Genomic DNA, 447,261 nt, shown 5'->3' with positions numbered 1-447,261 from the left:
CCGACCATGTCCGGCTTCGAGCTGGCGCAGCTGGTCAAGGAGCGCCGCAAGACCGCGCGCGTCCCGATCATCTTCCTGACCGCCTACTACAACGAGGATGAGCACATCCTCGAGGGGTACGGCAGCGGTGCGGTCGACTACCTGCGCAAGCCGGTCAACCCCGCGGTGCTGCGCTCCAAGGTCTCCATGTTCGCGGAACTGCACAGGCAGGGCCGCGCCCTCGAGCAGGCCAACCGGCTGCTGCTCGGCGAGGTCGCCGAGCGCCGCAACGCCGAGGCCCGGCTGAGCGAGCTGAACGCGACGCTCGATCGGCGCGTGCGGGACCGCACGATGGAACTGCAGGCCAGCGAGCAGCAGCTGATGGAGGCGGCGCGGCGCAAGGACGAGTTCATGGCGACGCTGGCGCACGAGCTGCGCAACCCGCTGGCACCGGTGCGCAACGCGGTCGAGGTGCTCAAGCGCGGGCCGCTCGAGCCGGAGAAGCTCGAGTGGGCGACGCGCATCATCGACCGGCAGGTGGGGTCGCTGTCGCACCTGATCGACGACCTGATGGACCTGAGCCGCATCAACACGGGCCGCATCGAACTCAAGCGCACCACCGTGACGCTGGGCGACGTGCTGGCCGAGGCGATCGAGACCGTGCGTCCGCACGTCGACGCGGCCGGGCACGACATGGCGGTGCTGCTGCCCGACGTCAAGCTCGCGGTGGACGGCGACCCGACGCGGCTGGTGCAGGCCTTCGTGAACCTGCTGCACAACGCGGTCAAGTACACGGACCCCGGCGGCCGCATCGAGGTGGGCGTCGTGGTGGAGAAAGGGGCCGCGACCATCACCATCCGCGACACGGGCATCGGGATTCCGCCCGACCAGCTGGAGGCGGTGTTCGAGATGTTCACGCAGGTGGAACAGGCGCAGTCGCGCTCGCGCGGCGGTCTCGGCATCGGTCTCGCCCTCACGCAACGGCTGATCGCGCTGCACGACGGCCACATCAAGGCCTACAGCGAAGGCCTGGGCCGGGGCAGCCGCTTCCTTGTGACGCTGCCACTGGTGCAGCAGGTCGATCACGCGCCCCAGGCCGCGGACGCTGCCGCTCCCGCCGCCGACGGGCCGCAGCCGGGCCTCGACATCGTCGTCGCCGACGACAACGCCGATGCGGCCGAGACGCTGGCGCAGCTGCTGGAAGCGATGGGGCATCGCGTGCGCACGGCGGCCGACGGTGCTGCCGCCGTCCGGCTGGTGCTGCAGCGTCGGCCGCAATTGGCGATCCTCGACATCGGCATGCCCGAGATGGACGGGCTGGAAGCGTGCAAGCAGATCGTGGCCGCCGCAGGTGCGGCGCGCCCGATGCTGGTCGCGCTGACGGGCTGGGGCCAGTCGCAGGACATCGCGCGGTCCGGAAAGGCCGGGTTCGACCGGCACCTGGTCAAGCCGGTCGATGCACAACAGCTCGAGCAATTGCTGGCCGATTGCGCCGAGCGCGTGCCTGGGCCGTCCGCGAACGGCGCGAGATCGCAGGGCTGACCGTGGACGGGCCGCATTAGGGCGGCCCGCCTAATCCTTGCCGTCCGGCGGGGTCTCGTCGAATGGCCGCCCGACTTCCTGCAAAATAGAACGACCGTTCGTTTTGCTGGGAACGCCCATGGCCGTCACCGACTTCCCCCTGAAGACCGCCCGCGCCGCGCGCGAGGGCCGCGCCATGCAGAAGGGCCAGCAGACCAAGGCCGCGATCGTCGACGCGGCGCTCGGCCTCGCGACGCAGATCGGCCTGGAGGGCCTGTCGATCGGCGCGCTCGCCGAAGTCACGCAAATGAGCAAGTCGGGCGTCTTCGCGCACTTCGGCTCGCGCGAGGAACTGCAGATTTCCGTGGTGCGCGAGTACCACACGCGCTTCGAGGACGAGGTGTTCTACCCCGCGATGAAGCAGGCCCGCGGCCTGCCGCGGCTGCGCGCGCTGTTCGCCAACTGGATGAAGCGTACCTCGGTCGAACTGGACTCGGGCTGCCTCTACATCAGCGGCGCCGTGGAATTCGACGACCGCCCGGGCCCCGTGCGCGACGCGCTGGCCAGCTCGGTGCAGACCTGGCACGCGGCGATGAAGCGCGCCATCCGCGCCTCGATCGACGAAGGCCACTTCGCCTCCAACACCGACGAGGAGCAGATGCTGTTCGAGGTGCACGGCCTGATCCTGGCCCTGCACTACGAGGCCCGCTTCCTCAAGAGCCCCGGCGCGATCGCGCGCGCGAACGCCGGTTTCGAGAACATCCTGCGCCGCTACGGCGCCAACGAGTCCCCGGCCGCGAAACCCGCGCGGCCGGCCAAGAGCAAAGCCTGAGAAGGAACCACCGATGCCCAGCTACACCCCGCCCCTGCGCGACATGCAGTTCGTCATGCACGAAGTGCTGAAGGTCGCCGACGAGTACAAGGCCATGCCGCGGCACGCCGAGACCGACCTGGACACGATCAACGCGGTCCTGGAGGAGGGCGGCAAGTTCGCGAGCGAGGTGACCTTCCCGCTGAACATCGTCGGCGACACCGAAGGCTGCACGCTCGACAAGGCGACGCACGAAGTGAAGACGCCCACCGGCTTCAAGGAGGCGTACGCCAAGTACGTCGAAGGCGGCTGGCCGGCGCTGTCGTGCGACCCCGAGTACGGCGGCCAGGGCCTGCCGATCGTGGTGAACCAGGCGTTCTACGAGATGCTGAACTCGGCCAACCAGGCGTGGACCATGTATCCCGGCCTGTCGCATGGCGCCTATGAAGCGCTGCACGCGCACGGCACCGACGAGCAGAAGAAGACCTACCTGCCCAAGCTGGTGACCGGCGAGTGGACCGGCACCATGTGCCTGACCGAGCCGCACTGCGGCACCGACCTGGGCCTGCTGCGCACCAAGGCCGAACCGCAAGCCGACGGCACCTATCGCATCACCGGCAACAAGATCTTCATCTCGGCCGGCGAGCACGACATGGCGCCGAACATCATCCACCTGGTGCTGGCGCGCCTGCCGGACGCGCCCAGGGGCAGCAAGGGCATCAGCCTGTTCGTCGTGCCCAAGTACAACGTGAACGCCGACGGCTCGCTGGGCGATCGCAACGGCATCTACTGCGGCGGCCTGGAGCACAAGATGGGCATCCACGGCAACGCCACCGCGCAGCTGGTGCTGGAGAACGCGGTCGGCACGCTGGTGGGCGAGCCGAACAAGGGCCTGCAGGCCATGTTCGTGATGATGAACGCCGCCCGCATCGGCGTCGGCATGCAGTCGCTGGGCCTCACCGAGGTCGCGTACCAGAACGCGCTGGCCTATGCGAAGGACCGCCTGCAGATGCGCAGCCTGTCCGGCGTGAAGGCCAAGGACAAGCCGGCCGACCCGATCATCGTGCACCCCGACGTGCGCAAGATGCTGCTGACCGCCAAGGCCTATGCCGAGGGCGGCCGCGCGCTGACCATGTACTGCTCGCTGCTGATCGACCGCGAGCTGCACCACCCCGATGCCAAGGTGCGCAAGGAGGCCGAGGAACTGGTCGCCCTGCTGACGCCGATCGTCAAGGCCTTCCTCACCGACAACGGCCACATCGCCACCAACGCCTGCCTGCAGGTGTTCGGCGGCCACGGCTACATCAAGGAATGGGGGATGGAGCAGTTCGCGCGCGACAACCGGATCAACATGATCTACGAGGGCACGAACACCGTGCAGTCGCTGGACCTGCTGGGCCGCAAGGTGCTGGGCAACCAGGGCGCGACGCTGAAGAAGTTCGGCAAGCTGGTCGCGCAGCTGGTGGAAGAAGAGGGCGTGAACGAGAAGATGGCCGAGTTCATCAACCCGGTGGCGATGCTGGGCGACCAGATGACGAAGTTCACGACCGAGCTCGGCTTCAAGGCGTTCCAGAACCCGGACGAAGTCGGCGCCGCCGCGGTGGATTACCTGCGCGTGCTGGGCCACCTGGTGTTCGGCTACCTCTGGGCGCGCATGGCGCAGGTCGCGCTGCGCGAGATCGAGGCCGGCAATACGGACCCGTTCTACCTGGCCAAGCTGCAGACGGCGCGCTTCTACTTCGCCAAGCTGTTCCCCGAGACCTTCACGCTGATGCGCACGGCGCGCGCCGGCGCCAAGGTGCTGCTGGACACCAACGAGGCGCTGGCGTGAGGGCGGCCGCCTTCATCGCCGGCGTGCTGCTGTCCGGCAGCGCGCTGGCGCAGGTGTCGCCCGTGGGCCTGTGGCGCAGCGTCGACGACAAGAGCGGCGAGGCCACGGCCGAGATCCGCATCGTCGACACCGGCGGCGTGCTGAACGGACGGATCGAGAAGCGTCTCGGCAAGGATGCCAAGCCCGACGACAAGTGCGACGAGTGCAGCGACGACCGCAAGGACAAGCCGATCCTGGGCCTGGAGATCATCCGCGGCGCGCGCAAGTCGCCGGACGGCAACGTCTGGGAGGGCGGCCGGATCCTCGATCCCGGGAACGGACGGGACTACAAGCTGCGCCTGACGCCGGTCGACGGCGGCAAGCGGCTCGACGTGCGCGGCTCGTTCGGCCCGTTCGGGCGGACCCAGACCTGGGTGCGGGTGCAGTGAGCGGAAGACAGGAAGCCATGAACAACGACCAGAACGAACGCGCCGCCCTCGCGGCGGGCCAGCAAGGAGGACGCATGTCCCGCTTCCAGGTGAAGAAAGTCGCCGTGCTCGGCGCCGGCGTGATGGGCGCGCAGATCGCCGCGCATCTCGTGAACGTCAAGGTGCCGGTGGTGCTGTTCGACCTTCCCGCGAAGGAAGGCCCGAAGAACGGCGTGGTCACCAAGGCCGTCGAGGGGCTGAAGAAGCTCAAGCCCTCGCCGCTGGGCGTGGCGGACGACGCTGCGCTGGTCCAGCAGGCCAACTACGAGGAGCACATGGAGCTCCTGCGCGAGTGCGACCTGGTGATCGAGGCGATCGCCGAGCGCATGGACTGGAAGCTGGATCTCTACAAGAAGATCGCTCCCTTCGTCGCGCCGCACGCGATCGTCGCGTCCAACACCTCGGGCCTGTCGATCACGAAGCTGTCCGACGCGCTGCCCGAAGCGATCAAGCCGCGCTTCTGCGGCATCCACTTCTTCAACCCGCCGCGGTACATGTACCTGGTGGAGCTGATCGCCACGCCGGCGACGCAGCCGAAGATCCTCGACGACCTCGAGACCTTCGTCACCAGCGTGCTGGGCAAGGGTGTCGTGCGCGCCAAGGACACGCCCAACTTCATCGCCAACCGCGTCGGCATCGCCGGCATGCTGGCGACGATGCGCGAGGTCGAGAAGTTCGGCCTGACCTACGACGTGGTCGACGACCTGACCGGCAAGAAGCTGGGCCGCGCGTCCAGCGGCACGTTCCGCACCGCGGACGTGGTCGGCCTGGACACGATGGCGCACGTCATCAAGACACTGCAGGACACGCTCAGCGCGGAGACGGACCCGTTCTACGGGAGCTTCGCCACGCCCGAGGTGCTGAAGAAGCTGCTCGAGCTCGGCAATCTCGGCCAGAAGACGAAAGCCGGCTTCTACAAGAAGGCCGGCCGCGACATCCTGCGCTTCGAGCTGGACAGCGAGACCTACGTGCCCGCCGGCGAGAAGGCCGACGAGGTGTACGGCCGCATGCTGAAGAAGCCGGCCGCCGAGCGCCTCAAGCTCCTGCGCAACAGCACCGGCCCGCAGGGCCAGTTCCTGTGGTCCATCCTGCGCAACAGCTTCCACTACGCCGCGGTGCACCTGGCGACGATCGCCGAGACGGCGCGCGACGTCGACTTCGCGATGCGCTGGGGCTTCGGCATGAAGCAGGGCCCGTTCGAGCTCTGGCAGGAAGCGGGCTGGTTGCAGGTCGCACAGTGGATCCAGGAAGACATCGACGCCGGCAAGGCGCTGTCGAAGGCGCCGCTGCCCAAGTGGGTGTTCGAAGGCCCGGTCGCGAAGGCCGGTGGCGTGCACACGCCCGAGGGTTCGTTCAATCCCACCAGCGGCCAGTTCGAGCCGCGCCGCGTGCTGACCGTGCATGCGCGCCAACTGTTCCCGGAAGCCGTGCTCGGCAGCGATGCGCCGAAGTGGCAAACCGCCGGCCGCACCGTGCACGAGGACGACACGGTGCGCCTGTGGACGCTGGACCACGACGTGCTCATCGCCAGCATCAAGACCAAGATGCACGCGATCAGCCCCGAGCTGTGCGAAGGCCTGCAACTGGCGGTCGACACCGCGGAGAAGGACTTCGCGGGCCTGGTGATCTGGTCGGGCGACGAGATGTTCTCGGTCGGGGCGGACCTGCAGGTGATGCTGCCGGCGTTCATGGCCGTGGGCGTCAGCGCCATCGAGGACGCCGAAGGCTTCATGCAGCAGACCATGCTGAAGCTGCGCTACGCCGGCGTGCCGGTCGTGTCCGCGATCCGCGGCATGGCGCTGGGCGGCGGCTGCGAACTGGCCGTGTACTCGCACAAGCGCGTCGCGGCGATGGAAAGCTACATCGGCCTGGTGGAAGTCGGCGTCGGCCTGGTGCCTGGCGCGGGTGGCCTGACGTACATCGCGCGCCGCGCCGCCGAGATGCAGGCGCAGAGCACGCACAAGGACCTGCTGCCGTTCCTGACCGAAGGCTTCACCGCCGCCGCGATGGCCAAGGTGGGCACCAGCGCGCTCGAGTCGCGCAAGCTGGGCTACCTGCTGGACAGCGACGTCATCGTGCCGAACAAGGACGAGCTGCTGTATGTCGCCATCGCGGAAACAAGGGCGATGGCCACCACGGGCTGGCGCGCGCCGCTCAAGCGCCTGTTCCCCGTCGCCGGCCGCAGCGGCAAGGCGACGATCCAGGGCCAGCTGGTGAACATGCGCGACGGCGGCTTCATCAGCCAGCACGACTTCCGCATCGCATCGCTGATCGCGAACGTCGTGACCGGCGGCGACGTCGACACGGGCACGCTGGTGAGCGAGGAGTACCTCATGACGCTGGAACGCCAGGCCTTCTGCGAACTCGTGCAGCACCCCAAGACGCAGGAGCGGATTTTGGGGATGCTGTCCACCGGGAAGCCGGTGAGGAATTAAGCATGTGGAAAGCTGGAAGTTCCGCAGACAGCATCCCATCGGGCCGTTTTTCGCCGACTTTGCCTGCGTCGAACCGGGGCTGGGGATCGAGCTGGATGGTGGGCAGCACGCGGAAGCCGAAGCACAGGACGCCAGGCGACAGCGGTTCATGCAGGAAGAAGGGTTCCGGACGCTGCGGTTCTGGACCACGACGTGCTGAATGAGACGGATGCGGTGATGGAAGCGATTCGCCAGGTGGCGGAGTCCCTCACCCCCACCCTCTCCCGCAAGCGGGAGAGGGAGCAAGACAACGGAACGCTCCCCCGAGTGAGGGAGAGAGCCAGACAGGACAGGAGCCAGTCATGAAACAAGTCCAGGACGCCTACATCGTCGCCGCCACCCGCACGCCCATCGGGCGGTCGCACCGCGGCTTTTTCCGCAACATGCGGCCGGACGACCTGCTGGCGACGGCGCTGCGCTCGGCGTTGGCGCAGGTGCCCAACCTCGACCCGAAGTCCATCGAGGACATCGTGTGCGGCTGCGCGATCCCCGAGGCACAGCAAGGCCTGAACGTCGCGCGCATCGGCGCGGTGCTCGCCGGGCTGCCCAAGAGCGTCGGCGGCATCACGGTCAACCGCTTCTGCGCGTCCGGCCTGTCGGCGGTGCAGATGGCGGCCGACCGCATCCGCGTGGGCGAAGCCGACGTGATGATCGCCGCCGGCACCGAGAGCATGAGCATGGTGCCGATGATGGGCAACTCGCCGTCGCTGTCGCCCACCATCTTCTCCAACCCCGACGACATCGAGAGCTACGGCATCGCCTACGGCATGGGCCTGACGGCCGAGAAGGTGGCGCAGCAGTGGAAGGTGGGGCGTGACGCGCAGGACGAGTTCGCGTACGCCTCGCACATGAAGGCGATCGCGGCGATGAAGGCCGGCGAGTTCGCTGACGAGATCACGCCGGTGGAAGTCGCCGAGCGCTCGGTCGACCTGGACAGCGCCGAGGTCGCGGTGAAGACCGGCACGGTGGACCTGGACGAAGGTGCGCGCCCCGACACCACCGTCGAAGGCCTGGCCAAGCTGAGGACGGTGTTCGCCGCCCGCGGCAGCGTCACGGCGGGCAACAGCTCGCAGACGTCCGACGGTGCCGGCGCGCTCATCCTCGTCAGCGAGGCGGCGCTCAAGCGCTACAACCTCGCGCCGCTGGCGCGCTTCGTCAGCTACGCCAGCCGCGGCGTGCCGCCGCACATCATGGGCATCGGCCCGGTCGAGGCGATCCCGGCCGCGCTGAAGGCCGCGGGCCTGAAGCAGGACGCCATCGACTGGATCGAGCTCAACGAAGCGTTCGCCGCGCAATCGCTGGCCGTGATCAACACGCTGGGCCTGGACGCCTCCAAGGTCAACCCGATGGGCGGCGCGATCGCGCTGGGCCATCCCTTGGGGGCGACGGGGGCTATCCGGTCCGCGACAGTGGTGCACGCGCTGCGCCGCAAGAATCTGAAGTACGGCATGGTGACCATGTGCGTCGGCATGGGCCAGGGGGCCGCCGGCATCTTCGAGCGCGTCTGACGCGCCGCACGCAAGGCCACCGCCCGGTGGCCTTTTTTCTTGCCCGTGGAGGAACGCTCGGGATGAAGCAGGAGCAGTTGCGCACGCCGGACGGCGCGCAGATCACGGTCCGCAGCTGGGACCCGGCCGGGCAGCCCCACGGCAGCGTGGTCATCGGCGGCGCCATGGGCGTGCGCCAGGACTACTACGCGCCGTTCGCCGGCTGGCTGGCGGCGCAGGGCTGGCGCGTCACCACCTTCGACTACCGCGGCCATGGCCTGTCGCTGCCCGAGGGCCAGGCGATGCGCGACGTCGACGCCGACCTGTTCGACTGGGCGCGCGACTACGAAGCCGTCATCGACCACGCGCACGCCGCGCTGCCGCAAGCGCCTCTGCATCTCATCGGCCACAGCCTCGGCGCGCAGCTGCCCGGGCTGCTTCGCAACCAGCACAAGGTGGCGGGCCTGCTCAGCGTCGCCGCGGGCAGCGGTTACTGGCGCGAGAACGCGCCGCGGCTGAAGCGGACGATCTGGTACTTCTGGTGGGTGCTGGTGCCGCTGGCGACGCGCCTGTGCGGCTACTTCCCCGGCAAGCGCCTGAAGAAGGTCGGCGACCTGCCCAAGGGCGTGATCCTGCAGTGGCGCCGCTGGTGCCTGGACCCGCGCTACAGCGTCGGCGCCGAAGGCGAGCAGGTGCGCCGGCAGTACGCCAGCGCGCGCTTCCCGCTGCTGGCGCTGTCGATCACCGACGACGAGCTGATGACGCTGCGCGGCACGCATAGCCTGGTCGGCCTGTACGAGAACGCGCAGCACGAGGTCGTGCGCCTGGCGCCTGCCGACGTGCAACAGCGCCGCCTCGGCCACTTCGGTGCCTTCCGCGCCTCGCAGCAGGCGGCGCTCTGGCCGCGCATGCTGCAGTGGCTGCACACCCTGTCGCCGGCCACCGCATGACATCGCATCCCTTCGACGCCGCGATCGCGCTCACGCCGTCCGGCGACCACGCCTGGACCGGCCACACCAGTGCCGCCTACGGCAACATGGTGGGGCCCTTTGGCGGCGTGATGGCCGCACAGGCGCTCGGCGGCGTGCTGAAGCATCCGCAACTGCTCGGCGAGCCGGTCGCGCTGACGATCAACTTCGCGGCGGCGATGGCCGACGGCCCGTTCGAGGTCCATGCGCGTCCCGCGCGCACCAACCGGTCCACCCAGCACTGGACGCTCGAGGTGCGCCAGCAGGGCGAGGTGGTCCTCACCGGCACCACGTTCACCGCGCTGCGCCGCGACACCTGGGGTGCGGTCGAACATGCGATGCCGCGCGTTCCACGCCCGCAGGACGTGCCGATCGCGCAAGGCCCGAAGCGCGTCGAGTGGGTCAACCGCTACGAGATGCGTTTCATCGAAGGCGGCCTGCCCGCCGCCTGGGACGGCCGCGACCTGGGCGAAAGCCGCACGCGCCTGTGGCTGCGCGACGCGCCGGCGCGGCCGCTCGACTTCGCATCGCTCACGGCACTGGCCGACGTGTTCTTCCCGCGCATCTGGCGTCGCCGCTCGGTGCTGGTGCCGATCGGCACGGTGACGATGACCGTCTACTTCCATGCGGGCGCGCAGCAGCTGCGCGACGCGGGCGAGGGCTACCTGCTCGGCCAGGCGCAGGCGCAGGCCTTCCGCGGCGGCTATTTCGACCAGTCCGCGCAGTTGTGGACCGAGGCGGGTGACTTGCTGGCCACCTCGCACCAGGTCGTCTACTACAAGGAGTGACCATGGCCCAGGACAAGGCCTGCCTCGTGGTCGGCGCCGGCGACGCCACCGGCGGCGCCATCGCGCGCCGCTTCGCACGCGAAGGCTATGTGGCGTGCGTCACGCGCCGCAACGCCGACAAGCTGCAGCCGCTGGTCGATGCCATCGTGGCCGACGGCGGCCGCGCGCACGGCTTCGCCAGCGACGCGCGCAAGGAACATGAAGTCGTCGAGCTCGTCGAGAAGATCGAGTCGACCGTCGGCCCGATCGAGGTGCTGGTGTTCAACATCGGCGCCAACGTGCGCACGCCGGTGGTGGACGAGACGGCGCAGCGCTACTTCAAGATCTGGGAAATGGCCTGCTTCGGCGGGTTCCTCAACGGCCGTGAAGTGGCCAAGCGCATGGTCACCCGCGGCCGCGGCACCATCCTGTTCACCGGCGCGACCGCGTCGCTGCGCGGGGGCAAGGGCTTCGCGGCGTTCGCGGGCGCCAAGGCCGCGCTGCGCGCGCTGGCGCAGAGCATGGCGCGCGAGCTCGGCCCGCAGGGCATCCACGTCGCGCACGTCGTGATCGACGGCGCCATCGACACCGCGTTCATCCGCGACAATTTCCCCGAGCGGTACGCGCTCAAGGCGCAGGACGGCATCCTGCAGCCGGACCACATCGCCGGCCAGTACTGGATGCTGCACCAGCAGCCGCGCGACGCCTGGACCCACGAGCTGGACCTGCGCCCCTGGATGGAGGCTTTCTGAACGACATGGCCAAGGAATTCGACTTCTACTTCGACGTCGGCAGCCCCGCCGCCTACCTGGCGTGGACGCAGGTGCCGAAGCTCGCGCGCGAGACGGGCGCGACGGTGCACTACATGCCGTTCCTGCTGGGCGGCGTGTTCCAGGCCACCGGCAATCGCTCGCCGATGGAAGTGCCGGCCAAGAGCGCGTGGATGAACGAAGACCTCGCGCGGTTCGCGCAGCGCTACGGCGTGCCGTTCCGCCACAATCCGCACTTCCCGATCAATACGCTGATGCTGATGCGCGGCGCGCTGGGCCTGCAGATGCGCGACCCCGAGCGCCTGCTGCCGTACGGCGACGCGGTGTTCCGCGCGATCTGGGTCGACGGGCGCGACATGAACGATCCGGCCACCGTCGCGGGCGTGCTGCAGGAGGCGGGGTTCGACCCGCAGCAACTGTTCGCGCTGACGCAGGACCCGCTGGTCAAGGACCACCTGAAGACGGTGACGCAGGACGCGGTGGCGCGCGGCGTGTTCGGCGCGCCGACCTTCTTCGTCGGCGACCGGATGTTCTGGGGCCAGGACCGGATGGAATTCGTGCGCGAGGCGCTGGCCTGACGCACGCAGACAAGGAGACAGACGAATGACGCAGGACATCCTCACCCACGCCGAAGCCGGCGTGATGACCATCACCCTCAACCGGATCGAGCGCAAGAACTCGATCACGGTGGCGATGTACGCCGCGCTCGCCGATGCGGTCGCCCGCGCGCGCGACGATGCGTCGGTCCGGGTCGTGGTGCTCCAGGGCCACGAGACGGTCTTCAGCGCCGGCAACGACATCGGCGACTTCCTCAACCAGCCGCCATCGTCGGGCGAGGAGGCTCCGGTGTTCCGCTTCCTCAAGGGCATCGCCGAATTCCCGAAGCCGCTGCTGGCCGCCGTGTGCGGACCGGCTGTGGGCATCGGCACGACCATGCTGCTGCACTGCGACCTGGTCTACGCGGGCGACAACGCGGCGTTCTCGCTGCCGTTCGCCAGCCTGGGCCTGGTGCCGGAGGCGTCGTCCAGCCTGCTGGTGCCGCAGATGTTCGGCTACCACCGTGCCGCCGAAGCGCTGTTGCTGGGCGAGCCCTTCATGGCCGAAGCGGCGCTCGAAGTCGGCCTGGTCAACCGCGTGCTGCCGCCGACCGAAGCGAATTCGTATGCGCAATCCGTGGCGCGCAAGCTGGTTGCCAAGCCGAGCACTTCGCTGGTCGAGACCAAGCGCCTGATGAAGAAGGGCCAGCAACAGGCGGTGCTGCAGCACATGCAGGAGGAGGGCGCGGTGTTCGCCCGCATGCTGCGCGAACCCGCGGCGCGCGAAGCCTTCACCGCCTTCATGGAAAAGCGCAAGCCCGACCTGTCGAAGTTCTGAGCCATGGCCGCGAACGAGTACGTCCTCTACGGGGCCAAGGGCTCCGGGTCCGCCTCCGTCGAGGCGGCATTGCACCTCGCGGGCCTGCCGCACCGCATCGTCGAGGCCGCGCAGTGGCTGCCGGAGTCGGCGTACGGCGAACTGCTGAAGGTCAACCCGCTCGGGCAGGTCCCCACGCTCGTGTTGCCCGACGGGCAGGTGCTCACGGAGAGCGCGGCCATCCTCATCCACCTGGGCACGGCGATCGCGGCGCCGGGCGTGCTGATGCCGGCCGACGCCGCGCAGCGCGCGCGCATCCTGCGCGGGCTGGTGTTCATCCCGGCCAACTGCTACAGCGCGATCACCATCCTCGACTATCCCGAGCGCTTCCTCGAGCCCGCCGACGACGCGATGAAGGAAGCGCTGCGCACCGGCACGCGCAAGCGCCTGCACCTGCATTGGGAGATGTTCGCCGACCAGTTCGGCGGCGGCACGTTCCTGCACGGCGACGCGCCCGGCGCGTTGGACCTGTTCGCCGCCGTTGCGTCGCGCTGGTCCGGCACGCGCAAGCACCTCGAAGAGCGCCACCCCGCCTTCCACGCGCTGGTCCAGCGCATCGACGCCCATCCGCAACTGGCGCCCGTGTTCAAGCGTCATTGGGACAACTGACCGACGCCTGACCGCGTGTCGGCGGCGGCCTTGCGGCCAGGTCAGCCATTGCCCACACCGCGCCTGATCGCGCCCCGGAGTGGGGTGCTCCTGGCTAGACTCATTTGCACAAACACATCGCACGGCGGACCACCGCCGGCGTGAGGCGCACGCGCGCCGGGGATGAGGGGCACGAGGAGATCGGATGAGGTGTCTCGTGCTTGCGCTGGCCGGCCTGCTCGCCGGCACCGCGGCGTTGGCGCAGCCCCAGGCGGACGGCCAGTGGACGATGGCGGCACGCGACCACGCGAGCACGCGGTTCTCGCCGCTGGCCGAGGTCACGCCGGCCAATGCGGCGCAACTGCAGCTGGCCTTCAGCTTTCCCACCGGCCTGTCGCGCGGGCACGAAGCCGCGCCGATCGTGGCCGAGGACACGATGTTCATCGTGGGCCCGTACCCGAACCCGCTGTTCGCGCTGGACCTCACCAAGCCCGGCGCGCCGTTGAAGTGGCGCTTCGACCCCAAGCCGCACCCGAGTTCGCAGGGCGTCGCGTGCTGCGACACGGTGAACCGGGGCGCGGCCTACGACAAGGGCCGGCTGTTCTTCAACACGCTCGACAACCAGACGATCGCCGTCGACGCGAAGACCGGCAAGGAGCTGTGGCGCACCCAGCTGGGCGACATCAAGAAGGGCGAGAGCATGACCATGGCGCCACTGGTCGTGAAGGACAAGGTGCTGGTGGGCAACGCGGGCGGCGAGTTCGGCGTGCGCGGCTGGCTCACGGCGCTCGACGCGGCGACGGGGACGATCGCCTGGCGCGCGTACAGCACCGGGCCCGACAAGGACGTGCTCATCGGGCCGGACTTCAAGCCCTTCTACAAGAGCGACCAGGGCAAGGACCTGGGCGTGACGACCTGGCCGTCGGGGATGTGGAAGATCGGCGGCGGTACCGTGTGGGGCTGGGTGTCGTACGACGCCGAGCTCGACCTCGTCTACTACGGCACCGGCAACCCGGGCCCCTGGAACCCGGAGCAGCGCCCGGGCGACAACAAGTGGACGTCGGGCGTGTTCGCGCGCAAGCCCGACACCGGCGAGGCCGTCTGGTACTACCAGCTCAGCCCGCACGACCTGCACGACTACGACGCCGTCAACGAGAGCATCCTCGTCGACCTCGACCTGCAGGGCAGCAAGCGCAAGGTGCTGCTGCGTCCCGAGCGCAACGGCTACGTGTACGTGATGGACCGCACCACGGGACAGGTGCTGTCGGCGACGCCGTTCGTGCACGTCACCAGCAGCCTGGGCGTGGACCTGCAGACCGGCGCGCTCAAGTACAACCCGGCGAAGGACGCGCGCATGGGCGAGACCGTGCGCAGCATCTGTCCTGCTTCACCCGGTGCCAAGGACTGGCAGCCGGCGGCCTGGTCGCCGCGCACGCGCATCCTCTACATCCCGCACCAGAACCTCTGCCAGGACGCCTCCGTCTACGAAGCGAGCTACATCGCCGGCACGCCCTTCGTCGGCGCCGACGTGAAGATGTACGCCGGCCCCGGCGGCCACCGCGGCGTGTTCACGGCGTGGGATCCCGTCGCGGCGCGCAAGGTGTGGGAAGTCAAGGAAGACTTCCCCGTGTGGAGCGGCGCGCTCGTCACCGCCGGCGACGTCGTCTTCTACGGGACCATGGACGGCTGGTTCAAGGCGCTGGATGCGAAGAGCGGCAAGGAACTGTGGAAGTTCAAGACCGACTCCGGGATCATCGGCCAGCCGGTCACCTATCGCGGCCCGGACGGCAAGCAGTACGTCGCCGTGCTCGCCGGCGTCGGCGGCTGGGCCGGGGCCATCGTGTCGGGCCGGCTCGACCCGCGGGACGGCGGCGCGGCGGCCGGCTTCGTGAACGCGATGCGCGACCTGCCCGAGCGCACCAAGGCGGGCGGCAAGCTCTACGTGTTCGCGCTTCCGGGGAGTGGCAAGTGATGCGCCTTCTCGCCTTGCTGGCTGCCGTCGTCGTGGCTCCGGCGTTCGCGCAGCCGATCGAAGCCTTGCGCACGCCGCCGGTGAAAGTGCATGCGCCCAGCGACGTCCTGCGCGTGTGCGCCGATCCGGACAACCTGCCGTATTCGCGCGCCGACGGCAGCGGCTTCGAGAATCGCATCGCGCGCCTGCTGGCGATGGACCTCGGCGTCGACCTGCAGTTCGCGTGGCTGCCGGACCGGCGCGGCTTCGTGCGCAAGACGCTCGGCGCGGGCGACTGCGACGTGCTCATCGGCGTGCCGGCGGGCTTCGAGCGCGTCGCGCCGACCCGGCCGTACTACCGCTCCAGCTACGCGTGGGTGCAGCGCGAAGGCGCGGGCGAGCCGCCGTCCAGCTTCGACGACCCGCAGCTCGCGGGCCGCCGCATCGGCATCCAGCTGATCGGCGACGACCAGGCGACGTCGCCACCCGGCTTCGCGCTCGCGCGGCATGCGGCGGGAGCGCATGTGGTCGGCTTCCCGATTCCCGGCGACAAGCCGGCGGCGCAGCGCATCGTCGAGGCCATCGCCGCCGGGGAACTCGACGCGGGCATCGTGTGGGGGCCGCAGGCCGGCTACTTCGCCAAGCGTGCGTCGGTGCCGATGCGCGTCGCGCCGATGGCCGCGCCGCCGGACCTGGCGCGCGTGCAACCGTTCGCCTTCGAGATCGCCGTCGGCGTGCGCCGCGGCGAGGACGCACTGCGTCAACGCGTCGACGAAGCGCTGGTGCGGCATCGGGCCGAGATCGACACCATCCTCGCGGAGTACGGCGTGCCGCGGGTGGAGGGGACGCCATGAGCCGCCTGTCGTCATTCCCGCGAAGGCGGGAATCCACCGCTCCCGCCTGGCACGAGCATGCGAACGGAACCGGTGGGTCCCCGCCTCCGCGGGGACGACGGGTCGGTGCGTTGCTGATCCTTTCGCTCGTCGTCGCCCTCGCCGCCTGCGAGCGCGAGGAGCGCACCTTCCGCACGCCGCTTCCGAACGCAACGCCGCAGCAGGCCGGGGAGCGGCAGTCCGCCAACCAGCCCGCGCAGCCGCGCACGGACCTGGTCCGCAACGCCGCAAGCCCGCGCAGTCCGTACGAAGGCAATGCCTACGGCGTGGCGCAGGGCAAGCGCCTGTACCGTTGGTACAACTGCGGTGGCTGCCACGCCAACGGCGGGGGCGGCATGGGACCGGCGCTGATGGACGAGCACTGGCGCTATGGCGGCGAGCCGGCCCAGATCTTCCAGAGCATCGTGCAGGGCCGGCCGAACGGCATGCCCTCGTTCGGCGGCCACATCCCCGAGGACCAGGTCTGGCAGATCGTGGCCTACGTGCGCTCGATGGGCGGGCAGCTGCGCAAGGACGTCGCGCCCTCGCGGTCCGACACGATGTATCCCGGCGAGGCGGAGAACGCGCGGCCGAAGATGCCGATCAAGCCCGAGATCCTGCCGCCCGAGCAGCCCACCGGAGGGCCGCAGCAATGAAGCGCCTCGCCGTTGTGCTCGCGTTGTCGGCGCTGGCTGCCGCCGTGCTCGCCGCCACGCCGACGCCCGATGCCGCGCACCAGGTGTTCGAGCCGATGGGCCCGCAGGCCGGCCACATCGGGCAGCTGTGGAACCTGTTCGTCGCGATCTGCGCCGTCGTGTTCGGCGTCGTGCTCGCGGTGCTGCTGGTGGCGCTGTGGCGCGCGCCGCGGGCGCCGCACACCGCGCCCGGTGACGTGTCGCCGCTGGCGGACCCCGAGCGTCGCGCGACGCGCCGCGTCGGGCTGGGCGTCGGCGCGATCACCGTGCTGCTGCTGGTGCTGGTGGTCGCCAGCGTGTTCACCGACCGCGCGATCGCGCGCCTGTCGCTCAAGGATGCCGTGTCGCTGGAGGTCACCGCGCACCAGTGGTGGTGGACGGTGAAGTACCTCGATGGCGAGCACGTGTCCGACCGCGTCGAGACCGCCAACGAGATCCACGTGCCCGTCGGCCGCCCGGTGATCGTGCAGCTGCGCTCCGACGACGTGATCCACAGCCTGTGGCTGCCGAACCTCGCAGGCAAGCGCGACCTGATCCCGGGCCGCACTGCGATGGTCACCTTCCGCGCCGACCAGCCCGGCGTGTACCGCGGCCAGTGCGCCGAGTTCTGCGGTTACCAGCACGCGCTGATGGGGCTGCTGGTGGTGGCCGAGACGCCCGAGCGCTACCAGGCCTGGCTGCAGGCGCAGCGCCAGCCGGCGCAGCCACCGACGGACGCGCAGGCCGTGCGCGGTCGAACGGTGTTCGAATCGACGGCCTGCGCGATGTGCCACACCGTGAACGGCACGCAGGCGCAGGGCAAGAAGGCGCCCGACCTCACGCACGTCGCGTCGCGCTCGACGCTGGCGGCCGGCACGCTGCCGAACACGCGCGAGGCGCTGGCGGACTGGATCCGGGATCCGCAGAAGCACAAGCCCGGCACCAACATGCCCGCGGTGCCGCTGTCGCGCGAAGACCTGGACGCCGTCGTGACTTACCTGGGGAGCCTGCGATGAGGGGACCGCTGGGCGAGCAGCCCGACGAGAGCGGCGCGCACCTGAAAGATGGCGCACCGGCCGGCAGTGCCGCGGCGCTGGCGCTGGACCGCACCTGGTCCGACCCACCCGGCCTGCTGGGCTGGTTCTGCGCCATCAACCACAAGACGATCGCCACGCGCTTCCTCGTCACCACGCTCGCGTTCTTCGCGCTCGGCGGGTTGCTCGCGGCGGCGATGCGATTGCAGCTGTCGCGGCCGGAGAACGGCCTCATGGGACCGGATCTCTACAACCAGGTCTTCACCATGCACGGCTCGACCATGATGTTCCTGTTCGCCGTGCCGGTGATGCAGGCCATGGCGACCTACTTCGTGCCGCTGATGATCGGCGCGCGCAGCGTGGCGTTCCCGCGCATGAACGCCTACGCGTACTACGTCTTCCTGGCAGGCGGGACGATGCTGTGGATCGCGTTCGCCTTCAACAGCGCGGGCGACGCCGGCTGGTTCGCGTACCCGCCGCTGTCCGGCCCGGACTACTCGCCGGGCAAGCGCATCGACTTCTGGGCGCAGATGATCACGTACACCGAGCTCGCGGCGCTGCTGGAGGCGGTGGTGGTCATCACGACGGTGTTCAAGCTGCGCGCGCCGGGCATGACGCTGGGCCGCATGCCGTTGTTCGTGTGGGCGATGCTGGTCACCGCGTTCGCCGTGCTGTTCGCGATGCCGGCGGTGATGCTTTCCAGCACCGCGCTGCTGCTGGACCGGCTGGTCGGTACGCACTTCTACAACCCGGCCGAGGGCGGCGACGCCATCCTGTGGCAGCACCTGTTCTGGTTCTTCGGCCACCCCGAGGTCTACCTGATCTTCATGCCCGGCCTCGGGTTCATGTCCGCGATCATCTCCACCTTCACCAAACGTCCGGTCTTCGGCTACACGGCGATGGTGCTGTCGCTGATCGCCACCGCGTTCCTGTCGTTCGGCCTGTGGGTGCACCACATGTTCGCGACCAACCTGCCGGACCTGGGCAAGACCTTCTTCACCGCGGCCAGCATGCTGATCGCGATCCCCAGTGCGACGCAGATCTTCTGCTGGCTGGCGACGATCGGCGGTGGCCGCCTGGTGCTGCGCACGCCGATGCTGTACGCGCTGTCGTTCTTCTTCATCCTCGTGATCGGCGGCATGACCGGCCTGATGCTCGCATCGGTGTCGCTGGACACGCAGGTGCACGACACCTACTTCGTCGTCGCGCACCTGCATTACGTGCTGATCGGCGGCGCGGTGTTCCCGTTGTTCGGCGCGCTCTACTACTGGTATCCCAAGTTCACCGGCCGCGTGATGTCGGAGAAGCTGGGCAAGGCGTCGTTCTGGACCATGTTCGTCGCCTTCAACGTCGCCTTCTTCCCGATGCACGTGCTCGGCCTGCAAGGGATGCCGCGGCGCATCTACACCTACCAGTCCGGCATGGGCTGGGACGGGCTGAACCTGCTGTCGTCGATCGGCTCGTACGCGTTCGCGTTCGGCATCTTCCTGACCCTGGCCAATGCGATCCGGAGCCGGCGCGCCGGTGAGGTCGCGGGACCGGATCCATGGGGTGCGGGCACGCTGGAGTGGGCGACGGACTCGCCGCCCGCGCCGCCGAACTTCCACCGCATTCCCGTGGTGCATGGTCCGTATCCGCTGTGGGAAGTGCCGCCGGCCGGCGCGCCGACCCACGTCGCGGGGCTCTCCGCCGGCATTCGAGAGCACCTGATCACGACCGTGATCGACGCGAAGCCCGACCACCGCACCACCTTCCCCGCGCCGACGCCCTGGCCCTTCGTCGCGGCCATCTGCACGACGATCCTGTTCACCGGCCTCGTGTTCACGCCCTGGGCGGTCGTGTGGGGGACGATCCCGGTCGCGATCGCGCTGACGATCTGGTTCTGGCCCAAGCGCGCCGAAGTGCGCCGGGCGCTGGCAGTGGAGAAGGCGTCATGAGCGAAGTGGCGCGCGACGGCACGGCGCTGGACGTCTCCGCGCTGCCGACCGTGGTGTTCTCCCACCGCACCATGATGTGGTGGGGCACGCTGGGCCTGATGGCCGTCGAGGGCACGGTGTTCGCGCTCGCGGTCATGACCTACTTCTACCTGCGCAGCCACGCGGACAACTGGCCGCTGGGCGTGAAAGCTCCCGACCTGCTGTGGGGCACGGTGAACACCGTGATCATGCTGGTGAGCCTGGTGCCGAACCACTTCACCAAGAAGGCCGCCGAACGCTACGACCTGGCCGGCGTGCGGCTGTGGCTCTGGGTGTCGATCGCCGTCGGCGTGGCGTTCCTCGGGGTGCGGGTGCTGGAGTTCGCGTCGCTCAACGTCCGCTGGGACACCAACGCCTACGGCTCCATCGTCTGGATGCTCCTGGGCCTGCACACCACCCACCTCGTGACCGACGTCTTCGATTCGATCGTGCTGGGCGTGCTGTTCTTCACCGGCCCGCTGGAAGGCAAGCGTTACACCGACGTCAGCGAGAACGCGTTCTACTGGTACTTCGTGGTGTTCTCGTGGCTGCCGATCTACCTCGTCCTGTACTGGGGCGCCCGCGCCACCTAGGGGAGCCACCGCATGCCCACGTTCCTCGGACTCCTCATCGCGCCTTCCATCGCGCTGGGCGCGCAAAGCCTGATGTTGTCGCTGGTGACGCCGCAATGCTCGACGCAGACGCGCGTTGCGCTGCACGCGGTCGCGGTCCTGGCGTTCCTGCTCACCGCCGCCTGCGCGCTGCTCTCGCGCCGCGACTGGCGCCTGCATGCGATGCCGTCGGATTCGGCGACGCAGGGGCCGGACGAGACGCGGCGCTTCCTGGCCGCATCGGCGACGGCCGTCGCAGCGCTGTCCGCCTTGCTGGTCCTCGTGATGTGGTTCGCCGCATGGGTCCTCTCGCCCTGCTTGCCCTGACGCTGCTGCCGGCAGCAGCGCTCGCGCACGTGCCGGAAGCGGCGCCTGCGGCCGTCTCGCCGTGGCAGTGGAATTTCGCGCCCTGGCTGGTCGGGTCGCTCGTGTTCGCGCTCGGCCTGTACCTGCATGGCGTGCGGCGCCTGTGGGCACGGGCAGGGCAGGGGCGTGGCATCCACGGCAGCACCGTGGCCGCCTTCGTCGCCGGCTGGCTGACGCTGGTGCTCGCGCTCGTGTCGCCGCTGGACACGCTGGGCGGGCAGCTGTTTTCCGCGCACATGGTGCAGCACGAACTGCTGATGGTCATCGCCGCGCCGCTGGTGGTGATCGGCCGCCCGCTCGCCGCCTGGACCTGGGCCTTCGAGCCGGGCGTGCGGCAGGCCCTGGGCCGGTTCACGCAGAGCGGCCCCGTCGGGGCGGTGTGGTCCACGCTCACCGATCCCGTCGTCGCCTGGGGGCTGCATGCGCTCGCGCTGTGGCTGTGGCACGTTCCGTCGTTCTTCAGCGCCGCGTTGACGCACGAGGGCCTGCATGTGCTGCAGCACGCGAGCTTCCTCGGCACCGCGTTGTTCTTCTGGTGGGCCGCGCTCGGCCACGACGCCCGCCAGTCCATCGGCACCGGCCAGGCCGTCGGCCTGCTGTTCACCACCATGCTGCACACCGCCGCCTTGGGCGCGCTCCTGAGCCTCGCCCCGACGGCCTGGTACGAGCCCTACATCGCGACGTCCAACGCACTCGGCATCGACCCGGTCGAGGACCAGCAGCTCGGCGGCCTCGTGATGTGGGTACCGGCGGGACTGGCGTACGTCGTGTCGGCGCTGGTGCTGCTGGGACGGCTGCTGGTGCGGCAGGGGGCGGCGAAGGCTTGAATCCGCTCTCATTCCGCACGTCTGTCATTCCGGCGAAAGCCGGAATGACAAAGATGGAAGCGATGCGTCCCCGCCTCCGCGGGGATGACGACGAGGCTGGGCGGACGGCCCCGGATTTCCGCCTTCGCGGGAACGACAAGGTCGCGCAGAATGCCGGCATGGCTGCCTACATGCTCCTCATTGTCGAAGACCCGGCCCAGCGGGCCACGCGCACGGAAGCGCAGGGCAAGCAAGTGTTCGACCGCATGCTCCAGTTCGCCGACGAGCTGAAGCGGCGCGGCAAGCTCAAGGCGGTGGAGTCGCTCAGCTCGCCGGACGCGAACGCGGCGCGCGTGCAGGTGCGCAACGGCGCGGCGCGGCTCGTCGATGGCCCGTTCGCGGAAGCCAAGGAGATGGTCGGCGGGTTCTTCCTCGTGGAAGCGGCGGATCGCGACGAGGCGATCGCGATCGCGCGCGAGTGCCCGGCGGCACAGTGGGCCACCGTCGAGGTGCGCGCCACCGGGCCCTGCTACACCTGAGGCAGCGCGTCTAGGGTTTTACCTAGGCGCCGGCGTTGTCGATTTCCGGTCCGCTCGCACGTCGTGCAAGTGAGGGGCGCCCCGCGCTCCCGATGACACCGGAAAGGACACCGCATGGATCCCGTCGTGCACTTCGAATTGCCTTGCAACGACCGCGAGCGCATCGCCCGCTTCTTCGAACAGGCCTTCGGCTGGGAGGTCCAAATGCTCGGCCCCGAGATGGGCAACTACGTGGTCGTGACAACCGCCGAGCCGTCCGCGCCGCCACCCGCGCCGCCCCACGCCGTGCCCGGCTGCATCAACGGTGGCTTCTTCACCAAGACGCCGGACATGCCGGCGCAGTTTCCCGGCATCGTGATCGCGGTGCAGGACATCCGCGCGTCGATGAAGAAGGTCACGGCCGCGGGCGGGCAGGTGCTCGGCGAGCCGATGATGATCCCGACCGTCGGCGACTACGTCGCGTTCCTCGACACCGAGGGCAACCGCTCCAGCATGCTGCAGCCGCTGATGCCGCAGCAATGAAGGAGCAAGCCATGCGCTACATGATCCTCGTGAAAGCCACGCCGATGACCGAGCGCGGCGAGTTTCCGCCCGAAGCGAGGGCGATGATGGCGGAGATGGGCGCGTACAACGACGAGCTCGCGCGCGCCGGGGCGCTGCTCGACGCCGCGGGCCTGAAACCCTCGCGCGACGCCTGGCGCGTGCGCTGGGACGCGAACGGCCAGCGCGTCGTCGACGGCCCTTTCACCGAAAGCAAGGAAGTGGTCTGCGGCTACACGCTGATCCAGGTGCGCAGCCGCGAGGAGGCGCTGGAGTGGACGCGCCGCTTCCCGAACCCGATGGGCCACGGGCAGGCGGCCGAGATCGAAGTGCGCCCGCTCTACGAACATGAAGATCTCGACCGGCTGGGGCTGCTGTGAACGCGCGCAAGATCTTCGTCAACCTGCCGATCCGCGACATGCAGCGCAGCCGCGGGTTCTTCGAGTCGCTCGGCTTCACGTTCAACCCGCAGTTCAGCAACGAGCAGGGCGCCTGCATGGTGATCTCCGACGACGGCTTCGTGATGCTGCTGGTCGAGCCCTTCTTCCAGACGTTCACGACCAAGAAGATCGCCGACACGCGCGAGCACGTCGAGGTGCTCACCTGCCTGTCGTGCGACAGCCGCGCGGACGTCGATGACCTGGTGCGCAAGGCCGTGGCGGGCGGCGGCCGCGTCACGCGCCCGCCGCAGGACCTGGGCTTCATGTACAGCCAGGCGTTCGAGGACCTGGACGGCCACGTCTGGGAGCTGGTGTGGATGGACATGGCGGCCGCGCCGCCGGCGCCCTGACGCGCGGATGCATCCGGCCACGCACGACACCATCGCGGCCATCTGGCGGCTCGACGCCGCCAAGGTGGTGGCAGTCGTCGCGCGGATGGTGCGCGACGTCGCCGTGGCCGAGGACCTCGCGCAGGAAGCGCTGCTCGAGGCGCTGGACCACTGGCCGCGCGAAGGCCTGCCCGACAAGCCGGGGGCGTGGCTGATGGCGACCGCCAAGCGCAAGGGCCTGGACTGGCTGCGGCAGCAGGCGCTGCACGCCGGCAAGCACGACGAGATCGCCGCCGACCTCGAGGCGCAGCAGGCGCACGTCGTGCCCGACTTCACCGACGCGCTCGACGCGGCGCGGCAGGACGAGATCGGCGACGACCTGTTGCGGCTGGTCTTCACTGCCTGCCATCCCGTGCTGCCGATGGATGCGCGCGTCGCGCTCACGCTGCGGCTGCTGGGCGGCCTGACGACACACGAGATCGCGCGCGCCTACCTCGTGCCCGAGCCCACCATCGCCCAGCGGCTGGTGCGCGCCAAGCAGAAACTGCGCGACGCGAAGGTCGCGTTCGAGTCACCGCGCGGCGAGCAGTTGCACGCCCGGCTCGCGTCGGTGCACGAGGTGATCTACCTCGTGTTCAACGAGGGCTACACGGCGACGGCCGGCGGCGACTGGATGCGGCCCGCGCTGGCGCAGGAGGCGCTGCGGCTCGCACGCATGGTCGCGGAGCTCGCACCCGAGGATGCGGAGTCGCAAGGGCTGGCCGCGCTGCTGGAATTGCAGTCGTCGCGGACCGCCGCGCGCACCGATGCGCAAGGCCGGCCGATCCTTCTAGCCGACCAGGACCGCGGCCGCTGGGACCGCCTGCTGATCCGCCGCGGCCTCGTCGCGCTCGAACGCGCCGAGCGCCTCTCCACCGCACGCGGCCCGTACACCTTGCAGGCCGCGATCGCCGCCTGCCATGCGCAAGCTGCACAGGCGGCCGAGACCGACTGGGACCGCATCGCCACGCTGTACGCGGAGCTCGCGATCGTCCAGCCGTCGCCGGTGGTGGAGCTCAATCGCGCCGTCGCCGTCGGCATGGCCGATGGGCCGGCCGCGGGCCTGGAGATCGTCGACGGCTTGCTGGGCGACAAGCTGCTGCAGCGCTACCAGTGGCTGCACGCGGTGCGCGGCGACTTGCTCGCCAGGCTCGGCCGCAACGGGGAAGCGCGCGATGCGTTCCTCGCGGCCGCGGAGCTCGCCGGCAACGAGCGCGAGCAGGCGTTGCTGCGGGAAAGAGCCGCCGCCCTCAGCGCTTGACCGGCCCGGCCAGCGGCCGCTCGGTGTAGCGCGACTTGCGCTTCTTCTTCTTGGCCGGCGCGGGCGGTGGCGGCGTGGGCGACGCGACCGTCTTCTCCGCGCGCTTGCGGAAGCCCAGGTCTTCCTCGGTCAACCCGTAGAAGGCGATCGCCGCCCTGATGCGGCGGATGACGTCGTCGATCTCGCGCTTGCGCATCTCCTCCGCCTGGCGCTGCAGCAGCTCGATCTCCTCGAGCATCTGGCTGTACGTCTTGGTCGACGCGCGGCGCGGGCGGACGGTGGGAGCTTTGGAGGCCATGGCGGCAAGTATCTCGCAGCGGTGGCTCATCGGGGCGCGAAGACAGAACTCCCAAACGCAGAGGACGCAGAAGAAGCGCAGAGATCGCAGAAGAATCCATCAAGGATGTCCGTTCTGCGACTTCCGCGCTTCTTCTGCGACTTCTGCGTTTGGGAGTTTTCCTCTCCCGGCACAATGCACCCCATGAGCAAGAACCCGCCCGCCGGCGCGACCGAGTTCGAGCCGGAGTTCATCTCCGGGCTGAAGGCGATCTTCGAGGAGCGGATCGTCTTCAACCAGCTGCTGGGCCTGAAGATCGAGACCCTGCGCGCGGACCGGGTCGTCGGGCGCCTCGCGATGAAGCACGAGCTGGTGGGCCACTTCGCCTACAACCGGCTCCATGGCGGCGTGATCTCCGCTGGGCTGGACGCGATGGGCGGGCTGGCGTGCATGGCGGCGATCGGCGCGCGCCACCTGGACGAGCCGCCGCAGGCGCGGCTGCACCGTTTCGGCAAGCTGGGCACCATCGACCTGCGCGTCGACTACCTGCGGCCGGCCATCGGCGAATCGTTCGAGTTGCGTGCCGAGGTGCTGCGGCTGGGCTCGCGCGTCGCGTCGACCCGGATGGAATTCCTCGGCCACGATGGCAAGCTGCTGTCGACCGCCGCCGCGGCCTACATCGTCTCCTGAGCATGCGACCGATCACCGTCCGTGGAACGCCGCTCGCGGGCGGCACGCTGCCCGCCGTCTGCGTGCCGCTGGTGGGCCGCACGCGCGACGCCCTGCTGCGCGAGGCCACCGATGCGGCCTCGCTCGGGCCGGACCTGCTGGAGTGGCGCGTCGACCACTTCACCGCCATCGTGGACATCGATGCCGTCGTCGCCACCGCACGCGACATCAAGGCCGCGGCGCCCGGGTTGCCGCTGCTGTACACGCGGCGCGCGCAACACGAGGGCGGGCAAGCCACGGCACTGCACGACGACCAATTGGTGCCGCTGTACGCCGCCGTTTGCGAGAGGGGTGGCGTGGACCTGGTCGACACCGAAGCCAGCGGCGATCCCGCCCAGGTGGCGGCCATCTGCGAGGCCGCGCATGCCGCGGGCTGCACGCTGGTGCTGTCCTTCCACGACTTCCAGCGCACGCCGGCCCTGGGCGAATTGCTCGAGCGCTATCGGGACTCGTACCGGCTCGGCGCCGACGTCGCCAAGGTCGCCGTGATGCCGCAAGGCACTGGCGACGTGCTCACGCTGCTGCAGGCGACGTGGATGGCGAGCGAGGAACTGCCGATCCCGGTGGCCGGGATGGCGATGGGCGCGCTGGGCGCGGTGTCGCGCGTGTGCGGCGGCGAGTTCGGCTCAGCGCTCACCTTCGCCGCGGGGCGGGCGGCGTCGGCGCCGGGGCAGTTGCCCCTCGGGCCGCTGCGCGCCGCCCTGGCCGTCCTGCACGGGTCGGTCCTCCGCCGCTGACCCCGGCGTGTGCCGGCGCACGTCGGTCAGCAGGTTCCACGCGACGATGAACATCGACGCGATCACCGGCCCGATGACGAAGCCGTTGAGCCCGAACAGGCCGATGCCGCCGACGGTGGCGACCAGCACCACGTAGTCGGGCAGCTTGGTGTCGCGCCCGACGAGGATCGGCCGCAGCACGTTGTCCACCAGGCCGATCACGAGCACGCCCCACACCGTGAGCCCGATGGCGCCGGCCACCTCGCCGGTGAACAGCTTGTAGATCGCGACCGGCCCCCACACCATCGCCGCGCCGACCGCGGGCAGCAGCGACAGCAGCGCCATGAAGGCGCCCCACAGCGTGGCGCCGGGCACGTCGAGCCACCAGAACGCCAGCCCGCCGAGCGCGCCCTGCACCAGCGCGACGACGACGTTGCCCTTGACCGTCGCGCGTACCACGGCGACGAACTGCCGCAGCAGCCGGCGCGTCTGCTCCAGGCGCAGCGGCACGGCTCGCTCGACCTGCGCCGCCAGCTCGCGGCCGTCGCGCAGGAAGAAATACAGCACGTACAGCATGATGAAGAACGCGACCACGAAGTTGAGCGTGTTCTGCCCGATGCCCAGCAGCGTGGTACTGATGAACTGGCTGCTGCCCGACAGCACGGCGCCGACGCGCTGCGCCAGCGCCGGCACGTCGAAGACGCCGAAGCGCGCCATCACCGCCTGCGCCCACGGCGGCAGCGCGTCGAAGATGCGCTGGAGCCACTCGCCGGGCCTGATCTCGCCGGAGCGCAGGCTCTGGTACAGCACCGACGCTTCCTGCACGACCGACGCGCTGACCATCGCCAGCGGCACGATCACGATGACGACGATCGTCAGCAGCGTGAGCAGGGCGGCCAGCCAGGGCTTGCGCACCAGGCGCAGGCAGCGCTGGTGCATCGGCCAGAACACGATGGCCAGGAACACCGCCCACAGCAGCGCGCCGGCCAGCGGCCACAGCACGAACGCAAACGCGACCGTGAACACGACCACCAGCCAGAGCAGCGTGCGGTGCTCCAGCGCTGGCGAGCGCAACGGGTCGGGGGTATTCATGTGCTGGAGCCTAGCATCGGCTGTGCGTGCGGTGGGACAGCGCGCGTCCGACGCCGCTGTCAGCCGTGCTGCTCGATCGGCCGCGGCTTGCCCTGGTCGTCGATCGCCACGTAGGTGACGGTGGCCTCGGTGACCTTGACGAACTGCCCCTGCGCCCCGAAGCGTTCGGCGTAGACCTCGACCTGCACGGTGATCGAGGTGCGGCCGATGCGGGTGACCGCCGCATAGAACGACAGGATGTCGCCCACGCGCACCGGCTGCTTGAACACGAACTCGTTGACCGCCACCGTGGCCATGCGGCCGTTGACGTGGCGCGCCGGGATGACCGAGCCGGCCAGGTCGACCTGCGCCATCACCCAGCCGCCGAAGATATCGCCGTTGCCATTGGTGTCCGCAGGCATCGGGATCACCTTGAGCACCAGCTCCTTGTCGCTGGGCGGCAAGGCCGGGGGGATGCGTTGCAGGCTTGAAGTCGTCGACATGGGCACAATCTCCGTCGCAAACCCCTGGATTGTCCCCGATGCGCCGTTCCGGCGAAGCCGCGCCGGCTTCCCTCGCTCCCCACGCCTCCACGACTGCCGCCGCCCCCAGTGGCGCGGACTGGTCCACGCTGAAGCGCCTGCTGCCCTACCTGTGGCAGTACAAGGGCCGTGTCGTCATCGCGCTCGGCTTCATGATCGCGGCCAAGCTGGCCAACGTCGGCGTGCCGCTGCTGCTGAAGAACCTGGTCGACGCGATGAGCCTGAAGGCGGGCGACCCCGCCGCGGTGCTGGTGGTGCCCGTCGGCCTGCTGGTCGCGTACGGGCTGCTGCGGTTGTCGACGACGCTGTTCACCGAACTTCGCGAGCTGGTGTTCGCCAAGGCCACGCAGGGGGCGGCGCGCAGCATCGCGCGGGAGACCTTCGAGCACCTGCACGCGCTGTCGCTGCGCTTCCACCTGGAACGCCAGACCGGTGGCATGACGCGCGACATCGAGCGGGGCGTGCGCGGCATCGAGTCGCTGATCTCGTACTCGCTCTACAGCATCGTGCCGACGCTGGTGGAAGTGGCGCTGGTGCTCACGATCCTTGCGGTGCGGTTCGACGCGTGGTTCGCCTGGATCACGCTCATCGCGCTGGCGCTGTACATCACCTTCACGGTCTCGATCACCGAGTGGCGCACCAAGTTCCGGCGCCAGGCCAACGAGTTCGATTCCGCCGCGCACACGCGCGCCATCGATTCGCTGCTGAACTACGAGACGGTCAAGTACTTCAACAACGAAGGCTTCGAGGCGCGGCGCTACGACGAGAGCCTGGAGAAACTGCGGCGCGCGCGCCTGAAGGCGCAGACCACGCTGTCGATGCTCAACACGGGCCAGCAGCTGATCATCGCGATCGGCCTGGTCGCCATGCTGTGGCGCGCGACGCTGGGCGTGGTCGACGGCCGCATGACGCTGGGCGACCTGGTGATGATCAACGCCTTCATGATCCAGCTGTACATCCCGCTCAACTTCCTGGGCGTCCTGTACCGCGAGATCAAGCAGAGCCTGACCGACCTGGACCGCATGTTCGCGCTGATGGACCGCGAGCGCGAAGTGGCGGATCGACCGAATGCGCCGGCTCTCTTTCTCCCTCTCCCTCCGGGAGAGGGCCAGGGTGAGGGCGCTCCGGCCTCCAACGTCCTCCCGGTTTCCGACTGGACCGTCCGCTTCGAGCACGTCACCTTCGCGTACGACCCGGCGCGCGTGATCCTGCACGACGTCAGCTTCGAGATCCCCGCCGGCAAGACGGTGGCGGTGGTCGGTCCTTCCGGCTCGGGCAAGTCCACGCTGGCTCGCCTGCTGTACCGCTTCTACGACGTGCAGCAGGGCCGCATCACCATCGGCGGCCATGACGTCCGCGACGTGCAGCAGGCCAGCGTGCGGCGGGCCATCGGCATCGTGCCGCAGGACACCGTGCTGTTCAACGACACGGTCGAATACAACATCGCGTACGGCCGCCCGGGCGCCAGCCGCACGGAAGTCGAGGAGGCGGCGCGCGCCGCCCGCATCCACGACTTCATCACCTCGACCCCCGGCGGCTACCAGACCATGGTGGGCGAGCGCGGCCTGAAGCTGTCGGGCGGCGAGAAGCAGCGCGTGGCCATCGCACGCACGCTGCTGAAGAACCCGCCGATCCTGATCTTCGACGAGGCGACCTCGGCCCTCGACTCCGCCAACGAGCGCGCCATCCAGGCCGAGCTGCGCACGGCGGCGCGCAACAAGACCACGCTGCTGATCGCGCACCGGCTGTCGACGGTGGTCGACGCGCACGAGATCCTTGTGATGGAGGCCGGTCACGTCGTCGAGCGCGGCACGCACGAGGCGCTGCTGGCGCGCGGCGGGCGCTATGCGCGCATGTGGCAGTTGCAGCAGCGGCACGGCGGCGACGCCGTGCCCGCGGCCTGAACGCTCAGCGGCGTTCGCGGACCGCCACGGCGAGGTCGTCGACCTTCGCCAGGATCTCGCGCAGCACCTGCACCACTTCGTCCTGCGACCCCTCGGTACGTTGCTGCGCCTGGGGAGCATGGGCGTCGCGCAGCTGCTGGCGGCGCCGCAGGATCTCGGCGCGGAACTCGTGCGCGTCGCGGATGCCGACCAGTTGCATGTCGCTGGCCTGGCCGGCGCTGTGGCCCGCGGTTTCGAACTTCAGGATCGCGAGGTGGAATCGGCGCAGCACCGGCCCCTCGATGAAGGTGACGTCCTGGATGTTCTCCAGCGGGATCGTCTTCTCGACCTGGAACAGGATGCCCTTGCGAAAGCGCAGCGCGGTGGGGCCCAGCTCGCATTCGAGCTTGTCGAACCAGTGCCGCGCCCACCAGGACCCGACGCCGAGGAACCAGACGATGGCCAGCGGGATACCCACGATGGTGAGCACGAGCGCGAGGCCCACCTGCAACACGAGGTAGGGGCGGATCAGCGGGTTGAAGGCGGCGCGCAGCGGCGCCGCAGGTGCGACAGGCGAGATCAAGGGGGAGTCCTCCGGCGGCGCGAGTCTAGCCGCCGCGCCGGGAGGTCAGCGCCGCCGCGGCGGGCCGCCGCCCGGCACCGGGAAGCCGGCGCCGACGAAGAGGGCGGTGATGCGCTGCATGGCCGCCGTGGCCATCTCCTCGCCGAGCGCGCCCTGCAGCACGCTGTTCAATTGCGGCCGCAGGTACCACATGTCCTCGAGGTCGGTGCAGTGGCGCACGCGCATGCGGATGTCCGCCGCGAAGGGGCCGCAGGCATCGAGGGCGCGCAGCACTTCCTCGCGCACGGCTTCGAGCTTCTTCTCGTCGGAGTTCCCGGCCTTGCTCAGCACGCTGAGCACGCTCTGCAGCACCGTGCGGCGCACGCCGCGCAGCTGGCCGGCGAGGCCGGTCGGCGTGTTCAGGGGAACGGGCTGGCTCGGGGTGGGCATGGCGGGCTGGCGGCCCGAGTATCCCGTCCCGCGCTGGAGCCCGCGCGGGCCAGCCGACGCGCGGTATAAAGCGGCGACCGCGGCGTTGCCGAGAGCCGACGGTCGCACCAGGCCCACCATGACTGCCACCGACCCCTCCCAGCTCGAAGGCGGCTGCGACTGCGGCCAGGTGCGCTTCCGGCTCGCGTCGCGGCCGCTGTTCGTGCACTGCTGCCATTGCCGCTGGTGCCAGCGCGAGAGCGGCGCCTCGTTCGCGCTCAACGCGATGATCGAAGCCGATCGCGTCGTGCACCTGGGCATCGAACCGGAGCTGGTCGACACGCCCTCGGCCAGCGGCGCCGGGCAGGTGATCGCGCGCTGCCCGCGCTGCCGCATCGCGGTGTGGAGCAACTACGCCGGTGCCGGCCCGCTGCTGCGCTTCGTGCGCGTGGGCACGCTGGACCAGCCCGACGCGCTGCCGCCCGACATCCACATCTTCACCGCGTCGAAACAGCCCTGGGTCGTGCTGCCGCCCGGCACGCCCGCGGTGGAGGAGTACTACGACCGCGAGCAACTCTGGCCGGCCGACAGCCTGCAGCGCCGCCTGGCGCTGCTGCCAGCGATCGAGGCCTGGAAGGCGAGCCGCCGCCGGCCCGATCCATCCTGAGGACCCCCATGCCCGATCTCCAGCAGCTGCAAGCCATCCTCGAACCGCTCTTCCCGGGCCTGCTCGGTGTCCGCCTGCGCGAGGCCAGCGCCGATCGCGTCGTGGCCGAGATGGCGGTCCGCGCGGAGCTGTGCACCACCGGACAGATCCTGCACGGCGGCGCGCAGATGGCGTTCGCCGACACGCTGGGCGCCGTCGGTTCGTTCCTCACGCTGCCCGAGGGCGCGCGCACGACGACGGTGGAATCGTCCACCAAGTTCATCCGCGGCGTGCCGCTGGGCACCACCATCGTGGGCACCTGCACGCCGGTGCATCGCGGGCGCACGACGCAGGTGTGGCAGACGGAGCTCGCGACCGCCGATGGCAAGCTGTGCGCGCTCGTCACGCAGACGCAGCTGACGGTGCCGGCGGCGAAGTGACGGTGCCGGTGCAGCGAGCCACGAGCGTGCGGCTCGAGCAGCCCGACCAGCCGGAGGTCGTCGCCCTCGTCGAGGCGCTCGACGCGTACCAGAAGCCGCTGTACCCGGCGGAGAGCTTCCACGGCATCGACCTGCAGGCGCTGCTGCGACCCGACGTGCTGTTCGCCGTCGCGCGGGACGAGGCGGGCATCGCGGTGGGCTGCGGCGCGATCGTGCTGCAGGACGGCGTCGGCGAGGTCAAGCGCATGTACGTGGCGCCGGCGTGCCGCGGGCGCGGCGCGGGTCGTGCGCTGCTGGACTTCCTGGAGGTGCAGGCGCGGTCGCTGGGCTGCCGCGAGTTCGTGCTGGAAACCGGCTACCTGCAAACCGAGGCGATCGGGCTGTACGAGCGCGCCGGCTACGAGCGCTGCGGGCCGTTCGGCGATTACACCGACGACCCGAACAGCGTGTTCCTGCGCAAGGCGGCCTGAGCCGCAAGGAGCCCCCGATGCAAGACACCCGCTTCGTCGTCCTCCACCGTCCCGGCCCGCGCTGGGACGCGGCCAAGTCCATGTTCGAGCAGGACGGCGTCCGCGAGCACGTCGCCCACTGGCGGCAGTGGCTGGACCGGGGCAAGCTGCTCGCCGGCGGGCCGTTCCTCGACGGTTTCGCGGCCGGGATGATGGTGCCGCAACCCGGCGTGGACGAAGCGTCCCTGCGCGCGCATGCCGAGTCTGACCCGGCGGTGCGCAGCGGGCTGCTCTCGGTGGAGCTGCACCGCTGGATGGTCGGCATGAAGGCCTGAGGCTGCATCCTGCGCCTGGAATGCGCCGTCGTCTCGCGCGCCCCATACGGGCGCGCCGCCTCAAGGCATGCGCTTGTAGATGTGCGTGTCCCGGATGTAGCCGAAGTCGACGACGATCTTGATTTCGGCGGTGGGCCCGCAACGGTCCGGGGCGTCGCAGCTCGAGCTGTAGTCAACGACCTTGCCGTTCTGTGATTTCCACATCTCCTCGGCGGCGGCCCTGGTGCCGACCTTCTTGGCGATCACGTCGCCGGGGATGTTGGTGTCGTGGTCGGGGTACGACTTGGTGACGCCGGTGGCGACCACCATGTTGGTGTAGTCGTCCTTCCAGCGCTGCTTGCCCAGGTCTGAGCCATCGCTCTTCGGCGCGGGCTTGGCGCCCGCCTTCAGCTGCCTCTCGACCGCCGCCGGGTCCGGGTTCTTCGGGTCGATCGGCTTTCGGGTCTGGGCGAATGCGCTGGCGCCGGCCAGGACGATGGCCAGCGTGATGAGGGCGGTCTTGCGCAAGGCGGTGCTCCTGAGGTTGGTGGCGCGGCGCAGTCTATCGGCCGGGTCGCGCCTTGACCCTCCCTCGTTCAGGCGATGCCGGCGCGGGCCGGCGTGGTGTCAGGGCTTGTGCGTCCTGCGTGCCGTCGGCAGTTCGCCAGCAGCGACCCACGGCTGCTCCGCTTCCAGTTGCTTCACCAGCCGCTTGGGAGCCTGCGCCCGGTAGCTTTCCATCATCCAGCGCTTGGCCGTGTCGACCGGCACGGCGGCGGCATCCTCGTACGCAAGGCTCACCCAACCGCTCTTGCCGAGGCCGTACCCGGTGGGCTTCGCGTTCGCCAGCTTCAGGACGTCCTTGCCCGTCACCGGGAGCTTCACGCTTAGTTGCAGGCCCTGGCCATGCACGCTCAGGTAGGCGAAGGTCTTGTCGTTCACCGCGACGTCGTCGTGGCCCGGCCAGGGCGCCTTCGGCGTGGTGCCGGGCAGCGAGAGGCCGAACGTCTTGAGTTGCTTGAGGACGCTGGCGGCGGACATGACCGTCGCGGGACTAGCGGTCGCCCGGCACCAGGATCGTCGGCTTCGGGTTCGCCTGCTGCTGCGGGTAGTCGCGGCTGAAATGCAGGCCGCGGCTCTCGTGGCGGGCCTGCGCGGACCGCACGATCAGGTCGGCGACGGTGACGAGGTTGCGCAACTCCAGAAGGTCGCGGCTCACGTGGAAGTTCGCGTAGAACTCGTGGATCTCTTCCTGCAGCAGCCGGATGCGGTGCGCGGCGCGCTCCAGGCGCTTGTTGGTGCGCACGATGCCCACGTAGTCCCACATGAAGCGGCGCAGCTCGTCCCAGTTGTGCGAGATCACGACCGATTCGTCGGGGTCGGTGACCTGGCTCGCGTCCCACGCGGGCAGGGCGGGCACGGCGGGCTGCGGCGTCGCGCGGATGTCCTGCGCCGCCGAACGCGCGAACACCATGCATTCGACCAGCGAATTGCTCGCCAGCCGGTTGGCGCCGTGCAGCCCGGTGTACGCCGTCTCGCCGATGGCATGCAGGCCGGGCAGGTCGGTGCGGCCGGACAGGTCGGTGTGGATGCCGCCGCAGGTGTAGTGCGCGGCGGGCACGACCGGGATCGGCTCGCGCGTCATGTCGATGCCCAGCTCGAGGCAGCGCGCGTGGATGGTCGGGAAGTGCTCGCGGACGAACGCGGCCGGCTGGTGCGAGATGTCCAGGTACACGCAGTCCAGGCCGTGCTTCTTCATCTCGTAGTCGATGGCGCGGGCGACGATGTCGCGCGGTGCCAGTTCGGCGCGCGGATCGTGGCCCGGCATGAAGCGCGTGCCGTCGGGCAGCAGCAGCCGGCCGCCTTCGCCGCGGACCGCTTCGGAGATCAGGAAGCTCTTGACGTGCGGGTGGTACAGGCAGGTCGGGTGGAACTGGATGAACTCCATATTCGTCACCCGGCAGCCCGCGCGCCAGGCCGCCGCGATGCCGTCGCCCGTCGCCGTGTCGGGATTGGTCGTGTACAGGTACACCTTGCCCGCGCCACCGGTCGCCAGGATGGTCTGCGGCGCGCGGAACGTCAGGACCTCGTCGGTCTCCTCGTCCAGCGCGTACAGGCCCAGGCAGCGCTGCGGTTGCTGGCCGACGCGCCGGCTGGTGACCAGGTCGACCAGCGTGTGCTGCTCGAACAGGTGGATGTTGGGCGTGCGCCGCACGTGCCCGATCAGCGTCTGCTGCACGGCCGCGCCGGTGGCGTCGGTGACGTGCACGATGCGCCGCGCGCTGTGGCCGCCTTCGCGGGTCAGGTGCAGGTGGCCGTCCTCCAGCGAGAACGGCACCCCCAGTTGCTGCAGCCACGCGACGCTCTCGGGCGCGTGTTCCACCACGAAGCGCGTGGCGGCCGGATCCGACAGGCCCGCGCCCGCGACCAGCGTGTCGTCGACGTGCGAAGCGAAGCTGTCGCTGCGATCCATCACCGCCGCGATGCCGCCCTGCGCCCACCCGCTGGAGCCGTCGGACAGTGCGCGTTTGGTGATCACGGCGACCCGGTGCGTCGGCGCGAGATGCAGCGCCGCGGACAGGCCCGCGAGGCCGGAGCCGACGATGAGGACGTCGAAATCGAGGGAAGAGCTGCTCATTTTTTCGCAGCAATCTCAACGCAGAGACCGCAGAAATCAGACAGAAGACGCAGAAGAAGGCGAGGACGTTGGAGACTCATGGTGTGTTCTGCGGCTCCTGGCTTCCTTCTGTCTTCCTTCTGGGTTGGGAAGATCAGGCTGGCTGGTAAGCCAGCCGCACGTAGATGGGCGCGTAAGCCTCCGCCTGGGTCACCTCGATGAGGGTTTCCTTGGCGAGTTCCAGCATCGCGATGAAGGTGACGATCAGTACCGGCACGCCGCGCGACGTATCGAACAGGTCCTCGAACTCGATGAACTTGCGCCCCTGCAGCTTGCGCAGGACGATGCTCATGTGCTCGCGCACGGACAATTCCTCGCGCGAGATCTTGTGATGCTGCACCAGGCGCGCGCGCTTGAGGATGTCGCGCCACGCCTCCTGCAGGTCCAGCACGTGCACGTCGGGGAAGCGCGGCTGCAGCGACTGCTCGATGTAGACCTGGGACCGCAGCACGTCGCGGCCCAGGTGCGGCAGTTCGTTCACGCGCTGCGCGGCCATCTTCATCTGCTCGTATTCGAGCAGGCGGCGCACGAGCTCGGCGCGCGGGTCTTCCGCTTCCTCGCCTTCCGCCGTCTTCTTGGGCGGCAGCAGCATGCGCGACTTGATCTCGATGAGCATCGCCGCCATCAGCAGGTATTCGGCGGCCAGCTCGAGGTTGCGGCTGCGGATCTCGTCGACGTACGTCAGGTACTGGCGGGTGACCGCCGCCATCGGGATGTCGAGGATGTTGAAGTTCTGCTTGCGGATCAGGTACAGCAGCAGGTCCAGCGGGCCCTCGAAGGCCTCGAGGAAGATCTCGAGCGCGTCCGGCGGGATGTACAGGTCCTGCGGCAGCGCGAACAGCGGCTCGCCGTACAGGCGCGCGAGCGCCACCTGGTCGACCACCTCGGGCAGGCCCGGCACCTCGGCCGCCGGGTCCGGCAGCGTGGTGGGGTCGGTCGAATCGCTCACGTCAGGGCTGGTCGTCGCCGTTGCCGGAGCCGTACACGTATGGCTTCTGCGGCACGCGGGCCTGCTTGTACTCGGACAGGGCCTCCCGATCGAGGTGCTTGTCCCACAGCAGGGCGCGGCCGACCCGTTGCTGGGCCTCGATGTCCGGGCGCTGCTGCTTGAGCTGCTCGATGAACTGCGTGACGTCCGACTTGTAGTCGGGACGGCGGAAGATGCGGAGCAGGAACGACATGGGGCAGGCTGGCGGTGTGAAGGATCGATTTTACCCGGGGTGGTCCATGCGACTGTGCGGTTGGCTGCTGGCGCTCGGCGCGGCCCTCGGCGTGGCCGGTTGCGACCGGCAGCGCCTCGAGAAGCTGCAGGAAGGCGTCTCCACGGAGGCCGACGTCCGCGCCCAGCTGGGCCAGCCGGAGAACATCTGGGACGGACCGGGCGGCGCCCGCATCCTCGAATACAACCGCAACCCGGCCGGCCATGAGAACTACATGGTGACCATCGCCCCGGACGGGAAGATGACCGCGCTGCGGCAGGTGCTCACGCCGCAGACCTTCGCGCGCATCCAGCCCGGCATGCCGATGGAGCAGGTGCGCCGGATGCTGGGCAAGCCGGCGAAGAAGACGCCATTCGCGCTGAAGGGCGAAGAGGCCTGGGACTGGCGCTACATGGAGCCGCCGAACCAGTCCAAGTACTTCACGGTGTGGTTCGACCGCGACCTGCACGTGGTGCGCACGCAGTCGGGCCCGGACACGGACTCGGCGGAGATGCGGGGCGGGCCCAGCTAGCGCGCCGGGGGCGCCAGTCCGGCCAGGAAGCCGGCCCGCTGCATCACGGCGCGCGGCTGCTCCTGCAGCGACACGATGCGCAAACTGCCGCCCTTCGAGAGGGCCGCCTGCTGCACCTGCCGCAGCGCGTCCAGGCCCGAGGTGTCCAGGTGCACCAGGTGCAGCGCGTCCAGCACCACGTCCGGCGCCTCCGGCCCCGTTTCCAGCGTGCCGACGATCTCGTCGACCTTCGCCACGGCGCCGAAGAACAGCGAGCCGTACAGGCGCCACTGCAACCCCGGCCCGTCGACCCGCTCGACGCTGAACAGCGAGCTCATCTGGTGGATGAAGAACGCACAGGCGGCCACCAGCCCCACCTGCACCGCCACGGTGAGGTCGAACACCACCGTGAGGAAGAACGTGCCGAGCATCAGCACGCGGTAGTACGTCTTGTAGTGGCGCAATTTCGCGAACTCGTGCCACTCGCCCATGTTCCACGCGGTGAACAGCAGGATGCCGGCCAGCACCGACAGCGGCACGTGCAGCGCGAGCGGCGCGGCCGCCAGCACCACGATCGCCAGCGTGATGGCGTGCACCACGCCCGCGACGGGCGTCGTCGCGCCGGCCCGCACGTTGGTCACGGTCCGCGCGATGGTCCCGGTGGCGGGCATGCCGCCGAAGAACGGCACCACGAAGTTCGCCACGCCCTGTGCCATCAGCTCCTGGTTCGGGTCGTGCCGCCGGAGGCCGCTCACCTGGTCGGCCACCCGCGCGCACAGCAGCGACTCGATGGCGCCGAGCACGGCGATGGTCAGCGTGGGCGACACGAGCTGCTTGACGGTGTCCCACGAGGCGGCCGGCAGCACGAACGAGGGCAGCCCCTGCGGGATGCCGCCGAAGCGCGTGCCCAGCGTCTCCACGGGCAGCCGCAGCCAGAGCGACACCGCCGTGAGGGAGACGAGCGCCACCACCGGCCCCGGGATGCGCGCGCCCACGATGGCGGCGCTGCGCATGCCGGGCAGGTCCTCCAGCGCGCGCTGCACCGGCGAGCGGGCGTGCCACAAGCGCGGCCAGGCGACCAGCCCGGCGACGCAAGCGGCGCCGAGCGCGAACGCCGCCGGATTGAAGGTGTCGATCGCGCCGGCGAGCACGCGCAGCTGGGCGAAGAAGTCGGCCGGCATGTGGTCGACCCGCAGCCCCAGCCAGTCCCGCAGCTGCGACGCGGCGATCAGCACGGCGATGCCGTTGGTGAAGCCCACCACGATGCTGACCGGCACGTAGCGCACCAGCGTGCCCAGGCGCAGCAGGCCCAGCAGGAACAGCAGCACGCCGGCCCCCGCGGTGGCGATCAGCAGGTTGGCGACGCCGTGCCGCTCGATGATCCCGTAGACGATGACGATGAAGGCGCCGGCGGGGCCGCCGATCTGCACGTTGCTGCCGCCCAGCAGCGCGATGACGGCGCCGGCGATGATGGCCGTCCACAGGCCCGCCTCGGGCTTGAGCCCCGAGGCGATCGCGAACGCCATCGCCAGCGGCAGGGCGACGATGCCGACGGTGAGGCCGGCGCCGAGGTCATGCAGGAACAGGTCGCGGCCGTAGCCGCGAAGGGCGTCCACGAGCCGTGGACGGAAGACGAAGGGAATGCGCACGCGGATCTCCGGAGGTGGGACCTGGGATCCGGATCCGCACGCCCGCGCGGACCCGGCTCAGCGCGTGCGCGGTGGGCCGCAGTGGTGCAGGCGGGTGATGAACCGGCGCCGCCGCGACAGGGGCAGCGTGACGGCGGGTGCAGCCTGGAGGGCCATCGGGGCAGTCTACGCCTGCGTGCCCACCACCGCCGGGCTACTCGTCGCCGGGGATGGCGGCATCGGCCGCCGCACCGACCGCCCGGCCCGCGAGGCGGGCGGTGCCGATGGCGGCGTCCGCCGCGAGGCCGACGCCCGAGACGGCGACGCTGGCGGCGGTGTCGATGACGGTCACCGCGGCGCAGCCGCCCAGCTGGACCAGGAGGAGGAGGGCGGCGGCGTGGCGCAGGGACGGCATGGACAGTCGCGGGTGGATGGGCCGGCCCATTCTATGGACGAGCCATGCGCCGGCCGCGACGACGCGGTAAGCAGTTGTTGAAGCTGCCGCACCGCCGGGCCGTCAGCGCACGCGCATGCCCGGCTGCGCACCCGGGAAGGGCTCGAGCACGTAGATGCCCTTGTCCGCCTCGTCGTCCGCGTGGCTGGCGGCCAGCACCATGCCTTCGCTGACGCCGAACTTCATCTTGCGCGGCGCGAGGTTGGCGACCAGCACCGTGAGCTTGCCCACCAGCTGCTCGGGCTTGTACGCCGACGCGATGCCGGAGAACACGTTGCGATGCCGGCCTTCGCCCACGTCGAGCGTGAGCCGCAGCAGCTTGGTCGAGCCTTCGACCGCTTCGCAATTCACGATCTTCGCGATGCGCAGGTCGACCTTCACGAAGTCGTCGATCGTGATTTCGGCGGCGAGAGGCTCGCCGCCCGGTTCACTCCCTCCCGGGCCTGCGTCGTTGCTCCCTCCGCCTCCGGGGGAGGGCTGGGGAGGGGGCGTCTCCGCCGCCGCCACCTCGAACAACGCATCCAGCTGCTTCGCCTCCACGCGCTGCATCAAATGCTTGTATTCGCCGATCACGTGGCCCGACCCCAGCGGCCTGGCCGCATTCGCCCAATCGAGCGACCCGCTGCGCAGGAACTGCTCGGCGGCTTCGGCGAGCGTCGGCAGGATCGGCTTCAGGCAGGCGGTCATGACCTTGAAGGCTTCGATGCAGTCGGAGCAGACCAGCGCCGCGGCGTCGCCCTTGCCTTCCTTCACCAGCTTCCAGGGCGCGGCGCCGTCGAAGCGGGTGTTGACCTCGTCGGCGTAGGCCATGATCTCGCGCACCGCCTTGCCGTACTCGCGGCCTTCCAGCAGGTTGCGCACTTCGTCGACCAGGCGCTCGGCGCGCGCGGTGTCGAACTCGCCCACCAGCTTGCCGCCCGGCAGGAACTTCACGGCGCGGCTGGCGATGTTGACGTACTTGCCGACCAGGTCGCTGTTGACGCGGGCCATGAAGTCGTCGGGATTGAAGTCGATGTCCTCGTTGCGCCCGCTCAGTTTCGCCGCCAGGTAATAGCGCAGCCACTCGGAGTTCATGCCGAGCGACAGGTACTTGAGCGGGTCCAGGCCGGTGCCGCGGCTCTTGCTCATCTTCTCGCCGTTGTTGACGGTGAGGAAGCCATGCACGAACACGTTGCTGGGCACCTTGCGGCCGCTGAAGTGCAGCATCGCCGGCCAGAACAAGGTGTGGAAGGTGATGATGTCCTTGCCGATGAAGTGCACCTGCTCCACCGCCGGGTCGGCGATGTAGTCGGCGTACGACCGCGGCTCGCCGGCGGCGCGGGCGCCGCCCTTGTCGAACCAGTTCTTCAGCGACGCGAGGTAACCCACCGGCGCGTCGAGCCAGACGTAGAAGTACTTGCCCGGCGCGTCCGGGATCGGGATGCCGAAGTAAGGCTCGTCGCGGCTGATGTCCCAGTCGCCCAGCGCCGTCTTCCCGCTTTCATCGGGCTGCAGCCACTCCTTGATCTTGTTCAGCACCTCCGGCTGCACGGCGCCGCTGGTGGTCCACCGCGTGAGGAACTGCAGGCAGCGCGGGTCCGACAGCTGGAAGAAGAAGTGCTCCGACGTGCGCAGCACCGGCTTGGCGCCCGACAGGGTGGAGTACGGCTCGATCAGGTCGGTGGGGCTGTAGACCTTGCTGCACACCTCGCAGTTGTCGCCGTACTGGTCCTTCGCGTGGCAGTTCGGGCACTCGCCCTTGATGAAGCGGTCGGGCAGGAACATGTTCTTCTCGGGATCGAAGAACTGCTCGATGGTCCTGCTGGCGATCAGCCCGTTGGCCTTCAGGTCGCGGTAGATCGCCTGCGCCAGCTCCGTGTTCTCGGTGCTGTCGGTGGAATGCCAGTTGTCGAAGCGGATGTGGAAGCCGTCCAGGTACTCCTTGCGGCCGGCGGCGATCTGCGCGACGAACTGCTGCGGCGTGACGCCGGCCTTCTCGGCGGCGATCATGATCGGCGCGCCGTGCGCGTCGTCGGCGCCCACGAACTGCACCCTGTGCCCGCCCATGCGCTGGTGGCGCACCCAGATGTCGGCCTGGATGTATTCCATGATGTGGCCGATGTGGAACTTGCCGTTGGCGTACGGCAGGGCGGTGGTGACGAAGAGATTGCGCTGGGGCATGGGGCTCATTTCCGCAGGGGAACCCACGATTTTACGGGCCGGTACACTGACCGGCTCGCATCGGAAGAAGTAGCAGCATGGCCTCCCCCGACCAGATCCTCGCCGCGCTCGCGGCCGTGAAGGACCCGAACACCGGGGCCGACTTCGTCTCGGCCAAGGCCGTCAAGAACCTGCAGGTGAACGGCGCCGACGTCGCATTCGACGTCGAGCTGGGTTATCCCGCCAAGTCGCAGCTGCCTGCCCTGCGCCAGGCGCTGGTGGCGGCGGCTCGCGGCGTCGCCGGCGTGAGCAACGTGTCCGTGAACATCACGACCAGGGTCACGGCCCACGCCGTGCAGCGCGGCGTGCAGCTGATGCCCAACGTGAAGAACATCATCGCGGTGGCGTCCGGCAAGGGCGGCGTGGGCAAGAGCACCACCGCCGTCAACCTGGCTCTCGCGCTGGCCGCCGAAGGCGCGTCCGTCGGCATCCTCGACGCCGACATCTATGGTCCCAGCCAGCCGATGATGATGGGCATCCAGGGCCGTCCCGAGAGCGAGGACGGCAAGACCATGGAGCCGCTGGAGAACTACGGCGTGCAGGTCATGTCGATCGGGTTCCTGGTCGACCAGGACGAAGCGATGATCTGGCGCGGCCCGATGGCCACCCAGGCGCTCGAGCAGCTGCTGCGCCAGACGAACTGGCGCGAGCTGGACTACCTCGTCGTCGACATGCCGCCGGGGACCGGCGACATCCAGCTGACGCTGTCGCAGCGGGTGCCGATGACGGGCGCGGTGATCGTCACCACGCCGCAGGACATCGCGCTGCTGGACGCGCGCAAGGCCGTCACCATGTTCGAGAAGGTCGGCGTGCCGGTGCTGGGCCTGGTGGAGAACATGGCCGTGCACGTGTGCAGCAACTGCGGCCACGTCGAGCACATCTTCGGCGAGGGCGGCGGCAAGCGCTACGCGGCCGAGCGCAACCTGCCGTACCTGGGCGCGCTGCCGCTGGACATGGGCATCCGCCAGCAGGCCGACAGCGGCAAGCCGACGGTGATGGCGGACCCCGACGGCAAGGTCTCCACCATCTACAAGGACGTCGCGCGGCAGGTGGCCGTGCGCGTGGCCGGCAAGGCCAAGGACTTCACGTCGAAGTTCCCGACCATCACGGTTTCGAAGGACACCTGAGATGGCCACCGAGCGGCCCAGCCTCGAGGTCGCCGTCGTCATGCGGCGCGAGCGCCTCGACAACCGGTGGCAGCCGTGGCGCTGGACGCTGCACGAGGTGATCCCGCAGCTGCCCACCTTCGGCACCGAGGTGCGCCGCATCCATGCCGACGAGCGCGAGGAACACTGGCTGCACCCCGGCTTCACGGTCGAATTGTTCCGCGACGACGGCGAGGGCTACTACCTCAATGCCACGACGCCCCACCCGGGCTGGTTCGTGATGTGGCGCATGGAACAGGTCGAGGGGGCGGGCGACGAGCCGATTGCCCGGCCGCTGATCGTCACCCTGAGCTACCACGACGCTGGCCGCTGGCTCGACGCGCAGGAGACGGTGGAGCAGGTGCCCGCGCCGCCCGAGGTGGTGGAGTGGCTGCAGGCCTTCGTCGACGCGCATTACGTGCCCGAGCCGAAGAAGCGCAAGCGGCCCGAAAGCTTCCGGCCGCTGCAGGACCGCTTCGGCAACCCGGCCAAGGTGAGCACCGGCAAGACGTATGGCGGTGGAGGCGGCAAGGGTGGCTGAAGGATTCCTGGGCCGCTGGTCGCGGCGCAAGCTGGACGTGAAGGAGGGGAAGGCGGTCGAGGCCGAGCCCGTCGTCGGCCCTGAGCCCTCACCCCAACCCTCTCCCGCAAGCGGGAGAGGCAGCCTCGACACTCCGGATCCCTCTCCCCCGGCCACTCCCGCCCCCACCGAGCCACCCCCCACCCTCGAAGACGTCCAGGCCCTCACCCCCGCCTCCGACTTCAAGCGGTTCGTCGCCCCCGACGTCGCGCCCGAGGTGAAGAACGCGGCGCTGAAGAAGCTGTTCACCGACCCGCACTACAACGTCATGGACGGGCTGGACACCTACATCGACGACTACAGCAAGCCCGACCCGATGCCCGAGTCCATGCTGCGCAACCTGGCCAGCGCCAAGTTCCTCGGCCTCTTCCGTGAAGAAGAGCCGGAAGCCGGGCAGGCGGCGGAAGCAGGGGCTTCCACGGAAGGGTTGCCGCCCGAAACCGTGGCACAGTCGGACGCTTCCCCCCTTGAACCGGCACCCCCAGAAGTCCCCCATGCCGACCCTGATCTGCGACTGCAACAAGACGATGCCGCTGAAGGCGGCGAGCCTGGGCACGGCGCTGGGTGAGACGCTCACGCAGCACTCGGTGCTGTGCCGCCGCGAGGCGGGTGCGTTCCAGCAGGCGGTGAAGGGCAATGAGCCCGTCGTCGTCGCCTGCACCCAGGAAAAGCGCCTCTTCGCCGAGGTCGCGGAGAACACCGAAGGCGCGGTCGCCCCCGTGCGTTTCGTCAACATCCGCGAAACCGGCGGCTGGAGCCGCGACGCCGCCAAGGCGATGCCCAAGATGGCGGCGCTGCTCGCCGCCGCGAAGCTGCCCGATCCGGAGCCGGTGCCCACCGTCACGTACCGCAGCGGCGGCCGCGTGCTGGTCGTCGGGCCGCTCGATGCGGCCGAGCGCGCCGGCGCGATGCTGCAGGACACGCTGGACGTCACGCTGTTCGCGCAAGGCGGCACGGGCGCGCAGGAGCGCCGATTCCCGGTGCTGGCCGGCCGCATCGACTCGCTCACCGGCTGGCTCGGTGCTTTCCAGCTCGCCTGGTCCGCCACCAACCCGATCGACCTGGACCTGTGCACGCGCTGCAATGCGTGCGTGGCCGCCTGCCCCGAGCAGGCGATCGGCCTCGACTACCAGGTCGACCTGTCCCGCTGCAAGGACCACCGCGCTTGCGTCAAGGCCTGCGAGGTCGCCGGGGCCATCGACTTCACGCGCTCGCCCGTCGCCGAGACGGAGACTTTCGACCTGGTGCTCGACCTGCGCGCGGAGCCGGCGTTCGTGCAGCACGCCAAGCCGCAAGGCTATTTCCACGTGCCCGCGTTCGAAGGCGCCGCCGCGCTGGACGTGGTGCTGCGCCTGCGCGACCTGGTCGGCGAGTTCGACAAGCCCAAGTTCTTCACCTACAAGCAGAAGCTGTGCGCGCACAGCCGCAACGAGCAGGTCGGCTGCAACGCGTGCATCGAGATCTGCTCGGCGCAGGCGATCCGCAGCGACAAGGACCGCCAGCAGGTCGTCGTCAACCCGAACCTGTGCGTCGGCTGCGGCGCCTGCACGACGGTCTGCCCCACCGGCGCCATCGCGTACGCCTACCCGAGCGCGAAGGAGCAGGGCACCAAGCTGCGCACGCTGCTGGCCGCCTACACGCAGGCCGGCGGCCGCGACGCGACGCTGCTGCTGCACTCGCAGGAACGCGGCACGGCGCTCGTCGAATCGCTCGGCCGCGACGCACGCCTGGGCCGCGCGCACGGCGTGCCGGCCAACGTCATTCCCGTCGCCCTGTGGCACACCGCCAGCACCGGCCTGGACCTGTGGCTGTCGGCCATCGCGTTCGGCGCGCGCCAGGTCGCCGTGCTCGTCACCGACGAAGAGGCGCCGCAGTACCTCGCCGGCCTGAAGGCGCAGATGGCGCAGGCGCAGGCGGTCGTGCGCGGGCTGGGTTACACCGGCACGCACTTCGAACTGCTGCAGGCGGGCACCGCCACGGCGCTCGACGCGGGCCTGCGCTCGCTGGGCACCACGCGGCAGGAAGGTCCCGAGCAGCCGGCGCGCTTCGCCGTCGCCGTGGAGAAGCGCGCGACGCTGGACCTGGCGCTCGACCACCTGGTGGCCTTCGCGCCGCTGAAGCCCGAGGTGATCGACCTGCCGCCGGCCGGCGCGCCGTTCGGCACGATCGGGGTGAACAAGGACCGCTGCACGCTGTGCATGAGCTGCGTGGGCGCGTGCCCGTCCAGCGCGCTGCAGGACAACCCGAATGCGCCGCAGCTGCGGTTCATCGAGAAGAACTGCGTGCAGTGCGGCCTGTGCGCGACCACCTGCCCCGAGGACGCCATCACGCTGCAGCCGCGCCTGCTGCTCACGCCGGAACGCGCCCAGCCGCGCGTGCTGAACGAAACCCAGCCCTTCGCCTGCGTGCGCTGCGGCAAGCCGTTCGGAACGCTGAAGGCCATCGAGGCGATGCTGGGCAGGCTGGGCGCGCACCCGATGTTCCAGGGCGCGGCCGCCGAGCGCCTGAAGATGTGCGGCGACTGCCGCGTGATCGACCTCTACTCCTCGAAGGACGAAATGAGGATCCAGGATGTCTGACCGGCCCCCGGTGTCTTCCGCGCTGGACGAGGAAACGGCGCGCGCCGAGGTCTACGGCCTGCTCGCGCAACTCTGGTACGCGCCGCCGACGGCAGACATGCTGCAGGCGATCCGGCTCGCGCCGACGGAGGCGCCGGCCGCCGGTGCCTTCCTCGAGGAGCCCTGGCGCGCGCTGGTGGGTTCGGCGCGGGAACTGGACCAGGCCGCGCTTCGCGCGGAACACGACGCGCTGTTCGGCGGCGTCGGCAAGCCGGACGTGTCGCTGTTCGGGTCGCAGTACCTCACCGGCTTCCTGAACGAACGGCCGGTCGCGCAGCTGCGCGACGACCTGCGCTCGTTCGGCCTCACGCGCGACGACGCGATGCCGGAGACCGAGGACCACATTGCCTTCGTGTGCGAGGTCATGCGCTACCTGATCGCGGGCGAGGACGTCGAGGTGGCCAACCTCACGCGCCAGCGCGAGTTCTTCACCCGCCACCTCCAGCCCTGGGCCACCCAGATGTGCGAAGCCGTGGAGGCCCACCCCCGCGCGAAGTTCTACGCCGGCCTGGCGAGCTTCACCCGCGCGTTCCTGCAGGTGGAGCAGCAGGGGTTCGACCTGCTGGACTGAGCTTCTTCTGCCTGGCGCTCGCAGGGTTCTCGGCAGGGAAGGCAGGCAGGAAGAAGACCGAAGACGCAGAAGAAGCGAGGACCTCGGGGACCTTCCTGTGGCTTCTGCGCTTCTGTCTTCCTTCTGCGTTGGAGACCTGCTGCGCCAGCAGCAGTCCGGATGAACGTCCGGGCAGCGGGCTGTATTCCATTTGTTCGCATGCATCGGGCCGACCCGACAGTTCGCTGACACTTCTCTTACACCGACCACCGTGCTCGGGTACGTGTTTCCCCCCGCGCTTCTTTGGTGCGTGCGGGTCTATGCTCGCCTCTGCATAGGCCCCCGTCCGGCCAGATAGGAGACAACCGTGCCGCAATCCCCCAGCAAGCTGTCGCGCCGCACCTTGTTCGCCGGTGCGGGTACCGCCGGCGCCCTCGCCACCGCCGCGGCCCTGCTGCCCGGCGCGCGCGAAGCCGCCACGGACCTCGTGAAAGCGCCGAAGGAGCCGCCCGCGCGAGGCGGCGGGTACGAGCTCTCCGAGCACGTCCAGCGCTACTACCGCACCACCCGCGTCTAACCCTCCGCCTTCCCCGGAGACCACCATGCTGCTCACCAAGAAACCGCACGCCGGCACGCCGGCACGTGCCGAGGGCGCGCGTTCGCCCTTCGTCCACAGCCTGCAGCGCGGCCTGTCGCACGCGCTCCCGACGCTCGATCGCCGCAGCTTCCTGCGCCGCTCGGGCCTGGGCGTCGGCGTCGGCCTCGCCGCCTCCAGCCTGACCCTGGTCAAGAAGGCCAAGGCCGCCGAAGGCCGCGAAACCGCGGTCGGCCAGGGCAAGGTCGAAATCAAGCGCACCGTCTGCTCGCACTGCTCCGTCGGCTGCGCGGTCGACGCGGTGGTCGAGAACGGCGTGTGGGTGCGCCAGGAACCGGTGTTCGATTCGCCGATCAACCTGGGCGCGCACTGCGCCAAGGGCGCGGCGCTGCGCGAGCACGGCCACGGCGAGTACCGCCTGCGCTACCCGATGAAGCTGGTGAACGGCAAGTACGAGCGCATCAGCTGGGACCAGGCCTACAACGAGATCGCCGCGAAGATGCAGGAGCTGCGCAAGGCGAGCGGCCCCGACTCGATCTTCTGGATCGGCTCCTCGAAGCACAACAACGAGCAGTCGTACCTGATGCGCAAGTTCGTCAGCCTGTGGGGCAGCAACAACTGCGACCACCAGGCGCGCATCTGCCACTCCACCACCGTCGCCGGCGTCGCCAACACGTGGGGCTACGGCGCGATGACGAACTCGTACAACGACATGCAGAACAGCAAGGCTGCTCTGTACATCGGGTCGAACGCCGCCGAAGCGCACCCCGTCTCCATGCTGCACATGCTGCACGCCAAGGAGAACGGCACCAAGATGATCGTGTGCGACCCGCGCTTCACGCGCACGGCCGCCAAGGCGGACCAGTACATCCGCTTCCGCTCGGGCAGCGACATCCCGCTGCTGTTCGGCATCCTGTACCACGTCTTCAAGAACGGCTGGGAAGACAAGAAGTACATCAACGACCGCGTCTACGGCATGGACAAGGTCCGCGAGGAAGTGCTCGCCAAGTGGACGCCCGACAAGGTGTTCGAGGCCAGCGGCGTGCCCGAGGACCAGGTGTTCAAGGCCGCCGAGACGCTGGCGATGAACCGCCCGTCCACCATCGTGTGGTGCATGGGCCAGACGCAGCACTCCATCGGCAACGCGATGGTGCGCGCCACCTGCATCCTGCAGCTCGCGCTGGGCAACATCGGCGTGTCCGGCGGCGGCGCGAACATCTTCCGCGGCCACGACAACGTGCAGGGCGCCACCGACATCGGGCCCAACCCCGACTCGCTGCCCGGCTACTACGGCCTGGCCGAAGGCTCCTGGCGCCACTTCGCCAAGGGCTGGGGCGTCGACTACGACTGGATCAAGGCCCGCTACGCCAGCCCGACGATGATGACCAAGCCGGGCATGACCGTCTCGCGCTGGATCGACGGCGTGCTGGAGAAGAACGAGCTGATCGACCAGGACTCCAACCTGCGCGGCGTCGTCTACTGGGGCCACGCGCCCAACTCGCAGTCGCGCGGCTACGAGATGAAGAAGGCGATGGACAAGCTGGACCTGCTCGTCGTCATCGACCCGTACCCGTCGGCCACCGCGGCCATGGCCGCCATGCCGGGCAAGGAGGGCGACCTCAACCCGAACCGCGCGGTGTACCTGCTGCCGGCCGCGACGCAGTTCGAGACCAGCGGCTCGGTGACGGCGTCCAACCGCTCGCTGCAGTGGCGCGAGAAGGTGATCGATCCGCTGTGGGAGAGCCGCAGCGACCACATGATCATGTACCAGCTGGCCGAGAAGCTCGGCTTCGGCAAGGAACTGGTCAAGAACTTCAAGATGCAGAAGGTCAAGGGACTGGACGAACCGGTGCCCGAGGACATCCTGCGCGAGATCAACAAGACCAACTGGACCATCGGCTACACGGGCCAGAGCCCCGAGCGGCTGAAGGCGCACATGCGCGGCATGCACATGTTCGACGTCAAGTCGCTGCGCGCCAAGGGCAGCTGGGTCGACAAGGAAACCGGCTACGACATCGCCGGCGACTACTTCGGCCTGCCCTGGCCCTGCTACGGCACGCCGGAGCTCAAGCACCCCGGCACGCACGTCCTGTACAACACCAACCAGCACGTCATGGACGGCGGCGGCAACTTCCGCGCCAACTTCGGTGTCGAGAAGGACGGCGTCAACCTGCTGGCCGAGGACGGCTCCGCGTCCAAGGGCGCGGACATCCAGACCGGCTACCCCGAGTTCGACCACGTCCTGCTCAAGAAGCTGGGCTGGTGGGACGAACTGACCGATGCCGAGAAGGCGCTGGCCGAGGGCAAGAACTGGAAGACCGACATGTCCGGCGGCATCATCCGCGTGGCCATGAAGAACCACGGCTGCCACTGCTTCGGCAACGCCAAGGCGCGCGCGATCGTCTGGAACTTCCCGGACGGCATCCCGCAGCACCGCGAGCCGATCTACAGCACGCGGCCGGACCTCGTCGCCAAGTACCCGACGCACGACGACAAGAAGGCGTTCTGGCGCCTGCCCACGCTGTACAAGACGCTGCAGCAGAAGAACCTGGCCGACAACGTCGCGCAGAAGTTCCCGCTGATCCTCAGCTCGGGCCGCCTGGTCGAGTACGAAGGCGGCGGCGAAGAGACGCGGTCCAACCCGTGGCTGGCCGAGCTGCAGCAGGAAGCCTTCGTGGAGATCAACCCGAAGGCGGCCGCCGACCGCGGCATCCGCAACGGCGAATTCGTCTGGCTGCACAGCCCGACTGGCGCCAAGCTGAAGGTGCAGGCGCTGGTCACCGAGCGCGTCGGCCCCGATACCGTGTGGATGCCGTTCCACTTCTCCGGCCGCTGGCAGGGCGTCGACATGCTGCCGTACTACCCGGCGGGTGCCCACCCGGTGGTGCGCGGCGAGGCGGTCAACACCGCGACGACTTACGGCTACGACTCCGTCACGATGATGCAGGAGACGAAGACCACGATCTGCAACATCGAGCGGTTCACCGCCTGATCGAGGGAGACGACCATGGCCCGAATGAAATTCATCTGCGACGCGGAACGCTGCATCGAATGCAACGGCTGCGTCACCGCGTGCAAGAACGAGCACGAGATCCCCTGGGGCGTGAACCGCCGCCGAGTCGTCACGCTCAATGACGGCGTGCCCGGCGAGAAGTCGATCTCGGTCGCCTGCATGCACTGCTCGGACGCGCCCTGCATGGCGGTGTGCCCGGTCAACTGCTTCTACCGCACCGAGGAAGGCGTCGTGCTGCACGACAAGGACGTGTGCATCGGTTGCGGCTACTGCAGCTACGCCTGCCCGTTCGGCGCGCCACAGTTCCCGGCGTCGGGCACGTTCGGCGTGCGCGGCAAGATGGACAAGTGCACGTTCTGCGCCGGCGGCCCCGAGGCCAACGGCTCGGAGGCCGAGTTCGACAAGTACGGCCGCAACCGCCTGGCCGAAGGCAAGCTGCCCGCCTGCGCCGAGATGTGCTCCACCAAGGCGCTGCTCGCCGGCGACGGCGACGTGGTCGCCGACATCTTCCGCAACCGGGTCGTCAAGCGCGGCAAGGGCGCTGAAGTCTGGGGCTGGGGCACCGCCTACGGCACCCAGCAGCAGGCGGCCGCACCCACGGGGACCAAGTCATGAAGCACGCGATCCTCCTGGCGGCCTGCGCGTTCGCGCTGGCCGCGTGCGGCGACAAGCCGCAGACGCTGCGCAGCGGCAACCGTCCCGACACGTCGCCCTCGCAAGGCACCGGCGTGGCCGCTTTCCAGGCCGGCACCTGGAAGGCCGGCGACAAGGCCGCCTGGGAGCAGCAGATGAAGGTCCGCGCCGCGGGGCAGAACGACTATGTCAAGGTCAACTGAACTCGCACGCTGGATCGCAGGCGCCGCACTGGCGCTCGTGATGGGCGGTGCGTTCGCGCAGGCCAACCAGCCGGCGGACAGCACGACGGCCGGCGCCAGGCCGGCGGCACCTGCGGCGGCGGCCGCGTCGGCCCCCGCGGCCGGCGGGCTCGGCGGCATCCAGGGCCAGAACATCTTCACGATCAAGGACGCGAGCAACGAGCCGGACTACGCCAAGCAGACCAATGGCGAGCGCGCCAAGGTCCAGCCGGGCAACAACGCGCCGATGTGGCGCGCGGTCGGCGCCGGCGCGCAGGGCTACACGTCGCTGCCGAAGTCCGAAGCGCCGGAGGCCGGCGTGCTGGTGCAGCCGTTCGTGACCTACCCGGGTTCGCGCCACACCACCGCCGGCGAAGCGTGGCGGCAGGTGCGCAACAACTGGCTCATCCCCTACGGCGGCTCCCTGGTGCTGATCGTGCTGGGCGCGCTGGCGATCTTCTATTTCGCCCGCGGGCCGCTGGGCCACAGCGACGCGCTCGACGGCGGCGCCCGCATCGAGCGCTTCACGCCGTTCGAGCGCGCCGCGCACTGGGCGAACGCCATCGCGTTCAGCATCCTGGCGATCTCCGGCCTGGTGATGGCGTTCGGCAAGTTCTTCCTGTTGCCGCTGATCGGCGGCCAGCTGTTCGGCTGGCTCACGTACGCGCTGAAGAACCTGCACAACTTCGTCGGCCCGCTGTTCGTCGTGTCCCTCATCATCATCTTCGTCACCTTCCTGCGCGACAACTTCCCGCGCAAGGGCGACATGCGCTGGGCGCTGCGCCTGGGCGGCATGCTGTCCAGGGACCCGAACGGCGAGCTGCCGTCGCACCGCTTCAACGCGGGCGAGAAGCTGGTGTTCTGGGGCGGCGTGCTGCTGCTCGGCTTCTTCGTCACCACCTCCGGCCTGGTGCTCGACAAGCTGTGGCCCGCCATCACGTACGACCGCCAGGCGATGCAGTACGCGCACATGGTCCACGCCGTCTCGACGATGCTGATGATCGTGGTGTTCCTGGGCCACATCTACATCGGCACCATCGGCATGCGCGGCGCGTACACCGCCATGCGCCGCGGCTGGGTGGGCGAGGCCTGGGCGAAAGAGCACCACGCCTACTGGTACGACGACATCCGGGCGGGCAAGATCCCCGCCGAACGCAGCACGCAGCCGGCGGTCCCCGCCGAACCTGCCCGAGCCGCCTGACCGCGAGACACGACCATGATCCAGCGCCTCCTTCCCGCCCTGCTGCTGGCCGCCCTCGGCGGCGTCGCTTCCGCCAAGATCCCGGCCCCGCCGCAGGACGAGGCGGCCAAGTCCAAGGCCGCCGAAGCCGCTGCCAAGACCGCGTGGCAGACCAAGGTCGACTCGTACAAGCTGTGCAAGTCGCAGGACGTGATCGCCGCCAAGTACGGCAACAAGTCCGCCGCCAAGGCGTCCGCTGCCGCGGCGTCCAAGCCCGCGGGCGCCGCCTCCGGGCCGACGTCGACGCCGGTCGCAGCGTCCGTCCCGCCGCCGTGCACCGACCCCGGCCCGTTCGCGTCCAACGCGCCGAAGGAGACGCCGCTGGAAACCTCCGGCGCGCACTCGCCCGCCGGCACCGCGACCAAGCCGCCCAGCGTCAACGCGACGTCGGGCCAGATGCAGCCGGCCAAGAAGTCGGCCAACTAGGCCCCGTGCCGCGCCGGCCTCCGGGCCGGTGCGACACTCGCGCGATGCTGCCTCGCCTGACCCAGGCCACCGCGCCCCTCACCCGCACCATCGAAGCCGTCGACGAGACCGGCCAGGCGCAGCACGTCGCCATCCCGGCCGAGCGCGACCTCACCGTCTATGTCGACAAGCGCGAACTCGTCACGCTGATGACGCTGGGCGCGCATCCCGAGTGGCTGGTGCTCGGCTACCTGCGCAACCAGCGGCTCGTGCGGTCGCTCGACGAGGTCGAGTCGGTCACCGTCGACTGGGAAGTCGGCAGCGCCGCGGTGAAGACCCGCAGCGGCATCGAACGCATCGAGGAACGCACCAGCAAGCGCGTGGTGACCACCGGCTGCGGCCAGGGCAGCGTGTTCGGCGCGCTGATGGACGAGGTGGAATCGCTGCGCTTGCCCGACGCCACGCTCACGCAGGCCACGCTCTACGCCATCGTCGACGCGATCCGGCTGCAGGAGAGCACGTACAAGTCCGCCGGCTCGGTGCACGGCTGCGCGCTGTTCCGCGGCAGCGAGCTGCTGCTGTTCGTCGAGGACGTCGGCCGCCACAACGCCATCGACACCATCGCGGGCTGGATGTGGATGCGGCCCGAACCCGTCGACCGCGGGGCGGAGCCGCTGGTGTTCTACACGACGGGGCGGCTGACGAGCGAGATGGTGATCAAGTCCGCCCAGATGGGCGTGGCGATCGTCGTGTCCCGCAGTGGCATGACCGAAATGGGCTGGTCCATCGCCGACCGCCTGGGCCTGTGCACCATCGGCCGCGCGCTGAACAGGCGGTTCCTCTGCTACACGGGCAAGGAGCGGCTGCTTATCGCAGCCTGATCTCAACGCAGAGGACGCAGAACAGGGACAGAAGGCGCAGAAAAAAGAGGGAGCGAACCTCTTTGCACTCTATCTGCTTCCTTCTGTCTTCCTTCTGCGCTTCTGCCTGCCCTCTGCGTTGAGAAATCAACAGGCCGCCGGCAAGGCGGCCGCACCACGGCGGCGGGAACGCCACTCCAGCCAGGGCGTGGCGACGTGCAGCACGGTCCGCGCGATCGGGTCGTCGAGTTCCACGGACACGCGCGGCAACCGGAACATGTCATCGCCCTCCTGCGTGCGCGCGCTGACGATCGTGGTGGCGCTGGTGTAGCCGGCTTCGCGGACCATCTCGGCGTGCTCGGCGCGGTGGCCGCCGTAGGGGTAGCAGAAGCTGCGCACCGGGACGCCCAGCACGTCCTCGAGGTCGAGCCGCGAACCGGTGATCTCCTCGCGCGCGGTCGTGTCGTCGCACTGCGCGAGGTTCACGTGGTTGCGCGTGTGCGAGCCCACCTCCATGCCGGCGTCGATCCATTCGCGCAGTTCCGCCGCGGTCATCAGCGGTGATGGCGGCACGCCCAGCGCGTGGTCCCACGCGTTCGTGCCGCCGAGCTGGCCGCTGACCATGAACACCGTCGCGCTGAAGCCCAGCCGTTGCAGCACCGGCAGCGCGTGCCGCAGGTTGTTGCGGTAACCATCGTCGAAAGTGATCCCGACGACCTTGCCGTGGCGCTCGCCGCGCAGGTACGGTTGCAGCTCGCGCATCGACAGGCCCTGCCAGCCGAGGGCGCGCAACGCCTGCAGCTGCGCTGCAAGCCGCCATGGCGGCAACACGAGCGACCGCACCGGCGTGCCACGCGGCGGCGGCCGGTCGACCTGGTGGTACGACAGGATGGGAATCGCCGCGCGACTCATCCGTGGGGCGCCGCGGTCCGGTGGCTCGGCCTTCGACATGCGCACGAGTTTGCTCGACGCAACGCACGCGCGCGGGAGCCGTAGTCCGTCCGGGCCACTGAAGCGCACAAGGGCTTGCCTGACCGGCACCATCGCCGCGTCAGGAAATGCAACCAGGGAGTCCGATGCAGGTTGGGGCGATCGAGGTGTGGACGGCACGGCCGGACGGCGTCGGCGCCTCCGCGTGCGAGACCCTGCGCGCGCTGCTGGATGCCGGCGAGCGTGAACGCGCCGATGCGTTCCGCTTCGACGTCGACCGCAACGCCTTCATCCTCGCTCACGCCCTGCGCCGCATGGCGCTCGGCACCGCGCTCGGCGCGGACCCGAGCGAGTTGCGTTTCGGCACCGCCGCCCACGGCCGCCCCGTGCTGCTCGATGCGCCAGAGGCGCCCGCCTTCAGCCTCACGCGCAGCCGCGGCCTCGTCGCTTGCGCGGTGGGCCGCGTCACGCGCCTGGGTGTGGACGTGGAAACCGTGAATGCGTCGGTGCAGGCCTCGGTGCTCGACCCCTTCGTGGTCGCGCTGCCCGACGCCGAACCGGTGGACCTGTTCCTGCAATGGACCGCGCTGGAGGCGTACTGGAAGGCGCAGGGCACCGGCCTGTCGGCGTCGAACCCGCGCATCGGGCTGCGGCCGTTCGCGGGCGACGACTGCTTCGAGGTCATCGACGGCAACACGCTGCTGCCCGTCGGCACCGTCGTGTTGCGCCTGCCCGCGCCCGAAGGCCATGCGCTGGCGCTCGCGAGCGACGAACTCGGCGACGTGCGCCTGGTCCAGCTCGACGGGCTGGCCACGCGCCGCTTCGCGGAAGAGCACCGAGGAATTGCAATTTGTAAACAACGTCACTGCGCGGAAGCCCAGGCTTCTAGCATCGTTGATCCGTAACCCGCTGTACCTGAGAACGAAATGACGACGACAACGGCTGTGTTCGTGGGGGATGGGAGCCTGCTGGTGCAATGCGCCGAAGCGTGGCGCCGTGCCGGCCACTCGGTGGCCGCCGTGGTGTCGGGCAGCAGCGCGAATCTCGACTGGGCGCGCGCGCAGGACGTGCGCGCGATCGCGATGGAAGGCGAGTGGGGTGCCCAGCTCGATGGCCTCCGCTTCGACTACCTGTTCAGCGTCGCCAACCTGCGCATGCTGCCGCAGGCGGTGCTGGAGCGCGCGGGCCAGCTCGCGATCAACTTCCACGATGCGCTGCTGCCTCGCTACGCGGGCCTCAACGCCACCTGCTGGGCGCTGATGGCCGGCGAGGGCGTGCACGGCGTCACGTGGCACGAGATGACCGCGCGTGCCGATGCCGGCCGCATCGTGCGGCAGGGTTCGTTCGAGGTGTCGCCCGCCGAAACGGCGCTGAGCCTGAACGCCAAGTGCTACGAAGCCGGCCTCGCGGCCTTCACGCAGATCGCCGACGACATCGCGCATGACCGCCTCGCGCTGGCGGCGCAAAGCGGCGAGCGCACCTACTTCGGCCGCCACAAGCGCCCCGCGCTGCTGGCGACACTGGACTTCACGCGGCCCGCCCAGGAACTCGCCGCGCTCGTGCGCGCGCTCGACTTCGGCCAGTACGCCAACCCGCTCGGCCGCGCCAAGGTGCTGGCGGGCGACGAGCTCGTGCTCGTGCGCAGCGCCGAAGTGCGCGACGGCTTGGCCAGCGCCGCGCCCGGCACGGTGCTCGGCGTGCAGGGCGACACCCTTCGCGTCGCCGCGCTGGGCGGCGAGCTGGTGCTCGGCGGCTGCACGACCCTGGAGGGTGGCGCACCGCGCGTGCAGCCAGGCGCCGTGCTCGGCGTTCCGGAGGCTGCACGCAGCCGCCTGCAGGATCGCCTCGACTCCATCGCCAAGGGCGAGTCGCACTGGACCGACGTGCTGCATGCGCTGGCGCCGGTCGAACTGCCGTACCCGCGCCGCAACGAAGCGGGCGTTGCCGGCGTGCAGAAGCACCACCTCGGCGTGGCACCGCCGGCACCGGTGGTGCTGGCCGCTTTCCATGCGTGGCTCTCGATGCTCACGGGCCAGGAGCGCACCAGCGTTCTCTACACCGACGCGTCGCTGCAGGAGCAGGCCCATGGCCTCGAGCCCTGGCTGGACGCCTGGGTGCCGATGACGGCCAGCGTGCCACCGACGCTGGCGACGCTGCAATTCACTGGCGTCCTGGAGCGCACGCTGTCGCACGCGCGCAGCGCCGGCCCGCTGACGCGCGACCTGCCGTCGCGCCTGGGCGAGCGCTCCGTGCCGCTGGCGGCGCTGCGCAAGGTCGCGCTGGCGCTGGCGCCGCAATCGCTGCCGGCGGGCTGCGAGGCGCTGCTCACCGTCGATGCACGCGGCGACCTGGAACTGCTGCTCGACGACGCCGTGTTCGCGCCCGACGCAGGCGTCGCGATGGCCGCCCAGCTGCAAGCCTGGCTGCACGCGTTCGCGCAAGGGCAGGGGCCCATCGGCGAGCTGCCGCTGCTGCCGTCTGCCGAGCAGGACAGCGTGGCGCGCCTGTCGCGGGCCGCGTCGGCGTTCGACAAGCAAGCCTGCGTGCACACGCTGATCGCGGCGCAGGCCGCGCGCACGCCCGAGCAGGTCGCGGTCACCACCGGTCCCGAATCGCTCACCTACGCCCAGCTGGAGGAGCAATCCACGGCGCTCGCAAACCGCCTGGTCGCCCGCGGCGTGCGCGCTGGCGACATCGTCGGCCTGTGCCTGCCGCGCACTCCGGCGCTGCTGGTCGCCGTGCTGGCGACGATGAAGGCCGGCGCCGCCTACCTGCCGCTCGACCCCGAGTACCCGAAGGACCGGCTGCAGTTCATGGTCGAAGACGCCAATGCGCCCGTGGTGCTGGTCAGCGCCCCGTCCGCCACCGCGATCGACGTCGACGCCGGCCGCATGCTGCGCATCGACCAGCCTGAGGCCGTCGCGCCGCAAGCGCTGCCCGAAGCCGATGCGCGCCGTCCGGCCTACGTGATCTACACCTCGGGCTCCACCGGCAAGCCCAAGGGCGTCGTGGTCACGCAGCGCAACGTGATGAACTTCTTCGCGGGCATGGACGAACGCGTCCCGCGCGAAGAAGGCTCCAAGTGGTTGGCCGTCACCAGCCTGTCGTTCGACATCTCGGTGCTGGAGCTGTACTGGACGCTCGCGCGTGGCGTGACGGTGGTGCTGCACTCCGACACCGCCGCGGCGCCGGTGAAGGCCCCCGAGTTCAGCCTGTTCTACTTCGCCAGCGACGAGTCGAGCGACACGCGCGACAGCTACCGGCTGCTGCTGGAAGGCGCGAAGTTCGCCGACCGCGAAGGCTTCTCGGCCGTGTGGACGCCCGAGCGCCACTTCCACGCCTTCGGCGGGCTGTATCCCAACCCCGTCGTCACCGCCGCCGCGCTGGCGACGATGACGACGCGCGTGCAGATCCGCGCGGGCAGCTGCGTGATCCCGCTGCACCACCCGGTGCGCGTGGCCGAGGACTGGGCGTTCGTCGACAACCTGTCCAATGGCCGCGTCGGCATCTCCTTCGCGTCCGGCTGGCAGCCGAACGACTTCGTGCTCGCGCCGCAGAACTTCGCCAACCGCCAGCAGGTGATGGTCGAGCACATCGACACCGTGCGGCGCCTGTGGAAGGGCGAGGCGGTGCCGTTCCCCGGCCCCAAAGGCGACCAGGTGCCCACGCGCACGCTGCCGCGGCCGGTGCAGCAGGACATCCCGGTGTGGATCACCGCGGCGGGCAACCCGAAGACCTTCGAGCAGGCCGGCACCATGGGCTGCCGCTTGCTGACGCACCTGCTGGGCCAGACGGTGGACGACGTCGCCGAGAAGCTGCGCCTGTACCGCGCGGCGTGGAAGGCAGCCGGCCACCCCGGCGAGGGCCACGTCACGCTGATGCTGCACACCTACGTCGACGACGACGAGGACCGGGCGCGCGAGACGGCGCGCCAGCCGATGAAGAACTACCTTCGCGGCGCGATGGACCTGGTGCGCAAGGCCGCCTGGACCTTCCCGACCTTCGTGCAACGCGCGGCCGCCGACGGCCGCACGCCGCAGGAGATCATGGACGCCGCGCCGCTGTCGCCCGCGGAAACCGACGCGCTGCTGGACCACGCGTTCCAGCGCTACTACGGCAGCAGCGCGCTGATCGGCACGCCGCAGCGCTGCCTGGACATGGTGCGCAAGGTGCAAGACGCCGGCGTCGACGAGATCGCCTGCCTGGTCGACTTCGGCATCGCGCCCGACACCGTGCTGGCCAGCCTGCCGCAACTGAAGGCTTTGATGGAAGCCAGCCGCGCGCCCGCCGCCAGCACCCGCCGCGTGTCCGTCGCGGAGAACGCGCTGCAGCACGGCGTGACGCACCTGCAGTGCACGCCCTCGATGGCGGCGATGCTGCTGGCCGACGCGCCGGGCCGCGCCGCGCTGTCCAGGCTGCGCGCGATGATGGTCGGTGGCGAGGCGTTGCCGCTGGAGATGGCAACGCAGTTGCGCTCGCTGGTGCCCGGTGCGCTGCTGAACATGTACGGCCCGACCGAGACCACGGTGTGGTCGACGACGGCCAATCTCGAGAAGCTCGACGGCCGCGTGCCGCTGGGCGAACCGATCGCCAACACGCAACTGTCGATCCGTACCCCCTGGGGCGCCGAATGCCCCGCGCTCGTGCCGGGCGAGCTGTTCATCGGCGGCGACGGCGTGACCGACGGCTACCTGCACCGGCCCGAGCTGAACGCCGAGCGCTTCGTGCAAGACGCGAACGGCGCGCGCTGGTACCGCACCGGCGACCTGGTGCGCCGCCTGCCCGACGGCTCGATCGACTTCCTGGGCCGCATCGACCACCAGGTCAAGCTGCGCGGCCATCGCATCGAACTGGGCGAGATCGAGAGCGTGCTGCTGCGCCAGGACGGCGTGAAGCAGGCGGTGGTGGTGGCGCGTGACGACGCCAGCGGCCAGAAATTCCTGGCCGGCTACGTGACCGGCAAGCCGGGCACGCACGTGCAAGGCACGGCGCTGCGCGAAGCGGTGGCGCGGGCGCTGCCCGAGATCATGGTGCCGGCGGTGGTGATGGTGCTGCCCGCACTGCCGATGACGCCCAACGGCAAGGTCGACCGCAAGCAGCTGCCCGACCCGCGCGTCGCCGCCGCGCCGCGCAGCGCAATAGCGCCGGAGAACGCGATGGAGACCACCATCGCGGGCATCTGGCAGGACGTGCTGGGCCTGGAAGCGGTCGGCACGACCGAGAACTTCTTCGACCTCGGCGGCCACTCGCTGCTCGTGGTGCAGGTGCAGCGTCGCCTGCGCGAGGCCACGGGGCAGGAAGTGCCCATCACCGACATGTTCCGCCTGCCGACGATCCGCGCGCTCGCCGCGCACCTGTCCGGCGGCGCCCAATCGACCGCCGTCTCGCAAGGCCAGAGCCGCGCCCAGGCGCGCCGCATGCTGCGCAACCGCCACCTGGCCACCCCGACGGCCTGATGCATCACCCATGAACGATCCCATCCTCGACACCCTCGAGCCCGGCTGCATCGCCGTCGTCGGGCTGGCGGGCCGCTTTCCCGCCGCCCGCACGCCGGGCGAGCTGTGGAAGCTGCTCGCCGCGGGCCGCGAGGCGACGCAATGGCTCTCCGACGAGGAACTGCGCGCCGCCGGCGTCAGCGAGGAGGAGCTCGCCGACCCCAACTACGTGCGCGCCAGCCTCGTGCTGCCCGACATGGAGATGTTCGACGCCGAGTTCTTCGGCTTCTCCAAGCGCGACGCCGCCATCCTGGACCCGCAGCACCGCCACTTCCTGGAAGCGTGCTGGGAAGCGCTGGAGGACGCGGGCCATCCGCCCGAGAAGTTCGAAGGCGCGATCGGCGTGTTCGGCGGCTGCGGCATGCAGGCCTACCTGCCGTACAACCTGCTGTCGAATCCGGAGCTGAAGAAGTCGGTCGGCCTGTTCCTGCTGCGGCACACCGGCAACGACAAGGATTTCCTCACCACCCGCGTGTCGTACCTGCTGGACCTCAAGGGCCCCAGCGTCGGCGTCCAGACCGCCTGCTCCACCTCGCTCGTCGCGGTGCACGTCGCGGCGCAGAGCCTGCTGGCCGGCGAGTGCGACATGGCGCTGGCCGGCGCGGCCAGCATCGAGCTGCCGCACCGCCACGGCTACCGCTTCGCCGAAGGCGAGATCCTGGCGCCCGACGGCCATTGCCGCGCGTTCGACGAGAGCGCCAGCGGCACGCTGTTCGGCAGCGGCACCGGCGTCGTCGTGCTGCGCCGCCTCGAGGACGCGGTGCGCGACCGCGACAACATCTACGCCGTGATCCGCGGCTCGGCCGTCAACAACGACGGCTCGCAGAAGGCGGGCTACCTGGCGCCCAGCGTGGACGGCCAGGCGCGTGCCGCGGTCGAGGCGCTGGCGGTCGCCAACGTCGACCCGTCGACCATCAACTACGTCGAGGCGCACGGCACCGGGACGGCGGTCGGCGACCCCATCGAAGTGGCTGCGCTGACGCAGGCCTACGGCGAAGGCGGGCGCGGCTTTGCCGGCATCGGTTCGCTGAAGACCAACATCGGCCACCTGGACACGGCTGCCGGCGTCGCGTCGCTGATCAAGGTGTCGCTCGCGATGCGGCATGGCCTGATCCCGGCCACGCTGAACTTCACCCGTCCCAACAGCCGCTTCGACATCGACAAGACGCCGTTCCGCGTCGTCAACGAAGCGCGTGAATGGAAGCGCAATGGCACGCCGCGCCGTGCGGCCGTCAACTCGCTGGGGGTGGGCGGCACCAATGCGCACGTCATCGTCGAGGAGCCGCCCACGCTGGCGTCACAGGCGCCCGCCCAACCCTGGCAGGTGCTCACGCTGTCGGCGCGCACGCCGACCTCGCTGGAGCGGCTGAAGGCCAAGTGGAGCGACTTCCTCGCGCAGGCGCCGGCGGACTTCTCGCTGGCCGATGCGGCATTCACCACGCAGGTCGGCCGCCGCGGCTTCGCGCACCGCTGCGCGATCGTCGCGCGCGACGTGCAGGGCCTGGCTGCCGCGCTCGAGACGCGCCAGTCGCCGCGTGTCGCCACCGGCAAGGCCGGCAGCGCCGCGCCGCAGGTCGTGATGATGTTCCCCGGCGGCGGCGCCAGCTACCCGGGCGCCGGCAAGGAGCTGCTCTCGCAGCCGGCGTTCAGGCAGGCCGTCGACGAGTGCTTCGCGCAGATGCCGCTGGAAGCACCGGGCGACCTGCGCAGCGTCATGTTCGACCGCGAGCCGGGCGACGCCACCGCCGCGCGCGCGCTCGAGCAGCCGCGCTACAACATCCCCGCGCTGTTCGTGCTCGAGTACGCCATCGCGCGCCTGTGGCAAAGCTGGGGCGTCCAGCCCGCCGCCGTCATCGGCCACAGCGCGGGCGAATACGCCGCCGCGACCATCGCGGGCGTCATGTCGCTCGCCGACGCGCTGCGCATCGTCGTGCTGCGCGGGCAACTGTTCGAAGCCGTGCCGGCGGGCAGCATGCTCGCGGTCGACATGAACGAGCCGGAACTCCAGGCCGCGATGCAAGGCCTGGAGCTCGACATCGCCGTGATCAACGCGCCCGACCTCTGCATCGCATCGGGCGCCACCGCCTCGATCGAGGAACTGGGCAAGCGCCTGGCCGCGCAAGGGCGCGAAGGCCGCCGGCTGCACATCAACGTCGCGGCGCACTCGCGCCTGCTCGACGGCATCCTGGACCGCTTCCGCCAGGGCATCTCGCGCGTGCGGCTGTCGCCGCCGCAGGTCCCGTTCATCTCCAACCTCACCGGCGACTGGGCCGACGCCACGCTGCTGGCCGACCCCGAGTACTGGGTGCGCCACCTGCGCCAGCCCGTCCGCTATGCCGATGGCGTGGCCAAGCTGCTCGCGATGGGCGACGCGGTGCTGCTCGAGGTGGGGCCTGGCCAAGGCATGTCCGCGCTGGCGCGCCAGAACCTGCAAGGCCAGCAACGCACCATCCTGCCGTCGACCTGCAAGCCGCAGGAAGCGACGGGCGACCTGCCGCTGATGCTCACGTCGGTCGGCACGCTGTGGGCACGCGGCGTGACCCCCGACTGGGACGTGGTGCGTGGCGGCGGCCAGCCGCGGCGCATCTCGCTGCCGACCTACGCGTTCGATCACCAGCGCTACTGGATCGAGCCCGGCAAGGGCGTCGTGGAGGCCGAGGCGAAGCAGCAGGGTCCGCGCATCGCCCGCCTGCCGCAGCAGGACGACTGGTTCGGCACGCCGCAATGGAGTCCGGCACCGTTGCCGCACGCGACCGCGCAATCGGGCGCGCAGTGGCTGGTGTTCGGCAGCGACTCGCCCTTGTCCGCCGGCGTCCTGCGCCGCATCGCGGAAGAAGGCGGCAAGGCGACGCTGGTGCGCGCCGGCACTTCGTTCGCCTCGGCCGCGGACGGCAGCTTCACGATCGATCCCGCCGACGGCGCCGACGCCGAGCGCCTGTTCTCCGCGCTGGAGCAGGCCGGCCGCCTGCCGGACCACGTCGTGCACCTGTGGGCGCTCGACGCCGCGCAGCACGCCGGCCTGGGTGGCCAGGCGCTGGCCTTCGACAGCCTGCTGCATCTCGCGCGCACGCTGCAGGTGATGGACGTACGGCAATCGATCCGCCTGGCCGTCGTCACCGCCGGTGCGCAGGCGGTCGACGGCCGCCGCGTCACGCAGCCCGTCGGCGCGCTCGCGATCGGTCCGTGCCGCGTCATCCCGCGTGAAGTGCCCAGCGTGTCGGCGGTGCTCGTCGATCTCGATCCGGCCGACATCGCCTCCACGGCCGTGGCCCGTGCCATCGTCAGCGAGTGCGTCGCGGCTCCGGGCGTCGACCTGGTCGGCTGGCAGGCGGGCTCGCGCTTCGTCGCCCGCCTCGCGAAGACGCCCGCCCCGGTCGAAGGGGCGCGCGCGAGCGTGCGTGACGAGGGTGTGTACCTGGTCACGGGCGGCCTGGGCGACATCGCCCTCGAATTCGCCGACTGGCTGGCACGCAAGCACCGCGCGCGGCTGGCGCTGGTGAGCCGCCGTGCGCTGCCGGCCCGCGCGCAGTGGGCTGCGGCCGGCCAGGGCACCGACGAAACCGCGCGCCTGGTGCGCCGCCTCGTCGCGCTCGAAGCCAGCGGCGCGCAGGTGGCGACCTACAGCGCCGACGTGGCGGACCGGGATGCGATGGCCAGGGTCGTGGCCGACGTGCGTTCGCGCTGGGGCGCGATCCAAGGCGTGTTCCATGCCGCGGGCACGCTGCACGATGCGCCGATCGCCGCCAAGACGTCGGAGGGCGTGCGCCAGGTGCTGGCGCCCAAGGCCGCCGGCGCGCAGGTGCTGCACGAGCTGCTGCCGCCTGGCGAGCTCGACGTGTTCGCCGTGTTCTCGTCGACCAGCGTCTATCTCGGTCCGCCCGGCCAGGTCGACTACGTGGCGGCCAACGCCTACCTCGATGCGCTCGCCGCGGCGCGTCCCGACGGCCTCGCGATCCACTGGGGCATCTGGGGCGACCAGGGCATGGCCGCGCGCGCGTATGGCAAGGCGCCGCTCGCCCCGGTCGCGTCCGGCCTGCATCCGCTGCTGGGCGCTCGCGCCGACGGCGAGGGCGGTCCCGCATTCGAAGCCGTGTACGACCCGCAGGACCTGTGGGTGCTGCGCGAGCACATGGTGGGCGGCCGCGCCGTGCTGCCCGGCACCGCGTACATCGAGATCGCGCGCGCCGCGATGGCGCAGCTGCATCCCGGCAGCGGGGTCGAGATCCGCTCGCTGTCGTTCGAGGAAGCAATGGTGTTCGAGGGTCCCGCGCGCCGCCAGGTGCGCGTGGACCTGCGCCGCGCGGGCGAGCACTACGAGTTCTCCGTGCGCAGCCGCGTCGACGGAACCGAGCCCTGGCTGCAACACGCGCGCGCCACCGTGGCCCGCTACAAGGGCACGCTGGCGCCCAATCCGCACCGTCCGGCGACCGGCTGGGTGCCCGGCCAGCTGCCGCAGGGCGGCGTCGACTTCGGGCCGCGCTGGCAGAACATCGCGCGCATGCACCTGGACGGCAAGCGCGGCATCGCCGAGATGGCGCTTCCCGAGCGCTTCGCCGCCGACCTGCAGCCGTACGCGCTGCATCCCGCGCTGACCGACATCGCCGCCACCTTCGGGCTGCAGCTGCTCGACGCCTCGGAGCGCAAGGACGCGCTGTTCGTGCCGCTGTCGGTCGACCGCATCCGCATCGTCGCGCCGCTGCCGCTGCGCAGCATCAGCCGCGTCGAACTCAAGGGCTTGCCTGCGGGGCGCAGCCCGGGCCAGGGCCAGTCGCGCTTCGCCTCGTTCGACGTGACGCTGCACACGCCGGAAGGCGCGCCCGTCGCGACGTTCGACGGCTTCAGCCTGCGCGGGGTCGACCCGCAAGCCATGGCTCGCCATGCAGCGGCGCATGCACGGCGCGAGCCCAGCCTCACCGAGGCGATGCTCGCCGCCGGCTTGCGCACCGAGGATGCGCCGGCGCTGTTCGAGCGCGTGCTCACCGAAGGCGTGCGCGACGTGGTGGTGTCGTCGATCTCGCTGTCGGCGATCCGCCGCGCGATGGCAGACGCGGCCCCGAAGCCGCTGCCGCCGGTCGCGTCCAGCCGCGCCCCCGCGCCGTCCGCGGTGCAGCTCAACCCGGTCGAAGCCGGCATCGCCGAGATCTGGCGCGAGCTGCTGGGCATCGACGAGGTCGGTCGCGACGACGACTTCTTCGTCCTCGGCGGCCACTCGCTCGCGGCCGTGCGCCTGTTCGCGCGCATCCGCAAGCAGTGGAACGTCGACCTGCCGCTGGCCACGCTGTTCCAGGCCGCGACGCTGTCGGGCCTGGCCGCGCTCGTCGCGCAGGCCGGCAACCTCGACACCGCGATGCCCGGTGCGCCCGCACAGCCGGCGCCGGCATCGGCCTCGAACGTCATCCAGCTGCCGCGCTCTTGGTCGCCGCTGGTGCCGATCTGCCGCGGCTCGGCCGATCGCCGCCCGCTGTTCTGCGTGCACGGGGCCGGCGGCAACGTGCTGAACTTCAAGGTGATCTCCGACCGGCTCGGCACTGACCAGCCCTTCTACGGCCTGCAGGCGCAGGGCGTGGACGGCCGGCTCGCGCCGCTGCAGTCGATCGAGGCGATGGCGGCGCAGTACATCGAGGCGATCCGCAGCGTCGACCCGACGGGCCCTTACCGGCTCGCGGGCTACTCCGGCGGCGGCGTGATCGCCTACGAGATGGCGCAGCAGCTGCGGCGCGACGGTGCGCAGGTGGAGACGATCATCATGATCGACACCCTGTCGCCCATCGCCGCCGGCCGCCGCGTGCCGCTGTGGCAGAAGTTCTGGCTCAAGCGGCACTGGACGCTGGCGTTCGCGCTCGACACGCCGAAGCGTCGGCGGCGCGGCCGCGAGATGGTGCGCGAATCCGAAGCCGCCCTGGCGAAGATCGCGCGCGGCGAGACGCTGACGCCCGAACTGGTCGAGCATCACCTGTTCCGCACCTTCACCGAGGCGCAGGCGCGCTACCAGCCCCAGCCGTATGAAGGCGACGTGGTCCTGATGCGCGCGGCGCTCGCCGAAACCGTGTACCTGTACGCCGGCCCGAAGCTCGGCTGGGACGACCACGTGCAGGGCCAGGTGCGCGTCACCGTCGTGCATGGCTCGCACTTCACGATGATGGCCGAGCCGGGCGTGTCCGAGGTCATCGAAGGGTTCCGGCGCGAACTGGCGCGGCTCGACGCGGGCCTGCCGCACGCAGCGGACTCTTCGGAGGCAAACGCGACCCTGCGGCCGAGCGCGCCGCGCGGACTGTCGCCCGTGTCCTGACGCGGCTCCTGGCCTCATCCTGAACACTGGGATTCAGGTGAGGGTGCGCGCACACACATGCGCGCGCGGCGTGCGTCTAGAGTGCCCGGCAACCCCGGGACACGCATGCACGCCTACATCACGCTCCTGAGCACGCCCGGCTACCTGCCGGGCGTCGCCTGCCTGGCGGCCAGCCTTCGGCGCACGGGGACCACGGTCCCGTTCGTGGTCGCGCTGTCCGCCGACCTGCCGGAAGCGACCGGCGTGGCAGCGGCCGCGTGCGAGGGCGTCAGCCGCGTGCTGCCCTTGCCCGCGGATGCATTGCTGCCACAGGGATGGACGCAGCGATCGCAGCGCCACCAGCACTGGAACCACACGTTCGACAAGCTGCGGCTGTTCGGCCTTGCCGGCTTCGACAAGCTCGTCTACCTCGACAGCGACATGCTCGTGCTCGACGACGTCGACGACCTGTTCGATGCGCCGCACATGGCGGCGGTGCCGGCGGGGCAGCGCCTGCATCCCGACTGGAACCGGCTCAACTCCGGGCTGATGGTGATCGAGCCCGACGCGACGCTGCCGGCGCGAATGGCCGCGATGCTCGAATGTGCGACGGACGAGATGAAAGCGGTCGGACGCGCAGCGCTGGGCGACCAGGACCTCGTCAACGCCTTCTACGCCGACTGGCCGCGCACGGGTCCGCACCTGGACGAGGGGGACAACCTGTTCTTCGAGCACGTCGACACTTACGTGGACAGCGGCGCCTATCGCCTGCCCCATGCAGCGGGCGAGGGGCGGCCGGTGCGCATCGTGCACTTCACCGGACGCGACAAGCCGTGGATGCCGCGCGGGCGCTTGCGACTGGCGTGGGCGGCATGGCGTCACCGGCTGGGTCCGGCGCAGCGCGAGGTGCTGCGGACCTATCTCAAGCTGCTGCGTGAAGTGCGGCGCCGGCCACGTGGCATGGCCTTCGTGCGCGGCCCGGTGCGCGCGGGCTGAGCCTCAGCCGCGCGTCAGCACGCATCGGCCAGGGGAGCGTCCGCACGTCGTTGGACCTCAGGGCTCGGCGGGATGCGTGGGCTGGAACGCGGTGCGCCGGCCCAGGCGGGCCTCCGCGGCGAGGAACACGCCTTCGTGCGAGTCCTTCGCGTTGCCGCGCGGGCCGAGGGCGATCTTGAACAACACGTCGCGCGCCTCCCAGTACGACCGCGGTTCGGCCCACGTGACCTTGGCATAGGAGAAGAAGCCGCGCGCCGTGAACACCGTGTAGGCCGCGATGAACAGGCCCAGGATCGGCCCGCGCACTTCCTCGGCCACCAGGTGGACGTCGATGCCGTCGGGAGCCTGCGAGCTCGCGGGCAGGGACGGGGCGTGGTCCGGTGGCGGCGGGACGCGGTCCCTGGGAGCGGTCATCGCGCGATTCTCCTGTCGGGCCGCGCCAACCCGACAGGAGCAAACCCTGATGGGACTCTGCAAACGCATGCCGGAAGGGGCGGTGCTAAGGTCGGCGCATGCAAGACACCCCCTGGCGGCTCGGGCTGCGGACCCTGTGGCGCGACCTGCGCGCCGGCGAACTGCGCCTGCTGCTGGTGGCCGTCACGCTGGCGGTCGCGGCGCTGACCGCCGTCGGCTTCTTCGCCGATCGCCTCAAGGGCGGCCTGGCCCGCGATGCGCGCCAGCTGCTCGGCGGCGACGCCGTGCTCGTGAGCGACAACCCGACGCCGCCGGCCTTCGTGCAGCGCGCGCGCGAGCTGGGCCTGCAGGCAGCCACCAACATCGTGTTCCCCACGATGGCCCGCGCGACCGATGCGCAGGGTGGCGGCAGCCGGCTGGTCGCGCTGAAGGCCGTCGAACCGGGCTACCCGCTGCGTGGCAGCCTCACCGTCGCGACGGTCCCGGGCGCGGCCGGCGCCACGACACGCGCCATCCCCGCTGCGGGCGAAGCCTGGGTCGACCGCTCGCTGCTCGAAGCGCTGGGCATCGGCATCGGTGATGCCCTGCTGCTCGGGGATGCGCAACTGCGCGTGACGCGCGTGGTGCTGCTCGAACCGGATCGCGGCACCGGCTTCGCGGCGTTCTCGCCGCGCGTGCTGGTCGCCGCCAGCGACCTGCCGCGCACCCGCCTGGTGCAACCGGCGAGCCGGCTGACGTACCGCTTCGCCGTCGCCGGATCCGACGCCCGCGTGCGCGACTTCACGCGCTGGTCCGCGGCGCAGCTCGGGCGCGGCGACGTGCGCGGCGTGCGGCTCGAAACGCTGGAAGGCGGGCGGCCGGAGATGCGGCAAACGCTGGACCGGGCCGAGAAGTTCCTCAACCTCGTGGCCTTGCTCTCGGCGTTGCTCAGTGCGGTCGCGGTCGCCCTGGCCGCGCGCGGCTTCGCGGCCGCGCACCTGGACGACTGCGCGATGCTGCGCGTGCTGGGCCTGCCGCAGCGCACGATCGCGTGGGCGTACACGGTGGAATTCGGCGCCGTCGGCGCGGCAGCGAGCGTGCTCGGGCTGGTGGCCGGGTACGCGGTGCACTTCGTGTTCGTGCTGCTGCTGTCGGGGCTGGTCGAGACCTCGTTGCCGCCGCCGGGGCCGTGGCCGGTGGCGCTGGGTGTCGGCATGGGCTTCACGCTGCTGTTCGCCTTCGGCCTGCCGCCGGTGCTGCAGCTGGCGCAGGTGCCGCCGCTGCGCGTGATCCGCCGCGACGTCGGCAACCTCAAGCCCGCGTCGGCGCTGGTGCTGGTCGTCGGCGTGGCGGGTTTCGCCGCACTCTTGCTGGCTGCGAGCAGCGACCTGAAGCTGGGCGGCATCGCCGTGGGCGGCTTCGCGGGCGCGGTGCTGGTCTTCGCGGCGTTGAGCTGGGCGGCGGTGAAGCTGCTGCGCGCGGTCGTCAACGAGGCCACCGCGCCGCGCTGGCTCGTGCTGGCGACGCGGCAGGTGTCCGCGCGGCCGGTGTACACGGTGGTGCAGGCGAGTTCGCTGGCGGTCGGCCTGCTCGCGCTGGCGCTGCTGGTGTTGCTGCGTACGGACCTCGTGGACAGCTGGCGGCGCGCGACGCCGCCCGATGCGCCCAACCGCTTCGTGATCAACGTGATGCCCGAGCAGGCGCAGGAATTCCAGGACGCCTTGCGCGCCGGCGGCGTCAAGCGCTACGACTGGTTCCCGATGATTCGCGGGCGGCTGGTCGCCGTGAACGGCAAGGCGATCGGTCCCGACGATTTCACCGAGGATCGCGCCAAGCGGCTGGTGGACCGCGAGTTCAACCTGTCGCATGCGGCAGCGCAGCCGACGCACAACCAGGTCGTCGCGGGCCAGTGGGTGCCCGAGGAGAAGGGCGCCGTGAGCGTGGAGGAAGGCATCGCCGCCACGCTGGGCCTGAAGCTCGGCGACCAGCTGCAGTTCGACATCGGCGGCCTGCCGCTGCAGGGGCGCATCACGTCGCTGCGCAAGGTGGACTGGGGCTCGATGCGGGCGAACTTCTTCGTCATGTTCCCGGTCAGCGAGCTGCCCGACGTGCCGTCCACGTACATGACCGCGTTCCGCGCGCCGCAGCGGCCCGGCTTCGACAACCAGCTGGTGCGGCGCTTCCCGAACGTGACCAACGTCGACATGACCAGCACGCTGGACCAGGTGCAGTCGGTGCTGGACAAGGTGGTGCGGGCGGTGGAGTTCCTGTTCGGCTTCACGCTCGCAGCGGGCGTCGTCGTGCTGTTCGCCGCCGTCACCGCGACTCGCGAGGAGCGCGCGCGCGAGTTCGCGATCATGCGTGCCGTCGGCGCGCGCGCGTCGCTGCTGCGGCAGGTGCAGCGCGCCGAACTCGCCGGCGTCGGCCTGCTCGCCGGCTTCCTCGCCAGCAGCGTCGCCTCGCTGGTCGGGTGGGGGCTCGCCCGCTACGTGTTCGAGTTCCAGTGGACCGCATCCCCGTTCGTGCCGATCGTCGGCGCCCTCTGCGGCGCCGCGCTCGCGCTGGCGGCCGGCTGGTGGGGCTTGCGCGAGGTGCTGCAGCGGCCGGTGGTGGAGACTTTGCGGCGCGCTGCCGAATGAGCGACTGAGAAAAAGCTTTCAACGCAGAGGTCGCAGAGAACGCAGAGGAAAGACCCTTTTCAAGTTCTCTCTGCGACCTCTGCGCTTGCTCTGCGTCCTCTGCGCTCGAAGCTGGCCAGGCGCGCCAGCGCCGCATGGCTTTCGGCTGCGACAATGAGTGCATGCAGGACCCGCAGGACAAGCCGCCGTTCGCCACCCCCTTCGAGTGGATCGGCGGCGAGGGGAAGGTGAAGGACCTGGTCGAGCGTTTCTACGACCTCATGGACCTGGAGCCGAAGTACGCCGCGCTGCGCGCCGCGCACGGCACCACGCTGGAAAGCGCGCGCGAGAAGCTGTTCTGGTTCCTGTGCGGCTGGCTCGGCGGGCCGGCGCACTACACGGACCGGTTCGGCCACCCGCGCCTGCGCATGCGGCACATGCCGTTCTCGATCGGCGTGCTGGAGCGCGACCAGTGGCTCGCGTGCATGGACGAAGCGATGGGCGACGTCGGCATCGACGCCGACCTGCGCCGCCGCCTCAACGACTCGTTCTTCCAGACCGCCGACTGGATGCGCAACCGGGCCGGGGCTTAGGACGGGCGCAGAAGCACGACGAGCGCGCCGGCCCCGCCTTCGTCGCCGCGCGCCTGCACGAAGGCCAGCACTTCCTTCTTCTGCACCAGCCAGCCGTGCACCTTGCCCTTGAGGACGGGCGTCTTGCCGGGCGAGCCGAGGCCCTTGCCATGCACCACGCGCACGCAGCGCACGCCGGCCTTGTGCGCTTCGCGCATGAAGTCGGCCAGCGCCTCGCGGGCGTCCTCCACGCGCAGGCCGTGCAGGTCGATCTCGCGCTGGATGCTCCAGTGCCCCTTGCGCAGCTTGCGCGTGACGTCCAGGCCGACGCCGGGGCGGCGGAAGCTGAGCGCGTCGTCGACGTCCAGCAGCGTGCTGGCGTCGAACTCGTCGCTGAGCGACTCGTGCAGCACGCGCTGCTCGTCCAGCTGCTGCTGCACCGGGATGGGCAGCGGCAGGTCGCCGGCGAGCGGCACCCGCGGGCCATGGCGCAAGGGCTCGACGGCGCCGACGCTGCGCTGGAACAGCGTGCGCTCGGCTTCGCGCCGGCGCTCCTCGGCTTCGCGCGCCGCCTTCTCGCGGGCTTCCCGTTCCTGCCGTTCCACCAGCTGGCGGCGGATCTGCTGCAGGTCCTGCAGCGACTTGGACTTCACAGGGCGCAGCGCTCCACCACGTAGCGGCCCATCGCGCTGGCCAGTTCGCGCTCGGCCAGGAAGACGCGGCCGGAGAGTTCCTGCTCGAGGCGGCGCGCCTCGTCGGCGTTGTCGCCGCGCACGATGATCTCGATGGATGGATTGAGCACGCGGGCGGTGGTCGCCATGCGGCGCACGCCCAGCGTGTCGTCGGTGGCGATCACCAGCATGCGGGCGCGCGCGATGTGCGACTGCACCAGCACCTCGGGCTCGGCGGCATCGCCGGCGACGGCGGGGATTCCTTCGGCACGCAGCCGTTCGACGATTTCGCGGTTCTGCTCCGCCACCACGTAGGGCAGGCCGGCGGCGCGCAGGGCGGCGGCGATCTCGCTGCCGACGCGGCCGTGGCCCACCAGGACGACCTGCTTGGCGAGGTAGCGCTCGTGGGTCGCCATGGGAAGTTCCGCCAGCGGGTCGGCACGCGACTGCAGCTGCCGCGCGAGGGCGGAGCGCGCGAGCAGGAAGCGCTGCAGCGGCGCCACGGCCTTGAAGACGATCGGGTTCAGCGCGATGGACACGATGGCGCCGGCGACGATCAGGCTCTGGCCTTCGCCCGGCAGCACGCCCAGGGAGACGCCGACGCCGGCCAGGATGAAGGAGAACTCGCCGATCTGGGCCAGGCTGGCCGAGATCGACAGCGCGGTGTGCAGCGGGTAGCGCAGCGCGAGCACCACGACCGCCGCGGCGATCGACTTGCCCAGCACGATGACGGCGACGACGGCCAGCGCCTGCAGCGGCTGGCGCAGCAGCACGCTGGGGTCGAACAGCATGCCCACCGAGACGAAGAACAGCACCGCGAACGCATCGCGCAGCGGCAGCGACTCCTCGGCCGCACGGTGGCTGAACTCGGATTCGCGCAGCACCATGCCGGCGAAGAAGGCGCCGAGCGCGAACGACACGCCGAACAGCTTGGTCGCGCCCCAGGCCATGCTGATCGCCGCGGCCACGACGCACAGCGTGAACAGCTCGCGCGAGCCGACCCGCTGCACCTGCCACAGCAGCCAGGGGAACACGCGGCGGCCGACCACCAGCATCAGGACGACGAACAGGCTGACCTCCGCCACCGTGACGCCCACCGTGCGCCAGATCGACGCGTCGACGACGGTGCCTGCCTGCGGCGCGATGATGCCGGCCAGCGGCGGCAACAGCACCAGCACCAGCACCATCGCGAGGTCCTCGACGACCAGCCAGCCGACGGCGGCGCGGCCGTTGAAGCTGTCCAGCGTGCCCTGGCTTTCCAGGGCCCGCAGCAGGACCACCGTGCTGGCCACCGACAGCGCGACGCCGAACACCAGTGCGCCCGCCAGCGACCAGCCCCACCACAGGGCCAGACCGCCGCCGAGGACAGTCGCCGCCACCATCTGCACCACCGCCCCCGGCACCGCCAGCTTGCGCACGGCCAGCAGGTCGCCGAGCGAGAAGTGCAGGCCGACGCCGAACATCAGGAGCATCACGCCGATCTCGGCCAGTTGCGCCGCGATGGCGGCATCGCCGACGAAGCCCGGCGTGTACGGACCGATCACGACGCCCGCCAGCAGGTAGCCGACCAGCGCCGGCAGCTTCACGCGCGCGGCCAGGAAGCCGAGCAGCAGGGCCAGACCCAGGCCGGCGGCGATGGTCGCAATCAGCGGTACGTGGTGGTCCATGCACCCATTTTCACCGGGCGCCGGAAGGCCCCGTGCGTCGCTAGAGCAGTCCGAGCTCGGCCATGGACGCCGCGCCGCCCGGCGCCACCACGATGTGGTCCAGCACCCGGACGTCGACCAGCGCGAGCGCCGCCTTCACGGTGTGCGTCAGCGCTTCGTCGGCGCGCGACGGCTGCAGCGTGCCGCTGGGATGGTTGTGGGCCAGGACCACGGACGCCGCTTCGTGGTGCAGGGCGCGCACGACGATCTCGCGCGGGTAGACCGACGTCTGCGTCAAGGTGCCGCGGAACAGCACCTCGAGGTCCAGCAGCCGGTTCTGCGAGTCGAGGAACATGACGGCGAAGACTTCGTGCGGCTGGCGCCCCAGGTGCAACTGGAGGTAGTGCTTGACGGTGTCGGGCGACGTGAACACCTCGCGGGCGCGCAACTGCTGGGCCAGCGCACGGCGGGCCAGTTCCAGCACCGCGGCCAGTTCGGCCCGCTTGGCGGTGCCGCCCAGCCCCTTGACCACGCGCAGGTCCTGCGGCCCGGTGCCCAGGAGGCCGGCGAGGCCGCCGAAGCGCCCGAGCAGGTCGTCGGCGAGCGCGAACACGCCGCGGCCGGCGGTGCCGGTGCGCAGCAGGATGGCGAGCAGCTCGGTGTCGGACAGGGCCGCCGGGCCGCGCGCCAGCAGCTTCTCGCGCGGGCGGGCGTCGACGGGCAGGTCGAGGAGGGCCATCGGGGCGTCGGGGCTTGTGCTGCGCTGGCGGGGCGGGGACGGGGCGCCGCCTACAATGACGGGTTGTTCGAGACTGCCATGGGTTCCTCCCCCGCGCCACGGGTCCAACCGGGCTCCTTCCTCACCTTGCACTACCGGCTCGCCGGGCCGCAGGGCGACATCATCAACACCTTCGCCGACAAGCCCGCGACGCTGACGCTGGGCAGCGGCGAGCTGTCGCCGGCCGTCGAACAGCGCCTGCTGGGCCTGGAAGAGGGCGCCCGCGCGACGTTCGAGATCCCGGCGGGCGAAGCCTTCGGGCCGCGCAACCCCGAGATGCTCCAGTGGGTGTCGCGCCAGCTGCTGCGCGAGATGGGCGACCCCGACGAGCAGTACCAGGCCGGCGACGTCGTGCAGTTCCCCACGCCCGACGGGCTGGGCAGCTACGCGGGCGCCGTGCAGCAGGTCGGCCGCGAAGGCGCGCCGGACGCCGTGCTGTTCGACTTCAACCATCCGCTCGCGGGCCAGCCGGTCACGTTCGAGGTGCAACTCGTGGGGGTGCTCTGATGGACCTGGCCAAGGAAGTCATCCTGGCCGAGCCGCGCGGCTTCTGCGCCGGCGTCGACCGCGCCATCGAGATCGTCGAGCGCGCGCTGGCCAAGTTCGGTGCCCCGATCTACGTGCGGCACGAGATCGTGCACAACACCTACGTCGTCAACGACCTGAAGGCCAAGGGCGCGATCTTCATCGAGGACCTGGCGGAAGTGCCGCCGGGCTCGACGCTCGTCTTCTCGGCGCACGGCGTCAGCAAGGCGGTGCAGGACGAGGCCCAGCGCCGCGGCTTCAGCATCTTCGACGCCACCTGCCCGCTGGTGACCAAGGTCCACGTCGAGGTCGCCAAGCTCGCGCGCGAAGGCTACGAATTCATCATGATCGGCCACAAGGGCCACCCCGAGGTCGAGGGCACGATGGGCCAGCTCGAGTCGGGCATCCACCTGGTCGAGGACGTCGGCGACGTCGCCCACGTGCAGCCGGCGCAGGTGGAGAAGCTCGCCGTCGTCACGCAGACCACGCTGTCGGTGGACGACGCGGCGGAAATCACCGCCGCGGTGCGCAAGCGCTTCCCCGCGATCCGCGAGCCCAAGCAGCAGGACATCTGCTACGCGACGCAGAACCGCCAGGATGCGGTCAAGCTGCTGTCGCGCGAGGTCGACGTCGTCATCGTCGTCGGCAGCCCCACCAGCAGCAACAGCAACCGCCTCGCGGAGCTGGCGCGCAAGCTGGGCGTGGAAAGCCACATGGTCGACAGCGCCGACGAGTTGCGGGCCGAGTGGATCGAGGGCCGGCAACGCGTGGGCCTGACCGCGGGGGCGTCTGCCCCGGAAGTCCTGGTGACCCGCGTCATCGACCGCATCCGCGAGCTCGGTGGCGTGACGGTGCGCCGCATGGACGGCGTGGTCGAGACGATGAAGTTCCCGCTGCCCAAGGGCCTGAAGGCGCCGTGAGCCGGGCAGCGCCTGGCGCGGAGGTTGTATCTTGACGCCGTCGGACATCGAGCAGGCGGCACGCCGCTTCGCGACGTTCCCCGATTTCCTGCGCCGCACGCCCTTGTGGGTGCTGCCCGGGTCCGCGTTCGGCGTGCGCTGCGCCGAGGTCTGGCTCAAGCTGGAACACCAGCAGGTCGCCGGCAGCTTCAAGGCGCGCGGCATGTTCCACCGGCTGCTGGCCAACCCGATTCCTGCCGCCGGCGTGATCGTCGCGTCGGGCGGCAATGCGGGCATCGCCACCGCCGCGGCCGCGCGTGCGCTCGGCGTGCGCTGCGAAGTCTTCGTGCCGACCGTCTCCAGCCCCGCCAAGCAGGCGCGGCTGCGCGAGCTCGGCGCCGACGTCGTCGTCACCGGTGACGTGTATGCCGAAGCGTTGGAAGCCTGCCTCGCGCGCCAGCAGCAGACCGGGGCGCTGCTCACGCATGCCTACGACCAGCCCGAGGTGGTGGCCGGCGCCGGCACGCTCGCGATGGAGATCGAGGACGACGAAGGCGTGCCGGACAGCGTGCTGGTGAGCGTCGGTGGTGGCGGCTTGATCGCCGGCATCGCGGCGTGGTTCGAGGACCGCGCGCGCGTCGTCGCGCTGGAGCCCGAACTCGCGCCGACCTTGTTCCGCGCCCGCGAAGCCGGCCAGCCGGTGGACGTCGCCGTCAGCGGCATCGCCGCCGATTCGCTGGGCGCCAAGCGCATCGGTGGCATCGCGTGGGACGTGACGCGGAAGTGGGTGAAGGACGCGCTGCTGCTGCCCGACGCGGCCATCCGCGATGCGCAGCGCTGGCTGTGGCGCGAGATGCACATCCCCGTCGAACCAGCCGCGGCGCTGGGGCTGGCGGCGCTGCAAACCGGCGCCTATGTGCCCAAGCCCGACGAGATCGTGTGCCTGGTGATCTGCGGCGCGAACGTGGATCCTGCGTCGCTCTGACCGTCATCCCCGCGGAGGCGGGGAACTATCGCTTCCCTTCCACTGAGACGGAAGCGGTGGGGTCCCGCCTTCGCGGGAACGACGAGGTTACTGCTCCTGTTCCAGGAACCGCTGCGCATCGAGCGCCGCCATGCAGCCGGTGCCGGCGCTGGTGATGGCCTGGCGGTAGACGTGGTCCTGGACGTCGCCGGCGGCGAAGACGCCGGGGATGCTGGTCATCGTCGCGAAGCCGTTCAGGCCGGACTTGGTCAGGATGTAGCCGTCCTTCATCTCCAGCTGGCCCTGGAAGATGTCGGTGTTGGGGTGGTGGCCGATGGCGACGAAGAAGCCCTGCGTCTTCAGGTCCTCGGTTTCGCCGGTGCGGGTGTCCTTCAGGCGCACGCCGGTCACGCCGGTGTCGTCGCCCAGCACCTCGTCGACGGTCTTGAACAGCTTCAGCTCGATCTTGCCGCTGGCGACCTTGTCCATCACCTTGTCCACCAGGATCGGCTCGGCGCGGAACTTGTCGCGGCGGTGGATCAGGTAGACCTTGCTGGCGATATTGGACAGGTACAGCGCCTCCTCCACGGCGGTGTTGCCGCCGCCGATGACGCAGGTGACCTGCTCGCGGTAGAAGAAGCCGTCGCAGGTGGCGCAGGCGCTCACGCCCTTGCCCATGAAGTGCTGCTCGGACGGGATGCCCAGGTACTTGGCCGACGCGCCGGTGGCGATGATCAGCGCGTCGCAGGTGTACGTGCCGCTGTCGCCGGTGAGCGTGAACGGGCGCTTGCTGAAGTCGACCTTGTTGATGTGGTCGAACACGATCTCGGTCTTGAAGCGTTCCGCGTGTTCCAGGAAGCGCTGCATCAGGTCCGGCCCCTGCACGCCGTGCACGTCGGCGGGCCAGTTGTCCACCTCCGTGGTCGTCATCAACTGGCCGCCCTGGGCGATGCCGGTGATCAGGAGGGGCTTGAGGTTGGCGCGGGCGGCGTAGACGGCGGCGGTGTAGCCGGCGGGGCCGGAACCGAGGATCAGGACTTGGGCGTGGCGGGGGCTGGTCATAGTGGCGAATCCTGTGTCATGCACACCACAGGTCGGGTACAGTTCGGGGCGGCAGGGCAAGTATCAAGCGAGACGAGCGCTTCGATGACTTGGCTTTCTCAATGCCGCTGATTGTAGGTACCCATCGGTGGGCACCACGTTGGAGGGGACTCGATGTCGATGCTGTCGAACCTGGAGCTGATCCGGCGCGTGCCGCTGTTCGCGCTGCTCACAGCCAACCAGGCCGAAGCCGTGGCCGATGCGGTGGCGAAGCGCCGCTTCAAGCGGGGCGAGACGGTGGTGGAACAGGGCGAGAAGTCCAACACGCTCTTCATCATCCTCACGGGCCGCGTGCGGGTCGTCACCTCCGACAAGCGCGGCCGCGAGGTCATCCTGGCGACGCTCAATCCCGGCGACTACATCGGCGAGATGAGCCTCATCGACAACGAGCCGCATTCGGCGACGGTGCGCGCCGAAGTGCAGACCGACATGCTGGCCCTGGGCCGCGCGGAGTTCGCGCGCTGCCTGCCGGAGAACAGCTCGATGGCCTACGCCATCATGAAGGGGCTGGTGCAGCGCCTGCGCAATGCCGACCGCAAGATCGAGTCGCTGGCGCTCATGGACGTGTACGGCCGCGTCGCGCGTGCGCTGCTCGAATTCGCGCAACCCGACCGCGAAGGCAACACGATCATCCGCGAGCGCATTTCCCGCCAGGACATCGCCAAGATGGTCGGCGCGTCGCGCGAGATGGTCAGCCGCGTGATGAAGGACCTGGAAGACCGCGGCTTCATCGAGACCCGCGAGGACGGCTCGATGGTGGTCAAGGACCGTCTGTCCACGCTCGGCTGAGTGTGCGCGGCGCTCGCGCGCCGCTTCGTGAACTCCCAAACGCAGAAGTCGCAGAAGACGCGCAGAGATCGCAGAAGAAGAAATCATCTTTTGCTCCTTCTGCGACTTCTGCGCTACTTCTGCGTCCTCTGCGTTGAGCCGCGCGCAGCGCTCCCCACGCCCGTGAGCGCACCTTCGCCCGCGTAGCGCGTCGCTTTACCAACACCGCGCCGTGACACCGTGGTCCACCGCTGGGGCGGCGGGTATCCTTGGCAGCGGATGACCTATTCGCTGAACACCCTCACGCACGGGGCGCCGGGGTCGGCGTCCACGCCGCGGCCCGCGGCACTGCGCTTCGCGCAGGAAATCGCCCTCATCGCCGGCGCCGCGGCGCTCCTGTTCTGGCTGCTCGCGATCGCGTCGTACTCGGCGCAGGACGCCGCGTTCTCCACCTCCGGCAGCGGCCTGCCGCCGCGCAACTGGGGCGGCCGCCTGGGCGCCTGGCTCGCGGACGGCAGCTACTTCCTGCTCGGGTTCTCGGCCTGGTGGTGCTTCGCCGCCGGCGTGCGCGCCTGGCTGACGGCGCTGGCACGCTGGATGCGGGGTGCGGACCCGGCCGCCCGCGGCTGGACGCGCAGCCGCGTCGCCTTCTGGGTCGCGCTGGCCGCGCTGCTGTGCGCGAGCACGGCGCTGGAGTGGTCGCGCCTGTACCGCTTCGAGTCGCGGCTGCCCGATCACGCGGGGGGCGCGCTGGGGTTCATCACGGGCCCGGCGGCCGTGAAGTGGCTCGGGTTCACGGGCTCGGGCCTGGTGGCCGTCGCGCTCGTGGTCGCCAGCATGGCCATCGTGTTCCGCTTCTCCTGGGGCCACGCGGCCGAACGCATCGGCGCCGCGCTGGAAGACCTGGTGCGCCGCCGGCGCGAGAAGCGCGAGATCGCGCAGGACGTCGCGCTGGGGCAGCAGGCGGCGCGCGAGCGCGAGGAGACGGTGGAGGTCGAACGCGTCGAGATCGAGGAACACCACCCGACCCCGGTGCTCATCGAGCCGACCATCATCGACGTGCCCAAGAGCGAGCGGGTCGTGAAGGAGCGCCAGAAGCCGCTGTTCACCGAACTGCCGGACAGCAAGCTGCCGCAGGTCGACCTGCTCGATGGCGCGCAGCAGCGGCAGGAGACGGTCAGCCCCGAGACGCTGGAGATGACGTCGCGGCTGATCGAGAAGAAGCTGAAGGACTTCGGCGTCGAGGTGCGGGTGGTGCTCGCGCAGCCCGGCCCGGTGATCACGCGCTACGAGATCGAGCCGGCCACGGGCGTGAAGGGCTCGCAGATCGTCAACCTGGCCAAGGACCTGGCGCGCTCGCTGTCGCTGGTGTCCATCCGCGTGATCGAGACGATCCCGGGCAAGAACTACATGGCGCTGGAACTGCCCAACGCCAAGCGGCAGTCGATCCGGCTGTCCGAGATCCTCGGCTCGCAGGTCTACAACGAAGCCAAGTCGATGCTCACGCTGGGCCTGGGCAAGGACATCGTCGGCAACCCGGTCGTGGCCGACCTCGCCAAGATGCCGCACGTGCTGGTCGCCGGCACCACCGGTTCGGGCAAGTCGGTGGGCATCAACGCGATGATCCTGTCGCTGCTCTACAAGTCCGAGGCGCGCGACGTGCGCCTGCTGATGATCGACCCCAAGATGCTGGAGATGTCGGTCTACGAGGGCATCCCGCACCTGCTGGCGCCGGTGGTCACCGACATGAGGCAGGCCGCGCACGGCCTGAACTGGTGCGTCGGCGAGATGGAACGCCGCTACAAGCTGATGAGCAAGCTGGGTGTGCGCAACCTGGCCGGCTACAACGCCAAGATCGACGACGCCAAGGCCAAGGGCGAGTTCCTCTACAACCCCTTCAGCCTGACGCCGGAGGAGCCCGAGCCGCTCGACCGCCTGCCGTACATCGTGGTCGTCATCGACGAGCTGGCCGACCTGATGATGGTGGTGGGCAAGAAGATCGAGGAGCTGATCGCGCGCCTGGCGCAGAAGGCGCGCGCGGCCGGCATCCACCTGATCCTCGCGACGCAACGGCCTTCGGTCGACGTGATCACGGGCCTGATCAAGGCCAATATCCCGACCCGCATCGCATTCCAGGTCTCCAGCAAGATCGACAGCCGCACCATCCTCGACCAGATGGGCGCGGAAGCGCTGCTCGGGATGGGCGACCAGCTGTACATGGCCAGCGGCACCGGCCTGCCGATCCGCGTGCACGGCGCCTTCGTCAGCGACGAGGAAGTGCACCGCGTGGTCGCGTACCTGAAGGAGCAGGGCGGCGAACCCAACTACATCGAGGGCGTGCTCGAAGGCGGCGTGGTCGATGACGACGGCGCCGGCGGCGACCTGCTGGGCGACGCGGGCGGCGAGAAGGACCCGATGTACGACCAGGCCGTGGAGGTGGTGCTGAAGAACCGCAAGGCGAGCATTTCGCTGGTCCAGCGGCACCTGAAGATCGGGTACAACCGGGCGGCGCGCCTCGTGGAGGACATGGAGAAGGCCGGCTTGGTCAGCGCCATGAACGGCCAGGGGCAGCGCGAGATCCTGGTCCCCACCCGCGCCGAGTAACGCGCGGTTGCGAACTTCGCCGGCGCCGCCGGACCCAACAGCCATGAAGCAGCTCATCGCCTTCGCTGCGGTCGCGTTCGCGTCCGCCGCCGCCCAGGCCGCCGGCCTCGACGCCCTGGAGCATTTCGTCAAGACGGCCAAGTCCGGGCGCGCCGACTTCACCCAGGTCGTCACCGCCCCCGCGCGCGAGGGCCAGGCCGCGCGCACGCGCACGTCCAGCGGCACCTTCGAGTTCTCGCGGCCGAACCGCTTCCGCTTCGAGTACCGCAAGCCGTTCGCGCAGACGCTGGTCGCCGATGGCCAGACGCTGTGGATGCACGACATCGACCTCAACCAGGTCACCGCGCGCAAGCAGGCGCAGGTGCTCGGCTCCACGCCCGCCGCCATCATCGCGGCCGCGCCCGACCTGGCCAGCCTGCGCAAGGACTTCAACCTGGAGAACGCCCCCGACCGCGACGGCCTGCAGTGGGTGGTCGCGACGCCGAAGAACAAGGAAGGCCAGTTGAACAACGTCAAGGTCGGCTTCAAGGGCAACGACCTGTCGACGCTGGAGATCCTGGACGGCTTCGGCCAGCTGTCGGTGCTGAAGTTCGACAAGCTGCAGCTGAACGTGCCGGTGCCCGCAGGCACCTTCGACTTCAAGGCGCCCCAGGGGGCGGACGTCGTTCGGCAGTAGTGGTCGCGGCGCCTCCGCGCCGCTGGCGTTCTCAACGCAGAGGACACAGAGGAGAGAGAGGTCGCGGAGGAATCCAGAACACTTGCCTTGTGTCTTCTCTGCGTTCTCTCTCTCTGCACTCTGCGACCTCTGCGTTGAGGTTCCAGCGGCGCGCCAGCGCCGCACCGTAGACTCGGCGCGTGCCCCGCAAGCCTGCCACCCCGCCCCATGCCCCGCTCGCCGAACGGCTGCGCCCGCAGTCGCTGGGGGAAGTCGTCGGGCAGCAGCAATTGCTGGGGGAGGGCATGCCGCTGCGGATCGCGTTCGAGTCGGGGCAGCCGCACAGCTGCATCCTCTGGGGACCGCCGGGCACGGGCAAGACCACCATCGCGCGGCTGATGGCCGACGCGTTCGACGCGCAGTTCATCACCATCAGCGCAGTGCTCGGGGGCGTGAAGGACATCCGCGAGGCCGTCGACCTGGCGGAGAAGGCGCGCGACGGCCTCGAGCAGCGCCGCACCATCGTCTTCGTCGACGAAGTCCACCGCTTCAACAAGAGCCAGCAGGACGCGTTCCTGCCGCACGTGGAATCGGGGCTGTTCACGTTCATCGGCGCGACCACCGAGAACCCCTCGTTCGAAGTCAATTCCGCGCTGCTGTCGCGCGCCGCGGTGTACGTGTTGCAGCCGCTGTCGGAACAGGACCTGGCCACCATCATCGGCAAGGCGCAGGCGATCGGCGCCGTGCCGCCGCTGGAAGACGCGGCGCGCGATCGCCTCGTCGCGTACGCGGACGGGGATGCGCGCCGGTTGCTGAACACGCTGGAGACGCTCGCCGTCGCGGCGGCGAGCGAGCAGCTCGGCGAAGTCACCGACGCCTGGCTGCTGAAGGTGCTGGGCGAGCGCATGCGCCGCTACGACAAGGGCGGCGAGCAGTTCTACGACACGATCAGCGCGCTGCACAAGTCGGTGCGCGGCTCCGACCCGGATGCGGCGCTGTACTGGCTCGTGCGCATGCTCGACGGCGGTGCCGACCCGCGCTACATGGCGCGCCGCATGATCCGCATGGCGGCCGAGGACATCGGGCTGGCGGACCCGCGTGCGCTGCGGCTGGCCCTCGACGCGGCCGAGGTGTACGAGCGCCTCGGGACGCCCGAGGGCGAACTCGCGCTGGCCGAGTGCATCGTGTACCTCGCGATCGCGCCCAAGTCGAACGCGGTCTACAAGGCCTACAACGCGGCCCGCGCGTTCGTGAAGCAGGACGGCACGCGCCCCGTGCCCATGCACCTGCGCAACGCGCCCACGAAGCTGATGAAGGACCTCGACTACGGCAAGGGCTACCGCTACGCGCACGACGAGGAGGGCGGCTTCGCGGCGGGCGAGACCTACCTGCCCGACGGCATGGCGCCGCCCGGCTTCTACCAGCCCGTCGAGCGCGGCCTGGAACTGCGCATCGCCGACAAGCTGCGCGAGCTGCGCCAGCGCAATACGCAGGCCGGCGGCACGGAGGAGTGAGGCCCGCCTCCTATTCGTGTTTCCACGGGGGACGGCTGCGGCGCGCGGCGGGGAGACTGCCTGCACCCATCGCTACAATTTGAACGGCTGAGAAACCCGTCCTGCGTGCATGGCGGGTTTTTTGCTAATGGGCCCCCGGGCCACCACACGACATCGAACATGGACGTCCTGCTGCAGCAGATCATCAACGGGCTGGTCCTGGGCAGCATGTATGCGCTCGTGGCCCTCGGCTACACGATGGTGTACGGCATCATCAACCTGATCAACTTCGCGCACGGCGAGGTGCTGATGGTGGGCGCGCTCGTGAGCTGGGCCCTCATCGGCTGGATGCAGGAGCACGCGCCGGGCCTGCCTGGGTGGGTGCTTTTGCTGTTCGTGACGCTGGTGGCCTGCGTGGTGACGTCGGCGCTCAACTACACGATCGAGAAGCTCGCCTACCGGCCGCTGCGCAACAGCCCCAAGCTCGCGCCGCTGATCACCGCCATCGGCGTCTCGCTGCTGCTGCAGACGCTGGCGATGATCGTCTTCAAGCCCAACTACAAGCCGTACCCGGCGCTGCTGCCCACCGACGCCATCGCCATCGGTGAATCGGCGGTGATCACGCCGACGCAGATCATGGTGCTGGTGGTCACCGCGGTGTCGCTGGTGTCGCTGATGTACCTGGTCAACTACACGCGGCTGGGCCGGGCGATGCGCGCCACCGCCGAAAGCCCGCGCGTCGCGGCGCTGATGGGCGTGCGGCCCGACACGGTCATCAGCGCCACGTTCGTCATCGGCGCCATCCTCGCGACCATCGCCGGCGTGATGTACGCGTCCAACTACGGCAGCGCGCACCACACCATGGGGGTGCTGCCCGGGCTGAAGGCCTTCACCGCCGCGGTGTTCGGCGGCATCGGCAACCTGGCCGGCGCCGTCGTCGGCGGCATCCTGCTGGGGCTGATCGAGGCGATCGGCTCCGGCTACATCGGCGACCTCACCGGCGGCGTGCTGGGCAGCAACTACGCCGACATCTTCGCCTTCGTCGTGCTGATCGTGATGCTGACGCTGCGGCCCTCGGGCCTGCTGGGCGAGCGCGTCGCCGACCGGGCCTGAGGACAGGAGCGCGCCATGGCTTCCACCGACGCCTCCCGCCGCGACCGCTTCCTGGTCATCGCCTTCAGCACCTTCGGGCTCCTGATCCTGCCGCTGGTGCTGCAGTCCGCCGGCAACTTCTGGGTGCGCATCGCGGACACCGCGCTGCTGTACGTGCTGCTCGCGCTGGGCCTGAACATCGTGGTCGGCTACGCGGGGCTGCTGGACCTGGGCTACGTCGCGTTCTTCGCCATCGGTGCCTACATGTACGGGCTGATGGCGTCGCCGCACCTGTCGGAGCACTTCCCCTGGTTCGCGGCGCTGTTCCCGCACGGCCTGCACACGTCCGTCTGGCTGGTGATCCCGCTCGGGGCCGCGGTCGCGGGCATCTTCGGCGTGCTGCTCGGCGCGCCGACGCTCAAGCTGCGCGGCGACTACCTGGCCATCGTCACGCTGGGCTTCGGCGAAATCATCCGGGTGTTCATGAACAACCTGGAAGCGCCGATCAACATCACCAACGGCCCGCGCGGCCTCGACCAGATCGAGCCGGTGACGCTGTTCCGCTTCGACTGGTTCGGCATCCCCGGCATCAACCTGGGCAAGCGGCTCGAGATCGGCGGCTACACGCTGTCGTCGGTGACGCTGTACTACTACCTGTTCCTGGCGCTGGTCGTCCTCAGCGTGATCATCTGCCACCGTCTCGAGCTGTCGCGCATCGGCCGCGCCTGGATGGCGATCCGCGAGGACGAGATCGCGGCCAAGGCGATGGGCATCAACACGCGCAACATGAAGCTGCTGGCGTTCGGCATGGGGGCCACTTTCGGCGGCGTGTCGGGCGTCATGTTCGCGGCGTTCCAGACCTTCGTCTCGCCGGAATCCTTCAGCCTGATGGAGTCCGTGATGATCGTCGCGATGGTGGTGCTCGGCGGCCTGGGCCACCTGCCGGGCGTGATCCTGGGCGCGGTGCTGCTGGCGGCGATGCCCGAGGTGCTGCGCTGGGTGGCCGGGGTGTGGGACCTGCAGCGCCTCACCGACGGGCGCCTGGACGCGTCGATCCTGCGCCAGCTGCTGATCGCGCTGGCGATGATCATCATCATGCTGCTGCGGCCGCGCGGCCTGTGGCCCACCCCCGAGCACGGCAAGTCGCTGCCGTCCGGCGCCAAGTGAGGGACGCTGCGATGGGTGACGTGGTCCTGCAGGTGGCGGGCATCTCCAAGCGCTTCGGCGGGCTGCAGGCGCTGTCGGACGTCGGTGTGACGATCCACCGCGGCCAGGTCTACGGCCTGATCGGCCCCAACGGCGCGGGCAAGACGACGTTCTTCAACGTGATCACGGGCCTGTACGCGCCCGACAGCGGCAGCTTCGAGCTGGCCGGCAAGCCGTACAAGCCGTCGGCGGTGCACGAGGTGGCCAGGGCCGGCATCGCGCGCACGTTCCAGAACATCCGGCTGTTCCCCGACATGACCGCGCTGGAGAACGTCATGGTCGGGCGCCACATCCGCACCAGCTCGGGCCTGTTCGGCGCCATGTTCCGCACTCGCCATTTCCGCGACGAGGAAGCCGCGATCGCCAGGCGCGCGCAGGAACTGCTCGAGTACGTCGGCATCGGCCGCTATGCCGACTACCGCGCGCGCACGCTGTCGTACGGCGACCAGCGCCGGCTGGAGATCGCACGTGCGATGGCCACCGACCCGCAGCTGATCGCGCTGGACGAACCGGCGGCCGGCATGAACGCGACGGAGAAGACGCAGTTGCGCGAGCTGATCGACCGCATCCGCAACGACGACCGCACCATCCTGCTGATCGAGCACGACGTGAAGCTCGTGATGGGCCTGTGCGACCGCGTGACGGTGCTGGACTACGGCAAGCAGATCGCCGAGGGCACGCCGGCGGAAGTGCAGAAAAACGAGAAGGTCATCGAGGCCTACCTCGGCACGGGAGCGCACTGAGATGGCCGACACGCTGCTCCAGGTGAAGGGCCTGCAGGTCGCCTACGGCGGCATCCAGGCCGTCAAGGGCGTGGACTTCGAGGTGCGCGAGGGCGAGCTGGTGTCGCTCATCGGCTCCAACGGCGCCGGCAAGACCACCACGATGAAGGCCATCACCGGCCTGCTGCCGCTGCGCGACGGCGACATCACGTTCCGGGGCCGCAGCATCCGCGGCCGCGGCGCGTGGGACCTGGTGAAGGACGGCCTGGCGATGGTGCCCGAAGGCCGTGGCGTGTTCACGCGCATGACCATCACCGAGAACCTGCAGATGGGCGCGCACATCCGCAGGGACACGGCCGACATCGCGGCGGACCTGGACAAGGTCTTCACGATCTTCCCGCGGCTGAAGGAACGCCGGAACCAGCTCGCCGGCACCATGTCCGGCGGCGAGCAGCAGATGCTGGCGATCGGGCGCGCGCTCATGAGCCGGCCGCGGCTGCTGCTGCTGGACGAACCGTCGATGGGCCTGTCGCCGATCATGGTCGACAAGGTGTTCGAGGTCGTGCGCGACGTGCACGGGCAGGGCGTCACCGTGCTGCTGGTGGAGCAGAACGCCAGCCGCGCGCTGCAGATCGCCGACCGCGCCTACGTGATGGAGTCCGGCGTCGTCACCATGCAAGGCCAGGCGCAGCAGATGCTGCAGGACCCCAAGGTGCGCGCGGCCTACCTGGGCGAATAGCTTTGTGCGCGGGGCTGTCGCGCCGCTGGAACTTCCAACCGCAGCGCGCCCGGGCTCAGTAGCGGTACTGCAGCCCGAGGCTGGTCGCACGCACCGGGTCGCGCGGGCCGCCGCCCAGGCGCAGTTCGTGGCTGTCGACGCCGAACGAAGCGGACAGGCGCGGCGTGAAGGCCATGCTCACGCCGGCGCCGAACGACAGCCCATGGCCACCGTCCGTGCCCGCAAGCGGCGTGGCCGCGAGCGACGGGTCGGTGAGGCCGTAGGTGGTGCCCAGCTTCCCGTACAGCGAGAAGCGGGTGCCGAACAACGACAGCGGCTGGCGCCCCACCAGGCTCACGTTCAGGCCCTGGCGGCCGGGCGACAGCGCCATGCCGGTGGAGCCCAGGTTCAGCACGCCGACCTCCATGGTCCAGCGCAGCTGGTCCTGCAGGGTGGTGGCTTGCGCGGCCTCGAAGCTGTTGCGGCAAGGCAGGAGGGAGGAGCCGCAGCCGATGGCGATTTCGGCGCGGGCGGGACTCAGCCCGAGGCTGGAGGTTTGCGGGCGCCAGTCGAACCCCTGCGAAGGGGCGCCGAGCGCCTGAGCGCCGGCTGCCGTCGCCCACACGCAGGCCGCGACGGCCAGGCCTGCCCGGATTGCTGCCACACCACCAGCTGCGCCCATGGTGACTCTCCTCGTGTTCCCGTCGAGCCACTGTAGGCCGGGAATGGTTGAGCCACTGTCGGAAAAACCGCACAGCGGAAGTAGGACGCCTGGAGAACCCCCTGCCGCTCGTCGCCGGCGCCGAGCCGGCGGTCGTCAGTCGACCTTGGCGCCCGAGGCCTTGACGACCTTCTCGTACTTGGCGAGTTCGGCCCGCATGAACGCGCCGAACTCATCCGGCGACGTGGCCACGGGCTCGGCCAGCAGGTTGGCGAAGCGCGTCCTCGCTTCCGGCGAGTTCAGGGCGGCGACGAAGGCTGCATTGAGCTTCTGGATGGTCTCGCGCGGCGTGCCGGCGGGCGCGACCAGGCCCCACCAGGTGTCGATCGCGAATCCCTTGAGGGTCTCGGCGACCGGCGGCACGTCGGCCAGCATGGGCGAGCGTTGCAAGGTCGTCACGGCCAGCGCCTTCAGCTTGCCGGAGCGGATGTTCGGGGCGGCTGTCGCGAGGTTGTCGAAGTTGAAGTCGACCTGCCCGGAGAGCAGCGCCAGCTGCGCCGGGTTGCCGCCGTTGTACGGGATGTGGACGGCGAAGATGCCGGCGTCGCGCTTGAACATCTCGCCGGCAAGGTGGCCGGCGCTGCCGTTGCCGCCGCTGCCGTAGTTCAGGCGGGCCGGATTGGCCTTCGCGTAGCGAATGAGGTCGGCCAGCGTGTTGATCTTCAGCCGCGCCGCGGTCTCGGCGTTCATCACCAGCACGTTGGGCACACGGACCATCTGCGTGATCGGCGCGAAGTCCTTGGCCGCGTCGAACGGCATCTTCGTGAACAGCCAGGGGTTGATCGCGTGGGTCGCGACCGCCGCGATGCCGATGGTCAGGCCATCGGGTGCCGCCTTCGCGACCGCGTCCACGCCGATGTTGCCGCCCGCGCCCGGCCGGTTGTCGATGATCACCGGCCCCAGGCTGTCCTTCACCCGCTCGGCCAGCACCCGCGCCGTGGCGTCGATGGGACCGCCGGCGGCATACGGGACGATCAGGCGGATCGGGCGGGCTTGCGCGAAGGCGGGAAGGGCGGCCGTCGAAGCGGCGGCAAGGAGCAGGTGGCGGCGTTGCATGCCGCGATTGTGCGACAGCCGGAAATCAGAACTCCCAAACGCAGAGCACGCGGAAGAAGCGAAGAAGTCGTAGAAAGAGTTCCTTAGAGGCTTCCGTGACTTCTGCGCTTGTTCCGTGACTTCTGCGTTTGGGAGTCCGGCTTTCCTCAGCCCAGTCGCGCCAGCTGCTCTTTGACGCGAGCCAGCGTCGCGCTGAAGTCGGCGATGCGCTTCTTCTCCTGGTCGATCACGGCGGCCGGGGCCTTGGCGACGAAAGCCTGGTTGGACAGCTTGCCGTTGGCCTTGGCGATCTCGCCTTCCAGGCGCGCGGCTTCCTTGCCCAGGCGCTCCTTCTCGGCGGCGACGTCGATCTCCATGAACAGGCACAGGCGCGCGTCGCCCACGACCGCCACCGGCGCCGTCTGCGCGGCGGCGGCCCACGCCGACTCGTCGTCGAACACCTTCACTTCGGACAGGCGCGCGAGTGCCTGCAGCACCGGCGCCGCCTCGCGCAGGAACGCGGCGTCGCCGACGGCGTACAGCGGCAGGCGCGTGGCGGGCGAGACGTTCATCTCGCCACGCAGGTTGCGGCACGCGTCCACCACGGCCTTCAGGTGCGTGACGTGCGCTTCGGCCGCTTCGTCGATGTTGGCGGCCTGGCTCGCCGGATACGGCGCGACGCTGATCGACTCGCCGCTCTTGCCCGCGACCGGCGCGACCTTCTGCCACAGCTCCTCGGTGATGAAGGGGATGACCGGGTGCGCCAGGCGCAGGATCGCTTCCAGCACGCGGATCAGCGTGCGACGCGTGCCGCGCTGCTGCGCCTCGTCGCCGGCCTGGATCTGCACCTTCGCGATCTCGAGGTACCAGTCGCAGAACTCGTCCCACACGAACTGGTAGATCGCGTTGGCGACGTTGTCCAGGCGGTACTCGGCGAAGCCCTTCACCACTTCGGCTTCCACGCGCTGCAGGCGCGAGACGATCCACCGGTCGGCCTGCGTGCGCGTTGCGCCGTCCTCGGCGAGATCGCGGCCTTCGCAGTGCATCAGCACGAAGCGCGTCGCGTTCCAGAGCTTGTTGCAGAAGTTGCGGTAGCCCTCGCAGCGCTTGGAATCGAAGTTGATGCTGCGGCCCAGCGACGCGAGCGACGCGAAGGTGAAACGCAGGGCGTCGGCGCCGTACGCGGGGATGCCGTCCGGGAATTCCTTCTCCGTGGCCTTGCGCACCTGCGGCGCCGTCTCGGGCTTGCGCAGGCCGGTGGTGCGCTTGTCCAGCAGCGGCGGGAGCGAGATGCCGTCGATGAGGTCCACCGGGTCGAGCACGTTGCCCTCGGACTTGCTCATCTTCTTGCCGTGCGAATCGCGCACCAGGCCGTGGATGTAGACGTCGCGGAACGGCACCTGGCCGGTGAAGTGCGTCGTCATCATGATCATCCGGGCGACCCAGAAGAAGATGATGTCGTAGCCGGTCACCAGCACCGTCGAGGGCAGGTACAGCTCCAGGTCCTTGGTCTTGGCCGGCCAGCCGAGCGTGGAGAACGGCACCAGCGCCGACGAGTACCAGGTGTCCAGCACGTCCTCGTCGCGGCGCAGCTGCTTGCCGGGGGCCTGCGCCAGCGCATCGGCCTCGGTGCGCGCGACGTACACCTCGCCCTGTTCGTCGTACCAGGCCGGGATCTGGTGGCCCCACCAGAGCTGGCGCGAGATGCACCAGTCCTGGATGTTGTCCATCCACTGGTTGTACGTGTTGACCCAGTTCTCCGGCACGAAGCGCACCTGGCCGGTGGCCACGGCGTCGATCGCCTTCTGCGCGATCGACTTGCCCGTGGGGTCCTTGTCGCTGACCTTGGTCATCGCGACATACCACTGGTCCGTCAGCATCGGCTCGACCACCTGGCCGGTGCGGGCGCAGCGCGGGACCATCAGCTTGTGCTTCTTCGTCTCCTCCAGCAGGCCGAGCGCCTCCAGGTCGGCGACCACCTGCTTGCGCGCCGCGAAGCGGTCCATGCCGCGGTAGGCGGGGGGCGCGTTGTCATTGATCTTCGCATCGAGCGTGAGCACGCCGATGATGGGCAACTGGTGGCGCTGGCCCACCGCGTAGTCGTTGGCGTCGTGGGCCGGCGTGACCTTGACCACGCCCGTGCCGAAGGCGCGGTCGACGTACTCGTCGGCGATGACCGGGATCTCCCGGTCGCACAGTGGCAGGCGAACGGTCTTGCCGACCAGGCGCTGGTAGCGCTCGTCTTCGGGATGCACCATCACCGCCACGTCGCCCAGCATCGTCTCGGGGCGCGTGGTGGCCACGGTCAGGTGGCCCGAACCGTCCGACAGCTCGTAGCGGATGTGCCAGAGGAAGCCGTCCTCCTCCTCACTCTCCACCTCGAGGTCGCTCACGGCGGTCTTGAGCTCGGGGTCCCAGTTGACCAGCCGCTTGCCGCGGTAGATCAGCCCCTGCTCGTACAGCCGCACGAAGGTGTCGGTGACGATGGTCGAGAGGTTCTCGTCCATCGTGAAGTACTCGTGCGTCCAGTCCACGCTGTCGCCCATGCGGCGCATCTGCGTGGTGATGGTGTTGCCGGACTTCTCCTTCCACTCCCACACGCGGGCGACGAAATTCTTGCGGCCCAGGTCGTGGCGCGACTGGCCCTGGTCCTGCAGCTGGCGCTCCACGACGATCTGCGTGGCGATGCCCGCATGGTCGGTGCCGGGCACCCACAGCGTGTTGAAGCCGCGCATCCGGTGGTAGCGCGTCAGGCTGTCCATGATCGTCTGGTTGAACGCGTGCCCCATGTGCAGCGTGCCCGTGACGTTGGGCGGCGGCAGCTGGATCGAGAAGGCCGGCTCGCCGTCCTTGGGGGCGCCGGTGCCGCGGTGGCCCGCGCGCCCGTAGCCGCGCTCCTCCCAGACTCGCGTCCACTGTTGCTCGATGGAGGCGGGTTCGAAGGACTTGGACAGGCTGTCCAGGCCGGGTTGGGAAGGCGTGTCGCTCATGGCGGGCTTGGAAACGAAAGCGGCACCCGAGGGTGCCGCGGGACTGGGGGATGCCTGATTCTATGCAGCCGACCCGCCCGCCGAGGCGGGCGGGACCTGCGCGGCGGCGCGGACGCACTCGGCGAGGACCTTGGCGTCGCCGACCTGGTTGGCCAGCAGCAGGATGAGGCGGGCGTTCAGCAGCTCGCTCTGCTCGCGGCTGAGGCCCTCGTGCGCGTCCAGCAACTGCTCGTAGAAGCCGTCGGCGTCCTGGAGGTTGAGGGTGGTCTTCATGCGTCGGCTCCGTGGGTGCCCAGGGCGCGGGAGATCGCGTCGATGACGCCGGCGTCGATGGCTTCGCCGGTGGCGGCCACGTAGGCATCGGGCCGCAGCAGCGCCCAGGCATGGCCGAACACGTGGCAGGCGCCCTGCACGTGGCCTTGCGGGTCCCGCACGTGCTCGACGGCGGCGGCGGCCTGCCCCGGCGCCACCACCTGCACGACCCGCAGCGGCGCTTCGGCCGCCAGCGCGCGCAGGCGGGCGATGCCGGTGGGTCCCGGATCGCCGAACACCAGCAGCAGCAGGTCGCCACCGGCCCACGCCAGCAGGTCGTTCACCGTGCCCGCGCTGCCGTCGGGCCACTGCAGCCGCACGTTCTGCACCGAGGTGCCGCCGGTGCCGCCGCAGACGCTGGACGCGGTGTACGTGTTGGCCACGGCCATGCGGCCGGTGTTCACCAGCTGGCGCGCGAACGGGAACTGGCGCGCCAAGGTCAGCGCCGCCGTGCGGAACACGCGCTCGGCGCCATCGGCCGGGCGCAGGAAGCGCGCGGTGCGGTTGGTGACCAGCACGTTCTGCCGCGCGGCCTCGTGGCGTTCCTCGTGGTAGCTGTCCAGCAGGCACGCGGGCGCGCGCCCTTGCAGCACCGCGGCCAGCTTCCAGGCCAGGTTGTCCGCATCGGCGACGCCCGTGTTGCCGCCGCGCGCGCCGAAGGGGCAGACCACCTTGGCCGAGTCGCCCATGAAGAAGAGGCGGCCATGGCGCATCGCATCCACGCATTCGCTGCGGTACGCGTACGGGCCGACCCAGACGATCTCGAGCTCGCAGTCGGCGCCGAACTGGCGCGTCAGCCGCTCGCGCACGACGTCCTCGCGGCTGACCACTTCCGGGTCGGAATGCGGCGCCATCTGGTAGTCGATGCGCCAGACGTTGTCGCCCATCAGGTGCTGCCACACCGCGCGGTTCTCGTTGAACGGCGCTTCGATCCAGGTGTGGCGCTCCACCGGCGGCTGCTTGCCGAAGCGCACGTCGGCGATGCACCAGCGGTCGTCGCCCTTCTTCGCCGTCACGCTGGCGCCCACCCATTCGCGGAACGGCGAGCGCGCGCCGCTGGCATCGATCACGTGGTCGGCGGTCAGCCGGTAGTCGCCGGCGGGCGTCTCGATGGTGAGCGTCGCGCGTTCGCCGTCCTGGGTGAAGGACTGCACGCGGTTCTTCCAGCGCAGCTCGACACCGCCGAGTTCCTGGATGCGCTCGACCAGGAAGCCCTCGATGTAGAACTGCTGGATGTTGATGAAGGGCGGCTGCGAGGACAGGTCGAAGCCCGGCTGCTGCCGCAGGTCGAAGGAATAGACCTCGTCGTGCCCGGCGAACGTGCGGCCGACGTGCCACTGGATGCCCTTCGCCGCGATGCGGTCGTAGACCCCCAGCCGGTGGAAGATCTCCAGCGACTTCTGCGTGTAGCAGATGCCGCGCGACGACGCGCCCTTGACGCCGACCGTGTCGTCCTCGTCGACCACCACGGCGGGCACGTGCAGGCGGGCGAGGGCGCATGCAAGCGTCAGGCCGGCGAGGCCGGCCCCGACGATGACCACCGGATGGTGGCCCGTGCGGCCTTCGGCGCGCAGCTCCGGCGGCTCGACGAAGGGATAGGTGGGCAGCCGGTAGCCCGAGCCCTGGGTGAACTCGTAGCCGTTGGTGAACGCGGTCTCGGCGTAGCCAGTCACCGCTTCACCAGTTCCGGCCGGTCGTTCTGCTGCGGCTTGAGCGGCTGGCTGGCCTTGCCGGCCGCCCGGTCCTTGCGCCACTGTTCCTTGCGGGCGGTCCACTCGTCGAGCCGCTGGTGGCAGGTCTTGCTCTCCTGCAGCATCTGGAACTCGTCCGCCAGCTGGGCCGAGAGCTCGAGTCGGATGCCGTTGGGATCGAAGAAGTAGATGCTGTGGAAGATGTGGTGGTCGGTGACGCCCAGCACCTCGACACCGTTGGCTTCCAGCCGCTGCTTCATCGCGCGCAGCTCGTCAACGGTGTTGACGCGGAACGCGATGTGGTTGACCCACTGCGGCGTGTTCGGCGACGGCTCGGCCGCGACGTCGTCGCCGAGGTCGAAGAAGGCGATGAACGAGCCGTCCTGCAGCCGAAAGAAGAAGTGCGTGTACGGACAGTACTCGCCGGTGCTCGGGACGATGTCGCTCTGGATGATGTGGTACAGCGGCAGGCCGAGGATGTCCTCGTAGAAATGCCGCGTTTCCTCGGCATCCTTCGCGCGGTACGCGTAGTGGTGCAGTTGCTGGATCGGCGGCGGCGCGGGGATCGCCGCTGCGGCGGTGGAAGGGGCGCTCAGGACGGCGGCCATGGACAACTCCGATTCAACGATGCGTAACGAATTTACTATACCGTAATGACACGGCTGGGCCTCCGGCACGGTGCGAACCCGGTTGCGCCGGGCGCGCGTGAGCCGCTACAGTGATCCGATCCACCCCAGACCACAAGGAGGTCCGCATGGCTACGTTGAAGGGTTCGAAGACCGAGGAAAACCTCAAGGCCGCGTTCGCCGGCGAGTCGCAGGCCAACCGCCGCTACCTCTACTTCGCAAGCAAGGCGGACGTCGAGGGCTACAACGACGTCGCCGCGCTGTTCCGCTCCACCGCGGAAGGGGAGACCGGCCACGCGCACGGGCACCTGGAGTGGCTGGAGCAGTGCGGCGATCCCGCCACCGGCCTGCCCATCGGCGCCACGCGCGACAACCTCAAGGCCGCCGTCGCCGGCGAGACGCACGAGTACACCGACATGTACCCGGGCATGGCCAAGACCGCGCGCGACGAAGGCTTCGACGAAGTCGCCGACTGGTTCGAGACGCTGGCCAAGGCCGAGCGCTCGCACGCCAATCGCTACCAGAAGGCGCTGAACGAACTGGTCGACTGATTGGTGATGCGCCCGGCACTTCGGCCGGGCTGCAGGACTCCCGAACGCAGAGGACGCAGAAGAAGCGCAGAGGACGCAGAAGAAAACCATCCAAAAGGTTCCTTCTGTGACCTCTGCGCTTCATCCGTGACTTCTGCGTTTGGGAGTTCGGTTCTTTCTTCATTGAGCGGCAGGTCCCCCATGCGCGAAGGCAGCCTCGAAGCCCCCACCCGCCACCCGATCGACTGGAAATCGCCGGACTTCCATGACGAGACGAAGGCGCTCGCCGAGCTGGAGCGCATCTTCGACATCTGCCACGGCTGCCGTCGCTGCGTGAGCCTGTGCGGCGCGTTCCCGACGCTGTTCGACCTGGTCGACGAAGGCAAGACGGGCGAGATCGACGGGGTCAACAAGCGCGACTTCTGGAAGGTGGTCGACCAGTGCTACCTGTGCGACCTCTGCTACATGACCAAGTGCCCCTACGTGCCGCCGCACGAGTGGAACCTGGACTTCCCGCACACCATGCTGCGCGCCAAGGCGATCAAGTTCCGCAAGGGCGAGGTCGGTGCCAGCGAACGCTTCCTGGCCTCCACCGACACGCACGGCAGCTTCGCCGGCATACCCATCGTCGTGCAGGCCGCCAATGCGCTGAACCACACCCAGGCGGCGCGCGCCGTGATGGAGAAGGTGCTGCACGTGGACCGCACGGCCTGGCTACCGGACCTGGCGACGCGCAAGTTCCGCAGCGCCGCGCCGAAGTCGGCGCAACACGAGGTGCGCGACGGCCAGCGCACGCCGGGCAAGGTCGCGATCTACGCGACCTGCTACGTCAATTACAACGAACCGGGCATTGGCCAGGACCTGCTGAAGATCCTCGACCACAACGCGATTCCGTACGTGCTGGTCGCGAAGGAGAAATGCTGCGGCATGCCCAAGCTGGAGCTCGGTGACCTCGACGGCGTCGATGCGCTCAAGCGGGTGAACATCCCGGTGCTCGCGAAGTACGCGCGTGAGGGCTACGCCATCCTGTCGGCGGTGCCCAGCTGCACGCTGATGTACAAGCAGGAACTGCCGCTGATGTACCCCGGGGAAGCCGATGTGCACGCGGTGCGCGATGCGATGTGGGACCCGTTCGAATACCTCAGCGACCGCCGCCGCGACGGCCTGCTGAAGACCGAGTTCAAGCAGCCCGCCGGCAAGGTGAGCTACCACACGCCCTGCCACGGCCGCGTGCAGAACATCGGCAAGCGCACGGAGGAGATCCTCAAGCTCGTGCCGGGCAACCACGTGGCGACGCACGAGCGCTGCTCGGGCCACGCGGGCACGTATGGCGTGAAGACCTCGGGCCACGCGATGGCGATGAAGATCGGCAAGCCGCTCTTCAAGCGGATGGCCGAGCACCCGCAAGGCGGCGGACCGGATGTCATCAGCTCCGACTGCCCGCTGGGCGGCCACCACATCGCGCAGGGCTTCCGCGAGAACGGCCTGGGCGAACCGCGGCTGGCGCATCCGCTGACGCTGGTGCGCGAGGCCTACGGGCTGTGACCATGCAGCTCACCGGCCGCATCACCGCCGACAGCCTGATGACGCTGGAGGCGTACGCCAGGTGGCGCAAGCAGCACCAGGCCGAAGTCATCGCGCACCGCCGCCTGCGCACCGTGCACCTGGGCGACCACCTCACCGTGCAGTTCGAGAGCGAGCTGACGCTGCGCTACCAGGTGCAGGAGATGCTGCGCATCGAGAAGATCTTCGAGGAAGAAGGCATCGAGCAGGAGGTCGAGGCGTACGCGCCCCTGGTGCCGGACGGCAGCAACTGGAAGGCCACGATGCTGCTCGAGTACCCCGACATCAACGAGCGCAAGCGCGAACTTGCACGCCTGATCGGCGTCGAGGACCGCATGTTCGTCGAGGTCGAAGGCCACCAGCGCGTGTACGCGATCGCGGACGAGGACCTCGATCGCGAGAACGACGAGAAGACGTCGGCCGTGCACTTCCTGCGCTTCGAGTTCGCGCCGTCGGCCGTGCAGGCGATCAAGGCGGGCGCTGGCGTGAAGCTCGGTTGCGACCACCGCAACTACCCGGCCCACGTGGCCGTGCCCGCCGAGACGCTGGCGTCGCTGGCGGGCGACCTGCGCTAGGCGACCAGCGCGAGCACCTGTGCGTGCGCCACCCGCACGGCCGATGCCCATCGCGGATCCGTTGACGCGTCGCCCCAGAGGCTGCCGACGCGCGCGAGTGCGCCCGCCGCATCCGGGTGCCGGCAGATGCCGCGGGCCAGCGCAGGATCCATCGCGGCGTCCTCGTGCTCGTAGGGCAGCTGTCCGGCGTCCCAGCGCTGCAGGAAGGCCAGGAACAGCGCGGCGAGCATCGCGACCGGCGCGAGTGCCCGGCCGCGTGCCAGTGACTCGTTCACGGTGGGGGCGATGAAGGCCGGGACCTTGGCGAAGCTGCCCGAGGCCACGCGCTGGTTCGTGTCGCGGATCGCAGCATTGCCGAAGCGTTCGAGCACGGAATCGCGATAGGCGGCCAGGTCCAGCGGGCTGGGCGTGAGAAGCGGGATCACCGCATTCGTGCAGGCACGTGCCAGCCCTTCCACGGCTGCATCGCGCACGCCTTCATGGATGAACGCATGGCCGCGCAGCGTGCCGGCCCACGCCACCACGCTGTGCGTCGCATTGAGCAGCCGGATCTTGGCTTCCTCGTAGGGCGCGACGTCGTCCGTCATCTGCACCCCGGCTCGCTCCAGCGCGGGCCGGCCCGCGGCGAAGCGGTCCTCGATCACCCATTGCAGGTAGCTCTCGGCCATCACGGCGCAGGGGTCGTCGATGCCGGTCGCCGCGCGGACGCGCTGCACCACCTCGGCGGTGAGCCGGGGGGTGATGCGATCGACCATGCAGTTCGGGCTGGTGGTGTTCGCCTCCACCCACGCGCGCAGCGGCGCATCGCCCAGGCCATCGAGGAACTGCAGCAGCGCTTGCCGGCTGCGGTCGCCGTTGTGGCGCAGGTTGTCGCAGGACAGCAGCGTGACCGGGCCGGCGTTGCGCCGCAAGCGTTCGCCAAGCAACGTGCCGAGTGCAGCGTGCCACGTGCCGGCGGCCTCGCCCTGCGGCAACGCATAGCCGCCTTCCGTCACGGTGAAGGAGATGATCGTCGTTTGCGGATCGGCGGCAAGTTCGATGAGCCGCCGGAGGTTCTCGTCCCACGGGACCACTTCCTGCAGCGCGTCGATGCGCTCGTAGCGGTGCTCGCCTTGCGGGGAGATGGTTTCCAGCGTGTAGGCGCCGACTTGGGCTCGCAACCGGGCAACGGATGTCTCGGCGTCACCCCGCACGTTGCCCGCGGCGAGCGTCCAGCTGCGGTCGCCCGCATCGCGCAAGCGCTGCAGCACCGCCGCCTGGTGCGCGCGGTGGAAAGCCCCGAGCCCCAGGTGCAGCCAGCGCGGCATGGTCAGGCCGGCGGGAACAGGTCGACGCGGTCGGTGATGATGCCGTCGGTGCCCAGCTGCAGCAGGCGCTGCGCGGACCACTCGTCGTTCACCGTGTAGCTCAGGCAGCGCATGCCGGCGTCGTGCACCTGCTTCACGCTCGCGGCGTCCCACAGGTTCTGGTTGGCCACCACCGCCACGCATTGCAGCTTGCGTGCGTAGTCGAACCAGCCGTCCCAGAAGGTGTCCACCAGCAGCCCGCGGGGCAGGTGCGGCGCCGTCGTCATCGCGCCGAGCAGCGCTTCGGGGCGGAACGACGTCAGCAGCGGGGGCACGTGGCCGGCCCACCATTCGGCCGCGCGGCGCGCGACTTCCTCGCCGGTGCGCTGCTCGGTGCCGGGCGTCGGCTTGATCTCGATGTTGAAGAAATGGCCGTTGGCGATGCACCAGCGCGCGAGCGCCTGCAGCGTGGGCAGCGGCTCGCCCGCATAGCGGCGCGAATGCCAGCCGCCGGCATCCAGCTGCGCGAGGGCGCTCCACGGCTGGTCGCCGCCGACGCCGGTGCCATTGGTGGTGCGATCGAGCGTCGCGTCGTGCATCAGGAACACCACGCCGTCGGCCGACAGCTTGGCGTCGCACTCGAACATGCGGTAGCCGTGCTCCGCGCCGAGGCGGAAGGCCGCCAGGGTGTTCTCGGGAGCGAGCTTGCCGGCGCCGCGATGGGCGATCCAGCGCGGATAAACCCAGTCGGCCATCAGAGCCGCTTGCCGGACTGCAGGTCGAACCAGTGCAGGCGGTCCTCGCGCGGACGCACCTGGATCACCTGCTCTGGGTTGGGAGAGGGCTGGCCTTCCTCGATACGGACGATCAGCTGTTCGTCGCCGAGGCGGCCGTAGACCAGGCGCTCGGCGCCCAGCAGTTCCACCGTTTCGACCTTCACCGGCCAGCCGCCGTCGGCGACCACGTCCAGGTGCTCCGGCCGGATGCCGGTGATGGCGTTGGCGCGGCCGCCGGGCGCGTTCTTCAGCAGGTTCATCGGCGGCGAGCCGATGAAGCTGGCCACGAAGGTCGACGCCGGGCGGTGGTAGACCTCCTCGGGCGTGCCGAACTGTTCCATGTTGCCGGCGTTCATCACGAGCATGCGCTGCGCCAGCGTCATCGCCTCGACCTGGTCGTGCGTGACGAACAGCGAGGTGATGCCCAGTTCGCGATGCAGCTTCTGGATCTCGAGGCGCGTCTGCGCGCGCAACTTGGCGTCCAGGTTGGACAGCGGCTCGTCGAACAGGAACACCTTGGGCTGGCGCACGATGGCGCGGCCCATGGCGACGCGCTGGCGCTGGCCGCCCGACAGCTGGCGCGGCTTGCGCTCCAGCAGGTGGCCCAGCTCGAGGATCTTGGCGGCCTTGTCGACGCGCATGCGGATCTCGTCGACCGGCATCTTGCGGATCTTCAAGCCGTACGCCATGTTGTCGTAGACGGACATGTGCGGGTACAGCGCGTAGTTCTGGAACACCATGGCGATGTCCCGCTCGGCCGGCTCGAGGTCGTTCACCACGCGGTCGCCGATGGCGATCTCGCCACCGGAGATTTCCTCCAGGCCGGCGACCATGCGCAGCAGCGTGGACTTGCCGCAGCCCGACGGGCCGACGATCACCACGAACTCGCCGTGGCCGATCTCGGCGTTGACGCCGTGGATGACCTGCAGTTCCTGCTTGCCCTTGCCGTAGCGCTTGATGACGTTGCGCAGCGCGATGCCAGACATCAGACCGTTCCTCTCACTTTTCCGTATCCACCAGGCCCTTGACGAACCACTTCTGCATCAGCGTCACCACCAGCGCCGGCGGCAGCATCGCCAGGATCGCGGTGGCCATCACCACGTTCCATTCGATCTGCGCGTCGCCGCCGGTGGGCATCATGGCCTTGATGCCCAGCACCACCGGGTACATGCTCTCGTTGGTCGTGACCAGCAACGGCCACAGATACTGGTTCCAGCCGTAGATGAACTGGATGACGAACAGCGCCGCCGTGCTGGTGGCCGACAGCGGCATCAGCACGTCCTTGAAGAAGCGCATCGGGCCGGCGCCGTCCATGCGGGCCGCTTCGGCCAGCTCGTCGGGCACGGTCAGGAAGAACTGCCGGTACAGGAAGGTGGCGGTGGCCGACGCGATCAGCGGCACCGTCAGGCCCGCGTACGAGTTGAGCAGCCCGAGGTCCGACACGACCTGGTAGGTGGGCAGGATGCGCACCTCCACCGGCAGCATCAGCGTGATGAAGATGGCCCAGAAGAACGCCATCCGGAACGGGAACCGGAAGTACACGATGGCGAACGCGGACAGCAGCGAGATGGCGATCTTGCCGATCGCGATGGACAGGGCCATCACCAGGCTGACGGTCATCATCCGCGCCACCGGCGCGTGCGAACCGCCGCCGCTGCGCTCGCCCAGCAGCGCCGCACGGTAGTTGTCCATGAAGCTGTCGCCGGGCGTCAGCGACATCGGCACCTGCAGGATGTCCTGCGTGGTGTGCGTCGACGCGACGAAGGTGAGGTAGACCGGGAACGCGACGACCATGATCCCGAGGATCAGGATCACGTGCGTCAGCACGGACAGGAATCGGTTGCGCTCGACCATCAGTAATTGACCTTCTTCTCGACGAAGCGGAACTGGATGACCGTCAGCACGATGACGATGGCCATCAGCACGGCCGACTGCGCCGCCGAGCCGCCCAGGTCCAGGGCCTTGAAGCCGTCGAAGTAGACCTTGTAGACCAGGATCGCGGTGTCCTTGCCCGGGCCGCCGTGCGTGGCGGCGTCGATGATGCCGAAGGTGTCGAAGAAGGCGTAGACGACGTTGATCACCAGCAGGAAGAACGTCGTGGGCGACAGCAGGGGGAACTGGATGGTCCAGAACCGCCGCCAGGCACCCGCGCCGTCGATGGCCGCGGCCTCGATCAGGGACTTGGGCACGCTTTGCAGGCCGGCGACGAAGAACAGGAAGTTGTACGACAGCTGCTTCCACACGGCGGCCATGATCACCAGCGCCATCGCGTGGTCGCCATTGAGCAGCGGGTCCCAGGGGAAGCCGATGCTGTGCAGCCAGTAGGCGATCACGCCGATGCTGCCGGAGAACATGAACAGCCACACGACGCCCGCGACGGCCGGGGCGACCGCGTACGGCCAGATCAGCAGCGTGCGGTAGGCGAGGGCGCTGCGCACGGTGCGGTCGGCGAAGTACGCCAGGACCAGCGACGTGACGATGCCCACCGCCGCGACCATCAGCGAGAAGAAGGCCGTGGTCTTGAAGGATTCCAGGTAGCTGTCGTCGTCGAACAGGTTGCGGAAGTTCTCGAACCCGACCCATTCGACCGAGGTGCCGAAGGCGTCCTGCTGCTGGAACGACTGCACCAGGGCCTGGCCGGCGGGCCAGAAGAAGAACACGGCGATGATCGCGACCTGGGGTGCCAACAGCACCCAGGGCAACCATGCCGACTTGAACGTGACCCGCTTCTCCATGGGCCGCTATTGTCCATGAAGCTCGGCGGTGGCCTGCCAAAAAAAAGCCCCGCGGCTGCGGGGCTCGTGCGAATGTCCCGCCGGTGGCGGGGCCGCGCGACGTTCAGGACTTGCCCTTGTTCGCCTTCTCGAAGCGTTCCAGCTGCTCGTTGCCACGCTGGACGATCGAGTCGAGTGCTTCCTTCGCGGTCTTCTTGCCGGCCCACACCTGCTCGAGTTCCTCGTCCTCGATGGCACGGATCTGCACGTAGTTGCCCAGGCGGATGCCGCGCGACTTGTCGGTGACCTTGCGGATCATCTGGTTGACGGCGGTGTCCGTGCCCGGCTTCTCCTTGTAGAAGCCCGATTGCTCGGTCAGCTTGAACGAGGCCATCGTGATGGGCAGGTAGCCCGTGCGCTTGTGGCTGGCCGACTGCACCTCGGGGTTCGACAGGTAGTCGAAGAAGGCGGCGACGCCCTTGTACTCCTCGGCCTTCTTGCCGGACATGACCCACAGGCTGGCGCCACCGATGACGGTGTTCTGCGGCGCGCCGGCGACGTCGGGGTAGTAGGGCAGCGTGGCGACGGCGTACTTGAACTTGGCGTTCTTGGACACGTTGCCGTAGAAGCCCGACGACGTCGTGATCATCGCGCACTCACCCGAGACGAACGAGCCCTCGGCGGTGTTGTTGCGGCCCTTGTAGACGAACAGGCCCTGCTTGGCCATGTTGCCCAGGTTCTCGATGTGGCGCACGTGCAGCGGCGAGTTGGCCACCAGGCGCGCGTCCATGCCCTTCAGGCCGTTGTCCTTGGTCGCCAGCAGCGTGTTGTGCCAGGTGGAGAAGCTCTCCAGCTGCGTCCAGCCCTGCCAGCCGATGGTCAGCGGGCACTTGTGGCCGCTGGCCTTGAGCTTGGCGGCGGCCAGCGTCACTTCCGGCCAGGTCGCCGGCGGCTTGCTGGCGTCGAGGCCGGCCTTCTCAAACGCGTCCTTGTTGATGTAGAAGACCGTGGTCGAGCTGTTGAACGGGAAGCTCATCATCTGGCCGTTGGGCGCGGTGTAGTAGCCCGCGACGGCAGGGATGTAGGCCTTCGGATCGAACTTCTTGCCGGCGTCGTTCATGACCTTGGTGACCGGCACGATGGCGCCCTTGCTGGCCATCATGGTGGCGGTACCCACCTCGAACACCTGCAGGATGTGCGGTGCATTGCCGGCCCGGAAGGCGGCGATGGCGGCCGTCATCGACTCGTCGTAGCTGCCCTTGTAGACGGGAACGACCTTGTAGTCCTTCTGCTTGGCGTTGAAATCCTTGGCGAGGTCGTTGACCCACTCGTTGTTGACGGCGGTCATCGAATGCCACCACTGGATCTCGGTCTGGGCCTGGGCGCCCACGCACGCCGAGGCGGCGAGCACGAGGGCGGAGAGCTTCAGTTTCATGGGAACTCCTGAAATGGATTGGTCACGCGGGTCGTGACTCTACGGTCGGTTTGTGACAGCGCATTAGAAGGTCGGCGGCCTTGCGGCGCCTACGGGGCTTCCCCTGACGCTGGAACGCGGTCCCCGCCGCGCGACGCGCATTGTTGCACTGCGGTAACATCCCCTGTCAGCCACCCCCCGTGCGGCTGACGCTGTGCCCGAAGCAGGCACGACCAGCACATGAACGCACCCACAACGCTCGACCAGCTCCTGGCCGCGGCTTCGGACGGCTCGCCGCGGCTGCGCGAAATTCCGTACAACTACACCTCGTTCTCCGACCGCGAGATCGTCATCCGCCTGCTCGGGCCGCGCGCCTGGGACCTGCTCGCGCAGCTACGCGACGAGCGGCACACCGGCCGCTCCGCCCGCATGCTGTACGAGGTGCTGGGCGACATCTGGGTCGTGCAGCGCAACCCGTACCTGCAGGACGACCTGCTGGACAACCCCAAGCGCCGCCGGCTGCTGGTCGAGGCGCTGGAGCACCGCCTGGCCGAGATCGGCAAGCGCCGCACGCCCGGCAACGACGGCGCCCGCGATGCGCTGGTCGGCGAGCTGATGGACGCCGCCCAGGCGGCGGTCCGCGCCTTCGACCAGTCGTTCCGCGAAACCGCCGAGCTGCGCGCGCGTGCCCAGAAGGTCCTGCGCCGGCGCACGGCGAAGGACAACATCAAGTTCGACGGCCTGTCACGTGTCTCGCACGTGACCGATGCGACCGACTGGCGCGTCGAGTACCCCTTCGTCGTCCTCACGCCCGACACCGAGGCCGAGATGGCGGGCCTGGTGGCCGCCTGCATCGAGCTGGGCCTGACCATCATCCCGCGCGGCGGCGGCACCGGCTACACCGGCGGCGCGATCCCGCTGACGTGGAAGAGCGCGGTGATCAACACCGAGAAGCTCGAGGCGATGACGGAGGTGGAACTGGTCTCCATCGCCGGCCACGACCAGCCCGTGCCCACGGTGTGGACCGAAGCCGGCGTGGTGACGCAGCGGGTGTCCGACGCCGCCGAGCGCGCGGGCTTCGTGTTCGCGGTCGACCCGACGTCGGCCGAGGCGTCGTGCATCGGCGGCAACATCGCGATGAACGCCGGCGGCAAGAAGGCCGTGCTGTGGGGCACCGCGCTGGACAACCTGGTGTCCTGGCGGATGGTGACGCCGCAGGCCGAGTGGCTCCAGGTCACGCGCCTGGACCACAACCTGGGCAAGATCCACGACGTCGAGGTCGCGACCTTCGACCTGCAGTACTTCGCCGCCGACGGCAAGACCGAACTGCGCCGCGAGACGCTGTCGATCCCGGGGCCTGCGTTCCGCAAGGAAGGCCTGGGCAAGGACGTCACGGACAAGTTCCTGTCGGGCCTGCCGGGGATCCAGAAGGAAGGCACCGACGGCCTGGTGACCAGCGCGCGCTGGGTGGTGCACCGCATGCCGGCGCACACGCGCACCGTGTGCCTGGAATTCTTCGGCCACGCCCGCAACGCGGTGCCCAGCATCGTGGAGATCCGCGACTTCATGTTCGCGGAGAAAGACCGCAGCGGCGTGCTGCTCGCCGGCCTGGAGCACCTGGACGACCGCTACCTGAAGGCGGTGGGGTACTCCACCAAGAGCAAGCGCGGCGGCCTGCCCAAGATGGTGCTGGTGGGCGACATCGTGGGGGACGACGCCGACGCGGTCGCGCGCGCCACCTCGGAGGTCGTGCGCATCGCCAATTCGCGCAGCGGTGAAGGCTTCGTCGCCGTCAGCCCCGAGGCGCGCAAGAAGTTCTGGCTCGATCGCAAGCGCACGGCCGCGATCAGCAAGCACACCAACGCGTTCAAGATCAACGAGGACGTGGTGATCCCGCTGCCACGGATGGCGGAGTACACCGACGGCATCGAGCGCATCAACATCGAGCTGTCGCTGCAGAACAAGCTGCGCCTGGTGGACGAACTGGAGGCGTTCTTCCGCCGTGGCCAGCTGCCGCTGGGCAAGCTGGACGACGCCAACGAGATTCCCTCGGCGGAACTGCTGGAGGACCGCGTGGCGCAGGCGCTCGCCGTGCTCGGCGAGGTGCGCACGCAGTGGCAGGATTGGCTGGTCAACGTCGACGCGCTGTTCCCCCAGCTGCAGTCGCACACGCTGCGTGCCAGCTGGAAGACGCAGGTCCGCGCGCCGCTGCAGGACATCTTCTCCGGCGCCGAATTCCGCCCGCTCCTGGACGAGGTGGTCGCCATCCACAAGCGCGTGCTCAAGGGCCGCGTGTGGGTCGCGCTGCACATGCACGCCGGCGACGGCAACGTGCACACCAACATCCCGGTCAATAGCGACGACTACGAGATGCTGCAGGCCGCGCACGCGGCGGTGAAGCGCATCATGGCGCTGGCCCGTTCGCTGGGCGGCGTGATCTCCGGCGAGCACGGCATCGGCATCACCAAGCTGGAATTCCTCTCGGACGAGGAGCTCGGGCCGTTCGCCGACTACAAGGCCAGGGTGGACCCGCAAGGCCACTTCAACCAGGGCAAGCTGCTGCGGCCGTCGACGATGCGGCACATGCCGATGTCGGTCTATGCGGACCTGACCAACGCCTACACGCCCAGCTTCGGCCTGATGGGGCACGAGTCGCTGATCATGCAGCAGTCGGACATCGGCGCGATCGCCGATTCGGTCAAGGACTGCCTGCGCTGCGGCAAGTGCAAGCCGGTGTGCGCCACGCACGTGCCGCGCGCGAACCTGCTGTACAGCCCGCGCAACAAGATCCTGGCAACGTCGCTGCTGGTCGAGGCCTTCCTGTACGAGGAGCAGACGCGCCGCGGCGTGTCGATCAAGCACTGGGAGGAGTTCGAGGACGTCTCGGACCACTGCACGGTGTGCCACAAGTGCGCCAACCCGTGCCCGGTCAACATCGACTTCGGCGACGTGTCGATGAACATGCGCAACCTGCTGCGCAAGATGGGCAAGAAGAGCTTCCGCCCGGCGCAGGCCGCGGCGATGTTCATGCTCAACGCCACCAACCCGGAGACGATCAAGCTGGTGCGCGCCGGGATGATCGGGGTCGGCTTCAAGGCGCAGCGCCTGGGCAACACGCTGCTGCGCGGCTTCGCGCACCTGCAGGTCACGCGCCCGCCGTCGACGCACGACCGCGCGCCGGTGAAGGAGCAGGTGATCCACTTCATCAACAAGAAGCTGCCCGGCGGGCTGCCGAAGAAGACGGCGCGCGCGTTGCTGGACATCGAGGACCGCAACTACGTCCCGATCATCCGCAACCCGAAGTCGACGACCAGCGAGACGGAGGCGGTCTTCTACTTCCCGGGCTGCGGCTCCGAGCGCCTGTTCTCGCAGGTGGGCCTGGCGACGCAGGCGATGCTGTGGCACGCGGGCGTGCAGACGGTGCTGCCACCGGGCTACCTGTGCTGCGGCTACCCGCAGCGCGGCGCCGGCCAGTACGACAAGGCGGAGAAGATCATCACGGACAACCGGGTGCTGTTCCACCGCGTGGCCAACACGCTGAACTACCTGGACATCCGCACGGTCGTCGTGAGTTGCGGTACTTGCTACGACCAGCTGCAGGGCTACGAGTTCGAGAAGATCTTCCCCGGCTGCCGCATCGTCGACATCCACGAATACCTGCTGGAAAAGGGCATCAAGCTGGAAGGGACGGGCGCGTACCTGTACCACGACCCCTGCCACACGCCGATGAAGCAGCAGGAGCCGATGAAGACGGTCAAGGCGCTGCTGGGCCCCAACGTGCGCAAGTCCGAACGCTGCTGCGGCGAGTCGGGCACGTTCGGCATCTCGCGCCCCGACATCGCGACCCAGGTGCGCTTCCGCAAGGAGGAGCAGCTGCGCATGGACGAGGCGGCGCTGCGCGCGGCCGGTGCCGTCGGCGAGAAGGACAACGTGAAGATCCTCACCAGCTGCCCCAGCTGCCTGCAGGGCCTGACGCGCTACGGCCATGACCTGCAGAACGGCCTGCTGGAGGCCGACTACATCGTCATCGAGATGGCCAACAAGATCCTCGGCCCCGACTGGATGCCGCAGTACGTGCACGCCGCCAACGAGGGCGGGATCGAGCGGGTGCTGGTCTGATGGCCCGCGTGGCCGGCTGCGTGCTCTGCGAGACCGACGGCGGCGCCGTCGTCGCCAGCACGCCGTCGCTGCGCGTGATCCGTTCAGAGGAGGATCCCCGCTATCCGGCCTTCTACCGCGTGGTCTGGACCGACCACGCGCCCGAATTCACCGACCTGTCCGTCGCGCAGCGCGCACACTGCCTGGAAGTGGTCGCGCTGGTCGAGGAGGCGCTGCGCCGCCACCTGCGCCCGCACAAGGTGAACCTGGCCAGCCTGGGCAACGCGGTGCCGCACCTGCATTGGCACGTCATCGCCCGGTGGCCCTGGGACGCGCATTTCCCGGGCCCGGTCTGGGCCGTGGAGCAGCGGCAGGCGCCCGTCGACCGGTTGGCCGAAGTGACTGCTGCCCTCCAGGCGGTGGAAGCGGACATCGCTGCCGCAATGCCCCGCCTGGCTGCCCACCATCGAAGCGCGTGAAATTCGCACGCTGGCCGCCGCTGCGGATGAGGCGGGCAGCTCGACAGCGTGTATAAACCCCCGGAAACATTCCGACACAGGGGAACCTCGGTTTCCGGAGGGGCTTCATGCACGGCACCAAGGCCAACACATTCGCCGCGATCGCGGTCGGCGCGCTGCTCGCGCTGGCCAGCCACGCCGCGTCCGCGCAAGTCGCGGGCGAGGTCGAGTTCTCCCGTGGCGTCGGCTTCGCGCAGACGCCCGGCCAGACCCCGCGCACGCTGGGCAAGGGCCTGGAACTGAAGGAGGGCGACCGCCTGACGACGTCCGACGGCGCATCCGCGATCGTGAAGCTGCAGGACGGCACCCGCATGACCGTGCGCCCGAACTCGGAACTGGTGCTGCAGCAGTACCACTTCAAGGAAAACGCGCCCGACAACAGCATGCTGATGCAGCTGGTGCGCGGCGGCTTCCGCGCCGTCACCGGCCTGATCTCGAAGGCGTCGCCCAACGCCGCCAAGGTGCAGACCAGCACGGCCACCATCGGCATCCGTGGCACCGACTTCGACGCGCGCCTTTGCACGCGCGACTGCGGGCAGGAATCGTCACGTGTCTCCGAATCCGCGCGCCCCAACGCGGTGCTTGCCAGCGCCAAGGTGGTCGGTTCGCAGGGCGACGTCCACGCGGTCGACAGCAACGGCCACCGCCGCCGCCTGGTCGATGGCGGCAGCGTCTACCCGGGGGACGCCGTCGAGACCGGCGCCGGTGCGCGCGGCGTGCTCGTCTTCCGTGACGACAGCAAGGTGTCGCTCAGCTCGAACACGCGCTTCCGCATCGACAACTTCGTGTTCGACGAGGCCAACGCCACCGAAGGCCGCTTCCTCACTTCGCTGCTGCGCGGCACCTTCCGCGCCGTCACCGGCCTGATCGGCAAGGCCAACAACCGCAACGTGGGCTTCTCGACCGCCACGGCCACCATCGGCATCCGCGGCACCGACATCGGCGCCACCTGCCAGGGAGACAGCTGCGAAGGCGGCGTGAACGTCTTCGTGTTCGAAGGCGCCGGCACCGTCACGCCCCTCAGCCAGGTCAACCAGCAGGTGCTGCAGATCCTGGCGGCCGGCCAGGGCGTGTTCCTGCCGTTGAATGGCGCGCCGGTGCCCATCGTGAACGCCCCCGCGCCGATGGTGAACGACCTGGCCCCCCCGGCCACGGTCACGCCGCCGGCCAAGCTGTTCACCAAGGAGGAAGTGTCCGACGCCCGCGAAGGCCTGTTCGTCTTCGTGCGCGATGGCCACATCGAAGTGGCGACCGCCAGCGACGTGCTGCACCTGGGCAAGGGCGAGGCCGGCTTCGCCGGCCAGAACGGCGAGACCGCGCGTCCGCTCTCGATCCCGAAGTTCATCGACTTCGACAAGCTGCCCCTGCCGACGGCGAAGAACCCGCTGCTGTCCACGGTGCTGGCGGACAACAACATCAAGCCGGCCGCCGTCTGCAAGTGAGTCCCGCGCGGGTGACAACCGCGCGGCGCCGATGAGACAATTTGCCCGACCGAGGGCGAGAAGAAGAGGGGCATCGACATGAGCAAGGGGCAACGCGCGCCTGCGCGATCGCGCAGGCTGGCCGCGCCGGCCTGCATCGCGCTGGCACTGGCTGCCGCGGGGGCGCAGGCGCAGACCACGGCGCCGGCCGCACCGCCGGCAGTGCCCGCCCCGGCGGCGCCCGCCGTCTTCGCCATCCAGGGCTTCAAGGTCACCGGCGAGAACCCGCTCGGCGACGGCGAGACCGCCCGCGTGCTGGCGCCGTTCGTGCGCCCCGACGCCACCATCGAGACCCTCCAGCAGGCCACCCAGGCGCTCGAGACCGCGCTGCGCACCAAGGGCTACGGGCTGCATCGCGTGGCGCTGCCGCCGCAGGAAGTCGGGTCCACCGTGCGGCTGGAGATCGTCACCTTCAGCGTCAGCAAGGTCGCCATCGACGGCCGCAGCCTCTACGACGAAGGCAACGTGCGCCGCGCCCTGCCGGAGCTGCAGGAAGGCCGCACGCCCAACTTCAAGACGCTCGCGGTGCAGACCGCGATCGCCAACGAGAACCCGAACAAGCAGGTGCAGGTCGGCATCCGCGAGGGCGACGAGCCGGACAAGATCGACGCGACGATCACGGTCAAGGAGCAACGCCCCTGGACCTTCTCCGTCAGCGCCAACAACTCGGGCACCGAGTCCACCGGGCGCGACCGGCTGTCCATCACCGGCGGCCACACCAACTTGTTCAACCTCGACCACCAGTTCACCGGCGCCTACACGACGTCGCTGGAGCGCTCGAGCGACGTCAAGCAGCTGGGCCTGGCGTACAAGATCCCGCTGTATGCGCTGGGCGGCGTCATCGGCGCCAGCTACACACGCTCGGACGTGGTCGGCAACTTCGGCGCGTTCTCCAGCACCGGCGCCGGCCGCACCGCGGGCATCAGCTACACGTGGTACCTGCCGCCGGACGGTGGCCGCCGCAGCTACGTCGCGCTGTCCCTGGACGACAAGCTGTTCAAGGCCACCCGCATCAACGACCAGCTGGTGCCCGGCGCGCTGGACCGCCGCAGCCGCCCGCTCACGCTGGGCTACAACACGCGGATCGACGGCGACAACTCGATCGTGGCGTTCAACGTCGACCTGGCGGTGAACCTGCCGTCCGGCGCAGCCAACGAGCTGGCCAACTACCAGAGCGAGGACCCGCGGATCGAGACGACCAGGTGGAAGGCGCTGCGCGGCACTGCCAGCTACCTGGCCCCCTTCGGGAAAGGCTGGCTGCTGAACCTGCGTGGTGCGTTCCAGGCCAGTTCCGACGTGCTGATCTCCGGCGAGCAGTTCGGCCTCGGCGGCCTCGGCTCCGTGCGCGGCACGTCGATCGAGCGGCCGATCTCGGGCGACTACGGCCTCAGCGGCACCGCCGAGGTGAGCACGCCGGAACTCGCGCCCGGCCTGCGCCTGTCCGCGTTCACCGACGCCGGCGTGCTGGGCAACAACCGCGCCAACGGCACCACCCGGCCCGGAACCGACCAGCTGGCCAGCGTCGGCGTCGGCCTGCGCTGGTTCAGCGGCCCGTACTCGGTTACGGGCGACTACGGCCGCCTCGTGCGCGGCAGCAAAGTGCCGCTCGCGTTCAACTCGGCCTCGCCGCAACGTGGCGACGACCGCTTCTACCTCAGCCTCGGCCTGCGGTTCTAGACTCGGGCGATGGCAGGCCTCCAACGCGGCGCGGCGACGCCGCAATCCATCACCGTCCACGCGAAGTCGCGCGTGCTCGAAGTCGGCTTCAGCGACGGCGCCACCTTCCGCATCCCGTTCGAGCTGATGCGCGTGTATTCGCCGTCGGCCGAGGTGCAGGGCCACGGCCCGGGGCAGGAAGTGCTGCAGACCGGCAAGCGAGACGTTGAACTGCTGGGGCTCGACCCCGTCGGCAACTACGCCGTGCAGCCGCGCTTTTCCGACGGCCACGACAGCGGCATCTTCACCTGGGACTACCTGTACTTCCTCGGGTCCAAGCAGGACGAGTTGTGGGGTGACTACGAACGGCGCCTGCGCGAAGCCGGCGTCGACCGCGACGCGCCCATGCAGGCCGGCGGCGGGCACGCCTGCGGCCACCACTGAACCCCTGAAGACCCCCCGCGAATGCCGGGGGGCGCGGTCCGCGCCCGCGTTTGCGCCGTACCATGCGGCGTATGAGCAGCACGCATTTCGGCTTCCAGACCGTCGACGAGCGCGACAAGGCGCAACGCGTGCGCGGCGTGTTCGACTCCGTCGCGCCGCGCTACGACCTGATGAACGACCTCATGTCGATGGGGCTGCACCGGGCGTGGAAGGCCTACACGGTGCTGGTCGCCAACGTGCAGCCCGGCTGGCAGGTGCTGGACATCGCCGGCGGCACCGGCGACCTCGCGCTGGCGTTCGCGGGCAAGGTCGGGCCGCAGGGCCGCGTGGTCCACACCGACATCAACGAGACGATGCTGCGCACCGGCCGCGACCGGCTGCTCGACGCCGGCATCGCGCTGCCCACGCTGGTGTGCGACGCCGAGAAGCTGCCGTTCCCCGATGGCCACTTCGACCTGGTCTCCGTGGCCTTCGGCCTGCGCAACATGACGCACAAGGACGTCGCGCTGGCCGAGATGCAGCGGGTGCTCAAGCCGGGCGGCAAGCTGCTGGTGCTGGAGTTCTCCAAGGTGGCGGCGCCGCTCACGAAGGCCTACGACTGGTACTCGTTCCAGGTGCTGCCGCGCCTCGGGCAGGCGATCGCGCGCGACGCCGACAGCTACCGCTACCTGGCCGAATCGATCCGCATGCACCCCGGCCAGGACGAGCTCAAGGCCCTGATGCACAAGGCCGGTTTCGGGCATGTGGACTACCACAACATGGCGGCGGGCGTCGTCGCGCTGCATGTCGGGATCAAGTGCTGACGTGGAAGGACAAAGCATGAAGCTGTTCGTTGCCGCCCTGGCGGCCTTCTTGTCCCTCGGTGCGATGGACGCCGAGGCCGCGCGCCGGCTCGGCGGCGGCCGGTCCATCGGCAAGCAGTCGCCCAACGTGACGCAGCGCGAAGCCGCGCGTCCGGCACCCACCACGCCGGCGCAGCAGCAACAGGCTGCGCAACCCGCGCCGGGCAACCAGGCAGCGCCCGGCAACCAGGCGGCGCCCGCCCAGGCCGCACGGCCCACGCAGGCCGCACCGGCCCCGGCGCCGCGCCGCCCGTGGGGCGCCATGCTGGGCGGCCTCGCCGCCGGCCTGGGGCTCGCATGGCTCGCCAACACGCTGGGTTTCGGTCCCGCCATGGCCAACATGCTGCTGGTGCTGTTGCTGGCCGTCGCCGCCTTCGCCGTCATCCGCATGCTGATGCGCGGCCGACGCAGCCCCGCGATGGCCGGGGCGGGTGCGCCTTTCCCCACCGACGTGGCGCGCGAGCCGCCGCAATACAACCCGGCGAAGGTCGGCAACGATGCATCCGCGCGTCCCTGGGAGCGCGGCAGCATGGCGTTCGACGGCAGCAAGGCGGAGGGCACCGGGCTGCAGATCGGCTCGGCGCTGCCCGGGCAATCGTGGGCGGTGCCGGGCGGGTTCGACGCCGCGGGCTTCGTCGACACTGCCAAGCGCAACTTCATGACGCTGCAGGAAGCCTGGGACCGCGCCGACATCGCGACGCTCCGTTCGATGATGACCGACGGCATGCTGCGCGAGATCCGCTCGCAGCTGGCCGAGCGCGAGAAGCACCTGGGCGGCGAGCGCAACCAGACCGACGTCGTGATGCTCGACGCGCAATTGCTCGGCATCGAGGACCTGGGCAACGACTACATGGCCAGCGTGGAGTTCTCCGGGATGATCCGCGAGCAGCCCTCGGCCGGCCCGAGCCCCTTCCGCGAGGTCTGGAACATGACCAAGCCGAAGGACGGCGCCACCGGCTGGCTGGTCGCCGGGGTGCAGGCGCTCGCCTGAGCGGGGCGGCCGCGCCCGCCACGCGCCGCCATAATGGCGGCCCATGCCGACGACCCCGCCGCTCTCGTTCCTCGAAGGCCTGTTCGACGCGGTCGACAAGCACCTCGCCCCGCCCGCATGGGCCGTTCACGAGGCCCAGCACCGGCTGGTGCTGCTCCTCAACCACGTGCTGATGCAGGAGCCGCAGGCGATGGACCGGCTGCGCCGCCAGCAGGGCCGCATCGTCGAGGCGCGCTGGCGCCAGTTCCACATCCGCTTGCTCGCCACGCCGGCGGGCCTGCTGGACCTGGCCAGCCCCGCGGCCGCGCCGGACCTTACCCTCACCGTCACCGAGGCGTCGCCCTTCGCCCTGGCCCAGGCCGCGCTGCGCGGCGAGAAGCCGCCGGTGCAGATCGCCGGTGACGTGCAGTTCGCCGCCGAGGTGAACTGGCTGGTCGACCACGTGCGCTGGGACCTCGAGGAAGACCTCGCCCGCATGGTCGGCGACGCGCCGGCCCATGCCGCCGCGCAGGCCGCGCGCGGCATGGCCAATGCGCTGCGCCGCTTCGTGCCTGGCGCGCCCCCTCCCGGCGCCACCGCGGCGCCGCCCGCCGGCGCGGGACCGGCATGACGCGGATCCTGCGCAGCGCGTTCATCCTCTGGATCGTCCTGCGCTTCGGGCTCGACGAGCTCGTCCTCAACAGCTTCCAGCGGCCCTGGGTCTCGCGCATCGCGCGGGTGCTCGCGTTCGGCCGCGACCTGCGCGCGCCACGCGGCCAGCGACTGCGCGAGGCGCTGGAACTGCTCGGCCCCATCTTCGTCAAGTTCGGCCAGGTGCTCTCGACGCGGCGCGACCTGCTGCCGGCGGACATCGCCGACGAACTCGCCCGGCTGCAGGACCGGGTGCCGCCGTTCGACCCGGCCATCGCCATCGAGACCATCGAGCGCGCGTTCCGCCGCCCGGTCGACACGATCTTCGCCAGCTTCGAGCGCGAGCCGGTCGCCAGCGCGTCGATCGCGCAGGTGCACTTCGCGACGCTGAAGGACCGCCAGGGCCACACCCGCGAGGTCGCGGTGAAGGTGCTGCGGCCCGGCATGCTGCCGGTCATCGAGAAGGACCTGGCGCTGATGCGCATGATGGCCGGCTGGATGGAGTCGCTGTCCGCCGACGCCAAGCGCCTGAAGCCGCGCGAGGTGGTCGCCGAGTTCGACAAGTACCTGCACGACGAGCTGGACCTGCAGCGCGAAGCCGCCAACGCCGCGCAGCTGCGCCGGAACATGGCGGGGCTGGACCTGGTGCTGATCCCCGAGATGTTCTGGGACTGGTGCCATCCCGAGGTGATCGTGATGGAGCGCATGCACGGCGTGCCCATCAGCCAGCTCGAACGCCTGCGCGAAGCGGGCGTCGACCTGCCGCAGCTCGCGCGCGACGGCGTCACGATCTTCTTCACCCAGGTGTTCCGCGACGGCTTCTTCCACGCCGACATGCACCCGGGCAACATCCAGGTCAGCGTCGACCCGGGCACCTTCGGCCGCTACATCTCGCTGGACTTCGGGATCATCGGAACGCTGACGGAGTTCGACAAGGACTACCTGGCGCAGAACTTCACCGCGTTCTTCCGCCGCGACTACAAGCGCGTCGCCGAGCTGCACATCGAGTCGGGCTGGGTGCCGCCCGGCACGCGGGTCGACGAACTGGAATCCGCGGTCCGCGCCGTCTGCGAGCCGTACTTCGACCGGCCGCTGCGGGAGATCTCGCTGGGCATGGTGCTGATGCGCCTGTTCCAGACCTCGCGCCGCTTCCAGGTCGAGATCCAGCCGCAGCTGGTGCTGCTGCAGAAGACGCTGCTGAACATCGAGGGCCTGGGCCGCGAGCTCGACCCGGAGCTAGACCTGTGGGCCACGGCCAAGCCCTTCCTGGAACGCTGGATGCTGGAACAGGTCGGACCGCAGCGGCTCCTGGACGAACTGCGCGACCAGGCGCCACGCTACGCCAAGCTGCTGCCCGACCTGCCGCGGCTGGTGCACGACTACCTGCGGCGCGACCGGCGGGACGGCCGCGAGGACCTGCTGCTGATGCTGGCCGAGCAGCGTCGCACCAACCGGCTGTTGCGCACCATCCTCGTCCTGGGGACCGGTTTTGCGCTGGGCCTCGCCGCGGCGCACGTCGCGCACTGGTGGCAGTGGACCTGAGGCGGGCGCCGGTATCATCGCGCAGCCCATCCATGGTGCCCCGGTGAACACGATCCTCATCACCTTCGTCGTCCTCTATCTCGTCGGCACGCTCGCCATCGGCGCGTGGGCCGGCACGCGCATCAAGAACACGTCCGACTTCGCGGTCGCCGGCCGCAGCCTGCCGCTGGCGATGGTGATCACCACGACCTTCGCGACCTGGTTCGGCGCCGAGACGGTGATGGGCATCCCGGCCAAGTTCGTGCAGGGCGGCCTGAACGCCATCGTGGAGGACCCGTTCGGCGCGGGCACCTGCCTGATCCTGGTCGGCGCGTTCTTCGCCACCAAGCTGTACCGGCAGAACCTGCTGACGATCGGCGACTTCTACCGCGCGCGCTACGGCCGCGGCATCGAGGTCTTCTGCTCGGTCGCCATCATCCTCAGCTACCTGGGCTGGGTGGCGGCGCAGATCACGGCGCTCGGGCTGGTGTTCTCGGTCCTCACCAACGGGGCGATGTCCGAGACGACCGGCATGATCGTCGGCACGCTGGCGGTGCTGGTCTACGTGGTGATCGGCGGCTTCCTGGCCATCGCCTGGACCGACTTCATCCAGATGATCGTGCTGGTGGTGGGCCTGTCCATCATCGCGTTCTTCGCCAGCGACCTGGCCGGCGGGGCGGACGTCGTGATGTCGATGGCGAAGTCCAGGGAGCTCTTCACGTTCCTGCCGCCGCCGACGTTCACCGACATCGCGATGTTCATCGGCGCCGGCCTGACCATGATGCTGGGCAGCATCCCGCAGCAGGACGTGTTCCAGCGCGTGATGTCCGCGCGGGACGAACGCACGGCGCGCAACGGCGCCATGATCGGCGGCTTCAGCTACATCCTGTTCGCCTTCGTCCCGATGTTCGTCGTCGCCAGCGCCGTGGTCGTGATGGGCGACCAGGCGATGGAGCTGGCCAAGAACGACTACCAGCGCCTGCTGCCCACCTTCGTGCTGACCAAGATGCCGCTGGTGATGCAGATCCTGTTCTTCGGCGCGCTGCTGTCGGCCATCAAGAGCACGTCGTCCGCGACGCTGCTCGCGCCCTCGACCAGCTTCGTCGAGAACATCCTGAAGAACCTGCGGCCGCACATGTCGGACCGCCAGCAGCTGCTGGCCATGCGCGTGACCATCGTCGCCTTCACCGCCATCGTGCTGGCCTACGCCATCGCGATGAAGGGCACGCCGATCTACGACCTGGTCTCGGCCGCCTACCAGGTGACCCTCGTCGGCGCGTTCGTGCCGCTCGTCTTCGGCCTCTACTGGAGCCGCTCCAGCACCCAGGGCGCGGTCACGTCGATCGTGCTGGGCGTGGGCACCTGGGTGCTGTTCTTCCCGCAGATCAACGAGCCCCTCAGCCAGCTGTTCCCGGGGCAGCTCGCCGGGCTGCTGGCGGCCATCGTGGGCATGGTGGCAGGCTCGCTGGCACCGCAGCGGCTGCGCAACCGCAAGGAGCCGCGGGCGCACAGCATGGTGGCCTGAGCCGGCCCAGCCCGGGTCGCCGGGGTTGGAGTGGGGCGCGCCGCCTATAATTGAAGGCTTTGCATCCCATCCTTTTCCAGTCCTCGCCATGCCCATTTACGCCTACAAATGCGGCTCCTGCGGCCATGCCAAGGATGTCCTGCAGAAGATCTCGGACGCGCCCCTGACCACCTGCCCCGCGTGCGGGGCGGAATCGTTCGGCAAGCAACTCACGGCCCCCGGCTTCCAGCTCAAGGGCTCCGGCTGGTACGTCACCGACTTCCGCAACAACGCGTCGTCGACGTCGTCCACCAAGGCGGACGCCAAGTCGGACAGCAAGCCCGCCGAATCCACCTCCGGCGATTCCAAGCCGGCCGAGGGCGGCGCCAGCACGTCCAAGTCGGACACGCCGTCGGCATCGGCCGGCGGTTGCGGCGGCGCCTGCGCCTGCCACTGACCGGAAGCGACGACACCGCATGGCCGCACTCCGCCGTTGGCTGTTTGCCGGCCTGCTCGTCATCGCACCGCTGGCGATCACGCTGTGGGTGCTGCAGTGGATCGTCGGCACCCTCGACCAGACGCTGCTGATCCTGCCGGGGTCCTGGCAGCCCGAGCACCTGCTCGGGTTCCGCATCCCCGGCCTGGGCGTGCTGCTGGCGCTGGCCATCCTGCTGCTGGTCGGCGCCGTCACCAGCAACTTCATCGGCCGCAAGGTGGTGGAGTGGGGCGACGCCGTCCTGCACCGCATCCCGGTGGTGCGCTCCATCTACTCCAGCGTCAAGCAGGTCTCGGACACGCTGTTCTCGCCGGGCGGCAATGCGTTCCGCACCGCCGTGCTCGTGCAGTGGCCGCGCCCCGGCGTCTGGACCATCGCGTTCGTCACCGGCTCGCCCGGTGGTGACGTGGCCAGCCACCTGGGCGCCGGTGACTTCGTCAGCGTCTACGTGCCGACCACGCCCAACCCCACCGGCGGCTACTTCGTCATGCTGCGTCGCGACGACTGCGTCGAGCTGAAGATGAGCGTCGACGAGGCGCTGCGCTACGTCATCTCCATGGGCGTCGTGGTGCCGAACGCACCCGCCCTGGCCGCCAACCCCAATCGCTGAGCGCGCCGCTTCCCGCGGCGCGCCGTTTTCCCCCCGAGGTCCTCCCATGTCTTCCCAACTCATGCGCACCACCTACTGCGGTCTCGTCGACGAGTCGCTGCTGGGCCAGACCGTCACGCTCTGCGGCTGGGTGAACCGCCGGCGCGACCACGGCGGCGTGATCTTCGTGGACCTGCGCGACCGCGAGGGGTACGTCCAGGTCGTGTGCGACCCCGACCGGCCGGAGATGTTCAAGGCCGCCGAAGGCCTGCGCAACGAGTTCTGCGTCCAGGTCAAGGGCCTGGTGCGCGCACGCCCGGCAGGCACCACCAACGACAGCCTGCGCAGCGGCAAGATCGAGGTGCTGTGCCACGAGCTGGTGGTGCTGAACCCGTCGGTGACGCCGCCGTTCCAGCTGGACGACGAGAACCTGTCGGAGACGACGCGCCTGATGCACCGCGTGCTGGACCTGCGCCGGCCGTACATGCAGAAGAACCTGATGCTGCGCTACAAGGTGACGATGGAGGTGCGCAAGTTCCTCGACGCCAACGGCTTCATCGACATCGAGACGCCGATGCTGACCAAGTCGACCCCGGAAGGCGCGCGCGACTACCTGGTGCCCAGCCGCGTGCACGACGGCATGTTCTTCGCGCTGCCGCAGTCGCCGCAGCTGTTCAAGCAGCTGCTGATGGTGGCCGGCTACGACCGCTACTACCAGATCACCAAGTGCTTCCGCGACGAGGACCTGCGCGCCGACCGCCAGCCCGAGTTCACCCAGATCGACGTCGAGACCTCCTTCATGAAGGAGGAGGAGATCCGCACGATGTTCGAGGGGATGATCCGCAGCACGTTCCAGAACGTGCTGGGCATCGACATCGGCGCGTTCCCGGTCATGCAGCACGCCGACGCGATGCGCCTGTACGGCTCGGACAAGCCCGACCTGCGCGTGAAGCTGGAGTTCACGGAGCTGACCGACGTCATGAAGGACGTCGACTTCAAGGTGTTCTCCGGTCCCGCGAACGCGGAGGATGGCCGCGTGGTGGGCCTGCGCGTGCCGAAGGGCGGCGAGATGAGCCGTGGCGAGATCGACGGCTACACCGAGTTCGTGAAGATCTACGGCGCCAAGGGCCTGGCCTGGGTCAAGGTCAACGAAGTGGCCAAGGGGCGCGACGGCCTGCAGTCGCCGATCGTGAAGAACCTGCACGACCGCGCCATCGCCGAGATCCTGCAGCGCACCGGCGCCCAGGACGGGGATCTGGTCTTCTTCGGCGCCGACAAGGCCAAGGTGGTCAACGACGCCATCGGCGCGCTGCGCGTGAAGGTCGGCCACAGCGACTTCGGCAGGACGCACGGCCTCATCGAAGGCGAATGGCGGCCGCTGTGGGTGGTCGACTTCCCGATGTTCGAGTTCGACGACGACGCCCAGCGCTGGAACGCGGTCCACCACCCGTTCACCAGCCCGAAGGACGGCCACGAGGACTGGCTCGAGACCGACCCCGGCCGCTGCCTGGCCAAGGCCTACGACGCGGTGCTCAACGGCATCGAGCTCGGTGGCGGGTCGGTGCGTATCCACCGCGAGGACGTGCAGAGCAAGGTGTTCCGCGCGCTGAAGATCGGCGCCGAGGAAGCCCAGGCCAAGTTCGGCTTCCTGCTGGACGCGCTGCAGTACGGCGCGCCCCCGCACGGCGGCATCGCGATCGGCCTGGACCGCTTCGTGATGCTGATGACGGGCGCCGAAAGCCTGCGCGACGTCATCGCCTTCCCCAAGACCCAGCGCGCGCAGGACCTGCTCACGCAAGCGCCCGGCCCGGTCGACGAAAAGCAGCTGCGCGAACTGCACATCCGCCTGCGCAATCCCACGCCGGCTCAATAAGGCCAACACCAACCTCCAGACGCAGAAGTCGCAGAAGAAGCACGGAAGTCACGGAAAAGTCCTTTGAAGGATTTTTCTGCGTCTTCTGCGCGCCTTTTGCGACTTCTGCGTTGCGGAGTCCGGCCAGCCGCGCAGCGGCGCATCGGGGTACGCTCCCCTCGTGCAGCCCTTCAAGATCCCCGAGTCCGTCCTGGTCGTGATCCACACGCCTGCGCTCGAGGTCCTGCTCATCAATCGCACGGATGCACCCGGCTACTGGCAATCGGTCACGGGCGCCAAGGACAGCGCGGATGAGCCATTGGAAGCCACCGCGGTCCGCGAAGTGCGCGAGGAGACGGGGATCGACTGCCGTCCCGGCACGCCGTTGCACGCGGGACTCGCCGACTGGACCATCGAGAACGTCTACGACATCTACCCGCGCTGGCTGCACCGCTACGCGCCGGGCGTGACGCGCAACACCGAGCACGTGTTCGGCCTGTGCGTGCCTGCGGGCACCGAAGTGACGCTCGATCCACGCGAGCACACGGCGTTCCGGTGGCTGCCCTGGCGCGAGGCGGCGGACGCGTGCTTCTCGCCGAGCAACGCCGAAGCGATCCTGCTTTTGCCACAATTCGCGCGATGACCGTGCTGCGTGTCGCCACGTACAACATCCACAAGGGCGTGCAGGGGATCGGGCCGGCGCGGCGGCTGGAGATCCACAACATCGGGCACGCCGTCGAGCAGCTCGATGCCGACGTCGTGCTGCTGCAGGAAGTGCGCAAGCTGCACCGCCGCGAGGAACGCTACTTCACCCGCTGGCCCGAGCTGCCGCAGGCCGAATTCCTCTGCCCCGAGGGCTACTTCGCCGTGTACCAGACCAACGCGACCACGCGGCACGGCGAGCACGGCAACGCGCTGCTGTCGCGCTGGCCCGTGGTGTCGCAGGGCCACGAGGACATGTCCGACCACCGCTTCGAACAGCGCGGCCTGTTGCACGTGCAGGTGCGCGTCGGCCGGCGCGACGTGCACGTGATCGTGCTCCACCTGGGCCTCATCGCCGCCAGCCGCGTGCGGCAGGTGGAACAGCTGGGCCGCTACATCGAGCGCGAGGTGCCGCGCACGGCGCCGGTGCTGATCGGCGGCGACCTGAACGACTGGGGCGCGAAGCTGCGTCCCCAATTGAAGGCGCTCGGCTTCCTGGACCATGTGCAGCCGAAGGCCGCGACCTATCCCTCGCGCCTGCCGCTCGCGCAGCTGGACTTCGTCTATGCCCGCGGGCTCAAGCCGCTGGGCATCGAGATCCCGCGCGGTCGCGTGTGGGGCCAGATGTCCGACCACCTGCCCCTGGTGGCCTCGTTCCGGCTGTAGCCGATGGCGAACCCGATCCCTCCGCTGCGAACCGGGCACGGCCTTGCGCTGCTGGAGGGCAGCGGCGAGTACTTCCCGGCGCTGGTGGCGGCGATCGACGCCGCCCGGCGCGAGGCCTGGCTCGAAACCTACATCTTCGACTTCACCGGCAGCAGCGCGCAGGTCGCCGAGGCCCTCGAGCGCGCGGCGCGCCGCGGCCTCGACGTGCGTGTCGTGGTCGACGGCTTCGGCAGCGACCCGGTGCCGGACGACTGGCGCGATCGGCTGGTTGCCGCCGGCGTGCAGTGGCGCGTGTTCGCGCCGCCCGGCCGCTTCGGCCTGCTGCGCCTGCGTGGCTGGCGCCGCCTGCACCGCAAGCTGGTGCAGATCGACGGCGAGGTCGCGTTCTGCGGCGGCATCAACGTGCTGGACGACCTGCACGATCCCAACCACGGCGCGCTCGAGGCGCCGCGGCTCGATTTCGCGGTGCGCGTCACCGGCCCACTGGTGGCGGACGCGCGGCTCGCCATGCAGCAGCTGTGGTCCCGCATGCGCGCGTTCCAGGACTTGCGCCGCGGCGGCCTCCGCGACGCGATCACCGCCTTGCGCGAGCAGGTCGCGCGGCCGGGACGCCGTCGCACCGCGCGCGTCGGCCCGCCCGACATCACCAAGCGCGCCCGCGCGGCGCTCGCGCTGCGCGACAACCTGCGCCACCGAGCGAGCATCGAGCGCGCCTACCTGCGCGCGATCGGCCGCGCGCGCGAAGAGGTCGTCATCGCGAACGCGTACTTCGCGCCGGGCCACCGCATGCGGCGAGCCCTGGTCGAGGCGGCGAGCCGGGGCGTGCGCGTCGTGCTGCTGCTGCAGGGCCGCTACGAATACTTCCTGCAGTACTACGCGGCACGCCCGGTGTACGGCGCACTGCTGCGCGCCGGCGTCGCCATCCACGAGTACTCGCCCAGCTTCCTGCACGCGAAGGTCGCCGTGGTCGACGGGCGCTGGGCCACGGTCGGATCGTCGAACATCGACCCGCTGAGCCTGCTTCTGGCGCGCGAGGCCAACGTCGTCATCGAGGACGAGGACTTCGCCCAGCGCCTGCGCGAGCGCCTGCTGCTCGCCGTGGCGCAGGAGGGCGGCGCCATGGACGCGGCGCTGTATGCGCAGCGGCCCTGGCACGAGCGCCTGCGAGAAGGCGTCGCGCTGGCGCTCATGCGGCTGGCGCTCGTCGTGCACGGCAAGAGGACCTACTGGTGAGCGCGCCGGACGACCTCGTCGTGCAGCGGCCCGAGGGCCTGTACTGCCCGCCGGGCGACTTCTACATCGATCCCTGGCGGCCCGTGCCGCGCGCCGTCATCACGCACGCGCACGCCGACCACGCGCGCTACGGCCACGGCCACTACCTCGCCGCCGCGCCGGCCGAAGGCGTGCTGCGTTCGCGGCTCGGCGAGATCACGCTGCAGACGCTGCCCTACGGCGAGGCGCTGGAGCACCACGGCGTGCGCGTGTCGCTGCATCCCGCCGGCCACGTGCTCGGGTCGGCGCAGGTGCGCCTCGAACACCGCGGCCGCGTGTGGGTGGCCAGCGGCGACTACAAGGTGGCGCCCGACCCGACGTGCGACCCGTTCGAGCCGGTGCGCTGCGACGTGTTCATCACCGAATCCACGTTCGGGCTGCCGATCTACCGCTGGCGGCCCGATGCCGACCTGTTCGCGGAGATCAATGCCTGGTGGGCGCGCAACGTGGAGGCGGGCCGCGCCAGCGTGATCGGCTGCTACAGCTTCGGCAAGGCGCAACGCGTTCTCGCCGGTGTCGACCCGACCATCGGGCCGATCGTCGTGCACGGCGCGGTGCGGCCGCTCAACGAGGCGTATCGCGCGGCCGGCGTCGCGTTGCCCGAAACCCGCATGGTCACCGAGGTGCCCGATCGCGCCGACCTGCGGCGCGCGCTGGTGGTGTGCCCGCCCAGCGCCGTGGCGAGCACCTGGTTGCGCCGCTTCGGCGACTCGAGCACCGCTTTCGCGAGCGGCTGGATGCAGTTGCGCGGCGCGCGACGCCGCGGCGGCTACGACCGCGGCTTCGTCGTGAGCGACCACGCCGACTGGCCCGGGCTGCTGTCCGCGATCGGTGCCACCGGCGCGCAGCGCGTGATCGTCACGCACGGCAGCATCCCGGTGATGGTGCGCTACCTGCAGGAGCAAGGCCTGGAAGCCGAGGGCTTCGACACGGAGTACGGCGACGACGTCGTGGAAGCCGACGCCGCCCCCGAGCCCGCGGCATGAAGCAGTTCTCGCAACTCTTCACCGAGCTGGACGCGACGACTTCGACCAATGCGAAGGTGGATGCGCTGCAGCGATACTTCGCCGCCGCCAGTCCCGCGGATGCGGCCTGGGCCGTCTATTTCCTCGCCGGCGGCAAGCCGCGGCAGGTGATGAACATGGGCATCCTCGCGCAGCTCGCCTGCGAGGAGGCCGGCATCGAGCCCTGGCTGTTCGACGAGTGCTACCAGGCCGTGGGCGACCTTGCCGAGACCATCGCGCACGTGCTGCCGCGCGCTTCGGAGACCAGCAACGTGGGGCTTGCGAGCTGGGTCGAAGACCGCCTGCTGCCGCTGCGCGGCCTGCCGCCCGAGGAGATCGCGGAGCGCGTGCGCGCCTGGTGGCGCGAGCTCGACGACCAGGGCCGCTTCCTGCTGACGAAGCTGGTGGGCGGCGGCTTCCGCGTCGGCGTGAGCAAGCTGCTGGTGCAGCGCGCGCTGGCGGCGCACACCGGCATCGACGCCAAGCGCATCGCGCAGCGGATGATGGGCTACACCGACGGCAAGGTGATGCCGTCGGCGGAGCGCTATGCGGCGCTGGTGGTGCAGGTGGAGGAGGGCGCGGAGGCGGAGCGCGTCGACGAGGGCCAGCCCTATCCATTCTTCCTCGCGCACCAACTGGATGGCACGGCGGAAGCCTTCGCGCCGCGGCTCGGCCCGATCGCGGACTGGCAGGTCGAGTGGAAGTTCGACGGCATCCGCGGCCAGGTCGTCAAGCGCGGCGGCCGCGTGTGGGTGTGGTCGCGCGGCGAGGAACTGGTGACCGAGCGCTTCCCCGAGATCGTGGCGCTCGCGCAGCCGCTACCGGACGGCACCGTGCTGGACGGCGAGATCCTCGTCTGGTGCGAGCCCGGGGAGGGCGAGGAGACGCACCCTTTGCATCCCGCGCTGCGCGGCCGTCCGGCCCCGTTCGCGCTGCTGCAGCAGCGCATCGGGCGCAAGACGCTGGGCAGGAAGATCCTCGCCGACGCGCCCGTCACCTTCCTCGCCTACGACCTGCTGGAGCTGGAAGGCCGCGACCTGCGGGCGGTCACGCAGCGCGAACGCCGCGAGCGGCTGGAAGCGCTGCTCGCGGAGTCACGCATCCAGCTGTCGCCGGTCGAGACGGCGAGCTCCTGGCTGGACCTCGCCAGGCGCCGCGAGCGATCGCGCGAGCTCGGGGTCGAAGGCTTCATGCTCAAGCGGCTCGATGCGGCGTATGGCACCGGCCGCACCAAGGCCGACGGCCTGTGGTGGAAGTGGAAGATCGACCCGATGTCGGTCGACTGCGTGTTGATCTATGCGCAAGCCGGCCACGGGCGTCGCGCGTCGGTCTACACGGACTACACGTTCGCGGTGTGGAACCGGCGCCCCGGGAGCAAGGCCGAGGCCGACGCGGTGCTCGAAGCGATCGCCGGCAAGGAGCCGCCCGTGCCCGGGGCGCTGCAGCTGGTGCCGTTCGCCAAGGCGTACTCGGGCCTGACCGACGAGGAATTCCGGCAGGTCGATGCCTTGATCCGGCGGACGACGATCGAGAAGTTCGGGCCCGTGCGCAGCGTCAGGCCCTCGCTGGTGTTCGAGCTCGGGTTCGAGGGCATCAACCGCAGTTCGCGCCACCGCAGCGGCATTGCCGTGCGGTTCCCACGCATGCTGCGCATCCGGCACGACAAGCCGCTGCACGAGGCGGACACGCTGGCGGAGCTGGAACAGCTGCTGGGCGAGCGCTAGCTTCCCGTCCACCGTCGGGAACGCGGGCCATTCCCGCGGCGTCCATCCCGGTTCCACCCCCATTTGCTACGATCTCCCATGCTCATGAAAGCCGACCCGACCCCGCTGGCGCCCGCGGCCGATGAAGGCACGCCCGTGTCGGTCAAGATCCGCGAGCGGCTGCTGGCCGCCCGCCAGCGCTTCCACGCCAACGACAACATCGCCGACTACATCGAGCCGGGCGAGATGGAGGCCTTGCTGGACGAGGTCGAGCAGAAGATGCAGGGCGTGCTCGACAGCATGGTGATCGACACGGCCAGCGACCACAACACGGCCAACACCGCGCGCCGCGTCGCGAAGATGTACGTCAACGAGGTGTTCAAGGGCCGCTATTCGCGTGGTCCCAGCATCACAGAGTTCCCCAACGCCGAGCACCTGAACGAGCTGATGATCGTCGGCCCGATCACGGTGCGGTCGGCGTGCAGCCACCATTTCTGCCCCGTCATCGGCAAGCTGTGGATCGGCGTCATGCCCAACGAGCACACCAACGTGATCGGCCTGTCCAAGTACGCGCGGCTGGCCGACTGGGTGATGGGCCGCCCGCAGATCCAGGAAGAGGCCGTGGTGCAGCTGGCCGACCTCATCATGGAAAAGACGCAGCCCGATGGCCTGGCGCTCGTGATGGAAGCGAGCCACTATTGCATGGCCTGGCGCGGTGTGAAGGACATGGACAGCAAGATGATCAACTCGGTCATGCGCGGCGTGTTCCTGAAGGACCCCGCGCTGCGCCGCGAATTCCTCGCGCTGATCCCGAAGAGGAACGGATACTGACCATGCTGGTGCGCCTCCTCTACTGCAGCCGCGCCGTCGACAGCAGCCCCGCCGCCGTCGAGTCGATCCTGTCGCAGTCGCGGCAGCACAACCCGGCGACCGGCATCACGGGGATCCTCTGCTACGGCGGCGGCGTGTTCCTGCAGGCCATCGAGGGCGGGCGCATGCAGGTGTCGGACCTGTTCGGCCACATCCAGAAGGATGCGCGGCACAAGGACGTCGCGCTGCTGCACTACGAGGAGATCTTCGAGCGCCGCTTCGGCGGCTGGTCGATGGGGCAGGTGAACCTGGGCAAGGTCAACCACTCGATCCTGCTGAAGTACTCCGAGAAGGCCGAACTCGACCCGTACGCCGTCTCCGGCAAGGTGTCGCTCGCGCTGCTGGAGGACCTGATGGCCTCCGCGTCGATCTGCGGCCGGGCCTGAGCCCGCACGCTTCCGCCATGGCGACCACGGGCCGCTTGCACCGCACGCTGGCATGGGGTGACTGCGACCCCGCCGGCATCATCTACTACCCCACGTATTACCGCTGGATGGATGCGGCCACCTGGGCGCTCGTCGCGCAGGCCGGCTTTCCGGCGGCGCGCATGCGGGCCGAGCAATTCACGCTGCCGCTGGTCGACTCGCAATGCGAGTTCCTCAGCTCGCCCACCTTCGGCGACGAATGCGAGGTGCGCTCGCACGTCTCGCGCTGGGGCCGCAGCTCGTTCACCGTGAGCCACGAAGTGGTGCTGCCCGGCGAGGAGCGCCTGCTCGCGCGCGGCAGCGAGTCGCGCGTGTGGTGCCAGTACGAGTCCGGCCCGGGCAGCGCATTGCGCGGCGTGCGCATCCCCGACGAGGTGCGCACGGCGCTCGGCGCCCCGGCCCCGTGAGCGGGGACACGGCGCTCGTCGGCTGCGACTTCTCGAGCGCCCCTTCGAAGCGCAAGTCGATCGTGCTGGCCTTCGGCCGGCTGGTGCAGGACCGTGTCGTGCTCGATCGCCTCGAGCGGCTGCCGACGCTGCAGCAGTTCGGTGACTGGCTCGCTGCGCCCGGCCCGTGGATCGGTGGCTTCGACTTCCCGTTCGGCCTGCCGCGCGAGCTGGTCGAGGAGCTCGGCTGGCCCACCGACTGGCTGGCCTGCATCCGCCACTACTGCGCGATGCCGCGCGACGAGATCCGTGCGCGCTTCGCCGCGTTCTGCGACGCGCGACCGGCGGGGCAGAAGTTCGCACACCGCGCGTTCGACCGGCTGGCCGGCTCCAGCCCATCGATGAAGTGGGTCAACCCGCCGGTGGCGTGGATGCTGCACGCCGCATTGCCGCTGGTGCTGGAGGCAGGCGTCGACATTCCGGGCCTGCATGCAGGGGATCCCTCACGCGTGGCGCTCGAGGCGTACCCGGGCCTGCTCGCCCGCGAGCTCATCGGCCGTCGCAGCTACAAGAACGACGACCGCGCCAAGCACACGCCCGAGCGGCTGATCGCGCGCAAGGACATCGTCACGGCGCTCGAGGCCGGCACGTCCCGGCTGGGCCTGCGCCTCAAGCTCAGCCATGCGCAGCGCGACGCGCTGGCCGAGGACGCGAGCGGCGACGCGCTCGACGCGGTGCTGTGCCTGGTGCAGGCCGGCTGGGCTGCGCGCGAAGGCCCCCCGCGCTGGGGCCTGCCTGAAGCGCTGGACCCGCTCGAAGGCTGGATCGTCAGCGCCTGACCTAGGAGCCTGCGCGGCAGAGAGACGGGCTCGCGTTGGGCCGAGAAGGGGCCAGAGGCTAGGCGCGGGCGCGGGTCCAGCCTGGGTGGCTGGACCCGTGGCTGCAACGACGCATATGGCCCCTTATCGGCCCAACCCTTCGGGCCGTGACCAGAAACGCGCCATGCGTCGTTACGGACCTCCTTCTGTACGTCGAGTACAGCGCGTCGGCCGCGCCTAGCCTGACGCGTTTCTGGTCGCGGCGCGGGCCCGTCTCTCTGCCGCGCAGGCTCCCAGCACCAGCGGGCCATGGCTCCAAGGAGCCACCAGTCTCCTGCCCGACCGCACGCGCTCCTAGCATCTTCTGCATGCGCCGTTCGAGTCCCACGCCGGGGCCCATGCGCGAGGAGCAAGCCATGACCAACGAGCTGGATCACGTCGACATCGCGGTCCTGATCCCCTGCTACAACGAGGAAGTCGCCATCGGGCAGGTGGTGCGCGACTTTCGCCGGGCGCTGCCCGGTGCCCGCGTCTACGTCTACGACAACGCGTCGACCGACCGCACCGCCGAAGTGGCGGCCGCGGCCGGCGCGATCGTCGGCCAGGAGCCGTTCCCCGGCAAGGGGAACGTGATGCGGCGCATGTTCAGCGACGTCGAGGCCGACGTCTACGTGCTGGTCGACGGCGACGACACGTACGACGCGTCGGCCGCGCCCGCGCTGGTGCGCACGCTGCTCGATGGCCAGCTGGACATGGTCAACGGCGCGCGCGTCACGCAGATCAAGGAGGCGTACCGCTTCGGCCATCGCTTCGGCAACCGCCTGCTCACGGGCATCGTGCAGCAGATCTTCGGCAAGCAGTTCGGCGACATGCTGTCGGGCTACCGCGTGTTCTCGCGGCGCTTCGTCAAGTCGTTCCCCGCCACGTCGTCGGGCTTCGAGATCGAGACCGAGCTCACGGTGCATGCGCTGGAACTGCGCATGAAGACCGCCGAAGTGCCCACGCGCTACAAGGACCGTCCCGAGGGCTCCACGTCGAAGCTCAACACCATCCGGGACGGCCTGCGCATCCTGCGCATGATCGCGCTGCTGGTGAAGGAAGAGCGCCCGCTGGCGTTCTTCAGCTGCACCTTCCTCGCGCTGTCGCTGCTGTCGGTGGGGCTCGCCGCGCCCATCGTGCTGGAGTTCATGCGCACGGGCCTCGTGCCGCGGCTGCCGACCGCCGTGCTGTCGGTGGGCATCATGCTGGTGGCGTTCCTGTCGATGATGTGCGGCCTGATCCTGGACACCGTCACGCATTCGCGCCGCGAACTCAAGCGGCTCGCGTACCTCGACATCCCCGCGCCGGCCTGGCCCGAGAACGTCGGCCGCCGTGCCGGCACCCGCCTGCGCGTCGTCTCCGCGCCCGCGCAGATGGACATGGACCCGGACCGCACGCTGCCCGGGTTGCCGATCGCGATGTCCGAGGCGGGCTGACGCATGCAGCCGAAGTCCGGCGTCCTGTTCGACTGGTCCTTCCCGCGCATCGCGGCGCCGAGGCTGTCCGCGGTGGCCGGCCTGTGGATTCCCACGCTCGCCTTCGCGCTGTTCATGGCGAACCTGGCGCTGCACTACCCGGGCGTGATGAACAACGACTCGGTGCTGCAGCTGCGCCAGGCGACGACCGGCCAGTACGGCGACTGGCACCCGCCGATCATGGCGTGGCTGTGGTCCTGGCTGCTGCCCTTCGGTGAAGGTCCGGCGCCGCTGCTGCTGCTGCACCTGGCGCTGTACTGGGCCGGCTTCGGCCTGCTGGCCGAATCGCTGCGCCGCGCTGATCACCCGGTGCTCGCGGTCGCGATGGTGCTGGCCGGCGCCTTTCCGCCCTTTCTCTACGTCAATGCGCAGGTGGTCAAGGACGTCGGCATGGCCGTGGCCTGGCTGGCTGCGACCGGAGCCCTGTTCTTCTACCGCAGCCAGGCGCGCCCGGTGCCCTGGCCCGCGCGCATCGCCATCACGCTGCTGCTGTTCTACGGCACGATGGTCCGCACCAACGCGATCTTCGGCTTGGGCCCGCTGCTGCTGCTGGCGTTCGCACCCGCTTCGTGGATGCGCAGCGGCCGCCTCATGGTCTCCGCCGTGGTGGTCGCGGTGCTCGCGCTTCCCGCGAGCATGGTGCTGAACAAGGTGCTGTTCCACCCGACGCCGCAGCATGCGACGCAATCGCTGTTCCTCTACGACCTGATGGGGATCGCCGTCCACACGAACGACCCGTCGGTGCTGGAGCCGCGGGCGACCATCGCCGCGGCCGACCTGCGGTCCTGCTACAGCCCGTACTGGTGGGACAGCCTGAGCAGCTGGGGACGCTGCGCGGACCGCGTGCATCGCCCGAACCCCGACATGCAGACGCTGCCCGAAGGCCTCGAGGCGCAATGGGCGAAGACGATCGCCGCGCACCCGATCGCGTATGCCGAACACCGCCTGAAGCACTTCAACTCCGCGCTGCTGTTCGCGGTGCCGCTCAAGCACATCCGGCTGACGCCCGAGTACCGCACCGGCGATCCCGCGCATCCGCCGCTGGAAGTGGTGAGCGAGCGCGACGTGCACATGGACCTGCTGCGCAAGAACCCGTTCGTGTGGCCCGTCACCTGGCTCACCTGGTCCGCCTGCCTGCTGGTGCTGCTGCGGCGTGAACAGGCCGTGCCTTCCGTGCAACTCGCGCGCGTGCTGGCGGTGTCGGCCCTGGGCTACTCGGGGGCGTACCTGCTGATCGGCGTGGCCACCGACATGCGCTACCACTACTGGTCGCTGCTGGCCGCGCTCGTGGCCACCATCGTCGCCTTCCCGCACCTCGCGGCGATGCGCTCGCGTCCCCGGGGCCTCGTGACCAGCGCTGCGATCGTGGCGGGCGTCGTGGCCATCGGCATCGCGGCTCGCCTGCTCGACTGGCGGGTGTTCGTGTGATGACGCCGCTGCTGCGATTCGCGCTCGTGGGCACCGTCGGCTTCGCCGTCGACGGCGGCCTGCTGCAGGCGCTGGTGTGGGCCGGGTGGGGTCCGATCGCGGCCCGCCTCGTGTCGTTCCCCGCGGCGGTGGTCGCCACGTGGTGGCTCAATCGCCGCTTCACCTTCGCCGGCCGCGACGAGGGATCGGCGCTCGCGAGCCTGGTGCGCTACGTCGCCGTGAGCCTGGTGGGCACGAGCGTCAACTTCGGCATCTACACCGCCATGGTGCTCGGGTCCGTGGCGATGGCCGCGCGGCCCATCGTGCCGTTCGCGATCGCTTCGGTCGCCGCCCTGGTGTTCAACTACCTGGGCAGCAAGCACTTCGCCTTCAGGCCGGCTCGTCCGCGCGCATGAAGCGCCCGAAGGCGAGCAGCGCCTCGGCGTCGGTGCGATAGAGCCGCAGCAGCGGCCCTTCCTGCAGTTCGCCAGCGCGTTCCAGCACGCGCTCGACGGGCAACTTGACGCCGATCAGGTGCAGCATGACGCCGCGCGACTCCAGCAGCTTGCGCAGCGCGCGGAACACCTCGACGCCCGTCGCATCGACGCGGTTGATCGGCTGCGCGAAGAGGCACACGTGCTTCGTGTCCGGCTGGGCGGCCAGGTGTTCGACGACCGCCGTCTCCAGCGCGCTGGCCGAAGCGAAATCGAGTTCGGCGTCCATGCGCAGCGCGTAGGTCTGCGGCGCGATCGGCGCCAGCTTCCACAGGTGCCGGTCGCGCAGGCTGCCGTCGGGATGCAGGCCCACTTCGACGATGCGAGGATGCAGGCGCAGGTACAGGAAGTGCGCCAGCCCGAGCAGCACGCCCGCAAGCACGCCCCAGTAGATGCGCGGCGCGGACAGGATAGTGACGACGGCGGTAATGGCCGCCGTGACCGCCTCCACGCGGTCGACGCCCCACAGCACCTTGAACACGCGCGGCTTGAGCAGCCCCATGACCGCCGACACCACCACCGCGGACAGCGCGGCGCTCGGCACGTGGTACAGCGCCGGCGTCAGCGCCACCAGCACCAGCAGCACGATCAGGCTCGCGGCGACCGTCGCCCAGCCCGTCTTGGCGCCCGAGTACAGGGTGATGGCGGAACGCGAGAACGAGGTGCTGGTGGGGAAGCTGCCGGAGAAGGCGGACACCACCTTGCCCACGCCCTGGCCGACGAGGTCCTGGTTGGCGTCCCAGCGCTTGCCGTCGTGCTGGCTTTCGATCTTGGCGCTCGCGGCCATCTCCATCGAGCTCACCAGCGCGATCACGAGGGCCGGCGGCACCAGCGTGCGCAGCTGGTCCCAGTCCGGCAGTGCGGGCCAGTAGAACGAGGGCAGGCCGGCCGGCAGCGCGCCGACGACGCTGCCGCGGCTCGCGTAGCCGGTGAGGAAGGAGATCACCGCCGTCGCTGCGAGCACGATCAGCACCGTCGGGCCGCGCGGCCAGAACCGCTTGCCCAGGTCGAACAGCACCACGCACGCGACACCGTACGCCAGCCCTTCCATCTCGAAGCGGGGCTGGTGCAGCAGGCTGGACAAGGGTCCTTGCAACCCGAGCAGGTGCGGCAATTGCGACGCGATGATCAGCACCGCCGCCGCCTGGCTGAAGCCCGCCAGCACCGGCGAGCTCACGAGGTTCAGCGTCCAGGCAGAGCGGGTGAGGCCGACCGCCAGTTGCGCGGCGCCGGCCAGCAGCGCCAACCAGACCGCCAGCGCGATCCACTGCGCGCTGCCCGGCTCGGCCATGCCGATCATCGACGCGCCGACCAGCACGCTCGACAGCGCGGAGGGGCCGACGGACAACCGGGTCGAAGCCGAGAACAGCACCGCGGCCAGCATCGGCAGGAAGGTGGCGTACAGGCCGGTGACGAGGGGCATGCCGGCCAGCTGCGCGTACGCGACCGACTGCGGGATCATGACGACGGCGACGGTCATCGCCGCAATGACTTCGCCGCGGAGCAGGGCGGCATCGGGACGGGGCCAGCGCAGGAACGGCAGCCAGCGCGAAAGTGAAACCATGGGCGCCGAGCTTACGCGACGCTAGGAGCCTGCGCGGCAGAAAGACGGGCCCGCGCCGCGACCAGAAACGCGTCAGGCTAGGCGCGGTCCGACGCGCTGTACTCGATGTACAGAAGGAGGCTGTAACGACGCATGACGCGTTTCTGGTCACGGCCCGAAGGGTTGGGCCGATAAGGGGCCAGATGCGTCGTTGCGGCCACGGGTCCAGCCGGCCAGGCTGGACCCGCGCCCGCGCCTAGCCTCTGGCCCCTTCTCGGCCCAACGCGGACCCGTCTTTCTGCCGCGCAGGCTCCCAGCCCGGCGGCGACAATGCCGGCCGGCATGGACCGCACCGAGCCCTCGCAGGAAACCGCCGCGCGCTGGATGGCCGGGCGGGGCTGGGCGCCGTTCCAGTTCCAGCAGGAAGTCTGGGCCGCGATCGCCGGCGGCCGCAGTGGCCTGCTGCACGCGACCACCGGCTCGGGCAAGACCTACGCGGTCTGGCTCGGCTTGCTGCAGCGCCTGCTCGCGCAGCGACAGCCGGGCCGCGGCGCCGAGCCGCTGCGGCTTCTGTGGCTGACGCCGATGCGCGCGCTGGCCGCCGACACGACGCGCGCGTTGCGTGAGCCCCTGGCGGACCTCGCGCCGACCTGGACGATCGGCCAGCGCACCGGCGACACCGACAGCGCCGAGCGTGCACGGCAAGACCGTCGCCTGCCCACCGTGCTGGTCACGACCCCCGAGTCGCTCAGCCTCATGCTCACGCGCGAGTCCGCGGTGGAGCAACTGGCCGGCGTCGACGGCGTGGTGGTCGACGAATGGCACGAACTGCTGGGGAGCAAGCGCGGCGTGCAGGTGCAGCTGGCGCTGGCGCGGATGCGGCGCCTGAACCCGGCGCTGGTCTCCTGGGGACTGAGTGCGACCTTGGGCAACCTCGAGGAAGCGATGGCGGTCCTGTGTGGCGTGGATGCGCAGCCCGCGCCGGCGCTGGTGCGCGGCCGCATCGACAAGCAGTTGCTGATCGACACGCTGATCCCGCCCGATCCCGGCAAGTACACCTGGGCCGGCCACCTGGGCAAGGGCATGCAGGTGCCGGTGGTGGAGGAGATCGAGAAGGCCTCGACGACGCTGGTGTTCACCAACGTGCGCTCGCAGGCGGAGATCTGGTACCAGCTGCTGCTGGAGGCGCGGCCCGAGTGGGCAGGGCAGATCGCGCTGCACCACGGATCGCTGGACCGCGGCACGCGCGAGTGGGTCGAGCTCGGCTTGAAGGAGGGCACGCTGAAGGCGGTGGTCGCGACGTCGTCGCTGGATCTCGGTGTCGACTTCCTGCCGGTGGAGCGCGTGCTGCAGATTGGGTCCGCCAAGGGCGTCGCCCGCATCCTGCAACGCGCCGGGCGCAGCGGCCACGCGCCGGGGCGGGCCAGCCGGCTCACGCTGGTCCCCACCAACACGCTGGAGATCGTCGAGGCAGCCGCAGCACGTGTCGCAGCGCTGGAAGGCCGCGTCGAACGGCGGGAAGCGCCAGCGAAGCCGCTCGACGTGCTGGTGCAGCACCTGGTGACGATCGCACTGGGGGGCGGTTTCGACGCCGGCGAGCTGTACGAGGAGGTGCGCAGCGCCTGGTCGTACCGCGCGCTCACGCGGGCCGAATTCGACTGGGCGCTGGTGTTCTGCGAACGTGGCGGCGAGAGCCTGTCGGCCTACCCGGAATACCACCGCATCGCGCAGGACGAGCACGGCCGCTGGCACGTGCCGGACCGCGGCATCGCGCGCCGCCATCGCCTGTCCGTCGGCACGATCGTCAGCGACGCCTCGATGCAGGTGAAGTGGTTGAGCGGCGGCTCGCTGGGCACGATCGAGGAGGGCTTCATCGCGCGGCTGCGCAAGGGCGACCACTTCTACTTCGCGGGCCGGCTGCTGGAATTCGTCCGCGTGCAGGAGATGGCGGCGTACGTGCGCAAGGCAACCGGCAAGAAGGGCACGGTGCCGACCTGGCAGGGCAGCAAGATGGCGCTCACGACCGAGCTGGGCGATGCGGTGCTGGAGATGATGCTGACGGCATCGCGCGGCGAGTACCCGCATCCCGAACTGCGCGCCGCGCGGCCGATGCTGGAGACGCAGGCGCGGCTGTCGCGCATCCCGACACCCGGCATGGTGCTGCTGGAAACCTACCGCTCGCGCGAGGGGCAGCACCTGTACGTTCACCCGTTCGCGGGCCGCCACGTGCACCTGGGCCTGGCGAGCCTGCTCGCGTGGCGCCTGGCGCGCGAACGGCCGAACACCTTCAGCCTGTCCGTCAACGACTACGGCTTCGAACTGGTGAGCGCGGAGCCGTTCGACCTCGGCCCGGTGCTCGACCGCAGCGTGTTCGCGGTCGGGGACCTGCTGCACGACGTGCTCGCGTCGCTCAACTCGACCGAACTCGCGCAGCGCCGCTTCCGCGAGATCGCGCGCGTCGCCGGCCTCGTGTTCAGCGGCTATCCCGGCCAGCCCAAGAGCCTGCGCCAGTTGCAGGCGTCCAGCGGGCTGTTCTACGAGGTCTTTCGCAAGTACGACAGCGGCAACCTGCTGCTGTCGCAGGCCGAGCAGGAAGTGCTCAGCCAGGAACTGGAACTGTCGCGCCTGCGCGCGACGCTCGAGCGCATCGGCGCGCGCGAGCTGGTGCTGGCCGAGTTGCGGCATCCCAGCCCCATGAGCCTGCCGCTGATGGTCGAGCGCTTCCGCGAGCAGCTGACCACCGAGCAACTGTCGACGCGGCTCGACCGCATCCTGCGCGACATGGAGCGCGATGCCCCGCGGCAGGGCTAGGCGAGCGTTCCTACACCCGCTTGCGGCCCTCGCCGCGGGCGGCTGCCGGCCGCGCTGCCTAGAGTGGTTCCATGCGGGCGTGCGCGCCCGCGCGAGCTGAAAGGAATCCCATGAAGAGCACCCTCGTCCTCGCCGTCGCGACGGCGGCGCTGCTGGCCGCCTGCGGCCAGCGCAGCGAACAGACCGCCGATGCGCGCAATGCCGGCGCCTCCACGCGCGCCGTGCCGGCGGACAAGGCCGCGTCCGCGTCCACCGCACCGGCGGACGACCGTGTGATGGGCGCGCCCGCCGCGCCGAAGCCGGCCCTCGGCGACAAGACCGACGACGGCAAGATCACCAGCCTGGTGATGGCAGGGTTGAAGGCGGACAGGGAACTCAACCCGCTGCGCATCGACGTCGACACGCAGGGCGGCGTGGTGACGCTCAGCGGCGCGGTGCCGACCGCCGCCGCCAAGGCGCGCGCGTCCGAGATCGCGCACAACGTCAAGGACGTGAAGTCGGTGAACAACCAGCTGACGCTGGCAAGCAGCTAGGGGCCCGCCCAGGCTCCTGGCGTCAGGTCGACGGCGCGACGGCGGGCTCGCGGTCCTGCATCGCCTGGCCGTCGTCGTCGGCCTTTGGCGCCCGCCCGCGCGGTGCGTGGATCACGTCGTGCACGAAGCGCAGCTTCTCCAGCGCCGGCACCGACAGCGCGAACGGGTACGCATCGCCCTGGCCGAGACTGCGGTTCAGGCTGTTGACCAGCAGCGTGACCGGGACCCAGTGCTCGACCAGCTTGTCGAAGTCGGGCTCGGGCGTCTCGAACGGGTCGTCGACCTCGTCGCTGCCCGCACCGGGCACCTCGACGCGCGTGTTGTACGAAGCGGCCGTCTCCAGCAGGTCCACCATGTGCAGGTAGTGGGCCCAGGTCTCGGCCCAGTCCTCCCACGGGTGCGAGGTCGCGTACGCGCTGACGAAACGGTCCTGCCAGCCCGCCGGCTGGCCGCCGGACGCGTAGTGGTTCTGCAGCGCCTGGCCGTAGTCGATCGATTCGTCGCCGAAGATGCGGCGGAACTCGTCGACGCGGCCTTCCTCGTCGATCAGGCGGTCCCAGTAGAAGTGGCCGGACTCGTGGCGCAGGTGGCCGATCAGCGTGCGATAGGGTTCGTGCAGTTCGACGCGGCGCTTCACGCGCTCGGCGTCGTCGGCCTCGATGACGTTCAGCGTGATCACGCCATGGGCGTGGCCGGTCATCACCGGGTTGCCCGGCGTGTCGGCGAGGAATTCGAATACCGGCCCGTCGCTCTGGCCGTTGGGCGGCGTTCGTTCGACCAGGCCCAGCCGGGCGAGCGTGTACCAGAGGCGGCGCTTGGCCATCTCGATCTGGAACCAGCGATCCACGTTCCCTGCCACCGACAGGTCCGGCAGGACCCGGGTCTCGCGGCACGAGGCGCAGTAGCCGTTCGGGTCGTCCGCCATGACGGCGAAGTTGCAGGCCTGGTGCTCGACGTTGTTGCGGCAGAGGCGGTAGCGCGGCGCGTCGCCCTGGCGGCCACGCGCGGTGCGGCGCTGCCAGCTGCCGTCCTGGCCGGCGGGCTCGATCGCGCACAGCGCGAGGCGGTCGGGCAGGAACGCGAGGTCGCTGCCGCATTGCAGGCATCGCACGTTCTCGAAGAAGAGCGGATGGCCGCAGTGGTCGCAGCGGAAGGTTTTCATCGGGGAAGTGGGCCGCGCCCGGCGGCGCTGCCGCCGGGCGAGGGAAGGGGGCCGGTGGGACTCAGGGGCGGACGGCGATGTCGTTCTTGACCGAACGCACGCCCTTGGTGTTGCGGGCCAGGTACTCGGCCTGCGCCTTCTCGGCATTCGACTTGGCGAAGCCCGAGAGCTGCACGGTGCCCTTGAGCGTCTCGACCTTGATCGCCGCGGCGTCGACGGTCTTGTCCTCCACGAACTTGGCCTTGACGGCAGTCGTGATGGAGGTGTCGTCGACGTAGGCGCCGGCGGTTTCCTGGCCGCGCACCACCGCGCAACCGGTGCCGGCCAGCGTGGCGCCGGCGAGGGCCGCGATGGCCAGGGCGCGAGCGTACTTGTTCATCATCTTCTCCTTGCGATCCATGTGACAGAAGTGCGGATTCCCTTGAAGCCCACGCCCGGCCGCACCAACCGCCCGGGGCTCTCCCTCATTCGCTCACGGGCGGATCGTCGGCCGGGTTCTGCGACGACGACATCGCCGACATGACCAGCCCCGCCACCTGCGGCGATTTCACCAGGGCGACCAGCACGCCGGTCACCGAGATGAGCTTCCAGGGGCGCAGCATGAACAGGCCTGCACCCGCCAACGCCGACAGCCCGAGGTACTGCAACGGCTTGCGGCGCGCGTACGACGCGAGCGCCGGCCGCGCGATGTCCAATGCGACGTGCGCCGGGTGGTAGCGCCACCAGGCCTCGACGACGTCGCGCCCCTTGTCCAACCAGCCGGCCTGGTGGCGCCCACCGCTCTCGCGGGCGCGCGGACCCTCGCCGGCCTTGGCCGCCTCGACCTGCTGCTCCTGGACTTCGCGCCGCCGTTCCTTGCGGTGCATGTGCTCCAGGATGGCCAGGCGGGAACGGTCCAGGCGATCGCTCCCCTCGCTCACGGGCGGCCTCCCAGCGTGCGCAGGGCCTGCGCGTCCGCTTCGAGCTGCGCCCGCAGTTCCGCGAAGGCCTGCCCGGGCGTGCGCTTGCGCGCCATCGCGAAGGCGATGCCCGCCCCCACCAGCGGCACCAGCGGCACGACGACCAGGGTCCAGTGGAATCCCGCGACCGCCCCCAGCATCACGGCGATGCCGGTGAACAGCAGGAACACGAGCGCGCACATCGCGCAGGCGGCCCACGCCGCCGCGCGCCGCGTCACGTCCGCCCCGGCCGTGGTGGCTTCCTCCTTCACGAGGGCGGCGTAGCCGGCCACATGCTCCATGACCAGATCGGGCTTGCTGACAAGCACCGAAAAGATCGGGTGGACGATGCTCATGGGACGATCCCTCGCGATCAGTAGTAGTAGCGGTCGCGGCGGCTGCGCATGAGGAGCACGGCCGCTGCGACGACGGCGCCGACCGCGGCAGCGATCAGTGCGGCCTTGATCGGCTCCTCCGAGACGTAGCGCGTGGTCGCGCCGGCATAGCGCCCCAGGCGCTGCTGGGCGGCACCGGCGGTGTCGCCCATGACGTCCATGCTGCGGCTGGCGATGTCCTGCATGCTGCTGCGCACGTCGCGCATCTTGTCGAGCGCGCTGTCGGTGATGGAGCTCGCCGAATCCTGCGCGCGGGTCCTGCTGATGATGGCCATGGTCTGTGATCCTTCCTCGGGTTGCGTGCGTGGCCGGCGCCGCGGCCGCAGCGTCACTTGCCTTGCACGGACTCGAGGAGTGTGCGGGGCCGCCGCTGGGCTGGCTGATCAGCCCCGGGCGTGACCGGCTGTCGGTGCGGGAGGCGGGGCGGCGTAGGAGTGCGCCGACAGCCCGGCGGGCGTCACGCCTGCGCGGCGCGCAGGGGCAGCGACGCGGTCACGCGCGTGCCGCGGCCCGGGGCCGAGTCGATCGCGAACCGGCCGCCGGCGGCCTCGATACGGTGCCGGATCGCGGCCAATCCGTGTCCCGCGGTCGTGCCGCCAATGGAATCGAACCCCGCGCCGTCGTCCTGCACCGTGGCCTGCGCCGCGCCGTCTTGCGGCACGAGCGCGATCTGCACATGTTGCGCCTGCGCATGCCGGGCCACGTTGGCGAGCGATTCCTGCATGACGCGGTAGATCGTCAGCTGGTGCGCTTCGTCCACGTCCACCGGTTCGAATCGCGTCGTGACCTCCACGCCCGAGCGCTCCGCGAATTCGCGCGCGAGGATCTCCAGCGAGGGTGTGAGGCCCAGGTTCGAGAGCGAGGAGGGCCGCAGGTCCTCGATGATGCGGCGCTTCAGCGCGATGCCGCTGTTCAGGGTGTCGGCCAGATGCTGCAGGCGTTGCGCGATCTCGGGCGCTTCGTTCCCGAGCCTGGACTTCATGCGTGCCACATCGAGCTTGGCCGCCGTGAGCAGCGCGCCGAGTTCGTCGTGCAGTTCGCGCGCCAGGTGCGCGCGCTCGGCCTCGCGTTCCTGCTGCAGGTGCGTCGCGAGGTCCGCCAGGCTCGCGTTGCGATCGCGGGCCTCCGGGCCGACGGGCTCACTCGCGCCACGCGCATCCGGGGAATGGCGCGAGGCTGCCCGGCGCAGCGACCACCACGCCGCGAGCAGCAGCAGCGCCGCCACCACCATGCCGATTCGCGACAGCCGCATCGCATCGCGCACCCGCGCCTGGCTCGCGTCGATGCGGGCAGCGGTCGCCGCATCCAGCTTCGACACCTGCGCCCGGATGGCGTCCGTGGTGTCCTGCCCGAGATCGGTGAGCACGACCGACTGGGCCGCGTCCTCGCCGGCCTGGCGGCGCATGCGCACGGTGCGGTCCATGTCCACGAGCTGGCGCTGGACGTCGCGCGCGAGCGCATCCACGCCAAGCTCATCCGTGCGGGCCAGGGCGCGCCGAAGTTCCGCGAGGACATGGCCCACCTGGGCTACCGCGGCGTCGTACGGTTGCAGGTAGCGAGGGTCGCCGGTCAGGAGAAATGCGCGCTGCGCGGACTGCGCGTCGAGCACCTGCTGCTGCAGCTGCTGCAAGGACGACCGTGCCTCGGACTGCCGCGCCATCTCGCGCAATGCAGCGGACGAGCTAGCGTGCCCGGCCTCGTTGGCGCCCACCAGGACGCAGGCCGCCAGCAGCGCCAGCAACAGGCCGGCGATGGACTGGCGCGATGAGCCCGGCAGTTGGAATCTCACCCGCAACGCCCCCCAATGGCCCCGAAAAGCTGAATAATCATGGCTGAAGGGTAGGCCATTTGCTTCGCGTCTTGGGCCACAATGGGCCGAGCGCGGGGCGCTGGAAAGAGTACAGACATGATCAAAGTCGGCATTGTGGATGACCATGCCATCGTGCGTTCGGGGTTGAAGCAGTTCTTCTCCGAACAGGTCGACCTGCGCGTCGTCGGGGAGGCAGCCAGTGGCCGCGAGGCCATCGACCTGGTGCGCACCACCGAGCTCGACGTGCTGGTGATGGACCTGTCGATGCCGGGGCAGAGCGGTATCGATGCGCTGGGCATGATCCGGGCCAAGGCGCCGGACGTCGGCATCCTGATCCTCTCGGGCTACCCGGAGGAGCACTACGCGATGAACCTGATCCGCCAGGGCGCGAGCGGCTACCTCAACAAGGAATGCGAGCCGATGGAGATCGTCAACGCGATCCGCACCATCGCGCTGGGCCGCCGCACCATCGCGCTGGGCCGCCGCTACATCTCGCCCGCGGTCGCCGAACTGCTCGCGTCGCAGCTCAATCGCAAGGAAGGCGGCGCGCCGCACGAGCAGCTGTCCGAACGCGAGTTCCAGGTGTTCCTCAAGCTCGCGAAGGGCGAGACGGCCGGCGACATCGCCAAGGCCCTGTCGCTGTCGGTGAAGACGGTGAGCACGTACCGCACGCGGCTGATGGAGAAGATGAACCTCGCCTCCAACAGCGACCTCACCTACTACGCGCTGAAGAACAAGTTGATCGACTGATCGCACGCGATCCAGGCCACGGGCCCCCGCCAGCGATGCTGCCGGGGGCTCTTGCGTTGTAGGAGCCCGGACGACAGTGGCTCACGGGGGGCACTGACCGGCCGAGCCTCGCGCGGCGCCCAGACTGGGCCAGCAGTTCCGGTCGGCCACCATTTCGGCCCGAGGCGCGGCCGGCGCACCCAGACAGGCCACCATGCAGACGCACGTCCTTGCCCGGGGCCGCCACTCCCCGTGGTGGGCCAAGGTGCTCCTCGCCATCGCAGTGATCGCACTGCTGCTCGTGGTGCTCATCGCGTTCTTCCCGTGGGACACGCTGCGCGGCCCGATCAACCGCTACGTCACGAAGAAGACGGGCCGCGAGTTCGCGATCACGCGCCACCTGGACGTGAAGGTCGGCCGCACCACGCGCGTGCTGATGGACGGCGTGCAGTTCGCCAATCCCGACTGGGCGCAGGACCGGTACCTGGTGCGCGCGGACGCCGCGGAAGTGGAGATCCGCCTGTTGCCGCTGCTGCTGCAACGGCGCATCGAGATGCCGATGATCCGCCTGACCAAGCCGCAGCTGGGATTGCAGGTGGAGCCCGATGGCCGCAAGACCTGGGCGCTCGGCGAGGACACGAAGGACGAGAAGAACGTCCCCGACATCGGGGCGTTCGTCGTCGACCAGGGCGAGGCGCATTACGTCGCCAAGCACCAGGGCGCCGACGTGCGCGCGCAGTTCGGCTTGCAGCACGGCGCCAAGGATGCGGCCGACCTGCCGTTGCACTTCAAGGCGGGAGGCACGTGGCGCGAGCAGCAGTTCACCGCGGAAGGCCGCACGGGCGACGTCCTGTACCTGAGCCAGCCGCTCCAGAAGCCGTTTCCCGCCGAAGTGCAATTGCGCGCCGGCGCGACCACGCTGCAGGCTCACGGGTCGGTGGCCAGCGTGGCCACCCTCGACGGCGCGAACGCGGAATTCCGCCTGCAGGGCGACAACCTCGCGCAGCTGTACAAGCTGGTGGGCGTGGTGCTGCCCGACACGCCGCGTTATTCCGTCGCGGGCCGCCTGCAGCGGCGCGGCGAGACTTGGCAGGCCACCGGCATCGAGGGCAAGCTGGGGCGCTCCGACATCGCGGGCGACCTCACCTTCGCGATGAACGACAGCAAGCCCGTGCTCAAGGGGCTGCTGCGCTCGAAGTTCCTGGACTTCGTGGACCTCGCCGCCGTGATCGGCATGGACGAGGACCCGAAGAAGGCGGCGACGAAGCAGGTGGCCGCCGCGCAGCCGGCCGGCAAGGGCAGGAAGGGCAAGCCGAAGGAGCCGCGCGATCCCAATCGCAAGGTGCTCCCCGATGCGCCGCTGGACGTCAGCCGGCTCAAGAGCATGGACGCCGACGTCGAGGTCGATGCGGCGCGCATCGTGAACGCGAAGGGCCTGCCGCTCGACCGGATGGCGACGCACGTGCGCCTGCGCAACGGCGTTCTGCTGCTGGACCCGCTGAACATGGGCGTCGCCGGTGGCGAGGTCGAAGGTACCGTGCGCATCGACGCCAACGCGAAGCCGGTGCAGGCGAAAGCGCGCCTCGACGGCCGCGCCCTGGAGCTTTCGAAGCTGGTCCCGATGTCGGAGTCGATGCGCAACAGCATCGGCAAGCTGCAGGCGCAGGTCGACCTCGCTGCACGGGGCGCCTCGGTGCACGAGATGCTGTCGACGTCCAACGGCCGGCTCGCCTTGCTCATGGGCAAGGGCGAGATCAGCAACCTGGCGCTGGAGATCGCCGGCCTGGACGGCGGCGAGATCATCAAGTTCTTCACCGAGGGCGACCGGCGCGTCGGCGTGCGCTGCGCGGTCGCGGCGTTCGACGTCGACGACGGCGTGCTGACGTCGCGTGCCCTGCTGTTCGACACCAACGACACGGTGTTCAACGGCGCCGCGAAGGTGAACCTGGGCACCGAGCAGATGGACATCTACATCAAGCCGCAGCCCAAGGACAAGAGCTTCCTCAGCCTGCGCTCGCCACTCAAGGTGGCGGGCACGTTCGGCCACCCGGAGGTGGGACTGGACAAGGTGGCGGTCGCGAAGCGCGCGCTGGCGGCGGTCGGCCTGGGAGCGGTCAATCCGCTGATGGCGCTGTTCGCAACGATCGAGACGGGCCCCGGCCAGGACGCCGATTGCGTCGCGACCCTGAAGCATGCGCAAGCCGGGAGGGCGGAAGCGCGCGTCGAGAAGACCGCGCCGCCCGTGGCCGGCGCCGGCGGCAAGACGGTGGACGACGGCAAGCGCATGGGGGCGGGGCGCCCGGCGTCCGCGCCGAAGCGCTAGACAGCAAGTCCCGGGGTCAGGCCAGCGGCCGCGTGCCGCAGACGGGGCAGGTGGCTCGCCGCGGCGTGCGCAGGCGCGTCCACTCCATCGTGCGCGCGTCCAGCATCAGCAACTGGCCCACCAGTGGCTCGCCGGCACCCGAGGCGATCTTGAGCGCCTCGGCGGCCTGCATCGAGCCGACGATGCCCACCAGCGGCGCGAACACGCCCATCGTGGCGCACCGCGTTTCCTCCGGCACTGCATCCGCTGGGAACACGCAGGCGTAGCAAGGGGAGTGCGGGTCGCGCGTGTCGAACACGGCCAGTTGCCCGTCGAAGCGGATGGCCGCGCCGGACACCAGCGGCCGCGCGTGCCGCACGCAGGCCGCGTTGACCGCCTGCCGCGTCGCGAAGTTGTCGCAGCAGTCGACCACGATGTCGGCGTTGGCGACCAGGCGATCGAGCGAGTCCGCGTCCGCGCGGGCGACGACGGCTTCCACCTGCACGTGCGGGTTCAAGGCGGCGATGGCGGTGCGGGCCGACAGCGCCTTGGGCTGGCCGAGGCGGTCCATCGCATGCGCCAGCTGGCGCTGCAGGTTGGTGAGGTCGACCTCGTCGGCGTCGACCAGCGTGATGCGGCCGATGCCCGCCGTGCCGAGGTACAGCGCCACCGGCGAGCCGAGGCCGCCGGCGCCGATGACGAGCACGTGCGAGCGCGCCAGCCGTTCCTGGCCCTCGACGCCGATCTCTTCCAGCAGGATGTGGCGCGAGTAGCGCAGCAGCTCGTCGTCGGTCATCCGCGGGATTGTGCGCGACAACGAAAAAGGCCGGCTTGCGCCGGCCTTGGTCTTGGATCGCCCCGCGTGTCCCGCGAGATCCCGGCCTTCGCCGGGATGACCTGCTTCGGAGCCTGCGGCTCCGTGCAGGTCAGTTCTCCTTCTTCTCGAGCTTGCTCTCGATCACCTGCGTCTTGCTCACGAGCACCGGACGGCCCTTGAGCTGGTTGAGCGCCTGCACGAGCTGGAAGTCCTTCTCGGTGCCGAACTCGGGGAACTTGCGCTCGGCCACCGGCTTGCGCGCTTCCTCCTCGGCCTTCTTGCGGGCTTCCTCGCGGAGCTTCTCGCGCGCGGCGTCCTTCACCTCGGGGCCCTGGCCGCTATTGAGGTGCTTCTCGAGATCGGCCTCGCGGGTGCGCAGCAGCGAGAAGATGTTGCCTTCCTCGGTCTCGTCGACCAGCACGTCGGGGACGATGCCCTTGGCCTGGATCGACTTGCCGCTGGGCGTGTAGTAGCGGGCCGTCGTGAGCTTCAGGCCGGTGTCGGGGCCGAGCGGACGCACGGTCTGCACCGAGCCCTTGCCGAAGGTCTGGCTGCCCAGCACCATCGCGCGCTTGTGGTCCTGCAGCGCGCCGGCGACGATCTCGCTGGCGGACGCGGAACCTTCGTTGACCAGCACCACCAGCGGCACGTTCTTCAGGCCGGCGGGCAGGCGGCGCAGCGGGTCGGACCCGGCGCGGCGCTGGTAGAACTCCGGCGCGGCCTTGTAGACGAACTTGCTCTCGGGCAGCTGGCCGTTGGTGGACACCACGCTCACGTTCTCGGGCAGGAAGGCCGCGGAGATGGCCACGGCCGCATCGAGCAGGCCACCCGGGTCGTTGCGCAGGTCCAGCACCATGCCCTTGAGATTGGGCTCCTGCTTGTAGATCTCGTCGACCTTGCGCACGAAGTCGTCGACCGTGCGCTCCTGGAACTGCGACAGTCGGATCCACGCGTAGCCGGGCTCCATCACCTTGCCCTTGACGGACTGGGTGCGGATTTCCTCGCGCGTGATGGTCACCGGGAAGGAGCGGTTCTCGTCCTTGCGGAAGATGGTGAGCGTGACCTTGGTGTTCGGCTCGCCGCGCATCTTCTTGACGGCTTCGGACAGCGTCAGGCCCTTGACGACGGTGTCGTCGATCTTGGTGATCAGGTCGTTGGGCTTGAGGCCGGCGCGGTAGGCGGGCGAGCCCTCGATCGGGGACACGACCTTGACCAGGCCTTCTTCCTGCGAGATCTCGATGCCGACGCCGACGAAGCGGCCGGACGTGCCTTCGCGGAATTCCTTGTACGACTTCTTGTCGAAGTACTGCGAGTGCGGGTCGAGGCTGGCGACCATGCCGGCGATGGCATCGCTGATCAGCTTGTGCTCGTCGACCGGCTCGACGTAGTCGGTCTTGATCATCCCGAACACGGCGGCCATTTGCTGGAGTTCTTCCAGAGGCAGGGGGGCCAGCGCCGAGCTTCGGGCCACGGTCTGCAGCGACACCGTGGTCAGCGCGCCGGCCAGCGCGCCCACCGAAATCCAGCCGGCAATCTTGAGTTTCTGGCTCATGGGAAGGGAAACATCCTCTCGCGAAGGCTCTTTATACACCTGAGAACAGGCTCAGACCGTCGCGGCGGCCGCTGGTTCCGGAAGAGCGGGCGCCCACGTGCAAAAAACCCGGAGCGCCCGGATGGGCCTCAGCCCTTGCCTTGCGCGGCCACCGCGGCGGCGGCCTTCGCGGCCGCTTCGGCATCGCCGAGGTAGTAGTGCCGGATCGGCTTCAGGTCCGCGTCCAGTTCGTAGACCAGCGGGATGCCGTTGGGGATGTTGAGGCCGACGATGTCGGCATCCGAGATGCCGTCCAGGTACTTCACCAGGGCCCGGATCGAATTGCCGTGCGCCGACACCAGCAGCCGCTTGCCGGCCTTGATGGCCGGTGCCATCGACTCGTTCCAGTAGGGCAGCACGCGGGCCACCGTGTCCTTGAGGCACTCGGTCAACGGTACCTCGCCCGGTTGCAACCGCGCGTAACGCGGATCGGCCCCTTCGGCGCGCGGATCGCCGGCTTCCAGCGGCGGCGGCGGCACGTCGTAGCTGCGGCGCCAGACCAGCACCTGGTCGTCGCCGTACTTCTTCGCGGTCTCGGCCTTGTTCAGGCCCTGCAGGCCGCCGTAGTGCCGCTCGTTGAGGCGCCACGACTTCACCGTGGGCAGCCAGGCGCGGTCCATCTCGTCGAGGCAGTGCCACAGCGTGTGGATGGCGCGCTTGAGGACGCTGGTGTGGCAGACGTCGAATTCATAGCCCTCGGCCTTGAGCAGGCGGCCGGCCGTCTTGGCCTGCTCGATGCCGGTGGGCGTCAGGTCGACGTCGGTCCAGCCGGTGAAGCGGTTCTCGAGGTTCCAGGTCGATTCGCCGTGGCGAACCAGCACGAGCTTGTACATGGGTGTTGTGGGGCGGGCAAAGGACAAATTCTAGAATCGCGGGTTTGGCGCCGTGGTGCGCTTTGGGACAGCAATGGATTTCGTCATCAAGAACTGGGTGCTGATCGCGGTCGCGCTGACCTCCGGCGGCATGCTGCTGTGGCCCGTCCTGCGGGGCGGCATGGGCGGCGGGCTCGGCGCCGCGGGTGCGGTGCACCTGATCAACCGCGAGAAGGCGATCGTCGTCGACGTGAGCGAGCCCGACGAGTACGCGGCCGGCCACGTGGGCGGCGCGCGCAGCGTGCCCTTCGGCCAGCTCGAGCAGCGCCTGCCCGAGGTCGTGAAGAACAAGGGGCTGCCGCTCATCCTGGTGTGCGCCACCGGCGCGCGCGCGACCCGCGCGGTCGCCGTCGCCAAGAAACTGGGTTACGACAAGGCCCAAGCCCTGGACGGCGGCCTGCGCGCGTGGAAAGACGCTAACCTGCCGGTCGAGAAGGCTTGAAAGCAGGACCGCCACGCATGCAACCCGTCACGATGTACACCACCGCCGTCTGCCCGTACTGCATCCGGGCCAAGCAGATCCTGAAGGCCAAGGGCGTGGACCACATCAACGAAATCCGTGTCGACGCCCAGCCGCAGGAACGCATGAAGATGATGGAAATCACGGGGCGCCGCACCGTGCCGCAGATCTTCATCGGCGACACCCACGTCGGCGGCTGCGACGACCTGGTGGACCTCGACCAGCGCGGCGGCCTCGTGCCGCTGCTGCAAGGCAGCTGAGCCGTGGCCGGGTGCCGCCGCCCGGCCTGAGATAATCCGATCCTGGACCCCGGCCCGCGGGCAAGACCCGGCGGGCCGCTTCTTTTCCTCACCGAGCACATTCATGGCCGACCAGCAACAGCAGGACCCCGTCTTCCAGATCCAGCGCGTCTACCTCAAGGAAGCGTCGCTGGAGCAGCCCAATTCGCCGCAGATCCTGCTGGAGCAGGAGCAGCCCACCGTCGACATCCAGCTCGGCGTCGAAGCCGCGCCGGTCGTCGAGGGCATCTTCGAGGTCGCCATCACCGCGACCGTGACCACGAAGATCAAGGACAAGACGGTGTTCCTGGTGGAGGCCAAGCAGGCCGGCATCTTCGAGATCCGCAACCTGCCCGACGACCAGCTGAGCCCGATCCTGGGCATCGCCTGCCCGCAGATCGTGTACCCGTACCTGCGTTCCAACGTCGCGGACATCGTCACGCGCGCCGGCTTCCCGACCGTGCACCTGGCCGAGATCAACTTCCAGAGCATGTACGAGCAGCAGCAGGCGCAGCTCGCGCAGCAGCAGGGCCAGCAGCCCTCCATCATCACGACGGCCTGAGGCCGTCCCGCTCGCCATGAGGCTGCTCGTGCTCGGGGCCGGCGCCTGGGGCACGGCCCTTGCCGCGAGCGCGGCCGGGCGCCACGCGGTCACCCTGTGGGCGCGTGACGCCGCCCAAGCCGGGGCCATCGGCGCCGCGCGCGAAAACCGGCGCTATCTGCCCGGCATCGCGCTTCCTCCCTCCCTGCACGTCGAAGGCGCCACGGATCCCGCGGCGCTCGCGATGGAGCACGACCTGGTGCTGGTCGCCACGCCGATGGCGGGGCTGCGCGGGATGCTCACGCAGCTGGCGTCGACGCGTGTGCCCGTCGCGTGGTTGTGCAAGGGGTTCGAACCGGCCGAAGGCCGCCCGTACGGCTTGCTGGGCCACGAGGTCCAGGCCGAAGTCGCGCCGGCATTGAAAGCCGGCGTGCTCACCGGCCCGAGCTTCGCGCAGGAGGTTGCCCGCTCACAGCCGACGGCACTCGTCGCGGCCAGCGCCCACGCCGAAGTGCGCGATGCGCTCGTGGCAGCGTTCCACGGCCCCGCGCTGCGCGTGTACGCGAACGACGATCTCGCCGGCGCCGAAGTGGGTGGCGCGGTGAAGAACGTGCTGGCCATCGCCTGCGGGCTGTGCGACGGCCTCTCGCTGGGCCTGAACGCACGCGCCGCGCTCGTCACGCGCGGGCTCGCCGAGATGACGCGCCTGGGCATCGCGCTCGGGGGCCGCGCCGACACCTTCATGGGCCTGTCCGGCCTCGGCGACCTGGTGCTCACGGCCACCGGCGACCTCAGTCGCAACCGCCAGGTCGGCCTGCTGCTCGCGCAGGGCCGCAGCCTGCAGGATGCCGTCGCGTCGCTCGGGCACGTGGCGGAAGGTGTGCCGACGGCACGCACCGTCGTCGATCGCGCCGCGCGCCTGGGAGTCGACATGCCCGTGGCCGCCGCCGTCGTGGAGTTGCTCGATGGGCGAGTGCGGCCCATTGAAGCGGTCGCCGCGCTGATGGGTCGCGACCCCGCCGCGGAATACGCCGCGAGCCCTCCGCGTTGATCCGGATGCCGTCCCATGGCGGCGTGGCCAGACTGGCCATTCAACAACCGGAGAACGCCCCATGCACCGTTCCGCTCGCCTCCTCCTCATCGCCGGCGCGATCGCAGCCCTCGCGTCGTGCGCCACCAAGCCGAAGTCGCCGATGGGCTTCTTCATCACCAGCGCCAATCCCGGGAAGGGCGCGGATTTCGGTGGCCTGGCCGGCGCCGACCAGCACTGCCAGGCGCTGGCCACCGCCGTGGGCGGCGGCGACCACACCTGGCGCGCGTACCTGAGCACGACGGGCGCCGGCGGCACGAACGCGCGCGACCGCATCGGCAAGGGTCCGTGGAAGAACGCGAAGGGCGTGGTGGTCGCCACCAGCGTGGACGACCTGCACAGCGCGAACAACAAGCTCGGGAAGGACACGTCGCTCACCGAGAAGGGTGCCGTCGTCAACGGCAGCGGCGACACGCCAAACATGCATGACATCCTGACCGGCTCGATGCCGGATGGCCGCGCGTCCACCGCCGCCAACGACACGACGTGCCGCAACTACACCAGCAGCGACGAGGGCTCTGTGCTCATGGGGCACCACGACCGCAAGGGAACCAACCCCGACCCGGTCGCCAACGTATCCTGGAATTCGTCCCACGGCTCGCGCGGCTGCAGCACCAGCGGGCTGGCGTCAACCGGCAGCGCCGGCCTGCTGTACTGCTTCGCGACCGACTGAGCGGGGCGGCGGGCGCTCACGCGTCGATGCGTGCCAGCGCCTGCTCGATCTCCGCTGCGTCCTGCGGGCGCACGAGGCGCTCGACTTCCTGGCCATCGCGCAGGAAGACGAGGGTGGGCCACAGCTTGACGCGGTAGGAGCGGCCGAGCGGGCGGCCGCTGCCGTCCTCGACCTTCACGTGCTGCACGCCCGGGTGCGTCCCGAGCGCCTGCGCGATCTTCGGCTGCGCGCCGCGGCACCAGCCGCACCACGGGGTGCCGAATTCGAGCAGGACCGCGCCCGCCATGCCGTCCATCTCGGCACGGCTGGGTTCCTGGGAGAGATAGGCCGTTTCCATGGCGTCGATTGTGGGCCGCCGCGCACGACAGGGGGGCGACCTTGCCGCACATGGTGCCAACGCGGTGCCGCTATGCTCGCCCGATGCCCCCAGTTTTCGATTTCAGTCCGGCCGCCATCGCCGAGCTGGCGCGCGCCGACGCGGCCCGCGCCCTGCAGGAAGACGTCGGCGGCGGTGACCTCACCGCCGGCCTGGTCGACCCCGCTCGACGTGCCCGTGCGTTGGTCATCGCGCGCGAGGAAGCCGTCGTCTGCGGCGGCCCGTGGTTCGTCGCCACCGTCCACCAGCTCGACCCGCAGGCCACCATCACGTGGGCGGTGCCGGAAGGCCGCCGCACGCGCATCGGCCAGCCCGTCGTGGAAATCCGCGGCCAGGCGCGCGCGCTGCTCACCGCCGAACGCACCGCCCTGAACTTCCTGCAATTGCTCAGCGGCGTGGCCACCAAGACGGCAACGTACGTCGAAGCCGTCCGCGGCACGAAGGCGCACATCGTCGACACGCGCAAGACGCTGCCGGGGCTGCGCCTCGCGCAGAAGTACGCGGTGCGCACGGGTGGCGGCACCAACCACCGCATCGGCCTGTACGACGCGGTGCTGGTCAAGGAGAACCACATCGCCGCGGCAGGCGGCATCTCCGCGGTGTTGAAGGCGGCGCAGGACGCGGCCGCGAATGCCGCCTTCATCGAAGTGGAAGTCGAGACGCTGGTGCAGCTCGAAGAGGCCCTGCGCGCCGGCGCGCGCATGGTCCTGCTGGACAACATGGACCTCCCCACGCTGCGCGAAGCCGTGCGCATCAACGCGGGCCGCGCGATCCTCGAGATCTCCGGCGGCGTCACGCTGGACGGCCTGCGGGCCCTTGCGGAAACCGGCGTCGACCGCATCTCGATCGGGACCCTCACGAAAGACGTGAAGGCGACGGACTACTCCATGCGCTTCCAGGACCTGTGACGATGAGTGCGGTCATCCCCATCAAGGACGTCGAGTACGAGCAGCCCGAAGGCAGCGTGTGCGAAACGAAGCACGCGTGGGCACGCGTGCCGGTCGAGCCCTCGCCGGCCGAGCGCACCGAGCTGAAGGCGCGCATCAAGCGCCTGCTCAAGGAGCAGGACGCGGTGCTGGTGTCGCACTACTACGTGCACCCGGACCTGCAGGACCTGGCCGAGGAGACCGGCGGCATCGTCAGCGACTCGCTCGAGATGGCGCGGTTCGGTCGTGACCATCCGGCCAAGACGCTGGTGGTGTCCGGCGTGCGCTTCATGGGCGAGACGGCCAAGATCCTGTCGCCGGACAAGCGCGTGCTGATGCCCGACCTGGACGCCACCTGCTCGCTGGACCTGGGCTGCCCGATCGCGGAGTTCTCCGCGTTCTGCGACCAGCATCCGGACCGCACGGTGGTCGTTTACGCGAACACCAGCGCCGCCGTGAAGGCACGCTCCGACTGGCTCGTGACGTCCAGCTGCGCGCTGGACATCGTGCGCGCGCTCAAGGACAAGGGCCACAAGATCCTGTGGGCGCCGGACCGGCACCTGGGCGGCTACATCCAGCGCGAGACCGGCGCCGACATGGTGTTCTGGAACGGCTCGTGCATCGTGCACGACGAGTTCAAGGGGTTCGAGCTGGAAGCCCTGAAGAAGGAGCATCCGCACGCCAAGGTGCTGGTGCACCCCGAGTCGCCGGCCGACGTGGTGGCGCTCGCCGACGCGGTCGGCTCGACATCCGCCATCCTGAAGGCGGCGCGCGAGATGGACGCGCGCGAGTTCATCGTCGCCACCGACAACGGGATGATGCACAAGCTGCGCACGCTGAACCCGGGCAAGGTGTTCTACGAGGCGCCGACCGCTGGCAACAGCGCCACGTGCAAGAGCTGCGCGCATTGCCCCTGGATGGCGATGAATGGACTGGCGGGATTGGCGCACGTGCTCGGGACCGGCGCAAACGAGATCCACGTCGACCCCGCTGTCGGCGAGCGCGCACGGTTGCCGATCGATCGCATGCTGGCCTTCACCGCGGCGCTGAAGAACGGCCAGCCGGCCGGCGCGCTGGTGCCGAACATCGGCGCCGCCTGAGTCCGTGCGCATCGGGCTCGTTTCCGACACGCACGACCTCCTGCGGCCCGCGGTCCTCGAGTACCTGCGCGGCAGCGACCACATCGTGCATGCCGGCGACATCTGCAGCCCGCAGGTGCTCGACGCCTTGCGCGCCCTCGCGCCGCTGACGGTGGTCCGCGGCAACAACGACCGCGGCGCCTGGGCCACCCAGTTGCGCGAGGTGGAAACGCCCACGCTCGGCGGCGTGAACCTGCTGGTGATCCACGACCTGAAGGACCTGCGCGACCGGGCCGAGCGCAGCGGCGCCCGCGTGGTCGTCTCGGGTCACTCGCACAAGCCGCTGGCGCGCGAGGAGGGCGGGGTGTTGTACGTGAACCCCGGCAGCGCGGGGCCGCGACGCTTCAAGCTGCCGATCTCGGCCGGTGAGTTGCTCGTCGACGGCGGCCGCGTGCAGGCGCGCCTGGAAACGTTCGCGGCCTGACCACGGCCGGGCTAGACTGCCGCCCTCCGCCGCAGGAGAGCGCATGCCGCAGTTCCTCTACCGCATCCAGCCCGCCCGTTCCGCCATGCTCACCGAGGGCCCGACGCCCGAGGAGGCGCGGCTCGTCGGCGAGCACTTCGCCTACCTGCAGGGCCTCGCGGCGCGCGGCACCCTGCTGCTGGCCGGCCGCACGACAGACAGCGGCGCCGCGACGTTCGGCATCGCCATCTACGAAGCGGCCGACGAGCGCGAGGCGCGCGCGATCATGCAGGACGACCCGGCGATCCATGAGGGCGTCTTCCGCGCCGAGCTGTTCCCGTATTCCGTCGCGGTGTGGTCCCCGCGCGGTCCGCTCGACTCCGTCAGCGAGACCACCGTTGGCGGCTTGCGCGTCACCACCGACCCTCGCGCGATCGACGTCGACCTGGTGCACCGCTTCCTCAGCGAGCAGTCCGCCTGGGCCAAGGGGATCCCGCTGGAGACGGTACGCAAGGCGCTGGCGCATTCGCTGTGCTTCCCGGGCTTCGTCGCGAACGAGCAGGTCGCCTTCGCGCGCGTGATCACGGACCGCGCGACGTTCGCGAACCTGGTCGATGTGTTCGTGCTGCCTTCGCATCGCGGCCGCGGCTACGCCAAGGCGCTGGTGCAAGCGGTACTCGCCCACCCGGACCTGCAAGGGCTGCGGCGGTTCACCTTGCACACGGCCGACGCGCATGGGCTGTACGCGCAGTTCGGCTTCACCGCGCCCGTGAATCCCGCCACGGCGATGGAGCGGTTCCGGCCCGGGATGGACGGAGGGCAGGGTGGCGATGCCTGACCGCGTCGTGCTGCGGTCGCCCACCAGGCGCGACGCGAACGAGTTTCTCGCCGCCGTCCGCGCCAGCCGGGCGCTGCATCGCGGCTGGGTGCACCCGCCCGCCACCCGCGAGGCGTACATCACCTTCCTCGAACGCATGCTGGAGCCCGGCCAGAAGCCGTTCCTCGTGTGCCGCCGCGACGACGGCGCGTTCGTCGGCGTGGTGAACCTCACCAATGTCGTGCTCGGCAACTTCCGCAGCGGCTACCTCGGGTACTACGCCTTCGCCGGCCAGGAAGGCAAGGGGCTGATGCGCGAGGGGCTGTCGGCGGTGGTGCGGCACGCGTTCCGCACGATGAACCTGCATCGGCTGGAGGCCAACATCCAGCCCGCCAACGAACGATCGATCGCGCTGGTGCGCGCCTGCGGCTTCCGCAAGGAAGGCTTCTCCCCGCGCTACCTGAAGATCGGCGGCCGCTGGCGGGACCACGAACGCTGGGCGATCGTGGCCGACTGATCCGTGGGTGAATAATCGCGGCCATGGAGACGAAATGGCTCGAGGACTTCGTGAGCCTCGCCGAGACCCGCAGCTTCAGCCGCTCGGCGCAGCTGCGGCACGTCACCCAGCCCGCGTTCTCGCGCCGCATCCAGGCGCTGGAAGCGTGGGCCGGCACCGACCTGGTCGATCGCAGCTCCTATCCCACCCGCCTGACGCCCGCCGGCGAGACGCTGTACGCGCAATCGCTGGAACTGCTGCAGGCGCTGCAAAGCACGCGCGCCATGCTGCGCGGGCATGCCACCGCGGCCCAGGACGTGATCGAGTTCGCCGTCCCGCACACGCTGGCCTTCACATTCTTCCCCGCGTGGGTCTCCAGCCTGCGTGACAAGTTCGGGCCGATCAAGAGCCGGCTGATCGCGCTGAACGTGCACGACGCCGTGATGCGCCTGGTCGAAGGCGGCTGCGACGTGCTGATCGCGTACCACCATTCCTCCCAGCCCTTGCAGCTGGACCCGGACCGCTACGAGATGGTCACGCTGGGCCTGGAAACGCTCGCGCCGTACTGCAAGCCCGATGCCGGGGGCGAGCCGATGTTCCGGCTGCCGGGCCGCGCCTCGCACCCGCTGCCCTACCTGGGCTACGCGCCGGGCGCCTACCTGGGGCGGGTGACGGACCTCATCCTCAAGCAGTCCGGCACGGCCATCCACCTCGATCGCGTGTACGAGACCGACATGGCCGAAGGCCTGAAGGTGATGGCGCTCGAAGGCCACGGCATCGCGTTCCTGCCGCACAGCGCGGTGAAGAAGGAATTGCGCGCGCGCAAGCTCGTGCCGGCGGCGCCCGCGGGGCTGCCGCTGGAACTGGCGATGGACGTGCGCGCGTACCGCGAGAAGCCGTCCGGACGCGAAGCGCCCAAGGGCACCGCACAAGCCCTTTGGAGCTACCTGGCGGACGCCGCCAGGGCTTGAAGTTGGGCTGGTAGGCCGCGCCAGGCCTGCATCATGCAAGTCGTGCATACGGCTTGGCGCATACGGCATTGGCTGGCGCGACGGCGGCTGTCTACAGTTCGCGCGTCCCAAAAACGGCCCGCCTTTCATGCCCAATTCGCACCGCGTCGAGCACGATTTCCTCGGCGACAAGCAGATTCCCTTGCACGCCTACTGGGGCGTCCACACCGCCCGCGCGGTGGAGAACTTCCCGATCTCCGGCACCCCCGTCTCCGCCATGCCGGAACTGGTCAAGGCCTTCGGCTACGTCAAGAAGGCCACCGCCCGCGCCAACCTGCAGCTGGGCGTGCTCGATGAGAGCCGTGCCTACGCGATCATGTCCGCGTGCGAGAAGCTGATCGCGGGCGAGCACCACGACCAGTTCGTCGTCGACGTCATCCAGGGCGGCGCCGGCACGTCGACCAACATGAACGCCAACGAGGTGATCGCCAACCTCGCGCTCGAGCGCCTCGGCTTCGAGAAGGGCCGCTACGACGTGCTGCACCCCAACGACCACGTCAACGCCTCGCAGAGCACCAACGACGTGTACCCGACCGCCGTGCGCCTGGCGCTGTGGTTCGGCATCGACACACTGCTCGGGTCGATGGCCTTCCTGCGCGCCGGCTTCGAGGCCAAGGCGGAGGAGTTCAAGAACGTGTTGAAGATCGGCCGCACGCAGCTGCAGGACGCCGTGCCGATGACGCTGGGGCAGGAGTTCTCGACCTACGCGGTGATGATGGAAGAGGACGAGCAGCGCCTGCGCGAGGCGCGTGCGCTGATCCAGGAAGTGAACCTCGGCGCCACCGCCATCGGCACCGGCATCAACGCGCCGCACGGCTATGCCGAACTGGCCTGCCAGCTGCTGGCCGAAACCAGCGGCGTGCCCGTCGTGAAGGCCAAGAACCTGGTGGAAGCGACCCAGGACACCGGCGCGTTCGTGCAGCTGTCGGGCGTGCTCAAGCGGGTGGCGTGCAAGCTGTCAAAGACCTGCAACGACCTGCGCCTGCTGTCCAGCGGCCCGCAGGCGGGCTTCGGTGACATCAAGCTGCCGGCACGCCAGGCCGGCTCGTCGATCATGCCGGGCAAGGTCAACCCGGTGATCCCGGAAGTGATGAACCAGGTGGCGTTCGAGGTGATCGGCAACGACATGACCGTCACGATGGCGTCCGAAGCCGGCCAGCTGCAGCTCAACGCCTTCGAACCGATCATGGGCTGGAGCCTGTTCAAGAGCATCCAGCACCTGTCCAACGCCTGCCTCACGTTGCAGGCCAACTGCGTGGCCGGCATCGAGGCCAACCTGCCGGTGCTGGAGAAGCGGGTGCGCGAGTCGGTGACGCTGGTGACCGCGCTCAACCCCGTGATCGGCTACGAGAAGGCCGCGCTGATGGCCAAGACCGCCATCGCGACGGGCGCGCCGCTGGACGCGGTGGCCGAGTCGCTGGGCATCATGACCCGCGAGGAGATCGACGCGTTGCTGGTGCCCGAGAAACTCACGCAGCCGATGCGCCTGGTGGCCAATGGCAAGGCGACGCTGAAAGCCTGAGCTTGGGTCCCGGCAGGGACTCCGCGGCGTCAGGCTTCAGGGTATTCCCGCAAGCTCGTCCGCCTAGAATTTCGTTCTCAAAAGCTCACCCCTCACAGGAGCCCCCATGAAGAAAGTCTTGCTCGCCGCCGCCATTGCCGCCATCGCCGGTGGTGCGTTCGCCCAGGCCAACGACACCATCGCCAAGGTGAAGAACTCCGGCACCATCACGATGGGCGTCCGCGATTCGTCCGGCGCGCTGGCGTACACCCTCGGGGACGGCAAGTACGTGGGCTACCACGTGGAGCTGTGCCAGCGCATCATCGCCAACCTCGAGAAGCAGGTCGGCAAGAAGGTCGACGTCAAGTACCAGCTGGTGACCTCGCAGAACCGCATCAGCCTGGTGTCCAACGGCACCGTCGACATCGAGTGCGGCTCCACCACCAACAACACGGCCCGCCAGAAGGACGTCGCGTTCGCCGTGACCACCTACGTCGAGGAAGTGCGCACCGCCGTTCGCGCCAACTCCGGCATCAACTCGCTGGCCCAGCTGGGCGGCAAGACGGTCGCCACCACCACCGGCACCACGTCCGTGCAGCTGCTGCGCAAGCACGAGCGCGCGCAGAACGTGAACTTCAACGAGGTGTACGGCAAGGACCACGCCGAGAGCTTCCTGCTGCTGGAGTCCGGCCGTGCCGACGCTTTCGTGATGGACGCGCAGATCCTGGCCGGCAACATCGCCAACAGCAAGGCGCCCGCCGACTTCAAGATCGTGGGCGAGCCGATCAGCGTCGAGCCGATCGCCATCATGCTGCGCAAGGACGATGCCGCGTTCAAGAAGCTGGCCGACGACACGCTGAAGGACCTGATGAAGTCCGGCGAGATCGCCAAGATCTACGACAAGTGGTTCGTGCAGCCGATTCCCCCGAAGAACGCGAAGCTGAACCTGCCGGCGAGCGAGACCACCAAGGCGGCCTGGGCGACCCCCAACGACAAGCCGGCCGAGGACTACGCCAAGAAGTAATCCGGCTGCCGCGCCGGAACAACAGACCCCGCCCGGCGCTTGCCGCTGGCGGGGTTTGTGCTTAAGGTCAACCGTCCGCGCGCCAGCGCGCGCGGCCACGAGATCAACTCACGAGGGCCCCGGCGACGGGGAGGGGAACGATGTCCTGGGACTGGCAGGTTTTCTGCAAGAACACGCTCGAAGGAACGGTCGAGGCAACGTGCTGGGCCAAGGGCGGCGACCAGACCTACCTGGAATGGATGCTGCAGGCCTGGGGGTGGACCTTGTCCGTCGCCGCCTGCGCCTGGGTGGTCGCCATCGTCGTCGGCGGCCTGGTCGGCACCATGCGCACCTTGCCCAACAGCCCGATCGCGGTGCGCATCGGCAATGCGTGGGTCGAGCTGTTCCGCAACATCCCGATCCTCGTGCAGCTGTTCATCTGGTACTTCGTGGTGCCCAAGCTGTTCCCGTCGATGCGCCAGGTGCCCGGCTTCCTGCTGGTGGTCTTCGCGCTCGGCTTCTTCACGTCCGCCCGCATCGCGGAGCAGGTGCGCGCCGGCGTGCAGGCGCTGCCCCGTGGCCAGCGCTACGCGGGCATGGCGATGGGATTCACCACCGCGCAGACTTACCGCTACGTCATCCTTCCGATGGCCGTGCGCATCATCCTGCCGCCGCTCACCAGCGAGTCGATGAACCTGCTGAAGAACAGCTCGGTGGCCTTCGCCGTGTCGATCGCGGAACTGACGATGTTCGCGATGCAGGCGCAGGAGGAGACCGCGCGCGGCATCGAGATCTACATGGCCGTCACGGCGCTGTACGCGCTGTCGGCGTTCGCGGTGAACCGCGTGTTCGCCTTCATCGAGCGCAAGGTGCAGATCCCCGGCTTCATCGTGGCCGGCGGCACGGGTGGGGGCCACTGACATGGACCTGTCCTTCTTCAGCTGGGACCTGATCAGCAAGTACGTCGTCGCCGGCTTCTGGTTCAGCATCCAGCTCACCGTCGTTTCGACCCTGGGCGGCATCCTGTTCGGCACGGTGCTCGCGCTGATGCGGCTGTCCGGCAAGCCGTTGCTGGCCTGGCCGGCCACGATCTACGTCAACGGCATGCGCTCCATCCCGCTGGTGATGGTGATCCTGTGGTTCTTCCTGCTGGTGCCCATCATCATCGGCCGCCCCGTGGGCGCCGAGTACTCGGCCAACATCACGTTCATCGCGTTCGAGGCCGCGTACTTCAGCGAGATCATGCGGGCCGGCATCCAGTCGATCCCGCGCGGCCAGGTGTTCGCCGGCCAGGCGCTGGGCATGTCGTATGCGCAGAACATGCGCCTGGTGGTGTTGCCGCAGGCCTTCCGCAACATGCTGCCCGTGCTGCTGACGCAGACCATCATCCTGTTCCAGGACACGTCGCTGGTCTACGCCATCGGCGCCTACGACCTGCTCAAGGGCTTCGTCACCGCGGGCAAGATCTACGGCCGCCCCGAGGAGGCCTACCTGCTCGCCGCCGTCGTCTACTTCATCCTGTGCGTCAGCCTGTCCTTCCTGGTGAAGAAGCTGCAGGCGCGCATCGCCATCATCCGTTGAACGCCTCCCGGAGACCGCCATGTCCGACTCCATGATCCAGATCCAGAACGTCTCCAAGTGGTACGGCCCGGTGCAGGTGCTGACCGACTGCTCCGTCACCGTGAACAAGGGCGACGTGGTCGTCGTCTGCGGCCCCTCGGGCTCGGGCAAGTCGACGCTGATCAAGACCGTCAACGGGCTGGAGCCGATCCAGAAGGGCACCATCACCGTCAACGGCATCTCCGTGAACGACCCGAAGACCGACCTGCCCAGGCTGCGCAGCAAGGTCGGCATGGTGTTCCAGCACTTCGAGCTGTTCCCGCACCTGTCGGTGACCGAGAACCTCACCATCGCGCAGATGAAGGTGCTCGGCCGCAGCGCCGACGAGGCCAGGACGCGTGGCCTGAAGATGCTGGACCGCGTGGGCCTGATGGCGCACAAGGACAAGTTCCCCGGCCAGCTGTCGGGTGGCCAGCAGCAGCGCGTGGCGATCGCGCGCGCGCTGTCGATGGACCCGATCGTGATGCTGTTCGACGAACCGACGTCCGCGCTCGACCCCGAGATGGTGGGCGAGGTGCTGGACGTGATGGTCAAGCTGGCCAGCGAAGGCATGACCATGATGGTGGTCACGCACGAGATGGGCTTCGCGCGCAAGGTCGCCAACCGCGTCATCTTCATCGACGTCGGCGGGCGCATCCTGGAGGACTGCTCGAAGGAGGATTTCTTCGGCAACCCCGACGCCCGCCAGGCGCGGACCAAGGACTTCCTGGGGAAGATCCTGGGGCACTGAGCTGCTCCGCTAGCGCTCGCAGGAACTCCCTAACGCAGAGGTCGCAGAGCAAGCGCAGAGGTCGCAGGGAAATCTTCTGATTGGTTTCTTCTGCGCTCTCCGCGCTTGCTCTGCGCTCTCTGCGTTCGGGAGTTTTCAGGTCTGGGACAATTGGTCCCATGACCACCGAACTGACGATCACCCGCCCTGACGACTGGCACCTGCACGTGCGCGATGGCGCGGCGATGCGGGACGTGGTGCCGCATTCGGCGGCGCAGTTCGGGCGCGCGATCATCATGCCCAACCTCAAGCCGCCGGTGACCACCGCGGCGATGGCGGCGGCGTACCGGCAACGCATCCTCGCAGCCGTGCCCAAGGGGCTGGACTTCCAGCCGCTCATGACGCTGTACCTCACGGACAACCTGCCGCCCGACGAGATCCGCCGGGCGAAGGAAGCCGGCGTCGTCGCCCTCAAGCTGTACCCCGCGGGCGCGACCACCAACAGCGATGCAGGCGTCACCGACATCCGCAAGACCTACGCGACGCTGGAAACGATGCAGCGCGAAGGGCTCGTGCTGCTGGTGCACGGCGAAGTCACCGACCCCGAGGTGGACCTGTTCGACCGCGAGGCCGTGTTCATCGAGCAGAAGCTCATCCCGCTGCGCAAGGACTTCCCCGGCTTGAAGATCGTGATGGAGCACATCACGACGCGCGAGGCGGCGCACTACGTCCGCGACGCGGACGCCAACACCGCGGCCACGATCACCGCGCACCACCTGCTCTACAACCGCAACGCCATCTTCCAGGGTGGCATCCGCCCGCACTACTACTGCCTGCCGGTCCTCAAGCGCGAGACGCACCGCCAGGCGCTGGTGGAAGCGGCGGCTTCGGGCAGCCGCAAGTTCTTCCTCGGCACCGACAGCGCGCCGCATCCGGCGCTGCTGAAGGAGCACGCGCTGGGTTGCGCCGGCTGCTACACCGCGCTGACGGCGATGGAGCTGTACGCGCTCGCGTTCGACCGCGCCGGGGCGCTCGACAAGCTCGAGGGCTTCGCCAGCTTCTGGGGCGCCGACTTCTACGGCCTGCCGCGCAACCGCGGCATGCTGAAGCTGCGGCGCGAGCCGTGGACCGTGCCCGAGACCGTTCCGTTCGGCGAAGCGCAGCTCAAGCCGCTGGGCGGGGGCGAGGCGCTGGCGTGGAAGGTCGCGTCGTGACCGGCAAGCCGCGCGTCGCACTGCTGATCGATGCGGACAACTCGCCCGCGTCGAAGATCGGCCTGATCCTCAACGAGCTGTCGACCCAGGGCGAGACCAACATCCGGCGCGCCTACGGCAACTGGAAGAAAAACGAGCTCAAGGGCTGGGAAGAGCTGTTGCATGAGCATGCCATCCGTCCCATGCAGCAGTTCGATTACACGAAGGGCAAGAACGCCAGCGACATGGCGATGGTGATCGACGCGCTCGACCTGCTGTACACCGACCGGCCCGACGCTTTCGGCATCGTGTCGTCCGACGCGGACTTCACGCCGCTCGTCATGCACCTGCGGGCCAAGGGCGCCGCGGTGTACGGCTTCGGTGCGCGCAAGACGCCGGAACCGTTCGTCAATGCCTGCTCCCGTTTCCTGTTCCTGGACGACCTGCGCCAGGACGACGCGGACGCGCCCGACACCGAGCGCAGCCAGCGCCTGCGCATGGCGCCCGCCGAACTGCGGGCGGACCGCAAGCTCGTCGGCCTGCTGCGCAATGCGGTGCGCTCGGCGGCGGACGACGACGGCTGGTCGTCGGTGAACGACGTGCGCCAGCAGATCGGCAACCAGGCATCGTTCGACCAGCGCAACTACGGCTACGCCACGCTCACCAAGCTGCTGGCCGCGACCGACCTCTTCGAATTCGCGGACGAGGGCACGTCGCGCGTGGCCGTGCGCGAGAAGCAGCCGGCCAGCCGCCGCAAGTGACCGCGCCTCTGGACTGGGCGCAACCCTGGTACCAGCCGTGGGCAGGGCTGGGCGAAGCTGCGCACCACCGCTGGGCTGGCGGCGCACGGGTGGCCGATGCGCTGAATGCCAGCGGCTCCGCGCCGGTGCAGTTCGTATCGCAGTCCGCGATGCCCGAAGGCGCCGCCTACGAGCGCTTCATCTTCGAGCAGCGCGCCTGCCCGACGCGCGACAACCTGCACGACTTCTTCAACGGCCTGGCGTGGCTGCACCTGCCGCGCACCAAGCAGCGGCTGAACGCGCTGCAGGCGGCCGAGATCGGGCAGAACGGCATCGGCGCGCGCCGCGGCCCGGTGCGCGACGCGATCACCGTGTTCGACGAGAACGGCCTGCTCCTGCGCGCGCCCGAGCCGCTCTGGGCCGCCTTGCGCGAACGCGCGTGGCGGCGGCTGTTCGTGGACCTGCGGCCGCTGTGGGCGGAAGCCCACGTGCTCATCGTGGGCCATGCCTTGCTGGAGAAGCTGGCCGCGCCGCGCAAGGACATGACGGCGCACGTGTGGGACGCCGATGCACCGTTGCCGGGCGTGGCCGCCGCCGACGCGTGGCTGGCGGCACAATGCGAGCCCGGCCGCCTGGCGGCCAAGCCCTTCGTCCCGCTGCCGGTGCTCGGCATCCCGGGCTGGTGGGCGGAGAACGAGAACTTTTCTTTCTACGACGACTCCGAGGTGTTCAGGCCCCGCCGGCCGGCCCGCGGGGGCGGGCGGGACCTGGACCCCTGCGCTTGAGTTCCGCGGCGAAGGCCGCATCTGCAGCGCGTGCAAGCACATACAACGGAGCCACTCCACCGATGAAACGCATCTTCCTGTTCCTGGCCACCAACCTGGCGGTGGTCGTGGTCCTGGGTGTCGTCGCCAGCCTGCTGGGCGTCAACCGCTACCTGACGGCCAATGGCCTCAACCTGGGCATGCTGCTCGGGTTCGCCTTCGTCATCGGCTTCGGCGGCGCGATCATCTCGCTGCTGCTGTCCAAGCCGCTGGCCAAGTGGACCTCGGGCGTGCAGGTGATCACCGGCGACGAGGGACCCGACCAGCGCTGGATCGTCGAGACCGTGCGCCGCTTCGCCGACAAGGCCGGCATCGGCATGCCGGAGGTCGGCGTGTTCCAGGGCGAGCCCAACGCGTTCGCCACCGGCGCGTTCAAAAACAGCGCGCTGGTCGCGGTGTCCACCGGCCTGCTGCAAGGCATGACGCGCGAGGAAGTCGAAGCCGTCATCGGCCACGAGGTCGCGCACATCGCCAACGGCGACATGGTCACGATGACGCTGATCCAGGGCGTGATGAACACCTTCGTCGTGTTCGCCTCGCGCGTGATCGGCTACGTGGTCGACGGCTGGCTCAGCCGCGGCGAGCAGCGCAACGGCCCCGGCATCGGCTACTTCATCACGACCATCGTGCTGGACATCGTGTTCGGCTTCCTGGCCGCGATCATCGTGGCCTGGTTCTCGCGCCAGCGCGAGTTCCGCGCCGACCGCGGCTCGGCCCAGCTGATGGGCAACCGCCAGCCGATGATCCACGCGCTGGCCCGCCTGGGCGGCATGGTGCCCGGCGAGTTGCCGCGCGGCCTGCAGTCGATGGGCATCACCTCGGGCGTCGGCAAGCTGTTCTCGACCCACCCGCCGATCGAAGAGCGCATCGCGGCCCTGCAGAACGCCGGCTGAGCTGTCGCCGCGAACGAAGAAAGCCGCCTCCGGGCGGCTTTCTTCTTGCACCAGCGGCTCAATCCTCGTCGATGGAAGTGACCGGCAGCGCCTTGGACCTCGGATTGATCATGACAAGGATGGCATGGCCGGCCTTGTGGAAACGGCCGGTGCAGACGGCGTCGCGACCGTGGCCGCACAACACCTCGGGATACCGCGGATACGTCCGTCGGCCGCCGACGCCGGCTTCGCCCCAGGTCCGGTCGGCCTTCCACCCCGTGCGAAGCAGTTGGGCCCTGGCGGTCGCGTAGCCGGAGTCGATGGCCACCCCCACCGCGCTGGCAAGCGCGGGCGGAACTGCTGGCGCCGGCACGGCCCATCCGGGCGCAGCAACGGCGGAGGCAGCGGCGAACCATGTAAGCCGGCGCATGACCAGGAGAAAAGGCATGCAACCAGCTCAGGCCAGCGTCGCGACTTCCGCCGGCGACAGGCCGTACATCTCGGCGAATTCCTCGCGGCTCTTGCCGCTGGCCTGGAAGGCACGCGACAGTGCTTCGTGCCGCGCCGCCTTGTGCGCGAGGAACGAGAGCGCCTCGTCCACCAGCGCCTGGCTCGCAGGGTGCTGGCCGAAGCGCTCGCGGTAGCCGTCGCGTCCCAGGCCCGATCGTTCGATGTTTTCCACCAGCTGCTTGAGGGCGCGTTCGCGCGCCTGCGGCGAGCCGCCCTTGCGACGGTGCAGCTCCAGGATCGCGTGGTGCACGTGCTCCGGCGCCACCGGTTCCACCGGCTGGCCGTCCAGGCCGTGGCGCGGCAGCCCGGACGCGACCGCTTCCAGGTAGCGCGTCGACCGCGTGTGGTCGCCCAGCGCGGCCTTCAGCGTCTCCGCCGGCAGCTGCTCCGGATGCGCCGCGCGCAGCTCGTCGAAGATGCCGACCTTCAGCGGCACCGCCCGCGGGCCGAACACGCCCGGATGCAGCTCGTGCAGTGTCAGCAGCAGCGGATGCGGCGCGCGCGGCGCGGGACGGCCGTTGTTGCGGCGGGACTTGCGCGGACCGGCCGCGGGAGGAGTGGGTGCGTTCATGTCAGTGGGTGGCGGCGACCTGCCGTGCGACGGCTTCGCCCACGCGGATGCCGTCGACGCCGGCCGAGAGGATGCCGCCCGCGTAGCCGGCGCCTTCCCCGGCCGGGTAGAGGCCGCGCACGTTGAGGCTCTGAAAGTCCTCGCCGCGCGTGATGCGCACGGGCGACGAGGTGCGTGTCTCGACGCCGGTCATCACCGCGTCGGGCCGGTCGAAGCGGGCGATCTTGCGCCCGAAGGCGGGCAGGGCTTCGCGGATGGCGTCGACCGCGTACGCGGGCAGCGCCTCGCGCAGGTCGGTGAGCGCGACGCCCGGCTTGTACGAAGGCTGCACGTCGCCGAACCGGGTCGACGCACGGCCGGCGAGCAGGTCACCCACCAGCTGGCCCGGCGCGTCGTAGGTGCGGCCGCCCGCGGCGAAGGCGCGCGATTCCAGCTCGCGCTGGAAGTCCACGCCCGCGAGCGGGCCGCCCGGGTAGTCGCGCGGGTCGATCGACACCACGATGCCCGAGTTGGCGTTGCGCTCGTTGCGCGAGTACTGGCTCATGCCGTTGGTGACGACCCGACCTTCTTCCGAAGTGGCCGCGACGACGGTGCCGCCCGGGCACATGCAGAAGCTGTAGACGGCGCGGCCGTTGGATGCGTGGTGCACCAGCTTGTAGTCGGCCGCGCCCAGCATCGGATGGCCCGCATGCCGGCCCCAGCGCGCGCGATCGATCATCCCCTGCGGATGCTCGATGCGCACGCCGATGGAGAACGGCTTGGCTTCGACGTGCACGCCGCGCGCATGCAGCGCGGCGAACGTGTCGCGCGAGCTGTGGCCCAGCGCGAGCACGACGTGGTCGGCTCGCAGTTGCGAGGTCGCGCCGGTGTCCTGGTGCAGCACCGTGAGGCCGCGCAGGTGGCCATCCTCGATGTGGAAGTCGGCCACGCGCTGCTGGAAGCGGATCTCGCCGCCCAGCGCCCGGATCTGCTCGCGCATCTGCTCGACGACCTTGACCAGCTTGAAAGTGCCGATGTGCGGGTGCGCGACATAGAGGATCTCCTCGGGCGCGCCAGCCTGCACGAACTCGCCCATCACCTTGCGCCCCAGGTGCCGCGGGTCCTTGATCTGGCTGTACAGCTTGCCGTCCGAGAACAGGCCCGCGCCGCCTTCGCCGAACTGCACGTTGCTCTCCGGCTGCAGCACTCGCTGGCGCCACAGGCCCCAGGTGTCCTTGGTCCGTTGGCGAACCGGCTTGCCTCGTTCGAGCACGATGGGCTTCAGGCCCATCTGCGCGAGCACCAGCGCCGCGAAGATGCCGCACGGGCCGAAGCCGACGACGACCGGCCGTGTGGGCGGCTCGCCGGTGAACGTCGCCGGCGGACGCCACGCCATGTCGGGCGTGGGCGCCACGTGCGGATGCGTCGCATGCCGCGCGAGCACGGCGGGTTCCTGCGCGGGATCGCGCAGCGCGAGGTCGACGATGTAGACCGCGAGCAGCTCGGCCTTGCGGGCATCGAAGCTGCGCTTGAACACGGCGAGCGACGCGACGTCGCCCACGGCGATGCCGAGCAGCCGGGCCGCCTGCTCGCGCAGCGGTGCTTCGGGCTGCTCCGCCTGGGGGAGGGGGAGCTTGAGTTCGGAGACGCGAATCACGGGCTTGTGGTGATCAAGCAGCGTTGGCCCGGCGCGGGGAACGCGCCGGAAGGCGTGCGATCATACCGGGGTGGAGCACGCCAGGCCGCCGCTGGTGCAAGGGTCGCAAGGCCGCACTGGAGGAAGGTCCGGACTGCACAGGGCAGCGTAGGAGCTAACGACTCTCCACCGCGAGGTGAGGATCAGAGCAACAGAGACGAGTCCGCGTTGCGCGCGGATTCGCGCCGAGGCGCAAGCCGAGGCACGAGTCCCAACGCGCGAGGCGGGGTGAAACGGGCAATCTCTACGCGCAGCAACACCGAATAGGCCGGCATTGACGTGGTCCCGCGGAGCCGGCGGGTAGGTGGCACCGAGCCGGGTGGGCGACCCCCGGCCCAGAGGAATGGCGGTCACGGTGGGAGCAATCCCACTGCACAGAATCCGGCCTACCGGCGCGCTCCACACTTACACCCGCATCACGCCAGGTTCAGGGCGCGGATGCGATCGACATGTGCCTGCAGGCTGCGCTCCGCGATGGGCCAGATGGCCGGGGGCACGTCGTCGTAGGCCAGCGGCACCCAGTCCCTGGTGCTGCCGCCGGGCCGGCTCTTCATTGCGGCGATCACCTTGGCTTCGCGCTGCAGGCGGTGCGCCTTGAGCTTCGCGATCGCCTGCTTCGCGAACCCCAGCACATGGCCGTGCGCGGGCAGGATGAACTCGATGCGGTGCTCATCGCAGGCGCGGGACAGGCGGTCCAGCGAGTCGAGGTACGCCGTCATCTCGCCGTCGGGCGGGCTGACGATGGTCGTGCTGCCGTTGAGGACGTGGTCGCCCGAGAACAGCAGGCCGTCCTCCAGCAGCACCAGGCAGGCGTGGTTCGACGCATGGCCGGGCGTGTGGATCGCCTGCAGGCTGTGCGTCACGCCGCCGCCGGCTTCCAGCCGCAGCACGTGGCCGTCGGGCAATTCGTGGTCGGGCGTGAAGCGGCTGTCGGCGCGCGAGGCAGGACCCGAGGACAGGCCCCAGATCGGCGGCCGCGTCGCGCACAGTTGCTGCAGCGGGCGCGCGCCGGGCGAGTGGTCCGGATGCGAATGCGTGCACGCGATCAGGCGGATGTCGCCGCCGGTGGCGTCGACGATGCGCTGCAGGTGCGCGCAGTCGTCCGGCCCCGGGTCGATCACGAGGTAGCCGGTCGCTGGCTCGCCGACGATGTAGGTGTTGGTGCCCGGCCCGGTCATGACCGACGGATTGCCGCAGGTCAGCCGCATCACGTTCTTCAGCAGCGGCACGGGCTGCTCGCTCTGCCAGTCGAGCGCATGCACGATCTGGCCGTCGGGGCAGGTGAGCGCCAGTTCGCCGAACGGCGCGTCATCCTCCATGTACCGCGCTTCCTTGCCGGCCAGCGTGCCGGCGCGCGGGCAGCTGGTCCACAGCGGCTGCTCGGTCGCGCAGGCCCGCAGCACCGCATCGACGCTGGCGAACTTCTGCAGCCGCTCCAGCGTGCGGATGGTCGGGAAGATCATGAAGAAGTCACGCGCCTTGTAGCGCTCCAGCGCGGTCGCCGGGCGGATCCACAGCGGCTCGAACTGCTCGGCCTCGTCGGCCACGGGCTCCTGGTCCTCCGGCATGCGCGCGACGAGGAAGGGCACGTCGAAGCGGCGCGGCAAGTCGCGGTCGGTGATCCAGTGCGCGAGCACGAACACCTGGTCGGCCGCCAGCGTCAGCCCGCGCGCCTTGCATTGCGCCGCGAACGGCCCATGGCGATCCAGCGCCGCGATGTCCGCGGCATCGGCGTAGCGGCCGTCGGCATGCCGGGCGAGCAGCACGCCGAGTTCCTCGAAGCTCTCGCGGATCGCCGCGATGGCTTGCGTCAACCGCAAGTCGTCCTGCGTCGGCCGGCGCGAGGCGATCGCATGCGAGTCCGCGTCGAGTGCATCGATGCCGCCGCCGGGAAAGACGTACGCGCCGGGCGCAAAGCTCGCCGTGGGCGAGCGGCGCGTCATCAGCACTTCGGGGCCTTGCGGCGTGTCGCGCAGCAGCAGGACGGTGGCGGCGGGACGGGTGGGGAGGGGGTCGCGCTGCGGATGCAGCAGTTGCGAGGGGCGGACCATCGCGGGATTACAGCATGCGGGTCTCGCCGTCCGGCGTCACGCCGAGCGCCAGCAGGAAGCGCGCGACCATGTTGTAGCTGGCAATGGTGGCCGTCAGCTCGACGACCTCTGTCGTGTCGAAGCGGGCCTTCATCTGCGCGAACAGGTCCTCGTCGACGCGCACCTGTTGCGTCATCTGCGCCGCGTAGCGCGCGACCAGCGCCTCGTCGCCGGCCAGGCCTCGCGGTGCCTGCGCGGGCGACTTGCAGAAGGCTTGCAGCGCGTCCAGCTCGGCCCGCGTGCCGCCGGCCGAGAGGAAGTCCGGCGCGTGGTGGTGGTACTCGTACTCGGCGCCGGTGAGCAGGGCCACGGTGCAGATGCCGAGCTCGCGCAGCTTGCGGCTGGTGGGCAGGCCGGTGCGCACCGCGCCCAGGTACACGTTCCAGCCGCGTGCGAGCGGTTCACTCCAGAGCAGCGCGCGGTCCAGGTTCAGCAGCGCGCCGCCGCGACGCCGCAGCACGGCGTCGACGAGGTCCTGGGGTTGCGGCTTGGCGTCGGGGGTCCAGTCGGGGATGCGCATGCGGAGGCTTCGGCGTGGTGGAGACGCGTCACAGCATACGCGGGCGCTGGGGCGCCGGAAGGGCGGCGCCGATAATGCCGGCATGCGGATCCGCTTCACCAAGATGCAGGGCGCGGGCAACGACTTCGTGGTGCTCGACGAGACCCGCGGCCGCCTGGGCCTGCAGCCGGCGCAGTACCGCTGGCTGGCGGACCGCCACTTCGGCGTCGGCGCCGACCAGGTGCTGTCGGTGCGTCCCTCGCCGGCGCCGGGCATCGATTTCGAATACGTGATCCACAACGCCGACGGCGGCGAGGTGGAGCAATGCGGCAACGGCGCGCGCTGCTTCGTGCGCTACGTGCGCGAGCGCGGCCTGACCGACAAGCGAACGGTGCGCGTGCGGACCATGAACACGGTGCTGGAACTGACCGAGGCCGACGACGGCCGCGTGACGGTCGACATGGGCCCGCCCGTCTTCGACCTGCCGCAGGTGCCGTTCGACGACGCCGGCCTGTCGCCGCACCCGCAGGGCGGCTGGCACACCTGGCGGCTGGCGCTCGGCACCGATGCGGCCGCGCCGCATGCCGACGTCGCCGTGCTGTCCATGGGCAATCCGCACGCGGTGCAGCTGGTCGCCGACGTCGATGCGGCGCCGGTGGCGGCCGTCGGCGCCCTCGTCGAACGGCATCCGCGGTTTCCCAAGCGCGTCAACGCCGGTTTCCTGCAGGTGGTCGACCGGTCCCACGCGCGCCTGCGCGTCTGGGAGCGCGGCGCGGGCGAGACGCTGGCCTGCGGCACCGGCGCGTGCGCCGCGGTGGTCGCGGGCATCCGGCTCGGGCTGTTCGACCCGCGCGTGGACGTCCAGACGCGCGGCGGCCTGCTCACGATCGCATGGGACGGCGGCGACGCGCCCGTGCGCATGACCGGCCCCGCCGCCACCGTGTTCGAAGGCGAGATCGAGGTACCCCAATGACGACGACCCCCCCGGGCATGCAGCCCATCACCGAAGACGACATCGCCAACTACCTGGCCAACACGCCCGGCTTCTTCGAGCGCCACGCGCAGCTGCTCGCCAGCGTGCAGCTGAGCAGCCCGCACGGCAACCGCGCCGTGAGCCTGCAGGAGCGGCAGGCCGAGATGCTGCGCGAGAAGATCAAGGCGCTGGAGCACCGCATCATGGACATGGTGCGGCACGGCAACGAGAACGTCGTCATCGCCGACCGCCTGCACCGCTGGGCGCGCAACCTCCTGCTGGTGCGCAACACGCATGCGCTGCCGGCCACCATCGTGTCGGAGCTGATGACGCAGTTCATGGTGCCGCAGGCCGCCATCAAGGTCTGGAAGGTCGCCCCGCAGTACGCCGAGTCCGACTTCGCCACCGGCGTCAGCGAGGACGCCAGGACCTTCGCCTCGTCGCTCACGCAGCCTTACTGCGGCGTGAACTCCGGCTTCGAAGCCGTGGACTGGCTGGAAGACAAGGACCTCGCGATGTCGGTTGCGCTGCTGCCGCTGCGCGTGGGTGCGATCCACGATGCGTCGCGCGCCTTCGGCATGCTGGTGCTCGCGTCGCCGGACCCGCAGCGCTTCGCCGCCGGCATGGGCACGGACTTCCTCGAGCGCATCGCCGAGCTGGCGTCGGCCGCGCTCTCGCGCCTGCGCGACGACTGAACATGGACGCCGACGCCGCGCTGGTCGAGCAGTACCTCGAGCACGTGCGCGTGGGCAAGCGGCTGGCCGCGCGGACGGTGGAGCTGTACGCGCTCGACCTCGCCAAGCTGGCTGAGAACGCACGTGCGGCCGGCGTGCCACTGGTGCGTGTGCAGCCCGCGCATGTGCGGCGCTGGGTGGCGCAGATGCACGGTGCCGGACGCAGCGGCCGCGGCATCGCGTTGATCCTCTCGGGCTGGCGCGGCTTCTACAAATGGCTGGGGTTGCATGGCAAGGTCGACAGCAACCCGGTGCAGGACGTGAAGGCGCCGAAGTCGCCGCGGCCGCTGCCGAAGGCGCTGGGCGTCGACGATGCGATGCGGCTGGCCGACCACGTCGATCCGGATGCAGATCCCGTGCTCGAAGCACGCGACGCCGCCATCGTCGAACTGCTCTATGGCTGCGGCCTGCGCGTGGGCGAAGTCGTCGGCCTGGACGTGCAGGCGGGCAGCGCGGCCCGTGGCTGGATCGACCTCGATGCCGGCGAGGCGCATGTGCTGGGCAAGGGCAGCAAGCGTCGCACGGTGCCGGTGGGCAAGCAGGCCCTGCAGGCGCTGCGGGAGTGGCTGGCGGTGCGCGGTCCGCTGGCGGGCACCGAGCCCGCGCTGTTCGTCGGCCGCGGCGGGCGCCGCCTCAGCGCGCAATCGATCTGGCTGCGGCTGCGGCGGCGCAGCGCGCAGGCGGGGCTGGCGACGCCGGTGCATCCGCACATGCTGCGGCACTCGTTCGCCAGCCACGTGCTGCAGTCCAGCGGCGACCTGCGGGCGGTGCAGGAGTTGCTGGGGCACGCGAACATCGGCACGACGCAGGTCTACACGCGGCTGGACTTCCAGCACCTGGCCAAGGCGTACGACGCGGCGCACCCGCGCGCGCACCGGCGCAAGTGATGCGCCGGGTCAGGCGCGCGCCGCTTCCATCGCCACGCTGAACACCGCCCGCTTGCTGTCGGGCGGCGCGGCGGCCAGCGTGCTCTCGAGCTTGTCCAGCACCAGCTGCGCGTCGCCCAGGCCGGGCACCACGGTCTGCGCGATGCGCACCTGCGGCACCCATTGCACCGGCTTGTCGTCGAACGGGCGCAGGCACGCGGCGACGATCTTCGCGCCCGTCGCCGCGGCTTCACCGGGCGGCACGGGTCCTTCGACCAGCAGGCCGAAGCGGTGGTCCGACAGGCGCGCGACGGTGTCGATGTCGCGCGCCGACGCGAGCAGGCGCGCGGCCAGCCGCAGCGGCAGTTCCTCCGCCGAGCGCCGGTCCCATTCGCGGCGCACCTGGTCGACGTTCACCAGGTCGATCAGCAACACCACCGCCTGCTGCTTCAGGCGCTCGCTGCGGGTGATGAGGGTGGCGAGGCGCTCGACGAACACGTGCGCGTTCACCAGGCCGGTGGACGGGTCGATGCGCTCCAGCCCCGACAGGCGGCGGATGTTCTCGCGCCGGTCGTGCACGCGGGCGGCGAGCACGGCCAGCAGGATGGGCAGTTCCAGCGCGATCCCGATCAGCAGGGCATTGGCGGTCCAGAAGCTGGCGGGGATCAAGCCTGCGGCGCGCGACAGCGGCAGGGCACCCGACACGACGACGGGCAGCATGCCCGCGAGCAGCCAGCCCGCGTGGCGATCGCCGCGCCGCGCGGCCCAGGCGACGAGCGCCACGCCGGTCGCGAGCCCGATCGAGACCGTGGCCACCATCAGCACGAGGCGCCACCGGGCGTCGACCGTGAGGATGAGGGCGACGGCGACCAGGCAGGCGACCGACAGCGCGACCTGCACCTGCGCCAGCCGCGCGGACCGCTCGCGCAGCGACACCATGCTGCCCAGGAAGGCGAGCAGCGACCCGATGGCGCACACCGGCAGGGCCATCACCGCGAGGTTGTTCCACCACGGCCACTGCGGCCACAGGTGCAGGCCGGCGACCCCGCTGAGCGACGCCTGCGCCAATCCCATCAGCGTGACCGACAGCGCATACCAGCCGAAGGCGGTGTCGTGCACCGTCGCCAGGCCGAACAGGGCCAGCACGACCGACAGGCCCACCAGCCCGAAATAGATGCCCAGGAGGAGGGCGGACCGCTGCTCCTGCCGCAGCAACTCGCGCTCGCTCGTGAACGTCAGCGGCGCGCTGAAGCTGAACTGGTTCTCCACCCGCACGTAGAACAGCTGCGGCTTGCCCGGCGTGAGCACCAGCGGCAGCACCGCGTGCCGGTGCGGCACCGGCCAGGACGACACCGGCACGTGGTCGCCGGCGGTGCGCTCGGTCCAGCGCGATTGCGCGTCGGCGGTGTACAGCGTGATGCGGTCGAGGGCGGGGTAGGGAACCTGCAGGTACCAGCGCTGGCTGTCGTCGTGGACGTCGACCGTGAAGCGCACCCAGAGTGCCCGGCCGCTTTGCAGCCGGTAAACGGCGCCAGCGTGCATGGGTGCCCAGGGGAGTTGCGCCGCCGCGACGTCGCCGATGGTGCCGGCCCCGGAAGTGTCGAGCCAGGCGTCGCCTTCGGCATCCAGCGTGACCTGCCCGGTCTCGGGTTCGAGCGTGACGACGCGGTCGTCCGCCCGTGCGGCGACCGCGAAGGCCAGCAGCAGCATGGCCAGCCATGCCCTGCCCCAGCGGACGCACCTGCTGCTCACCCCGAACCCCTCCAGCTTCTTTCCTGCATTGTGCCGGGTTGGACAATGGCGGCCATGAAAACCGTGCGCCTGAAAGCCGGCAAGGAGCGTTCGCTGCAACGCCGGCACCCGTGGATCTTTGAATCGGCCATCGCCAAGGGGGGCGGCGATCCCGGCGAGACCGTGCGCGTCGAATCGCACGAGGGCGAGTTTCTCGCGTGGGCCGCGTTCAGCCCGGCGTCGCGCATCCGCGCGCGCTGCTGGAGCTTCGAGGCCGGCGAGCGGATCGAGCCGGCGTTCTTCGAGGGGCTCGTCACCAAAGCGGTGCAGGCGCGATCACGCTTCGCCATCGACAGTGACTCGCTGCGGCTGGTGCACGGCGAGTCCGACGGCCTGCCCGGGTTGATCGTGGACCGTTACGGCGACACGCTGGTCGCGCAGTTCCTGTCCGCGGGCGTGCAGCGCTGGAAGGCGGTGCTCGCCGATGCGCTGCTGCGCGCCACCGGGCTGCGACGCCTCTACGAGCGCTCGGACACGAATTCACGCTCGCTGGAAGGCCTGCCGCAGGAGACCGGCTGGCTGCGCGGCGAGGGCCCGACGCAGCTGGACCTGCGAGAGCACGGCTGGCGCCTGCACGTGGACATCGCCGACGGCCACAAGACCGGCTTCTACCTGGACCAGCGCGACAGCCGCGGGCTGTTCGCGCGCGAGGTGCGCCGGCTCGGGCTGCAGCGCGTCCTCAACTGCTACAGCTACACCGGCGGCTTCACCGTCGCCGCGCTGGCGGGCGGCGCGCGGGAGGTGACGTCGATCGACTCGTCGGGCCCGTCCCTCGAGGGTGCGCGGGCGAACGTCGCCCTCAACGGCTTCGATGCCTCGGACTGCACTTTCCTGGATGCGGACGTCAACGCGTCCCTGCGGCGGTTCATCGAGGAGGGCCGCCAGTTCGACGCCATCGTGCTGGACCCGCCCAAGCTGGCGCCGACGGTGGCGCACGCCGAACGCGCGGCGCGCGCGTACAAGGACATCAACCGGCTGGCGCTCAAGCTGCTGCCGCCCGGCGGCACGCTGTTCACCTACTCGTGCTCGGGTGGCATCAGCGCCGACCTGTTCCACAAGATCGTCGCGTCCGCCGCCATCGACGCCGGCGTGGATGGCTACGTCACGGCCCGGCTGGCCGGCGCGCCGGACCATCCCATGACGCTGGTCTTTCCCGAGGGCGAATACCTCAAGGGGCTGGCCATCCTGCGCCGATGAGCGAACGCGCCGCCGCGGCGGCGCCGACACCGCTACACTCCCGCCCTCCCCGAACCGACCCCCTGCCAGCCATGCCCCTCATTCCCGCCACCATCCTCACCGGCTTCCTCGGGTCGGGGAAGACCACGCTGCTCAAGCGCGTGCTCGGGGAAGCGCACGGCCACAAGATCGCCATCATCGAGAACGAGTTCGGCGAGGAGAACATCGACAGCGACATCCTGGTCACCGAGACCCAGGAGCAGATCGTCCAGATGAGCAACGGCTGCGTCTGCTGCACGATCCGCGAGGACCTGCGCTCGACGCTGCAGCTGCTGGCGGCCAAGAAGCGCAAGGGACTGCTGGACTTCGAACGCGTGGTCATCGAGACCACCGGCCTGGCGGACCCCGGCCCGGTGGCGCAGACCTTCTTCATGGACGACGAGATCGCCGAGACCTACCTGCTGGACTCGATCATCACGCTGGTCGACGCCAAGCACGCGGCGCAGCAGCTGAACGACCGCCAGGAGGCGCGCCGCCAGGTGGGCTTCGCCGACCAGATCTTCATCAGCAAGACCGACCTGGTCTCGCCGGGCGAATTCGACGCCCTGCAGCACCGCCTGAAGCACATGAACCCGCGCGCGCCGCAGAAGGCGGTGCATTTCGGCGAGGTGGCGCTGTCGGAGGTGCTGGACCTGCGCGGCTTCAACCTGAACGCCAAGCTCGACATCGACCCCGACTTCCTGAAGGAGGAGGAGGGGCACGACCACGACCACGACCATGGCCACGAGCATGGCGAGCACTGCGACCACCCGTCGCACGGGCACGAAGGCCACGGCCACCACCATCACGTCGACGACGACGTCAAGAGCTTCGTCTTCAAGTCGGACCGCGCGTTCGACGCCGCCAGGCTGGAGGACTTCCTGGGCGCGATCGTGAACATCTACGGCCCGCGCATGCTGCGCTACAAGGGCGTGCTGAACATGAAGGGCACGGAGCGCAAGGTGATCTTCCAGGGCGTGCACCAGCTGATGGGCAGCGACCTAGGGCCGGCCTGGGCCGAGGGCGAGCCGCGCACCAGCAAGATGGTGTTCATCGGTATCGACCTGCCGCGGGACATCTTCCTGCAGGGGCTGGAGCAGTGCCTGTCCTGACCTTCCGGCCGGCGACCGTGGCGCGCGCGCCCCGGCCGCGTGCGGCGGGCCGCCCAAAAGGGTCGTCCCCTTGCTGGGCTGCCCGACAATCAGGGTATAACCCTTTCCGATGAAGGCCACCCCAGAGAAACGACGCTTGCCGGGAGCACCAAGCCCCGAGCGGGCGCTGCGAGGAGACAGGACGTGAAGCCCCAACCGAAGCCGGCGGCCAAAGCAGCCAAGGCAGCCCCGAAAGCCAAATCCCGCCCGGCGGGCAAGGCAGCGTCCAAGACGGTGAAGAAGCCGGCTCCCAAGCCGGTGGCCAAGACAACCGCGACGGCCAAGAAAGCCGTTGCCAAGAAAGCACCGGCCAAGAAGCCGGTGCCCGCGAAGAAACCGGCCGCCAAACCCACGGCGGCGAAGAAACCGACCAAGCCCGTCGCCAAGGCGCCCGTGAAGGCGCCGGCGAAGAAGGCGGCACCCGCGAAGGCACCGGCCAAGAAGGCCGTCGCCGCGCCGCCGCCCGCCAAGAAAGCCCCGACCACTCCCGCCAAGCCGCCCGCCGCCCCCCCGGCGGCGCCCGCCAAGGCGAGTGCCAAACCAACTCCTGCCGCTGTCCCCGCGGCGCCCGCCCGCGCACCAGCGGGCGGCCGCCAGTCCGCCCGCTCCGGGCCCCTCGTGCCGCCCACCCTCGGGCAGCCCGTGGCGCCGGGGTCGGCCAAGGCCAGCTACACCCAAAATCCAATGCGTTCCGTGCTCACCCCGCCCCCCCTGGTCAACGTCAAGAAGGACCCGAAGCTCGCCAACAACTGGAAAACCAAGTCGGCGGAGGAACTCTCCGACGAGGAGGTCCTGGCGATGCCCGATTCGGAGTACATGAACGACAAGCAGATGGCCTTCTTCCGCAGCAAGCTCGTGCAGCTGAAGCAGGACATCCTGAACAACGCCGGCGAGACCACCGAGCACCTGCGTGAGGACACCGTCATCGTGCCGGACCCGGCCGACCGCGCCACGATCGAGGAGGAGCACGCGCTCGAACTGCGCACGCGCGACCGCGAACGCAAGCTCCTGAAGAAGATCGAGCAGTCCATCGCGCGCATCGACGCGGGTGACTACGGCTACTGCGACGAGACCGGCGAGCCGATCGGCGTCGGCCGGCTGCTCGCACGGCCGACGGCGACCCTGTCGCTGGAGGCGCAGCAGCGCCGCGAGTTGAAGCAGAAGATGTTCGGGGACTGAGCCCGCGCAAGCAGGCTCCGGCAGCAGCACCTTTCCGAGCGACATGCCCAAGGACGACACCGGCGGCGGCGGCCTCTTCTCGAAGGTCGTGAAGTTCGTCCGCAGCCCGGGCACGGGCTGGACCGCCGACGAGCAGGACAGCGACCGCGACTCGACCTACTCCAAGCAGATGCTCAAGGAGATGATCGAGCGCAAGCGCCGAAACGACTTCGTGCGCAAGCGCGAGTTCGACATGCTGCGCAAGATGCGGCGCAGCGAGGTGATGGCGGGACAGGACCCCGCCGCGCGCCCGTCCTTCTTCCAGTCGTCGCTGCCCTCGCGGCCCGACGACCGCGCCACGACGCTGAAGAAGATCGACGAGATCGAGGCGCAGATGTCGATGCAGTGGTGGAAGAACAAGAACGGTTCCGCCAGCAACGGCAGCAGCACCAACTTCCCCGTCTCCGCGCATGCGCCCGACGTGGCCGCGCCGCCTTCGCCGGCGCAGGCGGCACCGCAAGGCGCACCCGCGACCCCGCCGCAAGCCGCGGCGAGCGGCGTGAGCTACGCGCGCACCGAAGCGATGCCGCTGGGCGGCATGCGCCCGCCGGAGCCGACGCCGATCCCGGCGCGCGACGACGACATGGGGCTGGACTTCACCGCCGAAGCGCCGCTGGAAGCGCTGCCCTCCGCGCACGCGCCGCTGCCGCCGATCCTCGAGCCGCAGCAGCCGCACGCCACCACGGCGCCGTCGCCGATGCGGCCCTCGTTAGGGGGCTCGTTCGCCGCGCCCGAAGGCGCCAGCAGCGGTTTCTCGCATTCCAAGGTGTTCGCGCTCGAGGTCGACGAATTCGCGCACGACCCGGAGCTGGAGGAAGCGGCAATCCGCTTCGCCAACGGCGACGACGAAGGCGCCGAGGCCGGATTGAAGGAAGTGCTGGCGCCCGGTGCCGCGCGCATCGACCACGACGAGACCTGGCTCACCCTGTTCGACCTCTATCGCGCCACCGGCCAGCAGGACCGCTTCGAAACCGCGGCCATCGATTTCGCCGGCCGCTTCGGCCGCTCGGCGCCGCAGTGGATCTCGCTGCCCGAAGCCGTCGGCCGCATGGGCGCCGCGCAGCAGCCCGCGCGCGCCAATGCGCCGGGCCAGATCGCCGACTGGACCTGCCCCGGCACGTTCGGCACGCAGACGCTCGCCACGCTCAACGCCTCGCTGGCCAAGGCACAGCAGCCCTGGCGCCTGTCGTGGGTCAAGCTCAATGCCATCGACGAAGCGGCGCTCGACGGCCTCGCGCGCCTGTTCACCCAGTGGGCGGCGCAGCAGGTGCAATTGCGCTTCATCGGCTCGGAGAACCTCGAGCGCGTGCTGCGCTCGGCGACCCCGTCGGGTGACAAGGCGGTGAATCCCGCGTGGTGGAAGCTGCGCATGGAGGTGCTGCGCGTCATGCACCGCCCCGACGAATTCGAGCTCGTCGCGCTCGACTACTGCGTCACCTACGAGGTGTCGCCGCCGTCCTGGGAAAGCTCGCGCTGCGAGTTCAAGCCGCTGCAGGCCGACGGCAGCTATGCCGGCGGCCACACCATCGTGGGCGAAGCGTTCCGCGATTCGATGATGTCCAACATGCCCGCGTCCACGGCGTACGGCGACTCGCAGTTCGCGCCCGCCGCGTCGCAGCAGGTTGCGCAGGTCGCCACGGTCGAACTGGCCGGCCAGATCCTGGGCGATGCCAAGGACACCATCGACCTGCTCGACGGCAAGCTGTCCGGCGCCGACATCATGGTCATCTCGTGCGCGCGGCTGATCCGAATCGACTTCACCGCCGCCGGCACGCTGCTCAACTGGGTGAGCGCGCGGCAGGCCGAGGGCCGCCAGGTCCAGTTCGCCGACGTGCACCGCCTGGTCGCCGCGTTCTTCAACGTCATCGGCATCAGCGAGCACGCCCGCGTCGTCGCCCGGCGCGACTGAGCCGCCACCGCGGCGCTTGCAATCGTCCACCGCGGCCCCAAGTGGCTGCGATGGACCAATTCCACGGAACGACGATCCTCAGCGTGCGCCGGCGCCAGCCGGACGGCCGCTGGCAGGTGGCGATGGGAGGCGATGGCCAGGTGACGCTGGGCAACGTCGTCGTCAAGGGCTCGGCCCGCAAGGTGCGCAGGCTGTACCACGACAAGGTGCTGGCCGGCTTCGCGGGCGCGACCGCCGATGCGTTCACGCTGTTCGAGCGCTTCGAGGCCAAGCTCGAGAAGCACCAGGGCCACCTCGTGCGTTCGGCCATCGAGCTCACCAAGGACTGGCGCACCGATCGCGTGCTGCGGCGGCTGGAAGCCATGCTCGCGGTCGCCGATCACGAAGCCTCGCTGATCATCACCGGCAACGGCGACGTGCTGGAACCCGAGCACGGGATCATCGCCATCGGCTCCGGCGGCAGCTACGCGCAGGCGGCTGCGAAGGCGCTGGTCGACAACACGGACCTCGCCGCACGTGACGTGGTGAAGAAGTCGCTGGAGATCGCCGGCGAGTTGTGCATCTACACGAACATGAACCACATCATCGAGACGCTGGAATGAGCTCCATGACCCCACAGGAAATCGTTTCGGAGCTCGACCGCCACATCGTCGGCCAGCAGCAGGCCAAGCGCGCGGTCGCCATCGCGCTGCGCAACCGCTGGCGCCGCCAGCAGGTCGACGAGAAGCTGCGCCCCGAGATCACGCCCAAGAACATCCTGATGATCGGCCCCACCGGCGTGGGCAAGACCGAGATCGCGCGGCGGCTCGCGAAGCTGGCGGATGCGCCGTTCATCAAGGTGGAAGCGACCAAGTTCACCGAGGTCGGCTACGTCGGCAAGGACGTCGACTCGATCGTCCGCGACCTCGCCGAAGTCGCCGTGAAGCAGACGCGCGTGGCCGAGATGCGCAAGATGCGCACGCGTGCCGAGGACGCCGCCGAGGACCGCATCCTCGACGTGCTGGTGCCCGGCGTGTCCAACGACACGACGGCGCGGCAGTCGTTCCGCAAGAAGCTGCGCGAGGGCCAGCTGGACGACAAGGACATCGAGATCGACGTCGCCGAGGCCAAGCCGCAGCTGGAGATCATGGGTCCCGCCGGCATGGAGGACATGGCCGAGCAGCTGCGCGGCATGTTCAGCCAGTACGGCGGCCAGCGCCGCAAGAGCCGCAAGCTGAAGATCGGCGAGGCGATGAAGCTGCTGGTCGACGAGGAAGCGGCGCGCCTGGTCAACGAGGACGACATCCGCGCGCAGGCGATCGGCAACGCGGAGCAGAACGGCATCGTCTTCATCGACGAGATCGACAAGGTCGCCACGCGCGGCGAAGGCACCAGCGGCGCCGACGTGTCGCGCCAGGGCGTGCAGCGCGACCTGCTGCCGCTGGTGGAGGGCACGACGGTGACCACCAAGTACGGCCCGGTGCGCACCGACCACATCCTGTTCATCGCCAGCGGCGCCTTCCACCTGAGCAAGCCCAGCGACCTCATCCCCGAGTTGCAAGGACGGTTGCCGATCCGTGTCGAACTGCAATCGCTGTCGGTGCAGGATTTCGAATCGATCCTCACCAGCACGCACGCGTCGCTGGTGAAGCAGTACCAGGCATTGCTCGCCACCGATGGTGTCGAGCTGGAGTTCACGCCGGAAGCGATCACGCGGCTGGCGGCCATCGCGTACGACGTCAACGAGCGCACCGAGAACATCGGCGCGCGGCGGCTGTCCACGGTGATGGAGCGCCTCCTGGAAGAGGTGAGCTTCGACGCCCTGCGCCACCAGGGGCGCACCGTCATCGACGGGGCCTATGTCGATGGCCGCCTGTCCGACCTCAGCCGGGACGAAGACCTGTCGCGCTACATCCTCTGACCGCCCTGCAAGGGGTGGTTACGAGGCTCAGGTGGTACTTGCAGAGCCACCGCTAAGTGGTTCATTTAGAACGAGTTTGGCTACCGTCGCGCTGCCGGAATCGCTTCTAAGTGGTTGATTTCAAAGAAAAATTTCGCAAGCGAGCACTTGCATGGCCGAGCTTTCCTGCTACAGTGCAAAAAAGTGCAGTTAAGTGGGAAAAAGTGCCGTCGGCGCCCCACTTCGCACCGGATGCAGCCCCGCAGTGTTCCAAGGCGCCTCGTCACTTGCTCTCGATGCCAAGGGTCGGCTCTCGATGCCGACCCGGCACCGTGACGTGCTCGGCGCGACCGCGAGCGGCCAGCTGACCATCACGCGCCATCCGCATGGCTGCCTGATGATCTTTCCGCGACCCGAGTGGGAACAATTCCGCGCCCGTATCGCGGCGTTACCGATGGACGCGCAGTGGTGGAAGAGAATCTTCCTGGGCAACGCGATGGACGTGGAGCTCGACTCCACCGGCCGCGTGCTCGTCTCCCCGGAACTGCGTGCGGCCGCCGGCATCGAGCGCGACACCATGCTGCTGGGCATGGGCAACCACTTCGAGCTCTGGGACCGCGCCACGTACGAGGCCAAGGAGGCCGAGGCGATGGCAGGCGGGATGCCCGGCGCCTTCAAGGACTTCTCTTTCTGAGCGCGGGCGGTGGATACCAGATGGCAGCACACCACCGTCTTGTTGAACGAAGCAGTCGACGCTCTCCTCACCAAGCCGGATGCAACCTACGTCGACGCCACCTTCGGGCGCGGCGGGCACTCGCGCCTGGCCCTGTCCAGGCTGGGTCCGCAGGGGAGGCTGGTCGCCTTCGACAAGGACCCCGAGGCGGTGCAGGAAGCGGCGCGGATCAAGGATCCGCGCTTTGCCATCCGGCACGAGGGATTCGCCGCGCTCGGCTCCATGGGCACCGCATCGTGCGCGGGCGTGCTGATGGATCTCGGCGTCAGCTCGCCGCAGATCGACAACCCGGCGCGCGGGTTCTCGTTTCGCTTCGACGGGCCGCTGGACATGCGCATGGACACCACGCGCGGCGAGAGCGTGGCCGAGTGGTTGGCAACGGCCGAGCAAGGCCAGATCGCGGAGGTGATTCGTGACTACGGCGAAGAACGGTTTGCTGGCCAGATCGCAAAGGCGGTTGTGGCTCGCCGACAGGAACGGGGCCCTCTTGCAACCACCGCCGAGCTGGCCCAGCTCGTGGCTGGCGCGGTCAAAACCCGCGAGCCGGGCCAGGACCCTGCAACGCGCACATTTCAGGCTCTTCGGATTTTCATCAACGCCGAGCTTGAAGAGCTGCAAGCGGCGCTGACGGCTTCGCTCGACATCCTGGAACCCGGAGGACGGCTCGTGGTGATCAGCTTCCACTCGCTGGAAGACCGCATCGTCAAGCAGTTCATCGCCTCGCACTCGCGCGAGGTGGTGGACCGCCGCGCGCCGTTCGCGCCGCCCAAGCCGATGAAGCTGCGCGCGCTCGGGCGCGTGAAGCCGTCCGCCGCCGAAGTCGCCGGCAACCCGCGTTCGCGCAGCGCGATCATGCGAATCGCGGAAAGGACGGAGGTGCAATGACGCGCCTCAACCTCGTCCTGCTGCTCGCCCTCGTCGTCAGCGCCATGCTCACGGTGCAGGTGCAGTACGACTCGCGCCGGCTCACCGCCGAGACCGAGAAGGCACTCGCCGAAGCGCGCCGGCTCGAGATCGAGAACGAGCGGCTGCAGGTGGACAAGCGCTCGTTCGCGACGCCGCTGCGCGTCGAGCGGCTCGCGAAGGACCAGTTGCACATGCGGCCCGCCTCGCCGGCGATCACGCAGTACGTCACGCAGGGCAAGGGGGCGCCGCAATGACGCGCAGCGTGCTGTACAAGTCCAGCCCGCTGCTGGCGAGCAAGACGCCCGTCTGGCGCAGCAAGTTCATCGTCGCCGGGCTGGCGCTCGGCTTCGCGGGCCTGGCCGGCCGTGCCGCCTGGATCCAGGTGTTCGGCAACGAGTTCTTCCGCCACCAGGGTGAGGTGCGCTTCGTGCGCACGCTGGAACTGCCCGCCAACCGCGGCCGCATCCTGGACCGCAACGGCCTGCTGCTCGCCACCAGCGTGCCGTCGCCCAGCATCTGGGCGATCCCCGAGGACGTCGAACGCGATCCGGTGAAGCTGCGCCAGCTGGCCAAGCTGCTGGACATGACGCCGGCGGAACTGGACAAGCGCCTGGCCGACGAGGACAAGACCTTCGTCTGGCTCAAGCGCCAGGTCGACGAGTCCGTCGGCCGCCAGGTGCAGACGCTGGGCATCCAGGGCGTCTACCAGCGCAAGGAATACAAGCGCCAGTACCCCGAGGGCGAGGCCGCCGCGCACGTGGTGGGCTTCACCAACGTCGAGGACAGGGGCCAGGAAGGCATCGAACTCGCGTTCGAGAAGGACCTGGCCGGCCGCTCCGGGTCGCGCCGCGTGATCAAGGACCGCCTGGGCCGCGTCGTCGAGGAGCTGGGCGAGCAGGTGCCGCCCGTCGACGGCCGCGACCTGCAGCTGTCGATCGACAGCAAGGTGCAGTTCTTCGCCTACCAGAAGCTGCGCGACGCGGTGCAGGCCAACAAGGCGCGCGCGGGCAGCGTGGTGGTGCTGGACGCGCAGACCGGCGAAGTGCTCGCGCTGGCCAACTACCCGAGCTACTCGCCGGGCAAGCGCCAGAACCTCACCGGCGAGCAGCTGCGCAACCGCGCGCTCACCGACGTCTTCGAGCCGGGCTCGACGATGAAGCCGTTCACGATCGCGCTGGCGATGGAGCATGGCCTCGTCACGCCGCAAACGCCGATCCAGACGGCGCCGGGCTGGGTGACCATCGGCGGCGCGCGCATCAGCGACTCGCACCCGCACGGCGTGCTCACGGTGCAGGAAGTGATCCAGAAGTCCAGCAACGTCGGCACGCTCAAGCTCGCGCTGCAGATGCCGGCCAAGGACATGTGGGAGATGTTCACCGCCGCCGGCTTCGGCCAGAAGCCGCAGATCTCCTTCCCCGGCGCGGTGACCGGCCGGCTGCGCCCCTACAAGAGCTGGCGCCCGGTGGAGCAGGCGACGATGTCGTACGGCTACGGCCTGTCGGCGTCGCTGTTCCAGATGGCGCGTTCGTACACGGTGTTCGCGCACGACGGCCAGATCATTCCCGCGACGCTGCTCAAGTCGTCGCAGGCTCCCGTGGGCGTGCAGGTGGTCGCGCCGAAGACGGCGGCCGAGATCCGCACGATGCTGCAGATGGCCGCCGGCCCCGGCGGCACCGGCCCGAAGGCGCAGACGCTGGGCTACTCCGTCGGCGGCAAGTCGGGGACCGCGCACAAGCAGGTCGGCAAGGCCTACGCGAGCAACAAGTACCGCTCGTGGTTCGTCGGCATGGCGCCGATCGACCAGCCGCGCATCATCGTCGCGGTGATGGTCGACGAGCCGACGGCCGGCAAGTACTTCGGTGGCGACGTCGCCGCGCCGGTGTTCAGCGACGTGGTGCAGCAGACGCTGCGCCGCATGGGCGTGCAGCCCGACATGAACGTCAAGCCGCAGGTCGTGGTCGAGTCGGTGGAGGAGTCGTTCTGATGCTCCGCCTGCACTCGCCCCAGGACGCCGCGCGCTGGCTGCAGGGCCGCGTGACCGGCGCGCTGCATTGCGACAGCCGCAAGGTGCGCGCGGGCGACGGCTTCATCGCCTGGCCCGGCGCCGCCACCGACGGCCGCAAGCACGTCGCCTCCGCGATGGCGCAGGGGGCGGCCGCGTGCCTGGTCGAGGCCGATGGCGTCGAGGCGTTCGGCTTCACGCAGGACGCCGTGGCCGCCTACCCGCAACTGAAGTCCGCGACCGGCCCGATCGCGGCCGAGTACTACGGCCATCCGACGCGCACCCTCGGCGTGCTCGCGGTCACCGGCACCAATGGCAAGACGTCGACGGCCTGGTGGCTTGCGCAGGCCCTGTCCGCCGCCGGCCGGGGCGCCGCCGTGATCGGCACCCTGGGCACCGGCCAGCCGCCGCACGTGGAGCACACCGGCCTGACGACGCCGGACCCCGTGCTGCTGCAGGCCGAGTTCCGCCGCTTCGCCGGCGAAGGCCTGGCCGCCTGCGCGATCGAAGCCTCGTCGATCGGCATCGCCGAGCGGCGCCTCGACGGCACGCGCATCGCGGTGGCGCTGTTCACCAACCTCACGCGCGACCACCTGGACTACCACGGCACGATGGACGCGTACTGGGCCGCCAAGCGCGAACTGTTCGCGTGGGACGGCCTGCGCGCCGCCGTCGTGAACGTCGACGACGAGAAGGGCGCCGAACTCGCCGACCAGTTGCGCGGCGGCGGCATCGACCTGTGGACGGTGTCGCAGGCGGGCCCCGCCCGGCTGCAGGCGGCCGACGTCGGCTATGGCGACCAGGGGCTGCGCTTCACCGTCGTCGAGGGCGGTCAGCGCGTCGCCATGCAGACGTCGGTGATCGGCCAGTACAACGTGTCGAACCTGCTCGGCGTGCTCGGTGGGCTGCGGGCGATGGGCGTGTCGCTGCCGCACGCGGTGCGCGCCTGCGACGGCCTGCTGCCCGTGCCCGGCCGCCTCGAGTGCCTGCAGCAAGCCGGCAAGCCGCTGGTGGCGGTCGACTACGCGCACACGCCCGACGCGCTGGACAAGGCGCTGCAGGCGCTGCGCCCGCTGGCCACGCAACGGGGCGGCGCGCTGTGGTGCGTGTTCGGCTGCGGCGGCGACCGCGACGCGACCAAGCGCCCGCTGATGGCGGCCGTGGCCGAGAAGAACTCGGATCGTGTGGTCGTGACCACGGATAACCCGCGCAACGAATCGCCGGAGAACATCATCAGCCAGATCCTGCTGGGCCTGTCGCACCGTGACTGCGTCGAGGTGCAGGCCGACCGCGCGCAGGCGATCGCGGAGACGATCGCCGTCGCCGCGCCGGCCGATGTCGTCCTGCTCGCCGGCAAGGGCCACGAGGATTACCAGGACATCGCGGGCACCAAGCATCCGTTCGACGACCGCGTGCACGCGCGCCAGGCGCTGGAGCAGAGGGCATGACGATGTGCACCCTCCAGCAAGTCGCCGCCTGGACCGGCGGCCGCCTCGTCGGCGACGGGGCGGTGGAGATCGCGCGCGTGCACAGCGACACGCGCACGCTGCGGCCCGGCGACCTGTTCGTCGCGCTGAAGGGCGAGCGCTTCGACGCCAATGACTTCATCGCCGATGCCGTCAAGGGCGGCGCGGCCGCGGCGCTCGCGCATGCCGGCCGCATCCCCGCCGGCTTCCACGGTGTCGAGGTCGACGACAGCAAGCTGGCGCTCGGACGGCTGGCCGCTGCCTGGCGCGCGCAGTTCACGCTGCCGCTGGTCGCTGTGACCGGCAGCAACGGCAAGACCACCGTCACGCAGATGGTCGCCTCGATCCTGCGCGCCTGGCAGCCGCAGAACCACCTGGCGACGCAGGGCAACTTCAACAACGACATCGGCCTGCCGCTGACGCTGCTGCGCCTGCGCCGCGACCACAAGGTGGCGGTGCTCGAGCTGGGCATGAACCACCCGGGCGAGATCGCGTACCTGTCCGGCATCGCGCGCCCGAACGTGGCGCTGGTGAACAACGCGCAGCGCGAGCACCAGGAATTCATGGCCACGGTGGAAGCCGTGGCGCGCGAGAACGGCAGCGTGTTCGACGCGCTGCCTGCGACCGGCACCGCGGTGTTCCCCGCGGGCGACGACTACACGGCGCTCTGGACGCAGCTCGCGTCCGGCCGCGCCACCCTGACGTTCGGCGACGCGGGCAGCGGCGCCGACCTCGTTCTGGCCGGGTCTGAATGGCACCAGGGTCAGTGGACGTTCCGGGCGACGACGCCCGCCGGTCCGCTGCAGGCCCGACTCCATATCGCCGGCCGCCACAACGTGCGCAACGCGCTCGCCGCCGCCGCCTGCGCCCTCGCGGCCGGCGTGCCGCTGGACGCGATCGCGCGCGGCCTCGAGGCGTTCGAGCCGGTCAAGGGCCGCTCGCGCGCCTTCGCCATCATCCGTGGCGACCGCACGTTGACGCTGGTCGACGACACGTACAACGCCAACCCCGACTCCGTGCGCGCGGCCATCGACGTGCTCGCCGAACTGCCCGGTCCGCGCCTGCTCGTGCTGGGCGACATGGGCGAGGTGGGTGACCAGGGCCCGCAGTTCCACGCCGAAGTGGGCCAGTACGCGCGCGAGCGCGGCATCGACCGGCTGTTCACGCTGGGCGAGCTGGCGCGCGGCATGGGCGGGCAGCATTTCGAATCGATCGAGGCGCTCGACGCCGCGGTCCTCGCCCAGCTGGCCACGTCGGAGAGCGTGCTGGTGAAGGGGTCGCGCTTCATGCGGATGGAGCGCGTGGTCGAGGCGATCCAACAAGAACAACGAAAGGACGGCGGGCATGCTGCTTAGCCTCGCGACCTGGCTGCAGGCGTACTCGCCGGAATTCGGCTTCCTGCGCGTCTTCCAGTACATCACCTTCCGGGCCGTGATGGCCGCGATGACGTCGCTCCTGATCGGCCTGGTGGCCGGCCCCTGGGTGATCCACCGCCTGACGGAACTGAAGATCGGCCAGCCGGTGCGCGGCTACGGCATGCAGTCGCACCTGTCCAAGAGCGGCACGCCGACCATGGGCGGCGTGCTGGTGCTGATCGCCATCGGCGTCTCGACGCTGATGTGGTTCGACCTGTCGAACCGCTTCGTGTGGATCGTGCTGGTGGTGACGATCGGCTTCGGGATGATCGGCTGGGCCGACGACTGGCGCAAGGTCGTGAACAAGGACCCGGAAGGCATGCGCTCGCGCGAGAAGTACTTCTGGCAGTCGCTGATCGGCCTGATCGCGGCGCTGTACCTGGTGTTCAGCATCTCCGAGAGCAGCAACGTGCGCGTCGTCGAGCTGTTCTTCCAGTGGGTGCGCTCCGGCTTCGACGTCAACCTGCCGCCCAAGGCCGGCCTGCTGGTGCCGTTCTTCAAGGAGATCAGCTACCCGCTGGGCGTGTTCGGCTTCATGATCCTGACCTACATCGTGATCGTCGGCTCGAGCAACGCGGTGAACCTCACCGACGGCCTCGACGGGCTGGCGATCATGCCGGTCGTGATGGTGGGCTCCGCGCTGGGCGTGTTCGCCTACGTGACCGGCAGCTCGGTCTATTCGAAGTACCTGTTCTTCCCGCACATCCCGGGTTCGGGCGAACTGCTGATCTTCTGCGCGGCGATGGCCGGCGCCGGGCTCGCGTTCCTCTGGTTCAACACGCACCCGGCGCAGGTGTTCATGGGCGACGTCGGCGCGCTTGCGCTGGGCGGCGCGCTCGGCACCATCGCGGTGATCGTGCGGCAGGAAGTGGTGCTGGCGATCATGGGCGGCGTGTTCGTCGCCGAGGCGCTGTCGGTGATGGCGCAGGTCGCCTGGTTCAAGTACACGAAGAAGCGCTATGGCGAAGGCCGCCGCATCCTGAAGATGGCGCCGCTGCACCACCACTTCGAGAAGAGCGGCTGGCGCGAGACGCAGGTCGTCGTGCGCTTCTGGATCGTCACGATGCTGCTGTGCCTGGTGGGCCTGTCCACCCTGAAGCTGAGGTGAGGGCGATGCACGACGAGCACGACCCCCTGCAGCCTCCCGGTCCCGACGCCTCCGCGCCGGACGGTGCGGCCGCGAGCCCGCCCGCGGAAGCAGTGACCCCGGCGCCGACGGGCAAGCCGGCCAAGCCGGCGCCCCAGGGCCTGACCGCGGCGGAGGCACGGGCGTGGCGCGATTCGCTGTTCGCGCCCGACGCGCCCGCGGAGGCAGCGCCGGTCACTGCTGAAGGAGCTACGGCGGAAGCGGAGCCGGAGCCGGAGCAGGCACCTGCGCCCGTCGCCCTCGAGCCGTTCCCGCAAGCCGTGCTCGTGCTCGGCCTCGGCGAGTCCGGGTTCGCGATGGCGCGCTGGTGCGCAGCGCAAGGCGCGAAAGTCACCGTCGCCGACACGCGCGACGAGCCGCCGGGGCTCGCGCGGCTGCGCGAGCAAGTGCCGGACGCGCGCTTCATTGCGGGCGCCTTCGGAGAGGAGCTGCTGGAAGGGTGCGAAGCGGTCTACCGCAGCCCCGGCCTGGCGCCTGCACAGGTCGCCGCCGTCGTGGACGCTGCCCGCTCGCGCGGAATTCCCTGTGCCGGCGAGCTGGCCCTGTTCATGCGCGGGCTGGCGCAGTTGCGCGCCGAGCAAGGCTATGCGCCGGCCGTGCTCGCCGTCACCGGCACGAACGGCAAGACCACCGTCACGTCGCTCACGGGGCAACTCGTCGAGCGGTCCGGCCGCACGGTGGCCGTGGCCGGCAACATCGGCCCCACGCTGCTCGACACCCTGGCGCAGCGTCGCGCCTCGGGCGCCCTGCCGCAGGTGTGGGTGCTGGAGCTGTCGTCGTTCCAGCTCGATGCCGCCGAAGGCTTCGAGCCCGCCGCGGCCACGGTGCTGAACGTGACCCAGGACCATCTCGACTGGCACGGCGACATGCCGGCCTATGCCGCCGCCAAGACGCGCGTCTTCGGCCGGCACGCGCTGATGGTGCTGAACCGCGAGGACCCGCTGGTGATGCGCATGCTGCCGGAGCCGGTGCGGCTGAAGGGCGGCAAGACGGAGCAGCGGGACCACGTGACGTTCGGCGCCGACATGCCGCAGCGGCCGGGCGACTTCGGCATCGAGATCGTCAACGGCATGGCCTGGCTGGTGCGCGCGCACGAAGCCGACGAGACGCAGAAGCGCCGCAAGGACGAGGAGCAGGAACTGCACGTGCAGCGCCTGATGCCCGCCGACGCGCTGCGCATCCGCGGCCGCCACAACGCGGTGAATGCGCTGGCCGCGCTGGCGCTCGCCACGGCGGCCGGCGCGCCGCTCGGCCCCATGCTCTACGGCCTGCGCGAATACCGCGGCGAGCCGCACCGCGTCGAGCCGGTCGGCCTCGTGGACGAGGTCGAGTTCTTCGACGACAGCAAGGGCACCAACGTCGGCGCGACCGTCGCCGCGCTGACGGGCCTGGGCACCGAGCGCAAGCTGGTCGTGATCCTCGGCGGCGAAGGCAAGGGCCAGGACTTCACGCCGCTGGCCGGCCCGGTCGGCCGCTTCGCGCGGGCCGTGGTGCTGATCGGCCGCGACGCGCCGCAGATCCGCGAAGCGCTCTCCGCCACCGGCGTGCCCCTGCTGGATGCCGGGTCGATGGACGACGCGGTGCGCATGGCCGCGGAGCGGGCCCATGCCGGCGACGCCGTGCTGATGTCGCCCGCCTGCGCGAGCTTCGACATGTTCCGCAACTACGAGCACCGCGCGGACGTGTTCCGCGCCGCGGTGCAGGCGCTGGCCGACGCGGCCGGCACGTCGCTGGAGGCCGGCGCATGAACGCGCTCGCCGCCCGCCTCGGCCAGTGGCTGCCGCGCGGTGCCGCGAAGCCGTCGTCGCGCTACGCCGCGCCGGCCTCGCCCGTGCGCCAGCAGGGGTTCGACCAGCCGCTGCTGTGGGTGGCCGTGGCGCTGCTCGTGTTCGGCCTGGTGATGGTCTATTCGGCGACGATCGCGATGCCGGACAACCCGCGCTTCGCCAACTACGCGCACACGCACTTCCTGGTGCGCCACCTGTCCTCGCTGGCGCTGGCTTTCGTCGTCGCGCTGCTCGCGTTCCAGGTGCCGGTGGCGACCTGGGAGAAGGCGGCGCCGTGGCTGTTCATCCTGTCGCTGGTGCTGCTGATGCTGGTGCTGGTGCCGCACATCGGCAAGGGCGTCAACGGCGCACGCCGCTGGATCGGCCTGGGCATCATGAATTTCCAGCCGTCCGAGCTGGCCAAGTTCGCCGTGCTGCTCTACGCGGCCGACTACATGGTCCGCAAGATGGACGTGAAGGAGCGCTTCTTCCGCGCCGTGCTGCCGATGGCCGCGGCCGTCGCGGTGGTCGGCGTGCTGCTGCTGGCCGAACCCGACATGGGCGCCTTCCTCGTGATCGCGGTGATCGCGATGGGCATCCTGTTCCTGGGCGGCGTCAACGCGCGCATGTTCTTCCTGATCGCCGCGGTGATCGTCGTCGCCTTCGTGCTGATGATCGCCTTCTCCGACTGGCGCCGCGAACGCATCTTCGCGTACCTCGATCCGTGGAACGAGAAGTACGCGCTGGGCAAGGGCTACCAGCTGTCGCACTCGCTGATCGCGGTCGGCCGCGGCGGCCTGTTCGGCGTCGGCCTGGGCGGCAGCATCGAGAAGCTGCACTGGCTGCCGGAGGCGCACACCGACTTCCTGCTCGCGGTGATCGCCGAGGAGTTCGGCCTGGCTGGCGTGGTGGCCGTGATCGGCGCGTTCCTCTGGATGACGCGCCGGATCATGCACATCGGGCGGCAGGCCGTGGCGCTCGATCGCGTGTTCGCGGGCCTGGTCGCGCAGGGCGTCGGGCTGTGGATGGGATTCCAGGCCTTCATCAACATGGGCGTGAACCTCGGCGCGCTGCCCACCAAGGGGCTCACGCTGCCGCTCATGAGTTACGGCGGCTCGGCGATCCTGATGAACCTGATCGCGCTCGCGGTGGTGCTGCGCATCGACCATGAGAACCGGGTGCTGATGCGTGGGGGGCGTCGCACATGAGCCGCACGGCCGCTCCGAAGGCTCATACCGTAGCGCGTAGCGCGGAGGTTTCCGAATGACCCGCTGCGCATTGGTGATGGCGGGCGGCACCGGCGGCCACATCTTCCCGGGGCTGGCGATCGCCGAAGCCCTGCGCGATGCCTCGTGGCGCGTGCACTGGCTGGGTGCGCCCGGCAGCATGGAAAGCCGCCTCGTGCCGCCGCGCGGCTTCGCGTTCGAGACGATCGATTTCGGCGGCGTGCGCGGCAAGGGTCCGCTGACGCTGGCGCTGCTGCCGCTGCGGCTGCTCAAGGCGTTCTGGCAAAGCATCCGCGTCGTGCGCCGCGTGCGCCCCGACGTGGTCGTCGGCCTGGGCGGCTACATCACCTTCCCGGCCGGGATGATGAGCGTGCTGCTGGGCAAGCCGCTGGTGCTGCACGAGCAGAACTCGATCGCCGGCATGGCCAACAAGGTGCTGGCCGGCGTCGCCGATCGCACGTTCACCGCCTTTCCGGACGTGATGGGCAAGGCAGCGTGGATCGGCAATCCGCTGCGGGCCGCGTTCCTGCAACAGCCCGCGCCGGCCGAGCGCTTCGCCGGCCGCAGCGGCCCGCTGAAGCTGCTGGTCGTGGGCGGCAGCCTCGGCGCCAAGGCGCTGAACGACACGGTGCCCCAGGCACTGGCGCTGATCCCGGCGGACCAGCGTCCGGTCGTCACGCACCAGGGCGGCGCCAGGCAAATCGACGACTTGCGCGCCAGCTACGCGGCCGCCGGCGTCGAAGCCGAGCTCGTGCCCTTCATCGACGACACCGCCAAGGCGTTCGCCGAGGCCGATCTCGTCATCTGCCGCGCCGGCGCGAGCACCGTCACCGAACTGGCCGCCATCGGCGCCGCCGCGGTGTACGTGCCGTTCCCGCACGCGGTGGACGACCACCAGACCACCAACGCCAGGTTCATCGTCGACGCGGGGGGCGGCTGGCTGGTCCCGCAGCGCGACCTCACGCCCGAAGGCCTGGCCCGATTGATCCAGGACGCCGACCGCGCCGGGCTGCTGCGCAGGGCCGAGGCCGCGCGCACCGTGGCGCGCACCGACGCCACCGCCGAAGTGGTCCGCGCCTGCGAGGAGCTCACGCGAGCATGAAACACGCGATTCGCCACATCCACTTCGTGGGCATCGGAGGTGCGGGCATGTCCGGCATCGCCGAAGTGCTGCGCAACCTGGGCTACACGATCTCCGGTTCCGACCTCTCCGACAGCGCGACGCTGCGCCGGCTCGCGGGCCTGGGCATCCAGACCTGCATCGGCCACGACGCCGCCCACATCGTGGGCGCCGACGCCGTCGTCACGTCGACCGCCGTGCAGGCGGACAACCCCGAGGTCGTGGCCGCGCGCGAGCGCAAGATCCCGGTCGTGCCGCGCGCGATGATGCTGGCCGAGCTGATGCGCCTGAAGCAGGGCATCGCGATCGCGGGCACGCACGGCAAGACGACGACCACCAGCCTGGTCGCGAGCGTGCTGGCCGAGGGCGGGCTCGATCCCACCTTCGTGATCGGCGGCCGCCTGAACAGCGCCGGCGCCAATGCCAAGCTGGGGGCGGGCGACTACATCGTGGTCGAGGCCGACGAGTCCGACGCCTCGTTCCTGAACCTCATGCCCGTGATGGCGGCGGTCACCAACATCGACGCCGACCACATGGAGACCTATGGCCATGACTTCGGCAAGCTGAAGGGCGCGTTCCTCGACTTCCTGCACCGCATGCCGTTCTACGGCACCGCGGTGCTGTGCGTGGACGACCCCGCGGTGCGCTCGATCATGGCGGACGTGCAGTGCCCGGTGACCAGCTACGGCGTGAGCGAGGACGCGCAGGTGCGCGCCGTCGACATCCGCGCCGTCGGCCCGCAGATGCACTTCACCGCGCGCCGCCGCAACGGCGTCGTGCTGCCCGACCTGCCGATCACGCTGAACCTGGCGGGACACCACAACGTGCTGAACGCGCTGGCGGCGATCGCGATCGCGGTCGAGCTGAACGTGCCCGACGCCGCCGTGCAGAAGGCGCTGGCCGGTTTCCGCGGCGTCGGCCGCCGCTTCCAGGGCTACGGCGACGTGCGCGTGCGCGAGGCCAACGGCGGCGGCAAGTTCGCCGTCATCGAGGACTACGGCCACCACCCGGTGGAAGTCGCGGCGACGTTGGCTGCCGCGCGCGGCGCCTTCCCCGGCCGCCGCCTGGTGCTGGCGTTCCAGCCGCACCGCTACACGCGGACGCGCGACTGCTTCGAGGACTTCGTGCAGGTGCTGGGCCACGCCGACGTGCTGATGCTGGCGGAGGTCTACGCCGCCGGCGAAGCGCCGATCGTCGCTGCCGACGGCCGCTCGCTGGCCCGCGCCGTGCGCGTGGCGGGCAAGGTCGAACCGGTGTTCGTCGGCGAGGTCAGCTCGATGGCCGACGCGATCCTGGACATCGCGCGTGACGGCGACGTCGTCATGTGCATGGGCGCCGGATCGATCGGCGGCGTGCCGGCGAAGCTGGTCGAAATGGGAGGTGCGGCATGAGCAGCACCATCGACGTGAAGGCCCTCGGCAAGGTCGCCGTCCTCATGGGCGGGAAGTCGGCCGAGCGCGAGGTCTCGCTGATGTCGGGCGCCGGCGTGCTCAAGGCGCTGCAGAGCAAGGGCGTCAACGCGCATGCGTTCGACCCCAAGGACCGCGACCTGTCGGAGCTGAAGCGCAAGGGCTTCAAGCGCTGCTTCATCGCGCTGCACGGCCGCTTCGGCGAGGACGGCACGGTGCAGGGCGCGCTCGAGCTGCTGGGCATCCCGTACACGGGCTCCGGCGTGATGGCCTCCAGCGTGTCGATCGACAAGGTGATGACCAAGCGCATCTGGATCGCCGAAGGCATCCCGACGCCGAAGTACCAGATCCTGCGCCGCGGCGCGTACACGCGCGAAGTGGTGCGCACGATCCCCGACGACCTCGGCCTGCCGCTGATCGTCAAGCCGGCGCGCGAGGGCTCGTCCATCGGCGTCGCCAAGGTCGAGGGGTACTCGCAGATGCAGGAGGCCGTTGAAGCCGCCGCGCAGCTGGACAGCGACATCCTGTGCGAGCAGTTCGTCTCCGGCGACGAGGTCACCTGCCCGGTGCTGGGCACGGGCGACGAGGCGCGCGCGCTGCCGGTCATCCGCATCGTCGCGCCCGAAGGCAACTACGACTACCAGAACAAGTACTTCACCGACGACACGCAGTACCTGGTGCCCTGCGGCCTGCCCGAGGGCGAGGAAGCGGCGATCCAGGACCTGGTGGTGAAGGCCTACCGCGTGCTGGGCTGCCGCGGCTGGGGCCGCATCGACGTGATGATCGACGCGAAGACGCGCCAGCCCTCGCTGCTGGAGATCAACACCTCGCCCGGCATGACGGGCCACTCGCTGGTGCCGATGTCCGCACGCGCGGCCGGCATCAGCTACGAGGACCTGTGCCTGCAGCTGCTCGCGTCCGCCTCGCTCGACCAGCAGCGCATCGAGCGTCGCAAGGGCGCCAACGGCAACGAGGAGGGCACCCCGCAGTGACCGCCGCCGCCCCGCAGCCGTTCGACGTGCGCCTGATGAACGCCACCGCCGCGGTGCTGTTCACGGTGCTCGTCGCCGTGCTGCTGGCGGCTGCGTGCTGGTGGGCGGTGCGCCACCCGTTGTTCGCGCTGGGCGGCATCACGGTGCAGGGCGAGGTGGCGCACAACAACGCGGCCACGCTGCGCGCCAACGTCGCGCCGCAGCTGCGCGGCAACTTCTTCACCGTGGACCTGGCGGCGACACGGCGCGCTTTCGAGACGGTGCCGTGGGTGCGGCAGGCCATCGTGCGCCGCGAGTTCCCGAACCGGCTGCGCGTCGGGCTGCAGGAACACCACGCCGTGGCGTTCTGGGGCGACGAGAACGGCTCGCGCCTGGTCAACAGCCACGGCGAACTGTTCGAGGCCAATCCCGACGACATCGAGCAGGACCACCTGCCGCGCCTGTCGGGGCCGGACGGGCAGGCGATGCAGGTGCTGGCGATGTACCAGGCGCTGGCCCCGCTGTTCGAGGGACTGGACCTGGCGGTGGAGCAGGTCGCGCTGTCCGGGCGCGGCAGCTGGCAGGTGACGCTGGACACGGACGCGGTGCTGGAACTGGGGCGCGGCGAGCCGGCGGAAGTGCTGCCGCGCGTGCAGCGGCTCGTGCAGACGCTCACGCAGGTCGCTTCGCGCTACGGCCGCACGCCGGACGCGCTGCTGGCGGCGGACCTGCGGTACGGCGATGGGTATGCGGTGCGGTTGAGGGGCGTGGGGACCATCGAGTCGCCCGCGCCGAGGAGATAGAGGACATGGCGAAGGACTACAAGGACCTGGTGGTGGGGCTGGACATCGGCACCGCCAAGGTGATGGCGGTGGTGGGCGAGGTGCTGCCCGGCGGCGAGCTCAAGCTCGCCGGCCTGGGCGTGGCGCCCTCCAACGGCCTCAAGCGCGGCGTGGTGGTGAACATCGACGCCACGGTGCAGAGCATCCAGCAGGCGCTGAAGGAAGCCGAGCTGATGGCCGACTGCAAGATCACGCGCGTCTACACCGGCATCACCGGCAGCCACATCCGCGGGATCAACTCCAGCGGCATGGTGGCGGTGAAGGACAAGGAGGTCACGCCGGCCGACGTCGCCCGCGTGGTCGAGACGGCGCGCGCGATCAATATCTCGACCGACCAGCGCCTGCTGCTGGTCGAGCCGCAGGAATTCGTCATCGACGGCCAGGACGTCAAGGAGCCGATCGGCATGAGCGGCATCCGGCTCGAGGCCAAGGTGCACATCGTCACCGGTGCCCAGAGCGCGGCCGAGAACATCGTCAAGTGCGTGCGCCGCTGCGGCCTGGAAGTCGAGCAGCTGATGCTCAACCCGCTGGCTTCGAGCCTCTCGGTCCTGACGCAGGACGAGAAGGAGCTGGGCGTCGCCTGCGTGGACATCGGCGCGGGGACGACCGGCGTGGCCATCTTCACCGGTGGCGCGATCCGCCACACCTCGGTGATCCCGATCGCCGGCGACCTGATCACCAGCGACATCGCGATGGCGCTGCGCACGCCGACCAAGGACGCCGAGGACATCAAGGTCGAGAGCGGCTTCGCCAAGCAGCTGCTGGCCGACCCCGAGCAGCAGGTCGAGGTGCCCGGCCTGGGCGACCGCGGCCCGCGGATGCTGTCCAAGCAGGCGCTGGCCGGCGTGATCGAGCCGCGCGTCGAGGAGATCTTCTCGCTGGTGCAGCAGGTGATCCGGGAGTCCGGCTACGAGGAAGTGCTGTCGTCCGGCATCGTCATCACCGGCGGCAGCGCGGTGATGCCGGGCATGGTCGAACTGGGCGAGGACATCTTCCTCAAGCCGGTGCGCCGCGGCGTGCCGCAGTACCTGGGCGCGCTGAGCGACATGGTGTCGCAGCCGCGCGCAGCGACCGTGATGGGCCTGATGGAAGAAGCGCGCCTGGCGCGCGTGCGCGGCCTGAAGGTCGCGCAGAAGAACGGCTCCATGAAAACCGCCTTCGGGCGCTTCCGCGATTTCATCGTGGGGAACTTCTGATGACCCTTGTCCACGGCGGCCGCACATGGCGACGACGACGATGGCGGTCCACCGATCCACCCTCGTGAGCGTTAGCAACCGATCCAACAACAAATCTGCAAGTGGCAACTGCGAAACAAACTAGGAGTCAGCAATGAGCATCGAAATGATCGAAGTCGAGGAGTTCCACCAGGGCACCATGATCAAGGTGATCGGCGTGGGCGGCGGCGGCGGCAACGCGGTCGAGCACATGATCCAGAGCGAGGTGCAGGGCGTGGAATTCATCTGCGCGAACACCGACGCGCAGGCGCTGTCGCGCAGCGCCGCGCACAAGGTGATCCAGCTGGGCCAGAGCGGCCTGGGCGCCGGCAGCAAGCCGGAGAAGGGCCGTGACGCGGCGCAGGTCGCCGAGGATTCGATCCGCGAGGCGATCGAAGGCGCGCACATGCTGTTCATCACCGCCGGCATGGGCGGCGGCACGGGCACGGGCGCCGCGCCGGTGATCGCGCGCATCGCCAAGGAGATGGGCGTGCTGACCGTCGGGGTGGTGACCAAGCCCTTCGACTGGGAAGGCGGCCGCCGCATGACGAACGCCGAGAACGGCCTGGCCGAGCTCGAGGCGAACGTCGACTCGCTGATCGTGGTGCTGAACGAGAAGCTGCTGGAAGTGCTGGGCGACGACGTCACCCAGGACGAGGCGTTCGCGCACGCCAACGACGTGCTGCGCAACGCCGTCGGCGGCATCGCGGAGATCATCAACGTGCCCGGCCACGTCAACGTGGACTTCGAGGACGTGCGCACCGTGATGGGCGAGCCCGGCAAGGCGATGATGGGCACGGCCGTGGCCGACGGCCCGGACCGCGCGCGCATCGCCGCCGAACAGGCCGTCGCCTGCCCGCTGCTGGAAGGCATCGACCTGTCCGGCGCCAAGGGCGTGCTGGTGCTGATCTCGGCGGCCAAGGGCAGCCTCAAGCTGTCCGAGTCCAAGCTGGCGATGAACACGATCCGCGCCTACGCCTCGCCGGACGCGCACGTGATCTACGGCACCGCCTACGACGACTCGCTGGGCGACAGCGTCCGCGTCACCGTGGTCGCCACCGGCCTGTCCCGCCAGGGCCAGCGCCGCACGGCGCCCCCGCTGCAGGTGCTGCGCACCGGCACCGACAACGTGCCGTTCAACGTGCCGACCGTCAACCAGGCCGTCGCCGGCCCGGGCGCGATCGTCACTCGCGAGATGGGCGCGGCCCCGCAGCAGCCGGATTACCACGGCATGGCCGTGCCCAGCGTGTGGCGCACCAACCGCACGCAGGCCGCCGCCAAGGTCGACGCGCTGTCCTCGGGCGGCATGGACGATTTCGAGATCCCGGCGTTCCTCCGTAAACAAGCCGACTGATCGAAGCCCGCGGCCAATGCGCACCGCGCCTCCGGGCCGGTGCGCATTGCTTTTTGCACGACCGTCGAGCTAGCATGCCCCGCAGGAGGTGGCCGCCATGCCGCAGCTGATCGTGACCGTGGAAGGCGTCGAGGTGAAGCACGTGTACCTCACCAAGGACGTCACCACGCTGGGGCGCAAGCAGGACAACGACATCGTCCTGGACAACGGCGCCGTCAGCGGCCGCCACTGCCGGTTCGAGCTCAAGGGCCTCGCCGACGTGTTCGTCGAGGACGATGGCAGCACCAACGGCACCTTCGTCAACAACGCCCGGATCAAGCGCCACAAGCTGGAGGACGAGGACGTCGTCGCCATCGCGGGCTTCCGGATCCGCTACCTGCAGGCCACCGACCAGTCCGGCTTCGGTGCGACGGCGATCATGACGATGGGCAGCACGCCGCACCTGCCGCCGCCGGCCAGCGCCATGTTCCGCGTGCTCACCGGCAGTTCGGCCGGCCTGGAAGTGCCCGTGGTGAAGGCTGTGTCCACGTTCGGCAAGCCGGGCGTGGCGGTGATCGCGGTGTCCCACCGGCGCACCGGCTACTACGCGGCGACGCTCGATGGCACGCAGGCGCCGCAGATCAACGGCAAGCCGCTGGGCCAGGATCCCGTGCTGCTCGCGGACCAGGACGTGGTCGAACTGGCCGGCACGCGAATGCAGTTCTGCCTCGGCGCCTGACCTTCCTGGCTCGGCCGCTATCGCAGCCATAGCCCTGCTCGACGGCCGGCAGGGCGGCGCCACTTAAAATCAGCCCATGTTGCAGCAGCGCACCCTCAAGTCGCTCACCCGCGCCGTCGGCGTGGGGCTGCACAGCGGCCAGCGCGTCGAGATGACGCTGCGCCCGGCCCAACCCGACACGGGCATCGTCTTCCGCCGCGTCGACCTGCCCGAGCCCGTGGACATCGCCGTCTCGGCCGAAGCGACGTCCGACCTGCGCATGGCATCGACCATTGCCAACGGCAGCGCCAAGGTGCGTACCGTCGAGCACCTGATGTCCGCCTGCGCGGGCCTGGGCATCGACAACCTGTACGTCGACATCACCGCCGAGGAAGTGCCGATCCTGGACGGCTCGTCATCGTCCTTCGTATTCCTGCTGCAGAGCGCGGGGATCGTGAACCAGGACGCGCCGCGCCGCTTCGTGCGCGTGCTGCGGCCGGTGGAAGTGCGCGAAGGCGAGGGCGACAACCTCAAGTGGGCGCGCCTGCTGCCCTACGACGGCTTCAAGGCCAGCTTCGAGATCGACTTCGCGCACCGGGTGGTCGACTCCACAGGCCAGCGCTACGAGTTCGACCTGGGCACCGGCAACTACGTGCGCGACATCGCCCGCGCCCGCACGTTCGGCTTCACCAAGGACGTCGAGATGATGCGGGCCAACGGCCTGGGCCTGGGCGGCGGGCTGGACAACGTCGTCGTGATGGACGACTACCGCGTGCTCAACGCGGACGGCCTGCGCTACGACGACGAGCTGGTCAAGCACAAGATCCTCGACGCCATGGGCGACCTGTACCTGCTGGGCAAGCCGCTGCTGGCCGCTTACGAAGCCTTCCGGTCCGGGCATGCGATGAACAACCGGCTGCTGCGCGCGCTGCTCGCCGAGCGCGACGCGTGGGACCTGGTCACGTTCGAGAACGAGCGCGACGCGCCCGCCGGGTTCCTGCGCCCCGCGCGCGCCTGGTAACCCGTGCTCCTGTTCCGCTGGGCGATCCTCTTCTTCCTGCTGGCCGCGGGCACGAGCTTCGCGTTCTACGTCGGCACGCGCGACCGCCGCTATTTGCGCTGGGGCTGGACCACGCTGAAGTGGACGCTGCTGGCCGCCGCCGGCTTCTTCGCCGTGCTGATCGCCGAGCGCGTCGCCTAGACCGCCTGGGCGCCTAGATCTCGCCGTCCCAGTAGTCGCGCGTGTCGCCGGCACGCGTGATGTGCCGCAGCTGCTTGTGCGCGAACGCGGCGATCTTCCCCGAATCGGGGTACTCGCAAACCTCCACCTGCGACTTCGTGCTGACCGACAGGTAGACCAGGTCGCCGGTCGACGTGTTCAGCAGCTGGTGCGCGGTGTCGGGGCCGCCGACCGGGCAGCAGATGACGTCGCCGGCGCGGACGGGGCGGGTTTCGCTGCCGTATCGCAGCGTGCCTTCGCCGCGCACGATGAAGAACATCTCCTCCTCGGCGCGGTGGCTGTGGAAGGGGCAGCCGCTCTTGCCGGGCGGCACGATGTCGAACGAGTAGCCGAGGTCGCGCGCGCCCAGCTTCGCCCCGAAGCTCGCCGAGCGCGATGCGAACTTGTCGCCCTCGGCGTAGGCCTCCAGCTCGAGGTCGTCGACGTTGATCACGCGCTGGTCGATGGTGCGCATGGCAGGCTCCTTGAAGATGGTTGGCGTTGCGCCGGCGTCAGTAGGCCCGCCCGCCGCCGTACATCGCGCTCGTGCGGCGGGCGGTCGGCGTGGCCTGCGCGATGCGCGCGAGCGAGCTGCCCGCGTGCGCGTGCGTGATGGCGATGCCCAGCGCGTCCGCCGCGTCCGGGCCCGGCAGGCCGGGAAGCTTGAGCAGCCGCTGCACCATCGCCTGCATCTGCGCCTTCGCCGCCTGTCCATGGCCGGCGACGGCGCGCTTGACCTGCACGGCCGTGTACTCCGCCACGCTCAGGTCGCACGCCACCAGGGCAGTGACGCATGCGCCGCGCGCCTGCCCGAGCAGCAGCGTCGACTGCGGATTCATGTTGACGAACACGATCTCCACCGCCGCCGCGGTCGGCTGGTAGCGCTGGCGCACTTCCGCGATGCCGTCGAACAGCACCTTCAGGCGCGCGGGCAGGTTGCCCCGGGGGATGTGCCCCGTCGTGATGGTGCCGCTGGCGACGTAGGCCAGCGACGGCCCGTCGACGTCGACCACGCCGAAGCCCGTGGTCTGCAGGCCGGGGTCGATGCCGAGGATGCGCATGGTGGGCCGAGTCTACCTAGGAGCGCGCAGCACTCTCGGGCAGCAACGGCAGCCGCACGCGGAAGCGGCTGCCCCGGCCCGGGCCGTCGCTGTGCGCGTCGATGCGCCCGCCGTGCAGCTCCACCAGCCGCCGCACCAGCCACAGGCCGATGCCCAGGCCGCCCTGCGCGTTGCGCGGCACGTCCTCGCTCTGCGCGAACAGGTCGAAGACGTGCGGCAGCATGGCTGCGTTGATGCCCATGCCGTTGTCCACCACGGCGACCTCGGCGTCGCCGCCCTCGGTGCGCAGGACCACCGAGATGCGGCCGCCGGGCGGCGTGTACTTGGCGGCGTTGTGCAGCAGGTTGGCGAACACCTGCGCCAGCCGCGTGCCGTCGCCCGAGACCATCACCGGATCGGGTGCGAGCTCCAGGCAGACCTGGTGGCCGGCCGCCTCCAGCGCCGGGCGGCTGGTCTCCAGCGCTTCCTCCATCGCGCGCTGCAGCGGCATCGGCTCGCGGCGCAGTTCCAGCTTGCCGCGGCTGATGCGCGAGACGTCCAGCAGGTCGTCGACCAGCCGCACCATGTGGCGCAGCTGGCGTTCCATCATGTCGCGGGTGTGCACGACCTGGGGCGGCATGCCCGGGGTGCGGCGCAGGATCTCCAGCCCGTTGCGCAGCGGCGCGAGCGGGTTGCGCAGTTCGTGCGCGAGGGTCGCGATGAATTCGTCCTTGCGGCGGTCGGCTTCCAGCACGTCGGTGATGTCGGTCGATACGCCGCAGACCGCGTAGATGGCGCCGGTCTCGTCGTAGAGCGGGAACTTGCTGGAGCGGAACACCAGCCGCTGGCCGCCGACGGCGACCGCTTCCTCCACCTGCACCGGCCGGCCACCCTCCGCGACGCGGCGGTCGTTGGCGCGCAGCACCGCGGCGGCCTCGGGGCCGAACAGGCGCTCGTCATCGATGCCGCGCGCAACGTCGCGCTCCGTGACGCCGTGCTGCACCCGCCACGCTTCGTTGGACAGGATGTAGCGGCCTGCCAGGTCCTTGGCGTACACCAGAGCCGCCGACCCCTCGATCACCGACTTGGCCAGGCGCTGCGCGGCGCGCAGCTTGCGGTCGGCCTGCATCTCGACGGTCACGTCGCGGGCGGCGCAGATGCCCTTGTCCGGCAGCAGCCGCCCGTCGATCTCCACGAAGGTGACCTGCAGGCGGATGTGCAGCCAGCGCACCGTGCCGCTGGGCAGCAACGCGCGTACGTCGATCGCCAGGTGGCCGTCGCCGGCCGGATCGATGGTGCGCGCAATGGCGTCCAGGTAGCGCTGTCGGTCGGCGGGATGGATGCGGTCGAAGATGGCCTGGCGCGGCACCGTCATCTCGGTGTCGCCCAGCTCGAGCAGCTGCGCGAGTTCGGTGGAGATGTGGTTCTGGTTCGTGCGGTAGTCGATCTCCGCCATCACCAGCCCGGCGGCCTGCACGCCCATCTCGAGCTTGAGGCGCGCCGCTTCGCGCTGCGCGTCGGCGGCCTTGCGCTCGGTGACCTCGCGCGCGATGCCCAGCAGGCCAACCAGGGTGCCCTGGGCGTCGCGCAGCGGCATCTTGCGGGTGAGCCAGTAGCGCACCGAGCCGTCGGGCATCACCAGCGATTCCTCGGTTTCCATCGGCTGGCCGCTGGAGAGGACCTGCCGGTCGTTGGCCATGATGCGGCGCGCGTCGGCCGCATCGGGCATGCACTCGAGGTCGGTGCGCCCGAGCACCTCTTGCGCCGCGCGGCCCATGGTCGTGAGCGTGGCGGGATTGGCGAACTGGTAGCGGCCTTCGAGATCCTTGGCGAAGATCACGTCGTCGGTCGCCTCCGCGATGGCGGTGGCGAACAGCCAGGGCTGGTCGAACAGGCGCGAGGGACTGCTGGCGCTCATGGGTGCGCCATTGTGGCGCCCTTTCGCGCGCGCGGCAGCCCGCCGTTGCTCAGTAGCCGAAGCTGTTCATCGGCGTGTCGGTCGCGGTGCTGGCGGTGGTGGTGGTCGTGGTCGTGGTGCCGGTGGCCGCCGGGACCGCAGGCCCTTGCGCGGTCGCCGGCGGCGGTGCGGGGGCGGCCGCCACGGCATCGGGGGCCGGGCCTCCGTCCCCGCCGCCGCCGCACGCGCCGAGCCAGAGCGCGGCCAGGACGAACGGGGCGGACGCGATCCCACGGGGGGTGGCAGCAGGCATCGACTTCTCCTTGCGGCGGCAGCACGCGGCGCGCCAGTCGGCCGCCGGTGCGGCCTGCGCGTCAGGGGCGGCTGGACGCGCGCCCGTGCTGCATGAACGCGCGCGGTGAAGGCGCTATTCCGCCGCCGCCTGGCTCAGCCGGCGAGCAGCGCGCGGTGGCGCGCGATCTCCGCGCGCACGTTGTCGGGCGCGGTGCCGCCGGCGACACGGCGCGCTTCGAGCGAACCGCGCAGCGACAGGACCTCGTACACGTCCTGCTCGATCCGTCCATCGAAGGCCTGCAGCGCCGGCAGCGGCAGCTCGGACAGGTCGCAGCCCTGCTGCTGCGCGGCCTTGACCGCATGCGCGACGACTTCGTGCGCGTCGCGGAACGGGAGGCCCTTCTTCACCAGGTAGTCGGCCAGGTCGGTGGCGGTGGCGAAGCCGCGGCGCGCGGCCGCTTCCATCGCGTCGCGGTTCACGGTGATGCCCCGCATCATCTCGGCGAAGATCCGCAGCGTGTCGCGCAGCGTGTCGACGGTGTCGAACAGCGGCTCCTTGTCCTCCTGGTTGTCCTTGTTGTAGGCCAGGGGCTGGCCCTTCATCAGGGTGACCAGGGCGACCAGGTGGCCGGCCACGCGGCCGGTCTTGCCGCGGGCCAGTTCCGGCACGTCCGGGTTCTTCTTCTGCGGCATGATCGACGAGCCGGTCGTGAAGCGGTCGGCGATGCGGATGAAGCCGAAGTTCTGCGACATCCACAGCACCAGCTCCTCCGAGAGCCGGCTGACGTGCACCATCGCCAGCGTGGCGGCGGCGGTGAATTCGATCGCGAAGTCGCGGTCGCTCACGGCGTCCAGCGAGTTGTGGCAGATGCCGTCCATGCCCAGTTCGCGCGCCACGGATTGCCGGTCCAGCGGGTAGCTGGTGCCCGCAAGGGCGGCGGCGCCGAGCGGCAGGCGGTTCACGCGCTTGCGCACGTCGGCCAGGCGCTCGGCATCGCGCCCGAACATCTCCACGTAGGCGAGCATGTGGTGGCCGAAGCTCACGGGCTGGGCGACCTGCAGGTGGGTGAAGCCGGGCAGGACGACGTCGGCGTTCTGCTCTGCCAGGTCCAGCAGCGCCGACTGCAGTTCGCGCAGCAGCGCCGACAGGCCGTCGATCTCGCCGCGCAGCCACAGGCGCACGTCGGTGGCGACCTGGTCATTGCGGCTGCGCCCGGTGTGCAGGCGCTTGCCGGCGTCGCCCACCAGCTGCGTCAGGCGCGCCTCGACGTTGAGGTGCACGTCTTCCAGGTCCAGCTTCCACTCGAACTGGCCGGCCTCGATCTCCTGGGTGATCCGGGCCATCCCGCGCCGGATGTCCGCCAGGTCCTCGGCGCCGATGATCCCCTGCCGCTGCAGCATGGCGGCATGGGCCAGCGAGCCCTGGATGTCCGCGCGCCAGAGGCGCTGGTCGAAGCCGACGCTGGCCGTGTAGCGCTTGACCAGGTCGCTCATGGGCTCGGAAAAGAGCGCCGACCAGGCCTGGGACTTGTGTTCGAGTTGCGACATAGGAGGCCGGGAAGGGCCGGTTCGTGGACGCCGTAGGGGGGCGCAGCGGGGGAACTCACCAATAATCGGCGAGCGCGGCTCCCCGATGGACGACTCCCACATTTTATCGGCCTTCACCGAACTCTCCCCCGAGACGCGGGAGAGGGCGCTGGCCCGCCGCGCGCCGCCGCCGCAGTTTGATGCCTGCCACATCGGCGTGGTGCTGCGTGCGGTGGTGGGTGTCGAGGCGCTGGTGCTGGTCGGTGCCCTGTTCACCGTCTCCGGCTGGGAGGACTGGCTGCTGCAGGTCGCCCTCCTGAGCGCCGCGGCGCAACCCGCGACGCTCGGCTGGCTGCTGGTCGCCTGCTCGATCAAGCGGCCGCTGGCCTGGCTGCGGCGCGGCTTGCAGCAAGCGGTCGGCGTTGCGCTCGGGGGCGTCGCGGGCCTGGGCGCCTGCGCCGTGCTGGCGCTGGTCAAGCCGGTCACCGGGACGATGCCCTGGGTGGCGTCGGCGGCCGCAGGAGCCCTGGTGGCCGCGGTGCTGGTCGCCGCCCTGGTCCTCCGGGCCAAGGGCCACATGCCCGCCGAGACGACGGCGCGGCTCACCGAGCTGCAGTCGCGCATCCGCCCGCACTTCCTGTTCAACACGCTGAACACCGCCATCGCGCTGGTGCGCGACGATCCGGCCCGCGCCGAATTGATCCTGGAGGACCTGAGCGACCTGTTCCGCTCGGCGCTGAACGACCAGGGTGACGCGGTCACCCTGGAGCACGAGGTGGCGCTGGCCCGCAGCTACCTGGAGATCGAGCAGGTGCGCTTCGGCGACCGCCTGCAGGTGGAATGGTCGATCGACCCGGCGGCCGGCATGGCCCGCGTGCCGCCGCTGCTGCTGCAACCGCTCGTGGAGAATGCGGTGAAGCACGGGGTGGAACCCAGCGCCACCGGCGCGCAGGTGAAGGTGAGCACGCAGCGGCGCGGGGGCGTCGTCGTGATCAAGGTGACGAACACGGTGCCGGCGGGCCAGGGCCGCCCGGGCCACGGGATCGCGCAGGACAACGTGCGCGAGCGGTTGCGCCTCCTGCACGACGTGGAGGCGCAGTTCCGCACCGTCCTCAAGGACGGGATCTACCAGGTGAGGTTGGAGGTGCCGGCGTGAACCGCCGGCCAGGGGGCAACGGGAAAGCCGCGAACGCGGAGGAGGTCTGCGCATGATGGACAGCCTGCAGGTCCTGGTGGTCGACGACGAGCCGCTCGCGCGGGCGCGCATGCGCACGCTGCTGGCGGACTGCCGCTCGCCCACCGTGATGGTCGGTGCCGAGGCCGGCAACGCGATCGAGGCGATGGAGGCGCTGCGCCGCGGCAGCTTCGACGCGGTGCTCCTCGACGTGCACATGCCCGGCGCGGATGGGCTGGCGTTCGCGCAGGCGCTGCGCGGCATGCCGCGCGAGCCCGCCGTCGTGTTCGTCACTGCGCATGCCGAACACGCGGTCGCCGCCTTCGAGCTCGAGGCGATCGACTACCTGACGAAACCGGTACGGCTGGAACGGCTGCAGGCCGCGTTGCAGAAGGTCGAACGGGTGCTGTCCGCGCGCAACGGCAACGCGACCGCGCAGCCGGAGACGCTCGTCATCCAGGACCGGGGTAGGACGGAGCGTGTCCCCCTGTCGGAAGTTCTCTATTTCAAGGCCGAACTGAAGTACATCACGGTCCGTACCGCGGCCAGAAGCTATATCCTTGATGCGTCGCTCAGCGATCTCGAGGACAGGCACGGCGCGCAGTTCCTGCGCATCCACCGCAACGCGCTGGTGGCGCGGCGCGCGGTGCGGGCCCTCGAGAAGCACGATGACCCCGAAGAGGGCGAAGGCTGGGCGGTGCGCCTGAATGGGATCGAGGAGCTGCTGGCCGTGTCGCGCCGGCAGCTGACGGCGGTGCGGGAGGCGCTCACGCGGTAGGGAGGCACGGGGACTCGGTCAGCGAGAAAGCGTCCCCATGAACAACGAACAGCAGGTGCAGGAGGTCCTCGAGGCGGTGCCGCCGAAGGAGGACGTCGACCCGACGCAGCCGCCCCAGGTGCTGCTGCACCCGCATGCCAATCCCCGCAACCTGAGCCTGATCGTGCTGTGCACGATCGCGGTGCTCGGGGTCCTGAAGTGGGCCAGCGCCTTCTTCATCCCGCTCATGGTCGGCCTGGTCTTCTACTACGCGCTGTCGCCGGTGGTCGACGCGCTCGCGAAGCTGCGCGTGCCGCGAGCGCTGGCGGCCGCTGTGCTGATCCTGGGCATCCTGGGCGGCAGCGGCGCGGTCATCTGGTCGATGGCCGACGACGCCAACGAGCTGATCAACTCGCTGCCCTCCGCCGCGCAGCGGTTCCGCGACGTCATCAATCGCAAGATGCACAAGGCCGACGGCCCGCTGGCGCCGGTCACGCAGGCTGCCGCGGAACTGGCCAAGGCCGCCCAGGAGGCGGGACCGAAGAACGGCGCGACCCCGACTCCGCGCGGCGTGCAGCGCGTGATCGTCGAGAAGCCGGCCTTCGACATCCGCGAACACCTGTGGGCCGGCACCGTGGGCCTGGCCAGCCTGGTCGGGCAGGTCACGCTGGTCACCTTCCTCACCTTCTTCCTGCTGCTGTCGGGCGACACCTTCCGGCGCAAGCTGGTGAAGATCACCGGCACCACCTTCACGGAGAAGAGGCTGACCGTGCAGGCGCTGGACGAGATCAACGCGCAGATCCAGCGCTACCTGCTGGTGCAGCTGCTGGCCGGCGTCGGGGTCGGCGTGCTCACCGGCGTGGCGTTCGCGTGGCTGGGGATGAAGCACGCGGCCGTGTGGGGCGTGGCCGCGGGCCTGCTGAACATGGTGCCCTACGTCGGCTCCATCCTCATCACCATTGCAGCGGCGCTGGTGGCCTTCATGCAGGCCGGCGAGATCGAGTTGCCGCTGTACGTCACCGGCGTCTCGCTCGTGATCAACATGATCGAGGGCAACCTGCTGGTGCCCTGGCTGACCAGCAAGGCCAGCCGGATGAACGCCGTGGCGGTGTTCATCGGCGTGCTGTTCTGGGGCTGGCTGTGGGGCGTGTGGGGCGTGCTGCTGGGCATCCCCATCATGATGGTCGTCAAGGCCGTGTGCGACCGGGTCGACCACCTGAAGCCGGTCGGCGAACTGCTCGGCACCTGAGGCGCCGCCGCATGCTGGACCTGCTCACCGACCCGCAGGCGTGGATCGCGCTGCTCACGCTGACGGCGCTCGAACTGGTGCTGGGCATCGACAACATCGTGTTCATCTCCATCCTGGTGGAGAAGCTGCCGCCGGAACGCCGCAAGCTCGCACGGCGCCTCGGGCTGTTCATGGCGATGTTCCTGCGGCTGGGGCTGTTGATGGTGATCTCCTGGATCATCGGCCTGACAGCGCCGCTGTTCTCGCTGCCGTGGCCGAAGCAGGAGATCTCCGGCCGCGACCTGATCCTGATCGGCGGCGGCCTGTTCCTGATCTGGAAGAGCACCAGCGAGATCCACCAGGCGCTGCAGGGCGACCCGCACGACGACCCGGGCCACGTGAGCGTGCATGCGGGGTTCGGCGGCGTGGTCCTCCAGATCATGCTGGTCGACATGGTGTTCTCGCTCGACTCCATCATCACCGCGGTCGGCATGGTCGACGAACTGGCAGTGATGATGGCCGCCGTCGTCGTCTCGGTGCTGATGATGATGGCCTTCGCCGCCGCGATCGGGCGCTTCATCTCGGCGCATCCCACCGTGAAGATGCTCGCGCTGTCCTTCCTGGTGATGGTCGGCATGGTGCTGATCGCCGACGGCTTCGAGCACCACGTGCCCAAGGGGTACGTCTACACGGCGATGGCGTTCTCGATCGCGGTGGAGATGCTCAACCTGCGGGTGCGCCGGCGCGCCGCGCGGCGCTGACGCTCAGCCCGTGTTGCGCAGGCCCGCGGCGATGCCGTTGATGGCCAGGTGGATGCCCATGTGCACGCGCTCGTCGCTGCCGCCGGCGCGGTAGCGGCGCACCAGCTCCACCTGCAGGTGGTGCAGCGGGTCGATGTAGGGGAAGCGGTAGCGGATCGAGCGGGCCAGCGCCGGGTTGCCGGCCAGCCGCGCGCGTTCGCCCGTGATCGCCTGCAGCGCCTCGACCGTGCGATGCCACTCGGCCTCGATCGCGCCGTGCACGCGCTTGCGCAGCCGCGCGTCCGCGACCAGGCTGGCGTAGCGCGAGGCGAGGGCGAGGTCGCTCTTGGCCAGCACCATGTCCATGTTCGACAGAAGCGCGCGGAAGAACGGCCACTGGCGGTGCATGCGTTGCAGCAGCGCGAGGCCGTCCTTGCGCGGGCGTGCCGGGTCGTCGAGGAACGCGCGCACCGCGGAGCCGAAGCCGTACCAGCCGTTGAGCGTCGCGCGGCTCTGGCCCCAGCTGAAACTCCAGGGGATGGCGCGCAGGTCCTCGATGCGCGGCGCGCCCGGCTTGCGCGACGCCGGCCTCGAGCCGATGTTCAGCTCGGCGATCTCGCGGATCGGCGTGGCGGCGAAGAAGAAATCGGCGAAGCCGGGCGTGTCGTAGACCAGCGCGCGGTAGGCCTGCATGCTGGCCTGCGACAGCGCCTCCGCCGCCGCGAGGAATTCGCGCGGCGCGGCCTTGGGCGGCGGCAGCAGCGTCGCTTCCAGCGTCGCCGCGACCAGCGTCTCCAGGTTGCGCCGGCCGATTTCCGGGTTGGCGTATTTGGAGCTGATCACCTCGCCCTGCTCGGTGAGGCGGATCTGCCCGCGCACGGTGCCGGGCGGTTGCGCGAGGATGGCCTGGTAGCTCGGGCCGCCGCCGCGGCCGACGGTGCCGCCGCGGCCGTGGAACATGCGCAGGCGGATGCCGCGCAATTCGTCGAACAGCTGCACCAGCGCCGTGCCGGCGCGGTACAGCTCCCAGTTGCTGGTGAAGATGCCGCCGTCCTTGTTGCTGTCGCTGTAGCCCAGCATCACGTCCTGCTCGCCGCCGGAGCGCTGCACCAGCCGCAGGATGCCGGGCAGGGCGTAGAACTCGCGCAGGATCGGCGCCGCGTTGCGCAGGTCGGCGATGGTCTCGAACAGCGGCACGACGATCAGGTCGGCGACTGCGCCATCGTCGAGCGTCCCGCGGAACAGGCCCACTTCCTTCTGCAGCAGCAACACCTCCAGCAGGTCGCTGACCGCTTCGGTGTGGCTGATGATGTAGTGGCGCACGGCGTCGGCGCCGTACTGCGCGCGCATGCGCAGCGCCATCTCGAACACGCCGACTTCGCGCTGGGCCAGCGGCGAGAACTGGTGACCGACGACGCGCAGCGGCCGCGCGTCCGTGAGCAGGCGCAGAAGCAGCTCTCGCCGTGCGCTCTCGGGCATGGAGGCGTAGTCGGGCGCGACCCGCGCGACGGAGAGCAACTCCGCGACGACCGCCTCGTGCTGGTCCGAGGTCTGCCGCAGGTCCATGGTGGCGAGGTGGAAGCCGAACACTTCGACTGCACGTAGCAAGGGCAGCAGCCGGTGCGCGGCGAGCGCGCCGGAGTGCGAGGCCTGCAGCGAGTCGCGGATCGTGCACAGGTCGGCGTGGAACTCGTTCGCGTCGCGGTAGGGATTCTGCGGCGCGAGCAGGTGGCGCGCCGCCTCGCCGCCGGTGAAGGCGCGCAGCGTGCCGGCCAGGCGCGCGTACATGCCGGCGAGCGCGCGGCGATAGGGCTCGTCGCTGCGGTGCTCGCCGCGGTCGGGCGACGCATCCGCCAGCGCCTGCATCGCCGGCGTGACGGGCGCAAGCATGGTCGACACGGACAGCTCGCGGCCCAGGTAGTGCACCTCGGTCAGGTAGTGGCGCAGCGCGATCTCGCACTGGCGGCGCAACGCGGTCTCGAGCGTGCTCGCATCGACATTCGGGTTGCCGTCGCGGTCGCCGCCGATCCACATGCCCATGCGCAGGAAGCTGGCGACGGGCTGGTGCAGGTCGCGCTCGAGGCCGGCGTACAGGCGCGGGATCTCGCGCAGGAAGGTCGCCTCGTAGTACGACAGCGCGTTCTCGATCTCGTCCTGCACCGTCAGCTTGGAGAAGCGCAGCAGCCGCGTCTGCCAGAGTTGCATCACGCGCGCGCGGATCTGCACTTCGTTGGCCGCGAGCTCGCGTGGGGCGAGCGCGTCCTTCGGCTGCGCGCGGGCGCGGATCTCGTCGCGCTCGGCCAGCAGGTGCGCGATGCCGCGCTCGGCGTCCAGGATGGATTGGCGCTGTACCTCGGTGGGGTGCGCGGTGAGCACGGGCGAGAGGTACGCGCCGGCCAGCATGTGCGAGATGGCTTTCGGTGCGACGCCGGCCCAGCGCAGGCGGGCCAGCGCGACTTCGATGCTGCCTTCCTGCTGGTCGCCGGCGCGGTCGTGCACGAGGCGGCGGCGGATGTGGTGCCGGTCCTCGGCCAGGTTGGCCAGGTGGCTGAAGTAGGTGAACGCGCGGATCACGCTGACGGCCTGGTCGCCGCTGAGCGACTTCAGCAGCGACTTGAGCGCGCGGTCCGCCTCGTGGTCGGCATCGCGCCGGAACGCCACCGACAGCTTGCGCACGCGCTCGACCAGCTCGAACGCCTCGACGCCTTCCTGCTCGCGGATGACGTCGCCGAGCATGCGGCCGAGCATCCGGATGTCCTCCACCAGCGGCCGTTCGTTGTCGCGGGCGCGTCGCGCGGGCGCCGGCGGCGCGGGTGCAGTCATCGTGGATCCGGTTGCACAAAGTTTAAGCAGCCCGGATGCTAGCATCGCCTCTCCCCCTTGCAGGTGCACCTCGTGAGTTCCATCGTCATCGCCACGCGCGAAAGCCGGCTCGCCCTCTGGCAGGCCGAGCATGTGCAATCCCTCCTCACGCAGCGCGGGCGCGCCGTCTCGTTGCTGGGCATGACGACCAAGGGCGACCAGATCCTCGACCGCAGCCTCAGCAAGGTCGGCGGCAAGGGCCTGTTCGTGAAGGAGCTCGAGGTCGCGCTGGAGGAAGGCCGCGCCGACCTCGCGGTGCACTCGCTCAAGGACGTGCCGATGGACTTGCCCGCCGGCTTCTCGCTGGGCTGCGTGCTGGAACGCGAAGACCCGCGCGATGCGCTCGTGTCGCCGCAGTACGCCGACCTGGACGCGCTGCCGCAAGGCGCCGTCGTCGGCACCTCGAGCCTGCGCCGCGTGGTGCTGCTGCGTGCGCTGCGCCCCGACCTGCGCATCGAGCCGCTGCGCGGCAACCTCGACACGCGACTGCGCAAGCTCGACGAAGGCCAGTACGACGCGATCGTGCTCGCCGCCGCCGGGTTGAAGCGGCTCGGCCTCGCCGAGCGCATCCGGCAGGTGTTCGATCCTTCCCGGATGCTGCCGGCCGCGGGGCAGGGCGCGCTCGGCATCGAGGTGCGCAGTGACCGTGCCGACCTGCTGGCACTGCTGGAGCCGCTGGCGCACCACGGGACGTGGCTCGCGGTGTCCGCCGAACGTGCGGTCAGCCGGGCGATGGGCGGCAGCTGCTCGATGCCGCTCGCGGCGCATGCGACGCTGGATGGCGCCGTGCTGCGGCTGGATGCGGCGTGGGGCGACCCGCAAGCCGCCGCGCCCCTGGTGCGCGGGCAGGCCGTCGCCACGGTGACCAGCCTCGAGCAGGCCGCGTCCCTGGGCGAGCAGGTCGCGGCGCAATTGCGCGCGGGCGGCGCGCACTGACGCGCATGCGCGTCGTCGTCACCCGCCCGGTGCGCGAGGCGCGGCCCTGGGCCGAGGCGCTGCGCGCGCGTGGCCACGAGGTGCTCGAACTTCCCCTGATCGAGATCGCACCGGTGGCGGATGCGGCGCCCTTGCATGCCGCCGTGGAACGGGCAGCTTCGTACGGCGCGGTGATGTTCGTCAGCGCGAATGCGGTGCACGCCTGGCAGGCGGCGTCCTCGCGCGCCTGGCCTCCCACCACGTCGGCATGGGCCCCCGGGCCGGGTACCGTCGCCGCCTTGCACGCGTTCGGCGTGCCGCCCGCGCAAGTGGCCGCGCCGCCGGCCGATGCGCCGCAGTTCGATTCCGAAGCCCTGTGGGCGGTGGTGCGCGGCAGCGTGCGCGCCGGTGACCGGGTGCTGCTCGTGCGCGGCGCCGACGGGGATGGCCAGCCCGCAGGTCGCGAGTGGATTGCCGACACGCTGCGCGCCGAGGGCGTGCAGGTCGACGCCGTCGCGGCCTACTCGCGCCGGCCGCCCACATGGACCGACATCGAGCGCGCACACGCCCGTGCTGCAGCGGCGGATGGAAGCACCTGGCTCTTCAGCAGTTCGCAAGCCATCCACCACCTGGGCGCGCTGCTGCCCGCGCAGGACTGGTCACGCGCCTGCGCGGTGGCCACGCACGAGCGCATCGCGCGCGCGGCGCAGGCGCTGGGCTTTCGTGTTGTAAGCCTGTCACGACCGGACCGGGACGCCGTGGTGCGCGCCCTAGAATCGTCCGGATGAGTGCCGAGCCCGATCGCGACCCCGACCTTGCGCCGCCGGCCCCCGCACTCGATGCGGGCGAAGCCGCGCCGGCCCGGCCTGGCATGACGTCGGTGGTGGCGTTCCGCCTGCTGGTGCTGGTCGCCGTCCTCGCGCTCGGCTCGAGCGTGCTGCTGTGGCAGAAGCTGTCGACCATCCAGGAACAACTGGCGCGCCAGAGCGCCGACGCCGGCAGCAACGCGGTCGAGGCGCGGGCCGTCGCCCGGCAGGCGCAGGACCTCGCCCGTGACATCGCGGCCCGGCAGGCGGTCAACGACCAGCGCCTGGGCGAAGTCGCACTGCAGCGCACGCAGCTCGAGGAGCTGATGCAGAGCCTCTCGCGCTCGCGTGACGAGAACCTCGTGGTCGACATCGAATCGGGGCTGCGCCTCGCGCAGCAGCAGGCGCAACTGACGCTCAGCGCGGAGCCGCTGCTGGCCGCGCTGCGCAGCGCCGACCAGCGCCTCGCCCGCGCGGGCGAGCCGCGGCTGGCCCGCCTGCGCACCGCCATCGGCCGCGACATCGACCGCATCAAGGCCGCCGCGGTGGCCGACGTTCCCGGCGTGCTGCTGCGGCTGGACGAAGTCACGCGCCAGGTCGACGAACTGCCGCTCGCCAATGCGGTCGGTCCCGCGTCCACCGCCCGCGCGCCAGCGTCCAAGGCCAGCGCCCCGGCGCCGCGCGACGTTCCCTGGTGGCGCCAGTGGCTCGGGGTGGTGGGCGACGAAGCGCGGGCGCTGGTGCGCGTCAGCCGCGTGGACGAGCCCGAGGCGATGCTGCTCACGCCGGAGCAGGGCTTCTTCCTGCGCGAGAACCTCAAGCTGCGGCTGCTGAACGCGCGCCTCGCCCTGCTCGCACGCCAGACCGACTCGGCCCGCGCCGACCTGGCGACAGCGTCGAGTGCGCTGGAGCGCTACTTCGATCCCTCCGCGCGCCGCGTGCAGGCGGTGGCGGCGGCGCTGCAGCAGATGCAGGCGCAGCTGCGCGTCGTCGAGCTCCCGCGCATCGACGAGACGCTGGCCGCGCTGGCCGCGGCCGGCGCGGGGCGCTGAGGTCTGCCGATGCGTGCCGCGCTCTGGTTGCTGGTCCTGTTCGCCATCGCGGTGGCGGTGGCCCTGTTCGCGGGCAACAACCAGGGGACCATCACCGTCTTCTGGCCGCCGTACCGCGTCGACCTCTCGCTCAACCTCGTGCTCCTGCTGCTGGTGGCGGCGTTCCTGCTGCTGCACGCGGCGCTGCGCGCGCTGGCGGCCCTGTTCGACCTGCCCAAGCAGGCGCTGCGGTGGCGCAACCAGCAGCGTGAGCGCGGCATGCACGCGCTGGTGCTCGACGCGCTGTCGCACCTGCTGGCGGGCCGCTACATCCGCGCGCGCAAGTCGGCCGAAGCGGCGCTGGCGCAGGAAGCATCGCTCACCGCCGGCGGCGCGGCGCCGCCCAACGGCGCGCAGCTGCGCACGCTGGCCCACGTGCTGGCCGCCGAGAGCGCGCAGGCGCTGCAGGACCGCGCCGCGCGCGACGAGCACCTGCAGCTCGCCCTCGACCAGGGCCCGGCGCAGGAGACCCACGAAGGCGCGCTGATGCGCGCCGCCCGCTGGTCGCTGGAAGACCGCGAGCCGCAGGCTGCGATGGGCTGGCTGCAGGGCCTGCCCTCGGGCGCGGCGCGGCGCACGCTGGCCTTGCGGATGAAGCTCCGGGCGGCGCGCCTCGCGCGCCACACGGCCGAAGCGCTGGACACCGCGCGCCTGCTGGCCAAGCACCGCGCGTTCTCGCCGGCCGCCGCCGACAGCCTGGTGCGCGGGCTGGCGATCGACCTGCTCAATGGCGCGCACGACCCGGCGCAACTGCAGAAGGCCTGGCTGACGCTGGAGCCGGCCGAGCGCGCGATGCCGGAACTGGCCATCCACGCGGCGCAGCGTCTCGTCGCGCTCGGCGGCGATGCGCAGACGTCGCGCGATTGGCTGCTGCCGGCCTGGGAGGGGCAGCACGAGCTGGGCGACAGCCTCAAGATCAAGCTGGTGGGCGCGCTCGAAGCCGGCCTCGACAGCATCGACGCCACCTGGCTGGCGCGCATCGAGGCCGCGCAGCGCGCGAACCCGCGCGACATGACGCTGCAGTACCTGGCCGGCATGGCCTGCATGAAGCGGCAGCTGTGGGGCAAGGCGCAGGTGCTGCTGCGGCAGGCGTCGATGGGCCTGCAGGACGCACGCCTGCACCGCAACGCATGCCGCGCGCTGGCGCAACTCGCGGAGGACCGCGGCGATCTCGAAGCGGCCGCGGCGGCCTGGAAACAGGCTGCGCAGCAGTAGCCAGATGACGCGCAAAAGAGAAAGGGCCCCGCGGGGCCCTTTCTTCATGCGAGGCTCGCAAGCCTCACTGCAGCGGCGCGCCGCCCTGCTCGAACGGCAGCTTGAACGCCGCCAGGTCGCGCTTGGTCTCCACCAGCACCAGCGGGCCTTCGTCGATGACCACCGCGGGCGGACGCTCGCGCGGCACGCGGATCGGCTTCGGCTCGGCGGCCATCGCGGCCTGCGCCGCCGCGATCTTGCCGGCGTCGGAGTTGACCCACTGCAGGCCGGAGCCGGACGCGACCTGCGCCAGCTGGTCGACCGGCAGCTGGTACGGCTGCACCTTCGGCAGGCCGGGTGCGGCGGGCGCAATCGCGGTCACGGGAGCCGGCGCGGGAGCCTGCACGGCAACCGGTGCGACGGCGGAGCGCTCCTCGGCTTCGGCGGCGGCGGCTTCGGCGTCGCTCACGAAGCCGGTCGGGTAGCGCGGGCGAGCCGGCGCCTCCTGCTCGGTGGCTTCGGTGGCTTCGGGGGCTTCGGGGGCTGCGGTTTCCGCGGACTCGTCGCGCGGACCACGTTCGCGGCGGTCACGCCCGTAGCGGTCGCGCGAGCGGCGGCCGTCGCGGCGCGCTTCGCCGTTGGCGCCTTCGCCCGACTCCTGCACGGGCGCCTCGCCCACGAAGGCTTGCGCGTGCTCCATCGCCCGGCCTTCGACGGCGGCGGCCTCGGTCACCTCCTGCGGCGCCTGCTCGCGCGGGCGGCGTTCACCACGCTCGCGGCGGCCTTCGCCGCGCTCACCGCGTTCGCCGCGCTCAGGACGGTCGCCACGCTCACCACGTTCCGCGCGATCACCACGCGGCGGGCGGTCGCCGCGGGGCTGCTGGCCTTCGGCCGGCGCGCCGTCCGCATGCACTTCCTCGTTGCGGCGTTCGTCACGCGGACCGCGCTCGCGCGGCGGGCGATCGCCTTGCGGGCGGTCGCCGCGCTGCTCGCGGCCTTCGCCACGCGGGCCGCGCTCGCGGCGGTTCTCGTCGCGCGGCGCCTGCGCACCTTCGGCCGACTCGGCCACCGCGCCGTCGCGGCGCGGCTGGCCGTCGCGGGTGCGGTTCTCGTCGCGACCGCCCCGATGGCGGTCGCGTCCACGGCCACCCCGGCCGCGGCCTTCGCCACGTTCGCCGCGATCGCCGCGATCGCCACGATCGCCACGGCCTTCACGCTTCTCTTCGGTCTTGGCCGCGGTGGCGGTCGTCGCCGCAGCGGCGGGCGTCGCCGCCGGCGCGAGGCCGAACAGGTTCTTGAACCAGGCCACGAAGGACGGTTCGGGCGCGGGTGCGGGCGCCGGGGCCCGCGACGGTGCGGGCGCGCGGGCGGCGGCCGGCGCCGCGGTGCGCTGCGGCTGCTCGACCTTCTCCGGCTTGGGCGGCGCGACGGGCGCGGGCATGTCGGGCAGCACGCCCTTGATGACCGGTTCCTGGCGGTTGGTCTTCTCCTGCGAGCGGCGGGTGACCGTCGTCTCGTCCTCGAAGTCCTCGGCCATGTGGTAGCTGGCCTTGAGGTTGTCCAGGCGCGGGTCGTCGTGCTTCAGGCGCTCCAGCTTGTAGTGCGGCGTGTCGAGGCCCTTGTTGGGGACCAGCAGCACGTTGATGCGCTGCTTCAGCTCGATCTTGGTGATCTCGGTGCGCTTCTCGTTCAGCAGGAACGACGCGACTTCCACCGGCACCTGCACGTGCACCGCGGCGGTGGAGTCCTTCATCGACTCCTCCTGGATGATCCGCAGGATCTGCAGCGCCGAGCTCTCGGTGTCGCGGATGTGGCCGTGACCGCCGCAGCGAGGGCAGGGGATCGATGCGCCTTCGGACAGTGCCGGCTTCAGGCGCTGGCGACTCATCTCCATCAGGCCGAACTTGCTGATCGTGCCGAACTGGACGCGGGCCCGGTCCTGGCGCAGCGCGTCGCGCAGGCGGTTCTCCACCTCGCGGCGATTGCGCGACTCCTCCATGTCGATGAAGTCGATGACGATCAGGCCGCCCAGGTCGCGCAGGCGCATCTGGCGCGCCACTTCGTCGGCGGCTTCCAGGTTGGTGCGGGTGGCGGTCTCCTCGATGTCGCCGCCCTTGATGGCGCGCGCCGAGTTGACGTCGACCGACACCAGCGCTTCGGTGTGGTCGATGACGATGACGCCGCCGCTGGGCAGCTTGACTTCGCGGGCGTAGGCCGACTCGATCTGGTGCTCGATCTGGAAGCGGCTGAACAGCGGCGCGTCGTCGCGGTAGCGCTTCACCTTGGCGGCGTGTTCCGGCATCACGTGCGCCATGAACTGCTGCGCCTGCTCGTAGATGTCGTCGGTGTCGATCAGGATGTCGCCGACGTCATTGTTGAAGTAGTCGCGGATGCAGCGGATGACGAGCGACGACTCCTGGTAGATCAGGAACGCGCCCTTGCCGCCCTTGGCGGCGCCGTCGATGGCGTTCCACAGCTTGAGCAGGTAGTTCAGGTCCCACTGCAGCTCGGGCGCGCTGCGGCCGATGCCGGCGGTGCGGGCGATGATGGACATGCCGTTGGGATATTCCAACTGGTCCATGTTCTCCTTCAGCTCCTGCCGGTCCTCGCCCTCGATGCGGCGCGACACGCCGCCGCCGCGCGGGTTGTTGGGCATCAGCACGACGTAGCGGCCGGCCAGCGAGACGAACGTGGTCAGGGCCGCGCCCTTGTTGCCGCGCTCTTCCTTCTCGACCTGGACCAGCAGCTCCTGGCCTTCGCGGATCACGTCGTTGATGCGGGCCTGCGAGGGCGAGACGCCCTCCTTGAAGTACTGCCTGGAGATTTCCTTGAACGGCAGGAAGCCGTGGCGTTCCTCGCCGTAGTCGACGAAGCAGGCCTCGAGCGACGGCTCGACGCGCGTCACGACGGCCTTGTAGATGTTGCCCTTGCGCTGCTCGCGCCCTTCGATCTCGATTTCGTAGTCGAGGAGCTTCTGCCCGTCGACGATGGCCAGCCGGCGCTCTTCGGCCTGCGTGGCATTGATCAGCATCCGCTTCATTGCGTCACCTTCTTGTTCTCACGTCCTGGCCCGCGGACGGGCCCACGATGCCGGGCCGACGCGGCGTCGAAGGGGAACGGAAGGCGCGCGGGCGCGCTGCTGCGGGCCTATGGCCTCGGGACAGCAGTCGCGGCGGGGGGCGCGTGGATGAGGGCGAGGGAGTGGCCGGGGCGCCGGATGACGGGCCGCGGGGCGGCCGGCAGCAGCGCACGGACGACGTGCATGGCAGGCGCGACGATGGCGCAGGCAAGCGGCATCAGCCACCGCCAACAGGCCAGGAAGAGCGCCAACAGCACAGGGGTCTCGCTTCGATCCGCCGCCAGCGCCAGGGCTGGCGGCCTCAGATTCCGTTCGGGTTTCGACGATGGCGTCGGCTCCGGTCCCCCACCCGCCACCGCCTTCTTCGGCGCTGTGCGGTGGGCAGGGACGACCTCGGCATCGACCTGCCGGCGCGGCCGGTTCGACTGGTGGACCTAAAATCCTGCCAAATCAAACACTTACGGCGCTACGCCAGTGAACCGCATTATAGGGGCCCCGGCGCCCGGCGCCCAACCGGCCGTGAAGACGGTCGCCGTCAGTGAAGAATTCGACGGCCAGCGGCTGGACAACTTCCTGCTGCGCGAGCTCAAGGGGGTCCCCAAGACCCACGTCTACCGGATCATCCGCAGCGGCGAGGTGCGCGTGAACAAGGGCCGCGCCGCCGCGGACACCCGCCTGGCCGCGGGCGACCTGGTCCGCGTCCCGCCCGTGCGCCTGCCCGAGCGCGCCGCCACCGAGCGTCCCGCGCCCGCGCGCGAGTTCCCGGTGCTGCTCGAGGACGATCACCTGCTCGCCATCGACAAGCCGTCCGGCGTGGCGGTGCACGGCGGCAGCGGGGTGAGCTTCGGCGTGATCGAGCAGCTGCGGCAGGCGCGCCCCACCGCGCGCTTCCTCGAACTCGTGCATCGGCTGGACCGCGAGACCTCGGGCGTGCTGCTGGTCGCCAAGCGCCGTTCGGCGTTGACGAAGCTGCAGGACCAGTTCCGCGGCCGCGAGACCGGCAAGACCTATCTCGCGCTCGTCAACGGCCACTGGCCGGCGAACAAGAAGGTGATCGACCTGCCGCTGCACAAGTACCTGGTCGCCGGCGACGAGGAAGCGGCGGGCGAGCGCCGCGTGCGCGTCGTCGCCAAGGACGATCCGGACGGCATGCGCTCGATCACGCTGGTGAAGGTCGCGCGGCACGTCGGCGAGTTCACGCTGCTCGAAGTGACGATCAAGACCGGCCGCACGCACCAGATCCGCGTGCACCTCGCCTCGCAGGGCCACCCGATCGCCGGCGACGACAAGTACGGCGACTTCGATCGCAACAAGACCTTGCAGCGCGAAGGCCTCAAGCGCATGTTCCTGCATGCGTGGCGGCTACAGTTCCAGCACCCCGCCACCGGCGAGGCGGTCGCCCTCGAAGCGCCGCTGCCGCCCGAACTCCAGTCCTTCCTCCATGCCCACGCCCCGGCCGCGCCGCTTTGACCTGATCGCCTTCGACTGGGACGGCACCCTGTACGACTCCACGAACGTGATCGTCCGCTGCATCCAGCGGGCGGTCGTCGACGTCGGCGGCGCGATGCCGACCGAGCAGGCCGCCGCGTACGTGATCGGCATGAGCCTGGGCCAGGCCCTCGCGCGCGCGGCGCCCGACGTGCCGGAGGAAAAGTACGCCGAACTGGGCGCGCGCTACCGCCACCACTACCTGAACCACCAGGACGACCTGAGCCTGTTCGACGGCGTGCTGCCGCTGCTGCACGAGCTCAAGGCGCGGCACCACTGGCTGGCGGTGGCGACGGGCAAGTCGCGCCGCGGGCTGGACGACGTCCTGCGCCGCAACGTCGAGCTGGACGGCGTGTTCGACGGCTCGCGCACGTCGGACGAAACTGCCGGCAAGCCGCACCCGCGCATGCTGGAGGAACTGATGCGCGAGTTCGGCACCGAGCCGGAACGCACGCTGATGATCGGCGACACGACGCACGACCTGGAGATGGCGCGCAACGCGGGCTGCGCCAGCATCGGCGTGAGCTACGGCGCGCACGAGCACGCGAGCTTCGAGGCGTTCGGCCCGCTGCACGTCGCGCACTCGGTGCGCCAGCTGCACGACTGGCTGCTCGCCAACGCATGACGGGCGACGGACTCGTCCCGCTGTGCGCGGCGCCCGACCTGGCCGAAGGCGGCCTCGCGGTGCCGTTCGACGTCGTCTACGCGGGGCAGACCTGCCGCGCGTTCGCGGTGCGCTGGAACGGCCAGCCGCACGCGTACCTCAATCGCTGCGCGCACGTGGCGATGGAGATGGACTGGCAACCCGACCGCTTCTTCGACGACAGCGGGCAGTGGCTCCTGTGCTCGACGCACGGGGCCGTGTACCGCCCCGACACCGGCGAGTGCGGCGGCGGCCCGTGCCGCGGCGGGCTGGTGAAGATCGCCCTCACGGAGCGCGACGGCGTGGTGCACTGGCATACTGCCTGGAACCTGCAACCCGTGTCTTTTTGAGTCCCCATGAGCGATCCGCACTTCCCCGGCGACACGCCCGAACCGCGTCCCGCGCCCGTCGCCGCCGAGGCCGCGCGCCCCGGTTGGGAGCGCGACACCCTCGAACGCCTGGTGTTCGCGACGCTCGCCGAGCAGCGCGCCGCGCGGCGCTGGAAGACGTTCAAGAGCCTGGCCTGGCTGGCGTTCTTCCTGCTGCTGGCCTGGGCGGCGCTGTTCCGCGGCGGCTCGACCGCCAAGACCGACAAGTCGCTGCCGCATACCGCGGTCATCGAGATCAAAGGCGAGATCGCCGACGGCTCCGACGCGAGCGCCGAGTTCGTGGTCGCCGCGTTGCGGGCTGCCTTCGAAGATGACGGCGCCAAGGGCGTCGTGCTGCTGATCAACTCCCCGGGCGGCAGCCCGGTGCAGGCCGGGATCATCTGGGACGAACTGCGCCGCCTGCGTGCCAAGTACAACAACAAGCCGGTGTACGCGGTGGTGGAAGAGTCCTGCGCTTCCGCCGCTTACTACATCGCCTCGGCCGCCGACAAGATTTACGTCGACAAGGCCAGCATCGTCGGCAGCATCGGCGTGCTGATGGACGGCTTCGGCTTCACCGGCACCATGGACAAGCTGGGCGTCGAGCGCCGCCTGCTCACCGCCGGCGAGAACAAGGGCTTCCTCGACCCGTTCAGCCCGATGACGGACAAGCAGCGCGCCTTCGCGCAGCAGATGCTGGACCAGATCCACAAGCAGTTCATCGATTCCGTGCGGGCCGGCCGCGGCAAGCGACTGAAGGAAACGCCCGAGCTGTTCTCCGGCCTGTTCTGGACCGGCCAGCAGGCCGTCGAGATGGGGCTGGCGGACCAGCTGGCCAACATCGACTACGTCGCGCGCGAGGTGATCAAGGCCGACGAACTGGTCGACTACACGCGGCGCGAGAACGTCGCCGAGCGGCTGGCCAAGAAGTTCGGCGCGTCGATCGGCGCCGGCGCGGTGCAGGCGCTGCGCGCCATCCCGGCCGTTCGCTAGGAGCAGGCTCCTAGACCCCCAGCAGGAACACTGCGGGCGTCTGGTCATCGACCGGCGCCTGCAGCGGCCGCCACTGCGCGACGGTGCGGCTCGCCAGCCGTGGATGCTGCAGCGTCAGGCCGCTGGCCACCGCGACCCTGGTCGTCGGCCGCAGGCCCTCCATCAATGAACCCCAGACCGCCGTGTTGCGATAGGGCGTCTCGATGAACAGCTGGGTCTGGCCGGTGCGCTGCGCCAGCGTTTCCAGTTCGCGCAGGCGCTGCAGGCGCGGTGCGGGCTGCTGCGGCAGGTAGCCGACGAAAGCGAACTCCTGGCCGTTGAGGCCGCTGGCCGCCAGCGCCAGCTGCAGGGAGACCGGCCCGACGAGGGGCACGACGGCGATGCCGAGTTCATGCGCGGCGCGCACGACGGACGAACCCGGATCCGCCACTGCGGGCATCCCCGCTTCGCTCACCAGGCCCATGTCCTGGCCGCTGAGCGCGGCGCCCAGCAGGGGACGCGCGTCGAAGGCCACGCGGTGGTCGCCCTTCTTGTGCACGTCGCGCGGCAGTTCCGTGATGGCCAGCTGCTGCAGGGGATGCGCCAGCGGATGCGTTGCATGCACGCGCTTGAGGAAGGCACGGGCCGTCTTCGCGTTCTCGGCCACCCAATGCTGCAGTCGCGCCGCGACGCGCAGGGTGCCGTCCGGCATCACGTCCGCGAGCGGGCCTTCCTGCGCGCAGCCGAAGTCCAGCGGCGCGGGGACGAGGTACAGCGTGCCGCGCATCAGGGCACCTGCAGGCCCGCGGCGCGCAGCATGCGGCAGGTGCGGATCAGGGGCAGGCCCACGAGCGCGGACGGATCGTCGCTGTGGATCGCGTCCAGCAACGCGATGCCCAGGCCTTCGCTGCGCGCGCTGCCGGCGCAGTCGTAGGGCTGCTCGGCTCGCAGGTAGGTTTCGATCTCGTCGTCGCCGAGCGAGCGGAAGTCGACCCGCACCGGCGCCAGGTCGACCTGCTCGAAGCCGGTCTCGCGGCAGACCACCGCCACCGCGGTCTGGAACACGACGCTGTGGCCGCGCATGCGACGCAATTGCTCCGTCGCGCGCTCGTGCGTGCCGGGCTTGCCCAGCGGTTCGCCGGCGAGGTCGGCGACCTGGTCGGAGCCGATCACGACCGCGTGCGGCCGTTGCGCAGCGACGGCATGGGCCTTGGCCAAGGCCAGCCGCCGGGCCAGCGCGGCCGGCGCTTCGCCCGGCCGCGGCGTCTCGTCGACCTGCGGCGCCATCACGTCGAAGTCGAGCTTCAGGCGGCCCAGCAATTCGCGGCGATAGGGCGATGTCGACCCGAGGATGAGCGTGCGGCGCATGCATCGATTCTCTTACACTGGTCCGCATGAAGAGGCAGTTCCAGGCGCAGCGGCTCGACGTGCGGGCCTTCGCGGAAGACGCCGCCGAGCTGGCGGGCCCGACGCCGCTGACCGTGCTCGAGCGGCTGGCGGCCGAAGCGCGCTCGTCGGTCGAAGGCCGCGAGGTGACGTGGACGGCCGAAGGCGAGTTGCAGAACGCCGGCCACCTGCAGCCAGAGGTCTGGCTGCACCTGCATGCGCAGGCCAGCCTGCCGATGACCTGCCAGCGCTGCATGGAACCGGTCGAGGTGCCGCTGGAGGTGGACCGCTCGTTCCGCTTCGTCGCCGACGAGACCACCGCGGCGGCGGAGGACGAGGAGTCGGAGGAAGACCTGCTCGTGCTGAGCCAGGCGTTCGACCTGCTGGGCCTGCTGGAGGACGAGCTGCTGATGGAGGTGCCGGTGGTGCCGCGCCACGACGTCTGCCCCGTCCCGGTCCCGATGTCGTCGGCCGACGCGGCCTACGAAGAAGCGCCCGAGAAGCCGAACCCGTTCGACGCGCTGAAGGCGCTGAAGACCCGGCCGGAGTAGGCCCTGGCGCCCAGCCGTCCGGTTGCCCTATAATGGCGGGCTTCGCGCCTAACTGCACACCGTGCCGGGCCGCGCAACGATCCACCCACCTTCAACCGCCCTGCGCGCCTCGTGCGCAGCGCACGATCCGCCCAGGAGCCCCACATGGCCGTCCAGCAAAACAAGAAGTCGCCCTCCAAGCGGGGCATGCACCGCTCGCACAACGCCCTTGGCGTGCCGGGCATCGCCGTCGAGCCCACCACGGGCGAGACGCACCTGCGCCACCACATCAGCCCGAACGGGTTCTACCGTGGCCGCAAGGTCCTCAAGACCAAGAACGACGCCTGACATCCGCGGCATCGTCAACGGGCCCGGCCTGCTTCGCAGCTCGGGCCTTTTTCATGGCCGCTTGCGGCCGAGGCGGATGGTGAAGTGCTCTACAGTGACGGAATGACGATCCTCGCCGTCGATTGCATGGGGGGCGACCACGGCCCGCGCGTCACGCTGCCGGCCTGCCGGCGCTTCCTGGACGCGCACCCCGACGCCCGCCTGCTGCTGGTGGGCCAGCCCGAAGCCCTCGCCTCCTTCTCGCATCCCCGCGCCAAGGTCGTCCCCGCGACGGAAGTCGTCACGATGGACGATTCGGTCGAGACCGCGATGCGCCGCAAGAAGGATTCGTCCATGCGCGTGGCGATCCGGCAGGTCAAGGACGGGGAGGCGCAGGCCGCCGTGTCCGCGGGCAACACCGGCGCGCTGATGGCGCTCGCCCGCTACGTGCTCAAGACGGTCGACGGCATCGACCGTCCGGCCATCGCTTCGCCGCTGCCCAACGCCAAGGGCAAGGCCACGACCGTGCTGGACCTGGGCGCCAACGTCGACTGCACCGAGCAGCACCTGCTGCAGTTCGCGGTCATGGGCTCGGCGCTCGTCGCCGCGATGACCAGCGAGGAACAGCCCACCGTGGGCCTGTTGAACATCGGCGAGGAGATCATCAAGGGCAACGAGGTGATCAAGCGCGCGGGCGAGCTGCTGCGGTCGGCCGCGGCCGCCGGGGACCTCAACTTCCACGGCAACGTCGAGGGCAACGACATCTTCAAGGGCACCACCGACATCGTCGTGTGCGACGGCTTCGTCGGCAACGTGGCGCTCAAGACCAGCGAAGGCCTCGCGAGCATGATCGGCGGGTTCCTGCGCGAGGAGTTCTCGCGCAACCCGCTGACCAAGATTGCCGCGCTCGCCGTGTACCCCGTGCTGGCGAGCTTCAAGACCCGCGTGGACTACCGCCGCTACAACGGCGCGGCGCTGCTGGGCCTGCGCGGCCTGGTGTTCAAGAGCCACGGCTCCGCCGACGAATTCGCGTTCGGGCAGGCGCTGGGCCGCGCGTATGATGCGGCCCGGAACAACCTGCTCGATCGCGTCCAGGCCCGCATCGCCCACGCCAGGCCCTTGCTTGTCGGCAGCGCCGGCGACGCGCAACTCGAGGCGATCACTCCCGAATGACCCGCTTTTCCCGCATCACCGGCACCGGGAGCTACCTTCCGCCGCGCCGAGTGACCAACGCCGACCTGGCCGCCGACCTGGCCCAGCGCGGCATCGAAACCTCCGACGACTGGATCGTGGAACGCACGGGCATCCGCGCGCGCCACTTCGCCGCCGACGGCGTCAACTCCAGCGACCTCGCCTTCGAGGCCGCGCGCCATGCGCTCGAGGCGGCCGGCCGCAACGCGTCGGACATCGACCTGATCATCGTCGCCACCTCGACGCCGGACATGGTGTTCCCGTCGACGGCGTGCATCCTGCAGAACAAGCTCGGCATCGCCGGCTGCCCGGCATTCGACGTGCAGGCGGTCTGCAGCGGCTTCGTCTACGCGCTGACGGTGGCCGACGCGATGATCCGCACCGGCTCCGCGAGCAAGGCGCTCGTGGTCGGCAGCGAGGTGTTCTCGCGCATCCTCGATTTCAACGACCGCACGACCTGCGTGCTGTTCGGCGACGGCGCCGGCGCGGTGGTGCTGGAAGCCTCGGACACGCCCGGCCTGCTCGCGAGCGACCTGCACGCGGACGGCAAGCACGTGGGCATCCTGTGCGTGCCCGGCACCGTGTCCGGCGGCAACGTGCTCGGCGATCCGCTGCTGAAGATGGACGGCCAGGCGGTGTTCAAGCTGGCGATCGGCGTGCTCGAAAGCGCCGCGCGCGCCACGCTGGAAAAGGCCGGCCGCACCGACGCGGACATCGACTGGCTGATCCCGCACCAGGCCAACATCCGCATCATGCAGGGCACGGCCAAGAAGCTGAAGCTGCCGCTGGACAAGCTGGTGGTGACCGTGGACCAGCACGGCAACACGTCGGCCGCGTCGATCCCGCTCGCGCTCGATGCCGCCGTGCGCGGCGGCCGCATCCGCCAAGGGGACACGCTGATGCTCGAGGGCGTCGGCGGTGGCTTCACCTGGGGCGCGGTCCTGCTGGACTTCTGATCCCGCCGCGGCCGCGCCGCACCACAACGACGACGAGATCCACACGATGAAACCGTTCGCCTTCGTCTTTCCCGGCCAGGGCTCGCAGGCTGTCGGCATGCTCGACGCCTGGGGCGACCACCCGGCCGTCACCGCCACGCTCGCCGAAGCTTCCGACGCGCTCGGCGAGGACATCGGCCGCCTGATCCAGGACGGTCCCAAGGAAGCGCTCGCGCTGACGACCAACACGCAGCCGGTGATGCTGGTGGCGGGCATCGCCTGCTACCGCGCCTGGCTGCACGAAGGCGGCGAGGCGCCGGCCGTGGTCGCGGGCCATTCGCTGGGCGAGTACACGGCGCTGGTCGCCGCCGGCGCGCTCGACCTCAAGGACGCCGCGCCGCTGGTGCGGTTCCGCGCGCAGGCGATGCAGGAAGCCGTGCCGGTAGGCGCGGGTGCCATGGCCGCCGTGCTGGGCATGGACGCGCAGAAGGTCATCGAGGGTTGCGCCGAGGCGCTGCGCTCGTTCGGCACCAACACCGACGAAGTCGTGGAAGCTGCGAATTTCAACGATCCCGCGCAGACCGTCATCGCCGGCAGCAAGGCCGCCGTCGACAAGGCGTGCGAGGTGCTCAAGGCCAACGGCGCCAAGCGCGCGCTGCTGCTGCCCGTGTCGGCGCCGTTCCATTCCAGCCTGATGAAGCCGGCCGCCGAGCGCCTGCGCGAGCGACTGGCCGCGACGGCCTTTGCCGCGCCGCGCATTCCGGTCGTCAACAACATCGAGGCCAAGGTCGAAACCGACCCGGGCCGCATTCGCGGCGCCCTGTACGAGCAGGCGTTCGGCCCGGTGCGCTGGGTCGATTGCATCAAGGCCATCCAGGGTCGCGGCGTCACCACCGTCGTCGAATGCGGTCCCGGCAAGGTGCTGATGGGCCTGGCCAAGCGCATCGATCCCGCACTCGCTTCGGGCGCTGTCTACGACCCGGCCACGCTGGCCGAAGCCAAGGGGATGCTGGCATGAACGGATCGCTGAAGGACCAGGTCGCGCTCGTCACGGGCGCCTCGCGCGGCATCGGCGCTGCCATTGCCCTCGAACTGGCGCAACGCGGCGCCACCGTGATCGGCACGGCGACGACCGCCGACGGCGCCGCCAAGGTCGGCGCCACGCTGGCGGCGCATGGCGGCCGCGGCATTGCGCTGGACGTCAACGACGCGCCGGCCGTGGAAGCGGCGGTGGACGGCATCGTCAAGCAGCACGGCGGCTTGCACGTCCTGGTGAACAACGCCGGCATCACGCGCGACATGCTCGCGATGCGCCTGAAGGACGAGGACTGGGACGCGGTGCTGGACACCAACCTGAAGTCCGTGTTCCGCCTGTCGCGCGCCGTGATGCGCACGATGATGAAGCAGCGCCACGGGCGCATCGTCAACATCACGTCCGTCGTCGGCGCGTCCGGCAACCCGGGCCAGGCGAACTACGCGGCCGCCAAGGCGGGCGTCGCGGGCATGACCCGGGCGCTGGCCCGCGAACTCGGCAGCCGCGGCATCACCGTCAATTGCGTGGCGCCGGGCTTCATCGAGACCGACATGACGGCGGCCTTGCCCGAGGAGCAGCAGAAGGCGCTGCTGGGCCAGATCCCGCTGGGGCACCTGGGCAAGCCGGCGGACATCGCGCACGCGGTCGCGTTCCTGGCGTCCCGCGAGGCGGGTTACGTCACCGGCCAGGAGTTGCACGTCAACGGCGGGATGTTCATGGCGTGACGCCCCGCGGCGCATGTTGCGCCGCAGCGCAGCCGGGCGGCCCGAAGGCCCCCGGACGCTAGAATCACCGATTCTTCACAAACCCCCTGAGGGAACCAAATGAGCGATATCGAAGCGCGTGTCAAGAAGATCATCGCCGAGCAACTCGGCGTGGAGGAGTCGCAGGTCACCAACGAGAAGGCTTTCGTGGCGGACCTGGGCGCGGACTCCCTCGACACGGTGGAGCTGGTGATGGCGCTGGAAGACGAGTTCGGCATCGAGATCCCGGACGAGGACGCCGAGAAGATCACGACCGTGCAGAACGCCATCGACTACGCGCTGGCGCACCAGAAGGCCTGAGTCCCGCATGTCGTCTCGCCGCCGAGTCGTCGTCACCGGCCTGGGCTGCGTCAGCCCCGTCGGCAACACCGTCGACGAGTCCTGGTCCAACCTGCTCGCGGGCAGGAGCGGCATCGACCTGATCACCCGTTTCGACGCCGCCAACCTGGCGTGCAAGTTCGCGGGCGAGGTCAAGGGTTTCAACATCGCGGACTACATCCCCGAGAAGGAAGCCCGGCACATGGACCGTTTCATCCATCTCGGGGTGGCCGCCGCCGCACAGGCGGTCGCCGACAGCGGGCTGCCCACGGGCGACGCGCTCGGCGACGAGCTGGCCACGCGCATCGGGGTGAACATCGGCTCGGGCATCGGCGGCCTGCCGCTGATCGAGGACACGCACACCGAGCTGACCACCCGCGGCCCGCGCCGCATCTCGCCGTTCTTCGTGCCGGCCTCGATCATCAACATGATCTCGGGGCACGTGTCGATCAAGTACCGCTTCAAGGGCCCGAACATCGCCGTCGTCACCGCGTGCACGACAGGCCTGCACGCCATCGGCCTGTCGGCCCGCCTCATCGAGAGCGGTGACGCCGACGTGATGGTCGCCGGCGGCGCGGAATCGACCATCTCCCCACTGGGCGTCGGCGGCTTCGCCGCGGCACGCGCGCTGTCCACCCGCAACGACGACCCGAAGACGGCGTCGCGCCCGTGGGACAAGGACCGCGACGGCTTCGTGCTGGGCGAGGGCGGCGGCGTGCTGGTGCTCGAGGAGTACGAGCATGCCAAGGCGCGTGGCGCCAGGATCTACGCCGAACTCGCCGGCTTCGGCATGAGCGGCGATGCGTACCACATGACCGCGCCGGACGTCGACGGCCCGCGCCGCTCGATGGTGGGCGCGCTGCGCAACGCCGGCATCAACGCGGACCAGGTCGACTACCTGAACGCGCACGGCACCTCCACGCCGCTGGGCGACCTCAACGAGACCAACGCGATCAAGGCCGCGCTCGGCGAGCGCGCGAAGAAGGTCGTGGTGAACTCGACCAAGTCGATGACCGGCCACCTGCTGGGCGGCGCCGGCGGCATCGAGTCGGTGTTCACGGTGCTCGCCGTGCACCACCAGAAGAGCCCGCCGACGATCAACATCTTCAACCAGGACCCCGAGTGCGACCTGGACTACTGCGCCAACACGGCGCGGGACATGGAGATCGGCGTCGCCGTGAAGAACAACTTCGGCTTCGGCGGCACCAACGGCACCCTCGTCTTCAAGCGCGTCTGAGCGGCCGGCCCGCACATGCAAGGCGCCCCATCGGTGAGCTACCCGGTGGGGCGTTCGCGTTTCGGCGGCCTGTTCGCCCTGGCGATGGCGCTGCTGGCGGCGCTCGCCGTCGGGTCGTGGGTCACCAGCGGCGCGGGCGGCTGGCGGGCCGCGGCGGGACTCGCGTTCCTCCTCGCGGCCGCCGCCTGGGCGGGCGCCAGCTGGTGGTCCGTGCCGAGCGGCCGGTTGACATGGGACGGCGCACGCTGGGCATTTGCCGCCGGAACGGGCCCGGGCCAATCGGGTGTCGTGACGGTTGCGCTCGATTTGCAGCGATGGCTGCTCGTGCGCTGGGCCGGGACGCGCACGCATTGGGTCTGGCTCGAGCATTCGCGGGCGCCCGCCGACTGGGCCGCACTGCGCCGTGCGGTATATTCGCGCGCCGATGACGACGTGCCGTCCGGGGCCGAGCCGCCGCCATGACCCAGCCTGACGCCCCCGCCCCGTCGCCGCAGGATTCCGACCAGATGCTGGTCGCGCGGACCGTGGCCGGCGACCAGCGCGCCTACGAACTGCTGGTGCTGAAGTACCAGCGCCGCATCGAGCGGCTGATCGGGCGCATGGTCCGCGACGTCGACCTGGTGGAGGACATCGCCCAGGAAACCTTCATCCGCGCCTACCGCGCCCTCGGCCAGTTCCGTGGCGAGGCGCAGTTCTACACCTGGCTGTACCGGATCGCCGTCAACACCGCCAAGAAGGCGCTGGGCGACCTCAAGCGCGACCCGCTGGTTTCGGAAGCGGCCCTGCGCGGGTCCGACGACGAGGATGAAACTTCCTCGGTGGAGAACGAACTAACCAGCGCCGAAACGCCGGAGACGGTGCTGGCGGCGAAGGAAATCGCCGCCACGGTCAACGCTGCCATGGAGGCACTGCCCGACGAATTGCGGCAGGCCGTCACGTTGCGCGAGATCGAAGGGCTGAGCTACGAGGAGATCGCGGAAGTGATGAACTGCCCGATCGGCACGGTGCGCTCGCGGATCTTCCGCGCGCGCGAGGCGATCTCCGCCAAGGTCAAGCCCCTGCTGGAGAACCAGTCGGGCAAGCGCTGGTAGCGCTCGCGAGGTGATGTGATGGACGACACGATGGACAGCAGGAACGAGGACATCTCAGCGCTCGCGGACGGGCGGCTCGATGGCGACGCCTTCGCCGCCGCCGTGCAGGCGGTGTGCGGCGACCGGGAGGCGATGGCCACCTGGCACACGTACCACGTCATCGGCGACGTGCTGCGCTCGGGCGAGGCCGCCTACGCGGCGCCCGCGGCGCCGTTCCTCGCGCGCCTGTCGGAACGGCTGGCGCAGGAGGAATGCCCCCGGCCCGCGGCCGGCAACGACATCCGCCCGATCCAGGTCCGGCCCGCCGCGAACGACGGCGTGTTCCGCTGGAAGCTGGTGGCCGGCGTCGCTTCGGTCGCGGCCGTCGCGGCGGTGGGCTGGTCGGTCGTGGCACCCGGCTTCGGCCCCGCGTCGGCGCAGCTCGCGTCCGCTTCCACGCCCGCCGGCCGTCCGGCGACCGTGCTGGCCGCGACCGGGCAGGGCGTGATGATCCGCGACCCGCGCCTGGACGAATTGATGGCCGCGCACCGCCAGTTCGGTGGCGCGTCGGCGTTGCAGATGCCCGCGGGCTTCCTGCGCAACGCCACCTTCGAAGGCCCGGCGCGCTGACGCATGGCTAGCGTGCTGGCGCCGACCCGAACCACCGTCCGCTGGGCGTGCGCCCTCGCTGCCGCCGGTGCCGCGGTGCTGGCCAGCGCGCAGGGCACCGAGCGAGGCATCAACGACTGGTTGATGCGCATGCAGGAGGCGTCGCGCGCCCGCAGCTATGTCGGCACGTTCGTCGTGTCCTCCGGCGCGGGCGCGATGTCCAGCGCCCGCATCTGGCACGTCGCCAACGGCGGGCAGCAGGTCGAACGGGTCGAAGTCCTCACCGGCGCCCCGCGCTCCACGTTCCGGCGCAACGACGAGGTCCTCACCTTCCTCCCCGAGCACCGGCTGGTGCGCGCCGAGCGCCGCGATTCGCTCGGCGTGTTCCCCAACCTGCTGAAGTCGACCGACGTGTCGATCCCCGACTTCTATGCCGCCAAGCGCGTCGGCGCGGACCGGGTGGCGGGCTTCGACGCCGACGTCGTGCAGCTCGCGCCCAAGGACGCGATGCGCTTCGGCTACCGCGTGTGGACCGAGAAGCGCTCCGGCCTGGTGATGAAGCTGCAGACGCTGGACGCCGACGGCAACGTGCTGGAGCAGGCCGCGTTTTCGGAGCTGCAGCTGGACACCCCCGTGCGCGCCGAGAAGCTCGCGCAGATGATGCAGCCGCCGGCGGGCTGGCGCGTCGAGCGGGCCGACGCGGTCAAGACCTCCGCGGCCGCCGAGGGCTGGTCGCTGCGGTCGGCGGTGGCCGGCTTCAAGCCGATGAACTGCTACAAGCGCCCGCAGCCCGGCGGCGCCGGCGACGGCGGCATCCAGTGGATCTTCTCGGACGGGCTCGCGTCCGTGTCCCTGTTCGTCGAGCCCTACGATCGCCAGCGCCACGTCCAGGAAGGCCTGTTCGCCGCGGGTGCCACGCAGACGCTCACGCGCCGGGTGGACGACTGGTGGCTGACGGCGGTCGGCGAGGTGCCGCCGCAGACGCTGAAGGCGTTCGCCCAGAATCTCGAACGCCGTCGCTGACGGCGCCCTGTTGCGCGGGCGTTGCGGAACCTCGGCCGCACCGCACGCTCCGATGCTCCAGCCCATCACGAGGCAAGAAGAGGACCGCATGTTCGACACCTTCCTCCGCCCGCTGCTCGGCCCGGCCCTGGTGGCCGCCGCCGTCGCGTTCGTTCCCGCCACCACCGCCGCGCAGTCGGCGCCGCAGCCGCGCTCGCTGCCGGATTTCACCGACCTCGTCGAACAGGTCGGCCCGGCGGTGGTCGGCATCCGCACGCTGGAGCGCGTGCGCGGCCCGTCCTCGCAGGAGGGGCCGATGGACGAGGAGATGCAGGAGTTCTTCCGCCGCTTCTTCGGCGTGCCGGCGCCGCTGCCCAACCAGCCGCGCCGACCGGGCACGCCCAACCGGCCGCAGCCGCCGGAGCAGGAACCCCAGGCGCGCGGTGTCGGGTCCGGCTTCATCCTCAGCGCGGACGGCTTCGTCATGACGAACGCCCACGTGGTCGAAGGCGCGGACGAGGTGCTGGTCACGCTCACCGACAAGCGCGAGTTCAAGGCCAAGATCATCGGCGCGGACAAGCGCACCGACGTCGCGGTCGTGAAGATCGACGCCACCGGCCTGCCGTTCGTGAAGATCGGCGACGTCGGCAAGCTCAAGGTCGGCGAGTGGGTGATGGCCATCGGCTCGCCGTTCGGCCTCGAGAACACCGTGACCGCCGGCATCGTGAGCGCGAAATCGCGCGACACCGGCGACCTGGTCCAGTTCATCCAGACCGACGTCGCGATCAACCCGGGCAACTCCGGCGGCCCGCTGATCAACCTGCGCGGCGAGGTGGTCGGCATCAACAGCCAGATCTACTCGCGCTCGGGCGGCTTCATGGGCATCTCGTTCGCGATCCCGATCGACGAGGCCACGCGCGTGGCCGAGCAGCTGCGCACGACCGGCAAGGTCACGCGCGGGCGCATCGGCGTGCAGATCGACTCGGTCACCAAGGACGTCGCCGAATCCATCGGCCTGGGCAAGGCGCAGGGCGCGCTGGTGCGCAGCGTCGAGGCCGGCTCGCCGGCGGACAAGGCCGGCATCGAAGCCGGCGACATCATCACGAAGTTCAACGGCCAGGCGATCGATCGTGCAACCGACCTGCCGCGCCTGGTGGGCAACACCAAGCCCGGCACGCGCTCGACGGTGTCCGTGTTCCGCCGCGGCGGCTCGCGCGACCTCACGGTGCAGGTCGCCGAGTTCGAGACCGACAAGCCCGCGCAGCGTCCGGGCGAGCGCGAGAAGCCGCGCAGCGGCCCGGGCTCGCAGTCGCTGGGGCTCGCGGTCGCCGACCTCACCGACGCGCAGAAGCGCGAGATGAAGGTGAAGGGCGGCGTGCGGGTGGAGGCCGTGGCCGACCAGGCCGCGCGCGCCGGCATCCGCGAGGGCGACGTCATCGTGGCGATCGGCAACACGGAGGTGAACACCGTGCGCGAGTTCGAGGCGGCCATCGCCAAGATCGACCGCACCAAGCCGATCCCGGTGCTCCTGCGCCGCGGCGACCTGGCGACCTACCTGCTGATCCGGCCCAGCCGCTGATCCCGGGCGTGCGGGAAGCCCCGACCCGGCACTCGGGTTTGGGGCTTTACCAACTCCGGTGCCGGAGGACCCAAGAAACTTTTTTGTTTCCGGATGAGTTTCGTGCCTGTTGGCGCCCACTCACTTCCGGCGCGAAGGTCCGTGTTCCCCAGGGCTAGAATCAAGCCGAATCGAAGCCTTTTTCCTGCACCAAACCGTGCTTGAAACCACGATGCGGGATACCCAGGAGGCCGCGATCGCTGATCCACAGATCGCCCACAACTTGTCCTTGCCAGTGGCTTCCAGAACTGTTGATAACCTGTTGATGAAATCCATGTTGCTGGCCTGCAACGAGGGATTTCCGGCCACCCCGCGGATGGACGCCCCGGGCTTTTTGCCTACAATGAAGCTCCAACTATCGCAGTTGCCATAGATTGTTGGTTCAGGGCGCGTCGCCACTCGACGCGCCCTTTTTTCTTGCCCGCACGCGAGCGGAATCAATCACTTAAGCGCTCCCCTTGATGAATCACATCAGAAACTTTTCGATCATCGCCCACATCGACCATGGCAAGTCGACGCTGGCCGACCGCCTGATCCAGCGATGCGGCGGCCTCTCCGAGCGCGAGATGGAAGAGCAGGTCCTCGACTCGATGGATCTCGAAAAGGAGCGTGGGATAACCATCAAGGCGCAGACCGCTGCGCTCACGTACAAGGCGCGCGACGGACAGGTCTACAACCTCAATCTGATCGACACGCCGGGGCACGTCGACTTCTCGTACGAAGTGAGCCGGTCGCTGTCCGCATGCGAAGGCGCGCTGCTCGTGGTCGACGCCAGCCAGGGCGTCGAGGCGCAGACCGTCGCCAACTGCTACACCGCGCTCGACCTCGGCGTCGAAGTCGTGCCGGTGCTGAACAAGATGGACCTGCCGCAGGCGGACCCCGAGAACGCGAAGGCGGAGATCGAGGACGTCATCGGCATCGACGCGAGCAACGCCATTCCCTGCTCGGCCAAGACGGGCCTGGGCATCGACGAGATCCTGGAGGCGATCGTCGCGCGCATGCCGGCGCCCAAGGGCAACCCGGACGGCCCGCTGCGCGCCATGATCATCGACAGCTGGTTCGACAGCTACGTCGGCGTCGTCATGCTGGTGCGAGTGGTCGACGGCCGCCTCGCCAAGGGCGACCGCATCAAGCTGATGGCGACGGACTCGACGTACGAGACGACCCAGCTGGGCGTGTTCACGCCGGGCAACGCGCCGCGCGATGCGCTGGTCGCCGGCGAGGTGGGCTACATCATTGCCGGCATCAAGGAGCTGCAGGCCGCGAAGGTCGGCGACACCGTGACGCTGGTGAAGGCCGGCAGCGGCGGCGCCGCGTTCACGGCGACCGAGCCGTTGCCCGGTTTCAAGGAAATCCAGCCGCAGGTGTTCGCGGGCCTGTACCCGGTCGAAGCCAACCAGTACGACTCGCTGCGCGACAGCCTGGAGAAGCTCAAGCTCAACGACGCCTCGCTGCACTACGAGCCCGAGGTGAGCCAGGCGCTGGGGTTCGGCTTTCGCTGCGGCTTCCTGGGCCTGCTGCACATGGACATCGTGCAGGAGCGGCTGGAGCGCGAGTTCGACCAGGACCTGATCACCACGGCGCCGAGCGTGGTCTACCAGGTGCAGCAGGGCGACGGCGAGGTGGTCATGGTGGAGAACCCCGCGAAGATGCCCGAGGTCGGCCGCATCCAGGAGATCCGCGAGCCGATCGTCACTGTGCACCTGTACATGCCGCAGGAGTACGTCGGCGCCGTGATGACGCTGGCCAACCAGAAGCGCGGCCTGCAGATCAACATGGCCTACCACGGTCGCCAGGTGATGCTGACGTACGAGCTGCCGCTGGGCGAGATCGTGCTGGACTTCTTCGACAAGCTGAAGTCGGTCAGCCGCGGCTACGCCTCGATGGACTACGAGTTCAAGGAGTACCGCGCTTCCGACGTCGTGAAGGTCGACATCCTGCTCAACGGCGAGAAGGTCGACGCGCTGTCCATCATCGTGCACCGCACGCAGGCCCAGTACCGGGGCCGGGCGGTGGTGGCGAAGATGCGCGAGATCATCAGCCGCCAGATGTTCGACGTCGCCATCCAGGCGGCGATCGGCGCCAACGTGATCGCGCGCGAGACCGTCAAGGCGCTGCGCAAGAACGTGCTGGCAAAATGCTACGGCGGCGACATCACCCGCAAGCGCAAGCTCCTCGAAAAACAGAAGGCAGGCAAGAAACGCATGAAGCAGATCGGCTCGGTCGAAGTCCCCCAGGAGGCGTTCCTCGCCATCCTGCAGGTCGAGGAGTGAGTCGATGCCGGTGCTGACCGCCGCGATCCTCGCGGCCTTCGTGGGGTACGCCGCGGCCTGGTATTTCGGCGCGGTCGAGGGCAACTTCGCGCTGCTGCTGTTCCTGGCCACCCTCGTGACCGGCCTCTACTGGGTGGCCGAACGCCTGGTGTTCCTGCCGCGCCGCCGCCGCGCGGCCGACACGCTGGCCGCGTCCGCCGAGGAGCGCCGCGCGCACCTGGCCACGCAGGGCATCACGCAGGTCGACAACGTGGACCTGGGTGCCGCGCGCCAGAAGCTGCTGATGCAGCCGTGGTGGCTGGATTGGACCGCCGGCCTGTTCCCCGTGATCCTGGTCGTGTTCGTGCTGCGCTCGTTCCTGTTCGAGCCGTTCAAGATCCCGTCCGGCTCGATGATCCCCACGCTGCTGGTGGGCGACCTGATCCTGGTGAACAAGTTCACCTACGGCCTGCGCCTGCCGGTGATCAACACCAAGATCACCGAAGGCAACGCGCCGCAGCGCGGCGACGTCATGGTGTTCCGCTACCCGCCGCGCCCGAGCCAGGACTACATCAAGCGCGTGGTCGGCGTGCCGGGCGACGAGGTCGCGTACGCGAACAAGCGCCTCACCATCAACGGGAAGCCCGTGTCGAAGGAGGCCCTGCCGGACTTCTTCGACGAGGACGCGATGCGCTACTTCAAGCAGTACCGCGAGCAGCTCGGTGACCGGCGCCACCAGATCCTCAACGACGAGAGCCGTCCTGCGTTCGTCGAGGGCGCGACCGACTTTCCGTTCCGCGACAATTGCCGCTACAGTGTCGAAGGCGTCACCTGCAAGGTGCCGGCGGGCCACTACTTCATGATGGGAGACAACCGCGACAACTCCCTCGATTCGCGCTACTGGGGCTTCGTCCCGGACCGCAACATCGTCGGCAAGGCGGTCCTCATCTGGATGAACTTCGGCAACCTGAAGCGGGTCGGCCCGTTCGAATGACAAGATCACAACGGAGCGAGGGACAACAAATGAAGCGCACTTCTCGGGCCCGCCAGGCCGGCATTTCCTTCTTCGGGCTGGTGTTCGTGCTGGCGGTGCTGGCCGCGGTCGGCATCCTGGTCGCGCAGGCGGTCCCGACGGTCCTGGAATACCAGGCGATCGTGAAGGCGATGAACCGCGCCAAGGACGGCTCGAACCCGGCCGAAGTGCGCGCCGCCTTCCAGCGTTCGCGCGATGTCGACGACATCACGTCGGTGAGCGGCAAGGACCTCGAGATCACGCAGCAGGACGGCCGCATGGTCGTGAAGGTCGCCTACAACAAGGAAATCCACATGTTCGGGCCGGCCTTCCTGTTGCTCAAGTACGCCCACGAGGCGAAATGACGCGCGAGGCGGTGTGAATGGCGACCCGGCCGCGCTGGCCCAACTGCAGTCGCGCCTGCAGCACGGCTTCGGCCGCCCCGCGCTGCTGCGGCAGGCGCTGACGCACCGCAGCTTCTGCGCCGAGCACAACGAGCGGCTCGAATTCCTGGGGGACTCGGTCCTGAACCTGGCGGTGTCCGCGATGCTGTACGAGCAGCTGCGCGACCTGCCGGAAGGCGACCTCTCGCGCGTGCGCGCCAACCTCGTCAAGCAGGACACGCTGCACCGCATTGCCGTCGGCCTGGGCCTGCCCGCGGTGCTGTCGCTGGGCGAGGGCGAGTCCCGCTCCGGCGGGCAGAACAAGCCGGCCATCCTTGCCGATGCGCTGGAAGCGGTCATCGGCGCCGTTCACCTTGACGCGGGCTATGCCGCCGCGGAAGCTCTGGTGCGGCGCCTGTACGAGGACGTGCAGATCACCCCCACCATGCAGGCGGCCGCAAAGGACCCCAAGACCGAACTGCAGGAGTGGCTGCAAGGCCGCCGCATGAAGCTGCCGATCTACCGCGTCGCCAACACGCTGGGCGCCGCCCACAAGCAGACATTCGACGTCGAATGCGAGATCGCCGACGCCGGCATCGTCGAGCGCGGCATCGGCGGCTCGCGCCGCGCGGGCGAGCAGGCCGCCGCCGCCGCCGCGCTGCTGGCGCTGAAGGACCGGTTCAAGTGAGCGAAACCCCCATCGAGACGCCGATGCCGGGCGAGCCGCAGCGTTGCGGCCTGGTCGCCATCGTCGGCAAGCCCAACGTCGGCAAGTCGACGCTGCTCAACGCGCTGGTCGGCCAGAAGATCAGCATCACCTCGCGCAAGGCGCAGACCACGCGCCACCGCATCACGGGCATCCGCACGGTCGGCGCCGTGCAGTACGTGTTCGTCGACACGCCCGGCTTCCAGACCCGCCACTCCACCGCGCTCAACCGCTCGCTGAACAAGGCGGTGCTGGGCGCGGTCGGCGACGTCGACGTCGTGCTGGTGGTGGTCGAGGCCGGCAAGCTGGCGCCGGCCGACGAGAAGGTGATCCAGCTCCTGAAGCCCGGCATCCCCGCGGTGCTGGTGGCCAACAAGCTGGACCAGGTCAACCGCCGCGCCGAGCTCGCGCCCTGGCTGCAGGACGTGCAGGCGCGCCATGCATTCGCCGAATACGTGCCGATGTCGGCCAAGAACGCCAAGGACATCGAGCGCCTGTTCGCCATCGTCGGCAAGTTCCTGCCGGAGCAGCCGTGGTTCTACGAAGAGGACGAGCTCACCGACCGCAGCGAGAAATTCCTCGCCAGCGAGACGGTGCGCGAGAAGCTGTTCCGCCTGACCGGCGAGGAGCTGCCGTACACGTCCACGGTGGTGATCGACAAGTTCGACGAGGAACCGAGCCCGAAGCACGGGCGGTTCATCCGCATCGCGGCCACGATCATCGTGGAGCGCGACGGCCACAAGGCCATCGTCATCGGCGACAAGGGCGAGCGCCTCAAGCGCATCGGCACCGAAGCGCGCCAGGAGCTCGAGAAGCTGCTCGGGGCCAAGGTCTTCATCGAGCTGTGGGTGAAGGTGCGCACGGGCTGGGCCGACGACGAGGCGCGGGTGCGCAGCTTTGGCTACGAGTAGCCGGCGCATCGGCGACGAACCCGCGTTCGTCCTGCATCGCTACGACTGGAGCGAGTCCAGCCTCATCCTCGAAGTCTTCTCGCGCCACCACGGCCGCATCGCGCTGGTCGCCAAGGGCGCGAAGAAGCCGAGCTCCAACTTCCGTCCCGTGCTGCTGCCGCTGCAGCCCCTGCGCGTGGCGTTCGGCGGCGACGCGGAGATCCGCACGCTGAAGTCGGCTGAATGGGTCGGCGGCCAGGTGATGCCCACCGGCGATGCCTTGCTCGCCGGCTACCACCTCAACGAACTGCTGCTGCGCCTGCTGCCACGCGACGATGCGCATCCGCGCCTGTTCGATTCGTACGCCGCCGCCGTGCGCGTGCTGGCGTCGGGGCAGGGCGAGGCGCTGGAGCCCGCGCTGCGCGCCTTCGAACTGCTGCTGCTGCGCGAGGCCGGTTTCCTGCCCTCGCTCGACGCGCAGACCAGCACGCTCGCATCGCTGCAAGCGGCGGGCCGCTACAGCCTGGTGCCCGAGGGCGGCCTGGTCGAGACTTCGGACCCGGACCGCGCCGCGCTCACCGGGGAGCGCTGGCTTGCGCTGCAGGAGGCGCTGGACGATCCAGCGCCGTTCGAAGCCGTGCTGCACGCCGCCGCGCAGGCGCCCGAGCTCAAGCCGCAGTTGCGCCACCTGCTGCACTACCATTGCGGCGTCTCCGCGCTGCGCACCCGCCAGCTGGTGCTCGAGCTCCAAGCCCTATGACCCGCCGCAAGACCGCGCTGTCGATCAACCTGAACAAGGTGGCCCTGGTGCGCAACACGCGCCACCTGGGCATCCCCAACGTCGCGAAGGCCGGCGAGATCTGCCTCGGCGCCGGCGCGCACGGGCTCACGGTGCATCCGCGGCCCGACTCGCGCCACATCCGCAGCGAGGACGTGTTCGCCCTGGAGGAGATCGTGCGGCACCGCGCCGGCGCCGAGTTCAACATCGAGGGCAACCCGTTCCACAACCTCATGGACTTCGTGCGCCGGCTGCGCCCGCAGCAGTGCACGCTGGTGCCGGACAGCGAGGACCAGTTCACCAGCGACCACGGCTGGGACTTTCCCGCCGACCTGCAGCGCCTGCAGCCCATCGTCGCCGAGGCCAAGTCGCTCGGCGTGCGCGTGAGCCTGTTCATGGACCCGCGGCCCGAGCTGATGGCCGGCGCGCGCCAGGCCGGCGCCGACCGGGTCGAGCTCTACACCGAGAGCTACGCGCGCGCTTTCGGAACGCCGCAGCAACAGGCCGTGCTCGACCAGTTCGCGCGCAGCGCGCAGGCCGCGCTCGGCGCCGGGCTCGAGGTGAACGCGGGCCACGACCTGAACCTGTACAACCTCACGCCCTTCCTGCGCACCGTGCCCGGCGTGCTGGAGGTGTCGATCGGCCACGCGTTCGTGGCGGACGCACTGGAACTGGGCTACGCCGCTGCCGTGAAGGCCTACCTGGCCGCCATCGACGCCGCCTTCGCCTGACGGGTCGCGCGTGATCTACGGCATCGGCACCGACATCTGCGACGTGCGGCGCATCCGCGCCTCGCTCGACAGGCACGGCGACCGCTTCGCCCGCCGCATCCTGGCCGAGGGCGAGTACGCCACCTGGCGCGCGCGCACCGTGCGCTGGCCCGAGCGTGGCCTGCGGTTCCTGGCCACGCGCTTTTCCGCCAAGGAAGCCTTCAGCAAGGCGATCGGACTGGGCATGCGCATGCCCATGACCTGGCGCAGCTGCGAAGTGGCCAGGCTGCCCAGCGGCCAGCCGACGCTGGTGCTGCACGGCGCCCTCAAGGACTGGTTCGACGCGCGCGGCCTGTCCGCGCACGTCACCGTCACCGACGAATCCGACTACGCCGCCAGCTTCGTGGTGGTGGAACGCAAGCAACCATGACCGACCACGCGCCCCTCATCATCGACATCGCCGGCACCGAACTGACCGACACCGACCGGCGCCGCCTCGCGCATCCGCTCACCGGCGGCATGATCCTGTTCGCCCGCAACTGGCAGGACCGCGCGCAGCTGTCCGCGCTGTGCGCCGACATCAAGGCCCTGCGCCCGGACCTCCTCATCTGCGTCGACCACGAGGGCGGGCGCGTGCAGCGCTTCCGCACCGACGGCTTCACGCACCTGCCGCCGATGCGCGCGTTCGGCGAGCTGTGGATGCGCGACGCGCTGCAGGCCACCAACGCGGCGACGGCGGCCGGCTACGTGCTCGGCGCCGAGTTGCGCGCAAGCGGCGTCGACTTCAGCTTCACGCCCGTGCTCGACCTCGATTGGGGCGAGTCCGGCGTCATCGGCGACCGCGCCTTCCACCGCGATGCACGCGTGGCCGCCATGCTCGCCAAGAGCCTGATGCACGGGCTGCTGCAGGCCGGCGTCGCCAACTGCGGCAAGCACTTCCCCGGCCACGGCTTCGTGAAGGCGGACTCGCACACCGAGATCCCGGTCGACGGGCGTGCGCTGAAGGAGATCCTCGGCGAGGACGCCGCGCCCTACGGCTGGCTGAACACGTCGCTCACCAGCGTGATGCCGGCGCACGTGATCTATCCCAAGGTCGACAAGCTGCCGGCGGGGTTCTCGCCGCGCTGGCTGCAAGCCATCCTGCGCGACCGCCTTGGCTTCGCCGGCGCGATCTTCAGCGACGACCTGAGCATGGAAGGCGCGCGCCGCATCGGCGGGCGCGAAGTCACGTACACCGAGGCCGCCGTCGCCGCGCTGTCGGCGGGGTGCGACCTGGTCCTGCTGTGCAACCAGTCGCTGGGCGAGGGCACCGCGGTCGACGACCTGATCGACGGGCTCGCCGAGGCGCAGGTCAAAGGCCGCTGGCGCCCGGATCCGGTGAGCGAACAGCGGCGGCTCACCCTGTTGCCCGTCGGCGAAGCGCCGGCCTGGGACGACCTGATGGTCCAGCCGCGCTACATGCAGGCGCTGCGCACGCTCCCCTGAGCGGCGTCAGTGCCGGTGCGCGGCGGCGTACGCCAGTCCCGCCGCCACGCCGCCGAACAGGTCGCCTTCAACCAGCGGCACGCCCGGGAATCCGGCACGCAGCTGGCCCTGCAGCGGCTGCAGGGCCGACGAACCACCGGTGAGATAGATCGCATCCGGCGCGACCGCCTGCGCTGCCCGAACGCACTCGCGTGCGCACGCCACCACCTGGTCCAGCAAGGGCGCGAGCTCGGCCGCCATCGTCGGCGCGTCCAGCGTCGCCTCGAGGCCGGCCTCCACTTCGTCGAGCGCGAGGCGCGCCGTCTCGCCGGTGCTCGAACAGGCGATCTTGGCCAGCTCCACTTCCGAGGCGATGCGGTGGCCCAGGCGCAGCTCCAGCACGCGCAGCAAGCGGTCGTGCAACTGCGTGTCGCTGAAATTGGTCCGCAAAGCGCGCACGCGGGCCATCACCTTCGGCGCGTACAGGAAGTTGATCAGGTGCCAGGTGGCCAGCTCCATGAACACGGGGCTGGGCACGGGCCGGCCGACCGGCCCGTGGTGGCCGAGCCCGAGCAGCGGCATCACGCGCGCGAGGTTCAGCTTGCGGTCGAAGTCGGTGCCCGCGACATGGACGCCGGCGGTCGCGAGCACGTCGGCGCGCCGGTCCGTGTGCGCCACGCGGTCCGGTCCGAGCCGCACGACCGTGAAGTCGGACGTGCCGCCGCCGATGTCGACGATCAGCACCAGGCTCTCGCGCTCCAGCCGGCGCTCGTAGTCGAAGGCGGCGGCGATCGGTTCCAGCTCGAAGCGCACGTCGCGGAAGCCCGCGGCGATCGCCGCGCGCCGCAGCGACTCCTGCGCCTGCCGGTCGCGCTCGGGCGAGTCGTCGACGAAATGCACCGGGCGGCCCAGCAGCACTTCCGGCGCCAGCTCGCCCACCTGCGCCCGCGCCCGCTCGGCCAGTTCGGCCAGGAAACGCGAGAGGATGTCCTGGTAGCTCGCACTGCCCCAGCCGATCGCGGTCGACTCCTGCATCAGCGAGCTGCCCAGCAGGCTCTTGAGCGAACGCATCAGGCGCCCGTCGACGCCCTGCAGGTACAGGGCCACCGCGTCGCGGCCGAAGTGGACGCTGCGGTCCTCGGCATTGAAGAAGATCGCCGTGGGCAGCGTGGTGGCGCCGCCTTCCAGCGCCAGGGCGCGCGCCGCGCCGCCGTCGTCCAGCACGGCGACGGCGGAATTGGAGGTGCCGAAGTCGATGCCGAGCGTGGGAGCGCGGCCCCGGGTCATTCGCGGCGCAGCGCCGGGAACAGGATGACGTCGCGGATGCTCGGGCTGTCGGTCAGCAGCATCATCAGCCGGTCGATGCCGATGCCGCAGCCGCCGGTGGGCGGCATGCCGTACTCGAGCGCGCGCACGAAGTCGTGGTCGAAGAACATGGCCTCATCGTCGCCCGCGTCCTTGCTGGCCACCTGCGCGTTGAAGCGCGCGGCCTGGTCCTCGGCGTCGTTCAGCTCGGAGAAGCCGTTGCCGAACTCGCGGCCGGTGATGTACAGCTCGAAGCGCTCCGTCACTTCCGGCCGCTCGTCGTTGGCGCGCGCCAGCGGCGAGATCTCGGTCGGGTGCTCCATGATGAAGGTCGGCTGCCAGAGCTTGTCCTCCACCGTCTCCTCGAAGTACAGCACCTGCAGCGACGCGAGCGAGCGCGTGGACAGGCGGTCCTTCTCCTCGGTCATGCCCAGCTTCTTCAGCGCGGCGACCAGCCACTCGCGATCGTCCGCGCCAGCGCCCGCGTCGGTGTGCTGGCCGATCGCCTCGCGGATCGTCAGGCGCTGGAACGGCGCCGACAGGTCCACCGGCTTGCCCTGGTAGGTGAGCTGCAGCGTGCCGACCGCCTTCTGCGCGGCGTCGCGCACCAGCGCCTCGGTGAAGTCCATCAGGTCGCGGTAGTTCCAGTACGCCGCGTAGAACTCCATCATCGTGAACTCGGGGTTGTGCCGGACCGAGATGCCTTCGTTGCGGAAGTTGCGGTTGATCTCGAAGACCCGCTCGAAGCCACCGACCACCAGCCGCTTGAGGTACAGCTCCGGCGCGATGCGCAGGAACATCTCCTGGTCCAGCGCGTTGTGGTGGGTCACGAACGGCTTGGCGTTGGCTCCGCCCGGGATCGGGTGGAGCATCGGCGTCTCCACCTCGAGGAAGCCGTGCTGCACCATGAACTCGCGGATGCCCGACACGGCCTTGCTGCGCGCGACGAAGCGCTTGCGCGCGTCCTCGTCGGTCATCAGGTCGACGTAGCGCTGGCGGTACTTCACTTCCTGGTCGGCGACGCCGTGGAACTTGTCCGGCATCGGGCGCAGGCTCTTGGTCAGCAGGCGGACCGACGCCACCTGGATCGACAGTTCACCGGTGCGCGTCTTGAACATCGTGCCTTCGGCGCCGACGATGTCACCCAGGTCCCAGTGCTTGAAGGCGGCGTACGCCTCCTCGCCGATCGCGTCGCGGGTCACGTAGACCTGGATGCGGCCGCTGGCGTCCTGCAGCGTCGCGAAACTGGCCTTGCCCATCACGCGCTTGAGCATCATGCGGCCGGCCACCCGCACGCGGATGCCTTCGGCCTGCAGCGGCTCCGCCTCCTTGGCGCCGTGCGCCGCGTGCAGGTCGGCGGCATTCGAATCGGGCTTGAAGTCGTTCGGGAACGCGACGCCCTTGCCCGCTTTCTGCGCCTCGCGCAGGGTCTTGAGCTTCTCGCGGCGCTCCGCGATCAGCTGGTTCTCGTCGGCGGCGGGTGCCGCCTGGGGCGTGGTGGGGTCGGACATGGGTGCGTGGGGCGCGTGAGGGCGAACCTCGCATTCTAGTTTTTCGGCAGGTGCGCACGGCCGCGCTGCGTATGATCGCCCGCCATGTTCCTCCGCGCCGGCGCCGTGTCCCTGGCCTTGCTGCTGGCCAGCCGGCTCCTCGGCGTGGTGCGCGAATCGGCGCAGGCGGCCGCCTTCGGCCGCAGCGGCCTGGCCGACATCGCCGTCCTGCTGCTCACCTTGCCCGACCTGCTGGTGTCCATCGCGGCAACGGGTGCGCTCGCGTACGTGCTGCTGCCCGCCTGGGCGGGGCAGCCCGCCGCCACCGTCGCCGCCTTGCAGCGCCGCGTGGCGCTGCGTGGGCTCTTGGCCGCTGCCGCCGCGGGCGTGTTGCTCGCGCTGGCGAATGGACCCGTGCTGGACGTGCTCGCCGGCGGCCTGCCTCCCGAATGGCGCCCTGCGGGCGCCCAGGCGATCGCGTGGGCGGCTGCGGCCCTGCCGTTCGCGCTGCTGGCGGCCCTATGGTCCACCCGGCTGCAACACGAACGTGACTTCCTCGGCATGTACGGCGCCAATCTGGTCGTGAACCTGCTGCTGATCGCCGGGCTGCTGGTCGCGGCCCGCATGGAGAGCACCACGGCCGTCCTGGTCCTGGGCGCGGCGCTGCTGCTCGCGATGGCGGCCCGACTCGCGTGGATGCGGCTGCGCATGCCCGCCGTGGCACCTTCCCCCGAGCCGGTGCATGCCGTCATGCCGCCGGCCCCCCTGTGGACCTGGGCGGTGCTCGCCGCCGCGCTGCCCCTGCTGCTGCCGTTCACGGCGCGATCGGCAGCATCGCAGGCGGGCGAAGGCGCGCTGGCCGTCTTCAACTACGCGTGGAAGCTGGTGGAACTGCCGCTGCTGCTCGCGATCCAGCTGGTCGCATCGCTGTCGTTCCCCGCCGTGGCGCGCGCGCTTGCTGACAGTGCGGCGCGCGAGAAGGCGGCGGCGCCGATCCGCCTCGCCTTCGGCTTCGCCTGGGCGCTGGCCTGCGCTGCCGTCAGCGGCCTTGCGTGGGCTGCGCCGGCGCTGGCCCGGCTCCTGTTCGGATGGGGCCGGATGCCCGAGGACGCGCTGGTGCACGTCGCCCAGTGGGGCCTCGCCGGCAGCTGGGGCCTGCTGCCGCAGGCCGTCAGCGCGGTGGCCCTGACGGTGCTGGCAGCGCGAAAGCAGTTGCGCGCCCCCGTCCTTGCCTATGCCGCGGCCTTCGCGGTGCTGGTGGTCGCCGCGGTCTCCGGCGTGCACGACGGCAGCCACCTGATGCTGCTGCTCAACGCGGGCTTCCTCGGCGTGGCGCTCGCGTGCGTGCTTGCCCTCGGCCGCGACGCGCGCGACTGGTTGCCCACCGGCGCGTTCGGCTGGTCCGCGCTCGCGATGTTCGCCACCGCGGCGCCCGCGTACGCGCTGCATCCGGCGGCCTTGCCGCCCGTGGCCGGACTGGCCGCTGGCGCCCTCGCGGCGGGTGCCGTCCTGGCCTTCGCGCTCTGGCGCGCGCCCGAGCTGAGGCAGGGCCTGCGGCGATAATTCGCCGTCCCATGCTCGACCTGCTCCAGATCACGAACGACGCGGCGTTCGCGCGTCGCTGCGATGCGTTGCCGGGCCTGCGGCTCTTCGTCGACCTCGAGCGCCTCGGCAAGGCCGAACGCCAGGCCGGCCGCAACACCTTCATCAGCCGCCACACGCTGGACGACGTCGGCCGCGTGCGTGATGCCGTGCGGCGCAGCCGCCTCATGGTGCGCGTGAATCCGCTGCACCAGGGCACGGCGGCGGAACTCGATGCAGTGCTCGCGTTCGCCCCCGACCTGCTGATGCTGCCGATGGCGCAGTCGGCCGATGACGTGCGCGGCTTCGCGCGCGTGCTCGCGGGCCGCCGCCCGTTCACCGTGCTGCTGGAGACAGCGGACGCACTCCGCACGGTGGGCGAATGGGCGGACACGCCGGGGCTGGAGGAGATCTACGTCGGCCTCAACGACCTGCACCTGTCGCTGGGCCTCCGGTTCATGTTCGAGCCGCTGGCTGCAGGCCAGCTCGAGCCGGTGGCCGCGACGGCGAAGGCGCACGGCCTGCGCTTCGGCTTCGGCGGCATCGCGCGCCTGGACGAAGGCCTGCTGCCCGGTCGCGACGTGCTCGCGGAGCACCTGCGCCTGGGCTCGCAGGGCGTGATCCTGTCGCGCACCTTCCACCGCGAGGACGGCGACACCGCGTTCGAGCGTCAGGTCGCCGCGCTGCGCGACGCCGAAGCGCACCTCGCGCTGCGGACGGCGTCGGACATCGAGGCCGACCGGGTGCGCATCGCGGCGACGATCCGCCGCATCGCCGCCGGCATCGCCCCCGCGCCATGAAACGGCTGCTGGACATCGTGCTGGCCGCCGCCGCGCTCGTCGTCCTCAGCCCCGTGCTGCTGCTGACCGCGCTCGCCGTCGTCGTCGACAGCGGCCTGCCGGTGTTCTTCCGGCAGGAACGCATCGGCCGCGGCGGACGGCCGTTCCGCATCTACAAGTTCCGCAGCATGGTGCGCGACGCCGCCAGCCGCGGCCCGTTCAACACCCAGGCAGGCGATCCGCGCATCACCCGCGTCGGCACCTTCATCCGCCGCACCAGCCTGGACGAACTGCCGCAGCTGCTCAACGTGCTCACCGGCGACATGAGCCTGGTCGGCCCGCGTCCCGACGTGCCCGTGCAGCGCAGCCTGTACACCGACGAGGAGTTCGCGTTGCGCCACAGCGTGCGGCCCGGCATCACCGGCCTGGCGCAGGTCGAACTGCGCTCCGAGGCGACCGAGCAACAGCGCCGAGAGCTGGACCTGCGCTACGTGCGCGAGCACAGTGTGCTGCGCGACCTGGCGATCATGGCCCGCACCGTCGGGCGACTGACTGGCCGCGGAGGCAACTAGCCATGTGCGGCATCTTCGGCTACTGGGACCGTGAGCGGCGGGCGCTCGACGACGCCGCGCTCGCGCGCATGGGCGCGAGCCTGACGCATCGGGGGCCGGACGACGAAGGCACGCGGCACGACCGCGCGCGCGCCGTCGCAGTGGGCAACCGGCGCCTGTCGATCATCGACATCGCGGGCGGCCACCAGCCGTTCGTGTCCGACGACGGTCGCATCGCCGTCGTGCAGAACGGCGAGATCTTCAACCACGTCGAGCTGGCGGCGGAGCTGCGCGCGCAGGGCGTGCGCCTGGACACGCACAGCGACACCGAAGTGCTACTGCGGCTGTACGAGCGCGAAGGCGCCGCCTTCGTTCACCGCCTCAACGGCATGTTCGCGATCGCCATCGACGATGCGCGCGACGACTCACTGCTGCTGGTGCGCGACCGCATCGGCGTCAAGCCGCTGTACGTGGCGGAGCAGGGCGGCCGGCACCTGTTCGGTTCCGAACTGAAGGCGCTGCTGCAAGCGCTGCCCACGCGGCCGGCGATCGACCTGGAGGCCATCCACCACTACCTGACGTTCAACTACGTCCCTGCGCCCTGGACTATCTGGCAAGGCATCCGCCACGTGATGCCCGGCTGCTGGATGAAGTTCACGCGCAGCGGCGTCGACAGCGGCCGCTGGTGGGACCTCGCCGCGCAGCAGCCGCGCGAGGTGCCGTTCGATGACTGGTCGGAGGAGTTCCTGGCGATCCTGGACGACGCCACCCGCATCCGCCTGCGCGCCGACGTGCCCTGGGGCGCGTTCCTGTCCGGCGGCGTCGACTCCAGCACGATCGTGGCGCTGATGGCGCGGCACGTGCAGCAGCCGGTGAAGACCTTCTGCATCGGCTTCGCCGACCCGCGTTTCGACGAGTCGCCGTTCGCGGCCGACGCTGCACGGCGCTTCGGCTGCGAGCACACCAGCGAGATCGCCGAGCTGAACATGCTCGATCGCTGGCCGCACGTGCTGTACCACCTGGACCAGCCGCACGGCGACGCGTCGTTCATGCCGACGCTGCGGGTCAGCGAACTCGCCGCGAAGCACGTGAAGGTGGTGCTCACCGGCGACGGCGGCGACGAGCTGTTCGCGGGCTACGAGAAGTACGAAACCTGGTTCGCGCGCGCCGATGCGGCGTCGATGGGCGACGACGCCTTCCAACGCGGCTACTTCGACTCGATCTCGCTGTTCACGCCGCTGGCCAAGCAGGCGCTGTACCGGCCGGAGGTCGCGCGGCAGCTGCAGGACATCGACACCTTCGACGTCGCGGCACGGCCCTGGTTCGAGCAGTCGGCGCACTTCGACCGCGTCAACCAGGCGCTCTACCTCGACATGCAGCTGCTGCTGTCGGGCAACAACCTGGTCAAGCCCGATCGCATGGGGATGGCCGTGTCCATCGAGGCGCGGACGCCCTTCCTCGACTGGCGGATGATGGAATTCGCGTTCCGCTCGCCGGGCACCACCAAGCTCTCCGCGGATGGCGACAAGAAGCACTGGTACAAGCGTGCCGTCACGCCGCTGATCGGCGAGGACCTGGCGTACCGCCGCAAGCAGATGTTCACCGTGCCGGTGGGCGAGTGGTTCCGGCGCGAAAGCCACGCGTGGCTGCGCGCGACGCTCGGCGGCAGTGCGCTGCTGCGCGAGCTGTTCGAGCCGGACCAGCTCACGCGCCTGCTCGATGCCCACCGCGACGGCACGGCCAACCACACGCGCGAACTGCGCGCGCTGGCCGCGCTGGCGCTGTGGGAGACACAGTTCCCCGCATGAAGAAGGTCCTCTTTGTTTGCTACGGCAGCGGCCACGTGCGCATGGTCGTGCCGGTGGCGCGGGCGCTGCAGGACAGCAGCCGGGCGCAGGTGCAGGTCCTGGGTCTCACCACGGCCGCGCAGGTCGTGCGCGATGCCGGGCTGCCCCTGCTGCAGGTGAAGGACTTCGTGCGGCCGGGCGACGACGCGGCGCTCGCAGCGGGTGATGCGTTGATGCGCAGCATGGCCAACGTCGTCGATCCCGACGAAACGCGCGCCTATCTGGGCCTGAGCTACGCGCAACTGGAACGGGAGCAGGGCACCGAGCAAGCGCGACGCCGCCACGAAGCCGACGGCCGCCAGGCCTTCCTGCCCACGGGCCTGCTGGAACGCATCCTCGATGAGGTGCGTCCCGACCTCGTCGTCGCCACCAATTCGCCACGTGCGGAACGCGCCGCGATCCTGGCCGCGCGTGCCCGCGAGGTTCCGGCAGTCTGCATCGTCGACCTGTTCGCGATCGACGAGGTGCGCTGGATCGGCCAGCCCGGCTACGCCGACCGCATCTGCGTGCTCAACGAGCACGTGCGCGACTTCCTCGTCGCCGCGGGCCGCTCGCCGCACGAGATCGCCGTCACCGGCAACCCGGCCTTCGACGTGCTGCTGGACCCGGCCGTGCAGCAGGCCGGCCACGAACTGCGGCAGGCCCGCGGTTGGGGTGCATCGAAGGTCGTGCTCTGGCCGGCGCAGGACGAGCCCGCCCGCCATCCGTTCGACGGCCGGCCGGGCGATCCGCAGTTGCCGGCCCGCGCGCTCGCCGAGCTGGTCGCCTGGTGCCAGGCCGCGGACGACCGCGTGCTGTGCGTCCGGGCCCGGGCGGGGCAAGGCGGGCTGCACCTGCCCGACCACCCGAGGATCGTGGCGACGGGCCAGGACTGGCCACTGCCGCCACTGCTGCATGCGGTGGATGCGGTGGTCACGCTGACGTCCACGGTGGGCCTGGAAGGCCGCCTGGCCGGCGCGCGCCTGGTGCAGGTGACGGGCTCGGTGTTCGACGACGCGATGCCGCTGGCGCGCTTCGGCCTGGCCGATGCCGCGGTGCCGCTGCAGCAACTTCCGGCGGCGCTGGACGCCGCGCTGGCACGGCCGAGGCACCCCGTGCAGCAGGCCGGCGCCGCCGCCCCGCGCGTGCTGGCGCAACTGGCCGCCTTCCTATAATCGGGAACCGCTGCGCCACCCCCGCGCGCACACCGTTCCCCTCCCGACGATGTCCCTCATTCCCGCCCCGCGGCCGGTCGACCTTGCAGCGTTCGAAGCCCCCCAGGACGCCGCCGGCGTGCGCTACGGGCTGCCGCGCTACGTGCACTTCTGCAAACGCTGCGTCATCTCCAACCAGCGCCCCAATTCCGCGGTGGAGTACCAGCACACCAGGGACAGCAAGAAGGCGACGATCAACTTCGACGAGGAAGGCATCTGCGATGCCTGCCGCTTCGCCGAGCAGAAGCAGGGCACCATCGACTGGAAGCAGCGCGAGGACCAGCTCGCCGCGCTGTGCGACAAGTTCCGCAGCAAGTCGGGCTATGACTGCCTGGTGCCGGGCTCGGGCGGCAAGGACAGCTTCTACGCGTCGCACATCCTCAAGACGCGCTTCGGCATGCACCCACTGACGGTGACCTGGGCGCCGCACGTCTACACCGAGTGGGGCTGGCGCAACTTCCAGGCCTGGATCCACGCCGGCTTCGACAACGAACTGACGACGCCCAACGGCCGCGTGCACCGCCTGCTCACGCGGCTGGCGGTGGACAACCTGTTCCACCCGTTCCAGGCCTTCATGTTCGGGCAGAAGTCGCTGGCGCCGAAGATGGCGCTGCTGCACGACATCCCGTTCGTGATCTACGGCGAGAACGAGGCCGAGTACGGCAACCCGATCGGCGACACCAGCAGCGCCAAGCGCGACTGGTCGTACTTCACCGCTTCGGACAAGTCGCAGATCTACCTGGGCGGCACCTCGATCCAGAGCCTGTACGAGGACTTCGGCCTCGAGGAGCAGGACCTGCTGCCCTACCTGCCGGCCGACCCGGCGCAGATCCAGAAGCAGGACATCGAGGTGCACTACCTCGGCTACTACCTCAAGTGGCATCCGCAGAGCTGCTACTACTACGCGGTGGAACACGGCGGCTTCGAGGCCTCGCCCGAGCGCACGCCGGGCACGTACAGCAAGTACAACTCGATCGACGACCGCATCGACGACTTCCACTACCACACGACCTTCGTGAAGTTCGGCATCGGCCGCGCCACCTACGACGCCGCGCAGGAGATCCGCTCGGGCGACATCACGCGCGACGAAGGGGTGGCGCTGGTGCGCCGCTACGACGGCGAGTTCCCGGAGCGCTTCGCCGACGAGATCTTCCGCTACCTGAGCATCCCGGCGAAGGAGTTCCCGCAGGCCTCGAAGATGTTCGAGCAGCCGGTCATGGACAGGGACTACTACGCGAAGCTGGCCGACTCGTTCCGTTCGCCGCACCTGTGGAAGCGCGAAGGCGGCCAGTGGAAGCTGCGCCACGCGGTGCACGAGCCCGGCGCCACCTGATGCGGCACCTGCGCGTCATCGCCCGCCTGGACATCAAGGGGCCGAACCTGATCAAGGGCGTGCACCTCGAAGGCCTCCGGGTGGTGGGTGACCCGCACGAGCACGCGCTGCGCTACTACGCCGACGGCGCCGACGAACTGCTGTTCATCGACATCGTCGCCAGCCTGTACCAGCGCAACAACCTGTCCGACATCATCAAGCGCGCGGCCGACCGCGTGTACGTGCCGATCACCGTCGGCGGCGGCATCCGCTCGCTGGCCGACGTCGAGACCATGATGCATTCGGGTGCCGACAAGGTGGCGATCAACACCGCGGCCATCGCGCGGCCCGACCTCGTGGGCGAGGTCGCGCGGCGCTACGGCTCGCAGTGCATGGTGCTGGGCGTCGAAGCCAAGCGCGTTGCCCCGGGCCGCTGGGAGGCCTACACGGACAACGGCCGCGAGCGCACGGGCAAGGACGTCGTCGAGTGGGTGAAGGAAGCCGTCGCACGTGGCGCCGGCGAAATCCTGCTCACGTCCGTGGACCAGGAAGGCACGCGCAAGGGCTTCGACGTCCCGCTGGTGCAGGCCGTCTGTGACGCCGTCGCGGTGCCGGTGACCGCCAGTGGCGGCTTCGGCCAGGCCGAGGACATCGCCGCCGTCGCGCCGACCGGCGTCAGCGCCATCGCAGTCGCCGACGCGTTGCACTGGAAGCGCATGACGCTGCCCGGGATCAAGCAGCACGCCGCCGCCTGCGGCCTGGACGTGCGCATGGAAGGGCCGGCATGAGCGCCGCAAGCGTCACGGTGCTCGACTACGGCATCGGCAACCTGCTGAACGTGCTGCGCGCGCTGGAGCACTGCGGGGCGACGCCGCGCGTCGTGCAGCGTGCCAGTGCGGAAGACGCGAATGCCGACCGCCTCGTGCTGCCCGGCGTCGGCGCGTTCGGCGACGGCATGGCGGAACTGCGCGCGCGCGGCTTCGATGACACGGTGCAGCGCTTCGCGCAGACCGGGCGCCCGTTCCTCGGCATTTGCGTCGGCCTGCAGATGATGTTCGACGCCAGCGAGGAGATGGGCGAGCACGAAGGCCTCGGGCTGGTCGCCGGGCGTGTCGTCCCCGTGCCGTCGAAAGCCGTCGACGGCACGCCGCAACGCATCCCGCACATCGGCTGGCGGCCGCTGCAGCCCGCCGCGGAGTGGGCTGGAACGATCTTCGAAGGCGTCGCCCCGGGCGAGCGCGCCTACTTCGTGCACTCCTTCAGCGCCGAGCCGCGCGATCCGGCGGCGCGGTTGGCCAACGTCGACTACGGCGGCCATGCCATCTGCGCGGCGGTGCACCAGGACAACCTGTACGGCTGCCAGTTCCACCCCGAGCGCAGCGCGCACGCGGGGCTGGCGATGCTGCAACGCTTTCTCGAGGCATGAGCTCCGGCCTCACCATCGCGACGATCTGCGCCCGCGGTGGCAGCAAGGGCCTGCCGGGCAAGAACATCCGTCCCTTCGCCGGCCGCCCGCTGATCGCGCACACGATCGCGCAGGCGCTGGCCTGCAAGGCGCTGCACGGCGTCTACGTGTCGACCGACAGCGAGGAGATCGCGCAGGTCGCGAGTGACGCCGGCGCGCAGGTGCCGTACTTGCGTCCTCCCGAACTCGCCACCGACCAGGCCGGCAAGCTGCCCGTCATCGAGCACCTGGTGCGCCACCTGGAAGGGCAGGGCCTGGCGATCGACCGCGTCATCGACCTGCAGCCGACGTCGCCGCTGCGCCTGTCGTCGGACATCGACCGCGCCATGGCCATCGACGAGGACCTGGTGTTGAGCGTGCGCGCCGCGGCGGACAACCCGTACTTCAACCTCGTCGAACAGGCGGCGGATGGACTGCTGCACCTGTGCAAGGGCAACGGCACCGCGCGCCGGCAGGACACGCCCGCCGTTTACGCGCTCAACGGCTCGATCTACGTCTGGCGCCGCGCGGCGCTGGCCCATGCCGCGCTGCACGGGCTGTGGAGCGTGCGCTCCGCGCCTTACGAGATGCCCGGGTGGCGGTCGGTGGACATCGACACGCTGGATGACTTCGACCACGCCCAGTGGCTGTACGAACGCCACCGCGGGGAACTGCACGCATGAGCCGCGTCTTCGTCATCGCCGAAGCGGGCGTGAACCACAACGGCGACATCGCGCTCGCCCGCGCGCTGTGCGATGCCGCCAAGGCCACGGGTGCCGACGCCGTCAAGTTCCAGACCTTCCGCGCCGAGGACCTCGTGGTGCCCGGCGCGCCGACGGCGCAGTACCAGGAGCGGCAGACCGGCGCACAGGACCAGTTCGCGATGCTGCGGCAGCTGGAGCTGTCGCCCGAGCAGCACGTGCTGCTGCGCGACCACTGCGATGCGATCGGCATCGAATTCTTCTCCACGCCGTTTTCCGTGGCGGCCGTGGACATGCTCGTGCAACTCGGCGTGCGGCGCATGAAGCTGCCGTCGGGCGAGCTCACGCATCGCGCGCTCGTCGAGCATGCGTGCGCCACCGGGCTGCCCGTGCTCCTGTCCACCGGGATGGCGACCATGGACGAGATCCGCGAAGCGCTCGACTGGGCGCGTGGGGCACGCGGGTCGCTGGACGGCCTGACGCTGCTGCATTGCACGTCGGCCTATCCGGCGACCGACGAAGCACTGAATCTCACTGCCATCACCAGCATGCGGGCCGATCTCGGGCTGCCGATCGGCTACTCGGACCACAGCCTGGGCATCGAGGCGTCGCTGGCCGCGGTGGCGCTGGGAGCGACCGTCATCGAAAAGCACCTGACGCTCGACCGCAGGATGCCGGGCCCCGACCATGCGGCGTCGCTGGAGCAGGCGGAGTTCGAGGCCATGGTGCGCGGCATCCGCCGCATCGAGGCGATGCGCGGCGACGGCATCAAGGCGCCGCGCCCGCAGGAATTGGATGCGGCGCGTGTCGCGCGCCGCAGCATCGTCGCCGCCAGCGACATCGCCGCCGGTGCGGTGCTCACGCCGGAGATGCTCGCGTGCCGGCGCCCCGCCACGGGCATCGCGCCGCGTGACTGGGACCGCGTCGTCGGCCGTCGCATGCGTGGCGGCGTCGCTGCGGGCACCGTGCTGCAGTGGGACCACCTCGAGTCGGATTGAGCACCATGCCTGCGCGCCGCCTCCTCTACCTGTCCGGCACCCGCGCGGACTTCGGCCTGCTGGAACGCACGCTGGTCGCAGTGAACGCCACGCCCGGCCTCGAGGTGCAGGTCGCCGTCACGGGCACGCACCTGAGCGACACGCACGGGCGCACGGTCGACGAGGTCCGCGCGAGCGGACTGAGGGTCTGCGCCGAAGTCCCCGTCGACGTGCTCACCCGGACCGGCGCGAGCATGGCGCTCGCCATTGCCGACGTCGTCCGCGGCCTCGTGCCGGTGCTCGAGCGCGAACGGCCCGATGCGGTGCTGGTGCTCGGCGACCGTGGCGAGATGCTCGCCGCGGCGCTCGCCGCGCTGCACGTCGGCATCCCATGCGTGCACATCCACGGCGGCGAACGGTCGGGCACGGTGGACGAGCCCGTCCGGCATGCGATCAGCAAGCTCGCCAGCTACCACTTCGTCGCCACCGGCGCGGCGCGTGAACGGCTGGTGCGCATGGGCGAGGCCGAGGATCGCATCTTCGTCACGGGTGCACCCGGTCTCGACGGCCTGGTGGCCCTGGGCGACGTGCCGCGCGAGCAAGCGCTGCAGCAACTGCAGATGCCGGACGTCGGCGAGTTCGTGCTGGCGCTGTTCCACCCCGTCGTGCAGGAAGCCGGCGATGCCGCGGCGCAGGCCCGCAACCTGCTGCAGGCGCTGCGCGCGGTGGGCCTGCCGGTGCTGTGGATGGACCCGAACGCCGACGCCGGTTCGCGCCAGATCCTCGACGCGCTGGACGACGGGACACTGCCCGCCGGTTCGCGCCGCTGCACGCACCTCGCACGCCCGCTGTTCTGCGCCGCGCTGCGCCATTGCGCGGTGCTGGTGGGCAATTCGTCGTCCGGGATCATCGAAGCCGCCAGCTTCGGCACGCCGGTCGTGAACATCGGCAGCCGGCAGCACTTGCGCGAGCACGGCCCCAACGTCGTCGACGTGCCGGTCGACGCGGCCGCCATCGAAGAAGCCGTGCGCAAGCAGGTCGTCCATGGCCGATGGCCATGGGAGAATCCTTGGGGCGACGGGCAGGCTTCGGGCCGCATCACCCGCCTGCTGTCCACGATCGCGCTGGACGGTTCCGTCCTCGGCAAGACCAACAGCTACTGACGTGCAGTCCGCGCACACCACGCTCCTGATCCTCGGCGCCGGCGGCCATGGCCGCGTCGTCGCCGATGCCGCGCTCGCGCAGGGCACATGGGAGCGCGTGTGCGCGAGCGACCGCGATCCCGACCGGTGCCATGGCGAGTTGCTGCCGGGCGTGCCGCTGCAGGCACCCGATGCCCCCGGGCCGGCCGCCGTGCATATCGCGATCGGCGCCGCGACGGGTCGCGAGCGCGAGGCGCGCGCCGCTTCGCTGCCGCTGGCGACCGTCGTGCATCCGCATGCGAGCGTGTCGCCGCTGGCGCGCGTGGGCGCCGGCAGCTTCGTCGCTGCGCAGGCCGTGCTCGCGCCGCTGGCGCAGCTCGGGTCCTGCGTCATCGTCAACCATGGGGCCGTCATCGACCACGACTGCGTCGTCGGCGACTTCAGCCACGTGGCGCCGCTGGCCGCGCTCGGCGGCCAGGCGCGCGTCGGCGCGCGCGTGCTGGTGGGCGCCGGCGCACACCTTTTGCCCGGCGTGCGCGTGTGCGACGACGTCGTCATCGGCGCCGGTGCCGTCGTGCGGTCGGACATCGACGTGCCCGGCGTGTATGCCGGCGTGCCGGCCCGGAGGGTGCGATGAACGAGCAGCAGTTCCGTGCGCTGTGCGTGCCGGCGGGGTGCGCCGTGCGCGATGCGCTGGACGCCCTGGATCGCAGCGCCCGCGGCATCCTGCTGGTGACCGACGCGCAAGGCCGGCTGGTGCGCACCGTCACCGACGGTGACCTGCGTCGCGCCGCCCTGAATCGCGTCCCCGAATCGGCGTCCCTTGCGGACCTGCCCGCCAGCGCACCGCGAACCATCGGCGCGCACGAGCCGGTCGCCCGCGCCGTCGCCCTGATGGACGAGCACGAGATCGACCACATCCCGGTGGTCGATCCGCAAGGGCGCCCGATCGACCTCGTCATGCGGCGCGAGCTGTCGCAGCGCGTCTGGCTGTCCTCGCCGCACCTGGGCGAGGAGGAGACGGCGTTCGTCGAGGAAGCGTTCCGCACCAACTGGATCGCGCCGCTGGGCCCGCACGTCGACGGGTTCGAGCGCGAGCTCGCGGCGCACGTCGGCGTGGGCCACGCGGCCGCGCTCAGCTCCGGCACCGCCGCCATCCACCTGGGCCTGCTGCTGCTGGGCGTGCGTCCCGGCGACACGGTGTTCTGCTCCTCGCTCACCTTCGTCGGCAGCTGCAATCCGATCCTCTACTGCGGCGCGCGGCCGGTCTTCATCGATTCGGAGCCGGGCTCCTGGAACATGTCGCCGCAGGCACTGGAGCGCGCGTTCGAGTGGGCGCGCCGCGAGGGCCGCATGCCGCGTTGCCTGGTGCTCGTGAACCTGTACGGCCAGAGCGCGGACATGGACGTGCTGCTGCCCCTTTGCGAGAAGTACGGCGTCCCGGTCCTGGAAGACGCGGCGGAATCGCTCGGCGCGACGTACAAGGGCCGTCCGAGCGGCAGCTTCGGCCGCGTGGGCATCTTCTCGTTCAACGGCAACAAGATCATCACCACCTCCGGGGGCGGCATGCTGGTGAGCGACGACGCCGACCTGGTGGCGCGCGCCCGCAAGTTGTCGACTCAGGCGCGCGAGCCGGCACCGCACTACGAACACGTCGAGGTCGGCTTCAACTACCGCATGAGCAACGTGCTTGCCGGCATCGGCCGCGGGCAGTTGCGCGTGCTCGGGCAGCGGGTCGAACGGCGCCGCGCCGTGTACGACGCCTACCGGCGTGAACTCGCCGGTGTCGGCGGCCTGCAATGGATGCCCGAGCCGGCCGGCATGCGGTCCACGCGCTGGCTCACCTGCCTCGCGCTCGATGGCGACCGCGCCGGCGAGCGCCGCGACCGCATCCTGCGCTCGCTGGAACGCCACTCCATCGAGGCGCGGCCGGTCTGGAAGCCGATGCACCTGCAGCCGCTGTTCCAGGGCTGCGAGTACTTCCCGCATGCCGAAGGCGACGACGTCTCGGCGCGGCTCTTCGCCGGCGGGCTGTGCCTGCCGTCCGGGTCGAACATGCCCGACGAGCTGCTGGGCCGCGTGATCGACCACCTGCGGCGCGCGCTGGCGCACGCGGAGGCGCCGGGTGCGGCGGCTGCTGTCTAGGGGCGCGCTCGTCGCCTTCGTCGTCGACGTCCTGCTGGGTGTCGTCGCGTGGTGGCTGGCGTTCTGGCTCCGCTTCAACCTCGACATCCCGGACGAGTTCGCGCGCCTCGCCTGGTCGACGCTCGCCTGGTGCACGCTCGGCACCGTCGTGGGCCTGGCGCTTCGCCGCGTCGACCGGCACGTGTGGACGCACACCGGCTTGCCGGAAATCAGCCGCGTGGCCGAGGGCGTGGCGCTGGGTGGCATCTTCACCGCCGTCGCAGTACTGATGCTGCGCGTGCCGGACTTCCCGCGGTCGGTGCTGCTGCTGCAGCCGATCCTCGCCTTCCTGCTCATGGGCCTGGCGCGTGCCGCCTGGCGCATCCAGGCCGAAGGCAGCCTGCAGGGCGGCACGCCGCTGGTGGTGGTCGGCACCCTCGACCAGGCGTCGGAGGCCCTGCGCGCGCTGCGCGCGTCGAACCGCTGGCGCGCCATCGGCATCCTGTCGCCGCTGCGCACGGACCGCGGCCGCACGCTGCAGGGCGTGCGCGTGCTGGGCACCGTCGCCGACCTGCCCACCGTCTGCGCAGCCGTGGACGTGCGGGCCGCGCTCGTCGCCAGCCCGCCGGGGTCGGAGCAGCGGCGCGAGGCGCTGCTCCTGGCCGCCGAGTCCCAGATCACGCTGATGACGATGCCGCGCGCCGACGAATGGCTGCGCGCGGAGAGCGCCGGCCCGCGCAAGGTGGAACTCGAGGACCTGCTCGGACGAGCGCCCGTGGAACTCGACGTGCAGGGCCTGGCCGGCATGGTGTCGGGGCAGACCGTGCTGGTCACCGGCGCCGGCGGCTCCATCGGCTCGGAACTGTGCCGCCAGATCGCGCGCTTCGGCGCCGCGCGCCTGGTGTGCGTGGACGTGTCGGAGTACGCCATCTACCAGCTCGAGCAGGAGCTGCAGGAATCGCATCCGCAGATGCGCGGCATCTACTACACGGCCAACGTGCGCGACCCGGAGCGCCTGCTTGCGATCGCGACGCGCCATGCCCCCGCGGTGGTGTTCCATGCCGCGGCATACAAGCACGTGCCGCTGATGGAGCAGCTGAACGAGATCGAGGCGCTGCGCACGAACGTCATCGGCACGCTGCACGCGGCGACGGTGGCGGCGCAGTGCGGCGCGAGCCGCTTCGTGATGATCTCCACCGACAAGGCGGTCAACCCGACCAACGTGATGGGCGCCAGCAAGCGCCTGGCGGAACTGGCGGTGCAGGCGGTGGCCGCGCAACACACCGGCACCAGCTTCGTGTCGGTGCGTTTCGGCAACGTGCTGGGATCCAGCGGCTCGGTGGTGCCGCTGTTCACGCGCCAGATCGCGCGCGGCGGCCCGGTGACCGTGACGCACCCGGACATCGTGCGCTACTTCATGACCATCCCCGAGGCCGCGCAGCTCGTGCTGCAGGCCGCGCTGATGGGGCGGTCGGGCCAGATCTTCGTGCTGGACATGGGCGAACCGGTGCGCATCGTCGAACTCGCGCGCATGCTCATTCGCCTGTCGGGACACACCGAAGAGGAGATCCCGATCACCTTCACGGGCCTGCGCCCCGGCGAGAAGCTGTTCGAGGAGCTGCTGGCCGACGACGAGACCACCTTGACGACGCCCCATCCCAAGCTGCGCATCGCGAAGACCGGCGGGCAGGTCCCGGACGTGCAGGCGCTGCAGCAGTGGATCGAGGGCGCCGGCCCCGCGCCTTCGGAGCGCGACCTGCGGGCGTGGTTGAAGGCGCAGGTGCCCGAGTACCAGCCGCGCTGACGTCGGCGGCTGCTAGCCGGCGATGCCGGTCTTGGCGAGCACGTCGCTCACCAGCTCGAGCCGCACCAGCGGGTTGTCCAGTTCCATCAGGCGCTGCTTGAGCGGCACCGGCATCGGCAGCAGCTCGCACCAGCGGTTGGCCACCCAGCCGCAATCGTCCAGCCGCAGCGGCTCGGGCACCGGCATCTGGTCGGGCCCGATCGCCTTCTCGTGCAGCGACTGCACCAGCTTCGCCAGAGCATCGGCCGTCGACCGCAGGTCGTCGGGAACCGGCACGGACTTGTCGGAAGCGATCTGCTGCACGTCCGCGACCCACAGCCCGTGCTTGAGCTGGTCGCTCGACGTGATGCGGAAGCGCTGGCCGCCGGTCGCGCGGATCATCAGCAGGCCGGCGCGGGGTTGCTCGAACGATGTGATGGTGGCCAGCGTGCCGACGGTCGCGAACGCCTCGCGCCCGGCGCCCGGCGTGCGCACCTCGTGCCCCTGGGTGAGCGACACCACGCCGAACGGCGCGCCGGCGCGGTGGCAGCGCTGGACCATGTCGAGGTAGCGGACCTCGAACACGCGCAGGGGCAGCACGCCGTCCGGGAACAGCACCGTTCCCAGCGGGAACAGGGGCAGCGACTGCAGGGTGAGGGCGGAAGTCAAGAGTGGCGCGGGAGACGCCGCTATCATCCCACGGCACGACAAAAGGCGGGGGGCCGTGGCTTTCGACATCGTTTCGTATCTGCTCGAGGTGGCCGCCGGCCTGTTCGGCGGCGCCTGCTTGCTGCGGCTCTTCATGCAGTGGCAGCGCGTGCCCTTCGGCAACCCCATCGGCCGCTTCGTGTTCGCCATCACCGACTGGCTGGTGCTGCCGCTGCGCAAGGTGCTGCCCGCCATCGGCCGCATCGACACCGCGAGCCTGGTGGCGGCCTACCTCATCGAGTGCGCGCAGTGGCTGCTGATCCTGGCCATGCGCGGGCACATCGAGGTCGACTGGCTGCTGGGCATGGCGCTGTTCGGGCTCATCCGCCTGGCCATCTCGGCCATGATGGCCCTGGTGCTGGTCTACGCGATCCTGTCGTGGATCCAGAACGACTCGCCGATGGCCGACGTGATCGACCGCCTGTGCGAGCCGCTGCTGCGGCCGATCCGCAAGGTGCTGCCTCTGGTTGGCGGGCTGGACCTGTCGCCGCTGGTGCTGCTGGTGCTGCTGCAGGTGGCGCTGATGGTGCTCACCGCCGCCTTCCGCGGCTTCTAGCAGCAGGCTCCAGCCGCGTCAGATCACCGCGTCGGCTGGCTGGCGCTGCAGCATGGCCAGCACGCTGGCCACGCGCTTGCGCAGTTCGCGGCGGTCGCAGATGAAGTCGACGCCGCCCTTCTGCTGCAGGAATTCCGCGCGCTGGAAGCCCTCGGGCAGCGTGACGCGCACGGTGGACTCGATCACGCGCGGGCCTGCGAAGCCGATGAGGGCCTTCGGCTCGGCGATGACGACGTCGCCCATGAACGCGAAGCCGGCGCTGACGCCGCCCATCGTGGGGTCGGTCAGCACGCTGACGTAGGGCAGGCCCTTCTTCGCCAGGCGCGTGAGCGCGGCGTTGGTCTTGGCCATCTGCATCAGCGACAGCAGCCCTTCCTGCATGCGCGCGCCGCCCGTGGCGGTGAAGCACACGAATGGCACCTTCTGCTCGATGGCGCTCTCGACGCCGCGCACGAAGCGCTCGCCGACCACGCTGCCCATGCTGCCGCCCATGAAGTCGAACTCGAACGCCGCCGCGACCAGGCTGATGCCGTGCACGGCGCCGCCCATCACGACCAGCGCGTCGGTCTCGCCGGTGTTCTCCAGCGCTTCCTTCAGCCGCTGCGGGTACTTGCGGCTGTCCTGGAACTTCAGCGCGTCGACCGGCAGCACTTCCTGCCCGATCTCCCAGCGGCCTTCCGGGTCGAGGAACGCATTCAGGCGCGGGCGCGCGTTGATGCGGTGGTGGTGGCTGCAGTTGGGGCAGACGTTGACGTTCTGCTCGAGGTCGGTCTTGTACAGCACCGTCTCGCAGCTGGGGCACTTGACCCACAGGCCCTCGGGCACGCTGCGGCGCTCGGTCGGGTCGGTGGGTTGGATCTTCGGGGGAAGGAGTTTCTCGAGCCAGCTCATGGACGGTGGGGGTCTCCGGGGGAGGGTGCGATTTTACTTGTCGAGCGCCTGGCGGATCCCGCGCAGGAACTCGGCGGCCGCGGACGCAACTTTGTCACGCGGCTGCTCTTCGACGACCTGGATCAGGCGGGTGCCGATCACGACCGCGTCGGCCACGCGGCCCACCGCCGTGGCGGTGGCCGCGTCGCGGATGCCGAAGCCCACCCCGACCGGCACGCGCACGTGCTTGCGGATGCGCGGGAGCGCTTCCTCGACCGCGGACGTGTCGAGATGGCCCGCGCCGGTGACGCCCTTGAGCGACACGTAGTAGACGTAGCCGCTCGCGACGCGCGCGACCTGGGCCATGCGCTCGTCGGTCGACGTCGGCGCCAGCAGGAAGATGAGGTCCAGGCCCGCGGCCTTCAGGTCCGCGGCGAACTGCTCGCATTCCTCCGGCGGGTAGTCGACGACCAGGATGCCGTCGACGCCGGCCGCGGCCGCGTCGCGGATGAACGCGCCCGTGCCGTGGCGCAGGTCGTAGCGCTCGACCGGGTTCGCGTAGCCCATCAGGACCACCGGTGTCTGGTCGTCCCTGACCCGGAAGTCGCGCACCATGGCCAGCACTTGGGCCATGCCGACGCCCAGCGCCAGCGCCTTCTCCCCCGCCTTCTGGATCACGGGACCGTCGGCCATCGGGTCCGAGAAGGGGACGCCGAGCTCGATGACGTCGGCACCCGCCTCGACCATGCCGTGCATCAGCGACGGCGTGACGTCGGCGAACGGGAAGCCGGCGGTGACGTAGGGAATGAGGGCCTTGCGGCCTTGCGCGCGCAGGCGCTCGAAGGTGGCGGCGATGCGGCTCATCGCTTCACCTGCAGGCCGCGCATCGAGGGCCGGTCGTAGAAGTCGACGCCGGCGAGGTCGGCGACGGTGCCGATGTCCTTGTCGCCGCGGCCCGACAGGTTGACCAGCAGCACCTGGTCCTTGCCCATGGTCGGTGCCACCTTCATCGCATAGGCGACGGCATGGCTCGATTCGAGCGCGGGGATGATGCCTTCGGTGCGGCACAGGTGGTGGAAGGCCTGCAGCGCCTCGGCGTCGGTGATGCCGACGTACTCGGCGCGCTTGGTGTCCTTCAGCCACGCGTGCTCCGGGCCGACGCCGGGATAGTCGAGGCCCGCGCTGATGCTGTGGGTCTCGGTGATCTGTCCGTTGTCGTCCTGCAGGATGTAGGTGCGGTTGCCGTGCAGCACGCCCGGGCTGCCGCGTTGCAGCGACGCGGAGTGCTTGCCGCTGTCCAGGCCCTGTCCCGCGGCCTCGACGCCGATCAGGCGCACGTCGGGGAACGGGATGTAGGGATGGAAGATGCCCATCGCGTTGCTGCCGCCGCCGACGCACGCGATCACGGCATCGGGCTGGCGGCCCGCGAGCTGCGGCATCTGCTCGAGGCATTCGTTGCCGATCACGCTCTGGAAGTCGCGCACCATCATCGGGTACGGATGCGGGCCGGCGACGGTGCCGATGATGTAGAACGTGTTCTCGACGTTGGTGACCCAGTCGCGCATCGCCTCGTTCAGCGCGTCCTTCAGCGTCTTGCTGCCGGAATCGACGGGCACGACGGTCGCCCCCAGCAGGTTCATCCGGTAGACGTTCGGGCTCTGGCGCTTGACGTCCTCGCTGCCCATGTACACCACGCACTCGAGGCCGTAGCGCGCGCAGATGGTGGCGGTGGCCACGCCGTGCTGGCCGGCGCCGGTCTCGGCGATCACGCGCGGCTTGCCCATGCGGCGCGCGAGCATCGCCTGGCCGATCACGTTGTTGATCTTGTGCGCGCCCGTGTGGTTCAGGTCTTCGCGTTTCAGGTAGATCTGCGCGCCGCCAAGTTCGCGGCTCATGCGCTCGGCGTGGTAGACGGGCGAGGGGCGCCCGACGAAGTGCGCGAGCTCCCAGCGGAATTCGGCGAGGAATTGCGGGTCGTGCTGGTAGCGCGCGTAGGCGTCGCGCAGTTCGTTGATCGCGTGGGTCAGCGTCTCGCTGACGAAGCTGCCGCCATAGGGGCCGAAGTGGCCCCGGGCGTCAGGTTGGGGAGAGGAGGGCATCGGTGGACCTTGCAAGGAGCGCGTCGGCGGCGCGCACGGCCGCGACGAACTGATGGATCTTGGCGGGGTCCTTCACGCCCTTGGCGCGTTCGACCCCGGAACTCACATCAACGGCCAGCGTCCTGCAACGCGGCCGCACTTGCAAGATGCCATCGCCCACGCTTGCAGGTGTGAGCCCACCAGACAAGACGAGGTGAGCGTTGACGCTTGGTGGAAGACGTGACCAATCGAATGCCTTGCCGGCGCCGCCGTAGCCCTCGACATGCGCGTCGAGGAGGATGGCCGTGGCGCCTTCGTGGAGCGAGGCAAAGTTTACCAAGTCGAAGGGCACGGACGCCTCGAGCGGGATGCGCGCCGCGCGCATCCACGGCCGGGCACCGGCGGCCTGCGCGCACTGCCGGGGGGTCTCGTCGCCGTGGAACTGCAGCGTCGCGCCCGGCACCAGGTCACAGGCCGCGCGGACTTCCTCGGCCGTCGCATTCACGGACAGCAGCACCGGCGTCACGAAGGGCGGCAGCGTGCGCGCGAGTTGCGCGGCGCGCTCGGCGGTGACGAAGCGCGGGCTCTTGGCGTACAGCACGAAGCCGACGGCGTCAGCGCCTGCCTCGACGGCGGCAGCGACATCCTCTTCGCGCGTGAGGCCGCAGATCTTGATGCGCGTGCGCTGGCTCGGCGGGGACGTGGCGGCGCTCATGGCAGCCAATCATAGGCAGGGGTGCGGTCCGGCAAGCCCCAGTGGTCTTCGTACACCGGCCCGAGGAAGTACAGCCCGTCCGGCGCGAACGTGGGCGCGGCCGCGTCACGGCTGCGCGCGGCAAGCACCTCGTCCATCCACGCGGCGGGTTGCTGGCCGCTGCCGATGGCGACGAGGCAGCCCATGACGTTGCGGATCATGTGGTGCAGGAAGGCGTCGGCCTCGAACTCGAAGCGCCAGTACGCGCCACGGCGGCTGATGCCGATGCGCCGCATCGTCTTGACCGGCGAGCGGGCCTGGCAGGCGGAGGCGCGGAACGACGTGAAGTCGTGCGTGCCGAGCAGCTTGTCGGCGGCGGTGCGCATCGCAACGGCATCGAGCGGGCGGAACACCCAGCCCGCGCGGCCGGCTTCGACGGCCGGACGCACGGGCGATTCCAGCAGCACGTACGCGTAGCGCCGCGCGACGGCGCTCGCGCGCGAGTGGAAGGCGTCCGGGACGGGCTGCGCCCACTGCACCGCGATGTCGGGCGGCAGGAACGCGTTGGTGCCGCGCACCCAAGAGAACGGCTCCCGTCGCACCTCGGTGTCGAAGTGCACGACCTGCATCAGGCCGTGCACGCCGGCATCGGTGCGGCCGGCGCAGACGGTGGAAACGGGCCGGTCGGCGAAGCGGGCGAGGGCCGCCTCGAGGTGGTCCTGGACGGTGCGGCCGGACGGCTGGCTCTGCCAGCCGTCGTAAGCCTGTCCCAGGTAGCTGATGCCGAGTGCCCACCTCACGGCCGGGCCTTCGCGGGAAGCGGGATCAGCTGATCTCCGCGAGGAACTTCTGCGCCTTCGTCTTCAGGTCGCCGCTGGCTTCGGCGATGACTTCCTGCGCGAGGCTGCGCGCGCCGTCGGCGTCGCCGATGGCGTTGAACTCCTCGGCGAGCGCCAGCTTGGTGGCCAGCGGGTCGTCGCTACCGTCGCCGGCTTCGGTGGGAATCTCCAGCTCGGGCATGTCCAGGCTGTCGGCCACCGGTGCGGGCGCCGAAGCGGCCGGGGCAGGCGCGGAACCGGGCAGGTCCAGCGACAGCGAGCCCATGTCGAACTCGATCATCCCGGAGTCCGCCGCGGGCGCGGGTGCGGCGGCCACGGGGGCCGGTGCCGCGGCGGGCGGGGTCAGGTCGAAGGCCAGGCCGTTGTCGGCGGCGACGGTGAGGTCGGGCGCGTCGAGTTGGATCGGCTCGGTGGACGCGGCTTCGGTCTTGGCCGTGCTGCTGAAGTCCATGTCCATCGGCGCGGCGACCGCCTGCAGCGGCTGCGTCCTGGAGAGCGCGCCGGGCACGAAGGTGGCGTCCGGATCCATCAGCGCGGGAGCGGGCTCGGCCGCGGCAGGTGCCGGGGCGGGCTCGTCACCGAGCGAGAAGTCGAGATCGAAATCCACGTCGACCGGGCCGGCCGCGGCGGCAGGTGCCGCCGTCGGCTCGGGCGAGGCTTCGAACTTGCCGGTGGACAGGTACGCGGTCTGCGCGCCGGCGGCAGCGGCCACCGCGGGCGCGACGGCCTGCGCCACGCCACCGGGCACCGGCTGGCCGCCGGGCTGGTACATCGGGTTCGACGGATCGAGTTCCTGGCCCAGTTCGCAGATCCGAGCCCACTCGGGACCTTCGCCATGCGTGAGCGTGTGCGCTTCGGCAGCCACCTGCTCGAAGGCCTTGGTGTCGCGGCGCTTGGCGTAGATCTCGAGCAGCTTGACGTGGATGGCGGCTCGCTGCGGGTTGATGCGCACCGCTTCCTTCAGGATCTCCTCGGCCTGCAGGTCGCGGCCGTAGGCGAGGTAGACGTCGGCTTCGGCGACCGGGTCGACGTCGCCAGCGGCGTCGAGCTGGCTGGGCGAATACACCATCGACGAGCCGCCCGTGGGCGTGCCCTCGGCGGTGTCGATGCGCTGGCCGCCGCTGGCGCCGAAGAACGAGTCCGGCTGCAGGCGGCTTTCCAGGAACGAGCTGTCGACCTGCGTGGCCTGGCGGCGCTGGCGCAGCTTCCAGGCGCCGAAGCCCAGCAGCAGGGCGAGCAGGCCGCCGAGGGCCGCGGGGACCAGCGGCTCGTCCAGCGCCTGGTCGAGGAGGGTCGGTTCCGGCTTCGGCGGCACGGCCGGCTTGCGGGCCGCCGCGGCCGGCTTGGCCGCCGGGGCGGTGTCCGGGGTCGCGGGAGCAACCGCGGCGGCGGGCGCCGACGCAGCCGTCGTGGCGGCCGGGGCACTGGCCGTCGAGGCTGCCGTCGTCGCGGTCGAAGGCGCGGACGCGGTGGTGGCTGCGGGTGCGGACGCGGTCACGGCCGGGGTGGTGGCCGGAGCCGCTGCGGGAGCCGACGCCGCCTTCGCGGCCGGAGCGCTGGCTGCGGCCTGCGTCCCTGCGGGCGTGCCCAGCGCGACCGCCGGGGTGCCCGGCTTGGCCGACGAGGCGGCAGCGGCAGTGCCGGCGGCCGGCGCGCTGGAGTTGCCCGTGAGGCCCTTCAGCTCGCTGAGGTTGCGATTCAGTTCGGCGATGCGGGTGGCCTGGTCCTGCGCGGCGCGATCGCGGGCGATCTTGTCCTCGCCACCCTTGGCCTGCACGGCGCCCTTGGACAGCGTGAGCTTGTCGGGAGCAGTGGCCGCGGGCTTCTTCTCCTCGACCTGGGCCTGCAGCTTGCCGCGGGTTTCGCGATCGGGACCCGCAACCGGAGCGGCGGGCACCGCTTCGGCGACCTTGCGACGGAATTCGTTGAAGTCGCGGCTCTGGGCGACCAGCGACTGCCGTGCTTCGGAAGCTTCGACCAGACCCGCCTGTTCCTGCGTCGGCATGTTCAGCACGGCGCCCGCGCGCAGGCGGTTGACGTTGCCGTTGACGAAGGCGTCCGGGTTGCTGCGCAGCATGGCGACCAGCATCTGGTCGAGCGACACGCTGGCCGGCTTGTTGGCGACCGCGATCTTGGCGGCGGTGTCACCGGACTGGACGGTGACCTGCTTGCCTTCGCCGGCGGGCGCGGCCGGTGCGGCGGCGGTCGACGGCTTGGCAGGCGATGCCGGCGTGCCGGCCGCGCGCTGGTCGCGGCCACTGGCTGCGCTGCGCGGCGGAACGGCAGACGGTTGCGCACTGGCTTGCGGCGGCAGCGGGGTCGCTTGCGCCGTCGTGGTGCCCTGGCCCTGGCGCAGCGCCGGCGGGTCGAAGAGCATCGTGAAGTCGCGGCGGATGCGGCCCGACGCCCAGTTGGTTTCCAGCACCACGTCCAGGAAGGGCTCGTTCACCGGCTTCCGGCCGGTCAGGCGCAGGAAGTAGCCGCCATCGCGGCGCTTCTCCAGCGTGACGACCACGTCGGACAGCGCGGGACTGAATTCGAGGCCCTGGGACTTGAACGTTTCCGGGTTCGCGATGGCCGCACGCAGGGTGGCGACCTCGTCCGCCGAAATCTCCGGCAGGTCGATGTCCGCACGCAGCGGTTCGCCCAGCGCCGACTGGACCGTGACACGGCCCAGCGCGAGTGCCTGTGCGTCAAAGGACGGCACCGACAGCAACGCGGCCGTGGCCAGCGCCACGGCTGTGGCTTGCCAGGATCGGGAGGGTTTGTGGTGAGTCCCCACTGCTCGTTCGGCGGGCAGTTTTGTTGTCTTCATGCGAACTGCGCCTTGCGGCGGAAATTGCTAAAACGACCTTAACATCAATGTCTTAGGGTGACAAGCTGAGACAAGGCTTGACGTCCCTTGCACTTTCCGCGGCACGGTTGAGCCCGCATTCATGTTGCCCGACCACAACGTGCTGTAACCAGTGGCTACAGCACGCCGGGTGCCCATCAGGACTCGAGCAGGATGCGCAGCATGCGGCGCAGCGGCTCGGCCGCGCCCCACAGCAGCTGGTCGCCGATCGTGTACGCGCCCAGGTACTCCGGTCCCATCGCCATCTTGCGCAGGCGCCCGACCGGGATGCCCAGGGTGCCAGTCACCGCGACCGGGGTCAGCTGCTGCAGCGTCGCCTCGCGCGTGTTCGGCACCACCTTCACCCAGGCGTTGTCGGCCGCGATCATGGCTTCAATGTCCGCCAGCGGCACGTCCTTCTTGAGCTTGAAGGTCAGCGCCTGGCTGTGGCAGCGCATCGCGCCGACACGCACGCAGAACCCGTCCACCGGGACCGCGGGCGTGCCGAAGCCTTCGCCCTGGCCGAGGATCTTGTTGGTCTCGGCGCCGGCCTTCCACTCCTCGCGCGACACGCCGCCGCCCAGGTCCTTGTCGATCCAGGGGATCAGCGAGCCGCCCAGCGGGACGCCGAAGTTCTCGGTTTCGGACGCGCCCATGGACTGCTGGCGCGCGAGCACCTTGCGGTCGATTTCCAGGATCGCGGACTTGGGATCGGCGAGCAGGCCCTTGACCTCGGCGTTGAGCGTGCCGAACTGGGTGAGCAGTTCGCGCATGTGCTGCGCGCCGCCGCCGGACGCGGCCTGGTAGGTCATGCTGCTCATCCACTCGACCAGCCCGGCCTTGTAGAGCGCCCCGACGCCCATGAGCATGCAGCTGACCGTGCAGTTGCCGCCGACCCAGTTGCGGCCGCCCTTGGCGAGCGCATTCCTGATCACCGGCAGGTTGACGGGGTCGAGCACGATGACCGCGTCGTCCTTCATGCGCAGCGTCGAGGCCGCGTCGATCCAGTGGCCGGTCCAGCCGGCCGCGCGCAGCTTGGGGAACACCTCGGTCGTGTAGTCGCCGCCCTGGCAGGTGATCACGACGTCGCAGCGCTTGAGCGCATCGATGTCGAACGCGTCTTGCAGAGTCGCCTCGTTCCTCGCCTGGGCGGGCGCCTTGCCGCCGGCATTGGAGGTGGAGAAGAACAGCGGCTCGACCAGGCCGAAGTCGCCTTCGGCCTGCATGCGGTCCATGAGGACCGAGCCGACCATGCCGCGCCAGCCCACGAGGCCGACCAGCGGTTGTTGTGCCTTGGAGAGTGCCATCGTCGTCACGCCTTTCAGTTGAATCCTGGTCCCCCGGCTCGTCTGGCCCGGGGGAGGCGCGCGACGAACCGGAGCTTGCTAGCCCTTGGTGGTTTTCTTGGTGATCGCGGCCACGACGGCGTCGCCCATGGCGCGGGTGCCGACCTTCGTGGTGCCTTCGGAATGGATGTCCGCCGTGCGCAGTCCCTGGGCCAGCACCGACTGCACCGCGGACTCGATGCGGTCGGCGGCTTCAGCTTGCTGGAGGGAGTAGCGGAGCATCATGGCTGCGGACAGGATTGTAGCCAATGGATTGGCCACGCCCTTGCCGGCGATGTCCGGCGCGCTGCCGTGGCTCGGCTCGTACAGGCCCTGCTTGCCGGCGTTCAGACTGGCAGACGGCAGCATGCCGATGGAGCCCGTGAGCATCGCGGCTTCGTCCGAGAGGATGTCGCCGAACATGTTGCCGGTGACCACGACGTCGAAGAACTTGGGGTTCTTCACCAGTTGCATCGCCGCGTTGTCGACGTACATGTGGTCGAGCGTCACGTCGGCGTACTGCTTGCCCACTTCGGTGAGCACGTCCTTCCACAGTTGCGAGGTTTCGAGCACGTTGGCCTTGTCGACGCTGGTGACGTGCTTGTTGCGCTTGCGCGCGGCGTCGAACGCGACGTGCGCGATGCGCTCGATCTCCGGGCGCGAGTACCGCATCGTGTCGAACGCTTCCTCGGCGCCGGCGAACGCGCCATCGGGCGAGGAGCGGCGGCCGCGCGGCTGGCCGAAGTAGATATCGCCGGTCAGCTCGCGCACGATCAGGATGTCCAGGCCCGCGACGAGCTCGGGCTTCAGGCTCGAGGCGTGCGTCAGCTGCTCGTAGCAGATGGCCGGCCGCAGGTTGGCGAACAGGCCCAGGTGCTTGCGCAGCCCGAGCAGCGCCTGCTCGGGCCGCAGGTGGCGTTCCAGCTTGTCGTACTTCCAGTCGCCGACGGCGCCGAACAGGATCGCATCGGAGGCCTTCGCGAGCTTCAAGGTCGCTTCGGGCAGCGGGTGGCCGTGCGCGTCGTAGGCGGCGCCGCCGACCGGCGCAGCCTCGACGTCGAACTTCAGGTCGAGCACCTTCAGCACCTTCAGGGCCTCGGCGACGATCTCGGGACCGATGCCGTCGCCGGGCAGGACTGCGATCTTCATGGGCGGATCTCTTTCTTCGATGGGGTGGCGCCGCTGCCGGCGAGCGCGGCGCGCAGGCGATCCAGCAGGGCAGGGTTGCGCGCGGGCCGTTGCAAGGCCAGCAGCGCGATGTTGTCGGCGAGCGTTTCCTCGGGATGCAACACGTAGCCGGTGTTGCCCCCGAGCCGCTGCAGGTAGGCCGGCAGCGCCTCGATGGGCCACCAGAGCAGCTGGCCGTCGCGGCGGACCGGCTGGCTCGGCTGGCCGTTCGTTCCCGGCGTGATCGCGAGCACGCGCACCTGCAGGACATGGAAGAAGCTTTCACCCGGGCGCAGCTGCGTGCGGCCCGCGACGAGGAGCGGCACGACCCACTGCCGGCCCGCGGGCGTGTCCAGCTGCATCGCGTGGCGCGAATGCGGCGCATCGGGATTGGAGATGCGCGCGTCGAGCCACTCGCGAGGCCACGCGAGGTCGGCGACGGGCTCGAAGCCCAGTTCGCGGTAGAGGCGCGTGGCCAGCTGCGGGTTCGCGCGCGAGGTGACGTGCACGATCTCGTGCACCAGCACGAAGGCGTCGCGCGGCCCCGCTTCGCCATCGCGCGGCATGAAGATCGCCCGGCCGCGCGTGTACGGCGCGCCGGCGGCATCGGAGCCGTCGGTGCACACGATCGTCACGGGCCAGGGGACCGGCAGGCCGATCTCGCGGATGCGGGGCAGCGCGGTGGCGGCCGCCGCGTTCCAGCGTTGCTGCTCCTGCTCGCTGCACGCATGGCCGGCCCGCGCGAGCGCCGCCTTGAACTCGGGAACGTCCACTGCGCCCGCGCTCCCGAGCGTTGCAGCCCGCTGGAACGGGCTCGTGGTGGCCATCCAGTCGTCGTCGGCCACGAGCGCCGCCCGCGCTTCGTCGGCACGGGCGAAACGCAACGCGCCCGGCCGTGCGTCCTGCGCCGACGCAGCGAACGACAGGACGGCGGCCAGCGCGGCCGCGGCGGCACGCAGGCGCATCAACGCGCGCCCAGCGTGTGCGCCAGCCAGGGCTTGGTCGCGAGGCGGTGCGCCTCGAACGCGCGAATCTTGTCGGACTGCCGCAGCGTGAGGCCGATGTCGTCGAAGCCGTTGAGCAGGCAGTATTTGCGGAACGGTTGCACGTCGAAGGGAATGGCGTCGCCCTGCGCCTTCGTGATCACCTGGCGGTCCAGGTCCACGGTCAGCTCGTAGCCCGGGAACGCATGCACCTCGTCGAACAGCTGCGCCACGACGGACTCGGGCAGCACGATGGGCAGCACGCCGTTCTTGAAGCAGTTGTTGAAGAAGATGTCGGCGTAGCTCGGCGCGATCAGCGCGCGGAACCCGTATTGCTGCAGCGCCCAGGGCGCGTGCTCGCGCGACGAGCCGCAACCGAAGTTCTTGCGCGCCAGCAGGATCGACGCGCCCTTGTAGCGCGGCTGGTTCAGCACGAAGTCCGGGTTGGGCTTGCGGCTGGCCGGGTCCTGGCCCGGGTAGCCCGGATCCAGGTAGCGCCACTCGTCGAACAGGTTGGGCCCGAAGCCCGTCTTGCGGATCGACTTGAGGAACTGCTTGGGGATGATCGCGTCGGTGTCGACGTTCTCGCGGTCCATCGGGGCGACGAGCCCCTTGTGGACGGTGAACTTGTCCATGTGTTTGCTCCTGCAGGGCTGGCCGATGCCGCCCCCTCTAGTCCGTCACTTCTTGGCCGCGTTCTCGATCGCGTTGCCGGCCTTCTGGATGTCCTGGCCGGCGCCCTTGATGGTGTTGCACCCGGCCAGCACGAACAGGCAGGCGAGCAGCGTGGCGATCGTTTTCTTCATGGAGCCTCCTCAGGCGAATTGACGGACATCGACGAAATGGCCGTGCACCGCCGCCGCCGCGGCCATCGCGGGGCTGACCAGGTGCGTGCGGCCGCCCGCACCCTGGCGGCCCTCGAAATTGCGGTTGCTGGTGGACGCGCAGCGCTCGCCCGGCTCGAGCCGGTCGGCGTTCATCGCCAGGCACATCGAGCAGCCCGGTTCGCGCCAGTCGAAGCCCGCGGCCTTGAAGATCTCGTGCAGCCCTTCGCGCTCGGCCTGTTCCTTCACCAGGCCGGAGCCCGGCACCACCATCGCGAGCTTCACGTTCTTGGCCACCTTCTGCCCGAGGCGCTTGACCACCGCGGCGGCCTCGCGGATGTCCTCGATGCGGCTGTTGGTGCACGAGCCGATGAACACCTTGTCGACGAAGATGTCCTGCACCGGCTTGCCGGGTTCCAGGCCCATGTAGGTCAGCGCGCGCTCGATGGCGCCCCGCCTGGAGTCGTCCTTCTCGGCATCCGGGTCCGGCACGCGGCCGTCCACGCCCGTGACCATCTCGGGCGACGTGCCCCAGGTCACCTGCGGCCGGATCGCGGCGGCGTCCAGGTCGACCACCGCGTCGAACCCCGCGCCGGGGTCGGACTGCAGCGTGCGCCAGTAGGCGACCGCCTGGTCCCATTCCACGCCTGTGGGCGAGAGCGGGCGGCCCTTCAGGTACTCGATGGTCTTGTCGTCCACCGCGACCAGTCCCGCGCGGGCGCCGGCCTCGATGGCCATGTTGCACACGGTCATGCGGCCTTCCATCGACAGTGCGCGGATGGCCGAACCGGCGAACTCGATCGTGTAGCCGGTGCCGCCCGCGGTGCCGATGCGGCCGATGATGGCCAGCACGATGTCCTTGGCGGTGACGCCGCGGGCCAGCTGGCCCTCGACGCGCACCAGCATGTTCTTCGCCTTCTTGGCCAGCAGCGTCTGCGTGGCCAGCACGTGCTCCACCTCGCTGGTGCCGATGCCGTGCGCGAGCGCGCCGAACGCGCCGTGCGTGGACGTGTGCGAATCGCCGCACACCACCGTCATGCCCGGCAGCGTCGCGCCCTGCTCGGGACCGATCACGTGCACGATGCCCTGGCGCTTGGACAGGAACGGGAAGTACGCGGCGGCGCCGAACTCCTGCATGTTCTTGTCGAGGGTCGTGACCTGTTCCTTGCTGATCGGGTCGTCGATGCCGTCGTAGCCGCGCTCCCAGCCGGTGGTGGGCGTGTTGTGGTCGGCGGTGGCGACGACGGAGCTCACGCGCCACACCTTGCGGCCGCTTTCGCGCAGGCCTTCGTACGCCTGCGGGCTCGTCACCTCGTGCACGAGATGGCGGTCGATGTAGAGGATGGCGGTGCCGTCCTCCTCGGTGTGGACGACGTGCTCGTCCCAGATCTTGTCGTAGAGGGTGCGGGCCATGGCGTGGTCCTGTTCGGTTGGATTCTAGTGGTCGGGTCTAGGCGGCCCGGCGATCGTCCAGCAGGGGATCGGCGGTGGCGCACAGGTGGTCGACGAGCATGCGCGCGGTGACGGGCAGCGCGTCGAAGTCGCGCGCCAGCAGGTCGATGTCGCGCACCGCCCAGTCGTCGCGCAGCGGCACGGCCTGCAGGTCGCCGACGCCGCGCAGCAGCTCGAAGGCGCGATCGGGCAGCAGGCCGATGCCCAGCCGGTTGTGGACCATGCGGCACAGCGCATCGAGCCCGGTGACGCGCACGCGCAGCGGGATGTCCTTGCCGGCGGCGGCAGCGGCGCGGCGCATCGCGACGTCGATCGCGCTGTTGCCGCTCATGCCGATCTGGTCGTGGTCCAGCGTGTCGGCGTACCAGACCGCGTCGTAGGCAGCAAGCGGGTGGCCGCGCGGCACGGCGACCACCAGGCGGTCCTGCCGATAGCGGCGCACCTGCAGGTCCGCGAGCGCGCCGGTCGTGTTGCAGATGCCGACGTCGGCATCGCCGTCGCGCACCGCGCGCACGACTTCGGCGCTGACGTGCTCCTCGAGATCGAGCTTGACCTGCGGATGCCGGCGCGCGAAGCCCGCCAGGTCCTCCGGCAGGAATTGCACGATGGCCGACAGGTTGGCGTGGATGCGCACGTGCCCGCGAACGCCCTGCGCGAATTCGCTCAGTTCGCCCTGCATGCGCTCGAGGCTGAAGAGGACCGAGCGCGCGTGGTGCAGGAAGGTCTCGCCCGCGGGCGTGAGTTCGACGCCGCGCGGGCGCCGATACAGCAACGGGGTGCCGAGGGCGGCTTCGAGGTCCGAGAGTCGCTTGCTCACGGCGGACGCCGCGATGAACTCCTGCCCCGCGGCGCGGCCGATCGACCCGGCCTCGCAGACGGCGACGAACAGCTGGAGGGACGTGAGGTCCAGCCGGCGCGCGAAGCTGCGTTCGGTGCTTTGCATTCGTCAGGGAAGAAGGTCGATGGCCATTCTCCCTCGGTGGCGATGCCCTCCCATCGCGGATGGAGATGGGTGTGGGCTCGTCCGGGCATGAAAAAGCCCGCCGGAGCGGGCTTTGTCCCAACGCGAAGCCGGATCAGCGCTGGGCGATCGGCTGCACGTCGCGCTTGGTGGCGCCGGTGAACAGCTGGCGCGGGCGGCCGATCTTGTACTCGGGATCGGCCAGCATCTCGTTGAGCTGCGCGATCCAGCCGACGGTGCGGGCCAGCGCGAAGATGCCCGTGAACAGGCCGACCGGGATTCCGATGGCGCGCTGTACGATGCCCGAGTAGAAGTCGACGTTCGGGTACAGCTTGCGCGAGACGAAGTACTCGTCTTCCAGCGCGATCTTCTCCAGCGACATGGCCAGCTTGAACAGCGGGTCGTTTTCCAGGCCCAGCTCCTGCAGCACCTCGTGGCAGGTCTCGCGCATCAGCTTGGCACGCGGGTCGTAGTTCTTGTAGACGCGATGGCCGAAGCCCATCAGGCGGACGCCGGAGTTCTTGTCCTTCACCTTGGAGACGAACTCGCCGATCTTGGCGACGCCGCCCATCTGCTGGATGTCCTCCAGCATGTTCAGCGCGGCTTCGTTGGCGCCGCCGTGGGCGGGACCCCAGAGGCACGCGACGCCGGCGGCGATGGCCGCGAACGGGTTCGTGCCCGAGCTGCCGCACAGGCGCACGGTGGAGGTGGACGCGTTCTGCTCGTGGTCGGCGTGCAGGATGAAGATGCGGTCCATCGCGCGCACCAGCACGTCGTTGGGCTCGTACTCCTCGCACGGCGTCGCGAACATCATGCGCATGAAGTTCGCCGAGTACGACAGGTCGTTCTTCGGGTAGATGTACGGCTGGCCGACGGAGTACTTGTAGGTCATCGCGACCAGCGTCGGCATCTTCGCGATCAGCCGGATCGCCGAGATCTCGCGGTGCTCGGGGTTATTGATGTCGGTGCTGTCGTGGTAGAAGGCCGACAGGGCGCCCACCAGGCCGGTCATCACCGCCATCGGGTGCGCGTCGCGGCGGAAGCCGCGCAGGAAGAACTGCATCTGCTCGTTGACCATCGTGTGGTTGGTCACGCGCGAGACGAAATCGGTCTTCTGCGCCTGGTTGGGCAGTTCACCCTTGAGCAGCAGGTAGCAGGTCTCGAGGAAGTCGCACTTCGTGGCCAGCTGCTCGATGGGGTAGCCGCGGTACAGCAGCTCGCCCTTATCGCCGTCGATGTACGTGATGGTCGACTGGCACGACGCCGTCGACATGAAGCCGGGGTCGTACGTGAACATGCCCGTCTGCGCGTACAGCTTGCGGATGTCGATCACGTCCGGGCCGATGGTGCCCTTGTAGACGGGCAGCTCGACGCTGGGGCTGCCGCTGGAGAACGACAGGGTGGCTTTGTTGTCGGCGAGTTTCATGGCGTTTCCTTGGGTGATCGGTGGGCGCGCTCAGCGCGAGCGCAGCAGCTTCAGCAATCCATGGACTTCGGGACGGTCGAGCTCGCCGGCGGGCTCGCGGCGCGACAGCAGCAGGTCCAGCAGGTCATTGTCGGCGAGTTGCATCAACTCCTCGAGCAACTCGCCCTGCCGAGCGGTGAGGGTCGCCGCGTGCCGCGAGAAGAAGCGTTCCAGGACGAGGTCGTTCTCCAGCAGCCCGCGCCGGCAGCGCCAGCGCAGCTTGCCGACGGCGTGATCGTCCAGGAGCGCTTCCGCCACGCGTGCCTCAGATGGCCCGGCGGACCATCAGCTCCTTGATCTTGCCGATGGCGGCCGTCGGGTTGAGGCCCTTCGGGCAGACGTCCGTGCAGTTCATGATCGTGTGGCAGCGGAACAGGCGGTACGGGTCCTCGAGGTTGTCGAGGCGCTCGCCGGTCGCCTGGTCGCGGCTGTCGGCGATGAAGCGGTAGGCCTGCAGCAGGCCGGCCGGGCCGACGAACTTGTCCGGGTTCCACCAGAAGCTGGGGCAGCTGGTGGAGCAGCTGGCGCACAGGATGCATTCGTACAGGCCGTTGAGCTCTTCGCGCTCCTCGGGGGACTGCAGGCGTTCCTTCTCGGGCGGGATCTCGTCGTTGACGAGGTAGGGCTTGATCGAGTGGTACTGCTTGAAGAAGTCCGTCATGTCGACGATCAGGTCGCGCACGACGGGCAGGCCGGGCAGGGGCTTGAGGACGATCGGATCCTTCAGCGTGCGCATGTTCGTCAGGCACGCCAGGCCGTTCTTGCCGTTGATGTTCATCGCGTCCGAGCCGCACACGCCTTCGCGGCAGGAGCGGCGGAACGACAGCGTCGGGTCCTGCGCCTTGAGCTTCATCAGCGCGTCGAGCAGCATGCGCTCGTTGCCCTCGAGCTCGATCTCGACCGTCTGCATGTAAGGCTTGGCGTCCTTGTCCGGGTCGTAGCGGTAGATCTGGAACGTGCGTTTCTGCATGGTGCTTCGAGGGAATCTAGGTGCTTTGGTGCCGCCGTGGAAGTCCGTAGGACAACGTACCGATCAGAACGTGCGCACCTTCGGCGGCACGGAGTCGACCGTCAGCGGCTTCATCTTCACGGGCTTGTAGGTGAGCGAATTGCCCTGGCTGTGCCACAGCGTGTGCTTCATCCAGTTGGCATCGTCGCGGCCGAGCGGCGCGACCGGGTCGTCGGCCGGCTTCTCGTAGTCGCTGACGGTGTGGGCGCCGCGGCATTCCTTGCGGGCGGCTGCCGACACCATGGTCGCCTGCGCGCACTCGATGAGGTTCTCGACCTCCAGCGCTTCCACGCGGGCCGTGTTGAACACCATCGACTTGTCCTGCATCGCGATCGCATTCACGCGTTCGCGGATGGCGGCGATCTTCTGCACGCCTTCGTCCATGCTCGACTGCGTGCGGAACACGCCCGCGTGGCGCTGCATGGTGGCGCGGATGTCGTTGGCCACGTCCTGGGCGTATTCGCCACCGGTGGCCGAGTCCAGTCGCGCGAGACGCTCTAGCGTGCGGTCCGCGGCGTCCTTGGGCAGGTCCTTGTGGGCCTTGGTGCGCGAGGCGAACTCGACGATGTGGTTGCCGGCCGCGCGGCCGAACACCAGCAGGTCCAGCAGCGAGTTGGTGCCCAGGCGGTTGGCGCCGTGCACGCTGACGCAGGAGCATTCGCCCACCGCGTAGAGGCCGTTGACCACCGCGTTGTGGTCGTCCGCGGTCTGCGTCACCACCTGGCCGTGGATGTTGGTCGGGATGCCGCCCATCTGGTAGTGGATCGTGGGCACGACCGGGATCGGCTCCTTGGTGATGTCGACGTTGGCGAAGTTGATGCCGATCTCGTACACCGACGGCAGGCGCTTGTGGATGGTCTCCGCGCCCAGGTGGTCCAGCTTGAGCAGCACGTAGTCCTTGTTGGGACCGCAGCCGCGACCTTCCTTGATCTCCTGGTCCATCGAACGCGACACGAAGTCGCGCGGCGCCAGGTCCTTCAGCGTGGGCGCGTAGCGCTCCATGAAGCGCTCGCCATTGCTGTTCAGCAGGATGGCGCCTTCGCCGCGGCAGCCTTCGGTGAGCAGCACGCCCGCGCCGGCCACGCCGGTCGGGTGGAACTGCCAGAACTCCATGTCCTCGAGCGGGATGCCGGCGCGCGCCGCCATGCCCAGCCCGTCGCCGGTGTTGATGAACGCGTTGGTCGACGCGGCGAAGATGCGGCCCGCGCCGCCGGTGGCCAGCAGCGTGGTCTTGGCTTCCAGGATGTGCAGGTCGCCCGTCTCCATCTCCAGCGCGGTGACGCCGACGACGTCGCCTTCGGCATCGCGGATCAGGTCCAGCGCCATCCACTCGACGAAGAAACTGGTGCGCGCCTTGACGTTCTGCTGGTACAGCGTGTGCAGCATCGCGTGCCCGGTGCGGTCGGCCGCGGCGCAGGCGCGCTGCACGGGCTTCTCGCCGTAGTTGGCCGTGTGGCCGCCGAACGGGCGCTGGTAGATGGTGCCGTCCGGGTTGCGGTCGAACGGCATGCCCATGTGCTCGAGGTCGTAGACCACGTGCGGCGCCTCGCGGCACATGAACTCGATCGCGTCCTGGTCGCCCAGCCAGTCACCGCCCTTGACGGTGTCGTAGAAGTGGTAGTGCCAGTTGTCCTCGGACATGTTGCCCAGCGACGCGCCGATGCCGCCTTGCGCGGCGACGGTGTGCGAGCGGGTGGGGAACACCTTGGACAGGACGGCGACGTTGAGGCCGGCGCGCGCGAGTTGCAGGGACGCGCGCATGCCGGAGCCGCCCGCACCGACGATGACGACGTCGAAGCGGCGGCGGGTGATGTTCTTGCTGCTGTAGGCCATTTGCTGTCGGCGCTCAGAGGCGCCAGAGGACTTGCAGGGCCCAGCCGGCACAGCCGGTGAGCCACACGATCACGAACACCTGCAGCACGAGGCGCAGGAACACCGGCTTGATGTAGTCCATCAGCACGTCGCGCATGCCGACCCACACGTGCCAGAGGAGCGAGGCGATGACGGAGAAGGTCAGCACCTTCATCCACTGCGCCGCGAAGATGCCGGCCCACTTGTCGTAGCCGATGGGACCGCGCGTGAGCAGCAGCTGGCCGAGGACCAGCAGGGTGAAGATGGTCATCACGACCGCGGTGACGCGCTGGCTGAGCCAGTCGCGCATGCCGTAGTGCGCGCCGACGACGGTGCGCTGCGAGCCGTAGTTGACGGGGCCTTGACGCTTGGGGACGCTCATGGGGATCTCTCGTTCAGTACAGGCCGAACAGCTTGGCCGCGAGCACGACGGTGAGGACGATGCTGGCGACCAGCACGACCTTGGCGCTCTTGCCGCCGAACTGCTTGGTCGTCGCCGCGTGGCTGACGTCCATCCACAGGTGGCGCACGCCGGCGAACACGTGGTGCAGGTAGGCCCAGATCAGCGCGAGCACGACCAGCTTGACGAACCAGCCCGGCACGAAGCCGAGGCCGTTGGTGAAGGCGGAACGGAAGCGCGCGAACGACACCTCGGAGGTGACGGACGTGTCGAACATCCAGATGATGAAGGGCAGCAACACGAACATCAGCATGCCGCTGACGCGGTGGAGGATGGACACCCAGCCCGGCGCCGGCAGGCGGTAGGTGGGCAGGTCGCGCAAGGCGTTGATGTTGCGGAATTCCGGCCGCTTCTGGGCTGTCTGCATGGGCGGGAGCTTTCTGGGGTCGCGTGTGCGAAATGGCGCGGGCGTGCCGCGGACAACACACGATTCTATTTCACTGCAACAAGCTGACACGGCGGTTGCAAGGGACTCGACAGGTCCGCCGGGTCACTTGCGCGCGCGCGGCGTTCACGCGAGCACGTTGCGGTAGTGGCGGTCGCCGGTGCGGTACAGGCCGCGCCGCAACTCCATGGGCAGGCCGTTGTAGGTCGAAGCGATGCGTTCCACGCTGAGCAGCGGCGTGCCCGGGGAGACGGCCAGCAACGCGGCCTGCTGCTCGTCGGCGGCGACGGCGCGGATCTTCTCCTCGGCGCGCACCATGCGCACGCCGAACTCGAGCTCGAACATCGCGTACGTCGGCCCGGGGTAGTCGGCCATCTGTTCGGCCGTCAGGCCCTTGAACGGGCCACCGGGGAGCCACAGGTCTTCCAGGATCGTCGGCACGCCCGCGAACGACAGCACGCGGCGCACCTGCACCACCGGCTCGCCGGAGCGCAGCGCGAGCGCGCGTGCGATGTCGCCGGTGGCACGCGAGCGCCGGCATTCGAGGATCGTGCGCTGCGCGGGGCCATTGGCATCGCGGTCGCCGCTGTCGGGCACGAGCCGCAGGAAGCGGTACTGCACGTGCTGCTCGGCATGCGTCGCGACGAAGGTGCCCTTGCCCTGGCGACGCACCAGCAGGTGCTCGGCCGCGAGCTCGTCGATGGCCTTGCGCACCGTGCCCTGGCTGACGCGGTAGCGCGCGGCCAGGTCGATTTCGCTGGGGATCGCCTCGCCCGGCTTCCACTCGCCCTGCTGCAGGCTTTGCAGGATCAGGTCCTTGATCTGCTGGTACAGCGGGCTGAACGCGGGCGTCGCCGGCAGGGCGCCGGCGTCGTCCGGGAAGGGCGGGGTGGGCATGGGTCCGGGAGGGCGTCCGAGGCCCGATCATATCTTCTATAAGACATAAGACAAATTGCCGCGCCAGGGTCGCCATGGGTACAATCACGGGCTGTCCCGCGAGGGCCTCGCCCCCGGCCGTGCGCCGCGGCGCGCTCCCAGGCTCCGCGCCGATTCGCAACCTTCCACCGGAGAACCTTCCATGTCCAAGAAGCCCGTCCGCGTCGCCGTCACCGGCGCCGCCGGCCAGATCGGTTACGCCCTCCTGTTCCGCATCGCCTCGGGCGAGATGCTCGGCAAGGACCAGCCGGTGATCCTGCAGCTGCTGGAGATCCCGGACGAGAAGGCGCAGAAGGCCCTCAAGGGCGTGATGATGGAGCTCGAGGACTGCGCGTTCCCGCTGCTGGCCGGCATGGAAGCGCATAGCGACCCGATGACCGCGTTCAAGGACACCGACTACGCGCTGCTGGTCGGCTCGCGTCCGCGCGGCCCGGGCATGGAACGCGCCGAGCTGCTGGCCGTCAACGGCGCCATCTTCACGGCGCAGGGCAAGGCGCTGGACAAGGTCGCCAGCCGCAACGTGAAGGTGCTGGTGGTCGGCAACCCGGCCAACACCAACGCCTACATCGCGATGAAGAGCGCGCCCTCGCTGCCGCGCGAGAACTTCACCGCCATGCTCCGCCTGGACCACAACCGCGCCCTGTCGCAGATCGCGGCCAAGGCCAAGGTCGCCGTGGCCGACATCGAGAAGATGACCGTGTGGGGCAACCACTCGCCGACCATGTACGCCGACTACCGCTTCGCCACCGTGGGTGGCAAGAGCGTCAAGGACATGATCAACGACCAGGCCTGGAACGCCGACACCTTCCTGCCCACCGTGGGCAAGCGCGGCGCCGCCATCATCGAGGCGCGCGGCCTGTCGTCGGCTGCCTCGGCCGCCAACGCCGCCATCGACCACATGCGCGACTGGGCGCTCGGCACCAACGGCAAGTGGGTCACGATGGGCATCCCGTCCAACGGCGACTACGGCATTCCCAAAGACGTGATGTTCGGCTTCCCGGTCACCACGGCCAACGGCAAGTACGAAGTCGTCAAGGGCCTGCCGATCGACGAGTTCAGCCAGGACCGCATCAACAAGACGCTGAAGGAACTGCAGGACGAGCAGGCCGGCGTCGCGCACCTGCTCTGACCTTGCACCCGCGCACCGTCCTTCTCGGCGCCCAGGCGCGCACCGGCCACCTGCCGGTGTGCGACCACTACAGCGGCGTCGAGGCGCGCATGCGCAAGAGCCTGCAGCTGCAGGCCGACATGGCCCGCGAGTTCGGCGCCTGCGTCTTCGACGTCACGCTCGATTGCGAGGACGGCGCGCCTGCGGGCGCGGAAGCCGACCACGCGAAGCTGGTCTCCGAGCTGGCGCTCGGCGCCGAAGAGGGCATGCGCGTCGCCGTGCGCGTGCATGCCGTCGACCATCCCGCCTTCGCGGACGACGTCCGCACCATCGTCGGCGGCGCCGGCGCGCGGCTGGCGCACGTGATGATCCCCAAGGTCGAGTCGGTGCAGGACATCGAAACGGCCGTTCGGGCCGTCGACGCGGCTGGCGCTCCCGCGCTGCCGCTGCATGCGCTCATCGAATCGCCCGCCGCCGTGCACCGCGCCTTCGACATCGCCTCGCACCCGCGCGTGCAGTCGCTCAGCTTCGGCCTGATGGACTTCGTGTCGGCGCATGGCGGCGCGATTCCCGAAGCCGGCATGGGCGTCGAGGGCCAGTTCACGCACCCGCTCGTGGTGCGCGCCAAGCTGGAGATCGCGTCGGCGTGCCACGCGCACGGCAAGGTGCCTTCGCACAGCGTGGTCACCGAGTTCAAGGACCCGGCCGCCATGCGTGCGGCCGCGCGCCGTGCGACCACCGAATTCGGCTTCACGCGCATGTGGAGCATCCACCCTGACCAGGTCCGTCCCATCCTCGAGGCGATGGCGCCGACGGGCGACGAGGTGGAACTGGCCGTGCGCCTGCTGCTGGCCGCGCAAGCGGCGGCGTGGGCGCCGATTTCCTTCGACGGCAAGCTGCATGACCGCGCCAGCTACCGTTTTCATTGGCAGGTGCTCGAGCGCGCCCAAGCCACCGGCCGGCCGTTGCCGGCCGGCGCGCGCGCGTGGTTCGACGCCGCCGCCTGACCCAGGAGTCCCGATTTGCGTCTTTCGCTGACCACCACCACCGCGCTGGCACTGCTGCTCGCGGCCCCTGCGTTCGCGCAGACGACCCCCAAGGCACCGGGCAAGCCGGCTGCGAAGGCACCGGCCGCCAAGGCCAAGCCGAAACTGGCCAGGAGCGCGCAGAAGGCGGTCGAGGAAGTCACCCCGATCGATGACGACCCGAACGTCAAGCTCACCGACGACGACCTCGAAGTCGCCAAGCGCGTGGACACCGGCGAGCTGCCGTGCGAACTCGGCGCCACGGTGAACGTCAAGCCCGCGCGCCGCGCCGGCCTGTTCGTCGTCACGACCAAGGGCTACCGCTTCCTGATGCACCCGGTGGAAAGCCGCACGGGCGCCATCCGGCTGGAAGACCCGAAGCGCGGCGCGATGTGGCTGCAGCTCGGGAACAAGTCGATGCTCATGAGCCAGAAGCTCGGGCAGCGCCTGGCCGACGAATGCCAGAGCCCGAAGCAGAAGGACATGGCCGAGGACCTGAAGCGCAACCCGCGCCCGAGCATCCTCGATGCGCCGCAGCCGGCCGCGTCGGCATCGCGCGAATCGCTGCCGCCCGGGACGCCCGCGTCCGCTGCACAGGGCCTGAACCTGCCGCCCGCGCCGCAAACGGTGCCCGCATCGGCTCCCACACCCGCCCCCACTTCGGCGCCCGCCGCGTCCCCGGCGTCCGCCCCGGCCCAGTGACCTGAATCGAGACCAGACGGAGAGACCACCACATGTTGCAGGACTACGTGAAGCATGTCGCCGAGCGCGCCGCGCTCGGCATCCCGCCGCTGCCGCTGAACGCGAAGCAGACGGCCGACCTCATCGAGCTGCTGAAGAACCCCTCGCAGGCCGAGGCGGATTTCCTGCTCGACCTGGTCACCCACCGCGTGCCGGCGGGCGTCGACGACGCCGCCAAGGTGAAGGCCAGCTACCTCGCGGCCGTCGCCCTGGGCAGCGAGAAGTGCATGATCATCAGCCGCGCCAAGGCGACCGAGCTGCTGGGCACCATGCTCGGCGGCTACAACATCAGCCCGCTGATCGACCTGCTGGACGATGCCGAAGTCGGCGCCGTCGCGGCCGACGCCCTCAAGGGCACGCTGCTGATGTTCGACCAGTTCCACGACGTCAAGGAAAAGGCCGACAAGGGCAACGCCAACGCCAAGGCCGTGCTGCAAAGCTGGGCCGACGCCGAGTGGTTCACCGGCCGCCCCGAACTGCCGCAAAGCCTCACCGTCACCGTCTTCAAGGTGCCCGGCGAAACCAACACCGACGACCTGTCGCCCGCGCCGGACGCGTGGAGCCGTCCGGACATCCCGCTGCACGCGCTCGCGATGCTGAAGAACAAGCGCGAAGGCGCGCCGTTCCAGCCCGAGGAGGACGGCAAGCGCGGCCCGATCAAGCTGATCGAGGACCTGAAGGCCAAGGGCCACCCGGTCGCCTACGTCGGCGACGTCGTGGGCACCGGTTCGTCGCGCAAGTCGGCGACCAACAGCGTGCTGTGGTGGACCGGCCAGGACATTCCGCACGTGCCGAACAAGCGCTTCGGCGGCGTCTGCCTGGGCGGCAAGATCGCGCCGATCTTCTACAACACGATGGAAGACGCGGGCGCGCTGCCGATCGAGCTGGACACCAGCAAGATGGAGATGGGCGATGTCATCGAGCTGCGCCCGTACGAAGGCAAGGCGCTGAAGAACGGCGAAGTCATCGCGACTTTCGAAGTGAAGAGCGACGTGCTGTTCGACGAAGTGCGCGCCGGCGGCCGCATCCCGCTGATCATCGGCCGCGGCCTCACCGCCAAGGCGCGCGAAGCGCTGGGCCTGCCGCCCTCGACGCTGTTCCGCCTGCCCAAGCCGCCGGTCGATTCCGGCAAGGGCTTCACGCTCGCGCAGAAGATGGTCGGCCGCGCCTGCGGCCTGCCGGAAGGGCAGGGCATCCGCCCCGGCACGTACTGCGAACCGAAGATGACTTCGGTGGGCTCGCAGGACACCACCGGCCCGATGACGCGCGACGAGCTGAAGGACCTGGCCTGCCTGGGCTTCTCGGCCGACCTCGTCATGCAGTCGTTCTGCCACACGGCCGCGTACCCGAAGCCGGTGGACGTGAAGACGCACCACGAGCTGCCCGCGTTCATCTCCACGCGTGGCGGCGTCGCGTTGCGCCCCGGTGACGGCGTGATCCACAGCTGGCTGAACCGCTTCCTGCTGCCCGACACCGTCGGCACCGGCGGCGACTCGCACACCCGCTTCCCGATCGGCATCAGCTTCCCGGCCGGCTCCGGCCTGGTCGCCTTCGCGGCCGCCACCGGCGTCATGCCGCTGGACATGCCCGAGAGCGTGCTGGTGAAGTTCAAGGGCCGGATGCAGCCCGGGGTCACGCTGCGCGACCTGGTCAACGCGATCCCGCTGTACGCGATCAAGCAAGGCCTGCTGACCGTCGCCAAGGCCGGCAAGAAGAACATCTTCTCCGGCCGCATCCTCGAGATCGAAGGACTGCCTGACCTGAAGGTGGAACAGGCGTTCGAGCTGTCCGACGCGTCGGCCGAGCGTTCGGCCGCGGCCTGCACCGTGCACCTGAACAAGGAGCCGATCATCGAGTACATCAAGAGCAACATCACCTTGATGCGCTGGATGATCTCGCAGGGCTACGCCGATGCGCGCACGCTGGCGCGCCGCATCGCCGCGCAGGAAGCCTGGCTGAAGAACCCGCAGCTGCTCGAGCGCGATGCCGACGCCGAGTACGCGGCCGTCATCGAGATCGACCTGGCCGAGATCGGCGAGCCGATCGTGGCGTGCCCGAATGACCCGGACGACGTGAAGACGCTGTCCGACGTCGCCGGCGCCAAGATCGACGAGGTGTTCATCGGCTCGTGCATGACCAACATCGGCCACTTCCGCGCCGCGTCCAAGCTGTTGGAAGGCAAGCGCGACATCCCGGTGAAGCTGTGGGTGGCGCCGCCGACCAAGATGGACCAGGCGCAGCTGACCGAGGAAGGTCACTACGGCGTGCTCGGCGTCGCCGGCGCGCGCATGGAGATGCCCGGGTGCTCGCTGTGCATGGGCAACCAGGCGCAGGTGCGCGAAGGCGCGACGGTCATGTCCACGTCGACCCGCAACTTCCCGAACCGCCTGGGCAAGAACACCAACGTGTACCTGGGCTCCGCCGAACTGGCCGCTATCTGCTCGCGCCTGGGCAAGATCCCGACGCGCGAGGAGTACATGGCCGACATCGGCGTGCTCAACGCCAACGGCGACAAGATCTACAAGTACATGAACTTCGACCAGATCGAGGACTACAGCAAGGCCGCCGACACGGTGCCCGCGTAAGCAGCGCCGCAAGAGCAGGAAAGGGCCGCACTCGCGGCCCTTTTTCCTTGCGGGAGCAGGGTTGCCCGGCGCTGGCTAGCATCCCCGCATGGCCTCCCCCGACCTGATCGTCCTGCATGAGCATCCCGAGTGGCAGAAGCCGCTCTTCGCCGCACTGCGCGCACGCGGCATCGCGTTCGAGGCGTTCGACGTCACGAAGGCGGCGTTCAGCAACGTGGATGCGCCGCGCGCGAAGCTGTACTTCAACCAGGCCAGCCCCAGCGCCTACCTGCGCGGCAACACGCGCGCGGTGCCGCTCGCGCTCGCCTACATGCGAACGCTCGAACGCCTCGGCGCGCGCGTTCTCAATGGCGCCGACGTGTTCGCGCTGGAGTTGAGCAAGAGCGTCCAGGCCACGTTGCTGCGCACGCTGGGCGTCGACACACCTCGATCGGTGACGTTCAACGACACGCGCGCCCTGCGCGAGCAGGCCCGCAACATCCGCTGGCCCGCGGTGCTCAAGCCCGACCAGGGCGGCAGCGGCGCCCGCATCCAGGTGGTGGAATCCTTCGAGGAGGTCGACGCCATCTTCGACCGCGACCCGTCGGTGTGGCAGCCCGACAACCTGTTCCTGCTGCAGGAGTACCTGCCGCACGACCCCGAATTCGGCATCGTGCGAATGGAGTTCCTCGGCGGCGAGTTGCTGTACGCCATGCGCGTCGTGACGCACGGTCGCTTCAACCTGTGCCCCTCGCCGGTGTGCAACCCGGACGACGGCGAAGGCATCTGCGAGATCCCGGACACGCCTGCGCCGCCGCCGGAGTTCTTCGCCTATCCCGAGGTGCCGCGCGAAGCGGTCGAGACGGCGAAGAAGATCGTGCGCGCGGCCGGCCTGGACGTCGGCGGCATCGAGTACCTCGAGACGCCGGATGGCCGCCGCGTCTTCTACGACGTGAACGCGAACTCGAACCTGCGCCCGTCGGTGGCCGAAGCGTTCGGCTTCGACCCGTTCGAGCGCGTCGTCGACTTCCTCGAGGCGCAGCTCGAGGCCGTCCCCGCCTGAGTGCGGTCGCGCGCCTCAGTGGGCGCCGACCGACACCTCGTGGTGCTCGCCCATCGTCGGGCGCTCGCCGCTCACGGCCGCCGCGGCCATCTTGAACAGCTGCGTCGGCTTGCTCTCCTTGACGTCCCAGTACTCGGCGCTGGTGATGTGCACCTCGACGAGTTCCAGGTCGGGGTCGCCGGCTCCCTTCGGGAACCAGGCCTTGGCCATCGGGTTGAACAGGCGCTGCTTGGCGTCCATGTCCTCGCTGATGGTCGCCGTGCCGGTGATCGACACGTAGTGGTCCTTGTGCGGGTCGCTGTAGGTGACGTTGACGTTGCCGTCCACGCGCAGCCGCGAGCCCACCTCGGTCGTGCGGCTGACGAAGAAGTACAGCACGCCCTTCTCGCCGAGCTCCTTGTTCTGGGTGGTGAGCGGGTGCGAGTGCAGCCCGCCGTCGGTGTGGCGGTGCGTCAGCATCCCGAAGCGGATGTCCTTGATCATCTCCCACAGCTTCTGCTGCGGCGTCTTGTCCTTGCTCATGGGCGTCCTCGTTGCGGTGGTTCGTTCCATGCTGCGGTCGCGTCGCGCCGCCGCGGGTCGGAAGCAGCCACGCTTTCCCGTGCGCGACCGCCGACACCGTGACGAACCTGACAGGAGAGGGCCAGCCCATCAGGGATGACCCTGAATGGTGCATGCCGGGTCCGCCGCATCATGGGTGAGCCATGCGCCACGCCGTCCCCCACGCATGAAACTCGTCAAGTCCGAAGCCGGCCAGAAGGTCCTCAAGGACCGCTCCGTGCCCCTGTCCCCGCGCCAGCGCGCGGCCTTCATCCTGTTCGACGGCAGCAAGACCGTCGACCAGGTGCTGGCCGCGACCAACGCGGTCGGCGTCACGCGCGACGACGTCGACTACCTGCTGCAGCTCGGGCTGCTCGAACTGCCGTCGGGGGCCGCGGCGCCGGACCTCGCACCGGCGGCCGCTGCCCCGGTCGCCGCTGCCCCGGTGGCCGCACCGCCGTCGCGGCCGAAGCCGCAGGAGCAGCCCGAGGCCGCTGCTCCCGCCGGCGAACGGACGCCGCAGGAGCGCTACCAGGCCGCGTATCCCATTGCGACGAAGCTCACGGCGGGCATGGGCCTGCGCGGCTTCCGCCTCAATCTCGCGGTGGAGCAGGCGATGAACTACCAGCAGCTGTGCGAGGTGGCCCCGCGCATCAAGGACGCCGTGCCGCCCGGCGCTTACCTCGAGCTGCACCGCGCGCTGTACGGCTAGGCGGGCAGCGACTCGCCGAGCCGGCGCAGCGCATTGGCCGTCTGCGCATCGGCCGGCAGGAAGGTTTCCAGCGTCAGTTCCTGCAAGGTCACGTCGACCGCGGTGCCGAAGACCGTCGTCGTGCTGAGCAGGTTCAGCACCTCGCCGCTCGCCGTCCTCAGCCGCAGTGGCAGCGCGATGCCCACGTGCTCGCCGGGCAGCTTGCCGTCGGCATCGTCCGGGGGAGCGGGCAGCGCGAGCAGTTCCTCCAGCAGCGACGCCAGCACGCCGTCGCCGGTGGCGTGCACCTGCTGCCGCAGGCGCTCCAGCAGGTGCCCGCGCCACTGGGCGAGGTTGACGATGGAGGAGGCGACGCCTCGCGGGTCCAGGCTGATGCGCAGCACGTTCACCGGTGGCGTGAGCAGCGCGGGGTCCGCGCCCGCCAGCAGGTGGGGCAGCATCCGGTTGGTCGCGACCAGGTTCCAGTGGCGATCGGCCGCCAACGCCGGCCACGGTTCGTGCGCGCGCAGGATCTGCTCCACCGCCTGGCGCGCGGGCGCGAGTTCGGGGTCGTCGAACGGCCGCTCGCGGTACATGGGCGCGTAGCCGGCGGCGACGAGCATCGCGTTGCGTTCGCGAAGCGGCACCTCCAGGCGCGCGGCCAGGCGGATCACCATCTCGCGGCTCGGTGCGGACCGGCCGGTCTCGACGAAGCTCAGGTGGCGCGTCGACACCTCGGCTTCCTCGGCCAGCGCCTGCTGGCTCAGGCGCCGGTGCTGGCGCCAGTGCCGCAGGTGGGCGCCGAAGGGCTGGAGGGACGCGCGGCGGGACGGCTGGAGGGCAGCTTGCATGGCGCCATGCTAGGGCTTGTGGCAGGCCCGTTCCATGACCTCGCACGTCATGGACCGGGCGCATGGGGGCACCGAGCATCCGGGCTCCACTTCCAAGGAGAGACCATGCAAGCTTCCACGACCCTCCTGCGCCGCGTCCTGTGGGCGGACGCCGCCACCTCCGTGGCCTGCGGGGTGATCCACGTCGCGGCCGTCGACACCTTGTCGCGCGTCCTGGCCTTGCCCTCGGCACTGCTCTTCGAGACCGGCCTGTTCTATCTCGCCTACGGCGCGCTGGTGGCGTGGGCCGCCAGCCGCGCCGAGCCGCCGCGGCCGCTGGTGCTGCTGTTCGCGTTCGGCAACATCGGCTGGGCGCTGCTGTGCGTCGCCGCGCTGGCCGGGCCCTGGCTGCACCCCAGCCTCGCGGGCGGCGCGTGGATCGCGCTGCAGGCGCTCGTCGTGTTCGCGTTCGGCGAACTGCAATGGTGGTGCAGCCGGCGTCCGCGTCACGCGCTGGCCTGAGCGGAGGGAGCGCGCGCCTTCTTCCTTCTTGTATGCTGTCCCGCTTCCCTTCATTGCATTCCATGTCGCGCGTCTTCAACTTCAGTGCCGGCCCGGCCGTCTTGCCCGAACCCGTGTTGCGGCGTGCCGCCGCCGAGATGCTGGACTGGAACGGCAGCGGCATGTCCGTGATGGAGATGAGCCACCGCGGCAAGGAATTCATCGCGATCCATGCCGAAGCCGAAGCGCTGCTGCGCGAGCTGCTCGGCATCCCGGGCAACTACAAGGTGCTGTTCATGCAGGGCGGTGCGATCGGCGAGAACGCGATCGTCCCGATGAACCTGATCGGGCGCACGGGCCGCGCCGACTACGTCTCCACCGGCGACTGGTCGGAGCGCTCGCTGGCCGAGGCGCGCAAGTTCGGCACCGTCAACGTCGCCGCGACCTCGCAGGACACGAACTTCACGCGCATCCCCGCGCGTGACACGTGGCGGCTGGACCCCGGCGCCGCCTACGTGCACGTCTGCTCGAACGAAACGATCCGCGGCGTGCAGTACCACTGGACGCCCGACACCGCCGGCGTGCCGCTGGTGGCGGACATGTCGTCCGACATCCTGTCGCGGCCCATCGACGTGTCGCGCTACGGGCTGATCTACGCCGGCGCACAGAAGAACATGGGGCCGTCGGGCCTGACGGTCGTGATCGTGCGCGACGACCTGCTGGGGCACGCGCTGCCGATCACGCCGTCCGCCTTCGACTACAGGCTGCAGGCGGAGCACGACTCCATGTACAACACGCCGCCGACGTACGCGATCTACGTCGCGGGGCTGGTGCTGCGGCACGTGAAGGACCTCGGCGGCCTGCCGGCGGTGGAGCAGCACAACCGTGCGAAGGCGAAGCTGCTGTACGACTTCCTGGACCAGAGCCGCTTCTTCCGCAACGAAGTGGCGCTGCAGGACCGCTCGCTGATGAACATCCCCTTCCACCTGAAGGACACGGCGCTCGACGCGGCCTTCCTGAAGGGGGCGCAGGACCGCGGCATGGTGCAGCTCAAGGGCCACCGCATCTCGGGCGGCATGCGCGCATCCATCTACAACGCGATGCCCATCGAGGGCGTGCAGGCGCTGGTGAAGTACATGCAGGAGTTCGAGCGCGAGCACGGCTGACGCGCGGCTGGCTCGGCGGCGCCCACGTTCCCACGACGGTCATCCCCCGGCGGCACAATGCTTGGCGACACGAACGACGGAGGACCGATGACGCACGCTTTCGAACGCACACGCCGGCAGTTCAGGGCCGGCACGAGGACCGGGCAGTTCTACTCGCTCCCGGCGCTCGCCGAAGAGTTCCCCAACATCCGCCGCATGCCGGTGTCCATGCGCATCGTGCTGGAGTCGGTGCTGCGCAATTGCGACGGCCTGAAGGTCACGCCCGAGCACGTGCGCGAGGTGGCCAGCTGGAAGGCCAACGCGGCGCGCACGGAGGAGATCCCCTTCGTCGTCGCCCGCGTCGTGCTGCAGGACTTCACCGGCGTGCCGCTGCTGGCCGACCTGGCCGCGATGCGCAGCGCCGCCAGCCGCCTGGGTCGCAAGCCCGGGACCATCGAGCCGCTGGTGCCCGTGGACCTGGTCGTCGATCACTCGGTGATGGTCGACCACTACGGCACGAAGGACGCGCTCGACCTGAACATGAAGCTCGAGTTCCAGCGCAACAAGGAGCGCTACGAGTTCATGAAGTGGGGCATGCAGGCGTTCAAGACCTTCGGCGTCGTGCCCCCCGGCTTCGGCATCGTGCACCAGGTGAACCTGGAGTACCTCGCGCGCGGCGTGCACAAGACCGCTGACGGCGTGTACTACCCGGACACACTGGTCGGCACGGACAGCCACACGACGATGATCAACGGCGTCGGCGTGGTCGCCTGGGGCGTCGGCGGCATCGAGGCCGAAGCGGCGATGCTGGGCCAGCCGGTGTACATGCTCACGCCCGACGTCGTCGGCTTCGAGCTCACCGGCCGCCTGCGTGAAGGCTGCACGTCCACCGACCTGGTGCTGACCATCACCGAGCTGCTGCGCAAGCACAAGGTGGTCGGCAAGTTCGTCGAGTTCTTCGGCGCGGGCACGCGCACGCTGGCGGTGCCGGACCGCGCCACCATCGGCAACATGGCGCCCGAGTACGGCGCCACCATGGGCTTCTTCCCGGTCGACGAGAAAACGATCGAGTACTTCCGCGGCACCGGCCGCGACAAGGAGGAGATCGAGGCGCTGGAAGCGTACTTCCGCGCGCAGGGCCTGTTCGGCATCCCGCTTGCCGGCGAGTGCGACTACTCGCAGGTCGTGAAACTGGATCTCGGCGACGTGACGCCCAGCCTGTCCGGGCCCAAGCGCCCGCAGGACCGCATCGAGCTCGGCAAGGTCGCGGGCACGTTCCGGACGCTGTACTCCAGGCCTTCGGCGGAGAACGGTTTCAACATGCCTTCGGAAACGCTGCAGACGCGCCACCTGTTGCACTCCGGCGGCGAGGAGCCGCTGGACAAGGTGCCGGCGAATCCGCCGGTCAGGCCGGCGGCGCTCGTGTCCGAGACCGAGATGGAATACAACAAGCCGACGCTCGCGTCGGCGCAGCACGAGGCGCCCTCGACGCCCACCGTCCGCGAAGACATCACCATCGGCAACGGCGACGTGCTGATCGCGGCCATCACCAGCTGCACCAACACGTCCAACCCCAGCGTGCTGCTGGCGGCGGGGCTGCTGGCGAAGAAGGCGGTGATGGCGGGCCTGCGCGTGCAGAAGCACATCAAGACGTCGCTGGCGCCTGGCTCGCGCATCGTGACCGAGTACCTGCAGAAGGCGGGGCTGCTGCCTTACCTGGAGCAGCTTGGGTTCACCGTCGCGGGCTATGGCTGCACGACCTGCATCGGCAACTCGGGCGACCTCGCGCCGGAGATCAACGAGGTGATCACCAAGGGCGACCTGGTCTGCGCGGCCGTGCTGTCCGGCAACCGCAACTTCGAGGCGCGCATCCATCCGAACATCAAGGCCAACTTCCTCGCCAGCCCGCCGTTGGTGGTGGCGTACGCGATCGCGGGCACGGTGCTGCGCGACCTGATGACCGAGCCGGTCGGCAAGGGCCATGGCGGCAAGGACGTGTGGCTGGGCGACATCTGGCCCACCACCGACGAGATCCACAAGTTGCTCAAGTTCGCCATGGACGGCAAGGCCTATCGCAACAACTACGCGAAGGTGAAGACCGAACCCGGCGAGCTGTGGAAGGGCATCCAGGGCATGAGCGGCGAGACCTACCGCTGGCCCACCAGCACCTACATCGCGGAGCCGCCGCTGTTCAAGGGCTTCACGCCGCAGCCGCCCGCCAACGACCCGGGCCAGGACATAGCGGTGCGCCAGGCGCGCGTCATGGCGCTGTTCGGCGATTCGATCACCACCGACCACATCTCGCCCGCGGGCTCCATCAAGGAGAGTTCGCCGGCCGGCAAGTGGCTGCTGGCGCACGGCGTGCAGAAGCCGGACTTCAACAGCTACGGTGCGCGGCGCGGCAACCACGAGGTGATGATGCGCGGCACCTTCGCCAACGTGCGCATCAAGAACCTGATGCTGCCGCCGCGGGCGGACGGCTCGCGCGAGGAGGGCGGCGTGACGCTGTACCGGGACGCGCAAGGGGGCACCGAGAAGATGCCGATCTTCGACGCCGCGATGAAGTACATGGCCGAGGGCCGTCCCACGGTCATCTTCGCCGGCGAGGAATACGGCACCGGCTCCTCACGCGACTGGGCGGCCAAGGGCACGCAACTGCTCGGCATCAAGGCGGTGGTCGCGCGCAGCTTCGAGCGCATCCATCGCAGCAACCTGGTGGGCATGGGCGTGTTGCCGCTGCAGTTCCAGGGCGAGGACAGCTGGGAGCGGCTCGGCCTGGACGGCTCGGAGTTCGTCGACGTGATCCCCGATCCGCAGCTGCGGCCGCAGAGCGACGCCAAGGTGGCGATCCGCAAGGCGGATGGAAGTACGCGGGAGATCACGGTCACGCTGCGCATCGACACTGCGATCGAGGTGCAGTACTACCGCCATGGCGGGATTCTTCCGTTTGTTCTCAGGCAGCTCCTGGCTGCCTAGGACTAAGCCGCGGCGCGCCCGAATCGCGCCGCGGCGGCGTCGGCGAGGAAGCGCATCGCATAGGCCGCCACGGGGGACGGCGTGCGGCCGGAGAGCGTGACGATGCCCAGGTGCGACAGCTGCTGCGGCAGGTCGCGCGGCAGCACCTCGTGGATCTCCTTGCGCTTGATGTCCTCGGCCAGCAGGTCCGCGCTGGAGATGATCACCGTGTCGCTGTCCAGCGCCATGCGCCTGAGCAGGTAGGTGTCGTCGCACTCCACCGCGATCGGCAGCTTGGCGTCCGGCGGCTGGCCCACCAGCTTGAGCAGGCGCGCGGTCGTGTCCGGCGGCAGCCGGCCGGTGGCGATGCCGTAGCCCAGCACGTCGGCCAGCACCACGTGGCGGCGCGCGAGCAGCGGATGCCCGTGCCGCACGTACAGCCCGCCCGGGATGGTGCCGATGCGCTGGATGTGGAACGCGCCGTCGCGTGGCACGTCCACCGTGTTGGCCACGAAGAACTCGTGCTCCTCGCGCCGCACGCAGTTGACCAGGTGGTGCGCGTTGTTCACGTGCACGCAGACGCGTACGCCGGGGTAGCGCTTGCGCACGTCGGCGAGCAGGGAAGGGACGATCGACGCGGCAGGGAAGGGGCCGGAGCCGAAGCTGAGGTCGCCGACGGCGCGGTCCCGGTACAGGAGCACGTCGCGTTCGAGGTTGCGGGTCTGCTGCAGCAGGCTGCGCGCGCGTTCGACGACGAAGGCGCCGGCGGGCGTGGGCTTGGCTTCCTGCGTGCCGCGGTCGAACAGCTTCAGGCCGAGCTCCGATTCCGCGGCCTGGATGCTGCGGCTGAAGGCCGGCTGGCTCAGGTGCACCCGTTCCGCCGCGCGTCGGAAGTTGCCTTCTTCCGCGAGGGCCACGAGGTGCTGGAGGCGGCGGATGTTCATCGTTGCGCCTGACGCATCAAATCTAGCAAAGCAATGCATCGGAAGCAAAAGCCCGCCACGGAATAATCGTGGACATGGCAGTACGAGCCGCCCGCGTCCCGCGGGCCTTTTTTTGGCCGCTTGCCGCGGCCGCAGGCAGGACCTCTCCCCCGTGAAACGCGATCCGCTTCCGCCTCCGCAGCCGGAAGGCGGCGCCATGCCGCTTGCAGGAGAAGTCGTCACTCGCATCCTGCGGGTGAGCCGGGCCCGCGTGGAAGGCTCGACGATGGAGCAGCTGTTCGCCGCCCGCCGGCGCGTCCAGGGCCCCTCGCGGGTGGCCGGCCTCTGCGGTGCGGTGCTGCACATCGCGGGCTGGTACGTGCTGTGGCAGGAAGGGCCCGAGGACGCGATCGAGGAGGCGTTGCGTACGTCGCTGCGCAAGGCGCGGCCGGACGTGCCGCGGCTGGTGCACCGTAGCGTCGGGCCTCGCACCCTGTCGGAGCCGCTGGCCGTCAGCACGACGCAGTGGATCGAATCGCCCGACGCGTTCGCTCGCCGCATCGACGCGGTCGCCGCGGCCGGCCTGGCCCCGCGCGAGACGTGGCGGGCGTTCGCCGAACCACCGACGCTGCCGGCGCCGCCCGAGGGCGCACCGGCCGGCAGCGTGGGCCTGCTCGCCTCGGTGGACGCGCGAGCCATCGAGACCGCACGCAACCTGGCCGGGCATTTCGAGCGGCCGCTGGTGTACCGCCGCTTCGCCGGCGCGGACCCGAAGACCACCGACGTGGGCATGGCGTACGTCGACCTCGCGGTCGGTGGCCGTTCGCTGCGCGTCCACGCCGCCGGCCGGCGCGTGTTCGGGCACCCGCTGGTGCAGTCCTCGATGGCGCGGCCCGGCCACGTCGCGCTGCTGGCCGGCAGCGGCGACCGCGCCGCATTGGACCTGGCGATCGGCATCTCCTCGTTCCTGGGGGCCGGCCCGCAGCAGCCGTGCGTCGACGTCGTGGGCGAGGTGCCGCTGGTGGCGGCCGGCCTGCGCGACGAAGTGCAGCGGCGCACGGGCGCGACGGCACGGGTGCACGAAGGCGCGTTCACCGACTCGCAGCTCGTCGCGTTGCTCCTCGGGCTGGTCCCCATGCAGGCCGGCTGAACCAGGCGGGCACAATGCCCGCATGGAGCAGGACGTGGTCGTCGCCGGCGGCGGCATCGGCGGGATCGCAGCGGCGATCGCGGTCCGCCGCGCCGGCCGTTCCGTGCAGGTGCTGGAGCAAGCCGCGGCCTTCGAGGAGATCGGCGCCGGCCTGCAGTTCGGCCCCAACGTCACCCGCATCGTGCAGCAGTGGCCCCAAGCCTGGAAGGACGTGCAGGCTGCAGCCGGCCGCCCCGGCGCGCTGCGCGTGCGCGACGCCGGCACGGGACGCGAACTCGGCCGGCTGCGATTGGGCGCGTCCTTCGCCGAGCGCCACGGCGCGCCTTACTTCACCATGCACCGCGCCGACGCGCACGCGGCGCTGCTCGCGCAGGCGCGCGCCGACGGCGCCGTGCTGCGTGCGGCCGAGCGCGTCGACGGCATGGTGCAGGCCGATGGCGGCGTGCGGGTGCGCACGGTCGCAGGGGACGAACTGCAAGCCGCTGCGCTGCTGGGCGCCGACGGCCTCTGGAGCCGCGTGCGCGACGCACTGCTCGGCGACGGCGCGCCGGCGTTCACGGGGCATCTCGCCTACCGTGCGCTGCTGCAGCAGGCCGACCTGCCGGCGGCGCTGCGCTCCCAGGACATCGGTGTGTGGCTCGCGCCGCGCATGCACGCGGTGGCATACCCCGTGCGCGCCGGCGAGGCGCTGAACCTCGTGTGCCTCATCGAAGGTCCGGCACCGGGCGACGCGAAGTCGTGGAACCACGAGGGGGTGACCGGCGCACTGCACGAATCGACGGCCGGCACGCACGCGTCCTTGCGTGGCCTGCTCGACGCGGCGACGCAGTGGCGGCTGTGGGCGCTGCACGCACGTGCGCCCGTGCGTTCCGCCGGCGAGATGGCGCGCGGCCGGGTCGCGCTGCTGGGCGATGCGGCGCATCCCATGCTGCCGTACCTTGCGCAAGGCGCCGGGATGGCGATCGAGGATGCCTGGACCTTGCAGCAGGCGCTGGCCGGGGGCGACGTCGAAGCGGCGCTGCAGCGGTATGCGACGGAACGCTGGCGGCGCTGCGCGCGCGTGCAGCAGCGGTCGCTGCGCAATGCGCGCATCTTCCACGCCGGTGGCCTGCTGCGCGTGGGGCGCGATGCCGCGATGCGTGTCGTGGGCGAACCGCTGCTGGACCTGCCCTGGCTGTACGGCGCGTGCTGAAGCGCGTTCAGAGATCGGTGCGCAGGCGCCAGATCTCCGGGAACAGCACCACGTCGAGCATCTTGCGCAGGTAGGGCACGCCGCCGGTGCCGCCGGTGCCGCGCTTGAAGCCGATCACGCGTTCCACCGTGGTCACGTGGCGGAAGCGCCAGAGGCGGAACGCGTCCTCCAGGTCGGTGAGTTCCTCGCCCAGCTGGTACAGGTCCCAGTAGCGGTCCGGGTCGCGGTACACCTGCAGCCAGGCCTGCTCCACCTGTGCGCTCTCCTCGTAGTGCTGCGTCCAGTCGCGCTGCGTGTGGCTGGCAGGAACTGGCAGGCCACGCCGCGCGAGCAGCCGCAGCGATTCGTCGTAGAGCGATGGCGCCTCGAACGCGGCGCGCACCTGCGCGTGCAGTTCGGCCCGGTGCTCGTGCGGCTTGAGCATCGCGGCGTTCTTGTTGCCCAGCGCGAACTCGATGCAGCGGTACTGCCAGCTCTGGAATCCGCTGGAACTCGCGAGGTAGGGCCGAATGGCGCTGTACTCGGCCGGCGTCATCGTCGCCAGCACGTCCCAGGCGTGCACCAGCTGTTCCATGATGCGCGAGACGCGCGCGAGCATCTTGAACGCGCTGCCCAACTGGTCGCTCGCGACGCACGCAATGGCCGCGCGCAGTTCGTGCAGCATCAGCTTCATCCACAGCTCGCTGGTCTGGTGCTGCACGATGAACAGCATCTCGTTGTGGTCGGGCGACAGCGGATGCTGCGCGTTCAGCACTTCGTCGAGATGCAGGTAGTCGCCGTACGTCATCGTGCTGCGGTAGTCCAGCTTCGCGCCTTCGGCGTGCACGATGTCCTCGGGGCGTGGGGTGGGGTCGCTCATTCAGGTCACCGCGTGGCGTTGCTGGAAGCGCGCCTGGCGCCACTCGTCCGACTCGAACACCTGCCGCAGGTGCTCCACCGCGTTCCAGGTGTCCTCGAAACCGACGTACAGCGGCGTGAAGCCGAAGCGCAGGATGTCCGGCGCGCGGAAATCGCCGATCACGCCGCGCGCGATGAGCGCCTGCATGATCGCGTACGCGCCTTCCTCACGAGCGAGGCACACCTGCGAGCCGCGGTCTGCGTGCTCGCGCGGCGTGACCAGCCGCAGGCCCGCATCGCCGCAGCGCTGTTCGACCAGGCCGATGAACAGGTCCGTCAGTGCCAGCGATTTCGCGCGCAGCGCCTGCATGCCGCCATGGGGCAGGCTGGCATCGAGCGCGTCGAGCCCGCAATCCAGGCCGACCATGCTGAGCACCGGCTGAGTGCCGCACAGGTAACGCGCGACGCCCGGTGCGGGCCGGTACTCGGGCGTGAACTCGAACGGCACCGCATGCCCCCACCAGCCGGCGAGCGGCTGCGAGAAGCGGTCGGCGTGCTTCGGATGCACCCACAGGAACGCCGGGCAGCCCGGGCCGCCATTGAGGTACTTGTAGCCACAGCCGATCGCGAAATCGGCCTGCGCCGCGTGCAGGTCGACCGGCACCGCGCCCGCGCTGTGCGCCAGGTCCCAGATCGCGAGTGCGCCGCCTTCGTGCGCGGCGCGCGTGAGCGCCGCCATGTCGTGCATGGCGCCGGTGCGGTAGTTGACGTGCGTGAGCAGCAGCACCGCGACGCGGTCGCCCAGCGCGGCGGGCAGTTCCTCCGCCTCCACAAGCCGCAGTTCGCAATCGCGTTCCGCGCACAGGGCCTGCGCGATGTAGAGATCGGTGGGGAAGTTGCTGCGTTCGCTGAGCACGACGCGGTGCCCGGGGCGGTCCTGCGCCGCGATCGACAACGCAGCGCTCAGCACCTTGTACAGGTTGGCCGACGTCGTGTCCGTCGCGACGACTTCGCCAGCTCGCGCGCCGATCCAACTGCCGATGCGATCGCCGACGCGCTGCGGCATCGCGAACCAGCCGGCGTCGTTCCACGAGCGGATCAGGCCCTGGCCCCACTCGTGCTCCACCGCCTTGGCGATGCGCGCCGCCGCAGCGCGCGGCAAGGGACCGAGCGAATTGCCGTCGAGATAGGTGACGCCGTCGGGCAGCACGAACAGGTCGCGCAGCGGGCGCAGCGGGTCGGCCGCGTCACGCGCGCGGCAGTCTTGCAGGGTGGTCATGGGGCTCGCAGCACCGCGCGCACCGGGGACGCGTCGGCGGTCATCAGCTTCAGGGGCAGGGCGATCAGCTCGTAGTCGCCTTCGGGCACGTCGTCGAGCACCAGGTTCTCCAGCACGCGCAGGCCGCGGCGGCGGATCACCTGGTGCGAGTCCAGCGTCTTGCTGTCCGCGGGATCGATGCTCGCGCTGTCGATCCCGACCAGGCGCACGCCGGCATCGGCGAGCCGCTCGATCGTTTCGGGCGCGAAGGCCGCGAGCGCGTCATCCCAGCGGTCGATCGGCATGCGCTCGTAGGTGCGCACGAGCACGCGCGGCGGCAAGTCGCGCACGGCGTGCGCGAGGTGCGCCCATGTCACCAGCGGCCCGCGCGCGATGGCGTGGATGACGCGACACGGTCCCAGATAGGGGGCGAGGTCGACACTGCCGATCGACGCGCCCAGCGGGTCGTAGTGCAGGGGCGCATCGGCATGCGCGCCGACGTGCGGCGACAGGGTCAGCGTGCTGACGTTGACCGGGCAGCCGGGGCCGATGGTGGCGGCCCATTGCTGCCGGTAGGGCGTGTCGCCGGGGAAGACCGGCGCTTGCGCGTGCACCGGCGGGGAAATGTCCCAGAGGCGTGGCATGGCGCGGAGTGTGGACCGGCTCGACGAGGCGTGGTGTCGGTTCGTTCCAACAGCACGCGCGAAATCAGCGGCGCGTCAAGCGTCGAGCGGCGGCAGACCATGTCGCGCACGCGCCCGCTCGCAGCCTTGGCTGCCCGGCTCGAGTTCGCGGCAGGGGTTGGGGCGCCACTCGTAGATGCCGCAGCTGGCGCGCTCGCCGACGCGGCCCTGGAACGCAGCGCAGCGCATCGGCACGTGGTCGGTGCCGCGCATGCGCATGGTCGCACCGGACACCTCGACGGCGAGCCCCGCCGGGACGGTGCCGCCCAGGTCCTCCATCTCGTGGACGGAGAAGTCGACGCGGTACGCGCAGCAGCAGGCGCCGCAGCTCATGCAAGCGTGGGAGGACGCTTCAGGCATCGTGTCGGCACCAGGCCTGGGGCGGCCGTTGGCAGGGTGCTGGATCGGCATCCAGCGTCACACGAAAGGACCCACGATGGAACTGCAGACCGCGCGCGCCATCCTCGACACGCTGGCGCAAGGCATCCACCCCGTCACCGGCGAAGTCATGCCCGAGGACAGCCCGTACAACGCACCGCCGGTGATCCGCGCCCTGTTCGCGGTGTCGCAGGCGCTGCAAGGCGCGCCCGCCGCGCCGCCCGCGCGCAAGCGCGAACGCGACCTGCCGCCCAACACCGGCAAGCCCTGGTCGGCCGACGACGACGAGGCGCTGCGCGCCGGGTTCGCCGCGGGCACGCCGACGAAGGACCTCGCGGCGGCGCTGGGCCGCACGCGCTGGGCCATCGAGTCGCGGCTGGTCAAGCTGGGAGAGATGACGCTTGGCGGCGCGCCGGCGGCGCTGGCCCGGCCCGCCCACTGACGCGACGGGGAGCCGCACCCGCTCCTAGCCCGTCACCTTGCCGAGCAGCAGGTACTCCATGAGTGCCTTCTGCACGTGCATGCGGTTCTCGGCCTCGTCCCACACGACGGATTGCGGGCCGTCGATCACCTCGGCGGCCACTTCCTCGCCACGGTGGGCGGGCAGGCAGTGCATGAACAGCGCGTCGGGCTTCGCGACCCGCATCATGTCCTCGTCGACGCACCAGTCGGCAAAGGCCTTGCGGCGTTCCTCGTTCTCGGCCTCGTAGCCCATGCTGGTCCACACGTCGGTGGTCACCAGGTCGGCGCCGCGGCAGGCGTCCATCGGGTCCTTGAACACCTTGTAGCTGTCGCGGCTGCGCACGCCGGCCACGTCCTGGTCGACTTCGTAGCCGCGCGGCGTGCTCAGGTGCACCTTGAACCCGAGCAGGTCGGCGGCCTGCAGCCAGGTGTTGGCCATGTTGTTGCCGTCGCCCACCCAGGCCACCACCTTGCCCGCGATCGAGCCGCGCTGCTCGATGAACGTAAAAATGTCGGCCAGGATCTGGCACGGGTGGAACTCGTTGGTCAGCCCGTTGATGACGGGCACCCGAGAATGCGCGGCGAAGCGCTCGATCTTGTCCTGGCCGAAGGTGCGGATCATCACCAGGTCGACCATGCGGCCGATCACCTTGGCGCTGTCCTCGATCGGCTCGGCGCGGCCCAGCTGGCTGTCGCCGGTGGTCAGGTGCACGACGCTGCCGCCCATCTGGTACATGCCGGCCTCGAAGCTCACGCGGGTGCGGGTCGAGGCCTTCTCGAAGATCATGGCCAGCGTGCGGTCGGCCAGCGGGTGGTACTTCTCGTACGCCTTGAACTTGCGCTTGATGATCGCCGCGCGCTCGAACAGCCAGGCGTACTCGCCGGCCGTGAGGTCGCTGAATTGCAGGTAGTGCCGGATCGCCATCGCCTCACTCCGCGAGCACGGCCTTCACCAGCGGCGCGAGCTTCGTGACCGTCTCGTCCACGTCGGCCTTGGTGAAGATCAGCGGCGGCAGCAGCCGCACGACGGTGTCCGCGGTCACCGACAGGAGCAGGCCCGCCTCGGCGGCGCGGTTCACCAGCACGCCGCAGGGGCGGTCGAGTTCCATGCCGAGCATCAGGCCCTGGCCGCGCACTTCCTTCACGCCGGGCAGCGAACCGAGTTCCTGCTCTAGCGACCGCTTCAGGTAGGCGCCGACGGTGGCGGCGTTCTCGAGCAGGCCGTCCTCTTCCATGATGCGGATCGTCTCGACGCCCGCGCGCATCGCGAGCGGATTGCCGCCGAAGGTGGTGCCGTGGTTGCCCGGCTGGAAGATGTTGGCGGCCTTCGGCCCCGCGACGACGGCGCCCACCGGCACGCCCGAACCCAGGCCCTTGGCGATCGGCATCACGTCCGGGCGGATGCCCGCCCACTGGTGCGCGAACCACTTGCCGGTGCGGCCCATGCCGCACTGCACCTCGTCGATCATCAGCAGCCAGCCGCGCTCGTCGCACAGCTGCCGCACCTGTTGCAGGTACTCGGCGCGCATCGGGTTGATGCCGCCTTCGCCCTGGATGGTCTCGAAGAACACGGCCACCACGTCCTGGTTGCCTTCGGTGGCGGACTTGAGGGCCCCGATGTCGTTCATCGGCACGCGGATGAACCCCGGAACCAGCGGGCCGAAGCCCTTCTGCACCTTCTCGTTGCCGGTGGCCGACAGCGTCGCGATGCTGCGGCCGTGGAAGGCCTTCTCGTACACCACGATCTGCGGGGCCTCGATGCCCTTGTCGTGGCCGTACTTGCGCGCCAGCTTGATGGCCGCCTCGTTGGCCTCCAGGCCCGTGCTGCAGAAGAAGGCGTTCGTCAGCCCGGACAGCTCGGACAGCTTGGCCGCCAGCTTCTCCTGGTTGGGCACGTGGTAGTAGTTGCTGGAGTGGATCAGCTTGGCGACCTGGTCCTGCAGCGCCGGCACCAGCTTCGGGTGGCCGTGGCCCAGCGTGTTCACCGCGATGCCGGCCAGCGCGTCCAGGTACTCCTTGCCGTTGACGTCCCACACGCGCGCCCCACGCCCGTGGGACAGGGCGATCGGCACCCGGCCGTAGGTGTTCATGGTGTGCGGCGAGGCGGCCTCGATGAATGCCATGCGTCGGTTCTCCTGGTGGCGTCGGCAATGAAAAACGGCTCAACGCGTGAGCCGTTGAGGCCCGATTCTAGGCACGTGCCGCGGCCCGGCTGGTTGCCGATTGCGCATCGCAGCGATGCCCCTGCGCGGCCGTGCGCGCCGGCCAGGCGGTCGGCCGTGAGTCTTCTATAAGAGTTAGAATTTCTGCTGCGTCGCAGCACGGGCGATCCCCGGCACCGGCGGCGCGCCAACCACCCGCGATGGCCACCTCTCCCCCCAAGCAGCTGCTGATCCAGGGCATCACCCGGGAAGGGCGCACCTTTCGCCCCAGCGACTGGGCGGAACGGCTGGCGGGCGTCATGAGCTCGTTTCGCCCCGGCGGCGCCGCTCCGGGCAGCCACCTGAGCTATTCGCCGTGGTGCATCCCGCGCATCATCGACGGCGTGAAGACGGTCGTCGTGCACTCCGACCTGCGGGCGCACGAGCCCATGGCCTGGGACTTCGTCATGAACTTCGCCAAGGACAACGACCTGGTGGTGAAGGAACACGAAGCAGGCTCGGCGCCCGCGTAGAAGGAATCCCGGCCAGCAAAGCAAAAAACCGCCCGAAGGCGGTTTTTTGCTTTGCTGGCAGCGCACCCGGTTCAAACGGCGGGCTTCAACGAAGCCCGGGCGGGTGCCTGAAGGGAATCAGGCGGCGGCTTGCGCCAGGGTCTTGACCTTGGCGGCGAGGCGGCTCTTGTCGCGAGACGCCTTGTTCTTGTGGAAGATGCCCTTGTCGGCGACGGAGTCGACGATCGCCTGGGCCTTGGCGAACAGTTCGGTGGCCTTGGCCTTGTCACCAGTGGCGACGGCCTTTTCCACGTTCTTGACGGCGGTGCGGTACTTCGAACGCAGCGAGGAGTTCGCGGCGTTGAGCTTGACGTCCTGGCGGGCGCGCTTGCGGCCCGACGCGAGGCGCGGGTTCTTCTTCTTGGGTTTGGCAGAGGCCATGTGAGTAATCCTTGGTGTCTGAGGATGTTGCCAGCAAAGCCCTCCATTGTACCCGCAAGCGGGGTCGGCCCCTGCTGACGAGCCTGGGGCAGGGCGCCGGGCGTCTCAGAGGGGCGACCAGCTGCGCGACCACTCGCCCGGGTTGGCGAGCACCCGCACGGCCTTGCCGTACACCTCGCGGGCGTCCAGGAAGCCCCAGACCCGCGAATCGGCCGAGTTGTCGCGGTTGTCGCCCAGCATCAGGTACTGCCCCGCCGGGACGGTGCAGGCCCAGGCCTGGCGCGACTCCACGCGGCAATGCGCCGGGTCGCCCTCCCAGGCCACCGGCTCCACGTGGGCGCCGGGCGCTCGCTCGGCCACCTTGATCGTGCGTTCGCGGCCGGCCGTTTCCTCGTGGACGAACAGCTGGCCACGGTCTTCCGGATGCCGCTCGGCGTCGCCATCCAGCTCGACCCGGAACGGCTCGCCGTTCACGCTGACGGCGCCCGCGCGGTAGCGCACCACGTCGCCCGGCAGGCCGACCAGCCGCTTGACGTACATCTGCGAGACATTGCCGGGGAAGCGGAACACCACGACGTCGCCGCGCTGCGGCTCGCCCAGCGGCAGCGCCGTGTTGGTGAACGGCAGGCGCGGACCGTAGGCCAGCTTGTTCACCAGCAGGAAGTCGCCCACGCGCAGCGTCGGCTCCATCGAGCCGCTCGGCACGCGCTGCCAGTCGGCCAGCGCGACGCGGCCGGCAAGCACCAGGCCCACGACGACGAACGCCTCGGCACCCCACGTCACCCAGAACGGCTTGCGTCCATCGGGCCGTGCGCGTCCGCGATGGCGCCGCGCGAGCAGCCAGCACACGCCGGTGATCGCGGCGAGGACCGAGAGGAATTCGAGGATGCCGAAGCCGATGGTCTGCATGGGCGGGGAAAGGGGAGCGGGGCACTATAAACTCGGCGCGCCGCGTGCCCCCATGAGCCTGTTCAAAGCCGCTTCGACCGTCTCGCTCCTCACGCTGGCGTCCCGCATCACGGGCCTGCTCCGCGACCTCCTGATGGCGGCCCTGTTCGGCGCGACGGCGCTCACCGACGCCTTCTACGTCGCGTTCCGCATCCCCAACCTGTTCCGCCGCATCTTCGGCGAGGGCGCTTTCAGCCAGGCCTTCGTGCCGGTGCTGGCCGCCACGCGCGAGAAGCATGGCGAGGCGGGCGCGAAGGCGATGGTGGACCACGTCAGCACCATCCTGCTGTGGACGCTGGTCGTGCTGTGCATCGTGGGCGTCGTCGGCGCGCCGCTGCTGGTGGCGGCGCTGGCCAGCGGGTTGCGGCAGACGCCGCACGCGTACGACGCGGCCGTCGTGATGACCCGCTGGATGTTCCCGTACATCGGCTTCATGTCGCTGGTGGCGTTGGCGGGCGGCATCCTCAACACCTGGAAGAAGTTCGCGGTGCCCGCCTTCGCACCGGTGCTGCTGAACGTGGCGCTGATCACGTCGATGCTGGTGCTGGTGCCGCTGTTCCGGCAGTGGGGCATCGAGCCGATCTACTCGCAGTGCGTCGGCGTGATGGTGGGCGGCGTGCTGCAGTTGGCCATCCAGATTCCCGCGTTGCGCTCCATCGGGCAGTGGCCACGGCTCGGCGCTTCGGTGGCCGCTTTGCGTGCCGCGTGGCGCGACGAGGGCACGCGGCAGGTGCTGCGGCTGATGCTGCCGGCGCTGCTCGGCGTCAGCGTCGCGCAGATCTCGCTGCTGATCAACACGCAGATCGCGTCCTGGCTGCAGCCGGGCAGCGTCAGCTGGCTCAATGCGGCCGACCGCCTGATGGAGTTCCCCACCGCGCTGCTCGGCGTCGCGCTGGGCGTCGTCCTGATGCCGCAGCTGGCGTCGGCGCGCGCGGCCGGCGACACGAAGCGCTATGGCGACCTGCTCGACTGGGGCCTGCGGCTGGTCGTGCTGCTGGCGGTGCCGTCCTCGGCCGCGCTGCTGGTGTTCGCGCAGCCGCTGGTGGCGACGCTGTTCCACTACGGTGCCTTCCAGGACCGCGACGTCGTGCAGGTGGCGTTCGCGCTCGGCGGCTACGGCACGGGCCTGCTCGGCCTGGTCGCGATCAAGGTGCTCGCCCCGGGCTACTACGCCAGCCACGACATGAAGACGCCGATGCGCATCGCGATCGTCGCGCTGGTCGCGACACAGGTGCTCAACGTGCTCCTGGTGCCGCGCCTGCAGCATGCGGGGCTCGCGCTGTCGATCGGCCTGGGTGCGCTGCTCAACGCGGGCTGGCTGCTGTTGGGCTTGCGCCGCCGCGGCAGCTGGACGCCGGCACCGGGCTGGCCGCGCTTCCTGCTGCAGGTGGTCGCTGCCACCGCGCTGCTCGCCGCATTCCTCGCGTGGACCGCGACGCGCTTCGACTGGCTCGCCATGCGCGCAGAAGCGCCGATGCGTGTCGGGCTGCTGGCCGCGCTGCTGGTGGCCAGCGCGCTGATCTACTTCGGCGCGCTCACGGCCGCGGGCCTGCGGCTGAGGCAGTTTGTCACGCGCTGATCGCGCCGCCCGCGGCTTGCCTTGACGGTGCCGGGCCGCTCCATTACAACGGCCCACATGGCCCTGCACTTCGACGTCCCCACGCCCCTGGAATATTTCCGGGCGCTGGTGCACGACGACGACCATTTCCCGCTGCTCGAAGCAGCGGCCAGCATCGCGCAGGACGAATACCCGGACCTCGACGTGCAGCAGGTGCTGGGCGACGTCGACCAGCTGCTCGCGCGCCTGAAGCGCCGCCTGCCGGCCGACGCGCCGCCGCTGCAGCGCCTGCGCGCGCTGAACCAGTTCTTCTTCCGCGACCTCTCGTTCGGCGGCAACGTCAACGACTACTGCGACCCGGACAACAGCCACCTGAACGTGGTGCTGCGCACCCGCCGCGGCATCCAGATCTCGCTGGCCGTGCTGTGGATCGAGCTGGCGCAGGGCCTGGGCCTGCACGCGCGCGGCGTGTGCTTCCCGGGCCACTTCATGATCAAGGTGAACCTGCCCAAGGGGCAGGTGGTCATCGACCCGTTCACCGGCCAGTCGCTCTCGCGCGAGGAACTCACCGAGCGCCTGGAGCCGTACCGCCGCCGCAGCGGGCTGGTCGAGGACTTCGAGGTGCCCCTGGGCCTGTACCTGCAGGCGGCGCCGCCGCGGGACATCATCGCCCGCATGCTGCGCAACCTGAAGGAGATCCACCGCGCGCAGGAGGACTGGCAGCGGCTCATCGCCGTGCAGGACCGCCTGCTGGTCCTGCTGCCCGACGCCTGGGCCGAGTACCGCGACCGGGGCCTGGCCCATGCCGAGCAGGGCCACATGGGCCTGGCGGTGCGCGACCTGGAAACCTACCTGCTCCACGCGCAGGACTCGCTCGACATCGACGCCATCGCCGACCGCGTGGCCGACATCCGCCGGGCGCAGAACAGCAACTAGGAGCCCGCTGCCGCGCAGGCTCCTAGCCCGCTCTGCGCGGGCGCGGCGCGGCGGCGCTGCAGTGACCGGCGATAATTTCGCCCCATGACTTCCAACGCAGCGGGCGCAGGCACCATCAGCTACGAGCAGGCGGGGGTCAACTACGACCTGATCGACCCGCTCAAGGTGGCCGCCCAGCGCGCGGCCGCCGCCACCGCCGGCCACCTGGCCGGCCACGGCTTCACCGAGGTGAAAGCCTCGCGCGGCGAGTCCGCTTACGTGGTCGACGTCGGCCCGTTCTACCTGGCCTCGATCGTCGAATGCCTCGGCTCCAAGGCGCTGGTCGCCGACGAGATGGGCAAGCTCACCGGCCGCAGCTACTACGCCGGCATCGCGCAGGACACGATCGCCATGGCGGTCAACGACCTGATCACCGTCGGCGCGACGCCGCTGGTGGTGCAGGCGTACTGGGCGGCCGGCGGCTCCGACTGGTTCGGCGACGCGCAGCGCGCGCAGGCGCTGGTCGAAGGCTGGAAGAAGGCCTGCGACACCTGCGGCGTGGCCTGGGGCGGTGGCGAGACGCCGGCGCTGGCCGGCATCGTCGAAGGCGGCCGCATCGACCTCGCGGCTTCGTGCACCGGGATCATCCAGCCCAAGGAGCGGCTTTCCGTCGGCGACCGCCTCGGGGCCGGCGACGCCATCGTGCTGCTGGCATCCAGCGGCATCCACGCCAACGGCCTGAGCCTCGCGCGCAAGCTGGTCGAGCGCCTGCCCCAGGGCTACATGACGCCGCTGGCCGATGGCTCCCTGTACGGCGAAGCGTTGCTCGCGCCGACGGTGCTCTACTCGCCCGTGACGGAGGCGCTCGAACGCGCCGGCGTTCGGCCGCACTACTGCGCCAACGTCACCGGGCACGGCTGGCGCAAGCTGCTGCGCCATCCCGCCCAGCTCACCTACCGCATCGACGCGCTGCCGCGCGTGCCGGAGGTGCTGCGTTTCATCCAGCAGCACGCGCAGCAGGACGACCGCGAGGCGTACAGCACCCTGAACATGGGCGCGGGCTTCGCGCTGTTCGTCGACGCGGCCGACGGGCAGAAGTGCGTGGACGTCGCGCGCGGCCTGGGCATCGAAGCCGTGGTCGCCGGCCGCGTGGAAGCAGGTCCCAAGCAGCTCCTCATCGAGCCGCTGGGCATCCGTTTCGGCGACGACGACCTGCAGCTGCGCTGAAACGCCCGCGATGGAGTTCACGCCGACCCAGAAACGCGCCGCCGCCTGGCTCGCGATCGCGGTGCTGGCGGTGCTCGTGCTGCGCCTGCTCGGCCCGGTGCTCACGCCTTTCGTGGTCGGTGCCGTCCTCGCGTACGCGCTCACCCCGCTGGTCGACCGCCTCGACGCGCTCGGGCGGGGTCGCGTGCCGCGCGTCGTGTCGGTGATCCTGGTCGAACTGCTGTTCGTCGTCGTGCTGGTGTCGTTGTTCCTGCTGGTCGTCCCGATCCTCGCGCAGGAACTGCCGCTGATGCGCCAGCAGCTGCCGGTGCTGTTCGACCGCCTGGACGGCACGCTGCGGCCCTGGCTCGCGCAGTTCGGCGTGCACGTCGCCTTCGACGTCGACAGCCTCAAGCAGCAGGCGGTGCGCCTGCTGCATGGCAACTACGAGAGCTACGCCGCGCGACTGATGGCGTCGCTGAAGGTGGGCGGCAGCGTCGTGGTCACGCTGCTGTTCAACGCACTGCTGATCCCGGTGGCGCTGTTCTACCTGCTGCTGGACTGGGACCGCTTCGTGCACCGCGTGCTGGAACTGGTGCCGCCGACGATGCGCCCGGCGGTCGACTCCTTCACGCACGAGGCCGACCAGGTTCTGGGCCAGTACCTGCGCGGCCAGTTGCTGGTGATGCTGACGATGGCGACGTTCTACTCGGTGGGGCTGGCGGCGTTCGGCCTCGACCTCGCGCTGCCCATCGGCATCTTCACGGGCCTCGCGATGTTCGTGCCCTACCTCGGGTTCGGCATCGGCCTGGCGACCGCGCTGCTGGCCGGCCTGCTGCAGTTCGCGTCGGCCAAGGCGCTGGTGATGGTCGCCATCGTCTACGGCAGCGGCCAGGTCATCGAAGGCTTCTATTTCACTCCGCGTCTCGTGGGGCAGCGCATCGGCCTGCACCCGCTCGCGGTGATCTTCGCGCTGCTCGCGTTCGCGCAGGTGTTCGGTTTCCTCGGCGTGCTCGTGGCGTTGCCGGCCAGCGCGGTGCTGCTGGTCGCCATGCGCCGCATGCGCGACGGCTACATGGGCAGCAAGCTGTACCAGGGCGGATGAAACAACTGGCCTTGCCCATCGCGATGGCCCGCGCACCGACGCTGGCCGATTTCTGCGCCGGCCCGAACACGCCGGCGCTGGAGCACCTGCGGCTGTGGGCCGGCAGCCCGACGCGCTCGCCGGTGCCCACGTATCTCTGGGGACCGAACGCCAGCGGCAAGACGCACCTGCTGCTGGCGGTGCGTGAAGCACTGCGCGAGCAGGGCGCCGCCGTCGGCTGGCTCGACCCTTCGATCGCCGAGCCGCCGTCCTTCGACGAGCGCTGGGCCGCGGTGCTGATGGACGACGTGCACCTGTACACCGCCGTGCAGCAGCACGCCGCCTTCGCATGGTTCGTCAGTGCGCAGCCGCTGCAGCGCGGCGTGCTGGCCGCGGGGCTGCTGCCGCCGGCCGACCTGAAGCTGCGCGAGGACCTGCGCACGCGCCTCGGCTGGGGCCACGTGTTCCAGCTGCAGGTGCTGTCCGAGCCCGAGCGCCGGTCCGTGCTGCGCCAGGCGGCCGACGCGCGCGGCGTGTTCCTGTCCGACGAGGTGATGGACTTCATGCTCTCGCGCTTCTCGCGCGACCTCGGCAGCCTGATGCAGCTGCTAGAGCAGCTGGACCTCTACGCGCTGCGCACGCAGCGCGCAATCACCATCCCGCTGATCAAGTCGATGCTGGAGAGCGAGTGACGACGACGAAGGTCGCTCTGTTCGACCTGGACCACACGCTGCTGCCGATCGATTCCGACTACGCGTGGGGCCAGTTCACGCTGGCGATCGGCTGGGCCGACGCGGTCGAATTCGCGCGCCGCAACGACCAGTTCTTCGCCGACTACCAGGCCGGGACGCTGGACGTGCACGCGTACGTGCGCTTCGCGACCGACGCGATCCGCCGCAAGGGCCGCGAAGCGTCGCTCGCCGCGCACCAGCGGTTCATGACCGAAGTCATCGGCCCCGCGGTGCGGCCGCAGGCGCTCGAGCTCGTGCGCAGCCACCAGCAGGCCGGCGACCTGGTCGCCATCGTCACCGCCACCAACGACTTCGTCACGGCGCCGATCGCGGCCGCGTTCGGCGTGGACGAGCTCATCGCCGTGCGGCTCGCGAGCGGCCCCGACGGCTGGATCACCGGCGAGATCGACGGCGTGCCCTCGATGCGCGAAGGCAAGGTGGTGCGCGTGGGCGAGTGGCTGCAGGCGCGCGGCCTCGACTGGGACCGCATCGAGGCGACCTTCTATTCCGATTCCATGAACGACGTCCCGCTGCTGGAGCGCGTGGACCACCCGGTCGCGACCAACCCCGACGCGCGCCTGCGCGCGCTGGCGGGCCAGCGCGGCTGGCGCATACTGGACCTGTTCGAACAACAAGCATGATCAAGCGATTCATCGACCGCCTGCTGGGCGGCACCGGGGCCAAGCCCCGCTTCGGCAAGCGCGAGGAAATCGGCCCCGAAGCCCACCGCATCGACCCGGCCCTGGTGGACGAGCGCGCCGTCAACGTGGTGCGCACCCTCAAGGAGGCAGGCCACGAGGCCTACATCGTCGGCGGCGCGGTGCGCGACCTGCTGCTGGGCCTGCGCCCCAAGGACTTCGACGTCGCCACCAACGCGACCCCCGAGCAGGTCAAGGGCCTGTTCCGGCGCGCGTTCATCATCGGCCGGCGCTTCCGCATCGTGCACGTGGTGTACGGGCGCGGCCGCGAGCACGAGGTGATCGAGGTCTCGACGTTCCGCGCCTACATGGACAACGCCGCCGCCGAGGCGGTGGCCGGAAACGAGAAGACCAGCAAGAGCGAACTGGCCGGCATGAAGCACGCCGTCGACGCCAGCGGCCGCGTGCTGCGCGACAACGTGTGGGGACCGCAGGAAGAGGACGCCACGCGGCGCGACTTCACGGTCAACGCGATGTACTACGACCCGGAGACGCGCACGCTGGTGGACTACCACGGCGGCATGAAGGACGCCGGCAAGAAGGTGCTGCGCATGATCGGCGACCCGGCCACGCGCTACCGCGAGGACCCGGTGCGCATCATCCGCGCCGTGCGTTTCACCGCGAAGCTGAGCGCGCTCGGCTTCAAGCTGGAAACGAAGACCGGCGCCGCCCTCAAGCCCTGCCTGCCGCTGCTCGGCGACGTGCCGCAGAGCCGGCTCTTCGACGAGATGCTCAAGCTGCTGCAGACCGGCCATGCGGTGGCGACCATCGAGCAGCTGCGCTCGCTCGACATGGCACGCGGCATCTACCCCTTGCTGGACCTGATCGTCGAGCGCGCGGACGTGCCGTTCGTGCGCGCCGCGCTGCTGGACACCGACCGCCGCGTGGGCGAGGGCAAGCCGGTCGCGCCGAGTTTCCTGCTCGCGTGCGTGCTGTGGTCCGACGTGCGCGACGGCTGGGCCGAGCGCCTGGCCCGCAAGGAGCATCCGTTCCCGGCGCTGCAAGGCGCCATCGACGACGTGTTCGATGCGCGCATCGGCGACGTGTCCGGCCGCGGCAAGCTCGCCGCCGACATGCGCGAGATCTGGATGATGCAGCCGCGTTTCGAGAAGCGCACCGGCAGCACGCCGTTCTCGCTGGTCGAGCAGCCGCGCTTCCGCGCCGGCTTCGACTTCATGCGCCTGCGTGCCGACGCGGGCGAGGTCGACGTCGTGCTGGCCGACTGGTGGCAGGAATTCAGCATCGCCAGCGACCAGGTGCGCGAGGACCTGCTCGCGCAGGCGCGCGAGGAGCAGCACAAGGGCGCGCGCCGCGTGCGGGTAGTCAGGCCGCAGGACAAGACGCCGTCCGCCGGCACCGTGGTGCCGCCGGAAGCGCCAGCCGACGAACCGGACGACACCGAAGCGGCCGCGCCAGCCGGCGAGGGCAGTGCGCCGGCGAAGAAGCGCCGCCGTCGCCGCCGCAAGCCGTCGGGTGGTGGTGGCGGGGCGGCCGCACCGGATGCGCCCGCGCCGGAAGGCGACTGACGCCCATGCGCGCCCCGGTCACGGCTTACGTGGGCCTGGGCGCCAACCTCGGCGATCCCAGCGCCGCGGTTCGCGCCGCGATCGAGGGCCTCGATGCGCTGCCGCAGTCCCGAGTCACTGCGCGGTCCTCGCTGTACCGGACGGCGCCCGTCGGTGCCACCGGGCCCGACTACGTCAACGCGGTGGCCGCGCTCGAAACATCGCTGACGGCGCCGGATCTCCTGGCGCAGCTGCAGCACCTCGAGCAACGCGCGGGCCGCGAGCGCCCGTACCCGAACGCGCCGCGCACGCTGGACCTCGACCTGCTGCTGTACGGCGATGCGCGCATCGCGAGCCCGCGCCTCGTCGTCCCGCATCCCCGCATGCACGAACGGGCGTTCGTGCTGCACCCGCTGGCGGAGATCGCGCCGCATCTCGTGCCGGCGGCATCGCTCGCCGCCGTTACCTCCCAGGTCATTGCAGGCCTTCCCTAGCGGGGCGAGCATGGGGCCTCACCACAAGGAGGACCCCATGACAGACACCGGACTCATCGCCGTCGCGTGCGGCCTGATCATCGGGCTGGGCGCCATCGGCGCCTGCCTGGGCATCGGCACGATGGGCGGCCGCTTCATCGAAGGCGCGGTGCGGCAGCCCGAGATGATGGAACCGCTGCAGGTGAAGATGTTCCTGCTCGCCGGGCTGATCGACGCCAACTTCCTGATCGGCGTGGGCGTGGCGATGATGTTCGTGTTCGCCAACCCGTTCAAGGGATAACACCGCTGCACGGCGGTGCCCGCCTCGGCGAGCATCCGCCGCGCATGCGGTCGACGTTCGCACCCTGGCTGGCCCTGGCCTTCGCGCTTCCCGCGTTCGGCCGGGACTGCGCCGACACCGACACGAGTTGCCTGCGGGACGGCTCGCGCCAGCACGTGGTCCGCGACCTCGACTACTGGCGCCCCATGCTGCAGAGGCCCCTCAGCGACCGCATCCGGCCGGCGCCCGCTGAGGTGGTCGACTACCTGGCGCTGGACAACCGCCTGAACGGATTCCCTGAGCGGCCGCGGTCCGCCACGCCGGACGCCGCGTTCCTTGCCGACCTGCGTCGCGCTGCGGACGGCATCCCCGCGCGCGTGTGGGACCTCGTGGCGCCGGGGCTCGCGGGCGTGCTGCTCGTGGACCGCCTGGGCAGCACCGGATTCACGTCCATCGTGCGGGATGCACAAGGGCGTGCCGTGGCCGCGTCCATCGTCCTGGATGCCGGCCTGCTCGCGGGACTCGATGGCAACGGCTGGGCGAGCTGGAAGGAGAACACGCCATTCCGCCGCGACGGCCTGCATCGCCTGAGCGTCCAGATGGAGCCCGAAGCATCGAACGAACGCGAGGCGGCGATCCGCTACATCCTGCTGCACGAACTCGGCCACGCGGCCGGCATCCTGAAGGGCGTCCATCCCGGGTGGGAAGCGGGCACGCTCCCGACGTCCCTGGCGCCGTGGCCGTTCCTGCAGGTGTCGTGGGCGGCCGACCGGAAGGGCCATCCCCATCCGCGCGACGGCCAGGGCTTCGCGCAGCGCGCCGACGTCGTGTACTACGTCGGCGCGAAGCTCGACATCGCCGAGGCGGCGCCCACCTACCGCGCGTTGGCTCGTACCTCGTTCCCGACCCTGTATGCGGCGACGAACCCGTGGGACGACTTCGCCGAGTCGTTCGCGAACTACGTGCACGTCGTGCTGTTGCGCAAGCCGTGGCGCGTGCAGTTGCGCGGCGTCGGTGACGACACGGAAACGTTCGACGCCTGCTGGGGCCTGCCGCGCTGCGAAGCGAAGGAACGGATGCTGCGGGCGCTGCTCGGCCCGTGAGCGCGCAGCGCGCCTAGAACCACTCCACCAGGCCGGACTGCTGCGCGCCCTGTGGGTTGGAGCCGGCGTCGCGCACGCGCTGCAGCGCGTCGTCGGTGCCCAGGCCCAGCGCCTTCAGCACGCACACTGCCGCGCTGCCGGTGCGGCCCATGCCGGCCGCGCAGTGCAGCAGGACGCTCTCGCCGGCGGCCAGCGACGACGCCACCTGCCGCACCTCCTGGCGAAATGCCTCGCGGTCGGGCGGCACGCCGAAGTTGGGCACCGGGACCTGGCGCCAGCGGAAGGGCAGTTCGCCCGTGGCCACCGCGGCGTGGTAGCGCGGGGACAGCGTCGCGATCTCGTCGCGCGGCGTGAGGCAGACGACCTCGTCGATGCGCAGCCGCGAGGCTTCGGCCAGGAACGTCGACCACGGCTCGAACCGCCCGGGCATGGACGCGAGCCACAGGCGGCCCGGGACGGCGGGAGGCAACGGGACGGAACGCAGGGGCATGCGCGCCATTGTCCCCGCGCGACCGGGACGCCGCCGCGGCGATGCCGTCCTACACACCGCCCGCGCCGCGGTTTCCTAGAGTGGACGGCAGACCAGGAGAGCCCATGACCAAGCCTGCTTCCGCCCCGGACGTGATGCCGCCGCGCGAGACGCCGCCGGACGATCCGGACCAGCGGCCCGACGGCAGCAACGAGACGATCCACCGTCCCGACCCCCGTGCCGCCGAGCACCCGGTGCGCGAGGAAGAGAAGAAGCCCCGCGGTCCCTACGTGACCGGCAATTCGTGAGGCGCGGCGCCGTCCGCGACCACCAGGTCGGTGCGCGCGCGGGCGACGCACGGAAGGAACCAGCCTGCGCGGCGCTCCTCCGCCAGCACGCCCGGCCAGTCCATCGGGTACGCGACCTGGCCCGTGACCAGCCGCCGCAGGCAGGTGCGGCAGGTGCCGTTGCGGCACGAGCTCGGCCAGGGCAGGCCGGCCCGCTCGGCGGCCAGCAGCACGGGCTCGCCCTCGCGGGCCTCGAACACGGTGCCGCCCTCGCGCACCTGCCAGTGGTGCGGGCCTCCGGATGCGTGGTCGTCGTCCATCGTCCGGCATCATAGGAAGGCCATGGCTTCCAGCTTCTTCGCACTCCTCGACGACATCGCCACGCTGCTGGACGACGTCTCCCTGCTGACCAAGGTCGCGGCCAAGAAGACCGCCGGCGTGCTCGGCGACGATCTCGCGCTGAATGCGCAGCAGGTGGGCGGCGTGCGCGCCGACCGCGAGCTGCCCGTCGTGTGGGCGGTCGCGAAGGGTTCGATCGTCAACAAGGCGATCCTGGTGCCGGCGGCGCTCGGCATCAGCGCGATCGCGCCCTGGGCCGTGCTGCCGCTGCTGATGCTGGGCGGCGCCTACCTCTGCTTCGAAGGGGCGGAGAAGGTCGCGCACAAGCTGCTGCATCCGGGAGGCGAGGAGGAGCACCGCAAGGAGCTGGAGCAGAAGCTCGCCGACCCGGCGACCGACGTGCTCGCGCTCGAGAAGGGCAAGGTGCGCGGCGCGATCCGCACCGACTTCATCCTGTCGGCCGAGATCATCGTCATCTCGCTGGGCACCGTCGCGGGCCAACCGCTGCTGACGCAACTGGCCGTGCTGGCCGGCATCGCACTGCTCATGACCGTGGGCGTCTACGGCCTCGTCGCGGGCATCGTGAAGCTCGACGATCTCGGCGCCTGGCTGCATCGCCGGCCGTCGGCATCCGCGCGCGCGGTGGGCGGCGGCATCCTGCGCGCGGCGCCGTGGATGATGCGGGCGCTGTCGATCGGCGGGACGATCGCGATGTTCCTCGTGGGCGGCAGCATCCTGGCGCACGGCGTGCCGGCCCTCGAGCACGCCATCGAGGGGGCCGCGTCGTCGCTGCCGCACGCGGCCGAAGGGATCGTGACGCTCCTCCTGCACGCGTGCGCGGGGCTGGCCGCCGGCCTGGTCGTGCTCGGTGTCGTCGAAGCCGTGCGGCGCGGCAGCGCGCGCCGCGCGGCCGCCTGAGTCCTACACCCCGCGGCGCACCGTGCTGGCCCCGCGCGCGGCGCGGCGCCCGTAGCCTGCGGGCATGAGCGAATGGATCGACCTGGTGCAGTGGCCCGCGATGGCCGCCAGCCTGCTCGCGGCCTGGCTGGTCGCATCCAACCAGAAGGCGCGGCGCAACGTGGGGTTCTGGGTCTTCCTCGCGAGCAACGTGTTGTGGGTCGCGTGGGGTTGGCACGACGGCGCGTGGGCGCTGATCGCGCTGCAGGTGGCGCTGGCCGTGCTGAACATCCGCGGCGTGCGCAAGACCGAGCAGCCGGCCCCGGCGGACGGCCGCCAAGCTCAGGCGTAGGCACGCTCCTACGGTCCCTCGCGCCGTTCGGCCGATGCGCGAAGTGCCTCAGCCGCGCATGATCGTTTCCAAGGCGGAAGGACCGCCGTGAAGGAGCCGCCGATGCCCAGCCTGCTGCCCACCCGATGGACCACCCCCGAGAGCAAATCGGTGCGTGTCGACGTCTCCCTGTTCGACGACGAGGACGCGGCGCTCGGATTCGAAGCAGCGTGCCCGGCGCTGCAACTCGAAGGCTGGAATGCAGTGGCGGGCGGTGCACAGCCCCAGGAGCCCGCACGTAGCTGAGCGTTTCGCACCCCTCGCGCTTGCCAGCAGCCGTCCTACAAGCCGTGCCGCTCTAGACTCACTTTGGCCCTGCAGGGGCCCCTCCTAATCTCGGTGCAGCCGGCCGGAAATGCCGGCCTTGTCACCAACAACCCTCGCGGGCAGTTCCATTAGGAGTTCACGATGAAGACGACTCTCACGATTCTCGCGGCCGCGGCCGCCATGGCTTTCGGCGGCTACGCCGCCGCCCAGTCGGGCTCCGGCTCCGGCTCCGCCTCCGGCGCGGGCACCTCCAGCAGCGGCACGGGCAAAGACAGCAGCACCAGCTCCACGGCCCCGAACGCGGGTGGCGACAAGGCCGGCTCGAGCAGCATGGGCGCCGGCTCTTCGTCGAGCACCCCCTCGTCCTCGTCCTCGAGCACCCCGTCGTCCTCCAGCAGCACGCCGAGCAGCTCCTCGAGCGGCTCGATGGGCGCATCGGGCTCGAGCACGCCGAGCAGCTCGTCCTCCAGCACGACGCCGAGCACCACGCCCGGCGCCAGCTCCTCCTCGTCCACCAGCACGCCGAGCACCAGCTCGTCGGGCATGGGCGCCTCGGGCTCGAGCTCCGGCTCCACCAGCTCGACGACCAGCAGCGACACCAGCGCTTCGCCCTCCACCTCGGGCAGCAGCTCCAGCATGGGCAGCTCGTCCGACACGACGAACAGCTCGAGCAGCAGCCGCGGCGCCCGCGCCGACCGCAACTAAGCAGCGGTTCGCTCCAAGCCAGGAGGGGCGGGTCCGCAAGGGCCTGCCCCTTTTCTTTGCCTCCACATCGCCTCGCACGTCCATGCCCCGCTGCAGTGCTTCCCCGTCCTCCATCCCCGTGCCCGCCCGCTGGATCGCCGCACCCCTGGCCGCCGCCTTGCTCGCCGGCTGCGGCTGGAAGACGGGCCAGCAGGTCGCGCAGCCCGTGGTGCCGACCGCCACCGTCGCCAGCAAGTCGCTGCTCCTGCCGGCGAGCGCGCGGCGCGCGGCGTCGCAACCCGTCGCGCTGAAGGGGACGGCGCCCGGGCCCGCGACGCACCTGGCGGACTTCGGTGGCCGCCGCGCATCGGCCGACGCGAAGCACGTCGCCAATTGGGTCGTCGATTCGGGCGACGCGAAGGGCCATGCGTTCGTGATCGTCGACAAGAAGGACGCGCGCGTCTTCGTGTTCGACCCCGAAGGCAAGCTGCTGAACTCGGCGCCCGCGCTGATCGGCGCCGCGGTGGGCGACGACCCCGTCCCGGGCATCGGCGAGAAGCCGCTCAAGGACGTGAAGCCGGAAGAGAAGACCACGCCGGCGGGCCGTTTCGTGGCCGAACCGGGCGTCAATGCCGGCGGCGAGGACATCGTGTGGGTGTCGTACGACCTGGCCGTGTCGATGCACCGCGTGCGCCCGCTGGTCAAGGCCGAGCGCCGGCTGCAACGGCTGGCCTCGCGCACGTCGAAGGACAACCGGATCTCGTTCGGCTGCATCAACCTGCCGGTGACGTTCTACGAACGCACCCTCAAGCCCACCGTGGCGCGCCACGGCGCGATCGTCTATGTGCTGCCGGAGACCCGGACGCCCCAGGAGCAGTTCGGCTCCTACGAGGTTGGCCAGTCGGCCCAAATAGCGACGCTGGCCCCGCGCAAGGCCGTGAAATAGGCACGGTCGCGCTCGGCAACCCAACCATTCGCACCCTCGTGCAGCGCTTCGGCTGGCCCAGCCGATAGCATTTCCCCTCAACTGAGCCGGACGGGACGCCCGCGGCTCGCGGCGCGCCCCGCGCGCCCGCAAGAGGGGACTCCATGCAATGGACACGCAGGGCCGCGCTCGTGGGCGCGGCATGGATGATTGCGTCCGGCGCCGCGCTGGCGGCGCCGCGAGACGCAGCGTTCGAGGCGCAGAAGCCGTCGGCAGACGCGCGCGAGATGGTGCAGTGGGTGCGGCACAGCGGTGACGCCGCGGGCCGGCCGTACATCGTCGTCGACAAGAAGGAAGCCCGGCTGTACGCGTTCGACGCGGACGGCCGGATGCGCGCGAGCACGGCCGTGATCCTCGGCGCCGAGCGGGGCGACGACAGCGCACCGGGCGTCGGCGACCGTGCGCAGACCGGTGCCTTCCGGCCCGGGGACCGCACGACGCCGGCCGGGCGGTTCGAGACGCAGCCCGGCATCAACATCCACGGCGAGCACGTCGTCTGGCTCGACTACGACGCAGCGCTCGCGCTGCACCGCTTGCGGCCAGGCCGGGCGCACGCCGTGCGCGCGGCGCGGCTGGCGGATTCGAAGCCCGAGCAGCGACGGCTGTCGCTGGGCTGCGTGGTGGTGCCGGTGCAGTTCTACCGCGACGTGGTCCAGCCGCTGCTCGGCCGCCGTGCCGGCGTCGTGTACGTGCTGCCCGAGACCTCCGAGGCCCGCGAGCTGATCACGCAGCTCTGATGCGAACGCCGCGCACCGCGGCGCTCAGGTTTCGATCCAGTGGTTCTCGGCGACCACGCAGCCGCTGATGCGCCACGTCTGGTCGGACTGCTGTTCCAGGGCGAACAGCGCGAGCCAGGCCTTGTCCTTCTCGTCCTTGATCTCGACCAGCTGCAGCACACTGCCGTCCTCGAACTCCGGCTTGTGGAAGTTCACGGCGGCCGGCCGGTAGACCATCGGGTAGGCGCCGCGCACCATCGACAGGAAGCGGTTGGAGCTGCCGATCTGCTGGCGCACTTCGGGCGTCGCGGTCGCGAACGCCTTCTCCGCATCGTCCACCGCCAGAGCGGACAGCTGCTGCACGATCACCTCGCGCACCTTCGCAGCCTCGATCTCGGACAGCGGTTGCGCGATCGCTTGCACTTGGGCGCCGAGGGCCGCGCACGCGATCGTGAGCGTGGCGAGCAGGCGGGCGGGGGACCGGATCATGGAAGGCTCCCGGGCGAGGAGGGATGGTTCCAGAGTAGGCAGCGGCCCTGGCGCGGCCTGTAGGTGGACCGCGCGGCACACCGTCGGACGCCCATCGCGCGTGCTGACGTCCTTCGCGGAGGGGCTGGCGCGCCCGTCGCACGCGCGGCGCAGGCATGAAATGGCCCACCGTGACCGCTGGACAATGTTCGTTCGTTTCGCGACCCTGGGGATGCGCGAAAGTCCGAGACCTGTCTCGTGGCGCGGTGCCGGTGGGCACGCTGCGAAGGATGGCGAGGACCCTGGCGGCGGGCCGCAGGCGGGCGTCGCGAGCGCGTGTAGGCGCCGCGGCGCCGGACGCGTCAGCGGGTGCGCGGCGCCGCGGCGTCCTTCAGCCGGCCGAGGATCAGCTCGCGCGTGGCGCGCAGGTCCGACGCGAACGGATTGGCCGAGTCGGCGGCCAGCGGTTCCAGCAACGCGAGCGCCTCGGCGTTCTGCCCGAGGTCGGACAGCACCTGCGCGAGGTTGTTGGCCACGATCGTCGAGTCCGGGTGGCGCCGGCGGGCTTCGCGCAGGACCGTCGCGGCTTGCGCCACGTCGCCTTGCGCATGCAGCTGGTTGGCCAGCCCGACGGCTGCGGCCAGGTTGTCGGGCCATCGCACCAAGGCGGTCGTGAACGCGGTGGTCGACGCGCGAGGCGACGCCACGCGCGCCATCGCGAGCACGGCGTTCATCCACGCGTCCTCGGTGGCGGTGGCGGGGATGCGGTCCGGCGCGACGGCGACCATCGCCCAGTTGCCGCCGGGGATCCAGCTGCGCTCGAACGCGGTGAACGAGGTGTCGAGCCGTTCGCGCGTGCCGGAATTCAGCCACACCGTGCCGCTCGGGTAGTCGAAGCCGGTCACCACCGCGTAGTGCCAGAGCGTCGTGACGGTGCCCACGTCCTGCAGCACGAGGACGGGGTTGCCGGCGGCGACTTCGCGCAGCACGTCCGCATAGCGCGGCGCGAGCACGTAGGGGATGCGGTCGTGGCGGCGCGTCGCGGCCAGCAGTTCGAGTTGCAGCGTGCCCTGGCGGCCCGGCAGCCACACCTGCGGCACGAGCGACTGCGCCGTCGCACGGGCGCCGCTGAACGCCAGCACGGTCGCGAGCGCGGCCGGCCCGCACTGGTAGTCGTCCTGGGGGAAGAAGGGCACGGCGGCGATCGACGTGCTCTGGGGCACGCCGGCCGGCCAGCCGGTGCGCAGGCCCACGGTCTGCGGGACCATTTGCGCGCAGCCGGCCGCCAGCGCCGCCAGCGCAAGCAGCGCCACGCGCAGCCCGTGGCGCGCGAGGCCGTCCCCGCCGTCGGCGCGCCGCATGCGGGTCAGCGGCGGAAGGCGAAGTACCAGATCGCCGCGGCGATCACGATGACGGCCAGCACGGTCCCGCCGTCGGCGCCGGCCGGCGCGGTGCGCATGTCGGCGGCGAGCTGCGCCACTTCGGCGTCGCTCATGGCGCCGATGCGCTCGCGGGCCTGTTGCGGGTCGACGCCCAGCGCCTGCAACTGCGACGACGTGTCCGCACGCGAGAGGGTGTCCAGCACGAACGTCCGCTCCGAGCGCGAGGTCTGCGCCTGCTCCGCGCCGATCATGCCGGCACCCGCGGCCTGGAACGAGAACGCGAACATCGACACGATCAGCGCACGGCACGTGGTCTTCTTCAGGTTCATGGCATCTCCTTGGAGGCGCGGGCCGCGGCGCGGCCCCGACGCGCGATCACTCTACGCCCGCGCTGGCCGCGCGGGGTGCGGGCTTGCCCGGGGGCGTCGCGGATGGGTTGCGAGCGGCCGTGCCGACCGCCACCGACGCGCGCCGACGCCGCGGGCCTACGGCGGCGCCCGCGCGCGCGACCTACGGTTGCACCATGCGACCCGTGTTCATCGTCCTTGCCGCGAGCGTTCTGCTCACCGCCTGCTCACCGCGCGTGCTGCGCACGCACGACGACCTGTGGGGCGGCGCCGAGGCCAGGCCGGATGCCGCAGCCTTCATGGGCTACCACGGCCCGACGGACCGCGAGCGTCCCACGCTTCGCTGAGCGTCAGTCGTCGTTGTCGCCGCCGAGCACGCTGCCCAGCAGGCCGCCGGCGCCGAACCCGCCCAGCACCGAGCCTTCCTCGCGCGAGCCGCCGCGCTGCGGCGCGGCCGCGAACACGCGCGAAGCGAGGCGCGAGAACGGAAGGCTTTGCAGCCACACCGTGCCCGGTCCCTGCAGGCGCGCGAAGAAGAGGCCCTCGCCGCCGAACAGGGCCGTCTTGATCTTGCCGACGTACTGGATGTCGAAGCCGACGCTGGGCATGTAAGCGACGACGCAGCCGGTGTCCACGAGCAGCGACTGCCCCGGCTGCAACTGGCGCTCGACGATCGTGCCGCCCGCGTGCACGAACGCGAGGCCGTCGCCATCGAGCCGCTGCATGATGAAGCCTTCGCCGCCGAAGAAGCCGGCGCCCAGGCGCTGCTGCAGCGCGATACCCAGCGACACGCCGCGCGCGGCGCACACGAACGCGTCCTTCTGGCAGATGAGCGTGCCGCCCAGCTGGCGCAGGTCCATCGCGAGGATCTTGCCGGGGTAGGGCGCCGCGAACGCGACGCGCTGCTTCTGCTGCGCCTGGTTGGTGTAGACCGTCGTGAACAGCGACTCGCCGGTGACCAGCCGCTTGCCCGCGCCCAGCAGCTTGCCGAGCAGCCCGCCGGACTGGTTGCCGCCGTCGCCGAACACCGTGTCCATGCCGATGCCGGCATCCATGAACATCATGCTGCCGGCTTCGCCGATCGCCGCCTCGCCCGGGTCGAGCTCGATCTCCACGAACTGCATCTCCGCGCCGCGGATCTCGTAGTCGATCACGTCCATCGCCATCGCCGTCTCCTGGAAGTCCGGCCGCGATGGTAGCGGCAGCGCCGCGGGGACTCAGCTCACTCGGTGTCGACGATGCTGGGGTCGCGGCGGATGGTGTCGCGCGCGCGGTGCTGGTGGCGGTCCAGCTTGCCGAACAGGTGCTCCAGGGCATGCAGCAGGCGCTGCGTCGCGCCGCGGAACGCTTCGTCCTGCGTGCCCGCGTGGTGCGTCGCGGTCACCGGGTCGTGCCCGGTGACGCGGGCCTCGAGCATGCAGCGGATGTCGCTGTCGCCGCTCTTGGCGCTGTTCGTGTCGCGCAGCTGCACCTCGACGCGCGTGATGTCCTGCGCGAAGCGCGCGAACTGCTCGTTGAGGTAGTCGCTGGCCCAGCGCTCGAGGCTGTCCTTGTTGTCGATGCCGTTGCTGGTGTTCACCTGGACCTGCATGGGCTCGTCCTTCTTCCTAGTGTTGGCCTGCGCTTCAGTGTCGCCAGCGCCCCGCGAGGGGGGTGTAGGACAATGGCGCCCAGTCATCCAACCGCTTTCGGACCTTCATGACCCTGCTGGAATCCATCGAGATCGAGACCGCGCCGCAGCCCACCGCGGCCGTCATCTGGCTGCACGGCCTGGGGGCCGACGGCAGCGATTTCGTGCCGTTCTCGCAGGAACTGCAGCTCGGCCCGGTGGGGCCGGTGCGCTATGTGTTCCCGCACGCGCCGGTGATGCCCGTGACCATCAACAACGGCTACCGCATGCGGGCCTGGTACGACATCCTGGGCAGCGAGCTCGTGCGGCGCGAGGACGAGGCGGGGCTGCGCAACTCGATGGCGCTGGTGGAGGCGCTGGTCGCGCGCGAAAACCAGCGCGGCATCGCCGCCGGCCGCATCGTGCTCGGCGGCTTCTCGCAGGGCTGCGCGATGGCGCTGCTCGCCGGCCTGCGTCACCAGGACAAGCTGGCCGGCATCGTCGGGCTGTCCGGCTACCTGCCGCTGGCCGCCACCACCGCGCAGGAGCGCAGCGCGGCGAACACGGCGACGCCGGTGTTCATGGCGCACGGCACGCACGACAACGTCGTGCCCGTCGAGCGTGGCCAGCAGTCGTGCGAAGCGCTGCGCGCGCTCGGCCACACCGTCGAGTGGCACACCTACCCGATGGCGCACTCCGTGTGCATGGAAGAAGTGCGGGACCTGGAAGCCTGGATGCTGAAGGCGCTGGCGCCCTGAACGGGGGCTCCGGAAACAGCTTCCAGCTTTCTAGACTTCGCCCCCGAAGCGCTTCGCGAGGTTGGCCAGGTACTTCTCGACCAGCTTCTCGAACTCGCCCTCGACCACCGGCTGCACCACCATCTTCATCAGCGCGGGCAGCGGCACGGACAGTTCGCCGTCGATCTTCAGCTGCAGGTGGGTGGACGTCTTCTTGTCGGTGATCTTCCAGCTGCCGCCGACCTGGGCGTTGCCGATGCCTGGCACGGGCTTCCACTGGACGCTGCCCTTGGCCTTGTTGCTCGTGTACTTGCTCGCGTACACGGTCTGGATGTTCACCTGCGCGGTGCCCACCTTGGCCATCTCCCACTGGTAGACGCCGTCGCCGAGGTCGGTGAGCTTGTCGACCTTGGGGAAGAAGGAGACCGACGCCGGCACGTCGGAGAGCACGTCGAAGACGTCGGCGGCCTTGGCCTTGACCTCCATCTCGTAGCCCATGGACACGGGCACCGTGATCGCCATGCGGGTCTCCTCGTCGTTGGTGTGCGGCGATTCTGCCACCCGCACCGCGGGTGGCACATGGATCAGCGCGCGGTGCGCATCGCCTCGGCGCGCGTGATCGCGAGCGCGGCCACCTCGACGATCACGTCGACGGCACGGTCCGCGGCATCGGTCGATGCGGTGACGCCCTGGCGCCAGTAGCGCGCGGCGACCTTGCGCGCGTGGGCCGCGTTGCGGCGCGTCTCGGCCGACAGTTGCGGGCGGGCCTGCGCGAACGCGCGGTCCCAGGTCGCGGCGGCGGCGCCGGCGATTCGGTCGCCACCGGTGCGGCAGGCGCCGACCGCGCCATGCGCGGCGGTACCGAAAGCTTCCACGCAGCGCGTGGCGGTCGTGCTGAAGTCGTTGCGGGTCATGGTCGTTCTCCTTGCAGTGCTCCGGGATTGTCCCGATGGCCCGTAGAGCACGCGACCTAATGCAGCCCCCATCGCTGGAGTGCCGCGTCTACCATGAAACCCTCGGCACCACGCCCTGCGGGTTCGTCGCAAAGGTGTTACCTTCGCCGCGTCCCGGTGCTGCCGGGGCACAACCGATGATGAGCCGCCTGCCCACCGCCCTGTCCCGCCTCGATGCCGAGCGCCTGCGTGCCATCCGCCGCGGCATCGAGAAGGAGAGCCTGCGCGCGACCGAGTCCGGTGCGCTGGCGCTGACGCCGCATCCGGCCGCGCTCGGCTCCGCGCTCACGCATCCGCACATCACCACCGACTACAGCGAATCGCAGCTGGAGCTCATCACCGGCGTCCATGCGACGCCGGAGACCTGCCTCGAGGAACTGCTGCGCGTCCACCAGTTCACGATGCGCGCGCTGGGCGACGAAATGCTCTGGGTGTCCAGCATGCCCTGCGTGCTGCCCGCCGACGAGAACATCCCGATCGGCCGCTACGGATCGTCCAACGTGGGCCGCGCGAAGAGCGTCTACCGAATGGGCCTGGCGCATCGCTACGGCCGGCGGATGCAGACCATCTCCGGCATCCACTACAACTGGTCGATGCCGGGCGTGGACAGCGAGGGCTACTTCGCGCTGATCCGCAACTTCCGCCGCCACGCGTTCCTGCTGCTGTACCTGTTCGGCGCATCGCCGGCGCTGTGCTCGTCGTTCGTCGAGGGCCGCGACCACGGGCTGCAGCAGCTCGCGCCCGGCACGATGTACATGCCGCACGCGACGTCCCTGCGCATGGGCCGCCTGGGCTACCAGAGCGACGCGCAAGCCAGCCTGGCGGTCAGCTACAACGGGCTGGAAGGCTACGCGGCGTCGCTGCACGATGCGCTGACGCGGCCCTATCCGGCTTACGAGGCGATCGGCATCACCAATCCCGGCGGCGAGTACAACCAGCTGGCCACCAGCCTGCTGCAGATCGAGAACGAGTTCTACGGCCCGATCCGCCCCAAGCGCGTCATCCTGCCGGGCGAGCGCCCGCTGCATGCGCTGCGCGAGCGCGGCGTCGAGTACGTCGAGGTGCGCCTGATGGACCTGGACCCGTTCCTGCCCGTGGGCATCAAGGCCCCGACGCTGCGGTTCCTCGACGTGTTCCTGCTGCATTGCCTGCTGGCCGACAGCCCGCCGGACACGCCGGCGGAAATCGCCGCGATCGGCCGCAACCAGCACCGCACCGCCGCTTTCGGCCGCGAACCGGGCCTGCAGCTCGAGCGCGGCAACGGCGAGATCGGGCTGGCCGACTGGGCCGATGAACTGCTCGCCGCGTGCATGCCGATCGCGCACTCGCTCGACGCGGTCCACGGCACCAGCGACCACGCGGACGCGGTCCGCTCGGCGCAGGCGCTGGTGCGCGACCCGTCGCAGCTGCCGTCCGCCCGCGTGCTCGACGCGATCCGGCGCGAGCACGCCGGATCGTTCGTCGGCTTCGTGCGCGCGCAGTCGCTGCAGTCCAAGGCCAAGCTGCTCGCGCTGCCCTTCGCCGCCGCGTCGCAGGCCCGCTTCGAGTCGCTCGCGCAGCAGTCGGTGCAGGACCAGAAGGACATCGAGGCCCGCGACACCCTGCCGTTCGAGGCCTACCGGCAGCAGTACATTGCGCCGGAACGGCTCGGCCTCGGCCGGGCGGCCGTGGCCCCGGCGCTCGCCGCGGTCTGAGCGCCGTCACGGCTCGTCACAGTTCAGCTACGGCCGCGGTCAACGCGGCCGTTGACGCTACCGTTGGGACACTGTCTCATCCATGGAGGGAGCCATGCACCAGAAGACCATCCGCCGCGCCGTCCTCGTCCTGCTCGCCGCGTCGCTCGCCGGCGGCCCGGCCTTTGCCGACAAGCCCGAGTGGGCCGGCAAGGGCGGCCAGGGCAACAAGCACAAGGGCAAGGGCAAGGACGACGACCACGGCAAGGGCCGCAACGAGGACCGCCGCGACGCGCGCGTCGGCCGCTATTTCAACGACCGCGACCGCAAGGTCGTCGCCGGCTACTACGAGCACGAGTACCACGGCAATGGCAAGAAGTGCCCGCCCGGACTGGCGAAGAAGAACAACGGCTGCATGCCCCCCGGCCAGGCCAAGAAATACGCCATCGGCCAGCCGCTGCCCGCGGGCGTCGTGTACTACCCGGTGCCGCAGCCGGTGCTGCTGCAACTGCCCCCGCCGCCGTCCGGCCACAAGTACGTGCGCGTGGCCGCCGACATCCTGTTGATCGCGGTGGGCACGTCGATGGTGGTGGATGCGATGGGCGACCTGCTGCGTTGAGCGCACGCCCCGCGAAGGAAGGCCGGCACTGCCGGCCTTCGTCGTTTCCGGGCCGGAATGCTGAGCTAAAGTCGTCCGCTTTGGCATTCCCGGAGAGCTTCGAGCATGGCATTGGATTTCAAGGGCCGCGTGGCCATCGTGACGGGCGCGGGCGGCGGCCTCGGGCGTGAACATGCACTCGCCCTGGCGGCGCGCGGAGCCCGCGTGCTGGTCAATGACCTGGGCGGCGCCGTCGACGGTTCCGGCGGGTCGTCCGCGGCGGCGCAGGCGGTGGTGGACGAGATCCGCCGTGGGGGCGGCGAGGCCATCGCCAACGGCGCGTCGGTCACCGATCCCGTGGCCGTGCAGGCCATGGTGCAGCAGGCGGTGGGCGCCTGGGGCCGCGTCGACATCGTCGTCAACAATGCGGGCATCCTGCGCGACAAGACGTTCGCCAAGATGGACCTGGCCGACTTCCGCCTGGTGCTGGACGTGCACCTGATGGGCGCCGTGCACGTCACCAAGGCCGCGTGGCCGCACATGGTGGCGGCCAAGTACGGCCGCGTCGTGATGACGACATCGTCCAGCGGCCTGTACGGCAACTTCGGCCAGAGCAACTACGGCGCCGCCAAGATGGCGCTGGTCGGGCTGATGCAGACGCTGGCGCTGGAAGGCGAGAAGCACGGCATCCGCGTCAACTGCCTGGCGCCCACGGCGACCACCCGGATGACCGAGCACCTGTTCCCGGCCGACATGCTGGACTCGTTCGGGCCGAAGTCCGTCGTGCCCGCCATGCTGGTGCTGGCCTCCGAGCAGGCGCCCACGCGCACCGTGCTGTGCGCGGGCGCAGGCGCTTTCGAGGCCGCGCACATCACGCTGACGCAGGGCACGTACGTCGGCACGGGGCCGGATGCGGACGAGCAACTGGCGGCGGCGCTCGATCGCGTGCGAGACCGCGACGGCGAAAGCGTGCCGCCGAACGGCTCGGCGCAGGGGGCGAACGAGTTCAGGCTGGCGAAAGCCGGGCGCTAGGGAGCCTGGGCGGTCTGCCGCCCAGGCCCCCAGGCCGTTCACAGCGGCCCGGGCATGGCCTTGAAGCCGACCCAGGCCGCGGCGATCACCGCATTCACGGGCACGGCCAGCGCGCTGGGCACGTAGAACAGCATCGACAGCAGCGGCGAGTCGAGCAGGAGCTCGACGACACCGCCCAGCGCGTAGAACGCCAGGCCCCACCACATCCAGCGCCACATGTAGGTGGGCAGCCACCGCGCCTGCTCGCGGTTGTAGCGCCACGCCGCCGCGCGCTCGAACAGCGTGCCGCGGCTGGTGTCGCGGAACAGCCAGCCGAAGAAGAAGTAGCGGTACAGCAGCGTGCTGAAGGTGGTCTCGTGCATGGCGGCGACCTGGTGGGGGCACCGCCAGTGTTGGGCCGCGAGGCCGCGCCCCGTGTAGGAACCGGCCCACAGGTGCCGTACGGCGCGACCGGGGCCGAGCGGCCCGCCCGCGTCAGCCGGTGCAGGCGGCGGCGCTGGTGCGGCGGAAGGTCTGGCCCCTGGCGAGGACCAGCGGACCGTCGCCACCCGTGATCTTCAGTTCGTCGCCCTGGCGTTCGAGGACCAGCGCGCCGACCTTGGTCGACTGCGTGCGGACCACGTTGCCTTCGACGGTCCCCTGGATCGTGCGCACGCGGTCGCGGCGCACGAGCTCGCCTTCGACGGCCTGGTCGCGCTGCTGCAGGCGCAGCGAGAACTCGTGCAGCGGGCCGCTGCCGCACCACAGGCCGCTGACCATTTCAGGAGCAACAGCCGGGGCAGGGGAGGGCGTGTCGGCCTGCGCGAGGGCCGGCAGCGCCGCGCTCGCAAGCAGGAAGAGGACGGGACGCAAATGCATGGAAGTCACCATAGCAGGAACGCCCCGCTCACGAGCGGCGTTGACCTTCAGCCGGGCAGCGCGGGCAGGCTCTGCAGGTACAGGTGCAGCGCGCGCACGTCGGTGTCGCTCATCTCGCGCAGCGACCCGAACGGCATCACCTTCACTTCGCTGCCATCCTTGCGCTTGCCCGCGCGGAACAGCGCCTGCAGGTCCTCCGCCGTGGCATAGCGCGGCAGTGCGGAGTCGGGTCCGGGGCGCAGCGCCGGTGCCGCGGGCCAGTCCGGCGGCGCACCGGGGATGCGACCGCCGGCGAGCTGCTCGCCATGGCAGCCGAGGCACATGTTGGCGACGTAGGCGCCGTGCTGCGCCGTCACGCCTTCGGCGATCGGAGCCTGCGGCGGCAACTGGTGGTCGATCTTGGCCGCGGCATCGCGCAGCACGCCGAAGCCGTAGGCCAGCCGCACCGGCAGGGGCAGCCGCAGTTCCGCGGCCGTGCCGGTCGCAGGCGGCATCGAGCGCACGTACGCCACCAGGGCCGCCAGGTCGTCGTCGGTGAAGCGGTTGTAGTCCTCGCTGGGCATGATCAGCAGCGGCTGGCCGCCCGGCTTGACGCCATGGCGGATGGTGCGCACCCAGTCGACCGGCTGGTAGGCCGCGACGACGTTGCCGGGCCCGGGACTGATGTTGGGCCCCTTGATGCGCAGCGCGCCGTCGTCGACGAACACGCGGCCCGCGCCGTTGGCGCCGTGGCAGTCCACGCAGCCGCGTGACTGGTACAGGTAGCGGCCGCGCTCGACCGCCTGTGCATCCGCGCGGTACGCGACGGCCTGCACGCGCACGTCGACCACGCGCTGCATGCGGTGGTCGGCCAACTGCACGCCGACCACGGCGGCGGCCGCCGCGAGCAGCACCATCACCCCGAGCGCGATTCCCGCGCGCTTCGCCCACTTGCGCATGACGTTTCCTTTCCGGCTTAGAATGAACGCAGCATCCAAAATTGGATGACTACTCCAAAAATGGATCTTACAAGCAATTTTGGCGGCCGGTCAATGGCGCCGCTGCCGCCGGTCCTGGCCCAGCGGTTCGTGGCGGCGCTGGGCACGGGCGGCAAGCGCGAGCGCACACGGGCGCAGCTGGTGCATGCGGCCGCCCACGTGTTCGCCGACCGGGGCTGGTCGCAGGCGACGATGGCGCAAGTCGCCGAGGCCGCCGGCGTGACCACCGGCACGGTCTACAACCACTTCGCGAGCAAGGAGGAGATCGCCGAAGCGCTCTCGCTGGCGCTGGCGGCCGCGGTCAACCAGGCCATCGTGGCCAGCATCGAACCCGTGAAGGATGCGGCGCAACGCATGGCGATCGGCCAGCGCCGCTTCGTCTGGCTGGCAGCCGAGAGCCCGTCGTGGGCCTGCCTGCTGCTGGAGATGGCCGCGATCGCCCCCCGCCACGTGCGCGAAGTCGAGCAGGACGCCTTGCGCGACCTGCGCCTGGGCGTGCGGCAGAAGCGGTTCAAGGTGCCGAGCGAGGAGAGCGCGATGGAGGTGGTCACCGGCGTCGTGCAGGCCGCGATGCGGCGCGTGGCCGCCGGCGCGGCGCCCCCGCGCCACGACGTCGCCTGCGCCGCCCTGGTCCTGCGCGCCCTGGGCATGGATCCCGCGGAGGCAATGGAGATCGCGCGCCGGCCGCTGCCGGACCTGCCGCCGTTCACGGGCTGAGCCACCCGCCCGGCGACAATCGACCCGATGTCCGGCCCCCTGCAGATCAGCAACCCGTCCAATTTCCGCGACCTGGCCGAGAACGTGCGCACGGTGCGCGTGCGGCCGCGCACTCTCTTCCGCTCCGACCACCTCGGGGCGCTCGACGCGCACGACGCCGCGCAGATCCAGGCGCTGGGCCTGCGGCGCGTGCTCGACTTCCGCGGCGTCCACGAGCGCACCTCGGCCGCCTGCTGCGTGCCGGGCGTGGACGTGCACTCGCTGGCGATCGAGCCGACCATCGTGCAGGTGCTGGCCCAGCTGGTGCAGGCCGGCCGCCGCCTCGACGAGGCTGACGTGGTGCACCACATGCAGGACACCTACCGCGGCTTCGTCCGCGGCAGCGCCCGGCGGTTCGCCGAGTTCTTCGAGCTGCTGCTCGCGTCCGACGAGCCGACCGTTTTCCATTGCACGGCGGGCAAGGACCGCACCGGCATGGCGGCGGCGCTGGTGCTGCACGCGCTGGGCGCGACGCGCGAGGAGATCCTGCGCGACTACCTGCTGACCAACGACCGCCTGAAACCGCCCACGATCGCGTGGAAGGGACTGGAGCCGCACGTCGCGCGCGTCCTCTGGGGCGTGCAGCCCGCCTTCCTGCAGGCGGCGTTCGACGCCGTCGAGCACGACTGGGGCGACGTCGACACGTTCCTCGCGCGCGCCCTCGGTGTCGGCGACGCGCAGCGTGCGCGCCTGCGTACGCTCTATACGGTCGGCTGACGCGCACGCCGCCGCGGCGCGACACGCAAGCGCGGCTGTTTCCTACTTGCGGGCACACGGCGCGGCCGACACGCGCGCCGCGCCCGCCACCGCACCATTGCATGCAAGAACCCGGCATCCAGCCGGGACCGCGAAGGAGTTGCCATGCGGGATGCGAAAGCCGCCGCGCCGAAGCGCAGGCAGGATGCAAGGGAGGGGACGCCATGGTGAAACTGCTGCCGGCACTGGCCGTGGCCCTGCCCGCCGTGGGCGTCGCGCTCTACACCGCCGCCATCGCGTACCTCTGGTTCCGCCAGGAACGCCTGCTGTTCGAGCCCGAGGGCCTGGGCAACGACGACCCGATCGCCACCGACCCCGACACGCGTGAGTTCTTCGTCGACGTGCCCGGCGCGCGCCTGTCGGTCGCGCAGCTGAAGCTGCCCCAGCCGCGCGGCGTCGTGTTCTACCTGCACGGCAACTCGGGCAACCTGCGCAAGTGGTTCGTGGAGCTCGATGCCTTCCGCGAGCTCAATTTCGACGTCGTGATGATGGACTACCGCGGCTACGGCAAGAGCAGCGGCCGCATCGACAGCGAGGAGCAGTTGCGTGCCGACGTGCGCGCGGTGTGGAACGCGATCGCCGGCCAGTACGAGGGCAAGCGCATCGTCGTCTCCGGCCAGTCGCTCGGCACCGCCCTCGCCGCGGGCCTGTCGGCCGAACTCTCCGATGCGGGCCGCACGCCCGACCTCACGATCCTGGTGTCGCCGTACAGCAGCATGCAGGCGCTGGCCGACGAGCTGTATCCCTGGGTGCCCAGCCGCGTGCTGCGCTACCCGCTGCACACCAAGGACCACGCGTGCCGCGTCAAGGGGCCGGTGCTGCTGGTGCACGGTGACAAGGACGAGCTGATCGGCTTCCACCACAGCGAAGCGATCCGGCAGGCGCTGCCGACGTGCCAGCTGCTGCGAGTCGAAGGCGCGGGCCATGGAGACGTGCACTGCTTCCCGTCGTTCCGCCAAGGCCTGGCGACGGCGCTCGTGGGCCTTGCAGGCCTCGCCGCGACCCCTGTCTCCTACGCGGCGACTGGCGAGGCACCGACAGCCCAGCCCGCCTGAGCGGCCGACCATGGCGGCGTTGCAAGGAGACCCGCCATGACCGACCAGAACCGCTCCAACGACGGCGTTCCGCACCAGGACGGCCGCCCCAACCCCGACGTCGAGCGCTACGCCACCGACGGGCAGTCCAATGCGCGCGGCAAGGGCGCGAGCGACCAGCAGGGCGAAGCGCCCCCGCGCGGCAAGGACTACGCCGGCGACGGCCCCGGCAAGGTGGGCCTGACCAGCGATGCGCAGCCTGACCTCGTCGCGCCCAGCGGCGTGAACGAGCGTGACCATGGCGCCGCCGACGACAAGCCGATGGGCGGCGGCTCGGTGAACCTGGACGACCATCCGGAGGAGCGCCCGCGCGGCAACACCGCGCGCACCGGCGGCACGTGGGACGCACGCGGCGGCGACAGCGGCGACGTCGACAAGGCGCCGGGTGCCGGCCTGTCCGACCACAACGGGCCGAGCGATCCCGACGCCAAGCGCTGAGCTGCGTGCCCGCCGTCCTACAGCCCCGGCAGAGGCATGCTGACAGGCGTGGCGGGCTCTGGTTGCCTAAAGTGCAGCGATGCGAGAGGACCCCACCAAGACCACGCCGGCTCCCCAGCCGAAGCCCGAGGACGAGAAGGCCGGCGCACGCGGCCCGCGCGACAAGCGCACCCCCGGCACCGACATGCAGTCCGAGGACTCCGGCACGACCGACAGCGGGCAGGCGCCCGGGCGCGGCACGCCGGCGCAATCGGCGATGAAGCAGGAACACAAGACGGACCAGGAGCCGGGCAGCGGCTCCTGACGCCCGTTCGACGGAGGACGAGCATGAGCGACACCCCACTGGACGCGCTGGAGCTGCTCGACGCCGAGCACAAGGCCGCGCGGGACCTGTTCCGCGCGTACCGCGAGCTGGCGGCGAACGACGCCCCCGAAGCCAGGCGCAAGGCGCTGGCCGAGCAGATCTGCATGGAGCTCACGATCCACGCCAAGCTCGAGGAGGAGCTCTTCTACCCGGTGGTGCGCGAGGCGATCCGCGACGACGACCTGCTGGACGAGGCCGAGGTGGAGCACATGGCGGCCCGCGACCTGATCGTGCAGATCCTGTCGATGGACCCGCACGAGGAGCTCTACGACGCCAAGGTGACCGTGCTGGGCGAGTACATCGACCACCACGTGCGCGAGGAACGCGAGGAGATCTTCCCCAAGGTGCGCCGCAGCGGCGTCGACCTGGCCCGCATGGCCGGGCTGCTGCGCGTGCGCCGGCGTGAGCTGGAAGCGGTGCCTGAGGCATTGCGCGAGGAACTGCTGGTTTCCGTTGCCTGAGCCGCGCAACGGCCGAGCCGCGGCCTGCGGTTGTCCTACAGGCTTCGACAGCCCCAGACGACAGCCCGGCGCTGATGGCTCTTTAGAGTGGTCCGCAGGCAGCGCGGGCTGCCGTTTTTCTCGCCCACATCCCTCCCTCCACGATTGACCAAGGAGTTCCCAGATGAACACGACCAAGATTTCGGCCACCACGCTCGCTCTCGTCGCTGCCGCTGCCCTGTCCCTGACCGCTTGCGGCAAGGGCGGCAGCGACTCCGCGACGACCGGCTCGGCGGCCAACCGCTCGAGCACCACGACGGGCAGCTCCGGCACCGGCAGCAGCACCGGCTCGATGGGCGCCAGCGGCAGCGGCTCGTCCACCGGCAGCCCGGGCACCAGCGGCTCGTCCTCCATGGGCAGCGGCACCTCCGGCAGCAGCAGTTCCGACAGCACCTCGCCCTCGAGCAGCTCCGGTTCGACCGGCTCGGGCGCGTCGGGCAGCAGCTCGTCCACGCCGTCGACCGGCTCGGGCAGCAGCAGCTCCAGCGGCACGTCCAAGTGATGCCGGTGCGCGTCCTCGCGGGCGCGCTTGTTGTCTTCGCCGCCGCGCTGGCCGGGTGCCAGCGCGGCGCCGACACGGGCGCTTCCAGCAGTCCCAACGCCCCAGGCAGTCCCGGCAGCGGCAACGCTGTCAGCAGCAGCGCGCCCCAGCAGGGTGAGAGTCCGTCGGGCCGCGGCTCTTCGGGCGCCGCCGGTTCGGTCGCGCATCCGGGTGCATCGGGCGGTGACGCTGTGCCGGGCACGTCCGGCAAGGGCATGGCCGACGCGTCGGGCCAGGGCACCTCGACTTCGCAACCGGGCACCGGCCTTCAAGGCGGCCTGGGTGCGAGCAACGGCACCAGCGCCATGGGCGCGGGTCCCGGCGCGCAGGATGCCGCCGCGCAAGGCAGCACCAACCGCACCTCGAACGGCTCGTTCGGGAATCGCCGTTAGGACGGCACCGTGATCAGCCGCGCTCCACGGGGCGCGTGCGATCGCTGCACCACTCGCTCCAGCTGCCCGCGAACAGCGCAGGTGCCGGCAGGCCCGCGAGCTCCATCGCGATCACGTTCGGCACGGCGCTCACGCCGCTGCCGCAGTACGCCACCACGCCGGCCGGGTCACGGCCTTGCAACAGGTCGTCGAACTCCGCACGCAACTGCGTCGCGGATTTGAAGCGGCCGTCGGGGCCCAGGTTGCTCGCGAACGGGCGGTTCAACGCGCCCGGGATGTGGCCGGCCACCGGGTCGAGCGGTTCGACTTCGCCGTGGTAGCGGGGGGCCGCACGCGCGTCGACGAGCGTCTGGCCAGTGCCGCCCAGCTGCTTCGCCACGTCGCTCGCTCCGACCAGCCGCCGCAGCGGCGGGCGCAGCCCGAAGTTCGACTGGAAGTGCGCGGGCTCGTCGTCCGTGTTCACGTGGCCGCCGGCATCGATCCAGGCCTGCCAGCCGCCGTCGAGCACCGCCACCGCGTCGTGGCCGGCCCACTTGAGCATCCACCACAGGCGCCCGCAGTAGTTCGCGCCTTGGCGGTCGTACACGACGGCCTGCATGTCGTTCGCGAATCCCACGCTGCTGAGCCATAGCGCGAAGCGTTCGCGGCTGGGCAGCGGGTGGCGGCCGCCCGACATCGCGTCGGGATGCGGATGCACCTGGCCGTCGTCGCCCAGCGTGGGGTGGTCGGACAGGGCGGTGTCCAGGTCCGCGTGCACCGCGCCCGGGATGTGCGCGGCCTGGTACTGCTCCAGGCCGCTGGCGGGACGCGCCAGGTCGAAGCTGCAGTCGAAGACCATCAGCCGCGCGCCTTGCGTGCGCAGTGCCTCGAGCTGGTCGACGGTGATGAGGGTGGTGAACGCCATCAATGCTCCTCGGCAGGTGCGTTCGGCGCGGCGCGGGCGCGCAGCGCGGTGGCCGCGATGCCGCTGCCGACGATCAACGCCATGCCCAGCCAGGCCATCGGCGCGATCTCCTCGCCGAACAGCACGACGCTGAAGAGGGCGCCGAACACGATCCCGGAGTATTGCAAACTGGCCACGACCAGCGTGGCACCGTGGCTGTAAGCGCGCGTCATGCACCACTGGCCGATCGACGCGAAGATGCCCACGGGGAGCAGCCACAACGCGTGATTCCAGTCCCACCGCGACAGGCCGAGGATCGCCATCGCGACGGCACCGGCGAGCGCGGAGCCGACGGCGAAATAGAACACGGTGCGCGCTTCCGGCTCGCCCACGCGGCCCAGCGCCATCACCTGCATGTACGCGAACGCCGAGACGATGCCCGACAGCAGCCCGACGACGCCCGCGAACACCTGGTTCTGGTCGATGGTCGGCCGCAACGTGAGCAAGACCCCCACGAAGCCGGTGAGCACCGCGAACGCGAGCGGGCCCTGCGTCAGTCTGCCCGCGCGCGGGTTCCACGCGAGGATCGCGCCGCCCACCAGGAAGGCGGCGATCCACACGCTGCTCATGTAGTTGAGCGTCATCGCGGTGGCGAGCGGCAGGCCCGCGATGGCATAGAACCAGGCGCCGAGCGACAGCACCCCGATCAGGCTGCGCCACGCGTGCATGCCCAGGTACTGGGTGCGCAGCGACACGCGCTGCCGGCGCGCGAGCAGCCACATGAAGACCATGCCCAGCAGGCCGCGCCAGAACACCAGCTCCGCGGCGTTGAACCACTCGGAGGCGATCTTCACGCACACCGCCATGCTCGCGAAGCCGAACGCGGCCAGCACCATCCACAAGGCTTGCATCAGGAATCCATCGGATAGGGACGTGCCAGCCACGGCTGGCGCAGCAGGCGGTCCTGCTCGAAACGGGCGATGCGGTCGCGGTGCACGAGCGTGGCGCCGATCCAGTCGACGTCCTCGGTGAGCAGCAGCTGCTCGCGGGGCGAGCACGGGAACTGCCAGCCTTGGCCGGCCGCATGCAGTTCACGCGCCAGCACGTCGATGCGCGCGTGAAGCACCTGCAACTGCGCGGCTGCGAACAACGCGTCGATCGCCGCGGGCGGCAGCACGATTGCTGCGACGCCGTTGAGCGCGCAGTTCTGCCGGAAGATGTCGCCGAAGCTGGGCGCGACGACGGCACGGAAGCCATGGTCGCGCAACGCCCAGACCGCGTGCTCGCGGCTGGAGCCGCAGCCGAAGTTCTCGCGCGCGAGCAACACGGTGGCGCCGCGCAGCTCGGGGCGGTTCAGCACGAAGTCCGGGTCCGGCCGCCGGCGCGCGTGGTCGCTGCCGAGGTCGCCCGGATCGAGGTAGCGCCAGTTGTCGAACAGCACGGCGCCGTAGCCGCTGCGCGCCGTCGAGCGGCCGTACTGCTTGGGGAAGATGGCGTCGGTGTCGACGTTGGGGCGGTCCAGCGGCACCACCGTGCCGTCGTGGCGGCCACCCGGGAAGGCCGGCATCAGGGCGCCGGGCGCGACAGCCCCATCTGCGAGCGGTACCACTCGTGGAAGTGCTGCATGCCGTCTTCCATCGGGCTCTGGTACGGGCCGGCGTCGTCGGCGCCACGGTCCATCAGCGCCTTGCGGCCGGCGTCCATGCGCAGCGCGATCTCGTCGTCCTCGACGCAGGTCTCCATGTACGCGGCCTGCTGCGCCTCGACGAAGTCGCGCTCGAACGCGGCGATCTCCTCCGGGTAGAAGAAGGACACCATGTTCAGCGTCTCCTGCGGCGAGATCGGGTGGAGCGTGGACACCGTCAGCACGTGCGGGTACCACTCCACCATGATGTGCGGGTAGTACGTGAGCCAGATCGCGCCGTACTTCGGCGGCTCGCCCTCGCGGAACTGCAGCAGTTCCTTGTGCCAGCGCTCGTACACCGGGCTGCCGGCCTTGCCCAGCCGGTTGGCCACGCCCACGGTCTGCACCGAGTAGTGGTCGCGGAATTCCCAGCGCAGGTCCTCGCAGGTGACGAAGTTGCCCAGCCCCGGGTGGAACGGGCCGACGTGGTAGTCCTCGAGGTAGACCTCGATGAAGGTCTTCCAGTTGTAGTGGCAGCGGTGCAGCTCGACGCGGTCGAGCACCATGCCGGAGAAGTCCAGGTCGGGCGCGACGCGCATGTTCGCGAGGTCGGTGACGATGTCGCGGCCGTTGTCCTCGAACAGCAGGCCGTTCCACTCGCGCAGCTTCCAGCGCTCGAGGTCCAGGCAGGGGTCCTGCGCGAAGTGCGGCGCGCCCAGCAGCGTGCCCGCGGGGCTGTCGTGGCCGCCGCTGTAGGTCCAGCGGTGCAGCGGGCACACGATGTTGCCGCCGGCGCCGGTGAGCGAGCCGCGCCCGCGCTGGATCACCGCCTGCCGGTGGCGGCAGACGTTGGACACGAGCTCGATGCCTCGTTGCGTGCGAAGGAGCATGCGTCCTTCGCCTTCCTGGGGCAGCGCGTAGTAGTCGCCGGGCTCGGGCACGGACAACGCATGGCCCACGTAACGCGGGCCGCGCTGGAACAACGTGGCCATCTCGCGGCGGAAGAGCGCCTGGTCGAAGTAGCCGTGGACGGGAAGTTGGCTTCGGGCCTGCTGGAGCTGAAGACTTAAATCAGACATATCACCTGACCTAGAGACTCCCCCTATGAAGGGGCAGGAAAGCGCTTGGTCCGGGGACGCGGGCGCGAAAGGGACGGGATTGTACCCGTGGGGTGAGCCGTGGCCGGGCCGCCTAGAATCGACCCTTTGCGCGCGCCACGATGTCCGACCCCGCCAGCCAGCCCCCCGCCAGTTACGAAGCCGCGCTCGAGGAGCTCGAGCGCCTGGTCCAGGTGATCGAGTCGGGCCAGCTGCCGCTCGAGCAGCTGCTGTCCGGGTACAAGCGCGGCGCCGAGTTGCTGGCGTATTGCCGCGGCCGGCTGGAAGCCGTGGAAACCCAGATCAAGGTGCTCGACGAGGGCACGCTCAAGCCGTGGACGCCGCAGTGACCCCCACGTTCGACCTGCAGGCCTGGAGCGCGCGCCACCTCGCCACCGTCGAAGAAGCGCTGTCTCGCTGGGTCGTCGCCGACGCCCCAGCGGGCCTCGGCGAGGCGATGCGCTATGCGGTGCTCGATGGTGGCAAGCGCCTGCGTCCGCTGCTGGTGCTCGCCGCGGCGGAAGCGGTGCACGGCAACACGCAGGCGGCCCTGCGCGCAGGCTGCGCGGTCGAGCTGATCCACGCCTATTCGCTCGTGCACGACGACATGCCGTGCATGGACAACGACGTCCTGCGGCGCGGCAAGCCCACGGTGCACGTGAAGTTCGGCGAGGCGCGCGCGCTGCTCGCCGGCGACGCGCTGCAGGCGCTCGCGTTCGAGCTGCTCGCGCCGGACGGCGATGCAGTCCCTCCCGTGGTGCAGGCGCGCCTGTGCCGCCTGCTCGCGCGCTCCGCGGGCCACGAAGGCATGGCGGGCGGGCAGGCGATCGACCTGGCCAGCGTCGGCCGCGCGCTCGACGAAGCGCAGTTGCGCGAGATGCACCGCCTGAAGACCGGCGCTCTGCTGCAAGGCAGCGTCATGATGGGCGCCGCGTGCGGCGACACCGACGCCGCCGCCCGGGACGCGCTGTCCGCTTACGGCGCCGCCGTGGGGCTCGCCTTCCAGGTCGTCGACGACATCCTCGACGTCACGGCCGATTCGGCCACGCTGGGCAAAACCGCCGGCAAGGACGCGCAGCACGACAAGCCGACCTATGTGTCGGTGCTGGGACTGGAGCGGTCGCGCACCTTCGCGCGCGAGCTGCTCGCGCAGGCGCTCGACGCGCTCGCGCGCACCGGCCTGCCCGACACGCGCGCGCTGCACGCGCTGGCCCGCATGGTCGTCGACCGCAACCACTGACCGGACGCATTTCCGCATGGCCTTGCTCGAGAGCATCCATTCCCCCGCCGACCTGCGCCGGCTGCCGCGCGAGCAGCTGCCGCAACTGGCCGATGAACTGCGGTCCTACGTGCTGGACAGCGTGTCGCGCACGGGCGGGCACCTCAGCTCCAACCTGGGCACGGTCGAACTGACGATCGCGCTGCACTACGTGTTCAACACGCCGCACGACCGGCTCGTGTGGGACGTGGGCCACCAGACCTACCCGCACAAGATCCTCACTGGTCGCCGCGAGCGCATGGCCACACTGCGCCAGCTGGGCGGCCTGTCGGGGTTCCCGCGCCGCGACGAGAGCGAGTACGACACGTTCGGCACCGCGCACTCGTCCACCAGCATCTCCGCTGCACTGGGCATGGCCGTCGCCGCGCGCCGCAAGGGCGAGGACCGCCGCGCGGTCGCGATCATCGGCGACGGCGCGATGACCGCCGGCATGGCCTTCGAGGCGTTGAACAACGCCGGCGTCGCCGACGCCGACCTGCTGGTGATCCTGAACGACAACGACATGTCGATCAGCCCGCCGGTGGGAGCGCTCAACCGCTACCTCGCGCAACTGATGTCGGGCCAGTTCTACGCCGCCACGCGCAACGTCGGCAAAAACGTGCTGAAGGTCGCGCCGCCGCTGTTCGAGCTGGCCAAGCGCTTCGAGGAGCATGCCAAGGGCATGGTCGTGCCGGCCACGCTGTTCGAGAAGTTCGGCTTCAACTACATCGGCCCGATCGACGGCCACGACCTCGGCTCGCTGATCCCGACGCTGGAGAACATCCGCCACCTCAAGGGCCCGCAGTTCCTGCACGTCGTGACCAGGAAGGGGCAGGGCTACAAGCTGGCCGAGGCCGACCCGGTCGCATACCACGGTCCCGGCAAGTTCGACCCGAAAGTCGGCATCACCGCGCCCGCCACGCCGCCCAAGACGACCTTCACGCAGGTGTTCGGCCAGTGGCTGTGCGACATGGCCGCGCAGGACGCGCGGCTGGTGGGCATCACGCCCGCGATGCGCGAGGGCTCGGGGATGGTGGAGTTCGAGCGCCGCTTCCCCGACCGCTACTTCGACGTCGGCATCGCCGAGCAGCACGCCGTCACGTTCGCGGCCGGCCTCGCGTGCGAGGGCCTGAAGCCGGTCGTCGCGATCTATTCGACCTTCCTGCAGCGGGCCTACGACCAGTTGATCCACGACGTGGCGCTGCAGGACCTGCCGGTGGTGTTCGCGCTCGATCGCGCGGGCCTCGTCGGCGCCGACGGCGCCACGCACGCGGGCGCCTACGACATTGCCTACCTGCGCTGCATCCCGAACGTCAGCGTGGCCTGCCCGGCCGACGAGAACGATTGCCGGCGGCTGCTGACCACCGCGTTCCAGCACGAGCACCCGGTGGCCGTGCGCTACCCGCGTGGCGCGGGCGTCGGCGCTGCGATCGAGCCCGGCCTGCAGCCGCTGCCGTTCGGCCGCGGCGAGGTGCGGCGCCAGGGCGCGCCCGGCGGCATCGCGATCCTCGCTTTCGGCACGCTGCTGTACCCGGCGCTCGAAGCCGGCACCCGGCTCGAGGCGACGGTGGCGAACATGCGCTGGGCCAAGCCGCTCGATCGCGAGCTCGTGCTGGAGCTGGCGCGCACGCACGACGCGCTGGTGACGGTGGAGGAGGGCTGCATCGACGGCGGCGCAGGCAGCGCGGTCGCCGAACTGCTGGCGGCCGAGGGCATCGCCAGGCCGATGCTGCACCTGGGCCTGCCGGACCTGTTCATCGAGCACGGCGACCCGGCCAAGCTGCTGTCGCTGCAGGGACTCGACGCCGCCGGCATCGAACGCTCGGTGCGCGAGCGTTTTCGCGACCAGGTGCCGCGCACGGCGCCCGCGCTCAAGGTCGTGAACTGACCGCGCGCCGAGGGGGCGGCGCGCCGGGGGGTTGCCCGCAGAGGGAAAACCCCTGAGTACCTTCGTGGGGTGCCCTTCCACAATGGGGACCGGCATTGCTGACAAAAAGCTGTCGACTTCAACATCCCCGAGAGGAGTTCCCCCATGGATCGTCGTGCATTGATCAAGAACGCAGGCATCGCCGGCGTGCTGGCCGCCGGTGTCGCACCCGCCGTGCATGCCCAGGCCGCCATCCGGTGGCGCCTGGCCTCCAGCTTCCCCAAGTCGCTGGACACCATCTTCGGCGGCGCCGAAACCTTCGCCAACGCCGTCAAGGCGATGTCGGGCGGCAAGTTCGAGATCTCGGTGCATGCGGCCGGTGAACTGATGCCCGCCTTCGGCGTGGTCGACGGCGTGCAGCAAGGCACCGTCGAAGTCGCGCACACGGCGCCGTACTACTTCTTCGGCAAGGACGAGTGCTTCGCACTGGGCTGCGCCATCCCCTTCGGCCTGAACAGCCGACAGATGACCGCGTGGATGTTCGAGGGCAACGGCCTGAAGCTGATGCGCGAGTTCTACGCCAAGTACAACATCATCAACTTCCCGGCCGGCAACACGGGCGCGCAGATGGGTGGCTGGTTCCGCAAGGAAGTGAAGTCGCTCAACGACGTCAAGGGCCTGAAGTTCCGCATCGGCGGCTTCGGCGGCAAGATCTTCGAGCGCATCGGCGGCGTGCCGCAGAACATCCCGGGCGGCGAGATCTACCAGGCGCTGGAGAAGGGCACCATCGACGCGGCCGAGTGGGTAGGCCCGTACGACGACCTGAAGCTGGGCTTTTCCAAGATCGCGCCGTTCTATTACTACCCCGGCTGGTGGGAAGGCGGTCCCGAGCTGGACTGCCTGGTCAACCAGAAGGCGTACGACACGCTGTCCGCGGAGAACAAGGCCATCGTGCAGGCCGCGGCTTCGCAGGCGCACGTCACCATGCAGGCCAAGTACGACGCCGTGAACCCCGGCGCGCTCAAGCAGCTGGTGGGCGGCGGCACCAAGCTGCGCCCGTTCCCGACCGACATGATGAACGCGTCGTTCAAGGCCGCGATGGCGCTGTACTCCGAGCTCAACGCCAAGAACGAGAGCTGGAAGAAGATCTACGCGGACTACGCCAAGTTCCGCGCCGAGCAGAACCTGTGGTTCCGCTTCACCGAGGGCACGTTCGACCGCTTCATGCAGGCCCAGAAGCTCTGAGGACCGGGCGGCACTGCCGCCAGGAGCCAAACAAAAGGCCGCCTTCGGGCGGCCTTTCCCTTTCAGGCACCAGGGTTTGATCCGTCAGTGTCCTGCAAGGGTTGGCGCCCTGTGGGGCTGATCATGCGCGCGGCGCCGGACCGTCCGGCTGCATGAACACGAGCACAGGAGAGACATCGATGGATCGCCGTTCCCTCATCAAGCAAGCCGGCATCGCCGGCATCCTCGCCGCCGGCGCCGCGCCGGCCGTGCACGCGCAGCAGGCCCTGCGCTGGCGCATCGCGTCCAGCTTCCCCAAGTCCCTGGACACCATCTACGGCGGCGCCGAAGTGTTCGCGCAGAAGGTCAAGCAGCTGTCGGGCGGCAAGTTCGAGGTGTCGGTCCACGCGGCCGGCGAACTGATGCCCGCGTTCGGCGTCGTCGACGGCGTGCAGCAGGGCACGGTCGAGGCGGCCCACACCGCGCCTTACTACTTCTTCGGCAAGGACGAGACGTTCGCCATCGGCGGCGCGATTCCCTTCGGCCTGAACAGCCGCCAGATGAGCTCGTGGACCTTCGACGGCAACGGCCTGAAGCTGATGCGCGAGTTCTACGCCAAGTACAACATCATCAACTTCCCCTGCGGCAACACCGGCGCGCAGATGGGCGGCTGGTTCCGCAAGGAAATCAAGAGCGCCGCCGACCTCAAGGGCCTGAAGTTCCGCATCGGCGGCTTCGCCGGCAAGGTGCTGGAGCGCATGGGCGGCGTGCCGCAGAACATCCCCGGCGGCGAGATCTACCAGGCGCTGGAGAAGGGCACCATCGACGCGGCCGAGTGGATCGGCCCGTACGACGACCAGAAACTGGGCTTCAACAAGGTCGCGCCGTTCTACTACTACCCGGGCTGGTGGGAAGGCGGCCTGCAGCTGGACCTGTACGTGAACCAGAAGGCGTACGACGCGCTGAACGCCGAGCAGAAGGCCATCGTCGAAACGGCGACCGCCTACGCGCACGTCGAGATGCAGGCCAAGTACGACAACAAGAACCCGCAGGCGCTCAAGCAGCTGGTGGGCGCGGGCGCCAAGCTGCGCCCGTTCCCGGCCGACCTGATGGCGCAGGCGTTCAAGCAGTCGATGGCGCTGTACGACGAACTGGGCAAGAAGAACGAGAACTGGCGCAAGGTTTACGCGGACTACGCCAAGTTCCGCGCCGACCAGAACCTGTGGTTCCGCTTCACCGAAGCCACGTTCGACCGGTTCATGCAGAGCCAGAAGCTCTGATATCCGCGGCGGGTCGTCACGGAGACCCCGTGACGCCCACCGCGCCGTAACATCGCCCGCACGCCCTGGTGCGCGCAGACTCAAGCACAAGGAACTCCCATGGATCGCCGTTCAATCCTGAAGAACGCCGGCATCGCCGGCGTCCTCGCCGCGGGCATCGCGCCCGCCGTCCACGCGCAGGCCGCCGTTCGCTGGCGCCTCGCCTCCAGCTTCCCGAAGTCGCTCGACACCATCTTCGGCAGCGCGGAGAAGTTCGCCTCCACCGTCAAGGCGCTGTCGGGCGGCAAGTTCGAAGTGTCGGTGCACGCCGCCGGCGAACTGATGCCGGCGTTCGGCGTCGTCGACGCCCTGCAGAACGGCACGCTCGAGATGGCGCAGACCGCGCCGTACTACTTCACCGGCAAGGATTCCATCTTCGCCTTCGGCTGCGCCGTGCCCTTCGGGCTGACCGCGCGCCAGATGGACGCGTGGATGGAGCACGGCAACGGCCGCAAGCTGATGGACGCGTTCTACGCCAAGTACAACATGAAGAGCTTCAGCGCGGGCAACACCGGCACCCAGATGGGTGGCTGGTACCGCAAGGAGATCAAGACGGTCGCCGACCTCAAGGGCCTGAAGATGCGCATGGGCGGCGGCCTGTTCGGCGAGGCGATGGCCAAGCTGGGCGTGGTCGCGCAGAACATGCCGGCCGGCGAGGTGTACCAGGCGCTCGAGAAGGGCACGCTGGACGCGACCGAGTTCGTCGGCCCGTACGACGACGAGAAGCTGGGCTTCAACAAGGTCGCCCCGTTCTACTACTACCCCGGCTGGTGGGAAGGCGGCGCCGAGCTCGAGTTCTTCGTCAACACGAAGGCCTTCGAGGCGCTCTCGCCCGAGAACAAGGCGATCGTGGAAGCCGCGACCCAGGTCGCCGCGCGCGACATGACGGCCAAGTACGACTCGCTCAACCCCACGGCGCTCAAGCGCCTGGTGGCCGCGAAGACCAAGCTCAAGCCGTTCTCCAAGGAGATCATGAACGCCGGCTTCAAGGCGTCGATGGAAGTCTTCGCCGAGCACGAGGCCAAGTCGGCCGAGTTCAAGAAGATCCACCAGGACATGCGCGCCTTCCAGCGCGACCAGTTGCTGTGGACCCGCTTCTCGGAGTACTACTTCGATTCCTTCATGGCGAGCGTCAAGGTCTGAGGCCGCGAGGGCCGCATGCACGAAGGGGTCCCGCGGGACCCCTTTGTCATTCCTGCCATGCGTGGAACAGGCCGCCCCGGGCACTTTGATACGCTCAGCAGTTCGCGGGCCCCCACAACCACCAACCATCCGGGCCCGGCCAACCTGAAAGGAAATCCATGAACCGCCTTGCCCTCGCCCTCGCGTGCGGCGCCGTCCTTGCCGGGTGCGCCACCCAGCCGACGACCGAGGCCTCGCGCAACGACGATGCCTACGTCCCGATCGGCAGCAACATCCCGCGCCGGGACAAGAAGCCCGAGGAACGCGCCGTGTCGCAGGTGCCCCCGGGCCAGTACATCCCCGGGCCGTCCATGCCGCGCTGACCGCCCCCCGGTGCGACGATCGAAAGGAGCCCTGCAGGGCTCCTTTCATTTGGCCGCCCGCGTTCCCATGAAAAAGGGCCTCCGATGGAGGCCCTTCGCACGCCTGCAGTGGCGGTTCACTTCTTGCCGGTGCCGAACAACTCGTCGAGTTTTTTCTGCTCGTCGTCGGCCGAAGGGACCTCCGGGACCGGCACTTCCGGTTCGCTCGCCGCGCCGGCCGGTGCAGAGGCGCCGGGAGCTGCCGGTGCACCGGGAGCGCCCGGGGTGGCGAACGGGTCGTTGTTGCCGCCGCCGAAGTCCTGCAGCACGGGCATGTCGATCTTGACCTTGTCCAGGTCGATCTTCTCTTCCTTGTCGCGCGACACGATGCCCGGGAACGCGATGATCAGGCCCACCATGACGACCTGGATGATCACGAAGGGCACGGCGCCCCAGTAGATCTGCATCGTGGTGACGGGCGCGATGGTCTTCTTCGTCAGCTTGTCCACGTACTCGCGGATCGGCGCGACGCTGCGCAGGTAGAACAGCGCGAAGCCGAACGGCGGGTGCATGAACGAGGTCTGCATGTTCACGCCCAGCAGCACGCCGAACCAGATCAGGTCGATGCCCAGCTTGTCGGCCACCGGCGCCAGCAGCGGCACGACGATGAAGGACAGCTCGAAGAAGTCCAGGAAGAACGCCAGGAAGAAGATCAGGATGTTGACGACGATCAGGAAGCCGACCTGGCCGCCGGGCAGGCTGGTGAGCAGGTGCTCCACCCAGCGCGGGCCGTCGACGCCCTGGAACGACAGGCTGAACACGGTGGAACCCACCAGGATGAACACCACGAAGCAGGACAGCTTGGTGGTGGTGTTCAGGCCCTGCTTGAGCAGCGAGAACGTCAGCCGCCCGCGCGCGGCCGCCATGATGATGGCGCCGAGCGCGCCCATCGCGCCGCCTTCGGTGGGCGTCGCGATGCCCAGGAAGATGGTGCCCAGCACCAGGAAGATCAGCAGCAGCGGCGGGATCAGCACGAAGGTCACGCGCTCGGCGATGCGCGAGAGCAGGCCCAGGCGCGTCACCTTGTTCACCACCGCGGCGACGAAGGCCAGGATGACGCCGAAGGCCATCGACACCACGATGGTCTCGTCCGTCGCCACCCGCACCGGCTCCGTCGAACCGCGCCACCAGGCGACGACATGGTCGTAGTACTCGCCCAGCCCGATGGCCGCGGCGGTACAGATGACCGTCAGCGCCACGAGCGAGGGCAGGCCGCTGCGGCCGTCGTCCTCGCGGATCGTGCGTGCCTCGATCGGCAGCGCCGGCGCGTTCTTCGGCTTGAACACCGCCACCGCGATCACGTACAGGATGTAGAAGCCGGTGAGGATGAAGCCCGGGATGAACGCGCCCTTGTACATGTCACCGACGCTGCGGCCCAGCTGGTCGGCCAGCACGATCAGCACCAGCGACGGCGGGATGATCTGCGCCAGGGTGCCCGAGGCGGCAATGACGCCCGTGGCCAGGCGGCGGTCGTAGCCGTAGCGCAGCATGATGGGCAGCGAGATCAGGCCCATCGAAATGACGGAGGCCGCGACGACGCCGGTGGTGGCGGCCAGCAGCGCGCCCACCAGCACGACGGCGATGGCCAGGCCACCGCGCAGCGGCCCGAACAGCTGGCCGATGGTGTCCAGCAGGTCCTCGGCCATGCCGCTTCGCTCCAGGATCAGCCCCATGAGCGTGAAGAACGGGATCGCCAGCAGCGTGTCGTTCTGCATGATCCCGTAGATGCGCAGCGGCAGCGCCTGCATCAGCGACTCGGGCAGCACGCCCAGTTCGATGCCGACGAAGCCGAAGAACAGCCCGCACGCGCCCAGGCTGAACGCCACCGGGAAGCCAAGCAGCAGGAAGAAGATGAGGCCCCCGAACATGATCGGGGCCAGGTTTTGGGTGATGAACGCCATCATGGTCAGACCTTGCCTTCCGCCTCCGCCAGGCGGCGGATTTCCTCGGCGAGCTCCTCCTCGGCCGACTTCTCGCCCTTCTTCACCGCCGGGTCCTCGATCAGGCCCATGGCGAAGGCGACGCGCTTGATCAATTCGGACAGCCCCTGCAGCAGCAGCAGGGCGAAGCCGATGGGCATCATCAGGTACACGGGCCAGCGGATCAGGCCGCCGGCGTTGGAGGACATCTCGCCGGAGCGGAAGCCCTGGAGGAAGAACGGCACCGCCATCCACAGGATCACCGCCGCCACCGGCAGCAGGAACACCACGAAGCCGAAGATGTCGATCCAGTTCTGCGTCTTGCGGGACAGGCGGCCGTAGATCACGTCGATCTTCACGTGCTCGCCCTGCAGCAGCGTGTACCCGGCGGCCAGCAGGAAGGACGCGGCGAACAGGTACCACTGCACTTCGAGGTACGCGTTCGAACTCATGTTGAACGCCTTGCGGACCACGGCGTTCACGCCGCTGATGATCGTGGAGCCCAGGATCAGCCAGATGATCCACCGGCCCACCTGGTTGGACAGCCAGTCGATCGCCCGCGACAACTTCAGCAAGGCCTGCATGGGGCTTGTCTCCGGAAAGGTTGGATGTGCGCCGACGAAGCAAAGCGGGCGCATGCCCGCGCACTTTCGTTCTAGGGAATTGTCGAACTGGACTATAAGGGGACGCTGACGCCTTCTTGACGCGTCCCGCTCCGTATTTACACGGGGTGCGGGCGAGTTGCCGCATTCTCCTCCCCATGCCTCACCCCGCACCCCCGCCGCCAGCCAGTGACGACGTCCGCCGCGCCGGCGCCGACCGGCTGTCGCTGGCGCTGATGGACGCGCGCAACCAGACGCTCGCGCTGCTGGCGCGCTGGGGCGAGTCATCGTTGTCCGTCCCCTGCCAGCTGGGACTGGAGCGCATCGAATGGCTGGCCGGGCACGTGGGCTGGTTCGCGGAGTGGTGGATCGGGCGCAACCCGCGGCGCGGCCTGGGCCGCCGCTGCCCGCCCGACGCGCCGCGGCTGCCCTCGGTGCTGCCGATGGCCGACCGTTGGTACCACCCGCTGCAAGCGCCGCACGCGAGCCGCTGGGACATGCCGCTGCCCGACCTGGGCGAGGTGCGCGGCTACCTGCTCGAGACCTTCGAGAGCACGCTGGACCTGCTGGAGCGCACCGCGGCCGATGACGAAGCGCTGTACTTCTTCCGCGCCGCCTTGGTGCACGAGGACCTGCGCGGCGAACAGCTGGTGCGCCAGGCGCAGGGGCTCGGCCTGGCGCTGCCCATCCCGCTGCCCGTGGCCGCCGCGATGCGCGAGCCGCTGTCCTTGCCGGCGACCCGCTGGACGCTCGGCACCGAGGGCTCCACGTTCTCTTTCGACGTCGAGCGTGGCCACGAGGAGGTCGACGTCCCCGAGTTCGAGATCGACGCGCAGCCGGTCACCTGGGGCCAGTACGTCGAGTTCGTCGCCGATGGCGGCTACGACCGCGCGGAGCTGTGGCATCCGCAGGGCTGGGCCTGGCTGCAGGCGCAGCCCGAGGGACGGCGAGCGCCACGCTACGTCGACCAGATCGCCGTTGGCAGCGGGGCCGTGCTGCAGGCGCACTTCGGCCGGCCGACGCGCATGGCCTCGCAGCAACCTGTGCTCCACGTGTGCTGGTGGGAGGCCGACGCCTGGACCCGGTGGGCGGGCCGCCGCCTGCCCACCGAAGTGGAGTGGGAGGTCGCGGCCACGCGCGCGGGCTCGCGCGGCTTCCGCTGGGGCGACGTGCACGAATGGACGGCCGGCACGCTGCGGCCGTGGACGGGCTACTCGCCGGACCCGTGGACACGCCACGGCGACTTCGACGCCGAGCCTCTGTTCGGCCAGGCGCGCGTGCTGCGCGGCGCGCCCTACATCTCCCGCCCGCGGTTGCGCTGGCCGCAGCGCCGCGGGTTCGCGCTGCCCGGCCGCGACGACCTCTTCACGGGATTCCGAAGCTGCGCCGTCTGACAGGCGCGCGTGCGGCGGGCCTACAGACCCCGGCGGGGCCGCCGCCCAGCATGCCTGCATGAGCGCTCCCGCGAGCACCCGAGCGGTGTGGAAAGGCGCGATCAGCTTCGGGCTGGTCCATATTCCCGTCGTGCTGTACAGCGCGACCGCGGACGTACGCCCGAAATTCAACCTGATCGATTCGTCCACCATGAGCCCGGTCGGCAACCGGCAGGTGAGCAAGACGACCGGCGAGGCGGTGCAGCGCGAGGAACTGGTCAAGGGCATCCAGGTCGAGGAAGGCCAGTACGTCGTGCTCTCCAAGGAGGAAATCCGCAACGCGCTGCCCAAGACGACGCAGACGATCGAGATCGAGGCGTTCGTGGATGTCGCCTCCATTCCCGCCGCTTTCTTCAACAAGCCGTACCACGTGGCCCCCGGCGCGCGCGGGCTGAAGCCGTTCGCGCTGCTGCGCGACGTGCTCGAGCGCACCGGCAAGGTCGGCATCGCGAAGGTGGTGATGTCGACCAAGCAGCACCTGGCGGCGCTGATGCCCTCGGGCGAGGGCCTGGTGCTCGAGCTGCTGCGCTGGTCGGACGAGGTGCGCGATGCGCCCTCGTCGACGCTGGGTGACACGGGCGCGGCGGCACCGAACGAGCGCGAACTGAAGATGGCCGAGCAACTCGTGAACGAGCTCGCGGGCGAGTGGAGCCCGGACCTGTTCCACGACGAGTTCCGCGAGAAGCTCCAGCAGCTGGTGCAGGCCAAGGCCGAGAAGGGCGACGTCGCGACCTTGCAGCCGCTGCCCGGCGAGGAAACGCCCGAGTCCAGCGCCGACGTGCTGGACCTCACGGAGCTGCTGCGCCGCAGCCTGCAAGCCAAGGCGCCGGCACCTGCGCCGGCGAGTTCGCGCCGCAGCAGTGCGGCAGCGAACGACGAGCCGGAAGCCGCGCCCCGCCGCAAGGCCGCGGCCGCGAAGACCACCGCGCGGGCGCGCAGCAGCGTCAAGGCCGCAGCGAGCAGTCCGCCGAGCGGCAAGCCTGCCGCGGGACCGCGGAAGAAAACCTAACGCGATCGCTTCGGGCGATCGAAGCGCCACCAGGGCAACTGCCGGTGGAGGCTCAGCACCTCCCCCGAGTGCCATGGCTCGTACCCGGCCAGGCGCGACAGTTCCTGTTGCCACGCGGTCGATGCCAGCACCTCACGCAATGCGCGCACCGGTGGTTCCTCCAGCACGGACTTGAGGCACACGAGGTAGTACTCCTCGTGCAGCAGCGGCACGAAGCCCAGGCCGCGGCTGGCTGCGGCTGCTTCGATGCCGAGGCCCGCGTCCGCGCTGCCCGACGCGATCGCTTCGGCGACGGCGGCATGCGACGGCTCTTCGCGCGTCCAGCCGCCGACCTGCCCGGGCGCGATACCCGCGTCCGCCAGCAGTTCTTCGGCCAGCACGCGCGTGCCGGTGCCGGGCGCGCGATTCACGAACCGGATGCCGTTGCGTGCGAGGTCCTGCAGGCTGGTGATGCGCAGGGGATTGCCGCGCGCCACGACCAGGCCCTGGGGCCGACGCGCGAACCCGAGCAGCTTGTGCAGCCCGGGCCGCAGCAGCGGCTGGTAGGTGCGCTGCGCCAGCGATCCCGGCGGCGACTGCGGCGGCACGTGGAAGCCGGCGATCGTGCAGCGGCCTTCGTTGAGCGACGCGATCGCATCGAGGCTGCCCATGAAGCGCACGTCGAGGTGCAGGCGGGCGGCGCTCGCGGCGCGGCTGCGCAGCAGCGCGACCGCGTCGTCATGGCTCGCGTGCACGGTGAGCACGTGCGCGGCATCGTCGAAGGCGACGGCGAACGCGCGCTCCAGGTCGGCGTGCAGCGCCTCGATCTGCGGTGCCAGCCGCGCCTGCGCCTGCCTTTCGGCCCACACCAGCTTGTCGGCGAACTCGGTCAGCCGCGCGGGCTGGCCCTTCTCCCACACGACCAGGCCCCGCCCGAGTTCGGCTTCCCAGCGTTTGAGTTCGCCCCACACGTGGCGGTAGGAATGGCCCAGCGCGGTGGCTGCACCGGAAATCGAGCCGTTCACGCGCACGGCATCGAGCAGTGCGATCAGCGGGTTGTGCAGCGCCGAGCCCGGCGCATGGGGGCCGGATGCGAGGCTGTAGGAGAGTTCGACGCGGCGCACGCGGCCGAGCATAAGCGCTATGTCGCGCCATTCATAAGTTGAAGAACGGATCGCGCATCGCGGCGAGCCTTCCTAGGATCGCTGCATCCGCGCAGGAGCCGCGGCACAGGAACACAGACCATGGAGTCCCTCCACCCGACGACCCGCCGTGCCTTCGCGGCCGCCGTGCTGGCCTTCGCCTGCGGCGCCTTCGCGCAGCAGGCGCCGACGACCACGATCACGATGGCGTCGACGACGTCCACCGAGCAGTCGGGCCTGTTCGGCCACTTGCTGCCCGCGTTCACCGCGGCCACCGGCATCGGCGTGAAGGTCGTCGCGGTCGGCACCGGCCAGGCCATCGACATGGCGCGCCGCGGCGATGCCGACGTGCTGTTCGTGCACGACCAGCCCGCCGAGGAGAAGTTCGTCGCCGACGGCTTCTCGCAGCGCCGCTACCCGGTCATGTACAACGACTTCATCCTCGTCGGCCCCAAGGCCGACCCGGTCGGGACGAAGGGCAGCGACATCGTGGCGGCGCTGCGCAAGATCGCCGCGGCCAATGCGCCGTTCATCTCGCGCGGCGACAAGAGCGGCACGCATGCGTCCGAGCTGCGCTACTGGAAGGCAGCCGGCGACCGCAAGGGCAGCGGCTACAGGGAATGCGGTTGCGGCATGGGACCGGCGCTGAACATCGGCGCCTCGAGCAACGCCTACGTGCTCGCCGACCGCGGCACCTGGCTCAATTTCAGGAACCGCGGCGACCTGGCCGTCCTCGTGGAGGGCGACAAGCGCCTGTTCAACCAGTACGGCGTCATGGTGGTGAGCCCGCAGAAGTTCCCACACCTGAAACCGGCGGAGGCGCAGAAGTTCGTCGACTGGGTGACCTCGCCTGCCGGCCAGGCGGCCATCGCCAGCTACAGGATCGGCGGCGAGCAGCTGTTCTTCCCGAACGCGAACGCGCGCTGACGCACGTCAGCGCACGAGCGCGGCGGACTTCACCTGCGCCCACGCGCGCTGGCCGGGCGCGAGCCGCAGCGCATCGGCCGCGCGGGACGTGATGCGCGCCAGCAGCACGCTGCCGCCGGCCTGCAACTGCACGACCACTTGCGACGGATGCGCGGACGCCGAGAGACCGGCGATCGTGCAAGGCAGGATGTTCTGGATGCTCGTCGTGCCGTCCTGGGCTGGCTCGATCGCGATGCTGACGTCGCGCGCCAGCACGCGCACGCGCACCGCACGGCCGGTGGGCACGCCATCGTCGCGCAGCCACAGCGCGCCACCGTCGAAGTCGACGCGCGCGAGGTGCCAGTGCGCGTCGACGGCGCCGATGCGCCCCTGCAGCAGCGCTGCGGCTTCCTCCTCGCGCGCGAAGGGCAGGTCGGCGCGTGCGAGCGTCGCCGCCAGCGGGCCGTGCGCGCGCACGCGCCCGTCCTCGAGGAGCACGACGGTGTCCGCCAGCCGCGCGACCTCGTCCGCGGAATGCGTGACGTACAGCATCGGCAAGCGGACCTCGTCGCGCAGGCGCTCGAGCCAGGGCATCACGTCGCCACGCCGTGCCGGGTCGAGCGCGGCGAGCGGCTCGTCGAGCAGCAGCAGCCGGGGCCGCGTGGCGAGCGCGCGGGCGATGGCGACGCGCTGGCGCTCACCGCCCGAGAGATCGTGCGTGTTCCGGTCGAGCAGGTGGCCGATGCCGAGCAGCGCGATCACGTCATCGAGTGCGATGTCGGGGCCACCGGCCGCACGCCGCTGCGCATAGGCCAGGTTGCCGCGCACGCTCAGGTGCGGGAACAGGCTCGCTTCCTGGAACACGTAGCCGACCGCGCGGCGCCACGGGGGCAGGAACACTCGCTGCGCATCGTCCTGCCAGGTCTCGCCCGCGACGCGCACGCTGCCTCGCGCGCGCTCCAGGCCGGCGACGCAGCGCAGCACCGTCGTCTTCCCGGAGCCCGAGGGGCCGAACAGCGCCGTGATGCCGTCGGCGGGCATCGGCAGGTCGACGTCGAGCGTGAACCCCGGGCGCTGCAAGGCGAGCCGCAGTCGCGCGTCGCTCATGGCCCCACCCGCGGCATGCGGCGCGCGAACAGCGCCAGGGCGAGCAGCACGGCGAACGAGAACAGCACCATCGCGAGCGCCAGCCCGTGCGCCTGCGCGTACTCGAGCGCCTCGACGTGGCCGTAGATCTGCGTCGACACGACGCGCGTCTGGCCGGGAATGTTGCCGCCGATCATCAGCACGACGCCGAACTCGCCGACGGTGTGCGCGAAGGCGAGGATCCCTGCGGTGAGGAATCCATGCCGCGCCAGCGGCACGGCGATGCTGAAGAACGCGTCGAGCGGGCGGGCACGCAACGTGGCGGCGGCTTCCAGCGGGCGCGGACCGAGCGCGGCGAAGGCGGCTTGCAGCGGCTGCACCGCGAAGGGCAGCGAATACAGCACCGATGCGACCACCAGCCCGCCGAAAGTGAAGGGCAGCAAGCCGAGCCCGAGGGCGTGCGTCGCCTGCCCGCCCCAGCCCTGCGGGCCGAACACCACCAGCAGGTAGAAGCCGATCACCGTGGGCGGCAGCACCAGCGGCAGCGCGACGACCGCGCCGACCACCGCGGCCCAGCGCGTGCGTGCACGGGCGAGCCACCACGCGAGCGGCGTCGCCAGCACCAGCAGCACGACGGTCGTGGTGAACGCCAGCCGCAGCGTGAGGCCGATGGCCTGCAGGTCGGCGGGATCGAGCGCGATCACGGTTCGTAGCCGTGCGCGCGCAGGATGGCGCGCGCGGCGGGGCCGCGCAGGTAGGCCAGCAGCGCGGCCGCCGCAGGCCTGTCCTTGCCGGGGAGCAGCAGCACGGCGTCTTGCCGCAGGGGCGCGTGCAGCGACGCCGGCACGATCCAGGCCGAGCCGCTGGTGAGTCGGCCGTCGAGCATCACCTGCGAGAGCGCCACGAAGCCGAGCGCCGCATTGCCGGTGCTGGCGTACTGGAAGGCCTGGCCGATGTTCTCGGCTTGCACCAGGCGCGGTTGCAGCGTCGCCGCCAGCCCGAGCTTGTCGATCGCCTGCAGCGCTGCCGCACCATACGGTGCGAGCTTCGGGTCGGCGATGGCGATCTTGCCGGTTCCCGGTTGCCGAAGCACGTCGCCGCGCGCATCGACCAGCGCGGCGTTCGCACTCCACAGCACGAGCCGCCCCGTCGCATAGGTGAAGTGCGTACCGGGCACCGCCAAGCCTTCGCGCTCCAGTCTTGCCGGCGTCTCGTCGTCGGCGGCCAGCAGGACCTGGAACGGCGCGCCGTTCTTCACCTGCGCGTAGAAGCGGCCGGTCGATCCGATCGACAGGACGGCGTGATGGCCGGTGTCCCGCTGGAACGCCGCGGCGATCTTCTGCATCGGCCCGGCGAAGTTCGCGGCGACCGCCACCGGCACGTCGGCAGCCGCTGCGCTCGCGCTGCCGAGCAGGGCGAGGGCGATCGTGGCGAGGCGGGCGAGCATGGGCGTGCGGAAGAGCAGGGGAGTGTACGCAGCCGCGTCTCGGCTTCCTCGAGGAGCCAACGCGACCGCAGCTGTTCCATTTTGAGAATTTCCCCGGGCCCGCCCCGGCGGTCAGGGTTTCGCCTAGCAGGAGGGGGCGGGCACGGGCGAAAAATGGCCCGGCCACCCCGGACAAAGGAGACAAGCATGCAGGTCGAATTCAAGGTCAACGGCCGCGCCGAGCGCATCGACGTTCCTCCCAACACGCTGCTGGTCACCGCGCTGCGCGAGACGCTGAGGCTCACCGGCACGCACGTCGGCTGCGACACCGCGCAATGCGGCGCCTGCACGGTGCTGGTCAATGGCCGCGCGGTGAAGTCCTGCAACACGCTGGCGGCGCAGCAGCAGGGCGCCGAGATCACCACCATCGAAGGTGTCGCCCAGCCGGACGGCACGCTGCACCCGATGCAGGCCGCGTTCAAGGAGTGCCATGGCCTGCAATGCGGCTTCTGCACGCCGGGGATGGTGATGAGCGCGCTGGACCTGTGCAAGCAGCACCCGAACGCCGACGAGGCGACGATCCGCGAGCACCTCGAGGGCAACCTGTGCCGCTGCACGGGGTACCAGAACATCGTCAAGGCCGTGAAGCAGGGCATGGCGGCCGGCGCCACCATCTGAAGGAGCAGCGACCATGGGTGCTTCCGATTTCGCCAAGCTGCCGCACATCGGCGAGAGCCTGCGCCGGCGCGAGGACATGCGCTTCCTCACGGGCGCCGGCCAGTACACCGACGACATCCAGCTGGCCAACCAGCGTTACGCCGTGTTCGTGCGCTCGCCGCACGCCCACGCCACGATCAAGTCGATCGACGCTTCGCGTGCCGAGGCGATGCCGGGCGTGCGCAAGGTGTTCACCGGCAAGGACATCGAAGGCAAGATGAACGGGCTGCCGTGCGGCTGGCTGATCACCAGCACCGACGGCACGCCGATGAAGGAGCCGCCGCACCCGGTGCTCGCGCAGGGCAAGGTGCGCTACGTCGGCGACCAGGTCGCGATGGTGGTGGCCGACACGCTGCAGGCCGCGCGCGATGCGGCCGAGGCGGTCGACGTCGACTACGAGCCGCTGCCCGCGGTCGTGGACATGCGCGAAGCCACCAAGGGGCCCGCGCTGCACGACGCGGCGCCGGACAACCACTGCTACAAGTGGGCGATCGGGGACAAGGGACAGGTCGATGCGGTGTTCGCGAAGGCGGCGCACGTCACGACGCTGAACCTCACCAACAACCGGCTGATCCCCAACGCCATCGAGCCGCGATCAGCGATCGGCGCCTACAACCGCGCCACCGACGACTACACGTTGTACGTCGCCAACCAGAACCCGCACGTCGAACGCCTGCTGATGACGGCTTTCGTGCTGGGCCTGCCCGAGCACAAGGTCCGCGTCATCGCGCCGGACGTCGGCGGCGGCTTCGGCTCCAAGATCTTCCTGTACGCCGAGGACGTGGCGGTCACCTGGGCTGCCAGGCAGCTCAATTGCGCGGTGAAGTGGACGGCGGACCGCAGCGAAGCCTTCCTCACCGACGCGCACGGCCGCGACCACGTCACGCGTGCCGAGATGGCGATGGACAAGGACGGCAAGTTCCTCGCGCTGCGCGTGCACACCGACGCCAACCTGGGTGCGTACCTGTCGACGTTCTCGACCGCGGTGCCGACCATCCTGTACGCCACGCTGCTGGCGGGCCAGTACACGACGCCACAGATCTACGTCGAGGTGGACGCGTGGTTCACCAACACGGCGCCAGTCGACGCGTATCGCGGCGCGGGCCGGCCCGAAGCGACGTACATGCTCGAGCGTCTCGTCTCGCGCTGCGCGTGGGACATGGGCCTGGGACAGGACGAGATCCGCAAGCGCAATTTCATCACCAGCTTCCCGTACCAGACGCCGGTCGCGCTGCAGTACGACACGGGCGACTACGTGGCGTGCATGGACAACGCGAAGAAGCTGGCGGAAGTCGACGGCTACGAGCAGCGCAAGCGGGCCAGCGAAGCCAAGGGCCTCAAGCGCGGCATCGGCTACAGCAGCTACATCGAAGCATGCGGCATCGCGCCGTCGAACATCGCCGGTGCGCTGGGCGCGCGGGCGGGCCTGTTCGAGTGCGGCGAGATCCGCGTGCACCCGACCGGCAGCGTGACGGTGTTCACCGGCTCGCACAGCCACGGCCAGGGGCACGAGACCACGTTCGCGCAGGTCGTCGCGGCGCGGCTGGGCATCCCGGTGGAGAACGTCGACGTCGTGCACGGCGACACGGGCCGCGTGCCGTTCGGCATGGGCACCTACGGCTCGCGCTCGATCAGCGTCGGCGGCGCGGCGATCATGAAGGCGCTGGACAAGATCGAGGCCAAGGCCAAGAAGATCGCGGCGCACCTGATGGAAGCCAGCGACGCCGACATCGAGTTCGCCGGCGGCGAATTCAAGGTCAAGGGCACCGACAAGAAGATCCCGTTCGGCCAGGTGGCGCTGACGGCGTACGTGCCGCACAACTACCCGCTCGACAAGCTGGAGCCCGGGCTGAACGAGACGGCCTTCTACGACCCGACCAACTTCACGTTCCCGGCGGGTACCTACATCTGCGAGGTCGAAGTCGACCCGCAGACCGGTGTCGTGCGCGTGGACCGCTTCACCGCCGTCGACGACTTCGGCACCATCATCAACCCGATGATCGTGGAGGGGCAGGTGCACGGCGGCATCGTGCAGGGCATCGGCCAGGCGCTGATGGAGCAGGCGGTCTACGACAAGGAATCCGGGCAGCTGCTCACCGGCAGCTACATGGACTACACCATGCCGCGCGCCAGCGACTTCCCAAACTTCCAGCTCGGCACCGTGTGCACGCCCTGCACGCATAACCCGCTGGGCACCAAGGGCTGCGGCGAAGCGGGCGCCATCGGCTCGCCGCCGGCGGTGATCAACGCCGTGCTCGACGCGCTGCACGACCTCGGGGTGCAGGACTTCGACATGCCCGCCACGCCCTCGCGCGTGTGGCAGGCCATCCAGCGCACCCAGGCCTGAGGAGGACACGACCATGTACGCATTCACCTTCGAACGGCCCACCACGCTGGCCGACGCGCAGAAGCTCGCGGGTGCCGGCGGCAAGCCGCTGGCCGGCGGGCAGACGCTGCTGGCCTCGATGAAGCTGCGGCTGGCCAGCCCCGAGCAGCTGGTCGACCTCACCGCGGTGCGCGAACTGGCGTTCGTGCGTCGCGAGGGCAACGCGCTCGTGATCGGCGCGATGTGCAAGCACGCGGAAGTCGCCGGCAATGCCGAGGTCAAGGCATCGATCCCGGCGCTGGCCGACCTGGCGGGCCAGATCGGCGACCGGCAGGTGCGCAACCTCGGCACCATGGGCGGCTCGGTCGCGAACAACGACCCGGCGGCCTGCTATCCGGCTGCAGTGCTCGCGCTCGACGCCACGGTGCACACCACCAAGCGCAAGGTCGCGGCCGCCGACTTCTTCCAGGGGCTGTTCACGACGGCGCTGGAAGAGGGCGAGCTCATCACGCAGGTCAGCTACCCGATCCCGAAGAAGGCGGCGTACATGAAGTTCCGCCAGCCGGCGTCCCGCTTCGCGCTCATCGGCGTGTTCGTCGCGCAGACCGACCAGGGCGTGCGCGTCGCGGTCACCGGCGGTGGCAACGGCGTGTTCCGGCACCAGGAACTGGAGCAGGCGCTCACGCGCAGCTTCACCCCCGAGGCGGCCGCCGGCGTGAAGGTCTCCGCGGACGGCCTGTCGAGCGACCTGCACGGCACCGCCGCGTACCGGGCCAACCTGATCGGCGTGATGGCGCAACGCGCCGTCGCCAAGGCCCTCGGCTGACGCAGGCGCGGGGCCGCCGCTATCCTGTGCGCGTGACCCCCGCCTCCATCGACGATCTGCTCGCGGGCCTGCAGGCGGCCGGCTACCACGCCGACCGCCGGCTCGCCACCGCCGCCTTCCTCGCGCTGCGCCTGCAGCGCCCCTTGCTGCTCGAGGGCGAACCGGGCGTCGGCAAGACCGAGCTGGCCAAGTCGCTCGCGCAGGTGCTGGGCCGCGAGTTGCTGCGCCTGCAGTGCTACGACGGGCTCGAACACCGCGACGCGCTGTACGAGTGGAACTACGCCGCGCAGCTGCTGCACATGCGCGCGGTGGAAGGCCGCGAGTCGGTCGACGAGATCGAGCGCGAGGTCTACCAGCCGCGCTACCTGATCCGCCGGCCGCTGCTGCAGGCGTTGCAGGCGCCGGCGCCGGGCGCGGTGCTGCTGGTGGACGAAGTCGACCGCGCCGACGAGCCCTTCGAAGCCTTCCTGCTCGAATACCTCGGCGAGTACCAGGTCAGCATCCCGGAGATCGGGACGGTGCGCGCCGTGGTGCCGCCGGTGACCATCCTCACCAGCAACCGCACGCGCGACCTGCACGACGCGGTGAAGCGCCGCTGCCTGTACCACTGGCTCGACTATCCCGACCGGGAGCGTGAACTGGCCATCGTGCGTTCGCGGGTGCCCGGCCTGGCCGATTCGCTCGCGCGGCAAGTCGCGGACTTCGTCAGCCGCCTGCGCAGCCAGCCGTTCGCCGATGCCTTCCAGCGCGTGCCCGGTATCGCCGAGAGCGTGGAGTGGGCGCGCGCGCTCGTGGCACTGGACACACTGGCGCTGGACCCCGAGGTGGTGACCGGCACCGCCGGCATCCTGTTCAAGCAGCGCGAGGACGTCGCGGCGCTCACGCACGAGCGCGCGACGGAGCTGCTGCGTCCCGAACCCGCCTGAGGCGCGCCATGCAGCTCGGCGACGCACGCACCGGCAAGATGGCCGACAACCTGGTGGCCTTCGGCCGCGCGTTGCGGCGCGCCGGCGTGCCGGTCGACAGCGCGCGCATCGCGCTGGCCGGTGAAGCCGCCACGCTGGTCGACGTCGGCCGGCGCGGCGACCTGCAGGCGGCGCTGGAATCCACGCTCGTCAGCCGTGCGCAGGACCGCGAGGTGTTCGTCGAGCTGTTCGACACCTTCTTCCGCGATCCCGACGTCGCCGCCAAGCTGCTCGCGCAGATGTTGCCCAGCGCCGAGGCGCCGGGCGAGCGCAGCAAGCAGCGGCCGCGCGTGCGCGAGGCACTGGCACCCGCCAAGGCGCCCGCCCTGGCGGCCACGAAGAGCGATGACGATCGCGTGGAGCTCGACGCCGCCATGACCGCGAGCGAGGAGCTCCGCCTGCGCCATGCGGACTTCAACGCGCTCGGCGCCGACGAGTACCGGCTGGTCGAACGCCTCGCGCGGGCGCTGCCGCTCGCGATGCCGGAAGTGGCGAGCCGCCGCACCGGTGCCGCGGGCCGCGGCACGCGTCCGCACTGGGCGCGCACGCTGCGCGACGCGGGTCGCAGCGGGGGTGAACTGGTGCGCCTCATCGAACGCCGCCGCCGCCGCCAGCGCCTGCCGCTGCTCGTGCTGGTCGACGTGTCGGGCTCGATGGAGCGCTATGCACGGCTGCTGCTCGCGTTCCTGCACGCTGCCACGCGTGGGCTGCGCCGTGACGTGTTCGCGTTCGGCACGCACCTGACCGACCTCACGCCCGCGTTCAAGCTGGCGGACACCGACGCGATGCTCGAGGCGGCCGGCCGCGCGATCGACGATTTCGCCGGCGGCACGCGCCTGGGCGAGTCGCTGGCGGCCCTGCACCGCGCGCATGGGCGGCGCCTCGTCGGCGGCCGCACGCTGGTGCTGCTGGTCACCGACGGCCTGGACACGGGCGAGCCGGAGGTGCTCGCGCGGGAACTCGATTGGCTGCGGCTGCACAGCCGCCGCGTGCTGTGGCTCAACCCGCTGCTGCGCTTCGACGGCTACCAGCCGCTCGCGCGCGGCGCCGCGGTGCTGCACCGGCAGGCGCATGGGATGCTTGCCGTTCACAACCTCGCACGGCTCGAAGAACTGGCGGCGGCCATCGCCGCCGTGATGCAACGCTGAAGGATCCACCATGGAGATGCAGGGCAGCCGCCAGCTGGCGGCCTCACAACAGGAAGCGTGGGAAGCGCTCAACGACCCCGAGGTCCTGCGCGCCTGCATTCCCGGCTGCGACAAGGTCGAGCGCGCCGGCGACGACCGCTTCACGCTGGCGATGTCGGTGAAGATCGGGCCGGTCGCCGCGAAGTTCACCGGCAAGATCCAGCTGTCGGACGTGCAGCCGCCGGAGAGCTACACGCTGGCGTTCGAAGGGCAGGGGGGCCCGGCGGGCTTCGGCAAGGGCACGTCGAAGGTCCGACTGACGCCGAATGCGCAGGGCTGTGAACTGGCGTACAGCGTGAATGCGCAGGTCGGCGGCAAGATCGCGCAGGTCGGCCAGCGGCTGATCGACGGCGTGGCGCGCTCGATGGCCGAGGAGTTCTTCCAGCGCTTCGACGCCGAGATGCAGCGGCGGCATCCGGCGCCTGCGACGGCGGGCGATGCGCCAGCATCCGTTGCGGCAACCGATCCGGCGGACGCCGCAGCCGTGGCGCCGTCGCGCGGCGGACTGTCCTTGTGGGCCGGGCTGGCGGCGCTCGCGCTGTGCATCGGCGCCGCGCTGTACCTGCTGCGCTGAAGGGGCGCCATGGAAAACCTCGACGTCCTCGTCCTGCGGCAACTGCGCGACTGGCGGCAGGCGGGCCAGCACGCGCTGCTCGCGACCGTTGTCCGCACGTGGGGATCGTCGCCGCGCCCGGTCGGCTCGATCATGGCGCTGGCCGAGGATGGCTCCGTGGTGGGCTCGGTGTCCGGCGGCTGCATCGAGGACGACCTCGTGTTCCGGTACAGCCAGGCCTATGCCGGCAAGGGCGACGCGCGCACCTTCCCGTCCGGCCCGCCCGCGTTCGTCAAGTACGGCATCACCGCCGACGAGGCGCACCGCTTCGGCCTGCCCTGCGGCGGCACGCTGGAACTGCTGCTGGAGCACGACCCCGATCCCGCGCAGCTGGACGCCCTCGTGCAGCGCCTGGAAGCCGGCCAGCTGGTGCGCCGCAGCGTCCGGCTCGCCGACGGCGTGGCCACGCTCGAGACGGCCGACACGCCCAGCGAGCTCACGGTCGACGGCGAAGAGATGGCCAACACCTTCGGCCCCGAGTACCGCATGCTGCTGATCGGTGCCGGGCAGCTGACCGAGTACCTCGCGACGATGGCGCTGTTCAGCGGCTTCGCGGTGACCGTGTGCGATCCGCGCGAGGAATACCGCGGCGCGTTCGACGTGCCCGGCGCGAAGCTCGTCACGGACATGCCCGACGACGTCGTGCAGGCGTTCCGGCCGGATCGCCGCAGCTGCGTGGTCGCGCTGACGCACGATCCCAAGCTCGACGACCTCGCGCTGCTGGAAGCGCTGGAGACGGACGCGTTCTACGTCGGCGCGATCGGCAGCCGCCGCAACAACGAAGCCCGGCGGCAGCGCATGGTCGAGCACTTCGGGCAAACCGACGAGTCGCTCGCCCGCCTGCGCGGACCCATCGGCATCTACATCGGCAGCAAGACGCCGCCGGAGATCGCCGTGAGCGTCATGGCCGAGATCCTGGCCGTGAAGAACGGCGCGCCGCTGCCGCGCGACCTGGACGTTGCCGAGGCCAAGAACCGTGCCGCCGTCGTGCCGAACGATCCCGGCGCCGAGGTGTGTGCGGTACCGCGCGTCGCCGACTGAGGGTCAACCCGGATACGGCCCCGTCGGCCGGGAGCTAACTTGCAGGCCTCACCGCACCAAGGAGATTCCATGCGCTACCTCCTGCTCGCCCTGGGCCTGGCCTTTGCCGGCACCGCCTGGGCGCACAACTGCCCCAACGAGATGAAGGCGATCGACGCCAAGCTCGCCACCAAGCCGCAGCTGTCGAAAGCGGACGCGGACAAGGTCGCGAAGCTGCGTGCCGACGGCGAAGCCGCGCACAAGGCCGGCAAGCACGACGACTCGATGAAGGCGCTGGGCGAAGCCAAGAAGCTGCTCGGCATCTGAGCGCCCCCGTGCGCCAAGGAAAAAGGCGCCCCGCGGGGCGCCTTTTCCATGCCGTGGCAGGACTCACATCTTGCGGTAGGCGTCGACCAGCTGCTGGCCCTCGGGGCCGGCCTTGTCCAGCCATTCCTTGAGCAGCGTGTCGCCGATCTTCTTCATGTCGGCCTTCAGCGCGGGGGGCGGCGGCAGGATCTGCATGCCGTTGGCCTTCAGCTTCTCCAGCGTCTCGCCGTTGGCCTTGCGGCTGGTCGCCCAGCCGCGCTTCTCGGCTTCGGCGCCGGCCTTCATCAGCGCGTCCTGCGTCGGCTTGTCCAGCGCGTTGAATGCCGCCTTGTTGACGATCACGATGTTCTTGGGCAGCCAGGCCTGCGTGTCGTACCAGTACTTCACGTGCTCATAGAGCTTGGAGTCCCAGCCGGTCGAGCCGCTGGTCATCATGCTTTCCGCCACGCCGGTGGCGAAGGCCTGGCTCAACTCGGCGGCCTGCACGGTCACGGGCTGGGCGCCCACGAGTTCGGCGATGCGCGACGTGGCCGGGTTGTAGGCGCGCCACTTCATGCCCTTGAGGTCGGCGGCCGAGTTGAGTGGCTTCTTGGAGTAGATGCCCTGCGGCGGCCACGCCACCGCATACAGCACCAGCATGCCCTGGTCGCCGAGCTTCTTCTCGAACATCGGGCGCTGCGCCTTCCAGAGCTTCTCGGCCGCTTCGTAGCTGTCGGCGAGGAAGGGCAGGGCGTCGGCGCCGAAGATCGGCCACTCGTTGGCGAAGTTGGAGACCAGGATCTCGCCGACCTGCGCTTGCCCGCCCTGCACGGCCCGCTTGATCTCTGGCGCCTTGAACAAAGACGCGCCGGCATGCACGGTGATCTTGAGCTTGCCGTTGGTGGCCTTGTCCACGTCCTTGGCGAACTGTTCGAGGTTCTCGGTGTGGAAGTTGCTGGCCGGGTAGGCGGCCGGCAGGTCCCACTTGGTCTGGGCGGCGGCGTGCGCGGTGAAGGCGAGCACCGCGGCGCCGAGGGCGTACTTGAAGTTCATGGTCGCTCCGGGAAAGGCGAAAAGGGGCCGGGGCAGGATACGAGCAAATCCCGCGCCAGCCGATGCGGTGTTACCCCAAGCGGGCGCGCTACATCTTCGACGGCAGCCAGGTGGCGATGCCGGGGAACCACCAGAGCAGCAGCACCATCAGGCACATGAGGAAGAAGAACGGCATCGTCACCTTCGCGATCCAGGTGATCTGCCGGCCGGTCATGCCTTGCAGCACGAACAGGTTGAAGCCCACCGGCGGCGTGATCTGCGCCATCTCGACGACGATGACGATGAAGATGCCGAACCACAGGAGGTCGACGCCGGCCGCCTGCACCGTCGGCAGGATGACGCCCATGGTGAGCACCACCATCGAGATGCCGTCCAGGAAGCAGCCGAGGATGATGTAGAAGACCGACAGCGCGACGATCAGCATGAAGGGCGTGAGCCCCAGCGAGCCGACCCATTCGGCCAGGTGCCGCGGCAGGCCGATGTAGCCCATGGCCAGCGTGAGGAACGCGGCGCCCGCGAGGATCAGCGCGATCATGCAATAGAGGCGCGTGGCGCCGAGCAGCGACTCCCTGAACGTCGCCCACGACAACGAGCGCTGCGCGGCCGACAGGATCAGCGAACCGACCACGCCGACGGCGGCCGCCTCCGTCGCCGTCGCCACGCCGGTGTAGATGGAGCCCAGGACCGCGCCGATCAGCAGCACCACGGGGATCAGGTGCCGGGATTCGTGCAGCTTCTCCATGAAGGACGTCGGCGCATCGGGCGGTGGCACGCGATCGCGATTCATCGCCGACCAGACGGCGAGGTAGCCGGAGAACAGGCCGGCCAGCAGGATGCCTGGCAGGATGCCGGCGACGAACAGGCGCGCGATGGAGACGTCGGCCGACACGCCGTACACGATCATGATGATCGACGGCGGGATCAGCAGGCCCAGCGTGCCGGCGCCCGCGAGCGAGCCGATGGTGATGTCGTCCGGATAGCCGCGCCGCCCGAGTTCGGGCAGCGTCATCTTGCCGATGGTCGCGCACGTCGCGGCCGACGAGCCCGACACGGCCGCGAAGATGGTGCAGCCGATGACGTTGGTGTGCAGCAGGCGGCCCGGCAGGCGGCTCACCCACGGCGCGAGCCCGCGGAACATGCTTTCGCTCAGCTTGGTGCGGAACAGGATCTCGCCCATCCAGATGAACAGCGGCAGCGCGGTGAGCGTCCAGCTGGAGGCGGAGCCCCACACCGTGACGGCCATCGCGTCGCCGGCCGGGCGCGAGGAGAACAGCTGCATGCCGACCCAGGCGACGCCCGACAGCGTGAGGCCGATCCAGACGCCGCTGCCCAGGAACGCGAACAGGGTGACGATCAGCAGCGTGGTGACGAGGACGTCATTCATTGTGCAGGGCCTCCGAGCTCTCGACGGTCGCGCGGCGCCCGCGCAGTTCGAGCACCCATTCGTCGATGAAGGCGACCAGCAGCACCAGCGTGCCCACCGCCATCGTGAGCTGCGGGATCCACAGCGGCGTCGCGTCGTTGCCGGTGGAGATGTCGTTGATGGACCAGGACACCCACGCCAGCCGCACCGAGTAGAACGTGAACAGGGCGGCCAGTGCGACCGCGGCGCTCAGGGCCCACATCTCCAGCCCGTGGCGCGCACGGCCCGTGAGGCGGCCGAGGATCAACGTGACGCGGATGTGCTCGTTGCGCTTGAGCGTGTGGGCCAGCGCGAGGAAGCCCGAGGCGGCCATCGCATAGCCGGCGTAGGCATCGGTGCCCGGCACGTGGAAATTCAACTGCCGGCTGACGATGGCCAGCAGCACCATGGCCAGCACGCCCACCATCGACAGCGCGGCCAGCCAGGCCGCGCCGTCATAGAGCAGATCCAGGAATCGTCGCATCGGGTCCCATCCTCGTTCCGCATCGTCGTGCGGCCGAGCCATTCTCGCTCAGGCATGCGGCGCCCCGCGGCGGCCGTGCACGCGCCGCCAACGAAAAAGCCGGGCGCAGGGCCCGGCTTCGGTGATGCGGGTGCGGCCACAGCCGCCACGATCACTTCTTGGCGCTGGCAGCAGCCTTCTTGGCGTCCGCCTTGGCTTCCTTGGCGTCGGCCTTCGCTTCGGCCTTGGCCTCCTTGGCGTCGGCCTTGGCTTCCTTCTTCTCCGCCTTGGCCTCGGCCTTGGCTTCCTTGGCGTCCTTCTTCGCTTCGGCCTTCTTGTCGTCGGCCTTGGCCATCGACTTGTCGTCCTTCTTCGTGGTGGTCGCCTTGTCGTCCTTCTTGGCCGTGGCAGCGGGCTTGTACGCGGCGCCGCCGACGGTCAGGCCGGCTTCGGAGAGGTTCTCGGCGCGCTTCTCGCCCACGCCCTTGACGCGAGTGATGAAGTCGTCCCAGCTCTTGAAGTCACCCTTCTTGCGCTCCGTGATGATGAGCTTGCTGGTGCCCGGGCCGATGCCCTTGACGCTGTCGAGCTGGGCTTCGGTGGCCTTGTTGACGTCGACGGCCGCCATGGCGAGCGCCGTGTACAGCATGGCCAGCAGCACGAGGATCTTCTTGAACATGAGCGTTCTCCTGATGGGAGTGGTACGGACCTGTTCAACGGCCTCGCACGCCGGCGGTTGACCGAGGTGATGCCGGGTCAACCCTGGCCGCCGAGCCACTCCATGTACTGGCGCACGCCGGTTTGCACATCCGCAAAGGCGTGGTTGCAACCCGCGCGGCGCAACGCCCCGAGGTCGGCCTGCGTGTGGCACTGGTACTTGCCGCGCAGCGCATCCGGGAAGGGGATGTACTCGATGAGTCCGGCGTTCGCGGCCGATTGCGCGGTGTGCTGCTTGCCCGTGAGGGCCGAGACGACCGCGGTGGCGACATCATTGAAGGGTTGCGCCCGGCCGCTTCCGAGGTTGAACAGGCCCTGCTTGTCCGCGTGGTCGAAGAACCAGAGGTTGACCGCCACCACGTCGTCGACGAACACGAAGTCGCGCTCCTGCTGGCCGGGGCCGTAGCCGCCGTACTCGCCGAAGAGCTTGACCTTGCCCTGGTCGCGGAACTGGTGGAACTGGTGGAAGGCGACGCTGGCCATGCGGCCCTTGTGCTGCTCGCGCGGACCGTAGACGTTGAAGTAGCGGAACCCCACCACCTGGTGCTGCGCGCGTGCGAAGTCGGTGCCGATCTCGCGCCGCAGGCGCTGGTCGAACAGCAGCTTGGACCAGCCGTAGACGTTGAGCGGGCGCTCGAACTCGGGCGACTCGGTGAACTGCGCCGAGCCGCCGTAGGTCGCCGCGGACGATGCATAGAGCAGGCGCGAGCCGCGCTCCTGGCAGGCGCGGAACAGGCCGCAGGACAACGTGTAGTTGTTGTCCATCATGTACTTGCCGTCGCTCTCCATCGTGTCGCTGCACGCGCCTTCGTGGAACACGGCTTCGACCGGGCCGAAGTAACCCTCGGCGAACGCGTCGTAGAAAAGGTCGGCGTCGACGTAGTCCGCGATGCGCAGGTCGGCGAGGTTGCGGAACTTGTCGCCCTGCGTCAGGTCGTCCACCGCGATGATGTCGTCGATGCCGCGGGCGTTCAGGCCTTTGACGATGTTCGATCCGATGAAGCCCGCTGCTCCCGTGACGACGACTCTCATGCAAACAACTCCTGGTACGTGACGGTGGCGGTGCCGAACTTGCCCACCACGATGCCGCCGGCGCGGTTGGCGATGGGCACCGCTTCGCGCAGCGGCAGACCGGCCGCCGCCATGGCTGCCAGCGTGGCGATGACGGTGTCGCCGGCGCCGGTGACATCGAACACCTCGCGCGCCTGCGCCTGCACGTGCAGCTCGCCTTGGGCGTCGAACAGCGTCATGCCTTCCTCGCTGCGCGTGAGCAGCAGCGCCTGCAGCCCGAGCTGCTCGCGCAGGCCGTGCGCGCGCCGGCGAAGGTCGTCCTCGCTGGACCAGCGGCCCAGCACGTCCTGCAATTCGGCGCGATTGGGCGTGATGACGCTGGCGCCGCGGTAGCGGGTGTAGTCCGACCCCTTCGGGTCGACCAGCACCACCTTGCCCTGCGCGCGCGCTGCTTCGATCATGGCGGGGATGTGCGCGAGGCCGCCCTTGCCGTAGTCGGAGAACAGCACGGCCTGGTGCGCCGGCATGAGCTGCCCGAATGCCTCGGTCTGCATCGCCAGCACCTCGTGGTCGGGCTCGTTCTCGAAATCCATGCGCAGCAGCTGCTGCTGGCGGCCGATGACGCGCAGCTTGACCGTGGTCTTCAGGCCGGGGTCGCGCTTCAGGTGCGTCGCGATGCCGGTGTCCTTGAGGAGGCGCTCCAGGCGCTGGCCGGGTTCGTCGTCGCCGACGACGCCGAGGAACGAGGCCTTGGCGCCGAGCGAGCTCACGTTGTAGGCCACGTTGGCCGCGGCCCCGATGCGCTCTTCCTCGCGGCTGACCTTCACGACCGGCACCGGCGCTTCGGGCGAGATGCGCTCGACGGCGCCGTGCCAGTAGCGGTCGAGCATCGCGTCGCCGACGACGAGCACGTTCGCCTGCCCGAGCTGCTGGGGAGTAGGTTGCATCAGAGTTCTTCCACGTGCCGCGGGGGATAACTGTCCCACGCCTGGCAGCCGGGGCATTGCCAGAAGTGTTGCTTGGCCTCGAAGCCGCAGGCCGCGCAGCGGTAGCGCAGCAGCGGCCGCGACGCGTGCTCCAGCGCGCGCTGCACCTTCGGGTGGTGCTGCTCGTGCTCGAGCCGTTCACCGGCCAGCCACTTCGTCGCGGCGACGAGGGATGGCTCGCGGTCGAGGTGGCGCGCGTACCAGTCGCGTGCCTCGCCCTCGGGCTGCAGCGAGACGATGGCTTCCAGCACGTCGAGCGAGGCGAGCTGGTCATAGCTCGCTTGCAGCAGGGCGAGCGCCTCGGCTTCGCGCCCCGCCGCGCGGCCGTCCTGGGCCAGCGCACGCGCGAGCAGGGGCACGGACGACGGCGACTGCTTCGCCAAGGCCATCAGGGTGTCGAACGACCGCTGCGGGTCGGCAGGCCGCTGCAGCGCGGCCAGTTCGAGGACCGGACGCGCGGACGACGGCGCGAGCGCCTTGGCTTCGCGCAGCAGGCGCTCGGCCTGCTCGCCCGTGGCCTGCGCCGCCAGTTCGCAGAGGTAGTGCGCACGGCGGCCGCTGAAATCCCCTTGCCCCGTGGCTTCGAGGCGCGCCGCGACTTCCGCAGCCTGCGCGAAATCGCGCGAGCGTTCGTAAATGGCCAGCAGCGCCAGGTTGGCCTGGCCTTCGAAGGCGCTGCCTTCGAGCTTGCGCAGCGCTTCCTCCGCGCGATCGAGCAGGCCGGCCTTCAGGAAGTCGAGTGCGAGGGCGTGCTGAGCGCGGTGGCGTTCGGCGCGCGAGAGGTCGCCGCGCGAGAGCAGGTGCTCGTGCACGCGCACGGCACGCTCGTACTCGCCGCGGCGGCGGAACAGGTTGCCCAGCGCGAAATGCAACTCCGACGTGTCGGGGTCGCTGCGCACCGCCTCGATGAAGGCGTCGATGGCCTGGTCCTGCTGCTCGTTGAGCAGGAAGTTCAGGCCGCGGAAGTATGCCTTGGGCGCCTGCCGGTTCTCGATGCGCAGCTGCCGCAGGTCCAGCCGCGAGGCCACCCAGCCGAGCACGAAGGCGATCGGCAGGCCCCACAGCAGCCAGCTCAGGTCAAAGTCCATGCGTCTCCAGCGAGCTCGGCGCGTGCGTCATCGGCGCGTCGCGTCGCGCCTCGCGGCGGTTGCGCCACCAGCGCGGCACCATGCCCAGCGCGCCGACCACCAGGCCGGCCGCGAAGGTGGCGAGCACCACCAGCACCATCGGGCCCGTCCAGGACGTGCCGAAGAAGAAGTGCACCGTCGCCGCCTGCTGGTTGTTCAGCGCGAAGGCGAAGAGGGTAAAAAAAATGGCTGCCTTGAGCAGCCACATGAGGTATTTCATCGCGCTCTCCGGTCCGGCGCAATTCTACGGTTGGGCAGGCCTCAGCGGCCTTGCTCCAGTTCCTTGGTGCGGGCGTCGACCGCCTCGCGCAGCGCCTTGCCCGGCTTGAAGTGGGGCACGCGCTTTTCCGGGATCTGCACCGATTCGCCCGAGCGGGGATTGCGTCCCAGCCGCGGCGGGCGCCGGTTGATCGAGAAGCTGCCGAAGCCGCGGATCTCGATGCGGTGGCCGCGCACCAGGGCATCGCCCATCGCGTCGAGGATCGCCTTGACGGCGTACTCGGCATCGCGGTGGGTGAGCTGGCTGAAGCGGGCCGCCAGTTCTTCGACGAGGTCGGAACGGGTCATGAAGGGGAAGTACGTGCCTGATCGATCGATCTGTTCAGTTGGGGACAGAGCACGCGGCGGGTCTTCGCCCGCCGGCGTGGCCTGTCCCGCAAGGCACTTACTTCTCCAGCTTCGCCTTCAGCAGCGCGCCCAGGTTGGTCGTGCCCGCGGTTTCGCGGGTGGACTGCTGGGACAGGTTGGCCATCGCACCCTGCTCGTCGGCCATGTCCTTGGCCTTGACGGACAGCTGGATGTTGCGGGTCTTGCGATCCACGTTGACGACCACGGCGCTGACTTCGTCGCCTTCCTTGAGCACGTTGCGCGCGTCTTCGACGCGGTCACGGCTGATCTCGGAGGCACGCAGGTAGCCCATGATGTCCTGGCCCAGGTCGATCTCGGCGCCCTTGGCGTCGACGGTCTTGACCGTGCCCGACACGATGGAGCCCTTGTCGTTCACCGACACGAAGGTCGTGAACGGGTCCTGGTCCAGCTGCTTGACGCCCAGGCTGATGCGCTCGCGGTCGACGTCGACGGCCAGCACGATCGCCTCGACTTCCTGGCCCTTCTTGAAGTTGCGCACGGCGGCTTCGCCGGTCTCGTTCCAGGACAGGTCGGACAGGTGCACCAGGCCGTCGATGCCGGCAGCCAGGCCGACGAAGATGCCGAAGTCGGTGATCGACTTGATCGGGCCCTTGACGCGGTCGCCGCGCTTGGTGTTCTGCGCGAATTCCTGCCACGGGTTGGCCTTGCACTGCTTCATGCCCAGCGAGATGCGGCGCTTGTCTTCGTCGATCTCGAGGACCATGACTTCGACTTCGTCGCCCAGGGACACGACCTTGGACGGGGCCACGTTCTTGTTGGTCCAGTCCATCTCGGAGACGTGCACCAGGCCTTCGATGCCCGGCTCGAGCTCGACGAACGCGCCGTAGTCGGCGATGTTCGTGACCTTGCCGAACATGCGCGTGCCCTGCGGGTAGCGGCGCGAGACGCCCATCCAGGGGTCGTCGCCCATCTGCTTGAGGCCCAGCGAGACGCGGTTCTTCTCGGTGTCGAACTTGAGGATCTTGGCCGTGATTTCCTGGCCGGCCTGCACCACCTCGGACGGGTGGCGCACGCGGCGCCAGGCCATGTCGGTGATGTGCAGCAGGCCGTCGATGCCGCCGAGGTCGACGAACGCGCCGTACTCGGTGATGTTCTTGACGACGCCGCGGACGATGGAGCCTTCCTTCAGGGTCTCCATCAGCTTGGCGCGCTCTTCGCCCATCGACGCTTCGACGACGGCGCGGCGCGACAGCACGACGTTGTTGCGCTTGCGATCCAGCTTGATGACCTTGAACTCGAGGGTCTTGCCCTCGTAGGGGGTCAGGTCCTTGATCGGGCGGGTGTCGATCAGCGAGCCGGGCAGGAAGGCGCGGATGCCGTTCACGAGCACCGTGAGGCCGCCCTTGACCTTGCCGGTCGTGGTACCGGTCACGAATTCGCCGGACTCGAGGGCCTTTTCCAGGGCCATCCACGAGGCCAGGCGCTTGGCCTTGTCGCGCGACAGGATGGTGTCGCCGTAGCCGTTCTCGATGGCGTCGATGGCCACCGACACGAAGTCACCGACCTGGACTTCGGTTTCGCCCTTGTCGTTCTTGAACTCGTCGACCGGCACGTACGCCTCGGACTTGAGGCCGGCGTTCACGACGACGAAGTTGTGCTCGATGCGGACCACCTCGGCGGTGATCACCTCGCCCTGGCGCATCTCGGCGCGTTGGAGCGATTCCTCGAACAGGGCGGCAAAAGATTCAGACATTCAGGTTCCTTGCAAGTCGCCAGGTTTCCACCGGCACCATTGCCGATGTTTCTAGGACTGGGACTGCGGGTGCGGCATGCGCCGCGGTTGGTTTCGGATCCGCACCGCCAGTGCGCTGTCGCGCGGAGGGGGCGTTGCGGGCCTGTGAGCCAGGGGCTCCTACTGCTTCACGGCCGCCGCGAACGGCTGCCGCTCGTCCCACCATGCGAGCACCTGGGCGACCGATTGCTCGATCGTTTGGTCCGAGTTGTCCAGCAGGAGGGCGTCCTGCGCCGGCTTCAGGGGAGCCACGGCGCGCTGCGTATCGCGTGCGTCGCGGGCCTCGAGGTCGGCGCGAAGGGTGTCGATTGTAACGGAAACACCCTTTGAAATCAATTGCTTATGCCGCCTCTCGGCCCGCCTGGCGGCGCTGGCCGTGAGGAACACCTTGAGCGGGGCGTCGCGGAAGATCACGGTCCCCATGTCGCGGCCGTCGGCCACCAGGCCGGGGAGGGTGCGGAAGCCCTGCTGCAGGGCGACCAGCGCCGAGCGGACGGCGGGCAGGGCCGAGACTTTCGACGCGTTCATGCCGGCATCCTCGGAGCGGATTGCCTCGCCGATGTCCTCGCCGGCCAGCAGGACGGTGCCGTCGACGAAGCGGATCGGCAGGTCCCGGGCGAGGCGGGCGATGCGCTGCTCGTGCTCGGGTTCCAGCGCCAGTCCGGCGCGCAGGGCGGCCAGTGCCGTGATGCGGTACAGGGCGCCAGAGTCGAGGTAGTGGTAGCCCAGCCGCCGCGCGGTTTCGGAGGCCAGCGTGCCCTTGCCGGACGCCGTCGGGCCGTCGATGCAGATGACGGGCACGTGGGGGGCGGGCACTTGCAGCACGGAAAACAGCGTCTCGAAGTAATCGGGGAAGGTCTTGCCCACGCACTGCGGGTCGAGGATGCGCACGGGCACGCCTTGGGCATTGCGCGCGGCCAGCGAGAAGCACATGGCCACGCGGTGGTCGTCGTAGGTCTGGATGCTCGCGGCGCGCCAGTCGGCGGGCGGCGTGACGCGCAGGAAGTCGGCGCCTTCCTCGACGCGCGCGCCCAGCTTGCGCAGCTCGGTGGCCATGGCCGCGATGCGGTCGGTTTCCTTCACGCGCCAGCTGGCGATGTTGCGCAGCGTGCTCGGGCCGTCCGCGAACAGCGCCAGCACGGCCAGCGTCATCGCGGCGTCGGGGATGTGGTTGCAATCGAGGTCGATCGCGCGCAGCGGCCACGTGCCTCGAGACACGTCGACGTGGTTGGGGCCGGCGGCGACGTGGCCGCCCATGGCACGCAGCGCGTCGAGGAAGCGGATGTCGCCCTGCATCGAAGCCTCGCCCACGCCCAGCAGGCGCAAGGGACGGGCTGGATCGGCAGCGATGGCGCCGAGCGCAGCGAAGTAGCTGGCCGAGGAAGCGTCGGCCTCGACATGCAGCATGCCCGGTGAGACGTAGCGGCTGCCGGCGGGAATGGTGAACCGTTGCCAGCCCTCGCGCCGGACCAGCACGCCGAAGCGCGCCAGCAGGTTCAGCGTGATCTCGACGTACGGCTTGGAGATCAGCTCCCCGTCGACGTCGACGACGACATCGGTGCGTGCCACCAGCGGGAGGGCGAGGAGGAGGGCGGTGAGGAACTGGCTGGACACGTCGCCGCGCACGCGGATCGGTGCGTCCAGGCGCAACGTGGGACAGCCGATGCGCAGCGGCGGATAGCCGGGCTGGCCCAGGTCCTCGATCGTGCAGCCCAGGGCGCGCAACGCGTCGACCAGGTCGCCGATCGGGCGCTCGTGCATGCGAGGGACGCCGCGCAAGGTGTAGTCGCCACCGAGCACGGCGAGCACCGCCGCCAGCGGCCGCATCGCGGTGCCCGCGTTGCCGAGGAACAGGTCGGCCTTGGGGCCGGGGCCGCGCGAGCCGAAACCGTCGATGGTGGCGGTCGTGCCTTCCACGTGCACGCCGCAGCCGAGCGCGCGCAGCGCATCGAGCATCACGCGCGTGTCGTCCGAGTCCAGCAGGTCGTGCAGCACCGTGCGGCCGTCGCACAGCGCGGCCAGCAGCAGCACGCGGTTGGAGATGCTCTTGGATCCGGGCAGCCGGACCTCGCCCGCCGCCGCCTCGAACGCGGGCAGGTCGAGGAAGGCGGTGGTGTACATCGGCCCTCAGCCCTTCTTCGGTCCCATCCGCCAGTTCGCGCGCAGCTGGCTGGCCTGGGTGATGAAGCCTTCGAGCGCGTCGGCGTTGCCGGCCTCGATCATCGCTTCCATCGCCTTCAGGGTGCGCTGGAAGACCTGCGATTGCTCGAGCAGTTCCTGCCGGTTGGCCAGCAGGATGTCGCGCCACATCTTGGGCTCGCTGGCCGCGATGCGCGTGAAGTCGCGGAAGCCCGGCCCGGCGAGGGTCAGGAAGTCCTCGGCGCGCGTCTGCGATGCGATGCCATTGACGAGCGCGAACGCGATCAGGTGCGGCAGGTGGCTGACGGCGGCGAACGCGGCGTCGTGCGCCTCGGGCGCCATCTGCACCACGTTGCACTGCAGCTTCTGCCAGACGTCGACGGCGCGCTGCAGCTGCTCGGGCTGCGTGCGGTCGATCGGCGTGACGATCACCTGCTTGCCGACGTAGAGGTCGACGTCGGCGTTTTCGACGCCCGAGACTTCCTTGCCGGCGATCGGATGGCAGGGCACGAAGGACCCGACGTGGTCGCGCAGCACGCGGCGGCCGGCGTCGATGACGTCGCGCTTGGTCGAGCCCACGTCCATGATCAGCATGTCCTTGCTGACCAGGTGGCGGATGGCTTTCAGCGTGGCTTCGGTGGCGGCGACCGGCACGGCGAGCAGCACGATGTCGGCGCCCGACACGGCCAGCAGGGCCGACGGCGCCTCGACGTCGATGACGCCCATCTGGCGTGCGCGCTCGGTGGTGGACGGCGACTTGCTGTAGCCCACGACCCGTTTCACCAGGCCCGCCCGCTTGAGGGCGAGCGCGAACGACCCGCCCATGAGGCCGCAGCCGATCAGACCCAACTGCTCGAACATCACCTGGTCTCCGTTGTCGTCGTTGTCGTTCAGTCGCCTGCAGGGTACGTGCCCAGCAGCTTGTAGAAAGCGGCGAGGCGCTGCAGGTCCGCCAGCGCGGCGGCGACGTGGGGCTGCGAGGGGTGGCCCTGCACGTCGATGAAGAAGAAGTATTCCCACTGTCCGGACTTCGCCGGGCGGGATTCGAAGCGGGTCATGGAGACGCCGTGCTGCTTCAGCGGCACCAGCAGGTCGTGCACGGCGCCGGGGCGGTTCGGCACCGACACGACGAGGCTGACGCAATCGCGCCCCGAAGCCTGCGGCGCGGCGAGCACCTGCGGCAGGCACAGCACGGCGAAGCGCGTGCGGTTGAACGCGTCGTCCTGGATGGCGTGGGCGGCGATGTGGAGGCCGAACTCGCTGCCGGCGCGTTCGCCGGCGATGGCGGCCCACTCGGGATGCTGCGCGGCCAGGCGCGCGCCTTCGGCGTTGCTGGCGACGGCGCGCCGCTCCACCTCGGGCAGGTGCTTGGACAGCCAGCCCTGGCACTGCGCCAGCGCCTGCGGATGCGCGAGCACCGCTTGGATGCCTTCCAGCGACCGGTCCTTGCGCAGCAGGTGGTGGCGCACCAGCAGGCTGATCTCGCCCACGATGTGCAGCGGCGAGGTGAGCAGCAGGTCCAGCGAGCGCGTGACCACGCCCTCGGTGCTGTTCTCCACCGGCACGACGCCGAAGTCGGCGGTGCCGGCGCTGGCGGCCTGGAACACCTCGTCGAAGCTCACGCAGGGCACGTGCTCGATGCTGGAGCCGAAGAACTGCACGGCCGCCTGCTCGCTGAACGTGCCCGCGGGGCCGAGGTAGGCGACACGCTGCGGCGCCTCGAGCGCCCGGCACGCCGACATGATCTCGCGCCAGATCGTCGCGACGTTGTCCGCCTTCAGCGGGCCGGCGTTGGCGGCCTGCAGGCCGTTGATGACCTGCGCCTCGCGCTCGGGCCGGAACACGGGCGAGCCCTCGGCCCGCTTGATCTCGCCGACCTCGTTGGCGAAGGTGGCACGCTTGTTCAGCAGCGCCAGCAGCTCGCGGTCGACGGCGTCGATGTCCGCGCGCAGCTGGGCCAGGGTGCGGGCCATGGCCTCAGGCTTCGCCGTTGCCGGGAGCGGTCGCGTCGGGGTCGCCCTCGGCGGCTTGCGCGTCGTTCTCGACGATGCGCTGCAGGCCGCTGAGCTTGGACCCTTCGTCCAGGCCGATCAGGGTGACGCCCTGCGTCGCGCGGCCGAGTTCGCGGATCTCCGCGACACGGGTGCGCACGAGGACGCCCTTGTCGGTGATCAGCATGATCTCGTCGTCCGCATGCACCAGCGTGGCGGCGACGACCTTGCCGTTGCGCTCGCTCTGCTGGATGGCGATCATCCCCTTGGTGCCGCGGCCATGGCGCGTGTACTCGCCGATCGGCGTGCGCTTGCCGTAGCCGTTCTCGGTGGCGGTCAGCACGCTCTGGGTCTCGTCCTCCGCCACCAGCATCGCGATCACGCTCTGCCCCGCGTCCAGCGCCATGCCGCGCACGCCGCGCGCCGCGCGGCCCAGCGGCCGGACGTCTTCCTCGTGGAAGCGCACGGCCTTGCCACCGTCGGAGAACAGCATCACGTCGTGCTTGCCGTCGGTGAGCGCCGCGCCGATCAGGAAGTCGCCATCGTCGAGGTTCACGGCGATGATGCCGCCCCGGCGCGGGTTGCTGAACTCGTCGAGCGTTGTCTTCTTCACCGTGCCCATGGACGTCGCCATGAACACGTAGTGGTCGGCCGGGAAGCTGCGGAACTCGCCCGTCAGCGGCAGCACCACGTTGATCTTCTCGCCCTCGGCCAGCGGGAACATGTTGACGATCGGCCGGCCGCGCGAGCCGCGCGAGCCCGACGGCACTTCCCACACCTTGAGCCAGTACAGGCGGCCCCGGTTGGAGAAGCACAGCATCCAGTCGTGCGTGTTCGCGATGAACAGCTGGTCGACCCAATCGTCTTCCTTGGTCGCGGTCGCCTGCTTGCCGCGGCCGCCGCGCTTCTGCGCGCGGTATTCCGACAGCGGCTGGCTCTTGACGTAGCCCAGGTGCGAAAGCGTCACGACCATGTCGGTGGGCGTGATCAGGTCCTCGGTCGCGAGGTCCTGCGCGTTGTGCTCGACGACGCTGCGGCGGGCGCCGACCTTGGTCTGGCCGAACTCGTGCTTCAGCGCGCCGAGTTCGTCGCCGATGATGGTGGACACGCGCTCGGGCTTGGCCAGGATGTCCAGCAGGTCGTCGATCTCCGCCATCACTTCCTTGTACTCGGCGACGATCTTGTCCTGCTCCAGGCCGGTCAGTCGCTGCAGGCGCATCTGCAGGATTTCCTGGGCCTGCGTGTCCGAGAGGTGGTACAGGCCGTCCCGGCCCATCCCGTACTCGCGATCGAGCCCTTCGGGCCGGTAGTCGTCGGCATTGATGACGCCCCCGTCGGCCTTGGCGCGGGTGAGCATCTCGCGCACCAGGGCGCTGTCCCAGCTGCGCGTCATCAGCTCGGCCTTCGCCACTGGCGGCGTCGCCGATTCGCGGATGATGCGGATGAACTCGTCGATGTTGGCCAGCGCGACGGCCAGGCCTTCCAGCACGTGGCCGCGCTCGCGGGCCTTGCGCAGGTTGAACACGGTCCTGCGCGTGACCACTTCGCGGCGGTGCTGCAGGAAGACCTCGACCAGGTCCTTCAGGTTGCACAGGCGGGGCTGGCCGTCGATCAGCGCCACCATGTTGATGCCGAAGGTGTCCTGCAGCTGCGTCTGCTTGTAGAGGTTGTTCAGGACGACCTCGGGCACCTCGCCGCGCTTGAGCTCGATGACCAGCCGCATGCCGGACTTGTCGCTCTCGTCCTGGATGTGGCTGATGCCCTCGATCTTCTTCTCGTTGACCAGCTCGGCCATCCGCTCCTGCAGCGTCTTCTTGTTGACCTGGTAGGGGAGCTCGTCGACGATGATCGCCTGGCGCTGGCCGCGGTCGATGTCCTCGAAGTGGCACTTGGCGCGCATCACGACGCGGCCACGGCCGGTGCGGTAGCCCTCCTTGACGCCGTTGATGCCGTAGATGATCCCCGCCGTCGGGAAGTCCGGCGCCGGGATGATCTCCATCAGTTCGTCGATCGACGCCTCGGGGTTCTTCAGCAGGTGCAGGCAGGCGTCGACGACCTCGTTGAGGTTGTGCGGGGGGATGTTGGTGGCCATGCCCACCGCGATGCCGCCCGACCCGTTGACCAGCAGGTTGGGCAGCTTGCTCGGGAGGACCAGCGGTTCCTTCTCGCTGCCGTCGTAGTTGGGACCGAAATCGACTGTCTCCTTGTCGATGTCGGCGAGCATCTCGTGCGCGATCTTGGCCAGGCGGATTTCCGTGTACCGCATGGCCGCCGCGTTGTCGCCGTCGACGGAGCCGAAGTTGCCCTGGCCGTCCACCAGCATGTGGCGCATCGAGAAGTCCTGCGCCAGGCGCACGATCGTGTCGTACACCGACTGGTCGCCGTGCGGGTGGTACTTGCCGATCACGTCGCCGACGATGCGCGCCGACTTCTTGTACGGGCGGTTCCAGTCGTTGTTCAGCTCGTGCATCGCGTACAGCACGCGGCGATGCACCGGCTTGAGGCCGTCGCGCGCGTCCGGCAGCGCACGCCCCACGATCACGCTCATGGCGTAATCGAGGTAGCTCCGCCGCATCTCCTCCTCGAGGCTGACGGGCAATGTTTCTTTCGCGAATTGGGTCATGCGGGAGGAGCTGGCGGCGGGACGTAAACGGGTGATTTTACCGTTCGCACAACGCTGTCGCGGGCGTGCAACAGAAGGCCGGGATTGAGGTTGCGTCCTACGGACCCGTCGGGGGGCCTACGTTGATTGTGTAAGGACGTGTGGCACAATCGACCGGACGGTTTTGGTGAATGGTCACCCGAAACGTAGCTATCTCGCAGCGCGGCTGCGGCTTTTTCCCCTCAAGAGGAGAACCATGAAGAAACTGAACGACGTGGCGTTGCTGTTCGCCGCTGCCGCGATGTCGACCGCCACTGGCACCGCGTTCGCGATGCAGCATGGCGGAATGCCGGCCAAGCCGACCGCTGCCAATGGCGGCAACCAGATCGACAACTGGCAAAACGGCACGGGCGAGTACGTCTGGAAGAACGGCACCAACGAACTGTGCTGGCGCGACGCCAACTGGACCCCCGCCACCGCTGCCCTCGGTTGCGACGGGGCCCTGCAGCCCACCGCTGCCCCGACGGCTGCCCCGACCGCCGCGCCGGTCGCTCCCACCGCCGCCCCGACGCCGCGCCCGACGCAGCCGCCGCCGGCCGCCACCAAGGTGACCTACGCCGCCGACGCCTTCTTCGACTTCGACAAGGCCGTGCTGAAGCCGGACGGCAAGGCGAAGCTGGACGACCTGGTCGGCAAGGTCAAGGACATCAACCTGGAAGTCATCATCGCCGTCGGCCACACCGACTCCGTGGGCGGTGACTCGTACAACCAGAAGCTGTCGGTGCGTCGCGCCGAAGCCGTGAAGGCCTACCTGGTCTCCAAGGGCATCGAGAAGAACCGCGTGTACACCGAAGGCAAGGGCGAGAAGCAGCCCGTCGCCGACAACAAGACCGCCGAAGGCCGCGCGAAGAACCGCCGCGTGGAAATCGAAGTGGTCGGCACCCGCGCCAACCGCTGATCGCTCCCGCGATCACGACCAAGGCCCCGCGACGCGGGGCCTTTTTCATTGCCCGGACGCCCTTGCGACGGCGCGTCGCGGGCGACAATCCGCGTCCATGACACACAGCAGCGTCAACGCCGACCCGGCCGAGCTGGCCAAGTTCTCCGAACTCGCCCACCGCTGGTGGGACACCGCCAGCGAATTCCGGCCGCTGCACGAGATCAACCCGTTGCGGCTGGGCTGGATCGAATCGATGGCGCCGCTGGCCGGCAAGCAGGTGCTGGACGTCGGTTGCGGCGGCGGCATCCTGGCCGACTCGATGGCGCGCCGCGGCGCCCAGGTGCTGGGGATCGACCTCGCGAAGAAGGCGCTGCGCGTCGCGCAATTGCATGCGCTGGAGGCCGGCACGCCCAACGTGCAGTACCGCGAGGTCGCGGTCGAAGCGCTGGCGGCGGAACAGCCAGGCGCCTACGACGTGGTCACGTGCATGGAGATGCTCGAGCACGTGCCGGACCCGTCGTCGGTCGTGCGCGCGTGCGCGACGCTGGTGAAGCCCGGGGGCTGGGTGTTCTTCTCCACCATCCACCGCAATCCCAAGTCGTTCCTGCAGGCGATCGTCGGCGCGGAGTACGTGCTGGGCCTGCTGCCGCGCGGCACGCACGAGTACATGAAGTTCATCCGCCCCGCCGAACTGGCCTCCGCCTGCCGCGCAGCGACCCTGGATTGGCAGGCGACGCGCGGCCTCAAGTACAACCCCTTCAGCGGCCGGTACTGGCTCAGCGACGACACGTCGGTGAACTACCTCGTCGCGACCCGGAAACCCTGACGTGTTCAACGACGTGCGTGCGGTGCTGTTCGACCTCGACGGCACCTTGATCGACAGTGCGCCGGACCTCGGCGCGGCCGCGGACCAGATGCGGGTGGCGCGCGGCCTGCCGTCGCTGCCGCTGGATGCCTATCGGCCGATGTGCGGCGCCGGTGCGCGCGGCATGCTCGGCGTCGCGTTCGGCATCACGCCCGACGCGCCCGGGTTCCAGGACCTGCGCGAGGAATTCTTCCGCAACTACGAGCAGCGCATGACGCGCACCACGCAGGCCTTTCCCGGCATCGCGAAGCTGGTGGAAGCATTGCGGGAGCGCGGCCTGGGATGGGGCGTCGTGACGAACAAGTCGATGCGATTCACCGGTCCGCTGACGGCCGCCATGCCGCTGTTCGCGACCGCGGGGGCCGTGGTGGGCGGGGACAGCACGCCGCATCCCAAGCCGCATCCCGCGCCGTTGCTCGAAGCCGCGCGGCTGCTCGGCCTGCAGCCGCGCCATTGCGTGTACGTGGGCGATGACGAACGGGACATCGTGGCCGGCAAGGCGGCGGGCATGCCCACTGTCGCCGCGACCTACGGCTACCTCGGCAGCACCCATGACGTGCGCGAGTGGAAGGCCGATGCCCACATCGCCGACCCGCTTGAATTGCTCGCGCTCTTGAATCGGGCCGATGCAGCCTAAAATACGTGCTCCTGGGGCTGCACTGGTTTCGACGTGGGTTCGGACACGCAGCAGGGCATGCCGAGGTTCAGTCACCTCGTTAATCCGCTGAAACAAACTAACTGCAAACGACGAACGTTTCGCACTCGCCGCTTAAACACCGGTGAGCCTCACAACAGTCGGCCTATGGGCTGGGCAAGGGGCGCAAGCTCCCGGCTGTGAGGGAATTTTCATAGGCTGGTCGCAGTCCGGGTGCCTTGGACCGCGACGAGACAATAGGGCACTGGCGGCTGGTGTAGCGTGCGTCTGCGCGATACCGGCGGCGAGATCCAAACCAGAGCGCTAAGCATGTAGATCTATGCGGAGAAGGCTTGCGGACGCGGGTTCAATTCCCGCCAGCTCCACCACTTTCCCTCGAAGGCCGCCGACAAGGCGGCCTTTCTTTTGGCCCGCGCTGCGTCCTACATGCAAGCGGCCACGTCCTACACGCAACCGCGGGGGCCGTTCCTAGATTGGCTTCGCGGCGACCCAGTGCCGCGACAAGCGAGACTGCAAGGACGAGTCATGCACCAATCCCCGCAGAAGCAGATCGGCACCCGCCGCGACCGCAACACGGTCTACGCGGCGTTCGACCTGGCGGACGACGACGACCGCCGCGTGCACCGCGTGCCGGTCCTGAAAACGCGCAAGTCACAGTGGCAGGACGATGCACCGCGCGGACAGCGCGGGCCTCGCCAGCACCCACGCGGCTGACCGGGCCGCCTGGCCGCGACAATGCGGCCATGCAATTGCAGCAACTGCTGTTCAGCCAGGGCTTCGGCACCCGGCGGGTGTGTGCCGGCCTGGTGGAGCAGGGCCTGGTCAGCGTCGAGGGCCGCGCCTGCGACGATCCTTTCGAGGACGTCGAGGCCGTCGACGGCCTGCGCTTTCGCGTGCAGGGCCAGGACTGGACCTTCCACGAGAAGGCGTACGTGCTGCTGCACAAGCCGGCCGGCTACGAGTGCTCGACGCGCCCGTCCGCGTGGCCGTCGATCATGACCTTGCTGCCCGCGCCGCTGCGCCAGCGGCCCGCCGGCGGCAGCCGCCCGGGCGTGCAGCCGATCGGCCGCCTGGACCAGGACACCACCGGTTTGCTGCTGCTCAGCGACGACGGCGCGTTCATCCATCGCGTGAGCTCGCCGAAGCACCACGTGCCCAAGGTCTATGAGGTCACGTTGCGCCATCCCCTCGAGCCGCGCGCGATCCAGCGGCTGCTGGACGGCGTCGTGCTCGATGACGATCCGAAACCGGTGCGTGCCGCCGCGTGCGAGAGCGACGCGCCGACGCACCTGCGGCTGACGCTCACCGAAGGCAAGTACCACCAGGTCAAGCGCATGGTGGCGGCCGTGGGCAACCGCGTCGAGGCGCTGCACCGGTCTCGCATCGGCGGGCTGGCGTTGTCGCCGGAACTGCCGTCCGGCCAGTGGCGCTGGCTGACCGGCGAGGAACGCGCCGCGCTGGGTCAGTCGACCGTGGCCAGGAACGCCTGAAGGAGCGCGAGCACCCGCTCGGGCTGGTCCTTGTGCGGCGAGTGGCCGCAGGCCTCGAGGACGTCCAGTTCGAACCGCCCCGCGGTCGGCGCGATCTCCTCGACCTGGCGCAGCGTGCCGTACGGATCGTCGACGCCCTGGATCGCGAGCACCGGGGCCGTGATGCGGCGGCAGTCGGGCCGGATGTCGAAGGCGCGGAACGCCTCGCCCAGCCAGACGTCGTTCCACTGCCAGAAGGCGTTGTCCACGTCCTGGTGGTAGCGCGCGAGCCGTTCGCGCAGGCCCTGCGCATAGGCATCGCGCGCCTGCTCGATCGAGCGCACCGAGACATCCTCCACGATGACGTGGGGCGCCATCACCACGCAGGCCGCGACGGGATGCCGGCTCGCATGGAGCAGCGCGATCGTGCCGCCGTCCGAGTGGCCGACCAGCACGGGCGCCTGCAGTCCCAGTTGCGACAGCAGTGCGGGAAGCGTCTCGAACGCCTCCTTGTGCATGTAGTCGGGCCCGTGCCGGCCCGCGCCGCGCACGTCGGGGATCGGGTCGGACGCGCCGTAGCCGCGCCGCGAGTAGACGATGCCCGGCCGGCCTGTGGCGGCGCAGGCACGCGCAGGCCAATCTCTCCACATCGCGACCGACCCGAGGCCTTCGTGCAGGAACACCAGCGGCGCCTTCGCCGCACCCCCTGGCAAGAGGCGTTCCACCTCGAGCCGGATCCCATTGACTTCGATCAACGCCATCGAACGATGTTACGAGAGGCGAGGGGACCGGGCACTACACTTGCGGGTTGCCCCGGAAGCCTTTCGTGATCGTTTCGTCCTTGCGTTCCTGCGCCGTCGCCGTGGCCGCCTGGCTGCTCGCCGCGGCGGGTGCCGCAGCCCAGCCCGCCCCCATCTTCGTGCTCAATTCGCTCGACGCGAGCGTGAGCATCATCGACCCGCTGTCCTGGAAGGAAGTGCGCCGCCTGCCCACCGGCAAGGAGCCGCACCACCTGTACCTGACCCCCGACGAGAAGTCGCTGATCGTCGCCAATTCGCTGAGCGACTCGCTGACGTTCATCGACCCGAGGACGGCGGAGATCCAGCGCGTCGTGCGCGGCACGCTCGACCCGTACCAGCTGCGGTTCTCGCCCGACATGAAGTGGTTCGTGACGGCCGCCAACCGGCTGAACCATGTCGACGTGTACCGCTGGGACGGCGCGAACCTGCAACTGGCCGCGCGCGTGCCCACCGGCAAGACGCCCAGCCACATCTGGATCGACACCCGCAGCACCACCGCCTACGTGAGCATGCAGGACAGCGACGAGCTCGTCGCCATCGACCTGGCGACCCAGGCGCTGAAGTGGCGGGTGAAGACCGGCCCCATGCCGGCGGACGTCTACGGCACCGCGGACGACCGCACGCTGCTGGTCGGCCTCACGGGAGGCGACGGCGTGGAGGTGTTCGACGTCTCCGGGTCGCTGCCGCGGCCGCTGCGCCGCATCAAGACCGGCGACGGCGCCCATGCGTTCCGCGCCGCCGGCGACAAGCGCCACGTGTTCGTCAGCAACCGCGTCGCCAACACCATCAGCAAGATCGACCTGCACTCGCTGCAGGTCGTCGAGAGCTACCCCGCGCCGGGTGGCCCGGACTGCATCGACGTGTTCGCCGGCGGCAAGATGCTGATGGTCACGTCGCGCTGGGCGCGCAAGCTCACCGTGATCGACACCGACGCCCGCAAGGTGGTCCGGCAGGTGGCGGTCGGCAAGTCCCCCCATGGCGTCTGGACCCTCGACCACGCGCCGCGTTGACCGGCGCCGGTTCGCCGCCGCAGTCGCCTGCGCCGCCCTCGCACCGGCCTGGTCGAAGGCGCAGGACCGCTCGCAGCCGCTCTACCTGACCTTCGACACCGGCCACATGGGCGTGGCCGGCCTCGTCGCCGACGTGCTGGCGCGCCACCAGGTGCCGGTCACGTTCTTCGGCGCGCACGAGCGCACGAAGGAGGGCGACGGCAGCCTGGGCGACCACTGGGCACCATGGTGGAAGGCGCGCGCGGCGGAGGGCCACGAGTTCGCGTCGCACACCTACGACCACGCGTACTGGCGTGCCGACCTGCCGGATGGACGCTTTCGCATCCGGCCGTCCGCGGGACCGCGGGAAGGGCAGGACCTCACCTTGGACGCTGCGCAGTACTGCGCCGAGATCGAGCGAGGCGCGCGGCGGCTGGACGTGGTCACCGGCAAGCCTTCGCTCCCCCTGTTCCGCGCTCCCGGCGGCAAGACCTCGCCGCGGCTCCTCGCCGCCGCGCGCGGGTGCGGCTGGGAACACGTCGGCTGGTCGCCTGCGGGCTTCCTCGGTGATGAACTTCCCAGCGAATCGGTGTCCAATGACCAGTTGCTGGCGCGCGCCCTGCGCAACGTGCGGGCCGGCGATATCCTGCTGGCCCACCTGGGCATCTGGTCGCGCAAGGATCCGTGGGCGCCGGCGGTGCTGGAGCCCCTGGTCACCGGCCTGAAGCAGCGAGGGTTCGCCTTCCGCACGTTGCGCGATCATCCGCGTTACGCCGGCTGGATCGCCCGCCACGCAAGGACCCGATGAACTGGATCGACACCGCCTTCGGCGCCGCGCAGCAATGGCTGTTCGAGGCGGCCGTGCAGCCGTCGATGTTCGCGCTCGGACTGGGCAACCTGCTGGAGGACGGCTACGCGGCCACCGGCTGGCTGCTCGTCGGCCTGCTGCAGATCGCCGCCATGCTGCTGGTCATCGCGCCGCTGCAGCGCTGGCGGCCCGCGCAGCCGATCACCGACCGCGGCGCGGTGCGCACCGACGTGCTCTACACGCTGGTCCACCGCCTGGGCCTGTTCCGCGTCGCGCTGTTCTTCACGCTGCAGCCCGTGTTCGACGGGGCCGTCGGCACGCTGCACGTCTGGGGCATCGGCGGATGGCACCTGGACAACGTGTGGCCGGGCGTCACGGACAACGCGCTGGTGGCGTTCGCGCTGTACCTGGTGGTGTTCGACTTCGCCGACTACTGGATCCACCGTGGCCAGCACGCGTTCCGCTGGTGGTGGAGCCTCCATGCGCTGCACCACTCGCAGCAGCAGATGACGATGTGGAGCGACAACCGCAACCACCTGCTCGACGACGTGCTGCGCGACACGCTGCTGGTCATCCTCGCGCAGGTGGTCGGCGTGCCGCCCGGCCAGTTCGTCGCGATCGTCGCCTTCACCCAGCTGAGCGAAAGCCTGCAGCACGCCAACCTGCGCTTGTCCTTCGGCCGCCTCGGCGAGCGGCTGTGGATCAGCCCGCGCTACCACCGCGTGCACCACAGCATCGGCATCGGCCATGAGCGGCGCGGCCGCGGCACCCTCGGTGGCCACAACTTCGGCGTGCTGCTGCCCTGGTGGGACATGCTGTTCGGCACCGCCGACTTCGACCACCAGCCGACGTCGACCGGCATCCGCGACCAGGTGGAACAGGGCCGCGACTACGGCCGCGGCTTCTGGTCGCAGCAGTGGCTGGGGCTCAAGCGCCTCGCCGGGCGCGGCTGAGATCCGATGCGCCTGTTCGCCGATTCGTTCTGGCGCGCCATTGCCTACTGCCTGCATCCGCGCGTCATCGGGCTGTCCTTCCTGCCCCTCGCCGTGGTCGTCGCGATGGCGCTGGTGCTCGGCTACTTCTTCTGGGCGCCGGCGGTCGACGGCGTGTTCCGCTGGATCGAGACGTCCTCGATGCTGTCTGCCATCGGCGAATGGCTGGGCACCATGGGAATGGGCGGCTTGCGCACCGTCATCGCGCCCCTGGTCGTCATCGCGCTGGCGACTCCGGCGATCGTGGTCGTCTCGCTGTTCGTGGTCGCGGTGTTCATGACGCCCGCGGTCGTGAGCCTCGTCGCGGACCGCCGCTTCCCGCACCTGGAGAAGCGGCGCGGCGCGTCGCTGGCGACCAGCGTCCTGTGGTCGCTCGGTTCGACGCTCCTGGCGCTGGTCGCGCTGATCGTCACCATGCCGCTCTGGCTGGTCCCGCCCCTGATCCTGCTGCTGCCGCCGCTGATCTGGGGCTGGCTGACCTACCGCGTGATGGCGTTCGATGCCATGGCCGAACACGCCAGCCGGGAAGAGCGCCGCACCGTCTTCCGCCGCCACCGGCTGCCCTTGCTGGCCATCGGCGTCGTGACGGGGCTGCTCGGTGCGGCGCCCAGCGTGGTGTGGGTCTCGGGCGTGCTGTTCGCCGCCGCGTTCGTGATCCTGGTGCCGGTCGCCATCTGGATCTACACGCTCGTGTTCGCCTTCTCGTCGCTCTGGTTCGGCCACTACTGCCTGGCCGCGCTCGAGCAGTTGCGGGCCGAATCGGCGCCGCCCGGGCCGGTAGCATTGCCGGATGCCCCAAGGTCCTGACTTCGGCCTCGTCATCGTCGGCGACGAGATCCTCTCCGGAAAGCGCGCCGACAAGCACCTCCCGAAGGTCATCGAGCTGCTCTCCGCGCGCGGCCTGCAGTTGTCCTGGGCCGAGTACGTCGGCGACGACCCGGACCGGATCACGGCGACCCTGAAGCGGGCGTTCGCCGGCGGCGGCGTGACGTTCTCCTGTGGCGGCATCGGCGCCACGCCCGACGACCACACGCGGCAGTGCGCGGCCCGCGCGCTGGATGTCCCGCTGCAGCTGCATCCCGAGGCCGAGGCCCTGATCCGGGAGCGCATGCAGGACGTCGCGCGAGAACAGGGCACGCCCTATGAACCCGATCGCGCCGACAACGTGCACCGCCTGAACATGGGCGTGTTCCCTCGGGGCGCGCTGATCATCCCGAACCCGTACAACAAGATTCCCGGCTTCAGCGTCGGCGACGTGCACTTCGTGCCCGGGTTCCCGGTCATGGCCTGGCCGATGATCGAGTGGGTGCTCGACGGCCAGTACTCGCACCTGTTCCGGCGCGGCGCCTATGTCGAACGGTCGGTCATCGTCTTCGGCGCCATGGAAGCCGCGCTCACGCCGCTGATGGAGGAGATCGAGCGCGCGCACCCGCAGGTGAAGGTGTTCAGCCTGCCCAGCGTGGACCATCCCCAGTACGGGCGTCACATCGACCTGGGCGTCAAGGGCGCCCCGGGGCCCGTCGCCCCAGCCTACGCCGACCTCGTCGCGGGCCTGAAGGGCCTGGGTGCCAAGCTGGGCCCCGAGCTGGTGCGTGGCGACAGCGCACAATGATGGTGCGAAGCTGAAAGGGCACCAAAGCGGTGCTTCCGCTCATCCGTTGCTGACAGCGTCCCGATGGGGAATGGCCGCCGCCATCCCCGACAATCGCGGGCTCCCTGCCGGTCCGGCCATGCACCAGCTTTGGCACAGAACCTGCATCCGGATCCGCCGCATCCCCCGACCAACCACCAACATCCAACGGAGAACCCCTGATGGCAGCCAAGACCGTCGCAGACGTGATGAAGATGGTGAAGGAGAACGAAGTCAAGTTCGTCGACTTCCGCTTCACCGACACCCGCGGCAAGGAACAGCACGTCACCGTGCCGATCTCGCATTTCGACGAAGACAAGTTCAGCTCGGGCCACGCGTTTGACGGCTCCTCGATCGCCGGCTGGAAGGGCATCGAGGCGTCGGACATGCTGCTGATGCCGGACCCGAACACGGCGAACGTCGACCCGTTCTTCGAAGAGACCACCCTGATCCTCACCTGCGACGTGCTGGAGCCGGGTGACGGCAAGGCCTACGACCGCGACCCGCGCTCCATCGCCAAGCGCGCCGAGGCCTACCTGAAGGCCAGCGGCCTGGGCGACACGGCGTTCTTCGGCCCCGAGCCCGAGTTCTTCATCTTCGACGACGTGCGCTGGGCGTCGGGGCCCAATGGCTGCTTCGTCGAGATCGACGAATACGAGGCGCCCTGGAACACCGGCAAGAAGATCGAGGGTGGGAACAAGGGCCACCGCCCGACCACCAAGGGCGGCTACTTCCCGGTGCCGCCGGTCGACAGCACGCAGGACATGCGTGCCGAGATGTCGCTGATCCTCGAGTCGATGGGGATCCCCGTCGAGGTGTTCCACCACGAGGTGGCGGGCGCCGGCCAGAACGAGATCGGCACCAGGTTCAGCACGCTCGTCGAGCGCGCCGACTGGTCGCAGCTGCAGAAGTACATCATCCAGAACGTGGCCAACGCCTACGGCAAGACCGCCACCTTCATGCCCAAGCCGATCGTGGGCGACAACGGCTCCGGCATGCACGTGCACCAGTCCGTGTGGAAGGGCGGCAAGAACCTGTTCGCCGGCGACGGCTACGCGGGCCTGTCCGAGTTCGCGCTGTACTACATCGGCGGCGTGATCAAGCACGCCCGCGCGCTCAACGCGATCACCAACCCCGGCACCAACAGCTACAAGCGCCTGGTGCCCGGCTTCGAGGCGCCGGTGAAGCTGGCGTACAGCTCGCGCAACCGCTCGGCGTCGATCCGCATCCCGTACGTCGCCAACCCGAAGGGCCGCCGCATCGAGTGCCGCTTCCCCGATCCGCTGATGAACCCCTACCTGGGCTTCGCCGCCATGCTGATGGCGGGCCTGGACGGCGTGGAGAACAAGATCCACCCGGGCGAGGCCGCCACCAAGGACCTGTACCACCTGCCGCCGGAGGAGGACGCGAAGATCCCGACCGTGTGCCACAGCCTGGACCAGGCGCTGGAGTACCTGGACAAGGACCGCTCGTTCCTCACCAAGGGCGGCGTGTTCAGCGACGCCATGATCGATGCCTACATCGAGCTGAAGATGACGGAGGTCCAACGCTTCCGCATGACGACGCACCCGATCGAGTTCGACATGTACTACAGCCTGTGACGCTGGCCGGGGCTGGATGCCAATCCAGCCGCGCGACGAAAGGGACGGCCAGGGCCGTCCCTTTTTCGTTGCAGGGGTGGGACTTTATGCCCCCGCAACGCCGTTTTCCGTTTGGAATCATGGGGTTGCTTGGACAACCTGAAGAGTTGCGCGATACTGCAAGGCCGTCCCCGAGCATGCCCATGCAAGGAGCACCGTCCATGAAGTCCGCGCTGACCACCGTTTCCTTCGCCCTGGCCTGTGGCCTGGCGGCCCCCCTCGCGCACGCGCAAGGGGGCAGCACCGTCTGGCGCTGCGGCAACACCTACACGAACGACGCCCGCGAGGCGCAGTCGGGTGGCTGCAAGCAGGTGGAAAGCCGCAACGTCACGGTCGTCGAAGGCACGAAGGTGAACAGCGCCAACGCCGTGCGCGTCGCCAACGTCAACCCGGCCGCGTCCGGCTCGCGCATCGATACGCCCGAGCAGAAGGCGCGCGATGCGGAAGCGCGCTCCATCCTCGAAGCCGAGCTGAAGAAGGCCGAGTCGCGGCAGGCCGAACTGGTCAAGGAATGGAACAAGGGCGAGCCCGAAAAGCAGGGCGCCGAGGGCCGCAACCACCAGAAGTACCTCGACCGCGTCGAGGAACTCAAGGCCAGCATGTCCCGCAACGAGAGCGACATCGCGGGCATCAAGCGCGAGCTGTCGCGCATGGGCCCCCCCACCGCCAAGCAGTGATCGCTTGAGCGCGCCAGCACCCGGCCGGGCGCAGGACCGCTTCCAGGCCTTCGACCTGCTCGCCACGCTGGTGGCCGTGGTGACGCCGGACGGCACCGTGCTGTTCGCCAACGCCGCGCTGGAGGATGCCCTGGGCACCTCGCGCCGCATGATCGAAGGCGCCAGCCTTCCCACCTTCTTCACCGAGCCGCAACGGCTGCGCACCGCCATAGAGGGCGCCGGCAGCAACGAGTACGCGGCGATGCGCTACGACGGCTGGCTGGTGCGCCACGGCGTCGACGCCCTGCAGGTCCACGTCGTGGTGGCACAGACGGAGAGCGCCGGCGAGATCGTGGTCGAGCTGCTGCCGCTGGAGCAGCAGGCGCGGCAGGAACGCGAGGAGCGCCTGCTGGACCAGGCCCAGGCCAACAAGGAATTGATCCGCAACCTGGCGCACGAGATCAAGAACCCCCTGGGCGGCATCCGCGGCGCGGCGCAGCTGCTGGAGATGGAGATCCAGGGACGCGACCTGAAGGAATACACGCAGGTCATCATCCACGAGGCCGACCGGCTGCAGACGCTGGTGGACCGGCTGCTCGCGCCGCACCGCAAGCCGCACGTGGTGGGCGACGTGAACATCCACGAGGTCTGCGAACGCGTGCGCTCGCTCATCCTGGCCGAGTTCCCGCGCGGGCTGTCGGTCGTGCGCGACTACGACACGTCGCTGCCCGAGTTCCGCGGCGACCGCGAGCAGTTGATCCAGGCCGTGCTGAACATCGCGCACAACGCCTGCCAGGCGCTGGCCGAGCGCATCGCGGCGGGCGACGCGCAGCTGGTCTTTCGCACCCGCGTCGCGCGGCAGGTGACTTTCGGCAAGCAGCGCTACCGACTGGCACTGGAATTGCATGTCATCGACAACGGGCCCGGCGTGCCCGACGCGATCAAGGACCGCATCTTCTACCCCCTCGTCTCGGGGCGCGAAGGCGGGTCCGGCCTGGGGCTGACGCTGGCGCAAACCTTCGTGCAGCAGCACCATGGCCTGGTCGAATGCGACAGCGTGCCGGGGAGGACGGATTTCAAGATCCTGATTCCATTGCCCTGACGCCAACTTGAGCAAAGACCCTACGAGGTGACAGCCCCCCATGAAGCCGATCTGGATCGTTGACGATGACCAATCCATCCGCTTCGTGCTGGAGAAGGCGCTGCTGCGCGAGGAGCTGCCCACCCGCAGCTTCACCAGCGCGCGCGAGGTGCTGCAGGCGCTGGAGGGCGCCAGCGACGACCAGGGCCCGCAGATCCTGGTCAGCGACATCCGCATGCCGGGGGGCAACGGCCTGGACCTGCTGTCCAAGGTCAAGGAGAAGCTGCCCGGGCTGCCCGTGATCATCATGACGGCGTTCTCCGACCTGGACAGCGCCGTCTCCGCCTTCCAGGGCGGCGCGTTCGAATACCTGCCCAAGCCCTTCGACCTGCCCAAGGCCGTCGAATTGATCCGGCGCGCGGTGGAGGAGAGCCAGCGCGAGGAATTCGCCGAGGAACGGCTCGCCGCCGCGCCCGAGATGCTCGGCCAGGCGCCGGCGATGCAGGACGTGTTCCGCGCCATCGGCCGCCTGTCGCAGAGCAACGTCACGGTGATGATCACCGGCGAGTCCGGCACGGGCAAGGAACTGGTGGCGCGCGCGCTGCACAAGCATTCGCCGCGCGCGGGTGGCCCCTTCGTCGCGATCAACACCGCGGCCATCCCGAAGGACCTGCTGGAGTCGGAGCTGTTCGGCCACGAGCGCGGCGCCTTCACCGGCGCGCAGACCATGCGCCGCGGCCGCTTCGAGCAGGCCGAGGGCGGCACGCTGTTCCTGGACGAGATCGGTGACATGCCCTTCGACCTGCAGACGCGCCTGCTGCGCGTGCTGTCCGACGGGCACTTCTACCGCGTCGGGGGCCACAACGCCGTGAAGGCCAACGTGCGCGTGATCGCCGCGACCCACCAGGACCTCGAGCAGCGCGTCAAGGACGGCGCGTTCCGCGAGGACCTGTTCCACCGCCTCAACGTGATCCGCCTGCGGTTGCCCGCGCTGCGCGAGCGGCGCGAGGACATCCCCATGCTCGCGCGCCACTTCCTGCAGCAGTCGGCCAAGCAGCTGGGCGTGGAACCCAAGCGCATCTCGGAAGCGGCGCTCGCGCGCCTGACGTCGTTCGCCTTCCCCGGCAACGTGCGCCAGCTGGAGAACGTGTGCCACTGGCTGACGGTGATGGCGCCCGCGCAGCTGGTCGAACCCAAGGACCTGCCACCGGAAGTGGCGGCCGCGCCTGCCGACGCGCCTGTTCCCAGTGCGACGCCTGCGGCGGCCCCGCAGGCATCCACTGCCCCAGCGGTCTCTGCGCCCGTCGTGGCCGGCAACTGGGAAGCCGGTCTCGAAGCCGAAGCCATGCAGTTGCTGCAGGCCGGCAACGTGGACGTCTGGGACCAGCTGACGCGCCGGATCGAGTCGCGCCTGATCCTGACCGCGCTTGCGCACACGCGCGGCCGCCGCATCGAAGCCGCCCAAAAGCTCGGCATCGGCCGCAACACCATCACGCGCAAGATCCAGGAGCTGGGACTCGAGTGAGCGTGCGGCGCTTGCGCGCCTGGTCTCAACGCAGAGGACGCAGAGGAGAGAGAGGTGACTGGGTGGCAGCGAAGCCATCCAGTGGCGGCTCTGTGTCCTCTCTCTTTCCTCTGCGACCACCGCGTCGAGCCGCGCGCAGCGCCTCGATGCCTAGATCTCCAGCGTGACCGGCGCGTGGTCGCTAGGCTGCTTCCACTTGCGCGGGACGCGGTCGATGGCGCAGGCCTTGACGTGGGGGCGCAGGGCCTCGCTCACCAGGATGTGGTCGATGCGCAGCCCGCGGTTCTTCTGGTAGCCGAGCATGCGGTAGTCCCACCAGCTGTAGCTCTTCTCCGGCTGCTCGAACAGGCGGAAGCTGTCGCACAGCCCCAGCCCGAGCAGGCGCTGGAAGTGCTCGCGCTCCTCCTTCGTGTGGTGGATCGTGTCGCGCAGGCCCTCAGGGTCGTACGAGTCGCGGTCTTCGGGCGCGATGTTGAAGTCGCCCAGCAGCACCAGCCGCTCGTGCTGCTTCAGCTCGTCGCAGAGGTGCGCGTTCATGCCACCCAGCCAGTTCATCTTGTAGGTGAACTTCTCCGTGCCCGGCGCCTGGCCGTTGACGAAGTAGCCGTTGACGATGCGCAGCGGCCCCAGCGGGCCGTCCACCGTGCCGGTGATGACGCGCGAGTTCTCGTCCGGGAAGTGCGTGATGTTGCGGGAGACGTCGCGCACCTCGGTGCGGCTGAGGATCGCGACGCCGTTGTACGTCTTCTGCCCGAACACGGCGCAGTGCGGGTAACCGGCGGCCTGCAGTTCCATCAGCGGGAACTTGTCCTCGGTGAGCTTCAGCTCCTGCAGGCACAGCACGTCGACCGGATTCGCCGCCAGCCAGTCCAGCACATGCTGCAGCCGCGCCGTCAGCGAATTGACGTTCCAGGTGGTGATCTTCACGGCGTCAGAAATGCAGGAAGGCGAGGGCGCCGATCACGGCACCGAGGGCGCCGACGCCGAACATGCCCCACTCGAGCCACTTCTTCTTCGTGAGCAGCGCGATGGCGGCCAGCGCGATCGACACCTGCAGCGCGGTGGTCGCCTGCGCCCAGCGATGGTGCTGGTGCATCTGCTCGTCGCTCTTCCTGTCCCAGTCCAGCGCTTCGGCTTCGAGCTTGTCGGCGGCCAGCTTGATCTCGGCCTTCTCCAGCTTGTAGCGCTCGACTTCCTTCTGGTACGCAGGCTTCCTGTCGTCGGCGACGAGCACCATCGCCAGTTCGGACAGGTTCTGCTTGCTGCTCTTGGCCTGGTAGAAGTTCCACTGGTTGGACGCTTCGGTCTTCTTGATCGCGGCGTTGTTCTTGTACAGGCCGGCGTTGGCCTGCGTGGAGCCGCCCATGTACGCGAAGATTGCGCCGACGGTGGCGATCACCGCCGTGAACATCGCGATCTGGTTGGTCATGCTGCCGCCGCCCAGACCGTGGTGCCCGTGCTCCGCAGCGTGCTGCTGGGCGTGCTCCAGTTCGTGGTCGTGCGGGCCGTGCACGTGGAAGCCGGCTCCTGACATGGGAATCCTCCTCGGGGAAAAGCCGTTGTTCTACCGCTCGAACCTGACGAAACTCAGGTGCAGGCCCGATGCGGCCTGGATGCGCTCGCGGGCGACTTCGCGCCAGTCGCCGCCAAGCGTGGGGGCGAAGGCATCGCCGTCGAAGTCCTGCTCGATCTCCGTCACTTCCACCACGTGCGCCCGCCTTTCGGCCTGGCGGTACAACTCGGCGCCGCCGATGATCCAGGCCTTCGGTTCGTGCGCGCAACTGGCCAGCGCCTGCTCCAGCGACGCGGCGCGTTCGGCGCCTTCCACGTGCCAGTCCACCTGGCGCGTCACCACGATGTTGCGCCGGCCCGGCAGCGGCCGGAACTTCGGCGGCAGCGAGTCCCAGGTCCTGCGGCCCATGATGACGGGTGCGCCGAGCGTCACGCGCTTGAAGTGCGCCAGGTCTTCGGGCAGGTGCCAGGGCAGCTTGCCTTCCTTGCCGATGACGCCATTGGCGGCGCGGGCGTAGATGAGGCCAAGCACCATGTCAGACCGCCACGGGCGCCTTGATGCCCGGATGGCACTCGTAGCCCACGATCTCGAAGTCCTCGAACTTGTAGTCGAAGATCGACGCCGGCTTGCGCTTGATCACCAGCTCGGGATACGGGAACGGCTGGCGCGACAGCTGCAGCTCGACCTGCTCGAAGTGGTTGTTGTAGATGTGGCAGTCGCCGCCAGTCCAGACGAAGTCGCCGACGCCCAGGTCGCACTGCTGCGCGATCATGTGCGTGAGCAGCGCGTAGCTGGCGATGTTGAACGGCACGCCCAGGAAGATGTCGGCGCTGCGCTGGTACAGCTGGCACGACAGCTTGCCGTCGGCCACGTAGAACTGGAAGAACGCGTGGCAGGGCGCGAGCGCCATCTTCGGCAGGTCCGCCACGTTCCAGGCGCTGACGATGATGCGGCGCGAATCGGGGTTCTTGCGGATCGTGTCGACGGCCTGCGCGATCTGGTCGACGTGGCCGCCATCGGGTGTCGGCCAGCTGCGCCACTGCACGCCGTAGATCGGCCCCAGGTCGCCGTCCTCGCGCGCCCACTCGTCCCAGATGGTCACGCCGCGGTCGCGCAGCTTGTTGTTGTCGCTCGAGCCCTCCAGGAACCAGAGCAGTTCGTGGATGATGGACTTGACGTGGACCTTCTTGGTCGTGACCAGCGGGAAGCCTTCGGCCAGGTCGAAGCGCATCTGGTGGCCGAACACGCTGCGCGTGCCGGTGCCGGTGCGGTCGGTCTTCGGGGTGCCATGCTCGTACACATGGCGCATGAAGTCTTCGTACTGGGAGCGGACCTGGCGCGTCATGCCGCCGATTATCCCCGCACCACCCGCCCCGGATTCAGGATGCCGGCCGGATCGAGGGCATCCTTCACGGCCCGCATCATCGACAGCGCCACGGGCGACTTGTAGTGGGGCAGCTTGTCCACCTTCAGCTCGCCGATGCCGTGCTCGGCGCTGATGGAGCCGCCGAACTTGTGCACCTGGTCGTAGACCAGCGTGTTCACCCGCTCCTCCTGCTCGCGCAGGAAGGCGGCCATGTCGCCACCTGCGGGCGCCTGGACGTTGTAGTGCAGGTTGCCGTCGCCCAGGTGGCCGAAGTTCACCAGTCGCACGCCGGCGATCTCGCGCTGGAGCACGGCATCGGTCGCGGCGCAGAACGCCGGGATGCGCGAGATCGGCACCGAGATGTCGTGCTTGATGTTCAGGCCTTCCTCGGCCTGCGCCAGCGGGATGCTCTCGCGCACGTGCCACAGCGCGTGGGCCTGCGCGATGTTCTCGGCGACGACGGCGTCGGTGGCGCAGCCGTCCTCCAGCGCGGCTTCCAGCAGCGCCTCGAACTGCGCGCGGGCATGCGCTTCGGATTCGTGGTCGGTGTTCTCCAGCAGCACGCCATAGGGCGTCTGGCCGAGGAACGGCACGCGCTGCTGCGGGTAGTGCCGGGCGACCAGCGACAGCGCAAAGTCGCCCATCACTTCGAACCCGGTGAGCCCGGAGGCGAGCCGCTTTTGCGCCAGCGCGAGCAGCCGCACCGCGTGCTCCATCGAGGGCACAGCGGCCCATGCGGTCAGCGTCGCCGCCGGCCTGGGATACAGCTTCAGCGTCGCCGCCGTGATGACGCCCAGCGTGCCTTCGCTGCCCACGAACAGCTGCCGCAGGTCGTAGCCGGTGTTGTCCTTGCGCAGGCCCGCGAGCCCGTCCCAGATTTCGCCCTGCGCAGTGACGACTTCCAGCCCCAGGCACAGCTCGCGCGCGTTTCCGTAGCGCAGCACCTGCGTGCCGCCGGCGTTGGTGGACAGGTTGCCGCCGATCGTGCAACTGCCTTCGGCCGCGAGGCTCAGGGGAAAGAGGAAGCCGGCGGCGTCGGCCGCTTCCTGCACCGCCTGCAGCACGCAGCCGGCCTCGGCGGTCATCGTGAGGTTCTCGCCGTCGATGGACCGCACGGCGTTCATGCGCTGCAGGCTCAGGACGACCTGCTTGCCGCTGGCATCCGGGACGCCGCCGACGACGAGCCCGGTGTTGCCGCCCTGCGGCACGATCGACGTGCCCGCGGCGGCGCAGGCGCGCACGACCGCCGCAACTTCGGCGGTGCTGCCGGGCCGCACCACGGCGAGCGCCTTGCCGCGCACGCGCCGGCGCCAGTCCTGCTCGTAGGCGGCCAGGTCGCCCGCATCGAGCACGTGGGCGGGCCCGACGCAGGAGCGCAAGGTGTCGACGAGGGAGGTCATGCAGGGTCCTTGTGCGACAGCCGGGTGCGCACGTGCAGCGAGCAGGCGATGAACAAGGCCAGCGTCAAGGCGACTTCGGCGCCGGCGAAAGCGCGGCTCGCGAGGCTGGCGTCGGTCGTGCACCGCACGACGCCCTCGGCGAACCAGGGCCACACGAGCAGCGACGTCCAGCGGTAGGTGTAGAGGCGGCGCTTGAGCAGCCCGGCGAGCGGCGCGCACAGCGGCAGCGCCTTGATTGCCCACCAGCTGCGGTGCAATCCGAGCTCCCACACGAGCAACACCGCGACCAGCGCCAGCAGCGATGCCACGGCCGCCCATCGCGTCGCATCGACCTTGCGCAGGTGGCTGTCTTCGGGGGTGTCCATGGGCGATGGCATCATAGCGGCCGATGAAGCTGGCTCCCCTGCTCGAGACGCTCTCGCGCTTCCCATGGGGGCCCGCCCTGCGCACGCTGCGCGAGCGCTTCCGCGAGGACCACCTGGGCCTCACCGCGAGCAGCCTGACGTTCACCACCACCATCGCGCTCGTGCCGCTGGTCACCGTCGCCCTCGCCGTGTTCACCGCGTTCCCGATGTTCTCCAAGCTGCAGGGCTCGCTGCAGGCCTGGCTGGTGCAGAGCCTCGTACCCGATTCCATCGCGCGCCAGGTGCTGGCCTACGTGAACCAGTTCGCCGGCAAGGCCAGCCGGCTGGGTGTCGCCGGCCTGGCCGCCTTCTTCTTTTCCGCGCTGGCCCTGGTGCTGACGATCGACAGGACGCTGAACGCGATCTGGCGCGTGCGCCGGCCGCGTCCGCTGGCGCAACGCGTGCTGATCTACTGGGCGGTGATGACGCTGGGCCCGTTGCTGCTGGCCGCGAGCATGACCATGACGTCGTACGCGCTGTATGCGTCGCGCGGGCTCGTGAGCGGCATCCCGGGCGGCGTGCAGTTCTTCATCGACCTGCTCGAATTCGGCGCCCTCGCCGGGGCGCTCGCGTCGCTGTACCGCTTCGTGCCGAACACGCCCGTGCGGTGGGCGCATGCCCTGGCCGGCGGCGTCGCAGCCGCGATCGGCATCGAGGTCGCCAAGCGCGTGCTGGCCTGGTACCTCGGCCAGGTGCCCACGTACAACATGGTGTACGGCGCGTTCGCCACCGTCCCGATCCTGCTGGTGTGGATCTACGTCGCGTGGACGGTGGTGCTGCTGGGTGCGGTCGTCGCGGCCTACCTGCCCGCCCTGCTCGGCGCCAGCCGGCGCGTGCCGGCGGCCCACGGCTGGCAATTCCAGCTGGCGCTGGAGGTGCTGCAGCAATTGCACCGCGTTCGCAACACCGCGCGGCGCGGCATGAGCATCGACGAACTGGTCGCAGCCATCGAAGTCGATCCGCTGCAACTGGAGCCGGTGCTGGAGACTCTGGTGCGGCTGGACTGGGTGGGGCGCCTCAACGAAGCCGAGGACGACGTCGCCACGCGCTACGTGATGCTGGCCGACGTGCAATCGACCGCGCTGGAGCCGCTGCTGCGGCACCTGCTGCTGCCGCGCAGCGACAGCACGAAGGGCCTGTGGGAAGCCGGACGCTGGTCGGGGCTGTACTTGAAGGATGTCGTCTAGAAGGGGATCTTCCCCGTCCAGATGTCCTTGTACATGACCCAGTCGCCCATGAAGCTGTAGAGCGGCCGCTTGAAGCTGGCGGGCTTGTTCTTCTCGAAGCCGAAGTGCCCGATCCACGCGAAGGCGTAACCGCACAGCAGTCCGACTAGCACCCACCACCAGGTCGCCGTGGCGATGGCCAACGCCACGCACAGGAGGCCGAGGGTGGAGCCCACGAAGTGCAGGCGCCGGCAGGTGCGGTTCGCGTGTTCGTTCAGGTAGAACGGATAGAACTCCGCGAACGAGTGCATCGAGCGGGGATCGGCAGCGTGGGTCGTGGCGTCCATGCGAATGTCTCCGTGTGCTTGTGCCTGCAGTTTAGGCGACCGCGAACGGCGCGTGCAGGAAGCCACGGAACCGCGCGCGGCCGCCGCGCTTCGGCACCGCGGTGAGCCGGTAGCCCGGGAAGCGGGCGAGGAACCGGCCGATCGCCACCCGGCCTTCCAGCCGCGCCAGGCTGAGCCCGGCGCACTGGTGGATGCCGAAGCCGAACGCCAGGTGCCGGTTGTTCTCGCGGCGCAGGTCCAGCACGTCCGGATGCTCGAACTGGGCCGGGTCGCGGTTGGCCGCGCCGATGCACAGCGTCACGAGTGCGCCTTCCGGCAAGTCGACGCCGCCGACGGTCACGGGCCGCACCGCGCGGCGGTTGCCGAGCTGGTTCGACGACTCGAAGCGCAGGAACTCGTCCACCGCCGTCGACAGCACCGGCTCCAGGGCCGCAGCGCCGGCGTCGCGCCCGATGGCGCCAAGCAGCCACTGCTTCTCCTGCGGCCACTCCTGCAGCGCCACCAATGCGTTGCCGATCAGGTTGGTCGTCGTCTCGTGGCCCGCGTTGAGGATGAAGATGCAGTTCTGCAGCAGCTCGTGCTCCGACAGCTGCTCGCCTCCTTCGCCGAGGATCAGCCGCGTCAGCACGTCGTGCTCCGGGTCGCCCGGTTCACGGCGGCGGCGCGCAACCAAGCCGCGCAGGTACTCCAGCATCTCGGTCACGCTGCGGTTGCCGCTCTCTTCCTGCTCCGGCGTGAGTCTGGGCTCGAGCGCGCCAAGGATCGCCAGCGACCAGTCGCGCAAGGGACCGCGTTCATCGTGCGGCACTCCCAGCAGGTTGCCGATGATCTCGACGGGGATCGCGGCGGCGAAATCCTCGATCAGGTCGCCGCCTCCGCGCTGCTCGATGGCGTCCAGCAGCCCGTCCACCAGCGTGACCAGGCCCGGCTCCATCTCCGCGATGGCGCGCCGCGTCAGCGCGCCCATGATCAGCTTGCGCACGCGCGTGTGCAGCGGCGGGTCGTTGAAGACGAGGCTGGTCGTGTGGTGCGCGAGCAGCGGCGCGCCTTCGCCGTACTTCGGCGTGAACTCGACCTTCTTGTCGGAGCTGAACGACTGCGCGTCGCGGTAGACCGCGCACAGGTCGGCGTAGCGAGTGAGGAACCACGAGCCGTCGGGCATGCGCCGCACCGGCTGCTGCTCGCGCAGCGCGGCATAGACGGGAAACGGGTTGTCGTAGAAGTCCCTCGGCAGCGCGCGCAGGTCGAAGCTCGCCGCGATCTCTCGCGCGCGTTCGGGGGCCATCGGGGGCGTGATCGCGTCCATCGTCATGCGTGCAGGAACTCCTTCAAGGCGCCGAGCACCGTGTCCGGCGCCTCGGTCATTTCGTGGTGGCCGGCCTCGACCGTCACGACGCGCACCTGCCTGCCGGCACCGCGCGCGGCTTCCACCAGCGGCTGCGCGGCCTTGGCCTGCGTCATCTGGTCCATGCGGCCGAGCACGAACAGCACGGGACAGGTGGCCTGCGTGATCGCCTGCAAGCCGTTCGCGTACTTGTCGCAGGCGACGAACCCGCGGTGGAACACGTTGACCTTCGGGTTGCTGCGCAGCACGCGGCGGTTGAGCGCCTTGCCCGCGCCCCAGATCCAGGTGCCCGGCCCGAGGGAGGAGGGCGGCGGCGCGAGCGTGGACCAGGAGAACACGCTGATCATGTGGATCGCCTTCTCCGGGTCGTGCTGGCTGGCCTCGAGCAGCGCCGGCGACACCTTCATCGGGAACGCCGTGCCCACCAGCGCGAGATGCGTGATGCGGTCCTTCAACCGCGCCGCGGCTTCCATCGCGATCAGTGATCCCCAGCTGTGGCCCACGAGCGCGGCTTTCTCCAGCTTCGCGGCATCCAGCAGGTCGCGCACGAAGTCCGCGGCTTCCTCGGTGGAGGAGGGCGCCTCGCCCTCGCTGCGGCAATGGCCGGGCAGGTCGACCGCCAGCACGTTCCAGCCGTGGTTGGCCAGGTAGCGCGATTGCAAGGCCCACACGCTGTGGTCGTTCAGCACGCCGTGCAGGAAGACGGCGGTCGGCTTGGCCGGATCGAACGCCTTGCCGCCGGTGTAGCAATAAGTGCGGTGGCCGCGGACGGCGAGTTCCATCTCAGCTCCCCGCCTTCTCGGCCGCCTTCAGCGCCCGCTTGAGGTCTTCGACCAGGTCGTCCGCGTCTTCCAGGCCGATCGACAGGCGGATCGTCCCCTGCGAGATGCCGGCCTGGGCCAGCGCTTCGTCGGTCATGCGGAAGTGCGTCGTGCTCGCCGGGTGGATCACCAGCGAGCGGCAATCGCCCACGTTCGCCAGGTGGCTGAACAGCTTCAGCGCCTCGATGAAGGCGCGGCCCTGCGCGCGATTGCCCTTGATGTCGAAGCTGAACACCGAGCCCGCGCCGCGCGGCAGCAGCTTTTTCGCCAGCTGGTGGCTGGCGTGCGACTCCAGCATCGGGTGGCCGACGCGCGCCACGAACGGGTGCGCCGCGAGGAACTGCACCACCTTCTCGGTGTTGCGCATGTGGCGTTCCATCCGCAGCGGCAGCGTCTCGATGCCCTGCAGGATGAGCCATGCCGTGTGCGGGCTCATGCTGGCGCCGAAGTCGCGCAGGCCTTCGCGCCGCGCGCGCAGCAGGAAGGCGCCGACCGTCGATTCCTCGGTGAACACCATGTTGTGGAAGCCGTCGTAGGGCGCGGTGAGCTCGCCGAACTTGCCGGACGCGTCCCAGTCGAAGCTGCCGCCGTCCACCACGACGCCGCCGATGACGGTCCCGTGGCCCGACAGGAACTTGGTGGCCGAGTGGTAGACCAGGTCCGCACCGTGCGCCAGCGGTTGCATGAGCCACGGCGAGGTCAGCGTCGAGTCGACCAGCAGCGGCACGCGCGCCTCGTGCGCGATGGCCGACACCGTCGGGATGTCCAGCACGTCGAGGCCCGGGTTGCCGACGGTCTCGCCGAACAGCAGCTTGGTATTGGGCCGGATGGCGGCACGCCAGCCGTCGATGTCGCCCGGCTGCACGAACGTGGTCTCGATGCCGAAGCGACGCAGCGTGTAGTGCAGCAGGTTCTGCGAGCCGCCATACAGCGCCGTGCTCGCGACGATGTGCGAGCCGGAGCCCATCAGCGTCGCGATGGCCAGGTGCAGGGCCGCCTGGCCACTCGCCGTGGAGATCGCGCCGATGCCGCCTTCGAGGGCGGCGACGCGCTGCTCCAGCACCGCGTTGGTCGGATTGCTGATGCGCGAATAGACGTGGCCCGACCGTTCCAGGTTGAACAGCGCGGCGGCGTGGTCGCTCGACTCGAAGACGAACGACGTGGTCAGGTGGATCGGCACGGCGCGCGCGCCGGTCGCGGGGTCGGGGGCCGCGCCGGCATGCAGCGCGAGGGTGTCGAAGCCGGGGTCGGAATGGCCGGGCATGGGGGTCTTCTCCTTCGTGTCCGCCCCGTGGGTGCGGACCGCGGGATTGTGGGCTATATTGGCTCGACGGCCCTCGTGGCCGCCACCCGAGGAGACAGGCATGAAGGTCAGCGACATCCTGCGCGTCAAAGGCAACACGCTCTACACCGTCGGCCCCGACGAGCCGCTCGCCACCGCCATTGCGACGATGGCGGACAAGGACATCGGCTCGCTGGTCGTCATGGGGCATGGCGACCTGGTGGGCATGCTGACCTTCCGCGAAGTGATCCAGTGCATCGTGAAGAACGGCGGCGTCGTCGGCGAGCGCCTGGTGCGCACGGCGATGGACGACCACCCGCTCACCTGCACGATGGAAACCGAACTGGACGAAGTGCGCCGCATGATGCTGGAGCGCCATGCGCGCTACATGCCGGTGATGGACCGCCGCATGCTGATGGGCGTCATCAGCTTCTACGACGTCGCCAAGGCGGTCGTGGACAGCCAGAACTTCGAGAACCGCATGCTCAAGGCCTACATCCGCGACTGGCCTGCCGCGGAAGACCAGCTGCCTTCCGCGTCGCTCTGAAGACCGCCTCCGGGGCTGCCGGATAATGGCACCCCATGAGCGGCAACACCTTCGGCACCCTCTTCGCGGTCACCAACTTCGGTGAATCGCACGGGCCGGCCATCGGGTGCGTCATCGACGGCTGCCCGCCCGGCATGGAGCTGTCCGAAGCCGACATCCAGCCCGATCTCGACCGTCGCCGTCCGGGAACCAGCCGGCACGTCACGCAGCGGCAGGAAGAGGACAAGGTCGAGATACTGTCCGGCGTGTACGAGGGCAAGACCACCGGCACGCCGATCTGCCTGTTGATCCGCAACACCGACCAGCGCAGCAAGGACTACGCCGCCGTTGCGCAGGCCTTCCGTCCGGGCCACGCCGACTACGCCTACCTGCAGAAATACGGCCTGCGTGACCCGCGCGGCGGCGGGCGGTCGTCGGCGCGGCTGACCGCACCCATGGTCGCTGCCGGCGCCGTCGCCAGGAAGTGGCTGCACGCCAGGCACGGCATCCAGTTCCGCGGCTGCATGCAGCAGCTGGGCGAGATCGCGATCCCGTTCGAATCCTGGGACCACGTCCCGCGCAACGCGTTCTTCGCGCCCATCGCTGACGTCTCGCACCTCGAGACATACATGGATGCGTTGCGCAAGGCCGGCGATTCGTGCGGCGCGCGCATTCGCGTGACGGCGACCAACGTCCCGCCGGGCCTGGGCGAGCCGCTGTACGACAAGCTCGATGCCGACATCGCATGGGCGATGATGGGCATCAACGCCGTCAAGGGCGTGGAGATCGGCGCCGGGTTTGCCAGCGTCGGGCAGCGCGGCACCACGCATGGCGACTCGCTGACGCCGCAGGGTTTCGCCACCAACAACGCCGGTGGCGTGCTGGGCGGCATCAGCACGGGGCAGGACCTCGAGATCTCGATCGCCATCAAGCCCACCAGTTCGATCCTCAGCCCGCGTGACAGCATCGACGTGCAGGGCCAGCCGGCGCAGGTCGTCACCAAGGGCCGCCACGACCCGTGCGTGGGCATCCGCGCGACGCCGATCGCCGAGGCGATGCTGGCGCTGGTGGTGATGGACCATGTGCTGCGCCACCGCGCGCAGAACGCCGACGTGCAGCCGCCGCTGCAGCCGATCCCGGCCTCGCTCCCCTGACCGGCCGATGACGGCCGCGCCACCGCCCGCGCGCCGGGCGCTCGTCCCGTTCGCCGCGCTGTCCGCGACCTACTTCGCGCACATCGGCTTCTTCAACCCGTACCTGCCGTTGTGGCTGAAGTCGCTCGGCCTGCCGATCGTCGTCATCAGCCTGCTGACGTCGGTGCAATCGTTCACGCGCGTGTTCGCGCCCTATGCGTGGGGCGCGCTGTCCGACCACACCGGCGAGCGCGTGAAGCTGCTGCGCTGGTCCGCGGTCGTCGCGCTCGTCGCGTCGCTGGGCCTGTGGTGGAACGGCGGCACCTGGTGGGTGGGCGTCGTGCTGCTGCTGATGTTCACGCACACCAGCTCGATGATGTCGCTCACCGAGGCCGCGATGGCGCACCTGGTCGCCGGCGACTGGGGCCGCTACGGGCGCGTGCGCCTGTGGGGCTCGGTCGGCTTCATGGTCACGGTGTTCCTCGCCGGAGCGTGGTTCGAGCGCTTCGGCATGGGCCACTTCCCGGGCTGGACGCTGCTGACGCTCGCGGCCGTGCTGGCGTGCACCTTGTGGCTGCCGTCCGCGCACGAGGAGCCGGTGCACGGCGCGGCACGCGGCGCGCCCATCGGCCCGGTGTTGCGCCAACCCGTCGTGCGGTGGTTCTTCGTCTCGCTGTTCTTCCACGTGATGGCGCACTTCGCCATCTACGGCTTCTTCTCGCTCTACCTCGACGCGCGCGGCTACGGCAAGGGAACGATCGGCCTGCTGTGGGCGGTGTCGGTGATTGTCGAGGTGGCATGGTTCTTCGGCCAGGGCCGCTGGTTGCCGCGGCTGCCGCTCACGCGCTGGCTGTGGGTGTGCGGCATCGCGACCGTGCTGCGCATGGTGCTCACGGGCTGGGGCGCAGCGTCGCTCGTCGCGCTTTTCCTCGCGCAGGCGCTGCATGCGCTCACCTTTGCCACGCACCACGCGACGTGCATCGCGATGGTGTCGGCGCACTTCCCGGGCCGGCTGCGCGGCCGCGGGCAGGCCCTGTTCACCGTCAGCGGCTACGGACTCGGCGGCGTCATCGGTGTCGTCGGTGGCGGTGCGGTCGTGTCGCGCTGGGGATTCCAGGCGCTGTTCGGTGCGGCAGCCGCGCTGGCCGTGCTCGCAACGCTCGCGGCGCGGCGAACTGATCAGCTGGAAAGCGCCGCAACTGCAGGCTGATGCAGCTGTTACGCATGCTGGTGGCTCATGAATCCATAGCAAGGTCCTGAGCACCGGCGCGGGGGAGGTCCGGCGTGAACGGGATGCGGCGCGGGCGCGCATTGCATGCGCAGGCCCGGGCACGCCGCGCGGGCGGCCGGAATCCCGCTACTCTGGGCCAGCAGTTCGATCACCCATGCTCAGCAGGACCGAACCCTCCCCGGCCGTGGCCTCCCCGGCTGCGACCGCGCTCTCCGGCAATGGCCGCGCGCGCCCCATGGACCTGCACGAGGCCGAGGAGCCGCTCCAGCTCGCGATCGAGGCCGGCAACCTGGGGCTCTGGCAGATCGACCTGGCCACGGGCGCGACGCGCTGGTGGCCAGGCATGGATCGCCTGCACGGCCTGCCGCCCGACGCGCCGACGCCCGACATCACCAACTACGCCGAGCGCATCCATCCGGAGGACCGCGAGCACTTCCAGCAGGCCTACCAGCAGTCGATCGCGGGCACGGGATGGCACCGGGTCGAGTACCGCGTCGTCTGGCCCGACGGCACGGTGCGCTGGCTCGAGGCCCGCGGCCGGGTGCGGCGCGACACCGCCGGCCAGCCGCGCTCCATGGCCGGCGTGTGCATGGACATCACGCGGCGCAAGCAGGTCGAGAGCGACCTCACGTTCCTCGCGCGTGCCAGCGAGGAACTGGCCGAGGTCGACGACTGGCAGTGCACGCTGGACCGCATCGCGCGCCTGGCCGTCCCTCGCTTCGCCGACTGGTGTGCCGTCGACCTGCTGCAGCCGGACGGCTCGCTGGCGCGCGTCTCGGCCGCGCACGTCGACCCCGCGAAGGTGCAACTCGCGCATGACCTGCACCGGTGCTATCCGCCGGATCCCGCCAGCCCCGCGGGCACGTGGAACGTGCTGCGCACCGGGCAGGGGCTGCTCGTGGGCCACATCACGGACGAGATGCTGGCCAACGGAACGTCCGACCAGGAGCTGCTGCGCATGCTGCGCGGCCTGGGCCTGCGCTCGTACATCGGCGCCCCGCTGACCGTGCGCGGGCGCACGATCGGCGTGCTGACCTTCATCACCGCGGAGTCCGGGCGCGAGTACGACACCGGCGACCTCGCGCTGGCCGAGGACCTCGCCCACCGCGCCGCCATCGCGATCGACAACGCGCAGTTGGTGGGCACCATGCGCGAAGCGGACCGGACCAAGGACGTGTTTCTCGCCACGCTGGCGCACGAGCTGCGCAACCCGCTGGCGCCGATCTGGAACGGGCTGTCGCTGGTGCGCCGTGCGCGGGGCGACCCGCAGCGCATCGAGCATGCGGTCGGCGTGATGGAACGCCAGGTCGGGCAGCTTGCGCGCCTGGTCGACGACCTGCTGGACGTGTCGCGCATCGGCACCGGCAAGATCGAACTGCACAAGGAAGCGACGAACCTGGTGCACGTGATCGGCGCGGCGGTCGAGATCAGCCGCCCGCACATCGAGGCGCTGCACCACAAGCTGTCGATCTCCTTCCCCGACGCGCCGACCGACATCGTGGGCGATCCCGCGCGCCTGACCCAGGTGTTCTCCAACCTGCTGAACAACGCGGCGAAGTACACGCGCCGCGGCGGCAAGATCGACGTGATCGTCGACGGCGATGCATCGGAGCTGCGCGTCGTCGTGCGCGACAACGGCATCGGCATCCAGCCCGCGATGCTCGGCAAGGTGTTCGGGCTGTTCACGCAGGTCGAGCAGCCGGACGACCGGCGCCAGGGCGGCCTGGGCATCGGGCTGTCGCTGGTTGAAGGCCTGGTGCGCCTGCACGGCGGCCGCGTCGAGGCACACAGCCGCGGCGAGGAGCAGGGCAGCGAGTTCATCGTGGTCCTGCCGCGCACCGCGCCGCCGGCGCCGCCGCGCCCGGCCGCCGATGCCGGCAGCGCGCCCGCACCCGGCACCGGCCCGCGCAAGCTGCTCGTCGTCGACGACAACGAAGACGCCGCAAGCACGGTCGCCGAGCTGCTCGGGATGTCGGGACACCAGGTCGCCATCGCGCACGACGGCACGGGCGCGGTGCGCCTGACGGCCGAGTTCCGGCCCGACGTCGTGCTGCTGGACATCGGGCTGCCCGACTTCGACGGCTACGAGGTGGCACGCCGCATCCGCAAGCTCGAGGGCGTGCGCCAGCCGATCCTGATCGCGCTCACCGGCTGGGGGCAGGAGCAGGACAAGCAGGCTGCACTGGCAGCCGGCTTCGACCACCACTGGACCAAGCCGGTCGACCCGGCGCGGCTGATGCAGCTGGGCGCGCCGCGGTAGGCGCCGTCCGACGCCATCGAGCCACGCGCAGCGACAGCGCTGCCGAGCGGGCTTCGCGAGCATGGGGGTTTCCAGACAAGGAGCACCCATGGCCGACAAACCGGGCGCGAAGGACGCCGCGATCGAGAAGCAGCGCGAGATCCAGCGCGAGCAGGACCGCAAGGACGAATCGAAGGGCAAGGGCGGCGGGGCGCCGCAGGACAAGCCGGTGCAGACCACCAACAAGGCGGCCGGCACCGCGGGCGGTCGCGACCAGCCCGGCCGCATGCCTGCCGAGCACCTGGAGAAGCCCGGCATCGAAGCGGAGATGGACCTCAAGCCGCGCTTCGAAGCGCCCGGCTACAAGGGCAGCGGCAAGCTCGAAGGCATGGGAACGATCGTCACCGGCGGCGACTCGGGCATCGGCCGGGCGGTCGCGGTGCTGTTCGCGCGCGAAGGTGCGGACGTTGCGATCGTCTACCTGGAGGCCGACGCGGACGCGCAGGAGACCAAGCGCTGGATCGAGAAGGAAGGCCGCCGCTGCCTGCTGCTCAAGGGCGACGTGAAGGACTCGGCGTTCTGCAACGACGCCGTCGAGCGCACCGTGCGCGAGTTCGGCAAGCTCGACGTGCTGGTCAACAACGCCGCCTTCCAGGAACATGCCGACTCGATCGTGGACATCACGGACGAGCGACTGGAAGAGACGATGAAGACCAACATCTTCGGCTACTTCTACATGGCGCGGGCCGCGGTGCCGCACATGAAGCAAGGCGCGTCGATCATCAACACCGGCTCGGTGACCGGCCTGCGCGGCAGCGGCTCGCTGCTGGACTACTCGTCGACCAAGGGCGCGATCCACGCCTTCACGATGTCGCTGGCCTCCAACCTGATCGAGAAGGGCATCCGCGTGAACGCCGTCGCGCCCGGCCCGGTGTGGACGCCGCTGAACCCAGCGGACCAGACGCCCGACAAGGTCGCGAAGTTCGGCCAGCAGACGGAGTTCAAGCGGCCCGCGCAACCCGAGGAACTGTCCCCGGCGTACGTCTACCTGGCCTCGCCCGTGTGCAGCAGTTACGTGACTGGCATCGTGCTGCCGATCACGGGGACCGTGGGGAGCTGAACACCGCTCCCGTCATTCCCGCGAAGGCGGGAATCCATCGCTTCCCCTCTTGCGACAGTCGTGAAAGCGATGGGCCCCCGCCTCCGCGGGGACGACGAAGAGTGCGGCTTCCGGCCTTCACTCGTAGGCCGACATCGGCACGCAGCTGCAGAACAGGTTGCGGTCGCCGTAGACGTTGTCGACACGGCCGACGGGCGGCCAGTACTTGGCGTGCCGGGCGATGTGGCCGGGTGTCGGTTCGTGCACGGCCGCGCCGGTCTCGCGCGAGTACGCGTGCGACCACTCGCCCTTGAGCAGCGCAGTCGCGGTGTGCGGCGCATTCTTCAGCGGGTTGTCGTCCTGCGGCCACTCGCCGCGCTCGACGCGGCGGATCTCCGCGCGGATCGCGATCATCGCGTCGATGAAGCGGTCCAGCTCCTCCAGCGTCTCGCTCTCGGTCGGCTCCACCATCAGCGTGCCGGCGACGGGGAACGACAGCGTCGGCGCGTGGAAGCCGTAATCGACGAGGCGCTTGGCGACGTCCTCGGCCGTCACGCCGCTCGTGTCCTTCAGCGGGCGCAGGTCCAGGATGCACTCGTGCGCGACGTGCCCGTTGGCGCTGGCGTACAGCGTGGGGTAGTGGTCCTTCAGGCGCGTGCTGATGTAGTTGGCCGAGAGGATGGCGACCTCGGTGGCCTGGCGCAGCCCCTCGGGACCCATCATCCGGCAGTACATCCAGGAGATCGGCAGCACCGCGGCATTGCCCAGCGGCGCCGCCGACACCGCGCCCACGCCGCCTTCGATGCCGCCGGCCGCATGGCCGGGCAGGAAGGGCACGAGGTCCTCGACCACGCACACCGGGCCGACGCCGGGGCCGCCGCCGCCGTGCGGGATGCAGAAGGTCTTGTGCAGGTTCAGGTGGCTGACGTCGCCGCCGAACTCGCCCGGCGCCGCGACGCCCACCAGCGCGTTCATGTTGGCGCCGTCGACGTACACCCGGCCGCCGTAGGAGTGCACCATCTCGCACAGCTCCTTGACCTGCATCTCGAACACGCCGTGCGTGGACGGGTACGTGATCATGATGCAGGCGAGCTTGTCCTGGTGCTGCTCGCACTTGGCCTTCAGGTCGGCCATGTCGACGTTGCCGTTGGCGTCGCAGGCAGTGACCACCACCTGCATGCCGACCATCTGCGCGCTGGCCGGGTTGGTGCCGTGCGCGGACGAAGGAATCAGGCAGACGTTGCGGTGCCCCTGGCCGCGGCTCTCGTGCCACGCCTTGATCGCCAGCAGGCCGGCGTATTCGCCCTGCGAGCCCGCATTGGGCTGCAGGCTGATGCCCGCATACCCGGTGGCCTGGCACAGCCACTCGCGCAGCTGCTTGTCCAGCTCGATGTAGCCGGCCAGCTGCTCGCGCGGCGCGAACGGGTGCACGTGCGCGAACTCGGGCCAGGTGATGGGAATCATCTCGCTGGTCGCGTTCAGCTTCATCGTGCAGCTGCCCAGCGGGATCATCGTGCGGTCCAGCGCGAGGTCCTTGTCGGACAGGCTGCGGATGTAGCGCAGCATGCCCGTCTCGCTGTGGTGCGTGTTGAACACCGGGTGCGCGAGGAACTCGCTGGTGCGGCGCAGTTCGTTGGGGATCATCGGCTCGATGCCCTTCTCGAACTCCGACACCGACGGGATGGCCTCGCCGTCCTTGGCGAAGATCTTCCAAACCAGTTCGATCTCGGCGCGCGTCGTCGTCTCGTCCAGCGAGATGCAGGTGTACTCGCCCCAGGCCTGGCGCAGGTTCGCGCCCAGGGCCACCGCCCGCTTCGCGATCTCCTGCGTGCGCTCTCCGGTCTTGAACGACAGCGTGTCGAACGCCGTCGCGTGGTGCATCCGGGTCGCTTCCCAGCCCAGGCGCTCGAGCCCCTTGGCGAGGATCGCGGTGTACGCCGCCACCCGCTGCGCGATGCGCTTCAGGCCCTGCGGCCCGTGGTAGACGGCGTACATGCTCGCGACCACGGCCGGCAGCACCTGCGCCGTGCAGATGTTGGAAGTCGCCTTCTCGCGCCGGATGTGCTGCTCGCGCGTCTGCAGCGCGAGGCGGTACGCCGGGTTGCCGTGGCTGTCGACGCTGACGCCGACCAGCCGGCCCGGCATCGAGCGCTTGTAGTCGTCGCGGCAGGCCAGGTACGCGGCGTGCGGGCCGCCGGCGCCCATCGGCATGCCGAAGCGCTGCGTGGTGCCGACGACGATGTCGGCGCCCCATTCGCCCGGGGGCACGATGAGCGTCAATGCCAGCAGGTCCGCCGCGAAGATGGCGGCCGCACCCTTGGCGTGGATCTTGTCGACTTCGGGCTTCCAGTCGTGCAGCCAGCCGCTGCTGGCCGGGTACTGGATCAGCGCGCCGAAGTAATCGCCCGCGACCGCCCGATCCCATTCCTCGGCGGAATTGGCCAGCACGACGTCGATGCCCAGCGGCTTCGCCCGGGTCTGCACCACTTCGATCGTCTGCGGGTGGCAGTCACCCGCGACCACGAACGTGTTGCTCCTGCTCTTGACGCTGCGCTTGGCCAGCGTCATCGCCTCGGCCGCTGCGGTCGCTTCGTCCAGCATCGACGCATTGGCGATCGGCATGGCCGTCAGGTCGCACACCATGGTCTGGAAGTTGACCAGCGCTTCCATGCGGCCCTGCGAGATCTCGGCCTGGTAGGGCGTGTACGCCGTGTACCAGGCGGGGTTCTCCAGGATGTTGCGCAGGATGACGCCCGGCGTCAGCGTGCCGTAGTAGCCCTGGCCGATGAAGCTCTTGGCGACCTTGTTCCTGTTGGCGATCGCACGCAGTTCCAGCAGCGCCTGCGCTTCCGTCGCCGGTGCCGGCAGCTTCATCTGCGAGGTGCGGGCGATCGAGCGCGGCACGATCGAGTCGACCAGCGCGCGCCGCGACGCCTCGCCGATCACCGACAGCATGTGCTTCTCGCCGGCTTCGTCGATGCCGATGTGGCGCGGGATGAATTCGGCGGGATTCTCGAGCTCGCCCAGGGGGAGGGCGGATTGCATCAGCATGCGTGGGGCTCCGAATGTGTCTACGTCGCAGGGCACGGGTTCGTCATCCCCGCGGAGGCCCCCGCGGGAATGACGATGGCGTCAGTTGTTCTTCGAAAACTCCGTGTACGCCGTCTCGTCCATCAGCCCGTCCAGCTGCGACGCGTTCGCCGGCTTGACCTTGAAGAACCAGCCGGCCTTCATCGGGTCGCTGTTGGCCAGCGACGGGTCGGCGCGCAGCGCTTCGTTCACTTCCGTCACCTCGCCGTCCAGCGGCATGTAGACGTCCGCGGCGGCCTTCACCGATTCGACGACGCCGGCGACTTCGCCCTTGGCGTAGGTGCGCCCCACCTCGGGCAGGTCGACGAACACGACGTCGCCCAGCGCGTCCTGCGCGTGCAGCGTGATGCCGACGGTGGCGACGCCACCCTGCAGGTCGATCCACTCGTGCTCTTGCGTGTACTTGACGGTCATGGCGCTTCTCCTGGTTGGTCTCTGTGGGGGTCAGCCGCGGTGGTAGCGCTGCGGCACGAAAGGCATGGGGGCGATTTCCATCGGCACGGCCTTGCCGCGGACGATGGCATTCAGGCGCGTGCCGGGGGCGGCATGCGCGACGTCGACGTAGGCCATCGCCACCGGCTTGTCGATGGTCGGGCCGAGCAGGCCGCTGGTGACCTCGCCGACCTTGCGGCCGTCCGCATCCTGCAGTTCGGTGTGCTCGCGCACGGGGACGCGTTCCAGCGCGATGAGCCCGACGCGCTTGCGCGCGACCGGCTGCGTGCCATCGAGCTGCGCCAGCACCTTGTCGGCGCCCGGGAAGCCGCCGGCGCGCGCGCCGCCGGTGCGTCGCACCTTCTGCATCGCCCAGTTCAGCGCTGCTTCGACCGGCGTGGTGGTCGTGTCGATGTCGTTGCCGTAGAGGCACAGCCCGGCTTCCAGGCGCAGCGAATTGCGCGCGCCGAGGCCGATCGGCTTCACTTCAGGCTGGTCGAGGAGGGCGCGAGCGAAGGCTTCGGCGCGATCGGCGGCGACGGAGATCTCGAAGCCGTCCTCGCCGGTGTAGCCGCTGCGCGTGATGTAGAGATCGCTGCCTTCCCAGGTGAACGCGCCACCGGTCATGAACACCAGCTGCTCGACGCCGGGAACGAGGCGCTTCACCGCGTCGACGGCCTTCGGTCCCTGGAGGGCGAGGAGGCCGCGGTCGAACATGGGCACGACCTTGCAGCGCGAACCGATGCGCTGCTGGATGAGCGCGAGGTCGCCGTCCTTGCACGCGCCGTTGACGATGACGAAGAGGTGGTCACCACGGTTGACCATCATCAGGTCGTCGACGATCGTGCCTTCGTCGGTCAGCAGCAGGCCGTAGCGCTGCTTGTCGACGCCCAGGCCGATCACGTCGACGGGAACGAGGGTCTCGAATGCGGCTGCGGCGTCCGGGCCCTCCAGCCGCAGCTGGCCCATGTGCGAGACGTCGAACAGGCCGGCGGCTTCGCGCGTCTGCCGGTGCTCGGCGATCAGCCCGGCAGGGAACTGCACCGGCATCGAATAGCCGGCGAAAGGCACCATGCGCCCCCCGAGTTCGAGGTGCAGCGCGTGCAGCGGCGTGGTCTTGAGGTCGGTGGCGGACAAGCGGCTCTCCAGGACAAGGGCGTGGGGGCCATGGTTTCGACCATGGGCGCCCTTGCTGTCCGCTTTACCTGAGAGATTCACCCGCGATGGGGCTTGCTCCTTCGGTGGGCCGGCCGCTGGGCCAAGCCTCTCTCCAGCAAGGAAACACCCCGTCGCCGGGGTGCTCGCCAGTCCTGGTGCCTGAGCGTTCGGCTTGCGCCTGCGCCTTCGGCGGCTCTTCGGGAGAGCGCTCTCCTGACGATGGAACGGATTGTAGCCACCGGCCGAAGCCGATGGCTCATGCGCAATGTGCTACTGGCCGATGTTCTTCGCGAGGAACTTCTCGACGCGGGTCCAGAAGTCGACGTTGTTCTTCAACTGGAACCAGCCGTGGCCCTCGTATGGGTATTCGATCCACTCGACGTTCGGGTTCGTCTGCATGACGGCATCGCGGAACGCAGTGCCGTGCTTCATCGGCACCCGGTCGTCTTCGCCGCCGTAGGCCAGCATCAGGGGCTGCCTGATCTTCGCCGCCAGCTGGATCGGCGACGTGGCCTTGATCTGGGCGGCGTCCTTCTCGCGGTCGGCCACGAGCACCGGCATGCCGTACTGCTTGTACAGCTCGCTGGAGTCGCTCCAGGTGATCGAGTACAGCAGGTCGATGTCGGTCACGCCGACCCAGTTGATGCCGCACTTGTACAGGTCCGGATCGTTGGCCAGGCCCATCAGCGTCGCATAGCCGCCGTAGCTGGCGCCCGCGATGCAGATGCGTTTCGGGTCCGCCATGCCCTTCTCGATGGCCCAACGCGTGGCATCCGCCACGTCGTTCTGCATGCCCAGGCCCCATTGCTTCCAGCCGGCCTTGAAGTAGCTGAAGCCGAAGCCGGTGCTGCCGCGGAACTCGGGCTCGAGCACGAGGTAGCCGCGCGACGCGAGGAATTGCGCGTCAGGCGACCAGTTCCAGGATCCACCACGCACGTAGGGGCCGCCGTGCACGAGCACGACCATCGGGCGAGGGCCCTTCTTGCCGTCCCGCGGGGTGGTGACCCACGCGGGCATGGACAAGCCATCGCGCGTCTTCAGCTTCACGAAGTCGAGCTGCGCCATGCGCGCGGGATCGACGGCCGGCCGGCTCTTGCCGATTTCCTGCAGCTTCCCGGTCTTGGTGTCGTACAGGAAGATGACGGTGGGCACCTGGTCGGAGTACGCCCGCACCAGGGCGATCGGCACCTCGGCACGCAAGGGGACGGAGATGACGTTGATGGTGGACGGCAGGACCTTGTCGATGTCGGCCTGCATCTTCTTCATGCCTTCGTCGACCCAGATCGTGCTGACCGCATCGGTTTCGTAGCGGACGCCGAGCACCTGGTTGCGCGACCGGATGATCACGGGCTCGAGGTCGAAGCCCTTGGCCTCGACCAGCGGATCGGCCGAGAAGGTCCGGGCCTTGATGTCGAAGGTGTACAGCGCCTTGAACTCATGCCCCTTGGGCTTGCGCACAACGTACGCCGTGTTCCTGTCAGCGAAGCCGACCACGTCGAGATCGCCTTCGCCCGCGAAGATGTCGTAGCTGCCGATGTCCTTCCACTCACCTGTCGCAGGATCGCGGACGTAGTTGGTCCCCTTGCCTTCGCGCGCCACGGTCGTGACGAAGCGGGGCTCGTCATCCGGGTCGAAGGTCCAGCCCCAGCCGCGCGAGAACGCCGGCAGGGGGGTCATGCGGCCGGTGCGGGTGTCCAGCTTGCGCACGAGGACGTGGTCCAGCTCGTAGTGGTTCGCCGTCTGCGGCATCGCCACGAAGATCGTGTCCGAGTCCCGCATCCAGGTCGTCCCGGCGAACGACGGCGGGTTGAAGTTCATCGTCCGTTCCGACGACGTGCCCATCAGGTCGCGCGGCTCGCCGCCGTCGCGGTCGACCGCGTACATCCCGCCGATGCCGGCGTAGTAGCTGTAGGTGCGCTCCAGGTCGCCCAGCCTGTAGATCAGGCGCTTGTCGTTCACCCAGATCGGGCCGACGACGTCGAGCTTGGGCGAGCCGGCCGCCACGAAGGGCTTCATCGTCTCCGTGTCGAGGATGACCAGCTGGGTGTGGTCGTCCTTGTTCTTCGCAATGATCGCCAGGTGCCGCCCGCTGGGCGACAGGACCGCTTCACGGATCGCCGGGCTCTCGAAGAACACCTGCACCGGGATCGGTTCCGGCGCTGCCGCCATCGCCCCCACTGCAGCCGCACCCAACGCCGCCAGCATCACGCCGCGGCGCGTCCACTCCCATGCCTTCATGCGCATCCTCCTTCGTGCTTGTTGTTGCGGAGGATTATCGCGGCTGCTGTCGAGCTGCCGAGAGGGAAAGCCTTGGTTTCCCGCCCTTGCGGGAATGCCAGGTGGGGCGCGAACTACATGTTCGTGTAATTGGGCCCGCCGCCGCCTTCCGGCACCACCCACACGATGTTCTGCGTCGGGTCCTTGATGTCGCAGGTCTTGCAGTGCACGCAGTTCTGCGCGTTGATCTGCAGCCGCTCGCCGCCCTGCACGCCCTCGTCGGCGACGAACTCGTACACGCCGGCAGGGCAGTAGCGCTGCTCGGGGCCGGCGAACTGGGGCAGGTTGATGCGCGTGGGAACCGTGGGGTCCTTCAGCGTCAGGTGCGCGGGCTGGTTCTCCTCGTGGTTGGTGTTCGAGATGAACACCGAGGAGAGCCGGTCGAAGGTGAGCTTGCCGTCGGCCTTCGGGTACGCAATGGGCTTGCACTGCGACGCGGGCTTGAGGTGCACGTGGTCCGGCTTGGCGCGGTGGATGGTCCACGGGATCGCGCCGCCCAGCAGCTTCTGCTCGATGCCCGTCATCAGCGTGGCGACGGTGCGGCCCTTCTTGAACCACTGCTTGAAGTTGCGTGACTTGTTCAGCTCCTTGTACAGCCACGACTTCTCGAACGCTTCCGGGTACGCGGTGAGCTCGTCGTGGCGGCGGTCGGCGCCGATCGCCTCGAACGCGGCTTCGGCGCACAGCATGCCGGTCTTGATCGCGGCATGGCTGCCCTTGATGCGCGACGAGTTCAGGTAGCCCGCGTCGCAGCCCACCAGCGCGCCGCCCGGGAACACGGTCTTCGGCAGTGAGAGCAGGCCACCCACAGTGAGCGCACGCGCGCCGTAGCCCAGGCGCTTGGCGCCCTTCGGGCCTTCGAAGTACCAGCGGATGTTCGGGTGCGTCTTGAAGCGCTGGAACTCCTCGAACGGCGACAGGTAGGGGTTGCTGTAGTCCAGGCCGACGACGAAGCCGATGGAGATCTGGTTGTTCTCCATGTGGTACAGGAACGAGCCGCCGTACGTCATCTCGTCCAGCGGCCAGCCCGCGCTGTGCAGCGCGAGGCCCGCCTTGTGGCGCGACGGATCGATCTCCCACACTTCCTTGACGCCGATGCTGTAGCTCTGGGGATCGCGCCCTTCGTCGAGCTTGAAGCGGCTGATCAGCTGGCGGCCCAGGTGGCCGCGCGAGCCTTCGGCGAACACCGTGTAGCGCGCGTGCAGTTCCATCCCGAGCTGGAAGTTCTCGGTCGGCTGGCCGTCCTTGCCGATGCCCATGTTGGCGGTGGCGACGCCGCGCACCGACCCGTCGTCGTTGTAGAGGACCTCGCCGGCCGGGAAGCCCGGGAAGATCTCGACGCCGAGTGCCTCGGCCTGCTGCGCCAGCCAGCGCACCAGGTTGGCCAGGCTGGCGACGTAGTTGCCTTCGTTGTGGAAGTTCTTCGGCAGCATCCACGTCGGCGTGCGCATGGCGCCGTTCTCGCCCAGGAACAGGAAGATGTCCTCGGTGACCGGCACGTTCAGCGGCGCGCCCTTGGCCTTCCAGTCGGGGATGAGCTCGTCCAGCGCGATCGGGTCGACGATGGCGCCCGACAGGATGTGCGCGCCGGGCTCGGACCCCTTCTCCAGCACGCACACCGACACCTCGCGTCCGTGCTGCTGCGCGAGCTGCTTCAGGCGGATGGCGGTGGCGAGGCCGGCGGGGCCGGCGCCGACGACGACGACGTCGTACTCCATCGCTTCGCGGGGGCCGTACTGGGCGAGGATCTCTTCGTGGGTCATCGGGATGCGTCCGGTGTGTGTGATAGCCTGCTCGCGCCGTGGCGCGGGGCCGCGCGGCGGTGCAGATTCTATGCGGCGCCCCTCGCGCGAGGCGGCCCGCCGCACGCATTAGGCAGGAGACCCTCGTGAGCTACAGCATCGATTTGTCGGGCCGTGTCGCCCTCGTGACGGGCGCATCCAGCGGCCTGGGCGCGCAGTTCGCGCGCACCCTCGCGGCCGCCGGTGCCGCCGTCGTGCTCGCCAGCCGCCGCATCGACAAGCTGAAGGAACTTCGCGCGCAGATCGAGGGCGCGGGCGGCGACGCGCACGTCGTCGCGCTCGACGTGACCGACACCACCAGCATCAAGGCGGCCGTCGCGCACGCGGAGACCGAAGTCGGTTCGATCGACATCCTCGTCAACAACTCCGGCGTCAGCACCACGCAGCGCCTGCACGAAGTGTCGGAGGACGACTTCGACTACATCTTCGACACCAACGTGAAGGGCGCGTTCTTCGTCGCCCAGGAAGTGGGCAAGCGCATGCTGGCCCGCGCCCGCGGCGCGGCGCCGGGCACCTTCACCGGCGGCCGCATCATCAACATCGCGTCGATGGCGGGCATCCGCCCGCTGCCGCAGATCGGTGCGTACGCCATGAGCAAGGCCGCCGTCATCCAGATGACCAAGGCGATGGCGATGGAGTGGGGCCGCTTCGAGATCAACGTCAACGCCATCTGCCCCGGCTACATCGACACCGAGATCAACCACCACCACTGGGCCACCGAGCAGGGCCAGAAGCTGGTGCAGATGCTGCCGCGCAAGCGCGTGGGGGCGCCGCAGGACCTGGACGCGCTGATCGTGCTGCTGGCGTCGAGCGAGAGCCATTTCATCAACGGCGCCGTGATCGCGGCCGACGACGGCTTCGGGATCTGAACGGGATGCCGCGGTTCGTCCTGCCCGAAGCCAAGAAGCTCGTCCACCGCATGCAGATGCCCATCCGCTGGGGAGACCTGGATGCGATGGGACACGTCAACAACACGCTGTACTTCCGCTACCTGGAAGTCGCCCGCATCGACTGGTTCCGCACGCTCGGCTGCCTGCCCGGCCCCCAGGGCACGGGGCCGCTGATCGTCAATGCGTTCTGCACCTTCCACAAGCAGCTGGAGTACCCGGGCGACATCGTCGTGACCACGTATGTCAGCGACCCCGGCCGCAGCTCCTTCGAGAGCTGGGCCACCATCGAGCGCACCGACGACCCCGGCGTGGTCTATGCGTCCGGCGGCGCGACCACCGTGTGGGTCGACTTCCCGAAGCAGCAATCGGTGCCGCTGCCGGACTGGTTCCGGAGCGTGCTCGCATGACTGCCGGGGCGTCCCTCGACGACATCAAGCAGCGCTTCCGGTCCGGCGACCGCGCGGGCGCCGTCGCCGCTTGCCAGGCCGCGTGCGAAGCCAACCCGCGCGATGCGGCCGCGCGCCGCCTCCTCGCGTTGATGCTCGGCATGACGGGCGAGATCGAGCGCTCGCTGCAGGCCTGGGGCGCGGTTCGCGACCTGGACCCGAACGACGTCGACGCACTGTTCAACATGGCGATCTGCGAACGCGATCTTGGCCGGCCGGCCCAGGCGCGCGAGCTGTTCGCCGAGTGCACTCGCCGCGCGCCGAAGCAGGCGGATGGCTGGGTGGGCCTGGCGGAGAGTGGGTTTGCGGCGGGTGCGTTCCAGGAGGCGTACGACGCCGCGCAGCGCGCGCTCGTGCTGCAGCCGAAGTCGGCACTCGCGTGGATGCTGCGTGGCCGCTGCGAACTGGCCGGCGGCCAGCCGCGTGACGCCGTCGCCAGCCTGGGCAGTGCGCTCGCCATCGATGGTGGGCTGGTCGATGCGCTCGTCGCGCGCGCCGATGCGCTGCGGATGCTCGGCGACGATGAGCGCGCGCTGGCGGACTACCGCGCCGCGCTGCGCCTGCGCCCTGGGCATGACGAGGCGGTGAAGAAGGCATCGGTCTGCCTGTCGTCGCAGGGCCGCGTCGACGAAGGCATCGACCTGTGTCGCGAAGCGCTCGCCGCGCGGCCGGACAGCCTCACCGCGCGCCTGGGCCTGGACTGGCTGCTGTCGCAGCTGGTGCCGCTGTGGCACGTGCCGATGATGAACGAGCGCGAGCGCAACCAGGCCTACCTGGACGGCATCGTCGCCGCGGTGCAGCCCGGTTGCACCGTGTTCGAGGTCGGCACCGGCTCGGGCCTGCTGGCGATGATGGCCGCGCGTGCCGGCGCGGGGCGCGTGGTCACGTGCGAGGCCGTGCCGCTGGTGGCGCGCACGGCGCAGCAGATCGTCGAGGCCAACGGGTTCGCCGATCGCGTGACCGTCGTGCCGAAGCCGTCGTACGGCGTGACGCTCGGCGACGAGTTGCGCGAGCCCGCGGACGTGCTGGTGCACGAGATCTTCTCCAGCGAGCTGCTGGGCGAGCACGTGCTGCCGGCGATCGAGGACGCCAAGCGGCGGCTGCTCAAGCCGGGCGGCCGCATCGTGCCGCCGCGCGCCAGCATCCTGGTCGCGCTGCTCGGTGGCGAGGATCTCGGCCGCGAACTGCACGTGGGCGAGTCGTTCGGCTTCGACCTGAGCGCGTTCAACGCCATCGTGCCGGGCAAGCGGCCGATCCACCGTGAGGACCTGCCGCGCGTGCTGCTGAGCGAGCCGGTGGCGGCGTTCGATTTCGACTTCGAAGCGAACGACACCTTCCCGCCCGACAGCAGGCAGTTGGTCGTGCCGGTCGCGCGCGACGGCCGCTGCTTCGGGATCATCCAGTGGATCCGTCTCGACTTCGGCGACGGCAATTCGTTCGAGAACCATCCGGGCTATGCGCGCCCGGTGGCCAGCTGGCAGAACACCGTCTACCGCTTCCCGACGCCGCGCGAGGTGCAGGCCGGCACGCAGGTCACCCTGCGCGCGATGCACGACCGCGAGCGGCCCTGGTTCGAGTTGGTGGCTTGATCGTGCGCGGCGTACTGCGCGCCGCTTCGTGAACTCCCAAACGCAGAAGTCGCAGAAGAAGCACAGAAACCACAGAAGAATTCATCAAGGAAGTCTTCTGCGACTTCCGTGCTTCTTCTGTGACTTCTGCGTTGAGCCCCGCGCAGCGGCTCCGACCTCCGCTCAGGGCGCGGCGACCGCAGGCGGCAGCGGCAACCCCCGCGCCTTCAGCACGTTGCGCACGCGGTCGGGGCGGTCGGAGATGATGCCGTCGACACCCCAGTCCAGCAGGCGGCCCATGTCGGCTTCCTCGTTCACCGTCCACGGGATCACCTGCAGGCCCAACGCCTGGCCCTGCTTCACGAGGTCGGGCGTCAGGGCCTGGTAGTTCGGCGACCACGTCGTCCCGCCAGCGGCCTTGACCATCGCTGGCACGCTGCCGTGCTGCGCCAGCGTGAAGCCGGCGCTGTAGATCGGGGAATCCAGGTTCGAGCCGCGCGGGGACTGCGTGGTCAGGTAGACGGTGCGCATGCGCGGTGCCAGCTTGTGCAGCACCTGCAGCGTGCGCCAGTCGAAGCTCTGGACCATCACGCGGTCTTCCATGCCGTGCGCGCGAATCACCTCCAGCAGCTTCTGCACGAACGGCTCCGGCTCCAGCGTGTTCTGCGGATTGCGCAGGTCGATCTTGGTCTCGATGTCGAACTGCACGTGGTCGGCCTTCAGCCGCTTGACCAGCTCGAACACCTCGGCCAGCTTCGGGATGCGCGTGCCGTCCACCGGCTGCTGGTCGGGGAAGGACTTCCCGTAGGAACCGCCGGGGCGCAGCCGGCCGACGTCGTACGCTTGCGTCTGCTCGTACGTGATGCTGCGGATCACGACCGGCGTCGTGATCCACTGCCCGTCGGCGCCACGCACGAGGTCCGGGTTCAGCGCGGGGTCGTGCGAGATGACGACCACGCCATCGGACGTGATCGCCGCGTCCATCTCGAGCGTGGTCACGCCCAGGCGCAGCGCGTGCTCGAACGCAGGCAGCGTGTTCTCCGGCCGCAGGCCGCGCGCGCCCCGGTGGCCCTGCAGGTCGATGGCGTGCGCGGCGAACGCGCAGGTGGCGAGGGTGAGGGCGAGCAGGCGGCGCATGGCGTCAGTCCATCCGGGCGCCGGACTTCTTCACCGCGTCCGCCCAGCGGGGCAGTTCGTTGCCCAGGAACTTCGCGAACTCGTCGGGGCCCAGGAACGCCGGGTCGGCGCCTTGCGTGACCATGCGCGTGCGCACTTCGGGGTTGGTCAGCACCTGGCGGAACGCGTCGCCCAGCTTCGCCTTCACGTCCGCCGGCAGGCCCGCCGGCGCCAGGAAACCGTAAAAGCCCACGACCTCGAAGCCCTTGATGCCGCTTTCGATGACCGTCGGCGTGTCGGGCAGCGCCGGGTTGCGCTCGCGGCTGGTGACGGCCAGCGCGCGCACCTTGCCTTGCTTGTGGTAGCTGGCCGCCTGCGGGATCGACTCGGCCATGAACTGCACCTGCCCGGCCATCAGGTCGGTGAACGCCGGCGCGCTGCCGCGGTAGGGGATGTGGACCATGAACAGGCCGGTGGCGTTCTTGAACATCTCCGGCACCAGGTGGCTGATGCCGCCGTTGCCCGCCGAGCCGTAGTTCACCTGCCCTGGCCGCGCCTTCGCGTAGGCGACGAATTCCGGCAGCGTGTTGATCGGCAGCTTGGGGTTGACAAGCAGCGCCAGCGGCTGCATCGCGGTGCGCGCGATCGGCGTGAAGTCGCGCAGGGTCTGGTACGGCAGCTTGGTGTACAGCGCGGGGTTGATCACCATCACGCCCGTGTTCGCCAGCATCAGCGTGTAGCCATCAGGCGCCGCCTTCATCACGTCCTGCGCGCCCACCGTCCCGCCGGCCCCGGCCTTGTAGTCGATGACGATCGGCTGCCCCAGCGCCGCCTGCAGCTTGTCCGCCAGCAGCCGCGCATGCTGGTCGAGCGGCCCGCCGGCCGGGAACCCGACGACGACGCGGATCGGCTTCTCCGGAAACGCGGCGTGGGCCAGGCCGCAGGTCGCGGCAAGGAGGAGGGCGAGGAGGCTCTTGCGCATGCCCGGGATCATACGGTCGGGCTGGGTGCAGCGACGACGCTTCGCTCGTCTTGTCTCAACACAGAGGGCGCAGAAAGGGGGCGGAAGGAAGTCGGAACAGACGAATCCCTGGAGATGCTTCTTCTGTGTCTTCTGTCCCCTTCCGCGTCTTCTGCGTTGAGAGATCCAGACGCGCAAGCGCCGCACAGCGTCGCGGGCGCGACGCGCTTGGGGCTTTCACGGTGCCTGGGCCATGCGGCCTTCGCTAGGCTCGTGCCATGGACCGTCCGCACCACCGCTTCTGGCCCAAGCGCCTGCCGTACAAGCTCAACCCGCCGCAGACCCCGCTGTGGGACAACCTCGCCATCAGCGCACGCCGGTACCCGGACAAGCCGGCGCTGGTGTTCTTCGGGCGGGTGCTGACGTGGGCGCAGGTGCGCGACGCGGCCGAGCGGCTGGCGGCGCGGCTGCATGCGCTGGGGGTGCGGCAGGGCGACCGGGTGATGCTGGACATGCAGAACTGCCCGCAGCTGATCGTCGCCCACTTCGCCATCCTGCGCGCCAACGCCGTCGTGGTCCCCGTCAACCCGATGAACCGGGCGGAGGAGCTGAAGCACTACATCACCGACCCGGATGCGAAAGTCGCGATCGCCACCGGCGACGTGGCGGCCGAGATCGTGAAGGCGGACGCACAACTTCCCGAAGCCGACCGCCTCGCGCATCTCATCGTCACGCAGTACACGGACGCGTTCGATGCATCGATCACCGGACCGGAGGCGCCACCCGAGGCCTGGCGCGACTGGCTGCTCACGCGCCACCCGCTGCCGGCGCTCGCGTCCGGCCAGGTGATGGCCTGGACCGACGCGCTGGCCAACGACCTGCCGGTCCCCGACCTCGAGGTCGGGCCGGCCGACCTGGCCGTGCTGCCGTACACGAGCGGCACCACCGGCCTGCCCAAGGGCTGCATGCACCCGCACCGCTCGCTGATGCACAACGCCGTCGCCAGCGCCGCCTGGGGCAACGGCACCGCCGAAGCCGTGGTGCTGCTGGTCGTGCCGATGTTCCACATCACCGGCATGGTGAGCCTGCTCCACTGCAACGTGTACCTGGGCTCGACCATCGTCCTGATGCCGCGCTGGGACCGCGAACTGGCCGGCCGCCTCATCTCGCGCTGGAAGGTCACCAGCTGGACCAACATCCCGACCATGGTCATCGACTTGATGGCCAGCCCGAACTTCGCGCAGTACGACCTGTCCAGCCTGCAGCACATCGGCGGCGGTGGCGCCGCGATGCCGCAAGCTGTGGCGCAGCGCCTGTTCGAGCAGTTCAACCTCAAGTACGTCGAGGGCTACGGCCTGACGGAGACGGCGGCGCCTTCGCACAGCAACCCACCCGACGCCCCCAAGCAGCAGTGCCTGGGCGTGCCGTTCATGAGCTGCGATGCGCGCGTGGTCGATCCGGACACGCTGCAGGAGATGCCAGTGGGCGGGCAGGGCGAGATCATCGTCTGCGGCCCGATGGTGTTCGACGGCTACTGGAAGCGCCCCGAGGCCACCGCCGCGGCGTTCATCGACTTCGACGGCAAGCGCTTCTTCCGCACCGGCGACCTCGGTCGCATGGACGAGGACGGCTACTTCTTCATCACCGACCGCCTCAAGCGGATGATCAATGCGTCCGGTTTCAAGGTGTGGCCGGCGGAGGTCGAGGCGCTGATGTTCCGCCATCCCGCGATCGCCGAAGCCTGCGTCATCTCCGCCAGGGACAGCTACCGCGGCGAGACGGTGAAGGCCGTCGTGGTGCTGCGCCCCGACCACAAGGGCAAGGTGACGGAGGAGGACATCGTCGCGTGGTGCCGCGAGAACATGGCCGTCTACAAGGTGCCGCGCATCGTGCAGTTCGCCGACGCGCTGCCCAAGAGCGGGAGCGGCAAGGTCATGTGGCGCACGCTGCAGGAGGCGGAGAGCCGCTGACGCCGCCAGCGGCCGGGCGCTACCCGCCCAGCATGTCCGTCACGCGCGAGGAGAGCTGCTCCAGCGCGAACGGCTTGGTGATCAGCTCCATGCCCTCCTCGAGCACGCCGTTGGTGAAAGCCGCGTTCTCGGCATAGCCCGTCATGAACAGCACCTTCAGCGCCGGGCGGCGAACGGCGGCAGCGTCGTAGACCTGGCGGCCGTTCATCGACGGCAGGCCGACGTCGGTGACGAGCAGGTCGATGCGCCGCGTCGATTCCAGCACCTTGAGCGCCTCGGCCCCGTCGCCCACTTCGAGCACGTGGCAGCCCAGGCCCTGCAGCACGTCGACGACGAGCGAGCGCACGACCTCGTCGTCCTCGGCAACCAGGACCACTTCGCCGCGCGTCGCAGGGTGCTCGCCGCCGACTTCCTGCAGCGGCTCCGGCGCGGCGGCATCGCCGCGGTGCCGGGGCAGGTACAGCTTCGCGCTCGTGCCCACGCCCGGTTCGCTGTACAGCCGGACGTGGCCGCTCGACTGCTTCACGAAGCCGTAGATCATCGACAGCCCGAGGCCCGTGCCCTGGCCGATCGGCTTGGTGGTGAAGAACGGGTCGAAGGCCTTGGCCAGCACGTCCGGCGGCATGCCGGCGCCCGTGTCGCTGACGCTCACGCAGACGTAGTCGCCGGGCTGCACGTCGTTGTGGCGCGCGTACGCCGCATCGAGCTGCTTGTTGCTGGTCTCGATCACCAGCGTGCCGCCGTTGGGCATGGCGTCGCGGGCGTTGATGGCCAGGTTCAGGATCGCGCTTTCCAGCTGGCTCGGGTCGCACAGCGTGGTCCACAGCGCCGGGTCGGTGACGACCGACACGCGCACGCCCTCGCCGACGGTGCGCCGCACCAGCACCTCGGTCTGCGCGACCAGCTCGTTGACGTTCACCGGCTTCGGGTCCAGCGGCTGGCGGCGCGAGAACGCCAGCAGCCGGTGCGTCATGCCCGCCGCGCGCTGCGCGGACCCCATCGCGCGCTCGACGAACTGGTCGGCGTCCTGCACCTTGCCGGCCCGCAGCTTCAACCGGATCAGCTCCAGCGACCCGGTGATGCCTTGCAGCATGTTGTTGAAGTCGTGCGCGATGCCGCCCGTGAGCTGGCCGACGGCTTCCATCTTCTGCGCGTGCCGCAGCGCCTCCTCGACGCTCTCGCGCTGGCGTGATTCCTCCTGCAGCCGGTCCAGCGCCTGCGCAAGGTCGCGCGTGCGGTTTTCGATGCGCTGCTCCAGGTGCGCGTTCAGCAGGCGCAGCGACTGCTCGGCCTCGATCTTGTCGGTGACGTCGTAGCCCTCGACGAAGATGCCGGTGATCTTGTGGCGGCCGTCGCGCAGGGGCTGGTAGACGAAATCGACGTACCGGGTCTCGGCGGCACCACCCGCCGCCGGCACCAGCTTCACTTCGACACCGCGGCCCACGTACGGCTCGCCCGAGTGGTAGACGCGGTCGAGCAGGTCGATGAAGCCCTGCCCGACGACTTCCGGCAGCGCCTCGCGGACGGTCCTGCCCTCGACGTCGCGACCACCGACCAGCTGCCGGTACGAGTTGTTGGCGAGCTCGAACCGGTGCTCGGGCCCCGCCAGCACGGCGAAGAAGCTGGGCGCCTCGTCGAACAGCGCCCGCAGGCGGTCGCGCTCGGCCAGGTGCTGCTCGAGGAGGGACGCGTTCACCAGGCTCGCGCCGACCTGGCCGGCGACCAGGCTCACGAACGCGAGCAGGTCCTCGGTGACGGCGCGGTACGGGTTCAGCGCCGCGACCAGCAGTCCGATGGGCGCGTCGGATCGGCTGCCGACGATGGGCACGACGTAGGCATGGCGCGGCGGCTTGTCCCAGCCGCCCGTGGGCAGGTCCGCCACGCCGTCCAGCGGCACGACGAAAGGCTCGCCGGACGAGCGCGCGCGCTGCGTGTCCCAGCGGTGGCCATCGCCCGGGTGCAGCGTCGCCACGGCCAGCGGATGGTCCTCGCCGATGCCCGCTGCGCAGGCCCGGCGCGCGACGCCCGTCTCGTCCATCAGGTACAGCAGCGAGAACGGCATGTCCAGCCGCGCGCGGCCGAGCGCCTCGCACGCGGCCTGCACCACGGTCGCCCGCGTGTCCGCCGCTGCCAGGCCGCTGGCCAGGTCACGCAAGGTGCCCAGCCGGCGCTCGCTGATCACCCGGTCGGTTTCCTCCGAGACGGCGCAGAACAGGCCCTCGACGCGGCCCGTGTCGCCCAGCAGCGGGCTGTACGAGAACGTGTGGTACGTCTCTTCCGGAAAACCGGAGCGGTGCAGCACCAGCAGCAGCGCGCGGTCCCAGGTCGCTTCGCCGCGCTCGTAGACCGACTCGATGCGGCCCTTGATGTCGTCCCAGATCTCCGGCCACAGCTCGCGCGTGGGCATGCCCAGCGACCGCGGGTGCTTGATGCCCAGCGTCGGCCGGTAGGCATCGTTGTAGAAGAAGTGGATCTCCGGGCCCCAGCCCAGCCACATCTCGAAGCGCGAGGTGAGCAGCAGGCGCAACGCCACCTTCAGCGCATGGGGCCATTGCTGCGGTGGGCCAAGCGGCGTGGAGGCCCAGTCGCGCTCCCGCATGAGGCGGGCCATGTCGCTCTGGCCGACGAAGATGCTTTCCAGGGACTCGCCGTTGCCTTCCTCGTTCTTGTTCTTCATGGTCGCGCCCGACTATACGGAACGCGCCAACACAACAATGCCTTGCTGGTGCTGACGAGGCAGGTCAGAGCGCGAATGGATCTTCGCGTTCGGCGAGGCGCCTGGCTGCGACCGTCCCGGCGGCGAGTCCCACCGCGAACGCCGCATACGCCGCCACGAGCGCCGGCGTGCTCACGCGGTGCTGGAAACCCGGCGTGAAGCGTTCGGGCGTGAGCTTCAGGTCGACGAACGCGGCAACGGCGCTGGTGACCGCGGATGCGGCGAGTGCCGGGCCGGGGTCGCGCAGTTGCGGCAGGTCCTGCGCGGCGCGCGCCTGCAGCACGGCCCAGAAGCTCGCGGCGAGGTGGTGCGTCAGGTAGCCCACCACCGTGTGCCGCCGGTCCGGGTGGTGCGCGTGCAGCGCTTCGGGCTGGCCCCAGATCCACTGGCTGGTCGCGTTCATCGGCGCGGCCGGCGAGGGGGTCTCGCGCGAGCCGGCGACCGCCAGCACCGCTGCCGACGCCATCGCGGCCAGCGACCCCGACAAGGCGGCTTCCTGCAGCGCGGCGGTCCATCGTTCGTCCATGCGCGCGAGTCTAGGGATGCACGCCGACGCGCAGGGCCCGGGATTGCAAAACGTGTCCGCCGCGCGGGCGCCCCTTGCCGCATCATCGACCGCCATGCGAGTGCTGCTCACCGGTGCGACGGGCCTCATCGGCGGGGCGTTGCTGCGCGCGCTGCTGCAGGCAGGCCACGAGGTCGCGTGCGCGGTGCGCGACCCGTCGCGCTTGCCGGTCCATGACTGCACGGCCGTGCAGGTGGACCTGGCCGCCGTGCCGGACGCCGCGTGGTGGACGCCGCGCCTGCAAGGCATCGACGCGGTCGTGAACGCGGTCGGCATCCTGCGAGAGCAGGGCACGCAGACGTTCGATGCCTTGCACCACCGCGCCCCCGCCGAGTTGTTCCGCGCCGCGGCCGCAGCCGGCGTGCCGTGCGCCGTGCAGGTGTCGGCCGTGGGCGCGGACGACGGCCGCATGCCGTACCAAGCGAGCAAGCGCGCCGCCGACGACGTGTTGCGTTCGCTGCCGCTCGCCGGTGCGATCGTGCAGCCGTCGCTCGTGTTCTCGCCGCAAGGGCCGAGCAGCGCGCTGTTCCTGCAGCTCGCCTCGATGCCGTTGCTGCTCTTTCCGCTGCGCGCTGGCATGCAGGTGCAACCGGTGCACCTGGACGACGTCGTCGCCGGCGTGCTGACGCTGCTGGCGGATCCGCCGCGGCGCATCGAGACGATCGCGTTCGTGGGGCCGCGCCCGTTGCCGCTGCGCGAGTACCTGTCAACCTTGCGCTTGCAGGAAGGGCTAGGGCGCGGCCCGCTCGTGCTGCCGATGCCCGCCGGCTTGTTCAAGCTCGGTGCCGCGATAGCCGGTCACGTGCCGGGCAGTTCACTCGACCCCGACACGGCAAGCATGCTGCTGAAGGGCAATGCCGCGCCGGCCGATCGCTTCGTGCGCCTGCTCGGTCGCGAGCCGCGCGACGTCGACTCGTTCATCGCGCCATCGCAAGCACCCGCGGCGCGTGCCCAGGCTGTGCTCGGCTGGACGCTGCCGCTGCTGCGCATCGGGCTGGCGCTGCTGTGGTTGTGGACGGCCGCCGTCTCCTTCGGGCTGTACCCGGTGGCGCGGAGCTACGAGCTGCTCGCCCGTGTCGGGCTGCACGGTGCGCTCGCGACGGTGGCGCTGCATGGCGCCGCCACGCTTGATCTGCTGCTCGGGGTGCTGACCTTGTGGGCGCCGGCGCGCTGGCGGCCGGCGGTGTGGCTCGCGCAACTGGGACTGATCGCGGGCTACACGCTGCTGATCACGGTTTTCCTGCCCGAATACTGGCTGCACCCCTACGGCCCGATGAGCAAGAACCTGCCGATCATCGCGGCCATCACCCTGCTGTGGGCGCTGGAGCCGCGCCGGCACTGATGGAGTACCTGGCCCTCAAGTGGATCCACATCCTCTCGTCCACCGTCCTGTTCGGCACCGGCGTCGGGTCGGCCTTCTACCTGCTGGCCACTACGCTGTCGCGGAATCCGCGCGCGGTCGCGACCGTGAGCAGCTGGGTCGTGTGGGCCGACTGGCTGTTCACCACGCCGACGGCGATCGTGCAGCCGCTGACCGGCTGGCTGCTCGTGCGCCATGCGGGGTTCCAGTGGTCGCAGCCATGGCTGCACGCGTCCGTCGTCCTGTATGGGGTCGCCATCGCGTGCTGGCTGCCGGTCGTGCGCCTGCAGTACCTGCTGCGCGACGAGGCGCAGGCCTGCGCGGCCGCCGGCGCGCCGCTGTCGCCACGCTATTGGCGCGTGTTCATCGCGTGGACGGCGCTCGGGTTCGTCGCGTTCGCGGCCTTCCTCATGATCTTCTGGCTGATGGTCGCCAAGCAGTGGCCGCTCGCACATGGCTGACGGCGTGCTCGACTGCCTGGTGATCGGCGCCGGCCCCGCCGGGCTGACGGCCGGCGTGTACCTGGCGCGCTACCGGCGCGGCGTGCTCGTGGCCGATGGCGGCGACAGCCGCGCGGCGTGGATCCCGCGCACGCACAACGTGCCGGCGTTCCCCGACGGCATTCCCGGACAGGAATTGCTGGCGCTGCTTCGACGGCACGCGGCGCGGTACGAGGTGCCGGTGGAGAAGGGGCGCGTCCAGGCACTGCGTGGCAGCGACGGCGCTTTCGAAGCCGATTTCAATGGCCGCGTGGTGCGCGCGCGCAAGGTGTTGCTCGCCACCGGCTCCGCGGACGTCGTTCCCGACATCCCGGGCGTCGAGGCCGGGCTCGAGGCGGGCAACGTGCGCTACTGCCCCGTGTGCGACGGGTTCGAGACCCGCGGCCAGCGCGTGGCCGTGATGGGTCGCGAACTGCACGGGCTGCGCGAATCGCTGTTCGTCTCCGGCTTCGACAACCGGGTGACGTGGCTGTCGCTCGGCACGCAGGCGCTCGTGGCGCGCGAGGATCTCGCGCGCCTGCGCGAGCGCGGCGTCCTGGTCGCCGACCAGCGCCCGCTGCACGTGCACGTGCAGCCGGGCGAGGGCGTGCACGTGGAGATGGAGGACGGCCGCCGGCTGGAGTTCGACGTGCTCTATCCCGCGCTGGGACTGAAGCACGCGTCGGGCCTGGCCACGGATCTCGGGGCGAAGGCGGAGGCCGACGGGCAACTGGTGGTGGACGACCACCTGCAGACGACGGTCGCGGGCCTCTACGCGGCGGGTGACGTCGCCGCCGGCCTCAACCAGATCGCCGTCGCCTACGGACACTCCGCGATCGCGACGACCGCCATCCACAACTGCCTGCCGCCGCCCTGAGGAGAGCGGCAGGTGGCGCGGTCACAGCGACAGCAAGCGCTGGAAGAACGAGCGGTAGCTGCGCAGCGCCATCCGCAGGTTCTCGGTGTCGGTTTCGCCGCCTTGGCCGATCCCCTGCTCCACGCGGGCGCGCTGGTCGGCGAAGCTGCCCGCCAGGCTCTTCATCACCTGCGCGACCAGTTCGTCGGCCTGCTGCACGGCCTGGCGCGGGTCGTCGACGAAGCCGATCTGCACCTGGTCCCAGCGGTCGCGGAACTGCGAGGACATCTCGGGCGGGAACAGCGCGGCCAGCGGCTCGCCTTGCGCGTCGCGCATGCCGGGATGCTGCTGCCCGCCGTCCATGCGCTGGCCGTCGTCGGGCGGCCGCGGCTCCATGCGGTCGGCCCGTCGTTCGGCACCGGCCACCAGTTCGGCGGTGCCCATGCGGTCGTGGTCTTCGCGGCTCATGATTGCGTCCTCATTCCATGGTGGTGGGCCCGGCCGCCGTCGCGGTCGTCGTCGCGCGTCTCGAGCAGTTCGGCGAACAGCGCGCGGTAGTGGATGACGGCCTGCCGCATGCCTTCGGTGTCGACCTGGCCGCGGCGGTCGCCGTCGGCGATCAGGTGCGCGGCGCGGTAGTGCTCCACGACCTGCGGGTGGTGCACCGAGATGTCGGCGGCGCGCTGCTCGAATTCACCCATCGGGTAGCCGCGGCGCTGCATCAGGTCGCGCACCAGCTGGTCGGCTTCGGCCAGCGCGCCGCGCGGGTTGTCGACGAAGCGCGCCTGCACGGCGCGCCACTGCTGCGTGAAGCGCTGCGCGTCGGTGGGGGCCAGCGGCACGATGTGCAGGTCCTCGACACGCTTCTGGCGTGCCATCAGCTCGGCTTCCGCCTTGTCGCGGCTGCCCGTGCGGGCCACCTCGCGGTGGTATTCGGGGCCGAAATACCTTTCGAGGTGCTGCGAGCGGCTGCGACGGCTCCAGAGCCAGATCGCCACCACGGCGAGGATCGCCACCAGCACCGCGACCAGCAGCAGCATGTTGTCGTTGCCGTCCACGGGACTCTCCTGGAAGTTGAAGTGCTTCCAAGCTAGGCCGGTGCGCGGCGGTCGCCAGCCGCCCTAGTCCCATGCGCGGGCCAGCCGTCGCTGATGGAACGGTAGGACCCGGCTCCTGCCGGGCAGCGCCCTCAGCGGCGGCGCAGTGACTGCGGGAACAGGTGGTCGATGGCCGCGAGCTGCTGGCGCGCCTGGGCTTCGCCCGAGTGCAGCGCGAGCACGGCCAGCAGGTCGGCGCGCAGGTACCACAGCGCTTCGCAGCCGTTCGCGTAGCGGATGCGCCGCCGCAGCGTGGTGAGCTGCAGCGACGGTGCATCGCTGGGCGGCAGCAGGTCCAGCAGCGCGTCGCGGATGGCGTCCTCGTCCCCGCCCTGGAACACCGTGTGGGGGCCGTCCACGCGCGGGCGCCCGAGCAGCGCGCGCAGGCTGTGCCGCGCCGTGGTGCGCAGGCTGCCCAACCGCGATGTCCGGATCTCCTTGCCCATCAACGTTCTCCCATGGATGGGATTGAACCAGCAGAGGCTGTCCGAGAGCTGTCAAAGACCCTTCAGCGTGGGCTCGTTTCGGCAGGCCTGACAGGGTTCCTGTGGGAAAGCGGGCGAATCGGCGTGTTCCTGCTTGACCCCGGTCAATTTCGCGACGCGAGGCTGTGGGTGGGGCGCGACAGCTAAGCTCGGGGCATGCGCCAGCTTTCCGACGTTCGTGACCGCTTGCGTGCGCTGGGCGCAGGGCCGTCGCACGAGCGCCGCGTGCTGCGCTTGTGGTCCAACGCGCTGCCGCAGGACAGCGGCTCGCGCGCCATCGAGGACTTCCTGCCGAAATCGTTGCGTGAGGGACTGCCGGCGGTCGAAGCCGAGCTGGCGGGGCTGGCCCGGCTCGTGTCGCGCCATCCGGGCGAGGACGGCTCCGAGCGCCTGCTGGTCGGTCTGGGCGACGGCCAGACCTGCGAGAGCGTGCTGCTGCCGCGCGGCGGCGTCTGCGTGTCCAGCCAGATCGGCTGCGCGGTGGGTTGCACGTTCTGCATGACGGGCCGCGAGGGCCTGGTGCGCCAGATCGGCAGTGCGGAGATCGTGGCGCAGGTGGCGCTGGCGCGCTCGCTGCGGCCGGTGCGCAAGGTGGTGTTCATGGGCATGGGCGAACCCGCGCACAACCTGGCGAACGTGATGGACGCGATCGACCTCCTCGGCACCGCCGGCAACCTCGGCCACAAGCAACTGGTGTTCTCGACCGTGGGCGACGAGCGCGTGTTCGAGCGCTTGCCGCGCGGCCCCGTGAAACCGGCGCTGGCGCTGTCGCTGCACACCACCCGCGCCGACCTGCGCGAAGAGCTGCTGCCGCGTGCACCGCGCATCGCGCCCCAGGACCTGGTGGAAGCAGGCGACGCGTACGTGCGCGCGACCGGCTACCCGATGCAGGTGCAATGGACGCTGCTGGAAGACGTCAACGACACCGCCGAGGAGCTCGACGGCATCGTGCGCCTGCTGCGCGGCAAGCATGCGGTGCTGAACATGATTCCCTACAACAGCGTGCCCGACCTGCCGTACCGGCGCCCCTCGTGGGAGAAAGCCGCGGCGATCGCCCGCACGCTGCACCAGCGCGGCGTGCTGACCAAGCTGCGCCATTCCGCGGGACAGGACGTCGAGGGCGGATGCGGGCAGTTGCGCGCTCGCGGCCGCACCGTGCCGATCGTGGCCGTCTGAAAAGCGGAGCGCGCGGTCTTTGCGCACGTGTCACAATCGCAACCGCTCCGGGGTGTACGCAACAGCGTGCTGAGATCCAGACCCGTGAACTTGAACCGGTTCAGACCGGCGTAAGAAGAGCAGCCCGCCTCCCGGCCCGTCGTGGCCGGCCGGCGTCCTCCTTCGGGGCATTTGCCGCTTCACCGCAGGAGGCCCCGATGCCCACCACCGCCCATCCGCCGCGCTACCCGCGCGTGCTGTCCATCGCCGGTTCCGATTCCGGCGGCGGCGCCGGCATCCAGGCCGACCTGAAGACGTTCGCGGCGCTCGGCTGCTACGGCATGACGGCGATCACCGCGCTCACGGCGCAGAACACCACCGGCGTGCGCTCCATCCATGGCGTGCCGCTGGACTTCCTCGCGGACCAGATCGACGCGGTCGTCGAGGACATCGGCGTCGACGCGGTGAAGATCGGCATGCTGCATTCGGCGCCGACCGTGCGCGCGGTTGCCGCCGCGATCGGCCGCCACCAGCTGCCCAACGTCGTCCTCGATCCGGTGATGGTCGCCACCAGCGGCGCGCGCCTGATCGAGCCCGACGCGGTGCAAGCCATCGTCACCGAGCTGTTCCCGCGCACCGCCGTCGTCACGCCCAACCTCGACGAAGCCGCGCTGCTGGTCGGGCGCGAGCTGCGCAGCGAGGACGACATGGACCGCGCGGCGCGCCAGCTGCTGGAACGCGGTGCGCGCGCGGTGCTGCTCAAGGGCGGCCACCTCGAAGGCGCGATGGTGTCGGACCTGCTGCTCGTCGCCGGCGCGGCGCCACGCTGGTTCCGCGGCCCGCGCATCGAGACGCCCAACACGCACGGCACCGGCTGCACGCTTTCGAGCGCGATCGCCGCGTCGCTGGCGCTCGGGATGGATCTCGAGGCGGCCGTCGCCCGGGCGCGTGACTTCGTCCGTGGCGCCCTCGAAGCAGGCGCGCAGGCACGGACCGGCGCCGGCAGCGGCCCGCTGAACCACGGCTTCGCGCCGGTCGCCCTGCAGGCCCGCTGATGCGCGAGTTGCCCGCGTTCCTGCAGCAGGCCGTCGAGCGGCTGCTGGCCTTCCTCGCGCAGGATGGCTGCACCGACGCGCAGTTCGATGCGATGGCGCTGGAGCTGTTCGCGCTGCAGTACGAGCACGACGAGGCCTACCGCCGCTTCTGCCAGCGCCGGGGCGCGTCGCCGCGCCGCGTGCAGTCCTGGCGCGACATCCCGCCCGTGCCGATCAGCGCGTTCAAGGACGCGACGCTCAGCTGCATCCCGCCGCCGGACTGCGAGCGCATCTTCATGACCAGCGGCACCACGCGCGGCGACGTGAAGGGCCGCAACCACCATCCGGTGATGGAGGTGTGGGACCTGTCGATGCGCAAGCACTTCGAGCAGCGCTTCCTCGGCGCCGCGCGCCGCCTGCCGATGGCGACTCTGTTCCCGTCGCACGAGCAACTGCCGAACTCGTCGCTGGCGCGGTACTTGTCGAATGCGGTGCGCGAGTACGGCACGCCGGGCAGCCGCAGCTTCGTGGACGTGCAGCACGGCCTGGACATCGCCGGCCTTCTCGATTGGCTGGCGAGCGCGCAGGCCGGCGGCGAGCCGGTCGCGATGCTGGGCGCGAGCTTCAGCTTCGTGCACGTGTTCGACGCGCTGGGCGAGCGCCGCATCCCGTTGCCGGCCGGCAGCCTGCTGCTGGACACGGGCGGCTACAAGGGGCAGTCGCGCGACGTGCCGCTGGAAGACTTCTACCAGCGCCTGTCGTTCGCGTTCGGCGTGCCGCGCGAGCGCTGCATCAACATGTACGGCATGACGGAGCTGAGCTCCCAGTTCTACGACGCGGGCAATGCCGTCGTGCCGTCGGTCAAGCACGCGCCCCACTGGGTGCGCACGCGGGTGGTGGATCCACTGACGGGGCGCGATGTGGCGCGTGGCAAGCGAGGTGTGCTGGCGCACTGCGATCTCGCCAATTTCAATTCGGCGACGGCGATCCTGACGGAGGACGTGGGGGTGATGGTTGAAGGTGGGGGGACGCCCCTCACCGCTCCCTCTCCCCGGGGGGGAGAGGGAGACCGCGAGCGCGTGGTCGGCGAGGGTGACTTCCACTCCGCCTTCCTCCTCCTCGGCCGCGCCGAAGGCGCCGAAGCCAAGGGCTGCTCGCTCGCGGTGCAGGACTTCCTGGAGGCGACACGCGCATGAGCGACGTGCTGCGCTTCCGCGCCGGCCATGTGCCGGGCCTCGACGCCGCGCAGCTGCGCTGGCAGGTGCTGCCGTTCTCGGCGCACGGGCAACGGCTGGAAGTCGAAGTGCCCGCGCTCGACGAAGTGCAACTCGCCGCCGTCGCGGCGCACGTGGAGCGCGCGGCGCGCGAGCAGCTGCAATCGCTGCGCGTCGACGAGATCGTCGGTGTCGTCGCCAAGGCGGCCGCGCGGCTGCTCGATCCGCAGGACCCGTTGCGCGGCCAGGCCGACGAGCTCCTGCCCATCGTGACCGGGCTCGATCCGGAGATGGTGCGGCTCGCGCTCACCGGCTACCTGCACGCCTTCCGGGCGCCGCAGTTGCAGCGGTTCGTCGCCGAGGATTTTGCCAACCCCAAGATGCTGGACGGCTTCCAGCCGGCGACCAAGGGCGGCGCGGTGCGTGCGGTGGGGCCCTCGCTGCTCGTGCACAGCTGGGCCGGCAACGTGCCGGGGTTGTCGATGTGGAGCTTCGTCGCAGGACTGCTGGTCAAGGCAGGCAATGTCGGCAAGCTCGCGAGCGCCGAGCCGGTCTTCGCGACTTTGTTCGCACAGGCGCTCGTCGACGTGCGCCCAGCATGGCGCGATGCCTTCGCCGTGCTGTGGTGGAAGGGCGGCGATCCGGTGGCGCAGGTGCTCTACCGCGAGGCCGAGGTGGTGCTCGGCTACGGCGGCAATGCGTCGCTGCGCGAGTTGCGCGAGCAGGTGCCGGTCACCACGCGCTTCCTCGCCTACGGCCACAAGGTCGGCGTCGCGCTGGTCGGGCGCGAGGCGCTGGACCGTCAACGCGGCCCGGCAGCCGCGCGCCTGGCGGCCCACGACGTCGCCCGCTACGAACAGCAAGGCTGCTATTCGCCGCACGTCGTGTACGTGGAAGCGGGCGGGGCGGTGTCGCCGCGCGAGTTCGCGCAGCACCTCGCGGCCGAACTCGCCGCGCAAGCGCGCCGGCATCCGCGGCGTGCGCTCGACCTCGGCGAAGCCGCCGCGCTCGCGAGCTGGCGGCAGTCCATCGAGTGGCAGGGCCGCGCCGAGTTGCTGGCGCATGACGAAGTCCACTGGGCGGTCGCGTTCGTCGATGGGGCGCAGCCGTTGGCGCCCGCGCCGGGCCAGCGGTGCGTCGTCGTCAGCGCCGTGAAATCGCTGGAGGACGTGCCCGGGCTGCTTGCGCCGCATGCGTCCGTGCTGCAGACGGCGGCGCTCGCCACGGACACGGACCGGCTGTATGCGTTGGCCGACGCACTCGGCGCTGCCGGCGTCACGCGCGTGTGTGCGCTGGGGTCCATGACGCAGCCGGAAGCGGGGTGGCACCACGACGGCCGATTCACGCTGGCGGACCTCGTGCGCATGGTCGAGATCGAGCAGGGCGCCGAGCGCGCCGCCGAGCGCGTCGGGCCGCACTGGCAGGAGGGCACGCCGTGAGCTTCCTGCAGCTGCGCGACGTGTCGTTCGGCTATCGCGGCTTCGCGCCGGTCGTCGACCGCGTGACCCTCGAGGTCGATGCGGGCAGCGTGCACTGCCTGGTCGGCCGCAGCGGCTGCGGCAAGACGACGCTGCTCAAGCTCGCCGCCGGCCTGCTGCCGCCCTCACGCGGCGGAGTGCTTTGGCGCGGCTTGCCGCCTTCCGACACGCGGCAGGTCGGCTTCGTGTTCCAGGCGCCGACGCTGCTTGACTGGCTGACGGCGCGCGACAACGTGCTGCTGCCGGTGTCGCTGCAGCGCAAGCCGACGGCCGCAGATGGCGAGGCAGCCGGCGCCTTGCTTGCCCAGCTCGGGCTCGGTGAACTCGCGCAGCGCCATCCGCGCCAGCTGTCCGGCGGCCAGCAGAGCCGGGTGGCGTTGGCGCGGGCGCTGTTGTTGCAGCCGCCGTTGCTCCTCCTCGACGAGCCGTTCGCCGCGCTCGATGCGCTCACGCGCGAGGAACTGCAGCGCGACCTGCTGCAACTGGTGCGCGCGCGCGGCACCACCGTCGTCTTCGTCACGCACGACATCCACGAGGCGGTGTTCCTCGGCGATCGCGTGTCGGTGATGGACCAAGGTCGCATCGTTCGAACCATCGACGTCGACCGCGCGGCCTCCGTGCGAGACAGCGCCGGCTTCGCAGCGGCCTGCGCGTCGGTGCGCGACGCGCTGGCCGGGGAGGGGGCGCTCGCATGAAGCGAATTGCCTCGTGGGCCCTGCTGTTCGGCGTGCTCGCCGCATGGGAAGCGCTGGCGCGCGCCATGCAGCTGTCCGCACTCGTGCTGCCACCCCCGACGCGCATCGCGCAGTCGCTGTGGAACGGCCTGGCCAGCGGCTACTTCTGGCCGCACCTGCGGACGACGACCTCCGAACTCCTGCTCGGCCTGCTGACGGGATGCGCCATCGGCTTCGGGGCGGGCGTCGTGCTTGCCGAAGTCCCGGCGCTGCGCAAGCTGCTCATGCCCTACGTCGTCGTGAGCCAGGTCGTGCCCAAGCTCGCGCTGATGCCGCTGCTGATCGTGTGGTTCGGATTCGGCGTCACGTCGACGGTGCTCGTCACGGCGCTGATCTGCTTCTTCCCGCTGCTGGAAAACACCATGACCGGCCTGGCGCAAGTGCCGCCGGAGCGGCTGGAGTTGTTCCGGCTGCTGGGCGCGTCGCCCGCGCAAACGCTGTGGCGTCTCAAGCTGCCCACCGGCTTGCCCGCGATCCTGGCCGGCGTGCGCATCGCCGTCGTGCTGGCGCTGGTGGGCGCCGTCGTCGGCGAGTTCATCGGCGCGAGCCAGGGCCTGGGCGCGCTGATCATCGCGGCGCAGGGCAGCATGGACACGCCGCTGCTGTTCGCCGTGCTCGTGCTCGTCTCGCTGCTCGGGCTCGCCGCCTACCAGGCCGCCGTCCTGCTCGAACGCAGGCTGCTGCGTCCCTACCACCTCGAAGGAACCCCGCCGTGATCGATCGCCGCCATGTCCTGCTGGCCGCCGCCGCGCTGCCCACGCTCTCGTTTGCCCAGGGGGCAACCGAGAAGTTCACCGTCGCCGGCTGGAACAAGCCGATCGTCGAAGTGATGCCACTGCTGGTCGACGCCGACAAGGGCTTCTACCGCGCGCAGGGGCTCGCGATCGACTACGTGCCCGGCGCGGGCGGCGGCGACGCGATCCGCAACATCCTCAGCGGCCAGGCCGACGTCGCCTTCACCGATCCCGGTTCGCTGTTCGCGGCGCTCGACAAGGGCGAGAAGCTGCGGGCGATCTACGACATCTACCCGCAGAACGTGTTCAACGTCGTGGCGCTGAAGAGCAGCGGCATCCGCAAGCCGGCCGACCTGAAGGGCAAGAAGGTCGGCGTGTACAGCCTGTCCAGCGGCACGCGGCAGAACCTGCTGGTGCTGCTGCACCAGGCGGGGCTGAAGGAGTCGGACGTCACCATCGTGCCGACCGGGCTGCTGAACTTCGCGCCGCTGCTGCAGGGGCAGGTCGATGCGACCGCCGCCACCGATACCGGCCTGCTGGTGGGCAAGCGCCGGGGCGTGCAGGACATCGAGGTGATCGAGGTCAAGGACCACCTGAACGTCTCCAGCGACCTGTTCGTGGTGCGCGAGGAGACGTATGCCAAACGCAGGGATGCGCTGCGCCGCTTCCTGCGCGCCTACCGTGACGCAGCCGCGTGGATGCTGGCGCAGCCGCAGGAAGCGGCGCAGCTGGCGACCAGGCGCGCCATCGACGGCAGCGATGCCGCGCTGAACCTCGAGATCGTCCAGGCGCGCAATGCGGCGACCGTGTCCGACCGCACGAAGCGCGAAGGGCTCGGCGCGCTCGACATCGCCTCGTTGCAGAAGGCGGCCGACGTGTACCGGCAGCTCGGGCTCGTGCAGGGCCGCATCGACATGGCCGCCGTGGTCGCCACCGACCTGCTGCCCGGGAAGGGAGCGGGCGCATGACGTTCCAGGGCAAGACCGTGCTCGTGAGCGGCGCGTCGCGCGGCATCGGCGCGGCCATCGCGCTGGCGTTCGCACGTGAAGGCGCCGCAGTGGCGGTGAACTACCTGCAGCAGAAGGACGCGGCCCATGCGGTGGTCGCCGGTTGCCGGAAAGCGGGTGGTGATGCCGTCGCGCTGCAAGCCGACGTCACCGATCCCGCACAGGCACGCTCGCTCGTGCAGCGCACGGTCGACGAGTTCGGCCGCCTGGACGTGCTGGTGAACAACGCGTTCGCGCCGTACAGCTTCGACCCGGAGCGGCGCGCCGCCTTCGGCGACCTCGCATGGCCGCAGTACCTGCAGCAGTTCGAGGGATCGGTCGGCGCCGCGTTCCACCTGTGCCAGGCCGCGCTGCCGCACCTGCGCGCACGGGCGGATGGCGCGATCGTGAATCTCGTGAGCGACCTGGTCGAGGACCCGGTCGTGCCGTACCACGACTACGCGACGGCCAAGACAGCACTGGTAGGTTTCTCGCGGCAACTCGCCGCCGAACTGGGACCCCAGGGCGTGCGGGTGAACTGCGTGGCGCCGGGCCTGGTGCATCCGACGGCGGGCAGCGCCGCGACGCGCGCGTCGTTCCGCGAAGCGATCATGCAGGCCACGCCGCTGCGCCGGCTCGCCCGGCCCGAGGACGTGGCGGGGCCGGTGGTATTCCTGGCGTCCGAAGCAGCGGCGTTCATCACGGGCCAGGTGCTGCTGGTCGACGGCGGGAGGGTGATGCGATGACGGTGCTGGTGGTTCCCCGGCAGGGGGAAGTGGTGGTCCGGGAGGACGTGCCGGCGGACGTGCACGCGAGTTGGTCGCTGGAGAGCGGCGTGCTGCGGACGCCGCATGCGAGCGGCGTCGTGCGCGGCGTGCGCGTGAATGCGCCGGAAGCACTGGCGCAGCGGTGGGCGGCCCAGATGCGGGCGGGGTTCGTGGCGGCGGATGCGGCGTTGCTCGCGGGGTGGAATGCCGGGGGCGAGTTGCCCATTCTTGGACGGGAAGCGGTGGATTCCCGCCTTCGCGGGAATGACGAAAGTCCCGTCGTCCCCGCGGAGGCGGGGAGCCATCGCTTCCAGCATTCGGGTCTCTATGCGATCGTGGATTCAGTTTCCCGCCTGCGGCAGGTGCTTGGCGCGGACATCCGCCTCACGCAGTTGCGCATCAAGACCCCGCACGACGCCGACGCGACCTGGTTCGCCTCCCTGCGCAACCAATTGCGCGACGGCATCTCGGTCGCCAAGGACGCGGGCGCGACGCTCTACGTCAACGACCACTGGCAGATCGCCGCGGAACTTGGCGCCGACGCCGTGCATCTCGGCCAGGAAGACCTCGGCCGCTTCACCGAGGCGCAGCACGCGGAACTCGCCGCCAGCCGCATGGCGCTGGGCGTGAGCTCGCATTCCGTATGGGAGCTGTGCCGCGCCCGCTCGCTGGCCGCCGCGTACATCGCCTGCGGCCCGGTGTGGCCCACGATCACCAAGGACATGCCGTGGCGGCCGCAGGGCCTCGACAACCTCGGCTGGTGGGCCGCGCACGCGGGCGCGCCCGTGGTCGCCATCGGCGGCATCCTCGAGCCGGAGCAAGTGCGGCTCACCGCCCGCGCGGGAGCCAGCGCGGTCTGCCTCGTGCGCGGGCTGGGTGACGATCCGCGGCAGGCCGTGCCGGCGTTCCAGGCTGCCTTCGACGAGGGCGCCGCGCAACGCACGCCTGCGCCCGACTGGCCGCATCCCTCGCTGGAGCCGCGCGCATGACGAAGCCGCTGCGCATCGGCATTGCGGGAGCCGGCCTGCTCGGGCGCCTGCTTGCCTTCGAGCTCGGGCGCGCAGGCCACGACGTGCACGTGCACGACCCGGCCGACGGCCCGCTGGCGCGTGGTGCCGCGGGCTGGACTGCCGCCGGCATGCTCAGCCCGGTCGCCGAACTCGAGACTGCGGACGAGCGCGTGTTCCGCTGGGGCCTGCGCTCGCTGGACCTGTGGCCGCAGATCGTCGCCGCGTTGCCGCAGCCCGTGGAGTTGCAGCGCGACGGCAGCCTGCTGCTCGCGCACCGCGAAGACCTGGGCGCCGCGCGCCGCCTGCTGGACCTGCTCGATCGCAAGGCCCCCGCCGGGCACCAGGCCGAGTCGCTGCCGTCGGAGGCGCTGCGAGAGCTCGAACCCTCGGTGCGCCCAGGCCTGCAGGCCTGGCTGCTCGCGGGCGAGGGCCGCATCCACACCGTGCAGGCGATGGAAGCGCTGGCCGCCGCGGCGACGAACACGACGTGGCATTGGACCAGCAGGGTGGACAGCGTCGAACCGCAGCGCCTGGTCACCGGCAGCGCCCGGCACGACTACGACTGGGTGTTCGACGTGCGCGGCCTCGGTGCGCGGCCGCAACTGCCGATGCGCGGCGTCCGCGGCGAGATCTTCTGGCTGCATGCGCCGGGCGTGGAGCTGCGCCGGCCGCTGCGCCTGCTGCATGCGCGCCATCGCGTGTACCTGGTGCCGCGCGCGCCCGACCTGGTGGTCGTCGGCGCGAGCGAGATCGAAAGCGAGGACCGCACGCCGGTGTCCTTGCGCACGACCGTCGAACTGCTGGCGGCGGCGCACAGCGTCGTGCCGGCGCTGGCCGAAGCCCGCATCGTGCATTCCGAAACCAACCTGCGCCCCGCCCTGCCCGACAACCAGCCGCTGCTGGACGTCGTGCCGGGCTGCACCCGCATCAACGGTCTCTTCCGCCACGGCTGGCTGATCGCGCCGGCGCTGGTCGAAGAGGCCCTGGAGTCCCTCGCATGATCGCGATCCGCCTGAACAACGACAGCGTGCAGCTGGACGAGGGCGCGACGCTCGCCGCTCTCGTCGCCAGGCTGGACAAGCCACCGGCCGCGCTCGCCACCGCCGTCAACGGCGACTTCGTGGCTCGCGACGCGCGCGAGCAGTGCGTGCTGCGCGACGGCGACGTCGTCATGACCTTCGAACCCATCACGGGAGGTTGACACCATGCCCTTCGACATCGGCGGCCGCACGCTCGAGAGCCGCTTCTTCCTCGGCACCGCCGGCTATCCCTCGCCCGAGGTGCTGCGCGAAGCCATCCGCGCGTCGGGCACGCAGGTGGTCACCGTCGGCCTGCGCCGGCAGCTCTCGGGCAACGGCCACACGAACGAGTTCTACAAGTCGATCCGCGATTCGGGCGCACACCTGCTGCCCAACACCGCCGGCTGCACGACCGCGCGCGAGGCGGTGACGCTGGCGAAGATGGCGCGCGAGATGTTCGGCACGCACTGGATCAAGCTGGAGGTGGTCGGCGACGACTACACGCTGCAGCCCGACCCGTTCGAGCTGGTGGTGGCCGCGCGCGAGCTGGCGGCCGACGGGTTCGAGGTGTTCCCGTACTGCACCGACGACCTCGTCACGTGCAACCGGCTGCTCGACGCGGGCTGCCGCATCCTGATGCCGTGGGGCGCGCCGATCGGCTCGGGGCAGGGCCTGCTCAATCCCACGGCGCTGCGCACGCTGCGCCAGCGCCTGCCCGACGTGCCGCTGGTGGTCGACGCCGGCATCGGGTCGCCCAAGGACGCCGTGCAGGCCATCGAGCTGGGCTACGACGCGGTGCTGGTGAATTCGGCCGTGTCGAACGCGCACGATCCGGCAACGATGGCGCGCGCATTCAAGCTCGCGATCGAGGGTGGCCGGCTCGCGTACGAGGCGGGCATCATGGCCAAGCAGGACATGGCCGTGCCCACCACGCCGGTGACCGGGCGGCCTTTCGTGCTCTGACGGGGGGGATGCCCATGCGCGTGCGCGACATGAACTGGATGCAACTCGAGGCCTTGCTGAAGCGAGGCGAGGACCGTGCCGTGCTGCCGCTGGGCAGCGTCGAGCAGCATGCGTACCTGTCGCTCGCGGTCGACGCGATCCTGGCGGAGCAGGTGGCCGTCGACGCCGCCGAACCGCTCGGCGTGCCCGTCTTCCCCGCGCAAGCCTATGGCTGCACGCCGACGTACATGGCCTACCCGGGGACGATGACGCTGCGGCTGGAGACGCTGCTGGCGGTGCTCAGGGACCTCGTCACGTCGCTGCACCACCATGGCTTCCGCCGCATCCTGGTCGTCAACGGGCATGGCGGCAACAACGGTGCATCCAGCGTCCTGCAGGAACTGCAGGCGCGCCTGCCCGGCGTGCAACTGCGCTGGCACAACTGGTGGGCGGCGCCGAAGACCATGGGCTTCGTGCGCGAGGTCGACCCGCAGGCGTCGCACGCGTCGTGGATGGAAGGCTTCGCCTCGACGCGCGTCCACGGCGTGCAGTTGCCCGAAGGGTCGAAGCCCGTCGTCGACTACGTCCGCATGGCGCTGATGGATCCCGTGACCAAGCGCGGCTACCTGGGCGACGGCTGTTACGGCGGCAGGTACGCGATGGACGAAGCGACGCTGGACGAGCTGTGGTCGATCGCGGTCGGGGAAACGCGCGCGGTGATCGAAGGGCCGTGGCTCTGAGCCATCCGCATCCAGCCCCGAGCCGGGTCGTCATTCCCGCGCAGCCGGGAATCCGAGGCTTCCGTCTCCGCTGCTCCGCGCATTACAGTGCGCCGACCACGGAGACTTCCATGCAGAACCCGCCTCGCATCCCCCGGCGCGCCCTGGCCGCCGTCCTCTGCACCACGATCGCCACCTTCGCGCACGCTGCCTCCGCACCGCCTGCAGCGGGCGAGAACGGCATGGTGGTCACGGCGCAGCACATCGCATCGCGCGTCGGCGTCGAGATCCTGAAGAAGGGCGGCAACGCGGTCGACGCGGCCGTGGCCGTGGGGTATGCGCTCGCCGTCGTTTATCCGGCCGCGGGCAACCTGGGCGGCGGCGGTTTCATGACGCTGCAGATGGCGGACGGGCGCAAGACCTTCATCGACTTCCGCGAGAAGGCGCCGCTGGCGGCCACGCCCACCATGTACCTGGACAAGGACGGCAACGTCATCAAGGGCGCGAGCACGCTGGGGCACCTGGCGGTCGCCGTGCCCGGCTCCGTCGCCGGCATGGAGTACGCGCTGGCCCGGTACGGCAGCAAGCCGCGCCGCGAGGTCATCGGTCCGGCCATCGCGCTGGCGGGGCAGGGCTTCACGCTGGAGCAGGGCGACGTCGACATGCTGCGCACCGGCACCGACGCCTTCCGCAAGGACGCGGCGACGGCGGCGATCTTCCTGAACAACAACGAGCCGTGGAAGGCCGGCGAGAAGCTGGTGCAGAAGGACCTGGCGCGCACTTTGCGCGCGATCGAGCGGGACGGCGCCAACGGTTTCTACCGCGGACCGGTGGCGCGGGCCATCGCCGCATCGAGCAAGGCCGGCGGCGGCCTCATCACCACCGAGGACCTGGAGAAGTACAAGGTGCGCGAGCTGGCACCGGTGGAATGCGACTACCGCGGCGTGCACGTCGTGTCTGCGCCGCCGCCCAGCAGCGGCGGCGTGGTGATCTGCGAGATCCTGAACATCCTCGAGGGCTACCCGATGCGCGACCTGGGCTTCCGCTCGGCGCAGGCGGTGCACTACCAGATCGAGGCCATGCGCCACGCGTACATGGACCGCAACAGCTACCTGGGCGACCCGGACTTCGTGAAGAACCCGCTCGAGCGGCTCCTCAGCAAGGACTACGCGGGCGCCATCCGCAAGGCGATCGACCCGCAGAGGGCCGGCATCTCCAACGACATCCGCCCCGGCACGCCGCCGCACGAGGGCAGCAACACCACGCACTACTCGATCGTCGACAAGGCCGGCAACGCGGTGTCGGTGACGTACACGCTCAACGACTGGTTCGGTGCGCGCGTCACCGCCGGCGGCACCGGCGTGCTGCTGAACGACGAGATGGACGATTTCACGGCCAAGGTCGGGGTGCCCAACATCTACGGGCTGGTGCAGGGCCAGGCCAATTCCATCGCGCCCGGCAAGACGCCGCTGTCGTCGATGGCGCCCACCATCCTCACCCGGGACGGCAAGCCGGTGATGGTGGTCGGCACGCCGGGCGGCAGCCGAATCATCACGACGGTGCTGCACACCATCCTGAACGTGATCGACTACGACATGACGCTGCAGGAAGCGGTGGACGCCCCGCGCTTCCACCAGCAGTGGCTGCCCGAGACGACCAACCTGGAGCGCTTCGCCGTCAGCCCCGACACGCAGGGCCTGCTGGAGCGCATGGGCCACAAGTTCGCCGGGCCGCAACCCGCGAACCACATCGCCGCGATCCTGGTGGGTGCGCCTTCCCTCGACGGCAAGCCCGTCGCCAACTTCAAGTACTACGGCTCGATCGATCCGCGCAGGACCACGGGGTTGGCGCTGGGGTACTGACGGCCCGCAAGGAGGATCGAATGGCCATCCAGCGCATGGACAACGTCGGCATCGTCGTCGAGGACCTCGATGCCGCGATCGCGTTCTTCACCGAGCTCGGTCTCACCCTCGAAGGCCGCATGCGGGTCGACGGCGAGTGGGCCGGCCGCGTGACCGGCCTGCACGGCCAGCGCGTCGAGATCGCGATGCTGCGCACGCCCGACGGGCACAGCCGCCTGGAGCTCTCCCGCTTCGACGCCCCCGCCATCGCCGAGGACCATCGCAAGGCGCCGGTGAACGCGCTCGGCTACCTGCGCGTGATGTTCGCCGTGGACGACCTGGACGATACGCTCGAGCGGCTGGCGAAGCTGGGCGCCACCGTGGTGGACGAGGTCGTCGACTACCAGGGCGTGTACCGGCTTTGCTATGTGCGGGGCGTGGAAGGAATCCTGGTCGGGCTGGCGCAGGAGATCCGGCGCGAGCTCGCCTGAATCACCACGAGGGGAACCATGACCCAAGTCTTCGTCAACATCGGCCTCAGCCTCGATGGCTACATGGCCCCGGAAGGGATGACCATGGATGACCCGAACTTCAAGGGCTGGGGTGCGAAGTGGGGCGCGATGATGGGCTGGCTGCTGAAGCAGCAGGCCTTCCGCGACCACCTCCAGTGGGGTCCCGGCGGCGAGACCGGCCCGGTCAACGACCTGGTGCGCGCCACCTTCGACCGCACCGGCGCCAACGTCATGGGCAAGCGCATGTTCGACCAGGGCGAAGTGGCGTGGCCGGAGGAGGCGCCGTTCCACACGCCGGTCTACGTCCTCACGCACGAGAAGCGCGAGCCGTGGGTACGCCCCGGCGGCACCACCTTCCACTTCGTCAACGACGGGCCGGAGCGCGCGCTGGAACTGGCTCGCGCGGCGGCCGGTGGCAAGGACGTGCGCATCTCCGGTGGCGCCGACGTCATCCAGCAGTACCTCGACCTCGGCGTGATCGACGAACTGGAGATCGCGCTGGCGCCGGTGCTGTTCTGCGGCGGCAGGCGCCTGTTCGAGAACATCGGCGAGCCGGGACCGCGGTTCCGCATCGAGAGCGTGTTCGCCGGGCCCGGCGCCACGCACCTGCGCTACGTGCGCCAGTGATGGGTTCGTCCATGCGGCCCCTGCATCCCCACG

General features: G+C 69.9%; 446 protein-coding genes, 2 other RNA genes and 2 riboswitches (2 of these 450 only partly in view). Of the genes, 297 read left to right on the top strand and 151 right to left on the bottom strand.

Annotated features, from left to right (window positions below):
* The 26 genes from I8E28_RS18195 to I8E28_RS18070 form a co-directional block, all read left to right on the top strand.
* Positions 1-1,521, top strand: partial view of an ATP-binding response regulator gene (locus I8E28_RS18195; RefSeq protein WP_200789626.1) — the 3' portion only. 213 nt of this gene lie to the left of the window's left edge; 1,521 of the gene's 1,734 nt are visible here — the last part of the coding sequence; its start codon lies beyond the left edge, outside the window; its stop codon occupies positions 1,519-1,521.
* Between the two features lie 118 nt (positions 1,522-1,639).
* A complete protein-coding gene (locus I8E28_RS18190; protein WP_200789625.1) occupies positions 1,640-2,332 on the top strand; it encodes a TetR/AcrR family transcriptional regulator in 693 nt (230 codons plus the stop codon).
* A gap of 13 nt (positions 2,333-2,345) precedes the next feature.
* On the top strand, positions 2,346-4,142 hold the full coding sequence (locus I8E28_RS18185; protein WP_200789624.1) for an acyl-CoA dehydrogenase C-terminal domain-containing protein: 1,797 nt from the start codon (positions 2,346-2,348) through the stop codon (positions 4,140-4,142).
* Positions 4,139-4,570, top strand: a complete 432-nt coding sequence (locus I8E28_RS18180; protein ID WP_200789623.1) for a DUF2147 domain-containing protein — start codon at positions 4,139-4,141, stop codon at positions 4,568-4,570. The genes I8E28_RS18185 and I8E28_RS18180 overlap by 4 nt, the downstream gene beginning before the upstream one ends.
* 74 nt (positions 4,571-4,644) lie before the next feature.
* Positions 4,645-7,044: a 3-hydroxyacyl-CoA dehydrogenase/enoyl-CoA hydratase family protein gene (locus I8E28_RS18175; RefSeq protein WP_200790446.1), complete on the top strand. Its 2,400-nt coding sequence runs from the start codon at positions 4,645-4,647 to the stop codon at positions 7,042-7,044.
* A gap of 4 nt (positions 7,045-7,048) precedes the next feature.
* Positions 7,049-7,243: a DUF559 domain-containing protein gene (locus I8E28_RS18170; protein WP_200789622.1), complete on the top strand. Its 195-nt coding sequence runs from the start codon at positions 7,049-7,051 to the stop codon at positions 7,241-7,243.
* 142 nt (positions 7,244-7,385) lie between these two features.
* Positions 7,386-8,591 (top strand): acetyl-CoA C-acyltransferase, encoded by a 1,206-nt coding sequence (locus I8E28_RS18165; protein WP_200789621.1) that lies wholly within the window; start codon positions 7,386-7,388, stop codon positions 8,589-8,591.
* 62 nt (positions 8,592-8,653) lie between these two features.
* Positions 8,654-9,520, top strand: a complete 867-nt coding sequence (locus tag I8E28_RS18160; protein WP_200789620.1) for an alpha/beta hydrolase family protein — start codon at positions 8,654-8,656, stop codon at positions 9,518-9,520.
* Complete coding sequence (locus tag I8E28_RS18155) at positions 9,517-10,326, top strand: acyl-CoA thioesterase (RefSeq protein ID WP_200789619.1); 810 nt, start codon at positions 9,517-9,519, stop codon at positions 10,324-10,326. Before I8E28_RS18160 ends, I8E28_RS18155 begins: the two co-directional genes overlap by 4 nt.
* 2 nt (positions 10,327-10,328) lie before the next feature.
* Complete coding sequence (locus I8E28_RS18150; RefSeq protein ID WP_200789618.1) at positions 10,329-11,057, top strand: SDR family oxidoreductase; 729 nt, start codon at positions 10,329-10,331, stop codon at positions 11,055-11,057.
* 5 nt (positions 11,058-11,062) lie between these two features.
* Complete coding sequence (locus I8E28_RS18145; RefSeq protein WP_200789617.1) at positions 11,063-11,653, top strand: 2-hydroxychromene-2-carboxylate isomerase; 591 nt, start codon at positions 11,063-11,065, stop codon at positions 11,651-11,653.
* A 25-nt stretch (positions 11,654-11,678) separates the two neighbouring features.
* Positions 11,679-12,449: an enoyl-CoA hydratase gene (locus tag I8E28_RS18140; RefSeq protein WP_200789616.1), complete on the top strand. Its 771-nt coding sequence runs from the start codon at positions 11,679-11,681 to the stop codon at positions 12,447-12,449.
* Positions 12,450-12,452: 3 nt separating this feature from the next.
* Positions 12,453-13,097 (top strand): glutathione S-transferase family protein, encoded by a 645-nt coding sequence (locus I8E28_RS18135; RefSeq protein ID WP_200789615.1) that lies wholly within the window; start codon positions 12,453-12,455, stop codon positions 13,095-13,097.
* 184 nt (positions 13,098-13,281) lie between these two features.
* On the top strand, positions 13,282-15,048 hold the full coding sequence (locus I8E28_RS18130) for a methanol/ethanol family PQQ-dependent dehydrogenase (RefSeq protein ID WP_200789614.1): 1,767 nt from the start codon (positions 13,282-13,284) through the stop codon (positions 15,046-15,048).
* The gene (locus tag I8E28_RS18125) at positions 15,048-15,881 is read left to right on the top strand and encodes a quinoprotein dehydrogenase-associated putative ABC transporter substrate-binding protein (RefSeq protein WP_200789613.1); all 834 of its coding nucleotides are present in this window, start codon (positions 15,048-15,050) and stop codon (positions 15,879-15,881) included. Before I8E28_RS18130 ends, I8E28_RS18125 begins: the two co-directional genes overlap by 1 nt.
* A 110-nt stretch (positions 15,882-15,991) precedes the next feature.
* Positions 15,992-16,555: a c-type cytochrome gene (locus I8E28_RS18120; RefSeq protein ID WP_239027266.1), complete on the top strand. Its 564-nt coding sequence runs from the start codon at positions 15,992-15,994 to the stop codon at positions 16,553-16,555.
* On the top strand, positions 16,552-17,589 hold the full coding sequence (gene coxB, locus I8E28_RS18115) for a cytochrome c oxidase subunit II (RefSeq protein ID WP_200789611.1): 1,038 nt from the start codon (positions 16,552-16,554) through the stop codon (positions 17,587-17,589). Before I8E28_RS18120 ends, coxB begins: the two co-directional genes overlap by 4 nt.
* Positions 17,586-19,544, top strand: coding sequence for a cytochrome c oxidase subunit I (gene ctaD / locus I8E28_RS18110; protein ID WP_200789610.1), 1,959 nt, complete (start codon positions 17,586-17,588; stop codon positions 19,542-19,544). Before coxB ends, ctaD begins: the two co-directional genes overlap by 4 nt.
* Positions 19,541-20,155: a cytochrome c oxidase subunit 3 gene (locus tag I8E28_RS18105; RefSeq protein ID WP_200789609.1), complete on the top strand. Its 615-nt coding sequence runs from the start codon at positions 19,541-19,543 to the stop codon at positions 20,153-20,155. The genes ctaD and I8E28_RS18105 overlap by 4 nt, the downstream gene beginning before the upstream one ends.
* Positions 20,156-20,167: 12 nt before the next feature.
* Positions 20,168-20,500 carry a hypothetical protein gene (locus tag I8E28_RS18100; RefSeq protein ID WP_200789608.1) on the top strand — a complete coding sequence of 111 codons (333 nt, stop codon included), beginning with the start codon at positions 20,168-20,170 and terminating at the stop codon, positions 20,498-20,500.
* Positions 20,473-21,366 carry a cytochrome c oxidase assembly protein gene (locus I8E28_RS18095; protein WP_200789607.1) on the top strand — a complete coding sequence of 298 codons (894 nt, stop codon included), beginning with the start codon at positions 20,473-20,475 and terminating at the stop codon, positions 21,364-21,366. Before I8E28_RS18100 ends, I8E28_RS18095 begins: the two co-directional genes overlap by 28 nt.
* Before the next feature lie 158 nt (positions 21,367-21,524).
* A complete protein-coding gene (locus I8E28_RS18090; protein WP_200790445.1) occupies positions 21,525-21,884 on the top strand; it encodes a YciI family protein in 360 nt (119 codons plus the stop codon).
* Between the two features lie 114 nt (positions 21,885-21,998).
* Positions 21,999-22,406, top strand: a complete 408-nt coding sequence (locus I8E28_RS18085; RefSeq protein WP_200789606.1) for a VOC family protein — start codon at positions 21,999-22,001, stop codon at positions 22,404-22,406.
* An 11-nt stretch (positions 22,407-22,417) separates the two neighbouring features.
* Positions 22,418-22,804 (top strand): YciI family protein, encoded by a 387-nt coding sequence (locus I8E28_RS18080; protein ID WP_200789605.1) that lies wholly within the window; start codon positions 22,418-22,420, stop codon positions 22,802-22,804.
* Positions 22,801-23,214, top strand: a complete 414-nt coding sequence (locus I8E28_RS18075; RefSeq protein ID WP_200789604.1) for a VOC family protein — start codon at positions 22,801-22,803, stop codon at positions 23,212-23,214. The genes I8E28_RS18080 and I8E28_RS18075 overlap by 4 nt, the downstream gene beginning before the upstream one ends.
* Positions 23,215-23,221: 7 nt before the next feature.
* The gene (locus I8E28_RS18070; protein ID WP_200789603.1) at positions 23,222-24,493 is read left to right on the top strand and encodes an RNA polymerase sigma factor; all 1,272 of its coding nucleotides are present in this window, start codon (positions 23,222-23,224) and stop codon (positions 24,491-24,493) included.
* Here the strand turns inward: I8E28_RS18070 and I8E28_RS18065 are convergent.
* On the bottom strand, positions 24,483-24,791 hold the full coding sequence (locus I8E28_RS18065) for an H-NS family nucleoid-associated regulatory protein (protein WP_200789602.1): 309 nt from the start codon (positions 24,789-24,791) through the stop codon (positions 24,483-24,485). The genes I8E28_RS18070 and I8E28_RS18065 overlap by 11 nt on opposite strands.
* A 183-nt stretch (positions 24,792-24,974) precedes the next feature.
* Here I8E28_RS18065 and I8E28_RS18060 point away from each other — a divergent pair, with 183 nt between their 5' ends.
* Positions 24,975-25,460 carry a thioesterase family protein gene (locus I8E28_RS18060; RefSeq protein ID WP_200789601.1) on the top strand — a complete coding sequence of 162 codons (486 nt, stop codon included), beginning with the start codon at positions 24,975-24,977 and terminating at the stop codon, positions 25,458-25,460.
* 2 nt (positions 25,461-25,462) lie between these two features.
* Positions 25,463-26,236 carry a type I 3-dehydroquinate dehydratase gene (gene aroD, locus I8E28_RS18055; protein WP_200789600.1) on the top strand — a complete coding sequence of 258 codons (774 nt, stop codon included), beginning with the start codon at positions 25,463-25,465 and terminating at the stop codon, positions 26,234-26,236.
* On the opposite strand, the gene I8E28_RS18050 is transcribed toward aroD, so the two are convergent.
* Both I8E28_RS18050 and I8E28_RS18045 read right to left on the bottom strand, forming a co-directional pair.
* Positions 26,126-27,307 carry an AI-2E family transporter gene (locus I8E28_RS18050; protein WP_200789599.1) on the bottom strand — a complete coding sequence of 394 codons (1,182 nt, stop codon included), beginning with the start codon at positions 27,305-27,307 and terminating at the stop codon, positions 26,126-26,128. The genes aroD and I8E28_RS18050 overlap by 111 nt on opposite strands.
* Positions 27,308-27,366: 59 nt before the next feature.
* Positions 27,367-27,789, bottom strand: coding sequence for an acyl-CoA thioesterase (locus tag I8E28_RS18045; RefSeq protein WP_200789598.1), 423 nt, complete (start codon positions 27,787-27,789; stop codon positions 27,367-27,369).
* A 38-nt stretch (positions 27,790-27,827) separates the two neighbouring features.
* On the opposite strand from I8E28_RS18045, the gene I8E28_RS18040 reads away from it, so the two are divergent.
* Complete coding sequence (locus I8E28_RS18040) at positions 27,828-29,732, top strand: ABCB family ABC transporter ATP-binding protein/permease (RefSeq protein ID WP_200789597.1); 1,905 nt, start codon at positions 27,828-27,830, stop codon at positions 29,730-29,732.
* Positions 29,733-29,736: 4 nt separating this feature from the next.
* Here the strand turns inward: I8E28_RS18040 and I8E28_RS18035 are convergent, their stop codons facing one another.
* Together I8E28_RS18035 and I8E28_RS18030 are read right to left on the bottom strand one after the other, a co-directional pair.
* A complete protein-coding gene (locus I8E28_RS18035) occupies positions 29,737-30,294 on the bottom strand; it encodes a PH domain-containing protein (RefSeq protein ID WP_200789596.1) in 558 nt (185 codons plus the stop codon).
* 45 nt (positions 30,295-30,339) lie between these two features.
* Positions 30,340-30,723, bottom strand: coding sequence for a hypothetical protein (locus I8E28_RS18030; RefSeq protein WP_200789595.1), 384 nt, complete (start codon positions 30,721-30,723; stop codon positions 30,340-30,342).
* Positions 30,724-30,841: 118 nt separating this feature from the next.
* Between I8E28_RS18030 and I8E28_RS18025 the strand changes: the two genes are divergently transcribed.
* Genes I8E28_RS18025 through I8E28_RS18010 form a run of 4 tightly spaced genes read left to right on the top strand, consistent with a single transcriptional unit; the run spans position 30,842 to position 32,572 of the window.
* Entirely contained in the window at positions 30,842-31,369 is a 528-nt protein-coding gene (locus tag I8E28_RS18025; protein ID WP_200789594.1) for a GFA family protein, read from the top strand.
* 8 nt (positions 31,370-31,377) lie between these two features.
* Complete coding sequence (locus I8E28_RS18020; RefSeq protein WP_200789593.1) at positions 31,378-31,788, top strand: PaaI family thioesterase; 411 nt, start codon at positions 31,378-31,380, stop codon at positions 31,786-31,788.
* A gap of 8 nt (positions 31,789-31,796) precedes the next feature.
* The gene (locus I8E28_RS18015; protein ID WP_200789592.1) at positions 31,797-32,258 is read left to right on the top strand and encodes a GNAT family N-acetyltransferase; all 462 of its coding nucleotides are present in this window, start codon (positions 31,797-31,799) and stop codon (positions 32,256-32,258) included.
* A 17-nt stretch (positions 32,259-32,275) separates the two neighbouring features.
* Positions 32,276-32,572 carry a YciI family protein gene (locus I8E28_RS18010; RefSeq protein WP_200789591.1) on the top strand — a complete coding sequence of 99 codons (297 nt, stop codon included), beginning with the start codon at positions 32,276-32,278 and terminating at the stop codon, positions 32,570-32,572.
* Positions 32,573-32,632: 60 nt separating this feature from the next.
* Here the strand turns inward: I8E28_RS18010 and I8E28_RS18005 are convergent, their stop codons facing one another.
* The 5 genes from I8E28_RS18005 to I8E28_RS17985 all read right to left on the bottom strand — a co-directional run bounded on the left by I8E28_RS18005 (position 32,633) and on the right by I8E28_RS17985 (position 36,409).
* A complete protein-coding gene (locus I8E28_RS18005) occupies positions 32,633-33,079 on the bottom strand; it encodes a hypothetical protein (RefSeq protein WP_200789590.1) in 447 nt (148 codons plus the stop codon).
* A 99-nt stretch (positions 33,080-33,178) separates the two neighbouring features.
* Entirely contained in the window at positions 33,179-33,592 is a 414-nt protein-coding gene (locus I8E28_RS18000; protein WP_200789589.1) for an MmcQ/YjbR family DNA-binding protein, read from the bottom strand.
* Positions 33,593-33,605: 13 nt separating this feature from the next.
* Positions 33,606-35,189 (bottom strand): L-aspartate oxidase, encoded by a 1,584-nt coding sequence (gene nadB, locus I8E28_RS17995; protein ID WP_200789588.1) that lies wholly within the window; start codon positions 35,187-35,189, stop codon positions 33,606-33,608.
* 133 nt (positions 35,190-35,322) lie between these two features.
* Positions 35,323-36,177: a segregation/condensation protein A gene (locus tag I8E28_RS17990; RefSeq protein WP_200789587.1), complete on the bottom strand. Its 855-nt coding sequence runs from the start codon at positions 36,175-36,177 to the stop codon at positions 35,323-35,325.
* Position 36,178: 1 nt separating this feature from the next.
* Complete coding sequence (locus tag I8E28_RS17985) at positions 36,179-36,409, bottom strand: DUF3460 family protein (protein WP_200789586.1); 231 nt, start codon at positions 36,407-36,409, stop codon at positions 36,179-36,181.
* Between the two features lie 46 nt (positions 36,410-36,455).
* On the opposite strand from I8E28_RS17985, the gene bamE reads away from it, so the two are divergent.
* Positions 36,456-36,959 (top strand): outer membrane protein assembly factor BamE domain-containing protein, encoded by a 504-nt coding sequence (bamE, locus tag I8E28_RS17980; RefSeq protein ID WP_200789585.1) that lies wholly within the window; start codon positions 36,456-36,458, stop codon positions 36,957-36,959.
* Here bamE and I8E28_RS17975 read toward each other — a convergent pair.
* The 3 genes from I8E28_RS17975 to metG form a co-directional block, all read right to left on the bottom strand.
* On the bottom strand, positions 36,956-38,587 hold the full coding sequence (locus I8E28_RS17975; RefSeq protein ID WP_200789584.1) for a SulP family inorganic anion transporter: 1,632 nt from the start codon (positions 38,585-38,587) through the stop codon (positions 36,956-36,958). The genes bamE and I8E28_RS17975 overlap by 4 nt on opposite strands.
* Positions 38,588-38,780: 193 nt before the next feature.
* A complete protein-coding gene (locus I8E28_RS17970; protein ID WP_200789583.1) occupies positions 38,781-38,981 on the bottom strand; it encodes a hypothetical protein in 201 nt (66 codons plus the stop codon).
* 102 nt (positions 38,982-39,083) lie between these two features.
* On the bottom strand, positions 39,084-41,180 hold the full coding sequence (metG, locus tag I8E28_RS17965; protein WP_200790444.1) for a methionine--tRNA ligase: 2,097 nt from the start codon (positions 41,178-41,180) through the stop codon (positions 39,084-39,086).
* A gap of 77 nt (positions 41,181-41,257) precedes the next feature.
* On the opposite strand from metG, the gene apbC reads away from it, so the two are divergent.
* The 12 genes from apbC (at position 41,258) to I8E28_RS17905 (ending at position 53,100) form a co-directional block, all read left to right on the top strand.
* Positions 41,258-42,346, top strand: a complete 1,089-nt coding sequence (apbC, locus tag I8E28_RS17960) for an iron-sulfur cluster carrier protein ApbC (RefSeq protein WP_200789582.1) — start codon at positions 41,258-41,260, stop codon at positions 42,344-42,346.
* A gap of 1 nt (position 42,347) precedes the next feature.
* Positions 42,348-42,905: a DUF3305 domain-containing protein gene (locus tag I8E28_RS17955; protein WP_200789581.1), complete on the top strand. Its 558-nt coding sequence runs from the start codon at positions 42,348-42,350 to the stop codon at positions 42,903-42,905.
* A complete protein-coding gene (locus I8E28_RS17950; protein WP_200789580.1) occupies positions 42,898-43,512 on the top strand; it encodes a DUF3306 domain-containing protein in 615 nt (204 codons plus the stop codon). The genes I8E28_RS17955 and I8E28_RS17950 overlap by 8 nt, the downstream gene beginning before the upstream one ends.
* Positions 43,439-45,523, top strand: coding sequence for a 4Fe-4S binding protein (locus tag I8E28_RS17945; RefSeq protein ID WP_200789579.1), 2,085 nt, complete (start codon positions 43,439-43,441; stop codon positions 45,521-45,523). The genes I8E28_RS17950 and I8E28_RS17945 overlap by 74 nt, the downstream gene beginning before the upstream one ends.
* Positions 45,516-46,133 carry a TorD/DmsD family molecular chaperone gene (locus I8E28_RS17940; protein ID WP_200789578.1) on the top strand — a complete coding sequence of 206 codons (618 nt, stop codon included), beginning with the start codon at positions 45,516-45,518 and terminating at the stop codon, positions 46,131-46,133. Before I8E28_RS17945 ends, I8E28_RS17940 begins: the two co-directional genes overlap by 8 nt.
* Before the next feature lie 346 nt (positions 46,134-46,479).
* On the top strand, positions 46,480-46,689 hold the full coding sequence (locus I8E28_RS17935; protein WP_200789577.1) for a formate dehydrogenase: 210 nt from the start codon (positions 46,480-46,482) through the stop codon (positions 46,687-46,689).
* A 25-nt stretch (positions 46,690-46,714) separates the two neighbouring features.
* The gene (locus I8E28_RS17930) at positions 46,715-49,699 is read left to right on the top strand and encodes a formate dehydrogenase subunit alpha (protein WP_200789576.1); all 2,985 of its coding nucleotides are present in this window, start codon (positions 46,715-46,717) and stop codon (positions 49,697-49,699) included.
* A gap of 15 nt (positions 49,700-49,714) precedes the next feature.
* Complete coding sequence (fdh3B, locus tag I8E28_RS17925) at positions 49,715-50,335, top strand: formate dehydrogenase FDH3 subunit beta (protein WP_200789575.1); 621 nt, start codon at positions 49,715-49,717, stop codon at positions 50,333-50,335.
* Positions 50,332-50,556 (top strand): hypothetical protein, encoded by a 225-nt coding sequence (locus I8E28_RS17920; RefSeq protein WP_200789574.1) that lies wholly within the window; start codon positions 50,332-50,334, stop codon positions 50,554-50,556. The genes fdh3B and I8E28_RS17920 overlap by 4 nt, the downstream gene beginning before the upstream one ends.
* Complete coding sequence (locus I8E28_RS17915; RefSeq protein ID WP_200789573.1) at positions 50,540-51,775, top strand: formate dehydrogenase subunit gamma; 1,236 nt, start codon at positions 50,540-50,542, stop codon at positions 51,773-51,775. The genes I8E28_RS17920 and I8E28_RS17915 overlap by 17 nt, the downstream gene beginning before the upstream one ends.
* 15 nt (positions 51,776-51,790) lie before the next feature.
* Complete coding sequence (locus tag I8E28_RS17910; RefSeq protein WP_200789572.1) at positions 51,791-52,240, top strand: hypothetical protein; 450 nt, start codon at positions 51,791-51,793, stop codon at positions 52,238-52,240.
* Positions 52,241-52,284: 44 nt separating this feature from the next.
* A complete protein-coding gene (locus I8E28_RS17905) occupies positions 52,285-53,100 on the top strand; it encodes a formate dehydrogenase accessory sulfurtransferase FdhD (RefSeq protein WP_200789571.1) in 816 nt (271 codons plus the stop codon).
* Between the two features lie 126 nt (positions 53,101-53,226).
* Here the strand turns inward: I8E28_RS17905 and I8E28_RS17900 are convergent, their stop codons facing one another.
* Positions 53,227-54,030 (bottom strand): polysaccharide deacetylase family protein, encoded by an 804-nt coding sequence (locus tag I8E28_RS17900; protein WP_239027265.1) that lies wholly within the window; start codon positions 54,028-54,030, stop codon positions 53,227-53,229.
* Positions 54,031-54,137: 107 nt separating this feature from the next.
* Between I8E28_RS17900 and I8E28_RS17895 the strand changes: the two genes are divergently transcribed.
* The 4 genes from I8E28_RS17895 to I8E28_RS17880 all read left to right on the top strand — a co-directional run bounded on the left by I8E28_RS17895 (position 54,138) and on the right by I8E28_RS17880 (position 66,768).
* Entirely contained in the window at positions 54,138-54,914 is a 777-nt protein-coding gene (locus I8E28_RS17895; protein ID WP_200789570.1) for a 4'-phosphopantetheinyl transferase family protein, read from the top strand.
* A 21-nt stretch (positions 54,915-54,935) separates the two neighbouring features.
* Positions 54,936-59,465, top strand: coding sequence for a MupA/Atu3671 family FMN-dependent luciferase-like monooxygenase (locus I8E28_RS17890; RefSeq protein WP_200789569.1), 4,530 nt, complete (start codon positions 54,936-54,938; stop codon positions 59,463-59,465).
* 10 nt (positions 59,466-59,475) lie between these two features.
* Positions 59,476-65,793, top strand: a complete 6,318-nt coding sequence (locus I8E28_RS17885) for a type I polyketide synthase (RefSeq protein WP_200789568.1) — start codon at positions 59,476-59,478, stop codon at positions 65,791-65,793.
* A gap of 105 nt (positions 65,794-65,898) precedes the next feature.
* Positions 65,899-66,768 carry a glycosyltransferase gene (locus tag I8E28_RS17880; protein WP_200789567.1) on the top strand — a complete coding sequence of 290 codons (870 nt, stop codon included), beginning with the start codon at positions 65,899-65,901 and terminating at the stop codon, positions 66,766-66,768.
* A 57-nt stretch (positions 66,769-66,825) separates the two neighbouring features.
* Here the strand turns inward: I8E28_RS17880 and I8E28_RS17875 are convergent, their stop codons facing one another.
* Entirely contained in the window at positions 66,826-67,182 is a 357-nt protein-coding gene (locus tag I8E28_RS17875) for a hypothetical protein (protein WP_200789566.1), read from the bottom strand.
* A 98-nt stretch (positions 67,183-67,280) separates the two neighbouring features.
* On the opposite strand from I8E28_RS17875, the gene I8E28_RS17870 reads away from it, so the two are divergent.
* Both I8E28_RS17870 and I8E28_RS17865 read left to right on the top strand, forming a co-directional pair.
* On the top strand, positions 67,281-69,800 hold the full coding sequence (locus I8E28_RS17870) for an ABC transporter permease (protein ID WP_200789565.1): 2,520 nt from the start codon (positions 67,281-67,283) through the stop codon (positions 69,798-69,800).
* Positions 69,801-69,961: 161 nt separating this feature from the next.
* Entirely contained in the window at positions 69,962-70,372 is a 411-nt protein-coding gene (locus tag I8E28_RS17865) for a group II truncated hemoglobin (protein ID WP_200789564.1), read from the top strand.
* On the opposite strand, the gene I8E28_RS20790 is transcribed toward I8E28_RS17865, so the two are convergent.
* Genes I8E28_RS20790 through radC form a run of 3 tightly spaced genes read right to left on the bottom strand, consistent with a single transcriptional unit; the run spans position 70,369 to position 73,407 of the window.
* Entirely contained in the window at positions 70,369-71,004 is a 636-nt protein-coding gene (locus tag I8E28_RS20790) for a Smr/MutS family protein (RefSeq protein ID WP_200789563.1), read from the bottom strand. The genes I8E28_RS17865 and I8E28_RS20790 overlap by 4 nt on opposite strands.
* A complete protein-coding gene (locus tag I8E28_RS20785; RefSeq protein WP_200789562.1) occupies positions 71,001-72,689 on the bottom strand; it encodes a cation:proton antiporter domain-containing protein in 1,689 nt (562 codons plus the stop codon). The genes I8E28_RS20790 and I8E28_RS20785 overlap by 4 nt, the downstream gene beginning before the upstream one ends.
* Before the next feature lie 40 nt (positions 72,690-72,729).
* Complete coding sequence (gene radC, locus I8E28_RS17850; protein ID WP_200789561.1) at positions 72,730-73,407, bottom strand: RadC family protein; 678 nt, start codon at positions 73,405-73,407, stop codon at positions 72,730-72,732.
* A gap of 78 nt (positions 73,408-73,485) precedes the next feature.
* Between radC and I8E28_RS17845 the strand changes: the two genes are divergently transcribed.
* The 3 genes from I8E28_RS17845 to I8E28_RS17835 are packed head-to-tail and all read left to right on the top strand — an operon-like array spanning position 73,486 to position 75,855.
* Positions 73,486-73,953 carry an FKBP-type peptidyl-prolyl cis-trans isomerase gene (locus tag I8E28_RS17845; protein ID WP_200789560.1) on the top strand — a complete coding sequence of 156 codons (468 nt, stop codon included), beginning with the start codon at positions 73,486-73,488 and terminating at the stop codon, positions 73,951-73,953.
* Positions 73,953-74,891, top strand: coding sequence for a 4-hydroxy-3-methylbut-2-enyl diphosphate reductase (ispH, locus tag I8E28_RS17840; RefSeq protein ID WP_200789559.1), 939 nt, complete (start codon positions 73,953-73,955; stop codon positions 74,889-74,891). Before I8E28_RS17845 ends, ispH begins: the two co-directional genes overlap by 1 nt.
* 28 nt (positions 74,892-74,919) lie before the next feature.
* Complete coding sequence (locus I8E28_RS17835; protein ID WP_420850244.1) at positions 74,920-75,855, top strand: threonine/serine dehydratase; 936 nt, start codon at positions 74,920-74,922, stop codon at positions 75,853-75,855.
* Positions 75,856-75,942: 87 nt separating this feature from the next.
* Here the strand turns inward: I8E28_RS17835 and trxB are convergent, their stop codons facing one another.
* Positions 75,943-76,896 (bottom strand): thioredoxin-disulfide reductase, encoded by a 954-nt coding sequence (gene trxB / locus I8E28_RS17830; protein WP_200789557.1) that lies wholly within the window; start codon positions 76,894-76,896, stop codon positions 75,943-75,945.
* A gap of 153 nt (positions 76,897-77,049) precedes the next feature.
* Here trxB and I8E28_RS17825 point away from each other — a divergent pair, with 153 nt between their 5' ends.
* From I8E28_RS17825 to I8E28_RS17790, 8 genes are all read left to right on the top strand, one after another.
* On the top strand, positions 77,050-77,724 hold the full coding sequence (locus I8E28_RS17825; protein WP_200789556.1) for a Crp/Fnr family transcriptional regulator: 675 nt from the start codon (positions 77,050-77,052) through the stop codon (positions 77,722-77,724).
* A 258-nt stretch (positions 77,725-77,982) separates the two neighbouring features.
* A complete protein-coding gene (locus tag I8E28_RS17820; protein ID WP_200789555.1) occupies positions 77,983-80,307 on the top strand; it encodes a DNA translocase FtsK in 2,325 nt (774 codons plus the stop codon).
* Between the two features lie 43 nt (positions 80,308-80,350).
* Positions 80,351-80,983, top strand: a complete 633-nt coding sequence (gene lolA / locus I8E28_RS17815) for an outer membrane lipoprotein periplasmic chaperone LolA (RefSeq protein ID WP_200789554.1) — start codon at positions 80,351-80,353, stop codon at positions 80,981-80,983.
* A gap of 179 nt (positions 80,984-81,162) precedes the next feature.
* Positions 81,163-82,476, top strand: a complete 1,314-nt coding sequence (locus tag I8E28_RS17810) for an AAA family ATPase (protein WP_200789553.1) — start codon at positions 81,163-81,165, stop codon at positions 82,474-82,476.
* Between the two features lie 159 nt (positions 82,477-82,635).
* On the top strand, positions 82,636-83,568 hold the full coding sequence (locus I8E28_RS17805) for a branched-chain amino acid ABC transporter permease (protein WP_200789552.1): 933 nt from the start codon (positions 82,636-82,638) through the stop codon (positions 83,566-83,568).
* Between the two features lie 15 nt (positions 83,569-83,583).
* Positions 83,584-84,714 carry a branched-chain amino acid ABC transporter permease gene (locus I8E28_RS17800; protein WP_200789551.1) on the top strand — a complete coding sequence of 377 codons (1,131 nt, stop codon included), beginning with the start codon at positions 83,584-83,586 and terminating at the stop codon, positions 84,712-84,714.
* Between the two features lie 11 nt (positions 84,715-84,725).
* Positions 84,726-85,496 carry an ABC transporter ATP-binding protein gene (locus tag I8E28_RS17795; RefSeq protein ID WP_200789550.1) on the top strand — a complete coding sequence of 257 codons (771 nt, stop codon included), beginning with the start codon at positions 84,726-84,728 and terminating at the stop codon, positions 85,494-85,496.
* 1 nt (position 85,497) lies between these two features.
* Entirely contained in the window at positions 85,498-86,214 is a 717-nt protein-coding gene (locus tag I8E28_RS17790; RefSeq protein WP_200789549.1) for an ABC transporter ATP-binding protein, read from the top strand.
* Positions 86,215-86,269: 55 nt separating this feature from the next.
* On the opposite strand, the gene I8E28_RS17785 is transcribed toward I8E28_RS17790, so the two are convergent.
* From I8E28_RS17785 to I8E28_RS17760, 6 genes are all read right to left on the bottom strand, one after another.
* Positions 86,270-86,875, bottom strand: coding sequence for a hypothetical protein (locus I8E28_RS17785; protein WP_200789548.1), 606 nt, complete (start codon positions 86,873-86,875; stop codon positions 86,270-86,272).
* A gap of 135 nt (positions 86,876-87,010) precedes the next feature.
* Entirely contained in the window at positions 87,011-87,970 is a 960-nt protein-coding gene (locus I8E28_RS17780; protein WP_200789547.1) for a Bug family tripartite tricarboxylate transporter substrate binding protein, read from the bottom strand.
* A 146-nt stretch (positions 87,971-88,116) separates the two neighbouring features.
* Complete coding sequence (locus I8E28_RS17775; RefSeq protein ID WP_200789546.1) at positions 88,117-90,939, bottom strand: valine--tRNA ligase; 2,823 nt, start codon at positions 90,937-90,939, stop codon at positions 88,117-88,119.
* Positions 90,940-90,999: 60 nt separating this feature from the next.
* Entirely contained in the window at positions 91,000-91,212 is a 213-nt protein-coding gene (locus I8E28_RS17770; RefSeq protein ID WP_200789545.1) for a DUF2783 domain-containing protein, read from the bottom strand.
* Positions 91,209-92,924 carry an FAD-dependent monooxygenase gene (locus I8E28_RS17765; protein ID WP_200789544.1) on the bottom strand — a complete coding sequence of 572 codons (1,716 nt, stop codon included), beginning with the start codon at positions 92,922-92,924 and terminating at the stop codon, positions 91,209-91,211. The genes I8E28_RS17770 and I8E28_RS17765 overlap by 4 nt, the downstream gene beginning before the upstream one ends.
* Positions 92,921-93,550, bottom strand: coding sequence for a VOC family protein (locus tag I8E28_RS17760; RefSeq protein WP_200789543.1), 630 nt, complete (start codon positions 93,548-93,550; stop codon positions 92,921-92,923). Before I8E28_RS17760 ends, I8E28_RS17765 begins: the two co-directional genes overlap by 4 nt.
* A gap of 146 nt (positions 93,551-93,696) precedes the next feature.
* Here I8E28_RS17760 and I8E28_RS17755 point away from each other — a divergent pair, with 146 nt between their 5' ends.
* The 3 genes from I8E28_RS17755 (at position 93,697) to I8E28_RS17745 (ending at position 96,236) form a co-directional block, all read left to right on the top strand.
* Positions 93,697-94,119: a rubrerythrin family protein gene (locus tag I8E28_RS17755; RefSeq protein WP_200789542.1), complete on the top strand. Its 423-nt coding sequence runs from the start codon at positions 93,697-93,699 to the stop codon at positions 94,117-94,119.
* Between the two features lie 180 nt (positions 94,120-94,299).
* On the top strand, positions 94,300-95,643 hold the full coding sequence (locus I8E28_RS17750; protein ID WP_200789541.1) for a (Fe-S)-binding protein: 1,344 nt from the start codon (positions 94,300-94,302) through the stop codon (positions 95,641-95,643).
* A 2-nt stretch (positions 95,644-95,645) separates the two neighbouring features.
* Entirely contained in the window at positions 95,646-96,236 is a 591-nt protein-coding gene (locus I8E28_RS17745) for a DUF3501 family protein (RefSeq protein WP_200789540.1), read from the top strand.
* Here the strand turns inward: I8E28_RS17745 and I8E28_RS17740 are convergent.
* The 6 genes from I8E28_RS17740 to ugpB form a co-directional block, all read right to left on the bottom strand.
* Entirely contained in the window at positions 96,233-97,543 is a 1,311-nt protein-coding gene (locus I8E28_RS17740; protein WP_200789539.1) for a mannitol dehydrogenase family protein, read from the bottom strand. The two genes, I8E28_RS17745 and I8E28_RS17740, sit on opposite strands and share 4 nt — an antisense overlap.
* A 2-nt stretch (positions 97,544-97,545) precedes the next feature.
* The gene (ugpQ, locus tag I8E28_RS17735; protein WP_200789538.1) at positions 97,546-98,277 is read right to left on the bottom strand and encodes a glycerophosphodiester phosphodiesterase; all 732 of its coding nucleotides are present in this window, start codon (positions 98,275-98,277) and stop codon (positions 97,546-97,548) included.
* Complete coding sequence (gene ugpC / locus I8E28_RS17730; RefSeq protein WP_200789537.1) at positions 98,277-99,284, bottom strand: sn-glycerol-3-phosphate ABC transporter ATP-binding protein UgpC; 1,008 nt, start codon at positions 99,282-99,284, stop codon at positions 98,277-98,279. Before ugpC ends, ugpQ begins: the two co-directional genes overlap by 1 nt.
* A 13-nt stretch (positions 99,285-99,297) precedes the next feature.
* Complete coding sequence (gene ugpE / locus I8E28_RS17725; RefSeq protein WP_200789536.1) at positions 99,298-100,152, bottom strand: sn-glycerol-3-phosphate ABC transporter permease UgpE; 855 nt, start codon at positions 100,150-100,152, stop codon at positions 99,298-99,300.
* The gene (gene ugpA, locus I8E28_RS17720; protein WP_200789535.1) at positions 100,152-101,033 is read right to left on the bottom strand and encodes a sn-glycerol-3-phosphate ABC transporter permease UgpA; all 882 of its coding nucleotides are present in this window, start codon (positions 101,031-101,033) and stop codon (positions 100,152-100,154) included. The genes ugpE and ugpA overlap by 1 nt, the downstream gene beginning before the upstream one ends.
* 103 nt (positions 101,034-101,136) lie before the next feature.
* On the bottom strand, positions 101,137-102,447 hold the full coding sequence (ugpB, locus tag I8E28_RS17715) for a sn-glycerol-3-phosphate ABC transporter substrate-binding protein UgpB (protein ID WP_200789534.1): 1,311 nt from the start codon (positions 102,445-102,447) through the stop codon (positions 101,137-101,139).
* A gap of 219 nt (positions 102,448-102,666) precedes the next feature.
* Here ugpB and I8E28_RS17710 point away from each other — a divergent pair, with 219 nt between their 5' ends.
* The 25 genes from I8E28_RS17710 (at position 102,667) to I8E28_RS17590 (ending at position 130,231) form a co-directional block, all read left to right on the top strand.
* Positions 102,667-106,545: a DUF3683 domain-containing protein gene (locus I8E28_RS17710; RefSeq protein WP_200789533.1), complete on the top strand. Its 3,879-nt coding sequence runs from the start codon at positions 102,667-102,669 to the stop codon at positions 106,543-106,545.
* Positions 106,545-107,003, top strand: coding sequence for an HIT family protein (locus I8E28_RS17705; RefSeq protein ID WP_200789532.1), 459 nt, complete (start codon positions 106,545-106,547; stop codon positions 107,001-107,003). Before I8E28_RS17710 ends, I8E28_RS17705 begins: the two co-directional genes overlap by 1 nt.
* Before the next feature lie 107 nt (positions 107,004-107,110).
* Positions 107,111-108,484, top strand: a complete 1,374-nt coding sequence (locus tag I8E28_RS17700; RefSeq protein ID WP_200789531.1) for a FecR family protein — start codon at positions 107,111-107,113, stop codon at positions 108,482-108,484.
* 78 nt (positions 108,485-108,562) lie between these two features.
* The gene (locus tag I8E28_RS17695) at positions 108,563-110,200 is read left to right on the top strand and encodes a ShlB/FhaC/HecB family hemolysin secretion/activation protein (RefSeq protein WP_200789530.1); all 1,638 of its coding nucleotides are present in this window, start codon (positions 108,563-108,565) and stop codon (positions 110,198-110,200) included.
* A gap of 9 nt (positions 110,201-110,209) precedes the next feature.
* Complete coding sequence (locus I8E28_RS17690) at positions 110,210-110,623, top strand: gamma-butyrobetaine hydroxylase family protein (protein ID WP_200789529.1); 414 nt, start codon at positions 110,210-110,212, stop codon at positions 110,621-110,623.
* A gap of 71 nt (positions 110,624-110,694) precedes the next feature.
* The gene (gene ubiE, locus I8E28_RS17685) at positions 110,695-111,426 is read left to right on the top strand and encodes a bifunctional demethylmenaquinone methyltransferase/2-methoxy-6-polyprenyl-1,4-benzoquinol methylase UbiE (RefSeq protein WP_200789528.1); all 732 of its coding nucleotides are present in this window, start codon (positions 110,695-110,697) and stop codon (positions 111,424-111,426) included.
* Between the two features lie 16 nt (positions 111,427-111,442).
* Positions 111,443-112,456 carry a Tim44 domain-containing protein gene (locus I8E28_RS17680; RefSeq protein ID WP_200789527.1) on the top strand — a complete coding sequence of 338 codons (1,014 nt, stop codon included), beginning with the start codon at positions 111,443-111,445 and terminating at the stop codon, positions 112,454-112,456.
* Between the two features lie 43 nt (positions 112,457-112,499).
* Positions 112,500-113,066 (top strand): hypothetical protein, encoded by a 567-nt coding sequence (locus I8E28_RS17675; protein ID WP_200789526.1) that lies wholly within the window; start codon positions 112,500-112,502, stop codon positions 113,064-113,066.
* Positions 113,063-114,628: a ubiquinone biosynthesis regulatory protein kinase UbiB gene (gene ubiB, locus I8E28_RS17670; RefSeq protein WP_200789525.1), complete on the top strand. Its 1,566-nt coding sequence runs from the start codon at positions 113,063-113,065 to the stop codon at positions 114,626-114,628. Before I8E28_RS17675 ends, ubiB begins: the two co-directional genes overlap by 4 nt.
* Before the next feature lie 52 nt (positions 114,629-114,680).
* Positions 114,681-116,132 carry a sodium:solute symporter family transporter gene (locus I8E28_RS17665; protein ID WP_200790442.1) on the top strand — a complete coding sequence of 484 codons (1,452 nt, stop codon included), beginning with the start codon at positions 114,681-114,683 and terminating at the stop codon, positions 116,130-116,132.
* 88 nt (positions 116,133-116,220) lie between these two features.
* Positions 116,221-116,568 carry an FmdB family zinc ribbon protein gene (locus tag I8E28_RS17660; RefSeq protein WP_200789523.1) on the top strand — a complete coding sequence of 116 codons (348 nt, stop codon included), beginning with the start codon at positions 116,221-116,223 and terminating at the stop codon, positions 116,566-116,568.
* Positions 116,569-116,587: 19 nt separating this feature from the next.
* Positions 116,588-117,217, top strand: a complete 630-nt coding sequence (locus I8E28_RS17655) for a DUF502 domain-containing protein (RefSeq protein ID WP_200789521.1) — start codon at positions 116,588-116,590, stop codon at positions 117,215-117,217.
* A gap of 46 nt (positions 117,218-117,263) precedes the next feature.
* Positions 117,264-119,069: an aspartate--tRNA ligase gene (gene aspS, locus I8E28_RS17650; protein WP_200789519.1), complete on the top strand. Its 1,806-nt coding sequence runs from the start codon at positions 117,264-117,266 to the stop codon at positions 119,067-119,069.
* A gap of 160 nt (positions 119,070-119,229) precedes the next feature.
* Entirely contained in the window at positions 119,230-119,691 is a 462-nt protein-coding gene (gene nudB, locus I8E28_RS17645) for a dihydroneopterin triphosphate diphosphatase (RefSeq protein ID WP_200789517.1), read from the top strand.
* Entirely contained in the window at positions 119,688-120,416 is a 729-nt protein-coding gene (locus I8E28_RS17640; protein ID WP_200789515.1) for an endonuclease/exonuclease/phosphatase family protein, read from the top strand. The genes nudB and I8E28_RS17640 overlap by 4 nt, the downstream gene beginning before the upstream one ends.
* A 3-nt stretch (positions 120,417-120,419) precedes the next feature.
* Positions 120,420-121,649, top strand: a complete 1,230-nt coding sequence (gene clsB, locus I8E28_RS17635; RefSeq protein WP_200789513.1) for a cardiolipin synthase ClsB — start codon at positions 120,420-120,422, stop codon at positions 121,647-121,649.
* The gene (locus I8E28_RS17630) at positions 121,643-122,674 is read left to right on the top strand and encodes a ligase-associated DNA damage response exonuclease (protein ID WP_200790441.1); all 1,032 of its coding nucleotides are present in this window, start codon (positions 121,643-121,645) and stop codon (positions 122,672-122,674) included. The genes clsB and I8E28_RS17630 overlap by 7 nt, the downstream gene beginning before the upstream one ends.
* On the top strand, positions 122,671-124,416 hold the full coding sequence (locus I8E28_RS17625) for an ATP-dependent DNA ligase (RefSeq protein ID WP_200789511.1): 1,746 nt from the start codon (positions 122,671-122,673) through the stop codon (positions 124,414-124,416). The genes I8E28_RS17630 and I8E28_RS17625 overlap by 4 nt, the downstream gene beginning before the upstream one ends.
* Positions 124,417-124,494: 78 nt before the next feature.
* Complete coding sequence (gene folE / locus I8E28_RS17620) at positions 124,495-125,226, top strand: GTP cyclohydrolase I (protein ID WP_200789509.1); 732 nt, start codon at positions 124,495-124,497, stop codon at positions 125,224-125,226.
* A 2-nt stretch (positions 125,227-125,228) separates the two neighbouring features.
* Positions 125,229-125,651 (top strand): BLUF domain-containing protein, encoded by a 423-nt coding sequence (locus I8E28_RS17615; protein WP_200789507.1) that lies wholly within the window; start codon positions 125,229-125,231, stop codon positions 125,649-125,651.
* A 17-nt stretch (positions 125,652-125,668) separates the two neighbouring features.
* Positions 125,669-126,097, top strand: a complete 429-nt coding sequence (locus tag I8E28_RS17610) for an acyl-CoA thioesterase (RefSeq protein WP_200789505.1) — start codon at positions 125,669-125,671, stop codon at positions 126,095-126,097.
* The gene (locus tag I8E28_RS17605; protein WP_200789502.1) at positions 126,094-126,915 is read left to right on the top strand and encodes a DUF429 domain-containing protein; all 822 of its coding nucleotides are present in this window, start codon (positions 126,094-126,096) and stop codon (positions 126,913-126,915) included. Before I8E28_RS17610 ends, I8E28_RS17605 begins: the two co-directional genes overlap by 4 nt.
* Positions 126,916-127,310: 395 nt before the next feature.
* The gene (locus tag I8E28_RS17600; RefSeq protein ID WP_200789499.1) at positions 127,311-128,369 is read left to right on the top strand and encodes a glycosyltransferase family 2 protein; all 1,059 of its coding nucleotides are present in this window, start codon (positions 127,311-127,313) and stop codon (positions 128,367-128,369) included.
* A 3-nt stretch (positions 128,370-128,372) separates the two neighbouring features.
* On the top strand, positions 128,373-129,836 hold the full coding sequence (locus I8E28_RS17595; RefSeq protein ID WP_200789496.1) for a hypothetical protein: 1,464 nt from the start codon (positions 128,373-128,375) through the stop codon (positions 129,834-129,836).
* Positions 129,836-130,231 carry a GtrA family protein gene (locus I8E28_RS17590; protein WP_200789493.1) on the top strand — a complete coding sequence of 132 codons (396 nt, stop codon included), beginning with the start codon at positions 129,836-129,838 and terminating at the stop codon, positions 130,229-130,231. Before I8E28_RS17595 ends, I8E28_RS17590 begins: the two co-directional genes overlap by 1 nt.
* On the opposite strand, the gene I8E28_RS17585 is transcribed toward I8E28_RS17590, so the two are convergent.
* Positions 130,206-131,873, bottom strand: coding sequence for a SulP family inorganic anion transporter (locus I8E28_RS17585; protein ID WP_200789490.1), 1,668 nt, complete (start codon positions 131,871-131,873; stop codon positions 130,206-130,208). The genes I8E28_RS17590 and I8E28_RS17585 overlap by 26 nt on opposite strands.
* 321 nt (positions 131,874-132,194) lie before the next feature.
* Between I8E28_RS17585 and I8E28_RS17580 the strand changes: the two genes are divergently transcribed.
* Together I8E28_RS17580 and I8E28_RS17575 are read left to right on the top strand one after the other, a co-directional pair.
* On the top strand, positions 132,195-134,663 hold the full coding sequence (locus tag I8E28_RS17580; protein ID WP_239027264.1) for a ligase-associated DNA damage response DEXH box helicase: 2,469 nt from the start codon (positions 132,195-132,197) through the stop codon (positions 134,661-134,663).
* A 110-nt stretch (positions 134,664-134,773) separates the two neighbouring features.
* The gene (locus tag I8E28_RS17575) at positions 134,774-135,196 is read left to right on the top strand and encodes a BON domain-containing protein (protein WP_200789484.1); all 423 of its coding nucleotides are present in this window, start codon (positions 134,774-134,776) and stop codon (positions 135,194-135,196) included.
* A gap of 22 nt (positions 135,197-135,218) precedes the next feature.
* Here the strand turns inward: I8E28_RS17575 and I8E28_RS17570 are convergent, their stop codons facing one another.
* The 6 genes from I8E28_RS17570 to I8E28_RS17545 all read right to left on the bottom strand — a co-directional run bounded on the left by I8E28_RS17570 (position 135,219) and on the right by I8E28_RS17545 (position 139,627).
* Complete coding sequence (locus I8E28_RS17570; RefSeq protein WP_200789481.1) at positions 135,219-136,358, bottom strand: zinc-binding metallopeptidase family protein; 1,140 nt, start codon at positions 136,356-136,358, stop codon at positions 135,219-135,221.
* Positions 136,359-136,419: 61 nt separating this feature from the next.
* On the bottom strand, positions 136,420-136,737 hold the full coding sequence (locus I8E28_RS17565; RefSeq protein ID WP_200789478.1) for a BON domain-containing protein: 318 nt from the start codon (positions 136,735-136,737) through the stop codon (positions 136,420-136,422).
* Between the two features lie 85 nt (positions 136,738-136,822).
* Positions 136,823-137,278: a hypothetical protein gene (locus I8E28_RS17560; RefSeq protein ID WP_200789475.1), complete on the bottom strand. Its 456-nt coding sequence runs from the start codon at positions 137,276-137,278 to the stop codon at positions 136,823-136,825.
* Positions 137,275-137,652: a phage holin family protein gene (locus I8E28_RS17555; protein ID WP_207794026.1), complete on the bottom strand. Its 378-nt coding sequence runs from the start codon at positions 137,650-137,652 to the stop codon at positions 137,275-137,277. The genes I8E28_RS17560 and I8E28_RS17555 overlap by 4 nt, the downstream gene beginning before the upstream one ends.
* 17 nt (positions 137,653-137,669) lie before the next feature.
* Positions 137,670-137,966 (bottom strand): hypothetical protein, encoded by a 297-nt coding sequence (locus tag I8E28_RS17550; RefSeq protein ID WP_200789472.1) that lies wholly within the window; start codon positions 137,964-137,966, stop codon positions 137,670-137,672.
* Between the two features lie 182 nt (positions 137,967-138,148).
* Positions 138,149-139,627, bottom strand: coding sequence for a CHASE3 domain-containing protein (locus tag I8E28_RS17545; protein WP_200789469.1), 1,479 nt, complete (start codon positions 139,625-139,627; stop codon positions 138,149-138,151).
* Here I8E28_RS17545 and I8E28_RS17540 point away from each other — a divergent pair.
* Positions 139,598-140,251, top strand: coding sequence for a response regulator (locus I8E28_RS17540; RefSeq protein WP_200789466.1), 654 nt, complete (start codon positions 139,598-139,600; stop codon positions 140,249-140,251). The two genes, I8E28_RS17545 and I8E28_RS17540, sit on opposite strands and share 30 nt — an antisense overlap.
* Positions 140,252-140,444: 193 nt before the next feature.
* Positions 140,445-142,553 carry an AsmA family protein gene (locus I8E28_RS17535; RefSeq protein WP_200789464.1) on the top strand — a complete coding sequence of 703 codons (2,109 nt, stop codon included), beginning with the start codon at positions 140,445-140,447 and terminating at the stop codon, positions 142,551-142,553.
* Positions 142,554-142,569: 16 nt separating this feature from the next.
* On the opposite strand, the gene I8E28_RS17530 is transcribed toward I8E28_RS17535, so the two are convergent.
* From I8E28_RS17530 to gpmA, 3 genes are all read right to left on the bottom strand, one after another.
* Positions 142,570-143,328 carry a HesA/MoeB/ThiF family protein gene (locus I8E28_RS17530; protein WP_200789461.1) on the bottom strand — a complete coding sequence of 253 codons (759 nt, stop codon included), beginning with the start codon at positions 143,326-143,328 and terminating at the stop codon, positions 142,570-142,572.
* Between the two features lie 130 nt (positions 143,329-143,458).
* Positions 143,459-144,901 (bottom strand): S41 family peptidase, encoded by a 1,443-nt coding sequence (locus I8E28_RS17525; RefSeq protein WP_200789458.1) that lies wholly within the window; start codon positions 144,899-144,901, stop codon positions 143,459-143,461.
* Positions 144,902-145,029: 128 nt separating this feature from the next.
* Complete coding sequence (gene gpmA, locus I8E28_RS17520; protein WP_200789456.1) at positions 145,030-145,773, bottom strand: 2,3-diphosphoglycerate-dependent phosphoglycerate mutase; 744 nt, start codon at positions 145,771-145,773, stop codon at positions 145,030-145,032.
* A gap of 73 nt (positions 145,774-145,846) precedes the next feature.
* Between gpmA and I8E28_RS17515 the strand changes: the two genes are divergently transcribed.
* The 5 genes from I8E28_RS17515 to I8E28_RS17495 all read left to right on the top strand — a co-directional run bounded on the left by I8E28_RS17515 (position 145,847) and on the right by I8E28_RS17495 (position 148,854).
* Positions 145,847-146,254 carry a rhodanese-like domain-containing protein gene (locus tag I8E28_RS17515; RefSeq protein ID WP_200789453.1) on the top strand — a complete coding sequence of 136 codons (408 nt, stop codon included), beginning with the start codon at positions 145,847-145,849 and terminating at the stop codon, positions 146,252-146,254.
* Between the two features lie 17 nt (positions 146,255-146,271).
* Positions 146,272-146,532: a glutaredoxin 3 gene (gene grxC, locus I8E28_RS17510; protein ID WP_200789450.1), complete on the top strand. Its 261-nt coding sequence runs from the start codon at positions 146,272-146,274 to the stop codon at positions 146,530-146,532.
* Positions 146,533-146,635: 103 nt separating this feature from the next.
* Entirely contained in the window at positions 146,636-147,112 is a 477-nt protein-coding gene (secB, locus tag I8E28_RS17505; protein ID WP_200789448.1) for a protein-export chaperone SecB, read from the top strand.
* A gap of 16 nt (positions 147,113-147,128) precedes the next feature.
* Entirely contained in the window at positions 147,129-148,142 is a 1,014-nt protein-coding gene (locus I8E28_RS17500) for an NAD(P)H-dependent glycerol-3-phosphate dehydrogenase (RefSeq protein ID WP_200789445.1), read from the top strand.
* A gap of 61 nt (positions 148,143-148,203) precedes the next feature.
* A complete protein-coding gene (locus I8E28_RS17495; RefSeq protein ID WP_200789442.1) occupies positions 148,204-148,854 on the top strand; it encodes a hypothetical protein in 651 nt (216 codons plus the stop codon).
* A gap of 16 nt (positions 148,855-148,870) precedes the next feature.
* Here I8E28_RS17495 and I8E28_RS17490 read toward each other — a convergent pair whose 3' ends face one another.
* On the bottom strand, positions 148,871-149,191 hold the full coding sequence (locus I8E28_RS17490; protein ID WP_200789439.1) for a thioredoxin family protein: 321 nt from the start codon (positions 149,189-149,191) through the stop codon (positions 148,871-148,873).
* 83 nt (positions 149,192-149,274) lie between these two features.
* On the opposite strand from I8E28_RS17490, the gene nadC reads away from it, so the two are divergent.
* The 15 genes from nadC (at position 149,275) to htpX (ending at position 162,504) form a co-directional block, all read left to right on the top strand.
* Positions 149,275-150,138 carry a carboxylating nicotinate-nucleotide diphosphorylase gene (nadC, locus tag I8E28_RS17485; protein ID WP_200789435.1) on the top strand — a complete coding sequence of 288 codons (864 nt, stop codon included), beginning with the start codon at positions 149,275-149,277 and terminating at the stop codon, positions 150,136-150,138.
* Between the two features lie 2 nt (positions 150,139-150,140).
* Positions 150,141-151,256: a quinolinate synthase NadA gene (nadA, locus tag I8E28_RS17480; protein WP_200789432.1), complete on the top strand. Its 1,116-nt coding sequence runs from the start codon at positions 150,141-150,143 to the stop codon at positions 151,254-151,256.
* Between the two features lie 4 nt (positions 151,257-151,260).
* Positions 151,261-151,719, top strand: coding sequence for a YfcE family phosphodiesterase (locus I8E28_RS17475; RefSeq protein WP_200789429.1), 459 nt, complete (start codon positions 151,261-151,263; stop codon positions 151,717-151,719).
* A gap of 43 nt (positions 151,720-151,762) precedes the next feature.
* Positions 151,763-152,536, top strand: a complete 774-nt coding sequence (locus I8E28_RS20975; RefSeq protein ID WP_200789427.1) for a GNAT family N-acetyltransferase — start codon at positions 151,763-151,765, stop codon at positions 152,534-152,536.
* Positions 152,529-153,032, top strand: a complete 504-nt coding sequence (locus I8E28_RS17465; RefSeq protein ID WP_200789424.1) for a GNAT family N-acetyltransferase — start codon at positions 152,529-152,531, stop codon at positions 153,030-153,032. The genes I8E28_RS20975 and I8E28_RS17465 overlap by 8 nt, the downstream gene beginning before the upstream one ends.
* A gap of 23 nt (positions 153,033-153,055) precedes the next feature.
* Entirely contained in the window at positions 153,056-153,982 is a 927-nt protein-coding gene (locus I8E28_RS17460) for a LysR substrate-binding domain-containing protein (RefSeq protein ID WP_200789421.1), read from the top strand.
* Between the two features lie 127 nt (positions 153,983-154,109).
* The gene (locus tag I8E28_RS17455; protein WP_200789418.1) at positions 154,110-155,543 is read left to right on the top strand and encodes an aspartate ammonia-lyase; all 1,434 of its coding nucleotides are present in this window, start codon (positions 154,110-154,112) and stop codon (positions 155,541-155,543) included.
* A 106-nt stretch (positions 155,544-155,649) separates the two neighbouring features.
* The gene (locus I8E28_RS17450) at positions 155,650-156,546 is read left to right on the top strand and encodes an amino acid ABC transporter substrate-binding protein (RefSeq protein WP_200789415.1); all 897 of its coding nucleotides are present in this window, start codon (positions 155,650-155,652) and stop codon (positions 156,544-156,546) included.
* Between the two features lie 140 nt (positions 156,547-156,686).
* On the top strand, positions 156,687-157,445 hold the full coding sequence (locus I8E28_RS17445; RefSeq protein ID WP_200789411.1) for an amino acid ABC transporter permease: 759 nt from the start codon (positions 156,687-156,689) through the stop codon (positions 157,443-157,445).
* A 1-nt stretch (position 157,446) separates the two neighbouring features.
* The gene (locus tag I8E28_RS17440) at positions 157,447-158,106 is read left to right on the top strand and encodes an amino acid ABC transporter permease (RefSeq protein ID WP_200789408.1); all 660 of its coding nucleotides are present in this window, start codon (positions 157,447-157,449) and stop codon (positions 158,104-158,106) included.
* Between the two features lie 31 nt (positions 158,107-158,137).
* Positions 158,138-158,875: an amino acid ABC transporter ATP-binding protein gene (locus I8E28_RS17435; protein ID WP_200790439.1), complete on the top strand. Its 738-nt coding sequence runs from the start codon at positions 158,138-158,140 to the stop codon at positions 158,873-158,875.
* 158 nt (positions 158,876-159,033) lie between these two features.
* Positions 159,034-160,068, top strand: coding sequence for a dihydroorotase (gene pyrC / locus I8E28_RS17430; protein WP_200789405.1), 1,035 nt, complete (start codon positions 159,034-159,036; stop codon positions 160,066-160,068).
* Positions 160,065-160,808 carry an NYN domain-containing protein gene (locus I8E28_RS17425; protein WP_200790438.1) on the top strand — a complete coding sequence of 248 codons (744 nt, stop codon included), beginning with the start codon at positions 160,065-160,067 and terminating at the stop codon, positions 160,806-160,808. Before pyrC ends, I8E28_RS17425 begins: the two co-directional genes overlap by 4 nt.
* On the top strand, positions 160,805-161,572 hold the full coding sequence (locus tag I8E28_RS17420) for a DUF3025 domain-containing protein (RefSeq protein WP_200789403.1): 768 nt from the start codon (positions 160,805-160,807) through the stop codon (positions 161,570-161,572). The genes I8E28_RS17425 and I8E28_RS17420 overlap by 4 nt, the downstream gene beginning before the upstream one ends.
* Before the next feature lie 62 nt (positions 161,573-161,634).
* Positions 161,635-162,504: a protease HtpX gene (gene htpX / locus I8E28_RS17415; protein ID WP_200789400.1), complete on the top strand. Its 870-nt coding sequence runs from the start codon at positions 161,635-161,637 to the stop codon at positions 162,502-162,504.
* A 58-nt stretch (positions 162,505-162,562) separates the two neighbouring features.
* Here htpX and I8E28_RS17410 read toward each other — a convergent pair whose 3' ends face one another.
* From I8E28_RS17410 to I8E28_RS17400, 3 genes are all read right to left on the bottom strand, one after another.
* Positions 162,563-162,811, bottom strand: coding sequence for a hypothetical protein (locus I8E28_RS17410; protein ID WP_200789397.1), 249 nt, complete (start codon positions 162,809-162,811; stop codon positions 162,563-162,565).
* A gap of 129 nt (positions 162,812-162,940) precedes the next feature.
* A complete protein-coding gene (locus I8E28_RS17405; protein ID WP_200789394.1) occupies positions 162,941-163,564 on the bottom strand; it encodes a ProQ/FinO family protein in 624 nt (207 codons plus the stop codon).
* A gap of 1 nt (position 163,565) precedes the next feature.
* The gene (locus tag I8E28_RS17400; protein WP_200789391.1) at positions 163,566-165,200 is read right to left on the bottom strand and encodes an FAD-dependent protein; all 1,635 of its coding nucleotides are present in this window, start codon (positions 165,198-165,200) and stop codon (positions 163,566-163,568) included.
* Between the two features lie 72 nt (positions 165,201-165,272).
* Here I8E28_RS17400 and rnpB point away from each other — a divergent pair.
* Positions 165,273-165,644: RNase P RNA component class A (gene rnpB / locus I8E28_RS17395), an RNA gene on the top strand.
* A gap of 11 nt (positions 165,645-165,655) precedes the next feature.
* Here the strand turns inward: rnpB and I8E28_RS17390 are convergent.
* Both I8E28_RS17390 and I8E28_RS17385 read right to left on the bottom strand, forming a co-directional pair.
* A complete protein-coding gene (locus tag I8E28_RS17390; RefSeq protein ID WP_200789389.1) occupies positions 165,656-167,290 on the bottom strand; it encodes an MBL fold metallo-hydrolase in 1,635 nt (544 codons plus the stop codon).
* A gap of 7 nt (positions 167,291-167,297) precedes the next feature.
* Positions 167,298-167,849 carry a carboxymuconolactone decarboxylase family protein gene (locus I8E28_RS17385; protein ID WP_200789388.1) on the bottom strand — a complete coding sequence of 184 codons (552 nt, stop codon included), beginning with the start codon at positions 167,847-167,849 and terminating at the stop codon, positions 167,298-167,300.
* An 82-nt stretch (positions 167,850-167,931) separates the two neighbouring features.
* Between I8E28_RS17385 and dapF the strand changes: the two genes are divergently transcribed.
* The 3 genes from dapF to I8E28_RS17370 are packed head-to-tail and all read left to right on the top strand — an operon-like array spanning position 167,932 to position 170,422.
* On the top strand, positions 167,932-168,801 hold the full coding sequence (gene dapF, locus I8E28_RS17380) for a diaminopimelate epimerase (protein WP_200789386.1): 870 nt from the start codon (positions 167,932-167,934) through the stop codon (positions 168,799-168,801).
* The gene (locus tag I8E28_RS17375) at positions 168,798-169,496 is read left to right on the top strand and encodes a DUF484 family protein (protein WP_200789384.1); all 699 of its coding nucleotides are present in this window, start codon (positions 168,798-168,800) and stop codon (positions 169,494-169,496) included. Before dapF ends, I8E28_RS17375 begins: the two co-directional genes overlap by 4 nt.
* Positions 169,497-169,498: 2 nt before the next feature.
* Positions 169,499-170,422 (top strand): tyrosine recombinase XerC, encoded by a 924-nt coding sequence (locus tag I8E28_RS17370; RefSeq protein WP_200789382.1) that lies wholly within the window; start codon positions 169,499-169,501, stop codon positions 170,420-170,422.
* A gap of 9 nt (positions 170,423-170,431) precedes the next feature.
* Here the strand turns inward: I8E28_RS17370 and I8E28_RS17365 are convergent, their stop codons facing one another.
* A complete protein-coding gene (locus tag I8E28_RS17365; protein WP_200789380.1) occupies positions 170,432-172,153 on the bottom strand; it encodes a 7TM diverse intracellular signaling domain-containing protein in 1,722 nt (573 codons plus the stop codon).
* A 54-nt stretch (positions 172,154-172,207) separates the two neighbouring features.
* On the opposite strand from I8E28_RS17365, the gene I8E28_RS17360 reads away from it, so the two are divergent.
* The 24 genes from I8E28_RS17360 to I8E28_RS17245 all read left to right on the top strand — a co-directional run bounded on the left by I8E28_RS17360 (position 172,208) and on the right by I8E28_RS17245 (position 199,033).
* Positions 172,208-173,389 carry a class I SAM-dependent rRNA methyltransferase gene (locus tag I8E28_RS17360; protein WP_200789377.1) on the top strand — a complete coding sequence of 394 codons (1,182 nt, stop codon included), beginning with the start codon at positions 172,208-172,210 and terminating at the stop codon, positions 173,387-173,389.
* Between the two features lie 71 nt (positions 173,390-173,460).
* Positions 173,461-174,519 carry a CobW family GTP-binding protein gene (locus I8E28_RS17355; RefSeq protein WP_200789375.1) on the top strand — a complete coding sequence of 353 codons (1,059 nt, stop codon included), beginning with the start codon at positions 173,461-173,463 and terminating at the stop codon, positions 174,517-174,519.
* A gap of 183 nt (positions 174,520-174,702) precedes the next feature.
* Positions 174,703-175,737, top strand: a complete 1,035-nt coding sequence (gene dksA, locus I8E28_RS17350) for an RNA polymerase-binding protein DksA (RefSeq protein ID WP_200789373.1) — start codon at positions 174,703-174,705, stop codon at positions 175,735-175,737.
* 43 nt (positions 175,738-175,780) lie between these two features.
* Positions 175,781-177,685, top strand: a complete 1,905-nt coding sequence (locus I8E28_RS17345) for an STAS domain-containing protein (RefSeq protein WP_200789370.1) — start codon at positions 175,781-175,783, stop codon at positions 177,683-177,685.
* A gap of 50 nt (positions 177,686-177,735) precedes the next feature.
* The gene (hslV, locus tag I8E28_RS17340; RefSeq protein WP_200789368.1) at positions 177,736-178,287 is read left to right on the top strand and encodes an ATP-dependent protease subunit HslV; all 552 of its coding nucleotides are present in this window, start codon (positions 177,736-177,738) and stop codon (positions 178,285-178,287) included.
* A complete protein-coding gene (gene hslU / locus I8E28_RS17335) occupies positions 178,284-179,585 on the top strand; it encodes an ATP-dependent protease ATPase subunit HslU (protein WP_200789366.1) in 1,302 nt (433 codons plus the stop codon). The genes hslV and hslU overlap by 4 nt, the downstream gene beginning before the upstream one ends.
* Before the next feature lie 244 nt (positions 179,586-179,829).
* Positions 179,830-180,258, top strand: a complete 429-nt coding sequence (mraZ, locus tag I8E28_RS17330; protein ID WP_200789364.1) for a division/cell wall cluster transcriptional repressor MraZ — start codon at positions 179,830-179,832, stop codon at positions 180,256-180,258.
* A gap of 9 nt (positions 180,259-180,267) precedes the next feature.
* The gene (rsmH, locus tag I8E28_RS17325) at positions 180,268-181,182 is read left to right on the top strand and encodes a 16S rRNA (cytosine(1402)-N(4))-methyltransferase RsmH (RefSeq protein WP_200789363.1); all 915 of its coding nucleotides are present in this window, start codon (positions 180,268-180,270) and stop codon (positions 181,180-181,182) included.
* On the top strand, positions 181,179-181,457 hold the full coding sequence (gene ftsL, locus I8E28_RS17320) for a cell division protein FtsL (RefSeq protein WP_200789362.1): 279 nt from the start codon (positions 181,179-181,181) through the stop codon (positions 181,455-181,457). Before rsmH ends, ftsL begins: the two co-directional genes overlap by 4 nt.
* Positions 181,454-183,187 (top strand): peptidoglycan D,D-transpeptidase FtsI family protein, encoded by a 1,734-nt coding sequence (locus I8E28_RS17315; protein ID WP_200789361.1) that lies wholly within the window; start codon positions 181,454-181,456, stop codon positions 183,185-183,187. The genes ftsL and I8E28_RS17315 overlap by 4 nt, the downstream gene beginning before the upstream one ends.
* Complete coding sequence (locus I8E28_RS17310) at positions 183,187-184,653, top strand: UDP-N-acetylmuramoyl-L-alanyl-D-glutamate--2,6-diaminopimelate ligase (protein WP_200789360.1); 1,467 nt, start codon at positions 183,187-183,189, stop codon at positions 184,651-184,653. Before I8E28_RS17315 ends, I8E28_RS17310 begins: the two co-directional genes overlap by 1 nt.
* 2 nt (positions 184,654-184,655) lie before the next feature.
* The gene (locus tag I8E28_RS17305; RefSeq protein WP_420850243.1) at positions 184,656-186,026 is read left to right on the top strand and encodes a UDP-N-acetylmuramoyl-tripeptide--D-alanyl-D-alanine ligase; all 1,371 of its coding nucleotides are present in this window, start codon (positions 184,656-184,658) and stop codon (positions 186,024-186,026) included.
* The gene (gene mraY, locus I8E28_RS17300) at positions 186,016-187,194 is read left to right on the top strand and encodes a phospho-N-acetylmuramoyl-pentapeptide-transferase (protein ID WP_200789358.1); all 1,179 of its coding nucleotides are present in this window, start codon (positions 186,016-186,018) and stop codon (positions 187,192-187,194) included. Before I8E28_RS17305 ends, mraY begins: the two co-directional genes overlap by 11 nt.
* 5 nt (positions 187,195-187,199) lie before the next feature.
* Entirely contained in the window at positions 187,200-188,981 is a 1,782-nt protein-coding gene (gene murD, locus I8E28_RS17295) for a UDP-N-acetylmuramoyl-L-alanine--D-glutamate ligase (RefSeq protein ID WP_200789357.1), read from the top strand.
* Positions 188,978-190,207 carry a putative lipid II flippase FtsW gene (gene ftsW / locus I8E28_RS17290; RefSeq protein ID WP_200789356.1) on the top strand — a complete coding sequence of 410 codons (1,230 nt, stop codon included), beginning with the start codon at positions 188,978-188,980 and terminating at the stop codon, positions 190,205-190,207. The genes murD and ftsW overlap by 4 nt, the downstream gene beginning before the upstream one ends.
* A gap of 55 nt (positions 190,208-190,262) precedes the next feature.
* Entirely contained in the window at positions 190,263-191,327 is a 1,065-nt protein-coding gene (gene murG, locus I8E28_RS17285) for an undecaprenyldiphospho-muramoylpentapeptide beta-N-acetylglucosaminyltransferase (protein ID WP_200789355.1), read from the top strand.
* A complete protein-coding gene (murC, locus tag I8E28_RS17280) occupies positions 191,324-192,736 on the top strand; it encodes a UDP-N-acetylmuramate--L-alanine ligase (protein ID WP_200789354.1) in 1,413 nt (470 codons plus the stop codon). The genes murG and murC overlap by 4 nt, the downstream gene beginning before the upstream one ends.
* Positions 192,733-193,746 (top strand): D-alanine--D-alanine ligase, encoded by a 1,014-nt coding sequence (locus tag I8E28_RS17275; protein ID WP_200789353.1) that lies wholly within the window; start codon positions 192,733-192,735, stop codon positions 193,744-193,746. Before murC ends, I8E28_RS17275 begins: the two co-directional genes overlap by 4 nt.
* Positions 193,743-194,528 carry a cell division protein FtsQ/DivIB gene (locus I8E28_RS17270; protein ID WP_338050800.1) on the top strand — a complete coding sequence of 262 codons (786 nt, stop codon included), beginning with the start codon at positions 193,743-193,745 and terminating at the stop codon, positions 194,526-194,528. Before I8E28_RS17275 ends, I8E28_RS17270 begins: the two co-directional genes overlap by 4 nt.
* A gap of 5 nt (positions 194,529-194,533) precedes the next feature.
* Positions 194,534-195,763: a cell division protein FtsA gene (ftsA, locus tag I8E28_RS17265; RefSeq protein WP_200789352.1), complete on the top strand. Its 1,230-nt coding sequence runs from the start codon at positions 194,534-194,536 to the stop codon at positions 195,761-195,763.
* A 133-nt stretch (positions 195,764-195,896) separates the two neighbouring features.
* Positions 195,897-197,135 carry a cell division protein FtsZ gene (gene ftsZ / locus I8E28_RS17260; protein WP_200789351.1) on the top strand — a complete coding sequence of 413 codons (1,239 nt, stop codon included), beginning with the start codon at positions 195,897-195,899 and terminating at the stop codon, positions 197,133-197,135.
* 97 nt (positions 197,136-197,232) lie between these two features.
* Positions 197,233-197,853, top strand: coding sequence for an FHA domain-containing protein (locus I8E28_RS17255; protein WP_200789350.1), 621 nt, complete (start codon positions 197,233-197,235; stop codon positions 197,851-197,853).
* A 76-nt stretch (positions 197,854-197,929) separates the two neighbouring features.
* Positions 197,930-198,853 carry a UDP-3-O-acyl-N-acetylglucosamine deacetylase gene (gene lpxC, locus I8E28_RS17250; protein ID WP_200789349.1) on the top strand — a complete coding sequence of 308 codons (924 nt, stop codon included), beginning with the start codon at positions 197,930-197,932 and terminating at the stop codon, positions 198,851-198,853.
* A 3-nt stretch (positions 198,854-198,856) separates the two neighbouring features.
* Entirely contained in the window at positions 198,857-199,033 is a 177-nt protein-coding gene (locus I8E28_RS17245; protein ID WP_200789348.1) for a hypothetical protein, read from the top strand.
* A gap of 13 nt (positions 199,034-199,046) precedes the next feature.
* Here the strand turns inward: I8E28_RS17245 and I8E28_RS17240 are convergent, their stop codons facing one another.
* The 5 genes from I8E28_RS17240 to argH form a co-directional block, all read right to left on the bottom strand.
* Positions 199,047-199,526, bottom strand: coding sequence for a cupin domain-containing protein (locus I8E28_RS17240; RefSeq protein WP_200789347.1), 480 nt, complete (start codon positions 199,524-199,526; stop codon positions 199,047-199,049).
* A gap of 37 nt (positions 199,527-199,563) precedes the next feature.
* A complete protein-coding gene (gene ruvC, locus I8E28_RS17235; protein ID WP_200789346.1) occupies positions 199,564-200,112 on the bottom strand; it encodes a crossover junction endodeoxyribonuclease RuvC in 549 nt (182 codons plus the stop codon).
* Positions 200,113-200,128: 16 nt separating this feature from the next.
* A complete protein-coding gene (locus tag I8E28_RS17230) occupies positions 200,129-202,009 on the bottom strand; it encodes a PAS domain-containing sensor histidine kinase (RefSeq protein WP_200789345.1) in 1,881 nt (626 codons plus the stop codon).
* Positions 202,010-202,058: 49 nt separating this feature from the next.
* Positions 202,059-202,301 (bottom strand): hypothetical protein, encoded by a 243-nt coding sequence (locus I8E28_RS17225; RefSeq protein ID WP_200789344.1) that lies wholly within the window; start codon positions 202,299-202,301, stop codon positions 202,059-202,061.
* 134 nt (positions 202,302-202,435) lie between these two features.
* Entirely contained in the window at positions 202,436-203,830 is a 1,395-nt protein-coding gene (argH, locus tag I8E28_RS17220; protein ID WP_200789343.1) for an argininosuccinate lyase, read from the bottom strand.
* An 85-nt stretch (positions 203,831-203,915) separates the two neighbouring features.
* Here argH and I8E28_RS17215 point away from each other — a divergent pair, with 85 nt between their 5' ends.
* The 4 genes from I8E28_RS17215 to I8E28_RS17200 are packed head-to-tail and all read left to right on the top strand — an operon-like array spanning position 203,916 to position 207,729.
* A complete protein-coding gene (locus I8E28_RS17215; protein ID WP_200789342.1) occupies positions 203,916-204,965 on the top strand; it encodes a sensor histidine kinase in 1,050 nt (349 codons plus the stop codon).
* 55 nt (positions 204,966-205,020) lie between these two features.
* Positions 205,021-205,761: a LytR/AlgR family response regulator transcription factor gene (locus I8E28_RS17210; protein ID WP_200790436.1), complete on the top strand. Its 741-nt coding sequence runs from the start codon at positions 205,021-205,023 to the stop codon at positions 205,759-205,761.
* Between the two features lie 37 nt (positions 205,762-205,798).
* Entirely contained in the window at positions 205,799-206,989 is a 1,191-nt protein-coding gene (locus I8E28_RS17205) for an AI-2E family transporter (protein WP_200789341.1), read from the top strand.
* An 11-nt stretch (positions 206,990-207,000) separates the two neighbouring features.
* A complete protein-coding gene (locus I8E28_RS17200; RefSeq protein ID WP_200789340.1) occupies positions 207,001-207,729 on the top strand; it encodes a TerC family protein in 729 nt (242 codons plus the stop codon).
* 3 nt (positions 207,730-207,732) lie between these two features.
* Here I8E28_RS17200 and ppc read toward each other — a convergent pair whose 3' ends face one another.
* Positions 207,733-210,531 (bottom strand): phosphoenolpyruvate carboxylase, encoded by a 2,799-nt coding sequence (gene ppc, locus I8E28_RS17195; RefSeq protein WP_200789339.1) that lies wholly within the window; start codon positions 210,529-210,531, stop codon positions 207,733-207,735.
* A gap of 72 nt (positions 210,532-210,603) precedes the next feature.
* Here ppc and hemC point away from each other — a divergent pair, with 72 nt between their 5' ends.
* From hemC to I8E28_RS17175, 4 genes are read left to right on the top strand one after another with little or no spacing between them, the layout of a single operon-like run.
* Positions 210,604-211,506, top strand: coding sequence for a hydroxymethylbilane synthase (gene hemC / locus I8E28_RS17190; protein WP_338050799.1), 903 nt, complete (start codon positions 210,604-210,606; stop codon positions 211,504-211,506).
* Between the two features lie 5 nt (positions 211,507-211,511).
* Positions 211,512-212,273, top strand: a complete 762-nt coding sequence (locus tag I8E28_RS17185) for a uroporphyrinogen-III synthase (protein ID WP_200789338.1) — start codon at positions 211,512-211,514, stop codon at positions 212,271-212,273.
* Entirely contained in the window at positions 212,270-213,343 is a 1,074-nt protein-coding gene (locus tag I8E28_RS17180) for a uroporphyrinogen-III C-methyltransferase (RefSeq protein ID WP_200789337.1), read from the top strand. The genes I8E28_RS17185 and I8E28_RS17180 overlap by 4 nt, the downstream gene beginning before the upstream one ends.
* A gap of 9 nt (positions 213,344-213,352) precedes the next feature.
* Positions 213,353-214,597: a heme biosynthesis protein HemY gene (locus I8E28_RS17175; protein WP_200789336.1), complete on the top strand. Its 1,245-nt coding sequence runs from the start codon at positions 213,353-213,355 to the stop codon at positions 214,595-214,597.
* 64 nt (positions 214,598-214,661) lie between these two features.
* Here I8E28_RS17175 and I8E28_RS17170 read toward each other — a convergent pair whose 3' ends face one another.
* Complete coding sequence (locus tag I8E28_RS17170) at positions 214,662-217,616, bottom strand: Rne/Rng family ribonuclease (RefSeq protein ID WP_200789335.1); 2,955 nt, start codon at positions 217,614-217,616, stop codon at positions 214,662-214,664.
* Positions 217,617-218,129: 513 nt separating this feature from the next.
* Here I8E28_RS17170 and I8E28_RS17165 point away from each other — a divergent pair.
* The 4 genes from I8E28_RS17165 to I8E28_RS17150 are packed head-to-tail and all read left to right on the top strand — an operon-like array spanning position 218,130 to position 221,147.
* Positions 218,130-219,125 carry an RluA family pseudouridine synthase gene (locus I8E28_RS17165; RefSeq protein WP_200789334.1) on the top strand — a complete coding sequence of 332 codons (996 nt, stop codon included), beginning with the start codon at positions 218,130-218,132 and terminating at the stop codon, positions 219,123-219,125.
* A complete protein-coding gene (locus tag I8E28_RS17160; RefSeq protein ID WP_200789333.1) occupies positions 219,097-219,768 on the top strand; it encodes an HAD family hydrolase in 672 nt (223 codons plus the stop codon). The genes I8E28_RS17165 and I8E28_RS17160 overlap by 29 nt, the downstream gene beginning before the upstream one ends.
* Entirely contained in the window at positions 219,765-220,136 is a 372-nt protein-coding gene (locus tag I8E28_RS17155) for a Rieske (2Fe-2S) protein (protein WP_200789332.1), read from the top strand. Before I8E28_RS17160 ends, I8E28_RS17155 begins: the two co-directional genes overlap by 4 nt.
* A gap of 6 nt (positions 220,137-220,142) precedes the next feature.
* A complete protein-coding gene (locus I8E28_RS17150) occupies positions 220,143-221,147 on the top strand; it encodes a S49 family peptidase (protein ID WP_200789331.1) in 1,005 nt (334 codons plus the stop codon).
* Between the two features lie 10 nt (positions 221,148-221,157).
* Here the strand turns inward: I8E28_RS17150 and I8E28_RS17145 are convergent, their stop codons facing one another.
* Both I8E28_RS17145 and I8E28_RS17140 read right to left on the bottom strand, forming a co-directional pair.
* Positions 221,158-221,913, bottom strand: a complete 756-nt coding sequence (locus I8E28_RS17145) for an SAM-dependent methyltransferase (RefSeq protein WP_200789330.1) — start codon at positions 221,911-221,913, stop codon at positions 221,158-221,160.
* Positions 221,913-222,494 carry a Maf family nucleotide pyrophosphatase gene (locus I8E28_RS17140; protein ID WP_200789329.1) on the bottom strand — a complete coding sequence of 194 codons (582 nt, stop codon included), beginning with the start codon at positions 222,492-222,494 and terminating at the stop codon, positions 221,913-221,915. The genes I8E28_RS17145 and I8E28_RS17140 overlap by 1 nt, the downstream gene beginning before the upstream one ends.
* Positions 222,495-222,520: 26 nt before the next feature.
* Between I8E28_RS17140 and I8E28_RS17135 the strand changes: the two genes are divergently transcribed.
* The 22 genes from I8E28_RS17135 (at position 222,521) to nagZ (ending at position 241,362) form a co-directional block, all read left to right on the top strand.
* Entirely contained in the window at positions 222,521-223,063 is a 543-nt protein-coding gene (locus I8E28_RS17135) for a YceD family protein (RefSeq protein WP_200789328.1), read from the top strand.
* Between the two features lie 144 nt (positions 223,064-223,207).
* A complete protein-coding gene (gene rpmF, locus I8E28_RS17130; RefSeq protein ID WP_200789327.1) occupies positions 223,208-223,390 on the top strand; it encodes a 50S ribosomal protein L32 in 183 nt (60 codons plus the stop codon).
* A gap of 102 nt (positions 223,391-223,492) precedes the next feature.
* Positions 223,493-224,542: a phosphate acyltransferase PlsX gene (plsX, locus tag I8E28_RS17125; protein WP_200789326.1), complete on the top strand. Its 1,050-nt coding sequence runs from the start codon at positions 223,493-223,495 to the stop codon at positions 224,540-224,542.
* The gene (locus I8E28_RS17120) at positions 224,539-225,516 is read left to right on the top strand and encodes a beta-ketoacyl-ACP synthase III (RefSeq protein ID WP_200789325.1); all 978 of its coding nucleotides are present in this window, start codon (positions 224,539-224,541) and stop codon (positions 225,514-225,516) included. Before plsX ends, I8E28_RS17120 begins: the two co-directional genes overlap by 4 nt.
* A gap of 46 nt (positions 225,517-225,562) precedes the next feature.
* Positions 225,563-226,513, top strand: coding sequence for an ACP S-malonyltransferase (gene fabD, locus I8E28_RS17115; protein ID WP_200789324.1), 951 nt, complete (start codon positions 225,563-225,565; stop codon positions 226,511-226,513).
* Positions 226,510-227,253: a 3-oxoacyl-ACP reductase FabG gene (gene fabG, locus I8E28_RS17110; protein WP_200789323.1), complete on the top strand. Its 744-nt coding sequence runs from the start codon at positions 226,510-226,512 to the stop codon at positions 227,251-227,253. Before fabD ends, fabG begins: the two co-directional genes overlap by 4 nt.
* Positions 227,254-227,352: 99 nt before the next feature.
* On the top strand, positions 227,353-227,592 hold the full coding sequence (gene acpP / locus I8E28_RS17105; protein ID WP_200789322.1) for an acyl carrier protein: 240 nt from the start codon (positions 227,353-227,355) through the stop codon (positions 227,590-227,592).
* A gap of 7 nt (positions 227,593-227,599) precedes the next feature.
* Positions 227,600-228,847: a beta-ketoacyl-ACP synthase II gene (gene fabF, locus I8E28_RS17100; protein WP_200789321.1), complete on the top strand. Its 1,248-nt coding sequence runs from the start codon at positions 227,600-227,602 to the stop codon at positions 228,845-228,847.
* A gap of 33 nt (positions 228,848-228,880) precedes the next feature.
* Complete coding sequence (locus I8E28_RS17095; RefSeq protein WP_200789320.1) at positions 228,881-229,309, top strand: hypothetical protein; 429 nt, start codon at positions 228,881-228,883, stop codon at positions 229,307-229,309.
* A complete protein-coding gene (gene rpoE / locus I8E28_RS17090) occupies positions 229,306-229,938 on the top strand; it encodes an RNA polymerase sigma factor RpoE (RefSeq protein ID WP_200789319.1) in 633 nt (210 codons plus the stop codon). Before I8E28_RS17095 ends, rpoE begins: the two co-directional genes overlap by 4 nt.
* An 18-nt stretch (positions 229,939-229,956) precedes the next feature.
* Positions 229,957-230,547 carry a sigma-E factor negative regulatory protein gene (locus I8E28_RS17085; RefSeq protein ID WP_200789318.1) on the top strand — a complete coding sequence of 197 codons (591 nt, stop codon included), beginning with the start codon at positions 229,957-229,959 and terminating at the stop codon, positions 230,545-230,547.
* A 3-nt stretch (positions 230,548-230,550) separates the two neighbouring features.
* Positions 230,551-231,549, top strand: coding sequence for a MucB/RseB C-terminal domain-containing protein (locus I8E28_RS17080; protein WP_200789317.1), 999 nt, complete (start codon positions 230,551-230,553; stop codon positions 231,547-231,549).
* A gap of 88 nt (positions 231,550-231,637) precedes the next feature.
* Complete coding sequence (locus I8E28_RS17075) at positions 231,638-233,107, top strand: DegQ family serine endoprotease (RefSeq protein ID WP_200789316.1); 1,470 nt, start codon at positions 231,638-231,640, stop codon at positions 233,105-233,107.
* A 500-nt stretch (positions 233,108-233,607) separates the two neighbouring features.
* Positions 233,608-235,419, top strand: a complete 1,812-nt coding sequence (lepA, locus tag I8E28_RS17070) for a translation elongation factor 4 (RefSeq protein ID WP_200789315.1) — start codon at positions 233,608-233,610, stop codon at positions 235,417-235,419.
* Between the two features lie 4 nt (positions 235,420-235,423).
* The gene (gene lepB, locus I8E28_RS17065) at positions 235,424-236,392 is read left to right on the top strand and encodes a signal peptidase I (RefSeq protein ID WP_200789314.1); all 969 of its coding nucleotides are present in this window, start codon (positions 235,424-235,426) and stop codon (positions 236,390-236,392) included.
* A gap of 29 nt (positions 236,393-236,421) precedes the next feature.
* Entirely contained in the window at positions 236,422-236,775 is a 354-nt protein-coding gene (locus I8E28_RS17060; protein WP_200789313.1) for a DUF4845 domain-containing protein, read from the top strand.
* A gap of 13 nt (positions 236,776-236,788) precedes the next feature.
* Entirely contained in the window at positions 236,789-237,481 is a 693-nt protein-coding gene (gene rnc, locus I8E28_RS17055) for a ribonuclease III (RefSeq protein ID WP_200789312.1), read from the top strand.
* A 23-nt stretch (positions 237,482-237,504) separates the two neighbouring features.
* Positions 237,505-238,410, top strand: a complete 906-nt coding sequence (era, locus tag I8E28_RS17050) for a GTPase Era (protein WP_239027466.1) — start codon at positions 237,505-237,507, stop codon at positions 238,408-238,410.
* Positions 238,397-239,149, top strand: a complete 753-nt coding sequence (gene recO, locus I8E28_RS17045; RefSeq protein WP_200789310.1) for a DNA repair protein RecO — start codon at positions 238,397-238,399, stop codon at positions 239,147-239,149. Before era ends, recO begins: the two co-directional genes overlap by 14 nt.
* Complete coding sequence (locus I8E28_RS17040; protein WP_200789309.1) at positions 239,146-239,898, top strand: pyridoxine 5'-phosphate synthase; 753 nt, start codon at positions 239,146-239,148, stop codon at positions 239,896-239,898. The genes recO and I8E28_RS17040 overlap by 4 nt, the downstream gene beginning before the upstream one ends.
* A gap of 10 nt (positions 239,899-239,908) precedes the next feature.
* Positions 239,909-240,307, top strand: coding sequence for a holo-ACP synthase (gene acpS, locus I8E28_RS17035; RefSeq protein ID WP_200789308.1), 399 nt, complete (start codon positions 239,909-239,911; stop codon positions 240,305-240,307).
* On the top strand, positions 240,304-241,362 hold the full coding sequence (gene nagZ, locus I8E28_RS17030; protein WP_200789307.1) for a beta-N-acetylhexosaminidase: 1,059 nt from the start codon (positions 240,304-240,306) through the stop codon (positions 241,360-241,362). The genes acpS and nagZ overlap by 4 nt, the downstream gene beginning before the upstream one ends.
* A 6-nt stretch (positions 241,363-241,368) precedes the next feature.
* On the opposite strand, the gene I8E28_RS17025 is transcribed toward nagZ, so the two are convergent.
* Together I8E28_RS17025 and lysS are read right to left on the bottom strand one after the other, a co-directional pair.
* Positions 241,369-242,628 (bottom strand): Hsp70 family protein, encoded by a 1,260-nt coding sequence (locus I8E28_RS17025; protein ID WP_200789306.1) that lies wholly within the window; start codon positions 242,626-242,628, stop codon positions 241,369-241,371.
* Positions 242,625-244,157, bottom strand: coding sequence for a lysine--tRNA ligase (gene lysS, locus I8E28_RS17020; protein ID WP_200789305.1), 1,533 nt, complete (start codon positions 244,155-244,157; stop codon positions 242,625-242,627). The genes I8E28_RS17025 and lysS overlap by 4 nt, the downstream gene beginning before the upstream one ends.
* Before the next feature lie 84 nt (positions 244,158-244,241).
* Between lysS and I8E28_RS17015 the strand changes: the two genes are divergently transcribed.
* From I8E28_RS17015 to I8E28_RS16950, 14 genes are read left to right on the top strand one after another with little or no spacing between them, the layout of a single operon-like run.
* On the top strand, positions 244,242-245,699 hold the full coding sequence (locus I8E28_RS17015; protein ID WP_200789304.1) for a lipid II flippase MurJ: 1,458 nt from the start codon (positions 244,242-244,244) through the stop codon (positions 245,697-245,699).
* A gap of 11 nt (positions 245,700-245,710) precedes the next feature.
* Positions 245,711-246,517 (top strand): aldolase/citrate lyase family protein, encoded by an 807-nt coding sequence (locus I8E28_RS17010; RefSeq protein WP_200789303.1) that lies wholly within the window; start codon positions 245,711-245,713, stop codon positions 246,515-246,517.
* A complete protein-coding gene (locus I8E28_RS17005) occupies positions 246,514-247,068 on the top strand; it encodes a sugar transferase (RefSeq protein ID WP_200789302.1) in 555 nt (184 codons plus the stop codon). The genes I8E28_RS17010 and I8E28_RS17005 overlap by 4 nt, the downstream gene beginning before the upstream one ends.
* Positions 247,069-247,070: 2 nt before the next feature.
* A complete protein-coding gene (gene asnB / locus I8E28_RS17000) occupies positions 247,071-248,855 on the top strand; it encodes an asparagine synthase (glutamine-hydrolyzing) (protein WP_200789301.1) in 1,785 nt (594 codons plus the stop codon).
* Positions 248,852-250,048, top strand: a complete 1,197-nt coding sequence (locus tag I8E28_RS16995) for a UDP-glycosyltransferase (RefSeq protein ID WP_200789300.1) — start codon at positions 248,852-248,854, stop codon at positions 250,046-250,048. Before asnB ends, I8E28_RS16995 begins: the two co-directional genes overlap by 4 nt.
* A gap of 49 nt (positions 250,049-250,097) precedes the next feature.
* A complete protein-coding gene (locus I8E28_RS16990; protein WP_200789299.1) occupies positions 250,098-251,420 on the top strand; it encodes an N-acetyl sugar amidotransferase in 1,323 nt (440 codons plus the stop codon).
* On the top strand, positions 251,420-252,187 hold the full coding sequence (gene hisF, locus I8E28_RS16985; protein ID WP_200789298.1) for an imidazole glycerol phosphate synthase subunit HisF: 768 nt from the start codon (positions 251,420-251,422) through the stop codon (positions 252,185-252,187). Before I8E28_RS16990 ends, hisF begins: the two co-directional genes overlap by 1 nt.
* Positions 252,184-252,825 carry an imidazole glycerol phosphate synthase subunit HisH gene (gene hisH, locus I8E28_RS16980; RefSeq protein ID WP_200789297.1) on the top strand — a complete coding sequence of 214 codons (642 nt, stop codon included), beginning with the start codon at positions 252,184-252,186 and terminating at the stop codon, positions 252,823-252,825. The genes hisF and hisH overlap by 4 nt, the downstream gene beginning before the upstream one ends.
* On the top strand, positions 252,822-253,526 hold the full coding sequence (locus I8E28_RS16975; protein WP_200789296.1) for an acylneuraminate cytidylyltransferase family protein: 705 nt from the start codon (positions 252,822-252,824) through the stop codon (positions 253,524-253,526). Before hisH ends, I8E28_RS16975 begins: the two co-directional genes overlap by 4 nt.
* The gene (gene neuB / locus I8E28_RS16970) at positions 253,523-254,542 is read left to right on the top strand and encodes an N-acetylneuraminate synthase (RefSeq protein WP_200789295.1); all 1,020 of its coding nucleotides are present in this window, start codon (positions 253,523-253,525) and stop codon (positions 254,540-254,542) included. Before I8E28_RS16975 ends, neuB begins: the two co-directional genes overlap by 4 nt.
* Positions 254,543-254,547: 5 nt before the next feature.
* The gene (gene neuC / locus I8E28_RS16965; RefSeq protein ID WP_200789294.1) at positions 254,548-255,684 is read left to right on the top strand and encodes a UDP-N-acetylglucosamine 2-epimerase; all 1,137 of its coding nucleotides are present in this window, start codon (positions 254,548-254,550) and stop codon (positions 255,682-255,684) included.
* A 1-nt stretch (position 255,685) separates the two neighbouring features.
* Positions 255,686-256,300, top strand: coding sequence for an acetyltransferase (locus I8E28_RS16960; RefSeq protein ID WP_338050797.1), 615 nt, complete (start codon positions 255,686-255,688; stop codon positions 256,298-256,300).
* Positions 256,297-257,808 (top strand): DegT/DnrJ/EryC1/StrS family aminotransferase, encoded by a 1,512-nt coding sequence (locus tag I8E28_RS16955; protein WP_200789292.1) that lies wholly within the window; start codon positions 256,297-256,299, stop codon positions 257,806-257,808. Before I8E28_RS16960 ends, I8E28_RS16955 begins: the two co-directional genes overlap by 4 nt.
* Positions 257,789-259,591 carry a polysaccharide biosynthesis protein gene (locus I8E28_RS16950; protein WP_338050796.1) on the top strand — a complete coding sequence of 601 codons (1,803 nt, stop codon included), beginning with the start codon at positions 257,789-257,791 and terminating at the stop codon, positions 259,589-259,591. Before I8E28_RS16955 ends, I8E28_RS16950 begins: the two co-directional genes overlap by 20 nt.
* A 12-nt stretch (positions 259,592-259,603) precedes the next feature.
* Here I8E28_RS16950 and I8E28_RS16945 read toward each other — a convergent pair whose 3' ends face one another.
* Positions 259,604-260,239 carry an LON peptidase substrate-binding domain-containing protein gene (locus tag I8E28_RS16945; RefSeq protein ID WP_200789291.1) on the bottom strand — a complete coding sequence of 212 codons (636 nt, stop codon included), beginning with the start codon at positions 260,237-260,239 and terminating at the stop codon, positions 259,604-259,606.
* Between the two features lie 55 nt (positions 260,240-260,294).
* Here I8E28_RS16945 and I8E28_RS16940 point away from each other — a divergent pair, with 55 nt between their 5' ends.
* Positions 260,295-260,834 carry a YggT family protein gene (locus tag I8E28_RS16940; RefSeq protein ID WP_200789290.1) on the top strand — a complete coding sequence of 180 codons (540 nt, stop codon included), beginning with the start codon at positions 260,295-260,297 and terminating at the stop codon, positions 260,832-260,834.
* 18 nt (positions 260,835-260,852) lie between these two features.
* Here the strand turns inward: I8E28_RS16940 and accD are convergent, their stop codons facing one another.
* The 20 genes from accD to I8E28_RS16840 form a co-directional block, all read right to left on the bottom strand.
* Positions 260,853-261,725, bottom strand: a complete 873-nt coding sequence (gene accD, locus I8E28_RS16935) for an acetyl-CoA carboxylase, carboxyltransferase subunit beta (protein WP_200789289.1) — start codon at positions 261,723-261,725, stop codon at positions 260,853-260,855.
* 33 nt (positions 261,726-261,758) lie between these two features.
* Positions 261,759-262,568: a tryptophan synthase subunit alpha gene (gene trpA / locus I8E28_RS16930; protein ID WP_200789288.1), complete on the bottom strand. Its 810-nt coding sequence runs from the start codon at positions 262,566-262,568 to the stop codon at positions 261,759-261,761.
* Complete coding sequence (gene trpB / locus I8E28_RS16925; protein WP_200789287.1) at positions 262,565-263,803, bottom strand: tryptophan synthase subunit beta; 1,239 nt, start codon at positions 263,801-263,803, stop codon at positions 262,565-262,567. The genes trpA and trpB overlap by 4 nt, the downstream gene beginning before the upstream one ends.
* Positions 263,781-264,497, bottom strand: a complete 717-nt coding sequence (locus I8E28_RS16920) for a phosphoribosylanthranilate isomerase (protein WP_200789286.1) — start codon at positions 264,495-264,497, stop codon at positions 263,781-263,783. The genes trpB and I8E28_RS16920 overlap by 23 nt, the downstream gene beginning before the upstream one ends.
* The gene (gene truA, locus I8E28_RS16915; RefSeq protein ID WP_200789285.1) at positions 264,494-265,276 is read right to left on the bottom strand and encodes a tRNA pseudouridine(38-40) synthase TruA; all 783 of its coding nucleotides are present in this window, start codon (positions 265,274-265,276) and stop codon (positions 264,494-264,496) included. The genes I8E28_RS16920 and truA overlap by 4 nt, the downstream gene beginning before the upstream one ends.
* A gap of 25 nt (positions 265,277-265,301) precedes the next feature.
* Positions 265,302-268,052, bottom strand: a complete 2,751-nt coding sequence (locus I8E28_RS16910; RefSeq protein WP_338050795.1) for a FimV/HubP family polar landmark protein — start codon at positions 268,050-268,052, stop codon at positions 265,302-265,304.
* Between the two features lie 254 nt (positions 268,053-268,306).
* The gene (asd, locus tag I8E28_RS16905; protein WP_200789283.1) at positions 268,307-269,455 is read right to left on the bottom strand and encodes an aspartate-semialdehyde dehydrogenase; all 1,149 of its coding nucleotides are present in this window, start codon (positions 269,453-269,455) and stop codon (positions 268,307-268,309) included.
* 78 nt (positions 269,456-269,533) lie between these two features.
* Positions 269,534-270,622, bottom strand: a complete 1,089-nt coding sequence (leuB, locus tag I8E28_RS16900) for a 3-isopropylmalate dehydrogenase (protein ID WP_200789282.1) — start codon at positions 270,620-270,622, stop codon at positions 269,534-269,536.
* A complete protein-coding gene (locus I8E28_RS16895) occupies positions 270,619-271,605 on the bottom strand; it encodes a hypothetical protein (RefSeq protein ID WP_200789281.1) in 987 nt (328 codons plus the stop codon). Before I8E28_RS16895 ends, leuB begins: the two co-directional genes overlap by 4 nt.
* Positions 271,605-272,258, bottom strand: coding sequence for a 3-isopropylmalate dehydratase small subunit (gene leuD / locus I8E28_RS16890; RefSeq protein WP_200789280.1), 654 nt, complete (start codon positions 272,256-272,258; stop codon positions 271,605-271,607). Before leuD (I8E28_RS16890) ends, I8E28_RS16895 begins: the two co-directional genes overlap by 1 nt.
* A 45-nt stretch (positions 272,259-272,303) precedes the next feature.
* A complete protein-coding gene (locus I8E28_RS16885; protein ID WP_200789279.1) occupies positions 272,304-272,429 on the bottom strand; it encodes an entericidin A/B family lipoprotein in 126 nt (41 codons plus the stop codon).
* A gap of 9 nt (positions 272,430-272,438) precedes the next feature.
* The gene (gene leuC, locus I8E28_RS16880) at positions 272,439-273,860 is read right to left on the bottom strand and encodes a 3-isopropylmalate dehydratase large subunit (RefSeq protein WP_200789278.1); all 1,422 of its coding nucleotides are present in this window, start codon (positions 273,858-273,860) and stop codon (positions 272,439-272,441) included.
* A 37-nt stretch (positions 273,861-273,897) separates the two neighbouring features.
* Positions 273,898-274,842 (bottom strand): LysR family transcriptional regulator, encoded by a 945-nt coding sequence (locus I8E28_RS16875; RefSeq protein WP_200789277.1) that lies wholly within the window; start codon positions 274,840-274,842, stop codon positions 273,898-273,900.
* 133 nt (positions 274,843-274,975) lie between these two features.
* Positions 274,976-276,286 (bottom strand): citrate synthase, encoded by a 1,311-nt coding sequence (gltA, locus tag I8E28_RS16870; RefSeq protein ID WP_200789276.1) that lies wholly within the window; start codon positions 276,284-276,286, stop codon positions 274,976-274,978.
* 30 nt (positions 276,287-276,316) lie between these two features.
* Complete coding sequence (locus I8E28_RS16865; RefSeq protein ID WP_200789275.1) at positions 276,317-276,583, bottom strand: succinate dehydrogenase assembly factor 2; 267 nt, start codon at positions 276,581-276,583, stop codon at positions 276,317-276,319.
* A 7-nt stretch (positions 276,584-276,590) separates the two neighbouring features.
* Positions 276,591-277,295, bottom strand: coding sequence for a succinate dehydrogenase iron-sulfur subunit (locus tag I8E28_RS16860; RefSeq protein WP_200789274.1), 705 nt, complete (start codon positions 277,293-277,295; stop codon positions 276,591-276,593).
* A gap of 63 nt (positions 277,296-277,358) precedes the next feature.
* On the bottom strand, positions 277,359-279,167 hold the full coding sequence (gene sdhA / locus I8E28_RS16855; protein ID WP_200789273.1) for a succinate dehydrogenase flavoprotein subunit: 1,809 nt from the start codon (positions 279,165-279,167) through the stop codon (positions 277,359-277,361).
* A 13-nt stretch (positions 279,168-279,180) separates the two neighbouring features.
* Positions 279,181-279,567 (bottom strand): succinate dehydrogenase, hydrophobic membrane anchor protein, encoded by a 387-nt coding sequence (gene sdhD, locus I8E28_RS16850; protein ID WP_200789272.1) that lies wholly within the window; start codon positions 279,565-279,567, stop codon positions 279,181-279,183.
* Positions 279,568-279,580: 13 nt separating this feature from the next.
* Positions 279,581-280,012 (bottom strand): succinate dehydrogenase, cytochrome b556 subunit, encoded by a 432-nt coding sequence (sdhC, locus tag I8E28_RS16845; RefSeq protein ID WP_200789271.1) that lies wholly within the window; start codon positions 280,010-280,012, stop codon positions 279,581-279,583.
* A gap of 144 nt (positions 280,013-280,156) precedes the next feature.
* Positions 280,157-280,927 (bottom strand): GntR family transcriptional regulator, encoded by a 771-nt coding sequence (locus tag I8E28_RS16840; protein ID WP_200789270.1) that lies wholly within the window; start codon positions 280,925-280,927, stop codon positions 280,157-280,159.
* A gap of 181 nt (positions 280,928-281,108) precedes the next feature.
* On the opposite strand from I8E28_RS16840, the gene I8E28_RS16835 reads away from it, so the two are divergent.
* The 5 genes from I8E28_RS16835 (at position 281,109) to I8E28_RS16815 (ending at position 287,467) form a co-directional block, all read left to right on the top strand.
* Entirely contained in the window at positions 281,109-282,095 is a 987-nt protein-coding gene (locus tag I8E28_RS16835; protein WP_200789269.1) for a malate dehydrogenase, read from the top strand.
* Positions 282,092-283,081 carry an HpcH/HpaI aldolase/citrate lyase family protein gene (locus I8E28_RS16830; protein ID WP_239027461.1) on the top strand — a complete coding sequence of 330 codons (990 nt, stop codon included), beginning with the start codon at positions 282,092-282,094 and terminating at the stop codon, positions 283,079-283,081. The genes I8E28_RS16835 and I8E28_RS16830 overlap by 4 nt, the downstream gene beginning before the upstream one ends.
* Positions 283,082-283,096: 15 nt before the next feature.
* Positions 283,097-283,801, top strand: a complete 705-nt coding sequence (locus tag I8E28_RS16825; RefSeq protein ID WP_338050794.1) for a hypothetical protein — start codon at positions 283,097-283,099, stop codon at positions 283,799-283,801.
* A 32-nt stretch (positions 283,802-283,833) separates the two neighbouring features.
* On the top strand, positions 283,834-286,425 hold the full coding sequence (gene acnB, locus I8E28_RS16820) for a bifunctional aconitate hydratase 2/2-methylisocitrate dehydratase (protein ID WP_200789268.1): 2,592 nt from the start codon (positions 283,834-283,836) through the stop codon (positions 286,423-286,425).
* Positions 286,426-286,513: 88 nt separating this feature from the next.
* Positions 286,514-287,467: an ATP-grasp domain-containing protein gene (locus I8E28_RS16815; protein WP_200789267.1), complete on the top strand. Its 954-nt coding sequence runs from the start codon at positions 286,514-286,516 to the stop codon at positions 287,465-287,467.
* A 15-nt stretch (positions 287,468-287,482) separates the two neighbouring features.
* Here I8E28_RS16815 and I8E28_RS16810 read toward each other — a convergent pair whose 3' ends face one another.
* On the bottom strand, positions 287,483-287,989 hold the full coding sequence (locus tag I8E28_RS16810) for a pyridoxamine 5'-phosphate oxidase family protein (RefSeq protein ID WP_200789266.1): 507 nt from the start codon (positions 287,987-287,989) through the stop codon (positions 287,483-287,485).
* 205 nt (positions 287,990-288,194) lie between these two features.
* Here I8E28_RS16810 and I8E28_RS16805 point away from each other — a divergent pair, with 205 nt between their 5' ends.
* Positions 288,195-288,719 carry a hypothetical protein gene (locus I8E28_RS16805; RefSeq protein ID WP_200789265.1) on the top strand — a complete coding sequence of 175 codons (525 nt, stop codon included), beginning with the start codon at positions 288,195-288,197 and terminating at the stop codon, positions 288,717-288,719.
* Here the strand turns inward: I8E28_RS16805 and I8E28_RS16800 are convergent.
* Entirely contained in the window at positions 288,716-289,549 is an 834-nt protein-coding gene (locus I8E28_RS16800) for a helix-turn-helix domain-containing protein (RefSeq protein ID WP_200789264.1), read from the bottom strand. The genes I8E28_RS16805 and I8E28_RS16800 overlap by 4 nt on opposite strands.
* Before the next feature lie 105 nt (positions 289,550-289,654).
* Here I8E28_RS16800 and I8E28_RS16795 point away from each other — a divergent pair, with 105 nt between their 5' ends.
* The 3 genes from I8E28_RS16795 (at position 289,655) to I8E28_RS16785 (ending at position 294,150) form a co-directional block, all read left to right on the top strand.
* Positions 289,655-290,050, top strand: a complete 396-nt coding sequence (locus I8E28_RS16795) for a hypothetical protein (RefSeq protein WP_200789263.1) — start codon at positions 289,655-289,657, stop codon at positions 290,048-290,050.
* Between the two features lie 62 nt (positions 290,051-290,112).
* Positions 290,113-291,195: a 3-phosphoserine/phosphohydroxythreonine transaminase gene (serC, locus tag I8E28_RS16790; RefSeq protein WP_200789262.1), complete on the top strand. Its 1,083-nt coding sequence runs from the start codon at positions 290,113-290,115 to the stop codon at positions 291,193-291,195.
* 87 nt (positions 291,196-291,282) lie between these two features.
* Complete coding sequence (locus I8E28_RS16785; protein WP_200789261.1) at positions 291,283-294,150, top strand: aconitate hydratase; 2,868 nt, start codon at positions 291,283-291,285, stop codon at positions 294,148-294,150.
* A 2-nt stretch (positions 294,151-294,152) separates the two neighbouring features.
* Here the strand turns inward: I8E28_RS16785 and I8E28_RS16780 are convergent, their stop codons facing one another.
* Positions 294,153-295,073: a LysR family transcriptional regulator gene (locus I8E28_RS16780; RefSeq protein ID WP_200789260.1), complete on the bottom strand. Its 921-nt coding sequence runs from the start codon at positions 295,071-295,073 to the stop codon at positions 294,153-294,155.
* 196 nt (positions 295,074-295,269) lie between these two features.
* Between I8E28_RS16780 and I8E28_RS16775 the strand changes: the two genes are divergently transcribed.
* Together I8E28_RS16775 and I8E28_RS16770 are read left to right on the top strand one after the other, a co-directional pair.
* Complete coding sequence (locus I8E28_RS16775; RefSeq protein WP_200789259.1) at positions 295,270-296,202, top strand: hypothetical protein; 933 nt, start codon at positions 295,270-295,272, stop codon at positions 296,200-296,202.
* A 22-nt stretch (positions 296,203-296,224) separates the two neighbouring features.
* Positions 296,225-297,394: an FAD-dependent monooxygenase gene (locus tag I8E28_RS16770; protein ID WP_200789258.1), complete on the top strand. Its 1,170-nt coding sequence runs from the start codon at positions 296,225-296,227 to the stop codon at positions 297,392-297,394.
* A gap of 7 nt (positions 297,395-297,401) precedes the next feature.
* Here the strand turns inward: I8E28_RS16770 and kynA are convergent, their stop codons facing one another.
* The 4 genes from kynA to I8E28_RS16750 all read right to left on the bottom strand — a co-directional run bounded on the left by kynA (position 297,402) and on the right by I8E28_RS16750 (position 300,505).
* Positions 297,402-298,253 carry a tryptophan 2,3-dioxygenase gene (gene kynA, locus I8E28_RS16765; RefSeq protein WP_200789257.1) on the bottom strand — a complete coding sequence of 284 codons (852 nt, stop codon included), beginning with the start codon at positions 298,251-298,253 and terminating at the stop codon, positions 297,402-297,404.
* Positions 298,254-299,510 (bottom strand): kynureninase, encoded by a 1,257-nt coding sequence (kynU, locus tag I8E28_RS16760; protein ID WP_200789256.1) that lies wholly within the window; start codon positions 299,508-299,510, stop codon positions 298,254-298,256.
* Positions 299,507-300,133, bottom strand: a complete 627-nt coding sequence (gene kynB, locus I8E28_RS16755; RefSeq protein ID WP_200789255.1) for an arylformamidase — start codon at positions 300,131-300,133, stop codon at positions 299,507-299,509. The genes kynU and kynB overlap by 4 nt, the downstream gene beginning before the upstream one ends.
* Before the next feature lie 75 nt (positions 300,134-300,208).
* Positions 300,209-300,505 (bottom strand): YkgJ family cysteine cluster protein, encoded by a 297-nt coding sequence (locus I8E28_RS16750; protein ID WP_239027261.1) that lies wholly within the window; start codon positions 300,503-300,505, stop codon positions 300,209-300,211.
* A gap of 103 nt (positions 300,506-300,608) precedes the next feature.
* Between I8E28_RS16750 and I8E28_RS16745 the strand changes: the two genes are divergently transcribed.
* A complete protein-coding gene (locus I8E28_RS16745; RefSeq protein WP_200789253.1) occupies positions 300,609-300,992 on the top strand; it encodes a hypothetical protein in 384 nt (127 codons plus the stop codon).
* A gap of 24 nt (positions 300,993-301,016) precedes the next feature.
* Here the strand turns inward: I8E28_RS16745 and argF are convergent, their stop codons facing one another.
* Both argF and I8E28_RS16735 read right to left on the bottom strand, forming a co-directional pair.
* Positions 301,017-301,937, bottom strand: a complete 921-nt coding sequence (gene argF / locus I8E28_RS16740) for an ornithine carbamoyltransferase (protein ID WP_200789252.1) — start codon at positions 301,935-301,937, stop codon at positions 301,017-301,019.
* Between the two features lie 4 nt (positions 301,938-301,941).
* Positions 301,942-303,135 (bottom strand): aspartate aminotransferase family protein, encoded by a 1,194-nt coding sequence (locus I8E28_RS16735; protein WP_200789251.1) that lies wholly within the window; start codon positions 303,133-303,135, stop codon positions 301,942-301,944.
* A 239-nt stretch (positions 303,136-303,374) separates the two neighbouring features.
* On the opposite strand from I8E28_RS16735, the gene I8E28_RS16730 reads away from it, so the two are divergent.
* Positions 303,375-303,686 carry a DUF3579 domain-containing protein gene (locus I8E28_RS16730; protein ID WP_200789250.1) on the top strand — a complete coding sequence of 104 codons (312 nt, stop codon included), beginning with the start codon at positions 303,375-303,377 and terminating at the stop codon, positions 303,684-303,686.
* Positions 303,687-303,803: 117 nt separating this feature from the next.
* On the opposite strand, the gene rpsT is transcribed toward I8E28_RS16730, so the two are convergent.
* Both rpsT and lepB (I8E28_RS16720) read right to left on the bottom strand, forming a co-directional pair.
* Entirely contained in the window at positions 303,804-304,106 is a 303-nt protein-coding gene (gene rpsT / locus I8E28_RS16725; RefSeq protein ID WP_200789249.1) for a 30S ribosomal protein S20, read from the bottom strand.
* Between the two features lie 105 nt (positions 304,107-304,211).
* Positions 304,212-305,015, bottom strand: coding sequence for a signal peptidase I (gene lepB, locus I8E28_RS16720; RefSeq protein WP_200789248.1), 804 nt, complete (start codon positions 305,013-305,015; stop codon positions 304,212-304,214).
* A 52-nt stretch (positions 305,016-305,067) separates the two neighbouring features.
* On the opposite strand from lepB (I8E28_RS16720), the gene murJ reads away from it, so the two are divergent.
* From murJ to I8E28_RS16670, 10 genes are all read left to right on the top strand, one after another.
* On the top strand, positions 305,068-306,633 hold the full coding sequence (gene murJ, locus I8E28_RS16715; protein WP_200789247.1) for a murein biosynthesis integral membrane protein MurJ: 1,566 nt from the start codon (positions 305,068-305,070) through the stop codon (positions 306,631-306,633).
* Positions 306,634-306,690: 57 nt separating this feature from the next.
* The gene (locus I8E28_RS16710; RefSeq protein ID WP_200789246.1) at positions 306,691-307,548 is read left to right on the top strand and encodes a SirB1 family protein; all 858 of its coding nucleotides are present in this window, start codon (positions 306,691-306,693) and stop codon (positions 307,546-307,548) included.
* Between the two features lie 84 nt (positions 307,549-307,632).
* Positions 307,633-308,754, top strand: coding sequence for an AIR synthase-related protein (locus I8E28_RS16705; protein ID WP_200789245.1), 1,122 nt, complete (start codon positions 307,633-307,635; stop codon positions 308,752-308,754).
* A 10-nt stretch (positions 308,755-308,764) separates the two neighbouring features.
* A complete protein-coding gene (locus I8E28_RS16700; protein ID WP_200789244.1) occupies positions 308,765-309,838 on the top strand; it encodes an AI-2E family transporter in 1,074 nt (357 codons plus the stop codon).
* Entirely contained in the window at positions 309,835-310,509 is a 675-nt protein-coding gene (gene hda / locus I8E28_RS16695; protein WP_200789243.1) for a DnaA regulatory inactivator Hda, read from the top strand. Before I8E28_RS16700 ends, hda begins: the two co-directional genes overlap by 4 nt.
* The gene (locus I8E28_RS16690; RefSeq protein ID WP_200789242.1) at positions 310,506-311,189 is read left to right on the top strand and encodes an HAD-IB family hydrolase; all 684 of its coding nucleotides are present in this window, start codon (positions 310,506-310,508) and stop codon (positions 311,187-311,189) included. Before hda ends, I8E28_RS16690 begins: the two co-directional genes overlap by 4 nt.
* The gene (gene pcnB, locus I8E28_RS16685) at positions 311,186-312,772 is read left to right on the top strand and encodes a polynucleotide adenylyltransferase PcnB (protein ID WP_200789241.1); all 1,587 of its coding nucleotides are present in this window, start codon (positions 311,186-311,188) and stop codon (positions 312,770-312,772) included. Before I8E28_RS16690 ends, pcnB begins: the two co-directional genes overlap by 4 nt.
* A gap of 5 nt (positions 312,773-312,777) precedes the next feature.
* Entirely contained in the window at positions 312,778-313,245 is a 468-nt protein-coding gene (gene folK, locus I8E28_RS16680; RefSeq protein WP_200789240.1) for a 2-amino-4-hydroxy-6-hydroxymethyldihydropteridine diphosphokinase, read from the top strand.
* Between the two features lie 37 nt (positions 313,246-313,282).
* Positions 313,283-313,525 carry a F0F1 ATP synthase subunit C gene (atpE, locus tag I8E28_RS16675; RefSeq protein ID WP_200789239.1) on the top strand — a complete coding sequence of 81 codons (243 nt, stop codon included), beginning with the start codon at positions 313,283-313,285 and terminating at the stop codon, positions 313,523-313,525.
* A gap of 44 nt (positions 313,526-313,569) precedes the next feature.
* Positions 313,570-314,607, top strand: coding sequence for a hypothetical protein (locus tag I8E28_RS16670; RefSeq protein WP_200789238.1), 1,038 nt, complete (start codon positions 313,570-313,572; stop codon positions 314,605-314,607).
* Between the two features lie 13 nt (positions 314,608-314,620).
* Here the strand turns inward: I8E28_RS16670 and I8E28_RS16665 are convergent, their stop codons facing one another.
* Positions 314,621-315,097, bottom strand: a complete 477-nt coding sequence (locus I8E28_RS16665; RefSeq protein WP_200789237.1) for a protein-tyrosine phosphatase family protein — start codon at positions 315,095-315,097, stop codon at positions 314,621-314,623.
* A gap of 104 nt (positions 315,098-315,201) precedes the next feature.
* Here I8E28_RS16665 and I8E28_RS16660 point away from each other — a divergent pair, with 104 nt between their 5' ends.
* The gene (locus I8E28_RS16660; protein ID WP_200789236.1) at positions 315,202-315,384 is read left to right on the top strand and encodes a hypothetical protein; all 183 of its coding nucleotides are present in this window, start codon (positions 315,202-315,204) and stop codon (positions 315,382-315,384) included.
* Here the strand turns inward: I8E28_RS16660 and I8E28_RS16655 are convergent.
* Positions 315,363-315,683: a 2Fe-2S iron-sulfur cluster-binding protein gene (locus I8E28_RS16655; RefSeq protein WP_200789235.1), complete on the bottom strand. Its 321-nt coding sequence runs from the start codon at positions 315,681-315,683 to the stop codon at positions 315,363-315,365. The two genes, I8E28_RS16660 and I8E28_RS16655, sit on opposite strands and share 22 nt — an antisense overlap.
* A gap of 22 nt (positions 315,684-315,705) precedes the next feature.
* On the opposite strand from I8E28_RS16655, the gene I8E28_RS16650 reads away from it, so the two are divergent.
* From I8E28_RS16650 to I8E28_RS16640, 3 genes are all read left to right on the top strand, one after another.
* On the top strand, positions 315,706-316,620 hold the full coding sequence (locus tag I8E28_RS16650; protein WP_200789234.1) for a DUF808 domain-containing protein: 915 nt from the start codon (positions 315,706-315,708) through the stop codon (positions 316,618-316,620).
* 64 nt (positions 316,621-316,684) lie between these two features.
* Positions 316,685-316,951, top strand: a complete 267-nt coding sequence (locus I8E28_RS16645; protein WP_200789233.1) for a hypothetical protein — start codon at positions 316,685-316,687, stop codon at positions 316,949-316,951.
* A 102-nt stretch (positions 316,952-317,053) separates the two neighbouring features.
* Entirely contained in the window at positions 317,054-317,236 is a 183-nt protein-coding gene (locus tag I8E28_RS16640; RefSeq protein WP_200789232.1) for a hypothetical protein, read from the top strand.
* A gap of 215 nt (positions 317,237-317,451) precedes the next feature.
* On the opposite strand, the gene I8E28_RS16635 is transcribed toward I8E28_RS16640, so the two are convergent.
* Complete coding sequence (locus tag I8E28_RS16635) at positions 317,452-317,958, bottom strand: hypothetical protein (RefSeq protein ID WP_200789231.1); 507 nt, start codon at positions 317,956-317,958, stop codon at positions 317,452-317,454.
* A gap of 122 nt (positions 317,959-318,080) precedes the next feature.
* Between I8E28_RS16635 and I8E28_RS16630 the strand changes: the two genes are divergently transcribed.
* Positions 318,081-318,887, top strand: coding sequence for a hypothetical protein (locus I8E28_RS16630; protein WP_200789230.1), 807 nt, complete (start codon positions 318,081-318,083; stop codon positions 318,885-318,887).
* 143 nt (positions 318,888-319,030) lie between these two features.
* Positions 319,031-319,663, top strand: coding sequence for a L,D-transpeptidase (locus I8E28_RS16625; RefSeq protein WP_239027260.1), 633 nt, complete (start codon positions 319,031-319,033; stop codon positions 319,661-319,663).
* Between the two features lie 24 nt (positions 319,664-319,687).
* Here the strand turns inward: I8E28_RS16625 and I8E28_RS16620 are convergent, their stop codons facing one another.
* The 3 genes from I8E28_RS16620 to I8E28_RS16610 all read right to left on the bottom strand — a co-directional run bounded on the left by I8E28_RS16620 (position 319,688) and on the right by I8E28_RS16610 (position 321,821).
* The gene (locus I8E28_RS16620) at positions 319,688-320,131 is read right to left on the bottom strand and encodes a DUF4864 domain-containing protein (protein WP_200789229.1); all 444 of its coding nucleotides are present in this window, start codon (positions 320,129-320,131) and stop codon (positions 319,688-319,690) included.
* A 341-nt stretch (positions 320,132-320,472) separates the two neighbouring features.
* Positions 320,473-321,471, bottom strand: a complete 999-nt coding sequence (locus I8E28_RS16615) for a PA2778 family cysteine peptidase (protein ID WP_200789228.1) — start codon at positions 321,469-321,471, stop codon at positions 320,473-320,475.
* 5 nt (positions 321,472-321,476) lie between these two features.
* Entirely contained in the window at positions 321,477-321,821 is a 345-nt protein-coding gene (locus I8E28_RS16610) for a PA2779 family protein (protein WP_200789227.1), read from the bottom strand.
* A gap of 194 nt (positions 321,822-322,015) precedes the next feature.
* Between I8E28_RS16610 and I8E28_RS16605 the strand changes: the two genes are divergently transcribed.
* Entirely contained in the window at positions 322,016-322,186 is a 171-nt protein-coding gene (locus I8E28_RS16605; RefSeq protein ID WP_200789226.1) for a hypothetical protein, read from the top strand.
* Positions 322,187-322,189: 3 nt separating this feature from the next.
* On the opposite strand, the gene I8E28_RS16600 is transcribed toward I8E28_RS16605, so the two are convergent.
* Positions 322,190-323,005, bottom strand: coding sequence for a TIGR00266 family protein (locus I8E28_RS16600; RefSeq protein WP_200789225.1), 816 nt, complete (start codon positions 323,003-323,005; stop codon positions 322,190-322,192).
* A gap of 56 nt (positions 323,006-323,061) precedes the next feature.
* On the bottom strand, positions 323,062-323,430 hold the full coding sequence (locus tag I8E28_RS16595; protein WP_200789224.1) for an HPF/RaiA family ribosome-associated protein: 369 nt from the start codon (positions 323,428-323,430) through the stop codon (positions 323,062-323,064).
* A gap of 107 nt (positions 323,431-323,537) precedes the next feature.
* Between I8E28_RS16595 and I8E28_RS16590 the strand changes: the two genes are divergently transcribed.
* Entirely contained in the window at positions 323,538-324,206 is a 669-nt protein-coding gene (locus I8E28_RS16590) for an alpha/beta hydrolase (RefSeq protein ID WP_200789223.1), read from the top strand.
* A 30-nt stretch (positions 324,207-324,236) separates the two neighbouring features.
* Here the strand turns inward: I8E28_RS16590 and I8E28_RS16585 are convergent, their stop codons facing one another.
* Entirely contained in the window at positions 324,237-324,707 is a 471-nt protein-coding gene (locus I8E28_RS16585; protein WP_200789222.1) for an SRPBCC family protein, read from the bottom strand.
* 62 nt (positions 324,708-324,769) lie between these two features.
* Positions 324,770-325,099: a hypothetical protein gene (locus tag I8E28_RS16580; RefSeq protein WP_200789221.1), complete on the bottom strand. Its 330-nt coding sequence runs from the start codon at positions 325,097-325,099 to the stop codon at positions 324,770-324,772.
* 176 nt (positions 325,100-325,275) lie between these two features.
* Here I8E28_RS16580 and gshA point away from each other — a divergent pair, with 176 nt between their 5' ends.
* The 3 genes from gshA (at position 325,276) to I8E28_RS16565 (ending at position 328,441) form a co-directional block, all read left to right on the top strand.
* Positions 325,276-326,832, top strand: coding sequence for a glutamate--cysteine ligase (gene gshA / locus I8E28_RS16575; protein WP_420850223.1), 1,557 nt, complete (start codon positions 325,276-325,278; stop codon positions 326,830-326,832).
* A gap of 94 nt (positions 326,833-326,926) precedes the next feature.
* Positions 326,927-327,430: an RcnB family protein gene (locus tag I8E28_RS16570; RefSeq protein WP_200789219.1), complete on the top strand. Its 504-nt coding sequence runs from the start codon at positions 326,927-326,929 to the stop codon at positions 327,428-327,430.
* A 105-nt stretch (positions 327,431-327,535) separates the two neighbouring features.
* Positions 327,536-328,441: an SDR family NAD(P)-dependent oxidoreductase gene (locus I8E28_RS16565; RefSeq protein ID WP_200789218.1), complete on the top strand. Its 906-nt coding sequence runs from the start codon at positions 327,536-327,538 to the stop codon at positions 328,439-328,441.
* A 38-nt stretch (positions 328,442-328,479) separates the two neighbouring features.
* Here the strand turns inward: I8E28_RS16565 and I8E28_RS16560 are convergent, their stop codons facing one another.
* The 3 genes from I8E28_RS16560 to I8E28_RS16550 form a co-directional block, all read right to left on the bottom strand.
* Positions 328,480-328,803, bottom strand: a complete 324-nt coding sequence (locus I8E28_RS16560; RefSeq protein WP_200789217.1) for a hypothetical protein — start codon at positions 328,801-328,803, stop codon at positions 328,480-328,482.
* A 112-nt stretch (positions 328,804-328,915) separates the two neighbouring features.
* The gene (locus I8E28_RS16555) at positions 328,916-329,299 is read right to left on the bottom strand and encodes a hypothetical protein (protein WP_200789216.1); all 384 of its coding nucleotides are present in this window, start codon (positions 329,297-329,299) and stop codon (positions 328,916-328,918) included.
* 47 nt (positions 329,300-329,346) lie between these two features.
* A complete protein-coding gene (locus tag I8E28_RS16550; RefSeq protein WP_200789215.1) occupies positions 329,347-330,237 on the bottom strand; it encodes a c-type cytochrome in 891 nt (296 codons plus the stop codon).
* A 93-nt stretch (positions 330,238-330,330) separates the two neighbouring features.
* On the opposite strand from I8E28_RS16550, the gene I8E28_RS16545 reads away from it, so the two are divergent.
* The 8 genes from I8E28_RS16545 (at position 330,331) to I8E28_RS16510 (ending at position 335,117) form a co-directional block, all read left to right on the top strand.
* Complete coding sequence (locus I8E28_RS16545; RefSeq protein WP_200789214.1) at positions 330,331-330,993, top strand: TetR/AcrR family transcriptional regulator; 663 nt, start codon at positions 330,331-330,333, stop codon at positions 330,991-330,993.
* A 27-nt stretch (positions 330,994-331,020) separates the two neighbouring features.
* Positions 331,021-331,749: a tyrosine-protein phosphatase gene (locus I8E28_RS16540; protein ID WP_200789213.1), complete on the top strand. Its 729-nt coding sequence runs from the start codon at positions 331,021-331,023 to the stop codon at positions 331,747-331,749.
* 203 nt (positions 331,750-331,952) lie between these two features.
* A complete protein-coding gene (locus I8E28_RS16535; RefSeq protein WP_200789212.1) occupies positions 331,953-332,843 on the top strand; it encodes an alpha/beta hydrolase in 891 nt (296 codons plus the stop codon).
* Between the two features lie 36 nt (positions 332,844-332,879).
* Entirely contained in the window at positions 332,880-333,320 is a 441-nt protein-coding gene (locus I8E28_RS16530) for a hypothetical protein (RefSeq protein ID WP_200789211.1), read from the top strand.
* A gap of 79 nt (positions 333,321-333,399) precedes the next feature.
* Entirely contained in the window at positions 333,400-333,624 is a 225-nt protein-coding gene (locus tag I8E28_RS16525) for a hypothetical protein (RefSeq protein ID WP_200789210.1), read from the top strand.
* Positions 333,625-333,647: 23 nt separating this feature from the next.
* A complete protein-coding gene (locus I8E28_RS16520; protein ID WP_200789209.1) occupies positions 333,648-334,145 on the top strand; it encodes a hemerythrin domain-containing protein in 498 nt (165 codons plus the stop codon).
* 163 nt (positions 334,146-334,308) lie between these two features.
* Entirely contained in the window at positions 334,309-334,686 is a 378-nt protein-coding gene (locus tag I8E28_RS16515; protein WP_200789208.1) for a hypothetical protein, read from the top strand.
* A complete protein-coding gene (locus I8E28_RS16510) occupies positions 334,686-335,117 on the top strand; it encodes a hypothetical protein (protein ID WP_200789207.1) in 432 nt (143 codons plus the stop codon). The genes I8E28_RS16515 and I8E28_RS16510 overlap by 1 nt, the downstream gene beginning before the upstream one ends.
* A gap of 13 nt (positions 335,118-335,130) precedes the next feature.
* Here I8E28_RS16510 and I8E28_RS16505 read toward each other — a convergent pair whose 3' ends face one another.
* The 4 genes from I8E28_RS16505 to I8E28_RS16490 are packed head-to-tail and all read right to left on the bottom strand — an operon-like array spanning position 335,131 to position 338,703.
* A complete protein-coding gene (locus tag I8E28_RS16505; RefSeq protein WP_200789206.1) occupies positions 335,131-336,021 on the bottom strand; it encodes a sulfurtransferase in 891 nt (296 codons plus the stop codon).
* Complete coding sequence (locus tag I8E28_RS16500) at positions 336,021-336,911, bottom strand: DMT family transporter (RefSeq protein WP_200789205.1); 891 nt, start codon at positions 336,909-336,911, stop codon at positions 336,021-336,023. The genes I8E28_RS16505 and I8E28_RS16500 overlap by 1 nt, the downstream gene beginning before the upstream one ends.
* Positions 336,911-337,567, bottom strand: coding sequence for a 3-isopropylmalate dehydratase small subunit (gene leuD / locus I8E28_RS16495; RefSeq protein ID WP_200789204.1), 657 nt, complete (start codon positions 337,565-337,567; stop codon positions 336,911-336,913). Before leuD (I8E28_RS16495) ends, I8E28_RS16500 begins: the two co-directional genes overlap by 1 nt.
* Positions 337,567-338,703: an aromatic ring-hydroxylating oxygenase subunit alpha gene (locus I8E28_RS16490; protein ID WP_200789203.1), complete on the bottom strand. Its 1,137-nt coding sequence runs from the start codon at positions 338,701-338,703 to the stop codon at positions 337,567-337,569. The genes leuD (I8E28_RS16495) and I8E28_RS16490 overlap by 1 nt, the downstream gene beginning before the upstream one ends.
* Before the next feature lie 140 nt (positions 338,704-338,843).
* Here I8E28_RS16490 and I8E28_RS16485 point away from each other — a divergent pair, with 140 nt between their 5' ends.
* The 7 genes from I8E28_RS16485 to I8E28_RS16455 all read left to right on the top strand — a co-directional run bounded on the left by I8E28_RS16485 (position 338,844) and on the right by I8E28_RS16455 (position 345,894).
* The gene (locus tag I8E28_RS16485; RefSeq protein WP_200789202.1) at positions 338,844-339,071 is read left to right on the top strand and encodes an exodeoxyribonuclease VII small subunit; all 228 of its coding nucleotides are present in this window, start codon (positions 338,844-338,846) and stop codon (positions 339,069-339,071) included.
* Positions 339,056-339,961: a farnesyl diphosphate synthase gene (locus I8E28_RS16480; RefSeq protein ID WP_200789201.1), complete on the top strand. Its 906-nt coding sequence runs from the start codon at positions 339,056-339,058 to the stop codon at positions 339,959-339,961. Before I8E28_RS16485 ends, I8E28_RS16480 begins: the two co-directional genes overlap by 16 nt.
* A 16-nt stretch (positions 339,962-339,977) precedes the next feature.
* Positions 339,978-341,867 (top strand): 1-deoxy-D-xylulose-5-phosphate synthase, encoded by a 1,890-nt coding sequence (gene dxs / locus I8E28_RS16475; RefSeq protein WP_200789200.1) that lies wholly within the window; start codon positions 339,978-339,980, stop codon positions 341,865-341,867.
* 144 nt (positions 341,868-342,011) lie between these two features.
* The gene (locus tag I8E28_RS16470; protein WP_200789199.1) at positions 342,012-343,091 is read left to right on the top strand and encodes a TRAP transporter substrate-binding protein; all 1,080 of its coding nucleotides are present in this window, start codon (positions 342,012-342,014) and stop codon (positions 343,089-343,091) included.
* A 179-nt stretch (positions 343,092-343,270) separates the two neighbouring features.
* Positions 343,271-344,350: a TRAP transporter substrate-binding protein gene (locus tag I8E28_RS16465; protein WP_200789198.1), complete on the top strand. Its 1,080-nt coding sequence runs from the start codon at positions 343,271-343,273 to the stop codon at positions 344,348-344,350.
* Between the two features lie 99 nt (positions 344,351-344,449).
* Positions 344,450-345,532, top strand: coding sequence for a TRAP transporter substrate-binding protein (locus tag I8E28_RS16460; protein ID WP_200789197.1), 1,083 nt, complete (start codon positions 344,450-344,452; stop codon positions 345,530-345,532).
* A 158-nt stretch (positions 345,533-345,690) separates the two neighbouring features.
* The gene (locus I8E28_RS16455; protein ID WP_200789196.1) at positions 345,691-345,894 is read left to right on the top strand and encodes a hypothetical protein; all 204 of its coding nucleotides are present in this window, start codon (positions 345,691-345,693) and stop codon (positions 345,892-345,894) included.
* A 116-nt stretch (positions 345,895-346,010) separates the two neighbouring features.
* Here I8E28_RS16455 and I8E28_RS16450 read toward each other — a convergent pair whose 3' ends face one another.
* Both I8E28_RS16450 and I8E28_RS16445 read right to left on the bottom strand, forming a co-directional pair.
* Positions 346,011-347,834 (bottom strand): TRAP transporter large permease, encoded by a 1,824-nt coding sequence (locus I8E28_RS16450; RefSeq protein ID WP_200789195.1) that lies wholly within the window; start codon positions 347,832-347,834, stop codon positions 346,011-346,013.
* Between the two features lie 5 nt (positions 347,835-347,839).
* Positions 347,840-348,436 (bottom strand): TRAP transporter small permease subunit, encoded by a 597-nt coding sequence (locus I8E28_RS16445; RefSeq protein ID WP_200789194.1) that lies wholly within the window; start codon positions 348,434-348,436, stop codon positions 347,840-347,842.
* 176 nt (positions 348,437-348,612) lie between these two features.
* Here I8E28_RS16445 and I8E28_RS16440 point away from each other — a divergent pair, with 176 nt between their 5' ends.
* Together I8E28_RS16440 and ku are read left to right on the top strand one after the other, a co-directional pair.
* Positions 348,613-349,848, top strand: a complete 1,236-nt coding sequence (locus I8E28_RS16440; RefSeq protein ID WP_200789193.1) for an SUMF1/EgtB/PvdO family nonheme iron enzyme — start codon at positions 348,613-348,615, stop codon at positions 349,846-349,848.
* 58 nt (positions 349,849-349,906) lie between these two features.
* Positions 349,907-350,896, top strand: a complete 990-nt coding sequence (gene ku / locus I8E28_RS16435; protein WP_200789192.1) for a non-homologous end joining protein Ku — start codon at positions 349,907-349,909, stop codon at positions 350,894-350,896.
* Here the strand turns inward: ku and I8E28_RS16430 are convergent.
* Positions 350,893-351,999, bottom strand: coding sequence for a substrate-binding domain-containing protein (locus tag I8E28_RS16430; RefSeq protein ID WP_200789191.1), 1,107 nt, complete (start codon positions 351,997-351,999; stop codon positions 350,893-350,895). The genes ku and I8E28_RS16430 overlap by 4 nt on opposite strands.
* 120 nt (positions 352,000-352,119) lie before the next feature.
* On the opposite strand from I8E28_RS16430, the gene I8E28_RS16425 reads away from it, so the two are divergent.
* Entirely contained in the window at positions 352,120-352,944 is an 825-nt protein-coding gene (locus I8E28_RS16425) for an ABC transporter substrate-binding protein (protein ID WP_200789190.1), read from the top strand.
* A 6-nt stretch (positions 352,945-352,950) separates the two neighbouring features.
* Here I8E28_RS16425 and modC read toward each other — a convergent pair whose 3' ends face one another.
* Genes modC through modA form a run of 3 tightly spaced genes read right to left on the bottom strand, consistent with a single transcriptional unit; the run spans position 352,951 to position 355,456 of the window.
* Positions 352,951-354,030, bottom strand: a complete 1,080-nt coding sequence (modC, locus tag I8E28_RS16420) for a molybdenum ABC transporter ATP-binding protein (RefSeq protein WP_200789189.1) — start codon at positions 354,028-354,030, stop codon at positions 352,951-352,953.
* Positions 354,027-354,710, bottom strand: a complete 684-nt coding sequence (gene modB, locus I8E28_RS16415) for a molybdate ABC transporter permease subunit (RefSeq protein ID WP_200790431.1) — start codon at positions 354,708-354,710, stop codon at positions 354,027-354,029. The genes modC and modB overlap by 4 nt, the downstream gene beginning before the upstream one ends.
* Positions 354,710-355,456 carry a molybdate ABC transporter substrate-binding protein gene (gene modA, locus I8E28_RS16410; RefSeq protein WP_200789188.1) on the bottom strand — a complete coding sequence of 249 codons (747 nt, stop codon included), beginning with the start codon at positions 355,454-355,456 and terminating at the stop codon, positions 354,710-354,712. Before modA ends, modB begins: the two co-directional genes overlap by 1 nt.
* 186 nt (positions 355,457-355,642) lie before the next feature.
* Between modA and I8E28_RS16405 the strand changes: the two genes are divergently transcribed.
* The 8 genes from I8E28_RS16405 to I8E28_RS16370 all read left to right on the top strand — a co-directional run bounded on the left by I8E28_RS16405 (position 355,643) and on the right by I8E28_RS16370 (position 363,416).
* A complete protein-coding gene (locus I8E28_RS16405; RefSeq protein ID WP_200789187.1) occupies positions 355,643-356,113 on the top strand; it encodes a (2Fe-2S)-binding protein in 471 nt (156 codons plus the stop codon).
* 13 nt (positions 356,114-356,126) lie between these two features.
* Positions 356,127-358,499, top strand: a complete 2,373-nt coding sequence (locus tag I8E28_RS16400) for a xanthine dehydrogenase family protein molybdopterin-binding subunit (protein WP_200789186.1) — start codon at positions 356,127-356,129, stop codon at positions 358,497-358,499.
* Positions 358,500-358,512: 13 nt separating this feature from the next.
* On the top strand, positions 358,513-359,304 hold the full coding sequence (locus I8E28_RS16395; protein WP_200789185.1) for an FAD binding domain-containing protein: 792 nt from the start codon (positions 358,513-358,515) through the stop codon (positions 359,302-359,304).
* Positions 359,305-359,336: 32 nt separating this feature from the next.
* Positions 359,337-360,230: an AAA family ATPase gene (locus I8E28_RS16390; protein ID WP_420850222.1), complete on the top strand. Its 894-nt coding sequence runs from the start codon at positions 359,337-359,339 to the stop codon at positions 360,228-360,230.
* Positions 360,231-360,238: 8 nt separating this feature from the next.
* Positions 360,239-361,417, top strand: a complete 1,179-nt coding sequence (locus I8E28_RS16385; RefSeq protein ID WP_200789183.1) for a vWA domain-containing protein — start codon at positions 360,239-360,241, stop codon at positions 361,415-361,417.
* A 10-nt stretch (positions 361,418-361,427) separates the two neighbouring features.
* Positions 361,428-362,030, top strand: a complete 603-nt coding sequence (locus I8E28_RS16380; protein WP_200789182.1) for an SRPBCC family protein — start codon at positions 361,428-361,430, stop codon at positions 362,028-362,030.
* 9 nt (positions 362,031-362,039) lie between these two features.
* The gene (locus tag I8E28_RS16375) at positions 362,040-363,110 is read left to right on the top strand and encodes an XdhC family protein (RefSeq protein WP_200789181.1); all 1,071 of its coding nucleotides are present in this window, start codon (positions 362,040-362,042) and stop codon (positions 363,108-363,110) included.
* 69 nt (positions 363,111-363,179) lie between these two features.
* Entirely contained in the window at positions 363,180-363,416 is a 237-nt protein-coding gene (locus I8E28_RS16370) for a hypothetical protein (RefSeq protein WP_200789180.1), read from the top strand.
* Between the two features lie 63 nt (positions 363,417-363,479).
* Here the strand turns inward: I8E28_RS16370 and I8E28_RS16365 are convergent, their stop codons facing one another.
* The 14 genes from I8E28_RS16365 to gyrA all read right to left on the bottom strand — a co-directional run bounded on the left by I8E28_RS16365 (position 363,480) and on the right by gyrA (position 379,287).
* Positions 363,480-364,448: a TRAP transporter substrate-binding protein gene (locus tag I8E28_RS16365; protein WP_200789179.1), complete on the bottom strand. Its 969-nt coding sequence runs from the start codon at positions 364,446-364,448 to the stop codon at positions 363,480-363,482.
* A gap of 88 nt (positions 364,449-364,536) precedes the next feature.
* The gene (locus tag I8E28_RS16360) at positions 364,537-365,832 is read right to left on the bottom strand and encodes a TRAP transporter large permease (RefSeq protein WP_200789178.1); all 1,296 of its coding nucleotides are present in this window, start codon (positions 365,830-365,832) and stop codon (positions 364,537-364,539) included.
* A complete protein-coding gene (locus I8E28_RS16355; RefSeq protein WP_200789177.1) occupies positions 365,825-366,334 on the bottom strand; it encodes a TRAP transporter small permease in 510 nt (169 codons plus the stop codon). Before I8E28_RS16355 ends, I8E28_RS16360 begins: the two co-directional genes overlap by 8 nt.
* Positions 366,335-366,485: 151 nt before the next feature.
* Positions 366,486-366,992: a ComEA family DNA-binding protein gene (locus I8E28_RS16350; protein ID WP_200789176.1), complete on the bottom strand. Its 507-nt coding sequence runs from the start codon at positions 366,990-366,992 to the stop codon at positions 366,486-366,488.
* A 77-nt stretch (positions 366,993-367,069) separates the two neighbouring features.
* A complete protein-coding gene (gene rfaD / locus I8E28_RS16345) occupies positions 367,070-368,062 on the bottom strand; it encodes an ADP-glyceromanno-heptose 6-epimerase (RefSeq protein ID WP_200789175.1) in 993 nt (330 codons plus the stop codon).
* Positions 368,059-368,988 carry a D-glycero-beta-D-manno-heptose-7-phosphate kinase gene (gene rfaE1, locus I8E28_RS16340; RefSeq protein ID WP_200789174.1) on the bottom strand — a complete coding sequence of 310 codons (930 nt, stop codon included), beginning with the start codon at positions 368,986-368,988 and terminating at the stop codon, positions 368,059-368,061. Before rfaE1 ends, rfaD begins: the two co-directional genes overlap by 4 nt.
* Positions 368,988-370,115, bottom strand: coding sequence for a lipopolysaccharide assembly protein LapB (gene lapB / locus I8E28_RS16335; RefSeq protein WP_200789173.1), 1,128 nt, complete (start codon positions 370,113-370,115; stop codon positions 368,988-368,990). The genes rfaE1 and lapB overlap by 1 nt, the downstream gene beginning before the upstream one ends.
* Positions 370,105-370,374, bottom strand: coding sequence for a LapA family protein (locus I8E28_RS16330; protein ID WP_200789172.1), 270 nt, complete (start codon positions 370,372-370,374; stop codon positions 370,105-370,107). The genes lapB and I8E28_RS16330 overlap by 11 nt, the downstream gene beginning before the upstream one ends.
* Before the next feature lie 41 nt (positions 370,375-370,415).
* Complete coding sequence (locus I8E28_RS16325) at positions 370,416-370,721, bottom strand: integration host factor subunit beta (protein WP_200789171.1); 306 nt, start codon at positions 370,719-370,721, stop codon at positions 370,416-370,418.
* 97 nt (positions 370,722-370,818) lie between these two features.
* Positions 370,819-372,495 carry a 30S ribosomal protein S1 gene (rpsA, locus tag I8E28_RS16320; protein WP_200789170.1) on the bottom strand — a complete coding sequence of 559 codons (1,677 nt, stop codon included), beginning with the start codon at positions 372,493-372,495 and terminating at the stop codon, positions 370,819-370,821.
* Positions 372,496-372,654: 159 nt separating this feature from the next.
* A complete protein-coding gene (locus I8E28_RS16315) occupies positions 372,655-374,655 on the bottom strand; it encodes a bifunctional 3-phosphoshikimate 1-carboxyvinyltransferase/cytidylate kinase (protein ID WP_200789169.1) in 2,001 nt (666 codons plus the stop codon).
* 6 nt (positions 374,656-374,661) lie between these two features.
* A complete protein-coding gene (locus I8E28_RS16310; protein ID WP_200789168.1) occupies positions 374,662-375,534 on the bottom strand; it encodes a prephenate dehydrogenase in 873 nt (290 codons plus the stop codon).
* Between the two features lie 29 nt (positions 375,535-375,563).
* Positions 375,564-376,646 (bottom strand): prephenate dehydratase, encoded by a 1,083-nt coding sequence (gene pheA, locus I8E28_RS16305; RefSeq protein ID WP_200789167.1) that lies wholly within the window; start codon positions 376,644-376,646, stop codon positions 375,564-375,566.
* Positions 376,647-376,650: 4 nt separating this feature from the next.
* On the bottom strand, positions 376,651-379,287 hold the full coding sequence (gene gyrA, locus I8E28_RS16300) for a DNA gyrase subunit A (RefSeq protein ID WP_200789166.1): 2,637 nt from the start codon (positions 379,285-379,287) through the stop codon (positions 376,651-376,653).
* Between the two features lie 235 nt (positions 379,288-379,522).
* Here gyrA and ompA point away from each other — a divergent pair, with 235 nt between their 5' ends.
* The 6 genes from ompA to I8E28_RS16270 all read left to right on the top strand — a co-directional run bounded on the left by ompA (position 379,523) and on the right by I8E28_RS16270 (position 383,216).
* Positions 379,523-380,224, top strand: coding sequence for an outer membrane protein OmpA (gene ompA / locus I8E28_RS16295; protein ID WP_200789165.1), 702 nt, complete (start codon positions 379,523-379,525; stop codon positions 380,222-380,224).
* A 97-nt stretch (positions 380,225-380,321) separates the two neighbouring features.
* Positions 380,322-381,032 (top strand): bifunctional 2-polyprenyl-6-hydroxyphenol methylase/3-demethylubiquinol 3-O-methyltransferase UbiG, encoded by a 711-nt coding sequence (gene ubiG, locus I8E28_RS16290; protein ID WP_200789164.1) that lies wholly within the window; start codon positions 380,322-380,324, stop codon positions 381,030-381,032.
* A 1-nt stretch (position 381,033) separates the two neighbouring features.
* On the top strand, positions 381,034-381,708 hold the full coding sequence (gene gph / locus I8E28_RS16285) for a phosphoglycolate phosphatase (protein WP_200789163.1): 675 nt from the start codon (positions 381,034-381,036) through the stop codon (positions 381,706-381,708).
* A 13-nt stretch (positions 381,709-381,721) separates the two neighbouring features.
* Positions 381,722-382,094: a transfer-messenger RNA gene (gene ssrA, locus I8E28_RS16280) on the top strand.
* A gap of 157 nt (positions 382,095-382,251) precedes the next feature.
* The gene (locus I8E28_RS16275; protein WP_200789162.1) at positions 382,252-382,440 is read left to right on the top strand and encodes a hypothetical protein; all 189 of its coding nucleotides are present in this window, start codon (positions 382,252-382,254) and stop codon (positions 382,438-382,440) included.
* 29 nt (positions 382,441-382,469) lie between these two features.
* A complete protein-coding gene (locus I8E28_RS16270) occupies positions 382,470-383,216 on the top strand; it encodes a pseudouridine synthase (protein WP_200789161.1) in 747 nt (248 codons plus the stop codon).
* Here I8E28_RS16270 and I8E28_RS16265 read toward each other — a convergent pair.
* Positions 383,189-383,956 (bottom strand): alpha/beta fold hydrolase, encoded by a 768-nt coding sequence (locus I8E28_RS16265; protein ID WP_200789160.1) that lies wholly within the window; start codon positions 383,954-383,956, stop codon positions 383,189-383,191. The two genes, I8E28_RS16270 and I8E28_RS16265, sit on opposite strands and share 28 nt — an antisense overlap.
* 101 nt (positions 383,957-384,057) lie before the next feature.
* Between I8E28_RS16265 and I8E28_RS16260 the strand changes: the two genes are divergently transcribed.
* From I8E28_RS16260 to ntrC, 9 genes are all read left to right on the top strand, one after another.
* Positions 384,058-385,005, top strand: a complete 948-nt coding sequence (locus I8E28_RS16260; protein WP_338050826.1) for a YncE family protein — start codon at positions 384,058-384,060, stop codon at positions 385,003-385,005.
* A complete protein-coding gene (locus I8E28_RS16255) occupies positions 384,971-385,792 on the top strand; it encodes a polysaccharide deacetylase family protein (RefSeq protein WP_200789158.1) in 822 nt (273 codons plus the stop codon). Before I8E28_RS16260 ends, I8E28_RS16255 begins: the two co-directional genes overlap by 35 nt.
* The gene (locus I8E28_RS16250; RefSeq protein WP_200789157.1) at positions 385,789-386,745 is read left to right on the top strand and encodes a sterol desaturase family protein; all 957 of its coding nucleotides are present in this window, start codon (positions 385,789-385,791) and stop codon (positions 386,743-386,745) included. Before I8E28_RS16255 ends, I8E28_RS16250 begins: the two co-directional genes overlap by 4 nt.
* Before the next feature lie 6 nt (positions 386,746-386,751).
* Positions 386,752-387,591, top strand: coding sequence for an EI24 domain-containing protein (locus I8E28_RS16245; protein WP_200789156.1), 840 nt, complete (start codon positions 386,752-386,754; stop codon positions 387,589-387,591).
* Positions 387,575-388,396, top strand: a complete 822-nt coding sequence (locus I8E28_RS16240; RefSeq protein ID WP_200789155.1) for a competence/damage-inducible protein A — start codon at positions 387,575-387,577, stop codon at positions 388,394-388,396. Before I8E28_RS16245 ends, I8E28_RS16240 begins: the two co-directional genes overlap by 17 nt.
* Positions 388,397-388,596: 200 nt before the next feature.
* A complete protein-coding gene (gene glnA / locus I8E28_RS16235; protein WP_200789154.1) occupies positions 388,597-390,015 on the top strand; it encodes a type I glutamate--ammonia ligase in 1,419 nt (472 codons plus the stop codon).
* Between the two features lie 200 nt (positions 390,016-390,215).
* A complete protein-coding gene (locus tag I8E28_RS16230) occupies positions 390,216-390,731 on the top strand; it encodes a hypothetical protein (RefSeq protein ID WP_200789153.1) in 516 nt (171 codons plus the stop codon).
* Between the two features lie 4 nt (positions 390,732-390,735).
* Complete coding sequence (glnL, locus tag I8E28_RS16225; protein WP_200789152.1) at positions 390,736-391,812, top strand: nitrogen regulation protein NR(II); 1,077 nt, start codon at positions 390,736-390,738, stop codon at positions 391,810-391,812.
* Between the two features lie 40 nt (positions 391,813-391,852).
* Positions 391,853-393,316: a nitrogen regulation protein NR(I) gene (gene ntrC / locus I8E28_RS16220; RefSeq protein WP_200789151.1), complete on the top strand. Its 1,464-nt coding sequence runs from the start codon at positions 391,853-391,855 to the stop codon at positions 393,314-393,316.
* Between the two features lie 150 nt (positions 393,317-393,466).
* Here ntrC and xth read toward each other — a convergent pair whose 3' ends face one another.
* From xth to I8E28_RS16190, 6 genes are read right to left on the bottom strand one after another with little or no spacing between them, the layout of a single operon-like run.
* Positions 393,467-394,243: an exodeoxyribonuclease III gene (gene xth / locus I8E28_RS16215; protein ID WP_200789150.1), complete on the bottom strand. Its 777-nt coding sequence runs from the start codon at positions 394,241-394,243 to the stop codon at positions 393,467-393,469.
* Between the two features lie 4 nt (positions 394,244-394,247).
* A complete protein-coding gene (locus tag I8E28_RS16210; protein WP_200789149.1) occupies positions 394,248-394,850 on the bottom strand; it encodes a DUF4337 domain-containing protein in 603 nt (200 codons plus the stop codon).
* A 30-nt stretch (positions 394,851-394,880) separates the two neighbouring features.
* A complete protein-coding gene (locus I8E28_RS16205) occupies positions 394,881-395,363 on the bottom strand; it encodes a dihydrofolate reductase (RefSeq protein ID WP_200789148.1) in 483 nt (160 codons plus the stop codon).
* Position 395,364: 1 nt separating this feature from the next.
* A complete protein-coding gene (locus tag I8E28_RS16200; protein WP_200789147.1) occupies positions 395,365-396,174 on the bottom strand; it encodes a thymidylate synthase in 810 nt (269 codons plus the stop codon).
* 8 nt (positions 396,175-396,182) lie between these two features.
* A complete protein-coding gene (locus tag I8E28_RS16195; RefSeq protein ID WP_200789146.1) occupies positions 396,183-397,595 on the bottom strand; it encodes an FAD-binding oxidoreductase in 1,413 nt (470 codons plus the stop codon).
* Positions 397,592-397,960 carry a DUF2069 domain-containing protein gene (locus tag I8E28_RS16190; RefSeq protein ID WP_420850221.1) on the bottom strand — a complete coding sequence of 123 codons (369 nt, stop codon included), beginning with the start codon at positions 397,958-397,960 and terminating at the stop codon, positions 397,592-397,594. The genes I8E28_RS16195 and I8E28_RS16190 overlap by 4 nt, the downstream gene beginning before the upstream one ends.
* A 23-nt stretch (positions 397,961-397,983) precedes the next feature.
* Between I8E28_RS16190 and I8E28_RS16185 the strand changes: the two genes are divergently transcribed.
* A complete protein-coding gene (locus I8E28_RS16185) occupies positions 397,984-399,186 on the top strand; it encodes a YihY family inner membrane protein (protein WP_200789144.1) in 1,203 nt (400 codons plus the stop codon).
* Here I8E28_RS16185 and I8E28_RS16180 read toward each other — a convergent pair.
* Genes I8E28_RS16180 through I8E28_RS16165 form a run of 4 tightly spaced genes read right to left on the bottom strand, consistent with a single transcriptional unit; the run spans position 399,183 to position 402,942 of the window.
* Positions 399,183-399,512, bottom strand: coding sequence for an Mpo1-like protein (locus I8E28_RS16180; protein WP_200789143.1), 330 nt, complete (start codon positions 399,510-399,512; stop codon positions 399,183-399,185). The two genes, I8E28_RS16185 and I8E28_RS16180, sit on opposite strands and share 4 nt — an antisense overlap.
* A gap of 31 nt (positions 399,513-399,543) precedes the next feature.
* Positions 399,544-400,824: a cytochrome P450 gene (locus I8E28_RS16175; protein ID WP_239027259.1), complete on the bottom strand. Its 1,281-nt coding sequence runs from the start codon at positions 400,822-400,824 to the stop codon at positions 399,544-399,546.
* Positions 400,821-401,639 carry an alpha/beta fold hydrolase gene (locus tag I8E28_RS16170; RefSeq protein WP_200789142.1) on the bottom strand — a complete coding sequence of 273 codons (819 nt, stop codon included), beginning with the start codon at positions 401,637-401,639 and terminating at the stop codon, positions 400,821-400,823. Before I8E28_RS16170 ends, I8E28_RS16175 begins: the two co-directional genes overlap by 4 nt.
* Before the next feature lies 1 nt (position 401,640).
* Positions 401,641-402,942: an O-acetylhomoserine aminocarboxypropyltransferase gene (locus tag I8E28_RS16165; RefSeq protein ID WP_200789141.1), complete on the bottom strand. Its 1,302-nt coding sequence runs from the start codon at positions 402,940-402,942 to the stop codon at positions 401,641-401,643.
* 100 nt (positions 402,943-403,042) lie between these two features.
* On the opposite strand from I8E28_RS16165, the gene I8E28_RS16160 reads away from it, so the two are divergent.
* From I8E28_RS16160 to I8E28_RS16140, 5 genes are all read left to right on the top strand, one after another.
* On the top strand, positions 403,043-403,507 hold the full coding sequence (locus I8E28_RS16160) for a CBS domain-containing protein (protein ID WP_200789140.1): 465 nt from the start codon (positions 403,043-403,045) through the stop codon (positions 403,505-403,507).
* A 35-nt stretch (positions 403,508-403,542) separates the two neighbouring features.
* Complete coding sequence (aroC, locus tag I8E28_RS16155) at positions 403,543-404,640, top strand: chorismate synthase (RefSeq protein WP_200789139.1); 1,098 nt, start codon at positions 403,543-403,545, stop codon at positions 404,638-404,640.
* Positions 404,641-404,647: 7 nt separating this feature from the next.
* Positions 404,648-405,829 (top strand): MFS transporter, encoded by a 1,182-nt coding sequence (locus I8E28_RS16150; protein WP_200789138.1) that lies wholly within the window; start codon positions 404,648-404,650, stop codon positions 405,827-405,829.
* A 205-nt stretch (positions 405,830-406,034) separates the two neighbouring features.
* Complete coding sequence (locus I8E28_RS16145; RefSeq protein WP_200789137.1) at positions 406,035-408,110, top strand: ATP-binding protein; 2,076 nt, start codon at positions 406,035-406,037, stop codon at positions 408,108-408,110.
* A gap of 88 nt (positions 408,111-408,198) precedes the next feature.
* Positions 408,199-409,209, top strand: coding sequence for an SDR family oxidoreductase (locus I8E28_RS16140; protein ID WP_200789136.1), 1,011 nt, complete (start codon positions 408,199-408,201; stop codon positions 409,207-409,209).
* Between the two features lie 117 nt (positions 409,210-409,326).
* Here I8E28_RS16140 and gcvP read toward each other — a convergent pair whose 3' ends face one another.
* The 5 genes from gcvP to I8E28_RS16115 form a co-directional block, all read right to left on the bottom strand.
* The gene (gene gcvP, locus I8E28_RS16135; protein WP_200789135.1) at positions 409,327-412,239 is read right to left on the bottom strand and encodes an aminomethyl-transferring glycine dehydrogenase; all 2,913 of its coding nucleotides are present in this window, start codon (positions 412,237-412,239) and stop codon (positions 409,327-409,329) included.
* Positions 412,240-412,320: 81 nt separating this feature from the next.
* Positions 412,321-412,692, bottom strand: coding sequence for a glycine cleavage system protein GcvH (gene gcvH, locus I8E28_RS16130; protein WP_200789134.1), 372 nt, complete (start codon positions 412,690-412,692; stop codon positions 412,321-412,323).
* Positions 412,693-412,722: 30 nt separating this feature from the next.
* On the bottom strand, positions 412,723-413,847 hold the full coding sequence (gene gcvT / locus I8E28_RS16125; protein WP_275403463.1) for a glycine cleavage system aminomethyltransferase GcvT: 1,125 nt from the start codon (positions 413,845-413,847) through the stop codon (positions 412,723-412,725).
* Between the two features lie 45 nt (positions 413,848-413,892).
* Positions 413,893-413,994: riboswitch (glycine riboswitch) on the bottom strand.
* 11 nt (positions 413,995-414,005) lie between these two features.
* A riboswitch (glycine riboswitch) is annotated at positions 414,006-414,094 on the bottom strand.
* 44 nt (positions 414,095-414,138) lie between these two features.
* Positions 414,139-416,106, bottom strand: coding sequence for a S9 family peptidase (locus I8E28_RS16120; RefSeq protein WP_200789133.1), 1,968 nt, complete (start codon positions 416,104-416,106; stop codon positions 414,139-414,141).
* 113 nt (positions 416,107-416,219) lie between these two features.
* Complete coding sequence (locus I8E28_RS16115; RefSeq protein WP_200789132.1) at positions 416,220-417,908, bottom strand: electron transfer flavoprotein-ubiquinone oxidoreductase; 1,689 nt, start codon at positions 417,906-417,908, stop codon at positions 416,220-416,222.
* Positions 417,909-418,033: 125 nt separating this feature from the next.
* On the opposite strand from I8E28_RS16115, the gene I8E28_RS16110 reads away from it, so the two are divergent.
* The 3 genes from I8E28_RS16110 to I8E28_RS16100 are packed head-to-tail and all read left to right on the top strand — an operon-like array spanning position 418,034 to position 420,872.
* The gene (locus I8E28_RS16110; RefSeq protein ID WP_200789131.1) at positions 418,034-418,816 is read left to right on the top strand and encodes an SDR family oxidoreductase; all 783 of its coding nucleotides are present in this window, start codon (positions 418,034-418,036) and stop codon (positions 418,814-418,816) included.
* 5 nt (positions 418,817-418,821) lie between these two features.
* Positions 418,822-419,244, top strand: coding sequence for an acyl-CoA thioesterase (locus I8E28_RS16105; protein WP_200789130.1), 423 nt, complete (start codon positions 418,822-418,824; stop codon positions 419,242-419,244).
* Positions 419,241-420,872, top strand: coding sequence for a protein arginine N-methyltransferase (locus I8E28_RS16100; protein ID WP_200789129.1), 1,632 nt, complete (start codon positions 419,241-419,243; stop codon positions 420,870-420,872). Before I8E28_RS16105 ends, I8E28_RS16100 begins: the two co-directional genes overlap by 4 nt.
* A gap of 162 nt (positions 420,873-421,034) precedes the next feature.
* Here the strand turns inward: I8E28_RS16100 and I8E28_RS16095 are convergent, their stop codons facing one another.
* The gene (locus I8E28_RS16095; protein ID WP_200789128.1) at positions 421,035-421,988 is read right to left on the bottom strand and encodes a glycerophosphodiester phosphodiesterase; all 954 of its coding nucleotides are present in this window, start codon (positions 421,986-421,988) and stop codon (positions 421,035-421,037) included.
* 4 nt (positions 421,989-421,992) lie between these two features.
* A complete protein-coding gene (locus tag I8E28_RS16090; RefSeq protein ID WP_239027258.1) occupies positions 421,993-422,949 on the bottom strand; it encodes a Bug family tripartite tricarboxylate transporter substrate binding protein in 957 nt (318 codons plus the stop codon).
* 257 nt (positions 422,950-423,206) lie between these two features.
* Here I8E28_RS16090 and I8E28_RS16085 point away from each other — a divergent pair, with 257 nt between their 5' ends.
* Positions 423,207-424,898 carry a long-chain fatty acid--CoA ligase gene (locus I8E28_RS16085; RefSeq protein ID WP_200789126.1) on the top strand — a complete coding sequence of 564 codons (1,692 nt, stop codon included), beginning with the start codon at positions 423,207-423,209 and terminating at the stop codon, positions 424,896-424,898.
* 19 nt (positions 424,899-424,917) lie between these two features.
* Here I8E28_RS16085 and I8E28_RS16080 read toward each other — a convergent pair whose 3' ends face one another.
* Together I8E28_RS16080 and I8E28_RS16075 are read right to left on the bottom strand one after the other, a co-directional pair.
* On the bottom strand, positions 424,918-427,575 hold the full coding sequence (locus I8E28_RS16080) for an ATP-binding protein (protein ID WP_200789125.1): 2,658 nt from the start codon (positions 427,573-427,575) through the stop codon (positions 424,918-424,920).
* A gap of 64 nt (positions 427,576-427,639) precedes the next feature.
* Complete coding sequence (locus tag I8E28_RS16075) at positions 427,640-428,140, bottom strand: hypothetical protein (protein ID WP_200789124.1); 501 nt, start codon at positions 428,138-428,140, stop codon at positions 427,640-427,642.
* A 94-nt stretch (positions 428,141-428,234) separates the two neighbouring features.
* On the opposite strand from I8E28_RS16075, the gene I8E28_RS16070 reads away from it, so the two are divergent.
* The 3 genes from I8E28_RS16070 to I8E28_RS16060 are packed head-to-tail and all read left to right on the top strand — an operon-like array spanning position 428,235 to position 430,895.
* Complete coding sequence (locus I8E28_RS16070; protein WP_200789123.1) at positions 428,235-429,521, top strand: SDR family oxidoreductase; 1,287 nt, start codon at positions 428,235-428,237, stop codon at positions 429,519-429,521.
* A complete protein-coding gene (locus tag I8E28_RS16065) occupies positions 429,521-430,000 on the top strand; it encodes a DUF2269 family protein (RefSeq protein WP_200789122.1) in 480 nt (159 codons plus the stop codon). The genes I8E28_RS16070 and I8E28_RS16065 overlap by 1 nt, the downstream gene beginning before the upstream one ends.
* Entirely contained in the window at positions 429,993-430,895 is a 903-nt protein-coding gene (locus I8E28_RS16060) for an NAD(P)/FAD-dependent oxidoreductase (protein ID WP_200789121.1), read from the top strand. Before I8E28_RS16065 ends, I8E28_RS16060 begins: the two co-directional genes overlap by 8 nt.
* A 21-nt stretch (positions 430,896-430,916) precedes the next feature.
* Here I8E28_RS16060 and I8E28_RS16055 read toward each other — a convergent pair whose 3' ends face one another.
* The 3 genes from I8E28_RS16055 to I8E28_RS16045 all read right to left on the bottom strand — a co-directional run bounded on the left by I8E28_RS16055 (position 430,917) and on the right by I8E28_RS16045 (position 432,417).
* Positions 430,917-431,342, bottom strand: a complete 426-nt coding sequence (locus tag I8E28_RS16055) for a hypothetical protein (protein ID WP_200789120.1) — start codon at positions 431,340-431,342, stop codon at positions 430,917-430,919.
* The gene (locus tag I8E28_RS16050; protein WP_200789118.1) at positions 431,339-431,932 is read right to left on the bottom strand and encodes a hypothetical protein; all 594 of its coding nucleotides are present in this window, start codon (positions 431,930-431,932) and stop codon (positions 431,339-431,341) included. Before I8E28_RS16050 ends, I8E28_RS16055 begins: the two co-directional genes overlap by 4 nt.
* A 131-nt stretch (positions 431,933-432,063) precedes the next feature.
* Entirely contained in the window at positions 432,064-432,417 is a 354-nt protein-coding gene (locus I8E28_RS16045) for a hypothetical protein (protein WP_200789116.1), read from the bottom strand.
* A gap of 195 nt (positions 432,418-432,612) precedes the next feature.
* On the opposite strand from I8E28_RS16045, the gene I8E28_RS16040 reads away from it, so the two are divergent.
* The 17 genes from I8E28_RS16040 to I8E28_RS15965 form a co-directional block, all read left to right on the top strand.
* Positions 432,613-433,632, top strand: coding sequence for an RNA methyltransferase (locus I8E28_RS16040; RefSeq protein ID WP_200789114.1), 1,020 nt, complete (start codon positions 432,613-432,615; stop codon positions 433,630-433,632).
* A 197-nt stretch (positions 433,633-433,829) separates the two neighbouring features.
* Positions 433,830-434,666, top strand: coding sequence for a bifunctional hydroxymethylpyrimidine kinase/phosphomethylpyrimidine kinase (gene thiD, locus I8E28_RS16035; protein ID WP_200789112.1), 837 nt, complete (start codon positions 433,830-433,832; stop codon positions 434,664-434,666).
* On the top strand, positions 434,666-435,841 hold the full coding sequence (locus tag I8E28_RS16030) for a LuxE/PaaK family acyltransferase (protein WP_200789110.1): 1,176 nt from the start codon (positions 434,666-434,668) through the stop codon (positions 435,839-435,841). Before thiD ends, I8E28_RS16030 begins: the two co-directional genes overlap by 1 nt.
* The gene (locus I8E28_RS16025) at positions 435,838-437,298 is read left to right on the top strand and encodes an acyl-CoA reductase (RefSeq protein WP_200789108.1); all 1,461 of its coding nucleotides are present in this window, start codon (positions 435,838-435,840) and stop codon (positions 437,296-437,298) included. Before I8E28_RS16030 ends, I8E28_RS16025 begins: the two co-directional genes overlap by 4 nt.
* Positions 437,295-438,032 carry an ATP-binding cassette domain-containing protein gene (locus I8E28_RS16020; protein ID WP_200789106.1) on the top strand — a complete coding sequence of 246 codons (738 nt, stop codon included), beginning with the start codon at positions 437,295-437,297 and terminating at the stop codon, positions 438,030-438,032. Before I8E28_RS16025 ends, I8E28_RS16020 begins: the two co-directional genes overlap by 4 nt.
* On the top strand, positions 438,029-438,787 hold the full coding sequence (locus I8E28_RS20765; protein ID WP_239027257.1) for an ABC transporter permease: 759 nt from the start codon (positions 438,029-438,031) through the stop codon (positions 438,785-438,787). Before I8E28_RS16020 ends, I8E28_RS20765 begins: the two co-directional genes overlap by 4 nt.
* Positions 438,784-439,773: an ABC transporter substrate-binding protein gene (locus I8E28_RS20760; protein ID WP_338050793.1), complete on the top strand. Its 990-nt coding sequence runs from the start codon at positions 438,784-438,786 to the stop codon at positions 439,771-439,773. The genes I8E28_RS20765 and I8E28_RS20760 overlap by 4 nt, the downstream gene beginning before the upstream one ends.
* Entirely contained in the window at positions 439,770-440,537 is a 768-nt protein-coding gene (locus tag I8E28_RS16010; RefSeq protein WP_200789102.1) for an SDR family oxidoreductase, read from the top strand. The genes I8E28_RS20760 and I8E28_RS16010 overlap by 4 nt, the downstream gene beginning before the upstream one ends.
* Entirely contained in the window at positions 440,534-441,547 is a 1,014-nt protein-coding gene (locus I8E28_RS16005) for a thiamine phosphate synthase (protein ID WP_200789100.1), read from the top strand. The genes I8E28_RS16010 and I8E28_RS16005 overlap by 4 nt, the downstream gene beginning before the upstream one ends.
* Positions 441,544-442,569, top strand: a complete 1,026-nt coding sequence (locus I8E28_RS16000) for an FAD-dependent oxidoreductase (protein ID WP_200789098.1) — start codon at positions 441,544-441,546, stop codon at positions 442,567-442,569. Before I8E28_RS16005 ends, I8E28_RS16000 begins: the two co-directional genes overlap by 4 nt.
* Positions 442,566-442,769 carry a sulfur carrier protein ThiS gene (thiS, locus tag I8E28_RS15995; protein WP_200789096.1) on the top strand — a complete coding sequence of 68 codons (204 nt, stop codon included), beginning with the start codon at positions 442,566-442,568 and terminating at the stop codon, positions 442,767-442,769. Before I8E28_RS16000 ends, thiS begins: the two co-directional genes overlap by 4 nt.
* A gap of 4 nt (positions 442,770-442,773) precedes the next feature.
* Positions 442,774-443,550, top strand: coding sequence for a thiazole synthase (locus I8E28_RS15990; RefSeq protein WP_200789094.1), 777 nt, complete (start codon positions 442,774-442,776; stop codon positions 443,548-443,550).
* A gap of 14 nt (positions 443,551-443,564) precedes the next feature.
* A complete protein-coding gene (locus I8E28_RS15985) occupies positions 443,565-444,269 on the top strand; it encodes a creatininase family protein (protein ID WP_239027256.1) in 705 nt (234 codons plus the stop codon).
* A gap of 110 nt (positions 444,270-444,379) precedes the next feature.
* Entirely contained in the window at positions 444,380-446,110 is a 1,731-nt protein-coding gene (ggt, locus tag I8E28_RS15980) for a gamma-glutamyltransferase (protein ID WP_200789092.1), read from the top strand.
* 20 nt (positions 446,111-446,130) lie between these two features.
* Entirely contained in the window at positions 446,131-446,580 is a 450-nt protein-coding gene (locus I8E28_RS15975) for a VOC family protein (RefSeq protein ID WP_200789090.1), read from the top strand.
* 18 nt (positions 446,581-446,598) lie between these two features.
* Positions 446,599-447,228 (top strand): dihydrofolate reductase family protein, encoded by a 630-nt coding sequence (locus I8E28_RS15970; protein WP_200789088.1) that lies wholly within the window; start codon positions 446,599-446,601, stop codon positions 447,226-447,228.
* An 11-nt stretch (positions 447,229-447,239) separates the two neighbouring features.
* Positions 447,240-447,261: the beginning of a DUF6984 family protein gene (locus I8E28_RS15965; RefSeq protein ID WP_200789087.1), read on the top strand. Its footprint extends 311 nt past the window's final position; the window shows 22 of its 333 coding nt (coding positions 1-22); its start codon is at positions 447,240-447,242; the stop codon falls past the right edge of the window.

The sequence above is a fragment of the Ramlibacter algicola genome, from assembly GCF_016641735.1.
GTDB classification, from domain to species: Bacteria; Pseudomonadota; Gammaproteobacteria; order Burkholderiales; family Burkholderiaceae_C; genus Ramlibacter; species Ramlibacter algicola.
The sequence above is the reverse complement of the archived record's forward strand: the minus strand, read 5'-3'. Positions and strand labels throughout refer to the sequence as shown.

Coding starts and splice junctions, on each gene's coding strand:
- I8E28_RS18190 (WP_200789625.1), top strand. CDS start 1,640: ATGGCCGTCACCGACTTCCCCCTGAAGACCGCCCGCGCCGCGCGCGAG.
- I8E28_RS18185 (WP_200789624.1), top strand. CDS start 2,346: ATGCCCAGCTACACCCCGCCCCTGCGCGACATGCAGTTCGTCATGCAC.
- I8E28_RS18175 (WP_200790446.1), top strand. CDS start 4,645: ATGTCCCGCTTCCAGGTGAAGAAAGTCGCCGTGCTCGGCGCCGGCGTG.
- I8E28_RS18165 (WP_200789621.1), top strand. CDS start 7,386: ATGAAACAAGTCCAGGACGCCTACATCGTCGCCGCCACCCGCACGCCC.
- I8E28_RS18160 (WP_200789620.1), top strand. CDS start 8,654: ATGAAGCAGGAGCAGTTGCGCACGCCGGACGGCGCGCAGATCACGGTC.
- I8E28_RS18155 (WP_200789619.1), top strand. CDS start 9,517: ATGACATCGCATCCCTTCGACGCCGCGATCGCGCTCACGCCGTCCGGC.
- I8E28_RS18150 (WP_200789618.1), top strand. CDS start 10,329: ATGGCCCAGGACAAGGCCTGCCTCGTGGTCGGCGCCGGCGACGCCACC.
- I8E28_RS18145 (WP_200789617.1), top strand. CDS start 11,063: ATGGCCAAGGAATTCGACTTCTACTTCGACGTCGGCAGCCCCGCCGCC.
- I8E28_RS18140 (WP_200789616.1), top strand. CDS start 11,679: ATGACGCAGGACATCCTCACCCACGCCGAAGCCGGCGTGATGACCATC.
- I8E28_RS18135 (WP_200789615.1), top strand. CDS start 12,453: ATGGCCGCGAACGAGTACGTCCTCTACGGGGCCAAGGGCTCCGGGTCC.
- I8E28_RS18130 (WP_200789614.1), top strand. CDS start 13,282: ATGAGGTGTCTCGTGCTTGCGCTGGCCGGCCTGCTCGCCGGCACCGCG.
- I8E28_RS18125 (WP_200789613.1), top strand. CDS start 15,048: ATGCGCCTTCTCGCCTTGCTGGCTGCCGTCGTCGTGGCTCCGGCGTTC.
- coxB (WP_200789611.1), top strand. CDS start 16,552: ATGAAGCGCCTCGCCGTTGTGCTCGCGTTGTCGGCGCTGGCTGCCGCC.
- ctaD (WP_200789610.1), top strand. CDS start 17,586: ATGAGGGGACCGCTGGGCGAGCAGCCCGACGAGAGCGGCGCGCACCTG.
- I8E28_RS18105 (WP_200789609.1), top strand. CDS start 19,541: ATGAGCGAAGTGGCGCGCGACGGCACGGCGCTGGACGTCTCCGCGCTG.
- I8E28_RS18100 (WP_200789608.1), top strand. CDS start 20,168: ATGCCCACGTTCCTCGGACTCCTCATCGCGCCTTCCATCGCGCTGGGC.
- I8E28_RS18095 (WP_200789607.1), top strand. CDS start 20,473: ATGGGTCCTCTCGCCCTGCTTGCCCTGACGCTGCTGCCGGCAGCAGCG.
- I8E28_RS18090 (WP_200790445.1), top strand. CDS start 21,525: ATGGCTGCCTACATGCTCCTCATTGTCGAAGACCCGGCCCAGCGGGCC.
- I8E28_RS18085 (WP_200789606.1), top strand. CDS start 21,999: ATGGATCCCGTCGTGCACTTCGAATTGCCTTGCAACGACCGCGAGCGC.
- I8E28_RS18080 (WP_200789605.1), top strand. CDS start 22,418: ATGCGCTACATGATCCTCGTGAAAGCCACGCCGATGACCGAGCGCGGC.
- I8E28_RS18070 (WP_200789603.1), top strand. CDS start 23,222: ATGCATCCGGCCACGCACGACACCATCGCGGCCATCTGGCGGCTCGAC.
- I8E28_RS18065 (WP_200789602.1), bottom strand. CDS start 24,791: ATGGCCTCCAAAGCTCCCACCGTCCGCCCGCGCCGCGCGTCGACCAAG.
- I8E28_RS18060 (WP_200789601.1), top strand. CDS start 24,975: ATGAGCAAGAACCCGCCCGCCGGCGCGACCGAGTTCGAGCCGGAGTTC.
- aroD (WP_200789600.1), top strand. CDS start 25,463: ATGCGACCGATCACCGTCCGTGGAACGCCGCTCGCGGGCGGCACGCTG.
- I8E28_RS18050 (WP_200789599.1), bottom strand. CDS start 27,307: ATGAATACCCCCGACCCGTTGCGCTCGCCAGCGCTGGAGCACCGCACG.
- I8E28_RS18045 (WP_200789598.1), bottom strand. CDS start 27,789: ATGTCGACGACTTCAAGCCTGCAACGCATCCCCCCGGCCTTGCCGCCC.
- I8E28_RS18040 (WP_200789597.1), top strand. CDS start 27,828: ATGCGCCGTTCCGGCGAAGCCGCGCCGGCTTCCCTCGCTCCCCACGCC.
- I8E28_RS18030 (WP_200789595.1), bottom strand. CDS start 30,723: ATGCCCACCCCGAGCCAGCCCGTTCCCCTGAACACGCCGACCGGCCTC.
- I8E28_RS18025 (WP_200789594.1), top strand. CDS start 30,842: ATGACTGCCACCGACCCCTCCCAGCTCGAAGGCGGCTGCGACTGCGGC.
- I8E28_RS18020 (WP_200789593.1), top strand. CDS start 31,378: ATGCCCGATCTCCAGCAGCTGCAAGCCATCCTCGAACCGCTCTTCCCG.
- I8E28_RS18010 (WP_200789591.1), top strand. CDS start 32,276: ATGCAAGACACCCGCTTCGTCGTCCTCCACCGTCCCGGCCCGCGCTGG.
- I8E28_RS18000 (WP_200789589.1), bottom strand. CDS start 33,592: ATGTCCGCCGCCAGCGTCCTCAAGCAACTCAAGACGTTCGGCCTCTCG.
- nadB (WP_200789588.1), bottom strand. CDS start 35,189: ATGAGCAGCTCTTCCCTCGATTTCGACGTCCTCATCGTCGGCTCCGGC.
- I8E28_RS17985 (WP_200789586.1), bottom strand. CDS start 36,409: ATGTCGTTCCTGCTCCGCATCTTCCGCCGTCCCGACTACAAGTCGGAC.
- bamE (WP_200789585.1), top strand. CDS start 36,456: ATGCGACTGTGCGGTTGGCTGCTGGCGCTCGGCGCGGCCCTCGGCGTG.
- I8E28_RS17970 (WP_200789583.1), bottom strand. CDS start 38,981: ATGCCGTCCCTGCGCCACGCCGCCGCCCTCCTCCTCCTGGTCCAGCTG.
- metG (WP_200790444.1), bottom strand. CDS start 41,180: ATGCCCCAGCGCAATCTCTTCGTCACCACCGCCCTGCCGTACGCCAAC.
- apbC (WP_200789582.1), top strand. CDS start 41,258: ATGGCCTCCCCCGACCAGATCCTCGCCGCGCTCGCGGCCGTGAAGGAC.
- I8E28_RS17955 (WP_200789581.1), top strand. CDS start 42,348: ATGGCCACCGAGCGGCCCAGCCTCGAGGTCGCCGTCGTCATGCGGCGC.
- I8E28_RS17945 (WP_200789579.1), top strand. CDS start 43,439: ATGCCGACCCTGATCTGCGACTGCAACAAGACGATGCCGCTGAAGGCG.
- I8E28_RS17940 (WP_200789578.1), top strand. CDS start 45,516: ATGTCTGACCGGCCCCCGGTGTCTTCCGCGCTGGACGAGGAAACGGCG.
- I8E28_RS17930 (WP_200789576.1), top strand. CDS start 46,715: ATGCTGCTCACCAAGAAACCGCACGCCGGCACGCCGGCACGTGCCGAG.
- fdh3B (WP_200789575.1), top strand. CDS start 49,715: ATGGCCCGAATGAAATTCATCTGCGACGCGGAACGCTGCATCGAATGC.
- I8E28_RS17920 (WP_200789574.1), top strand. CDS start 50,332: ATGAAGCACGCGATCCTCCTGGCGGCCTGCGCGTTCGCGCTGGCCGCG.
- I8E28_RS17915 (WP_200789573.1), top strand. CDS start 50,540: ATGTCAAGGTCAACTGAACTCGCACGCTGGATCGCAGGCGCCGCACTG.
- I8E28_RS17910 (WP_200789572.1), top strand. CDS start 51,791: ATGATCCAGCGCCTCCTTCCCGCCCTGCTGCTGGCCGCCCTCGGCGGC.
- I8E28_RS17905 (WP_200789571.1), top strand. CDS start 52,285: ATGCTGCCTCGCCTGACCCAGGCCACCGCGCCCCTCACCCGCACCATC.
- I8E28_RS17900 (WP_239027265.1), bottom strand. CDS start 54,030: ATGTCGAAGGCCGAGCCACCGGACCGCGGCGCCCCACGGATGAGTCGC.
- I8E28_RS17895 (WP_200789570.1), top strand. CDS start 54,138: ATGCAACCAGGGAGTCCGATGCAGGTTGGGGCGATCGAGGTGTGGACG.
- I8E28_RS17890 (WP_200789569.1), top strand. CDS start 54,936: ATGACGACGACAACGGCTGTGTTCGTGGGGGATGGGAGCCTGCTGGTG.
- I8E28_RS17885 (WP_200789568.1), top strand. CDS start 59,476: ATGAACGATCCCATCCTCGACACCCTCGAGCCCGGCTGCATCGCCGTC.
- I8E28_RS17880 (WP_200789567.1), top strand. CDS start 65,899: ATGCACGCCTACATCACGCTCCTGAGCACGCCCGGCTACCTGCCGGGC.
- I8E28_RS17875 (WP_200789566.1), bottom strand. CDS start 67,182: ATGACCGCTCCCAGGGACCGCGTCCCGCCGCCACCGGACCACGCCCCG.
- I8E28_RS17870 (WP_200789565.1), top strand. CDS start 67,281: ATGCAAGACACCCCCTGGCGGCTCGGGCTGCGGACCCTGTGGCGCGAC.
- I8E28_RS17865 (WP_200789564.1), top strand. CDS start 69,962: ATGCAGGACCCGCAGGACAAGCCGCCGTTCGCCACCCCCTTCGAGTGG.
- I8E28_RS20785 (WP_200789562.1), bottom strand. CDS start 72,689: ATGGACCACCACGTACCGCTGATTGCGACCATCGCCGCCGGCCTGGGT.
- radC (WP_200789561.1), bottom strand. CDS start 73,407: ATGGCCCTCCTCGACCTGCCCGTCGACGCCCGCCCGCGCGAGAAGCTG.
- I8E28_RS17845 (WP_200789560.1), top strand. CDS start 73,486: ATGGGTTCCTCCCCCGCGCCACGGGTCCAACCGGGCTCCTTCCTCACC.
- ispH (WP_200789559.1), top strand. CDS start 73,953: ATGGACCTGGCCAAGGAAGTCATCCTGGCCGAGCCGCGCGGCTTCTGC.
- trxB (WP_200789557.1), bottom strand. CDS start 76,896: ATGACCAGCCCCCGCCACGCCCAAGTCCTGATCCTCGGTTCCGGCCCC.
- I8E28_RS17825 (WP_200789556.1), top strand. CDS start 77,050: ATGTCGATGCTGTCGAACCTGGAGCTGATCCGGCGCGTGCCGCTGTTC.
- I8E28_RS17820 (WP_200789555.1), top strand. CDS start 77,983: ATGACCTATTCGCTGAACACCCTCACGCACGGGGCGCCGGGGTCGGCG.
- lolA (WP_200789554.1), top strand. CDS start 80,351: ATGAAGCAGCTCATCGCCTTCGCTGCGGTCGCGTTCGCGTCCGCCGCC.
- I8E28_RS17805 (WP_200789552.1), top strand. CDS start 82,636: ATGGACGTCCTGCTGCAGCAGATCATCAACGGGCTGGTCCTGGGCAGC.
- I8E28_RS17800 (WP_200789551.1), top strand. CDS start 83,584: ATGGCTTCCACCGACGCCTCCCGCCGCGACCGCTTCCTGGTCATCGCC.
- I8E28_RS17795 (WP_200789550.1), top strand. CDS start 84,726: ATGGGTGACGTGGTCCTGCAGGTGGCGGGCATCTCCAAGCGCTTCGGC.
- I8E28_RS17790 (WP_200789549.1), top strand. CDS start 85,498: ATGGCCGACACGCTGCTCCAGGTGAAGGGCCTGCAGGTCGCCTACGGC.
- I8E28_RS17785 (WP_200789548.1), bottom strand. CDS start 86,875: ATGGGCGCAGCTGGTGGTGTGGCAGCAATCCGGGCAGGCCTGGCCGTC.
- I8E28_RS17780 (WP_200789547.1), bottom strand. CDS start 87,970: ATGCAACGCCGCCACCTGCTCCTTGCCGCCGCTTCGACGGCCGCCCTT.
- I8E28_RS17775 (WP_200789546.1), bottom strand. CDS start 90,939: ATGAGCGACACGCCTTCCCAACCCGGCCTGGACAGCCTGTCCAAGTCC.
- I8E28_RS17770 (WP_200789545.1), bottom strand. CDS start 91,212: ATGAAGACCACCCTCAACCTCCAGGACGCCGACGGCTTCTACGAGCAG.
- I8E28_RS17760 (WP_200789543.1), bottom strand. CDS start 93,550: ATGGCCGCCGTCCTGAGCGCCCCTTCCACCGCCGCAGCGGCGATCCCC.
- I8E28_RS17755 (WP_200789542.1), top strand. CDS start 93,697: ATGGCTACGTTGAAGGGTTCGAAGACCGAGGAAAACCTCAAGGCCGCG.
- I8E28_RS17750 (WP_200789541.1), top strand. CDS start 94,300: ATGCGCGAAGGCAGCCTCGAAGCCCCCACCCGCCACCCGATCGACTGG.
- I8E28_RS17745 (WP_200789540.1), top strand. CDS start 95,646: ATGCAGCTCACCGGCCGCATCACCGCCGACAGCCTGATGACGCTGGAG.
- I8E28_RS17740 (WP_200789539.1), bottom strand. CDS start 97,543: ATGCCGCGCTGGCTGCACCTGGGGCTCGGGGCTTTCCACCGCGCGCAC.
- ugpQ (WP_200789538.1), bottom strand. CDS start 98,277: ATGGCCGACTGGGTTTATCCGCGCTGGATCGCCCATCGCGGCGCCGGC.
- ugpC (WP_200789537.1), bottom strand. CDS start 99,284: ATGTCTGGCATCGCGCTGCGCAACGTCATCAAGCGCTACGGCAAGGGC.
- ugpE (WP_200789536.1), bottom strand. CDS start 100,152: ATGGTCGAGCGCAACCGATTCCTGTCCGTGCTGACGCACGTGATCCTG.
- ugpA (WP_200789535.1), bottom strand. CDS start 101,033: ATGGAGAAGCGGGTCACGTTCAAGTCGGCATGGTTGCCCTGGGTGCTG.
- ugpB (WP_200789534.1), bottom strand. CDS start 102,447: ATGAAACTGAAGCTCTCCGCCCTCGTGCTCGCCGCCTCGGCGTGCGTG.
- I8E28_RS17710 (WP_200789533.1), top strand. CDS start 102,667: ATGAACGCACCCACAACGCTCGACCAGCTCCTGGCCGCGGCTTCGGAC.
- I8E28_RS17705 (WP_200789532.1), top strand. CDS start 106,545: ATGGCCCGCGTGGCCGGCTGCGTGCTCTGCGAGACCGACGGCGGCGCC.
- I8E28_RS17700 (WP_200789531.1), top strand. CDS start 107,111: ATGCACGGCACCAAGGCCAACACATTCGCCGCGATCGCGGTCGGCGCG.
- I8E28_RS17695 (WP_200789530.1), top strand. CDS start 108,563: ATGAGCAAGGGGCAACGCGCGCCTGCGCGATCGCGCAGGCTGGCCGCG.
- I8E28_RS17690 (WP_200789529.1), top strand. CDS start 110,210: ATGGCAGGCCTCCAACGCGGCGCGGCGACGCCGCAATCCATCACCGTC.
- ubiE (WP_200789528.1), top strand. CDS start 110,695: ATGAGCAGCACGCATTTCGGCTTCCAGACCGTCGACGAGCGCGACAAG.
- I8E28_RS17680 (WP_200789527.1), top strand. CDS start 111,443: ATGAAGCTGTTCGTTGCCGCCCTGGCGGCCTTCTTGTCCCTCGGTGCG.
- I8E28_RS17675 (WP_200789526.1), top strand. CDS start 112,500: ATGCCGACGACCCCGCCGCTCTCGTTCCTCGAAGGCCTGTTCGACGCG.
- ubiB (WP_200789525.1), top strand. CDS start 113,063: ATGACGCGGATCCTGCGCAGCGCGTTCATCCTCTGGATCGTCCTGCGC.
- I8E28_RS17660 (WP_200789523.1), top strand. CDS start 116,221: ATGCCCATTTACGCCTACAAATGCGGCTCCTGCGGCCATGCCAAGGAT.
- I8E28_RS17655 (WP_200789521.1), top strand. CDS start 116,588: ATGGCCGCACTCCGCCGTTGGCTGTTTGCCGGCCTGCTCGTCATCGCA.
- aspS (WP_200789519.1), top strand. CDS start 117,264: ATGTCTTCCCAACTCATGCGCACCACCTACTGCGGTCTCGTCGACGAG.
- I8E28_RS17640 (WP_200789515.1), top strand. CDS start 119,688: ATGACCGTGCTGCGTGTCGCCACGTACAACATCCACAAGGGCGTGCAG.
- clsB (WP_200789513.1), top strand. CDS start 120,420: ATGGCGAACCCGATCCCTCCGCTGCGAACCGGGCACGGCCTTGCGCTG.
- I8E28_RS17625 (WP_200789511.1), top strand. CDS start 122,671: ATGAAGCAGTTCTCGCAACTCTTCACCGAGCTGGACGCGACGACTTCG.
- folE (WP_200789509.1), top strand. CDS start 124,495: ATGCTCATGAAAGCCGACCCGACCCCGCTGGCGCCCGCGGCCGATGAA.
- I8E28_RS17615 (WP_200789507.1), top strand. CDS start 125,229: ATGCTGGTGCGCCTCCTCTACTGCAGCCGCGCCGTCGACAGCAGCCCC.
- I8E28_RS17610 (WP_200789505.1), top strand. CDS start 125,669: ATGGCGACCACGGGCCGCTTGCACCGCACGCTGGCATGGGGTGACTGC.
- I8E28_RS17600 (WP_200789499.1), top strand. CDS start 127,311: ATGACCAACGAGCTGGATCACGTCGACATCGCGGTCCTGATCCCCTGC.
- I8E28_RS17595 (WP_200789496.1), top strand. CDS start 128,373: ATGCAGCCGAAGTCCGGCGTCCTGTTCGACTGGTCCTTCCCGCGCATC.
- I8E28_RS17590 (WP_200789493.1), top strand. CDS start 129,836: ATGACGCCGCTGCTGCGATTCGCGCTCGTGGGCACCGTCGGCTTCGCC.
- I8E28_RS17585 (WP_200789490.1), bottom strand. CDS start 131,873: ATGGTTTCACTTTCGCGCTGGCTGCCGTTCCTGCGCTGGCCCCGTCCC.
- I8E28_RS17580 (WP_239027264.1), top strand. CDS start 132,195: ATGGACCGCACCGAGCCCTCGCAGGAAACCGCCGCGCGCTGGATGGCC.
- I8E28_RS17575 (WP_200789484.1), top strand. CDS start 134,774: ATGAAGAGCACCCTCGTCCTCGCCGTCGCGACGGCGGCGCTGCTGGCC.
- I8E28_RS17570 (WP_200789481.1), bottom strand. CDS start 136,358: ATGAAAACCTTCCGCTGCGACCACTGCGGCCATCCGCTCTTCTTCGAG.
- I8E28_RS17565 (WP_200789478.1), bottom strand. CDS start 136,737: ATGAACAAGTACGCTCGCGCCCTGGCCATCGCGGCCCTCGCCGGCGCC.
- I8E28_RS17555 (WP_207794026.1), bottom strand. CDS start 137,652: ATGAGCATCGTCCACCCGATCTTTTCGGTGCTTGTCAGCAAGCCCGAT.
- I8E28_RS17550 (WP_200789472.1), bottom strand. CDS start 137,966: ATGGCCATCATCAGCAGGACCCGCGCGCAGGATTCGGCGAGCTCCATC.
- I8E28_RS17540 (WP_200789466.1), top strand. CDS start 139,598: ATGATCAAAGTCGGCATTGTGGATGACCATGCCATCGTGCGTTCGGGG.
- I8E28_RS17545 (WP_200789469.1), bottom strand. CDS start 139,627: ATGGTCATCCACAATGCCGACTTTGATCATGTCTGTACTCTTTCCAGC.
- I8E28_RS17535 (WP_200789464.1), top strand. CDS start 140,445: ATGCAGACGCACGTCCTTGCCCGGGGCCGCCACTCCCCGTGGTGGGCC.
- I8E28_RS17530 (WP_200789461.1), bottom strand. CDS start 143,328: ATGACCGACGACGAGCTGCTGCGCTACTCGCGCCACATCCTGCTGGAA.
- I8E28_RS17525 (WP_200789458.1), bottom strand. CDS start 144,901: ATGAGCCAGAAACTCAAGATTGCCGGCTGGATTTCGGTGGGCGCGCTG.
- gpmA (WP_200789456.1), bottom strand. CDS start 145,773: ATGTACAAGCTCGTGCTGGTTCGCCACGGCGAATCGACCTGGAACCTC.
- I8E28_RS17515 (WP_200789453.1), top strand. CDS start 145,847: ATGGATTTCGTCATCAAGAACTGGGTGCTGATCGCGGTCGCGCTGACC.
- grxC (WP_200789450.1), top strand. CDS start 146,272: ATGCAACCCGTCACGATGTACACCACCGCCGTCTGCCCGTACTGCATC.
- secB (WP_200789448.1), top strand. CDS start 146,636: ATGGCCGACCAGCAACAGCAGGACCCCGTCTTCCAGATCCAGCGCGTC.
- I8E28_RS17500 (WP_200789445.1), top strand. CDS start 147,129: ATGAGGCTGCTCGTGCTCGGGGCCGGCGCCTGGGGCACGGCCCTTGCC.
- I8E28_RS17495 (WP_200789442.1), top strand. CDS start 148,204: ATGCACCGTTCCGCTCGCCTCCTCCTCATCGCCGGCGCGATCGCAGCC.
- I8E28_RS17490 (WP_200789439.1), bottom strand. CDS start 149,191: ATGGAAACGGCCTATCTCTCCCAGGAACCCAGCCGTGCCGAGATGGAC.
- nadC (WP_200789435.1), top strand. CDS start 149,275: ATGCCCCCAGTTTTCGATTTCAGTCCGGCCGCCATCGCCGAGCTGGCG.
- nadA (WP_200789432.1), top strand. CDS start 150,141: ATGAGTGCGGTCATCCCCATCAAGGACGTCGAGTACGAGCAGCCCGAA.
- I8E28_RS20975 (WP_200789427.1), top strand. CDS start 151,763: ATGCCGCAGTTCCTCTACCGCATCCAGCCCGCCCGTTCCGCCATGCTC.
- I8E28_RS17465 (WP_200789424.1), top strand. CDS start 152,529: ATGCCTGACCGCGTCGTGCTGCGGTCGCCCACCAGGCGCGACGCGAAC.
- I8E28_RS17460 (WP_200789421.1), top strand. CDS start 153,056: ATGGAGACGAAATGGCTCGAGGACTTCGTGAGCCTCGCCGAGACCCGC.
- I8E28_RS17455 (WP_200789418.1), top strand. CDS start 154,110: ATGCCCAATTCGCACCGCGTCGAGCACGATTTCCTCGGCGACAAGCAG.
- I8E28_RS17450 (WP_200789415.1), top strand. CDS start 155,650: ATGAAGAAAGTCTTGCTCGCCGCCGCCATTGCCGCCATCGCCGGTGGT.
- I8E28_RS17445 (WP_200789411.1), top strand. CDS start 156,687: ATGTCCTGGGACTGGCAGGTTTTCTGCAAGAACACGCTCGAAGGAACG.
- I8E28_RS17440 (WP_200789408.1), top strand. CDS start 157,447: ATGGACCTGTCCTTCTTCAGCTGGGACCTGATCAGCAAGTACGTCGTC.
- I8E28_RS17435 (WP_200790439.1), top strand. CDS start 158,138: ATGATCCAGATCCAGAACGTCTCCAAGTGGTACGGCCCGGTGCAGGTG.
- pyrC (WP_200789405.1), top strand. CDS start 159,034: ATGACCACCGAACTGACGATCACCCGCCCTGACGACTGGCACCTGCAC.
- htpX (WP_200789400.1), top strand. CDS start 161,635: ATGAAACGCATCTTCCTGTTCCTGGCCACCAACCTGGCGGTGGTCGTG.
- I8E28_RS17405 (WP_200789394.1), bottom strand. CDS start 163,564: ATGAACGCACCCACTCCTCCCGCGGCCGGTCCGCGCAAGTCCCGCCGC.
- I8E28_RS17390 (WP_200789389.1), bottom strand. CDS start 167,290: ATGGTCCGCCCCTCGCAACTGCTGCATCCGCAGCGCGACCCCCTCCCC.
- I8E28_RS17385 (WP_200789388.1), bottom strand. CDS start 167,849: ATGCGCATCCCCGACTGGACCCCCGACGCCAAGCCGCAACCCCAGGAC.
- dapF (WP_200789386.1), top strand. CDS start 167,932: ATGCGGATCCGCTTCACCAAGATGCAGGGCGCGGGCAACGACTTCGTG.
- I8E28_RS17375 (WP_200789384.1), top strand. CDS start 168,798: ATGACGACGACCCCCCCGGGCATGCAGCCCATCACCGAAGACGACATC.
- I8E28_RS17370 (WP_200789382.1), top strand. CDS start 169,499: ATGGACGCCGACGCCGCGCTGGTCGAGCAGTACCTCGAGCACGTGCGC.
- I8E28_RS17360 (WP_200789377.1), top strand. CDS start 172,208: ATGAAAACCGTGCGCCTGAAAGCCGGCAAGGAGCGTTCGCTGCAACGC.
- I8E28_RS17355 (WP_200789375.1), top strand. CDS start 173,461: ATGCCCCTCATTCCCGCCACCATCCTCACCGGCTTCCTCGGGTCGGGG.
- I8E28_RS17345 (WP_200789370.1), top strand. CDS start 175,781: ATGCCCAAGGACGACACCGGCGGCGGCGGCCTCTTCTCGAAGGTCGTG.
- hslV (WP_200789368.1), top strand. CDS start 177,736: ATGGACCAATTCCACGGAACGACGATCCTCAGCGTGCGCCGGCGCCAG.
- hslU (WP_200789366.1), top strand. CDS start 178,284: ATGAGCTCCATGACCCCACAGGAAATCGTTTCGGAGCTCGACCGCCAC.
- ftsL (WP_200789362.1), top strand. CDS start 181,179: ATGACGCGCCTCAACCTCGTCCTGCTGCTCGCCCTCGTCGTCAGCGCC.
- I8E28_RS17315 (WP_200789361.1), top strand. CDS start 181,454: ATGACGCGCAGCGTGCTGTACAAGTCCAGCCCGCTGCTGGCGAGCAAG.
- I8E28_RS17310 (WP_200789360.1), top strand. CDS start 183,187: ATGCTCCGCCTGCACTCGCCCCAGGACGCCGCGCGCTGGCTGCAGGGC.
- I8E28_RS17305 (WP_420850243.1), top strand. CDS start 184,656: ATGTGCACCCTCCAGCAAGTCGCCGCCTGGACCGGCGGCCGCCTCGTC.
- mraY (WP_200789358.1), top strand. CDS start 186,016: ATGCTGCTTAGCCTCGCGACCTGGCTGCAGGCGTACTCGCCGGAATTC.
- murD (WP_200789357.1), top strand. CDS start 187,200: ATGCACGACGAGCACGACCCCCTGCAGCCTCCCGGTCCCGACGCCTCC.
- ftsW (WP_200789356.1), top strand. CDS start 188,978: ATGAACGCGCTCGCCGCCCGCCTCGGCCAGTGGCTGCCGCGCGGTGCC.
- murG (WP_200789355.1), top strand. CDS start 190,263: ATGACCCGCTGCGCATTGGTGATGGCGGGCGGCACCGGCGGCCACATC.
- murC (WP_200789354.1), top strand. CDS start 191,324: ATGAAACACGCGATTCGCCACATCCACTTCGTGGGCATCGGAGGTGCG.
- I8E28_RS17275 (WP_200789353.1), top strand. CDS start 192,733: ATGAGCAGCACCATCGACGTGAAGGCCCTCGGCAAGGTCGCCGTCCTC.
- ftsA (WP_200789352.1), top strand. CDS start 194,534: ATGGCGAAGGACTACAAGGACCTGGTGGTGGGGCTGGACATCGGCACC.
- ftsZ (WP_200789351.1), top strand. CDS start 195,897: ATGAGCATCGAAATGATCGAAGTCGAGGAGTTCCACCAGGGCACCATG.
- I8E28_RS17255 (WP_200789350.1), top strand. CDS start 197,233: ATGCCGCAGCTGATCGTGACCGTGGAAGGCGTCGAGGTGAAGCACGTG.
- lpxC (WP_200789349.1), top strand. CDS start 197,930: ATGTTGCAGCAGCGCACCCTCAAGTCGCTCACCCGCGCCGTCGGCGTG.
- I8E28_RS17240 (WP_200789347.1), bottom strand. CDS start 199,526: ATGCGCACCATCGACCAGCGCGTGATCAACGTCGACGACCTCGAGCTG.
- ruvC (WP_200789346.1), bottom strand. CDS start 200,112: ATGCGCATCCTCGGCATCGACCCCGGCCTGCAGACCACGGGCTTCGGC.
- I8E28_RS17230 (WP_200789345.1), bottom strand. CDS start 202,009: ATGAGCGCCAGCAGTCCCTCGCGCCTGTTCGACCAGCCCTGGCTGTTC.
- I8E28_RS17225 (WP_200789344.1), bottom strand. CDS start 202,301: ATGCCTGCTGCCACCCCCCGTGGGATCGCGTCCGCCCCGTTCGTCCTG.
- argH (WP_200789343.1), bottom strand. CDS start 203,830: ATGTCGCAACTCGAACACAAGTCCCAGGCCTGGTCGGCGCTCTTTTCC.
- I8E28_RS17215 (WP_200789342.1), top strand. CDS start 203,916: ATGGACGACTCCCACATTTTATCGGCCTTCACCGAACTCTCCCCCGAG.
- I8E28_RS17210 (WP_200790436.1), top strand. CDS start 205,021: ATGGACAGCCTGCAGGTCCTGGTGGTCGACGACGAGCCGCTCGCGCGG.
- I8E28_RS17205 (WP_200789341.1), top strand. CDS start 205,799: ATGAACAACGAACAGCAGGTGCAGGAGGTCCTCGAGGCGGTGCCGCCG.
- I8E28_RS17200 (WP_200789340.1), top strand. CDS start 207,001: ATGCTGGACCTGCTCACCGACCCGCAGGCGTGGATCGCGCTGCTCACG.
- ppc (WP_200789339.1), bottom strand. CDS start 210,531: ATGACTGCACCCGCGCCGCCGGCGCCCGCGCGACGCGCCCGCGACAAC.
- I8E28_RS17185 (WP_200789338.1), top strand. CDS start 211,512: ATGCGCGTCGTCGTCACCCGCCCGGTGCGCGAGGCGCGGCCCTGGGCC.
- I8E28_RS17180 (WP_200789337.1), top strand. CDS start 212,270: ATGAGTGCCGAGCCCGATCGCGACCCCGACCTTGCGCCGCCGGCCCCC.
- I8E28_RS17175 (WP_200789336.1), top strand. CDS start 213,353: ATGCGTGCCGCGCTCTGGTTGCTGGTCCTGTTCGCCATCGCGGTGGCG.
- I8E28_RS17170 (WP_200789335.1), bottom strand. CDS start 217,616: ATGAAGCGGATGCTGATCAATGCCACGCAGGCCGAAGAGCGCCGGCTG.
- I8E28_RS17160 (WP_200789333.1), top strand. CDS start 219,097: ATGCCCACGCCCCGGCCGCGCCGCTTTGACCTGATCGCCTTCGACTGG.
- I8E28_RS17155 (WP_200789332.1), top strand. CDS start 219,765: ATGACGGGCGACGGACTCGTCCCGCTGTGCGCGGCGCCCGACCTGGCC.
- I8E28_RS17150 (WP_200789331.1), top strand. CDS start 220,143: ATGAGCGATCCGCACTTCCCCGGCGACACGCCCGAACCGCGTCCCGCG.
- I8E28_RS17145 (WP_200789330.1), bottom strand. CDS start 221,913: ATGCGCGGCACGCTGTACCTCGTCCCCGCGCCGCTGGACTTCGGCTGC.
- I8E28_RS17140 (WP_200789329.1), bottom strand. CDS start 222,494: ATGCGCCGCACGCTCATCCTCGGGTCGACATCGCCCTATCGCCGCGAA.
- I8E28_RS17135 (WP_200789328.1), top strand. CDS start 222,521: ATGAAGAGGCAGTTCCAGGCGCAGCGGCTCGACGTGCGGGCCTTCGCG.
- rpmF (WP_200789327.1), top strand. CDS start 223,208: ATGGCCGTCCAGCAAAACAAGAAGTCGCCCTCCAAGCGGGGCATGCAC.
- plsX (WP_200789326.1), top strand. CDS start 223,493: ATGACGATCCTCGCCGTCGATTGCATGGGGGGCGACCACGGCCCGCGC.
- I8E28_RS17120 (WP_200789325.1), top strand. CDS start 224,539: ATGACCCGCTTTTCCCGCATCACCGGCACCGGGAGCTACCTTCCGCCG.
- fabD (WP_200789324.1), top strand. CDS start 225,563: ATGAAACCGTTCGCCTTCGTCTTTCCCGGCCAGGGCTCGCAGGCTGTC.
- fabG (WP_200789323.1), top strand. CDS start 226,510: ATGAACGGATCGCTGAAGGACCAGGTCGCGCTCGTCACGGGCGCCTCG.
- acpP (WP_200789322.1), top strand. CDS start 227,353: ATGAGCGATATCGAAGCGCGTGTCAAGAAGATCATCGCCGAGCAACTC.
- fabF (WP_200789321.1), top strand. CDS start 227,600: ATGTCGTCTCGCCGCCGAGTCGTCGTCACCGGCCTGGGCTGCGTCAGC.
- rpoE (WP_200789319.1), top strand. CDS start 229,306: ATGACCCAGCCTGACGCCCCCGCCCCGTCGCCGCAGGATTCCGACCAG.
- I8E28_RS17085 (WP_200789318.1), top strand. CDS start 229,957: ATGGACGACACGATGGACAGCAGGAACGAGGACATCTCAGCGCTCGCG.
- I8E28_RS17080 (WP_200789317.1), top strand. CDS start 230,551: ATGGCTAGCGTGCTGGCGCCGACCCGAACCACCGTCCGCTGGGCGTGC.
- I8E28_RS17075 (WP_200789316.1), top strand. CDS start 231,638: ATGTTCGACACCTTCCTCCGCCCGCTGCTCGGCCCGGCCCTGGTGGCC.
- lepA (WP_200789315.1), top strand. CDS start 233,608: ATGAATCACATCAGAAACTTTTCGATCATCGCCCACATCGACCATGGC.
- lepB (WP_200789314.1), top strand. CDS start 235,424: ATGCCGGTGCTGACCGCCGCGATCCTCGCGGCCTTCGTGGGGTACGCC.
- I8E28_RS17060 (WP_200789313.1), top strand. CDS start 236,422: ATGAAGCGCACTTCTCGGGCCCGCCAGGCCGGCATTTCCTTCTTCGGG.
- era (WP_239027466.1), top strand. CDS start 237,505: ATGCCGGGCGAGCCGCAGCGTTGCGGCCTGGTCGCCATCGTCGGCAAG.
- I8E28_RS17040 (WP_200789309.1), top strand. CDS start 239,146: ATGACCCGCCGCAAGACCGCGCTGTCGATCAACCTGAACAAGGTGGCC.
- nagZ (WP_200789307.1), top strand. CDS start 240,304: ATGACCGACCACGCGCCCCTCATCATCGACATCGCCGGCACCGAACTG.
- I8E28_RS17025 (WP_200789306.1), bottom strand. CDS start 242,628: ATGACCCGGGGCCGCGCTCCCACGCTCGGCATCGACTTCGGCACCTCC.
- lysS (WP_200789305.1), bottom strand. CDS start 244,157: ATGTCCGACCCCACCACGCCCCAGGCGGCACCCGCCGCCGACGAGAAC.
- I8E28_RS17015 (WP_200789304.1), top strand. CDS start 244,242: ATGTTCCTCCGCGCCGGCGCCGTGTCCCTGGCCTTGCTGCTGGCCAGC.
- I8E28_RS17010 (WP_200789303.1), top strand. CDS start 245,711: ATGCTCGACCTGCTCCAGATCACGAACGACGCGGCGTTCGCGCGTCGC.
- I8E28_RS17005 (WP_200789302.1), top strand. CDS start 246,514: ATGAAACGGCTGCTGGACATCGTGCTGGCCGCCGCCGCGCTCGTCGTC.
- asnB (WP_200789301.1), top strand. CDS start 247,071: ATGTGCGGCATCTTCGGCTACTGGGACCGTGAGCGGCGGGCGCTCGAC.
- I8E28_RS16995 (WP_200789300.1), top strand. CDS start 248,852: ATGAAGAAGGTCCTCTTTGTTTGCTACGGCAGCGGCCACGTGCGCATG.
- I8E28_RS16990 (WP_200789299.1), top strand. CDS start 250,098: ATGTCCCTCATTCCCGCCCCGCGGCCGGTCGACCTTGCAGCGTTCGAA.
- hisF (WP_200789298.1), top strand. CDS start 251,420: ATGCGGCACCTGCGCGTCATCGCCCGCCTGGACATCAAGGGGCCGAAC.
- hisH (WP_200789297.1), top strand. CDS start 252,184: ATGAGCGCCGCAAGCGTCACGGTGCTCGACTACGGCATCGGCAACCTG.
- I8E28_RS16975 (WP_200789296.1), top strand. CDS start 252,822: ATGAGCTCCGGCCTCACCATCGCGACGATCTGCGCCCGCGGTGGCAGC.
- neuB (WP_200789295.1), top strand. CDS start 253,523: ATGAGCCGCGTCTTCGTCATCGCCGAAGCGGGCGTGAACCACAACGGC.
- neuC (WP_200789294.1), top strand. CDS start 254,548: ATGCCTGCGCGCCGCCTCCTCTACCTGTCCGGCACCCGCGCGGACTTC.
- I8E28_RS16955 (WP_200789292.1), top strand. CDS start 256,297: ATGAACGAGCAGCAGTTCCGTGCGCTGTGCGTGCCGGCGGGGTGCGCC.
- accD (WP_200789289.1), bottom strand. CDS start 261,725: ATGAGCTGGCTCGAGAAACTCCTTCCCCCGAAGATCCAACCCACCGAC.
- trpA (WP_200789288.1), bottom strand. CDS start 262,568: ATGAGCCGCATCGCCGCCACCTTCGAGCGCCTGCGCGCGCAAGGCCGC.
- trpB (WP_200789287.1), bottom strand. CDS start 263,803: ATGCCCTCCTCTCCCCAACCTGACGCCCGGGGCCACTTCGGCCCCTAT.
- I8E28_RS16920 (WP_200789286.1), bottom strand. CDS start 264,497: ATGAGCGCCGCCACGTCCCCGCCGAGCCAGCGCACGCGCATCAAGATC.
- asd (WP_200789283.1), bottom strand. CDS start 269,455: ATGGCACTCTCCAAGGCACAACAACCGCTGGTCGGCCTCGTGGGCTGG.
- leuB (WP_200789282.1), bottom strand. CDS start 270,622: ATGAAGATCGCAGTCCTGCCCGGCGACGGCATCGGTCCCGAGATCGTC.
- I8E28_RS16895 (WP_200789281.1), bottom strand. CDS start 271,605: ATGCGCCTGCGTGCCGCCGCGGCCGCGCTGGCCGCCGTCCTGTCGTTC.
- leuD (WP_200789280.1), bottom strand. CDS start 272,258: ATGGACAAGTTCACCGTCCACAAGGGGCTCGTCGCCCCGATGGACCGC.
- I8E28_RS16885 (WP_200789279.1), bottom strand. CDS start 272,429: ATGAAGAAAACGATCGCCACGCTGCTCGCCTGCCTGTTCGTGCTGGCC.
- leuC (WP_200789278.1), bottom strand. CDS start 273,860: ATGGCCCGCACCCTCTACGACAAGATCTGGGACGAGCACGTCGTCCAC.
- I8E28_RS16875 (WP_200789277.1), bottom strand. CDS start 274,842: ATGCAAAGCACCGAACGCAGCTTCGCGCGCCGGCTGGACCTCACGTCC.
- gltA (WP_200789276.1), bottom strand. CDS start 276,286: ATGAAACTCGCCGACAACAAAGCCACCCTGTCGTTCTCCAGCGGCAGC.
- I8E28_RS16860 (WP_200789274.1), bottom strand. CDS start 277,295: ATGCAGAAACGCACGTTCCAGATCTACCGCTACGACCCGGACAAGGAC.
- sdhA (WP_200789273.1), bottom strand. CDS start 279,167: ATGGCCTACAGCAGCAAGAACATCACCCGCCGCCGCTTCGACGTCGTC.
- sdhD (WP_200789272.1), bottom strand. CDS start 279,567: ATGAGCGTCCCCAAGCGTCAAGGCCCCGTCAACTACGGCTCGCAGCGC.
- sdhC (WP_200789271.1), bottom strand. CDS start 280,012: ATGCAGACAGCCCAGAAGCGGCCGGAATTCCGCAACATCAACGCCTTG.
- I8E28_RS16840 (WP_200789270.1), bottom strand. CDS start 280,927: ATGCCCACCCCGCCCTTCCCGGACGACGCCGGCGCCCTGCCGGCGACG.
- I8E28_RS16835 (WP_200789269.1), top strand. CDS start 281,109: ATGTCCAAGAAGCCCGTCCGCGTCGCCGTCACCGGCGCCGCCGGCCAG.
- acnB (WP_200789268.1), top strand. CDS start 283,834: ATGTTGCAGGACTACGTGAAGCATGTCGCCGAGCGCGCCGCGCTCGGC.
- I8E28_RS16815 (WP_200789267.1), top strand. CDS start 286,514: ATGGCCTCCCCCGACCTGATCGTCCTGCATGAGCATCCCGAGTGGCAG.
- I8E28_RS16810 (WP_200789266.1), bottom strand. CDS start 287,989: ATGAGCAAGGACAAGACGCCGCAGCAGAAGCTGTGGGAGATGATCAAG.
- I8E28_RS16805 (WP_200789265.1), top strand. CDS start 288,195: ATGAAACTCGTCAAGTCCGAAGCCGGCCAGAAGGTCCTCAAGGACCGC.
- I8E28_RS16800 (WP_200789264.1), bottom strand. CDS start 289,549: ATGCAAGCTGCCCTCCAGCCGTCCCGCCGCGCGTCCCTCCAGCCCTTC.
- I8E28_RS16795 (WP_200789263.1), top strand. CDS start 289,655: ATGCAAGCTTCCACGACCCTCCTGCGCCGCGTCCTGTGGGCGGACGCC.
- serC (WP_200789262.1), top strand. CDS start 290,113: ATGTCGCGCGTCTTCAACTTCAGTGCCGGCCCGGCCGTCTTGCCCGAA.
- I8E28_RS16785 (WP_200789261.1), top strand. CDS start 291,283: ATGACGCACGCTTTCGAACGCACACGCCGGCAGTTCAGGGCCGGCACG.
- I8E28_RS16780 (WP_200789260.1), bottom strand. CDS start 295,073: ATGAACATCCGCCGCCTCCAGCACCTCGTGGCCCTCGCGGAAGAAGGC.
- I8E28_RS16775 (WP_200789259.1), top strand. CDS start 295,270: ATGCCGCTTGCAGGAGAAGTCGTCACTCGCATCCTGCGGGTGAGCCGG.
- I8E28_RS16770 (WP_200789258.1), top strand. CDS start 296,225: ATGGAGCAGGACGTGGTCGTCGCCGGCGGCGGCATCGGCGGGATCGCA.
- kynA (WP_200789257.1), bottom strand. CDS start 298,253: ATGAGCGACCCCACCCCACGCCCCGAGGACATCGTGCACGCCGAAGGC.
- kynU (WP_200789256.1), bottom strand. CDS start 299,510: ATGACCACCCTGCAAGACTGCCGCGCGCGTGACGCGGCCGACCCGCTG.
- kynB (WP_200789255.1), bottom strand. CDS start 300,133: ATGCCACGCCTCTGGGACATTTCCCCGCCGGTGCACGCGCAAGCGCCG.
- I8E28_RS16750 (WP_239027261.1), bottom strand. CDS start 300,505: ATGAGCTGCGGCGCCTGCTGCTGCGCGTACCGCGTCGACTTCTCCGTC.
- I8E28_RS16745 (WP_200789253.1), top strand. CDS start 300,609: ATGGAACTGCAGACCGCGCGCGCCATCCTCGACACGCTGGCGCAAGGC.
- argF (WP_200789252.1), bottom strand. CDS start 301,937: ATGGCGATCCGGCACTACCTGCAATTCAGCGACCTCACGGCCGGCGAG.
- I8E28_RS16735 (WP_200789251.1), bottom strand. CDS start 303,135: ATGGCATTCATCGAGGCCGCCTCGCCGCACACCATGAACACCTACGGC.
- I8E28_RS16730 (WP_200789250.1), top strand. CDS start 303,375: ATGGCCACCTCTCCCCCCAAGCAGCTGCTGATCCAGGGCATCACCCGG.
- rpsT (WP_200789249.1), bottom strand. CDS start 304,106: ATGGCCTCTGCCAAACCCAAGAAGAAGAACCCGCGCCTCGCGTCGGGC.
- lepB (WP_200789248.1), bottom strand. CDS start 305,015: ATGCAGACCATCGGCTTCGGCATCCTCGAATTCCTCTCGGTCCTCGCC.
- murJ (WP_200789247.1), top strand. CDS start 305,068: ATGAGCCTGTTCAAAGCCGCTTCGACCGTCTCGCTCCTCACGCTGGCG.
- I8E28_RS16710 (WP_200789246.1), top strand. CDS start 306,691: ATGGCCCTGCACTTCGACGTCCCCACGCCCCTGGAATATTTCCGGGCG.
- I8E28_RS16705 (WP_200789245.1), top strand. CDS start 307,633: ATGACTTCCAACGCAGCGGGCGCAGGCACCATCAGCTACGAGCAGGCG.
- I8E28_RS16700 (WP_200789244.1), top strand. CDS start 308,765: ATGGAGTTCACGCCGACCCAGAAACGCGCCGCCGCCTGGCTCGCGATC.
- hda (WP_200789243.1), top strand. CDS start 309,835: ATGAAACAACTGGCCTTGCCCATCGCGATGGCCCGCGCACCGACGCTG.
- pcnB (WP_200789241.1), top strand. CDS start 311,186: ATGATCAAGCGATTCATCGACCGCCTGCTGGGCGGCACCGGGGCCAAG.
- folK (WP_200789240.1), top strand. CDS start 312,778: ATGCGCGCCCCGGTCACGGCTTACGTGGGCCTGGGCGCCAACCTCGGC.
- atpE (WP_200789239.1), top strand. CDS start 313,283: ATGACAGACACCGGACTCATCGCCGTCGCGTGCGGCCTGATCATCGGG.
- I8E28_RS16670 (WP_200789238.1), top strand. CDS start 313,570: ATGCGGTCGACGTTCGCACCCTGGCTGGCCCTGGCCTTCGCGCTTCCC.
- I8E28_RS16665 (WP_200789237.1), bottom strand. CDS start 315,097: ATGCCCCTGCGTTCCGTCCCGTTGCCTCCCGCCGTCCCGGGCCGCCTG.
- I8E28_RS16660 (WP_200789236.1), top strand. CDS start 315,202: ATGACCAAGCCTGCTTCCGCCCCGGACGTGATGCCGCCGCGCGAGACG.
- I8E28_RS16655 (WP_200789235.1), bottom strand. CDS start 315,683: ATGGACGACGACCACGCATCCGGAGGCCCGCACCACTGGCAGGTGCGC.
- I8E28_RS16650 (WP_200789234.1), top strand. CDS start 315,706: ATGGCTTCCAGCTTCTTCGCACTCCTCGACGACATCGCCACGCTGCTG.
- I8E28_RS16645 (WP_200789233.1), top strand. CDS start 316,685: ATGAGCGAATGGATCGACCTGGTGCAGTGGCCCGCGATGGCCGCCAGC.
- I8E28_RS16640 (WP_200789232.1), top strand. CDS start 317,054: ATGCCCAGCCTGCTGCCCACCCGATGGACCACCCCCGAGAGCAAATCG.
- I8E28_RS16625 (WP_239027260.1), top strand. CDS start 319,031: ATGCAATGGACACGCAGGGCCGCGCTCGTGGGCGCGGCATGGATGATT.
- I8E28_RS16620 (WP_200789229.1), bottom strand. CDS start 320,131: ATGATCCGGTCCCCCGCCCGCCTGCTCGCCACGCTCACGATCGCGTGC.
- I8E28_RS16615 (WP_200789228.1), bottom strand. CDS start 321,471: ATGCGGCGCGCCGACGGCGGGGACGGCCTCGCGCGCCACGGGCTGCGC.
- I8E28_RS16610 (WP_200789227.1), bottom strand. CDS start 321,821: ATGAACCTGAAGAAGACCACGTGCCGTGCGCTGATCGTGTCGATGTTC.
- I8E28_RS16605 (WP_200789226.1), top strand. CDS start 322,016: ATGCGACCCGTGTTCATCGTCCTTGCCGCGAGCGTTCTGCTCACCGCC.
- I8E28_RS16600 (WP_200789225.1), bottom strand. CDS start 323,005: ATGGCGATGGACGTGATCGACTACGAGATCCGCGGCGCGGAGATGCAG.
- I8E28_RS16595 (WP_200789224.1), bottom strand. CDS start 323,430: ATGCAGGTCCAGGTGAACACCAGCAACGGCATCGACAACAAGGACAGC.
- I8E28_RS16590 (WP_200789223.1), top strand. CDS start 323,538: ATGACCCTGCTGGAATCCATCGAGATCGAGACCGCGCCGCAGCCCACC.
- I8E28_RS16585 (WP_200789222.1), bottom strand. CDS start 324,707: ATGGCGATCACGGTGCCCGTGTCCATGGGCTACGAGATGGAGGTCAAG.
- I8E28_RS16580 (WP_200789221.1), bottom strand. CDS start 325,099: ATGACCCGCAACGACTTCAGCACGACCGCCACGCGCTGCGTGGAAGCT.
- gshA (WP_420850223.1), top strand. CDS start 325,276: ATGATGAGCCGCCTGCCCACCGCCCTGTCCCGCCTCGATGCCGAGCGC.
- I8E28_RS16570 (WP_200789219.1), top strand. CDS start 326,927: ATGCACCAGAAGACCATCCGCCGCGCCGTCCTCGTCCTGCTCGCCGCG.
- I8E28_RS16565 (WP_200789218.1), top strand. CDS start 327,536: ATGGCATTGGATTTCAAGGGCCGCGTGGCCATCGTGACGGGCGCGGGC.
- I8E28_RS16560 (WP_200789217.1), bottom strand. CDS start 328,803: ATGCACGAGACCACCTTCAGCACGCTGCTGTACCGCTACTTCTTCTTC.
- I8E28_RS16555 (WP_200789216.1), bottom strand. CDS start 329,299: ATGCATTTGCGTCCCGTCCTCTTCCTGCTTGCGAGCGCGGCGCTGCCG.
- I8E28_RS16550 (WP_200789215.1), bottom strand. CDS start 330,237: ATGCGCAAGTGGGCGAAGCGCGCGGGAATCGCGCTCGGGGTGATGGTG.
- I8E28_RS16545 (WP_200789214.1), top strand. CDS start 330,331: ATGGCGCCGCTGCCGCCGGTCCTGGCCCAGCGGTTCGTGGCGGCGCTG.
- I8E28_RS16540 (WP_200789213.1), top strand. CDS start 331,021: ATGTCCGGCCCCCTGCAGATCAGCAACCCGTCCAATTTCCGCGACCTG.
- I8E28_RS16535 (WP_200789212.1), top strand. CDS start 331,953: ATGGTGAAACTGCTGCCGGCACTGGCCGTGGCCCTGCCCGCCGTGGGC.
- I8E28_RS16530 (WP_200789211.1), top strand. CDS start 332,880: ATGACCGACCAGAACCGCTCCAACGACGGCGTTCCGCACCAGGACGGC.
- I8E28_RS16525 (WP_200789210.1), top strand. CDS start 333,400: ATGCGAGAGGACCCCACCAAGACCACGCCGGCTCCCCAGCCGAAGCCC.
- I8E28_RS16520 (WP_200789209.1), top strand. CDS start 333,648: ATGAGCGACACCCCACTGGACGCGCTGGAGCTGCTCGACGCCGAGCAC.
- I8E28_RS16515 (WP_200789208.1), top strand. CDS start 334,309: ATGAACACGACCAAGATTTCGGCCACCACGCTCGCTCTCGTCGCTGCC.
- I8E28_RS16510 (WP_200789207.1), top strand. CDS start 334,686: ATGCCGGTGCGCGTCCTCGCGGGCGCGCTTGTTGTCTTCGCCGCCGCG.
- I8E28_RS16505 (WP_200789206.1), bottom strand. CDS start 336,021: ATGGCGTTCACCACCCTCATCACCGTCGACCAGCTCGAGGCACTGCGC.
- I8E28_RS16500 (WP_200789205.1), bottom strand. CDS start 336,911: ATGCAAGCCTTGTGGATGGTGCTGGCCGCGTTCGGCTTCGCGAGCATG.
- leuD (WP_200789204.1), bottom strand. CDS start 337,567: ATGCCGGCCTTCCCGGGTGGCCGCCACGACGGCACGGTGGTGCCGCTG.
- I8E28_RS16490 (WP_200789203.1), bottom strand. CDS start 338,703: ATGTCTGATTTAAGTCTTCAGCTCCAGCAGGCCCGAAGCCAACTTCCC.
- I8E28_RS16485 (WP_200789202.1), top strand. CDS start 338,844: ATGTCCGACCCCGCCAGCCAGCCCCCCGCCAGTTACGAAGCCGCGCTC.
- dxs (WP_200789200.1), top strand. CDS start 339,978: ATGGCCTTGCTCGAGAGCATCCATTCCCCCGCCGACCTGCGCCGGCTG.
- I8E28_RS16470 (WP_200789199.1), top strand. CDS start 342,012: ATGGATCGTCGTGCATTGATCAAGAACGCAGGCATCGCCGGCGTGCTG.
- I8E28_RS16465 (WP_200789198.1), top strand. CDS start 343,271: ATGGATCGCCGTTCCCTCATCAAGCAAGCCGGCATCGCCGGCATCCTC.
- I8E28_RS16460 (WP_200789197.1), top strand. CDS start 344,450: ATGGATCGCCGTTCAATCCTGAAGAACGCCGGCATCGCCGGCGTCCTC.
- I8E28_RS16455 (WP_200789196.1), top strand. CDS start 345,691: ATGAACCGCCTTGCCCTCGCCCTCGCGTGCGGCGCCGTCCTTGCCGGG.
- I8E28_RS16450 (WP_200789195.1), bottom strand. CDS start 347,834: ATGGCGTTCATCACCCAAAACCTGGCCCCGATCATGTTCGGGGGCCTC.
- I8E28_RS16445 (WP_200789194.1), bottom strand. CDS start 348,436: ATGCAGGCCTTGCTGAAGTTGTCGCGGGCGATCGACTGGCTGTCCAAC.
- I8E28_RS16440 (WP_200789193.1), top strand. CDS start 348,613: ATGCCTCACCCCGCACCCCCGCCGCCAGCCAGTGACGACGTCCGCCGC.
- ku (WP_200789192.1), top strand. CDS start 349,907: ATGAGCGCTCCCGCGAGCACCCGAGCGGTGTGGAAAGGCGCGATCAGC.
- I8E28_RS16425 (WP_200789190.1), top strand. CDS start 352,120: ATGGAGTCCCTCCACCCGACGACCCGCCGTGCCTTCGCGGCCGCCGTG.
- modC (WP_200789189.1), bottom strand. CDS start 354,030: ATGAGCGACGCGCGACTGCGGCTCGCCTTGCAGCGCCCGGGGTTCACG.
- modA (WP_200789188.1), bottom strand. CDS start 355,456: ATGCTCGCCCGCCTCGCCACGATCGCCCTCGCCCTGCTCGGCAGCGCG.
- I8E28_RS16405 (WP_200789187.1), top strand. CDS start 355,643: ATGCAGGTCGAATTCAAGGTCAACGGCCGCGCCGAGCGCATCGACGTT.
- I8E28_RS16400 (WP_200789186.1), top strand. CDS start 356,127: ATGGGTGCTTCCGATTTCGCCAAGCTGCCGCACATCGGCGAGAGCCTG.
- I8E28_RS16395 (WP_200789185.1), top strand. CDS start 358,513: ATGTACGCATTCACCTTCGAACGGCCCACCACGCTGGCCGACGCGCAG.
- I8E28_RS16385 (WP_200789183.1), top strand. CDS start 360,239: ATGCAGCTCGGCGACGCACGCACCGGCAAGATGGCCGACAACCTGGTG.
- I8E28_RS16380 (WP_200789182.1), top strand. CDS start 361,428: ATGGAGATGCAGGGCAGCCGCCAGCTGGCGGCCTCACAACAGGAAGCG.
- I8E28_RS16375 (WP_200789181.1), top strand. CDS start 362,040: ATGGAAAACCTCGACGTCCTCGTCCTGCGGCAACTGCGCGACTGGCGG.
- I8E28_RS16370 (WP_200789180.1), top strand. CDS start 363,180: ATGCGCTACCTCCTGCTCGCCCTGGGCCTGGCCTTTGCCGGCACCGCC.
- I8E28_RS16365 (WP_200789179.1), bottom strand. CDS start 364,448: ATGAACTTCAAGTACGCCCTCGGCGCCGCGGTGCTCGCCTTCACCGCG.
- I8E28_RS16360 (WP_200789178.1), bottom strand. CDS start 365,832: ATGAATGACGTCCTCGTCACCACGCTGCTGATCGTCACCCTGTTCGCG.
- I8E28_RS16355 (WP_200789177.1), bottom strand. CDS start 366,334: ATGCGACGATTCCTGGATCTGCTCTATGACGGCGCGGCCTGGCTGGCC.
- I8E28_RS16350 (WP_200789176.1), bottom strand. CDS start 366,992: ATGTTCAAGAAGATCCTCGTGCTGCTGGCCATGCTGTACACGGCGCTC.
- rfaD (WP_200789175.1), bottom strand. CDS start 368,062: ATGAGAGTCGTCGTCACGGGAGCAGCGGGCTTCATCGGATCGAACATC.
- rfaE1 (WP_200789174.1), bottom strand. CDS start 368,988: ATGCAACCTACTCCCCAGCAGCTCGGGCAGGCGAACGTGCTCGTCGTC.
- lapB (WP_200789173.1), bottom strand. CDS start 370,115: ATGGACTTTGACCTGAGCTGGCTGCTGTGGGGCCTGCCGATCGCCTTC.
- I8E28_RS16330 (WP_200789172.1), bottom strand. CDS start 370,374: ATGAAATACCTCATGTGGCTGCTCAAGGCAGCCATTTTTTTTACCCTC.
- I8E28_RS16325 (WP_200789171.1), bottom strand. CDS start 370,721: ATGACCCGTTCCGACCTCGTCGAAGAACTGGCGGCCCGCTTCAGCCAG.
- rpsA (WP_200789170.1), bottom strand. CDS start 372,495: ATGTCTGAATCTTTTGCCGCCCTGTTCGAGGAATCGCTCCAACGCGCC.
- I8E28_RS16315 (WP_200789169.1), bottom strand. CDS start 374,655: ATGTACACCACCGCCTTCCTCGACCTGCCCGCGTTCGAGGCGGCGGCG.
- I8E28_RS16310 (WP_200789168.1), bottom strand. CDS start 375,534: ATGTTCGAGCAGTTGGGTCTGATCGGCTGCGGCCTCATGGGCGGGTCG.
- pheA (WP_200789167.1), bottom strand. CDS start 376,646: ATGGCCCGCACCCTGGCCCAGCTGCGCGCGGACATCGACGCCGTCGAC.
- gyrA (WP_200789166.1), bottom strand. CDS start 379,287: ATGACCCAATTCGCGAAAGAAACATTGCCCGTCAGCCTCGAGGAGGAG.
- ompA (WP_200789165.1), top strand. CDS start 379,523: ATGAAGAAACTGAACGACGTGGCGTTGCTGTTCGCCGCTGCCGCGATG.
- ubiG (WP_200789164.1), top strand. CDS start 380,322: ATGACACACAGCAGCGTCAACGCCGACCCGGCCGAGCTGGCCAAGTTC.
- I8E28_RS16275 (WP_200789162.1), top strand. CDS start 382,252: ATGCACCAATCCCCGCAGAAGCAGATCGGCACCCGCCGCGACCGCAAC.
- I8E28_RS16270 (WP_200789161.1), top strand. CDS start 382,470: ATGCAATTGCAGCAACTGCTGTTCAGCCAGGGCTTCGGCACCCGGCGG.
- I8E28_RS16265 (WP_200789160.1), bottom strand. CDS start 383,956: ATGGCGTTGATCGAAGTCAATGGGATCCGGCTCGAGGTGGAACGCCTC.
- I8E28_RS16255 (WP_200789158.1), top strand. CDS start 384,971: ATGGCGTCTGGACCCTCGACCACGCGCCGCGTTGACCGGCGCCGGTTC.
- I8E28_RS16250 (WP_200789157.1), top strand. CDS start 385,789: ATGAACTGGATCGACACCGCCTTCGGCGCCGCGCAGCAATGGCTGTTC.
- I8E28_RS16245 (WP_200789156.1), top strand. CDS start 386,752: ATGCGCCTGTTCGCCGATTCGTTCTGGCGCGCCATTGCCTACTGCCTG.
- I8E28_RS16240 (WP_200789155.1), top strand. CDS start 387,575: ATGCCCCAAGGTCCTGACTTCGGCCTCGTCATCGTCGGCGACGAGATC.
- glnA (WP_200789154.1), top strand. CDS start 388,597: ATGGCAGCCAAGACCGTCGCAGACGTGATGAAGATGGTGAAGGAGAAC.
- I8E28_RS16230 (WP_200789153.1), top strand. CDS start 390,216: ATGAAGTCCGCGCTGACCACCGTTTCCTTCGCCCTGGCCTGTGGCCTG.
- ntrC (WP_200789151.1), top strand. CDS start 391,853: ATGAAGCCGATCTGGATCGTTGACGATGACCAATCCATCCGCTTCGTG.
- I8E28_RS16210 (WP_200789149.1), bottom strand. CDS start 394,850: ATGTCAGGAGCCGGCTTCCACGTGCACGGCCCGCACGACCACGAACTG.
- I8E28_RS16205 (WP_200789148.1), bottom strand. CDS start 395,363: ATGGTGCTTGGCCTCATCTACGCCCGCGCCGCCAATGGCGTCATCGGC.
- I8E28_RS16200 (WP_200789147.1), bottom strand. CDS start 396,174: ATGACGCGCCAGGTCCGCTCCCAGTACGAAGACTTCATGCGCCATGTG.
- I8E28_RS16195 (WP_200789146.1), bottom strand. CDS start 397,595: ATGACCTCCCTCGTCGACACCTTGCGCTCCTGCGTCGGGCCCGCCCAC.
- I8E28_RS16190 (WP_420850221.1), bottom strand. CDS start 397,960: ATGGACACCCCCGAAGACAGCCACCTGCGCAAGGTCGATGCGACGCGA.
- I8E28_RS16185 (WP_200789144.1), top strand. CDS start 397,984: ATGAAGCTGGCTCCCCTGCTCGAGACGCTCTCGCGCTTCCCATGGGGG.
- I8E28_RS16180 (WP_200789143.1), bottom strand. CDS start 399,512: ATGGACGCCACGACCCACGCTGCCGATCCCCGCTCGATGCACTCGTTC.
- I8E28_RS16175 (WP_239027259.1), bottom strand. CDS start 400,824: ATGACGATGGACGCGATCACGCCCCCGATGGCCCCCGAACGCGCGCGA.
- I8E28_RS16170 (WP_200789142.1), bottom strand. CDS start 401,639: ATGGAACTCGCCGTCCGCGGCCACCGCACTTATTGCTACACCGGCGGC.
- I8E28_RS16165 (WP_200789141.1), bottom strand. CDS start 402,942: ATGCCCGGCCATTCCGACCCCGGCTTCGACACCCTCGCGCTGCATGCC.
- I8E28_RS16160 (WP_200789140.1), top strand. CDS start 403,043: ATGAAGGTCAGCGACATCCTGCGCGTCAAAGGCAACACGCTCTACACC.
- aroC (WP_200789139.1), top strand. CDS start 403,543: ATGAGCGGCAACACCTTCGGCACCCTCTTCGCGGTCACCAACTTCGGT.
- I8E28_RS16150 (WP_200789138.1), top strand. CDS start 404,648: ATGACGGCCGCGCCACCGCCCGCGCGCCGGGCGCTCGTCCCGTTCGCC.
- I8E28_RS16140 (WP_200789136.1), top strand. CDS start 408,199: ATGGCCGACAAACCGGGCGCGAAGGACGCCGCGATCGAGAAGCAGCGC.
- gcvP (WP_200789135.1), bottom strand. CDS start 412,239: ATGCTGATGCAATCCGCCCTCCCCCTGGGCGAGCTCGAGAATCCCGCC.
- gcvH (WP_200789134.1), bottom strand. CDS start 412,692: ATGACCGTCAAGTACACGCAAGAGCACGAGTGGATCGACCTGCAGGGT.
- I8E28_RS16120 (WP_200789133.1), bottom strand. CDS start 416,106: ATGAAGGCATGGGAGTGGACGCGCCGCGGCGTGATGCTGGCGGCGTTG.
- I8E28_RS16115 (WP_200789132.1), bottom strand. CDS start 417,908: ATGACCCACGAAGAGATCCTCGCCCAGTACGGCCCCCGCGAAGCGATG.
- I8E28_RS16105 (WP_200789130.1), top strand. CDS start 418,822: ATGCCGCGGTTCGTCCTGCCCGAAGCCAAGAAGCTCGTCCACCGCATG.
- I8E28_RS16100 (WP_200789129.1), top strand. CDS start 419,241: ATGACTGCCGGGGCGTCCCTCGACGACATCAAGCAGCGCTTCCGGTCC.
- I8E28_RS16095 (WP_200789128.1), bottom strand. CDS start 421,988: ATGCGCCGCCTGCTCGCCCTCACCCTCGCCACCTGCGCGTTCGCCGCG.
- I8E28_RS16090 (WP_239027258.1), bottom strand. CDS start 422,949: ATGCGCAAGAGCCTCCTCGCCCTCCTCCTTGCCGCGACCTGCGGCCTG.
- I8E28_RS16085 (WP_200789126.1), top strand. CDS start 423,207: ATGGACCGTCCGCACCACCGCTTCTGGCCCAAGCGCCTGCCGTACAAG.
- I8E28_RS16080 (WP_200789125.1), bottom strand. CDS start 427,575: ATGAAGAACAAGAACGAGGAAGGCAACGGCGAGTCCCTGGAAAGCATC.
- I8E28_RS16075 (WP_200789124.1), bottom strand. CDS start 428,140: ATGGACGAACGATGGACCGCCGCGCTGCAGGAAGCCGCCTTGTCGGGG.
- I8E28_RS16070 (WP_200789123.1), top strand. CDS start 428,235: ATGCGAGTGCTGCTCACCGGTGCGACGGGCCTCATCGGCGGGGCGTTG.
- I8E28_RS16065 (WP_200789122.1), top strand. CDS start 429,521: ATGGAGTACCTGGCCCTCAAGTGGATCCACATCCTCTCGTCCACCGTC.
- I8E28_RS16060 (WP_200789121.1), top strand. CDS start 429,993: ATGGCTGACGGCGTGCTCGACTGCCTGGTGATCGGCGCCGGCCCCGCC.
- I8E28_RS16055 (WP_200789120.1), bottom strand. CDS start 431,342: ATGAGCCGCGAAGACCACGACCGCATGGGCACCGCCGAACTGGTGGCC.
- I8E28_RS16045 (WP_200789116.1), bottom strand. CDS start 432,417: ATGGGCAAGGAGATCCGGACATCGCGGTTGGGCAGCCTGCGCACCACG.
- I8E28_RS16040 (WP_200789114.1), top strand. CDS start 432,613: ATGCGCCAGCTTTCCGACGTTCGTGACCGCTTGCGTGCGCTGGGCGCA.
- thiD (WP_200789112.1), top strand. CDS start 433,830: ATGCCCACCACCGCCCATCCGCCGCGCTACCCGCGCGTGCTGTCCATC.
- I8E28_RS16030 (WP_200789110.1), top strand. CDS start 434,666: ATGCGCGAGTTGCCCGCGTTCCTGCAGCAGGCCGTCGAGCGGCTGCTG.
- I8E28_RS16025 (WP_200789108.1), top strand. CDS start 435,838: ATGAGCGACGTGCTGCGCTTCCGCGCCGGCCATGTGCCGGGCCTCGAC.
- I8E28_RS20765 (WP_239027257.1), top strand. CDS start 438,029: ATGAAGCGAATTGCCTCGTGGGCCCTGCTGTTCGGCGTGCTCGCCGCA.
- I8E28_RS16010 (WP_200789102.1), top strand. CDS start 439,770: ATGACGTTCCAGGGCAAGACCGTGCTCGTGAGCGGCGCGTCGCGCGGC.
- I8E28_RS16005 (WP_200789100.1), top strand. CDS start 440,534: ATGACGGTGCTGGTGGTTCCCCGGCAGGGGGAAGTGGTGGTCCGGGAG.
- I8E28_RS16000 (WP_200789098.1), top strand. CDS start 441,544: ATGACGAAGCCGCTGCGCATCGGCATTGCGGGAGCCGGCCTGCTCGGG.
- thiS (WP_200789096.1), top strand. CDS start 442,566: ATGATCGCGATCCGCCTGAACAACGACAGCGTGCAGCTGGACGAGGGC.
- I8E28_RS15990 (WP_200789094.1), top strand. CDS start 442,774: ATGCCCTTCGACATCGGCGGCCGCACGCTCGAGAGCCGCTTCTTCCTC.
- I8E28_RS15985 (WP_239027256.1), top strand. CDS start 443,565: ATGCGCGTGCGCGACATGAACTGGATGCAACTCGAGGCCTTGCTGAAG.
- ggt (WP_200789092.1), top strand. CDS start 444,380: ATGCAGAACCCGCCTCGCATCCCCCGGCGCGCCCTGGCCGCCGTCCTC.
- I8E28_RS15975 (WP_200789090.1), top strand. CDS start 446,131: ATGGCCATCCAGCGCATGGACAACGTCGGCATCGTCGTCGAGGACCTC.
- I8E28_RS15970 (WP_200789088.1), top strand. CDS start 446,599: ATGACCCAAGTCTTCGTCAACATCGGCCTCAGCCTCGATGGCTACATG.